The organism is Paenibacillus sp. ICGEB2008 (assembly GCF_000307675.1).
GTDB classification, from domain to species: Bacteria; Bacillota; Bacilli; order Paenibacillales; family Paenibacillaceae; genus Paenibacillus; species Paenibacillus polymyxa.
In genome coordinates this window covers 115343-515363 of record NZ_AMQU01000016.1, presented here as the reverse complement: position 1 = coordinate 515363, position 400021 = coordinate 115343, and the positions used below count along the sequence as shown (strand labels likewise).

398 protein-coding genes, 16 pseudogenes, 4 riboswitches and 1 other annotated feature (1 of these 419 only partly in view) are annotated in these 400021 nt (G+C 44.8%); of the genes and pseudogenes, 67 read left to right on the top strand and 347 right to left on the bottom strand.

Features of this window, described 5'->3' with window-relative positions; translation table 11 throughout:
* Nucleotides 1–391 precede the first annotated feature (391 nt).
* From C400_RS0117450 to C400_RS0117440, 3 genes are all read right to left on the bottom strand, one after another.
* The gene (locus C400_RS0117450; RefSeq protein WP_017427757.1) at nucleotides 392–1612 is read right to left on the bottom strand and encodes an MFS transporter; all 1221 of its coding nucleotides are present in this window, start codon (nucleotides 1610–1612) and stop codon (nucleotides 392–394) included.
* 36 nt (nucleotides 1613–1648) lie between these two features.
* Nucleotides 1649–2650, bottom strand: coding sequence for an ROK family protein (locus tag C400_RS0117445; RefSeq protein WP_017427756.1), 1002 nt, complete (start codon nucleotides 2648–2650; stop codon nucleotides 1649–1651).
* 242 nt (nucleotides 2651–2892) lie between these two features.
* On the bottom strand, nucleotides 2893–3849 hold the full coding sequence (locus C400_RS0117440; RefSeq protein WP_017427755.1) for a tyrosine-type recombinase/integrase: 957 nt from the start codon (nucleotides 3847–3849) through the stop codon (nucleotides 2893–2895).
* 466 nt (nucleotides 3850–4315) lie between these two features.
* Here C400_RS0117440 and aiiA point away from each other — a divergent pair.
* Together aiiA and C400_RS28025 are read left to right on the top strand one after the other, a co-directional pair.
* Nucleotides 4316–5071 (top strand): annotated as a pseudogene (aiiA, locus tag C400_RS0117435) (quorum-quenching N-acyl homoserine lactonase AiiA).
* 359 nt (nucleotides 5072–5430) lie between these two features.
* Nucleotides 5431–5598: a hypothetical protein gene (locus C400_RS28025; RefSeq protein ID WP_007432475.1), complete on the top strand. Its 168-nt coding sequence runs from the start codon at nucleotides 5431–5433 to the stop codon at nucleotides 5596–5598.
* An 81-nt stretch (nucleotides 5599–5679) separates the two neighbouring features.
* On the opposite strand, the gene C400_RS0117425 is transcribed toward C400_RS28025, so the two are convergent.
* From C400_RS0117425 to C400_RS0117375, 11 genes are all read right to left on the bottom strand, one after another.
* A complete protein-coding gene (locus tag C400_RS0117425; protein WP_017427753.1) occupies nucleotides 5680–6726 on the bottom strand; it encodes a FecCD family ABC transporter permease in 1047 nt (348 codons plus the stop codon).
* Nucleotide 6727: 1 nt separating this feature from the next.
* Nucleotides 6728–7792 (bottom strand): FecCD family ABC transporter permease, encoded by a 1065-nt coding sequence (locus C400_RS0117420; RefSeq protein WP_017427752.1) that lies wholly within the window; start codon nucleotides 7790–7792, stop codon nucleotides 6728–6730.
* A gap of 229 nt (nucleotides 7793–8021) precedes the next feature.
* Nucleotides 8022–9002 carry an ABC transporter substrate-binding protein gene (locus tag C400_RS0117415; protein ID WP_016820752.1) on the bottom strand — a complete coding sequence of 327 codons (981 nt, stop codon included), beginning with the start codon at nucleotides 9000–9002 and terminating at the stop codon, nucleotides 8022–8024.
* Nucleotides 9003–9039: 37 nt separating this feature from the next.
* Nucleotides 9040–10755, bottom strand: a complete 1716-nt coding sequence (locus tag C400_RS0117410; RefSeq protein ID WP_016820751.1) for an ABC transporter ATP-binding protein — start codon at nucleotides 10753–10755, stop codon at nucleotides 9040–9042.
* 33 nt (nucleotides 10756–10788) lie between these two features.
* Entirely contained in the window at nucleotides 10789–11796 is a 1008-nt protein-coding gene (locus tag C400_RS0117405) for an ABC transporter substrate-binding protein (protein WP_017427751.1), read from the bottom strand.
* A 222-nt stretch (nucleotides 11797–12018) separates the two neighbouring features.
* Nucleotides 12019–12939, bottom strand: a complete 921-nt coding sequence (gene rbsB / locus C400_RS0117400) for a ribose ABC transporter substrate-binding protein RbsB (RefSeq protein WP_017427750.1) — start codon at nucleotides 12937–12939, stop codon at nucleotides 12019–12021.
* Between the two features lie 34 nt (nucleotides 12940–12973).
* Nucleotides 12974–13942, bottom strand: a complete 969-nt coding sequence (gene rbsC / locus C400_RS0117395) for a ribose ABC transporter permease RbsC (RefSeq protein ID WP_017427749.1) — start codon at nucleotides 13940–13942, stop codon at nucleotides 12974–12976.
* A gap of 1 nt (nucleotide 13943) precedes the next feature.
* Complete coding sequence (locus C400_RS0117390) at nucleotides 13944–15425, bottom strand: sugar ABC transporter ATP-binding protein (RefSeq protein ID WP_017427748.1); 1482 nt, start codon at nucleotides 15423–15425, stop codon at nucleotides 13944–13946.
* 31 nt (nucleotides 15426–15456) lie between these two features.
* Nucleotides 15457–15891: a D-ribose pyranase gene (gene rbsD / locus C400_RS0117385; protein WP_017427747.1), complete on the bottom strand. Its 435-nt coding sequence runs from the start codon at nucleotides 15889–15891 to the stop codon at nucleotides 15457–15459.
* Entirely contained in the window at nucleotides 15891–16769 is an 879-nt protein-coding gene (gene rbsK, locus C400_RS0117380) for a ribokinase (RefSeq protein ID WP_017427746.1), read from the bottom strand. Before rbsK ends, rbsD begins: the two co-directional genes overlap by 1 nt.
* Nucleotides 16762–17790, bottom strand: a complete 1029-nt coding sequence (locus C400_RS0117375; RefSeq protein WP_017427745.1) for a LacI family DNA-binding transcriptional regulator — start codon at nucleotides 17788–17790, stop codon at nucleotides 16762–16764. The genes rbsK and C400_RS0117375 overlap by 8 nt, the downstream gene beginning before the upstream one ends.
* Nucleotides 17791–17999: 209 nt before the next feature.
* Between C400_RS0117375 and C400_RS0117370 the strand changes: the two genes are divergently transcribed.
* Complete coding sequence (locus C400_RS0117370) at nucleotides 18000–18728, top strand: DsbA family oxidoreductase (protein ID WP_017427744.1); 729 nt, start codon at nucleotides 18000–18002, stop codon at nucleotides 18726–18728.
* A gap of 90 nt (nucleotides 18729–18818) precedes the next feature.
* On the opposite strand, the gene C400_RS0117365 is transcribed toward C400_RS0117370, so the two are convergent.
* A complete protein-coding gene (locus tag C400_RS0117365; RefSeq protein WP_016820742.1) occupies nucleotides 18819–19607 on the bottom strand; it encodes an SDR family oxidoreductase in 789 nt (262 codons plus the stop codon).
* 159 nt (nucleotides 19608–19766) lie between these two features.
* Nucleotides 19767–20678: a copper amine oxidase N-terminal domain-containing protein gene (locus C400_RS0117360; RefSeq protein WP_017427743.1), complete on the bottom strand. Its 912-nt coding sequence runs from the start codon at nucleotides 20676–20678 to the stop codon at nucleotides 19767–19769.
* 240 nt (nucleotides 20679–20918) lie between these two features.
* Between C400_RS0117360 and C400_RS0117355 the strand changes: the two genes are divergently transcribed.
* Nucleotides 20919–21836: an AEC family transporter gene (locus C400_RS0117355; RefSeq protein ID WP_017427742.1), complete on the top strand. Its 918-nt coding sequence runs from the start codon at nucleotides 20919–20921 to the stop codon at nucleotides 21834–21836.
* A 284-nt stretch (nucleotides 21837–22120) separates the two neighbouring features.
* On the opposite strand, the gene C400_RS0117350 is transcribed toward C400_RS0117355, so the two are convergent.
* The 3 genes from C400_RS0117350 to C400_RS0117340 form a co-directional block, all read right to left on the bottom strand.
* Entirely contained in the window at nucleotides 22121–25192 is a 3072-nt protein-coding gene (locus tag C400_RS0117350; protein WP_017427741.1) for a X2-like carbohydrate binding domain-containing protein, read from the bottom strand.
* 467 nt (nucleotides 25193–25659) lie between these two features.
* Entirely contained in the window at nucleotides 25660–26832 is a 1173-nt protein-coding gene (locus tag C400_RS0117345) for a M20 metallopeptidase family protein (RefSeq protein WP_017427740.1), read from the bottom strand.
* Nucleotides 26833–27060: 228 nt separating this feature from the next.
* On the bottom strand, nucleotides 27061–27570 hold the full coding sequence (locus C400_RS0117340) for a GNAT family N-acetyltransferase (RefSeq protein ID WP_017427739.1): 510 nt from the start codon (nucleotides 27568–27570) through the stop codon (nucleotides 27061–27063).
* Between the two features lie 109 nt (nucleotides 27571–27679).
* Between C400_RS0117340 and xerS the strand changes: the two genes are divergently transcribed.
* Nucleotides 27680–28780, top strand: a complete 1101-nt coding sequence (gene xerS / locus C400_RS0117335) for a tyrosine recombinase XerS (RefSeq protein WP_017427738.1) — start codon at nucleotides 27680–27682, stop codon at nucleotides 28778–28780.
* 8 nt (nucleotides 28781–28788) lie between these two features.
* On the opposite strand, the gene mobB is transcribed toward xerS, so the two are convergent.
* The 3 genes from mobB to C400_RS0117320 all read right to left on the bottom strand — a co-directional run bounded on the left by mobB (nucleotide 28789) and on the right by C400_RS0117320 (nucleotide 31049).
* Complete coding sequence (mobB, locus tag C400_RS0117330) at nucleotides 28789–29340, bottom strand: molybdopterin-guanine dinucleotide biosynthesis protein B (protein ID WP_016820736.1); 552 nt, start codon at nucleotides 29338–29340, stop codon at nucleotides 28789–28791.
* Nucleotides 29337–30614 (bottom strand): molybdopterin molybdotransferase MoeA, encoded by a 1278-nt coding sequence (locus C400_RS0117325; RefSeq protein WP_017427737.1) that lies wholly within the window; start codon nucleotides 30612–30614, stop codon nucleotides 29337–29339. The genes mobB and C400_RS0117325 overlap by 4 nt, the downstream gene beginning before the upstream one ends.
* Before the next feature lie 195 nt (nucleotides 30615–30809).
* Nucleotides 30810–31049 carry a helix-turn-helix domain-containing protein gene (locus C400_RS0117320; protein ID WP_016820734.1) on the bottom strand — a complete coding sequence of 80 codons (240 nt, stop codon included), beginning with the start codon at nucleotides 31047–31049 and terminating at the stop codon, nucleotides 30810–30812.
* Between the two features lie 88 nt (nucleotides 31050–31137).
* On the opposite strand from C400_RS0117320, the gene C400_RS0117315 reads away from it, so the two are divergent.
* On the top strand, nucleotides 31138–31353 hold the full coding sequence (locus C400_RS0117315) for a helix-turn-helix transcriptional regulator (protein WP_016820733.1): 216 nt from the start codon (nucleotides 31138–31140) through the stop codon (nucleotides 31351–31353).
* 409 nt (nucleotides 31354–31762) lie between these two features.
* On the opposite strand, the gene C400_RS0117310 is transcribed toward C400_RS0117315, so the two are convergent.
* The 4 genes from C400_RS0117310 to C400_RS0117300 are packed head-to-tail and all read right to left on the bottom strand — an operon-like array spanning nucleotide 31763 to nucleotide 33681.
* Entirely contained in the window at nucleotides 31763–32359 is a 597-nt protein-coding gene (locus tag C400_RS0117310) for a hypothetical protein (RefSeq protein ID WP_017427736.1), read from the bottom strand.
* A gap of 5 nt (nucleotides 32360–32364) precedes the next feature.
* Nucleotides 32365–32496, bottom strand: coding sequence for a hypothetical protein (locus C400_RS28465; RefSeq protein WP_017427735.1), 132 nt, complete (start codon nucleotides 32494–32496; stop codon nucleotides 32365–32367).
* On the bottom strand, nucleotides 32469–32939 hold the full coding sequence (locus tag C400_RS28745; protein ID WP_373364943.1) for an accessory gene regulator ArgB-like protein: 471 nt from the start codon (nucleotides 32937–32939) through the stop codon (nucleotides 32469–32471). Before C400_RS28745 ends, C400_RS28465 begins: the two co-directional genes overlap by 28 nt.
* Before the next feature lie 28 nt (nucleotides 32940–32967).
* Complete coding sequence (locus tag C400_RS0117300; RefSeq protein WP_016820730.1) at nucleotides 32968–33681, bottom strand: hypothetical protein; 714 nt, start codon at nucleotides 33679–33681, stop codon at nucleotides 32968–32970.
* A 266-nt stretch (nucleotides 33682–33947) separates the two neighbouring features.
* Between C400_RS0117300 and C400_RS0117295 the strand changes: the two genes are divergently transcribed.
* Nucleotides 33948–34181 carry a helix-turn-helix transcriptional regulator gene (locus tag C400_RS0117295; protein ID WP_016820729.1) on the top strand — a complete coding sequence of 78 codons (234 nt, stop codon included), beginning with the start codon at nucleotides 33948–33950 and terminating at the stop codon, nucleotides 34179–34181.
* Between the two features lie 133 nt (nucleotides 34182–34314).
* Here C400_RS0117295 and C400_RS0117290 read toward each other — a convergent pair whose 3' ends face one another.
* From C400_RS0117290 to C400_RS0117270, 5 genes are all read right to left on the bottom strand, one after another.
* Nucleotides 34315–35070, bottom strand: coding sequence for a DUF4247 domain-containing protein (locus tag C400_RS0117290; protein ID WP_016820728.1), 756 nt, complete (start codon nucleotides 35068–35070; stop codon nucleotides 34315–34317).
* A 13-nt stretch (nucleotides 35071–35083) separates the two neighbouring features.
* Nucleotides 35084–35590: a DUF4178 domain-containing protein gene (locus C400_RS0117285; protein WP_017427734.1), complete on the bottom strand. Its 507-nt coding sequence runs from the start codon at nucleotides 35588–35590 to the stop codon at nucleotides 35084–35086.
* A 24-nt stretch (nucleotides 35591–35614) separates the two neighbouring features.
* Nucleotides 35615–36022 (bottom strand): DUF350 domain-containing protein, encoded by a 408-nt coding sequence (locus C400_RS0117280; RefSeq protein ID WP_013371429.1) that lies wholly within the window; start codon nucleotides 36020–36022, stop codon nucleotides 35615–35617.
* 129 nt (nucleotides 36023–36151) lie between these two features.
* Nucleotides 36152–36820: a PspA/IM30 family protein gene (locus C400_RS0117275; protein ID WP_013371430.1), complete on the bottom strand. Its 669-nt coding sequence runs from the start codon at nucleotides 36818–36820 to the stop codon at nucleotides 36152–36154.
* Between the two features lie 86 nt (nucleotides 36821–36906).
* Nucleotides 36907–37929, bottom strand: coding sequence for an NADH:flavin oxidoreductase/NADH oxidase (locus tag C400_RS0117270; RefSeq protein WP_016820725.1), 1023 nt, complete (start codon nucleotides 37927–37929; stop codon nucleotides 36907–36909).
* A 303-nt stretch (nucleotides 37930–38232) separates the two neighbouring features.
* Between C400_RS0117270 and C400_RS0117265 the strand changes: the two genes are divergently transcribed.
* Entirely contained in the window at nucleotides 38233–39039 is an 807-nt protein-coding gene (locus tag C400_RS0117265; protein ID WP_016820724.1) for a polysaccharide deacetylase family protein, read from the top strand.
* Nucleotides 39040–39238: 199 nt separating this feature from the next.
* On the opposite strand, the pseudogene C400_RS0117260 reads toward C400_RS0117265, so the two are convergent.
* The 3 genes and pseudogenes from C400_RS0117260 to C400_RS0117250 all read right to left on the bottom strand — a co-directional run bounded on the left by C400_RS0117260 (nucleotide 39239) and on the right by C400_RS0117250 (nucleotide 42500).
* Nucleotides 39239–39908: pseudogene (locus C400_RS0117260) on the bottom strand (3D domain-containing protein).
* Nucleotides 39909–39914: 6 nt separating this feature from the next.
* A riboswitch (cyclic di-AMP (ydaO/yuaA leader) is annotated at nucleotides 39915–40084 on the bottom strand.
* Between the two features lie 243 nt (nucleotides 40085–40327).
* Complete coding sequence (locus C400_RS0117255) at nucleotides 40328–41050, bottom strand: amino acid ABC transporter ATP-binding protein (RefSeq protein WP_013371435.1); 723 nt, start codon at nucleotides 41048–41050, stop codon at nucleotides 40328–40330.
* Entirely contained in the window at nucleotides 41037–42500 is a 1464-nt protein-coding gene (locus tag C400_RS0117250) for an ABC transporter substrate-binding protein/permease (RefSeq protein WP_017427733.1), read from the bottom strand. Before C400_RS0117250 ends, C400_RS0117255 begins: the two co-directional genes overlap by 14 nt.
* A 148-nt stretch (nucleotides 42501–42648) precedes the next feature.
* Here C400_RS0117250 and C400_RS0117245 point away from each other — a divergent pair, with 148 nt between their 5' ends.
* Genes C400_RS0117245 through C400_RS28015 form a run of 3 tightly spaced genes read left to right on the top strand, consistent with a single transcriptional unit; the run spans nucleotide 42649 to nucleotide 44939 of the window.
* Nucleotides 42649–43827 (top strand): M20 family metallopeptidase, encoded by a 1179-nt coding sequence (locus tag C400_RS0117245; protein WP_017427732.1) that lies wholly within the window; start codon nucleotides 42649–42651, stop codon nucleotides 43825–43827.
* A 39-nt stretch (nucleotides 43828–43866) separates the two neighbouring features.
* Nucleotides 43867–44367: a hypothetical protein gene (locus C400_RS28020; protein WP_232795388.1), complete on the top strand. Its 501-nt coding sequence runs from the start codon at nucleotides 43867–43869 to the stop codon at nucleotides 44365–44367.
* A complete protein-coding gene (locus C400_RS28015; protein WP_232795387.1) occupies nucleotides 44364–44939 on the top strand; it encodes a hypothetical protein in 576 nt (191 codons plus the stop codon). Before C400_RS28020 ends, C400_RS28015 begins: the two co-directional genes overlap by 4 nt.
* Nucleotides 44940–45016: 77 nt before the next feature.
* Here C400_RS28015 and glgA read toward each other — a convergent pair whose 3' ends face one another.
* Complete coding sequence (glgA, locus tag C400_RS0117235; RefSeq protein ID WP_017427731.1) at nucleotides 45017–46468, bottom strand: glycogen synthase GlgA; 1452 nt, start codon at nucleotides 46466–46468, stop codon at nucleotides 45017–45019.
* 21 nt (nucleotides 46469–46489) lie between these two features.
* Nucleotides 46490–48415 carry a 1,4-alpha-glucan branching protein GlgB gene (gene glgB / locus C400_RS0117230; RefSeq protein ID WP_016820718.1) on the bottom strand — a complete coding sequence of 642 codons (1926 nt, stop codon included), beginning with the start codon at nucleotides 48413–48415 and terminating at the stop codon, nucleotides 46490–46492.
* Nucleotides 48416–48652: 237 nt separating this feature from the next.
* Here glgB and C400_RS0117225 point away from each other — a divergent pair, with 237 nt between their 5' ends.
* The gene (locus C400_RS0117225; protein ID WP_017427730.1) at nucleotides 48653–49879 is read left to right on the top strand and encodes a glucose-1-phosphate adenylyltransferase; all 1227 of its coding nucleotides are present in this window, start codon (nucleotides 48653–48655) and stop codon (nucleotides 49877–49879) included.
* 78 nt (nucleotides 49880–49957) lie between these two features.
* Here C400_RS0117225 and C400_RS0117220 read toward each other — a convergent pair whose 3' ends face one another.
* The 5 genes from C400_RS0117220 to C400_RS0117200 form a co-directional block, all read right to left on the bottom strand.
* The gene (locus C400_RS0117220) at nucleotides 49958–51388 is read right to left on the bottom strand and encodes a sensor histidine kinase (RefSeq protein ID WP_017427729.1); all 1431 of its coding nucleotides are present in this window, start codon (nucleotides 51386–51388) and stop codon (nucleotides 49958–49960) included.
* Nucleotides 51385–52083 carry a response regulator transcription factor gene (locus C400_RS0117215; protein ID WP_016820715.1) on the bottom strand — a complete coding sequence of 233 codons (699 nt, stop codon included), beginning with the start codon at nucleotides 52081–52083 and terminating at the stop codon, nucleotides 51385–51387. Before C400_RS0117215 ends, C400_RS0117220 begins: the two co-directional genes overlap by 4 nt.
* 1 nt (nucleotide 52084) lies before the next feature.
* Nucleotides 52085–53419, bottom strand: coding sequence for a hypothetical protein (locus tag C400_RS0117210; protein WP_019687406.1), 1335 nt, complete (start codon nucleotides 53417–53419; stop codon nucleotides 52085–52087).
* Nucleotides 53416–54141, bottom strand: a complete 726-nt coding sequence (locus C400_RS0117205) for a phosphonate ABC transporter ATP-binding protein (RefSeq protein ID WP_017427727.1) — start codon at nucleotides 54139–54141, stop codon at nucleotides 53416–53418. The genes C400_RS0117210 and C400_RS0117205 overlap by 4 nt, the downstream gene beginning before the upstream one ends.
* Before the next feature lie 81 nt (nucleotides 54142–54222).
* On the bottom strand, nucleotides 54223–55380 hold the full coding sequence (locus C400_RS0117200) for an MFS transporter (protein WP_017427726.1): 1158 nt from the start codon (nucleotides 55378–55380) through the stop codon (nucleotides 54223–54225).
* Nucleotides 55381–55833: 453 nt separating this feature from the next.
* Here C400_RS0117200 and C400_RS0117195 point away from each other — a divergent pair, with 453 nt between their 5' ends.
* Together C400_RS0117195 and C400_RS0117190 are read left to right on the top strand one after the other, a co-directional pair.
* Nucleotides 55834–56751: a hypothetical protein gene (locus C400_RS0117195; RefSeq protein WP_017427725.1), complete on the top strand. Its 918-nt coding sequence runs from the start codon at nucleotides 55834–55836 to the stop codon at nucleotides 56749–56751.
* Nucleotides 56752–56816: 65 nt separating this feature from the next.
* Complete coding sequence (locus tag C400_RS0117190) at nucleotides 56817–57581, top strand: HAD family hydrolase (protein ID WP_017427724.1); 765 nt, start codon at nucleotides 56817–56819, stop codon at nucleotides 57579–57581.
* A gap of 26 nt (nucleotides 57582–57607) precedes the next feature.
* On the opposite strand, the gene C400_RS0117185 is transcribed toward C400_RS0117190, so the two are convergent.
* From C400_RS0117185 to pdhA, 8 genes are all read right to left on the bottom strand, one after another.
* Nucleotides 57608–59962, bottom strand: a complete 2355-nt coding sequence (locus C400_RS0117185) for a type IA DNA topoisomerase (protein ID WP_017427723.1) — start codon at nucleotides 59960–59962, stop codon at nucleotides 57608–57610.
* Between the two features lie 609 nt (nucleotides 59963–60571).
* A complete protein-coding gene (locus C400_RS0117180; protein ID WP_017427722.1) occupies nucleotides 60572–62059 on the bottom strand; it encodes a glutamate synthase subunit beta in 1488 nt (495 codons plus the stop codon).
* A gap of 237 nt (nucleotides 62060–62296) precedes the next feature.
* Nucleotides 62297–62785, bottom strand: a complete 489-nt coding sequence (locus tag C400_RS0117175; RefSeq protein ID WP_017427721.1) for a dihydrofolate reductase — start codon at nucleotides 62783–62785, stop codon at nucleotides 62297–62299.
* 17 nt (nucleotides 62786–62802) lie between these two features.
* Nucleotides 62803–63597 (bottom strand): thymidylate synthase, encoded by a 795-nt coding sequence (gene thyA / locus C400_RS0117170; RefSeq protein ID WP_013371453.1) that lies wholly within the window; start codon nucleotides 63595–63597, stop codon nucleotides 62803–62805.
* Nucleotides 63598–63846: 249 nt separating this feature from the next.
* Entirely contained in the window at nucleotides 63847–65268 is a 1422-nt protein-coding gene (lpdA, locus tag C400_RS0117165) for a dihydrolipoyl dehydrogenase (protein WP_017427720.1), read from the bottom strand.
* 3 nt (nucleotides 65269–65271) lie between these two features.
* Nucleotides 65272–66885 (bottom strand): 2-oxo acid dehydrogenase subunit E2, encoded by a 1614-nt coding sequence (locus C400_RS0117160; RefSeq protein ID WP_017427719.1) that lies wholly within the window; start codon nucleotides 66883–66885, stop codon nucleotides 65272–65274.
* Nucleotides 66886–66919: 34 nt separating this feature from the next.
* The gene (locus tag C400_RS0117155) at nucleotides 66920–67900 is read right to left on the bottom strand and encodes an alpha-ketoacid dehydrogenase subunit beta (protein WP_017427718.1); all 981 of its coding nucleotides are present in this window, start codon (nucleotides 67898–67900) and stop codon (nucleotides 66920–66922) included.
* Nucleotides 67901–68000: 100 nt separating this feature from the next.
* Nucleotides 68001–69068 (bottom strand): pyruvate dehydrogenase (acetyl-transferring) E1 component subunit alpha, encoded by a 1068-nt coding sequence (gene pdhA / locus C400_RS0117150; RefSeq protein WP_013371457.1) that lies wholly within the window; start codon nucleotides 69066–69068, stop codon nucleotides 68001–68003.
* 255 nt (nucleotides 69069–69323) lie between these two features.
* Between pdhA and C400_RS0117145 the strand changes: the two genes are divergently transcribed.
* A complete protein-coding gene (locus C400_RS0117145; protein WP_017427717.1) occupies nucleotides 69324–70058 on the top strand; it encodes an alpha/beta hydrolase in 735 nt (244 codons plus the stop codon).
* A gap of 142 nt (nucleotides 70059–70200) precedes the next feature.
* On the opposite strand, the gene C400_RS0117140 is transcribed toward C400_RS0117145, so the two are convergent.
* Nucleotides 70201–70665 carry a low molecular weight protein-tyrosine-phosphatase gene (locus C400_RS0117140; RefSeq protein ID WP_016821913.1) on the bottom strand — a complete coding sequence of 155 codons (465 nt, stop codon included), beginning with the start codon at nucleotides 70663–70665 and terminating at the stop codon, nucleotides 70201–70203.
* A gap of 146 nt (nucleotides 70666–70811) precedes the next feature.
* Between C400_RS0117140 and C400_RS0117135 the strand changes: the two genes are divergently transcribed.
* Nucleotides 70812–71453, top strand: coding sequence for a thiamine diphosphokinase (locus tag C400_RS0117135; RefSeq protein WP_016821914.1), 642 nt, complete (start codon nucleotides 70812–70814; stop codon nucleotides 71451–71453).
* Nucleotides 71454–71733: 280 nt separating this feature from the next.
* On the top strand, nucleotides 71734–72234 hold the full coding sequence (locus tag C400_RS0117130) for a C40 family peptidase (RefSeq protein WP_013371461.1): 501 nt from the start codon (nucleotides 71734–71736) through the stop codon (nucleotides 72232–72234).
* Nucleotides 72235–72300: 66 nt separating this feature from the next.
* On the opposite strand, the gene C400_RS0117125 is transcribed toward C400_RS0117130, so the two are convergent.
* The 7 genes from C400_RS0117125 to C400_RS0117095 all read right to left on the bottom strand — a co-directional run bounded on the left by C400_RS0117125 (nucleotide 72301) and on the right by C400_RS0117095 (nucleotide 79030).
* Nucleotides 72301–72993 carry a response regulator transcription factor gene (locus C400_RS0117125; protein WP_016821915.1) on the bottom strand — a complete coding sequence of 231 codons (693 nt, stop codon included), beginning with the start codon at nucleotides 72991–72993 and terminating at the stop codon, nucleotides 72301–72303.
* A 148-nt stretch (nucleotides 72994–73141) separates the two neighbouring features.
* Nucleotides 73142–74200 (bottom strand): ThiF family adenylyltransferase, encoded by a 1059-nt coding sequence (locus C400_RS0117120; protein WP_016821916.1) that lies wholly within the window; start codon nucleotides 74198–74200, stop codon nucleotides 73142–73144.
* Nucleotides 74197–74964: a thiazole synthase gene (locus tag C400_RS0117115; RefSeq protein ID WP_017427716.1), complete on the bottom strand. Its 768-nt coding sequence runs from the start codon at nucleotides 74962–74964 to the stop codon at nucleotides 74197–74199. The genes C400_RS0117120 and C400_RS0117115 overlap by 4 nt, the downstream gene beginning before the upstream one ends.
* Nucleotides 74965–74966: 2 nt before the next feature.
* Nucleotides 74967–75170, bottom strand: a complete 204-nt coding sequence (thiS, locus tag C400_RS0117110; protein WP_016821918.1) for a sulfur carrier protein ThiS — start codon at nucleotides 75168–75170, stop codon at nucleotides 74967–74969.
* Nucleotides 75167–76315, bottom strand: coding sequence for a glycine oxidase ThiO (gene thiO / locus C400_RS0117105; protein ID WP_017427715.1), 1149 nt, complete (start codon nucleotides 76313–76315; stop codon nucleotides 75167–75169). Before thiO ends, thiS begins: the two co-directional genes overlap by 4 nt.
* Before the next feature lie 57 nt (nucleotides 76316–76372).
* Nucleotides 76373–76966, bottom strand: a complete 594-nt coding sequence (locus C400_RS0117100; RefSeq protein ID WP_016821920.1) for a thiamine phosphate synthase — start codon at nucleotides 76964–76966, stop codon at nucleotides 76373–76375.
* 316 nt (nucleotides 76967–77282) lie between these two features.
* Nucleotides 77283–77391, bottom strand: a riboswitch (TPP riboswitch).
* An 85-nt stretch (nucleotides 77392–77476) separates the two neighbouring features.
* Nucleotides 77477–79030 carry an ABC-F family ATP-binding cassette domain-containing protein gene (locus C400_RS0117095; RefSeq protein WP_013371468.1) on the bottom strand — a complete coding sequence of 518 codons (1554 nt, stop codon included), beginning with the start codon at nucleotides 79028–79030 and terminating at the stop codon, nucleotides 77477–77479.
* A gap of 172 nt (nucleotides 79031–79202) precedes the next feature.
* Between C400_RS0117095 and C400_RS28005 the strand changes: the two genes are divergently transcribed.
* The gene (locus C400_RS28005) at nucleotides 79203–79394 is read left to right on the top strand and encodes a hypothetical protein (RefSeq protein ID WP_232795386.1); all 192 of its coding nucleotides are present in this window, start codon (nucleotides 79203–79205) and stop codon (nucleotides 79392–79394) included.
* Between the two features lie 360 nt (nucleotides 79395–79754).
* On the opposite strand, the gene C400_RS0117085 is transcribed toward C400_RS28005, so the two are convergent.
* The 20 genes from C400_RS0117085 to metH all read right to left on the bottom strand — a co-directional run bounded on the left by C400_RS0117085 (nucleotide 79755) and on the right by metH (nucleotide 101495).
* Nucleotides 79755–80294, bottom strand: a complete 540-nt coding sequence (locus C400_RS0117085; RefSeq protein ID WP_017427713.1) for a cupin domain-containing protein — start codon at nucleotides 80292–80294, stop codon at nucleotides 79755–79757.
* Between the two features lie 455 nt (nucleotides 80295–80749).
* Complete coding sequence (locus C400_RS0117080; protein ID WP_017427712.1) at nucleotides 80750–81739, bottom strand: hypothetical protein; 990 nt, start codon at nucleotides 81737–81739, stop codon at nucleotides 80750–80752.
* Nucleotides 81726–82280 (bottom strand): hypothetical protein, encoded by a 555-nt coding sequence (locus tag C400_RS0117075; protein WP_017427711.1) that lies wholly within the window; start codon nucleotides 82278–82280, stop codon nucleotides 81726–81728. Before C400_RS0117075 ends, C400_RS0117080 begins: the two co-directional genes overlap by 14 nt.
* A 1-nt stretch (nucleotide 82281) precedes the next feature.
* The gene (locus tag C400_RS0117070; RefSeq protein WP_016821929.1) at nucleotides 82282–82677 is read right to left on the bottom strand and encodes a hypothetical protein; all 396 of its coding nucleotides are present in this window, start codon (nucleotides 82675–82677) and stop codon (nucleotides 82282–82284) included.
* Nucleotides 82678–82717: 40 nt separating this feature from the next.
* A complete protein-coding gene (locus C400_RS0117065) occupies nucleotides 82718–83197 on the bottom strand; it encodes a hypothetical protein (RefSeq protein ID WP_016821930.1) in 480 nt (159 codons plus the stop codon).
* Nucleotides 83198–83246: 49 nt separating this feature from the next.
* The gene (locus C400_RS0117060; RefSeq protein ID WP_017427710.1) at nucleotides 83247–85331 is read right to left on the bottom strand and encodes a hypothetical protein; all 2085 of its coding nucleotides are present in this window, start codon (nucleotides 85329–85331) and stop codon (nucleotides 83247–83249) included.
* Complete coding sequence (locus tag C400_RS0117055) at nucleotides 85321–87156, bottom strand: ATPase, T2SS/T4P/T4SS family (protein WP_017427709.1); 1836 nt, start codon at nucleotides 87154–87156, stop codon at nucleotides 85321–85323. The genes C400_RS0117060 and C400_RS0117055 overlap by 11 nt, the downstream gene beginning before the upstream one ends.
* On the bottom strand, nucleotides 87156–88013 hold the full coding sequence (locus tag C400_RS0117050; RefSeq protein ID WP_017427708.1) for a hypothetical protein: 858 nt from the start codon (nucleotides 88011–88013) through the stop codon (nucleotides 87156–87158). Before C400_RS0117050 ends, C400_RS0117055 begins: the two co-directional genes overlap by 1 nt.
* Nucleotides 88010–88723, bottom strand: coding sequence for a hypothetical protein (locus C400_RS0117045; protein WP_016821935.1), 714 nt, complete (start codon nucleotides 88721–88723; stop codon nucleotides 88010–88012). Before C400_RS0117045 ends, C400_RS0117050 begins: the two co-directional genes overlap by 4 nt.
* A 22-nt stretch (nucleotides 88724–88745) precedes the next feature.
* Nucleotides 88746–89723, bottom strand: coding sequence for an SAF domain-containing protein (locus C400_RS0117040; protein WP_017427707.1), 978 nt, complete (start codon nucleotides 89721–89723; stop codon nucleotides 88746–88748).
* 40 nt (nucleotides 89724–89763) lie between these two features.
* Nucleotides 89764–91257, bottom strand: a complete 1494-nt coding sequence (locus C400_RS0117035; protein WP_016821937.1) for a serine/threonine protein kinase — start codon at nucleotides 91255–91257, stop codon at nucleotides 89764–89766.
* 177 nt (nucleotides 91258–91434) lie between these two features.
* Nucleotides 91435–92493, bottom strand: coding sequence for an SAM-dependent methyltransferase (locus tag C400_RS0117030; protein ID WP_026065469.1), 1059 nt, complete (start codon nucleotides 92491–92493; stop codon nucleotides 91435–91437).
* 22 nt (nucleotides 92494–92515) lie between these two features.
* A complete protein-coding gene (locus tag C400_RS0117025) occupies nucleotides 92516–93289 on the bottom strand; it encodes an ABC transporter ATP-binding protein (RefSeq protein ID WP_017427705.1) in 774 nt (257 codons plus the stop codon).
* Entirely contained in the window at nucleotides 93286–93600 is a 315-nt protein-coding gene (locus C400_RS0117020) for a thioredoxin family protein (protein ID WP_017427704.1), read from the bottom strand. Before C400_RS0117020 ends, C400_RS0117025 begins: the two co-directional genes overlap by 4 nt.
* Nucleotides 93597–93935, bottom strand: a complete 339-nt coding sequence (locus C400_RS0117015; protein WP_017427703.1) for a cyclic-phosphate processing receiver domain-containing protein — start codon at nucleotides 93933–93935, stop codon at nucleotides 93597–93599. Before C400_RS0117015 ends, C400_RS0117020 begins: the two co-directional genes overlap by 4 nt.
* A 75-nt stretch (nucleotides 93936–94010) precedes the next feature.
* Nucleotides 94011–94859, bottom strand: coding sequence for a deoxyribonuclease IV (locus C400_RS0117010; protein WP_017427702.1), 849 nt, complete (start codon nucleotides 94857–94859; stop codon nucleotides 94011–94013).
* Nucleotides 94849–95667 carry an Fpg/Nei family DNA glycosylase gene (locus C400_RS0117005; protein WP_026065468.1) on the bottom strand — a complete coding sequence of 273 codons (819 nt, stop codon included), beginning with the start codon at nucleotides 95665–95667 and terminating at the stop codon, nucleotides 94849–94851. The genes C400_RS0117010 and C400_RS0117005 overlap by 11 nt, the downstream gene beginning before the upstream one ends.
* 64 nt (nucleotides 95668–95731) lie before the next feature.
* The gene (locus tag C400_RS0117000) at nucleotides 95732–96472 is read right to left on the bottom strand and encodes an HAD-IIA family hydrolase (RefSeq protein ID WP_017427701.1); all 741 of its coding nucleotides are present in this window, start codon (nucleotides 96470–96472) and stop codon (nucleotides 95732–95734) included.
* Nucleotides 96473–97042: 570 nt separating this feature from the next.
* A complete protein-coding gene (gene rnz, locus C400_RS0116995; protein WP_016821944.1) occupies nucleotides 97043–97975 on the bottom strand; it encodes a ribonuclease Z in 933 nt (310 codons plus the stop codon).
* A 79-nt stretch (nucleotides 97976–98054) separates the two neighbouring features.
* Nucleotides 98055–101495 carry a methionine synthase gene (metH, locus tag C400_RS0116990; protein ID WP_038978024.1) on the bottom strand — a complete coding sequence of 1147 codons (3441 nt, stop codon included), beginning with the start codon at nucleotides 101493–101495 and terminating at the stop codon, nucleotides 98055–98057.
* Nucleotides 101496–101776: 281 nt separating this feature from the next.
* On the opposite strand from metH, the gene C400_RS0116985 reads away from it, so the two are divergent.
* On the top strand, nucleotides 101777–102319 hold the full coding sequence (locus C400_RS0116985) for a 1,2-dihydroxy-3-keto-5-methylthiopentene dioxygenase (protein ID WP_017427699.1): 543 nt from the start codon (nucleotides 101777–101779) through the stop codon (nucleotides 102317–102319).
* A 97-nt stretch (nucleotides 102320–102416) separates the two neighbouring features.
* On the opposite strand, the gene C400_RS0116980 is transcribed toward C400_RS0116985, so the two are convergent.
* The 4 genes from C400_RS0116980 to C400_RS0116965 form a co-directional block, all read right to left on the bottom strand.
* Nucleotides 102417–103211: an HAD family hydrolase gene (locus tag C400_RS0116980; protein WP_180986866.1), complete on the bottom strand. Its 795-nt coding sequence runs from the start codon at nucleotides 103209–103211 to the stop codon at nucleotides 102417–102419.
* Nucleotides 103212–103367: 156 nt separating this feature from the next.
* Entirely contained in the window at nucleotides 103368–103877 is a 510-nt protein-coding gene (locus C400_RS0116975; protein WP_013371492.1) for a hypothetical protein, read from the bottom strand.
* Nucleotides 103878–103994: 117 nt separating this feature from the next.
* Entirely contained in the window at nucleotides 103995–104201 is a 207-nt protein-coding gene (locus C400_RS0116970) for a DUF896 domain-containing protein (protein WP_016821948.1), read from the bottom strand.
* 108 nt (nucleotides 104202–104309) lie between these two features.
* Nucleotides 104310–104678 carry a LysM peptidoglycan-binding domain-containing protein gene (locus tag C400_RS0116965; protein WP_017427698.1) on the bottom strand — a complete coding sequence of 123 codons (369 nt, stop codon included), beginning with the start codon at nucleotides 104676–104678 and terminating at the stop codon, nucleotides 104310–104312.
* A 189-nt stretch (nucleotides 104679–104867) separates the two neighbouring features.
* On the opposite strand from C400_RS0116965, the gene lexA reads away from it, so the two are divergent.
* The 3 genes from lexA to C400_RS27995 all read left to right on the top strand — a co-directional run bounded on the left by lexA (nucleotide 104868) and on the right by C400_RS27995 (nucleotide 106250).
* On the top strand, nucleotides 104868–105494 hold the full coding sequence (lexA, locus tag C400_RS0116960; RefSeq protein WP_013310545.1) for a transcriptional repressor LexA: 627 nt from the start codon (nucleotides 104868–104870) through the stop codon (nucleotides 105492–105494).
* A 409-nt stretch (nucleotides 105495–105903) separates the two neighbouring features.
* Complete coding sequence (locus tag C400_RS28000) at nucleotides 105904–106068, top strand: hypothetical protein (RefSeq protein WP_016821950.1); 165 nt, start codon at nucleotides 105904–105906, stop codon at nucleotides 106066–106068.
* Between the two features lie 41 nt (nucleotides 106069–106109).
* Nucleotides 106110–106250: a hypothetical protein gene (locus C400_RS27995; protein WP_162835279.1), complete on the top strand. Its 141-nt coding sequence runs from the start codon at nucleotides 106110–106112 to the stop codon at nucleotides 106248–106250.
* A 186-nt stretch (nucleotides 106251–106436) separates the two neighbouring features.
* Here C400_RS27995 and C400_RS0116945 read toward each other — a convergent pair whose 3' ends face one another.
* The 3 genes from C400_RS0116945 to C400_RS0116935 form a co-directional block, all read right to left on the bottom strand.
* Nucleotides 106437–106937, bottom strand: a complete 501-nt coding sequence (locus C400_RS0116945; protein WP_016821952.1) for a DUF2798 domain-containing protein — start codon at nucleotides 106935–106937, stop codon at nucleotides 106437–106439.
* Nucleotides 106938–107494: 557 nt separating this feature from the next.
* Nucleotides 107495–107866: a hypothetical protein gene (locus tag C400_RS0116940; RefSeq protein WP_232795385.1), complete on the bottom strand. Its 372-nt coding sequence runs from the start codon at nucleotides 107864–107866 to the stop codon at nucleotides 107495–107497.
* Between the two features lie 214 nt (nucleotides 107867–108080).
* Nucleotides 108081–108554 (bottom strand): MarR family winged helix-turn-helix transcriptional regulator, encoded by a 474-nt coding sequence (locus tag C400_RS0116935; RefSeq protein ID WP_016821954.1) that lies wholly within the window; start codon nucleotides 108552–108554, stop codon nucleotides 108081–108083.
* Between the two features lie 155 nt (nucleotides 108555–108709).
* Here C400_RS0116935 and C400_RS0116930 point away from each other — a divergent pair, with 155 nt between their 5' ends.
* Nucleotides 108710–109588, top strand: a complete 879-nt coding sequence (locus C400_RS0116930) for an SDR family NAD(P)-dependent oxidoreductase (RefSeq protein ID WP_017427697.1) — start codon at nucleotides 108710–108712, stop codon at nucleotides 109586–109588.
* Between the two features lie 721 nt (nucleotides 109589–110309).
* Here the strand turns inward: C400_RS0116930 and C400_RS0116925 are convergent.
* Together C400_RS0116925 and C400_RS0116920 are read right to left on the bottom strand one after the other, a co-directional pair.
* On the bottom strand, nucleotides 110310–111722 hold the full coding sequence (locus C400_RS0116925) for a helix-turn-helix transcriptional regulator (protein ID WP_017427696.1): 1413 nt from the start codon (nucleotides 111720–111722) through the stop codon (nucleotides 110310–110312).
* Between the two features lie 527 nt (nucleotides 111723–112249).
* On the bottom strand, nucleotides 112250–113131 hold the full coding sequence (locus C400_RS0116920; RefSeq protein WP_017427695.1) for a glycosyltransferase family 2 protein: 882 nt from the start codon (nucleotides 113129–113131) through the stop codon (nucleotides 112250–112252).
* Between the two features lie 415 nt (nucleotides 113132–113546).
* Between C400_RS0116920 and C400_RS0116915 the strand changes: the two genes are divergently transcribed.
* Nucleotides 113547–115013 (top strand): FAD-binding protein, encoded by a 1467-nt coding sequence (locus tag C400_RS0116915; RefSeq protein ID WP_017427694.1) that lies wholly within the window; start codon nucleotides 113547–113549, stop codon nucleotides 115011–115013.
* A 195-nt stretch (nucleotides 115014–115208) separates the two neighbouring features.
* On the opposite strand, the gene C400_RS26930 is transcribed toward C400_RS0116915, so the two are convergent.
* From C400_RS26930 to C400_RS27990, 3 genes are all read right to left on the bottom strand, one after another.
* Nucleotides 115209–115316: a hypothetical protein gene (locus C400_RS26930; RefSeq protein WP_016821960.1), complete on the bottom strand. Its 108-nt coding sequence runs from the start codon at nucleotides 115314–115316 to the stop codon at nucleotides 115209–115211.
* Nucleotides 115317–115559: 243 nt separating this feature from the next.
* A complete protein-coding gene (locus tag C400_RS28460) occupies nucleotides 115560–115688 on the bottom strand; it encodes a hypothetical protein (protein ID WP_016821961.1) in 129 nt (42 codons plus the stop codon).
* 241 nt (nucleotides 115689–115929) lie between these two features.
* Complete coding sequence (locus C400_RS27990; RefSeq protein ID WP_016821962.1) at nucleotides 115930–116025, bottom strand: hypothetical protein; 96 nt, start codon at nucleotides 116023–116025, stop codon at nucleotides 115930–115932.
* Between the two features lie 222 nt (nucleotides 116026–116247).
* A riboswitch (guanidine-I (ykkC/yxkD leader) is annotated at nucleotides 116248–116348 on the top strand.
* Between the two features lie 88 nt (nucleotides 116349–116436).
* Between C400_RS27990 and C400_RS0116895 the strand changes: the two genes are divergently transcribed.
* From C400_RS0116895 to C400_RS0116880, 3 genes are all read left to right on the top strand, one after another.
* Entirely contained in the window at nucleotides 116437–116775 is a 339-nt protein-coding gene (locus tag C400_RS0116895; protein ID WP_016821963.1) for a DMT family transporter, read from the top strand.
* Nucleotides 116772–117086 (top strand): DMT family transporter, encoded by a 315-nt coding sequence (locus tag C400_RS0116890; protein WP_016821964.1) that lies wholly within the window; start codon nucleotides 116772–116774, stop codon nucleotides 117084–117086. The genes C400_RS0116895 and C400_RS0116890 overlap by 4 nt, the downstream gene beginning before the upstream one ends.
* Before the next feature lie 1094 nt (nucleotides 117087–118180).
* Nucleotides 118181–118501 (top strand): hypothetical protein, encoded by a 321-nt coding sequence (locus C400_RS0116880; protein WP_016821966.1) that lies wholly within the window; start codon nucleotides 118181–118183, stop codon nucleotides 118499–118501.
* A 138-nt stretch (nucleotides 118502–118639) separates the two neighbouring features.
* Here C400_RS0116880 and C400_RS0116875 read toward each other — a convergent pair whose 3' ends face one another.
* Both C400_RS0116875 and C400_RS0116870 read right to left on the bottom strand, forming a co-directional pair.
* Nucleotides 118640–120055: a helix-turn-helix domain-containing protein gene (locus C400_RS0116875; protein ID WP_017427692.1), complete on the bottom strand. Its 1416-nt coding sequence runs from the start codon at nucleotides 120053–120055 to the stop codon at nucleotides 118640–118642.
* 279 nt (nucleotides 120056–120334) lie between these two features.
* Nucleotides 120335–120880 (bottom strand): GNAT family N-acetyltransferase, encoded by a 546-nt coding sequence (locus C400_RS0116870; protein WP_017427691.1) that lies wholly within the window; start codon nucleotides 120878–120880, stop codon nucleotides 120335–120337.
* A 449-nt stretch (nucleotides 120881–121329) separates the two neighbouring features.
* On the opposite strand from C400_RS0116870, the gene C400_RS0116865 reads away from it, so the two are divergent.
* Nucleotides 121330–121542: a hypothetical protein gene (locus C400_RS0116865; RefSeq protein WP_017427690.1), complete on the top strand. Its 213-nt coding sequence runs from the start codon at nucleotides 121330–121332 to the stop codon at nucleotides 121540–121542.
* Between the two features lie 49 nt (nucleotides 121543–121591).
* Here C400_RS0116865 and C400_RS0116860 read toward each other — a convergent pair whose 3' ends face one another.
* From C400_RS0116860 to C400_RS0116850, 3 genes are all read right to left on the bottom strand, one after another.
* Entirely contained in the window at nucleotides 121592–122395 is an 804-nt protein-coding gene (locus C400_RS0116860) for a discoidin domain-containing protein (protein WP_017427689.1), read from the bottom strand.
* A 794-nt stretch (nucleotides 122396–123189) separates the two neighbouring features.
* Nucleotides 123190–124365 carry an MFS transporter gene (locus C400_RS0116855; RefSeq protein ID WP_017427688.1) on the bottom strand — a complete coding sequence of 392 codons (1176 nt, stop codon included), beginning with the start codon at nucleotides 124363–124365 and terminating at the stop codon, nucleotides 123190–123192.
* Between the two features lie 21 nt (nucleotides 124366–124386).
* Nucleotides 124387–125205 carry a MerR family transcriptional regulator gene (locus C400_RS0116850; RefSeq protein ID WP_017427687.1) on the bottom strand — a complete coding sequence of 273 codons (819 nt, stop codon included), beginning with the start codon at nucleotides 125203–125205 and terminating at the stop codon, nucleotides 124387–124389.
* A gap of 256 nt (nucleotides 125206–125461) precedes the next feature.
* Here C400_RS0116850 and C400_RS27985 point away from each other — a divergent pair.
* Nucleotides 125462–125767 (top strand): annotated as a pseudogene (locus C400_RS27985) (SPRY domain-containing protein); the annotation flags it as partial.
* A gap of 119 nt (nucleotides 125768–125886) precedes the next feature.
* Here the strand turns inward: C400_RS27985 and C400_RS0116840 are convergent.
* From C400_RS0116840 to C400_RS0116835, 3 genes and pseudogenes are all read right to left on the bottom strand, one after another.
* Nucleotides 125887–126309 (bottom strand): hypothetical protein, encoded by a 423-nt coding sequence (locus tag C400_RS0116840; RefSeq protein WP_044788171.1) that lies wholly within the window; start codon nucleotides 126307–126309, stop codon nucleotides 125887–125889.
* Nucleotides 126310–126668: 359 nt separating this feature from the next.
* The gene (locus C400_RS28455) at nucleotides 126669–126791 is read right to left on the bottom strand and encodes a hypothetical protein (protein WP_017427684.1); all 123 of its coding nucleotides are present in this window, start codon (nucleotides 126789–126791) and stop codon (nucleotides 126669–126671) included.
* Nucleotides 126754–128168 (bottom strand): annotated as a pseudogene (locus tag C400_RS0116835) (transcriptional regulator). The gene C400_RS28455 and the pseudogene C400_RS0116835 overlap by 38 nt, the downstream one beginning before the upstream one ends.
* Before the next feature lie 242 nt (nucleotides 128169–128410).
* Here C400_RS0116835 and C400_RS0116830 point away from each other — a divergent pair.
* Nucleotides 128411–128863, top strand: coding sequence for a hypothetical protein (locus C400_RS0116830; RefSeq protein ID WP_017427683.1), 453 nt, complete (start codon nucleotides 128411–128413; stop codon nucleotides 128861–128863).
* A 119-nt stretch (nucleotides 128864–128982) separates the two neighbouring features.
* Here C400_RS0116830 and C400_RS26265 read toward each other — a convergent pair.
* Nucleotides 128983–129207: pseudogene (locus tag C400_RS26265) on the bottom strand (NucA/NucB deoxyribonuclease domain-containing protein); the annotation flags it as partial.
* Between the two features lie 362 nt (nucleotides 129208–129569).
* On the opposite strand from C400_RS26265, the gene C400_RS0116820 reads away from it, so the two are divergent.
* On the top strand, nucleotides 129570–130034 hold the full coding sequence (locus tag C400_RS0116820) for a hypothetical protein (RefSeq protein WP_017427681.1): 465 nt from the start codon (nucleotides 129570–129572) through the stop codon (nucleotides 130032–130034).
* A 472-nt stretch (nucleotides 130035–130506) separates the two neighbouring features.
* Here C400_RS0116820 and C400_RS0116815 read toward each other — a convergent pair whose 3' ends face one another.
* The 47 genes from C400_RS0116815 to C400_RS0116580 form a co-directional block, all read right to left on the bottom strand.
* Nucleotides 130507–130950, bottom strand: a complete 444-nt coding sequence (locus C400_RS0116815) for a phage holin, LLH family (RefSeq protein ID WP_017427680.1) — start codon at nucleotides 130948–130950, stop codon at nucleotides 130507–130509.
* 225 nt (nucleotides 130951–131175) lie between these two features.
* Nucleotides 131176–131850 carry a M15 family metallopeptidase gene (locus C400_RS0116810; protein WP_017427678.1) on the bottom strand — a complete coding sequence of 225 codons (675 nt, stop codon included), beginning with the start codon at nucleotides 131848–131850 and terminating at the stop codon, nucleotides 131176–131178.
* Nucleotides 131819–132316 (bottom strand): phage holin family protein, encoded by a 498-nt coding sequence (locus C400_RS0116805; protein WP_014599909.1) that lies wholly within the window; start codon nucleotides 132314–132316, stop codon nucleotides 131819–131821. The genes C400_RS0116810 and C400_RS0116805 overlap by 32 nt, the downstream gene beginning before the upstream one ends.
* Entirely contained in the window at nucleotides 132291–132512 is a 222-nt protein-coding gene (locus C400_RS0116800) for a hypothetical protein (RefSeq protein ID WP_017427677.1), read from the bottom strand. The genes C400_RS0116805 and C400_RS0116800 overlap by 26 nt, the downstream gene beginning before the upstream one ends.
* Nucleotides 132513–132619: 107 nt before the next feature.
* Nucleotides 132620–132841 (bottom strand): hypothetical protein, encoded by a 222-nt coding sequence (locus C400_RS0116795; RefSeq protein ID WP_017427676.1) that lies wholly within the window; start codon nucleotides 132839–132841, stop codon nucleotides 132620–132622.
* Nucleotides 132842–132945: 104 nt separating this feature from the next.
* Nucleotides 132946–133563, bottom strand: coding sequence for a hypothetical protein (locus C400_RS0116790; protein ID WP_017427675.1), 618 nt, complete (start codon nucleotides 133561–133563; stop codon nucleotides 132946–132948).
* Between the two features lie 64 nt (nucleotides 133564–133627).
* Nucleotides 133628–135769, bottom strand: a complete 2142-nt coding sequence (locus tag C400_RS0116785) for a phage tail protein (RefSeq protein ID WP_017427674.1) — start codon at nucleotides 135767–135769, stop codon at nucleotides 133628–133630.
* A 12-nt stretch (nucleotides 135770–135781) separates the two neighbouring features.
* Nucleotides 135782–136411: a phage distal tail protein gene (locus C400_RS0116780; protein WP_017427673.1), complete on the bottom strand. Its 630-nt coding sequence runs from the start codon at nucleotides 136409–136411 to the stop codon at nucleotides 135782–135784.
* 32 nt (nucleotides 136412–136443) lie between these two features.
* Nucleotides 136444–136584 (bottom strand): XkdX family protein, encoded by a 141-nt coding sequence (locus C400_RS26260; RefSeq protein ID WP_017427672.1) that lies wholly within the window; start codon nucleotides 136582–136584, stop codon nucleotides 136444–136446.
* On the bottom strand, nucleotides 136581–137042 hold the full coding sequence (locus C400_RS0116770) for a hypothetical protein (protein ID WP_017427671.1): 462 nt from the start codon (nucleotides 137040–137042) through the stop codon (nucleotides 136581–136583). Before C400_RS0116770 ends, C400_RS26260 begins: the two co-directional genes overlap by 4 nt.
* Nucleotides 137043–137057: 15 nt before the next feature.
* Nucleotides 137058–137504, bottom strand: a complete 447-nt coding sequence (locus C400_RS0116765) for a hypothetical protein (protein ID WP_232795383.1) — start codon at nucleotides 137502–137504, stop codon at nucleotides 137058–137060.
* Nucleotides 137505–137655: 151 nt separating this feature from the next.
* Entirely contained in the window at nucleotides 137656–139284 is a 1629-nt protein-coding gene (locus C400_RS27975; RefSeq protein WP_049885697.1) for a hypothetical protein, read from the bottom strand.
* Between the two features lie 9 nt (nucleotides 139285–139293).
* Complete coding sequence (locus tag C400_RS0116755; protein ID WP_017427670.1) at nucleotides 139294–139704, bottom strand: phage tail fiber protein; 411 nt, start codon at nucleotides 139702–139704, stop codon at nucleotides 139294–139296.
* 12 nt (nucleotides 139705–139716) lie between these two features.
* Complete coding sequence (locus C400_RS0116750) at nucleotides 139717–140271, bottom strand: phage tail domain-containing protein (RefSeq protein ID WP_017427669.1); 555 nt, start codon at nucleotides 140269–140271, stop codon at nucleotides 139717–139719.
* Complete coding sequence (locus C400_RS0116745) at nucleotides 140271–145694, bottom strand: phage tail tape measure protein (protein ID WP_232795382.1); 5424 nt, start codon at nucleotides 145692–145694, stop codon at nucleotides 140271–140273. The genes C400_RS0116750 and C400_RS0116745 overlap by 1 nt, the downstream gene beginning before the upstream one ends.
* A 79-nt stretch (nucleotides 145695–145773) precedes the next feature.
* Nucleotides 145774–146010 (bottom strand): hypothetical protein, encoded by a 237-nt coding sequence (locus C400_RS26250; RefSeq protein ID WP_017427667.1) that lies wholly within the window; start codon nucleotides 146008–146010, stop codon nucleotides 145774–145776.
* Between the two features lie 49 nt (nucleotides 146011–146059).
* A complete protein-coding gene (locus C400_RS0116735) occupies nucleotides 146060–146401 on the bottom strand; it encodes a hypothetical protein (RefSeq protein ID WP_017427666.1) in 342 nt (113 codons plus the stop codon).
* A gap of 63 nt (nucleotides 146402–146464) precedes the next feature.
* Nucleotides 146465–147253 carry a hypothetical protein gene (locus C400_RS0116730; RefSeq protein ID WP_017427665.1) on the bottom strand — a complete coding sequence of 263 codons (789 nt, stop codon included), beginning with the start codon at nucleotides 147251–147253 and terminating at the stop codon, nucleotides 146465–146467.
* A gap of 44 nt (nucleotides 147254–147297) precedes the next feature.
* Complete coding sequence (locus C400_RS0116725; protein ID WP_017427664.1) at nucleotides 147298–147744, bottom strand: hypothetical protein; 447 nt, start codon at nucleotides 147742–147744, stop codon at nucleotides 147298–147300.
* A 10-nt stretch (nucleotides 147745–147754) separates the two neighbouring features.
* Nucleotides 147755–148189: a hypothetical protein gene (locus C400_RS0116720; RefSeq protein ID WP_017427663.1), complete on the bottom strand. Its 435-nt coding sequence runs from the start codon at nucleotides 148187–148189 to the stop codon at nucleotides 147755–147757.
* Nucleotides 148186–148764, bottom strand: coding sequence for a hypothetical protein (locus tag C400_RS0116715; RefSeq protein ID WP_017427662.1), 579 nt, complete (start codon nucleotides 148762–148764; stop codon nucleotides 148186–148188). The genes C400_RS0116720 and C400_RS0116715 overlap by 4 nt, the downstream gene beginning before the upstream one ends.
* Nucleotides 148761–149336 (bottom strand): hypothetical protein, encoded by a 576-nt coding sequence (locus tag C400_RS0116710; RefSeq protein ID WP_017427661.1) that lies wholly within the window; start codon nucleotides 149334–149336, stop codon nucleotides 148761–148763. Before C400_RS0116710 ends, C400_RS0116715 begins: the two co-directional genes overlap by 4 nt.
* Nucleotides 149336–149773 (bottom strand): hypothetical protein, encoded by a 438-nt coding sequence (locus C400_RS0116705; protein WP_017427660.1) that lies wholly within the window; start codon nucleotides 149771–149773, stop codon nucleotides 149336–149338. The genes C400_RS0116710 and C400_RS0116705 overlap by 1 nt, the downstream gene beginning before the upstream one ends.
* Nucleotides 149763–150152 (bottom strand): hypothetical protein, encoded by a 390-nt coding sequence (locus C400_RS0116700; protein WP_017427659.1) that lies wholly within the window; start codon nucleotides 150150–150152, stop codon nucleotides 149763–149765. The genes C400_RS0116705 and C400_RS0116700 overlap by 11 nt, the downstream gene beginning before the upstream one ends.
* Nucleotides 150153–150169: 17 nt before the next feature.
* On the bottom strand, nucleotides 150170–151183 hold the full coding sequence (locus tag C400_RS0116695; protein WP_017427658.1) for a major capsid protein: 1014 nt from the start codon (nucleotides 151181–151183) through the stop codon (nucleotides 150170–150172).
* Between the two features lie 15 nt (nucleotides 151184–151198).
* Complete coding sequence (locus C400_RS0116690) at nucleotides 151199–151579, bottom strand: head decoration protein (protein WP_017427657.1); 381 nt, start codon at nucleotides 151577–151579, stop codon at nucleotides 151199–151201.
* A gap of 1 nt (nucleotide 151580) precedes the next feature.
* Nucleotides 151581–152861, bottom strand: coding sequence for a hypothetical protein (locus tag C400_RS0116685; protein ID WP_017427656.1), 1281 nt, complete (start codon nucleotides 152859–152861; stop codon nucleotides 151581–151583).
* A 5-nt stretch (nucleotides 152862–152866) separates the two neighbouring features.
* Nucleotides 152867–154327 (bottom strand): hypothetical protein, encoded by a 1461-nt coding sequence (locus C400_RS0116680; protein ID WP_128574144.1) that lies wholly within the window; start codon nucleotides 154325–154327, stop codon nucleotides 152867–152869.
* 375 nt (nucleotides 154328–154702) lie between these two features.
* Nucleotides 154703–155506 carry a phage holin family protein gene (locus C400_RS0116675; RefSeq protein ID WP_017427654.1) on the bottom strand — a complete coding sequence of 268 codons (804 nt, stop codon included), beginning with the start codon at nucleotides 155504–155506 and terminating at the stop codon, nucleotides 154703–154705.
* A gap of 460 nt (nucleotides 155507–155966) precedes the next feature.
* Entirely contained in the window at nucleotides 155967–156167 is a 201-nt protein-coding gene (locus C400_RS0116670) for a hypothetical protein (protein WP_017427652.1), read from the bottom strand.
* A 715-nt stretch (nucleotides 156168–156882) separates the two neighbouring features.
* Nucleotides 156883–157143 (bottom strand): hypothetical protein, encoded by a 261-nt coding sequence (locus tag C400_RS0116660; RefSeq protein ID WP_017427650.1) that lies wholly within the window; start codon nucleotides 157141–157143, stop codon nucleotides 156883–156885.
* A gap of 204 nt (nucleotides 157144–157347) precedes the next feature.
* A complete protein-coding gene (locus C400_RS0116655; RefSeq protein ID WP_128574143.1) occupies nucleotides 157348–157674 on the bottom strand; it encodes a HEPN domain-containing protein in 327 nt (108 codons plus the stop codon).
* A 37-nt stretch (nucleotides 157675–157711) separates the two neighbouring features.
* On the bottom strand, nucleotides 157712–158761 hold the full coding sequence (locus tag C400_RS0116650; RefSeq protein ID WP_017427648.1) for a hypothetical protein: 1050 nt from the start codon (nucleotides 158759–158761) through the stop codon (nucleotides 157712–157714).
* 75 nt (nucleotides 158762–158836) lie between these two features.
* Nucleotides 158837–159034 carry a hypothetical protein gene (locus C400_RS27970; protein WP_049885696.1) on the bottom strand — a complete coding sequence of 66 codons (198 nt, stop codon included), beginning with the start codon at nucleotides 159032–159034 and terminating at the stop codon, nucleotides 158837–158839.
* Nucleotides 159035–159190: 156 nt separating this feature from the next.
* On the bottom strand, nucleotides 159191–160648 hold the full coding sequence (locus tag C400_RS0116640) for a DEAD/DEAH box helicase family protein (protein WP_017427646.1): 1458 nt from the start codon (nucleotides 160646–160648) through the stop codon (nucleotides 159191–159193).
* Nucleotides 160584–161873 carry a terminase small subunit gene (locus tag C400_RS28450; protein WP_017427645.1) on the bottom strand — a complete coding sequence of 430 codons (1290 nt, stop codon included), beginning with the start codon at nucleotides 161871–161873 and terminating at the stop codon, nucleotides 160584–160586. Before C400_RS28450 ends, C400_RS0116640 begins: the two co-directional genes overlap by 65 nt.
* Nucleotides 161874–161942: 69 nt before the next feature.
* The gene (locus C400_RS0116630; RefSeq protein WP_017427644.1) at nucleotides 161943–162185 is read right to left on the bottom strand and encodes a hypothetical protein; all 243 of its coding nucleotides are present in this window, start codon (nucleotides 162183–162185) and stop codon (nucleotides 161943–161945) included.
* Nucleotides 162186–162441: 256 nt separating this feature from the next.
* The gene (locus tag C400_RS0116625; RefSeq protein ID WP_016822055.1) at nucleotides 162442–162696 is read right to left on the bottom strand and encodes a hypothetical protein; all 255 of its coding nucleotides are present in this window, start codon (nucleotides 162694–162696) and stop codon (nucleotides 162442–162444) included.
* Between the two features lie 287 nt (nucleotides 162697–162983).
* On the bottom strand, nucleotides 162984–163577 hold the full coding sequence (locus C400_RS0116620) for a chloramphenicol phosphotransferase CPT family protein (protein WP_017427643.1): 594 nt from the start codon (nucleotides 163575–163577) through the stop codon (nucleotides 162984–162986).
* Nucleotides 163578–163909: 332 nt separating this feature from the next.
* Nucleotides 163910–164548: a hypothetical protein gene (locus tag C400_RS0116615; RefSeq protein WP_017427642.1), complete on the bottom strand. Its 639-nt coding sequence runs from the start codon at nucleotides 164546–164548 to the stop codon at nucleotides 163910–163912.
* A 124-nt stretch (nucleotides 164549–164672) separates the two neighbouring features.
* Nucleotides 164673–165125, bottom strand: a complete 453-nt coding sequence (locus tag C400_RS0116610; RefSeq protein ID WP_017427641.1) for a hypothetical protein — start codon at nucleotides 165123–165125, stop codon at nucleotides 164673–164675.
* Nucleotides 165122–165325 carry a hypothetical protein gene (locus C400_RS0116605; RefSeq protein ID WP_017427640.1) on the bottom strand — a complete coding sequence of 68 codons (204 nt, stop codon included), beginning with the start codon at nucleotides 165323–165325 and terminating at the stop codon, nucleotides 165122–165124. The genes C400_RS0116610 and C400_RS0116605 overlap by 4 nt, the downstream gene beginning before the upstream one ends.
* 190 nt (nucleotides 165326–165515) lie before the next feature.
* Nucleotides 165516–165689, bottom strand: a complete 174-nt coding sequence (locus tag C400_RS27210; protein WP_017427639.1) for a hypothetical protein — start codon at nucleotides 165687–165689, stop codon at nucleotides 165516–165518.
* Nucleotides 165686–165853, bottom strand: a complete 168-nt coding sequence (locus tag C400_RS27205; RefSeq protein WP_017427638.1) for a hypothetical protein — start codon at nucleotides 165851–165853, stop codon at nucleotides 165686–165688. The genes C400_RS27210 and C400_RS27205 overlap by 4 nt, the downstream gene beginning before the upstream one ends.
* Before the next feature lie 35 nt (nucleotides 165854–165888).
* Nucleotides 165889–166233 (bottom strand): hypothetical protein, encoded by a 345-nt coding sequence (locus tag C400_RS0116590; RefSeq protein ID WP_017427637.1) that lies wholly within the window; start codon nucleotides 166231–166233, stop codon nucleotides 165889–165891.
* Complete coding sequence (locus tag C400_RS0116585; RefSeq protein WP_017427636.1) at nucleotides 166230–166460, bottom strand: hypothetical protein; 231 nt, start codon at nucleotides 166458–166460, stop codon at nucleotides 166230–166232. The genes C400_RS0116590 and C400_RS0116585 overlap by 4 nt, the downstream gene beginning before the upstream one ends.
* Nucleotides 166435–166875 carry a YopX family protein gene (locus C400_RS0116580; RefSeq protein ID WP_017427635.1) on the bottom strand — a complete coding sequence of 147 codons (441 nt, stop codon included), beginning with the start codon at nucleotides 166873–166875 and terminating at the stop codon, nucleotides 166435–166437. Before C400_RS0116580 ends, C400_RS0116585 begins: the two co-directional genes overlap by 26 nt.
* A gap of 98 nt (nucleotides 166876–166973) precedes the next feature.
* On the opposite strand from C400_RS0116580, the gene C400_RS0116575 reads away from it, so the two are divergent.
* The gene (locus tag C400_RS0116575; protein ID WP_016822064.1) at nucleotides 166974–167174 is read left to right on the top strand and encodes a hypothetical protein; all 201 of its coding nucleotides are present in this window, start codon (nucleotides 166974–166976) and stop codon (nucleotides 167172–167174) included.
* A gap of 65 nt (nucleotides 167175–167239) precedes the next feature.
* On the opposite strand, the gene C400_RS0116570 is transcribed toward C400_RS0116575, so the two are convergent.
* Genes C400_RS0116570 through C400_RS0116550 form a run of 5 tightly spaced genes read right to left on the bottom strand, consistent with a single transcriptional unit; the run spans nucleotide 167240 to nucleotide 169805 of the window.
* A complete protein-coding gene (locus tag C400_RS0116570) occupies nucleotides 167240–167440 on the bottom strand; it encodes a hypothetical protein (protein ID WP_016822065.1) in 201 nt (66 codons plus the stop codon).
* Nucleotides 167433–167738: a hypothetical protein gene (locus tag C400_RS0116565; RefSeq protein ID WP_017427634.1), complete on the bottom strand. Its 306-nt coding sequence runs from the start codon at nucleotides 167736–167738 to the stop codon at nucleotides 167433–167435. The genes C400_RS0116570 and C400_RS0116565 overlap by 8 nt, the downstream gene beginning before the upstream one ends.
* 36 nt (nucleotides 167739–167774) lie before the next feature.
* The gene (locus tag C400_RS0116560; protein WP_016822067.1) at nucleotides 167775–168128 is read right to left on the bottom strand and encodes a hypothetical protein; all 354 of its coding nucleotides are present in this window, start codon (nucleotides 168126–168128) and stop codon (nucleotides 167775–167777) included.
* A gap of 44 nt (nucleotides 168129–168172) precedes the next feature.
* Entirely contained in the window at nucleotides 168173–168340 is a 168-nt protein-coding gene (locus C400_RS27200) for a hypothetical protein (protein WP_017427633.1), read from the bottom strand.
* Between the two features lie 46 nt (nucleotides 168341–168386).
* The gene (locus C400_RS0116550) at nucleotides 168387–169805 is read right to left on the bottom strand and encodes a DNA cytosine methyltransferase (RefSeq protein WP_017427632.1); all 1419 of its coding nucleotides are present in this window, start codon (nucleotides 169803–169805) and stop codon (nucleotides 168387–168389) included.
* Between the two features lie 98 nt (nucleotides 169806–169903).
* Between C400_RS0116550 and C400_RS0116545 the strand changes: the two genes are divergently transcribed.
* Nucleotides 169904–170128: a DUF6199 family natural product biosynthesis protein gene (locus tag C400_RS0116545; RefSeq protein ID WP_017427631.1), complete on the top strand. Its 225-nt coding sequence runs from the start codon at nucleotides 169904–169906 to the stop codon at nucleotides 170126–170128.
* Nucleotides 170129–170144: 16 nt separating this feature from the next.
* Here the strand turns inward: C400_RS0116545 and C400_RS0116540 are convergent, their stop codons facing one another.
* The 3 genes from C400_RS0116540 to C400_RS0116530 all read right to left on the bottom strand — a co-directional run bounded on the left by C400_RS0116540 (nucleotide 170145) and on the right by C400_RS0116530 (nucleotide 171253).
* A complete protein-coding gene (locus C400_RS0116540; RefSeq protein ID WP_017427630.1) occupies nucleotides 170145–170813 on the bottom strand; it encodes an HNH endonuclease in 669 nt (222 codons plus the stop codon).
* 72 nt (nucleotides 170814–170885) lie between these two features.
* The gene (locus tag C400_RS0116535; protein ID WP_017427629.1) at nucleotides 170886–171068 is read right to left on the bottom strand and encodes a hypothetical protein; all 183 of its coding nucleotides are present in this window, start codon (nucleotides 171066–171068) and stop codon (nucleotides 170886–170888) included.
* Nucleotides 171065–171253: a hypothetical protein gene (locus tag C400_RS0116530; RefSeq protein WP_017427628.1), complete on the bottom strand. Its 189-nt coding sequence runs from the start codon at nucleotides 171251–171253 to the stop codon at nucleotides 171065–171067. The genes C400_RS0116535 and C400_RS0116530 overlap by 4 nt, the downstream gene beginning before the upstream one ends.
* 434 nt (nucleotides 171254–171687) lie before the next feature.
* On the opposite strand from C400_RS0116530, the gene C400_RS0116520 reads away from it, so the two are divergent.
* On the top strand, nucleotides 171688–171906 hold the full coding sequence (locus C400_RS0116520; RefSeq protein ID WP_014599948.1) for a helix-turn-helix domain-containing protein: 219 nt from the start codon (nucleotides 171688–171690) through the stop codon (nucleotides 171904–171906).
* A 24-nt stretch (nucleotides 171907–171930) separates the two neighbouring features.
* Here C400_RS0116520 and C400_RS0116515 read toward each other — a convergent pair whose 3' ends face one another.
* From C400_RS0116515 to C400_RS0116445, 14 genes are all read right to left on the bottom strand, one after another.
* Nucleotides 171931–172158 (bottom strand): hypothetical protein, encoded by a 228-nt coding sequence (locus tag C400_RS0116515; RefSeq protein ID WP_016822075.1) that lies wholly within the window; start codon nucleotides 172156–172158, stop codon nucleotides 171931–171933.
* A complete protein-coding gene (locus C400_RS0116510) occupies nucleotides 172155–172469 on the bottom strand; it encodes a hypothetical protein (protein WP_017427627.1) in 315 nt (104 codons plus the stop codon). The genes C400_RS0116515 and C400_RS0116510 overlap by 4 nt, the downstream gene beginning before the upstream one ends.
* Nucleotides 172420–172938: a DUF1064 domain-containing protein gene (locus C400_RS0116505; protein WP_017427626.1), complete on the bottom strand. Its 519-nt coding sequence runs from the start codon at nucleotides 172936–172938 to the stop codon at nucleotides 172420–172422. Before C400_RS0116505 ends, C400_RS0116510 begins: the two co-directional genes overlap by 50 nt.
* Nucleotides 172939–174057, bottom strand: a complete 1119-nt coding sequence (gene dnaN / locus C400_RS0116500; RefSeq protein ID WP_017427625.1) for a DNA polymerase III subunit beta — start codon at nucleotides 174055–174057, stop codon at nucleotides 172939–172941.
* Nucleotides 174058–174185: 128 nt separating this feature from the next.
* A complete protein-coding gene (gene dnaI / locus C400_RS0116495; protein ID WP_014599953.1) occupies nucleotides 174186–175142 on the bottom strand; it encodes a primosomal protein DnaI in 957 nt (318 codons plus the stop codon).
* A gap of 6 nt (nucleotides 175143–175148) precedes the next feature.
* The gene (locus C400_RS0116490) at nucleotides 175149–176159 is read right to left on the bottom strand and encodes a phage replisome organizer N-terminal domain-containing protein (protein WP_017427624.1); all 1011 of its coding nucleotides are present in this window, start codon (nucleotides 176157–176159) and stop codon (nucleotides 175149–175151) included.
* A gap of 34 nt (nucleotides 176160–176193) precedes the next feature.
* Nucleotides 176194–176616: a hypothetical protein gene (locus C400_RS0116485; protein WP_017427623.1), complete on the bottom strand. Its 423-nt coding sequence runs from the start codon at nucleotides 176614–176616 to the stop codon at nucleotides 176194–176196.
* On the bottom strand, nucleotides 176609–177769 hold the full coding sequence (locus tag C400_RS0116480) for a hypothetical protein (RefSeq protein WP_017427622.1): 1161 nt from the start codon (nucleotides 177767–177769) through the stop codon (nucleotides 176609–176611). Before C400_RS0116480 ends, C400_RS0116485 begins: the two co-directional genes overlap by 8 nt.
* A 60-nt stretch (nucleotides 177770–177829) precedes the next feature.
* Entirely contained in the window at nucleotides 177830–178228 is a 399-nt protein-coding gene (locus tag C400_RS0116475) for a hypothetical protein (RefSeq protein WP_017427621.1), read from the bottom strand.
* Nucleotides 178219–178587 carry a hypothetical protein gene (locus C400_RS0116470; RefSeq protein WP_017427620.1) on the bottom strand — a complete coding sequence of 123 codons (369 nt, stop codon included), beginning with the start codon at nucleotides 178585–178587 and terminating at the stop codon, nucleotides 178219–178221. The genes C400_RS0116475 and C400_RS0116470 overlap by 10 nt, the downstream gene beginning before the upstream one ends.
* 105 nt (nucleotides 178588–178692) lie before the next feature.
* A complete protein-coding gene (locus tag C400_RS0116460; RefSeq protein WP_014599959.1) occupies nucleotides 178693–179124 on the bottom strand; it encodes an ORF6C domain-containing protein in 432 nt (143 codons plus the stop codon).
* Entirely contained in the window at nucleotides 179121–180242 is a 1122-nt protein-coding gene (locus C400_RS0116455; RefSeq protein ID WP_017427619.1) for a ParB N-terminal domain-containing protein, read from the bottom strand. Before C400_RS0116455 ends, C400_RS0116460 begins: the two co-directional genes overlap by 4 nt.
* 206 nt (nucleotides 180243–180448) lie before the next feature.
* Entirely contained in the window at nucleotides 180449–180715 is a 267-nt protein-coding gene (locus C400_RS0116450) for a hypothetical protein (protein WP_017427618.1), read from the bottom strand.
* A gap of 12 nt (nucleotides 180716–180727) precedes the next feature.
* Nucleotides 180728–180940 carry a helix-turn-helix domain-containing protein gene (locus C400_RS0116445; protein ID WP_017427617.1) on the bottom strand — a complete coding sequence of 71 codons (213 nt, stop codon included), beginning with the start codon at nucleotides 180938–180940 and terminating at the stop codon, nucleotides 180728–180730.
* Between the two features lie 230 nt (nucleotides 180941–181170).
* On the opposite strand from C400_RS0116445, the gene C400_RS0116440 reads away from it, so the two are divergent.
* Both C400_RS0116440 and C400_RS0116435 read left to right on the top strand, forming a co-directional pair.
* Nucleotides 181171–181560 carry a helix-turn-helix domain-containing protein gene (locus C400_RS0116440; protein WP_014599962.1) on the top strand — a complete coding sequence of 130 codons (390 nt, stop codon included), beginning with the start codon at nucleotides 181171–181173 and terminating at the stop codon, nucleotides 181558–181560.
* A gap of 109 nt (nucleotides 181561–181669) precedes the next feature.
* A pseudogene (locus C400_RS0116435) lies at nucleotides 181670–182858 on the top strand (tyrosine-type recombinase/integrase).
* Between the two features lie 67 nt (nucleotides 182859–182925).
* Here the strand turns inward: C400_RS0116435 and glnA are convergent.
* From glnA to C400_RS0116355, 17 genes are all read right to left on the bottom strand, one after another.
* On the bottom strand, nucleotides 182926–184254 hold the full coding sequence (glnA, locus tag C400_RS0116430) for a type I glutamate--ammonia ligase (RefSeq protein ID WP_016822091.1): 1329 nt from the start codon (nucleotides 184252–184254) through the stop codon (nucleotides 182926–182928).
* A gap of 125 nt (nucleotides 184255–184379) precedes the next feature.
* Nucleotides 184380–184793, bottom strand: a complete 414-nt coding sequence (locus C400_RS0116425; protein ID WP_016822092.1) for a MerR family transcriptional regulator — start codon at nucleotides 184791–184793, stop codon at nucleotides 184380–184382.
* 83 nt (nucleotides 184794–184876) lie between these two features.
* Nucleotides 184877–186130 (bottom strand): methionine gamma-lyase family protein, encoded by a 1254-nt coding sequence (locus C400_RS0116420; protein WP_017427616.1) that lies wholly within the window; start codon nucleotides 186128–186130, stop codon nucleotides 184877–184879.
* 111 nt (nucleotides 186131–186241) lie between these two features.
* Nucleotides 186242–187528 (bottom strand): GTPase HflX, encoded by a 1287-nt coding sequence (hflX, locus tag C400_RS0116415; RefSeq protein ID WP_013371541.1) that lies wholly within the window; start codon nucleotides 187526–187528, stop codon nucleotides 186242–186244.
* Between the two features lie 112 nt (nucleotides 187529–187640).
* Nucleotides 187641–188624: an AAA family ATPase gene (locus C400_RS0116410; protein ID WP_016822094.1), complete on the bottom strand. Its 984-nt coding sequence runs from the start codon at nucleotides 188622–188624 to the stop codon at nucleotides 187641–187643.
* A 114-nt stretch (nucleotides 188625–188738) separates the two neighbouring features.
* A complete protein-coding gene (locus C400_RS0116405; RefSeq protein WP_017427615.1) occupies nucleotides 188739–189434 on the bottom strand; it encodes a YdcF family protein in 696 nt (231 codons plus the stop codon).
* On the bottom strand, nucleotides 189431–189988 hold the full coding sequence (locus C400_RS0116400; protein WP_013371544.1) for a DUF402 domain-containing protein: 558 nt from the start codon (nucleotides 189986–189988) through the stop codon (nucleotides 189431–189433). The genes C400_RS0116405 and C400_RS0116400 overlap by 4 nt, the downstream gene beginning before the upstream one ends.
* Before the next feature lie 165 nt (nucleotides 189989–190153).
* Nucleotides 190154–192814, bottom strand: a complete 2661-nt coding sequence (locus C400_RS0116395; RefSeq protein ID WP_017427614.1) for a PBP1A family penicillin-binding protein — start codon at nucleotides 192812–192814, stop codon at nucleotides 190154–190156.
* A 190-nt stretch (nucleotides 192815–193004) separates the two neighbouring features.
* Complete coding sequence (gene hfq / locus C400_RS0116390; RefSeq protein WP_013371546.1) at nucleotides 193005–193247, bottom strand: RNA chaperone Hfq; 243 nt, start codon at nucleotides 193245–193247, stop codon at nucleotides 193005–193007.
* A 20-nt stretch (nucleotides 193248–193267) separates the two neighbouring features.
* The gene (gene miaA, locus C400_RS0116385; protein WP_017427613.1) at nucleotides 193268–194248 is read right to left on the bottom strand and encodes a tRNA (adenosine(37)-N6)-dimethylallyltransferase MiaA; all 981 of its coding nucleotides are present in this window, start codon (nucleotides 194246–194248) and stop codon (nucleotides 193268–193270) included.
* The gene (locus tag C400_RS0116380) at nucleotides 194232–195083 is read right to left on the bottom strand and encodes a class I SAM-dependent methyltransferase (RefSeq protein WP_017427612.1); all 852 of its coding nucleotides are present in this window, start codon (nucleotides 195081–195083) and stop codon (nucleotides 194232–194234) included. Before C400_RS0116380 ends, miaA begins: the two co-directional genes overlap by 17 nt.
* 12 nt (nucleotides 195084–195095) lie before the next feature.
* Entirely contained in the window at nucleotides 195096–197264 is a 2169-nt protein-coding gene (mutL, locus tag C400_RS0116375; protein WP_017427611.1) for a DNA mismatch repair endonuclease MutL, read from the bottom strand.
* A gap of 70 nt (nucleotides 197265–197334) precedes the next feature.
* Nucleotides 197335–198852, bottom strand: a complete 1518-nt coding sequence (mutS, locus tag C400_RS28740; RefSeq protein WP_442952199.1) for a DNA mismatch repair protein MutS — start codon at nucleotides 198850–198852, stop codon at nucleotides 197335–197337.
* Nucleotides 198853–198896: 44 nt separating this feature from the next.
* On the bottom strand, nucleotides 198897–200153 hold the full coding sequence (locus C400_RS28735; RefSeq protein WP_442952198.1) for a hypothetical protein: 1257 nt from the start codon (nucleotides 200151–200153) through the stop codon (nucleotides 198897–198899).
* 109 nt (nucleotides 200154–200262) lie between these two features.
* Nucleotides 200263–201498, bottom strand: a complete 1236-nt coding sequence (locus C400_RS0116365; protein WP_026065464.1) for a putative amidoligase domain-containing protein — start codon at nucleotides 201496–201498, stop codon at nucleotides 200263–200265.
* A gap of 125 nt (nucleotides 201499–201623) precedes the next feature.
* Nucleotides 201624–202181, bottom strand: a complete 558-nt coding sequence (locus C400_RS0116360; RefSeq protein WP_013371552.1) for an outer spore coat protein CotE — start codon at nucleotides 202179–202181, stop codon at nucleotides 201624–201626.
* Between the two features lie 126 nt (nucleotides 202182–202307).
* A complete protein-coding gene (locus C400_RS0116355; RefSeq protein WP_025365075.1) occupies nucleotides 202308–203204 on the bottom strand; it encodes a LysR family transcriptional regulator in 897 nt (298 codons plus the stop codon).
* Between the two features lie 115 nt (nucleotides 203205–203319).
* Between C400_RS0116355 and C400_RS0116350 the strand changes: the two genes are divergently transcribed.
* Nucleotides 203320–204636, top strand: a complete 1317-nt coding sequence (locus C400_RS0116350) for an amino acid permease (RefSeq protein WP_017427608.1) — start codon at nucleotides 203320–203322, stop codon at nucleotides 204634–204636.
* A gap of 21 nt (nucleotides 204637–204657) precedes the next feature.
* On the opposite strand, the gene C400_RS0116345 is transcribed toward C400_RS0116350, so the two are convergent.
* From C400_RS0116345 to C400_RS0116325, 5 genes are all read right to left on the bottom strand, one after another.
* Nucleotides 204658–205614: an aromatic acid exporter family protein gene (locus C400_RS0116345; RefSeq protein WP_013371555.1), complete on the bottom strand. Its 957-nt coding sequence runs from the start codon at nucleotides 205612–205614 to the stop codon at nucleotides 204658–204660.
* A 117-nt stretch (nucleotides 205615–205731) separates the two neighbouring features.
* Nucleotides 205732–206565, bottom strand: coding sequence for an ABC transporter permease (locus tag C400_RS0116340; protein ID WP_016822103.1), 834 nt, complete (start codon nucleotides 206563–206565; stop codon nucleotides 205732–205734).
* Nucleotides 206566–206573: 8 nt separating this feature from the next.
* Nucleotides 206574–207386: an ABC transporter ATP-binding protein gene (locus C400_RS0116335; RefSeq protein WP_016822104.1), complete on the bottom strand. Its 813-nt coding sequence runs from the start codon at nucleotides 207384–207386 to the stop codon at nucleotides 206574–206576.
* Nucleotides 207383–208471 (bottom strand): ABC transporter substrate-binding protein, encoded by a 1089-nt coding sequence (locus C400_RS0116330; RefSeq protein ID WP_017427607.1) that lies wholly within the window; start codon nucleotides 208469–208471, stop codon nucleotides 207383–207385. Before C400_RS0116330 ends, C400_RS0116335 begins: the two co-directional genes overlap by 4 nt.
* 143 nt (nucleotides 208472–208614) lie before the next feature.
* Complete coding sequence (locus C400_RS0116325; protein ID WP_017427606.1) at nucleotides 208615–210132, bottom strand: carboxypeptidase M32; 1518 nt, start codon at nucleotides 210130–210132, stop codon at nucleotides 208615–208617.
* A gap of 173 nt (nucleotides 210133–210305) precedes the next feature.
* On the opposite strand from C400_RS0116325, the gene C400_RS0116320 reads away from it, so the two are divergent.
* From C400_RS0116320 to C400_RS0116305, 4 genes are all read left to right on the top strand, one after another.
* Nucleotides 210306–210869: a beta-class carbonic anhydrase gene (locus C400_RS0116320; protein WP_016822107.1), complete on the top strand. Its 564-nt coding sequence runs from the start codon at nucleotides 210306–210308 to the stop codon at nucleotides 210867–210869.
* A gap of 242 nt (nucleotides 210870–211111) precedes the next feature.
* On the top strand, nucleotides 211112–211678 hold the full coding sequence (locus C400_RS0116315; RefSeq protein ID WP_016822108.1) for a PadR family transcriptional regulator: 567 nt from the start codon (nucleotides 211112–211114) through the stop codon (nucleotides 211676–211678).
* Nucleotides 211679–211838: 160 nt separating this feature from the next.
* Nucleotides 211839–212294, top strand: coding sequence for a hypothetical protein (locus tag C400_RS0116310; protein WP_016822109.1), 456 nt, complete (start codon nucleotides 211839–211841; stop codon nucleotides 212292–212294).
* 3 nt (nucleotides 212295–212297) lie between these two features.
* Nucleotides 212298–212576: a YxcD family protein gene (locus C400_RS0116305; RefSeq protein ID WP_017427605.1), complete on the top strand. Its 279-nt coding sequence runs from the start codon at nucleotides 212298–212300 to the stop codon at nucleotides 212574–212576.
* Nucleotides 212577–212671: 95 nt separating this feature from the next.
* On the opposite strand, the gene C400_RS0116300 is transcribed toward C400_RS0116305, so the two are convergent.
* The 10 genes from C400_RS0116300 to C400_RS0116255 all read right to left on the bottom strand — a co-directional run bounded on the left by C400_RS0116300 (nucleotide 212672) and on the right by C400_RS0116255 (nucleotide 223660).
* A complete protein-coding gene (locus C400_RS0116300) occupies nucleotides 212672–213541 on the bottom strand; it encodes an STM4011 family radical SAM protein (protein WP_017427604.1) in 870 nt (289 codons plus the stop codon).
* Nucleotides 213538–214965 carry an STM4012 family radical SAM protein gene (locus C400_RS0116295; RefSeq protein WP_016822112.1) on the bottom strand — a complete coding sequence of 476 codons (1428 nt, stop codon included), beginning with the start codon at nucleotides 214963–214965 and terminating at the stop codon, nucleotides 213538–213540. The genes C400_RS0116300 and C400_RS0116295 overlap by 4 nt, the downstream gene beginning before the upstream one ends.
* Before the next feature lie 69 nt (nucleotides 214966–215034).
* The gene (locus C400_RS0116290; RefSeq protein ID WP_017427603.1) at nucleotides 215035–215817 is read right to left on the bottom strand and encodes an STM4013/SEN3800 family hydrolase; all 783 of its coding nucleotides are present in this window, start codon (nucleotides 215815–215817) and stop codon (nucleotides 215035–215037) included.
* Entirely contained in the window at nucleotides 215817–217151 is a 1335-nt protein-coding gene (locus tag C400_RS0116285) for an STM4014 family protein (protein WP_016822114.1), read from the bottom strand. Before C400_RS0116285 ends, C400_RS0116290 begins: the two co-directional genes overlap by 1 nt.
* Before the next feature lie 67 nt (nucleotides 217152–217218).
* Nucleotides 217219–218061 carry an STM4015 family protein gene (locus C400_RS0116280; protein WP_017427601.1) on the bottom strand — a complete coding sequence of 281 codons (843 nt, stop codon included), beginning with the start codon at nucleotides 218059–218061 and terminating at the stop codon, nucleotides 217219–217221.
* 224 nt (nucleotides 218062–218285) lie between these two features.
* On the bottom strand, nucleotides 218286–219752 hold the full coding sequence (locus C400_RS0116275; RefSeq protein WP_017427600.1) for an efflux RND transporter periplasmic adaptor subunit: 1467 nt from the start codon (nucleotides 219750–219752) through the stop codon (nucleotides 218286–218288).
* Nucleotides 219753–219823: 71 nt separating this feature from the next.
* Nucleotides 219824–221341, bottom strand: a complete 1518-nt coding sequence (locus C400_RS0116270; protein ID WP_016822117.1) for a DHA2 family efflux MFS transporter permease subunit — start codon at nucleotides 221339–221341, stop codon at nucleotides 219824–219826.
* Nucleotides 221342–221356: 15 nt separating this feature from the next.
* Nucleotides 221357–222010 carry an HlyD family secretion protein gene (locus C400_RS0116265; RefSeq protein WP_013371571.1) on the bottom strand — a complete coding sequence of 218 codons (654 nt, stop codon included), beginning with the start codon at nucleotides 222008–222010 and terminating at the stop codon, nucleotides 221357–221359.
* A gap of 358 nt (nucleotides 222011–222368) precedes the next feature.
* Nucleotides 222369–223181, bottom strand: coding sequence for a hypothetical protein (locus tag C400_RS0116260; RefSeq protein ID WP_017427599.1), 813 nt, complete (start codon nucleotides 223179–223181; stop codon nucleotides 222369–222371).
* A 20-nt stretch (nucleotides 223182–223201) separates the two neighbouring features.
* Entirely contained in the window at nucleotides 223202–223660 is a 459-nt protein-coding gene (locus tag C400_RS0116255) for a flavodoxin (RefSeq protein ID WP_016822119.1), read from the bottom strand.
* Between the two features lie 446 nt (nucleotides 223661–224106).
* Between C400_RS0116255 and C400_RS0116250 the strand changes: the two genes are divergently transcribed.
* Together C400_RS0116250 and C400_RS0116245 are read left to right on the top strand one after the other, a co-directional pair.
* On the top strand, nucleotides 224107–224970 hold the full coding sequence (locus C400_RS0116250; protein WP_017427597.1) for a class I SAM-dependent methyltransferase: 864 nt from the start codon (nucleotides 224107–224109) through the stop codon (nucleotides 224968–224970).
* Between the two features lie 8 nt (nucleotides 224971–224978).
* Nucleotides 224979–225725, top strand: coding sequence for an RluA family pseudouridine synthase (locus C400_RS0116245; RefSeq protein ID WP_017427596.1), 747 nt, complete (start codon nucleotides 224979–224981; stop codon nucleotides 225723–225725).
* Here the strand turns inward: C400_RS0116245 and C400_RS0116240 are convergent.
* The 24 genes and pseudogenes from C400_RS0116240 to C400_RS0116120 form a co-directional block, all read right to left on the bottom strand.
* A complete protein-coding gene (locus C400_RS0116240) occupies nucleotides 225695–227323 on the bottom strand; it encodes a DHA2 family efflux MFS transporter permease subunit (protein ID WP_017427595.1) in 1629 nt (542 codons plus the stop codon). The genes C400_RS0116245 and C400_RS0116240 overlap by 31 nt on opposite strands.
* A complete protein-coding gene (locus tag C400_RS0116235) occupies nucleotides 227307–227792 on the bottom strand; it encodes a MarR family winged helix-turn-helix transcriptional regulator (protein WP_017427594.1) in 486 nt (161 codons plus the stop codon). The genes C400_RS0116240 and C400_RS0116235 overlap by 17 nt, the downstream gene beginning before the upstream one ends.
* A 260-nt stretch (nucleotides 227793–228052) precedes the next feature.
* A complete protein-coding gene (locus C400_RS0116230) occupies nucleotides 228053–228523 on the bottom strand; it encodes a MarR family winged helix-turn-helix transcriptional regulator (RefSeq protein WP_016822123.1) in 471 nt (156 codons plus the stop codon).
* Between the two features lie 275 nt (nucleotides 228524–228798).
* Nucleotides 228799–231261 (bottom strand): DNA gyrase subunit A, encoded by a 2463-nt coding sequence (gene gyrA / locus C400_RS0116225; protein ID WP_017427593.1) that lies wholly within the window; start codon nucleotides 231259–231261, stop codon nucleotides 228799–228801.
* Between the two features lie 22 nt (nucleotides 231262–231283).
* Complete coding sequence (gene parE, locus C400_RS0116220; RefSeq protein ID WP_017427592.1) at nucleotides 231284–233263, bottom strand: DNA topoisomerase IV subunit B; 1980 nt, start codon at nucleotides 233261–233263, stop codon at nucleotides 231284–231286.
* A gap of 98 nt (nucleotides 233264–233361) precedes the next feature.
* Complete coding sequence (locus C400_RS0116215; RefSeq protein ID WP_016822125.1) at nucleotides 233362–234351, bottom strand: ABC transporter permease; 990 nt, start codon at nucleotides 234349–234351, stop codon at nucleotides 233362–233364.
* Entirely contained in the window at nucleotides 234344–235420 is a 1077-nt protein-coding gene (locus C400_RS0116210) for an ABC transporter ATP-binding protein (protein WP_017427591.1), read from the bottom strand. The genes C400_RS0116215 and C400_RS0116210 overlap by 8 nt, the downstream gene beginning before the upstream one ends.
* A complete protein-coding gene (locus C400_RS0116205) occupies nucleotides 235420–236367 on the bottom strand; it encodes a GDSL-type esterase/lipase family protein (protein WP_016822127.1) in 948 nt (315 codons plus the stop codon). Before C400_RS0116205 ends, C400_RS0116210 begins: the two co-directional genes overlap by 1 nt.
* 178 nt (nucleotides 236368–236545) lie before the next feature.
* Entirely contained in the window at nucleotides 236546–237226 is a 681-nt protein-coding gene (locus C400_RS0116200; RefSeq protein WP_016822128.1) for a TIGR00266 family protein, read from the bottom strand.
* Between the two features lie 227 nt (nucleotides 237227–237453).
* Nucleotides 237454–238191, bottom strand: a complete 738-nt coding sequence (locus C400_RS0116195) for a CAP domain-containing protein (protein WP_016822129.1) — start codon at nucleotides 238189–238191, stop codon at nucleotides 237454–237456.
* Nucleotides 238192–238396: 205 nt separating this feature from the next.
* Entirely contained in the window at nucleotides 238397–238858 is a 462-nt protein-coding gene (locus C400_RS0116185; protein WP_016822130.1) for a GNAT family N-acetyltransferase, read from the bottom strand.
* Nucleotides 238851–240035 (bottom strand): formate-dependent phosphoribosylglycinamide formyltransferase, encoded by a 1185-nt coding sequence (gene purT, locus C400_RS0116180; RefSeq protein ID WP_016822131.1) that lies wholly within the window; start codon nucleotides 240033–240035, stop codon nucleotides 238851–238853. The genes C400_RS0116185 and purT overlap by 8 nt, the downstream gene beginning before the upstream one ends.
* Nucleotides 240036–240165: 130 nt before the next feature.
* Nucleotides 240166–242004, bottom strand: coding sequence for an ABC transporter ATP-binding protein (locus tag C400_RS0116175; RefSeq protein ID WP_017427589.1), 1839 nt, complete (start codon nucleotides 242002–242004; stop codon nucleotides 240166–240168).
* Nucleotides 242001–243776 carry an ABC transporter ATP-binding protein gene (locus tag C400_RS0116170; RefSeq protein ID WP_017427588.1) on the bottom strand — a complete coding sequence of 592 codons (1776 nt, stop codon included), beginning with the start codon at nucleotides 243774–243776 and terminating at the stop codon, nucleotides 242001–242003. The genes C400_RS0116175 and C400_RS0116170 overlap by 4 nt, the downstream gene beginning before the upstream one ends.
* Nucleotides 243777–244032: 256 nt before the next feature.
* A pseudogene (locus C400_RS0116165) lies at nucleotides 244033–247701 on the bottom strand (dynamin family protein).
* A gap of 190 nt (nucleotides 247702–247891) precedes the next feature.
* Complete coding sequence (locus C400_RS0116160; RefSeq protein ID WP_016822135.1) at nucleotides 247892–248437, bottom strand: glutathione peroxidase; 546 nt, start codon at nucleotides 248435–248437, stop codon at nucleotides 247892–247894.
* A 177-nt stretch (nucleotides 248438–248614) separates the two neighbouring features.
* On the bottom strand, nucleotides 248615–248887 hold the full coding sequence (locus C400_RS0116155; protein WP_013310628.1) for a hypothetical protein: 273 nt from the start codon (nucleotides 248885–248887) through the stop codon (nucleotides 248615–248617).
* Between the two features lie 67 nt (nucleotides 248888–248954).
* Nucleotides 248955–249628, bottom strand: a pseudogene (gene nth / locus C400_RS0116150) (endonuclease III).
* Between the two features lie 213 nt (nucleotides 249629–249841).
* Nucleotides 249842–250492 (bottom strand): GerMN domain-containing protein, encoded by a 651-nt coding sequence (locus C400_RS0116145; protein WP_016822137.1) that lies wholly within the window; start codon nucleotides 250490–250492, stop codon nucleotides 249842–249844.
* A gap of 49 nt (nucleotides 250493–250541) precedes the next feature.
* Nucleotides 250542–252041 carry an N-acetylmuramoyl-L-alanine amidase family protein gene (locus tag C400_RS0116140; RefSeq protein WP_017427585.1) on the bottom strand — a complete coding sequence of 500 codons (1500 nt, stop codon included), beginning with the start codon at nucleotides 252039–252041 and terminating at the stop codon, nucleotides 250542–250544.
* Between the two features lie 294 nt (nucleotides 252042–252335).
* Nucleotides 252336–253913: an N-acetylmuramoyl-L-alanine amidase gene (locus C400_RS0116135; RefSeq protein WP_017427584.1), complete on the bottom strand. Its 1578-nt coding sequence runs from the start codon at nucleotides 253911–253913 to the stop codon at nucleotides 252336–252338.
* Between the two features lie 231 nt (nucleotides 253914–254144).
* Nucleotides 254145–254747 (bottom strand): 3-isopropylmalate dehydratase small subunit, encoded by a 603-nt coding sequence (gene leuD / locus C400_RS0116130; RefSeq protein ID WP_017427583.1) that lies wholly within the window; start codon nucleotides 254745–254747, stop codon nucleotides 254145–254147.
* 21 nt (nucleotides 254748–254768) lie between these two features.
* Entirely contained in the window at nucleotides 254769–256193 is a 1425-nt protein-coding gene (leuC, locus tag C400_RS0116125) for a 3-isopropylmalate dehydratase large subunit (RefSeq protein WP_017427582.1), read from the bottom strand.
* 382 nt (nucleotides 256194–256575) lie between these two features.
* Nucleotides 256576–259428 carry an alpha-amylase family glycosyl hydrolase gene (locus C400_RS0116120; protein ID WP_017427581.1) on the bottom strand — a complete coding sequence of 951 codons (2853 nt, stop codon included), beginning with the start codon at nucleotides 259426–259428 and terminating at the stop codon, nucleotides 256576–256578.
* Nucleotides 259429–259937: 509 nt separating this feature from the next.
* Between C400_RS0116120 and C400_RS0116115 the strand changes: the two genes are divergently transcribed.
* From C400_RS0116115 to hydF, 7 genes are all read left to right on the top strand, one after another.
* Entirely contained in the window at nucleotides 259938–260303 is a 366-nt protein-coding gene (locus C400_RS0116115) for a hypothetical protein (RefSeq protein WP_013371601.1), read from the top strand.
* 129 nt (nucleotides 260304–260432) lie between these two features.
* Complete coding sequence (fdhF, locus tag C400_RS0116110; RefSeq protein WP_016822143.1) at nucleotides 260433–262595, top strand: formate dehydrogenase subunit alpha; 2163 nt, start codon at nucleotides 260433–260435, stop codon at nucleotides 262593–262595.
* 188 nt (nucleotides 262596–262783) lie between these two features.
* Nucleotides 262784–263221, top strand: a complete 438-nt coding sequence (locus tag C400_RS28445) for a 4Fe-4S dicluster domain-containing protein (RefSeq protein ID WP_269800346.1) — start codon at nucleotides 262784–262786, stop codon at nucleotides 263219–263221.
* 32 nt (nucleotides 263222–263253) lie between these two features.
* On the top strand, nucleotides 263254–264756 hold the full coding sequence (locus C400_RS0116100) for a [FeFe] hydrogenase, group A (protein ID WP_231124939.1): 1503 nt from the start codon (nucleotides 263254–263256) through the stop codon (nucleotides 264754–264756).
* A 69-nt stretch (nucleotides 264757–264825) separates the two neighbouring features.
* Nucleotides 264826–265416 carry a 4Fe-4S dicluster domain-containing protein gene (locus C400_RS0116095; RefSeq protein WP_016822146.1) on the top strand — a complete coding sequence of 197 codons (591 nt, stop codon included), beginning with the start codon at nucleotides 264826–264828 and terminating at the stop codon, nucleotides 265414–265416.
* Nucleotide 265417: 1 nt separating this feature from the next.
* On the top strand, nucleotides 265418–266866 hold the full coding sequence (locus C400_RS0116090; RefSeq protein WP_026065462.1) for an aspartate ammonia-lyase: 1449 nt from the start codon (nucleotides 265418–265420) through the stop codon (nucleotides 266864–266866).
* Complete coding sequence (gene hydF / locus C400_RS0116085) at nucleotides 266853–268106, top strand: [FeFe] hydrogenase H-cluster maturation GTPase HydF (RefSeq protein ID WP_017427577.1); 1254 nt, start codon at nucleotides 266853–266855, stop codon at nucleotides 268104–268106. The genes C400_RS0116090 and hydF overlap by 14 nt, the downstream gene beginning before the upstream one ends.
* A 99-nt stretch (nucleotides 268107–268205) precedes the next feature.
* Here hydF and hydG read toward each other — a convergent pair whose 3' ends face one another.
* The 3 genes from hydG to C400_RS0116070 form a co-directional block, all read right to left on the bottom strand.
* Nucleotides 268206–269618 carry a [FeFe] hydrogenase H-cluster radical SAM maturase HydG gene (gene hydG / locus C400_RS0116080; RefSeq protein ID WP_017427576.1) on the bottom strand — a complete coding sequence of 471 codons (1413 nt, stop codon included), beginning with the start codon at nucleotides 269616–269618 and terminating at the stop codon, nucleotides 268206–268208.
* A gap of 49 nt (nucleotides 269619–269667) precedes the next feature.
* A complete protein-coding gene (hydE, locus tag C400_RS0116075; protein WP_228552600.1) occupies nucleotides 269668–270720 on the bottom strand; it encodes a [FeFe] hydrogenase H-cluster radical SAM maturase HydE in 1053 nt (350 codons plus the stop codon).
* Nucleotides 270721–270974: 254 nt separating this feature from the next.
* Nucleotides 270975–272591 (bottom strand): alkaline phosphatase, encoded by a 1617-nt coding sequence (locus C400_RS0116070; protein ID WP_017427574.1) that lies wholly within the window; start codon nucleotides 272589–272591, stop codon nucleotides 270975–270977.
* A 242-nt stretch (nucleotides 272592–272833) separates the two neighbouring features.
* On the opposite strand from C400_RS0116070, the gene C400_RS0116065 reads away from it, so the two are divergent.
* Nucleotides 272834–273751, top strand: a complete 918-nt coding sequence (locus tag C400_RS0116065; protein WP_017427573.1) for a LysR family transcriptional regulator — start codon at nucleotides 272834–272836, stop codon at nucleotides 273749–273751.
* 336 nt (nucleotides 273752–274087) lie between these two features.
* On the opposite strand, the gene C400_RS27930 is transcribed toward C400_RS0116065, so the two are convergent.
* From C400_RS27930 to C400_RS0116040, 5 genes are all read right to left on the bottom strand, one after another.
* Nucleotides 274088–274228 (bottom strand): hypothetical protein, encoded by a 141-nt coding sequence (locus C400_RS27930; RefSeq protein WP_016822153.1) that lies wholly within the window; start codon nucleotides 274226–274228, stop codon nucleotides 274088–274090.
* A 77-nt stretch (nucleotides 274229–274305) separates the two neighbouring features.
* Entirely contained in the window at nucleotides 274306–275106 is an 801-nt protein-coding gene (locus C400_RS0116055) for a DUF3592 domain-containing protein (protein WP_017427572.1), read from the bottom strand.
* Between the two features lie 75 nt (nucleotides 275107–275181).
* On the bottom strand, nucleotides 275182–275601 hold the full coding sequence (locus C400_RS0116050) for a hypothetical protein (protein WP_016822155.1): 420 nt from the start codon (nucleotides 275599–275601) through the stop codon (nucleotides 275182–275184).
* A gap of 235 nt (nucleotides 275602–275836) precedes the next feature.
* Nucleotides 275837–277117: a helix-turn-helix domain-containing protein gene (locus tag C400_RS0116045; protein ID WP_016822156.1), complete on the bottom strand. Its 1281-nt coding sequence runs from the start codon at nucleotides 277115–277117 to the stop codon at nucleotides 275837–275839.
* 21 nt (nucleotides 277118–277138) lie between these two features.
* On the bottom strand, nucleotides 277139–277957 hold the full coding sequence (locus C400_RS0116040) for a carbon-nitrogen family hydrolase (RefSeq protein WP_017427571.1): 819 nt from the start codon (nucleotides 277955–277957) through the stop codon (nucleotides 277139–277141).
* 176 nt (nucleotides 277958–278133) lie between these two features.
* Here C400_RS0116040 and C400_RS0116035 point away from each other — a divergent pair, with 176 nt between their 5' ends.
* From C400_RS0116035 to C400_RS0116000, 8 genes and pseudogenes are all read left to right on the top strand, one after another.
* Nucleotides 278134–279315 (top strand): pyridoxal phosphate-dependent aminotransferase, encoded by a 1182-nt coding sequence (locus C400_RS0116035; protein ID WP_017427570.1) that lies wholly within the window; start codon nucleotides 278134–278136, stop codon nucleotides 279313–279315.
* 241 nt (nucleotides 279316–279556) lie between these two features.
* A complete protein-coding gene (gene proB, locus C400_RS0116030; RefSeq protein ID WP_016822160.1) occupies nucleotides 279557–280762 on the top strand; it encodes a glutamate 5-kinase in 1206 nt (401 codons plus the stop codon).
* Between the two features lie 12 nt (nucleotides 280763–280774).
* A pseudogene (locus tag C400_RS0116025) lies at nucleotides 280775–282069 on the top strand (glutamate-5-semialdehyde dehydrogenase).
* A 38-nt stretch (nucleotides 282070–282107) separates the two neighbouring features.
* Nucleotides 282108–282974, top strand: coding sequence for a pyrroline-5-carboxylate reductase (gene proC / locus C400_RS0116020; protein WP_016822162.1), 867 nt, complete (start codon nucleotides 282108–282110; stop codon nucleotides 282972–282974).
* A complete protein-coding gene (locus C400_RS0116015) occupies nucleotides 282971–284182 on the top strand; it encodes a 2,3-diketo-5-methylthiopentyl-1-phosphate enolase (protein WP_017427567.1) in 1212 nt (403 codons plus the stop codon). The genes proC and C400_RS0116015 overlap by 4 nt, the downstream gene beginning before the upstream one ends.
* Entirely contained in the window at nucleotides 284179–284856 is a 678-nt protein-coding gene (locus C400_RS0116010; RefSeq protein ID WP_016822164.1) for a 2-hydroxy-3-keto-5-methylthiopentenyl-1-phosphate phosphatase, read from the top strand. The genes C400_RS0116015 and C400_RS0116010 overlap by 4 nt, the downstream gene beginning before the upstream one ends.
* Nucleotides 284856–285512 (top strand): methylthioribulose 1-phosphate dehydratase, encoded by a 657-nt coding sequence (gene mtnB, locus C400_RS0116005; protein ID WP_017427566.1) that lies wholly within the window; start codon nucleotides 284856–284858, stop codon nucleotides 285510–285512. The genes C400_RS0116010 and mtnB overlap by 1 nt, the downstream gene beginning before the upstream one ends.
* 218 nt (nucleotides 285513–285730) lie before the next feature.
* Entirely contained in the window at nucleotides 285731–286081 is a 351-nt protein-coding gene (locus tag C400_RS0116000) for a nuclear transport factor 2 family protein (RefSeq protein ID WP_017427565.1), read from the top strand.
* 103 nt (nucleotides 286082–286184) lie between these two features.
* Here C400_RS0116000 and C400_RS0115995 read toward each other — a convergent pair whose 3' ends face one another.
* The 27 genes and pseudogenes from C400_RS0115995 to C400_RS0115865 all read right to left on the bottom strand — a co-directional run bounded on the left by C400_RS0115995 (nucleotide 286185) and on the right by C400_RS0115865 (nucleotide 312587).
* The gene (locus C400_RS0115995; protein ID WP_016822167.1) at nucleotides 286185–286796 is read right to left on the bottom strand and encodes a flavin reductase family protein; all 612 of its coding nucleotides are present in this window, start codon (nucleotides 286794–286796) and stop codon (nucleotides 286185–286187) included.
* 161 nt (nucleotides 286797–286957) lie between these two features.
* A complete protein-coding gene (locus C400_RS0115990; protein ID WP_016822168.1) occupies nucleotides 286958–287740 on the bottom strand; it encodes a hypothetical protein in 783 nt (260 codons plus the stop codon).
* Between the two features lies 1 nt (nucleotide 287741).
* Nucleotides 287742–289001, bottom strand: a complete 1260-nt coding sequence (locus tag C400_RS0115985; protein ID WP_016822169.1) for a hypothetical protein — start codon at nucleotides 288999–289001, stop codon at nucleotides 287742–287744.
* A gap of 88 nt (nucleotides 289002–289089) precedes the next feature.
* On the bottom strand, nucleotides 289090–289560 hold the full coding sequence (locus tag C400_RS0115980) for a hypothetical protein (RefSeq protein WP_016822170.1): 471 nt from the start codon (nucleotides 289558–289560) through the stop codon (nucleotides 289090–289092).
* Nucleotides 289557–290222, bottom strand: coding sequence for an RNA polymerase sigma factor (locus tag C400_RS0115975; protein WP_016822171.1), 666 nt, complete (start codon nucleotides 290220–290222; stop codon nucleotides 289557–289559). Before C400_RS0115975 ends, C400_RS0115980 begins: the two co-directional genes overlap by 4 nt.
* 140 nt (nucleotides 290223–290362) lie before the next feature.
* Entirely contained in the window at nucleotides 290363–291091 is a 729-nt protein-coding gene (locus C400_RS0115970) for a DnaD domain-containing protein (RefSeq protein WP_016822172.1), read from the bottom strand.
* A 3-nt stretch (nucleotides 291092–291094) separates the two neighbouring features.
* The gene (asnS, locus tag C400_RS0115965; RefSeq protein WP_016822173.1) at nucleotides 291095–292390 is read right to left on the bottom strand and encodes an asparagine--tRNA ligase; all 1296 of its coding nucleotides are present in this window, start codon (nucleotides 292388–292390) and stop codon (nucleotides 291095–291097) included.
* 132 nt (nucleotides 292391–292522) lie between these two features.
* On the bottom strand, nucleotides 292523–293719 hold the full coding sequence (locus tag C400_RS0115960; RefSeq protein ID WP_013371630.1) for an acetate/propionate family kinase: 1197 nt from the start codon (nucleotides 293717–293719) through the stop codon (nucleotides 292523–292525).
* Nucleotides 293716–294588 carry a 3-hydroxyacyl-CoA dehydrogenase family protein gene (locus tag C400_RS0115955; RefSeq protein ID WP_013371631.1) on the bottom strand — a complete coding sequence of 291 codons (873 nt, stop codon included), beginning with the start codon at nucleotides 294586–294588 and terminating at the stop codon, nucleotides 293716–293718. The genes C400_RS0115960 and C400_RS0115955 overlap by 4 nt, the downstream gene beginning before the upstream one ends.
* A 136-nt stretch (nucleotides 294589–294724) precedes the next feature.
* Nucleotides 294725–296226, bottom strand: a pseudogene (locus C400_RS0115950) (AAA family ATPase).
* Nucleotides 296219–296752 carry a hypothetical protein gene (locus C400_RS0115945; RefSeq protein WP_016822175.1) on the bottom strand — a complete coding sequence of 178 codons (534 nt, stop codon included), beginning with the start codon at nucleotides 296750–296752 and terminating at the stop codon, nucleotides 296219–296221. The pseudogene C400_RS0115950 and the gene C400_RS0115945 overlap by 8 nt, the downstream one beginning before the upstream one ends.
* A 473-nt stretch (nucleotides 296753–297225) precedes the next feature.
* Nucleotides 297226–297750, bottom strand: coding sequence for a cell wall elongation regulator TseB-like domain-containing protein (locus C400_RS0115940; RefSeq protein WP_016822176.1), 525 nt, complete (start codon nucleotides 297748–297750; stop codon nucleotides 297226–297228).
* 37 nt (nucleotides 297751–297787) lie between these two features.
* The gene (locus tag C400_RS0115935) at nucleotides 297788–299089 is read right to left on the bottom strand and encodes an amidohydrolase (RefSeq protein WP_017427563.1); all 1302 of its coding nucleotides are present in this window, start codon (nucleotides 299087–299089) and stop codon (nucleotides 297788–297790) included.
* Nucleotides 299076–299729, bottom strand: coding sequence for a redox-sensing transcriptional repressor Rex (locus C400_RS0115930; RefSeq protein WP_016822178.1), 654 nt, complete (start codon nucleotides 299727–299729; stop codon nucleotides 299076–299078). Before C400_RS0115930 ends, C400_RS0115935 begins: the two co-directional genes overlap by 14 nt.
* A gap of 27 nt (nucleotides 299730–299756) precedes the next feature.
* Nucleotides 299757–302640, bottom strand: a pseudogene (gene dinG, locus C400_RS0115925) (ATP-dependent DNA helicase DinG).
* A gap of 157 nt (nucleotides 302641–302797) precedes the next feature.
* Nucleotides 302798–303430 (bottom strand): tetratricopeptide repeat protein, encoded by a 633-nt coding sequence (locus C400_RS0115920; protein ID WP_016822180.1) that lies wholly within the window; start codon nucleotides 303428–303430, stop codon nucleotides 302798–302800.
* A gap of 82 nt (nucleotides 303431–303512) precedes the next feature.
* Nucleotides 303513–303896: an aspartate 1-decarboxylase gene (gene panD, locus C400_RS0115915; RefSeq protein WP_013371641.1), complete on the bottom strand. Its 384-nt coding sequence runs from the start codon at nucleotides 303894–303896 to the stop codon at nucleotides 303513–303515.
* Nucleotides 303889–304827 (bottom strand): pantoate--beta-alanine ligase, encoded by a 939-nt coding sequence (gene panC, locus C400_RS0115910; protein ID WP_017427562.1) that lies wholly within the window; start codon nucleotides 304825–304827, stop codon nucleotides 303889–303891. The genes panD and panC overlap by 8 nt, the downstream gene beginning before the upstream one ends.
* Nucleotides 304824–305732 (bottom strand): 3-methyl-2-oxobutanoate hydroxymethyltransferase, encoded by a 909-nt coding sequence (panB, locus tag C400_RS0115905; RefSeq protein WP_017427561.1) that lies wholly within the window; start codon nucleotides 305730–305732, stop codon nucleotides 304824–304826. Before panB ends, panC begins: the two co-directional genes overlap by 4 nt.
* 345 nt (nucleotides 305733–306077) lie before the next feature.
* The gene (locus tag C400_RS0115900; RefSeq protein ID WP_016822183.1) at nucleotides 306078–307052 is read right to left on the bottom strand and encodes a biotin--[acetyl-CoA-carboxylase] ligase; all 975 of its coding nucleotides are present in this window, start codon (nucleotides 307050–307052) and stop codon (nucleotides 306078–306080) included.
* The gene (locus C400_RS0115895) at nucleotides 307045–308367 is read right to left on the bottom strand and encodes a CCA tRNA nucleotidyltransferase (protein WP_017427560.1); all 1323 of its coding nucleotides are present in this window, start codon (nucleotides 308365–308367) and stop codon (nucleotides 307045–307047) included. The genes C400_RS0115900 and C400_RS0115895 overlap by 8 nt, the downstream gene beginning before the upstream one ends.
* A gap of 54 nt (nucleotides 308368–308421) precedes the next feature.
* Nucleotides 308422–309585: an N-acetyl-alpha-D-glucosaminyl L-malate synthase BshA gene (gene bshA / locus C400_RS0115890; protein ID WP_017427559.1), complete on the bottom strand. Its 1164-nt coding sequence runs from the start codon at nucleotides 309583–309585 to the stop codon at nucleotides 308422–308424.
* An 85-nt stretch (nucleotides 309586–309670) separates the two neighbouring features.
* Nucleotides 309671–310363 carry a bacillithiol biosynthesis deacetylase BshB1 gene (bshB1, locus tag C400_RS0115885; RefSeq protein WP_017427558.1) on the bottom strand — a complete coding sequence of 231 codons (693 nt, stop codon included), beginning with the start codon at nucleotides 310361–310363 and terminating at the stop codon, nucleotides 309671–309673.
* Nucleotides 310360–310797 (bottom strand): methylglyoxal synthase, encoded by a 438-nt coding sequence (gene mgsA, locus C400_RS0115880; protein ID WP_013371648.1) that lies wholly within the window; start codon nucleotides 310795–310797, stop codon nucleotides 310360–310362. The genes bshB1 and mgsA overlap by 4 nt, the downstream gene beginning before the upstream one ends.
* 56 nt (nucleotides 310798–310853) lie before the next feature.
* Nucleotides 310854–311657: a 4-hydroxy-tetrahydrodipicolinate reductase gene (dapB, locus tag C400_RS0115875; protein ID WP_016822187.1), complete on the bottom strand. Its 804-nt coding sequence runs from the start codon at nucleotides 311655–311657 to the stop codon at nucleotides 310854–310856.
* Nucleotides 311658–311688: 31 nt separating this feature from the next.
* Complete coding sequence (locus C400_RS0115870) at nucleotides 311689–312207, bottom strand: tetratricopeptide repeat protein (protein WP_016822188.1); 519 nt, start codon at nucleotides 312205–312207, stop codon at nucleotides 311689–311691.
* A gap of 50 nt (nucleotides 312208–312257) precedes the next feature.
* Nucleotides 312258–312587: a nucleotide pyrophosphohydrolase gene (locus tag C400_RS0115865; protein ID WP_007430805.1), complete on the bottom strand. Its 330-nt coding sequence runs from the start codon at nucleotides 312585–312587 to the stop codon at nucleotides 312258–312260.
* Between the two features lie 212 nt (nucleotides 312588–312799).
* Between C400_RS0115865 and C400_RS0115860 the strand changes: the two genes are divergently transcribed.
* Nucleotides 312800–313669, top strand: a complete 870-nt coding sequence (locus tag C400_RS0115860) for a YitT family protein (protein ID WP_016822189.1) — start codon at nucleotides 312800–312802, stop codon at nucleotides 313667–313669.
* A 76-nt stretch (nucleotides 313670–313745) separates the two neighbouring features.
* Here the strand turns inward: C400_RS0115860 and C400_RS0115855 are convergent, their stop codons facing one another.
* From C400_RS0115855 to mtrB, 31 genes and pseudogenes are all read right to left on the bottom strand, one after another.
* Entirely contained in the window at nucleotides 313746–314591 is an 846-nt protein-coding gene (locus C400_RS0115855; protein ID WP_017427557.1) for a sporulation protein YpjB, read from the bottom strand.
* 69 nt (nucleotides 314592–314660) lie between these two features.
* Entirely contained in the window at nucleotides 314661–315167 is a 507-nt protein-coding gene (locus tag C400_RS0115850; protein ID WP_232795379.1) for a hypothetical protein, read from the bottom strand.
* Nucleotides 315115–315354: a hypothetical protein gene (locus tag C400_RS0115845; protein ID WP_232795378.1), complete on the bottom strand. Its 240-nt coding sequence runs from the start codon at nucleotides 315352–315354 to the stop codon at nucleotides 315115–315117. Before C400_RS0115845 ends, C400_RS0115850 begins: the two co-directional genes overlap by 53 nt.
* A complete protein-coding gene (locus C400_RS0115840; protein ID WP_016822193.1) occupies nucleotides 315351–316001 on the bottom strand; it encodes a DUF1405 domain-containing protein in 651 nt (216 codons plus the stop codon). The genes C400_RS0115845 and C400_RS0115840 overlap by 4 nt, the downstream gene beginning before the upstream one ends.
* Nucleotides 316002–316174: 173 nt before the next feature.
* Nucleotides 316175–316354, bottom strand: a complete 180-nt coding sequence (locus tag C400_RS0115835; protein ID WP_013371655.1) for an IDEAL domain-containing protein — start codon at nucleotides 316352–316354, stop codon at nucleotides 316175–316177.
* Between the two features lie 22 nt (nucleotides 316355–316376).
* Nucleotides 316377–316883 (bottom strand): gamma carbonic anhydrase family protein, encoded by a 507-nt coding sequence (locus tag C400_RS0115830; protein WP_016822194.1) that lies wholly within the window; start codon nucleotides 316881–316883, stop codon nucleotides 316377–316379.
* 54 nt (nucleotides 316884–316937) lie between these two features.
* Nucleotides 316938–318047, bottom strand: coding sequence for a hypothetical protein (locus C400_RS0115825; RefSeq protein WP_016822195.1), 1110 nt, complete (start codon nucleotides 318045–318047; stop codon nucleotides 316938–316940).
* Between the two features lie 184 nt (nucleotides 318048–318231).
* Complete coding sequence (locus tag C400_RS0115820) at nucleotides 318232–318816, bottom strand: histidine phosphatase family protein (protein ID WP_016822196.1); 585 nt, start codon at nucleotides 318814–318816, stop codon at nucleotides 318232–318234.
* 67 nt (nucleotides 318817–318883) lie between these two features.
* Nucleotides 318884–319510 (bottom strand): hypothetical protein, encoded by a 627-nt coding sequence (locus tag C400_RS0115815; RefSeq protein ID WP_013371659.1) that lies wholly within the window; start codon nucleotides 319508–319510, stop codon nucleotides 318884–318886.
* The gene (locus tag C400_RS0115810) at nucleotides 319507–320103 is read right to left on the bottom strand and encodes an RNA polymerase sigma factor (RefSeq protein ID WP_013310707.1); all 597 of its coding nucleotides are present in this window, start codon (nucleotides 320101–320103) and stop codon (nucleotides 319507–319509) included. The genes C400_RS0115815 and C400_RS0115810 overlap by 4 nt, the downstream gene beginning before the upstream one ends.
* A gap of 844 nt (nucleotides 320104–320947) precedes the next feature.
* Nucleotides 320948–322036, bottom strand: coding sequence for a prephenate dehydrogenase (locus C400_RS0115800; RefSeq protein ID WP_017427554.1), 1089 nt, complete (start codon nucleotides 322034–322036; stop codon nucleotides 320948–320950).
* A 26-nt stretch (nucleotides 322037–322062) separates the two neighbouring features.
* Nucleotides 322063–323166, bottom strand: coding sequence for a histidinol-phosphate transaminase (gene hisC / locus C400_RS0115795; RefSeq protein WP_017427553.1), 1104 nt, complete (start codon nucleotides 323164–323166; stop codon nucleotides 322063–322065).
* Nucleotides 323167–323223: 57 nt separating this feature from the next.
* Nucleotides 323224–324030, bottom strand: a complete 807-nt coding sequence (trpA, locus tag C400_RS0115790; protein ID WP_016822199.1) for a tryptophan synthase subunit alpha — start codon at nucleotides 324028–324030, stop codon at nucleotides 323224–323226.
* Nucleotides 324027–325223 (bottom strand): tryptophan synthase subunit beta, encoded by a 1197-nt coding sequence (gene trpB, locus C400_RS0115785; RefSeq protein ID WP_016822200.1) that lies wholly within the window; start codon nucleotides 325221–325223, stop codon nucleotides 324027–324029. The genes trpA and trpB overlap by 4 nt, the downstream gene beginning before the upstream one ends.
* Nucleotides 325220–325906 (bottom strand): phosphoribosylanthranilate isomerase, encoded by a 687-nt coding sequence (locus C400_RS0115780; RefSeq protein WP_017427552.1) that lies wholly within the window; start codon nucleotides 325904–325906, stop codon nucleotides 325220–325222. The genes trpB and C400_RS0115780 overlap by 4 nt, the downstream gene beginning before the upstream one ends.
* Nucleotides 325903–326697 carry an indole-3-glycerol phosphate synthase TrpC gene (trpC, locus tag C400_RS0115775; RefSeq protein WP_017427551.1) on the bottom strand — a complete coding sequence of 265 codons (795 nt, stop codon included), beginning with the start codon at nucleotides 326695–326697 and terminating at the stop codon, nucleotides 325903–325905. Before trpC ends, C400_RS0115780 begins: the two co-directional genes overlap by 4 nt.
* On the bottom strand, nucleotides 326687–327733 hold the full coding sequence (gene trpD / locus C400_RS0115770) for an anthranilate phosphoribosyltransferase (RefSeq protein WP_017427550.1): 1047 nt from the start codon (nucleotides 327731–327733) through the stop codon (nucleotides 326687–326689). The genes trpC and trpD overlap by 11 nt, the downstream gene beginning before the upstream one ends.
* A gap of 32 nt (nucleotides 327734–327765) precedes the next feature.
* On the bottom strand, nucleotides 327766–329316 hold the full coding sequence (trpE, locus tag C400_RS0115765) for an anthranilate synthase component I (RefSeq protein WP_016822204.1): 1551 nt from the start codon (nucleotides 329314–329316) through the stop codon (nucleotides 327766–327768).
* Nucleotides 329317–329701: 385 nt separating this feature from the next.
* The gene (gene aroH / locus C400_RS0115760; protein ID WP_016822205.1) at nucleotides 329702–330076 is read right to left on the bottom strand and encodes a chorismate mutase; all 375 of its coding nucleotides are present in this window, start codon (nucleotides 330074–330076) and stop codon (nucleotides 329702–329704) included.
* Between the two features lie 2 nt (nucleotides 330077–330078).
* The gene (aroB, locus tag C400_RS0115755; protein ID WP_017427549.1) at nucleotides 330079–331173 is read right to left on the bottom strand and encodes a 3-dehydroquinate synthase; all 1095 of its coding nucleotides are present in this window, start codon (nucleotides 331171–331173) and stop codon (nucleotides 330079–330081) included.
* Nucleotide 331174: 1 nt separating this feature from the next.
* Complete coding sequence (gene aroC, locus C400_RS0115750; RefSeq protein WP_017427548.1) at nucleotides 331175–332344, bottom strand: chorismate synthase; 1170 nt, start codon at nucleotides 332342–332344, stop codon at nucleotides 331175–331177.
* Nucleotides 332345–332576: 232 nt separating this feature from the next.
* Complete coding sequence (locus C400_RS0115745; protein WP_013371673.1) at nucleotides 332577–333377, bottom strand: CheR family methyltransferase; 801 nt, start codon at nucleotides 333375–333377, stop codon at nucleotides 332577–332579.
* 30 nt (nucleotides 333378–333407) lie between these two features.
* A complete protein-coding gene (gene ndk, locus C400_RS0115740; RefSeq protein ID WP_013371674.1) occupies nucleotides 333408–333851 on the bottom strand; it encodes a nucleoside-diphosphate kinase in 444 nt (147 codons plus the stop codon).
* A 110-nt stretch (nucleotides 333852–333961) separates the two neighbouring features.
* Nucleotides 333962–334937 (bottom strand): annotated as a pseudogene (locus tag C400_RS0115735) (polyprenyl synthetase family protein).
* A complete protein-coding gene (locus tag C400_RS0115730) occupies nucleotides 334934–335800 on the bottom strand; it encodes a menaquinone biosynthetic enzyme MqnA/MqnD family protein (RefSeq protein WP_017427547.1) in 867 nt (288 codons plus the stop codon). The pseudogene C400_RS0115735 and the gene C400_RS0115730 overlap by 4 nt, the downstream one beginning before the upstream one ends.
* Nucleotides 335757–336416 carry a UbiX family flavin prenyltransferase gene (locus tag C400_RS0115725; protein ID WP_016822210.1) on the bottom strand — a complete coding sequence of 220 codons (660 nt, stop codon included), beginning with the start codon at nucleotides 336414–336416 and terminating at the stop codon, nucleotides 335757–335759. Before C400_RS0115725 ends, C400_RS0115730 begins: the two co-directional genes overlap by 44 nt.
* Nucleotides 336416–337288: a UbiA-like polyprenyltransferase gene (locus tag C400_RS0115720; protein WP_016822211.1), complete on the bottom strand. Its 873-nt coding sequence runs from the start codon at nucleotides 337286–337288 to the stop codon at nucleotides 336416–336418. The genes C400_RS0115725 and C400_RS0115720 overlap by 1 nt, the downstream gene beginning before the upstream one ends.
* A complete protein-coding gene (locus C400_RS0115715) occupies nucleotides 337281–338009 on the bottom strand; it encodes a demethylmenaquinone methyltransferase (RefSeq protein WP_017427546.1) in 729 nt (242 codons plus the stop codon). The genes C400_RS0115720 and C400_RS0115715 overlap by 8 nt, the downstream gene beginning before the upstream one ends.
* Before the next feature lie 9 nt (nucleotides 338010–338018).
* Complete coding sequence (locus C400_RS0115710; RefSeq protein WP_017427545.1) at nucleotides 338019–338888, bottom strand: heptaprenyl diphosphate synthase component 1; 870 nt, start codon at nucleotides 338886–338888, stop codon at nucleotides 338019–338021.
* A gap of 116 nt (nucleotides 338889–339004) precedes the next feature.
* A complete protein-coding gene (locus C400_RS0115705) occupies nucleotides 339005–339556 on the bottom strand; it encodes a hypothetical protein (RefSeq protein WP_017427544.1) in 552 nt (183 codons plus the stop codon).
* A gap of 99 nt (nucleotides 339557–339655) precedes the next feature.
* Nucleotides 339656–339886 carry a trp RNA-binding attenuation protein MtrB gene (gene mtrB, locus C400_RS0115700; protein ID WP_017427543.1) on the bottom strand — a complete coding sequence of 77 codons (231 nt, stop codon included), beginning with the start codon at nucleotides 339884–339886 and terminating at the stop codon, nucleotides 339656–339658.
* 53 nt (nucleotides 339887–339939) lie between these two features.
* Here mtrB and C400_RS26910 point away from each other — a divergent pair, with 53 nt between their 5' ends.
* Nucleotides 339940–340215 (top strand): hypothetical protein, encoded by a 276-nt coding sequence (locus tag C400_RS26910; protein WP_128574142.1) that lies wholly within the window; start codon nucleotides 339940–339942, stop codon nucleotides 340213–340215.
* A 71-nt stretch (nucleotides 340216–340286) separates the two neighbouring features.
* Here C400_RS26910 and C400_RS0115690 read toward each other — a convergent pair whose 3' ends face one another.
* The 20 genes from C400_RS0115690 to C400_RS0115600 all read right to left on the bottom strand — a co-directional run bounded on the left by C400_RS0115690 (nucleotide 340287) and on the right by C400_RS0115600 (nucleotide 358571).
* Entirely contained in the window at nucleotides 340287–340559 is a 273-nt protein-coding gene (locus C400_RS0115690; RefSeq protein WP_014599981.1) for an HU family DNA-binding protein, read from the bottom strand.
* Nucleotides 340560–340807: 248 nt separating this feature from the next.
* Entirely contained in the window at nucleotides 340808–341794 is a 987-nt protein-coding gene (locus C400_RS0115685; RefSeq protein ID WP_016822216.1) for an ABC transporter permease, read from the bottom strand.
* Nucleotides 341791–343308 carry a sugar ABC transporter ATP-binding protein gene (locus C400_RS0115680; RefSeq protein WP_017427542.1) on the bottom strand — a complete coding sequence of 506 codons (1518 nt, stop codon included), beginning with the start codon at nucleotides 343306–343308 and terminating at the stop codon, nucleotides 341791–341793. The genes C400_RS0115685 and C400_RS0115680 overlap by 4 nt, the downstream gene beginning before the upstream one ends.
* Nucleotides 343309–343381: 73 nt before the next feature.
* Nucleotides 343382–344497: a sugar ABC transporter substrate-binding protein gene (locus C400_RS0115675; RefSeq protein WP_017427541.1), complete on the bottom strand. Its 1116-nt coding sequence runs from the start codon at nucleotides 344495–344497 to the stop codon at nucleotides 343382–343384.
* 168 nt (nucleotides 344498–344665) lie between these two features.
* A complete protein-coding gene (spoIVA, locus tag C400_RS0115670) occupies nucleotides 344666–346144 on the bottom strand; it encodes a stage IV sporulation protein A (RefSeq protein ID WP_017427540.1) in 1479 nt (492 codons plus the stop codon).
* A gap of 38 nt (nucleotides 346145–346182) precedes the next feature.
* Nucleotides 346183–346320: a hypothetical protein gene (locus C400_RS27925; RefSeq protein ID WP_013371690.1), complete on the bottom strand. Its 138-nt coding sequence runs from the start codon at nucleotides 346318–346320 to the stop codon at nucleotides 346183–346185.
* Nucleotides 346321–346568: 248 nt separating this feature from the next.
* Nucleotides 346569–346919 (bottom strand): 2Fe-2S iron-sulfur cluster-binding protein, encoded by a 351-nt coding sequence (locus tag C400_RS0115665; RefSeq protein ID WP_017427539.1) that lies wholly within the window; start codon nucleotides 346917–346919, stop codon nucleotides 346569–346571.
* A 42-nt stretch (nucleotides 346920–346961) separates the two neighbouring features.
* A complete protein-coding gene (locus C400_RS0115660; RefSeq protein WP_017427538.1) occupies nucleotides 346962–347612 on the bottom strand; it encodes a hypothetical protein in 651 nt (216 codons plus the stop codon).
* A 179-nt stretch (nucleotides 347613–347791) separates the two neighbouring features.
* Nucleotides 347792–348067 carry a stage VI sporulation protein F gene (locus C400_RS0115655; protein WP_016822222.1) on the bottom strand — a complete coding sequence of 92 codons (276 nt, stop codon included), beginning with the start codon at nucleotides 348065–348067 and terminating at the stop codon, nucleotides 347792–347794.
* Nucleotides 348068–348233: 166 nt separating this feature from the next.
* Complete coding sequence (locus tag C400_RS0115650) at nucleotides 348234–349274, bottom strand: NAD(P)H-dependent glycerol-3-phosphate dehydrogenase (RefSeq protein ID WP_013371696.1); 1041 nt, start codon at nucleotides 349272–349274, stop codon at nucleotides 348234–348236.
* Nucleotides 349267–349875, bottom strand: coding sequence for a glycerol-3-phosphate 1-O-acyltransferase PlsY (gene plsY, locus C400_RS0115645; RefSeq protein ID WP_016822223.1), 609 nt, complete (start codon nucleotides 349873–349875; stop codon nucleotides 349267–349269). The genes C400_RS0115650 and plsY overlap by 8 nt, the downstream gene beginning before the upstream one ends.
* A gap of 11 nt (nucleotides 349876–349886) precedes the next feature.
* Nucleotides 349887–351209 carry a ribosome biogenesis GTPase Der gene (gene der, locus C400_RS0115640; RefSeq protein WP_013371698.1) on the bottom strand — a complete coding sequence of 441 codons (1323 nt, stop codon included), beginning with the start codon at nucleotides 351207–351209 and terminating at the stop codon, nucleotides 349887–349889.
* A gap of 147 nt (nucleotides 351210–351356) precedes the next feature.
* On the bottom strand, nucleotides 351357–352583 hold the full coding sequence (rpsA, locus tag C400_RS0115635) for a 30S ribosomal protein S1 (protein ID WP_013371699.1): 1227 nt from the start codon (nucleotides 352581–352583) through the stop codon (nucleotides 351357–351359).
* A 118-nt stretch (nucleotides 352584–352701) separates the two neighbouring features.
* Nucleotides 352702–353295, bottom strand: a complete 594-nt coding sequence (locus C400_RS0115630) for a lysophospholipid acyltransferase family protein (RefSeq protein ID WP_017427537.1) — start codon at nucleotides 353293–353295, stop codon at nucleotides 352702–352704.
* A complete protein-coding gene (cmk, locus tag C400_RS0115625) occupies nucleotides 353292–353999 on the bottom strand; it encodes a (d)CMP kinase (RefSeq protein WP_017427536.1) in 708 nt (235 codons plus the stop codon). The genes C400_RS0115630 and cmk overlap by 4 nt, the downstream gene beginning before the upstream one ends.
* A 129-nt stretch (nucleotides 354000–354128) precedes the next feature.
* Entirely contained in the window at nucleotides 354129–354788 is a 660-nt protein-coding gene (locus C400_RS0115620) for a flagellar brake protein (RefSeq protein ID WP_016822226.1), read from the bottom strand.
* 165 nt (nucleotides 354789–354953) lie between these two features.
* On the bottom strand, nucleotides 354954–356339 hold the full coding sequence (gene ypeB / locus C400_RS0115615) for a germination protein YpeB (protein WP_017427535.1): 1386 nt from the start codon (nucleotides 356337–356339) through the stop codon (nucleotides 354954–354956).
* A gap of 263 nt (nucleotides 356340–356602) precedes the next feature.
* On the bottom strand, nucleotides 356603–357298 hold the full coding sequence (prsW, locus tag C400_RS0115610; RefSeq protein ID WP_016822228.1) for a glutamic-type intramembrane protease PrsW: 696 nt from the start codon (nucleotides 357296–357298) through the stop codon (nucleotides 356603–356605).
* Between the two features lie 84 nt (nucleotides 357299–357382).
* Complete coding sequence (locus C400_RS0115605; RefSeq protein WP_016822229.1) at nucleotides 357383–357997, bottom strand: genetic competence negative regulator; 615 nt, start codon at nucleotides 357995–357997, stop codon at nucleotides 357383–357385.
* Between the two features lie 196 nt (nucleotides 357998–358193).
* Nucleotides 358194–358571 (bottom strand): hypothetical protein, encoded by a 378-nt coding sequence (locus C400_RS0115600; protein ID WP_013371707.1) that lies wholly within the window; start codon nucleotides 358569–358571, stop codon nucleotides 358194–358196.
* Nucleotides 358572–358664: 93 nt separating this feature from the next.
* Here C400_RS0115600 and C400_RS0115595 point away from each other — a divergent pair.
* A pseudogene (locus C400_RS0115595) lies at nucleotides 358665–359592 on the top strand (polysaccharide deacetylase family protein).
* A gap of 148 nt (nucleotides 359593–359740) precedes the next feature.
* Here C400_RS0115595 and C400_RS0115590 read toward each other — a convergent pair.
* Nucleotides 359741–360082 carry a hypothetical protein gene (locus tag C400_RS0115590; protein ID WP_017427534.1) on the bottom strand — a complete coding sequence of 114 codons (342 nt, stop codon included), beginning with the start codon at nucleotides 360080–360082 and terminating at the stop codon, nucleotides 359741–359743.
* Nucleotides 360079–360666 (bottom strand): type II CAAX endopeptidase family protein, encoded by a 588-nt coding sequence (locus tag C400_RS0115585; protein WP_017427533.1) that lies wholly within the window; start codon nucleotides 360664–360666, stop codon nucleotides 360079–360081. Before C400_RS0115585 ends, C400_RS0115590 begins: the two co-directional genes overlap by 4 nt.
* Before the next feature lie 186 nt (nucleotides 360667–360852).
* Nucleotides 360853–361103, top strand: a binding site (T-box leader).
* 262 nt (nucleotides 361104–361365) lie between these two features.
* Here C400_RS0115585 and serA point away from each other — a divergent pair.
* Nucleotides 361366–362958 carry a phosphoglycerate dehydrogenase gene (gene serA / locus C400_RS0115580; protein WP_017427532.1) on the top strand — a complete coding sequence of 531 codons (1593 nt, stop codon included), beginning with the start codon at nucleotides 361366–361368 and terminating at the stop codon, nucleotides 362956–362958.
* 204 nt (nucleotides 362959–363162) lie between these two features.
* On the opposite strand, the pseudogene C400_RS0115575 reads toward serA, so the two are convergent.
* The 6 genes and pseudogenes from C400_RS0115575 to C400_RS0115550 all read right to left on the bottom strand — a co-directional run bounded on the left by C400_RS0115575 (nucleotide 363163) and on the right by C400_RS0115550 (nucleotide 368891).
* A pseudogene (locus C400_RS0115575) lies at nucleotides 363163–364618 on the bottom strand (ATP-binding protein).
* 1 nt (nucleotide 364619) lies between these two features.
* Nucleotides 364620–365336 (bottom strand): response regulator transcription factor, encoded by a 717-nt coding sequence (locus tag C400_RS0115570; protein WP_013371713.1) that lies wholly within the window; start codon nucleotides 365334–365336, stop codon nucleotides 364620–364622.
* A 110-nt stretch (nucleotides 365337–365446) separates the two neighbouring features.
* Nucleotides 365447–366205: a pseudouridine synthase gene (locus tag C400_RS0115565; RefSeq protein ID WP_013371714.1), complete on the bottom strand. Its 759-nt coding sequence runs from the start codon at nucleotides 366203–366205 to the stop codon at nucleotides 365447–365449.
* Between the two features lie 78 nt (nucleotides 366206–366283).
* Nucleotides 366284–366814, bottom strand: a complete 531-nt coding sequence (locus C400_RS0115560; RefSeq protein ID WP_014599983.1) for a spore maturation protein — start codon at nucleotides 366812–366814, stop codon at nucleotides 366284–366286.
* A 7-nt stretch (nucleotides 366815–366821) separates the two neighbouring features.
* Nucleotides 366822–367565, bottom strand: coding sequence for a nucleoside recognition domain-containing protein (locus C400_RS0115555; RefSeq protein ID WP_017427530.1), 744 nt, complete (start codon nucleotides 367563–367565; stop codon nucleotides 366822–366824).
* Nucleotides 367566–367628: 63 nt separating this feature from the next.
* Entirely contained in the window at nucleotides 367629–368891 is a 1263-nt protein-coding gene (locus C400_RS0115550; protein ID WP_026065461.1) for a D-alanyl-D-alanine carboxypeptidase family protein, read from the bottom strand.
* A 213-nt stretch (nucleotides 368892–369104) separates the two neighbouring features.
* On the opposite strand from C400_RS0115550, the gene C400_RS0115545 reads away from it, so the two are divergent.
* Entirely contained in the window at nucleotides 369105–369827 is a 723-nt protein-coding gene (locus C400_RS0115545) for a hypothetical protein (RefSeq protein ID WP_017427528.1), read from the top strand.
* A 91-nt stretch (nucleotides 369828–369918) separates the two neighbouring features.
* On the opposite strand, the gene ytfJ is transcribed toward C400_RS0115545, so the two are convergent.
* The 20 genes and pseudogenes from ytfJ to C400_RS0115445 all read right to left on the bottom strand — a co-directional run bounded on the left by ytfJ (nucleotide 369919) and on the right by C400_RS0115445 (nucleotide 389410).
* Nucleotides 369919–370407 (bottom strand): GerW family sporulation protein, encoded by a 489-nt coding sequence (gene ytfJ, locus C400_RS0115540; RefSeq protein ID WP_017427527.1) that lies wholly within the window; start codon nucleotides 370405–370407, stop codon nucleotides 369919–369921.
* A 98-nt stretch (nucleotides 370408–370505) separates the two neighbouring features.
* Nucleotides 370506–371219, bottom strand: a complete 714-nt coding sequence (locus tag C400_RS0115535) for a DUF2953 domain-containing protein (protein WP_017427526.1) — start codon at nucleotides 371217–371219, stop codon at nucleotides 370506–370508.
* Between the two features lie 150 nt (nucleotides 371220–371369).
* Nucleotides 371370–371978, bottom strand: a complete 609-nt coding sequence (gene scpB / locus C400_RS0115530; protein WP_016822240.1) for an SMC-Scp complex subunit ScpB — start codon at nucleotides 371976–371978, stop codon at nucleotides 371370–371372.
* Nucleotides 371947–372741, bottom strand: a complete 795-nt coding sequence (locus C400_RS0115525; protein WP_017427525.1) for a segregation and condensation protein A — start codon at nucleotides 372739–372741, stop codon at nucleotides 371947–371949. The genes scpB and C400_RS0115525 overlap by 32 nt, the downstream gene beginning before the upstream one ends.
* Nucleotides 372742–372914: 173 nt before the next feature.
* The gene (gene ribH, locus C400_RS0115520) at nucleotides 372915–373379 is read right to left on the bottom strand and encodes a 6,7-dimethyl-8-ribityllumazine synthase (protein ID WP_017427524.1); all 465 of its coding nucleotides are present in this window, start codon (nucleotides 373377–373379) and stop codon (nucleotides 372915–372917) included.
* Nucleotides 373380–373407: 28 nt separating this feature from the next.
* Nucleotides 373408–374091 (bottom strand): 3,4-dihydroxy-2-butanone-4-phosphate synthase, encoded by a 684-nt coding sequence (gene ribB, locus C400_RS26240; RefSeq protein ID WP_016822243.1) that lies wholly within the window; start codon nucleotides 374089–374091, stop codon nucleotides 373408–373410.
* Nucleotides 374092–374165: 74 nt separating this feature from the next.
* Nucleotides 374166–374831, bottom strand: coding sequence for a riboflavin synthase (gene ribE / locus C400_RS0115510; RefSeq protein WP_016822244.1), 666 nt, complete (start codon nucleotides 374829–374831; stop codon nucleotides 374166–374168).
* A gap of 330 nt (nucleotides 374832–375161) precedes the next feature.
* A riboswitch (FMN riboswitch) is annotated at nucleotides 375162–375334 on the bottom strand.
* A 68-nt stretch (nucleotides 375335–375402) separates the two neighbouring features.
* Entirely contained in the window at nucleotides 375403–375870 is a 468-nt protein-coding gene (locus tag C400_RS0115505) for an IDEAL domain-containing protein (RefSeq protein ID WP_016822245.1), read from the bottom strand.
* Nucleotides 375871–376089: 219 nt separating this feature from the next.
* Nucleotides 376090–378378 (bottom strand): thiamine pyrophosphate-dependent enzyme, encoded by a 2289-nt coding sequence (locus tag C400_RS0115500; protein ID WP_017427523.1) that lies wholly within the window; start codon nucleotides 378376–378378, stop codon nucleotides 376090–376092.
* Nucleotides 378378–379391, bottom strand: a complete 1014-nt coding sequence (locus C400_RS0115495) for a 2-oxoacid:acceptor oxidoreductase family protein (protein ID WP_017427522.1) — start codon at nucleotides 379389–379391, stop codon at nucleotides 378378–378380. The genes C400_RS0115500 and C400_RS0115495 overlap by 1 nt, the downstream gene beginning before the upstream one ends.
* 255 nt (nucleotides 379392–379646) lie before the next feature.
* Entirely contained in the window at nucleotides 379647–380081 is a 435-nt protein-coding gene (locus C400_RS0115490) for a peptidylprolyl isomerase (protein WP_013310775.1), read from the bottom strand.
* A gap of 161 nt (nucleotides 380082–380242) precedes the next feature.
* Nucleotides 380243–381610, bottom strand: coding sequence for a diaminopimelate decarboxylase (gene lysA, locus C400_RS0115485; RefSeq protein ID WP_017427521.1), 1368 nt, complete (start codon nucleotides 381608–381610; stop codon nucleotides 380243–380245).
* Between the two features lie 110 nt (nucleotides 381611–381720).
* Nucleotides 381721–383416, bottom strand: a pseudogene (locus C400_RS0115480) (spore germination protein).
* 26 nt (nucleotides 383417–383442) lie between these two features.
* Nucleotides 383443–383866 (bottom strand): annotated as a pseudogene (locus tag C400_RS0115475) (stage V sporulation protein AB).
* On the bottom strand, nucleotides 383863–384504 hold the full coding sequence (locus C400_RS0115470; RefSeq protein WP_016822253.1) for a stage V sporulation protein AA: 642 nt from the start codon (nucleotides 384502–384504) through the stop codon (nucleotides 383863–383865). Before C400_RS0115470 ends, C400_RS0115475 begins: the two are co-directional and overlap by 4 nt.
* Nucleotides 384505–384682: 178 nt before the next feature.
* Nucleotides 384683–385444, bottom strand: coding sequence for an RNA polymerase sporulation sigma factor SigF (sigF, locus tag C400_RS0115465; RefSeq protein ID WP_049885698.1), 762 nt, complete (start codon nucleotides 385442–385444; stop codon nucleotides 384683–384685).
* A gap of 6 nt (nucleotides 385445–385450) precedes the next feature.
* Nucleotides 385451–385906 carry an anti-sigma F factor gene (gene spoIIAB / locus C400_RS0115460; RefSeq protein ID WP_013310781.1) on the bottom strand — a complete coding sequence of 152 codons (456 nt, stop codon included), beginning with the start codon at nucleotides 385904–385906 and terminating at the stop codon, nucleotides 385451–385453.
* Nucleotides 385903–386256 carry an anti-sigma F factor antagonist gene (gene spoIIAA / locus C400_RS0115455; protein ID WP_016822255.1) on the bottom strand — a complete coding sequence of 118 codons (354 nt, stop codon included), beginning with the start codon at nucleotides 386254–386256 and terminating at the stop codon, nucleotides 385903–385905. Before spoIIAA ends, spoIIAB begins: the two co-directional genes overlap by 4 nt.
* Before the next feature lie 96 nt (nucleotides 386257–386352).
* Nucleotides 386353–387546 carry a D-alanyl-D-alanine carboxypeptidase family protein gene (locus C400_RS0115450; protein WP_016822256.1) on the bottom strand — a complete coding sequence of 398 codons (1194 nt, stop codon included), beginning with the start codon at nucleotides 387544–387546 and terminating at the stop codon, nucleotides 386353–386355.
* 223 nt (nucleotides 387547–387769) lie between these two features.
* Complete coding sequence (locus C400_RS0115445; protein WP_017427518.1) at nucleotides 387770–389410, bottom strand: glycosyl hydrolase family 28-related protein; 1641 nt, start codon at nucleotides 389408–389410, stop codon at nucleotides 387770–387772.
* 201 nt (nucleotides 389411–389611) lie between these two features.
* On the opposite strand from C400_RS0115445, the gene C400_RS0115440 reads away from it, so the two are divergent.
* Complete coding sequence (locus C400_RS0115440) at nucleotides 389612–390823, top strand: O-antigen ligase family protein (RefSeq protein WP_017427517.1); 1212 nt, start codon at nucleotides 389612–389614, stop codon at nucleotides 390821–390823.
* 123 nt (nucleotides 390824–390946) lie between these two features.
* Here C400_RS0115440 and C400_RS0115435 read toward each other — a convergent pair whose 3' ends face one another.
* The 7 genes from C400_RS0115435 to C400_RS0115405 form a co-directional block, all read right to left on the bottom strand.
* Nucleotides 390947–391771, bottom strand: a complete 825-nt coding sequence (locus C400_RS0115435; RefSeq protein WP_016822259.1) for a purine-nucleoside phosphorylase — start codon at nucleotides 391769–391771, stop codon at nucleotides 390947–390949.
* Between the two features lie 78 nt (nucleotides 391772–391849).
* Nucleotides 391850–392788, bottom strand: a complete 939-nt coding sequence (gene xerD, locus C400_RS0115430) for a site-specific tyrosine recombinase XerD (protein ID WP_017427516.1) — start codon at nucleotides 392786–392788, stop codon at nucleotides 391850–391852.
* 104 nt (nucleotides 392789–392892) lie between these two features.
* Nucleotides 392893–393135: a YqzK family protein gene (locus tag C400_RS0115425; RefSeq protein WP_017427515.1), complete on the bottom strand. Its 243-nt coding sequence runs from the start codon at nucleotides 393133–393135 to the stop codon at nucleotides 392893–392895.
* 167 nt (nucleotides 393136–393302) lie between these two features.
* The gene (gene fur / locus C400_RS0115420) at nucleotides 393303–393800 is read right to left on the bottom strand and encodes a ferric iron uptake transcriptional regulator (RefSeq protein WP_016822262.1); all 498 of its coding nucleotides are present in this window, start codon (nucleotides 393798–393800) and stop codon (nucleotides 393303–393305) included.
* Between the two features lie 101 nt (nucleotides 393801–393901).
* Nucleotides 393902–394555: a stage II sporulation protein M gene (gene spoIIM, locus C400_RS0115415; RefSeq protein ID WP_016822263.1), complete on the bottom strand. Its 654-nt coding sequence runs from the start codon at nucleotides 394553–394555 to the stop codon at nucleotides 393902–393904.
* 200 nt (nucleotides 394556–394755) lie between these two features.
* Nucleotides 394756–395952, bottom strand: a complete 1197-nt coding sequence (locus C400_RS0115410; RefSeq protein WP_017427514.1) for an endonuclease Q family protein — start codon at nucleotides 395950–395952, stop codon at nucleotides 394756–394758.
* 4 nt (nucleotides 395953–395956) lie between these two features.
* Nucleotides 395957–396568, bottom strand: coding sequence for an NUDIX domain-containing protein (locus C400_RS0115405; protein ID WP_016822265.1), 612 nt, complete (start codon nucleotides 396566–396568; stop codon nucleotides 395957–395959).
* 133 nt (nucleotides 396569–396701) lie between these two features.
* On the opposite strand from C400_RS0115405, the gene mciZ reads away from it, so the two are divergent.
* Nucleotides 396702–396845 (top strand): Z-ring formation inhibitor MciZ, encoded by a 144-nt coding sequence (gene mciZ, locus C400_RS26900; protein ID WP_016822266.1) that lies wholly within the window; start codon nucleotides 396702–396704, stop codon nucleotides 396843–396845.
* A gap of 68 nt (nucleotides 396846–396913) precedes the next feature.
* Here the strand turns inward: mciZ and C400_RS0115395 are convergent, their stop codons facing one another.
* On the bottom strand, nucleotides 396914–398047 hold the full coding sequence (locus tag C400_RS0115395) for a tripeptidase T (protein WP_017427513.1): 1134 nt from the start codon (nucleotides 398045–398047) through the stop codon (nucleotides 396914–396916).
* A gap of 85 nt (nucleotides 398048–398132) precedes the next feature.
* Here C400_RS0115395 and prli42 point away from each other — a divergent pair, with 85 nt between their 5' ends.
* Nucleotides 398133–398237 (top strand): stressosome-associated protein Prli42, encoded by a 105-nt coding sequence (prli42, locus tag C400_RS26895; protein WP_016822268.1) that lies wholly within the window; start codon nucleotides 398133–398135, stop codon nucleotides 398235–398237.
* A gap of 123 nt (nucleotides 398238–398360) precedes the next feature.
* Here prli42 and lipB read toward each other — a convergent pair whose 3' ends face one another.
* Complete coding sequence (gene lipB / locus C400_RS0115385; protein ID WP_016822269.1) at nucleotides 398361–399059, bottom strand: lipoyl(octanoyl) transferase LipB; 699 nt, start codon at nucleotides 399057–399059, stop codon at nucleotides 398361–398363.
* A gap of 45 nt (nucleotides 399060–399104) precedes the next feature.
* Nucleotides 399105–400021 carry the 3' portion of a dihydrolipoamide acetyltransferase family protein gene (locus C400_RS0115380; RefSeq protein WP_017427512.1) on the bottom strand. It continues 466 nt past the right edge of the window, so only the last 917 of its 1383 coding nucleotides appear in the window; its start codon lies beyond the right edge, outside the window; the stop codon is at nucleotides 399105–399107.

Sequence of the window (400021 nt, the reverse complement as noted above, 5' to 3'; positions counted from 1 at the left end):
TCAAAGTCTCTATTAACCTAAGACATTTTCAATCCCCACATTGTCCCACTCCCTTGTATTCGTATCTCGACCTTTAGCAAAACCTATCCAATGTAATGGGCTCGAAACAGATTCGATTCACTTCATAAATCACTTAATTAAACATGTTAATAAAGTTAGTAAAAAAAAGACCTTTATTAAGTGGATACAAAGCTACTCGAAAAAATCATCGATGGAGCGGTAAGGCTTTACTTCTATAGGATCTCTTGATAACACTACACAACAATACGTTCCCCCCCATATAACTAAACATAATAAAATGAGTGAGATCATAGGGTACTCTCCTTTCTCTTTTAGGTTATATATTTACTTTAGCCGATGAAACGCGTTTCAGGTCAAGTTGTAATTTGTCTTAACTCTTCAAAATTTTCTTCTTCAGTATCCGATTCACTTGTTCTGAACTGAGCAGCATAAAAAGAAGGAACACAACGACTGCAACTGGAAAAAAATGAATACTTACCTGTGAAGCTATAATCCCAAAAATGGGCGGGAGCAAAGTCGTTCCTGTATAAGCAACTGCCATTTGATACCCCATGAGTTTAGCGGAATTTTCCTTACCAAACCGTGTTGGTGTTTCATGAAGAAGTCCAGGGTAAATCGGCGCAAGCCCTAAACCAATAAGAATAAAACCGGGTAATAAAAAGGCAACAGGCAAAGGAAGCAACAAAATGAGTCCTCCTGCAACAGCAGTAAGTTGGCCAATTCGGATTAGCATACCATTATTTATTTTTATAGTTACAAACCCCGTAATAAGCCTGCCAACCGTGATTCCACCATAGTATAAAGATATCCAACCAGCAGCAGTGTCGGCTGTGATGTTCCTTGCGCTTACCAAATAGCTGGCTCCCCATAAGCCCACCGTGGCTTCCACACCACAATAAAACAAAAAAGCAATGAGCGTGTTCTTAACTCCTTTCATTTGAATTGGATTTTGTTTGGGTATGTTCTCAACTTGTACGATATTGTCATCCATCTGTGAGTAGTCTGATGGGGATTCAGAAATAATGGGATTTTGTATCGCGGTAACACGTTTCCATAATGGCAGTGTAATGAGCAAAATAATAACAAGGCCCCACTGAATCATGGATACGGCTGTGTAACCACTTCTCCATGAATTGTAGTTCGAAATGTAGAAAGACATAATTATTGGCCCCATGGTAGCTCCAACTCCCCAAAAGCAATGCAGCCAACTCATATGATGTGCCTTATAATGAGTAGCCACATACTGATTGAGTGCTGCATCAACAACTCCCCCGCCAAGACCAAGAGGAATTGCTAATAGTACAAGCCAAAATAATGAAGGCGCAAAAGAAAATCCAAGTAACGCTCCTGCAGTCAAAAAGCAGCTCATTAGGGTAATCTTACCTGTGCCTATTTTTTCAATGATACTTCCGCTAGCTAGACTTGATACAATGGTTCCGCCTGCAACGACCATGGATACTATTCCAGCTGGCCCAAAAGCTGCCCCAAGTTCCGGCCACATCACAGGCCATGCTGCCCCAAACAGGGAATCCGGGATTCCCAAGCTAATAAACGCTAGATAAATAATAATCAGAAACCAGGTTGCCAACATTCCTTTCCTCCTCTGCTCAATACGATGATGTCATTATTATTTAAAGACAATAATAGGACGTTCTAATTCTTTTAGAGTTAACCCTCTCAACCCTGTTTTAAAATCTTCATAAAATAAATCTGAGAGAACAATGTCAGGATACAAAGGCATCTCATGCTTAGCTTTGTAGGCTTCCAAAAAATGATAGAAAGCCTCTTCTTCTATATTCTCTCTATAGACCACAATTTGATTAGGATCGAATACAGACTGTAATATTTGAATAATTTCACATACACTATTGAAAAAAACTTCTCTTCCCTTGCTTTCATCCCAAACTATAGACGGAAGGAATTTGATTTCACCAGCCAATCCATGCTTGCCCTTTAAAACCCCATTACGCAAATAAATTCCCATCCCCGGTGGTGAATTTTCAGGAAAATAGACAGCCAGCACACATTGATCTTCATCGATCTGTTCTCTGTAAACGTATCCACATACAGCCGCATTTACATCATTCTCCACAATAACTGGCAAACCAAATTGGCTCTGCACATCCTCTGCCAGCCGAATTCCATTCAACCTTTCATGACTGCTGACTGTAATCTCTCCATCTACAGATTGTCCCGGGATTCCAATACCAATAACTTTAATGGAAGGATAAAGAGAAATGATATCTTGAATTATGGAATAAAATTGTGTAGCATCAAAAATTTGAAAGGGATGTTCTTCTTTCATGAGGACGTCCTCGTTTAAATTAACTACCGTGGTCGATACTACATCCATTCCTTGTTTTTCATTAATGTGTATAATCAGTGCCAGACTATACTCATAATTAAAACGATAGGTTAACGCATGTCTACCACCATTTGAAGGAACGATTTCATCTTCAAAAATTTCTCCATTATTAAGCAATTCCTGCATAAGAGTGTTGATAGTCACCACGCTTAAATCAGTCAATGCGGCCAGTTGGGGCTTTGTGGCCTTGCTAACCTGCTTCAATACTTTGCGAACCAGATTCAAGTTTATTTCTTTAATTAAATTTGTATTGGCTTTTTCCATACAGTGCTCCTTTGTTTACAAAATTAGTGAGACCACTTCATAAACCATATTTATAAAGTGATCTCACTAATCTTGTAGCAAAATATTACCTTTGTCAAGAGCATAGGATACTGGCTATTAAATAAGAACGTAAAATCATGGTTACAATTTACAATTCAAGTTTTAATTCTTTTAATTGGTTTACATAATAATATTTATGTAAACCAATTTATTTCATTATACAATACACTCGTGGAACATACTTACAATCCCGTTATTGGGATCTGAATATCCAGCTTATCCATCGCTTTTTCTTTTTCTCGATCTGTAACATGAGTATATACCGTTGTCGTTTGGATGGATGAGTGCCCTAATAGCTCCTGTACGGTACGTAGGTCTGCTCCTTTACGTAATAGCATTGTCGCAAATGTATGTCGCAGCTTATGGCTGGAATAAGCCTCCCGACGTTCTATACCCTTTTCTTCCTGGAATCGTTCAAACGTTTCTGTAGCAATCTGTTGAATAGAACGCACTGCCAGACGTCGGCCTTTTTGGGATACGAACATCGCGTCCTCTTTACCTCTCCACGGCGTCAATCTTTCCTCCAACGCTTGCTCTATAAAATCACATACAGCCGTTGGTACTGGAAGGGTACGCCATTTACGCCCTTTACCGAACACATCTAATGTGCGTCTTTCTCGGCTGTAATCCGAGACATTCAAAGAATGGACCTCCCCCACCCGCAATCCCATGTAGACCATGAGCAGAAAAATAGCCATATTACGATTTGCATATTTCCCTTCCACCGCAAGCAAAAATGGCTGAATGTCCTTCTCATCCAGATAAACGGGCATACGATTCTTTTCAGTCTTTGCTTTTTTAATTCCCGCTGCCGGATTGGTGCTGCATAATTCAAATTCCTGTAGCGCTCTAAAAAAACTATTCACCGCAGCATGCTTCCGGTTCCGCGTACTATCTCCGGCGCCTCCCTCCCGCGCTTTAGATAAATATGACATCACATGAATCTTTTTCACCTGGTCGAGTGGTTTATCACGCAATGTACGTAAAAACTGTTTTACATCCCCTGTGTAATTCTTTTGCGTATGTATCGTATATCCGGCATCCTTCATCCAGATCAAAAATGCTTCCAGCTCCTCATTATACACTTCATCAATTTCGTCTATAGTATCCAGATCCATATGACGCAATTCTTTTTTCATCGTGCTTGCCTCCATTCAGTTCAAAATCCAAAAAATGCTGTAAAACGATCATTTTCGTCTGATTTTTATCGACAATCCAATCGACATCTTATGCAGGAGAGCATCTAAAAGTCGTTTTAAACCTAAACTGCGTATAATTTATATTATACGCAGTTTTTTGAGCCCTTTTTAAGTATAAATAAAGCGTGTCTCTCTTGTCCAGTCTATGTACTTACCCTTTTTTGTTCATCCGATTATACGTCAACACATACTGCCTGTCTGACGGCAGATTCCTGCTGGACGCCTACATGTCTTATCATTTAAACTATTAAAAATTAATTTTTGAAAGAGCGGCATTACAGCGAAAACATGGGCCTCCATCGCCCCATCTTACAAACAAAAATACAAACATCACTTTCCACCAGCTGTAATCCTGCTTATTACTACATAATAATTATTATGTAAACTAAAACTGGAGGATGATTGTATGATTAACAAATTGCACTGGTTGCCGGTCGGTCAGCTTGATATTGATCGCTCCTCACTCAACCATCATGCACAGCCCGGTGAACTGGTGCGTCTGCAAATCTGGTCGTATCTGCTGGAGACAGATCACGGTCCGATTCTCATTGATACCGGTATGCCAGATTCGTTTATCGACAACCCGGATTATTTTAAAAGTACACCGTTTGAAAGACGCTTCATCCCCCGTATGACAGCCAATGATAGTATCGTGGCAGTATTGGATCGGATCGGCTATCAACCAGACGATATTCATGCCATCGTTATCTCCCATATGCATATGGATCATGCCGGAGGCAATCCGCATTTTCCGAATACACCGATTTATGTGCAGCAGACCGAAGCAGACGCTGCGATCGGTAATCTAGAGTATGCGCCGCCGGAATGCGTGCAGACGAACTTGAATTACCGACTGCTCCAAGGGGACCATGAGCTGGTTCCGGGCTTGCAACTGCTCTATACTCCGGGTCATTCGCCGGGTCATCAGTCCGCGCTGATCACAACAAAGGAATCGGGTCCGATCATGCTGACGATTGATGTTGCCTATACTCAGGAGAATTACGCAAACGACGTGCCATTTGACGGCTTTGACCGTGAACAGACGCGCCAGTCAATTGCCCGTATTCAGTAGATTGTGCAGGAGGTCAAGCCGAGTCTGTTGTTCTTCGGTCATGATCCTGAGCAAGTAGCTGTTCAGCCAGTATATCCACAATATAAATAATGATAAATGTTATAGCCTCTTATTCTTTTCTTCTCATTAGGTAGTTGTAACCTTTGCAGTTTTGGTTGGCTCCTCACCACAGCTTCCAGCAAATTGATAAGTGATTCCATATATGTGAAGCTAATTGTCCCTAATCTCCTGTTATCGCCAGCATAAGGAAGTATATCTAAGAACTCATGGGGTGAGTAGCTGTCGACACGGTATGGATGATGAGGATAAGTATTTTGCTGTCTCGTTCCGTTTTCCCTTGATCATCCAGCACGATATACTTAAAGAAGTCGAAAGGCAACCTTATATTCAGTCTATGCTTATTTCTAAAATGTAGATTTATTCATGACAAAGGGAGTGTTCATTTATTTATGAGTACCGAAATGCTGGAACGTCGAAGTGAGATTTTAAAACGAAACATTCATCAGCTGCTGGTTCAGGAAAATCAACACGGTGTGACACGGCAGGAAAATTACACGTTGCATAAAATGATCAGAGAGTTGCATCAAACCTCTCATGCCTTGAATACTTCCCGTTGAGATGAAAGGCTGCTACAAGAAATAAAAAAAATAACCTTCAGTTCCACTTCCTTAGTGGTGTTGAAGGTTATTTTTTATTTTTTATCCTTTTGAGCGACTCAGCAAATATAAGAAGTATGGCGCACCTATGATGGCAACAATTAATCCTGTCGGAATTTCTTTCTGTAAAGGTAAGGCTCGTGTGATCGTATCCGCTACGAGTACCAGAAGTGCTCCGACTAAAGCACACGTTACAAGCAACATTTTATGCTTCGGACCCACCAGCTTTCTTGCCAAATGTGGAGCTACCAAACCGACAAAACCGATTCCGCCACTAACCGACACACTTGAACTAGCCAGTCCGACCGCAGCCGCGAGGAGAAGAATACGTTCCTTTTCGATAGGTGTACCTAACCCGGATGCCGTCTGATCCCCCAAATTAAGCACATTCATAACATTTGCTTTATAGTATGCGAAAGGAAGCAATACAATTAGCCAAGGCAGCAGAGCCATTACGAATTTCCAATTTGAACCCCATATGCTTCCTGCTAACCAATTAGCTACAAACGTGTAGCTTTCAGGTGTTAACTTAAGAGTCATAATGATCATGGCAGCACTGATACCCGCCGCTACCCCAATTCCGCTCAGCAATAGCCTTGTCGGAGAAATACCTTCGCCTTTTTTGTAAGAAAGAGCATAAATCAGAATAGCAGCCGCTCCCGATCCAATGAGCGCAAGAGCGGGAAGTAAAAATAATGAATTCATCGTTTGCATCGATGGGAAAAGCAGTACAAACAGCATAACCATCAGCCCGGCGCCTGCATTAATCCCCAGAATACCAGGGTCCGCTAGGCTGTTACGCGATACCCCCTGCATAATGCAACCGGAAACAGCCAAACCTGCGCCAATCAGAATGGAAATAACCATTCTCGGCAACCGGAATTCAAACAGAATTAATTCCTGCTGTGGAGTCCCTTGTCCGAACAAGGTTCTAAAAAGCTCCATTGGCGAAAGCCGGATCGTTCCCGTATTCGCGCTTATGGTGAATGCAGCAACGAGCAATACAAGCAAAATGATAACAACGATCCAATCATGGATTTTTTTACGGTGACTTGCTTTGGCAATAGCCCCATTCGTAACGTTACTCATCTTACAGTGCCCTCCTTTCTTTACGTGCCAGATAAAGGAAGAATGGAACACCAATTAAGGCAATAAGTACGCCCACTGGTGTTTCCTCAGGTGCGTTAATCATACGAGCCGCCAGATCGGCAAAAACGATAAGTAAAGCTCCCATAATAGCCGAACAAGGAATAATCCAGCGATAATCAACCCCAACCAGTTTGCGCGTAATATGGGGAATAATCAACCCTACGAACCCTATAGAACCAACCAACGATACCGCGGCACCCGCCAGGATCAATACGAGAATCATCCCGGCGATCTTTACCATCCCAGTTCGCTGACCAAGACTCAACGCAATTTCATCGCCTAGACTAAGTAACGTAATAGAGCGTGATAACATGAGAGCACCGATAAAAGCTGCCACAACCCACGGAACGACAATGCCTAGCTGAACCCACTTAGTTCCACTAAGTCCCCCAGCGTACCAAAAGGCCAAATCCTGTCCAACATTAAAGTATAAACTGATCGTATCACCTAAGGCAGACAGCAACGCTGTGACAGCTGCACCCGCCAATACAAGACGAACTGGCGTAATACCTGATTTGGAAATAGCGCTTGTACCATAGACCATCACAACCGCCAAGGCTGCACCTACAAAAGAATACAACATTAACTGCAAAAAGGAAGTACCCGGAAAAAGAGCAAAGCAAATCGCCATCGTCAAGCTGGCGCCCGAATTCAGCCCAAGCAAGCCAGAGTCCGCAAGCGGATTGCGGGTCATTCCCTGCATAATGGCCCCTGCTACGGCAAAACAAACTCCGATTAACACACCACCCAGAATTCGAGGTAGACGGATTTCCCATATAATTTGATGGTTTTGCAGCTCAGGATTAAAATGAAAGACGGCGTTCCAGACCTCCTCCAATCTGATTGAGGCAGCACCAAATGATAAAGAAAGAGCGATACCGAACGCTAACAGTGCTAATCCGGCTGTCAGGATAAGCGAAGCCGCCCATGGCCGCGAGTGAAATTGAGTCGGCGGCTGATTGTGATTACTTTGAGCAGGACTATCCGAAGATTCTGATAATTTCATAACTATGGTTCACCCTTACTGTTGAATAGTATGTAGGTATCACGAAAACCTGTAGTGGAGATAATGTTTGATAATGAGAATTATTATCAAGCAATCTTTACTATTGTAAATTAATGTGGCAACGGCTTCAATAGCAAAATTTCGACGATTCTCTAATGCCCTGCTATTTTGTGAAAAAACAAAGCCCTCCGGCAAAAATACCAAAGGGCTGCCAACATTACCGAAACCATTACTTCTGTGAGACGTTTTCTTTATTCCGCTGGACGATCATATCTGCCAATTCTTCAGCTTGCCCCATAATAGCGATAGGATCGAAGTACCAGTATCGATCCTCCTGAAGCTCAAAAACCTTCCCATTCCGGACTGCACTTAGTGATTTCCATATGCTGTCTCCTTCATAACCGCTCAAATCCTTGTTAACCGTCAGAAAAATGTAAGAGCCAGCATATTGATTAATAACTTCCTTGGAAATTGACTTCCATTGAGTCTCGCCTAATAGTTCTTTTTGGACAAGTGGTGGAGGTGTCAAATTCAATCCTCTATAAACCGCCTGTCCTCCTCTGCCAAAATTATCACCGTATACATAGTATTCTTTATCTGTGGCTTCCATTACTGTGAAAGTATCCCCGGGTTGAACAATTCCCTTTAATTTGTCACGTGCAGCTTGCAATCGCTGGTCGTATTGGGCAAGCCATGTTTTGGCTTCCTGTTCTTTTCCCAGCAGCTCACCAAAAGCTGTCAGTTCCTCATGCACATTCTTGTATGTTCCATAAGGGATGACTATCGTCGGAGCAATTTTACTATATTTTTCATATTCAGAAGCATCCTTGGAACCAATCAGAATCATATCCGGCTGTAGAGCCAATACTTTTTCAATGGATACACTACCGCGGTCTCCAATGCTTGCAATGCCTTGTACAAGATCCTTTGAAAACGGATTATCCAGATAATATTTAACACTTCCCACAGGTTTAATTCCTAATGCTAATAAATCATTCTGGTACATATCTACTACAATCCGCTGAGGATGAATCGGAATCTGAATATCCCCATGAATCGTCTTAACTGTTTTCGTTGCAGCTGACTTTGATTCACCAGAAGCTTGATTTTGCTTTTCGTCTGGCTGATTTACCTTTCCACTACAGGCGCTAAGAATGACAATGACTGACAAAAGCATCGTCACAATCCACATTTTCTTTGTCAAACTCATTCATTCCTCTCTCTATTTACGAAGTCGCAATTGACTCTTACGTTCCATACTGAGCTTGGTGTAGGCGGCTATATGCACCTTTTACAGCCATTAATTCTTCATGTTTTCCTTGCTCGGCAATCCCTTGATCTGCAACTACAATAATGCGGTCAGCATTTTTAATCGTTGCCAGACGATGGGCAATCACGAGTGTCGTGCGACCTTGAGATAGCTCTGTCAGAGCTTGCTGAATTGCAGCTTCTGTCTCTGTATCCAATGCCGATGTCGCTTCATCCAAAATGAGAATTGGCGGATTTTTCAGAAACATCCGGGCAATGGATAAACGTTGCTTTTGACCACCGGACAGCTTTACGCCTCGCTCACCGATCATCGTATCCAGCCCTTCTGGATAGGATCGAACAAGTTCTTCAATCTGGGCTCGACGGGCAGCATCCCAGATCTCATCTTCTGAAGCATCAAGTTTGCCGTAAGCGATATTTTCACGAATCGTTCCATCAAAAAGGAATACATCCTGCTGTACGATTCCAATCATGGACCGCAGCGAATCCAGCTTCATTTCACGGATATCCATACCATCAATCTTAATGCTGCCTTCCTCGACATCATAGAAGCGTGGCAGCAAGCTGCAAAGTGTCGTTTTGCCTGCTCCTGAAGGACCCACAAGAGCTACAGTTTCTCCCGCATGAATAGCAAGGTCCACTTTGCGCAGTACCTTGTCTTTGTTTTCATAGCCAAACGTTACACCTTCAAATTGAATATCTCCGTTGAGATGCTTAACGGTCTTCGCACCTGGAAGATCCTCTACGTCAGATTCACTTTCCAGCAAATCCAAGTAACGTCGGAAGCCGGCAATTCCTTTGGGATACGTTTCAATGACAGAGTTAATTTGTTTGATGGGTGCGAGGAATACATTGGACAACATTACAAATGCGATAAATTCCCCATAGGACATCTGCCCCTTAATAACAAACCATGTTCCACATACAAGCACAAACAACGAGACCAGCTTCATCAGAATAAAGCTAATTGAAGAATTCCATGCCATAATGCGATATGCGATCAGCTTTGTTTTACGAAACCGTCCATTATTCTCAGCAAAACGATCCATTTCATGTGCTTCGTTGGAAAACGCTTGAACAACACGTATACCGCTAACGTTATTTTCAATCCGGGCGTTGTAATCCGCAATATCAGAAAACATGCGATGGAAAGCAGCATTCATTTTGCGACTAAAATACAAGGACAGGTAGATCATCAGTGGAACAATAATGAATGTCAGCACAGCCAGCTTCCAGTTAATGCTGAGCATGATACCGAAAGCCCCGCCCAGAGTCATCAGTGCAATGAACAAATCTTCTGGTCCGTGGTGGGCAATCTCTCCGATATCCATCAGATCGTTGGTCATACGGGAGACCAGATGGCCTGTTTTGTTATTGTCAAAAAAGCGAAAGGATTGCTTTTGTACTCGATCAAACAGCTTTTTACGCATATCTGACTCAATGTTAATCCCCAGCTTGTGTCCCCAATAGGTAACGACATAATTCAATCCGGCGCTTACGACATAAATCCCAAGCAAAGATAAACAGGCAAATAAAATCCATTTCCAATTTCCACTGGGTAGCAAATCATCAACTACCCGATTGACTGCAAGCGGAAAAGCTAACTCCAGCAGTGCAGCTAGTATGGCGCAAGTAAAATCAATGATAAACAAAGTCCGGTAGGGACGGTAATATTCAAAAAATCGTCTTAGCATATGACTTCTCCCTTCCTATTTAAATGAGCTGATTTATTTAGGTTCGACGGAAAACATGTTAACGGCCTCATCCAGTGATTGATCGATAGCCAGTGGTGAGTAGGTAAACCAAGGATCGGCCTTGATGAAATACACTTTGTGGTTTTTGACAGCCGGGAGATTTCTCCACAGCGCACTTTGTTCAATTTCCTTCAACATTCCGTCCTTAGTCGCTTCATCGTAAACCAGCATAATAATACGATCTCCTGACAGTTCAGGCAGTTTTTCCATCGAAATGCTATCGTATACAAAGTTATACTTCGGGTCCTTTGCGAGCTTCTGACGTATGTACTCTGGAGGATTCAATTCCAGTGAACGGTAGATGACATGTCCTACATTTCGCGCCCCGTACACTCTCAGCACGTCCTTACCGTAGGTCATATAAATGGTAATCTTTTCATCTTTCTTGAATTTTCCAGCCATCTTTTTTCGACCTTCTTCAGCCTTTTTGTCAAAACTAGCAATCCACTGATCGGCTTCCTTGTCCTTACCTAGTACGGCTGCGACATCCCGCAGCTGCTTAAATACATCTCCATCTCCAAAAGAAACGGCTACGGTTGGAGCAATCTTCTCCAGCTGCTCCCTCACTTCTGGCGAGGTATCTTCTGTTGCTATAATCAGATCAGGTTGTAGCTCTAGTACCTTTTCCACATTCGTTGGGTTCCCAATATCAGCAATCCCGTCAATCTTTCCTTTCAAATAGTCGCCTTCTAACACATGAGAAGCAGCCCCTACTGGTTTAACACCTAAAGCCAGCATCGCATCCAAATATTGTGTCGTGACAACCCGCTGTGGATTCGCAGGGATACTGATCTTTTTGCCAGTGGCATCAATATATTCGCGCATGGCAACTGATTTGGATTGCCCGTTAAGAGTATCCGTTCCACCCTTTTCATTGGTCTGGTTACTACTTGCTGTGTTTCCGCATGCAGCCAATACAACCATCAAAAAAACGGCAAAACCAAGCATAATTCCTCTTTTTAATCTGTTCTTTTGTTGCACAATATACGTCCTCCTTAGATATATGCCTTCATAAAATGATAGTGATTCTCATTATCATACAAGTGTTATTCTATCTTTTACCGTCTCTTCTTACAATACAAAAATTAAAAACTTCCATTTATGTGTATATATCGTCTTGGCAAAATATCCAAAAAAAAAAGAACTGATGCGTATTCTTTGCATCAGTTCGAAAGCTTCATAGGTTGGTTCACATGCCCATTCCTATTTGGATTGATCCACTAACTCCAGTTTGGCGGGAATCGATGTTTTCACGGTTTTACCTTGAAGTACATCCTTGGCTGCTTGCACTGCCAATTGTCCAATCAACTCAGGCTGCTGAGCCACAGTAGCTGTCAGCTTCCCTTCCTTAATTGATTTAAGCGCATCCTCGTTACCATCAAAGCCGATGACTGGAATATTCTTACCAGAGCTTTGAATGGCTTCAATCGCTCCCAACGCCATTTCATCATTGTGGGCAAATACCGCCTGAACATCCGGGTTGCCTTGCAGTAGATTTTCCATCACATTCAAACCTTTGGTCCGATCAAAATCAGCCGACTGCTTGGCGATGACCTTCAGGTCCTTATCTGCCACTTCATGGAAGCCTTTCCCACGTTCACGGGTAGCCGATGCGCCTGGAACGCCTTCCAACTCAATAACCTTGGCGCCTTTTCCGACTTGATCAATCACGTATCTGGCAGCCATCCGTCCTCCCTCGACGTTGTCTGAAGCGACTAGCGCTTTCACATCACCTTTGTCAGCGGAACGGTCCAGCGTAATTACAGGAATGTTCAAAGCATTCGCTGACTGTACCACAGTGGAGATAGCCGACGAATCTGTCGGATTAATGAGTAACGCATTTACTCCCTGTTGGATCAGATCATCCACATCATTACTTTGCTTCGCAGAATCATTTTGTGCATCGACCACAATAACCTGCAATCCTTGTTTTTTGGCCTCTGCAACAACTCCGTCTTTGAGGGAAACGAAGAATGGATTATTCAATGTTGAGATCGACAAGCCGATTTTAATGTCCTTCAGGTCTGCAGCCGCTTTAGGCTTCGCCCATTCGGGCGGTTCCAGGGAACACCCTGTCATGAGCAGGAGCAGCAAGGATGTCATGATTAATGTAAGCTTTTTCATATTTGTGTGTCTCCTTCTATGCAGATTAGGTGTATTATGCGGATTTTTTACGGTCAATCAATACAGCAATAGCAATGACGATTCCTTTTACGACCATTTGGTAAAAAGAGTTAACCCCCAGCAAATTCAAGCCGTTGTTTAGTGTCCCGATGATTAGCACACCAATTAATGTACCTACAATCCGTCCGCGTCCTCCCGAAAGGCTTGTTCCACCTAGTACGACAGCCGCAATGGCATCCAGTTCATAAGAAGCACCTGCTGTCGGCTGCGCTGAATTCAAGCGTGAGGTCAAGATAGCACCCGCCAATGCGGAAAGCATTCCCGCCAAAGAGTAAATCCAGATTTTTACACGTGGTACTTTAATACCTGAAACAATCGAAGCTTTCTCGTTGCCGCCGATGGCATACGTTTTGCGTCCGAAAGGTGTTTTATGCAGAATGATCCAAAGAGCAGCAAAGGTAATGAGCATCGTAATCGCCGGGACCGGAATACCAAACTGATAACCACGACCGAATAATTGAAATACCAGACTATCTCCGAGCCCCGTAATAGGGTTACCGTTGGTATAAACTAATGTTAATCCTCTAAAAATAGTCATGGTTGCGAGTGTGGCGATAAACGGAGCCATTTTACCTTTCGTAATCATCAAGCCGTTGACCATTCCCATCACGCCACCCAATGCACAGCCAATGATAATCGCCAAAATCGGATCGAAGCCGGCCAACATCATATTTGCGACAAACGCACTGGATAGTGCTAATATAGAGCCAACGGACAAATCGATTCCGCCTGTAAGAATAACGAAGGTCATACCAAACGCAATCAACGCATTAATAGATACCTGACGTAACAAATTCAAAATATTAAGCGGTTCCAAAAAGCTGGGATTTAAGGCCGATACAATGATCACCAAAATAATGAGCCCCAACAATGGGCCAAGCTTCTGTGTGATTTGTGATATTTGGATGCCTTTGCTACCTTTTGCTTCATTCATAGTTGTCATATTACTGTCCTCCTGTAGCTAGCGTCATAATATTTTCTTGTGTGGCTTCTTCCCTGCTTAGCTCTCCGCTGATCTTTCCCTCGTGCACCACGACAATACGATCACTCATGCCAAGTACCTCGGGAAGCTCTGAGGATACCATGATAATTGCGACTCCACGTTCGGTCAGTTCGTTCATCAACTGGTAGATTTCCCGTTTGGCTCCTACATCCACGCCTCTCGTCGGTTCGTCAAGAATGAGCACATTGGGACCGATACCTACCCATTTGGCAATAACCACCTTTTGCTGATTGCCACCTGACAAACTGCCAACCGTCGCTTCGGCTGATTGGGTTTTGATTTGTAAGCGCTTAATTAATGTATTAACAAAATCCATCTCTTTTTTGCCTGATATAAATCCTTTTGATGTAAAACTGAACAGATTCGTCAGCACCATGTTTTCCCGAATGGAAAAATCCAGCACTAAGCCCTCATCTTTTCGATCTTCTGTAATGAAGCCAATCCCTAGTTTCACTGCATCATCCGGCTTGCGAATAGACACCTTTTTCCCACGTACGTGTATCTCACCACGATCCAAAGTATCCAGTCCAAATAACGACCGCATGATCTCGGTCCGTCCCGAGCCCATCAAGCCCGAAAAACCTACAATTTCCCCAGAGCGCACTGTAAAATTCACATTTTCAAATAGACCTTTATGTGATGCGTTTTTGACCTCTAGCACCACTTCTCCCAAAGCAGGCGTTCTTACCGGGTAGCGTTCAGTCAGCTCTCTGCCAACCATTTTCCGTACAACCTCGTCAAAATTCGTATCGGGGATCGCTTGAGTATCTACGGTTTTCCCGTCACGCATAATGGTAATCCGATCACAGATCGCGAATATCTCCTCCATCCGATGAGATATATACACAATTGAAACACCATCTTTTTTCAAGGAAGTAATAACCTCAAACAGCTTTTGTATTTCCCGTTCGGTTAAGGCTGCTGTCGGTTCATCCATTACGATCACTTTGGCATCCGTCATGAGTGCTTTGGCTATTTCAATCATTTGTTGTTGACCCACTGAACACTCGCCTGCTTCACCGTTCAAAGGAAGGTTTACTGAAAGCTTGCTAAATTGCTCATTTGCTAGCGCTTTCATTCTAGAGCTATCTAGTAATCCCCACTTGGAAGTCATTTCCTTGCCGATAAATAGATTTTCCAGTACCGTCATCTCTGGCCATACATTCAGTTCCTGGTGAATAAAAGCAATTCCTTTTTGCTCCGCTTCCTTGGGGTTGGCAAAATAGGTTTCCTGACCGTCAATGATGATCGTTCCCTCATCGCGTCGATGCAGTCCGATTAAAATATTCATCAGCGTTGATTTGCCTGCACCATTTTCACCCATGAGGGCATGTACTTCTCCTTCACGGAGATCAAAGTCAACACCACTTAGTACCTGATTGGTTCCAAAGGCTTTGTGAATTCCTTTCATTTGAATCTGCATGCTATTCCCCCCTTTTTTATTCAACACTAATTTATCCAAAAAGAACTCCTGCCTGTAAAATACAATTGGCAAACGGCGTAGCCTCTCCTGTACGGATGACAGCTTTGGCTTGCCGAGTTAATGTCTTAAATTGTTCATGTGAGCAAAACTCAATGACGGCAGTCGGCTGAATAATCTGCGAATGCTCTAGTTGCTCTCCTGCAAAGGTGCGCATAATATACTGGAGTGCTTGTTCATTTTCTTGTTTGATTTCTTCGGCCAGTGTTACTTTTTCAATCATCATATCTGCGGCAATGACATCAACAACGTCCTGAAAGGACGGAATACCCAGTTTCAATGCCAAATCAATTTTGGTAACGCCTTCAGGAACTGGTAAGCCGGCATCAGCCACGACAATAAAGTCCGTGTGGCCGAGATCCGTTAGTATTTTGGATATATGACTGTTAAGAATTCCATGTTTCTTCATTATAATTGCTCCTCCACTTCACGACGGGTTGGCATTCCACCTTGCGCTCCAAATTTGGTAACAGACAAGGACGCAGCCCGATTAGCAAATTTCACACTATCTGCCAGCGATTTCCCTTCAGCTAGTGCTACCGCAAAAGCAGCGTTGAACGTATCTCCTGCACCTGTTGTATCAACGGCTTCTACCTTGTAAGTAGGAACCACAACTTCCTGTTCTCCGTCGAAAAATCGTACACCGTTGCTGCCTTCCGTTACAAACAACTTGTTAGGATACTTGCGCAGTGCTTCTTGAAGACTCATATCCTTAAACATGATGGCGGCTTCATGCTCATTTGGCGTAATGTAGGCTGCATTGGCAATTACGCTTTCTTCCACCTCACGAGCCGGGGCTGGATTCAGCAGCAAGGGTACCTGGTACTTCGCACAAATTTCGCTTACATAGACAATCGTCTCCGCCGGTATTTCCTGTTGAATTAATACAATATCCGAACTTCGAATAACATCAAGCGCTTCTTCCACGTAAGCGGGTGTAACTTCATTATTCGCTGCTTTTACCACGACAATACTGTTATCACCCTCGGCTAGTACAATGTGTGCTGTACCGCTTTCCATATGTGTAACCGGTTTCACATAGTTAATATGAACATGATTTTCTTCAAAATTGCGTAAAATCTGTTGTCCCAAATGGTCGTCTCCTACACGTCCAATCATCGTAACGTCCGCCCCGAGTCGTGCTGCAGCTACTGCCTGATTGGCTCCTTTACCGCCAGGTACGGTTGTAAAGCTTTCTCCCAATACCGTTTCACCAGCACCGGGACGCTTGGAAGAAGTAACTACGAGGTCCATCGAACTGCTTCCGATAACCGAAATTTTAGCCATGATGATCCACCTTTCTCGTTGTTTCCCGTTCGATAAATTTGACGGGCAATTGTATGCTTGAATAGGTAAGTACTTTCGAATGAAGATTAGGTACACTTGACTTCGTTGCTTGCGACTGCTCAATCAATTGAATGAGCAGACCTGCCGCTTCCCAGCCCATTTCATAAGCAGGCTGCCGGATTGTTGATAATGGCGGAAATAACAAGCTGCTTAATGGTATATCATCAAACCCGATAATTTGAACATCTTCCGGGATTTTCTTTCCTAATCTATGTGCTTCATGCATCACCGCGGTAGCTACAATATCGTTACTGGCAATAACTCCGTCCGTATCCGGATACTTGCTGAACAGCTCTTTAGCCCATAACTCAGCTTCCTTGAACGAAAAGGACGTTGTCTCGACGATATGGTAAGCAATACCAGAATGCTGAAGCTCTTCCACTGCTCCGCGAAAACGATCTTGTGCTGGACGAATATGAGCAGGACCCTGCATGACTGTAATTTGTCTGCTGCCACGGGCAACCATAGCCTGTGCAGCCAAGCGACCGCCATGAGCTCCATCCGCATAAACGGAGAGACTGTCACTGGAAGTCCGATCGAGAAAAACGACTGGTATTTTCAGTTTGGCGTAACAGTCGGCAGCAGGGTCATTGGTAGATGAAATAACCCCAACAACATTATTTTGAACAAAAGTATCCATGTAATCTAATTCTTTTTGGCGATCCTCATCACTATTACCGAAAATAATACGAAAATCATTTTCCTGCATTCGATCCTCCACCCCACGAGCCAACAAGGGAAAGTAAGGGTTTGTAATATCCGGCAGCAGCAGGCCGATTAATCTGGATTTCTTTTTATACAGAGAACGTGCAACTTCATTAGGCTTGTAATTTAGCTGCTTCACCGCAGCTTCAACTTTTCGCCGTGTATCCTCGTGGACATAGCCGGTTTCATTAATAACTCGGGATACGGTCGCCACGGAAACACCTGCAAAACTTGCTACTTGCTTAATTGTTGTCATAATGTAGGTTCAACTCCAATTGTGTAACCGGTTACAGATATAAAATATCATAGCATTTATTTTTTGACAAGCATTAAATATTTGCACGTCGAAAGCATTAGCCGTATAATTCTTTTTGTAACTGGTGAAGTTTCACCTTTCGCTTACACTAAAGTAGGCAGATTCACTCTCAGTTGCTTAATAAAATATATATATGGAGGCATTTCCTGATGAATATCGAAGTTTGGTCTGATTATATGTGTCCGTTCTGTTATATTGGCAAACGCCGTTTGGAGCAAGTCTTGCAGCAGTTCCCACATCGCGATGAGGTTCAATTGACATTCAAGAGTTTTGAATTAAATCCGAATGCTGTGAAAGATAGTGGTAAGACGATTAATGAGGAACTATCAGCAAAATATGGCGTTAGTCTGCAAGAGGCTCATGCCATGAATGATCGCATGACCGAAAACGCACGTTCTACAGGTCTGAAGTACAATATTCATGCCATGGTGCCGACAAACTCTTTCGATGCTCACCGTCTAACGCATTGGGCTCACACACAAGGCAAAATGCTGGAATTGAGCGAGCGTTTATTTCAGGCTGTCTTCATGGAAGGCAAGCATACTGGGGATCATGAAGTACTGGCAGCGTTGGCAGCCGAAGTTGGTTTGGATCATAACGAAGCCGCTGCCATATTAGCCGGTGACCGATTTACCGACGAAGTTAGAGCTGATGAAACTGAAGGTGCTAAGTTAGGCGTTCAGGGTGTTCCATTCTTTGTATTTGATCGAAAATTTGCTGTTTCTGGTGCTCAGCCTGAGGAGGTATTTCACGATGTGCTTCAAAAAGCATGGGATGAACGTTCTCCTTTCACTATGATTAGCGGCAGCTCGTCCAAGCAGAATGCAGCTGGTGTATGTACTGATGATGGTTGTGAGCTTCCAAGCCGCGAGAGCTGATCAGCCAATGAACTAAACCTCTTTTTAGATAACTTATGAAAAAGCGTGCCTGCACCAATTAAACCTGATGCGGCACGCTTCTTTATTTTTTTATAGTGATTTAATCATTCCGCCGTCCACAAGAATGGTGCTGCCGGTCAAATAGGATGAAGCCGATGACGCCAGAAAAGCAACGACTTTACCGAACTCTTCAGGCTCACCGTACCGTCCCAACGGAATGCCCTCTTCTGCTTGTTTGCGAACTTGATCCGTCGTTTGGTGGGATTTTTCGGCTCGATGCTCGTCCAAGCTACGTACGCGATCGGTTGCAATTCTCCCTGGTGCTACAGTATGTACCAGAATATTATATGGGGCTAATTCCATGGACAATGTTTTCGCCAATCCGGCAACTCCAGTACGTAGTGTATTGGAAATAATTAGGCCCGGAATCGGCTGCTTCACTGATGATGAGGCGATATTTAAAATTCTACCACTTTGTTGTTTTTTCATATAGGGTAACGCCTCACGGATCAACCGGATATGACTAAGTAAATTTTGCTCAAAGGCCTGCATCCATACTTCATCTGTAAAATCATCAAAGGTGCCCGCAGGAGGGCCGCCCGCATTGTTAACCAAAATATCGACGGTGCCAAACCAATCAACTGTACGGCGGATGGCCTGGGAGATATGTTCAGGTTTGGTTACATCACAAACTACATATTCAACGCGACCACTCGCTGTTTCCTGTAATTCGGCCTGAGTCCGCTGAAGCTCTGCTTCATTTCGTCCAGAAATAACAACATTCGCACCCTCACGTGCCAATTCGCGTGCACTTGCTTTGCCAAGTCCTTTACTGGAGCCTGCAACAAAGGCTGCTTTTCCCGTTAGTCCTAAATCCATCTATGACACTCCCTTTTCTGAGATTTCTCTATTTAATTGTACACATGACCAGCACATAATGCGAATAGCTAGGTACAAAGTAGCAAGGCAACACAAAAAAGGACCTGACATTTAGTCAGGCGCCCTTTCTGTTATACACTATTTTCTTGGTTTATAGCACTATAATGCTTCAGATATTGTTGACTGCTCATATACAACAACGGACTGGCTCTCAGGCTCCCATTTAACATTTGCTCCCAAAGCCTCTCCGATTACCCTTACAGGTACCATTGTAGTTCCATCCACTATGGATGCTGGTTGCTCGATAGAATACGGCTGGCCGTTAATATATGCTTTGGCGCTATTCACGAATAATTTGACGGACACACCATTGCGACTGACAGTAACAGCCTTTTCTTTCGGATCCCAGGAAACCTTGGCATTCAGAGCTTCGGAAGCTGTTCTAAACGGGACAAGTGTGGTGCCATTGCGGTTAATCGGCTTGGCATCGTATTTTTCACCATTCACGAACAGCTTCATACCTGATGACCGTCCAGCCTTGCTCAAGAGTACATCCAGCTTTTTGTAGCTATCCAGATTGGACACATCAGCCAAAACTGCCTCCTCCTGCATGTAAACGGCATCTGTTACATTTCCGTTTTTATCCAGTAGCTCAGCAGCCTTAGTTAGTGCTTTGTCAGAATTTCGGATCAATTCAAGTTCAGCTACCTGCCCCGAGGTCAAACGATCCGGGTATTTTGTAAGCAGCAGATTCGCAATAACCGCTCCTGCCGGCTTATCTTTTGTATTTTCTACTGCTTGTAGCAGACCGTTATATCCGTTGTGTCCCTTGCGACCTTTTTGGTCTTTGGACTCCCCGTATGTATCATCCGTTACTGCAACAGGGGTGTTCTTTTTGATTTCGTCGTGTTTATCTTTTTTGCTGCTCTTTTCATTCCGGTCTTTATCAGACGCCTTTGCTTCCTGTTTGTTCTCCTGACCATTTCCGCGCCCCTGTTTGGCTTCGGCTGTTCCTGCTGCCAGTCCCAAGACCAGTATACACGCTAATAATGCTGTCCAAGTGTTTCTCATGATGCGCTTCCTCCTTATAGTAAAAGACCAGGTTTAAATGTAACCTACATATATTAACGGCTACTATAAGCTGAATATGAAGCCCTTTTTTACTAGTGCTGCATTTGTAGGGGCTGATGGCAGAATCATTATAATAAATTTTATTATGCTTCAACCTATTTCCACAGTATAATGGGAAATGCACATGCAATTTTAGGATTAACGTTTACATTCGTATAATAAAAAGAAGAGGAGACAGACATGTTCGGCACCATTCTTTTAGACGTTGTTTTACCTATCTTTGTCCTTATCGGTTTTGGCTGTATCATGCAGTATTATTTTCGATTGGATTTGTATACCCTAGCTAAAATTAATTTTTATTATGTCACCCCTGCAGCTGTGTTTACCGGTCTTTATAACTCTGAAATTTCTTTAATTCTCATGGGTGAGGTTTCACTTTTTTATGCCCTGTACATAGCTATTCTGTACGTAATCAGTACTACTGTTGCCAGATCTCTGAAATACAGCCCCGGAATGCGTGGAGCTTTTACAAACAGTGTCATGCTAGATAATTCAGGGAATTATGGTCTACCAATTAATCAGTTGGTGTTTAAAGGTGATCCGCTGGCTATTTCTGTCCAAGCTCTGATTATGACTTTTCAAAGCTTTGTTACATTTACATATGGTACTTTTGTTGTACAGAACGGTAAGGCCAATACACGAAAAATTTTAATTAATTTTTTAAAAATGCCTGTCCCCTACGCGCTTGTGCTGGGCCTGCTCCTGAATCTACTGCACAGTCCATTGCCTAATTTGCTGGCTGAGCCTCTAAATTATATTAGCCATTCGATGGTCGCAGTGGCTCTGCTTACTTTGGGAGCACAAATTGTGCAGTATCCTTTTCATTTGCGCCGGACAGCCGTGTATATCAGTATGGTATTACGCCTAATTGCAGGTCCAATAGTTGGCTTTATGCTCGTGTTTTTTCTAGATCTTAAGGGGATTCCCGCTCAAGCATTGCTCATTGCATCAGGTATGCCTACCGGTGTTAACACGAGTATTTTGGCAGAAGAATATAAAAATGAACCTGACTTTGCGGCACAGACAGTATTACTTTCTACGATTGTGAATGTCATTACGATGACCTTATTAATTTCAATATCCCGTCATCTTACTTGAGGTGTATGATAAATATAAAGCTTGATTTGTAACGCTTTTTGTCTGACGACAGGAGCGTTTCTTTTTCAATTAAAATAGGAACACACGTTCGTTATTGTACCTCTTTTTCTGTTTATAGTGGTGTGTTTGTTTGACGATGATGGTATGCGAGAAGGAATTTTTTCTATTATGAATTTTTCATATAGTGAAATAGTTATATTTTTGAATTTAAACCTCTGATTCCTCCAAAAATAAAGCCAGCTCGCTCATTAGAGTGGCTGACTTAAAATTATTTTTATGAAGATTTAAGGCTCAATTCCCCATTGCTTGATCCCAGACAGGTAAGCGGTTATTTTAGTGGAATCTTGTAAGCTATTTGCTGTGGGATTAAAGGAATAATCATCAGTTTGTGTATAATTGCTCCAATCCGCTTTGGATATCCGGGTTTGTAGCTCAACACTCTGACCAGGCTCTAAAAAACCTACTGCCGACTTAAAACCAATTTCTGCATAAGAATCTGCACCTGGCTTCGTATTAGTTAATGTTTTGAAGTTAGCAATGACATTCTCTGTACCGATGCTAGACCAATCCGTAAAGAAGTTTTGTGATTTCTCCCCGTTAACGGTGTAATAATAACGCAATGTCACATCTGCTAGGGAAACGGGTGAGCTTCCTGTATTGGTTATTTTAAACTTGGAACTGATCGTATTACTTGTTGCAGATACATTCCCATTGAAGGATTGCACCTTCAGAGCACCCTCGCCTGTTCCCGGCTCACTTGGCGTATCCCCTTTCACCGTAATCGTGAACAACGCATCATTGCCTGTACTAAAATGGAAGTTGAGCGTTGTCTCTCCTTTAGGAAGTTTAGATAAATACTTGTTGGTAAGAATAACTGTTTCTTCACTAACCGTATAATCTTCACCTTTGTTCAGTGCCACACTCCCCTGCTTGATCGCTTCTAGTGTATTACCGTTAAGAGTAAGCTTGACAGTAATATCGGTATTACTGTTAGCCACTTCATAGGTTGCAGCCGTCGGCGTAATACTTGCTTGCCCGGTAGATGGCTGGTCACCACCCACACGATCTGCCACCAGAATGCCGCGGCCATTCGTTCCCAGATAAGCGCGTCCGTAAACCCGAGGGTCCCCAATAATGGTGGTCACTCGAGCATATTGATGCTTGTCATCATTAATGCGCACCCAGTTTGCTCCAGCATCGTCCGAACGATAAAATCCACGAGTTCCGTCAATCTTACCAACGATAAACACTGCTGCATTGGTGCGATTGGGTGCTGCTTTGCCAAAGCCTACAAAATCCGCCTCCTGCACATGATCAAGCTTGGTGAATGTAATACCTGAATCCTTGGAATGCCATAAGCCGTATGGCCCTCCGTCCTCGGAGCCTCCAGCAAACCACACATCTCCTTCCGCTCCTCGTACAGCACCAATATCTGCATTCCCTACACTTGGCAAACCAGTAACTGTGGATGGTGTGAAGGATGCGCCTCCATCAACACTTACATATATTTTCCCAGCAGCAAACGCGTAGTATTTGTTAGGATTTACTCGGTCAGAGGCGATCTTTGCATTAGCTGGAACTCCGGTGCTTGCTGTCCATGAGTTTCCTCCGGTTTTGGAATAAAATACACCTTTGTCCGATGTACTCCACAGCAATCCATTACCATTTGCCGCTACAGCGATGCTGCCTCCTCCTGCTGTACCGGAAGGCTCGCTATTAGCTTTGTACCAGTTCGCTCCGCCATCATTGGATAATCCGATAGATTTGGCGTTTGGATCTTTTTTATAGTCCGCTTTACCTACCCGAGCCATAAAAGAAGGGCTTAACTCGGCATAATCAATGCTTTCGCTGCTTGTAAAGGTTGGATTATCCAGCATTTTAGCAGGAGCCTTGAACAGGTCATCATGTCTGAATCCGGAGACATCACCCACTGCACTCACCAGAGGAGCTCCAGTTGGAGGGCTCACCAAATCCAAAATCGCCGTTTCTTCTACCCCTTTAGCGGCTACCGAAATGTCCAGCTTACCTCCCTTGTCCCAATTGGTCAGATTTTTAGAGCCATAAATCGTAGCTCCTGTGCCGTACAGCATATGATCTGAATTAAATGGATCTATTTCCAGATCTCCAATCATCCAGCCCAGCTTGGGCGATACTTCCGGCGGTGCAGGATTGGCATTGAAAGTCAGCCAAGGCGCACCGGATATATCCAGATTGTACTTCAGCTTACGAGCTGGATAACCATCAAATTCCCAAATAGGGCTCCAGGTTGCCCCACGATCAGTACTGCGGTAAATCGTTTCATCCGGCCACCAGGCATTCAACGTTGCAACCATAAGTGTACCTGGCTTCTGGGCGTCCACTGTCAGTCCACCATATCCAAAATGATTGTCTGCGCTGCTGCTGGCAACGGGGCTAATGTTAGTCCACTGTCCACTGGCTGTATTCAGTTTCCACAGCTCACCCTTTGTTCCATCATACGGTCCAGCTCCATCGCTGTAAGAAATATACAGGTCGCCATCTGGCGATAAAACGCCGTGATGTGGCAAATAGCCTGTAGGCTGGCCCGCTATAGCAGACCAGGTTGTCCCGCCATCAGTACTGCGATAGACACTTTGCTTTTTATCTGCGACACCCACATAGATGGTCTGTGTTGCTTTACTGGAAGAGCCCGTTTTTTTGTCAAAAGTGATCCAGGCTAAACCGACAATATCACTGGTGTATTCATTGGAAGGGTCCTGTACATACGTCCCCGGATTCGGAAAACTACTCACCTTGCTCCAGGTCGCCCCGTAATCGGAGCTTTTCCACAATCCATTACCACTTCGAGCTCCGAAGAATAATATATTGTTTTTATTCGGATCAATTGTCAGACGTTCACCCATCGAGCGTCCCGGCATATTGCCTCCTACCTTGAAGGGGAGCTTCGTCGTCTGCCACGTATTCCCCTTGTCGGTAGAGCGCATAATTTGCCCGTTTTGTTTATCCCAGGAATTAGTATACGTGCCTGTAGCTATATATACACGATTCGGATCCACAGGGTCGGTGGCTAGTGCATCGACACCATTTTTGTTCCAATCTTCCCAGCCCACAGAATCCGTCAGCGGAATCCAGCTTTCACTCGCAGGATTCCAGCGGTAAGCTCCTCCAATATCTGTACGGGCATAGATCAGATCTTTTTCCGTTTCATTAAAAATAATACCAGGTACAAAACCACCTCCACCGCCTGTAACGACACTTTTCCAAGTATAATCGTCACTTGGAGCAGCATGGGTGGGTGCTATCATGCCTGTCCAGGAAGCACCCGCTACTATAAGCGCCAAACATACAATTCTCAACCTGCTTTTTGCCTTAGTCAATGAATTCAACCTCCTTCTCCGTAATCATTTAAAAATGCAAGTCATTTCGAGCTAAAAGTAAGCAGTCAATTGCGGATTCGTTCCTATCGTTATTATTCCATTCATCAATCAAACAAGCGTTCTCTCAAGCTCACCTCCAGTAATCCAATAGATTTGCAACCTCTTTTTTGTTAGCGCTTACATCGGTGTCTGCTCAAAAGATTCGTCATCTTTTTCTCATTTCCTTGTGTGAAAAATCAAGATAATGTAATAGGATCTTCTGCTTGATAACTTGTAATAAAAGAGTTGGCTTCCACTTACAGTTGATACCTCTTATAAATTACTAATATGAATTTTTCATATAATGAATTATTTTCTTTAAATTTCATTCGAACGAGGTACCAAAATACTTTGATTTACAGCAAAAAACCGCGCTATGCGCGGTTCGGGCTTCCGTAATGCTATGGCTATTCATTAATAGGTTGAAATTACTGCAAATATTCAAGCGCCAGCGCTAAAAAAATATGTCCTGAGATGAGTAACGCACGCTCATCAAAATCAAAACGAGGATGGTGGTGAGCAAAATGGGTTCGTTCATCCTCATTACGAGCGCCCACAATAATAAAAGCTCCAGGTCGTTGTTCTAGATAATAGGCAAAATCCTCTGCTCCCATGGCCGGTTTTAAGTCCATAAAAGCATCTGCTCCATACAGCCTACTGACTAGCTCACGTACCCGTTCTGTTTCGGCCTCGGCATTCACCAGAGCAGGATAACCATTCAAATAATCAATTTCGTATCCCGCATGATAAGCATCCGTTAGACCTTTTACGATACTACGAATTTCGTTTTCGACTTCCTTGCGTATATCCTTATTAAACGTACGTACGGTCCCTTCAATTTTGGCTTTATCTGCAATTACATTAAAGGCAGTTCCTGCTTGAAATACCCCAATCGTTAACACTGCTGATTCCGTAGGGTCCACTCTGCGACTCACGACCTGTTGTAGTCCGTTCACAATTTGACTTCCAATAACAATGGAATCCACTGTCTGATGCGGTCTGGCGCCATGTCCGCCCTTGCCGTTGATTTCAATTGAAAAGGCATCGGCAGCAGCCATTGCCGGCCCACCCTTTAAGCCGATTTTGCCCAGTGGAATTTCCGAGGAAAGGTGAATACCATATACTGCTTCCACCCCATCCAGACAACCATCCTCAATCATGAATTTGGCTCCGCCAGGCGGTTTTTCTTCGGCATGTTGAAAAATAAACACAAGCTTTCCCTTCAGTGTCTTACGGTGATGGCTTAACACTCGTGCCACTCCTAGCAACGCAGCTGTATGACCATCATGTCCACAAGCATGCATAACACCGGGAACGGTCGATTTATAAGGCGCATCCTTTTCATCCTGAATAGGAAGTGCATCAAAATCAGCACGAAATGCAATCGTTCTACCTGGCTGCCCGCCTTCTAAAAAACCGAGCACACCGTTTCCACCGACATTCGTTCTTACTTCAATACCAAAAGAGCGTAATTGGTCTGCGATAAATGCAGATGTATTCGTTTCCTCAAAAGAAAGCTCTGGATGCTGATGCAAATATCTTCTCCACGCAATCAGTTCTTGTTCACCATCTTTTAGTTCCTGAACCCATTTCTCCAGCATATTACCCTCTTTTCCTATTGAATTTATATACTTCTATCCTTATCTTACCATAAATGATTCCAATAAGTTATATATGAATTACCAAATAACTGTATACCTGCGTTTTTACCAATGTCAATGCAAGTTCTAATTGGAACGATCCATGAACAGAAGGCTTGAAATGACAACAAAAAAGCCGACAAAATATTCTCCTCGGCTTTTTTCTGGTGGTTTTCTATTATGAATTTTTCATGTATTGAAAAACTGACTTATATTCCCTCGTACTGGATGTGTTTGCTCCCTATACTCACCATTCGTATAGCTTCCAATGACCTTGCGCCAAAAGGATTGGGCTGGTCTATTCGTGCTCATCTGAGTCACCTTCCATCGCCCATTAAAACGTCCAAACAGCTCATGAGCCGCCCAAGTGCCCACGCCATTGTGTCGATAAGGACGAAGTACAAAGAACTCAGCCATGTAATAGTCAGCTTCTCGATTGCTAGACATTCGGTCAACGAGTGCAAAGCCCACAGGAATATCCTGTCTCCAGATCAAAAAAGGCAGCTTTTGTTCGCCGCTCGTCCAGTATTGATACAAGTCTGGATAAGCCGGGAATGTCCCCTTCTCAGTGACATCAATTCGCAGATAGGCTGTAAAATCGTATAAGTAAAATTGCATGAGCTGGACAATAATGTCCTTCTGCGACTCTGGTACACTCTTTATGGACAGCTTCAATTCTGATTTGATATTATATCCCATACTTTCACCTCTCTTGGCGGTCAGCTTGTTCTTTACTTTGATTACTCCCATCCAGTGCTGTTCAAAATATGCTAAAATAAATGTATTATGACCGGACGAGGTGAACCCTATGAACATACAAAAGATCATCGACCGGCGCAAACTGGATGAAAAGTTGCCGGATTTGCCATGGTACGTACAGCAATTTATGGATTACAAGCTTCCCGACCTATCCCCCTCTACTTTGCTGGAATATGTGCGGGATTACGAAGCTTTTTTTTCATGGCTTCGCTCGGAAGGCTTGTCTGCCGGAGAAACGAATGCCCAAGTGACACTGGAAGAATTAGAGACACTCCATATGGATAGCATTACAGGTTTTCGTTTGTTCCTGTCTACCAAACGCGAAGGCTCCAATTCCCGCATCACCATTTCACGTAAGCTATCGTCCTTGCGTTCACTCTTTCATTATTTGAGCCAAATCGCTGAGGATGAAAACTTTTATCCGTTGCTCAAGCGCAATATTATGGCCAAAGTCGAAATTAAGCGCGTACATAAACCCAAGGATACGGCCGCCAAGCTCAAAGGAAAAATACTGGAAGAGGAAGAACTGCTTGAATTTATCGGCTATATTTATGAAGGCTATGGACAAGATTTGGCTGATAACAAGCAAGCCCTATACTCCTATGAATTGAACAAGGAGCGAGATGCCTGTATCGCAAGTCTTATTCTGAACTCGGGACTGCGTGTATCCGAAATCGTCAACTTGAACATGGACGATCTCGATATAAACAATAAATTGCTGTATGTGTACCGTAAAGGAAATAACGATGAAACTTTTAAAACGCCAGTATATTTCCGCGAGCAATCCAAAGATGATCTCGCACTTTATTTATCCTTAAGACATACCCGTTATCGCGCTCCAAAAAAAGAAAAAGCTCTTTTTGTCGCGCGACCCAACGGCAGTGCTGAGGGCAAACGGATGACTAAAAGAGCGATTCAAGCAATGATCATCAAATACGCCAAGCGGTTCGGCAAGCCCTATTTGACCGTTCACAAGCTCCGTCATTCCTTTGCTACAGACTATTATTTACAAAATGATATTTACAAAACCAAGGAACAGCTGGGTCACGCTTCGACAGAAACAACGGAAGTCTATGCCCACCTGACTGACAAAACGATGTCTCAGGCGATCGAACGACGGATAGAGACTCAGACTGACTCCGCTAATTAGTAGCCCTCTCATCCCTGCTCTGTCTGGAATCCCATTTTGTGCCTCTGAATCTGTTCGAGTAGCCAGCAGCCTGCCGGTTCACTGGCATCGGCAGGAAATATTTGCACCGTTTGTTCATCTGAGTAGTAGTCCTGAGCCCAATCCATGTGGTACTCCCAAACTACTACTCCCTGTACATTTGTCAGTTCCTGAACAAGCTGCGCATCCGATTGTTCCCGCACCATGATCAGCTTCGGATATTTTTCCTGCTTGAAACCTTCCAGCAACACACAGTCATAGGCCTGAAAATGCCGGATGAGTCCGATCACAGGCCGACTATGTTCCTCTAAAATGGCAGTTCTTCCTGCCGAAACAATCGCTACGCCTTCGGCACCCGCCTGTCGGTGCTTATACGTATCTGTCCCCTCATGATCCATCTCAAATTCATGACCATCATGCTTGATCACAGCTACACGCAGTCCTGACTGCTGCGCATAACGAATCAAACCTCCGAGGAAGGTTGTTTTTCCTGTATTTTTGAATCCGACGATTTGACATACAAATGGATATTTCGTTTTCACGTCACCTGTCCGCCTTGAAGCACCAGTACGTGCACCTCTTCACCTTCGTGCAAGCCTTCTGTTGTGGGAGGAACTACGATCAGACAATCGCTGTCCTTAATCGTAACCATAGCACTGGATTCATCTACTCGCGCAGGAATCGCATATACTTGCCCACTACGTATCTCCAGAGAACTGCGTACAAAGCGGGTATAGTTGTTTACCTTCGTATAATCTGCTCCTAGCTTCGCCGTCCAGGTTTGCAAATACGGATGTGCCGAAGATAACATCATTTGAATAGTTGGTCGTACAAACAGCTCACAGCCTACAAAGCATGCACCGGGATTGCCAGAGAGCGCAAATAACAGCTTACCGTCTATCACTGCGGCTGTGGTTACACTACCTGGACGCATCGTAACCTTGTTGAACAGCATATTTACATCTTCCTGTCGTACGAGATCACCCATAATATCAAAATCACCCACCGACACTCCACCACTCGTAACCACAATATCATAGGCAGCTATCGCTTCTCGGACAGAAGCACGAGCAAGGTTCAAATCATCATGAATGGCTTGCAGAATGAACGGCTCTCCTCCTGCCTCTCTAATTTGAGAAGCCAGCATATATGTATTACTGTTTCGAATTTTCCCCGGTTGTAACGGCTCATCCACTGCGAGCAATTCTGATCCAGTGGAAAAGACAGCCACCCGTGGCTTCCTGTAAACTGGCACCCGATGTACACCAAAAGTAGCTAGTACCGAGACATGCCCCGCTCCCACGCAAGTTCCCTTACTGAGCAAAAGCTGACCTTCCTTAATCTCATGACCAATTTGTGTCACATTTTTGCCAACTTCCATACGCTTCTTCAAGCCAACATATGTCTGTCCATTTTCCTCACGCAGCTGTGTCGCCTCCAGCATCACCACCGTGTCCGCTCCTTCAGGTAGTTGTGCTCCTGTCATGATGCGGACTGCCATTCCCGTCTCCACCCGCTTGTCCGATACGGTGCCACAAGGAATTTCATCAATCACGTGTAGCCAGATTTCCTGACCGGTCGAACAGACTTCAGTGTCCGAGGCAAGGATCGCATAGCCGTCCATACCAGAACGACGAAAGCGGGGATACGGATGTGGCGCAGTCAAATCCATCGCCAGATAGCGACCATGTGCTTGCTCGAGCCCTACGTCCTCCCTTTCACCCTGTTGAACATAGCTAGCTATCCTGCTTTGTGCTTCTTCCACCTTAACTGCTTTACGTTGGAATTTTTCTGTGTTTAATGGCGTCTGTTTCATGTTCTCACTCCGTTCTTCTAAAATACCCTCTTTCTGTTATAACGCTAAAACCGTTATCTGGCAAATCCGAACGGTGTTTATTGGATACTGCAAGTCTCTATCCGCCAAAAAACAGCCTGAATATCATATCGCGGCTGTTTTTGGTAGATTTTGCTTTTTTGTTTTGCATGTCATCACGTCAGTTTTCTACGTATATTAGGTTATATTATTTTTACCGAAATAGATTGAATCTATTGAAACCTCATACAACGAGGACATTTGCTGCGCTCGAGCTATTGTTAAATCGGATGAATCTTCCTCTATATGTTTTAATTCATTCATTGACATACCAAGTATATTGCAAGCTATTAACTCACTATAACCTGAAGCGAGTCGTGCCATCTTTATTGTATAAAAGCTAGTGCAAGTTACATTTTCATTTTTATCTGCAACCATCCAATCAACTCCACAATATAATTGATAAAAAAGTAATTTACCTGTATACTCTGAACGAAACACTTTTCCCCTGTTAGGAGCAAGTAAGGTGCAAAAACTTACTCGGGGGAAATGCCTTTTGAAAGAGGAGCTCAAATCTCATGGACGCACTCAATCATGGCTCGCCCGACGAACTGGATATTCGCGGCAACAAATATCCAACTGGATCGCGGGACGTGACAAAATGTCATTTGAGGCGGCAGTCCTCATTTCTAGGATATTGGAGTGTAAAGCTGAGGACTTATATGAGTGGGAACTTGCCTGACAAACAGGCATTTCCTTCGGACCGTTTGTACATGCCGGCATTTACATTATATATCCCGCTTTCACCCTCCTTTTCTTATATGTAGATTGTTTTCATCTTAATTTAAAAGATTGTTATTTTTTTCATAATCAAATTTTATCACATAGAAAATGATTAAAAACGGGAAATATGTCGAATTAAATCGAACCCGTCCGGCTTATCCTAGTCTAACTGATTATTGACTTATTCATTTAAATCTGGTAACAAAAATGACCCCTGAATTTTCATGGGTCATTTCCACAATTTTTTAAGTGCTTTAAGTTTATTATGAGACATCGAGCAAGTGAAGTCTGATCCTTCGAATCGTACCAAACCTCCAAATGCGTTAGACTCAATCTCACAAACCAATTCTAGGTTTATCAGGGTGTCTTTATAAGCAGGATATAGATACGGAAAAGCTTCCCTGCAAGCTTGAGCGGTTAGCCCGATTGAATAAGAGCGATCTCCAGAGTGAAAACGCGGGACATAATAATTTTTTTTTAGGTTCCCACATATCCACACTAAGCATATTCCCTACTTTAAAAAAACCGCTCACTGCCGCTTTACCCACTACCTTAATTTCCGATCCGAAAATATAACGAATTTCTCTATCGGCATTCATTGCATTCTCATATATTTGTTTCCATCGAGATAAATTTGCTGAATTTATACTTTCTTTAATGTCTTGATTTTTAAAAACAACCTGCCCCCCTCCATAATCTCCCGTAACGATCTTGTCCACTTGTGTGATGTTAACCAAATTAGATCCGTCCAAATTGCAAAAAGTGGGTAAGCCTACGGAACATTCATGGAGGGTGGTGGGAACTGTAAATCTTCCATGAGAAGTATGAAAAAGCGGGATGTGATAATTGCTTTTGGGCTTCCACAATTCAATCGCAACTAGGTGATTCTCACAAAAAAAAGAGCAATCTCCAAGTGAATTGTCATCAAGCAATGGAGTAGCTAGGATTCGCTTTCCCTCTTCCATTAAATTCAGTTCTTTTCTGTTTTCTTCAGCTCAGCTGGTACAGGTTTAGCGCCAAAAATTGTTTTTTCTTTTTTGGTAGACTCGTTAGCGTAATTACCAAGGCTTACACTTAAAGCTCTCGCCAATTTCTTATCCATTTTCGCTCACCTCCTTTCCATAAAGGAAGAATACTGAATGCTTGTATAATTAAAGATAAACATATTATGTGAGATTGTATAAAAATATTTAATATGCAAACCAAAATACATATCGTTTTGTAATATTTGTGATGTTTGGTCTTGTTAATATAGATAAAATGATTGGGAGCATATACTACAAACATTAATAATGAACAAGCGTTAATTATTAAAATCGTTGATAAACTTAAAGATACGAAAGGTATAGTTACACATATGGCCGTTGTAAAACAGACACAAAGGGTAAGGTTGCTGAAGTGTACCCCTCCTGAAAATCTCCTTACAAACATGATCGTAGCCAGGGCTAGTAATGCCCCCCAAAAATGTCCTGTTATCCAGGCCATAACTGCGACCATTAGTACTGCCGAAATTTCGGTAATTTTCACACCAATCGCATACTCCATCACTTCTACACTTGTAGGTCCATCAGGATCAGCTTTCTTTATTTCTGATGCGATGTGCCTCGATAGCGTTTCTAGCATCCTCGTAATCTCCTTTCTCTGATAAGAAGTACGAAATTCCAAAAGTCAGCAATGAGATGGAAAGTAGTCCTATCGTATTGGAGTTATAGAGCATATACAAAGTAACAAGAATCGTGACAAATGATATTAAGGAGCCTATAATGAACATTTTATTAAGGGGTGATAGGTAATTTTCACCTTTCAAAAAATCATGTGGGGGCTGAATGATAAATGAGAAACCAAAGTTGTATTTCCCCATGACAAAAGAAATAAAGTACGCAGTAAAAATAGAAGCTAGCTGTATAACGTAAATGGAAGAGCCAGCTGTATCACTTATAACACCTGGTTGTGCTACTCCGAAAAAGTTTGCAAAGATATATACAAATAGCTGTAGATTAATGTAAGCTGTAAGACCGGAACCAGCAGAAAAAGCCGCAAGATATGTTTTGATCCCTAAACCAAATCTTAAAAAGAGAACCATTAACAAATACTGAAGCGGAAAATCAAATTTAGGCATGCCTATAACTTCTCTCATGAGAAAGGAAAACAAGGCTATGCCCATTGCATAGAAAATTATTTTTCTTCGATTTTCCCACACGGGAAGCATATAAAGCTTCAAGACCAAAGTAACTGCCGCTAAAGCATCGAAAAAACCAAGTATAATATATAAGAAAGCAGATAACACAGTTACATCATCCTCCTATTTCGCCTGATGTAATTGTATATTTTACTAATAGATGTGGCAATGAAATAATCTAGTAAACTGGAATTTTTTGTATGAATATGAGATGAGATTTTCTCCCCCTGGTTTTCTTTTTCAAACTCGACATCCATTCGTGGTAATAAAAAAAGTCACCCCAAGTGAGCGACGTTGCTTTTGCCAATGTATTATGTTGGTTTTTTTTCGATATCAAGGTTATAATCTACTTAATTTGGGGTGGAGGGATTATTGTGGCTTTAAGTGACAATTTCAAAAAATTACGTATAAAATATCATTTGACTCAACAAGAGCTTGCTGAGATCGCTGGGGTTACCAATAAAGCAATTTCAGCTTGGGAGAGCGGACTTTCTGAACCACGGATGGGTGCTATAGAAAAGATAGCTCGTCATCTCCATATCAAAAAAAGCAATATCATTGAAGAAGATGGCATTGAGCACATAAGCCCTGATCGCAGGTCAAAATAGACGGCAATAAAATCGAAGTGAGGGAGCATCCATTCAATTTACATTAGTAAATGTTAAACAACAAAAAAAGGAACTGTGCAAGACAGTTCCACAGTTCCGCAAACAACTTTAGAAGAAAATAAAATATTACCCATCATCGTCGACTTCGCCGGCTAATTTTACCTGAGCCGCTGCGTGTTTTAGGCTTACTATAAGATTTGCGCGGTGAATCAAATATGCTGGAACCACCGCTGCTGCCTCGGTCACGTGAAATCGAGCCTCTGCTCGGTGAACTGCTGGAGCCTCGATCGAATAGACTTCCGCTTGATCCAACGCTGGAATCCGAATTTTTCCCTCTACGGGTAACTGAACCTTTTCGTTCCACCGTTATCGGCGGAATCGCTTTTTTCTCCTGTGCTGTTGGAGCACGATATTGCCCTTGTGAAGGTCGGTATACATCTCTGCTCGAATAACCTCGATAGGAGCCAGACCCCCGCAATGAATCGAACAGAGCATCCAGCACAGTTGCAGTTAAGTATCCTTTTAGAAAGCTGGAACTGTAATTTTGCTCGACATACTTTTTACTGTCGATTTCAATGAGTGTATCTTCCTTCTTAGCTGGATCTTGCTGCAAATGGTACCATTCATCGCTATATACCAGAAACATCCGCTCATTGCTCTGAGGCGATATTTGTTCCGGTGTACGCTGTTCTTTCAATTCCTCCGCTACTTCGGGAACCGTTTTGCCTGCCGCCCGATACACGTACGAGGTCGAGTTTCCGCTACCACTAACGGATTCCAGCGGATACGTATCTTTCACATTTGGCGCCCCGCAGCCGCTTAGCACGGATACGAACAAGCTCAGCGCCACAATGATCTTTAATGCATATTGCCAGGTGCGTTTGCTCATGTGTAACCCTCTCCTAGCTTGCCCGAATAACCTTGACGTCTCCGGTAATCACTTCTTCTCCTTCATAAAGCATAAAGCGACCGTCCTGCCATTCTACCCGCAATAGATGGTAATCATCAGACTGGTACTGCCAAACATGTTGCTCTCCACCCTGCCGGAAAGGAGCACGGCCCATAACGGTAACATGCCCAAAATACTGTTCTTCCAAATGATACGTTGTATCATCCAGTTCTAAAATGGTCGGTACTTCCTCCGGGTTGTCTAGTCTGCCATCGATAGCCTGATATAGTCCGAATTGCAGTGTTTCCCGTTCCTCAATATGAAGATAACTCACTTGATTACCATCCTGAAGCGTCAAAACAACGGCATTCCGGGCACGATTATGTACACGACCTACCACTTCATAGGTGACAAGCGACACTTCACAAATATCCCCAGGATTTAAGTGAAGCATGCTTTTTTCCGCTTTCGGCGGTTCAGGCTTGGCAAATAGATTTGAAATTCGTTTCCATACACTCATGGTCATATTTCCTCCTTACTTTGCCTAGAAGCATGCTGTAATGATCAAGGCACCCACCAAATGCAGCGCTCCTGAAAACAGACCGAAACCAATTTTACCTTCTTGGGTACCTTTGTCCAGATCAAACTGTGCCCAGTACCGCAACAGCAGACGCACAATCACTTCCAAAACAAGCAAGATGATAAAGGCAATCACAGAATACACAAGCGCTTCGAGCAAATTATTAGCTGTAGCAATTGAACCCGATAAAATGTATCCTTGTGCAATCAGCTTCATAATCATCCGGACTGTTACAGCCATATTTCCGGCTTTTACTTCGGCAAAATCCTTATACTTTGTAAATAAAGAATCGACATACATTAATACGAACAGCAAAATAGCACCTGCGCCCGTCCATACCAGCATCGCTTTCATCGTTTCTAAAAAATGCATTTGCTACCATCCTCCACATCTTCTTGACTACATATATTGATTTACGCCCCCAGGCAGGGAAAAGCGAAGGAGATAACGTTTCTCCTTCGCTTACTGAGCCACCACACTAGCGGCAATGCTTAAAAGTTCTTATTTGTTTTCGTATTGTTTCAGCAAAGCAGCAAGTTCGTCGTCCACAGCACTTTTCTTATCCAGCTCTTTGAACTCTTCATCCAGCGATTTTTCCTTGGAAGCCATTTCGTTGCTCGCTTCAGCACGTGCTTCTGCTTGCAGCATTTTTTCCTCCATACGCTTTAATCCAGCAGTTGCCGTATCCGAGCTAAAACCATTCATCGCTTTGTTAATTTCAGTTTGCGCTTTAGCTGCATTATAACGGGCAACCAGTGTCTCGCGCTTGTTTTTCATTTCAGTCAGCTGTCTGCGCATTTCATCCAGCTTACCACGCAGGTTGTCAGCTGCAGCTTTGTTTTGCTCATAACCAGCTTGGAACTCGTTCATTTTTTGTTCGGCAGATTTCTTTTCTTCCAGCGCACGACGAGCAAGATCCACATTTTGTGCTTTTGCAGCCGTATGAGCCTGTTCTTCGCGTTTTTTCACCAAAGCTGCCTGTTCTTCGTATTGCTGTTTAAATCTCTTCTCAATAGCAATTTGAGCGGCTACCGCTTTCTCTGCGTCTTCCAGATCCTCTTGCATATCACGAATGTATTGATCCGTCATTTTAACTGGATCTTCTGCCTTGTCGATAATGGCGTTAATGTTAGACATCGTAAGATCTCTTAATCGTTTGAAAATAGACATGTGAAGTTCCTCCTAGAATTGAATGCTTAAATTTTAAGCTCTGTACACATGTTTACGCAAGCTTTGCAAAGAGGTTTCAAAAATAGCTAAAAACCGCGTAGATAAGGCTCTGGAATATCCGCCTGTACTTTTAGCGCCCGTGATGCATGCAGCGCCCAATAGGGATCACGCAGCATGGCACGCCCTATGGCTACCAGATCAGCTTCATTGTGCTGAACGACTCGGCGGGCATCCTCATAATCATCCAATAAGCCGACAGCAATGACAGGCACATTCAGTTTCTCACGGATGGTATGAGCCAAATCCACCTGATAACCAGCACGCGCAGACGGACCTCCGCTGGAACCAATCGGACCCTCACCACCAGAAGAAATATGGAAAATGTCTACACCCGCATCACGATATCGTTCCCCTATGGCTGCTATGTATTCAACATCATATCCGTCTTGGACATATTCTTTGGCAGATATCCGCATTAGCACAGGCATATCAGCAGGAAGTACCTCTTTAACAGCACGTATCACCTCAACACCAAACAGTGATAAATCCTGCCCATACTCATCTTCTCGAGTATTGGTTAAAGGAGAATGAAATTGATGGATTAGATAGCCGTGAGCGCCATGAATCTCTACCGTGTCAAAACCAGCTTCTACCGCCCGGCGCGCCCCCTCTTTGTAGGCAAGAACCAGTTCCTTGACTTCTGCTCGCGTCAAAGCGTGCGGCTCTTTAAATCGTTCACTAAAGGGGATCGAGGACGGGCCTACAGGTGGCTCAGCATCTTCAGCCTTGCGTCCGGCATGGCCTAATTGAATGGCAATTTTGGCACCATACTTGTGGACTTCCTCTACCATTTTACGATATGCAGGAATATGTTCATCACTCCAAATGCCCAAATCACGATCCGTAATGCGCCCATCCGGATGAACCGCTGTCATTTCCACAATTATGAGTCCAGTCCCTCCTACCGCGCGACTCACATAATGGACATAATGCCAATCCGTCGGTTTGCCGTCCTTGGCCTCCACGCTGTATTGGCACATTGGGGGCATGACAATCCGATTTCTTAAAGAAAGCCCCTTTAATTGATAAGGAGTAAACAAGTCGGTCACTTTTATCCATCCTTCCCTCAATTCTAAGTCTGTAGCATTATGAATAGCATCCCCATTATACACCAGCTGTCACGGTATACCGAATCCTTTGTAAGGCTAAAACTTACGAAAATGCTCCAGTTTTCGTTCATGTTTAAGAGAATATGCGCGTTTACTTCGTCATCTTCACGGATATCCGCTTCATGATGTGCTTCTCTTCAGTCGTGTAGGAATTCACTCAATCACCAGCATAATTTTAATAGGACAGGTACATAATAGCTGAGAGCACCACTAGGTACCACTGCACGGAAAGGGGGAATACAAATGCGGTACAGGGGAGTGTTGCCATGTTTAGCACTGTTACTAGCATTTTCAAGTTTTCCCGTTCACGCTGACACGCCTCCCAACATCGGAACGCCCCATCCCAAGGAAGCTACTGTCGCTACTTCGGTATATCAAAGTAAAGATCGAGCTACTCCAACATTAGCGATGCTACGAAAAAAGCATGCGGACATTTTTAAAATGTGCGGCCCGCACACCCGCCAAATTGCCTTAACCTTTGATGATGTGCCCGATTCAAGGTATACGCCGCAGGTTTTGGACGTATTACACGCAAACGGTATCAAAGCTACGTTTTTTATCGTCGGCCATCGTGCGGAAAAGCATCCGGGGATCATACGCCGCATCATCCGCGAGGGTCATGCTATAGGAAACCATTCCTATACTCATCCGGATTTCAGGAAGGCCACACCAGAACGCTTTCGCCACCAGATTACAAAAACAGAACGTATTTTAGAAGCCAGCGCAGGTTTTCGGCCCAGATTGATACGACCACCCTATGGTGAAATCACGGAGCCTCAAATTCAGTGGGCGCGTCGTCATGGGTACATGATCGTCAATTGGAATGTGGACTCTCTAGACTGGAAGGGATTAAGCAAAACACAGATTCAGCGTAACGTGATCCCGGCTACCAGACCTGGCTCCATTATTTTAATGCATGCAGGTGGAGGTCAAAGTTCCAACTTGCAAGGTACTGTCCAAGCTTTGCCGGGTCTAATCCACTCTTTAAAAGCTAAGGGCTACAAGTTTGTCACAGTCCCCCGGCTACTTCACACATCGGAACGAAAATAACAGTATGTCTAAGCCTCGTATATACCAACAACGTAAAAAGGCTGCCTTGACGAGCAGAATGCTTCTGCTTGTAAGACAGCCTTTTTTAGCGATAAACGACCGTACTGATAAGAAGTCGTCCCAGTTATATGTTGTGTGCTATAATATTAAGTTTACATAATATATATTATGTTTAATGAATTCAAATATATGCACAATGCTATTTATCAATAACGTACAGTTTCACATTTTGGAAGCCGAAGTCGTTCACGAATGATTTGTTGCCAGGGATAAAGATATCAATCCGCTTTCCGGTAATAGCGCTGCCCTGATCACGGGCAACGGCTACAAAAGAATGGTCTGGCAAGCCGGGATGGGAATAGCCTGTAACTAGCACCTTTGTTCCCATAGGAATGACTTTCGGGTCTACTGCAATTGTACCCAGTTTAAGCGGATTACCGTAGTAATCGACTGCACCCCATTTGCCATTTTCATCAGCTGCGGCTGAATATGCTGTTGCTTTAACATCAACAACTTTACTGTAATTGAATGTTTTGCCCCATGCTTCAATTGTTGGCCTCTCATTCGCTGGTGCTTTCTCCGTAAGAAGCTGTGGTTTCGAATCCGAAGCCGCCTTCACACTTTTTTTCGTCTGGCACTTTAATTTGTAGACCTGCATATATGTTGTTGGACGCAATATCCGGGTTAGCCTTCGTCAAGTCATCTACCGATACCCCATAACGTTGAGCAAGCAAAAAGAAAGTATCGCCTTCTTTGGCAGTATGAAGCGAAGCAGCATTTGCTACTCCAGCTGTCTGTGCCAATCCTGCAATCGCTGCGGCAAGCACCGCAAATTTCATGGTTTTTCCAATATGTTTTAAGTGTTTCAAAGATATGTACCTCCTCTGTTATGCCTGCGAAGTTAGCTGTCGGATTCGGACTCAGGAGAAGCCCTATGCTTGTGCAATTCACCCCTAGGCATATTCCACAACATCTATATGACGCATTGGAATAATTGCCGTTGTTACGTCCCCCGCACTTCCCATGGTTTGAGCCCAGCACCTGAGTAATTGTTATCATTGCTGCTGCCCCGGTAAGTTTTGGCTTACTGCATAATATCACAATTTTGTAACCTTATCTGCATGAAAATGTTGGGAACCTTGAACATCATACTATATCCATTACAATTTTGTCATCAAAAATCGGTTTTTTGTTACGAAAATATGGAGATATGGTGACAAAAAGAGAAAAGCCCTCCGTGAAATATCATCACGAGAGGGCTTTGTCAATAATTCATAAAAGCATTTTCTTACAGCACTTTAGCCAGAAAATCACGGGTACGATCATGGCTTGGAGTTCCGAAAACTTGCTCCGGCGTACCTTGCTCTATAATTTGACCGTTGTCCATAAAGATGATTCGGTCTCCTACCTCACGAGCAAAGCCCATTTCATGCGTCACGATCACCATCGTCATGCCGCCTTCAGCAAGCTTCTTCATCACATCCAGAACCTCTCCAACCATTTCAGGGTCCAGGGCAGAGGTAGGTTCATCAAACAGCATTACGTGCGGCTGCATGGCGAGAGCACGTGCTATCGCTATACGTTGCTTTTGACCGCCAGATAACTGGTTCGGGTAGGTATTCTTCTTATCCTCAAGACCCACGGTCCGCAGGAGCTCCAACGCAATTTTCTCCGCTTCTTTCCCCGATTGCTTCTTCACCTGCGTTGGTGCAAGCGTCAGATTCTGCAGTATTGTTTTATGCGGAAACAGATTAAAATGTTGGAAAACCATCCCCATCTTCTCTCGAGTCGCATTAATATTATGACCACGGGCCGTAATCGGCTCACCCTCAAACAAGATTTCCCCTTCTGTTGGCTGTTCCAACAGATTCATACAACGCAAAAACGTACTTTTCCCCGAACCACTCGGGCCGATAATGACGACTACTTCACCTTTGGCGATATCTATATCAATGCCTTTTAAAATTTCATTCTTACCGAATGATTTACGCAGTTGTTTAACGGTGATCACTGGCTCTCAACTTCCTTTCCCATAAACCCAACAGCTTAGATAAGCTAAATGTCATTACAAAATAAATAGCGGCTGCGATTACGAACGGACTTAAGCCTTCGTAGGTAATATTCTTAATGACCTGGGCTTGATACATAATGTCCACCATCCCAATGGTCGAAATAATAGAAGATTCTTTAATGATCGTAATGAACTCATTACCAATAGCAGGCAATATAGATTTAAATGCTTGCGGTAAAATAACGTGACGCATCGCTTTGCCTCGTCCCATCCCGAGCGAGCGGGCAGCTTCCATCTGTCCACGGTCTACGGCCTGAATACCAGCACGGAAAATTTCAGCCAAATATGCCGAACTATTCAGAGACAACGTAATTATACCGGACTGGAGTGGCGTAAAATTAACACCTAACGTCAAAGCAACTCCGTAATGAATGATCATAAGCTGCACCAGCATAGGTGTGCCGCGCAGTATCTCTACATATGCGGTACCTAGCCACTCGATAATACGAATACCACTCATCCGTAGCAATGATATGATCAGGCCAATAATGAATCCGAACAGTACTCCGAGCGCAGACAGCAATAGAGTGTAGCCGATACCCGTAGCGTAGAAACTGCGATATTTCAAAAATATATCTACAATGCTATTCGAAGAAACCTGTCTGTCAGCAGACAGTGCACTCGCTTCTGTAGAAAACTTCTCAATCGAACCGTCCGCTTTCAGGCGAGCCAACGTTTTATTTACTGAAGCAAGCAATTCCGCATTTCCTTTACGGATGCCTACAGCAGTTTCTGCTCCTTCATCTTCAGGTACTGCTTTGGCAAGTGTTACGGTACCGTCTAGCGTGTATCCTTTAGCAACGGTATCTTCGATTACAACCGCGTTGATACGCTTGGTCCGAAGCTGGAGTACCAGATCGGATATTTTATCCAATGAGGTTACCGAAGCATTAGGTACTTTTTGCGCAATTTCTTCCTGGATACTCCCCTTCTGCGCACCGAGCTTCTCTCCTTTTAGAGCAGCCATCGTTGAATATTTGTCTTTGTCCTCTGGACGAACCATAATGACTTGCTTGGAACGATAGTATACATCCGAAAAATCAATGCTCTTTCTGCGTTCATCTGTCGGTGTCATACCAGACAGCACCAAGTCTACGCGACCACTTTGCAGAGCAGGCAGCAAAGAGTCAAAACTCATGTCCTCTGGGACCATCTCTGCATCCAGATCCTTGGCGATTTCCTTGGCAATTTCAACATCAAACCCGACAATGGTATCCTGACCGTTAATAACTTTGTGAAACTCATACGGCGGGAAGTCAGCACTCATACCCACTACAAGTTTTTTCTGTGGCTTTCCTTCCGATCCGTATGCAGTGAGCATAGGAAGACCAGCCAACAGCAAGATAACCGCCGTCAAAACCAGGGCGGTAAAACGATATGCCTTTTTCAATCTTTTTTTCTCTCCTTAAATTCTTTATAATAAATAAGATTGTGTCATTATAAATGAATATGCATGATTATGCAATGAATGTTATAGTACAATTTTAGTATATCTATCGCAGTACCTACATTACAGCATATATAAAGGAGTTTTCAGCATGAATTTTAAACAGACCATTCAACACACCATTGAACAGCATGCCGAGCGATTTAAGGACATTTCGTTGTATATAGGCGCAAACCCTGAACTTGGAAACGAGGAATTCCTGGCCTCTGCCCGTCTAAAAGAAGAACTTGCCTTTCACGGTTTTGAAGTTCAGGCACCCATATTGGGTATAGAAACGGCCTTTATTGCTACTTACAAAGCAGTCAAGCCTGGACCAGTTGTTGCTTTTCTGGCAGAATATGACGCCCTGAAAGGTTTAGGGCACGCCTGTGGACACCATTTGATATGCATGATGAGTACAGGCGCTGCCGTCGGTCTCAAATCGATCATCGACAAGACTGGTGGAGAAGTACGTGTTTACGGCACACCTGCCGAAGAAACACGCGGTGCAAAAGTTCCGATGGCGGCGGCTGGATTGTTTGATGATTGCGACATAGCCATGATGACACATCCCTTCGATCGCTACGAAAAATCAGGAAAATCGCTGGCGATTGATGCTGTACAGTTCGAATTTTTTGGTCAATCCGCTCATGCTGCGGCCAGTCCGCACGAAGGGATTAATGCCTTGGACGCTGTGATTCAAACGTTTAATGGGATCAACGCATTTCGGCAACAGGTGAAAAGTACAGTGCGTATCCATGGCATCATTAATCAGGGTGGGCAGGCTGCCAATATTATTCCTGATTACGCCTCAGCTCAATTTTACGTGAGAGCCGCGACACGCCAAGAACTGAACCCGCTTACCCGTCGTGTTATTCAAATTGCTGAAGGAGCTGCTTTACAAGCCGGGTGTCGTTTGGAAACCTCCAATTATGAGACTTCTTATGATGAAATGGTGACTAACGGTGTACTCTCCGACACCTTTACTGCAAATTTGGTGCAGGCTGGTATTGCGCAAGAAGATATTACGGAAGGCGAAGATCATGGCTCTATGGATATCGGAAATGTATCACTTCATTGCCCTGCGATCCATCCGTACATTCAAGTTATTGACGAGAAGCATGCCTTGCATACACCAGAATTCCGCGATTTGGCGATGCAGGACCGCGCAATGGAAGGAATGCTCTTGGCCGCGAGGACCTTGGCATGGACAGCTTGCGATGTAATCACAAGTTCTGAGCTGCTGGCACAGATTAAAGAAGAATTCGCTCTACTGAATAGCAAAAGTTAAAATCGGAAATGCCGTCTTCTTGGAGAAAGGAGTGCCTTTATGAATAGTATGAGTAGCTTTTGGACGTTGTTTATTGTGGTTGACCTCATCATTTTTTGGTTTATATTCCGAGCAATACGCAGGAATCGTGGAAACAGAAGCACGCGCCGACGGAATGCATTTTTCCTTAGTTCCCCGTCTCCTTCGTCACTCACGCAAGAGCGTCATCCAGAAATTACGGAGCTGAAGGAGCTGCTGGAGCGATCCATTCCAGCCTCCTATGCTCACAACGTAAAGCAACGTGTCATGGAAGCCCACCCTAATCTGACGGAACAAGAATATGACTGGCGCTGGCATGAGCTAAAACGATACTTCATGCTATGCGCGATTATGAATCGAGTGCCTATGTTCAGTAGTGATGTGGATGAACTATGGCACGAAATGTTAATGTTTACGCGCGAATACCAGCAGTTCTCGGGAGCTTTTTTTTGGTCGTATGCTTCACCATGCTCCCCATTCGGGCGGCTCTCAGCTGATGCCAGAGGAGCGGGCGTGGTTTGACTGGTTGTATGTGGAATGCTTTGGCTGGAATCGCTATAGCGCCAGTTTGTGGGGAACTTTTTTTTAATCATCCATTACCGAATGATGAGCTTTCACACTATTACAACCTGACAGCTTCAGCGCAGCCAGTAGGTGACCGATGGAATATAAGTGAAAATATAGGCATTTCAAAGCAGACACAACAAGCGGTTCATAAGATAGTCCAACACCTCCGTGAGCGGGTAAATAAAGCTGTAAATGATCCTGAGGGCAAGCAGCTCCCCAAGATCAACTATTTGCAGGTTGACTATTTGCTACTGGCTGTTGTGTGGTATTCATGGTATCGGCCTGATGAATTTGCCATACACATGCACCCAGACTCTACAAGCAGTGCCGCCCTAGCCAGCTCATCCGGCTGTAGCTCTGCAAGCGGCTGCTCAAACTGGGATACACACCACTCGCACCATCATTCCTCCCATGACAGTTCTCATGGTGGAGGCTCTTCTCACCACGATTCAGGCGATTCTGGGAGTCATTCCTCTTGTAGCAGCGGATCTTCGTGTGGAAGCAGTTGTGGTGGCGGGGGCGACTGACCGCAGCAAAAAAGGGAATTCCTCAGCCAGACACTGGCTAAAGGGATTCCCTTTTTTATTAGCACAAATATGGTATCCTACTCTGTTCCATCAATCTTTGCTAGCGAACGGTAAATATCCATATAAGCCTCGGCCGATACATCCCAACTGTACTCTCCTGCAAAGGCCGTCTGTATAAGCTTGTTCCAATGCTCAGGTTGGCGATAGTAATCAACAGCACGACGAATGGTGTGCAGCATGTCATGTGCATTATAGTTCGTGAAACTAAAACCGTTACCTTCACCTGTAGATTCATTGTAAGCCTGTACAGTATCGTTCAGCCCTCCAGTTTCTCGCACTATAGGGATACTTCCATAACGAAGCGCCAGCAGTTGACTAATCCCACAAGGCTCAAACCTCGATGGCATAAGATACATGTCACTTGCCGCATATATTTTTCGTGACAGTGGCTCGCTAAAAGTAAGCTGCGCCGACATTTTCAGAGGATACCGTCCCGCTGCTTCCCGGAACCAGTGCTCAAAAGCCGGGTCCCCTGTTCCCAGCACGACAAACTGAATATCGTCATAATACAAGATTTCGTCAAGCACTCTCGTAACCAGATCAAGCCCCTTCATATCCACAAGTCTAGTTACCATTGCTATCATAGGTACGTCCGGACGCACCGGCAGACCTAGCTCCTTTTGCAAGGCAATTTTATTTTCCTTTTTCTTTGCCAGACTTGTGCGGTACTTTGTATAAATACGGTTGTCTGTGGCAGGATTGTAGCTTTGGGTATCAATTCCATTCACAATCCCCGTTAAGCGTCCCTGCTCTCCTAATTTACGAAGTAAACCCTCCATTCCGTATCCGTAAAATTCAGTTTGAATCTCCTCTGCATAGGTTGGACTCACGGTCGTGACATGATCGGAGTAAGTAAGCCCACCTTTCATAAAATTCAGTCTTCCATAATATTCCACACCTTCGGAAGTAAAATAGCTTCCATCCAAGTTAAGCAGCTCCGTTAAGACCTCATATGGAAAATCACCCTGATACAACAGATTATGTATCGTAAACACCGTGCGAATATCGTTGTAAAAGGGCAAATGTCGATAATCGGCATTCAGAAGCAGCGGAACCATTGCCGTATGCCAGTCATGACAATGCACAATATCCGGCCGAAAATTCAGTTCAGGCAGCACTTCCAAAATCGCCCGGTTAAAGAAGGAGAAGCGTTCGCCATCATCCATGTAACCGTAAATACCGTCACGACCGAAGTAATATTCATTATCTATAAAATAAACCCTGATCCCGTCCAACGTCAGCTCCTCTACTCCACAATACTGATCACGCCAGCCTACAGCTACATGCTTGACCGTTACCGGACGCAGAGACTTCTTATAGGTATCGGGAATGCCCGCATATTTAGGTAAGATGATTCGGACGTCGCATCCTGCCTGATGAAGTGCCTTTGGCAGTGCGCCAATAACATCAGCCAACCCGCCTGTTTTAATAAATGGATGTGCTTCTGCTGCCGCAAACAAAATGTTCATATGTGCTTCCTCCTTATGTGGTTAATCTACTTTTTTAGACCTACGTGGTGGTGTTTTCTTGAGTATAACGATGCCTAGGGGTGGAATCGTCACTTCCAAGCTGTGAAGCTGGCCGTGGTAAGGGATTTTGGAAGTACGTATCACCCCAGAGTTAAGCTGACCACTCCCCCCAAAGTCCTTATGATCGCTGTTCAGTAATTCCATATAGCTTCCTGCCTTTTGCAACCCAATTCGATAATTTTCTCTTGGCACAGGTTGGAAATTAATGAGGACAACCAGCGTATCTCCTGCTTTTTTGCCTTTACGTAAATACGTAATCACACTCTGTCCGCGGTCTTCAGCTTCAATCCATTGATAGCCGTCCCACGAATGGTCCAATTCCCATAGTGCCTTCTCCTGAAGATATAAATGATTCAGTGCTTTCGAATATGCGTGCAGAGACCGATGACTGTCATAGTCCAGCAAAAACCAGTCAAGCTGATCCTCATCCTTCCACTCAATAAATTGACCAAATTCCCCTCCCATGAATAAAAGCTTTTTACCTGGTGAGGTCATTTGGTAGCCAAGAAGTGCCCGTAGTCCGGCAAATTTTTGTTCATAGGTGCCCGGCATTTTATCAAGCAGCGACTTTTTACCATGCACAACCTCATCATGTGACAATGGCAGTGTAAAATTTTCGCTGTACGCATAGGCTATGGGGAATGTCAGCAAATTATGGCGATCGGGTCGTTGATCAAACTCTGATTCCATATAATCAAGTGTATCGTTCATCCAACCCATATTCCATTTGTAATTAAAACCGAGTCCTCCATCGCTTACTGGGGAGGTCACCATCGGCCAAGCGCTGGACTCCTCTGCCATCATGAGTGCGTATGGATAATAGCGGAATACCGTCTCATTCAGCTGTTGAAGGAAGGCGATAGCCTCCTCATTTTCAATCCCTCCCTTGGAATTGAGACAATATTGTCCATCCTGCTTTTCAAAATCAAGCCGTAACATGCTCGTCACTGCATCTACACGCAGACCATCAATATGGTACACATCCATCCAGAACAATGCATTGGAGATCAGAAAAGAACGTACTTCTGGCTTGCTATAATCGAATGTCAGGGTTCCCCAGCCGGGCTTTTCCGCAATTAGCGGGTCCGCGTATTCGAACAGCGGCGATCCGTCAAACCGTCTCAATCCATGAGCATCCTTGGCAAAATGAGCTGGAACCCAATCCATAATCACTCCAATTCCCGCCTGATGGCAACGATCCACCAAATACATAAAATCATGTGGTTCACCATAACGGCTTGTGAGTGCAAAATACCCGGTGAGTTGGTAGCCCCAGGAAAGATCATACGGATGCTCACTCAGCGGCATCAGCTCAATATGTGTATACCCCATATCTGTTACATAAGGCACAAGAAGCTCAGCCATCTCCCTGTATGTATAAAACGTACCATCTGCTTTTTGCTTCCAAGTGCCTAGATGAAGCTCATATATATGTAGAGGTTTACCATATGGTGCTCTACGTTTACGGCGCCAAGCTGCATCATTCCAAACATAACCATCCAATGAAGCTACCACTGACGCCGTAGCCGGTCTTACTTCAGCACGTACGGCGTAAGGATCTGCTTTCAGAAATCGTTCACCATTTGGACCTGTAATGTCGTATTTGTAAAATGTTCCTTGGGATATCCCCGGAAAAAAACGACTCCAAAAACCGGATTTGGGAACCCTATATAAGGAATCCTGTTCCCCATTCCAGTTGTTGCGATCTGTAGCAAGCCCGACATGGAGAGCATGAGGAGCCCAGACCGTAAAACGAACGCCCTGTTCTCCGTTCTCCACAGTAAGGTGGGAACCCAAAGATCGGTAGCTGTGATAAAGCGTTCCTTCATGAAACAAATAAGTATCTTCCGATGATATCGTCTGTTGCGGAAGAGTTTGGTCTGTCATCACGTCACCACCCTTTTATGTTTTGTGAGTAAAAATGTATGAGTCGGTAATGCATTCGCTTTTGGGTCAAAGCTGACCTGAGTTATTACCCCATTCTAGCCACAATGAACAGAAAAATGACTAGGAAAAAAATAAACCTTAGTTTTTGGGGAATCTTATATACCTGATGGTTTCAAGAGTACCCCATACCGTTTATGTATGTACTACAACAGACAACTAAACCGGGAGGGAAACGAAATGTTTAATAAAGAATGCATTGCCATGCTGCTGGCAGGCGGAGAGGGACGCCGTCTTGCTCCCCTTACTTCAACGATTGCAAAACCCGCCGTACCTTTTGGCGGTCATTACCGGATCATCGATTTTCCTCTCAGTAATTGCGTAAATTCAAACATTGATACTGTAGGTGTACTGACGCAATATGAGGCGGAATCCTTGCACGAACATATTGGGGATGGGACTCCATGGGGCCTTACAAAAACGGATGACAAAGGAATTACCCTGCTTCCATCTTATAATACAGGTAACGCTGAATACTTAGGAACGGCAGATGCTATTCATAAGAATATCGAATATATTGACAGCCAAAATCCAGAGCATGTGCTTATTTTATCCGGTGATCATATTTACTATATGAATTATCGCGAGATGCTGAACTACCATAAGGAAAAAGGAGCTGCGGCAACCATTTCTGTCATGGAGGTTCCTTGGGATGAAGCACACCGTTTTGGTGTTATGAGCGCCGATGAAGATCTGCGTGTCACTGAATTTGCAGAGAAGCCGGAGAAACCCGAAAGTAATTTGGCCTCTATGGGGATTTATCTTTTCAAATGGGATTACTTAAGAAATTACCTGTTGGAAGACGCACAGGATCCTCAATCCAGTCATGATTTTGGCAAAGATATCATACCTAAAATGCTGGCGGACCAAGAATCTCTATACGTTTATGAATTCCAGGGCTACTGGAAAGACGTAGGTACAGTTAAAAGCCTATGGGACTCCCACATGGACCTGCTCCATGAAAATTGCGCAATTGACCTTCAGCGTCAAGACTGGCCGATGTATACACGTGAACGCCGCACAAGGCTGAGCGCGCAAAAGGTGCCTGGTCGTAAAATGCAGTCATTGGACAGCCTCCTGCATGATTCCTGCCAAGTAGAAGGCCAAATTGAGCGCTCTGTAGTGTTTAGTGGCGTCGAGGTGGGAAAAGGCTCATCCATCAAGGAAAGTATCGTTATGCCCGACACACGTATTGGGCGCAACGTGCATATTGAGCATGCCATTATCGGTGAAGGTGCTGTGATTCGTGATGGTGCTGTGATTAAAGGTAATCCGAGCGAAATTATGGTTATCGGACCCAATGAAACAGTATTTGGTAAAATGGCAGTACGGCCGCAAACTACACGTATGCTAAAAGAAGCCTATGAGCGTAACACACGCTTGCGTGCAGAAGGCTTTACATCATAACTCTCCCTAAAATTTCAAACAGCCAGCCCTCCAATATAGTGAGGACTGGCTGTTTTTTATTACCTCTTACAACTGACTTTAAATTTGCCCTTCCGAGAGTTGTGGTAGTTCCACGGATGACTCTGCTTGCAGAGCAGGCAATGAAACCGTAATGGTGGTTCCAGCTCCCAATTCACTTCTGATGAGCATCTGACCGTGATGACGCTCAACAAACTGTTGCGAGATTGCCAATCCGAGACCCGTCCCCCCATTTTGGTGGTCTACCTGGAAAAAGCGATCCCTTACTCTGGCAAGGTTTTCTTCACTAATCCCAATCCCCGTATCCTGTACCGATATCTCGATATTACCCTTAATGCGTTGAAGAGACAAATAAATAATCGAGCTTTCATGCGAAAACTTGATAGCATTATCTACAATGTTCAAAAATACCTGCTTCAGACGGTTACCGTCTCCATGAACGAGATAAGCCGTTTCCTCGGAATCCAGTTGAAGCTTGATCTGCTTCATTTCTGCCTTTGCCCATACGTTCAGCATAATTTCCTGCAAAAGCTCTCGAAGATCAACTGTTCCCATCACGAGCTTCATGGCATTTTGCTCCAGTTTGGAAAAATCGAGAATTTCCTCCACTAAGCCAATCAGCCGATCCGTTTCCTTGGAAATAATCTGCATCCCGATCTTAGTCTCTTCCGGGTCATACCCGCCAGAATTTAGCGTTTCACTCCAGCCCTTAATCGATGTAAGCGGAGTACGCAGCTCATGAGAAATAGAAGAAATAAAATCATCCTTGATTTGATTGGTTCGGACAATCTCCTGTGCCATGTAGTTCAACGTCGATGCCAATTCACCCAGTTCATAGCGATAATCGCCTTTGATACGTGCATCAAATCGTCCCTGCGCCATCTGAGCAGATACATCGCGAATATTGTTAATCGGTCTGACAATGGAATTGGCAAGCCCTGTGCTTACTATAAATACAATAATCAGTACAGCTGCCATGATTCCCACCGAAAATAATGTAATGATGAATAATTTATCATTTACTAATTCCAACGAAGTCGTATACCGGATAATATACACCTGATCTCCGACGATATTGTCCAGTTTCTGAGATACCGCCATCACCTGCTGTCCCGTGCCGGGTTGCTTTCCAATCCATTTGCCCGTATCTCCAGCTAAGGCTTGTGTCACATCACTGGTTTGCACACTTAGATCCGCAGCAAAATTTGTCGAGTTATCAATTACATTTCCCTGTTCATCAAGCAATTGTAATTCAGTGAAGGGCAGAGAAAATGTATTCAACAAATACGATTGTAAAGACTGTTCTGGCTCTTTGAATTTGGATGCAAATTCACTTACCGATTCGATACGGCTTTCGATGTGTTTGTAAATGGAGTCGTAATAATACGACCGGAGTGCAAACATAAAAATGACTTCTACTAACAGAAGCGCCAAGAACACTACGAAAAAATAGTGAAGCACAATCTGTCGGCGAATCCCCTTTTTGATCATTGAGACTGACCTTTCCATTTATATCCATGTCCCCACACGGTTTGTAAGAAAGCCGGCTCGGATGGATTGTTTTCAATTTTCTGCCGCAGACGTCGGATATTCACATCTACAATTTTCGGATCGCCCATATATTCCTTGCCCCATACGTGGTCAAGTAGCACATCTCGGCTAAGCGGCGTATTTTCTTTCTCCAGAAAAAACTGAATCAGCGAAAACTCTGTCGGTGTCAGTTCGATCAGCTGTCCGTTTTTCTTAAATTGCTTAGCTATCAAATCCAGCGTGAACGGACCGGATTGGAAAGACACCTTGGCTGCTGTTTCACGATGTACATTTACCCGACGCAATAACGATTGGATACGTGCAATCAGCTCTGTCGGGCTGAAAGGCTTGCTCACATGATCATCAGCCCCTACAGACAAGGCATACACCTTATCCTGTTCCTGTACCTTGGCTGTCAGAAAGATAATGCCAATACGCTCATTCGTTTCCCGAATTCTCCGACAAACCTCAAAACCATCCATCCCAGGCACCATCACGTCAAGCAGCGCGATATCAATATCCCGCACCGTGTTCAAAATATTCAGAGCCTCATGCCCATCTGCTGCCTCCAGCACCTCAAAACCGTTACGTTTCAAGTTAATAACGATAAAGCTACGGATCGATTCCTCATCTTCCATGATTAAAACTTTACTCACTCTATTCTACCTGCCTTTCCCCCATCTTGTTTTTAATGGTTTTACGTGGTTCCAGCTCGCTGGATCGCTTAATGCCAATTACCTGTGCGTTCGTTCGCCACAATTGGCTATAGCCTTCATTGTTTCGCTCCCATTGTGACAATGAGAAAAATTTAATTTCCGCTATTGTTTTGTCTGTATCATCCAGAATAAACCGCAAATAGCTGTCTTTCCTGGAAACCTTCGGATCAATAGTCACCTTGCCATGCAGCTCTTTCGGCAGTCTGAAGTAGACCTGTTCATTAGAATCACGATACTGTTGCTGCTTGAAAATCGTCCCTTTGGCCCCATCCCACTGATAGAACGATACAAAATAAGGAACTTCATCCAGCGGCCTGTTGCTCCAACCTTTAGGCTTCTCTAAATTCCCAAATTCGAGAATACCGTCACCATCCACATCACCACTGGCGATGGTAGCATCCTTAAAGGTAACATCCATAAGATTGAGCTTTCTGAGTTTGCCGTGATCCATCACGATAACATTGGAAACCGTAGTTGTCTCGGCAATCTTTGTATCAATAATGATCCCTTGCCTACCTTGGGCTACCTTACCAGCGACGACATTGTAGACGCCTAAAGCCTGACTGTCCAATTCCAACGACCCGATCTCCTTAAAGGTCCCTCCGCTGAACTGGAATGTTTTCACGGTAAAAAATTCATTACGACGGAGCAAGATAATCGTCAAGTCATTCAGATTGTCCCCGTTCAAATCCATCTTCTTATGGTTAAAATCGTCTACAACGAAGTCCGTATAGCCCGTTGCATATATTTTTTCCAACGTTCCTCCAGTATAAGAGTATACGATGAGGCCCTTCTGGTCCCCGTTCTCACTACTGTCTCCGCTCGAAAAACCTGCTACAATATCAAGCGTACCGTCATTGGTTAAATCCACAAGCTTAAATGATTCCAACACCGTGCCTTCCCCATCAAATGTAAGCTTCTTTACCCACGTGCCGCCCTGATCTTCAAACAAGGCACCATGTATCTTTACGCTCTCATCTGGTGTTTCATAAAAGAGCACCGCTTCATCTATACCATCATTATTCAAATCTCCCGTCCGAATTGGCGTAGGATCATCCGGATCATTCGGCCTTAAAGGCTGTACCGCCCCTAATTGCGTATTCACTGCTCCATTCAGCTGTTGTTTCTCATCAGACATCGTTGGTGTCTGCATCAGCGAAATCGGATCGCTAATCACATTACAGCCGCTTAAAAATCCGGCAAGGAGCAGCAAGGAACAGCAGCACGCCACCATTTTCAACAGCATTTTTTTCACTTCTCTTGCCGTCCCCTTCACAATTTGTTCTTTTCTGCCTGTGTCAATCGTCTTCCCTGGATATCAAACACCAGCTCGCCCTCATTCAGCCCCCAGATTCGGGAAGCAAAACGTTCAGCCATTTCCAGCGGCAGTACAGTAATGATTGTTACTCGTTCGTCAGAACACAGCTTGCGAAAGGTTTCCAGTACATGCGCTGCTGAGGCAGGATCAAGTCCATTTACAGGCTCATCAGCTAAAATAACCTTGGCTCCGTGAACGAGAGCACGCGCTGTGGCTACCCGCTGCCGTTCGCCGCCGCTGAGTTTGTCGCATTTATCATGCGCCTTATCCAGCAGACCCAGATCCTCCAGAACGTCCATCGCTCCCATATAGTCGTCGGAACGCACCATGCCAGTAACCATTCTCCACCAGGGGGTCTGACCCGATCTGCCAATGAGCACATTTTTAAGAGCGGTCCGATTCATATTAAGATGCGGATTTTGCTCCAGATATGCCCATTCCCGCTTTAATTTCATCTTGCCTGTCCACCCGGATTTCAGTACATCATTGCCTCCTACAATTAAACTGCCTTCTTCCCAAGATTCATGTAAAGCAAGACAGCGAAGAAGTGTCGTTTTACCACTTCCGCTTGGCCCCACTATAGCAATGAATTCACCCTGATGAATTTCAGCATCAATCCCTCGAAGCAACGGGGTACGTTCAGGCCCCACTTGCTTGGTCAGCTTCCGAATTTTAATCATCTATGATTCCCCTTTGTCCGCCATCAATACATGTTTATATTTTATAGTAATTGTGAAACAAATACCATGCAAACCGCAGTTTTAAACCGCCGGTACTCTTTTTCGGGAAAACAGACCCAACAATCCGAAAACAATGTAACTACCTCCAAGAACTAGAAACATGCTGCCTTGAGTTCCAATGTCTAGCAACCCTCCGCTAATATTAGGTCCGACCACACTTCCCAGATTAAAATGAAAGGATGCCAGCACATTTGCAGCCGCCAAAAATGATTTGGGCAACAGGTCAGCTGCATAGGCCAAACCGAGTGAGAAAAAGGAGCCTACCAATCCACCTGCGATGGTCAGCAATACCAAAGTGAACATAAAATGATTACCACTCCAGGGTAGCAACATAAAGGACAATCCTCCCGCTATACCTACGCTCATTAGCACTTTTTTACGTCCCCAACGGTCACTTAATATACCCAAAGGCAGTTGCAACACTAAGCCTCCCAAACTAACGAAAGGCAGCAAAGCAGCAATTTCATCGGTATGGAAGCCAATACGCAGGCCATAGACTGGAAAATTACTGTTCAGGCTCGCTTCCATATAACCGTATAGAAATGCAGGCAACAGAGCATACCATGCCCAGCTATAGCTGCGTCGGAATCTTTGTGCGGGACGCGCCTCAGTTTCCTGCTTCTCGGGTCTTGAGTCAGGTAACTTGATTAACACTAACAGCAACACAAGCAAGCACAAAAAAGCCAACGCAGCAAATGGAACCAGCATTCCATAATCGAGTAGCCATAATCCCAATGGGCCTAATGCAAAACCCAGACCGTAAGACATACCATAAAAGGAAATGTTGCGGCCTCGATTCTCTGGTGGAGTTACTAGCAATATCCACAACTGCGCAGAATAGTGCAACGCACTGTCTCCAATACCTACGAGCAGACGCAGTACGAACCAAATCCGAATATCAGGAATTAGCGGGAACAGCAGCAGGGTAATGAGCACAAGCACAAGACCACCGGCCATCAGCTTTTTGAACCCCAGCCATCCCAAAGTCCGTTCAGCCACCAGTGTCATTGCAAATGAACCAATATACAGTGCAGCCGCGTTCATTCCGTTTAGCGAAGACGAAACCCCCATTTGTTCCAAAGAAATCGACAAAATAGGTAATAGTAAACCCTGACATAATCCAGCAACAATAATAACTGCAATTAAAATAAAATAATGAACACGTAACGACGACGACATCCTAGCTCCTCCTGCCCGAACAATTAAATTATTAACATCATAAAATGAATGCTTAGAAATGATTTGCATTTGATACCATAATCAATAATAATTCTTATCACGATGTATACCATGACCATCTGAAAAATCGGTATATTACATATTAAGATGTTTTTAGCGTTAATTTTAGTGTATTAAAGAGAGAAAGAAAAAAATCGCCATCTGAGATGACGATTTTACGGATAGAGCTAGTCTGGTATGTATCCGACTCCATTTGGTGAAGAGCCTCGTATGTTCAATCCGACCAAGTTCACGTCACAACGCACTATTTCATATTATAGTGGACAATGCCCGGCAGAACAAGCCATAATAAATAAGTGGGCAATTTCAAAATGCTCATGTTTTGCTTATGGACGGGCTTTATTTACGTTCACCGCTCTGGGCTAGAAGACAGAATAGGAGGCATTTGGTTCCATGAGTTATCAAATTAAAATAGACACTTCTCCAATTTATGAATTGCTCGGCAGCTTTATGGCCTATGTAACTAAAAAGTGGGTCCAAGATATGGACTTGGGCCATGAATGGATCGACAAGGTGGATGCACGACTACAACAAGAAGTTCGTACTGAGCTTGCTACAGCTCAGGATTGCCCTTTTAGCGATTATGACGCACTCTATGCCTGGGCGTTGCTTCGACCGGAATCAGATGAAATATCCGACTATATTTCTTACTTGGATCACGGACCGGACAAGGATATGTTTGAGCTACTTGTTCCGCATATTCCTTTTTTAACCTTTGAAGAATCTTTACGCATTCGTAAGGTATATGCACCACTCCTCAGATTGTGGGATCGTGATTATTTTCGGACCTTGGAAGGCGAACTGCGTGTGTTGGCAGAAGAAGACGCTGCGGAAAAGCGCATGCTGTTAAGTAAAATGGAACCGGAAGCACTTGTTGAATATGCAACAGCCGGGCTAGTCGTCCCACATATGGAAGATCTCGATACAGTGGTGCTGTTTCCGGTCGTCCATAATCGCCCAATTAATTCATATTGCTTTTATACCCGTACACTGCTGATCCAGTATCCGGTAGATATTCCCGAGGAGAGTGAGGAAGAACCGCCTACGCTTCTACTACGGCTTACTCGTGCTGTCAATGATCCGCAACGACTGCGCATTTTGCGTTATGTAGCTCAAGGTCCTAAGTCTCTTGAAGACATGCGTCATGATTTGAGCCGATTGGAAGATACACTTATGTCTGATATGATGATTTTGCGTGTGGCTGGCTTGCTCCGCATTCACATTGGACGCTATCACAAGGAAAAATTCAGCATCCGTCCCGACGGTGCGGCTGATTTGCAGGTATTTTTGGAATCCTATATTGGACTGTAATTTGAATCGCAACTTAGTTATAAACCGAACACCGTTAAAGCTTTGGCTTGGAAGGAGTATGCATCATGTCGTATCCGAAGCAGCACATTTTATTTGATCTTGATGACACTTTGGTCCACTGCAACAAGTATTTCGATCTTATTCTCAACCACTTTTTCGATTTGCTTCAGGAATGGTTTGCAGCTCATAACCTAACGAGAAATTCGATCCGTGAAAAACAAATCGAAATTGATGTGGCTGGAGTTCATCAGGTGGGTTTTGCCAGCGAGCATTTTCCACAATCCCTAATAAATACGTACCAGTTTTTCTCGGAACAATTTGGACGCCGTACGGATTCTCAGGAAGAGCAGGAGCTTCGCTCGCTTGGCCGAAGTGTGTACGAGCAGGAAATCGAACCGTATCCAGGTATGGCCGAAACGTTAAATTCACTCCAAAAAGCAGGGCATTCCCTTCATCTTTACACTGGGGGGGAGCAGGTCATTCAAGAAAGAAAGATTGAACAAATGAAGCTGGCTACTTACTTTGATGACCGTATCTATATTCGCCAGCATAAAAATGTCGAAGCATTGGAAGAAATCATCCAAATGAATCGCTTGGACCGAGGTATCACCTGGATGATTGGGAATTCTTTACGCACCGACGTATCTCCAGCCATTGCGGCAGGTATTCACGCTGTGTATCTTAAGCAGCCTAAAGAATGGATTTACAATATGGTTGAATTGCAAAAAAACGTGAACTCTGTAATGTATACAATACAAAAGCTAACAGAAGTGCCACGGGTGATCCACGAAAGCATACAATTGCATCAACAAAAAAGGACCCTCGGATAGGGTCCTTTTTTGTTGATGCTCCTATCTCAGGCATCCTCACGAACGCTAAGTTGTCCTGTTCCTGGCACATCCAGAACAATCCGCGCTTTGACGGTCGATCCATCTTTACGTTTAAAAGACAACAATTGCGTCTGCCCCTTGGCGAGCAGGGACTTGAGCATCGTTTCGGTAATCTGCTTGCCCGCATATTCCTTCCAAATGACAAAACCACAGCCCTGCTTAAAGTGGCTACACCCATACCCTTTGCGGCCTTCTATAATGCTTCCACCGCAATTGGAGCACGGACAGCTGCCTAACGCCTGCCTTTGGCTTGCTGAAGTATCTGACTGTCCATCAGATGAGCTCCGCACTGCTTTTGTAGTCGAACTGCGACTTATTGGCGCTGATGCTTGCTTTAGCGCAGCACTTCCTGCACTGCTACCGCCTCCCGATGCTGTGCGGTCTCTTCCTTTGGCGGTGGTGGCACGTCCACTCGTACCTACGCCGCGGGCGTTCGTCTTTCCTCCCGAGCCATTACTCCTTGCCTCCTCGCCAAAGGCATTTGCGGGAGCAGGTGGCTGCTGCCTTACCTTATCAATGATAGACAACGTAAATCTTTTAACGTTATCCATAAACTTCTCCTGAGCTGCCTCACCCTTGGAAATTTGATGAAGACGGCGTTCCCATTGACCTGTCATCTCCGGTGAAGCTAATAGATCTACCCCGGCATGACGGATCAGGTTAATAGCCATCTTTCCTTTATCCGTAATCAGAATCTTTTTGCCCTTCATTTCAATGTAGCCGACTTTCTTTAATCGTTCAATTGTAGCGGCCCGTGTCGCAGGTGTACCTAAGCCAGCATCCTTCATAACCTCGCGTAATTCCTCATTCTCCATCTGCTTGCCCGCGCTTTCCATCGCTTTAAGCAATGTGCCCTCCGTGTAGCTTTTAGGAGGCTGAGTCGCCTTTTCTTTCATCTCAGCGCGCACACAATCTACCGGACGCCCTGCATCAATTTCAAACTTCTTGTCCGTCCACTCGTCCGTTTCCTCTTCATCCTCTTTTTTGGATGTTTTGCTTTTTTTACCTTTATCCTGATCAGCCTTACTCAAAACCACTTTCCATCCCAAGGACAGAAGCTCCTTAATATTAGTTTTAAACAGATGCTTGTCCACCTGCGTCATTACGGTATGCATTTTATATTCAGCTGGCGGAAAAAAATGCGACAGAAACCTACGAATAACCAGGTCATATACATTTTGTTCCTCCTTGCTTAGCGTTCCCGGCCTTTTTAACGTCGGCAAAATAGCATGGTGATCCTCAACACGAGACGGATTGCAGACCGATTTATTCTGTTTATGGACCAAATTAGGGTTTGCTTGTTGTACCAGATCAGCATAAGGGCCTGTCCCCAGCATCCGTAATGCCTTATGCATGCCGTCTATATTCTGCTCTGTCACATAATTAGAGTTGGTCCGCGGATAGGAAATGACCTTGTGACGCTCATAAAGCGCTTGTGCCACATCCAGCGTTTTTTTAGCCGAATAACCGTACTTGGCATTCGCCTCGCGTTGAAGCAGCGTCAAATCGTATAATTTAAAAGGATACTCCTTTGTCTGCTTTGTATCATATTTGGTAATTTCACCCTCTTTTCCGCGTACCGCCGCAGCGATCCCCTCAGCTTCTTCCGGATTCGTCAGCCGATCACCCTGCCATGCCCCTTTGTACTTAATCTGATCTTGCTTGAACTCAGCCCATACGTCATAGAAGGTTTGAGACTGAAATGCTTCAATTTCCTTTTCTCGATCATGAATTAGTGCCAACACGGGAGTCTGCACCCGTCCTACCGACAGCAAGGTGTTATGTCGTGTTGTGAACGCTCTGGAGGCGTTCATGCCAATCAGCCAGTCTGCTTCACTTCGTGCCCGCGCAGCTTGAGTCAGGAATTCAAACTCCGAGGCATCTCGCAATCGTTCAAAGCCTGTCGCAATACTTTCCGCCGTCAAGTCCGAGATCCACAATCGCTTAACCGGCTGTCGTAGCTTTAACTGCTGCTGAATTAACGCAAAAATATATTGCCCCTCCCGTCCAGCATCACAAGCATTCACGATGGCATTGCAGCGTTTGGCCAGCTCACCAATCATTTTTAGCTGATCTTTTGTTTTCGGATTAGGTACAATTTTGAATTGTTCAGGGATAATCGGAAGATCTTGAATATTCCATCGTTTGTACTTAGCATCGTAAGCATCCGGCTCAGCCAGACCCAACAAATGACCGATCGCCCAGGTTACAATGTATTTCTCCCCTTCCAAATAGGTACGGTTATTTTTAGCACGCGGCTCCATAACAGCGGCAATTGTCCGCCCCATATCTGGTTTCTCAGCAATAATCAACGTCTTCATTCATTCCATTCCTTCCTGACGGCCTTCTGTTTCTCTTCCATGAATCATAGATATACATGGAACGCAAATGAAAACACAGGTTCCCGGCCTCATGCAAAAGGAGCCTTCTCCCGGCGAAAGCTCCTTTGTAAATTCATTTAGTCTAGCGCTTCAACAATGTACGTCTATTATACCATAGATATCATGATTCTCTCAGGTCATGATTTTATGTAACCTTGGAAAAGATCATGTCATCTTCCTTTGGAAGCAATATAAATATAGAAAACCCAAAATAAAACTGCACTATTAGCAAACTTGTGTAATATTAATGTTAATTTATATTACACAAGTTAAGTTTTCATCTAATTATTTTGTAAAATAAATGTATTTTCTTTAAAAAAGGCTACACACACCGTCCTTATTTATGTTATGATCACTATAGATAACAACTACATGATTAAAAAGTTAATTTAGAGTGATTTTATATAACATTGAATTCACAACGATTTGTATACCTCACTAGAAAATTGGTTTCAACAACTACTAGTGATAAAGCTTTAAAAACAAATAAAGCCCCATCCTAAGATGGAGCCTTTACTTGATTCGTAACGGTAACATAAAAATTTATAATTATACCAAAACAGTAGCACCCATGAGGTATTTATCAACTTCACGTGCTGCTTCTCGACCTTCATTAATAGCCCACACAACAAGACTTTGTCCGCGGCGCATGTCACCTGCAGCAAAAACCTTATCCACATTCGTCACATATTTCCCATAACGTGCCTTAACATTGGAACGACGGTCTGTTTCCAAACCGATTTCCTTCACAATCGTTTGCTCAGGTCCGTCAAACCCAATCGCAATCAGCGCAATTTGTGCCGGAAATACGCGCTCCGTACCTGGAATCGGTTGATAGATTTTACGTCCTGTTTCATCGACAATACGTTGAATTTGAATGGTGTGCAGTTCTTTCAGATTGCCATTCTCATCACCCACGAATTTGGTTGTCATGATGGAAAACTCACGCGGATCTTCCCCAAACAATGCTTTAGCTTCCTCCTGTGCATAGTCGAGAGAGTACACATTCGGAAACTGCGGCCAAGGATTCGCAATCGGATCACGCTCCAGTGGAGCTTTGGTGTGTGTGCCAAATTGAGTGACACTCCGGCAACCATGCCGCAAAGAAGTAGCTACACAGTCCGAACCCGTATCACCGCCACCGATAACAATAACATCCTTACCTTTGGAGGACAAATAGTTGCCATCTTCGAGGTTGGAATCCAGATAACTCTTGATGGTGCCATTCAAATAATCCATAGCATAATGGACACCATTCAAATCGCTGCCTTCAATATTGAATTCTCTCGGCTTTGTAGATCCACCGCATAGCACAACTGCATCATAGTCAGCAATCAGCTGCTCAGTAGGGATATCCTTGCCGATTTCCGTATTCGTGATAAATTGGATACCTTCAGCCTCCAGCAAATCTACACGACGCTGTACAACCTTCTTATCCAGCTTCATGGATGGGATTCCATACATCAGTAACCCACCTATACGATCTGCACGCTCGTACACAGTCACGCTATGTCCTGCTTTGTTGAGCTGTGCTGCCGCAGCCAATCCCGCAGGACCCGAGCCGACAACAGCCACTCGTTTTCCTGTACGTTTTTCTGGCGGGTTAGGAACAACCCAGCCTTCCTCAAAACCTTTTTCGATAATCGCTTCCTCAATTGTCTTAATGGTAACAGACTGCCCGATAAGGCCAACAGTACATGAGCCTTCACATGGCGCAGGACAGACACGCCCCGTAAATTCGGGGAAGTTATTCGTTTTGTGCAGCCGATCTAACGCTTCCTTCCACAAACCACGATATACGAGATTGTTCCATTCCGGAATAAGATTATGAACCGGGCAGCCTAAAGTTGCTCCCATGAGATCCATCCCCGTATGACAATAAGGAGTTCCGCAGTCCATACAACGCGCCCCTTGGGTACGCAGCTCTTCTTCAGACATATGCTTATGGAATTCTTCCCAATCCTTTATACGCTCTGCCGGGTCCCGGTCTGTAGGAAGTTGTCGTGTGTATTCCATAAATCCAGTTGGTGTAGACATGTTACGTTCCCCCATCTCTTCGCTTATGAACCCCGATCATCCATTCAGAATTCTAAACAAATTCGAACTTGTCTGTTTGTGTTATGAAAGGGTCTGTTCTCGTTGAATTTGATTTATTGTATCACAATACAGCGTAAAAGTAATGAAAACTTATGCAACTTTCTGCATCTACAGCCAAAAGGATTTTTTATATGGTTTATTAATTTTTCAAATGAGCTAGGTCGAGTTCATCTATTGTTATCCTGTTCTCTCGTAAACAACAAAACGGTAATCATACAGGTTTTTGTCGTCCTTGATACCTGGCGTCTCACTGACTATACTCCAGCCGCTCCAATCCAGCTCAGGAAACGTCGTATCACCTTCAAAAGTCTCCTCAATTCGAGTCACAATCAGCCGATCAGCATGTGGCCAAAACAGTGAATAAATCTCCGCTCCGCCAATGACCATTAGCTCTTCTTTCTGGGCAAGTTGGAGCCCTTCTTCCAGCGTATGGATTACTTCCGCACCTTCCGCCTGATAGCGCTCATCTCGAGTCAAAACGACGTTGCGGCGGTTTGGTAGGCTTTTCCCGCCAAAGGATTCCCACGTTTTGCGTCCCATGAGTACCGTTTTATTAATCGTCTGCTCTTTGAAGAAGGCCATGTCTCTGGGAAGGCGCCAAGGAAGACTGTTATCCCGGCCAATCACACCATTTTGTGCCATAGCCCATATCATCGAAATGCTCATCTTTCCACCTCCTCTAATCAGATGGCGACAGGCGCCTTGATCCCTGGGTGATGCTCGTAATTCTCAAAAACAAAATCCTCGTAAGTGTAATCAAAAATGGATTCCGGTTTGCGCAGGATTTTTAACTGTGGTAACGGATATGGGTCACGTTCCAACTGCGTATGCACTTGTTGTATATGGTTTGAATAAATATGCACATCGCCGCCTGACCAAATAAACTCTCCGGGCTCCAAACCGCACTGCTGTGCAACCATATGCGTCAGCAATGCATAACTAGCGATGTTGAATGGCAGTCCAAGGAAAGTATCCACTGAACGCATCGTCAGCATACAGGATAACTTTCCTCCAGCTACGTAGAACTGGAATACAAAATGACATGGTGGCAACTTCATCGATTCAATTTCAGCCACATTCCAAGCACTGACGATATGTCGACGTGAATCCGGATTGTTTTTGATAGCCTCAATGACATTCGCAATTTGATCAATATGTTGTCCGTCCGGTGTTTCCCATGCGCGCCATTGCGATCCATACACAGGTCCCAGATTCCCCTGCTCGTCTGCCCATTCATCCCAAATGCTAACTCCATTCTCCTTGAGATAAGCAATATTGGTATCCCCTCGCAAAAACCATAACAGCTCATGTATAACGGATTTCAAATGTACTCTTTTAGTGGTCACCAACGGGAAGCCCTTGGCCAGATCAAAACGAAGTTGCCTTCCGAACACAGATAATGTTCCCGTCCCTGTCCGATCCTCTTTTTTCACTCCGTTCTCTAAAATATCCTCCAACAATTCCAAGTAGTTGCGCACGTTGTTTCTCTCCTTTGAGCATGAATAAAAAACAGCATCGTCAATTTTTAATTTTTAAAATTCTCGATCTACCCCATTAATCTATATTTAGTTTATCATGTAGGGTACTTTTTTGACCATGTGCTGTGTGAATTTTCATGATAGTCCAATAATCTTAAAGTTTGAAAAAAAGAGACAAAGAGCGCAGATATAGCGCTCCTTGCCTCTTTTTTCATGTATGAAAACCAAAAACAAGATAATGAAATGGAATTAGCGACGTGGCGCCAATGCGTGGATCGGATGACCCATTACGACTTCTGCAGCTTCCATCACAAGTTCGCCCAGTGTAGGGTGAGCATGGATAGTCAAGGAGATATCTTCGAGTGTAGCACCCATTTCAATCGCCAGACCCAGCTCAGCAATCAGGTTGGAAGCTTCCAGACCTACGATTTGCGTACCCAGTACCAGACCTGTATCTGCGTCAGCTACGATTTTTACAAAGCCTTCAGCAGCGTTCAGGGAAACGGCACGACCGTTTGCTCCATAAGAGAACTTGCCAACTTTGACATTATAGCCTTTTTCTTTAGCTTGTGTCTCTGTGTAGCCTACGCTAGAGCATTCTGGATCTGTGAACACAACAGCCGGAATACATTTATAGTCTACAACAGATGGTTGGCCAGCAATTACTTCAGCAGCTACTTTACCTTCGTAAGAAGCTTTGTGAGCCAGAGCAAGACCAGGAACAATATCGCCGATTGCGAAGATGTGAGGGATGCTTGTGCGTCCTTGGTGGTCAACTTTCACCATTCCGCGTTCATCCAGTTCTACACCGATCAAATCCAGACCCAGTTCACCGTCTGTATTTGGACGACGTCCAACAGTTACAAGCAGGTACTCAGCAGTTACTTCTTTGCTTTCACCGTTAACAGAGAATTTCACTGTTACATTTTTATCAGTTTGCTCCGCACTTTCCGCTTTAGCGCCAGTGAAGATTTCGATACCTGTTTTCTTCATGCTTTTCGAAACGATGGAAGTCATATCTTTATCGAAGCCAGGAAGAACAGTATCCATACCTTCAATAATAGTTACTTTGGAACCGAATTTGGAATACATTTGTCCAAGCTCTGCACCAATATATCCACCACCGATAACGATCAGGCTTTTCGGAATTTCAGGCAGGTTCAATGCTTCAGTAGAAGAGAGAATGCGTCCGCCAAACGGGAATGGCTTCAATTCGATAGGACGGGAGCCTGTTGCGATAATTGCATTTTTAAAACGGTAACGTGGTGATTCATGTTCGTTGAATACACGCGCTTCGTTTTCGTTGATAAACATGCACTCACCGTTGAAAACTTCGACTTTGTTGCCTTTGAGCAAGCCGCTTACGCCACCAGTCATTTTCTTAACAACACCGTTTTTGAATTCTTGTGTTTTTGCAAAATCTACTTTTACATTTTCAGCCGTAATACCGAAAGTTTCGCCATGTTTAGCTGCTTCGTATTGATGAGCTGCAGAGATCAAAGCTTTGGATGGAATACATCCACGGTTCAAGCAGACACCGCCCAGCTCAGATTTGTCAACGATCAATACGCTTTGTCCCAATTGTGCAGCACGGATGGCAGCTACATAGCCGCCAGGACCCGCACCGATAACCAATGTGTCAATATCCAGAGAAGCGTCTCCTACTACCATTGATTACACCTCCATTACAAGCAGCTCAGGGTTAGCGAGCAGCTGTTTGATATAGTTCATGAAGTTTTGAGCAGTTGCACCGTCAATAATACGGTGGTCAAAGCTCAGGGAAAGAGCCATTACTGGAGCGGCAACAATTTCACCGTTTTTCACGACTGCTTTTTCACTGATGCGGCCAGTACCCAAAATTGCAACTTCAGGGAAGTTGATGATTGGAGTAAAGAACATACCGCCTGCGGAACCAATGTTCGTGATGGAAATCGTGCTTCCTCTCATCTCATTGGCAGCCAATTTACCATCACGACCGCGTACAGCCAGATCACGAATGGAATCAGCAATCATCCAGATACTCTTACGATCAGCATCTTTGATAACAGGAACGATCAAGCCGTTGTCTGTATCAGTAGCGATACCGATGTTGTAGTATTTTTTGTAGACAATTTCGTTAGCTTCTTCGTCGATCGAGGCATTCAGAGCCGGGAATTGACGGGAAGCAGCAACCAAAGCTTTTACGATGAACGGCAGGTAAGTTACTTTTGTGCCTTTCTTCTCTGCAATTGGCTTGATACGAGTACGGAAAGCAACCAGCTCGGTTACATCCACTTCATCCATAATTGTAACGTGTGGAGCCGTGTAAGCCGACTTAACCATAGCATTGGAAATTGCTTTACGGATACCTTTGAATGGTACGCGTTCTTCCTCAGCACGCGGATCTGCAGCTGGTGCGGATGGTGCTGCAGCTTTCGCTTCTTTTTTAGCTGGCTCTTGCGCTTTTGCAGCTTCTTTCGCTGCTGGTGCAGCCGCTTGGCCTCCACCATTTTTGAAAGCTTCTACATCTTCTTTAGTGATTTTACCGTTTTTGCCGGAGCCACTCACTTGAGCGAGGTTAACACCTTGCTCACGTGCAAATTTGCGGACGCTAGGTGTAGCCAGCACGTCTTTGTTCGAAGCAGCAGGTGTTGCACCTGGTTGAGTGTTCGCTCCACCTTTTGCAGCATCCTCTTCTTGTTTAACAGCAGCTGGTGCTTCTTCTTGCTCAGGAAGCTCACCCTCAGCAGCGATCACAGCCACAATTTGACCTACGTTAAAGATGTCTCCGTCTTTGGCAAACACTTCTTGAACCGTACCATTAACCGGACATGGAACTTCAACTACAGCCTTGTCGTTTTGTACTTCCATGATAATATCATCATCAGTTACTTTGTCGCCGGGTTTGATGTGCATCTTGATGATTTCACCTTCGTGCAGACCTTCACCCAGCTCTGGGAATTTATATTCAAATCTAGCTGCACCTGCAGCTCCGCCTTGTGCAGCAGCAACTGGCTCAGGGCTAGCAGCTGGTGCTTCCGGTGCATCTTCTTGTTCAGGAAGTTCACCTTCTGCGTCGATGACAGCTACAACTTGACCTACGTTAAAGATGTCTCCGTCTTTGGCAAATACTTCTTGAACCGTACCATTAACCGGACATGGAACTTCAACTACAGCCTTGTCGTTTTGTACTTCCATGATGATATCATCATCAGTTACTTTGTCGCCGGGCTTGATGTGCATCTTGATGATTTCGCCTTCGTGAAGACCTTCACCCAGCTCCGGGAATTTATATTCAAATTTTGCCACGTTTAAAACCTCCCAAATTTACGGTGTGCTTTAATTAAAATTCCATTACTTTATTAACCGCATCAATGATACGTGTTGGCGTTGGCAACCAAGTATCTTCAATTTGAGCGAATGGATAAACGGTATCCGGACCTGCTACACGCAGAACTGGTGCTTCCAGATGCAGGATTGCTTTTTCGTTAATTTGTGCAATAACTTCAGCAGCAACACCGGCACTCTTTTGCGCTTCTTGAACAACGATCGCACGATTTGTTTTTTGAACAGAAGCAACAATGGTATCAATGTCAATCGGACTGATTGTACGTAAATCAATGATTTCCACTTTAATACCTTTAGTTTTTTCCAGCTCTTCAGCAGCCTTAACTGAAGTGTGTACCATCATACCGTAAGTAATAATCGTTACATCAGAACCTTCACGAACTACATTAGCCTTGCCCAGTTCAACAGTGTAATCATTCTCAGGAACTTCAGCACGGAATGCATGGTACAGGTTCAAATGCTCCATGAAAAATACTGGATCGTTATCGCGAATAGACGCGATCATAAGACCTTTTGCATCGTAAGGGTTGGAAGGAACAACAACCTTAATACCTGGTGTTTGAGTCAAAAGACCTTCCAAGGAATCTGTATGCAGCTCGGCTGCCTTAACACCGCCACCAAAAGGTGTACGGAATACGATTGGAGAATTGTAACGTCCACCGGAACGGTAACGCATACGGGATGCTTGAATTGCCATTTGATCGAGTGCTTCAAAGATAAAGCCTACGAACTGGATTTCAGCTACAGGGCGGAATCCTTGGATACCCAGACCGACAGCAAGACCCCCGATTGCGGATTCCGCCAGCGGAGTATCGAATACACGTTCTTCGCCAAATTCTTTTTGCAAACCTTCTGTAGCGCGGAATACGCCACCTACATGACCTACGTCTTCACCGAAAAGCAGGACGTTAGGGTCGCGTTTCAACTCTACGCGCAGTGCGTCACGAATCGCTTCTTTCATGTTCATTTGTGCCATTTGCTTCATTTCCTCCTTAAACATTGACAGATCAATTTCAGTTCAGGTCAATCGAAAAGCAGACCGGATCGGGTTGCCGCCCGGTCTCTTTCAAGTTCAATTATTTAAAATCAGCTTTTTGTTCTTCCAAATGCTTAGGCGTAGTTTCGAACATGCTATCGATCAGGCCAGGAATTGTCATTTTTTCTGTTTTCTCGGCTTTTTTGATCTCTTCGTTCACTTTTGCCTTAGCTTCTTCTTTTACGCGAGCTGTATCTTCTTCAGTCCAAAGACCTTTTTTCTCCAGATATTTCGCAAAGCGGGCAATTGGATCTTTTGCATTCCATTCGCCTTCTTCTTCTTTAGAACGATATTTCGTCGCATCATCAGAAAGGGAATGCGGACGGAAACGGTAAGTAACGGCTTCAATCAATGTTGCGCCTTCGCCATTACGTCCACGCTCTGCAGCTTCTTGAACGGCTTTAATAACTGCAAGCACGTCCATACCGTCAATTTTAACACCTTTAATACCAGCAGCTACTGCTTTATGAGCGATCGAAAGAGCAGCTGTTTGTTTTGAGAATGGCGTTGTGATCGCGTAACCATTATTTTGCACAAAGAAAATAACTGGCAACTTGTACACACCAGCATAGTTCAGACCTTCGTAGAAATCACCTTCGGAAGAACCGCCGTCGCCTGTATATGTAATGACGACTTGTTTTTGTTTTTTCAGTTTGTAGCCCATTGCAATACCCATAGCGTGCAGAATTTGCGCACCAATGATAATTTGCGGCATCAATACGTTAACGCCGTCCGGAATTTGACCACCGTGTTGATGACCACGGGAATACAAGAAAGCTTGATATAATGGCAGGCCATGCCAAACGAGTTGCGGAATATCTCGGTAGCCTGGTGCAATAAAGTCTTCTTTTTGGAGCGCAAATTCACTACCAACCATTGTTGCTTCTTGTCCGGATACCGGAGCGTAGAAGCCGAGACGTCCCTGACGGCCCAAGTTAACAGCACGGTCATCCCAAGTACGTGTAAATACCATACGATACATAATTTCTTTCAATTGATCATCTGTAAGTTTAGGCAATTTATCTTTATTGATAATTTCACCATCCGGAGAAAGCACGGACAGAGCCTCAACTTCCTCTGTGTAAACTTCATAAGGAACCTTGCTCATTTTCTTCACCTCAACAAAAAAATTTGAATATCAAGTTCCGCTGTTATAGGATTATTATACACCTGTTATATCGCTCGCGTCAAAGATTTAGTTATTTTTTTTGAGTTTGCCACATTTTTGTGTATGTAACAGGGTGTGTTTTTTACTATAACAGCTTAGTACATGATTGAAATTTTAAACATCTATTGCAATCAGGGTAATCTTAACTTATTGTGATCCTTAATGCAAAATAATACCCAAGAAAGGTGACGAAAAATGACGGATTCTAGGTATTTAAAACGAACTATCCTTAAAGACGAAGTAGACAGCCGCTTACTTGGCGAAACCCGAATTCTTCGGATTTATTTGCCGCCCGGCTATAATGAAATATTGAGCTACCCGGTCGTCTACTGTCAGGATGGAGAGGAATTCTTCAACTTTGGACGCATTGCAACACACGCCAACCGTCTCATACTGGATGAAGGCGTGGAACCCTTCATTATTGTAGGTGTAGAAGTGAACACCAAAATCAGAACTCAGGAGTACGCTCCCTTCGGCAATCGTTTTGAGGCATACACTGCCTGTTTTGCAGAAGAGATTATTCCCTATGTGGAACAAAAGTATCCTATAAGAAAAGATGCAGCTTCCCGCATTCTTGCTGGAGATTCACTGGGAGGCAGTGTGTCTTTGCATTTGGCGCTATTGTATCCTGAGCTGTTTAATCGTATTATCAGCCTCTCAGGTGCCTACTATGAAGCTTCGCAAGAAATTATTGCCCGTGAGAAAGAACTGTCGCATCTAAATGTTTGGATGACAGTTGGCCTTCAGGAAGATGCTTTTGAGAGTGATACCGGCATTTACAACTTTGTAGAGCTGAACCGTCAATGCGCACATTTACTGCGCGAGCGGAACGCCGAAGTTTCTTACCGTGAAAAGGATGGCAAACATTTATGGGGCTTTTGGCAAAACGAGTTGCCTGACGCGCTAATGTATTTTTTGGATCGTGCCTGAGTAAAAAAACATCCCAGCATGATGAGGAATTGAGCATTGACCTAGGAGGTCATAATGCTCCTTCCTCTTTTTTATGATTTGGTTGCGCTTTCAAAAATGTATAACGAAAAACGGCAACGATTGCCGTCATCTGTCGTTCACATTATAGCTTTTCTTCTATGATCTTGTCCAGCAAGGCTTCGCATCCCGCGTCCAATAATCGATAGGTCTCTTCAAAATTTCCGGTAAAATATGGGTCGGGTACTTCTCTTAACTTTTCTTGGGGAAGCAAATCCATAAATTTTAGAATATCAGCATCAGCTCCACCTGCAAGTTTACGCATATTTCGTTCATTAGAGTCATCCATGCACACAATATAATCAAACGCGTCAAAATCACGATCCGTTATTTGCCGTGCCTGTATGCCTTGTTCGCTGATTCCGTGCAGTTTAAGCTGCTTTAGCGTTCCCTCATGCGGAGGATTTCCAATGTGCCAATCTCCTGTTCCAGCCGAGTCCACCCGGATTTCTGCGTCTAATCCCCGTTCCTTTGCCTTATGTCTCAGTATTGCCTCCCCCATGGGAGAGCGGCAAATATTGCCCAAACACACAAACAAAACGTTAGTCATTTCGTTCCCCTTCCTATTCACGTCACACTTCTTTTTTCTGTTCCATTGTAGCCAGGTCCTCCAAAATTGTGCAAGCCATATTTATCGCGGTATACTTAAAATGATCGTATATATGGGACCGTATACAGAAAGAAAGGATGTTGGATATGACGAAAAAACGAGCCATTGTATTTTCAGGCGGTCGTCTTAATGAAGAAGATTTACAACAAATACAACCCGATGATTTTATTATAGGTGCAGATAAAGGTGCCCTTTTCCTGATAGAACACGGTATTACGCCTCATGTCTCTGTAGGAGATTTTGATTCGATTACTTCGGAGGAACAAGAAAGGGTGAAATCAGCAAGCCAACGTATGCTTGCGTGTGATCCAGTACTTAAGGACCTAACAGATACAGAACTCGCTTTAGAAATCGCTATGGACGAACAAGCAGATCATGTACTCATGCTCGGTGTGACTGGTACTCGGATGGACCACACATTAGCCAATGTTCAAATATTAGTACGGGCTATGCAGCATCATATTAGTTGCGCTATCATGGACGCACATAATTATATCGAGCTGACCGGATCAACGCTCGAGATCCAGCCTATGGGCTATACATATACATCGCTGATTCCAATGACCGCCGAAGTAACAGGTATACAACTGGAAGGATTTATGTATCCACTTCATAATGCAACCCTTAAAATGGGACAATCACGTGGTGTTAGCAATAAGCTAACGGCTGCAAAAGGTACAATTTCTATTAAAAGCGGTCTACTACTCGTTATTCAAAGCAAGGATTAATTATGACATTATTGTAACTATTTAAAAAGTTGTTCACCCACTCAAAACCCTTGATTAACAAGGGTTTTTCCGTTTTCACAGGTTCTAGAATCATTTTATTTTTTACAAATTGTAATTTTTAATCGTTTTTTAATAATTACGACGTAAGCCTTGTCCCTCAAGCATTTGAGAGTAGTTTTCCAACTATTAGGTGGCTTCAAAACTGTTATACTCAACGCTGTCAGTTAGTTAGCAACTCAGCAAATTATTGCACAAATCAATTTTTGGAGGTATTTACAACATGAATATGCATAAAATCATAAAAAAGGTAATTATCGCAGGAGTCGCTGCCACGATCGGCTTTGGCACTTTTGCCATTGAGGGAACAAATACAGCACAAGCTGCTACTGCTACTACTACCGTAGGTCAAAAAGTAATTAACTACGGCAAAAAATATATGGGTACTCCCTATAAGTTTGGAGCTTCCACAAGCACCACACGCAATTTTGACTGTTCTTCTTTCATGAAGCACATATTCAAGAAATACGGAGTCGATTTGCCGCGTACTTCTGTTCAACAATCTAAAGTCGGACATGCCGTATCCAAGGCCAATTTGAAAAAAGGGGACTTAGTGTTCTTTTCAAGCGGTAGCCGTGCCACAGGACGTAACATTACTCACGTAGCAGTATATATGGGCGGGGGTAAAATTTTACACACTTACGGCGGACCTGGGGTGACCATCTCTGATTTAAACTCTGGCAACTGGAAAAGAACATACATTAAAGCACGTCGCGTGCTGTAATGTAACACTCATTTGAAATAGGTAAGCCGGGACGAAAAGTTCCGGCTTTTTTTTATATAACTTATGCTATTTTGCTTCGGTTGGCGTTCTGAGTGAATAGCCAATACCTCGTTCCGTTCGAATCATTTTAAACTTTTGTCCTCTATCTACTTTAACCCTTAAATGCCTGATGTACACATCTACTACGTTCGTATCAGCGATATAATCATGTTTCCAAACATCTTTTAAAATTTGCTGCCTGCTGCAAACTTGGTTAAGATGTATTGCCAGATGTAGCAAAAGATCGAATTCTTTCGGAGTTAATTCCAGTTTTCGCTCCCCTCTGCTCACCATTCTGCTTGCAGTGTCTATATGTATATCCCCCGCTTCGATTGCCCTTTTCACATCACGTTCAACACCAAAAATTCGTAATAAATTAGCCACTCTAGCCTGAAGAACTCTAGGATAAAAGGGCACTACCATTACATCATGAGCTCCTTGTTCAAAGCAGGAAACCATATGTGCCTCTTCATCTGATGAAATCATTGCAAGTATCGGGACATGAGGATGGTTCTGCTGCAAAATGCGAATCAAGCCTTGAGTGCCCGCCTGTTCATCTTTAATGTTTAGGAGTAGCAAACTCACAGGATGCTGAGCTATATAAGAGCGTACATCCGACGTATTACGAACATGAACCACCTGATAACCTGCCTGCTCCAATGGACGAACGAATACAGCGGGCGCTTCATTTTCATCCACAAGTACAATTAACGGGCTCATCTTTTTCACCCACCTGGTTTGGACATCGCATTACATATTGGATACGAACAAGTTTGTTATAAGCCATTAAACATATTTGTATTAGTGTAACAAAAAAGCAGAAAATCATTCTCTGAAGAATGGCTTTCTGCTTTAAGGTTTATGGTTTTTAGCCCAAATAACGATGATATAGACTTCTTGCTTTGGCCACGTCCTTTGTCCCATGGATCAGCGCTCTGCCATCTGCAAAAACCACCAAGCGATGCTCTCCCACACTAAAGGAAACCAGATACGAATTCCACTCTACGTTTCCCTCGCCTAATGCTGCAAATCTATCTGCTATCTCTGCGAGATTCAGATATATCCGGTTGGCAGGTCTTATTTGAACGGTATCCCTACCGCACAAAACATCTGTTTTCTGCCGATGAGAGGTCGATAAATAGGGATACGTCGGTTGGCTACCGCAAGAAGGACAATTCGACTTTTTGAGACGATCCACTGCTATTGCTACATATTCATTTTTCCACAAATCAAACGAAAGCAATTTTCCTCTCAAGTCCTCGGGATATCCACCAAGAAGTTTGAAAGCTTCTGTAGTCTGATTAGCGGTGACCATTTGTACTGCCTGCGGAATAATGCCGGCTGTATCACATGTTTCTCCTCCAAACGGTACAGTTCCCATCAGACAGTGTAGACAAGGTGTTTGACCCGGTAAAAAAGTGTAAGTTACACCGTAGCTACCCACACATCCTCCATAAATCCAAGGAATATGATGCTTGAGAGCCATGTCGTTCATAAGAAGCCGAGTATCGAAGTTATCGGTTGCATCCATCATGAGATCCACCCCCTGGATCAACTCTTCCAGCTCTTCTACCCCAACATCCAAAACATGTGCATGGATGACTGTTTGCGAATTAATATCCTTTAATCTTCGCTGGGCCGCTATTGCTTTGGGACACCTTTGCGCTGCATCACTTTCCTGAAAAAGCTGCTGGCGCTGCAAATTGCTCCATTCCACATAATCCCGGTCTACGAGACTTACCGTACCTACGCCTCCACGAACTAGCGTTTCTGCAATGCCTGTACCCAGCGCTCCAACACCTATGATTAGTACGTGAGAAGAAGCAAGCCGACGTTGGCCTGCAGGTCCAAAGGGTGCAAACCTTTCCTGTCTGGAATAACGATCAATTTGTGGTGTTCCAGCACCGGATTTTTCAGATATCCTCATCCTTGAACCATGCCTTCTGTTGGGCTGCTCGCTGAAGCATATCGTTTTACAGGTATCATCCCTGCCTCAAAACCATATCTGCCTGCACGCACAGCCAGCTTCATGGCCTCAGCCATTTTCACAGGGTTCTTCGCTCCCGCCACAGCTGTATTTAGCAGAACACCATCTGCTCCCAACTGCATCGCCATTGCTGCGTCACCAGGTGAGCGAATACCTGCATCGACGATAACCGGAACTTCTGCTTGCTCAATAATTAACTCTAATGAAAACGGATTGAGCAAACCATGTCCTGTACCAATCGGTGAGGCACCAGGCATAATGGCATGTACTCCAAGCTCTTGCAGCCTCTTTGCTAGTATCACATCATCCGATATGTAGGGCAGTACGACAAAGCCTTCCTCTAGCAGTTTTTCACTAGCCTTCAACGTTTCAAAAGGGTCAGGCAACAGCGTTTTGTTATCCCCAATGACTTCCACCTTAATCATGTCGCACAAGCCAGAGGCTTTTGCCAACTTGGCAATACGGATTGCCTCTTCTGCTGTTGTTGCTCCTGCTGTGTTGGGAAGAAGTGTATACCTGCTCAAATCTAGCGTATCAAGAAAATGATGCTTATCCCGTTCCTCCAAATTCAGTCTGCGCACAGCGAACGTTAATATTTCCGTCTCAGCAGCCTCTACAGCCTGGGATTGGATATCCAGATCCGAAAATTTCCCTGTTCCCAGCAACAGCCTTGAGGTAAAAGATGCTTTTCCAATGGTTAACATGATCAACCGCCTCCTACAAAATGTACGATTTCTAGGCAATCTCCATCCTTAAGTACCGTCTCATGATGATCTTCACGGGTCAATATATGCCGATTCAGCTCTACCACTACGGTTTTCACCTTTAAATCAAGTTCATGCAGCAATTGATCCACATGAGTGATTCGATTAGAAATGGTCATGCTCTGTCCGTTAATGATCAGCTTCATAAGCTTTCCTCCTTGAGGAGTTCAGAAGAAAATTTGCTTATTCCAAGTCCAGCCGCATCAGCCCCTTTAAGCATAGCTGCCATCGCTCGCCCAGTCGCATCACTAAGCAAGACACCGTTACGATAATGCCCGACTGCAGCATAGACGCCCTCTACTCCAGGAACAGGGCCAATGAAAGGACGCTCCGCAGCTGCCTGTGGACGTAAGCCCGCCCAAGCACGTATAAAAGAAGCTTCTTGTACACGCGGCAACCAGGCAGATGCACGTACTAACAGTCCTTTTAAGCCTCCTACGGTCACCTCTTTGTCATATTGATGTGGAAGACTCGTAGCCCCAATCCAAAGCTCGTTATTCTGTTTAGGCACGAGGTAAACATCATCGGCATAAATGGTATACTCCAACGGATGGTCCTTCAAGGAGACTGCTACCACTTCACCCTTGACTGGATAAAGAGGATAATCAAATCCAATTTGTTCTAGCAATTTCAAGCTGTCCAAGCCTGCGGCAATCACGACCTGATCGCAGGAAAAAAATCCACTATCCGTTCGCACACCGCAAACTCGGCCGTCCTGTATGATCAGTTCCTCGGCATGAGTTCCAGACCATATTGTTGCTCCCAGCACCGCAGCTGCCCCTGCATAAGCACGGCAAAGCTGAACAGGGGCCACTTGTGTCTCCTTTGATCGGTATATAGCCCCAATTACTTGATCTGCCAAGCCCGGAATCCGTCGAGCCAATTCCCTGGCATCCCACCAAATAGGGCTATCATCCTCTCGGATATTCGCAGCATTCCAGCGCCTTTGGCCCTCTGCTTCTGAACGAAAAGGGGTCACAAAACCTTCTGTACGAAAATCAACTGAAATACCCGATAAACGCTCCAAATCACAGACAAGGTCAGGGAATGCATCTCGACTTGCGCGAGCAAATCGCGCCAGCTCAAGGTCTGAGAACTCTTCGCTTTCCGCTGCCAGCATTCCCGCCGCTGCTCCTGATGCTCCCTCACCGGGGATCCATCGTTCCAGCATAATTGTACTTCGTCCCTCCTTAGCCACATGATAAGCAATGGCACTGCCGATCACACCTCCGCCTATGACCAAGCATTCTGCGTGTCCTATTGCTTTTTTCTCTGTATGTGTCTTTGACATATGTTCCGTGTCTCCTCTCCGGTGAGCATTCTGCTTTCCCTTCGTCTCGTTTTCTTGCTACAGGTCGTGAACTACAAGATCTACCATTCGCCTATATTCCATCGCTGCTGCAACGGGTGACTCTGCTTCCCATATACCAGACATCACCGCAATTCCGCTTGCTCCGGCATGATAGAGCTCTGGAACATGATGAGGTTGTATGCCTCCCAACGCTATCACCGGAATGGCCGACAATCTGCAAATGCGTTCAAGCTGTGCTACACCCCGCGGTACAAGACCGGCCTTACAATAGGTCTCATATACATGACCAAATAGTACATAGTCTGCTCCCCCCTGCTCAGCGGTCTGCACCTCCTCCAAGGAATGTACAGACACTCCACAGCGTGTACCCACTGGAAGCAGACTTTTCGCATCCATCACAGATAACCCATTAGCAGGTAGCTGGACAGCTCTTGCCAAGGTAAGTAAAGCTACGTCCATACGGTCATTTACTACAATTTGCTGCAAAGGAACTTCCTGCTCGATCATGCTACGAGTCAAAGAAAGCAAAGCAGAGGCACCCTTCTGTTTCGAACGTGCGTGTACATAATGAATATAAGGACAAATAGCGGCAGCCACTTTGGGTACATCCACACAGGAGACACTTTCCATCGTAATTACGTGTAATTCGATCTCATTTTCACCTCACTTGGACTAAAAAATATAAAATAATCGTATAAGCTGAACTATATTGTTGCAGCTCCCTATTGGGTAATATCATACGGAGCCAGCCACATGTACCAGCAATAATGAAAGGAGATCATATGTAAATCCGTCTACGGAAGCTCGAACAAATGAAGATGAACGAAACGCAAAAAGCCACTTCCCAGAGGAAGTGGCTTGACAAACGTTCAAAATCGAACGGACTATTATATCCGTAAACGTATATCGTTCCCTGCACAAACAAAAGTAAAGATCTACTACCTTGTTTGTACAGTACTCACTTCCCTACGCTGGCATAACCCAGATCAGGTACAAAGAGTCCGAAATCCATTTATTTCGTCTCAGCCGCATGGGCGGCTCCCCTAGTGTGGCTATTTTATTGTATCAGCTAAAGATAGCTTAGCATATTTTCCTAATTCTGCAAACCCCACCTTGTGTGAAATCTGTCAGAACTGGATTTTAGTTAACTTTACTAGACCACTCTTCTACATTCCACGTTTTGGTTACCCAATCCTCGTAAAAATCCGGTTCGTGGGATACAAGCAATACGGTCCCTTTGTATTCCTTCAAAGCGCGTTTGAGTTCATCCTTTGCTTTGACATCCAAGTGGTTGGTAGGCTCATCAAACAGTACCCAGTTGCTCTCACGCATTAACAGTTTACAAAGGCGGACTTTAGCCTGTTCTCCACCACTAAGCGCAGACAAAGGCCGGGTGATATGCTCATTCTTCAAACCACAGCGCGCCAAATGCGCTCGTACTTCATGCTGATTCAAATGCGGAAATTCATTCCATACATCGTCAATCGGTGTAATTTTCTCCGCCTTTACTTCCTGTTCAAAATAAGCAGGCTGCAAGAAATCCCCTTGATAGGTTTTTCCGCTGATTGGAGGTATTTTCCCAAGAATGGTTTTGAGCAACGTAGACTTACCAACACCATTGCAGCCAACAATTGCGATCTTTTCGCCACGTTCGATCGTCATGGACATTTTAGGCAAAAGAGCATGAGTGTAGCCAATTTCAAAATCAATACCCTCAAAAACCGTTTTCCCGCTCGCACGGGCTTCTTTGAACTGAAAGGTTGGCTTTGCAGCTTCTTCAGGCTTATCAATACGTTCGATCCGATCAAGCTGCTTTTCACGGCTTTTTGCACGGCCTGATGTAGATGCGCGCGCTTTATTGCGCTGAATAAAATCTTCCTGTTTCTTAATATATTCCTGCTGCTTCTCATATGCATCAATATGCTGTGCTTTGTTCAGATCCGCCATTTCAAGAAACTTTTCATAGTTAGCTGAATAGCGGGTCATCTTAGCAAATTCAAGATGGTAGATTACATTAACGACTTGGTTCATAAATTCAGTATCATGTGAGATGAGGATAAAAGCATAGGGATAATCCTTCAAATATCGCGTAAGCCATTCAATATGCTCCACATCCAAATAGTTGGTAGGCTCATCCAGCAGCAATACATTCGGCTTTTCCAACAGCAACTTAGCAAGAAGCACCTTTGTCCGTTGCCCACCACTAAGTGCTGCTACATCCCGATCCAGTCCGATGGCAGAGAGACCTAATCCATTCGCCATTTCTTCAACCTTCACATCAATGAGGTAAAAATCCCCCATATCCAATTGCTCTTGAATTTCTCCCATCTGTTCCAGCAAAACTTCCAACTCTTCGGGAGAAGCCTCTCCCATTTTGTCTGTAATTTGCATCATTTCCTTTTCTAGTTCCAACAAAGGAAGAAAAGCGTCTTTTAATACATCACGTACTGTTTTGCCCGGCGTCAGCTTGGTGTGCTGATCCAGATAGCCATAACGTACACGTGGAGTCCATTCCACTTTGCCTTCATCTTTAAGCAATTTTCCAGTCAGAATGTTCATGAGTGTCGATTTACCAACACCATTAGCTCCTACCAATCCTACACGTTCCCCCGCAAGTAATCGAAAGGAAACATTTTTAAATAATGCACGGTCCCCAAAGTTGTGGGATACATTTTCTACAGTCAATAAACTCATAAGCTGTTTTTGGCTCCTTATTGTCATCGGCACTGCCGAGTGTTCTTATTTCATCAATCTTTCGTTTCTTTCAAAGCTTTATTGTAGCACATTCGGCACCCTTATCGGAACATTGAAAACAGCGAATTTTAAGGTTTTCAGATGGAGTGGCCTAAAAAAAGAAAACCAGCTAATGTTAGTCAAGGGGTCCACCAACATTTTAACGAAAATATACGCTAAGGACATGGCTTGTTTTTTTGCCCTCATTGCCCTTATTAATCCGGATTTGAAAGTAGTAGAAATCGACATCGGCCAACTTGATATTGGTCAACTCGCTTCCCAAAAGTCGGTAAATAGCAACGTATTGACAATCAATATGTCTTGAAGGTTTTTCGCTTGCTAAATCATATCGAAGTAGCGCTTAATCTCCTCTTCGGTAGGTACATAAGGAGTTTCTTTGCTTCTTTTGGCAATTTAAGCTTCAAGCTCAGTTCTAAGATGTTGAACCAGACTCTAAGATAAGCATAATGGTAAGATCGGAATTATTGCGTTGAAGTTAGTATGCAGAAGCTTACAATTCCAAATAATGAATACCTTAATAATTGATAAGTTCTAATAACAATTAAAAAACAGAACTCTATGTAGACAGTCCTCATGAGTATCGAAGGAATAATAAAATGGAGAAAATGTAATTATCCCGGCCTGGGTTCCGGACCGGGAAGAAATAAAATATAATTGGATTTATTTATCTTTCAGCAGACATGGCAATTTCTTTTGATTCATGAACTGTTCCAAATGGATGCTCAGGCGGTGCATAGATAACGTATATCTTAAGGGGCATATTTCCTGTATTAATTACATTGTGCCATTTTCCAGCAGGTATCATAATTGCATAGCCATCATAGGCCATCACTTGAAAATCTAATTGGTCTTTCCTATCCCCCATTTGAACAAGTCCCTGACCTTCTTCAATACGTATGAATTGATCAGTTGTTGGATGAGCTTCTAAACCGATATCATCGCCAACATTAATGCTCATTAGAGTCACTTGTAAATGTTTTCCTGTCCATATAGCGGTACGATAATTTTTGTTTTGTTTTGCAGCCTGGTCCATATTCACTACAAATGGACTTTGTCCATAATCTCTTAATATTATCTTTTCATAGAGATTACTGTCGTTATTATACCAATTGTAGTCTTGAGGATCATAACTCCGATAATTGTAATTACAGCTGTTATACATAGGAATATGCCATGGAAAGTGATGGCATGATTTATAGTACATACTCATTCTCCTTTATTTGATTCAGTGTTTACTTATCATATGCGGCTGCCTATATAAAGGACTAAAAAACCTTTAACAATAGGCAAAAGCCTAATTGAGGCCAAGACAAAAATATTCACAAGCGTTTTCGTCCTTCACTTCAAAAGATGTTATTACTTAAAGTTACATTTAATAACATATACTTCCAAGTGGTATCATCTTCTTTGGAACTCCCCCGGTAAGTCGAGTATTAAATTCCATTTATTTGACTCACTCTTTAAAAAAGCAGTGACCATAAAGGCAAAAGACTAGGCTGGCACTGCTTCTACTGTGCTATCGGCTTGGCTTGGAGATTCGTCTATTTCTCTGCCCATTTCAAAACAAAGTTCTTCCCGGCTAACGTCAGATTAAACTCCTATTAAAACAGGCCAACCTTTTGGTTGACCTAATAATACGAAACCCACCCCGGAGGGTAATTATTTTAAGCTGTTATGATATTGGTACTCAAAATAACCAGCAGCTGCCGCAGATTTTTCATCCGTAAAACGCTCAGTCGCTTGAAAAGGGGTTGGATATGAATCTCTATAAAAATATTTCATTCCAGTACCCGGTTCTATGCCACCAATAATAGATTGCTTTCGGACGACTCTTCCACCACCAAACCCATAGTTATTGTAATACCTGTCTCCAACTGGAATACCTTGGATAAACGCGATCATACCCACATCATCTATTGTGTTATACCACTCCTCTTGTGAAATGAGTGGTAGGGTGAACGTATAGGAAATGCCATTCCGTGCTACTTTTTCGTTATGGACATTAATCAGTCGAGCCAGATCTTCCTGAATGGTGCGAACAATGGTGGAACGGCGTATTTGCTCAAAGGTTAATGAATTGTTCAGTAACGAAATGGGGGTCTGACCCTCAAGCTCTTTTTGAACCCCCTCCACCCATCTGTGATTCTGCGCATCATAGGCATGTAGATAATTATCCAGGGTGAATCCCACACTATTGCCTGCGGAATCAACATAGGCATAAGGCTTTTTTTCGCTCCACTTGGGGCCTATAACCGCTTGTCCATACGCATCTTTATAGGATGATGAAGCGAACGTATAATAACCATCATAATCCAGTATCACAATAGCTGGTATGTAATTCAATAACGCACGTTGTGCTGCTGTATCCCCATCAATGTCCATATTAAGGAAAAAAGTGTGCAAGAACGTGACCAGCGCTTCTTCTTTATCTACACGAAAAAACTTATCTGATCCATATCCGGCCTCGCGTTCCTGACGTTCATTCTGTGAGAGCACAACACCTGCATCTTGAACTGCGGTACGGAGAGCAGACGTATATTTCATTTCTAGCTGCTGTACTTCACGCTGATTCTGCACTCGTAAATCACTAACCACACCAAAGGGCAAAAAGAGTAGGATAAATATAACTGCAAAATCAGTAATCTTCATTCAAAACCATGCCCCCGTAAGAAGCTGAAACTGCCGGCTTATCGTTATCTATTCCACCCAGAAGCCATGATTTGTATAAATCCGCAGGAGTCCGATTCGTATTATATAATCGTACTGTAAAATAATCACCGGCCATCAAGGTATACCGACGTATCTGTTCCGACTTGGGCTGCGAATAATCAGGAAACAGTACAGGTAAGATTTGCGGGTTATAGTAACTATCGTATACAACTTCATAATTACCCAGAAAACTGTCTGGCTTCGCCGCATCTGCATAATTCGGTACATATTTTTTGTGCATATGCTCCAAATGAACTTCGTACGTATTGCCTGTCAGCTCCAGATCACGTATAAAATCGTTATACATCGTCGGTGTAATGTAACCTTTGGTTCTTACCATATCAACAAAATGTACAGTCGAATGATATGTATTTAACCCGGATATATCATCCTGCCGTTCAGCAGCTTGAGCTGCGGGTACGATGTACAAAAGTAATACAGCTAGCAGTGCTCCCAACAGCTTAGATATTGTTTGAACCACTTCAGTCCTCCCCCAATTTCTCAAAACGTACAGATGTTATGTCTCCATTCCCATTACGCTGTGAGTACATGGCATATATAGAGGAAGCATCCAAGGTAGATACATCAGGCTCAAACGGTTCAGAATATACATCGTACTCTGAACCGTCAACTTGAACCGAAATCCCCTCCTGCAAGTTCAAGCGAATGGTCTGAATGACTTGAGTCCCTTTAATCCGTTGCGGCGTCTCCACCCCTATAGTACGGGAGATCCGTCCCTCAGATTGCTCCTCCTGCTGCGACCTTAATTCCAGTGCGCTATCCAGTTGACTGGACAAGTTTGCTGCTGCTGCACATGCGGTTACAAATAGAATAACTGACACACCAAGCCGCAGCATACTTGAAGCGTGATCAGACATACTCACGACTCCCTTATAACTATTATTCTTGCTGTACTACTTAAGACTGGGTAAACAACAACCCACGTACCACGTTAGATTTGTCTTTAACGATTTCAGCCTTGAATTTACCACTTGGATTTACATATTCATTCTCCTTTTCATTCAGTGTATTCGCGATTTTTCCTGTCTTATCACTGCCGCCATTCACAGCGCCATACTGCTCACTGTCTGGACTAATGTTCAGAGCATTTCCGTACCACTGTCCTGACATGTTTTTGCCAGTTTTAATTTGAATACCGAACTGGTCCTTTCCCTGAAACTTCCGCAGCGCATTGGTTACCTGGGAGCCGCTAATCGTTGTGCCGTCGTATACCGTAAAAGAGGCTTGAGACAATTCGGTCTGGATATCGGCGAAATTGTTTTGTGCCGTTTTAGTGGCTTCCTGAGCTGAGATAAACAGTATAACTACAATTGTGATTAGTGCGATGGTCAAAAATATCCCAGCGGCTACCTTTAATGCCGTTGATGCATTATTCATTTTTTTCTCTCCTCAACTTGTAATATTGGTTAATCATCATTGAACTTACTTACTGAATTTTTTGTATTTGCTCATAATAGCTATCCATTTGAACAAAGCTCATACCGATCAGTGGAATTACCAAATATAAAAAGATAAGACCATACATTGGGGCAAAACCAATCATCCTCCCCCAGATCGCCTTGCTGTCTATTATTTTTTCATACTCCTGTTTTCTTTGTTCAAAATAGTAGGACATATGGGATTCCAAATCATCAAACGCCTCTCTAATGGTAATTTTACCCAAAGATAAATGGAGCTTGTCCACCAGACGTTGAAATTCCGGCAAAGGTGCTTCTTCTTTCAACAAATCGAGAGCCGCCTCAGGCCCATGTTCATAATGAAGCAGACATTTTTGCAGAGGTCTTTTGAGGATTACTGAAAATCTATTCAGCCACTCCAATATTTCCTCGACAGACATTCGTTCCATAACCCGTAAAATGGAAATAACCGTTTGAAACTGATAGACCTCATGCTTCATGTCCAAATGACGCATTTTCCGTTGCAAATATAATAAAAGTATGGGCATTTGGTAGGCTACATACCCAGCAATCATACTAATCAGTACTTCCCACCACTTTATATATTCTTCATTCCAATCTTTCAGCTTTTGGAGGATTCGATGAGTATTCCTGGATAGCTGCTCTGGAGTAGCTGTGCCATTAGCATAATGTTCTAAAGCAGCGTACGTTCGCTCGTATGTGCTGTCCGCTTTCATGTTCAACATTTGCATGATTTTGCGGTCAATCTCACTCTGCTTCAAAGCTTCCTTTTCCTCTGTCGGACTTAAACGTCCAAACATTTGCCCCGATTGTACTGGCGCGTGAAGGATATGCCTTTTTTCAGCTCCATGTAAAACAAATATAGTACTAATACTAAGCACTAATCCTAAGATAAAAAGAGCAATTCTGCGAATGTAGAGCCACTCGAACTTTACCTCCGCACCACTTTCCTTTAGGAGTCGGGTTATCTGGAAATAAGATGACATATGCTGCCGAGGAATTAGAGAATCCACCATATTACGAATGATGGGCATACGATATAACCTCTGCTCCCACACCCTACGCCCTTTACCCGCACGATATCCTGTCTCGTCGGACTGTTGCAGTTTCTGTAACAGAAAGTAGGATAGGATGATAACAATGTAAACGGTCAATTTTGTGATATAACCCAATTTCCCCTGATAAAACTCATCCATGGATGGAAAGCTGGATCTCGCCCATCTCTCGATTGGGGTAGTAAAGAAAACAGGGGCCAGAGCGATCACGTTTAAACTTTTTAGCAGGTAGTCCAGTTTATTTCTCCTCAGCAACTCCAACTGGATTTCGCGTGCAAGACTGCTTAGCCCCTTTAAATAAATGGAACCACCATCCTCAACCCGATCACCAAACTCCATGACCATATACGAGATACCAGCAAAGGCTTTTAAAAAACGATTTGGAGCTGATTCATAATATCTTTCGAGGGCCTCGTGGGGATCAGCATCTGTCAGCGCCTCATAGATGAACCGTGCATGTCTTCCAGCCTCTGCCTCTGCTAAATCGGCTACTTCGGATATGGCTTCTTCCACCATACCGTGCTGATGATAGTGATGACGTACATTGGCGAACAATTCGATCATTTGCCCAAGTAGCCTTTTTTCCATTTGGCTAGTGGTCACGTCTATAATAAGGCTGTTGATTACCACTCCGCATAAAACGGCCAATACAGCAAACTCTATTCCTGGTTTCATCATCAGCAGCACAACGCCGCTGCAAGCAAAAGCCCCCCAAATGAGCAGTATCATCTTCATGGTCTGCAGACGAAGCTTATACTCATCGTATGCATGCTGACCAGCTAGTCGCTTACGTACACTTGTGATGTATCCAGCTGTGATAGGGACCCTCATACACAGCGTATACAATTTATGCATTAAAGTTTGAAGTTCCCGTTGAAGTACCGCTTTTCCCTTTCGTGCTTCCTGTACAGAATGAATTCTACCTCTGCGAACTGCATAGCTCTTATGCTTATGCAACCCATACAAAACTGTATATAGAACTGCAAATCCCCCACCTGATATAAGCAAAACCCACAATAAAATTTCTTTAAGACTCATAGTCTTCCTCCCAATAACGGGTCAAAAAACTGCGGAAATCTGCCGCATCGTTTGCATTCATCTGCTCACACATTTCTTCTACACTTTTAGCTGTTAAGGGCTCCATTGGTATATAGCTTCCATTTCGATATTCCATAACATGGCGATAGCTATAACTCGATGAAGCATTGGGACCTATATTCGTATGCTCTGGATTACGCGGTACACATTCTGTGATCCGTTCGATATAACGCCGCCCTTGCGCATCACGCTTGAGATGAACATCAAAGTTAATGACATGCACTACCTGTTCTTCAGCAATATCTTCATGCTGAAATACTCCTGTTTTGAGCAGTGAATTACGAAGTGAAAATACAAGATCACGAAATGTTTTAGCATGGTGAGTAAAAATAGTGAACAAACTAGCAACCTGCGACATTTGAATCATCCAAGCAGCTACTTCATCACTCGCTACTTCGCCTAGAATATTAACGGTTCCATCTGTTTTTTTCTGCAAGTCAAGACCTTGTTGCCCTGAAATATGATCTGTTTCTCGAAAAGTAAGAATATTACGGCGACTGTAAATGCTGCGTAGATGCAGTTCAAAGGCCATTTCCTGAACGCGAAGCGTATACGAAGCGTAAATATGCTTGACCATCGCCATTAACAATGTTGTCTTACCTGAACCCTGCGCACCTGTAATTGCAGTAATCCGACTGCCTTTCATTAGATATGATAGTAGCTGGATTGGAACATCAGCGTTTTGTCCCCTAATTAACTGTTCGAGCGAAGCGCTTTGAATATCAAATTTACGAACAAAGAAAGCCCATGATTCAGAGAAAGGCGGGCGCACTACTACTACCCGTGATCCATCCTTCATTTCATTGACCTTATAACCATTCGCTTCAGAAAGCTGTCCTGGGTAATTGTATTTGTAAATATTTTGACATACCCTTTTAAGCTCACGTTCCGATCCAAAGGAGAGGAATGAAAGGTGGATAGTTTTACCTTTGTAGAAAATCCATACACTCTCATATCCATTCATTATGGGCGCAGAGGTTTGTTCAAATGCATACCTATCTGAAGGCCACTGTGGTGATGAAGAAATACTCCCTTCCGGCACACCACTTACACCCCCACTTACACCATCGATCCTCTGGTCACGAATATCATCAATGACAGAAAAACCTTTGTAATGTTGATAAATCCGCTGCACAATAATATCCACTTTCTCCATAAAGGAAAGGGGACGGTATTCACAGTCATAGATATAGCGGATATCCTCTGTCGTTACGAAATAGCTTCCATCCTCTTCACCTTGCTGTGAATACCTCATTTCGGCTAAGTCATAAGTATCCAGCAAACGTGATAGTGCATCCGCGCCAAATTTCTGCTGATATTGGTAAAAAATAATTTCGAATTGATCTTGTGTGCTAAACAACTCAGGTCTGGAGAATGGCATAACAGTATCGGCGATTTTCTCGTTCAATCCGTAACCGTTAATCAGAAGCTCACTCATCAGATTTTTAACAAAACGTTTATCTCCACTGCTGCCATTGGCACAGTCCTTTAACGCCCTTCGTAGTTCTGCCCTTTGATGGATACGCCGCCTATATTCCTCTTCATGTAATCCGGCATCCGCCATCTGGCTATGACTTAGTTCATGAAGCGCATTTTTGATATACTCTATCAATGTTTCGAATGTGGCATCTTCGCTCTTTGGTTCTACCCGAAGAGCTGAATGTTGCGAGTGAAGATTTCCTCGATATTTAAAAATAATCAGTACGATGCACAGTAGCACAATGCAGGTAATAATTAATCCGTTGATCATATGAGCGGACAGCATTAAGCGCCCCTCTCCAAAGCCTTGAGCCGAAGATCGGACTCTGCCGCCTCCAGAATAGCTTTGCTAATCTGCCGTATGCTCTGCGCCCATCCTACAGACATAAAAGGCTTACGTTGCTGCTCTTTTCCACTTCGCACCTCGCGTTGCACATGACCAATCACATCCCTGCGGTTCCATGCATCCATAAAGTCGGTGCTGTAAGGGACTGTAAGCAAAGTACCCTTGTAGCCATATCTCCTGCGGATATTCGCTTCATTCGCTTGTGAATGCACATCATATTTTCCAAGGACAACTAATATGGGTAATGACGAATATGTGGATAATGGAGACACAGATTCAAAATAAGCGTCCAACTCACGCATATTCTGAGTGAGCGAAAGAACGGCCAGTTTGGCTTGTGCACATGCTTCATGCTGTACAGCCCCCCAGCCTACTCCACTCCCTGCATCAATCAGCGTTAAATCATAATATTGATTTGCTGTATCAATTACCACTTTTACAAGATCAGGGGAAAGTAGCGGCGGTGCAGCTCCAAAACCAGAGGTTCCCTCAAGTACATCCAGAGTGTGTTCTAGTACAGGTGTCGTATAGTTACGAATATTTTCTCTAGACAGCGTCCCTCTCAGAACTAAACGTGAAACAGCATCCCAGCCCCCTTCCTGAATCTGTAGACTTGGATCGTCCATGCCATACTCCTGTATAGGAAATCCTGATTCAATACCGGTATGCCTACGGCCCAAATGAGTCAACAAAAGTCTTCCTCTATATAAATTACCTATGGTAATTGCTATTGCTGCCGCTAATGAGCTACTTCCACTCGCTCCCTTAGTGGGGCTCCAAAACAAAATGGTGCTCATGCTCTCCTCCTTTCCGCACGCTTTAGCGCACGACGACTTTCTTTTATCTCCCAACTCATCCATTCTCCAATACAACGGCACAATTCTCTCTTATATATTCTGGATAGAGGTTTTAACAGAAGCTGTTTTTTATGCTCATTTTCCAGCTTTAGAGCAAGCTGTCCTTCATCCCATGGCAGTACATACGGCTCTGGTTGCCATAAGGCAGGAAAGCGATTCATGTATTCCCACAAATACGCCTCCTCCACACCGCAATCCACTGCCTGTATAAATAGCTTGTGAAATACAAGATCTTTGGGAAATCCAGGTTGGCCAAACAAATGCTCAAGCCAATTCTGTCCGCTGTGCATTAGCATGTGGCTATAATCACTGACCCAAACCCGGAGTTCCGAAATTTTCCAAACAGAAATTGGACAAAAATCAGGTAGCTCTACATCCAAAATAACAATGTCATAAGTCTGTTCTGCCTTTTGATCAGCCAGCATACCGATATGCAGATCTTCCCATGCTGTAAATCCAATCGCCACATCGAATCCACAAAACTGTGTAATGGGTAGTGGTTTATCGAGCATTCCTATGCTGTACCGATATTGTCCCCGCAGTGTAGCGTCCACAAGCAGTACCTGTTGGCCTGAAGCTGCCAATACGCTGCTGATGTATAATAAAGTATCGCTTTTGTCACAAAGACCGGCAAATATCCATGTTTTCATACTTCCGTTCCTTTTCTCTCATTTATTTGGCATACGGATCAGAGCTACCACCCTGCGTTAGAATCTTCGTTTGTTCTTCGTGGTCCTGTTCCTCACTCCCTGTATCATCAATTCCACTTACTGCATCTTCAATAGTTGTGCCTGCATGCTGAGCTGCAACCTCCTCACTTAGACCTTTTTCCACAGGCGTTGAAATCACATTGTTTGATGAATTAATTGCATTTTCTAGAGAATTTCGTAGCTGCTTGGACAGTTTTTGTTCAGCAACACGGACTAAATTCGGATCACTATTCATTAACGCTAACACCTGTGCATTAGGCGGATAGGTCTGTATGGCCTTGGGCTGAAATTGGGGATCTACATATGTCAGAGCATAGATGGATGCTTTATGCAGAAAGGCATCTACAATAGCACTCGAAAGGGATAGTATTTCCTGCTCATTCATAGTAACCCATACGGTTGGGCCTTCTAGCCGAGAAATCTTCTTTTTGGATAATAGAATGTAATCCTGACCTGTTGGAAATTGAATGCGAATATCTACCTCGTCCCCTGGCTTCAGGCTGCTGGGCAGTACCACCACTTTTAACTCACGGTTGCGTAGATCCTTAGGTGTGGGTTCATCAGCAGTAATCATAGCTGATGTAAGCACAGCTCCTTTTTTTAGTTCTATCTTAGCTGTAGTGCGAGAAACTTCACTTTTATTTGTCAACAAATTAGACGGGGCTTGAGAACCAGGAACCTTAATTCCCTTCAAATCATTAGATGTAATCTGCTCGCCTGGTGAAATGTCACGAACAACCGCCCAGCCTGTTTTCGCAGTCCGTTGCTCTTGTTCATACAGTTTCCATTTCTGCTCTGCCTCCACCTTTGCCTGCTTCCTGATCTCACTCATTTGATGGATATTCACCATAAGGTAGCCCACAAAGATCATGCCTACAATACCCGCGCCAACACAACCTGCATATAGTTTTTGTTTGCTGCTTTTTCTTAGCTTGGACACACAGCTTCTCCCCTACCTCTTTAGATATATACCTGCCCATTTAGTGCTGTTGTTTAAGGAATCTGAAACGTCTTTTCCGAGTGTCTGTAATGACTCCACGAAAAAGCTCGTCCAATACCTGATCCATTTGATCATCCCGTTCGAAAGGATCTGAATGGAACGGCAGCGCAAATACTTTATCGTGATCTAGCTCCTTTCGTAACCTGCGGACAGCCCCCGAGGGTGCCAATGGCAAGCAGTAATTCCATTTGTGTTGCGGATGACGCTGAAGAGATCGGGCTAGACCCGTTATATCCTGAACTCTCCATTCGGCCCCTGAGCCGACAACTAGCGGATAATCGGCTCTCAAAAATTCTTCCAGTCGTTCATTGTCCTGCCCATTCCCCAAGTCCAGTACGATAAATCTGTAGGATCCGCCCAGCAAGGAAATGACATCTGCACGAGATGTTTGCCGCCAATAATGAACTCCATCGACTTCAAAACGCCGACTTGAACTTGCTTGTCCAACAGGTATGCCTTCCACGACTTCTTGCAGTCGGGCAAATGCCTTAGCTGTACTATGCAGCTCAACCAAGGCTACGGAGTGGGTCTTTCGAGCCAAGTAGTGGCTCACTGCAATTGCTGTGTGTGTAGCACCGGAGCCGGAAGACACACCCAACACTGCCACTACCCTTGTTCCAGCATAATCCGACGAAGCATTACTAACAGATTTCCCTGGTTGAGCAGACTGAAAATTAGCACTGCGCCTCAGTTCTCCAATGACCTCCTCAGCAGACTGAAATCGTTCCTCAGGATGATGCCGCAGCAGCTTTCGAATTATCGGAATCAAATGTCGAGGCAATTCCCCGCGAATATACCCTTCAACTCCTGCTGTCCACTCGCTATATTTACCACCTGTACATAGATACAATAGTAACGCCCCTAGACTGTACAGGTCCGAGCGAGCATCCGTCTGTCCTGTTCCATATTGCTCTGGGGCAGCAAAGCCCACTGTGCCCAGCTTTATCGTATCCTGATCCAGCTCGGACTTATAGCTCCTCGCTATCCCAAAATCGATTAGCTTAAATTCCATTTCCGGTGTCAGCATAATATTCGCCGGCTTGAGGTCCCGATAAATGACTGGCAATTGGCGGGTATGCAAATAATCAAGTACATCCAGTACCTGCAGAGCGAATGGAATGATTTGCTCCTGTGGAATACAGCCTTGGTATCCCCTCATGTATGCTTCCAGTGTAATTCCTTCGATGTAGTCCATAACCAGATATACCGCACCAGATGGAGGATATTCAAAAAAATCAACAATCCTCGGTAAACGTGGATGGCTTAGCGAAATCAACATTTCGGCTTCCGTCCGTACAATCTTCATTATTTTTGGGTCGGCAATCGACTCCTTCACTGCCCAATGCTTGCCCGGCAGCTTTAAATCTTCGGCCATGAACACGCGGCTCATGCCTCCCGAACCTAACGTACGAATAATTCGGTAACGTTCACCGACAATTGACCCGAACTCTAATTGTGATGGTTGATTCATCATTCTCTTACCTCCCTTCTACAAGCAGACAACGCAAAAAAGGGAAAGCCACCGCAAAATGAAGTCTTCATAATGACATGAAAACAATTTCGCGGGATGCTTTCCCTTGATTTAATACAAATATTTTTTAAAGGAACAATTTGGATTTAGTATATAGCACACTGCATCTATTGTAAAGAATTATTTTCCATACTTGATCATATACAGGGTAATCTCATCTCGGTTATGGAAAAGCTGTTTGGCTCGCTGAATCTGCATGCCGGACTCCTCAAAGGAAGCAATCACATCATGAATAAGCGCCAAGGGCTTTTTATGCATTAGCTTGACTGTTACGATAGCCGTACCACCACTCCGCAAACTATACAGTAAATCAGTAACGAGCCTTGCCATCTGTTTTGGACTCCAACTCATATCACAAACCAGCAGATCGAACGAATTCTCTTTAAATTTGACTTCACTTGCATTTTTACGCAAAAATGTCAGATTGGCGTACTTCATCAGCGATGGCTCCATCTTGGCCGGATCAACCGCTGTAACTTTCAGTCCACGCTCCAGCAAGAAGGAAGTCCATCCACCCGGTGCTGCCCCAATATCCAGTCCCTGATGGAAAGCGCTAAAATCAATGCCGAACGTTGCTTCTGCTTCCAGTAGCTTGAATTTGGCACGCGAGATCTGTCCGTCTTCCTTCTGAAAACGAACTGCACCTCCGCTCCAATCTGATAGGTTGTCCTGAGGATGTGATACGCCTGCGTACCACGTATCTGTATCTGCAAAAACGGACACAATAACATCGGCGCCTTGTACTACTAATTCCATAGGTAGATCACTTAATTGTTCACTCAAAGCCAGCTTGAGCGCACCTGCGCTTTCAGCCCAACTGCTATTAGATCCTTTGCGTACTTGCAAAGAAACACGTTGATCTATCAATTCCCTGCGGTTACGGATAAATGCAACCAGACGCTCTTGCACTTGAACCAGATCCGTACCTTCCTCCTGAAAATGAACAGGAAACAAGTGGCGCAGAAACATCGGTGGCTGACCTGTAATCGTCTTCACTGCCTCATTTTCTTGCGCAGGTAATGTTGCTAGAAAAATTTCACCAGGTAGAAGCATCGTGCTTTTCACAGAGCCAAATAATCTTCTAAGCTCCTCCTGAGCATAGGGTGCAAAACCATGGTTGGCCGTACAAACAAATCTCGATGTCGACAAAGTGGACTCACTCTGTTCGTCTGTATTCACGTATAGTTCCTCCAAAATAACGTTACCCTCCAGCGCACACCCGGATCCAGGGACGTTCTCCATCCCATTCCAGCTCAACTGGAACTTCATAAGTGTGCATAATCAATTCTTTCGTTAAAACTTCTTTTTTCAATCCAGCAGCTGCGACCTTGCCATCCCGAATCAACGCAACATGCGTAAAGAGAGGGACAATCTCCTCAATGTGATGAGTTACATAGACCACTGATAAGTCTCGCTTGCGAAGCCGATCAATCTCGACCAACATCTTTTCCCGTTCAAATAAATCCAATCCGGCACAAGGCTCGTCCATTATCAGTAGGCGAGGTTCAGCCATCAGCGAGCGGGCCAGCATTACCTTTTTACGTTCTCCTTGAGATAAGGTACCTAACGGGTGATGAATCAGATCGCCTAAATTCATACCCTCCAAAAGAGATACGGCTTTTTCTTTTGCCTCCGTCGGAATCTCCTGATAAAAACGCAAAAAAGCATACGCACCTGTAGCTACTACTTCCCAAACGGGATCTTTTAGCGCCAGCTTTTCCAGTAATGTCTGGCTAATGTATCCGATCTGCTTGCGAACTTCCCGCACATCACATTGACCATACGTTTGCCCAAGCACCTCAATCGTACCACGACTTGGAAACATATACCCTGTCATCATTTCCAACAATGTTGTTTTGCCGGAACCATTTCGACCCAGAATAGCCCAATGTTCACCTTCTCGTATTTCTAGGCTTACATCGTCCAAGATACGTCTTTCTTCCCGCTGTAATGTAATGTTCTTCATGGATATCATTCCATCACGCTCCTTATCCTCCTCAGCAAGTGTTCTACAGATTCCATTTTGTAGATGATTTCAGGATTTTTGTTTTCACCATTATATATAAGAAGCGCGGGGACACTGGAAATCCGATACTCCTGAACCAGTTCAGGAATATAGTTAATGTTGCTCTGCACCACTGCTCCTTCGGGGAGCAAATGCTCTGCTACCTCTAACATTCTACGGGCAGCCGCGCATGTTCCGCACATGGGAGTGTATACAAACAAAGCCAGCTTGCATCCCTCCCATATGGCACGGCGTGCTTCTTTTTGTCTGACCTCTTTCATCGCTTAGACTCGTTTATGATCTCTTGCATACGCCCCTCAGGAATCGGCCCGTTATGCACAGTGACTCCCTCCGGCTTATTCGCATAAAGCAGTTCATACATGGCTCGCCGCCCCTGCGGACTGGAGGAATGCAAGTAAATTTCACGCGGATATAACTGTTTACTTGCAATAGCAGCAGCTACATCCTTTCCCGTCGGTTGACCCGGACCCAAATCATAATCTAACGATAGTATCGAAATTGGGTATTCATGAAGCAGAAGCAGACACTCATCCGCGTCCCTTGCCAGCTTAAAACCTGGAGGACAAGGTCGATAATCGTCCATAAACAAATACACCAACTTCTCCTCCTTCTTCCCAAAAAAGTAAGCTTACATAAGCCTCTAAGATAACTATTATTTATTTAAAATAATTTACTCCCAGCTTTGAATCATTCGAATGTCCTCCTGATGTGTCCCATCAGGTCCCGCCTCACTCTCCAAAACGACGGGAATACCTCTTACAGCTTCTTGTTCTGTTATCCAGCGCATGCCTTCAATACCAATGTAACCTTGCCCTACGCGCGCATGTCTGTCTTTTTTAGAGCCGTACGGGTGTTTGGAATCATTCAAATGAACTCCGTACAGCGCTGACCAATAACCGAGACGGTCCCCTTTTTCAAACAAAGCCTCGTCCACTCCACCGTTCCACAATCCTGCTGCATACGCATGACAAGTATCCAGGCAAAATCCGATGCTGCCAGGATCTCGACACAATTGGCGAATTTGGACCATTTCCTCGAGCGTAGTTCCCATGGGACCGTGATCCCCAGCTTGATTTTCAATTAATATTTTAGCATTTCCCTGCCAGCCTTCGAGCACATCATTAAGGCAGTTAATAATGTTATGATAGCCCTCCAGCGGGTCAGACGAATGCATATGCCCAAAATGAACAACTATCCCCTTCGATCCACAGGCTTCAGCAATATCCAAATCGTTGCGTAATGAAGCAACCATCAACTCATAAAGTTCCTGACCACGTTCGCGACCATGAGCTGGATTAACGGGGTATGGCGAATGAGCAATAGATTGAAGCTGGTGCTCTGAGCAGTAATCTTTACAAGCAGCAGCATCTATGGAGTTCCATTCCTTCAGCTTGAGACTACGAGGATTTTTCGGAAAATATTGAAATGAACGTCCTCCATGCTCTCGTGCACGTATAGCAGCTTTGGAAAAGCCACCCCGCGTACTCACGTGAGAGCCGATAAGCAATTTAGGCATCATGCTGCTGCACCGGGCAATAAAATGCTTTTTTCCCCGCCAGCTCGACTCTTACAATTTTCCCACCGCTTGGAGATTCTTCTCCTTCACGGTCATATACTCGACACTGATGATCAAAGCCACCTGTGAGCGTGTCTCCCTCCATCAGAGGCATTTCCATATAACCGCCCTCCGCAGTAGCTTCACGAAGTACGGATTGAGTAGCATGATATAGCTTCTCCACTTTTTCTGGGGATTGCACAATATTTTGCACCTTGGAACCCGGTGTAAATCCGGCGATATATGCAATTTCGTCCGAATAGCAATTGCCAATCCCCGAAAAAACCTGCTGGTTTACCAGTGTTGTTTTCAAAATTCCCCGTCGCCCTTTTAGACGTGCTGTGAAATTTTCCAATGTCATACGACGGTCTAACGGATCAGGTCCCAGGTCTGACAAAGCTTCATCTGTTTCTTTAGCCGTCAGCAAGTGCAGATAACCTAAGCGCAGTCCGATAAAATAAAGCTTCGCTCCGCTAAAATCCAATTCGATCTGAACCGTACGGTCTGGACGTTGCTCCTCCGTTCCCAGATACAACAATCCTCCCAACATGAGATGAAGCACAAGCCGTTTACCCGTATTTAAATGAAAAATCAAATGCTTGCCCCGACGCTCTAAATATACAACGGTCGCACCCAGCAATTGCTTCTTAAAGGTTTCCACTTCAGTATTAATGGACTTTTCACGGCTAACCGCCACTCCAGTAATCGGAATGTCCAAAATTTGTTTTGATAATAAGATTCTGTAGTTTTCCATTTCAGGAAGTTCCGGCATATCAACATCTTTCCTTTCGTAGCTCATAGCTTTGAATTCTCATATATTTCTAAGTCATATCCTTTTATGATTTCAGCTCTTTTTGCATCCATTCCTGCAGTTCGTCCAAACTTTCAAACATCAGGTCAGGTTTTACTCCAACGGCACGAATATGTTCATCCATATTAGCGCGAGTCGTCACACCCGTCAGAATCAGAGCTGTTTTACAACCTGCTGCTGCACCTGCCGCAATATCTGTAAGCATATTATCGCCCACAACCAGAGCTTCATCCGCTCTAATGTTCAAGCGATTTAGTGCATAATTCATTAGCACGCTTGAAGGCTTGCCGATGACGACCGGTTTGACCTGTGAAGCAGCTTCAATGGCAGCTCCAATGGTACCTGCACCTGGTATAAGCCCGTCATGCGAAGGCAATTGTAGATCCGGATTTGTCAAAATAAATGTAGCTCCCTCACGAATCCAACGCATGGCAGTTGCCAGCGTTTCATATGTAAATTGACGATCTATCCCCTGTACCACATAATCAGGATGATTCTGAACAAGCTGCAAGCCAGCCCCTGTGAGTGCCTCGCGTAATCCCGTTTCACCAATACAATATACATGAGCTCCAGGGCTTTGCTGTGCAACATATTGTGCAGCTGCTAACGCTGAAGTATATACTTCATGACTAGCTGCTTCAATTCCCATACCAATCAAATGCTCGGCCACCGATTCGGGTGTGCGTGAAGCATTGTTGGTGACATATGCATAAGGTATATGCTCTGAACGCAATCGCGAAATGAACAGATCCGCACCCTTGATCATCCGATTTCCATGATAAAGTGTTCCATCCAGATCAATTAGTAACGATTTTATCGCAATCCCCTCCCCCGCTTCATTTCATACATCATAACATTGAAAATATTAATTCACCCCATGAATGGTATTCTCCTTTTTATTTAACCACCTGAATGACTTAGGGCATTAAATAATCGGTCATTTCCATTCCTCTCATCTATCTTAAGTCAAAAATGCTTATGAAGTCCATGTATTGCTGGTAAACCATCCAAAATAGCGTCATCCCTCGCTAAAAGCCGTCGCTTCCACATAGCATAAGATCATTTCTTCGTCGAATCTCATCGAAGAAGCTACGTCTTCAAAGGAAATTCCCTGTATTTCCTGGGCGTACTCAAGCAACTAAATCCTTTAAATTCGATATATAGAAGCTCCAATATGACATGCCTCCATATGTGGTAGAACAATTTCGTTCATCCCATACTAATGCCCGTCTCACCTCTTGTCGCATCCTGCGCTTTCCCGGAAAATAATTTCTAGGAAAAAGAAAAGCACCGGAGCAAGCCCCGGCACCTATGCACATATCTTCTCTCCAATCATTTATTGACCGATATCAGGTACCGGTAACAACACATGCTGCTCCGCAAGCAATGAATTGGGGAATAGGCTTCGCGCTTCCTCCAGCAAAGGCTGAAGCTGCTCTTGATCTTTATACCTAGAACTAAAATGCGTCATAATTAACTGTCCCGCGCCTGCGGCTTTGGCAGCTTCCGCTGCCTGAAGCGCCGTACTATGATGATACTCGTACGCCGTATCCGCCAGATCATGCAGAAATGTGGCTTCATGAACGACGACAGTTGCATCTCGTGCCAGCACTACTGTATTCGGACAAGGTCTCGTGTCACCTAAAATAGTGACGATCCGCCCTTTTTTAGGTGAACCCAATACATCCTGAGGATGCAGAATAACTCCACCCTCTACTTCCACACTTTCTCCACGCTTTAATTTACCGTACACTGGGCCAGGCTTGATCCCGTATCGCTCCAACAGTTCTTGGTTAAGCTTACCGGGCTTATCCATCTCTACAATTCGGTAGCCATAACTGTCGATACGATGATCCAACAAAGCTGACTCCACCCGAAATTGACCGTCATCGAACAGAACCCCGCCCGTATGCTCCACAATATGTAGTGGGTAGTTGATACGAGATTGGCTGATCCCTAAAGATAGCTCAATATATTGCTGAAGACCAGGCGGTCCATATACCGTCAGAGGTGCCGTACCTCCCTGATATGCCCTGCTCGACAAAAGACCCGGCAGACCAAAAAGATGATCGCCATGCAAATGAGTGATAAATATTTTTTCAAGTCTGCTCAGCTTGAGCGGCGAACGCAACACTTCCTGTTGAGTGCCTTCACCGCAGTCAAACAACCACATGCTTCTTCGTTCCTCCAGTAAACGAAGAGCAATGGACGTTACATTTCGCTGAATTGTAGGTACCCCTGCATTTGTACCGAGAAAATATAATTCCATGACATTTACCTTCTTCCTGCTGACCAGCAAAAAACCTCCGAAGCTCGGAGGGTTTTTGCTATCCCATCTGATAAAGGTGTTAAACCTTTTCGACGTTAAAATACTGCGCCTGAGGGTGGCTGAACACCATGGCTGATACTGAAGCCTCCGGTTCCATCATAAACCCTTCCGTTAGCTCAACGCCAATGTCCTCAGGTTTTAACAATTGGAACAACGGTCCCTGATCCTCCAGATCCGGACATGCCGGATAGCCAAAGGATACCCGTATACCTTGATATCTGGCGCCGTGCCGCTGTTTCATCGTCATATCGGCAGGGTCCGGGAAACCCCAGCTATCCCTGATAATATGGTGAAGCCGTTCTGCTAACCCTTCTGCCACTTCGAGCGCTACCGCTTGAAGTGCATGTGAGCGCAGATAATCTCCGTTGTCTTTCCATTGGGTAGATAGCTTCTGAATGCCATGACCAGCGGTAACAACCATAAAACCTACATAGTCTATAACCCCTGATTCCACTGATTTCAAAAAATCAGCCAGACATAGATAAGGCTCTACCTGCTGACGTGGAAACGTAAATGTGTGCAGTACCTTGCTTACATCCGATGGATCATAGATTAGAATTTGGTTTCCTTGGGACTGAGCTGGGAAGAACCGATACATAGCACTCGCCTGAATAATTCCGTCTGTAACAGCTTCAAACATGATGCTGTCTACGGTTTCCTTCAACTGAATCGCTTTCGGATCCCCCGAAGCTAGCAGTTGCTCAACATTGCCTTTTAAGCCAAGATGATGCCCCATTAGCATCTGCATATTCACATAAGGCAGAATATAATTCAGTGGGTAGTTACGCAGTACATGGCGATTCGTATCCGGCGGGATATAGACGGGCAAATCCTGAGCAATGTTAGAACGTACAGCCCGAGTTAGCTTAGGGAGCGGCTTGACCTCCACGACCGTTGCCGCTTCCGCCTCCTGCTCAGCCTTCATGTCCTCGGCCATTTTTTTACGGGACTCAGGGTCCATAAGCTTATTGGCAATATCCAGTCCATCCATAGCATCTTTCGCATAGGCTACCAGCCCATCATACTCAGGACGAATACGATTTTTAGTAAACTTACGCGTTAAGGCAGCTCCACCAACCATTATTGGAATATCAATGTTCGCATTTTTCAAATCCTGCGCGGTTAGCACCATTTGTTGTGCCGATTTAACAAGCAAACCGGACAGGCCGATCATGTCAGCCTTTTCTTCACGATAAGCCTCAATGATGCGTTCTGGTGGTACTTTTATACCCAGATTTACAATATGGTAACCATTGTTGGATAGAATAATCTCCACCAAATTCTTACCTATATCATGCACATCACCTTTAACCGTAGCCAACAAAATTTTACCTTTTACTGAGGACTCATTCTTCTCCATGAACGGCTCTAAATAAGCCACGGATGCTTTCATTACTTCAGCGCTTTGTAGAACCTCCGCAACAATCAGTTCGTTGTTGTTAAACAAACGTCCTACTTCTTCCATCCCTTTCATTAGCGGTCCGTTAATAATCTCCAGAGAAGAATATTTAGCGAGCGCTTGCTCCAGATCCGGGATCAGTCCCTCCTTACTTCCCTCCACTACATAGGAAGCCAGCCGTTCTTCGAGCGAAAGGTTTGATATCTTCTCTTTTTTCTCCACTTTCTTGTTACGGAAAGCTGCTACAAATGCAGATAACGTATCGTCATTTGTTTTATAGATCAGGTCTTCCGCCAATTTCCGTTCATGCTCGGGGATCGATGCATAGCGTTCAAGCTTCTCCGTATTTACAATTGCATAATCCAGTCCCGCTTTGGTGCATTCGTACAAATAGACAGAATTGAGCACTTCACGACCCGCTTCCGGTAAACCAAAGGATACGTTACTGATGCCCAATATCGTATGAACCCCGGGAAGTGCTTCTTTAATGATACGTATGCCCTCAATCGTTTCCTTAGCCGAACCGATATATTGCTCATCCCCTGTTCCTACTGGGAATACGAGCGTATCAAAAATTATATCCTCCGCTGCCAAACCGTAACGGTTCACCAACAGATCATAAGAACGCTTAGCTACCTCGAGCTTATCCTCACGCCCAATTGCCTGTCCACGTTCATCAATCGTTCCGACAACAACAGCAGCGCCGTATTTATGAATAATAGGAGCCATTTTCTCAAATTTCTCTTCACCATCCTCCAAATTAATGGAGTTAATAATTGCCTTACCTTGCGAATATTGAAGTGCTTTATCGATAACTTTAATATCCGTGGTATCAATCACCAATGGTACTTTCACCTTGTTTACAACCAGTTTCAAGAACGCTTCCATATCTATCATTTCATCACGGTCCGGATCTTGCACACAAATATCAATGACATGTGCTCCGCTTTTTACCTGAGCGCGGGCAATTTCAGACGCCTCTTCATATTTGCCTTCCACGATCAAACGCTTGAATTTCCGGGAACCCAGAACATTCGTTCGCTCACCAACCATATACGGACGATTATCCTGTTCAATATACACAGGCTCAATGCCTGATACGGCAGGAGGATGATGACCTACGAGCTGACGAGGCTCAAACTGCGCCATACTTTCACTCATTACTCTTATATGCTCTGGAGTAGTACCGCAACAGCCTCCCGCAATATTCAACCAGCCTTTTTCAGCGAAAGCAGCCATTTTACGAGCTAATGAATCCGGCGATTCATGGTATTGACCATTTTCATCGGGCAAGCCCGCATTTGGATAACAGCTAATAGCTGCAGAGGACATTTCAGACAAAGAACGAATATGATCACGCATAAACTCTGGACCTGTAGCACAATTCAGTCCAATCGAGATTGGATGTAAATGTTCGAGTGATATGCAGAAGGATTCAATGTTTTGTCCGGCCAACGTTGTTCCCATCGGCTCAATCGTGCCAGAAATCATTAATGGAAGCTCAATCCCTGTCTGCTCAAAAGCCTGACGAATTCCAATGCTACCTGCCTTAACGTTAAGCGTATCCTGTGAGGTCTCCAACAGAAGAACATCTACCCCACCTTCAATAAGCGCCAAAGCCTGCTCCTGATAGCTTTCAATCAGCTCTACAAATGTAACACCGCCTGTGACAGACAAGGTTTTTGTAGTTGGACCCATAGCTCCTACAACAAAACGAGGCTTGTCCGCAGTGCTGTACTTATCCACCGCGTTACGCGCCAGTTTGGCCGCCACCAGATTAATTTCACGGGCACGTTCTGGTATATCGTAATCCGCCAAAACGACGGATGTCGCTCCAAATGTATTCGTTTCAATCAGGTCTGCTCCGGCCTCCAAGTATGCTTCATGAATCCCTTGAATGACATCCGGTCTTGTTAAGACCAACATCTCGTTGCAGCCTTCTAACTCTTCCCCACCAAAATCAGCGGCAGAAAGGTCTTCCTGCTGAATCATAGTGCCCATAGCCCCATCAAGAAGGAGTATTCTTCGTTGTAACGTATCCTGCAAGCTAACTTTATCCAAAATTTCTTCACCCCCGCAAAACGTTAAATCCTAGTTTAGCAGAAACCGTATCATTTAGATAGATTGAAGTAAAAACATACGTTTTATGCAGGCTATTCTTCTTTACAAACGACTTAGCTGATCTATTTTTGTAGTATGCATCGTTATAGACGAACGTCTTTAAACTGTATCGTATTACTATAGTCGTTCCCACATAAATGCTTCAGCCTGTATTGTACAACTGGTTAAGACATGGTATTCTTTATACAACATTAATCCAAGTGGAAAAGAGGGATTTGTGCATGGCAGAAATTTTTATACGCAATACGAATGAGCGAATTAGCGGTGAAGAGCAAGTACGTGAATTTTTGGAGAGCTACCAGGTATTGTATGAACACTGGGATGCTTCCAAGCTGCCAGGGGAGCTGCAAGAAAACTTTACTTTGACAGATGATCAAAAAGCCGCTGTTCTTAAAACATTTGAACCTGAAATCAAAGATTTAGCCGCACGTCGCGGATATAAAATCTGGGACGTCATCACTTTATCTGAAGCAACGCCGAATTTGGAGGAGCTGCTGGCCAAGTTCGAGCAAATTCACACCCATACCGAGGATGAAATCCGCGCCATTGTTGCTGGTAAAGGGATTTTTATCATTAAAGGCTCTGAAGAGATCGGCTATTTTAATGTAGAGCTTTCACCAGGCGACGTTATTTCTGTTCCTGAAAATACACCGCACTTCTTCACTTTAATGGAAAATCAAAAGATCGTCGCAGTCCGCTTGTTCATCGAAGAAAATGGATGGATTGCTGAACCGTTCGAAGATCCAACATTCACTACAGCATAATTACGATGTATTGTGTCAATAAGAAAACTCCCTCTGCTCTGTAGCATATCGAGCGAAGGGAGTTTTCTTTATACTTGTTTAGAAGACTGTAGATTATTTACTTTAAAGATTGAATAATTCCATGCAACTCAGACAAATGCTTGATTTGGAACTTCGGCTTGATCTCTGTAGTATTGGTTTTATCGTTCCGATTCAACCACACCGAATGTACACCAGCTGACAAAGCCCCTTGAATATCAGTCGTCAGCTTATCTCCTACCATTAAAGCTTGTCCAGGTTCAATTCCTAGAAGTCCCAAAGCATGCTGGAATATAGAAGGATCAGGCTTGCCCCGACCAAAAGAACCTGAAATGACAACATGATCAAAAAAAGGAGCCAATTGAGGAACTCCATCCAGCTTCTCCTGTTGTAGATCAGGGGAACCATTTGTCAGCAATAGCAGCTTGTATTGTCCCTTCAATTGATCCAGAATTTCAAACGTTTCTTCATATACATGTGGACGTGCACGTCTTTCCGAAGCAAATTGGGCAGCCAACTTTTCCGCCAACTCCTCATTATCTATCCCCAGTTGCTGAAGCCCTCTGCGCCATGATTCCTTACGATAAACAGGAGCCAACTGTTCCAATTGGCGGAATTCAGGTTGCTCACCTGCTGTAAAATTCGCCCACAGTCCTTCAAACGGATTAATGCCAATCATTTGAGTAAAACTAAAGGTTTCATAGGATTCATACAAAGCGCGCGCTTCCTTGCGTACGGCTTCTTCCAGCGTTTTCGGATCAGCGCCTGTTTCTCGGGAGCCTGTTTGACATGCTGCATCAAATGCCTCTTCTACACTACGTTCATCCCACAGAAGGGTATCATCAAGATCAAACATTATCGCCTGAATCGTCATACGAATTATCCACTCTCTTTCCACTGTATATGTAAGCTTGTCTGTTTGGTCACGAATCAGATCATTATGTGTGCCCATATTAAGCAAGTGGCCGCACCATGTTATATGAAAAATAACATCATACGGCCTTACTTACAGAGCTACAGGCTAAATCGGTTATTTCTTATCTACCTGTATCTGATTGGATAGTGCAAATTTTTCAAGGCGCTCTGCGATGGCATCTGTATCATAGCGTCCCAGTGATTTTGTGAAAATAAAATTACCGCCCTTCCCTTTTCTTTCAACGGTAACGTAACCCTTTTCAATTTTGATGGCTTTCATGTCCCCTGCCGTCATCGGCCGTTCTCTGCCACCTTTTAACATATAAAGGGTATCTTTTCCCACTTTTAAATAAGGTCGGCGAATGAAGAAGATAACAGCCAGCATCAAGTACAAGCCAAATACCAGCCAATCCATTCCCCGCATGCCGGTCTTAGTCAAAAAGTAACTCATAAGCATGTACAATACAGCAAGACCAGCCAGCATGATTGGCACAGTAATATTACGGCCACGGAAAATGTCCATTGCTGAACCTGCGCCGTTAATGGTTTGAATGCCTTGTTTCTTGCGCGTTTTATTTAAATGCGCTGTGTTTTTACGTACTTTTCTTTCAAATGATCGGGCCATCTCTCAATTCCCTTCCCAATAAATATTACATTAAAACAATTGCCTTAAAGCTGATCTATATAGATACCAAGAAAGATACCTAATAACAAAAGGCAAATGATGCAGGCTTTAGCAACATTAATGCTTCAGCCCGCCATTTCCCTTCGACGTATCATCGTCCACAAATTCAATGGTTTCAAGTTGCTGCCGAAAATTACGGCGAATGTTGCCTAAATAAATTTCCCGAAGGTTGGCGCGCTCCGTGGTTTCCTCTTCCGTCAATCCTTCGGCTTTTGCTTTGCGCGCTAATTCATTAATGCGCTGTACCAAACTGTCTATATCCAAATTGTGTCCCCTCCATAAAAGCAAAGATATAATACACTTTGACATGTAGAAAAGAGCTTGTCAAGGCTCCCTCATTGCGCTCCTTGACAAGCTCTATAGTCTTATAGATCAGAAGGGTGGGAGCTTAAGTACCTGACCTGCCTGCACCCCCCGATCCTCCAAATCGTTAATACGTACAATTCCTTCAATATATACCCGTGTATCCATTCGTTCCGGTTTATGATTCACGGCAATCTTCCATAACGTATCTCCAGGTTGTACAGTCAGCTTAATCACTTCTTCATTGGAAACTGGAGGTGCTGCAAAAACCGTAAGTACACCTGCCCCTGCAACCCAAACGATAATTACTAGAATAAGAAGCTTGAGTAAAAGAGTATTAGTAAGAGCCTGTAACAAACGTACCTTACCCTCTTTTCGGGTCTCCTGTAAATTCTCTAAATTCATCGGAAAAATACTTTGATAAGTGCTATATTTCATAATTGGCCGCGTCCTCCAAACGTTTGTTCTTATGTTTTTCACAATATAACACGAACGTTTGTTTTGTTCAATAGAAAAGAGAACAAAAGTTCGTGAATATTTTTAAGGATTATTTAGAACTTATGTTTGTACGAACGGAGGTTCTATGCTATAATTTTCCCAAACGTTACTAAATGGGGTTGATACGGTATGTCTAAGATTTCGAGCCGCCAGCAGGCCATTCTTGAATTTATCCGCAATGAAGTGCGTCTAAAGGGATACCCCCCTTCTGTGCGCGAAATAGGCGAGGCAGTCGGATTGGCCTCCAGTTCTACGGTTCACGGTCATTTGGATCGTTTGGAGAAAAAAGGACTCATTCGCCGCGATCCTACGAAACCACGGGCTATTGAATTACTCGGTCAAGACGAATCGGATAACAGCAACTTGATTAATTACTCCATTAGTCGTGTTCCCGTCGTCGGCAAAGTAACCGCTGGTCTTCCTATTACGGCGACAGAAAATATTGAAGATTACTTTCCTCTTCCCCAACACTTTGTTGGTGAGGATAAAATATTCATGTTATCTGTTGTAGGCGAAAGCATGATTGAAGCTGGTATTGCTAACGGAGACTATGTAATCGTGCGTCAGCAGCAGACCGCTGATAACGGAGACATTGTAGTAGCTATGACAGATGAAGACGAGGCTACAGTTAAAACCTTTTACAAAGAAAAAGATCATATCCGGCTTCAACCTGAAAATCCAGCCTTTGAGCCACTTCGACTGACACACGTCAGCATATTGGGCAAGGTTGTTGGACTCTTCCGGGACTTCCACTGATTTATCGTGCTTTCTTCCCCGTTATACTACCACGAATATAAAACCGGCCGCCTAGGCGAGCCGGTTTTATATTTACTATGTATGTGTCTCCAACTATTCTTTCCTTTTCAGCAACCTATATTGTCTCTACTATTATATCCGCCCCATATCCGAGATAGTTCCACTCTGATCTTAAACTGTTTACTTTTATTAGCTAAACAAATGGAAATTTGACACATATGAACCTACGGTGGCCTTCCTCTATAACGTAAAGTTGGGAAGGCGAACGCAGGCTAGCATGAGCTTTTTTTGTTAAACATTTAGGAACATAGGTACTAGCTTCTTTTTGTCTTTAGTAGATTTATGCTGATACATTACTAGCACAATTGACATATGTATATAGCAGACCTAAAGCAAAGGAGTTATGCAGATGATCAGAAATAGAGTTAAAACGTATAAGCATCGCATCGGGAAAAACAGATATCTGGTCGTTAAAGTCTTTCAAGCCGCAGCTGCTAAAACAGGAAGCGGAAATGCACTCGCAACTAACGCATTAAATATCAAAATTTCCAAGCGTAAGCATAAACATCATTAAGATTTAACCGTACCTTCATTTCTTTGAAGGGAGGTGATATTATGAGCAGAAGACACAGCAACCGTGAATTGAGAAGAAGAAGATTAAACATCCGTTCCAACCAAAGAGCCAATGCGCGTGCAAGAGGTAACGCACTGGCTGTTAATCTGTTTAGCGTGAATGATGGACAACGCAGACGTTAATAATTATTTTCAAGCAAAAAGCAGGAAGAATTCTTCCTGCTTTTTTTGTGTTAAATAATACACCAAACTACCAATCCCGCCAGTTATAGCTTCCTCAAACTTGTATCCGATTTTCATAACTTAAGCATTTCTAGCTGTAAAACCATTCATTAGCTTAACATTGCTGCAATGGATTTGCTCTATTATTTAATTTAATACTTTTTTATAAGGTCCCACTTGCCCGCTTTTCTTTATAAACTTTATAAACAAGGCTCGAACAACAGGACCCATAACCAATAATTGTAATGGATAGGCCACAACAAAGTTCTTTATAAAAATTTCTAAATATGCTTCAAATAATGAATGATCGCCAATACCCTGACTCAGAATTGAAGTTAATAAACCGTAGAAAGACATAGAACAGGCCATTCCGAACACCATACATGTTGAAATCGTGATAATTAAAAATATTTTTTTGGATTTATCAAAAGGTAGACTTAAAGCAACTTTTTTTGCTACAGGACCCACGATATATAAATCTAAAATGAGCGCTATAATAAATCCAATTAGAAATTCAACAGCAATGGTAATCAAGCTAATTTTTCCAATCAATCCGTTAATCAAAAGATTATAGAAGGTCATAATAACGACCATTCCAAAACACATAATAACCCCAAAGTAAAAGCTTTCCTTTTTAGTTGTTGGCATTTAATTCAACCTTTCATTTTTGGATGTGATTATTTTAGCTGCAACCAAATTTTCATGTAAGTGAACTTTTTATGAACATATCGTAACAAACAAAGACAAGTAAGGAATATTCTTCACAACTAATGAACTATGTACAAAATCATTACACATTTATAACATTAAATACAAATAATAAAAAATATCTCTATTACTTTGTATGGCTCCAATGGAGATTATGCTACCGCTACACTCGATGGAAGTTTTGAAGGCCCTACCCGTTGGCTTAGTGATGGCGTTTTTCCAGATTTCGAAACACTTTTCCCTTCTTAAGAACACTACTTTCAACAATTTTCTAAAAGACTCTGTCAATAGTTGATGAAGTCTTATTTTATATTGAAAATCCCCACTACCTTAGCTGGTCGGCGGGGATTTCGCTTATTTATAGTATTTACTTATACTACACATTCTAATATTTGATTATAGCTGATCCTGCTTTAACCCACTCTTTGGATTCTAGTTGAATCCATCCATATACAGGTGAGTCAGAGTTGATTTTTTGTTTTATCAGTGAAAGGTTTTCATAGTTGCTGGAACTGTAAAGCGACCCTGTCTTTGGCGCAACTTTTACTGTCAGAATATTTTTTTATATTTGGTTCTTCATCAGTACTAGTCCAGACTAATCGATTGTAATAATTAATGTTAAACGGGTTTTCTAAACCACTAATCGAAAATTTCACTCTTTTCCCGACAATAGATACATCTGTATATGCTGTGTCATCTTTAAAAATTACTAATTGAGATGAAACTAATTCCTGATTTAAAGAGTTTGTATAGGTGTCATGGGTGACGCTTGCTACATCTGCCGAGGCTGATAGCGGGGACAAAACTGAAAATAAGAGAGCAATTGTGGAGAAACATAAAGTAGTTTTCCTTCCTAATTTCATACTCATTATTTTCATCCTTTCCTTCCTATTTATCATCATCCATAAACATACTGCTTATTGATTGTCAAAGTAAGGGGAGCTTTGTCTGACATAAAAAATACACATTCGGGTAGATTTCATTATCCACTTCTACTCTATATCCAAACTGCTTATGAAAAAATAAAAGCCGATATCTTAAAGTGACGATATTGTTTGCAAGTGTTTATATGCGGGTCACTTCTTAAGGTTGTGTTCCGTGGCGATGGAGTCCATTAAATTGCCTAAGCATTTGGTTAAAATTATGAAGCTCAGCATCTTCCCAGTCCGAAATTCGTTCATAGAAAACGGACTCTTTCTCCTTAAGCGCATCAATTAATTTTTGCTGTCCATGCTCAGTAAGAGATAATACAATTCCTCGTCCATCACTTCGGGAGGCCTCTCTGTTCAAATACCCCAAAGACTCAAGCTGTTTGACAAGACGACTCACTGAACTTCGATCCATCGCAGTTGATTCCGCTAAAGTGGCGGCATTTGTTGGGCCATAAGAATACAGCCAACGAACAATATGGAAGGCGGCAGGTTGTAAGGAGGAGTCAAATTTCGCAGCAGCTCTGACATTCAGGGCGTGTGAAGCGCTGATAAGTGCGTTAAGCTGCTCGCCCAACTCAATCTCCAATTTCTCCCTTGGTTCATTTTTTACTTCATTATATTTCATCTTCAATCACCTTTCTCTCGTTCAAAAAACCACAAGTCGAATTTGATTGACATATATCAACCAAATTATTATAGTGGACATATGTCAACCAAATGTACTAACTCACCGAATTGGCTACTCCAATAAAATTGTAACACATGAAGGAGAAATGACGAATGTCTAAAAATACTACCGTTGTCATAACAGGTGCCACCAGTGGTCTTGGACAACTAGTCGCAGTTGAATTGGGAAAACGCGGCTGCTTTGACCTTGTTTTGACTGCCAGGAGTAGAGAACGTGCTGAAGCTACAAGAAAACAGATTGAGCTGGTTAGCCCATCAGCGAAGGTTGACTTTTTTTATGGAGATTTATCGGTACTGAAGGATGTTAAACGAATCGGGGATGAGATAGCCGCCGCATACTCTAATATTGATGTGCTGTTAAACAATGCGGGTATCCATGCTTTTGAGCAACGCGTCACTCCCGAGGGGTTTCCTGAAATGGTTGCCATAAATTATTTATCGCCGTGGCTGTTAACATATACACTAAAACCGTGCCTGCAGAACGTAGGCAAGGCCAGAGTTGTCAATGTTGCCTCCGAAGCTTCACGCCGCCATGGAGTTTTGAAGCTCCCCGAGGATTTAACGGATACAACTGCCTTTACCGCTCGTGGCTCATCGCCCATCTATGGAAAGACCAAATTATTGAATATTATGTTCACTGCTGAACTGGCAAGACGATGGTCGGATACGGGAATCAGCGTAAATGCACTAAATCCAGGATTCAATGTTACCGGATTGGGACGAGAACTTTGGTTTGCCCCTCTATTAGAACGATTGTTGAAAATCCTTCATCTTGGAGATCCGCGAAGAGGAGCAGATATCATCACCCGATTAATTGTAGATCCGGAATATCATAAAAAAACAGGTGGATACTTTAACGTCGGAACTGGGAAATCTATTCAACCAGTCTCACCTGGAGGAGATCCCAAGATGCAGCAAAAACTGTGGAAGGTCACAGAGGATTTGCTGGAACAGAAGGGATTCCTTCCATAAGAAATGATTGATGAAGGGATAAGACGGCAATGAATGAAGCAATAATCATCAATAATGCCAACCCCGCACTACATACAAGCATATCTTCAATCATTTGCTAAATCAATGAACGGAATGAGTCACCAAAAAGCAGCAGCGAACCCATTCAGCTTTGTGATTTCGTTCTTTATAACGTTGATAGCCCACGCGTTATCAGTCACACTGATAAGTTCGTAAATTGGTACACATGAAAATAAGCCTCAGCTTAATCTGAGGCTCAGTGTTCCATACAGTACCTATTTACACTCCATGCGGCGTAACACGATCTTTTGGGTCACGGCCCCAGCTTCACTATGATTACGGTTTGCCTTGTGTCACTCTTGTCGCTTCATACAATATATTAATTTCTCTATAGTAATCTATTTTTTGTAGTCTATTCTCCCGTTTGCTTCTGCAGTTTCATCACCAGTAATAATATCCCCTCTCAGAATATTGGAATGATTACATAATAAATCTACTATTCTAAGTGTGTCGAAGTAACTTTGTGCCATCAAAATATTTATATGTATGCTTCAAAACTGATCACTTCAGCGACTCATTCGGCGCATAGTGTAACAATTCCTTTAACTAAAAAACTCTGCTAACCATAAGGCTAGCAGAGTTTTGTGCTTAAGCACCTCCAATTTGTACAAGGATCTGAATATGTTGCGTCAGGACGGGACCAGTTATAAAAAATAAAAAGCTACTCGCAACGATTAACAGTGCCATTTTTTTCAACATTGTCTAACCACACCTTTTCTAATAGTTTAAAATACTCTTCTCTGGTCTCTGGAGACGCATATGCTTGGAAATGTGCAAAGAGACCTGTACAGTTTATGAAATATGTTTCATTGTTTAGTATATGTGCTTTTACCATTGCACATAATAATTGTTTAAAACCATCACTGTACTTCTTCCTATTTAAATTATAATAGGCCATTTCATAACAAAACAATGCAATATAGTCAGGTACCACTTGTTGGGTGTACATATCAGTAGATGTCGGGAGTTGAGTAGAGGCATCAATGTCTATTTTAAATTTTGTAAGTACACCATCTATATCCAAATTGTATCGGTTAGCTACTATAATAATGTTCAACAACTTTGAGAGCTTCTCACTTTCATTGGCGGTTGTTCCTATATATTCAACAAAGTCTAGAAGCACACTAGTGTTTCCGGACATAAGTTTATTAACATAAGTATTACCTTCTGCCCAATGCTGAAACAAGCTAATCCAGTATTGGGTATCTTCGTCAGTCTCTTTGACCCAATCCAAACCTGTGTAGGCGTATGTATATTGTAAAGCTTGTTGATAGTCGCCTCGGGCTTCACAGACACTTGCACACAATAAATCGGCATAGGTAATGTACACAAACATGGGGCGAGTTAGCTTCTTAGTAGACTCAGTGCGTTCTCGGCTGCTCTGGTGATGTTTCAAAGTGTATTGGATTTCCGCTTTAGCTCTCATTTTTCTCGCTATTTCATCAACCTTATCCCATTTACGCAAAGACCTATACACATTAGCTAAGTCCTTCAATGCATCAAGTTGTTCTATTTCGTCTAGGCGCTCGACATAAGGCTCAAAAAGTATGGCTGCCCTAAGATTGCGGCTTTGATCGTCATCAATCTGAATCGTGAAAATCCGATATTGACAGATGGCCAAACGTTCAGAATGTTGATATTTCTCCACTTCTGCTACACTCTCATAGAGCAATAGTGCAGCATCATGTCGTTCCTGCGCTAATAATTCTTCTGCAATGTCAAATAGTTTGGGTGAGTAGAGTAGATTGTCCATGATAGCTCCCACCACTCGACGGATCGCATCCAGCTTGTCCAACTCTGCACAGCGATACAAAAATGGTTCGATTCTCCTCATATTGGGGGGAATGTCGATAATATAGTTTTCTACATATAAGTCGTAAAAATAGCCTTCTGGTAAACCCATAGCCTCTGTAATTCTATCAATTTGGTTAACAGACATAGAACTATTGCCTGTTACAATGCCACTAACTATTCCCCTATTAATGCCTGCAATATGCCCGAATTGCGTTAGGTTCAGACCCTCTTGTTTTAGGTATCTTTCTAGTTCCGCCCGAATCGTAGGTGTATGCTTCATGCCATATCCACCCTTCACATAAAAATTCCAAAATTTTTATATTGTTGTAGTCTATTTTTCTCTAAAATTGACCATATGTCAATATATTATGCGAATAATGTAAGATTTCAATGTATAGTCCATGCTGTTCACTGACAGCAGAACCCAATAAGCGCAACAACCTATTATGGCAGGGTCCCCTAAGTACGCTGTAAAAACTTAGTTAACCAAAAGGAAGAGATTACTATGGCTACTGCCAAATAACCTATGCGCCATTGGGTTCAACTTTTACCATCTAAAAAAAGTGAAGTGTGTTGCCTAACAGTTTTTTCATAAAATTAAATCCAAAATGCTTTAGTAATTATAACCAAGAGGATAAAAACTTCTAATATATGTATAGCTGCGTTTTGTGACAGGGCATACAGACAAACAAAACAAAGGCTCAACCAGCTAAACCGGCAGAGCCTAATCACCTTTTTGCAAAAACTTCAAAAGCTTGTGCTATTAGAGTATCTTCTTTCCAACCGGATCACTTGCTTAACTCTCTGTTAATAAGGAATATGGGATATGCACCGTGAAAACGCCATGTTTAATAGTTCCTGGTTATAAACTAAATACTTACTGTTTTGGTCCAGCACCCAGTTGGCAAAACCTAAAGCTCTGGTGTAACTATCATAATCGTAGGGATTAATTTTAAACTCAAGAATATCCAGCATAATCTGGTTCTCTTCATCTGATAATTCCAAGCCTAACTTACTAAACTGTCTTTGACGAATTCTCCGAGCAGTAGCATCTTGTATAGCTCTATGCTGATTGGACACTTGTCCATTATGTTGACGATAATACAATACGTTTATGGGGATGTTCGCCATTTGTACTTGGAAAGCTAGTCGGTTCCACAACTCGTAATCTTCGGCATGAGGATAATTACTATCATATTGAACGCCAAGCCGACGGATCATGCTATTGCGCATGATTATAGCAGGATGGCAGATACAACAATGAAATAACAGCCATGTTTTTATTTCGTCATGACTGGCCGGATTTACCTTTATTGATCCCCCACTAGATGAAGTAAAAGCAGCACCGCATACATCAATCAATGGATTTTGATCCATAAATGCGATTTGTACAGCTAGTCGATCTGGCGTAGAAATATCATCGCTATCCATACGAACGATATATTCACCATTGGCCTTTTTTAATCCTTCGTTTAAAGAAGCGATCAACCCTCGATTGGTATTATGGAAGATTTTTATCACTCTAGGGTCTGATATTTGTGAAATAAGAAAGGTAGATCCATCTGTCGAACCATCATCAATAACAATTAATTCAAAATCCGTATAAGTTTGAGCTAAAATACTGTGTATTGCCTCCAAGACAAAAGCTGCATTATTGTAAACTGGCAGTATGACCGAAGCTCGTGGCACAATATTCCCTCCATTTCATATTTTTCAAATGGAATCAGTATTAAAATCACAAAGCAGCTTCCCTATTTTTTTGATAATGGTTCCCTCTATATTCTCATGTTCTAAGATATGTTCTGAAATATATTTCGAAGCGGCTTCCCGGTAATATAATATGCCCTTTTGAAAATTTAGAAGCTTCCAGTCCTAGAAGCTAGTGCCATCAAAGATTGATTGGTTTGAATATCCCTGCTTCAAAGTCGGACTAATTACTTCTTAGACGAAGTTGACAATATAAGTAATAAATTTGTACAATTAGGAAAAATATTTCACTTAGATTCCATTCTTCATCGGTAACAAACATATATATCTAAGTGGAAAACGGACTGTGAGATTCAGCCTAAGATAATATCTGCATCTTAAAAAGGGAGATAGAATGATGGAACGAAATGTAACATCCGTAGAACACTACACTCCAATTCTGATTGTTGGTACGGGTATATCGGGGCTTGCTGTTGCTTATTATTTATCAAAAAACAATATCAAGTACACGATTACAACAAAAAAGAATGCGCCCAAACAGAGCAACTCCTTTCTTGCAGCCGCAAATACACGTGTTCCATCAGAGAATGATATTAATAATATTATTAATCTTACGATTGATAAATGTGGAGCAGATCGATCGGTTATTGAAACGCTATATAGAAACTCCAACATAGTTATAAATTTTTTCGAGGAATTAGGAATCTCTTATGAGAAAACATCCTTTGGTATCATGCCTGAATGTTTGATTAAATCACAGGGAGGAAAGAAATTAATTAATTGTTTGTTACAACATATTGAACAACCGCTGTGTAATAAAATTTTGATTCATTTGGAAAAGTATAATGATGGAATTATCGCATTATTTTATGACATCCAATTAGATCAATTTATCAGGATATATACTAATTATTTGGTATTAGCTACGGGAGGATATGCGGGGCAATTTAACTACAATGATAATTCACCGGGTTCGACTGGAGAAACGCTTATCTTAGCTAAAAAAATGGGTGCAAGATTAAAGGGAATGTCTACAGTAATGTCTCATCCTTGGTCAATATACAATGGAAGACAAATTTTATTGGGCGGAGTTGTATCTTTAAGTCAAGGGAAAATAGTAGATGAGGAAGGAATTCAACTATTAAAAGATGAGTATATTTGTGATGCCATTGCTCGAGATGATTACCATGAAATGATTGACGAGATTTTACATTTTGAACTCGATTGCATCAAGCAAAAAAAGGATATGTACTTGGATATGAGCCATGCTGATGAAAATATATTGAATGAAAGATTTAAAAAATATGGATTTAGCACTAATGTGGTTAAAAATAAAAGAATCAAAATTACACCAACAATGCACTATTCTTCAGGAGGAATCGAAATCAATGCTAATGCTGAAGTTATAAACTTGAATCGTGTTTTTGCTACTGGAGAAGCTCAATTTAATGGTGTTCTTGGTATGGGAAGAATCCCTGGGCAAGCATTTGCAGCGGGTATCGTTTTCGGTAAATTAATTGCTGACAAAATAGCTAATGAAGGTGTCTTCAATACTCAATATCCGATTACATTTAAAGATCCACCTGAAACTATGCAGCTGTACTCAAAAGAAAATAATGACTTTCCAATTGAAGAGTTTCAGAAAAAGTTGTCCACTCTAATGGTGGATCTGATCGCTCCCGATTCATCTGTGGTTTCTCGATCACTCCATAAAAGAGAAATACAAGAAAGTCAAAACATAATATTAAGTAGAGCAAGAGGATCAGGAAAACGATATGAGGATATTTTAACATTATTTTTTGGATATTTTGTTGCGTTAGAAATTATAGAAGATCTTGAAGAAAAGGCATTCGGTATAGGCTAATAAACCCTTCAATGAGACATTCTCCCTTCCGACAAAACCCAATAAGCGCAAAACTATTATGGCAGAAATTCAGCGAGCACCCACCAAAAGAACAGCGAATGCTGTGGCTATTACCAAATAGTTTATGCGCTTATTGGGATCAACCTTTTACAATCCATGAGTGAAGTGAAATTACCCAGCAGTTCTTTTCACAAATTAAACCCAAAGTGATTTAGTAATGATAACTAAGAGAATAAAGAGCACTAGAATTGCCGCTGTAGAAGTCCATACACCGCCGCCGCCATTACCTTCATATGCACCCATGCCTTTTAACCTCCTTTATCTGTCGTCACTTTAATATATGTAAAAATACATTCTGTGGTAGGGCATACTGGTAAATAAAAAACACCACACTAGCAGGACCAGCTAGGAGCTAGGGAAGGAAAGCATTGCTAGTTTACAGAAACATTTTTCCCCCTATTTCGAATATATCCACTCTTATTCGCGTTTTCATTAATATTGGACGCAACCTCTCCGTTAGAGCAGGCACCATTGAGAATAGGTGCTTTATCCGGCTCGGTCGCTGCCTACTGTAGTTCCAATCCCCATAACGATCGTACCAATTATAATCTTGTAGACCACTTTAATTTTAAGGCTTAGCATTCTTTGACTAAATTTCCACATACCCAACATCATTTAACCCCTCATTTTAAAATATTAGATTGCACTATACTTCGGTAATTGTAACTAGAATATAAAGTGGATCATAGCGCATCTGAGTTGTTAAAGCTAGTCGAGAAGATGTTCAAATAAAACAAGCTCTACTGACCTTAATCGGTCGGCAGAGCTTGTTATCTAATCTGATTTCGGGCAGATTACTAAAGAAATAAGGGCATTGAACTTGAATGATGGGGTCTATATAATTTTCTTCACAATATTAAACCCAGCACGATTTAAGGATGATAACCAAAAGGATATAGAGCACCAAAATTGCCGCTGTAGAAGTCCACACACCACCTGCACATCCACTCATAGCTTAGCCCTCCTTTAATTGTTTTCACCTTAATATATGTATAGCTACGACTCTGTGACCGGGCATTCAGTTAAACAGAAAATATACCCAACCAGGCGAATCCAGTGAAAATGAAGTTGTAGACTAGGCATCGGCGTCAAAGTAACTGGCAAGTTAGTGGGTGAATTGTAAATTGACTCACGTTACATCGCGTGTTAGTATGGTTTTAGCCAATAACTGAATAAAAACGTTTTCTAGGGTTCCGCAATCACAAGATTGGTCTGGTCCGAGAGAAAACGCACAGCCATATGGCTGTGACACGGAGGGATAAAAGCCTGGGAGATAAACGCATTGTGCGGTTTATTTCCCAGGCTTTTATCTTTTTTCTTTTATGGCCCAATTTTTGATAAAAAGTTTAAGGAGGAGTGTGTTATGAACAAAACGTGGATTTCAGTCATTGTGGCGGCTATATTCGAGGTTGCTTGGGTTAGTGGGTTAAAGCATGCGGATAGTTTTTGGGAATGGAGTGGTACAGTAGTCGCTATTTACATCAGCTTTTATTTGATGATCAAGGCGGCTCGTTCATTAGCGGTTGGAACTGTATACGCTGTATTTGTCGGACTAGGAACGGCAGGAACTGTAGTAGCTGAAATCCTATTGTTTGGCGCAGACATAAGTGTTTCGAAAGTAGCTTTGATCGGGCTGCTGCTTATTGGAGTGATTGGTCTGAAAATGCTTAGTAAGAAGAAAGAGGAGGTAAGTGGACTATGAATTGGGTGTATTTGATCTTAGCAGGGATTTTTGAAATGATCGGGGTTTTGCTTATAAACAAGTTCAATCAAACTCGCAGTTGGAAATCGCTGACTCTTTTGATTACTGGTTTTGGTCTAAGTTTTATATTTTTATCGTTGGCAATGCAAACACTCCCGATGGGAACAGCTTACGCTGTATGGACTGGAATTGGCGCTTCTGGAGGTGCTATCCTCGGCATGATCTTTTATAACGAGCCACGCGGATTAATGCGTATTTTGTGTATAGGGTTGGTCCTTAGCTCTGCTGTAGGGCTGAAACTAGCCAGTTAAAAATATATATTGGTGTAGCTCTAAAGGTCGTTTCCTGAGCAAACTAACGATGAATGTTAACTTTAAAAAAGCTGCGGCAGTCTGGGACTTTATTTCCTTGTCCATGGCTGCCGTTGAAATAAAATTCTACCATATTTGCTTATGCTCCCCTCTACTTTTCCATTAATTTATTGAATATCTCTCTATCTTTGGAAGTAAATTCGGAAATCCATTGCTTTTGCTCATACGTGTTGGTACTTGAATCCAATTTAATGAAGCTATTTTCACCAACCACATATACAATATTTTTTCTATTTTATAAGACCGAACGTTATCAACAGTATTTTCCAGTGGGTCCCATAATCCATTACCTTCGAGTCTTATTGACATGACATGTATGTAGCCTCCTGATGTGTTATGCGCAAGTTATATTTTGAGTACAAAAAATAAACTCTGGATCATTGGAGGTTTAATTCCGTATAATGCCTATTTTCAGACGAGGAAATGTAATGATCTTTTGGTCACCATCCCAGCCTCCCATGATTACAATATAGAGCGTATCCGTCTTCGTTGGTTGTAGCGTTCGATATCAGGTAACAAAACATTCAACCTCTTCTGTTACCCGCGTTTCTGTATACTATACAGATCAGAACAATGAACGACGAAAGCGGACACAACTATTATGCAGCATTAGCGGAATAGAGAGTTGCCAAAGTTACACTAAACTTTTGCAGAAGTTTACGATGGCGCACGATAAGCCATGGAAAGAATATGGGGGCGATATTCCTGAGCCAGTAGAATAAGACAAGAACAGCAGTAAATTTAATGTGTGTATTCCTAAAAGCCTACGTCGTCATTGCCAAAAGAAATTACCGAAAATTCTCTCTTGAACCAGGATTACCAGTTCGATCCCCCCATTAACCCAGCCTAAACAGACGCATCGCAGTTCGCTCCAACCTCAAACGGCAGGTCATTCACCGCATTGGTGCCCAGATGCCAAAGGCTGAGAGTAGCTGCGAGTTCCCAAAAAAACAGTTATCAATAAAGCGTACAATCGCAACACGTTAGATCCATTTAAACTAATCAGGAAATTATCCAAGTAGGAGGAAATAACCATGGCATTTGAAGGTTATGGAGAAGACAAGCGAGAACATTGGTTTGACTGGCCGTTCCCCTTATCGGTATCAATACTGTATGTGGATGCAGATGTAGATGAAACAGAAACGAAATGGTATCTGATTGACGAACAAGAAAAACACTTGATCCGAATTAGGGATGAAAAGCAAATTGAACTGCTTCATCATTGCATGTATGGAGTCTTGTTAAATGACGAGAAGATCAACTGGATTATTAATAAAAATGGCGGTAGATTTACCTATCACGATAGTGTGCAAGATTTTATCAAATTCCAGAAAGACTACCTTGATACACTATAAGAGGCGTGAACAGTTAAAGCTCTACCGACCCATTAAGGTTAGCAGAGCTTTCTTTTACTTTAGAATCCACCTATTTGTACAAAGGTCTGAACAAGCTGATCATGATTGTGAGCGGGTACGGTTATAAAAAACAAAAAGCTACTCGCAACGATTAACAATGCCATTCTTTTCAACATTACTTAACCACACCTTTTCAATAAGATTGTGAAACTCCATTTTGACTTCAGGAGTCGCATGGACTTGAAAACGCACAAACAGGCCCATACAATTTATAAAGTAAGTTTCATTATTTATTATATGTGACTTTAGCATTGCATACATCAATTGTTTGAAGCCATCATTGTAGTTTCCTCGCTGTAAATAATAATGAGCAATTTCGTAACCAAACCACGCGAAATAGTCTGGCATTACTTGTTGAGTATACATATCATCAGATGTGGGCTGTTCAGAAAACGAATGAATCTCCGCTTCAAAACGAGAAATGACATCATTCACATCTATTCCATATCGGTTAGCCGCTATCATAACGTTCAACAGCTTTGAGAGCTTCTCATTTTCATTATTGGTTGATGTGGCTGCTATATATTCAACATAGGCCGGTAGCACACTAACATCTCCAGACAGAAGCATATTTACATACGTATTACCTTCTGCCCACTGACTGAACAAGTTTACCCAGTATTGAGTATCTTCGTCAGTCTCTTTGACCCAGTCTAATTCCGCATAGGCGTATGTATATTGTAGAGCTTGTTGATAATCGCCTTGGGCTTCACAAACACTTGCACACAACAAATCGGCGTAAGCAATATATCCAAATAGTGGGCCCTTTGTCTCCTTTTCAAGCTCTTGAGAATTTCGTTTTGCCTGATGTTTTATGGAATATTGAACTTCCGCTTTCCCTCTCATTTGCCGTGCCATTTCCTCAACCTTGTCCCATTTACGTAAAGACCTGTACACGTTTGCCAAATCCTTCAATGCGTCAAGCTGCTCTATTTCGTCCAGACGCTCAATATAAGGTTCAAATAGTATGGCTGCTCTTAGATTACGGTTTTGGTCCTCACCAATTTGAATCGTGAAAATACGATATTGGCAAACTGCCAAACGCTCAGAATGTTGGTATTTCTCCGCTTCAGCTACACTCTCATAGAGCAGCAGTGCAGCCGCATGTCGTCCCTGTGCCAATAATTCCTCCGCAATGTCAAAAAGTTTGGGCGAGTAGAGTAGATTGTCCATGATGGTTCCCACTACTCGACGGATCGCACCCAACTTGTCCAACTCTGCACAACGATACAAAAATGGCTCGATTCGTCTCATATTCGGGGACGTGTCGATGATGTAGTTTTCTATAAATAAGTCGTAAAAGCAGCCCGCTGTTAAACCCATAGCCTCAGTCATTAGGTCAAGCTGATTAACAGACATAGACTTATTACCTGTCACAATGGCACTTACTATTCCCCTATTAATGCCTGCGATATGCCCAAATTGCGCTATGCTCAAACCTTCTTGTTGCAGGTATCTGTCTAATTCCGCCCGAATCGTAGGTGTATGCTTCATGCCATAGCCACCCTTCGCTTGAATATTCCATATTTTTTAAAAACATACTTCATTTTTCACCATAATTAACCATATGTCAATATATTATTCGACTAATATAAACATTCAATTTTTCGCATGAAATGAAATAAAAAACTCATCGCATGTCTCAAATAATAGCATTCCACCAACTATAAACGTAAAAATACCCCACTGGCTTTGGCTAGTAGGGTTTCACCGATACTTTCGGATTGCATAACGGGATTCTGTAAATACAATACATTAAATTATCATGATGCATTAGAATTTTGAATAGAAAAATACCGCATTTTCATCTTTGTATTTTGAGTTTGAATAAAGCATAGTGTCCACTGCTCCAATATCAAACCCATTTTTCAAATAAAATCGGCAAGCGAGTAAATTAATATCCTGCGTCTCAAGCGTAAATCCCTGCATTCCTTTTTGTAATGCCCACTCTCTTGCCTTGTTTAACAAGGCAGTTCCAATTCCTTTTCCTCTGCTACTTTCTAATACAATAAGCCTGTCAATAGAAGCAAATTTAGTTTCCTCTACTGTCCCCAGTCTTATATGTCCCAAGCATTTCCTTCCGGAATAGTATAAGAAAGCAATACTGTCATTGCTATTAATATATTCATCAAGATCTTCGTGTTCCGGGTATTTTGACTCATAAGGTTGCTCATAAAGTTCTTCATGATAACTCCATATGCCATTTTCTAGTTTGGGGATAAGTCTCCCTATGACCATAAAAGGTTGATCTTTGCATTCGTAATCATCCTTGTTATCGAATGTCATTTCAACAATTTCAATTCCTCTAATTTGCTCCAAAATATCTCTCCTTAATGCTGGACTTTAATACTTGATTGGATTCAATTATAGCATGTCTGTCTCGAATATAATTTCAGTTTACTTCATTCCATTCGCCTATTCATATTCCCTCCTGCTAGACATATATGTATACTTCCCCAAACGCAAAAAACACTCACTCGCTTGAGCCATAGGGTGTCATCGATGCTGTCGGGGTTGCTCTGTATCCGTCGCGTCAAGTATAATCCGATTGGACTATTTTGTGAATATTAATAGAAGATCTTCTCCTGGTCATATGTACTTTTGATAAATTCACTGATTGCCTGCTAATTGAGTTTGAAGTTTTCTACAAGGAAACAGAATTACTACCTGGTCACAAAGTCCAGACATTTGAATTCCGTGATCATGGTTTACTATTTGAATAGGCTAAAACGAAAACCATCCAGCTTAACAAAAAAGGAGCGATGATTATGAATTTAGAAAGATTCCTAGAAATACATCGCAGGAACATACAAGACAAATTACAAGAGGAACGGCCACGAACTGATGAACAAAAGCAAATAGTGGTAGCATTGTATATCGCCGAAGCGCTGAATCACCTTCGTAATAACCTGACAATGGAAGAAGTCTTGGGACTAACGGAGATATATAGAGATTACCGCCAAACCAGTGCAATGAAGTGATAACATTAAAAAGCTCTGCTAACCTTAATGGGTCGGCAGAGCTTTTAATTTATTTAGAGTATTCACTTACTTCAAACATTAGGATACGATCATACAACATGTAGTCCTTACGGCTACTGAATGGACCTTTATTGTTATCATGTTTATTGATTGCATAGGATGCTGATCCAGAACCAGCTTGTTTGCCTTCGTACCATGCAATAAAGTCATTGACCTCTTGCATACTCAAATCGAATTCTTTCTCCAAGCCAGTTGTCATGGTGACAACAAGGATTGCACGGTCCCCGTTTGGAGTCGGTTCCTCTGTTCCTGGGTTAGGAGTGGAACTTGATACTTTAGACATCATCTCTAATTCGCCAAGAGTTATATACTGACTTCCATTGTTCGCTGTAATATTAATTCTATAGTCCTTGTATGAATTAGAGTTAGAAAAAGTGAATTTTTTTGGAGTGCTATCTACCCATTCAGTGATATTTGATTGAGTGTCTAGCACGTTCCAAGTAATCCCATCATTTGAGCCTTCAAAAGTCCAATCTTTAGGAGCTCGGTCGGTTGCCGTTGTCTGTGGATATATAACGTATTGTTCAATAACTTCAGGTTTAAGAAAGTCATATCTTAACCATGCAGTAGTTTCATTAGATCCCCAAGCACTAGAGATAGTAGCAAAATCTCCGTCAAAAGATCTATATACGTATGAAAATTCATTGCTCGCACTAGCTACTCCAGATGGCAAAGTGTTAGATGTCATTTTGGGAATTAAATTTTCTGAATACTCTACTTCAGCTGCAAAGACATTTGACAAGGGAAGCGATAAAAGAACTAAAAATAGAATTGTTATACATGCTTTCTTCATTAAATAATCCTCCAATATGTTTAATAGAACTAAGAATAATTTAATTGAGGAAATGTGTCTAAACATAAACTTGCTTATCTATAAATATGTTCTATATTTTTGCATATTTTTTTTTTTATTGGGTATTAAAAAAAACTCATGCCAGTGCTATACTGGTTGAGTCCTTGTTTTTATTTCACGATAAACCTTACTTTAGTTCCATCAGCACCTGCGTCACCTTCTGCACACATGCCATTGGCGATACTTTCCTACTGTTTAGATACATTGGCTTCGCTAAGGAACGAACTTACTCTAAGCACTTTGGAAGAGAATATTTTATTAGTATCTAGGCTAAATAGTAAAAAAAAGAATACTGGATGCCCGTATTCAAGAAGTACTCGATATCCTTGTAGAACAGTACACTGAGGATTACCAAATCAAGGATTTGGCTCGTGGAGTCCGCCTTTCCCTTTCAAGAATTCCCCATCTATTTAAGCAACAATCTGGAAAACTTCTGCAATATACTTTTCGCCCCATCACTGAAATTCCACTTGATGTGGGTTTCCAGTCCTCTAATTTTTTTTTCAAAACAGTTTGCATCTTTTTATGATCTATCTCTTTCAAATTACCGCAAATTGCATCGGGATAACTACTAATCTTCGTGCAATTCTTTCACACAGTAAATAAAGATACACCCCTTAGAGTGGAGATTAGAAGCATCATTGCTCACTCTAAGAGATGTGGAATACATGATGGGCTCACTTGAAGAAGGCGGAATATAAATTTAGTTTCACCCTAGTCAGTCCATTTCATATTTATTTAGTAACAATAGGAGTTCCAGTCCTACTGCTCATTTTTTTAAATAGTAAGATGGCAAGAAGTAAAGCAATGCTTACAGCGGCAAAACCCAGCCAATTCAAAAACAGGACAGATATACGACTAATGACAATCCCGCCTAATCCAGATCCCAGTGCAAAACCAAATTGGATGAACGAAGTATTTACGCTAAGGGTAATGTCCGGATTTCGAGGCGCTAGAGTAACTAGATATAGTTGCTGGGCGGGGGAAATACTCCACGTTGCTAACATAAAAATCATTAAAACCAAGATTAATACCAAGATATTGACACCCGCTAGAGCGAATAAAAGAAGAGTCGCCCCTTGTAACAGGAGTCCGAAACAAATTGTAAATTTCGATCCTTTTGCATCTGCCAATTGTCCGCCCACTCTTGATCCAACAAAGCTGCAAATTCCCGCCAGGAATAGAACACCGCTAATTTCGGTTATGGAAAGAGAGGATGTGGCTTGCAAGAAAGGCGTAATATAGGTGAACAGTGTAGAATAGCCGCCGATATAAAGTAAAGTAATAACCAAAGCAGTCAGAATTGTTGAATTCCTTAAAATGGAGAGCTGCATTCTGAGGGTAACCTTTTCTTTTTCTTTGATTGCCGGCACCTTTTTATAGATGATAAGTAAAGGAAGAACACTTAACAAACCGATTAAAATAAATAGAACTCTCCATCCAAACATCTCACTAAAAAATGTGCCAATGGGAACCCCGAGCACTAGCGAACTGCTAAGCCCCATCAAAATGATACCGATGGCATTCCCCCTTTTTTCTTTTTCAACGAGTCGTGTCGCTACTGCCATGGCTACCACCGTAGTAATTCCTCCGCTAGCTCCTTGAATCATTCGTACCCATAGTACTGTTTCGTAAGCAAGATCTACAAACATAAGTCCGTTGCTGGCAATAAACACACTAAGGGTGGCCATCAGTAGCTTCTTGCGATCTGCATTTATCGTTAATGCAATCAAAATCGGAGCGATAATAGCTGCTGCGAGAGCAAACACAGTCACCAGTAACCCAGCTTCGGAAGTAGATACTCCTAAGTCCATAGCAATCATTTCAATGACTCCTGTGATAATGTATTCAATGGTTCCGATCAGAAAAACAGCCAGTGCCAGGACATAGATGATCAGTTTATTTTTCAATTCACTCCACTCCTTCTCCAGTTATTTATTTATAATTGGAATTTGTATTTCCATGAATTGTGCATCTTGTTCTGGAGATAATGGTAAATATATTTCCCTACCAGATTCGTTTTCCTTGATCTGATAGTTATTTTTCTCAATCCACGTAGCTAAATGGACACAGGCTGTACAAGCAAAGTTAGAATTTGAACGAAAAGCCATTGTGGCCATCATCGGCTCAGGAGGAAGAGTCCGTAGCCGAAATGGGTCTGGAGATAATAGCAACTCACAGGTTAAAAAGTAACCGACTTCAAACTCGAACTCATCCTCTTTTCCGTCTATTTCTTTCCACAAAACAACCTGCGGACCTTGAGTCAACTGGCGAATTTCCTTTGTTAATAACTGATTAAATTTACGAAACAGGTCTGGAATGTCCTCTTCTCTCCCGCATGCTTTCTGAAAAAGAAACTGCCTGGCACCTTCTGCTTTGACTCTGATTTCTTGCCCTGTTTCGACTTGCCCCTCTTTTTCTATAAGCTGCATACGTTCCTCAATCCTGACAAGTTTGGCTTGTTCCGTATCGATGATTTGCTGGATTTCGCTTCTTTTCAGCTTAAACATCCCTTGAATATTCTCCAATGTAATATCTTCGTGGAGCAACTGTGTAATTTGTGGCAAAGTGAAACCCAATTCCTTATAGAATAGGATTCGGTTGAGCTCAAGAAGCTGATCTGCGGAATAGAAACGGTAGCCAGTATCGCGATCCACCTTTCTCGGCTTCAGTATGCCAATCTGGTCATAATAGCGAAGAGTTTTTAAAGAGACCTTGCTTAGCCTGGAAAACTCACTGATTTTAAACAAAATATCATCTCCAATCTATAACATAATGGGAGTATACAGTTTCCCGTGCAGGGGAAAGTCAAGGGTGTGAATGTTTCTCCTTTTCATATCTAAGATCGATTGCCTTCCTTGTCTCAACCTATGTTGGTGTAAAAGGTCGGAACCACCGTGGACCTGCACCACCTGAAAACCTTTTATACACTTGCTTCCACTCTTTTAAAAATACAATTAATCCTCTTGCGATTTCTTTTATCATACGATACCTTCATAGTATTTAAACACAACACCTGATCCATCAACAAAGCCCGATCCGTCTACAACACCTGGATCATCGGATACAGATAGATCATCGCAACCAACTGGTGATCGCGCTATTTTGACTGTAACAATGGATAATGGATTTGATAAAGAATTCGATTTGAGTAAAAAAGAATTGAACGCCTTCATCGCTTGGTATGACGCTAAAGATGCAGGTAGAGGCCCTTCATTCTTTGCCATTGATAAGCACAATAATAACAAAGGACTCCATACTGGTTACATACCAGCGGAATCCTTTCTCACATTTGCTCTAAATTCAAATTGATTAACGAAAAAAGCTCTCCCACCAATTAAGGGGATTAATTCACTTGCTGGCTTGAACAAACACATATTTAACTTTCCGCATCAAATGGCCAGAAGGACAAGTTGTATTCCTAGAGTAATTTAGAGGTTTCCAGGCTGTGAATCAGCTACTCCCCATGTTTCTCCGTCAACTTTATAATCGCTGCCTCTCCACTGAAGTATGTAGTCTCCAGAACGCAATCCGTCGCTAAAACCTTGGTCTGTAGATTTCCAAGTCACTGTGTCGTGAGGAACGATTATTAAACTTTCAATATATAGTTTGTTTGAACCGCTGTGAGTTAAACTTACTCTTACTGGATGATCAGAGTGATTCTTCATACAAAGTTTAACATGCCCCCATCCTTTAGGGACACTAAAGGCTTCTTTTACAGTTGCGCTTCCACCCGATCTTTGAGAAATTATATTGTTTCCACTAGTTTTACTGGGTGAAGCTGGAACTGCACCTACCGTAGTTGCTATAGATAAAGATAAAATCAAGAACTGAAATATTCTTTTTTTCATCATTTTCCCCTCCTATTTTTGATATGCTCTACCTTAAAGTGACACCATCTACAATCTGGTAGGTCCTTTCACTTCTACTCTAAATTCAAACTATTACGAAAGAAACACAATCCATTAATCTTAACCGACTCCAGTGTAAACTTCTCCACCGTAGTCCACAATATTTATCAAACCCTCTCCCAACGGCTGTACTACATATACTCTTACTATCCTAATGCAGCTGTAAATAGTTCTATACCCGGCTTTAACATTTTATATGTATGGTTCATACTGATCACCTCAGATAGTTATTCTGCCGTATGTGTGGTAATTCCTGCACTAAAGAAAGCTCTACCAACCATAAGGTTAGCAGAGCTTTAGCTTTAAAATCCTCCAATGGTAACGTTAGGCTGAATACTATGGTGATGGTTAAAGGCTTGATCCGGCACAGTAACAATCAACAAAAAGCTAGCCGCAATGATTAGAAGTACCACTTTTTTGAACATTGTTTTCCCACACCCTTTCAATAAGATTGAAATACTCAGCTTTAGTTTCAGGAACCGCATGGGCTTGAAAACGAACAAACAACCCCATGCAGTTTATAAAGTAAGTTTCATTATTTATTATATGTGACTTTACCATTGCATTCATCAAATATTTAAAGCCATCAATGTACTTCCCTCGATGTAAAAAATAAAAACCTAACTCATAACCAAACCACGCGATATAATCCGGTATCACTTGTCTGGTGTACATATCATCTGATGATAGTTGTTGTGAAAAAGTCCCGATAAGGTTTCAAATCGTTTTAGTATATCGTCTACATCTATGCTATATTGGTTTGCGGCAATTATAACATTAAGCAGTTTTGATATCTTTTCATTTTCGTTAGTCTCTGATGTCGCTACAATATATTCAACATAATCATGCAGTACATTTATATCTCCAGATAAAAGCTTATATACGTAAGTATTACCTTCTGCCCACTGACTGAACAAGTTCATCCAGTGCTTAGTATCCTCGTCGTCCTCTTTAACCCAGTCTAAATCAGCATAGGCATATGTATATTGTAAAGCTTGCTGATAATCGCCCCGGGCTTCACAAACACTGGCACACAATAGATCAGCATAAGCAATGTATCCAAATAACGGTCCTCTTGTTTTCTTTTCTAGCGTTCCATCTTTGTGTTGCTCGTTATGGACAAACGAGTATTGGATTACAGCTTTAGCTCTCATTTGCCTTGCCATTTCGTCTACCTTGTCCCATTTACGCAAAGACCTGTACACGTTAGCTAAATCCTTCAGCGCGTCAAGCTGTTCTATTTCATCTAAGCGTTCGACAAAAGCCTCAAAAACGGCTGCTACCCTAACATTTTGGCTTTGATCGTCCCCAATCTGAATCGTGAATATACGATATTGGCAGACTGCCAAACGTTCAGAATGTTGATATCTCTCCGCTTCAGCTACCCCTTCATAGAGCAGCAATGCAGCCTTATGTCGTCCCTGTACCAATAATTCCTCTGCAATTTCAAATAGCTTGGGTGAATAAAGTAGATTGTCCATGATGGCTCCCACCACTCGACGGATCGCATCCAACTTGTCCAACTCCGCACAACGAAACAAAAACGGTTCGATTCGCCTCATATTGGGTGGATGGTCGATGATGTAGTTTTCTATAAATAGATCATAAAAGTGACCTTCTGGTAAACCCATAGCCTCAGTGATTAAGTCAAGCTGGTTAACAGACATAGACTTATTCCCTGAAACAATGGCGCTTACCACTCCCCTATTCATGCCTGCTATATGTCCAAACTCCGTCATGCTCAAACCTTCTTGTTGTAGGTATCTGTCTAATTCTGCTCTAATCGTAGGTGTATGCTTCATGTCATATCCACCCTTCATACAGAAATTCCAAAACTTATATATTATTGCATTCTATTGTTGTTCATAATTTAACAGTTGTCAATAAGTTTTGAAATATTTGTCATGCAATACTTAAAAGAATTATATATTTTCGAATATTAATTTTTTTACCATTTTGTTAATGAAAATGTACATTTTATTCCTTTTTATGTGCTATGATTGGTCAGTAGTACAAATTATACCATTCGGGAGGACGGTTTTTGATGAAGCTTAAAAACACAGCAATCATTCTTACAGGTCTATTGGCTCTTACGGCAGTAGCTCCGCTGGCTGCTTCCGCCACACCAGTTATGGGGGTTGAATTATCAAAGAGGCATGGAGGTATAGTTATCCAGTCAACTGGTCAAGAAGTACATGAGGTTCTTGGCGGGACAAGTCCGACGATGGAGTTTACTGTCAAAAAAGGTTATGGACATGTAAAGATTAAAGTGAAGAATACAGGAAGCAACACAATTTCGTGGAGCTTGCAGGGTAACGGGAGGGAATACCTTAATAAAACTGTTGGCAGAGGTGATACATTAACGTGGACTAGTCTTAATTCATACCCTAACGGGATGCCATCAGGGGAATACGTAATTCAATTCCGAGCTGGCGGTAACAGAGTTGAAGGCGAAGCTTGGGGTACTACCGGTCAGTACCCATCAGACATTAACTAACCAACCTCAAGCAGGGGAGTATCTTTGGAGTTATATCCGAGACACTTTATGAATTCAATTTTGCTATACTTAGTGTCTACTAAGCCCAGCTAACCTTAATAGGTCGGCCGGGCTTTTTACTATTTAACGATAAATTCAACTTTTGTTCCGTTAGCATAGTCGTCCAGCTTGTGACCGACCCACGATTCTGCTCCACGATTATCCTTTGGACTTATGTACTTAATGTCTGCACCTTCGGAACACATCGCCATAGGCCATTCATCACGATCCTTGCCCCTCTTGGTAGGTACACACTTTAGGAACAGGTCGCGTTTATGATCAGCTCTATCACGTTCAATGGTACAAGGGTGTCACTGATGCTTCTATATAATACCGATTCTTTCTAAAATGCACATAATAAAATGCTAAATAGGGCCTTTTCTACTATATGAAATTTACCTTTCATTCTTTATAATTACAAATATAGTTAATATATTACAGGAGGTGACCTCTCTAATAAGGAATTAATTAGATTTAGTAACATAGTCAGTAACCATCGAGACACTGCTTTGACGCTTCAGACAGTGACATGGCTCACTACACTTATCTGTTCAGTTGCGATGTTTTAGAGTAATAATAACCCGGTTGATAAATAGACTTACCTTTTAAAAATAGGATAAAAAAACTAGATATCTAATGCGGGAACAACTTGAGAGGATGAAATTTAATGAGAAATAAATGGTTTTCAATTTTATTAATGGCAATGATTACTTTAGTCACCATTCTTCCTAGTTATCCTGAAACAGTTTCAGCAGATACCTACCATGTAGGCCAAACCTGGGAAGTTAAAGATGGAGGTATGTCTTACACCTTTGACCTAGGAAATCCTGGAGTTCCAAGAAATATGTATAGCATAAAGAGTGTTTTCAATGCAAAAACGGAAGATCGTGGAGCTAGTCCTGAATGGGTTTATCTGTATTATTCTCAGGATGGAGTAAAATGGTACTTAGAGGATTCGACCCCGTTGCATTATGACAGATATGATGGTGTTTACACTATTCCTTGGACAATATTCAAGAGTAAACACCCAGAAGTGAGCCATATCCGGTACGTTAAGATAGAAACTGAACATACGCTGGTATCCATTAAAAACATTCGCTTAGAAGTAGTGGACAGATCGGTTGCTTACTAGTACGCGTTTAATTGTCTGATGACGAAAAGGAGCGTTTAGTGTTTCAAAGTATACTACTGAAAAACGGTTGCTGAGAGGATTTGTTACAGGCCCGAGTTGGCTAGTCAACAACAATGAAAAAAGTAACAATAACATAATAGGTAGTTGTACTGTTAATTATAAAAAATGTAAATATAAAGCGCCTCTTTGAATTCATTGTAAATGATCAGGAGGCGCTATATTCTTAAGGAAAGCTGCCAGCTGATTCAGCAAATTAACTGACCCTACTAATGGTTACGATTATTCAAGCTAGTCAGTCCCCGTAACTCCAGCCGACTTCCCATCCACACAAGCCTCGACCAAGATGTACGAAATCACCGCCTCAAATACACCAATTACACCAGTTACTTAGATAACCATATTGCTATCCACTCCAAAAATAATGTGCACAGTAGCTTCTTCACATTTCAGATTATGCAACAGTTCTATTGCTCTATTCAGTGGATGGGTGCACTTGAACATCTCCTATCGATGTTGGAATAACCTCAGCTTCATATTGCACCTTAACAGGAACGGTATTGGATACCTCCGCCGTAGCCTGTGCCAAGAAATCATTAAGCTTTGCAGCAAGACCCGATACAGCTTCCTTAGCTGCGGCCTGTGCTGCCTCCTCGTTTGGCTGTGCTTCAGTAGCCAGTACCGCTTTTGTTTTGGCCTTATACTCCAGATATGCCTTCTCAATCGCTGCTTGAAGCTCCACAACTGACACTGTAATGCCTTGTTCTGCCAAACGGAGTGTAGCATACTGTAAAGCCTCCTGAAGCTTACGCTCTCCCCCTGCCTGCTTAAAAGCTGTCTGAGCAAAAGCAAATCCTTCCCCAGCGATCTTATGAATTACTTCCCTCTGTGCTGCCGTTGTACGCGCCTCTAACCACACGTTAACCTTAGTCTTGAGTTTTTGAGTTTGTTCAGACCTCCTAAAACAAACGCTGTAAGCACACCCGCAGCGGCTGTGACGATGGTATTTACGTAAGGCTGTACAGTTTCGATAATTGTTTGCATGATTATTTATCCCCTTTCGTTTCAAAAATCCCTGCTCGATCAAGCATCGTGACCATGCGGTAAAAGTCATAAGATCCATCATTAGCTGTATCTAGAACACCTACGGCCTTGGCGTTGATGCAGGCTTGTTCAGCCACGTGGGTACTTTGGGCTGTTTGGCCGCTGTCTCCAGTGTCTTGATGCGGCCAGCCTGCGCCTGCACTGTTTTTTGTAGTTCCTTCAACGTTGCTTTTTCTTCTAGTGTCATGGGTTCATCATCTCCTGTTTTGTTAATCCTGGATAAAACTGAATCAATCTGTGCCTTCGTAGGCCGCTTACCTGCTCGATACTGTGCTGTGCTCAGGCCAAATACTATTTGTAGATGCGGCAAGTCGGTGAACGTTTTCCAATCGCCTCCCCACTCAAAGCCCAGCTCCTTAGCAATAGCCACAACCTGCATCCAGTCCGCTTTATGGTCTGCATTACCATCCCTTTGATTATCCCAGCTTACAGACCGTCCGTCAGGCAGCAGTAAGGAAAAATCAATAGCCACACCAAAATTGTGATAGCTGGTCCCGCCTTTGGCGTTTGTTACTTTTAGTCCCGGCTCGGTCCGTCCCTGTGCGTAAAGCTCATTTTGCTCCGCTATGGTCCGTAGCCCCTGTGTGATTACGATAGGTATACCTAAAGCAAAGGAACGCTCTATAAGGCGCTCCGTGGCTATGGGGACGACAGGTAAAAGTCCCTGTAAACGCGTGGCAGATTTACTCTTTACCAACTCCAGTGTTATTGTCACTACCGTTTCCCCCTTTCCCTTTTAATACCTCAACTGCCTGCCGGATCACTGGTGGTATTGGCGCTCCAAGCCTGCCTCCATTCTCAAGAATCGAAAGCAACTCATTTGCCATATAAAAATAGGCGACCGCATCCCTGAATAGGTGCGAATCGCCTAATACTCCATCAATTAGATGGGATACTGCTACCATTGCAAAAATAAATACCTTTCGAGCGATACCGATAAGACCAATCTTGCTTTTTAAACCAGGCCCGGTTCCCTTCTTACCTTCTGCGCCAGCGGCAAATAATCCGGTCACATAATCAATGATGACCAGAGCAAGTAACACCCCCAATACTCCCGACCACCCACCGTAAAAATACGTCACAGCACTGCTTCCTAAAGCAGTGCTGAACTTAAAAACCTCCCACTTATCCACCTTGCTTCCCCCGTCTCTCCGTTCAGGAAACTTTTCCTGAGCTATCATCGTCTACTTTCTGTTCCTTTTCTTCCTGGGCCTGTATCTCTGCTAATGCATTTCCTACAGCTATATCCAATCCCTCAAGTACTTCTTTACGTTTATGTGGCTGTGAAGCAATTACAGCGGAAATGACCTCAGTCAAATCCTCAATAGGTCTGGTTAGATCCAGTTGTATATCCAATGTGGATTTTATCTTTGCCATGGTTTCGTCACCCCCTCAAGACGCAAAATAAGCCCCTGATTTATTAGAGGCTTTCATACTTATATCTTAAATTGGTTCTATTGCTGTAGTGCTACGGATTTATCAAGCTAAAGCATACTGTCAATTTCATTAATGTATTCTGTCTGCATTAAGGTGCAATTGGTGGCAGCTTCTTTCGCTTTGTCTAATATAAGCAAGGCTGTACCTACTGAACAACTTTGTTTTCCTAAATAGCTCAAGATATGTTTAACGCACTCAGCAGCCTTTTCGTTTTTGATTCCAATCGTCTTGTCCACAAGAATTGGACTTTTTGAATTGTTTTCTGGCATTTCATTCGCCGCCTTTATAAAAGAGTAAAAACCTCTCCAAGCACAGGAGAGGTTTTTCTATATTTCTATTTTATTTTACGTATAGTACTGTGACACTACGAATTTTATTTCAATGCCGCTATAGCTTTATTTATTTCTTCTAGTTCAGTCTTATATTTAGCTATATCACTTTCAATATTATTTAATTCTTTCTTTGTTTTTTCCGCATTCGATTCACCAATTGCCAAAGCTTTTTCTGAATTAAACGGATTGGATTCTAATAGCTTATTTGCAATGTCGAGTTCTTTCGATAACTTCTGTTTGCTATTTTCGGATTCTGAAATATATTTCTCTAGTTCATCTTTTCTTTGTTCTAATCTCTCTTTGCTCCAACCCGCATATTTCACTTCTTTTTCTACTTTATTAAGACTAGAATTCTTTTCAGGAATAGCCGCAGATGTCGTACTGGCTTCAGTTGGTGACTCTGTACTTATCTGAATTGTTTTGCCATCCACTTTTAGATCCGCTCCTAAAGAGTCGGTTACAGCTCGCAAGGGAACATGCGCTTTTCCGTCAACTACTATCGCGTTTTCAGCAAGAGAGTTTCCGTTAACCTTTACTGTATACTCCCCAGCGACCTTTTCCCCAACTAAAGATTTGATTTGTTCCGCAAATGCACTTCCAGCCGTAGCGACAACCGCACCAATTAACACACCGCTGAGTAAATAAGACCATTTTTTCATTATCCGTACCTCCTACATAGTATATATGTCCTAATATTACCATTGGTAGAAGGTGCAGTAAACATTATGTTGTCGCACTACTGCCAGTCGGAATATTCACGGTAGCAACTGTTCTTGTACGACTAAACAATTTTAAGTTTCTTGACGATGGATCGAATGTGGCATTTACAATTATGTCATTGTAAGTGTCCCCCCTCAAAGTGGCGACTTCGTTTCTTAATTCTCTGATTGTATCCCTGAGCCCTTCAATATTCTCCACTTCAAGCTTAAGCCCACTTACAGTAGCCTGTGAGAAATCTACCTCACCACTAAAATACACCATATCATCTGTAGAGTGGATATATACTCCTGCCATATTTCCCAAGTGAAAGCCGTTCTGGTCTCCGTAAACACTTCCTCTTGGACTCCCATTATCCATAAAAAGTAGTCCGCCACCATCATTATACTGACCTAAAGAAATAGACTCTCCACCTCTTGAGTTATAAGCAGTCAAGCCATTGGAGTTTATCTCTATGCGTCTGCCTTCTCTTGCTGTACGAAACAAAGCCCCTGTAATAATACCGCCTTCTATTTCATTACCGATCAGTTTACTACCACGTATTGTGCTTGCATTAACTGTACTTGCTCGTATGTCTGAAGCATTCATTTCTGAATTGTCTATCTGCCCGGTCAATTTAATTGAACGAGCTACAACATTCCCCTGCATGTCTACCCGGAATGGCGCAATGGTATAGTCGTCATTCCCTGCACTGATTCCGTTCGTATTAATTTTGGTTACGTTATTGCCACTACCAATAACCAAGGATACAAAGTTTCCGAGCTGCCCGACAATCTGTTCAGCAACAACGCCACGTGCTGTAATTGCTGTTCTTGCTGTTTTACCTCCGTCCGTTGTTAAAACAACCCCGTTTGAAGTCATAATAACTTGGTTCTGAGCATTGGTCTTGTCCTGTAGGATTATGCCACGTTGATCGTACTTGATTTCCGTTTTGGAATTATCAATGTCGATCACGGCTTGCTTGGCAAAGGACTCAAATACTTCCGTTCGGATCTTCCCGTTACTAAACAGATTATTGATAATATTCTTGTTCCGCTCCAGGTCAGAAATGATATCTGCATAGTCCCGTAAATTGACATTTGATATGGTAGGTTCACTATGTTTGTCACGGCTATATGGATACTCTGTAAGCTCTGTTATTCGGGCTTTGAGTTTGTTCATATCCATAGCCGGATCAATACACATTACCGTGTCACCTAAATGCGGTTCTGGTTCTGTATTGTCAATTTTAAATAGGTCAGCCGTTGATACGGTAACTTCTAGTGTTACGTTTTCTTGCTCCCTGAGAGCCTTTCGAGTAGCCTTAAGCAGCTCTTCAGGTTCTTCAATATCCTGGTCTATGATTTCACCATCATAAAATGGTACGGAATCACTGGTCCAATATTGAGCATAAGGAGAAATTAAGTAGTTAACTGCCAGCTTCCCGTTTACAATCGTTCCCGGCACACTGGAAAGCAAACTCCGCTCCTCGTCCGTCAATTTAGATGCATCCATTCCAATAAAAGTTCGTCCATCCTTCATTTGTGAAAACATGCGGGTTACAAGAGATTCACCTTTATCTTTGAAGGAGCTAGAAACGATATTCTTTTTGAGTCTGTATTGTAGCCCATTATCAGCCCCGATCTTTTTTCTCAAATTGATCACAAAATTATCTGGCCCCACTTCACACTCATACATTTGCACGATCTTATTGAGAGCTTCCAAACACGTCCCGCGCCCAAAGTCTTTTATATCATGCAAATCGAATGTGTCATGGATAACAAATTTGAATCTCCCGCCTGTAGCTGCCGTAATCAGGTCTGTGAGTTGATTGATATGGATACCATATGCTTCTGCGATGTATGAGGCATATGGAAATTTGTAATCGTTAAGCTTAAACATGATGTGATTGCAATAGATATTTGCAGTCAGCTTTCGACCTTCCCGTGACCGACTCCGAGACTGAATGACATAAAATTGACCACGCTCATCTCGAACGTGGCCCTTGATTGCTATCTTTTCACGGTAATCCTCTGAGGTCATTGGGACCATAAAGGTTAATTCGTAGTCACTGTTAATCCTTCGCCGCCGCTGAATGTCATAAGAGTCCACCAGCGTCCCAACGCGCCTCATGTTTTTATCAAATACTTGCATAGTTGGAGTAGGCATAGTCCACCTCTCTTAATATAAATATTTATCTCGGTGTGTAATACGGAACAAAACCGTCCGGACTGTCTCTGGGTCTGTCCAGGTCAGGTTGTTGTTTCCGAGATTCAGATCGAAAAAGTCTCCGTTATACAGATGGGAAACATTCTGACCATTTCTCGTTATTTTGAATTTTCCTGAGTCAATGACAATTACCTCTCCTGGCCTGAACACATCTGTAAACTCAATGTAGTCGGTATGGAATTTCGACAGTTCCGCCGATATCCTTCCTTCCCCAGACATGGGTACTGCTTGCATCAGAATTTCTCGAACGTATTCTGCATTAGTTATGCGTCCCTCGCCAGACATAGGAACGGCTTCCAAAGCATACTCACGGACAAAATCAGCCTGCGCCTGTCCTTTACCGGATAGATTAGCCGCTGCTGTCATATCCAAAACAAACTCCAAAATGTATTCTGTTACCGTACCGGGTTCATCCACATTAAACGACATAAGATTGAACGCATTATCGTTTTCTGCTCCAGCTGTCTCCATCTTCCGTGAGTACATTTGTCCGGAACCAGAAAGAGATGCAGAAAGGTCAATAATATTCCCTTCTACATCTCCTGTATTAAAACCAAGGCTATTAAATCCACCATTAAACATAGCGTCCTCCTAACTTGCTAAGGAAACTTTTCCTACGCAAAGTCCAAGCCTGTAATGGTCTTGTATTCTTCCGGTGTGATTTCTCCGAAACGGTTTGTCTCTGTAATTACTGCTCCCTTCAACTTCTCTGCGGTTACCCAGTTCAATTTAAAAGCAAGGCTCCAGAAATTCATGATTGATTAGCTCCCTTCAAGTCAATAATTTCAAGTTTAGCTACCGCTAGTTCTGCCCCCATGCTGGCTAAAAGCTGGGTTTGCTGCATGGCCTGAATCTTCAACTCCGCAAGCTGCTGGCCCACAACCTCCGATGCATCCTGAACTTGATCCTTTGGTTTGGTCAGCTCCGCTATCTCTTCAACCGTCAGACCTTCTTCCCATGACAAGGTTTCCAAGTTAAAGCGAAACGCCTTATGCTCTGTCACATATGCGCTGAATCCTTCTGGAAACGGCACCCCAACGATGTATCCGGCTATTACTGGTTCCTGTGGTACGTCCGCAACGTCTTGCTCGGTTTTCTCAAACTCTTGTTTTGAGTTGTCCGAATAAAAAGGGACGACACCATTGAAGGCATCGTCCGCCAACTTTTCCCCCAAATAGAGGCCGTCTGTATTTACTTTTGCTACAGCCTTCATATACGCTTTCCTCCTTTAATCAGTGGTGAACTCCAAGTAAATATTTACCTCGCTGTTACTTCCTCCTGATACGATTAGTTTACCGTCTGCATTGATTAACACGGAAGCGAAAACATCCGAAGTACCGTAGGAGTGTACAGGCCGTATCTGGCCTACTATCGGTCTATATCCTTCTGGCAGAGCCATAAACGGTTGACCTATAACCCCACTTTTTATTCGAGCTTTGAGCTGTACCTTGTTATCTATTTTTCGATAGCCCAGTACCCCCATGCTCACCCAGCCATTAAATAATATAGATGGACTAATCCAAGCAGGCACATCCTTCTCCGCTTTCTTATTCTCTACCACGGATAGGCGCGCCGTGTTCTGCTGTACGCTGTCCACTAAGTCAGACAGCAGCGACTTATCGTTGGCTGCGTAAGAGCCTGTAAATGGCACAGTGGGCGAAGACACCATTTCCATGTATGTCACAGAATATGAAGACACATCGCTAAAGTTCGATAAAGGTGTGCTCGCCTGTACTAATCCATATGTTTCTATGTTCGGCGCGCTCGAGTGATTCAACACCCTCCAATTATCCCTTTTTCCATCTTTATAAAATGCGAGAAAGGACTTAGGACGTTTTTTTTAGTGGTGTTGACCCGCCAATTGCTCCGTTGATCCACATATTATCTTCATATCTCGCAGCCTTGACACCTTCGCGTAACACAATCCCCGTACCTACTTCAACTTGGTTATCGCCCTCAATAAAAGATAACTGGCCTTCGCTAATGATAGGCTCAACAGTAGGCGTTGCAAGTTGGTATACGAGTTTGTAAGGCGTGTATCCTGCATAGGATGCTTGCGGTACGGATTGTGTAAAATTAGCTGCTCCAACTCGTTGCACCCAATATTTAGTTCCTGTACCTGTCCATGTCGCTGTTGTGGCTGCTTGAGCGGTGGCAGGAGTAATTGTGTTAGCATCATAGGCTTTATAGCCAAAAAAGTAGGCTTTGATGTCCTCTTGTGATGGACTGTATTTATCATCCCATCCACTGTCCGCAACACCAATACCAATATATATGTCACCCGCTGCGGTGACTGCGTTCGTGTCGGCTGTGTTGCCCGTGCTTCCTTGGGGCATTATCTTGCCATCAAACTTCGTGGCAATCCCGCTTGCAGCCACAGCGCCAGCCGCAAGCCCTACAATTTTCACTTGTCTGACTCCAGCAGTAGCAGCCGCATCACCAAGTACCCATGCTCTGTTACCATCAAGCAGCAACCCCTGCCAGTTCTTGTTTTTGAAGTATTGCCCGTCACGCTCATAGACTGCATCCGCATTAGCTCCTGTAACTGGATCGGCGTATAGGTCCGTTTGCAGCGCCAGCATGGAATCCTCGCGTGGTTTGAATGGTTTTACTGTGTTGCCGATGTTAAGCATCGGGTTTTCCAGCGTGAACGTTCCTGCTCCTGTGTTTGTGGTGTACACCCTAACTCTCGTAGTTGTTGTCTTGGTCGCGAATGTTACTGTGACAACCCGATTTTCGTTGTCGTCCGTTCTGTACACGTTAGATTCAACACCAGTAGAATCCAATTCAACTATAGTAATCCTTCCATTCACCTTAGCGGAAAACGTATATGTCTTGCCTGCGACAGCAGCAACGTCAATACTCGACAAATCCGTTGATACGGTAGCTATCGTTTCTAGTTTGTATGGGTTAATCACCTTAGCACGGGGGCTAAGTGTCCACTCGTAAAACGGTGGGATTAGATTTTCTCCATACCGAACTACATAGGGGTTACGAACACCGAATAGGCCTTTTTGACCTTCATAGTCGATTACCGTTTTACCTGTTAGTCCTGCTAAATTAAATACAGCCTGTTTGTCCGTTTTTACGATTTGGACACCTGGTTGTAATGTAATGGGTTTACGAAATTCCGAGCTTACTTCTTCATGCAAAGCTTGGATATTATTTATAGCTGCTCTCCAGTCTGCCGCCGTGAAATTACGGGCGATTCGTGTACCAACAGGCCACGCACGGGCAACACCTTCAAAACCGCGTACACAGCCTTTCAATACGTTATCTTCCACACTTGTATACGTAATCGTCTCTGCTGCATCTCCATTACCCAATACGGCAATACCTTCGCCTTGAAGCAACACGGACGCATTAGCAACAGTAATTTCCGTTTGTTTGTCCGTAATCAATTCAGTCAACTCTGTTTTAGGAGAGTTCACCACTGGTGGATACATTTTTTCCACGTTTCACACCTACCCTTCGTCTACTTTAATTTGCCCAGCCAGAAACCTGATCGTATCATTTGTCTGGACTGTGCGCGGTGTTTTGACAGCACCGTGATAGACAAGATTGCCCCCGGTTGCTGCTGTCCGAATGCCTATGTGTGTTATCAATCCCCAATCTGCGCCAGCGATAGGAAAAGAGACATCCCCCACGCTGGAAGTAACAGCTCTACGATCCGCTATAACTGGTTCTGAGAACGCCACAGCACGGCGCGTATAGCCTCCACCGCTTACTTCCTGCCCTGTATCCGCATCTGTAGGGCTGCTGGTGTATAGGGCAATGTATAGCGCTTGAGGAGAAGCAAAGTTAATCCCACGCAAGGCCGCATTAATACAGGCTGTTTTCCACCAGTTCGACTTACTTAGTAATATGTCTGCCAATATAAAGACCTCCTATTCTACTTGATACTCATTTGCGATACGGAAATTCCGTATGTCGTTATTACCGATGTTAGTCAAGACGATAATAGGACTGGCTCTTTCATCTCCTGTAGAAATGACCGACACTGTTTGTGGCGATTGAGTAATGATAACTTCTTTGATATTCTCATCGCTTTCCGGGAACGGATGCTCCCCCATTTTGATTGGTATGGTAAGCTCCCCATCCCAAAGTATCTTTTCAATATCCAAAGTTCCTGCGTACCGTCCTATATACCTTCTTCCCGGCAAATCAGAAAATGTAAATACGATATCCCCTTTCTTGGCATTAAAAAGAGCCGCCACTTGGGCGACTCTCCTATGGTAATCAAGGGTTGTATCATCTGCCATAATGACGCATTCGAGATTGATTAACCGTGCTCCATACGTGCTACCAAAATCCAACTCTCCATCCCTCTCAGCTATCTCAAGGCTATGGTCTTTAGTCGGTGGTAACACAGGTATATTGTGAGTTTTAAGCCCTAATCCAATGGATTTAAAGGATTTCCCATCCACCGTAGCGTCTATCATTAAGACTTGCCTCCCCTCGTTTGCAACCTCCGTACAAAGTTGTCTCGCTCGCTCCAGAAAACCTTTGCTGCGGATTCATCTTCAATATAAGTATCGCCTGATTTTATTATGAACTGGTTGCTGATTTGCTGCGGATTTGAACCGCCCGAAGCCATTGGCATAGAGAAGTCTGGCATGGAGAAATTAAGTTTCGGCATCTTAAAATTGATAATTTTCCACAAGTTACTCTGTTGTTGACCATTCAAATACATTTCCCCTTCTCGGGCAATGACGGGTACCTCTGCTCCATTCTGGCCTTGAACGATCCCGCCAGAATGGAATTTTTGAAGTTTCCCTGTATCCTTCTTAATGCCATACTTATTCCGCAGAGTAGCATTTTCCTCGTGCAGTTTAGCCTTCTCGGTAGCGCCTGCCGAATACCATTTATCAATATTAGAATTGTATCTCGCCAAATCGCTGTCCTTTTCTGATATTGAGGAACCCGTATCAAAGGATGCAGACAATGAGGTGGCATTGATTTCAGCCATTTTAGCCTGATAGTCAGCAATAAACTGATCCAACTGACGCAAAATCTCCGCGTTCTTCTTGGTTTCTTTTGAGATTTGGGTATTTTTCAAATCTTCAGCTTTAGATTCAATACCATCTGAATACTCATTATATTTCTCGGCTAGCTGATCATAATGTTGTTTGGCAGCTTCAATCTGGTCATTGTAATCCTTTTCCCGCTCAGTCTTCTCGTCTTGGAGCTTCTTCTTCTGATCCTCCAATCCACGCTTAGCCAGCGTTCGGTTATGTTCCCGCTGCATATCTTCAATATCTTTTTCAGTCTGTTTTCGTTCAGCAATACCTTCCGGACCGACAGCAGACTGTAGCAGGGCAAGGCGCGCCTGTTTCTCCGCCATTGCGCGTTCATAATCCTCGTCTTCATTAGCTGTCTGCATTTTGGCAAGCAAGTCATCTATGGCCTTAATTTTAGCGTCCTGAGCCTCCATAAAAGCGTCCCGTTCCGCCTCGATACGCTTTACTTCCTCATCCCGAGTCTTTTCGAGTTCTTCCTTTTCCTTCTTGGCAGCTTCGGTAGCAGCCTTCTTCTGGTCCTCCAATAGTTGCTTCTTCAAATCATGGACCTGTACATCAATTTCCATTCGCTGTTCCGATCCTTCTTTGTAAAGAGCCTGCATTTTCGTCCATGCATTAAGCTGATCAGAAACGGATATGGCTTCCATACTCTTCTGGTAATTGATTCTCTTTTGGAAGTCGGACAGGAACTCATCTTCCAGAGCTTTACGTTTCTCATAAATCTTCTGTTGCAACTCAAAACTTTGTTCGGCGGTACGATCCTTTGCCTTACTCATACGCATATAAGCGTCATATTCCATTTTGAGGATAGCAATTTGGGTTTGCCCCGCCATTTCCATTTTGGAAGTTTCTTTATCAATCCATTTTTCCGAGTATTGGTATCGAAGCTCGTTATACTTCACGGACAGATCATAAATTTGCTTTTGGATTTCACGCCTATTTGCTGGTAGCAAGTAAGATTTAGATTGTTCCTTCTTGTAGAAATCTAGGCTGGTTTTAACCATCTCAATTTCCTGTTTATTAGCCTGCCGCATTCGCTCGGTTCTTCGCTCAAGATTCTCCACGTCTTCCTGAAATCTTGAATCATCCAGTTTCTGAACATCGCGGCCCCATTGTTTCATTGCATCCTTATCTTCGGTTAAATATTGCTTATGCCGCTGAGCTAATCGTTTGTATCCAGCTATTTGCTGGTCTACAGACCATTCATTTCGTTCAGCGATGTACTTAAAATTATCAAGTTCGTTATCATAACTATCTTTTCGTGCCGCAGATGCGTCCTTAGCTGCTTTTTCAGCTGCACGTTCTGCATCACTCTTGCCTTTTTTGCCCCCGCTCCCTTTCGATTTTTTTGAACCAGAAGAACTCACACCAAATTTAGGATCATTATATAGCTTGGTTAAAGCATTAATCTGAGTGTCATACTGCTTCATATCTTTCTCGTATCCACTATATATTTCGCCTATATCTTTTTTGCTTTGCTCCATGTTTTTCTTATCTTGATTTAACTGGTTCTGAAAAGGAGTGCTTAGGAAAGATTTTACTCCAGTCATGTTGTTCAGTTCTTTTTGTTTATTAAAAACATCTAATGAACTCTGAGCCATAACTCCATTCAATCTAGCTTTTAACTCAGCAAGGCTTTTAATCGCTCCAGCCTCTTTAATGTAAACTGCGATACGATCATCAGATTCAAGTTTTGTACTTAAACTGGACGCCTTTTCTGACTTTAGATCATCTATAGCCTTTTGTATTTTAGCTTTTCGAACAACTTCGAGAGCATTCTTTTCAAAAGCCCATCCCTCAGATGTTTTGTAAATTTCCGAAGCTAATTGAGGGTATTTGAGAATTAACTCTGCCGCAGCTTCTGCATTCATGGACTGTTTATTGGCAAGATCATTTAAAACAGTGTTCATCTCAGAAATAGCCTTGCCATTACCCTGAATCTGCTCTCTTAAATCGGCAAGAGCTTCCTCCTGTGATTTAACACTTTCGGTTGCTGTTCCAGCTTTCCCAGCAAATTGGTCAGTTTCAATAGTTGCTTGGCTTAAAGCTACTCCTACTTCTGTTACAGATAAAGTGAGCTTGTTATTTTCTTGTTCTAACGTTTTTATTTTTTCTTCTAACTTCGCTGCATCTTCCTTAAACTCGCCTGTCCCTAAAAAATCCCCAATTGGATTAGCGATAATCTTCTTTACTCGTTCCAGCTCTTTTGTAGCTTCTGTGATTTCATTTATTTTTTGCTTTTGTTGGTCAAGTAGTTGCGATTGTTGATCTTTCAATACATTTTTTCGAGCTTCATTTTGCTTCTCGATGAGTTTATTTAAAGCAGCAACTTGCACCTGTACAGCCTCATCCGTATAACCAGCAGCTTCAAGTTGCTTGGCCCCTTCTTTTCCAAGAGTAATAACCAGTGCCTTAGAAATCTCTTCAAGCTGTTTTTTTACCTGCGTTTCCTTCTCTGCTGAAATGCTCCCCATCTTCATTGATTGTTCAAGTGAGCGATGAGCATTTGCCAGCTTAGGCAACAATTCAATCTGCCTTTGATATTGGCTAACCATTTGTTGAGATGCCGAGTCCTCATCTTTTAGATTCTGGATTCTATCGCGAGCAGCCTTCTCCTCTTTACCACTATTCATTGCAACCAGAGCAATTGCACCAACAAGTAAGCTCAATCCCGCCGTTGCTGCTGCTGTCGTCACGGTTGCTGTGGCTTGAGCAACAGACAATGATTTTGTAGCAACTGTAGCTCCCTCGGTTGCTACCGTTAAAGCTCCTTGTGCTACTATAGCTCCTTCGGTAGCGGCAACTCTCTGAACTGTTGAAAGAGTTGCTCCTTGTGAAGAAACGATATTAACATTATTAGCTACAGTATTAGCACCAATAGCAGCAGTTTCCGCAGCCTTTGCAGCCGTCAATACTTTTACAGCAGCAATTACATTCATGACTGGTCCGCTCAGAGCTTTATAGGCAAGTAGTAGACCACCGATTGCTGCCGTTCCCTCAAACACGCCGGAAGGAACTTTTGTAAGTCCAATAAGTAGTTGGTCAATTGCATCCAATACATCCTTGATTGTTCTTCTCAAGCCATCGTCGCCTGCGTTATTAAATATTTCAAGCAAAGAAGCTTTGGTCTGTGCTGCTTTACGCTGAATGCTATCCATCTGAACTTTCAAGTACTCCATTGTTGATCCGGTGGAACCGATAGACGCTGCTGTACCCAGCAAGATATCCCCTGCGTTTAAGGAAGCAGCCAATTTAGCGTACTGGTAAACACCGCGGGAAATATCCGAGTAGGATTTCGTAAGGTCGTAGTTTTTGTCGATTACTTTGGTTGACAACTCTAACAGAATATCTTCTGCCCTTTTCCACTGCTCTGTACCATTTACAACTTCTTTTGTTTGAACTCCTAATCTCTCAATCTCTGCAACAGCTTTATCTGTACGGATCGTACCCAAGACTGTTTTCCACATGTTACCCAGGTTTTCCCCACTCAGCGCCGTGTTACGTATACCGGCTGAAATCAAGCCATTCATAAAGTCAAATGAAACGCCAGTTTCCGCCGCTATCTTACCTGTCCGTTCAAAGGCAGCTCCCAAGTCTCTAGCCGGGGCCATCGTGTCATGGGCAACCTTGGACCAGGAATCCAGAACGCGTCCACCAAGTACCATAGCGTCATTGCTATCCTTGATTTGTACACCATACTGAGCAAAGGTAGACTCCATAGATTTAGTCGCATCTTCCAAGGATACAAGGTCAACGGTACTGAGCATTGTGGACTTACGTACCATCTCCTGAACAACGCCCGCATCCTTATACATCCGGCCCCACAAACGTGCTGATTCGGTAACGTCCATGATTTCTGAACCAAGATCATGAGCCGTCCGGATAAACTTGGTTGTCTCGTCGTGCAACTTCTCAGTGTTCATCACCATTTCCTTAGTACCCTCGTTGTACTCAAGGAAATAATGCTCATTCGTCTGGACGTAGCCTGCCATATTAGATTCAATGCCGACTATGCCCTCTCTTAAGGCTTCCTGTACTTTATGCATAGCTGCATATGCCGTGTGGAATACAACTGCATGGGTAGCCATATCCCCGAGCTTGCCTATCCAACTTGGCGTAATGTTAAAAGTTTGCTTCATCTGCGTTTCGGTTTGACTTAATGAACGCCTGATTTTCTGTTCTTCCTGAAGAACCTTCTCTCGGACTTGTGCCTCCTTTTGCTCCCTGGTCCGTAAAGCATTAATCCAGAACTTCTCATAATCTTGAGCGTTCTTCCTTGCTTGCTGTGCTTCCTTATCAGCCATTTGCTGTAACTTCATACGGATAGCCTGTTCTTGCATGAGGACACGTTCCCGCGTCTTATCATCCGTCCCTGCCCCTGAAACTTTAGCGGCTCTCTGCCCGGTTGATGTCGCCTTATTTTGAAGGGTTTCCATTCGTTTTAGATGCTCTCGTTCCTGCTGTTCGATTGCATCTTCACGCTTCTTTACAATGGCTTGCTGCGCCCTTAGCTTCTCATCTGTAATTTTGTTAGCTTGATCTAGTTGGTTCTTTCGTGCTGTATTCAATTCTGCCTGTGCGGTGCGTTGTTTAACAAGAGCTTCGGATTCTGCAAGGATCTTCTTTCTTCTATCCTCTGCTGAAAGAGCAAACTTGTCTGCGCTGCTAGCAAGAGATTTGAAATTCTTCTCACTTAGCCCGAGTTCAGAATTTAGAACCTTAAAGGATTCAGCATTCGCCCTTGCTCCGTTGTCTATTACTTTGAAAGCAGGTAGTATCTTGGTTGTATCCAAGCTTATACGTGCGCCTACTACATCTTTACTTAAGTCCGCCAATTCGCTCACCTCTCTTAGGTTCAGGAAACTTTTCCTGCCCTGAATACAGAAAAAGAGGCATCCTGCATGATTGCGGATGCCTCTTAATTTACTTGGCGAAGAAACCAAGATCAGATAATGACTTGACCTTCTTCGGCTTTTTATTTTCCACCTTACCACCGTGGAGTATGATTTCGAATTCCCGGTTTCTGTTCTTAGCCTTCATAAGCGCTCTAATTTTTGGAATAGTCATATTAGGCCATTCGGAATCTGATATTCCATTACTGATACACAAGGCCCAAAGTTCTAACCAGTCAGTTTCATGATCATTTTCAACTGAATCCATTTCGTCCGGTTCTTCCTCATCATTCTCTTCCTGGTCTGGAGGAAACGACTCAGAATAGAAATCGGTCTAATAGGTTGTCCAGTTCTTTAATACCGTCCTGGTCAATCTGTTCATACTCTTCTTCAGTTATTTCTTCAACCAGAACAAGGTTAAATACCTTTTTATACATACCCTCTACTTTAGGCCAGTCAACTGCTTCCCGTTCTTCGGTAGCCTCCCATTTTTTCCGGCCTATCGAAAAGGAAAACTTGTGTACTACACCATCCATCTCTTCACGAACCTGACGAATCAATGCAATTGTCCCAATCTTCACATGCTTTTTGATGCCCTCTGCCAATCGAATTTCAGTTCCGATGTTAAGCGTCTTATCCAACTGTTTGTCTGTACTCATTAAATTTCCTCCCAAAGTATGTAACCCCCTACCTGAGCGATAGAGGGTTGACTTAGTGATTGATTAGATACCAAAAATGATTTCTACTGCATATCCATTAGGATTCTCTGGCGTGATATCCGGCTCCATAATCTCCAGCGACAATGTATTGCTGGTTGGTTTTTTACGCTCTTGGGACACATCTAACGTACCGCCCCCGAGCGCCTTCCAAATGGTAAGCTGGCAAGGAACCTCTTTACCGTCCCGATCATCTACCAACGAGAAGCGATGAACCAGTTTAAACGGTTTAGGACGGCGTTTTCCGCTCAACATACTTCGCGTGGCATTTTCTTTCTTCCATTTGAACGTCACCACGATTTGCTTATCATCATTAGCAGAATCAGATGTGATTTTTCCATCCGCAGTAATGACATATTGTTCTGCTGTAGGAGTAGCCGCAGCACGGGTAAGTTCTGTCAGTTTTCCAGTGTCTTTATCTTTTAAGTACACTTTATCACTGGCAGCAACTAATGTGCCTCCGAATTTGGCAGGAGCCTTTAAAGCATAACCATCGGTAGCGTCTAAGAATCCTTGTTCTGTCTCATCAAAGTTCACTGTACCTTTTTCGGACTCAGCACCTTGAGACAGCTCCGCAAGAATGTCCGAATAACGTGGAATTTCAATACTTGCTTTATCTGCCAGGTCTTGGGCCGTATAGTGGAAAGCATAACCACTGTCACCGCCCATTACCTTCTGCCAATCGAATTGAAGCTGCAATGTTACTTTTGTGATTTTATCATCCAAAAACTTCAGTTTTCCGCCAGTCTCATATACCTGGACTGTGCCGACTCCATCAAATACTAATGGTTCCATGAACTTATTCCTCCCTTTAGTCCAATAAAAAAGAACTGATCAGATTATTTGACCAGTTCCCATAAACGTTTATCAATTTCTGCAATTCGTCCGTACTCTTTGGTGAGTTTGTAGCCCTCTTTTGGATTCCAAACCCCCATAATACCTAATCCTTTAGCAAGCGTTATTTTTTCAGCAATCAACTTATCCCACTCGGTAGGTTCTGGTTTAGGAGGATTAGGTTGAGTCCAATTCAATTCGGCTTCATAAGTTGTACCAGCAATAGTAACTACATTAAATTTGTACTTCTTGGTTGCATTTGCTTCGCTAAACCATAGAGTTTCCTGATCATCCGGTTCAATTTTAACCCCATCTTTTTCAATACTGGATACGTTGGTTTTAGCCAAAGAAACTCGCTTTTGTGCTGAATCAAGCATCTCGTATTCAACGTGGTTAACACCATTATGATCACCAGATCTTCCGGTTGCTTTCCATACTGCTGCTTCTGCCATTTTGTTCACCTCAATTCATTCTCAAGTAATCAACATCGAAAATTGCTTTGTACCCCTTGGCCCCTTGGATACCAGTAGCAAAATCTGAGTCATAGGCCAGCACACAAAGATAGGACATAAACCCCTGTGCAAATAACCTTTTTTCGTGCAGGGTTTTGAACGCTCTTTCGAATAGAAGCTTTGCTTCATATGCTGTCTTACCGTAAAAGTCGATACAAAACTTGCCTTCGAACACCAGTGGATTAGTGGCATATCGTCCCGGCATGACATATTGGCAGATATGTGGAACTGTATCCTTAGAAACCGTTATCTCAGGCTCCATGCCTTTCGTAAATCGCTTTACGACATCAGCAGAGGATGATGAAGGAGTAAGCTTCAGCATGCTCATAAGTTCCGAATCTTCTTTCAAAGCATTCTGAACAGCATCAATAAGTTGTAGGCTCACTCCCGTACCTCCTTGAAGTATCTGTGATACGGAAACTCAGTTATTACACGGCTAATGCCATCCAAAATACGTTTCCGGTTAGACTGGATTGCAATGCGCAAAAAGTAGGTTGGCGGTGTGGCTCTGAATGAAGGATCAATGTCACCACGTTCCGCGAGCTCTTCCAAGTCCACTCCAGCATAGCCCCCGCCTGATTCCTTCATGGTGCCGTCAATTGCACGGTACTTTCCACGGGAACGACCTACAATAATACGATCACCTTTGGACCTCAGTCGGTTCCATGCTTCGCTGTTCATGTAGGTTATTAAACCGGGATTTTGACTACTGTCTGCCATCTTGGAGCCTTTGCCAAACTGTTCAAGCCATGCTTGCCAATAATCGGCGGTGATATCTCCTGAAATCATTTGATTAGCAAGCACGAACATGTGCATCTCTAAATGATCCCGTACTGCTGGATAATACCGAATACCGCTTTTAGCTGTCAGCATGACCAGTTTCGTTAGTCCAGTGATTTCTACAGCCAACTTATTCTCCAAATCCTTGGTTGCCCGAGCTGCATCATAGCCCGTAATCATATCCGGTCCTCAGATAGTTGCACATGCAGCAGATTAGGATATTTCATCCTATCAACTACATCTACCCGATACGTTTTTCCACTCATTACAATCCGGTCAGGAATAGCTGTATTTGTCTCCTCGGGCCGTTTAATATCAACATTCGTCTGTAACTGCAAAACAAAGACGGTACTCGGCAACAAGCCCGGCTCTTCCTGCCTCAATTGAGCAGTAACATACTGGGCGAAGCAAACTACATCTACAGCTACTGGGACAAATTCTGGATCACCTATCGGGTTGTCGTTTGAGTCATAGGACTGCTGATAGCGCTGGACTTCGATTAAAGCGTTCGTTTTAATCAGAGAGCAGTATTTGTCCTTCTCGGTTGTTGTACGCAGAGTCTGTACCAAGAACGACGATTCGTTCTGAACTATATCTCCCGGCTTCACAGGTGATTTTGACGAAAACAAACCATTGTACATATACTCTTTTCCGATAATCGTCGTAGCCTTCGTTTCCCGAGACAGTATTACAATATCTGGATCACCGTTGACAGTACAAGGTGAATGCCTATGACCGAAGTCTTTAAACATCAGTAACGCCGCCTTTCTTTCGCACGTGTTGGACCCGCTACGCCGAACACCGGAACAATTGTTTCTTGTTCTGCTGTCGATATCAGGCCAATGTTTTGATACGCTTCATCGACTAGTTGAACAGCGTACTTTTTCCAATCGACAACTTGATTTTCAAAAGAAAAGTCGAAGTCCTTTTTGGATTTCTTGATTCTCGCTGTCATGGAAGGGGCCAGTATAGCAGCAACCATACAAACAGCTGCTGCATATACATAGGTCTGATCGTCACCAGTCAACACAGCATAGTTAGGAACAGCCTTAACTATCCTCGACTCTCCAATGGGCAAAACAGAAAGAGCGTCTATGTCAGCATCGGATATTACATCCTCACCAACGCCTAAACGCCCTCTAATTTCCTCGTGATATGTTTCTGTAGCGAGTATCTTATTAGTTGCCATCTGCTGCACCGCCTGCAGCACTGATAGCCTGTTTCAATTCTTCAATACTCATTTTGGTGTATCCGGGTATTTTCATTTCCTTAGCTGAGGCTTTCAATTCTTTCAACTCACCATCAGACTGAAGAATATCAATTTGCTCAAGTAATTCTGCTTCTCGCGCTTTGGACTGTTCTAATTCGGTCTGAAGTTGCAACTCTCGTTCTGAAGGAGAGCCATCCACAATTCCGTTACCATCTACAATCTCCGCAAGTAATTGTCCGGTTGCCGCATTACGAATTTCTTTCTTTGCGATATCTACAAGACCATCAGGGGCATCTGTTACGATGTCCCCCGAATTGTATTGCCCAACAGCATCAACCAATACTCTTACAGTTGTCATAAATTCGACCTCCTCCCTTACGCCACTGTTGCGAAGATATGCCAGTTGACGTATTTCAGACGCGGTAGCACTGTTGCACCATTGATGGCTTGCCATTGATCGGGATCTCCTTGGATCAACTTAGTCAGTGCAAACTTTCCTGTATGACCGTTAAAGATATCTTCATAGTTATTCGGGCTGGTCACAAGATCCATAATTGAGCCTGTCATTCCTTGTCCGATTATGATTACTGCATTATCTGGAATGAACGGATAGAAGACACCAGAGTCATCAATGTAACCACCATCGTAAACTTCATACTTAAGACCATTTAAATTTTGACTGACAATTTCAGCAAGCGAACCGTCAGTGACAACATCTTTACCAAAAGTGTACTTGATCAAATCGCGGATTTTAGCATTCTGCTTCAAGTAGATATCGACTTTCTTATTAACAATAATTTTAACAGGACGAGCCCCACTTCCTCGGAATCGAAGTGACCAGCCATCCAAGTCAGCCAACGGATCTGCTGTTTCGGTATTACTCCACAATACGGATGCTGTTGGCTTGTTATTAGCTGGAACACCATAGTCAATCGTTCTGGGTGGTTTGGTGGAAGTGGCTGGTACAATAAGTTTTCCTGTTAATGACTGCCATCTCATCCACTCAAACCGAGTTTCGAGGCGAAGGTTCAGACCAACCATTTTCTCAATCATGTATTCTTCGCCCCACTTTTGCTCAAGACTGTTGCCTGGCTTTCTCAAAGTATCAATCTTTTCACGGTCGATAACAACCTTTTCTCTCCATTCTTGGTTCGTGAAGTTCATGTGTTTCACTACAGGTGGAGTATGGATAGGTGAAGGATCATTCAATCCAGTAGGTGGCGTCATACCTGTGTCGTCATAGGTGATGTCGTATTCAATAGTGAGTCCAAGTTCTGGTTTGAAGTCAACTCCATTAGTTAGCAGTTGAGCCCCTCGAAAGCTGTTAATATCTGTTCGGATGTTCTGAACGACTTCCGTAAGGAAATATGGATCAAGTACGTTTGCCATGTATGTTTATCCCCCTTATACAAAGTAGCAAAGCTTAAGCGCTGTCTTAGCCGCTGTATCAATGCCTGTCAATTTAGATTCATGGAAAATGCCAGCAATCCACGCCGAAGCACCAACATCTGAGATTGTTGTATCATGGTCGTTATCCAAAATGCACATGGCTAATTCGGAACCATTGGTTGCTAATGCGCTATAAGCCACTGCTTTATCCTTATCCACCCCGGCCGCTGTTATCTTGCCGATAACTGTCCCTTTTTTCAGGATTCCTTGCCCTTGTTTCAGCAAAATACCTCCGGGAAGCTTTGCCTGAAGGTCAGTAGACGCTAGAACCTCCGTAAACTCTTGAGTAATAACCTGACCGGGACCAGGAGCGCCATTATACTGAGATTGCATCATATTATTTATCCTCCTTAAGTAGATTACCTCTGCCTGTATTCTTAAGAGCCGCCCGAGCTTCTTCACGAGCTAATGCTTTAAGTTGTTCTGGCGTTTTCTCGCCACCATCATTTTGTGAATTAGTTGGTGGCGTTCCATTTAGTGCTCCCTCAGGAAGGTCTACATCGTCACCTTGTGTATGGCGACCACCGCCACCCAAAGCAGCTTGTGCCTGCGCCTCATACGTTGCGCCGATCTTTTCAATTTCAGATACCGGTAGATGAGACAGTGCTGTTTTCATCGCCTCTACATTAAAGGCTTCACCAAGAGCACGGACACCAGCTCCACATGCTTGTTCAGTAATTTTAACCTTGTATGTCGCCCCATCAGCAGCCTGAGCGCTCAATGATGTAAGCTTGCTTAAAATGTCGGAATCATTATCTACACTCAATGCAGCTCGAATTTGTCCAAGTACACTATTAGCCGCTGCCAACGCAGTTGCTTGAGTTTGTGCTGCTGCTAATGCAGCCTTTTGTTCGTCTGTCACAGTGTCATCTCCTTTGGCCTGTGTTTCAGCCTCATTGTTTTTATCTTGCTGTAATACAAATCCATCCAAGCCTGATTTGCCGCTAAAAGAATAAAAGACGCGTCCGCCACTTGGTAGTGACTTCGCATCTTCAGATAAAGCTTCACATTTTATAGCTGATTGCAGATCAGATGTATTGCTCATTCCGACTACTCCGGCACCTTGGTAAGCTCCGTCAAAGACTAGAGAGTTTTCCATCAGGTCGCCGTCATTAATGTCCACAGTGCAGAGTTTGGAATCATACTCCCTTCCGCGAATGTGAGGGCAATTGCCCCCAAAATACTCCTGTCCGCAGATGGAACATGTTTGACTGGTTACCGTAAATCCGATTGATGTATCAAATATAGTTCCGGCATCAATGCCTTCAGCTATTTGGTCAATCTTGATATCCCCGACCTCTTGACCCAGTTTCATGTAATGATCTGCATAAAGTGCCAGTTCATCGCCATCCATCTGTAATCGGCTGTCAAAGGTTCTACCGAGTGGTATTGTCATGACACCCATGTTGGCCCATGAGTGATCCAACAGCAAAGATACACCTTCTCTTGCTTGGACAGCCATCTTCCTTAGAAAATTAGGGGTCAAACGATAAAACCGACGAGGTATGATTTGATCCCCTACAAGCTTTGCAGGGAAAACATACGCTTCATCCTCAGTAAGAGGAACACGTGCCAACTGATTAATCTTTGCTAATTGTTCGAGTGTAGGTTTAGCCATATTCTCTATTCACCTCCCTCCGGTGGAGTATCTTCTTCATTCGAATCAGGTTCATGCTTCTTTACAAGCAAAGGAAGTAATTCAGTAGGAATTTTGGCATTAATACCAAGTGTCCAACGTATTTCCTCAGCAGCTTCCAGCGATGTGATATAGAAATTTTTCTCCGCCGTGATATAGTTGTCGATCTTTGAACGTCGGTCACGTTCAATCTCATTTTCAGAGCGTAGATCAATGGGGAGATAGTCAGCTTCAACTTTTGTTTGAGTCCCCTTTACTCTTGCAGACAACGAAAAAGCCCGCTGCCAGAAACGTTTGGTTACGCTCCGCGCGGACTCTACATTTTTGATATATATTTGAGTATCAATAGAGCTGTATGTTTCGGTTGACCCTTGATGCCTTGAAAGAATGGTCAGCAATGTTTTGAGTGAAGTAGCCATTTGGGTATCAATGATATCAATCAGCTTCTTAATATCAATCATTGGCCCCGAATTACCGCCTTTGAGATATTCCACCTTTACACTATCCCAGTGGACAAGAGCATCATCTGGATTGAGTGAGTTGAAATGGTTTAGCATCTCATCCATTCGCTCTTTGAGCCATTTTTGTTGACCATCGGGATTACTCTTTAAGTTGTTTGGCATATTCTTCAGCATGATTTCTTCCAGCATCGAAATATCGAGCCTTGGATACCCCTGGTTATGAACTACTGCTTTTAGATCTGCCAACACCTGAAGATGAAAGAATACTACTTGCAGCACCGGAAGCATAGGCGTTCGTCCATAAGGATCATCAACCATAGGATCAAACTCTTCGTAGATAAATGTTGGTGTGTCGATTTTCTTGTAATTACCGAACCATTCTTCATTTGCATTTCTTCGCGGGTTCTTCACGTATTGCCAAGGTGTAAGCCGATTCGTATCCGGCTCCCTACGGAACCAAATTAAAGCCGGATCAACTGGAACAATATCAATGACATCATTACACTTCTCATTCAGGACGATCTCTCCGGCACAAGCACCACGGACCATAATCATCATCCGCTGGATCGTGTCCAGTTTATCTAATGAGCGTCCGTGCTGGTATCCCGGTGAAGGCAACGGTGTATTAAGCATAGCCTTAAGTTCGTCCAGCACCCGTTGTCCACTCTTATCTGCATTTCCGTTTGGCTTTTTTGCACTAAACGTTAAATCGGTATCTCCCATACGTAAGTATGTGTACAAGGCATAGGATACGTCTGGATGAACAGATATAAGAAGCTCAAGTAATTCCTCTGCTGTATAGCTCTGCAACTTAGTAAGATCAATATTGTGAGCCTGTTGATGTTTTTTGGGTAGCCAGTTAAATATGCCCCACGGGTTAGTATTATTAGGTACTGTTGCTCTGCCTATACCCATCATCTGCCGCTTTACCGTTGCCGGAAGAACAGCATTCGCAAATGAATATATGGCTTTATGATACCATTTCAAAATTTCACCGCCTTTCATTGCGAACTTCTATGAATACAGAATAACATTTGTTTTATTCGGATTTACTACTGATTTTTGCCCAAAAAAAGTACTTCTTCCTCCATAAGGTTCGATTTTTGAAGGCCTTCTGGAATCTGTAATAAAAAAAGAAGACAGGAAAACTTTCCTGACCTTCTGTATTTGTTCATACTTCTATGTTTAATTAATATCTTGGGTTATGTATACAATCCCTATCCCAAGTTTAATAAATCCAGTTATCAAATTTAATTTGTTTTTATGGAACGGTTGCGATACCTCGACACATACAATATGCTCAGAACACCAACTACATCTGTCAACTAAGATGGTCATCCAAAGACCATTATTACAATTTAATTACAAAGGTGGTTCAATATCATTAGTATTGTTTTGAGAATTCACAAGTTTCTCAATAAACGGCGGTATAGGCAATCCTGTCACCTTCATATTATCAACGGTTCCTTTAAGCTCGCCCCATACTAACCATACCAATAGCAGGGAATAAAATGTGTTGTCTGGCAAGCCATCAAATGAAACAAATTTACTCAATACGTTACCTATAAATAACCAAAAGTATGGGAGAATGAATATTTGAACTGTCCGATTGAATTTTATATAGTCATTTGGCGTATGATATCTATTTGCCCATACACGAGAAATAAAATGGGCTACTGTTAAAGAAACAAAAACCCAGTTCAGAGTAGTAAACTGTCCAAATAGCAGCGTTATAACTGCACCGAGTAAAACAAAGAATAACTTAATACTTGGGACAGCAACAAAGTCGGAGAAATATCTGCTTAATTCACTCATACCTACAAAAGGAAAGAAAGAGGCTATATTTCTCATTAATTTCTCACCCCTTACCATGGGATGCTTATAAATATGCTTTTCCTTTGTTTTTATTACTTTCTGTTCTTCAATAAGTTTATTTGTACTCTCAATAAAATTTGATGCAATCTTTAGCATTTCCTCATGCTCATACTTTATCTTGCTTTGATCACTAGCATTTAGTACTTGCCAATAGACAGAGCGTGTTTCATTCAATACATATTCTATCTTTTTTTCAATTCTTTTAAGTTCCTCGTTTGACTTATCATTTTCTCTGAAAGATTGTATTTCTAAGAAAATATTGCTTCTTTCTTGGTACAAATCATACTTCATACGTATCGCCAGCCTTATGCGCCAAAAAGGACAAATTCCCCTTCGTTTGCAAAGATAAATACTTATTCATTTCAGATAATGATTGTATACATAGAGAATCAAGGTTACTGTATAAATCTTGAGAGTTTATCAATTTCTTATCTGTTTCAATTTCTGAAAAAACAATATTAGGCTGTTCATCTCTATTACTTTCATCGAATATTCTTATTCTTGTTGTAGTATCATTAGCATTTTTTACTGTAAATTGAACATCAACAGATAAAATATCCTCTTCTTCTAAACTTAAACCGAGCAGTTTTTTTATTATCTTTTATCATAAACCCACCTATATGAACAACTTTTTTTTATGACAAGTTTGTCAAAATCAATTTCTTCAACAAGCACATCTATAAATTCTTTAATTTTTTTTGTCCAATCCTTAACAATAGCAATTGTAATATCAATACTCTTTGATCTAAATTCACATTTCATTATAGGAAAACATTCGATAAGTTGTACATGATCCGGTGAAATCTCTACTTTTTTGAATTTGAATTTTTTTTTTAATTATCTCCAACCATTTTAATTCAACCTCTTGAATATTTAGGTCCAAATAACTAAGTTCAAGTTCAACTACCATAGGTTTAAAAGTATCAGCTTCCTGTAAGTTAGATGAAAACACAAATTGTTCCTCCTACTATAAATAAAAAATCATTCTCTTATAGATTTAATATCTCATTATCACCAGAAAGTGTCAATATCGGATGAACAAATAGAAACATTTTATGTATTAAACTTCAATCTATATAGGTCTTAATACCTGTTTTAATAAACTGAGCGCTTATTTAAAACCCGAAAAAAGAAACAGCGATAGGTTCTATTCCCGTAAGCGGGATGCAAAACGCTACGCTGTTGCATAAAAGCATTTGTACTTAGTAACTAGAGAGGAGTGATAAGACCATTTTACAAATTGTTAAAAATGGTCGTCAAAGAACAAAAACCGGACAATATCGGAAAATGGGCAGTTAAACCATTATAAGATAGCTTTTGCTCACTTTCTTGATATCACTTGTCCCAAACGATCCTTTCACCCAGTTTATCCTCATCACCGGATTTCATGACTTCCCAACATGTATCGCAAAAGGATGCGCCCATTGTTGTATTCTCTGGGTTCGGATTCGAGTTAGGGTCATTACAAAGCATACATTTTCCTGTTTTCGGACTCTTTTTCAAAGTAACGCCCCCATCGATGAAAAATAAAAGACACGCTGCGGAATTGAACCGCGCAAGGGTTCTGACCAGGCTGTTCATGTTTCCGCTGGTTAACTGGTTCCTTGCTACCTGCGCGTGCCGTAAAGCCCCGGAATAACCCGGGGAGTGACCTGGATATTGCTGAATTACAAAAGCTCTGCTGCGAGTTGCTTGAGAATTAGCGGCTTAGGAATGAGTTGACTGTCATTCTTGTTGCCCTTAACGTAAGCCTTGCCCTCACAAGCATAGTAAGCAATACCTTGGCCCTCAACGTCTGGAAAGCCGCTTTCGTCATCGGTTAGCGATGTTTGTACGTGCTTGCCGGACTGCGCAGCATGCTCCTCGTCGTGCAGGTGAAGGATACCGTCAGAGCTGAGATACGTGAAACATGGTTTTATCTTAGACATAATTTATTTCCTCCTGAAATGGTTTTGTTGAAAAATCAAAAAGGCCGGCACATTGACCGACCTGATTCACTGAGGCTCGAAAGCTGTGGTGTGTTCCTTATTTGATTTTCCATGATACAAATATAACACGTCAAAAGTCCGATGAACGGCCCACTTTAGGCCATAATTCGGTCAAGAATAATCAAGTATACCTCTAAATTTTAACTAACCTCTGAGTAACTCTTGATCTAGGTACTTTGGATCAAAATATTTTGGATTTTCGACCAATACTCTAATAGCTATTTTCAAAAAAACAACTGCTAACTTCGGGGTTGGGATTCTTAAATTCAGTTCATCAATTACGATTTCTTGATTCTTTGGTTTACTTCCTCCATGTACAATAGAAGAACGATAACTATATATTTTTTTCACGCTATTAAATACCATATCTGGTGTGTATGCATATTCAGATATTTTAAAAATGGCAGCCATTCTCATTGCAAGTTTATGAGTAAGCTCTCCTCGCTCTCCATCACTCAATAATGCCTCCATAGCAATAGTTGCATCTAATATAGAGTCGTCTTCTTCTTCACGTAGTATGCACATATTTAATCTTCGATTGGCAAGCATTAGTTTTTTTATTGTTTCCTATATCAAATCCATTAAATAGATTAGATACTTCCTCAGCTTGGGGTTTATCAATTGTTGTAAAATCATCTCTTAGCCAATAATAATTTTCAAACTCTTTGGGGTACGCCCTTATTGTTGTTCCAAATATTGAACTAAGAAAAGCCTTGTATTGGTTAGTCCATCCCACAGGAATAGCGAGCAATTGAGCATAACCTAATTCATTTACAAAAGTTCTAATTCTCATAGAATTAAAAAATGCATTAATTTTATCAAGTGGATACCCAGTTGAATCTAAGAATTGTTGATTAGTGTCGAAATAGGATCTATCTCCTTCAATAAAGAAGCCTTTTAACTTTAATGCATGTGTGGCTCCATTAAGAACTGATGATGATATTGGAGATCCATGTTGTTGTATCAAAGTTCGTGAGAGTTGAATATTCTCATCCATTTTAACAATCTCTATACCTTCATCTTCTGAAACTATATACTCCTCAAATTCAAATTTAGTGAATAAAATAGGAATATAGATGTCATAATAGAGTCTATCTGAAAAAATGAATTTTTCGATAGGTTCATATAATTCATAAAAATTTTCGGCTTTAAGTTCAGAATCTGTACCATAATTATGTATATATGCTTCAATCAAATTGATAACCAATTTCCGAGCACCTAACATAAAAAGATCATCATCCAAGAATCCTCTGTATGAAAAGACTTTTTTAAAGTAATCATCACTATTTAGTAAAACCAAATATTCTTCAAAACCTTCAATTGTATTAATATCCAATAAATTCGAGCTCTTCTCAAATAAACTTGAATAATCTTTAGGTCCTCCAACAATGTAATGTTTACTTATTTCGTCAAATCCATTCTCTTTCTTTCTTATGTAAGGGAACTCCATGTGTGAATATATATAAGGAGATTGTTCTCTTAGAAGGGACTGTACTTGTGAAATACCGGAAAAAACTACCTTTTGGATGTATGATTTTAACTGATCCTTGTTTACCATTGGCTCACTCCTACCTTAGAATAAAGTTCTTTAGTTTTATTATATAACAAGAATAACTGGCCGAAGCCAGTTATATCAAACACTCTTCCTCATTTCCTCTATAATTTCCAGCCCCAATGCTGTAGCTAAAATATTCATCGCTTCAATCTTGATTCTCCTGAATGTGCTCTCACTTATCCCCTTCTCCCCACAACTAATGTAATCAAACTCTCCCTCATCATCCAGGTAGCTCCGCTGAATAACCTCCCGTTGCATACTGGACAACTTGCTCATCGCCAACTCCTGCAGCCTACCTTCGCTTGAAGCTCGGCCTCCTTATCAACGTTATAAGTGGCGCTGTCCTCCGTCTGCTTACTGATCGCGTTGGTGGGCTGATGCTCTCTATATGAATAAACCCGATAATCGCACCTAAAAAACCAATTTTCCAATTTACCTTTTTACTAACACACTGCTTATTGATGGAAGCATAATATGTGTACCTGGTTCCATTAAATATTCTCCAAATGCCAAAACAAAAGCGTCAGCTCTGTCTGGAGACTTGAGCCCACGCTTTTTCATATCCTTCTTACTTTCAAGCAGCATCTTACCCTTGCTGGTCATGTTCCATTTACGTGATGTAAGTTGGGTTATCAGAACATCATCATCAGGCAATTGTAGAACACTCGCATCTCCATTTATGAAATTGCTCATATTCTGTTCTAATTGTTCCTTAATAGATGCCCACATTTCTGTAACAAGGTTTCCATAGTGCTCATCTAAAGAAGAAGAGCCATTGTTAATTGGTATGATTTCATACGGTAGCCCTTCTTCAACTACGATTTCATTTAGTCTATCCGTTACTCCTCCGCCAACGCCGCTATCATCGACTCTTATTCTGATTCGGTTTAAATATGGATGAGCAACATGTAACTCTTTAGCTAGGCTAATCACCCATCCCGCAGTTACCATTGTGTCTTTCTTGAAATGATGATGTTCTCCTACAACTCTTGGCCCTATTCCTGCAAACATTGAGGTTTCATCATCACCAAATCGTGCAACGTCAACGCCTATGGTTAGCATATCTCCAGTAGGCTCCAGTCTCACTTCTTTAGCTGCAAATTCTGCTACTTCCAACGAGATAAAGGTATCCGATTCTCCACGGGGAAATTCTCCTTCAACCCGGACTCTCCATACATCGCTGCCTTCGCCATACTTCCGCTTGAGCATAGCGATATTATCCTTGCTGGTTCTTGGGCTGTCTAAGCATGACACCTTGCGTGTTTTATAATCCGCTCTGTCCTTATTGTGTGAATCATAAAAAACACCCGACGTTTTTGTCGGGTTGCCACACATCAATATTTTATTGAACTTACCAGACAACGTACCTAAAATTGCCTCCATGATCGGATCAGCGACACCTGATGCCTCATCCACGATAAAGAGCATGTAATCCTCATGAAAGCCTTGCATATTCTCGGGCTTGGTAGCTGTCCGAGCTGTAGCAAACCAGCGTTCCTCATAGTTCTTCATGTAGATTTTGGTCTTTGTCCATTTTAAAATTCGTTTCAGCACTGGACTTTTGGACTGCCATTTATTAATCTCAGCCCATAATACGTCATGTAACTGCTGTCTTGTAGGAGCTGTACAAATCACTTTAGGATAAGGGAAGCAAGACAGGAACCATAATGCAGTTGCCGCTTCTAATCCTGTTTTTCCCACACCCTGACCTGAGCGAACAGAAACACGAGGATTATTGGCTAAATCCATAAGAGTGCTTGCCTGCCAATCGTCAGGAAAGAATTTAAGCATCTCTTGGCAGAACAATGTGGGATTCTTACGATAGTCAGGAATCCGTTTCTTGAATGCTTGAAGCCTCCGTTTCGTCTCCGGTGAGTCCTTCGTCTTCATTACCTACCACCGCCTCTACCCAATCGTCAATTAGATCGTCTTCTGAATTGCCTTCCCCCATGACTTTTGCCCTTTCAAGCTCAAGTTTCTCACGCTGCATCTTAAGTTTTTCGTCTTCAACCATTCGTTTATGCTTATCTGGCAACAAATCCATATATTTAGTCAGCACGTCCAATGCCTTGGTTTTGTCGTGTAGCTTTACACTCACTCCGTCCTTACCTTGCTTGACTTCTGAAACCAGAGTTCCATCAATTTCATCACTGTTTTTAAAAGAGACATAATTGTATCTGTATTTCTTCGTTTCTCCAGTGTCAGTATCAAACACAGGATCTCCTTCTAAGCCAAGAACATCCTCTTCCTTTTGACCGAATTCCACGTAGTCCGTTATGTCTGCAAAAGCAATCTTCATGTACTCCATTAGAACGCGCTGAGCATTTAAACCAACCCCATCCATTAGGGATTCGTTGTAATTCTGTATCGCAGCCTTAATTTCAGGTTTTCTCAATAATTCCCATCCAATTGAATATGCGGTTTTCTTACTATATCCAGCAGCCATTGCCGCCCTTGTGGCATTAAAATCTCTGAGGTATTCCATTATGAAGATCCGCTGTTTCGGCGTTAACCCCTCTTCGTCCGGAATTTCCGGTTCTTGCCTCTCCTCGATTACTGGAACGCTCTTTTTTGTTTTGAAACGCTCCATATCATTAGAGCGTTCCGGTATTTTTTTCGGAACGTTCCGTATTTCTGGAGCAGCGACTTTTAGCTCTTTAGAGAGCGCATCAACTGTTAGCAGGGTAGCATATACCTCTCTTGGCTTATCACCTTGATATGTACCGACGAGTTTGCGCCTCTCCATTTCATCAATCAATCGGGCTGCTCTGCTATAACCTATCCTCATTCTGCGTTGCAATAAAGAAACCGAGGCTTGCTTGGCCTCGGCTACAATTTGGACGGCTTTTAGAAAAAGCTCATCAGGGTATGCTGTTGGATCTTCGTCTTCATTTGAAGTTTCGTTATTTTGATCCGTTCCTTTTTTATTAGAACGTTCCGTATGTTCCGTTTCATTCCCGAGCATGTTCTCCCACTTATCTTTCGCCTTCCATCCTCTTACCGTACCTTCAGATACACTAAGTTGAGAGGCTATTTCTGTGAGACGTATGTTACCAGAACTGGATTTGTATAAATCAAATGCTTCGTCCCGTTTCGGATCTCTCTTTCGTCCCATCCTTTGTTATTCACCCCTTTTGATAATGTAGCTGAAGCTAAGGAAAAGTTTCCTGAACAAATAAAAAAGCTACTCTTCAGCAGCTTTCTCTTGTTTTTCTTCGTATTCTCTTCGATAGTCCACTCTAATGTTAAAAGATTTTTTATACCAATTTCGTCCAAAGAATTCCCAGTAGCCTTCTTGAGTGTGATATTCACTTTTCATTTCTGTCCAATACAAATAATTCATGCCAAGGGGGAACCATATAAACCATGTTAAAAATAGCGGCACTACTACATAAAAAATTAGTCCATCCCTTATTTTCTTCTTCACTCAAATTCATCTCCTATATTGTTCCATACGATAGTATCGACATTAAGGATGCAGAATTTTATATAACAATACTTCATTCAAAATTAAAAAGAGCAGCTATTTTACGCTGCTCCTGTTGTAGTGATCGGTAATTTATAACATGCGGTTACCGCTAATCCGCCATGCCTGGAATAGGCCTTCAATGGACATCCTTCTTGCTCCGGGTTTATATTACCCTCTGAGTCCTGTCTCCGATTTAGTTTTAGTTTTGAAAAAATTACTGAAGCTGACCAGCTAGCGTTTTAAGGCCACTTGGTACTGCGATTTGTTTACCATCATGTTCATTTCCGTTTACATAAGCTGTGTCTTTGTCTACATAGTAGACTACACCTTCACCGCCGATAATCGGGAAGCCGCTTTCGTCGTAATCCAGATTTGTGCCTACATACTTGCCATGCTTGGCTGCTTCACTTTCCAACGGATGAAGGTGTAAAATCCCCGCATTGTCCAAGTAAGCGTAACTATGTGCCATGTTTATTGCCTCCTAGAGTGGATTTAATTTGTTCCTGAATAAAGTGTAAATCCTTTCTACTATGTACCTACTACGGATTTACATAGTTCCTACTTTCGGCAGAAAATAAAGTATTAGACTGAGCCTAAAAATTGAAACAGCGACAACCAAGGACGAAAAAAAAAGTCCTAGACTGTCGCTGTTCCATTGCTAACGTTCCTCGTTAGCTTAATTCCGAAATCCCTCCGGCAGACCGAGGGGCGATAGCCCCAATGTTTGAATATGGTGTTATCTGATGGATACGCCATCTAGGAAACACTAACATTTCTTTTACTTAATTTCTTAAATACCGAGTATTCCTTATTGGACTTAATAAAACTTAATATCTTTTCGGCACATTCTATTGGATTCATCTCTTCAGTATTTACTTCGAGGTCATATTCATCAATGCAATATACTTTGCTGAACTGTGAAGCTGCTAGTCCAGTATTTCTATCTCCTCTTGTTTGCTCTCTTCTTATGAGTTCTTCTTTCGAGCATATTACACCTATAAATAACGTAGGCTGATCGAAAAATTGATCAAGAAACTCATTAAACCTCTTGTCATTGTCGATTATGGTATCTGCTATTACATTAAAACCCAATTCTAATAACAATTTAATTGTCGAATGGTACACTGAGAATATGGAATCATCAAGTATTTGTGAGACAACTTGATGATCTATTTCTTTTGGAGGATCATCTGGAAATTTATTATTAATAAAATCATAGTAATTATTAAAAAAATCATCAATTGATAAATGATAAAAAAGGATCTCTTTCTGATTTATGAGTTCAGTCGATATGGAGGTCTTTCCAGAACTTGAAGTTCCATTTAGAAAAACTAATATCCCTTGCTTCAATTTAATCATCCCTTCAAAAAATAATTATTTCGTATCTTTCAGATAACGTTTTATTCACATTCATTAAATTATCCAACTCAGAAAATATTCGAGAAACGATTGAACTATCCTGTCAGTTAGTTCAATAAAAAGAACGCTCCCGCGCCTTCGCTTGGGCTAAGTCCTCCTCATTATATTCCATTTCCAATCACCTATTAAAGAACGTACGCGGGTAGCATGTAGTGCTTAAACAGGGGACTTATCTTAACCTAAGCACTAAGAAAATACTTTATTTTTCAGTCTAGACTTTAGACATCAACAATAAAGACCGCAAAGGCTTAAGCCCTTACGGTCTAATTTACTTCTGGCATCCTCAGTCCAATTTCTCCTTCTTGGTTTCGTCCCCGACCATAGTCGATGGTGACAAAATCCAATGTACGGTTTGTTTTTAGGCTGTTTGCTATGTTGACAATAACCCTACGCCGTTTATCTGCAAATGTAGTTGCTGAGATAGGTGGAATGTCCTTGCGATAACCCTTCTCCAGATATTGTTGAGCTTTGAGGTATTTCACACCATCCAAAAATAACAGCTTTGCTATCAACGCCTCGTGCTTATCACGCATATTATTTATTGCAAACTTAATGTTATTCGTAAGGAATTGATAGAATTTATAGTTCACATGGCGCTGGTCTTTGAGTAGCACGGCATTTGCTGTTACATCTGCTGTCAATTCTTGTCCCGTAACTCGTTTAGCAACCGATCCCTCTGCCGAAAGCAAATCATATGCAGTCATACCGTTTTCCAACTGTTGAAGTGAGTATTCATAGTTTTTGATTACATCAATTAAGTCAGTATATTTGTTTAGCAGCCACTTTGTTTTTCTTATATCTACTGCATCTACATCGTCAAAGAAGTTTACTTGAATTATCTTCCGTGTATCAGTAGCATCCTCTTCTTTATTACGTATAATTACAGGTTGTTCGTTTACCATTAATGTTCACTCCTTGAATAGCTGAGTGTATCAGGCATAATATGTTCAATAAGCATGAATCTATCTACTTGCACAACACCCACATAAACCAGCACAGCGCATAATATAGAGGTATAGGCTCTTATCATGGGGTGTTTCCTGACGTGTGTTCAGGTTGCACATGTGTTAGGTCTGGTTCATCATGAACCTTACTATGCATCAGTAGTGCCTCAATTGACTTTTTGAGGTGGTATATCTCTGCATCCTTTTGTTGTATAAGGTATTCAGCCTGATCTGCGCGCGCTCTATGCTTTTCTAAGGCTGCACATGCTGCTTCATAGGCATCTGGTGTTGGGTATTTGCGGAACGCCTCTATGCGCCATTTCTCAGCTTCTTGGAGCCAGTAAGGAAGGGCTTCAAGTCCATCTAATATAATCTCAGCGTTGCTCATGCCTACATTCCCAGCAATAACCTGCGCAAATGTATAATTAGCATCCTTTGCTACAATATTTCCTTCACCATTAAAAGTGATTTCATAGGTCCAGCCCTTGGCTTGTTCTGACAGTTTCATATCCTCTTGCCAGTTACGTTCTGTCACTGTTGTTCCTCCCCATCCTCTTTAAGCCTTACAAGACGACCTGTAGAGTCTGTAACAATGTCTGGATCACCATATCCCCATTCAATAGCCCGTTGTGCTCGTTCTTTCAACTGCTCCACGTTCATTGGTTCAAACCATTCGGACATCAACACACATTTTTCACCTTCATAAAATCTATGAACAATCACTGTCTTTGCCATCTATATATCCTCCCTTAGTGGGTGTAGGTCCTACACCCTGTAGCGTATTTTTAACTCTCCAAGCAAGTCCCACGACATTTACTCTTAGAAAGAGAGCATTTATAATGGGTTCACACCGCTTTCCTATGGAGTGGTGGTTCATATCTCTCCCTCCATATTTAACGTTCCTAGCGACAATATGGGGGGGCCACTATCTACATTGATCCTGACTGGATAATGTCATATAAGCAGCCTCTGCCCTCTCTCGGGGGCTGGCATTAATAAGCTCTGCAATCCGCACAAGTAAGGTTTCAGTAAATATGTCTTGATTTCCTGTAAGTTTTGAACGATGGTCTGTCATGTCCAACATATCTATATTTTTCATTTTTTTCTCAGCTCCACATTGGGTTTATATTTTTGTTTGACCAGTGAATAAGCAGAATTAGCAACTTTTCTTATCCATTCCTGGTTGATTGCTATTTCCTCATCTGACATTTCAGTTATCTCATCCAGTGCTTTGAGCACTTCATATTTTTTCACATCTATCATCCTTCCAACGCTCCAGGAGCGTATTGTATTGGTGGTTACTCACTTAATGCTGTACCAATAATTCCTTCGATCCTATCTAAATCGCCCCACCGTGCAGCGTTATGAACATCGCTTAATGCTTTGCGAAATTTATCTCTTTCCTCTCTCAATGTGTGCAAGTCCTCGGTAAGCTGTTTTGCCCCTGAAGTATGGAGTTTATCCATTTCTTGTAGCTGGGCTACCTGCTGCTGGAGTGAGTCTACCAGGGCAAGTAGATCGCCAATTAACGTATGTGGAGCTGGTACAGGTACGGGTGTATTGCTACCTTCATGTAGATAAAGCCGCCCGTTTTTTTCCGTTAATATAAAACCGTCCAGTAGCTTATATGTCCGTTCACTCATGACTGTTCTTCCTCCCCTACCTGTGTAAATCCAATGATATTCCCTTCTGGATTTTTGATCAGAACACCCACGTATTCGTCGTCAATGCGCTCTTTTTCAGCCGCCGTTTCACATTCGAAGACTTGCGCGTTAAGCAACGAATCAGTATAGCCATCGTCGCTCTGATCCACCTTTACAAAATTATGTTTTCCATTTGATAAATCACGGACAAGTATAAATTGGCTCATTCCTCGTTCCCTCCTTGGGGTGTAGCAGCTCCGGGTTATCGTGTATGTTGCCTATTACCGTAATCTCTGCCGATTCGCTGAACAGATAATCTCCGTCCTTTCCGTCCAAGTCTTCAAGTAGGTACGATCCGTCAATGTGCTTTACAATTCCCGTCCGTGTGCCTGCTAGTGGGAATAGAATTTCTTCTGCAGTGCATATGTCCTTCTCATAGATATCCTTTCCGTTCTTGTCTGGCAGACCAGTGGGCCACATCAACTCAAAATCCGACAGTCGCAAAACATGATATCCTTTACCGTCCATATCCATGTACACACCGATTACCTTAGTATCAAAGTTGATACTCTCTACATGTTCAGGCTGAATCATAACTCCAAGTGGCTTATACCATGCACGCGGTGCTTTAATATCTCTCATATCTATTCACTCTCCTTATAGGGCTATCGCTTCATTTAACATATTGTTTCCCTCAATTAAATCTGATAAAATTAAATTCAAAAAATTAGGAGAAAAACATGGACTTTTTAACAGGACTTCTTATGTGTATCCCGCTTTATGCTGCATTCAGAGCTTTTGCAATTACTCGTAATCCAGAAGCAAAAAAAAGAATCCCAAAAACGACACTAAAAGCTCTAACTTTTTTTGCTTACTTTATATTTATCGTTTTGGGATTTTTTATAATTACAGAAGCTATAGAATACCTCTCTCAGTTATAATTGAATTGGTAGTTGCAAGTAGTTTTATAAATCTGAAGGGATTTAGAGTACGGGGGTAAAGGCTGCTATGCCTCAACCCTCTTCAAATACTCCGTAGCAAATCCGCCACTGTGCCCTTCAAGCCGCACAACCTCCGAACCACACAAGTCCCAAGGCTCGGATTCTACTGTCCAAACCTTGTCCTTGTACTTCTCCTTACGGGCTTCATAGCAACCGTGCATTACAACCTGATCGCCTTTTTGTAGCTTATATGTCCATTCATTCACCTTTCCCGCCTCCTTGAGAAGCAGAACTACTTTGATAGGAATCAGGGATTTTAACCTTTACACGCGGTCGATCATACACAGCCAGGGTTAATCCTTCATTGCGGAAATTTTCCAAATAAAAATGAGTCCGTACTATTTTATCTTCACGAATAAACCAGAACTCTAAAGAATCCCCTTTAATATCAGTTATAATCCCGGTTTCATCTATTTCATCGCCGCCCTCGTCGTGTCCAGTAACACGCGCCAGCATCCTACGCAAATTGGGGTTAAACGCCCACGACTGTACTGCTAATTCCATTTATAATCGTCTCCTTATATATAGGGGTATCACCCCTCATTTATCTTTAATGGCTCTATAAGCAACACCCAGAGCATCGCCCATCGCCAAGTCCTCCGGTATTTTACGCGCATATTTTTGGTATAAGTCTGGAGCCGCAAAGTAGAGAGAATGAAAAATTTCATCTCGTCCGGTTAAACACTTACCGATCAATTTTTCCGTGTATTCCTTGCGAAACTCAGGATGTTGGACGCTCATTCCCCAAATTTGATGGATATGGTCACGGTGTCTACTAGCTGTATAAGTCTTTATACAAAGCATGCCGAGTGCCGGGTTGCTTCTTATTACTGCGTAAAGCTCGTTTTTAAACTCCTGCCGGATAATCCTGTATTTTCGCTTAATACGGCTCATATTCATGCTCCTTTAAGGTATATAGGGGTATAGGGTAAAAGGCCCTATATAACTACCGATCTTGATGCTATGTCACTTACTCTTTGCTGCTCTCGCTCCGTATTTTCCGTGCTTACAATTTTCCAAGCCTTTGCATGTGCAGAATCGTAATCCATACCATCATCGATGATGTATTTATCGATTAAATTACTCAGGCGTTCCGCATCGATCATCCGTTATCTCTCCTTCATAGGTAGTAGGGGGTGTATCCCCCTTGATCTAAATGCTGAAAGCAAGCTGTCCCGGCTCCTGCTCTGTGTATCTCTCAAGTACCAATCTATTACCTGATCCTACACAAAGCTCTGGTAGATTGGCCCGTACAAGCGCCTCAGCAAATGGAGGCGGTACGGCGTTACCGCAGCGGGCAACCTGGGCAGACTTGGAATGCTTCTTTCCTGCCGCGTCTACGTCTATTACATAATTGTCAGGAAAGCCCTGAGCTGCAAAGAGTTCATGCGGTTGTAGCATTCGCATGCCAATGTCTGCAATCTGGTACGGCTCCCCTTTTACGATTACAAGACCAAATCTGTCTTTTGTCGGTATTGTGTGTAGTGGCTCTGTCAAATCCTGACCGACACCAACCCCGTAATACTTGATAAGGAAGGATCTTACTTCCCCGATATGTGTCCCGCCGGCTGTTATTGTGGGCACTGGGTCGGTTACTGCGCTCCCCGTGTTATTGCCTCTAAGTTTGACCAAATGACTTGTAATAAGAGCGAAGCGGTTTGCTGTAGTGATGGTGTGCAGTGGTTCGTCTAATCTGTGTCCTCGTGAATCTGTAGGTGAAACCTCTCCATAGTATTTAGATATAAAGGCCGCAACCATATCCGTCTTATCACCCAGGTTCCCGATTTCTGAATGATCAGGAGCAATAAACGGGTTTTCATTCTCAACTATGAACTTTTGGATTCCCCTTGCTATTCGACGCAGGGTCTTATCCGCCAAAGGCTTATTTCGAGAAAAAATAGAAGGGCAAGGTAATGACCAGTCAATTATTTCTGCTGCTGTACGCCAAGGTTTAAGCTGTCCGTTTTGCACCTCTGGGCTATTGGGGTCTCCATGTGTAGGCTCAGGCCACACTATCGGTTTTCCATCAGACCGCATTTCCATGAAAAACCTTTCACGGCCTGTCGGTGCTCCATAATCACAAGCCTTTAAAATCTTGGTTTCGACTTTGTATCCCTGCCGTTTCATTGCATTGACAAAAGTGTTGTAGCTCAGCGCCTTTCGCTTTGGATCAGGCTGCCCATTTTCCAGTAGAGGCCCCCATGTCTGAAATTCTTTAACATTTTCCAGTATCATGACCCTTGGTCTAACAGTTGCAGCCCACCGAACCGCAAGCCACGCCTGCCCCCGCAACTGCTTATTTTTTGGCTTTCCCGCAGCTGCGTTACTGTGGTGTGTGCAGGAAGGGCTAAACCAAGCCAATGCCACGGGACGACCAGCGCACGCTTCACGAGGATCTACCGCCCATACATCTTCCTGATAATGGACAGTTTCGGGATGATTAACCTCATGCATTGCTATAGCTGCCGGATCGTGGTTAATCGCTATATCCACGCTTCGGCCTGTTGCCAACTCAATTCCCGTGCTGGCCCCGCCGCCTCCTGCAAAGTTGTCTACTATGATTTCCTGCATGCTGTTCCCTCCTTCTTATCCCCTGGGCCTCTCTGCCCTTGGGGGCTATACTTTCCATCGTTATTTTTTGGTATAATTTATTTAAAGGAGTTGATAAAATGCTTGGTTTCGTACTTATACTTTTTGCAATTATTTTTTTCGCGCTTGGTATTTTAAGTAAACGAAATCCCACTTGGGGATGGCGTGCAAACGAAGCCTGGAAGATCAAAGGTGACTCAGAACCAAGTGATGCATACATTAATGACATGAAATTTAGAGGCTCTGTATCTATTCTCTTTGGTTCCTTCTTTTTAGTGTGTGGACTTTTGGTTATATTCCTGTAAGATCCAATACCCTTTATTAATCATCAAAATACCCATATCCAAAAGGCACTTGCTGTTTAGCTGAAGCCCCTAAAATATCGTTTATCATGTTTTCGAAAACAGAAATCTGTTTTTCATCCATAGCTTCCAGCAAGTGTACTTCCTTAACCTTCAAAGATCGGCCTGCCGCTGTAGTAAGTAGTTCCATAACTGGTTTTATAGATTCCAGATGTTCCCTTTTCTCGGCTTCTACGCGCTTACTCGCCGCCTGTTTGCGGTTGTACTCTTCCCAATCTTGTTCATCGAACCAAAAATGATCTCCGTATTTGTCTCGGAAAGCTGAAATCCAGAATTGCAGCAGCTCCTCATTTGTTTGTATCCGATCATGACACGGCCAACAGAGCCTCAATCCGTTTGTCTTCACACCGCGCCCTTTTCTCCCGCGCGGATATACATGATGGGTGGTCGTAGCCTCGGCGGTTTTACAGCATTCGCAGATTCCATTTGAATCGGCAATCAACTCCGCGATTACATCCTTTGAGAATTCGCCGCGCTCCTTGGTATTAGGCCGTGACTGGTGATGAGAGAGAATGTCTTTCTTCCATTCAGGAACAATTTTTTTATCCTTTTTCCGTTGTCCAAGGCTGTTGTAAGTCTTCTTTTGCTTTTGCTTTTTCTCCGGCTTCCAAAATGTTTGATGGGACATTCCCCTCGCCACCTTTCCGACAATTTAAATTCGTTTCTCCTTTGCTTATGCTTATATTTTGAGCCTAAACCACTACTGCTCCACTACGGATTTTAGAGGTTCAAGCAGCCCTGCTTCTTCTAAAATCGAATAATACTTATATCTTTCTAACGTTGTTACGCGCACTTCATTTATCGTATGTGATGCGTAGAAGGCTACAGCCTGCTGTACCTCAATAGGCTCATCTTCGAGCTTGTTTAAGTCGAGCTTTTTCACAAGCTCCCCTCCCTTATGCGGCGATTATATTTCTCTTGAAAATCACCCTTTATTTTAGGCGGTAAGGTATCAATTACCTCATTCCATATGTTTAATAATTCACTGTTAGGTGAAGCGAACTTTTGTATATCCACGTAACGTTCCACCAATGCTGTAGTGAACTCATCCATTTCTTGTTCTGTCATACACCACGCCTCCATTACGTTTTTGGTTCCAGTACAATGTTGCTCTTTTGGATACAGTGTTGCGTAATCGAATCATTCAGCGTAGGAAAAGTTTCCTGAACTGATCTTGGCTTGTGCCAACCTCACCGGATGATCCCGGTGAACGCTCTGAGCTTAATGACCTGTTTATACTCGCTCAGACGAGTTTTTAATTCTTTGATCCAAATTGTAAGTAGGATGAAACTCCACTCGAATTCCCAAAACCCGTCTTGCCAGAATACCCATTGCTTGTATGTTTTTCTCATAATCAGCGCCTCTATTTTTATATGCATTATACAATATGCAAACTCGTATATTTGTTTGTAAACCAATAATATACGAGTTTGCATATTCAGTCAATAGATATTGATAAAAAATATACAGCATCGTATAATGCATTGTATTGAGGTGATATCATGGCTAAGGTTGTTAGGGTGCGTCCCAATTTGACAAACATTTTGAAAGAAAGGGATATGACCCAAAATCAACTATCAGAACTTAGTGGAGTTCCGCAAGCTTCTATCAGTCGATTCGACAAAAACGAGCGTCACGAAGCAAATATTTTATTCTCGATCTCAAAAGCACTTAATATTTCCATTGAAGATTTATTTGTTGAGGAGCAAGAGGAAGTATGACCTCTGTGCTCCTTTTATTTATCCTCAGATTGGGTTAAGCAGCCTTTCGAGTCGCATGATTTCTTTCTGCTGGTACTGAATAAGATCAATTGCCTCCTCCAGCGCCATAAGCTTCCAGTCATAGGCCATATCTGATACCTGGTCTATAGTTGTTCCGTATTTCTTAAGACCTTTCTCATTTTGCTTGTCCAGCAATTCTATGATCCGCTGTGTTACTTCCGGACGTTTAACTTCATTTTGAGAGCGCTTCATTTAATTTCCTCCTCCGTTCTCGGTAGAATAAGGGTACCACCGTAATACTCCATCTCTGCCTGATTAGGATCACTCACCGGACCCCAATGGTTATTGGTTTGCATGATACGAACAATATCAGTGGCATATGGTTCGTCTGTGTTAACTACCAGATACGTATTAAGTGGAGGCTTTCCATCCAGCAGCCGCAACTCCTGAACCTTCCACAAAATACGAGATAGATCACTTTTCTCGCGTTCATCAAGGTATTTATTGATATCCTCATTTTTTAATACGGTGAATTTGACTTGCATTCCGGCCAGTTCTGGCATTTTTCCTCTCTCCTTCTGCTTGTTTTAAAAGTTTATTGATAGCTCGTTTCCGATCTGCCCGTTCTTTCTTTGCCTGCCGTGTAGGAATAAATTTCCCACGCCGTTTTACTAGTATTTCAATTGGTAAAGTCGGGTATTTTACTTGGAAAAGCTTCATTTTAACTCTAAAGGTAGCCGTTTCAACTCCCTTTATGTCAATTACTCGCTGGCTTCCGTCAAGATCAGTAACAAGGAAATCTGCAATGTAGGTCACCTTTGGGCTTTCCTGTAAGATGTATTTGGGCTGACAGACAAAATCCTTTATTTTCCCCAGCTGCTTCAGCAAGAGCAATTCTTGATAATACTCACCTTCCATTTTGCTGTCGAAGCGAATACCAGTTACATCAAGGTTATATTTCTTTACCAACCATTCCTCGAATAGTGTTCCATCGACTGTAACAATCACTTTTTTGGCATTGTATTTACTCATCTATCCAGCCACCCTATAAGGAAGAACAATGTAGAAACTGGACTCGTCACTCCGAAGAGTGAGAGGCTTTAAAGAACCAGTGTACCCGAGTGTAATTACATCGTTTTCTAAGACCTTCAATGCATCCAGCACATATTTTGCATTCAACGTCAGGTTGAAATTTTCTCCGTTGAAACTGATTGGTGTTATGCTTTCTGTTGCCTTACCCGTTTCCTTCCCCTTACCTCGAATGTTAATTTCTTTTTCTGAAACAGAGAATGTGACAGCGTTATTTTTTTCTTCTTTCGCCAATGTAAAAATAAGCTCTAATGATTCGATCAGTTCTTTCCGGTTCACTGTTATTTCCGTAACTGCTTTAATAGCCATAGCATGTGTTGTATCAGGATAAATCCCTTCTAGGACACGAGAATAAAATATAAATCTTTCTGTTCGTGCGAACGCATATATCACTTCCCCGCCAGAAGACTTGGAAAAACCGAATTCTACTTCATCGTTGTCATTTACGATCTTCTGTAACTCAATTATTCCTCTAGCTTCAATAACAGCCGTGCCGATATTTCCAATATCAAATTCTCTCTCAGCACGGGCCAGTCGGTGTCGGTTCGTTGCTACCATTTGAATTTTCCCGGTCTGAAGGATAACGTTTACCCCTGTAATGATAGGGTGTGATTTTCCGTCTATATCAGCCGCGAAAACTGTTTTTTTGATCAAATTTTTTAAGTCTTTTCCCTTAATCTCAACAAACTCATTTTCATTTATCTCTGGAGGAGCAGGATATTCTTCTGGAGGCATTCCAGTAATCTCAATTTCCTTATTCCGTGACTTTATGGTGACTTGATTCCCATTTTTAACTTGCAGTTCTATTTTCCCATTGATCTTTTGAAGAATATCCAATAAAACTTTAGGCAGTGCCGCCGAACCAGTCTCTTTGATGTCTATGTTTTCCTCGACAAATGATTGGATAGTTGCTCGGTCATCGGTACCAGTAACGGTTACCCTGTCCTCCGTTGCTTCGATCAAAAAGCAACTCAATATGGGGATTATTACTTTTGTTGAAATTGCCTTGCTGGCATCTTCTAAAGCCTCAGCTAATAGAACGCTGTCCACTACTATATTCATATGGTCCGTCCTCCTTTACCGTGTCCTTCTTGGCATTTGGGTTACATTCTGGGCATGGACCTAGTATCATCATGGAGCCAATGAAACTGTATGCAACCTTTGTGTCTTCGCATGCTCTACACATACCGTTAATCCCTCCGTCTATTTCTACCACCCACCGGCAGTATCTTTACAAATGGTTCTATTCGCTCAAAGATCCGGGCCGCTTTTTTGTCATTCTGTTTCTGTTCGCTCGGCTTGCTGTCTTTCACATTCACCAAATGCTGTTTCAGCTCACTCATGGTTAAATTCGATGTGTAGATCGTCGTTAGGCGTTCCATCCGCCGCTGAAGTATTGGTCCCAGGACTTCATCCCTTGTCCAAGTCGTTAATGACTCGGCCCCGATATCGTCCAATATCAACACAGGAACAGTTCTCAAAGCATCAAGTTTGCTTTCAACAGTCTCTGTCTTTGAGCCAATTGCATCCTTGACCTCCAGTAGAAAATCAGGGACATAGACCATCAGTACGCTTACGTCACGCTTAGCCAACTCTTGGGCAATGGCTCCAACAATACGACTTTTGCCTACACCCATTTGACCGTAAAAGTACAAACCTTTTGTTGTTTCACCTGGTACAAATTCATCACAAAAGTTTATTGCCGCCGCAATTGCAGATATCCGCTGCGGGTCAGGTTCAATGTCCTCAAAAGTTGCATTTAGGATGTGATCCGGGATGTAATGACTCTTTATCCTCTGACCTATTCCTTGTTCTCTTTCGTGAGCGACCAGCAATGGGCATTTTTGAAGTCGGAAGACTAGTTCATCACCTTTAGTCGGACTAGGTTCCGCAACGCTTGTATGCCCCTTCTGTTCGTTCTGGCAAGCCAGTAACCCCGGACACTCGCTGCATTTATCGCAATAGGATATATGCTGTGATAGATCTCTATATCGTTTGGGCTCTGTCAAATCGTCCGTTCTGTCTGGAAACTCAGCTTTCAGCCGATGAACCTCAGGATGGTTTGCTAGACGTTCCAGCACCGCAGCCTGTCTCTTGGCAAAACCAGCGGGTATTAATGCCTTTAGTTCTTTTCCGAAGCTCTCCATGTGGCATCAACCTCCCTGTTTAGCCCTCAATTTTACAAGCATGTTCTGAATGTCCACTTGGGTATATTCGCTTGTTGGGACTTCTATTTCCGGTTCCACCTCATCCAGTGGCGTTTCATCCTCTTTGCTCTTGCTATCAACTTCTCGCAATGCATGCAAGGAGAAAATAATAGTCGCACAATAACTCAGACTCCGTATCCCATCGCGCTTATGCTTAGGTTTAAATTTGTCAAAGGATTGATCAATTCCGTCCAAGGCGGTTTGAAGCGGTACACCAGCAGCTAGCAATTCATCAATGCTCGTTTCGTCGGCTGCTGTAATGTGTAGTCCTTTTCCCCTGCGCTGTAAGTACTTGTTGGCAATGGCGTTGCGATAGTCAATATCCGAAGATGATATTTCATCCTGTCCAGAGTCGGCATCTGTTTCAGGAGTGACAGGAACGGCATCCTGTCGGGTGAACGGTATCCCCTCATCTTCGGATTTGATTTCAGTCTCGGGCGTCAAACAACAACAATTATCTTTTTCTAGTTCTAAATCTAATTCTTTATCTGTTTCGTTACCGATCGTTACTGTAACGTTACTAGTAGCGTTTCCTGTAACAGGAGAATTTGCTTCACCTGAACCAAGCTGCTTCTGCTTATCCCGATATTTTTGAACTCTCTTTTTAGTTTGTTCTCTGACCTTCTCCATACCGTCTACATTCTGATGCTTCTCCCAGTTAGGCAGAAAGAAAGCTCCTTGCTCAGATACTTCCAGCATCCCAAATCTTTCAAAGATGGATAGAGCCATTTTTATAACTGGCAGCGGCCTCTTGATCACTGAAATCAACATGTCCTCTGTATATGGAATAGTTTCGGTCAGCATGATGTAACCGCCCATATTTGATCTTCCTGTCATAGTCATTAGCTTAAGCCATATAACAATGATCGTGTCAGCTTCGGGCATATCTTCGATGATTTTAATTTTTTCGTCGTCAAACATGCCAGTACTGAGCTTGATCCATTTAATTTCTGCCATGTTTCAACCTCTTCTCAGCTTTTGAATCATAAACCTACCTGTTTGCGCTGGCGTTGTTACCAAACTCCGCTAGCAGAACCTTGAGGCTATATTTTAAAGAGTTTATTACCTGGTCATTACTTTCTACAGCATTACTCCAGCGGACCTTATCAGCTTCTGCGTCTGCTTCTTGGAGGCGAAGTTCAATTACCGCTAATTCCGCTCGCTGCTCCCTCAGATTCTCTGCCGCTATATATGCTTCTGCATAAACACGCTTTCTCTCAGCATATTTCTTCTTATAATCCCTTACGGCCTCAGCTGCCTTGCGCCCCAAGATAATCTGGACTTCCGTCAGTAATTCAATCTTACGAGCCAGTGTAGCAGGGTAATCATGGCTGCATTGATCCGCAAGACTATAAAGCTCTCCGAGCGTATATTGTTTTTGTAGAGACAATGCAGCCACTCCTTTTTTATACATGCGCTCCTATATGGAGTAATCGTTCTCTAACCTCAGGCCAAAGGTATGCTTGTCCACCTTCTCCGTTTCCATCCCGGCAGAACCATTTTGAGATAGTTGGCTTACCACCTGTAACATAATCCCGTAAGCCTTTAACCCAGGACGATTCTGTACCAGACATAGCCAATGAACGAGTGTAGAGAGACATAATTCGAGGCGGATCATACTTTTTCTCACCCAGTCTGTGGCCCAAGAAATATGGGTTCCCTTCGGTTTCCATCAGACCAAGTCGGCCATTATCTTTTTTAAAGAACTGGAATTTACGAGAGGTCCAGTTGATTTCATATAAGTAATCCAGCACACTATTCGCTAGCTTAATTCTTCCGTCTTTTCCGGCTTTTTTAGCCGCTGTACTCCATTCCTTTAAATTAGCCTCACTAGGAATGAATCTGGATTTTGGGTTGTGATGACCTGATCTCTTCGTCAGTTTTCTAAGTCTGTTTTCGGGTTTTGAAGCAAGGTCAAACAATTCGAAACTTGCCAAGTTGGTATAGTAATCTTTATTAACTATGACCCACCACATATTATTGATATTGTGGTAGACGGTTCCGCGCATCAACGTTCCTTTTCTGCCTCTGAAATATTTCACTTCGCCGTTATTTATCCGTATCCCATCTTTATCGAGAGCGTTATAATCAGGAAGATTTTCTGAACTCCAGTGCCTGCTTGGCGAATTAAGCTTATGAAATACCTTATCGTATGACGTTTTTAGTACTGGTTCAGAGTCACAAGTAAATCCTTCCTTCAGTAAAAATTGTTCCATATATCTGACTTCAACTAGAAACCGCTTTTGGAGTAGATAAGGCATCTTTTCAAATTTGTTAAAGTCATATCTACCGCCGTTTGGGTTCTCTACATTAATTTCTTGATAGAATTCAAGTTTTGCACCACAGTTATATTTTTCACCCACAAACAGAAGTTCCCCCTTGTTGCCAGCAAAGTGATCCTTAGAAAGGATAGAATAATCACGGTCAATTCGTGGATCAGGTCCAATGACAAAACCTCTATTTCTCATCATGTCTAACATTCGTAAAAAGGCAGGATGGGATATTCCTTTATCGCCTCTTACAGCTATGCTTGTATTCCAGATGCTAAAATCCTTGTCTCCTCTCACAAGACAGGCCCCCTGTTTTCATTTTCAAAATCCTGTGTTATACTTCCGTTGAATTGTTTCTTAAATGATCGTGTTGGTAGCACGATTGTTTTTCTGGGCTTCTCTGTCTTTTCTTTTGCGGTATAACTTACGGCAATAGTAATTACAGAAAAGCCCTTCTTCTTTTGGATTAGGAAACTTTTGGCCTGCAAAGACTATTTTCCCGCAATGCTCGCAGATACCTATCCCTTTACCAGATATTTTGTATCCCGATTGTTTAGGAGCTTCCAGGCCTTCATATTCCTCGTTTTTAAATTTCTCCAACTTGCTTAATTGAGCAGTTAGTAAATCTATTCGAGCATGAATTTCGTCATTCGGTAATCCAAATTTAACAGCGTCAATACTGTCCTCATATAACTCACGTAATTGCGCTCTAAGCACCCTAGATTGTTTATGCTCGTCCAACTCTCTCAGCTCCATATCTCCGCCTCAAGTTCGGATATTTTAGCCTTCAATTGCCTTGCTTGTTCCTTCAAAGGTTTCATCTTCTGAATACAAACGTGATTAGGCCATGGACTATCTGTAATAGCATATTGAGTTTTATAAATGGCCTGAAGCTTTTGTTCAGTAAGTTCTTTTTCCTTTTGAAGAGAAAGCTTTTTCTTATCCTGCTCTGTCAGCTGTAGCATCTCAATATCTACCGAATGTTGACAATTCAACCAACAATGCATGAGTAATACAGCGGCTATAAGCGAGTCTGCTGGTTGATCCAATGTAAATTTGAAGCCTTCATCATCCACAATAGGTATAGAGTAAATGGTTTGCATTTTGCTACTCATTTTGACTTGCTCTTGCGTTGTATATTACGAACGATAATGGCATGCTGTAATTCGTTTTCGAACCAGATACGAGCCAATTCCGGTAGAGTCATAATCATTCACCCCTTAGATATAGTCTTCTGGACGAAAGTCTTTAACGAAGTAAATGGAATCATCAAAATCAATGCGCCGGATGTGACTGTACTTCGCGACTGAGAACAAAACTTTCAACTTACTCCAAATCATGCGGCGATATTTTCCGACCGTTTCGTTAAATTTTCCATCTGTCTCCTTGTAACGATCTTTTGTGAGAGTAATGGACCTGATTCTTACTGCATCCTGCAACTGATAGCATTCAGCGTCCGTCAGCGTTACACTGTCCCGAACCTCTTGAACCATCATCTGAACTTCTTCCACTTTTTCAGTTACATCCAAATGCATTTGCTTAATACCGTCTACGAGACCGCGAATCGCCATGCCTTGAGCCTCTGTTAGTTGCATTTGTTTTTCAACTACAGACAAGAAATCTGGCTGCTGATTAGGATTAATTAGTGTCATTTTTCTACCACCTTTCTGCTGTTTACAGCTGGACGAATTTGTTCAATAAAGGCTTCCAACATGTCCAAACTTTCAGACAACCGTTTCTTTTCAGAGCTACTTGCACTGCCTATTGCCCCCAACATGAACGAAGTAATTCCAACCTTTTGTAGAAACTGTTTCACATGGATACTCACTTGGATCGTGTTGCTGTCCGCTTCAAAGCGAAGCTTCTTCATTTGAGCAGCGGCCTCCTGTTCGTTGAAGTCGTCTGGCTGCTGGAGTTTGATAGTCTCAAGTTCTTCTTTAGCTCTTTGGTATCCACTCTTCAATTGTTCAACTTTTAAACGTTCTTTTTCCAAATCATCATTGAGTTTGTTTCTCCAATATTCATCGCGTTGCTTGAGCTGCGCTTCTGCCTCTTTTTCCTTTTGACGAATGAAAATGCCCGTTTCTTCCTCATGCCGCTCTACAGCAGCAGATACTGCATCTTCAAGTTGATCTGCAGGAATGGCATCTTTGTACTGTCTTTGTAACTCAAGCTTGTCCCGCTCTGCCTGCTCTGCTCTTTCCTCTGCCTCACGCACAGCAGCTTCGAGCCGAGCTTTGGTTTCTACAAATGCCTTGTGAGTGCTGATCAAACCTTCATCAAGCTGTTGAATGATTTCAGGAGTAGCATTTTCCGCAATAAACTTTGCTTTGTCGTACTGCCTGCCAGAGCCAAAACCTGCCTGATCGGCTACAATATCCCGAACTTGTCCGGTAGGTTGGTCAGGAAAATTTTCCGTACCTCCAGCCATGCGTTCTTTGGCCTTCAAGCGTTCGACCTCTTCAAGTCGCCGCGCCCATTCTACTCGCTCAGAAAAAGTGAACTCCTTACGATGTTCATTCTCGGAAATCTCAAGCTGAAGTTGATGCTCAAAATCCTTGATTTCCATAACTCTTACCGTCACTTCTGAGCGTCCAAGGAACTGGTGCGCTCTCAAGCGCCGCTCTCCAGCAATTAACTGATAATCTGGTGTTACTACAATAGGGTTAATAAGTCCGTTTTGTTCTATATCCTGTGCCAGTTCTTCGATGCCACCGAAGTCCTTACGGATACGATCACTGACTTTGATTTTGCTGATACCAATTTGCAAGTTGATTCTCCTTTCTTTACATCCCCTCTGTGATAAAATGTAAGTTGTTGTAGCTTTATCAATTCATCAAAGAAAAGAGATGCTATCTTGTAAAGATACTCTCGCTATTTTTTAATAGAGTAGAATGCTTACATTCTTTAAATCATGCAGTCAGTTATCCAGTTGTTCTATATTGGGTGTAGTCATTTAGTTTTGTTCTCCTTTCTTTAATAAGATTGTTCCAATAACCAATTTTCCAAGAACTCACGCGTTTCTCTCGCAGGAAAATACCATTTGCTCCCTACTTTCCGTTTCGGAAATCCTGGATGATAGAAAAATTGTTCTTGTATAAAGTTCCAACTCATACATGTACGACGCTTTAATTCAGCCGTATCCCAAAATACGTACTCCACATCAGCTTCTTTTAAAACCTCCGCTATCTTCGATTTGACCAGTTGAAAGGCTTCCTTTTCGTCAACGCTGACTGACAACATGTTTATCCCTCCTTAATTGTTGTTTTCTTTTAATTTCTTAGGAACCAGCTTGATCTCTAATCCCAAAGCATCGCAGGCTTTTCTAAGCGTGGTTTCGTTCCACCGACGACTTCCATTTAGCAAATTGTGCATGTACTGCGGGGAACACCCAACTAAATGAGCTAAATCAGAAGGATTTAATCCTTTTTCATTTATAAGTGGCCTCATTTGTTCAGAAACCTTCATTTCATCACCTCCGTTGAAATAATATTAATCTATTTGATTAATTAAATCAAACGTAAAATTAATCAAATAGATTCAAATAAAAGCATTTTAGATTATTATCCATATAGTTTAATATATATGCTCAATTTTTCGCCTATTTGCTTCTTTTTAATCTATTTGCTGTTTGTATTTTAATCTATTTGTTGATATCATTAATTCATCAATTAGTTTAAAAGGAGCGGTCACAGGACATGTCTAGTTATCCTAACCGGATAAGAGAGATTAGAAAATCACAAAAGAAATCAGGAGTACAAGTAGCTGAATTTTTAGGAATTACCCCTCAATTTCTATACAATATCGAAAAAGGAAGCCGAACTTTAAATACTGAGGTGGCTTCAAAATTAGCCGAGTATTTTGATGTAACCGTAGATTACCTTCTTGGCCGTACAGAAGCCGAAAAAGATGATCGCCAATATCCAGAGTGGGCCACGTCAAAGGACATTCGGGATTTTAAAACAATACTTGAAGAAGATGCGCCGGTAATGTTCGATGGCGTACCAATCTCAGAAGACGACAAAGAAAAAATTAAACGGGTCATGGAAGCTATGTTCTGGGATGCTAAAAAGAACAAAAAAGATTAATTGTTTTGAATGAAATAACTTTCCTAAATATTCACTTTGCGCTTTCACCGCTGCGAGGCGGTTTCACATACACAAAAAACGGAACATTTGTTCTATTGGAGGAATAATCATGGCAAACTTTAAAAGATTAAAGAGTGGTTGGCGGTATCGGTTAAAGTACACCGATCCGTTTACACAGCAACAAAAGGAGAAGTCAGAACGGGGATTCCGTACAAAACCGGAAGCAGAGTTAGCTGCAGCAGAATTTTTAAAGAGAATAAAACAAGGTTACGAACAGATTGACATGCCTCTCGTCGATTATATAGAAAGTTGGATCATCAACTATAAAAAAGGAGATGTTAGAAAAAACACACTTAAACAACATATGAACAATCTAAAAACACACATTAAGCCTTATTTTAAACAATTAATGATAAAAGATTTAAAACCAGATATGTACCAAAAATTTTTAGATGCTTGTTTAGAAAAAGGCTTAAGCCGAAGAACAGTCGAAATAATTAACTCAACAGTTTACAGTGCTTTAGAACTCGCAGTAATTCAAGGAAAGTTAGAACGTAATCCTTGCATAGGATCAATTATTAAGGGAGAGAGGAAACAAAAAACTATTGATTTCATTGATTCTGAGGATATTCCTCGTTTTCTTTATACAGCAAGAGGATATGGTTATATATACTGGATTATTTTTCAAGGTGCTGTTGGAGACTGGCATGCGTAAAGGTGAAGCCGCTGCTTTAAAGTGGTCTGATATTAATTTTAAGGAGAAAAAAATTCACATTAATGAAACTTTGGATTTCCAACCTGATAACGAGGACGAGCTATTCGGGGAAACAAAAACCTTCAAATCAAAACGAACAATCAGTGTAAGTACATCTCTAATCAACGATCTAAAGTATCATGCTAGTTGGCAGAACCAGAATAAAATTAATCTCGGAGAAACAATGTACCGACATGATTTAAATCTCGTTCTATGTAGAAATGACGGACGTCCTATGCCGAAGTCAACACTATTTAACGCATTTAAGCGTATCTTGAAGCGCGCTAGTCTCGATGGAGTTTTGCGTATCCATTCTCTTCGTCACACTTACGCAGTGCTCATGCTTGAAGCTGGAGCCGATATAAAGTTTGTCCAGGAGCAGCTTGGTCATGGTAGTGTGCAGATTACATCTGATGTATACGCACACATTTCTAAAAAGTTAGAGAAACGTAACATAGACAGATATGAGGAATACACAAGCAAAATTCTCGGCTCAAACAATTTTAAGTCGGGGGACGTTTGGGGGACACCCCAGAAGAATTAATAAACTCCTCTGAAACGTCCCCCATTACAACTCCCAAAAAAACCGCATACTCACAGGTTTTTATCTATTAATAAAGCGTCAGATATTGATCACGTTCCCATTGATGTACTTGGGTTCTGTACATATCCCATTCAATTTCCTTGAGCTCATAGAAGTAAGCCAGAGCATGATCACCCAGTGCATCAGAGATAACCTCGCTCCGAATAAGCTCAGACAAAGCTTCTTTCAGGTCTGCAGGCAGACTTGGAATGCCTTCTTCAATTCGCTCTTCCTCGGACATCACGTAGATGTTGCGATCAATTGGGGCTGGCAGAGCCATCTGACGTTTAATACCATCCAAACCTGCTCTCAGCATTACGGCCAGGGCTAGATAAGGATTCGCTGCCGGGTCAGGGTTCCGAACTTCGACGCGAGTGCTCAGGCCACGAGATGCGGGTATCCGAATCATCGGACTCCGATTGCTTGCAGACCAAGCGACATAACAAGGCGCTTCATAACCTGGTACGAGGCGTTTGTAGGAATTTACTGTTGGATTCGTGATCGCTGCCATTGCACGTGCATGTTTAAGAATGCCTGCCATATAGTGGCGAGCTGTCTGGCTTAATCCGAGTTCATCCGTCTCATCATAAAATACGTTTTCATTGTCCTTAAACAACGATTGGTTGCAGTGCATACCGGAGCCATTCACGCCGAATAAAGGTTTTGGCATAAAGGTAGCATGCAAACCATGCTGACGAGCAATCGTCTTAACAACGAGCTTGAACGTTTGAATCTGATCGGCAGCTTTTACTGCATCTGCATATTTAAAGTCAATCTCATGCTGACCAGGTGCAACCTCATGGTGGGATGCTTCAATTTCGAAGCCCATTTCTTCAAGCTTAAGAACAATTTCACGACGGCAGTTCTCACCCAGATCCATTGGAGCCAGGTCAAAATATCCACCTTGGTCATTCAGTTCTGTGGTCGGATCGCCTTTTTCATCGGTTTTGAACAAGAAGAATTCAGGTTCTGGTCCGACATTCATCGAAGTGTAGCCCAGTTCTTCGGCTTCTTTAAGTACACGTTTCAAGATTCCCCGCGGGTCACCTGCAAATGGAGAGCCGTCTGGCTTGTAAATATCGCAGATCAAACGAGCTACACGATCCGAAGTTACCCAAGGGAAAACAACCCAGGTATCCAAATCCGGATATAAGTACATGTCAGATTCTTCGATGCGTACGTAGCCTTCTATCGAAGAACCGTCAAACATCATTTTGTTATCTAACGCTTTTTCCAGCTGGCTAACCGGAATTTCAACGTTCTTAATGGTACCCAGCAAATCTGTGAACTGCAAACGAATAAAACGAACATTTTCTTCTTCCGCAATCCTAATGATATCTTCTCTGGTATAACTCACACTAACCTCTCCCTTTCTGTAACGACTATATGCAAATCGGCTGTATCATAAATGACATAAAAGACTTAAATGATGAGACCGTTTTTTAAGTAAAATAACCTTATGCCAAAAGGTAAGTCCAAGCATTATCTATTGTTGAAAAATCGTGATAATTCGCCTTGGATCAAAGATACCTGTCCTGGTCTTTTGCCTGCAACAAGTTGTTGTTTCAACAAACGATGAAGCTGAGTATCGGACATTTCACGGCGTTTGACTTCCGTATCTGCAGTAATAACTGTAGCTTCCTCTGATTCCTTGGTAACCGGATTCATGACTTGTTTAATTCCTGCAATGTTAACACCCTTCTCGATCAACGCCTTAATTTCAAGCAGACGCTCTACGTCATTAAATGAAAAAAGACGTTGGTTACCTGATGTACGGGCAGGAACTATCAAATTATGCTGCTCATAATAACGAATCTGACGTGCTGACAAGTCCGTTAGCTTCATGACAATACCTATTGGAAATAAGGCCATATTTCTGCGAATTTCGTCGCCCATTTGTCATCAACCTTCCAGTGATCTATTATTCACCTTATTGTACATTTAGCTGATGCAAAGTGTCAATGATATGTTAGAAAAACTCACAATAATTTACGTTCTTTCATCGTTTGCAGAGCCATAAGTACTCCATATTTGACATGAGAGTAGGTTAAGCCGCCTTGCATGTAACCAATATAAGGCTCCCGAATCGGAGCATCTGCGGATAGTTCCAAGCTTCCACCTTGTATAAACGTACCTGCGGCCATAATAACCGGATGCTCATAACCCGGCATATCCCACGGCTCTGGCACCACATGGCTATCCACGGCGGCTGCGCGCTGAATGCCCTGTACAAAAGCAATTAGATGTTCTGGTCCGCTAAAAGAAATGGCCTGAATCAGATCCGTACGCTCTTCATGCCAAGCAGGTTTGGTCTCAAACCCCATTTCTTCAAAGACTGCAGCAGCGAATATGCTTCCTTTAACCGCTTGCCCCACCAATGTAGAAGCAAGGAATAGCCCCTGGTATATGCCCCGTGTAGTGCCTAGCATGGCTCCTACTTCTCCACCAATACCAGGTGCTGTTAATCTGTAGGATGCCAGCTCTACATATTGATGTTTACCGCAGATATATCCACCCGTTTCTGCAATACCTCCACCAGGATTTTTAATCAACGAACCTGCCATCAAATCGACACCGACCTGGGTAGGTTCCAGCTTCTCAGTAAATTCCCCGTAGCAATTGTCCACAAAGACAATAACATCAGGCTTTATCTTCTTCACTCGTGCCGTCATTTCTTCAATATCTGCCACACTAAAGGAAGCTCTCCAATCATAGCCGCGTGAGCGCTGGATACCGATCACTTTGGTGTTCGCATGGATTGCGGACTCCACCGCTTTCCAGTCCACCTTACCTTCTGCTGTCAGCGCTGTCTCTCCATAAGTAACACCAAAGTCCTGCAATGATCCTGTTCCATCGCCAGGCTTACCAATCACTTTGTGTAAGGTATCATAAGGTCGCCCTGTAATGTATAACAACTCATCCCCTGGACGCAGCACACCAAATAAAGCCGTAGCGATGGTATGCGTTCCCGAGGCAAAATGCGGACGCACCAACGCTGCCTCCGCACCGAACACATCTGCATAGACCTCTTCCAGCACTTCACGCCCCCGGTCATTGTAAGCATATCCCGTTGAACCTGCAAAATGAAAATCGCTCACTTGCTTGCGCTGGAAGGCCTGAATGACCTTCCACTGATTTGCATCCACAATATGATCTATGTGCTGGATACGTTCTTGTATTTTAAGTTCTACTAATTCCTGAATTTGCTGAATTTCCGGACTAAAAACTACCATTTACCTTCTTGACCCTCTCTCTTCCGCAGCCTTAGGCTAATCATGTTATATTGTTATTCAATTCGAACGATGAGCATTATCATCTTATGGACCTAAAAACATCATTAGATGTTAACTTTCTGTGAACTCACTAAGTGCATGACCATACTTTTCGTATTCTCCTCTTTGAATTTCTACCTCATAAATGACATCATTGCCATCATACTCTGTCAGCAGTACATCTCCAATTCGATAAAGCACCGATGTTAAATCCCCACGTTCCGCAGGAATACGAAATCTCAGTGTGTCACCGCTCAGATGCTCCTGAACCAGTTCGCGAATGCGTAGCAAATCTGCTTCATCAAAAGCACTGATTTTCAAATAGCCTTCCCCAGAAGGGAGCATTTCCAATTGCTCAGGGGTGCAAGCATCTTTTTTGTTAAACAATACGATCTGAGGCTTGTCCGCAGCCCCAAGCTGTTGCAGGATTGACTCTACAACTTTCATTTGTTCGTCACGCATGTCTGAGGAGGCGTCCACGACATGTAAAATGAGATGAGCCTCATTGGCCTCCTCCAAAGTGGCCCGGAAAGAGGCAACCAAATCATGAGGCAGATTTTGAATAAATCCTACTGTATCTGTGAGAATAACTTCTTTGCCACTCGGCAGTTCCATTGTTCTAGAGGTAGGATCAAGCGTCGCAAATAGTTGGTTCTCAATATATACATCGGCAGCTGTCAGTTGCTTCAACAGTGTTGATTTGCCGGCATTTGTATAGCCAACGAGTGCCACCTGGACGATGCCGGCCTTTTGTCTACGCTCCCTGTGTAAATACCGATGACGCGTCACTTCCTCAAGTTGGCGTTTCAGATCACTGATTCGGTCACGAATGTGACGACGGTCCGTCTCTAGCTTGCTTTCACCAGGACCACGTGTCCCGATTCCGCCACCGAGCCGCGAAAGATTTTTACCGTGTCCAGACAGTCGAGGGAGTAAGTATGACAACTGCGCCAGTTCAACCTGGATAATACCTTCCCGTGTCTTTGCACGCTGAGCAAAAATGTCCAGAATTAACTGTGTCCGGTCAATTATTTTGAGATCCAGGCTCTCTTCAAGATTTCGTACTTGAGCTCCCGATAGCTCCTGATCAAAAATAGCTGTATTCGCTCCCAATTCTTCAGCAACTGCACGCAATTCATCTACTTTTCCTTTGCCAATAAACCATTTTGAGTCCTTGGATTCCCTATTCTGTGTGAGAACGCTCAGCACTTCAACTCCCGCTGTTTCAGCCAGCTTCACCAGTTCTTCCAACGAATATTCCGTATTGATGCCAGATCGTTTGACTTCATCCGTAATTAGACTGACCAGTACCGCCTTATCCTGCATTTCGGTTTGTGTATCATGAGTGGAGTTCGCCATATTGTTTGCTCCTTTATTTTCATGTCAACTCTCGAACAGAAACCGACCTGATGTCAGGCCGGCCCTCGTTCGATGTCATACAATTCGATATGATTCAGATTCCTATTATCGCCTATCTTTTGTCCATTTTCAAATCCTCTGGTCGCAACGTCATCAATTCCTGCTTGCCGGGTTGCCCACTCCTGTACTGATTAAGCAGCCTGACGGCTTGGTGCCGAATCGCTTTTTCGATCACATTACGAACATAACGTGCATTACTAAATGCATGGAGACTGTCATTCCGCTCATTTAGCAAATGCTCCTTCATTTTGAGTATAGACTGAGGCATGAGAATATAATCCCGTTCCTTAGCCATCATCTCCGAAATTTGAATGAGTTGATCCACAGTGTAGTCAGGAAAATCCAGTTGGATTGGAAAACGAGAGGGAAGACCAGGATTTGTCCGTAAAAAAAAGTCCATTTCTCCCGAATACCCTGCGAGGATCAAAATAAATTGGTTTTTTTGGTCTTCCATGGCCTTTACCAGGGTATCAATCGCTTCTTTTCCGAAATCCTTTTCCCCTCCACGTGCTAAACTGTAAGCCTCATCAATGAACAACACGCCGCCAAGAGATTTCTTTACCAGGTCCCGCGTTTTTTGTGCGGTGTGGCCGATATACTCACCTACCAGATCAGCTCTCTCCACCTCAATCAGATGGCCCTTGCTCAGTACCCCCATTTTTTGCAACATTTTAGCTATAATGCGGGCTACTGTCGTTTTCCCCGTACCTGGATTTCCTTTAAAAATCATGTGATATACGTGTGCGTTGCTCAACAGACCCGCATCAGTGCGCATGTGGGCGATTTGCAAAAAGGCATATACCTCAAATACCAGTTCTTTGATGTTATCCAAGCCGACGAGATGATCGAGTTCTTTCTGAATTTCCTGATAAAGACTGAGATACTGCGGTAGCGCCTGCGACTTGGTCGAAGCCACTGCTTCCGTCTCGTCCACAGTCACCGAAGCGATCGGCTCCGGGCTACGCAGCACGACATTGATTTGTCTGGAAGGTCTCTCCTCCGACCGCTTGCCCGCGGCGATTCCCCGTCCGTTCATGCATCCATCACCTCAACATTTCTTCAGGCACAGCTTACCCTATTAATGTATTCGGTCCAGCATGTCCTTATTAGCATAAAAGCAACGAGAACGCGTACAAAGCCTTCCCTCAATTCAGGCAATCCAAATTTGAGCACTGATCCACCACCGTTGTAGCGTCCATTTAGCGTAAGCCAATACTTCTCTTGATTGGTGAATTGGCATATTCAGCACTTTGGATTCGGTCAGAGCCAGCTGGGGATGATCAAAATTCAAAAATTGAGCAATCTCCAACGCGCGAGGACCGTGATAGCTATGTGTGATGATTACGGTGAAGTTCCAGCCATATTCCTTCATGATACGCTGGCTGTAGAGCAAATTTTCGTAAGTACTGGTTGCCTGGTTTTCTAACACAATATGCTGTACAGGGACTCCTCTATCTACCAAGTAGCGTTGCATCCCCTCGGCCTCCGTATACGGAAAATCAGGTTGATCCAGTCCTCCACTTACAATTAGTCGCTGCACCATCCCGTTACGATATAACCGCAAGGCTTCTTCTAATCTTTCTTTTAAACCAGGACTGGGCTCAGCCCCCCACATAGAGGCACCTAGTACGATACCAATTTGTGCATGCTGAAGCGGAGTGGTAGAGGCAGCTGTATTCATATTCCATACTCGGATACCTGCCCATACCAATCCGACCAAAATGAAAATCATCAAACCAAGTATGATACGCTTCGATACCATAAATATTTTCCCATTACGATTTTGCCCGCTTTTTGGCTCATGGCGTTGGGGCCCAGTGCTTTTAATCCACTGCAAAAATTTCACCGTTCTCTCTTGAAATCACCGTTATGAAACCATTCTGCCCGGTGTTTCAGCGACATTTTAAAATAGGGGAACATGTGAGCATCGATCTGATGTAGCAGGTCAGCCGCCGTTCGGTTAGCCAATTCTGCTTCTTGCGTAGAAATATGCCCCCGTTGTAGCGCCTCCTCCAGTTCATCCTCATCCACCAGAAAGATTTCACCGTTTTTAAGCACGACCACATCCAAATACAAATCATCAAACCAAGGAACTCCTTGATCGGTTACTCCTTGATTTCGGCAGGTATCAATGTACCATTCGACGATTTGCTCTCGATTGTCAAACATAGCAGTCACCACATAATGCTTACCTTTGGGATAATATTGCAACCAGGAATAACCTTTATCGGCTATGCAAAACGTATGACCACCATAACTTTTCCATAATGGCTCCTTGAGACTCAAAATAGTATACAGGGTCACATATCCTGTAAACGCATCACTTTCTACATACCGGCAAGCAAACTTGCGATTGGTGATTCTTCGCCAGTTGGCCCGGTCTCCGAATTTGCGCTTCATAAATGATGTTCCTCTCCAACATTGGTAAAACCAGCTTACCATATTTAAACTATACACTCAAAAATAACCCCTGTATTACAGCAAAAAAGGTATTTTCAGACTGTCAAAACAGTCCGAAAATACCTTTGATTTAAAACCAATATCATCTTACATAAAACATATTTGCTAATCCCGGTTGTGACGTCCACGATTGGAGTTGGAATGACCGTTGGATTTGCCTTCCTGATTTCCATCCATTATAGCACCTGTGGTAGATGCATCTGTATTTTCTGGATTGGTCATAGTATTTTCATCAGTTATACCTGAATCCGGTGTAGTCGTCTGACCATTCCCCTGATTTGTATCGTTTCCGTTACCAAAATTGTCGTTACTGTTTCCTGTACCTCCAGTACCATTTCCATTGTTAACTCCAGGAGACGTTGGAGCTTGTTCAGAACCAGTACCGTTTTCGGTTCCTCCAGGAAGTGTATTCCCCTGGTCTGTGCCATTCTGACCGTCTATATTCTCGCCATTATCCGGTACGGTTCCATCCTGATTAGGATCGTTTCCTGGTTGCGGATCTATCGGAGTAGTTTCTGCTGGAATTTCTACGCTAATCGTATTGGAAGCTGCGGATTCTTTACCATCCGCTCCATAAGCTACGACATAGTATTGATACGTCTTTCCAGCTACGGGCGACGTATCTTCACCACTCGTGCCTCTCATCGCCTCCATAATCGTCCGGAAACTTCCTTCGGAAGATTCTTTACGATACACACGGTATTGCACATTATCTCCCTCAGCCGCATTCCAAGACAACGATACAATTTGGGTATCCTGACTATACGACCCGCTCAGTCCGCTTGGAGCGGTGGCCTGAACTGGCTCTTCTGGCTTCTCCTCAACGGGTGGTTCATATCCCTTCGGTTCGCTAAATTGCGTCACTGGGTGTCCCTTGAGTGCTTCACCCATAACCCTTCCGAAGAAGGCTGCCGACTGGCCGCTGTAGTTTCTCAACATATGCTTGCTATCTGGCTTGTCATACCCCATCCATACCGCTCCGGTATATTCCGGCGTATAACCGACAAACCAAATGTCCCGGTTACCACTGTTGCCGCTGATTCCACTTTGGGTCGTACCCGTTTTACCAGCTACAGGCCAGTCGATACGTGCTTTGCGACCTGTACCGCTATTGACCACATTTTGCATCATTTTTGTCATTTCATAAGCCGTTTTCTCACTCATAACAGATTTGGATTCCTCATTATGAGTATAAACCACTTGATCATCACTATTGTTAATTTGCTTAATGGAGTAAGCTTTTTGGAATTGTCCTTTATTGGCAAAAGCGCTATAAGCCTGCGCCATTTCAAGAGTATTTGTTCCTTTGCTTAATCCCCCCAATGCGATAGCAAGCGAGTGATCATTTTTGTCCATCGGTATGCCTACGCTCTCGGCGAATTGAACCCCTTTTTCCACACCGATTTGGTTCAACAACCATACAGGTGGTATATTTTCAGACTTCGTAATGGCATCCATCATGCTGATGGTGGAAGAGTAACCATGCAAGTTTTTCGGACTGTATCCGTTAAAACTCTGCCGTTCGTTACTCAAAGGAGTATCTATCGTAAATTTACCGGATTCAAGAGCTGGCGCATAGGCTACAATCGGCTTAAAGGCCGATCCTGGCTGTCTGCGGCTCTGCGTCGCACGATTAAAGGTTCCCTTTTTGTAATCCCGTCCGGGTGCCATCGCGGCAATACCACCTGTCTGGTTATTGATAATAACCATTGAGGCTTGGACAGGCTGATCGTCGGGACTTTTTTCGAACATATCATCATCTGCCATCGCTTGATCCAACGCATTTTGAGCCTGAGCATCCATTGTCGTATGAATTTTATAACCGCCAATAATCAGATCATTGCCGCTGACTCCTGGCAAGGCATCCTCTGCCTCATCCATGACATATTCCATAAAATTTTGATACTTTTGTACTTTTTCCGGTTGTTTGTAATCGTAATTTATAGCTTTGGCTTCTTCCATTTCCTGCTTGCCGATCATTCCCTGCTCAAACATCAGCTGGAGAACCACAGCACGCCGGGCCTTTGAGTTTTCCGGGTTACTGATCGGATTATACTTGGAGGGTCCTTTCGGAATAGCCGCCAGTGTAGCGACTTGCCACAACTTTAATTCGTTTAGGTTTGACACTCCAAAATAGCCTTCCGACGCTGCCTTTATTCCAGAATATGAGCGTCCAAACCAAATCCGATTCAGGTATAGCGTAATAATTTCATCTTTAGTCAAATTCCGCTCCAGCGCCATTGCGATGGATACCTCTGTCGCTTTACGGAAAAAGGTTTTGTCACGTGTCAAAAACAAGTTTTTGGCCAACTGCTGAGTCAGCGTACTGCCGCCCTCCACTGCAGAACGAGCAACGATATCCTTCACTGCCGCCCGACCGATAGACCAAATATCAACTCCTTGATGCTCCATAAAACGCTTATCCTCGGTTGCGATAAAAGCTTTTTTGAGCAACGGTGGAATTTCTTCACTTTTCACAGGATCACTTTTTTGCACAGACAGCTCACCCATGAGCACACCGTTGCGGTCATAAACCTTTGATGTCTCGTTCACAGTAATTTTGTCCTTGTTGGCTTTGTAGATTTTTTCGCCATTAACCATGACAAATAAATAACCACCAAGTGCGCAAAATATGGCTAATGCTGCTGTAATAAACAACGTCCACCCAACTCGCTTACCTGTTATTTTCTTTTTCTTGCCCTTCGGCTTCTCTTTAGATGTGTTTCTATTGCGATTGCCGGATCTGGACAATGAATCGTTTGGCATTCCCCTGACTCCCTTTCGCGAATAATCATAATGTCGCCGAGCGTAAGCTTAAAGCTAGCTGTCGGCAGCATGAAAGTAAACGGAATGAAAAGAACAACCCTGATCAGGTTGCTCCCGGTCACATTCCTATACAGTTAGACGAGACGGACGCCTGAAAAGTTTCATTACCCGGGCGGCCGTCCAGCCGTAATCAGTTATCGCTAGCGTTATCTTGTTGTACAAGCGATACGTTGCGTTGCGGTGTGAAGGTGGAGATGGCATGCTTGTAGATCAGCTGTTGCTTCCCATCCGAATCAATAACGATTGTAAAATTGTCAAATGCTTTAATCGTTCCTCGCACCTGAAATCCATTGATGAGGTATACCGTCACGGGTATAGAATCCTTGCGCAATTGGTTCAGAAACGTATCTTGGATATTAATAGACTTGTTCATTTTAGCCGTACCCCCAATAATCATTTGGATTGTTTTGAAGTATATTCAAGGTCTGTCCGGAACTTTCCTGCTATAATTTCGTGTATTCGGGCTGCATGAGCAGAAAAATTTTCGAAATCAGTGACATCTACCCACTGGATATCCTTCATATGGCGAAACCACGAGAGCTGTCGCTTCGCAAAATGACGCGTATCCCGTTTTAGCCAAGTCACCGCCTCCTCCAAAGACACCTCTCCCCGCAGGTAGGAGGATATCTCTTTATAGCCTAGACCTTGCATGGAGATGGCATCGCTTCGCACTCCCCGTTCCATTAAGGAGGTTACCTCAGCAACAAGCCCTTGATCGAGCATCCCGTCAATTCGGTCTTCAATACGTTTATATAGCATTTGCCTATCCATTGTCAAACCTACGATGCAGAGTTGGTAGGGAGATTCCTTTTTTTGACTGGCAAGTTGAGAGCTAAGTGTTGTTCCGCTAACATGGTAAATTTCCAGCGCTCTCACGACTCGACGACGATCATTTGGGTGCAGACGAAGTGCACTTTCGGGATCAACTGCCTGTAGTCGCGCATGAAGCGCGTCGGCTCCATACTGATCGGCATAGTCAAGCTGTTCCTGACGAAAAGCTTCATCTGCCCCTACCTCAGAAAACTGGTATTCATAGCAAACCGATTCTACATACAAACCCGTCCCGCCTACGATGAAAGGTAGCTTTCCTCTAGATTGAATATCAGGTATGAGAAGACGACAGTCTTCCTGAAATTGGGCTACTGAATATGGGTATTCAGGCTCATGAATATCGATTAAATGGTGCTTGATTCCTTTCATTTCCTGTTCGGAAATTTTGGCAGTTCCAATGTCCATATGACGGTATACCTGCATGGAATCCCCGGAAATAATTTCCGCGTCAAATTGTCGAGCCATTTCGATGCTTAGTTTCGTCTTGCCAACCGCAGTCGGGCCAACAAGAACAAGTAGTTTAGGCTTAGATGCCACTGTCAATATCAATCACTCCGTACACTGTTTTCGTTGTGCCCCGTTGCTCCACACGGAAGCCGAGGCGGGCAAACTCTCCGCTACCCCTTTTTTCTTTCAATACAATTGTTTTTCGTGCAACCCTTTTCGCATGAGCAATACTTTCTTCATTCAATGCATCTGGATTGGCCAATCCTCTCAATGGACCGATTGCACTGGAATCAAGCAACGGATCACGGAACATCGGGTCAAAATAAATAATATCTACACTGCGGTTCGGCAAACTACGCAAATAGTCCAGATGATGACCAAAACGAACGTCAATGTCGGAAAAGGCTCTATCTACTGCAGCATTACCGGAACGGTAATGTCTCATCCCATCCTTGATTAATGCATAGACAGGGAACGAACTCTCCACAGCTGTGACTTGTCCAGAACTTCCCGTTCCAATGGAAAATAGAAGAGAATCCGTACCAAGCCCTGCCGTGCAATCCAGCACGGTATCACCCGGGGCAAGTCGGGCAGCCGTCAACATCGGGTCAGCCTCGCCCTTTAATACCCTTTTGGCTCGAATGAATCCCATGCTTGGATGAAAAACCATCGGTGGTTGTTCCGGACTAATCAGCCTCACCCCGCCCTGCACCAGCACCAGAGCCTGACGAACTCTGTGAGCAGCGATTAGCTTAGCTACTGATATGCCACGACGTGGGGCGTACAGCACCCCAAGCTCGGCTGCAAGCAGCTTCGCACGCTCCACAACCTCGTCCGAGGGAGAATCTCCTGTCGTGACCAGTAATTCAGCTTGTTTCTCACGAAGCATCATCTGCTTTTCTTCTTCACGTTTTTCCCAATCCTGCAACATATTTATACTCCCTTACATTACTCTTTTAAACAGCTTCTCCAAATCATATGTGGAAAAGGAAACAACGATGGGGCGCCCATGGGGGCAGGTATAGGGTTGTTTGCAGGCTGCCAAACGTTCTAACAGCACGACGGCCTGTCGGTCAGTCAGCTTCTGATTTGCTTTAATCGAAGCCCGGCAGGAGCACATGATTGAGGCTGCCTCCCGCAGTTTAGCTAGATCAATGGCTTTTTCCTCCAGCACCCATCCAGCCATTTCCTCAATGACATCCGCTTCTTCTCCTTTGGGGAGCCAGTACGGATATGAGCTGACACGGAAGGTTTGCCCGCCAAAATGTTCCAAATACACCCCCGCCTGTTCAAACCAATGCAACCTTGTTTTCAATTTTTCCGTTTCGGAAGGCGTAAATTCCAATGTAATTGGCAGTAACAACTCCTGTGATACTGATTCAGGATTGCCAAATTTTTCGTAATAAAATTCGTAATTGACCCGTTCATGGGCGGCATGCTGATCAATTAAATACAAGCCCTGGTCGTTCTGTGCAATCAGATAGGTTCCATGGTGCTGACCGATTAAATTCAGCTCAGGAAAAGTAGGCACCTCAGGAGCTGCCCCCGACAACGCTGCCAATTGCTCTGTCTTCAGACGTTCCTGGTGCGTCTTCTGATCCGTGAATTTAGTAGTGTTGTCTGCAAGGGGGGAAACAGAAGAACGGTAAGCGGCAGAAGCAGCCGTTTCCTGTATCCCTTCGCTGTACGAGGAAGAGACATCTGTTTCGGCATGATCTCCTGTGGATATCCGTGTAGTCATCCCATCAGGAAGTGACACGCTCCCTCTATCATCACTCCCGTTGTTTTCTTCCACAAAATCTGCATCCAGTTCGTCATCACTGATACTTTGACGAGCGAGAGTGTTTGCCTGTCCATTGACTGAATGGCTCCTCTCCCTACTCGGATGTTGCTCACGCTCCTGGCTAATCTTCTTCTTCTCTTCATTACTGGTCAAGTGATTGGATTGTGTCGATTCCTGGACCTGCGGCGAAGCCATAGAAAGAGGTAGCGTTCGATTATGACCATTATCCGAAGAAGCATCTACTTCTGCACCATTTCCTTTCGAGAAATGAAACTGCTCCTGCACAAACGAGCCACTATCCTTACCGCCAATTTCGCGTTTAACTGCCTTCGGAATCAGCACTTGCTGCCCTAAAACAGCTTTTACCGAATCTTCAACCAACTGAAACAGTTCAGCTTCTTTACTGAACCTCACCTCCAGCTTGGCTGGATGGACGTTAACATCCACCAAAGAAGGATGCATGTCCAGTTGGATCACAGCCAGCGGATAACGATTGATCGGCAACAAAGTATGATACGCCTTGAGCAGTGCCTGATTGAGCCCATAGCTTCGCACAAATCGTCCATTCACTACTGTCGAAATTGCATTGCGATTCGATCGGGTCCACTCCGGGCGACTGACATAGCCGCTAATTCGGTAATCAAGGCTCTCTCCTTCCACCATCAACATTGATTTTGCCGCAGAAGTTCCGTAAATAGCAGCTATCACTTGGAGCAAATCGCCATTTCCCAGCGTTTGCAGCAATGTATTGCCGTTATGCCGCAATGTGAAGGCCACTTCCGGGTGCGAAAGCGCCATTCGGTACAATACATCCGAAATGTGCCCCAACTCCGTCTGGATTGTTTTCATATATTTTAGCCGTGCAGGTGTATTATAAAACAGATCGCGTACGGTAAAATCCGTCCCCTGCCTACCAGCAGCATCCTCGTGAAGTACCAGTTTACCGCCCTCAATCACCAGTTTACGGGCACGGCCGTCATCTCCTGCTGCTGTGAGCAGCTCTACTTTCGATACAGCCGCTATACTGGGCAATGCCTCTCCCCGGAAGCCGAGGCTTGTGATTTGGAATAGGTCGCGGCCATGTCCGATTTTGCTTGTCGCGTGCCGATAAAATGCCGTTTCCACGTCTTCAGGCTCTATCCCACTGCCATTATCCGTCACCCGAATACTTTGCAGGCCGCCCTCTTCTACCCATACGTCTACTCGTGTACCGCCCGCATCAATCGCATTTTCCACCAGTTCCTTCACGACGGAGGCTGGACGTTCCACGACCTCACCGGCAGCAATCTGGTTCGCAATATGCTCATCTAGCACTCGAATTTTAGACATCCTTTTAACCTCCTCCTGACTTCAAAGTGTGATGAAAAATAAGCAAAATAATAATGCCTAATATTTTTAATTACAGACCATTGGCTTTATTTTTTAATTCATTTAACAATTGCATTGCCTGTAAGGGTGTCATGTTCATGACATCAGCATTTTTCACTTTCCGCAAAATTTGCCGCACGATCGGATTAGCTTCTACCGTCTCTGGGTGTGGCTTGGAGGGAGCAAGATCCTGCTCTCCGAAAATGGACAGCTGTACCACGTCAGAAGCTGATCGCTCCAACTCACCTGAATCTTCCACAATCTGTAAGGTATCTTCTTTTACCAGGGTGGCTTGCTGTGATCCAGACTGGACTTGTGGTGCTGTATCTCCGTTCGCTGACAATGTCTGGCCTACATATTTTGCGGACATTGGAGAAATCTCTTCTGTCCCTGACGCTGTACGAAGATCAGTCCCTTCCTTCGCTCCCCCTACTGCCTCCGTGCCCGCCGTTACTTGAGCTGCCGCCTGTTCAAAACCATATAGCAGACCATTCGCTCGCTCAATAATGTTATTAGGCAAACCTGCAAGCCGGGCACAATAAATACCATAGCTACTGCTAGCCGCGCCTGGTATGAGCTTGCGCAGGAAATTCACCTTATCGCCGCTTTCCTGCACAGCCATGGAGTAATTTCGCAGCGAAGACAGACCTTGCTCCAAATGGGCCAGCTCATGGAAATGCGTAGATACCAGCGCCTTACAACCAATCGTATCATGCACAAATTCGATGACCGCTTGTGCAATTGCCATCCCTTCGCTGGTGGACGTCCCTCGTCCCAGTTCATCAATAATAATCAAGCTTCGCGGAGTTGCCTTGTCCGTCATGACTTGAATATCCGCCATTTCGACCATAAACGTACTCTGCCCGCCGATGAGATCATCCGCAGCACCGATCCGTGTGAAAATGCGATCCAGCATCGGCACTTTAGCACGTGCAGCCGGGACAAAGCAGCCAATTTGAGCCATAATCGCAATGAGAGCAACCTGACGCATATACGTACTTTTCCCAGCCATATTCGGACCGGTGATGAGTAGAATATGCGCATCGGCTTCTTCCAACACTGTGTTGTTGGCGATAAAGCCACCATCTTTCATTACGGCCTCCACTACGGGGTGCCGTCCCTGTTCCACTACAAAATCATATCCTGTTGTCAGCTCAGGTTTCACGAATCCACGTTCCGCGCTAACCGTTGCCAGCGACTGATACACGTCGATTTCAGCAACTTGCTCTGCCAGCTTTTGCAAACGGGGAATTTCAGCGTTCAGTTTACCACGAAGCTCGGAGAAAAGCGTGTACTCCAGATCCACCATTTTATCCTCAGCTTCCAGAATCAGCGATTCCTTTTCCTTCAATTCCGGTGTGATATACCGTTCTGCATTCGCCAACGTCTGTTTGCGTTCATATCGACCTTCCGGTAATGAAGCCAAATTGGATTTGGTCACCTCGATGTAATAACCAAACACTTTGTTGTATCCGATTTTGAGCGACCGAATGCCGGTTGCTACACGTTCCTTGGCCTCCAGCTCAGCGATCCAGCGCTTACCGTTCACACTCGCTTCACGCAGTTCGTCCAGATGCTGATGGTAACCTTCCTTTATAAGCCTCCATCTCTTACGGAAATCGGGGGTTCATCGGCAACTGCTTCCTCAATTAGCGTACACAGGTCTGTACAGCTGTCCAATGTTTGTGCAATCCGTCTCAGCGTATTCGATGGAGATTCAGCGCACAGCTCGCGTAAAGACGGAATTTGAGCCAGAGACAGCTTGAGAGCGATCAAATCTCGTGCATTAGCACTACCAAAAGCGATCCGTCCTACCAAACGCTCCAGGTCGTAAATCTCTTTAAGCTGAGCACGTACATCCTCGCGGAAAATAAACTGGTGGTACAGCTTGTCTACCGCTTCTAATCGTTCCTCAATTAAATTGCTGCTCAACAGCGGTTTGTCGATCCAACGACGCAACAAACGTGCGCCCATGGATGTCTCTGTCCGATCCAACAGCCACAGCAGCGAGCCTTTCTTGGAGCGTTCACGCACCGTCTCCACCAGTTCCAGATTCCGGCGGGTAAATGGATCCAGAATCATAAAATGATTGGGCTCATAGACCGAGATTTGGGTCAGTTGACCTAACGATCTTTTTTGCGTTTCATTTAAGTAGGCAATCAGGCGCGATACGCAACGTCTGCGTTCCTCCGTAAGCCTTGCCCATGTGGCTTCACCAAATTGATCCCGTACCAGATCATCTTTGGATTTGTCCCAGGCCGTATACACAACACGCCGTCCAACAGGCGACATACGAGAGGTCACGAAATCGAGCAAATGACCATCCCCCAACATTTCGGACGGCTCATAAATATTAATTTCATCTAATAGCCATTCTTTCGAATCAGGTACGGAAGTCACATAGAGTTCACCTGTCGACAAGTCGCATGCCGCCAGCGCCAGCATCCCGTCCGTCTCTGTGACACATACCATGTAGTTGTTGGATTTATCACCCAGCACTTTGCCCTCCATGACCGTACCCGGGGTCACAACACGGACGATATCCCGCCGCACCATTCCCTTCGTAGCTGAGGCTTCCTCCATTTGCTCACAGATGGCCACCTTATAACCCTTCTCAATAAGGCGTTGTATGTAATTTTCTGCTGAATGATAAGGCACGCCGCACATTGGAATTTTCTCCGCGACGCCACCCTCACGACCAGTCAGTGTAATTTCCAGCTCCTTGGATGCAAGAATCGCATCATCAAAAAACATCTCGTAAAAATCCCCTAGGCGGAAAAACAAAAATGCATCTTTAGCCTGCTCTTTTATAGATAAATATTGCTCGATCATCGGTGTATATTTAGACATACCGTTACCTAACCCCCACACTTTGTTCCGTTAATCTTATAATTATCTTTCATTATATCAAAAATGACAGTCGATAACATGAAACCCTCTCGGGTGTTGACACCTGATTTTACGAAAGCTTCCAGTACGGGCGCAAATCCCGTGTTTCATCCCATTGTTTTCCTTGGCGAAGGCTATCCAGCAGCGGCGCTATATAAGCTTCATATTGAGAATAGATCTCTAGTGAAACCATATCTAAAATAACCGGCTCCATATACTCTCTAAGTACAACCTGGTTTCCTTCATAAAAAGCTCTGTGAGCCTCTTCTTCTCCCAGCGGCCTACGCTGCAAACGTGAATATTGGGAAGCGATCAGAAACGCCATCCCAATCACACCTTTCGCCAGCTGTGGCGAGATTAGAAAACTAGGCAGTGTACGATATTCAAAGCCTCCGTAAGACTGACAGCGAAAATCGCCCAAATTGCCATAATGCGGTCTGCGCCGAGCCGAGCGCTTATCTTCTAGCAGCGCCAGAGGCAACGCCAAATAGTTATCTAGTGCCCTAAGTAGGGCACCATTTAGCGGAACACCACTGAAATGCAGGTGTCCGCCCAGGGGAAAACCTGGCTGCGGCATTCCGCCCGCCTGCCAGATAAGCGTGCGGTCGTCAATACGTCGAGCTGCTGTTGCAAAAGCTTGGCGCAGATGCCTCAGCAGACGAGCCGGATCTTCGCTCGGGGCAGGACGAAGCTCAGCGACCGGATACAGCGTTCGCCCTCGGCGGGTAACGGCATCGCAGCCAGCTATGCCTAGTCGACCCAAAAATCTAGAAGCCGGAACAACCCTCCCCTCTGGCATACGAACCAGCACAAATTCGGGGTCCATTCCGATTAATAGTCGCGCGCTCCCCCGTTTCGCTGAAAGTTCCTCTCCCGGAGCATCCTCTTCACGAGCAGCAACTTCGTATAGCGTGGCCAAACGTCTATCGTTCAGCCAGGGCTGTGCCAAGACTTGGCGAACCTGACAATTGCGCTCTCCCAGCGGCGTCAGCACTACCTCACCACTGTCCAAACCGAGTGTATACAACGCACGTACAGCCAGCCGCTCCATCCGGACATAGAGCGGGGATTGAGAATCTAGTTCAGACAAATCATATGTGCTAACTTTGGTAGAACCTTCGAGGGCACGTCTACGGATTTCCAGTCCCCGCAGTTGATGGATTTGCACCGCGTAGCCGATCGCAAAATCTGCTGTACTCTCATCCAGCCAACGAACCGATATACCTGAACGCTCCAGTCTGCGCATTTTTTCATCATCCGTCATCTCTCTGAAGCGTTTGAGCGCCTGTCCCGGTTGCCGCATCATACTCCCCCTTACCGTTCTACGTACGGAATTTAACGATCCAAAACGACAAAAAAGGAGGGCCTTTGCCCCCTGCGCAATATCAGCCGGCGCAAAGAGTAAAGTGGCCCTCTTTTTTGTCACTCCTGTCAGAGCTCGTCGTCAATGAGGTCGGGGTCGAGCTCCTCATAGTCCCCCTCTTCCGCTCCAAAATCAAAGTCCTTGTCAAAATCGTCACTGCTGCCATACGGGAATACTTCTACAACAATCTTCGTTTCCGCCACCAGCTCCACCGCAAATTCCCGCTCGACCCGGATCATTACGCTGCCACCTCCAGAAGACACACTGGCCTCAACGCAACTTGGCTCCTGTGTAGCTTCGGCGGATACTTCCACTGTAGACGCCCGGTGCTTCGGATCAAGATACGAGAGCGGCACATTTTCTACGTACGACACCGTTTCCTTTGCCACATCGGTCTGCGAGTTTTTATCGTATGAATACCAAATATTGATATCATACGTCCCGATGACCTCAATGCCGTCTCCAGCCGCCACAGCTTCATACTGGTGGTTGATAATCCATGCTCCCAAAATACTGGTCGGATTATTCGGCGGAGTTACGGTATGGGTTACGGTAGAGAATCTGCGACCTTTACCACAGATCGCTTTGGTAATAATCTCTCTACGATTTTTATGACTTAATGCCATTCTTGAACCTCCTCCATACAATCAATCATTCCATACATATGTATGCAGGTTGTGGGCGAATGTTGAGTGAATAGGCGAAAAGGAAAAAATATTATTTGTATAAGCATATGCCGCCATGGCTTGAACTCATGCACGCCAATGTGTTACATGCTGCTCAACGATCTGTAAAAATTCGCTGAGAGCTGGCGATTTCCACTTTTTCGTATGATAAGCGACCTGAGTAGCCACCTGCTGTTCACTGTCATCCCAGGCTAGACGTGCCATTTTCCCTTCTCGCAACTCATTTTGTACCGTAACTAGCGGAAGCAGCGCAATACCCAGTCCAGCCATGACGCATTGCTTGATGGCTTCAATGCTCCAAAATTCCAGACTAGGGTCTGCAAAAATACCGTGTTTGTTTAAATACTGCTCAAAAAGGATTCGGTACGTACATCCAGCCTCCGTATGCAAAATGGTTTCGTCCTTCAAGTCGGCAGGCTCTACCTGTGTACAGGCAACCAGTGAATGCTTCAGAGGCGCAACCAGCGCCATCGGCTCATGAATAAGCGTGGTGATATTCAGTTCTCTATCCTCTGTCTCAGGTTGAAGCAAAAAAGCCAAATCCAGTTCACCGGAACGGATCAAATCACGTAATTCCCAGCATTCGCCGGGCTTAAGTACAATTTTGACCTTTGGGTACCGCTCTCTGTACTCACGGATCAAACTCGGCAAACGAAAAGCAGCCAGAGACTCTGGTGCTCCTATTTTTAGCGTCCCTGTTAATTCTGTTTCTGAACGAAGCGCATCCTTAGCCATAGCATGCATCTTGGAAATTTCCTGCGCATAGGGCAGCAGGCGTCGCCCGGCATCGGTCAGCATGATTTTCTTGCCAATGCGATCAAACAGCGGCGTACCCAATTCCGTCTCCAGTGTTTGAATTTGAGCAGTAATACTTGACTGCGCATAATCCAGTATACGCGCTGCTCGCGTAAAACTGCCTGCCTCCACCACATTTAAAAAAGTAAACAAATGCCGCGATTCCATAATCCGCTCCTTCAATCGATTTTTCCGATGCAAGCAATCGTAATATTCCGTTTTTCCGATAGATTGATTATCTGATAAGCTGGAGAAAATAACAAGAGAAAGAAGGCTTTTCTGCATGACGAATGAAAATAAACTTCAATCCACTATTGGTCTTCCACAGGCCATTGCGCTCTATATCGGAGCTGTGCTGGGTTCGGGGGTATTGATTGTGCCTGGCCTTGCCGCCCAAATGGCGGGCCCAGCATCGTTGCTGGCATGGGGATTCATGACCCTGCTTATTCTCCCAATGGCGCTTTCCATGGGGCTTCTATCTGCGAAATTTCCAAATGCCGGAGGGGTATCGCATTTTGTGACGTTGGCCTTTTCCCCACGTGCCGGTGCTTATATCGGGTGGTTTTTTCTCATGTCGGTTCCAATTGGGGCGCCTGTTGCCGCACTTACCGGAGCCGGCTATATGACCACAGCTATGGGCTGGGGAGAGGAAAGTCGCATACTGTTGGCCGCTGCTATGCTGGCGGTGGGCCTGATCATCAACTGGATCGGTATGAAGGTTGCCGGACGCATTCAGATTGCCGTCGTTATAGCCATCGTTGCCGTCCTGATATTCGCTATTGCCGCAGCACTCCCTCAGATGAAAACTGTTCACTTTACGCCGTTTGTTCCACATGGCTGGCTTTCTGTCGGCCAAGCAGCTGCGATTCTGTTCTGGTGCTTTATCGGCTGGGAGGCCGTGTCTCATATGTCAGAGGAATTTACCAATCCCGAGCGGTCTGCCGTTAGAGGTGTGATCATTGCAGCTGTCATTGTCGGTTTGCTTTATTTCCTTACTGCGCTTGCTACAGTGGGCACACAAAGTTACCTTGCAGGGGGTTCAGATGCTTCGCTCGTATGGGTGATTAGTCGGGCTATCGGTCCATGGGGTGCGATCATTGCGGGCTTGACGGGTATCTTTATTTGCACCGCTACTATTATTGCTTACGTGGGTGCCGCTTCACGAGTCGCTTATGCTTTATCCCGACAAGGACAGGCCTTTCGCTGGATGGGGATGTTATCCCAACGTTTCCATACACCCATCGGGGGCATTGCTTTTCTTAGTGTCTGCTTCGTGATCATTATGGTGTTGTACGGTAGCGGTGCAGTTTCACTCACCAACCTGATCCAATTCCCGAACGCCACCTTCATTCTGACCTATCTAGGAGGTTGTGCAGCAGGGATTAAGCTCCTACGCGGGAGTCGTTGGGGAGTGTCCATTAGTTGGATTTCCTTCATCTCCACGGCAGTTGTCTTTCCTTTTGTTGGGTGGGCTATGCTGTACCCTTGCCTGATCACAGCTGTTTTATGGATTACAGATCGAATTCGGCATAAAAGAACTTTTACTCATCCGACTTCTGCCATCACCGAACAAGAAGAGGCTACTGTCCATCATGGATAGTAGCCGCTCAAGGTCTTTACTCTAATTTTTCACTGGAGTAGGGGCCTTGTCCTTTTTAGCGATTTTCAAATACTGATGAAGCTCATGTGTAAGCTGCAATAATGCCGAACGAATCTCAAATTCCTCCCGAGTTGCGGGAAGCTCCATGGCTTTAAATTCTTCACGAACCTGCTCCAACAGCTTCTCGGTCTGCCCCGTATAATGTCCAGCCAAAACGTCGTTGCTAAGCTGGTCGAACAGCTCGGCCAGAAGCTTGGCCTGCGGCATGTGCTGATACATTTGTGCGATCAACTGCATCATGTTTTGAATCGAATCCAGCTGTTCTTTGCGCATATAAAAATACACATTCCAGCCCTCTTGGGGACGAAGCATTTGATTCTCCAATGAACGCCCCGCCTCAGTGACCCCTTTGGTGATCACGCTGTCCGCTTCAATAACTTCCTTGCCATCCCATATGTATGCCGGACTACGCAGCGTGTTGGCCATATTTCTGAAAATAACAGAAAATGTCCGATCCACCTCCTGCCGGATTTGTTGCATTGTATTATCAGAACGCGGCATATAAGCTAAATTGACAACCATCGCAGAACCCAGTCCAATCACCAGCAGAGCCAGCTGGGTCAGCAGCACCTCCATATCAATCACACCGCCGCTGAATACTCGGAAAACTACGACTGAACCCGTGACAATGCCTTCCTTAAAGCCTACCCGTACAATGACCGGAAACGCCGTTAAAATATATAATGCAAGTACCCAATCATGGAATCCGAATACCACAAACAAAACACAAGCAAAAAGAAGTCCCACGACGGATGCAAAAAATCTAGCCGAAATGGTACGGAGACTTCTCTTGCGTGTGACATCCACCCCCAAAATTGCTAAAAGCCCTGCCGAGGTGGCTCCGTGAATGCCTACTCCCTCTGCAATAAGTACGGCCATTAATGCGGCAATAGCCGTTTTAATCGTACGAAAGCCCATGAAAAAATTCTGTCCTCTCTAGATGAAATCTGTTTTCTCATTTTCATAAATATTAAGTATTTCATTTTCATGGTACTTTATTTTCACGTTTTACACAAATATTCAGAAATTTAATAATTACCGATGAGGGCGACCCGAAAGCAGGCGGTGCTCCACATACACGACTGCCTGATACATCAGTGTAGCTACGACAGCAATGATCAACAAACTGGACATGACCAGCGTGAAATTGAATACCTGAAAACCATAAATAATCAAATAGCCTAAGCCATTTTTAGCCACCAAAAATTCACCCACAATCACGCCAACCCACGCCATGCCGACATTCACTTTTAGCGTAGAGACAATTGCGGGAAAGGATGCGGGCAAAATTACCTTTTGAAACGTATCACGACGTGATCCCCCAAACGTGCGAACCACTTTGATCAAATTCGAATCGACTTCCTGAAAGCTGTTGTACACCACAAGTGTCGTAATGATAACCGTAATGGAGAGGGTCGTCATCAGAATCGCGGTAAAACCTGCCCCAAACATGACGATAAAAATCGGGCCCAGCGCTACCTTGGGCATACTGTTAAACACGACCATATACGGGTCAAGCACCCTCGACAAAAACGGCGACCACCAAATAAGTACCGCCAGCAGTGTACCGAGCAGTGTGCCAAGCAAAAAACCTGCCATTGTTTCTCCAACAGTGACACCTACATGCCCCCATAATTCACCGCTGACCGCATCCTTGCCAATCTGTGTGAGAATTTTGCTAGGGTAGCTAAACAACAGTACATCAATCCACTTCAAACGACCTGCAATTTCCCACAATACAAATAAAAGCAGCAAAATAGCTGTCTGCACACCTGTTACTAACCACTTTTGCAAACGCCTGTTACGCAAATACGTCTGATGCAGTCCTTGAATCCATCGTTGCTCAAGCTGATCAGCTTCGTTCTTCATACGTTAACTCACTCCTTTGCTCCCGAAGCCTCCAGTTCCCCCCATATTTCATGAAAAAGCTCATTAAAGCCCGGCTGCTCGCGTGCATAAAAAGGCTGGGCTTCCCGGATGGAATCCGGAATTTCAAAGGTACGCCGAATATGACCAGGATTTCGCCCCATCACTATAACCCGGTCGCTGACTGCAATCGCCTCGGCCAAATCGTGCGTGACTAAAATCGCCGTTTTCTCTCGCTCCCGCAAGGTTTGCACAACAAGGTCCTCCAGCTGTAGCTTGGTTTGATAATCCAGCGCGGAGAACGGCTCATCCAGCAGCAGCAGTCCCGGATTAGTCGCCAGCGTCCGTACCAGCGCCACACGCTGGCGCATTCCTCCAGACAACTGGGATGGATGCAAATGCTCCTTTCCTCCCAGACCCATGCCTTCCAGCAATAACCGTGTCCGCTCACGCGCAGCTTCATCTACTCTGTTGCTTAGTTCCAGACCTAACAATGCGTTATCCATGATCGTCCGCCACGGGAAGAGATAATCCTGCTGCAACATGTAACCGACCTCAGGGCTCGGGCCACTTACCGGCTGACCTTGCAGCATAACTTGACCTGCCGCTGGACGCAGCAGCCCGGCGATCATAGACAGGATCGTCGTTTTGCCACAGCCGCTTGGACCGACTAAACTGACAAACTCCCCTGTATTTACGGAAAAATCGATATTCTCAACCGCAAGTGAAGCTTCCCGATCTGTTACATACACATGGGTCACTTGCTCCATTCTCACCATCGGGATCGTCACATCCGCAGTGAGACCACTCTGTTCTTCCATCATGGTGAACCTCCAGCATCGACAGCTGTATCCGTAGCTTCAGTTGCGCTCTTTTTCACATCTGTCTCAGTATTCCCGATAGAGTTGGAGGAGATCGCCTGTTTTGCAAAGCTTGAGTTGACCAGCTTATCTAGTGCAACAGGGCTTTTCAGCTCACCTGCCGAGGCCATGACATCCTGTAAATTCTTCCATTCCTTTTCCTCAATCATCGGGTTCATAGCATAGGTACTCTGTTCCTTGTAGCGCTTGATACTACTCGTCAAAACAGCTAATTCTGTATCTTTAAAATAAGGCGTAATTGCTTCGGCGATCTGTTCAGGTGAATGCGCAGCAATCCACTGTTGTGCCCGATATATGGCATTTGTAAATTTCTGAGCGGCCTCGCTATTGGTGCTTAGATAGCTTTGCTTCGCCATATATACCGTATATGGCAACTCGCCACTCTCTACGCCGATGGAGGCAACCACCCTCCCCCGACCTTCCTTTTCAAAAATAGATGCCTGTGGCTCAAACAGCTGTACGTAATCCCCTGTACCTGAGCCAAAAGCAGAGGCGACATTGGCAAAATCAATATTTTGAATCAGCTTCAGATCCTTATGAGGATCAATGCCGTGTTTGCGAAGCGTAAATTCAAGTGACATTTGTGGCATTCCGCCCTTGCGTTGTCCCAAAAAATTTTGTTGTTTCAGCTTTTCCCAGTCAAAGCTATCCTGCGTCTGCCGTGCAAACAAAAAGGTTCCGTCCTTCTGTGTCAGCTGGGCGAAATTAATGATAGGGTCCTCTGCTCCTTGCTGATACACATAAATAGATGTTTCTGCGCCGATCAGCGCGATATCTGCCTGATTGGACAACAACGCCGTCATCGCCTTGTCTCCCCCAGGGATCGTAGCCAGCTGAACATCCAGTCCCTCCTGAGCAAACATCCCCTGGCTCAAGGCTACATACTGCGGCGCATAAAAGACCGTACGGGCTACCTCGCCAAGTCTGATCTCAATCGTTTGTTCCCCTTTGGGGGCACACCCACTGAGCAACAGTAATCCGAGTAGTGCCGCAGCCACCACTGCTTTGAAACGAGTGCCGTTTTTCATCCTTGTTCCCTCCCCACCTTTTTGCATCGTTGACTTCATATATTGTTATGCGGCTGTCGATATAATGGTTAATCGCACACAAAAACCCCGCATTTGCCTAAGAACGCGGGGTTTTTGTGTGTGATTATATAACAACTTCTAAATCACAGCTTGTATATGGATGTATATTTCTCTTCCAGATAGTCGGCGAGATAATCGGGATTCAGATCCTCACCTGTAATGGCTACAATCAACTCAGACGGCGTCCGACTCTTGCCGTAACGGTAAATCCGTTCAGTCAGCCATTGCTTAATCGGCTCCAGCTCACCAGCAGCAATCAGCTCATCCAGGTTCGGCAGCTCTTTGCGCAGAGTCGCCAAAATTTGCGCTGCATACATATTGCCAAGCGAGTACGAAGCAAAATAGCCAAAGTCACCACCGGACCAGTGAACGTCTTGAAGTACGCCCAGCCCATCGCTCGGGGGAAGAAGTCCCAGGTATTCTTTATATTTTGCATTCCATACCTCAGGGAGACGCTTTACATCCAGCTTTTCATTAAACAGCATTTTCTCAATTTCATAGCGGACAATAATATGTAAATTATATGTCAGCTCATCTGCTTCAATACGAATCAATGAATTTTCCACGCGGTTGACTGCCCGGTAAAATTGCTCAGCCGTGACCTTCGCCAAACGATCAGGAAAATGCTTTTGCAGATCATCGTAATACCGATCCCAGAAAGCACGACTGCGTCCGATTTTATTTTCCCACAAGCGGGACTGGGATTCATGTATCCCCATAGAGGTTCCTCCGGACAGTAGTGATCCTGCTAACTCAGGAGCAATATTTTGTTCGTACAGTGCATGGCCTCCTTCATGCAGCGAGCTAAAAATAGCACTGGTTACATCATCTTGCAAATAATGTGTTGTTATACGCACATCACCTGGATTTAACCCTGTCGCAAAGGGATGCACACTCTCATCCAAACGACCTGCGTCAAAGTCATAACCCATCTGACCTAAAATGAACAGACTGAACTTTTCCTGCTGCTTTACATCAAATACACCGTCTAAAAAGCTTTTATCCGGCTGATTGGGTGAAGCCTGAATTTTAGACAATAGGGGTACAAGGCGCTTTTTGAGACGATCAAAGACCGCATCCAGCTTTTCAACCGTCATCCCTGGCTCATATTGATCCAAAAGTGTGTCGTACTCTGTATCCTTAACCCCCCAGTAACCGATAAACTCGCGCTTCATGTCTACGATTTTAGACAAGTACGGTTCGAATCCGGCAAAGTCGCTATGTTCCTTTGCTTCCTCCCACTTGCTTTCCGCCTGAGCCGCTAAAATGCTATACTCCCGGTAGCGGTCTGCCGGAACCGAACGATTTAGGTCATAATTTTTGCGACATTCCTCTACCAGTCTGCGATCATTGTCTTCCAGTTGCTCCAGCTTGTCTTTTGCGGCAAAAAATTGCAGCAACTGCCCCATTTCATCCGAGATCATCAGCTTGAACATTTCCGTGGACAGCATGCCCAACGTCTCCGACCGGATGTCAACGCCCTTACGTGGAGCGCCTGTCCGTAAATCCCAGTGCAGCAAGCCGACTGCTTCGCCGTAACCACTGATTTTGTGTGCAATTTCCTTTAAAGCCGTCCATTGATCCAACGTTTGTTGCTCCATAATTAGAGACACCTCTTTAACTTAAAATGGTTAAAATTTTTAGATACCTATACTTGATGATAATTATATTAAAAAGTATAATCAACACACAACATGTACGACCAGCTCCTAATACCTGGATCAAACGTTGGGCGGTACATATTAAACTTTATTAGAATCTGGAGGGAACAATCGTGGATCACATCCAAGAAATTTTAGAGTACAATCGTGTTTTCGTAGAAAACAAAGAATACGAGGCCTATAGAACAGGCAAGTTCCCTAATAAAAAAATGGTTATCATAACCTGTATGGATACGCGGCTAACGGAGTTGCTCCCCAAAGCCATGAACCTGCGTAACGGTGATGTCAAAATCATCAAAAATGCGGGTGCAATTATTTCACAGCCTTTTGGAAGCGTAATGCGCAGTGTGCTAGTCGCTCTATACGAGCTGGGAGCAGACGAAGTGCTCGTTGTAGGTCATTATGAATGCGGTATGGCTGCATTAAACGCTGATCACATGGTTAATGAAATGCTTGATCGCGGAATTTCGCAGGAAGTGCTGAGTACATTGGAGAATTCAGGTATTAAGCTGAATAAATGGTTAAAAGGTTTTGACAACATTGAAGAAGGGGTACAGACTACAGTGAAGCTTATTAAAAACCATCCCCTTCTCCCTCCGAATACGCCCGTTCATGGCATGGTAATACATCCAGATACAGGAGCGTTAACACTTGTTGTTGATGGAAATAACCAGTAAACACTATATCTAGTTACCGGGGTAGTTCAGGCGCGTACATACGTGCTTAAACTACCCTGTTTCTATGAAAAAAAGCACATATACATACAGAATGCCCCCAGCTAATTTTGGCTAACCTGTGAACGACCAGTGTGAAAGTTGTCAAACCATACAGTTTCAGTGTACACTTTTTATGAAGCCGCAGATGATCTGCCGCAGAGCTGTTACAACCGTCACTAAGATGGATGAAGGAGATAAGATATATGAATTTACTATCGTATGGTCTGTTGGGGCTACTCGCCAGAGAGGAATCCTCCGGCTATGATCTGATGCTGCGTATACAGCCTTTTTGGCAGGCCAAGCACAGTCAGATCTATCCGCTACTGGCCCGTATGGAGAGCAAGGAACTGCTAGCCTCCCGATGGATTCAGCAATCCGACAAGCCTGATAAAAAAATGTATACCATTACCGACAAGGGAATCCATATGCTTCAGCAATGGTCTCAGGAAACGTTAGCTGCTCCGGTTACACGGGACGAATTAAGCCTTCGATTATTCTGTCTCTGGTTGACGGACAAAACGAGCGCCAATCGTATGCTGGAAGAACGTAAACGTTATTTTATTCAGAAAATCCAGCATCTAGAGGATATACTGAACGACATTCCCGCAGAAAATTTACACTTTGGCAGTAAGAATTTCGGTGACTATATTTTAGTGCAAAAAGGGCTTTTAAATGCTAGAGCAGGCCTGGAATGGTGCCAAATGGTGCTGCGCATGCTGCTTGCCGGTGATGTCAGAGCAGACACGAATCCGTTTTTACTTAAACCCTAAAGCTGAACGTTTTTATCAATCCGTGTATGGGATTTATGTACGTTATCGTTTAATTTTTTAAAATTTAAAATTCTTTGAAACCCTTTTCCATGCTATATCGTATTACGGGTAAGCGGTTGTTTGACCTATAACACAAATTACTAAGGGGGATTATATTTACATGAAAAAGACATTCACTTTGAAAAATATGATGATGCTGATGATGGCTTTCACCCTACTCATTGCTATGATCGCACCATCTACAGCTGATGCAAGGCGTGGTGGCGGATTTAAATCCGGACCAAAATCATACCAATCTACACCAAGCAAAGCGAATGACAGCAGCGGCATCAATAAGTCTGATAGTGGAACTAAATCTAGTGCTACTACGGGCAACACAAGCAGAACCGGTGGGTTCCTTGGTGGCGGTGGCGGGTTCCTCAAAGGTATGATGCTGGGCGGCTTGGCTGGTATGCTCTTTGGCGGATTGTTCGGCAACATGGGTGCATTGGGTAGCTTGCTTGGTCTGGTCGTTAACGTTCTAGCTATTTATGTTCTGATTATGGTTGGTGTAGGTATCTACCGAGCTATCAAAAATCGCCGTAGACCAGATGATTCTCGTGGAGGACGTTACTAAGTTATGATTTTAAGCATGGATGAGATTGTCAATGCCATTTGCCTGCATATGGCTGAACGCAAGGGCGTACAACCAACCGATGTGGTTGTGGAGCTAAGCTGGGATGAAGATACAGGCTATACAGCCGAAGTTCATGTCCAGGGACGCAGTCAATATCTAGTGGAAGCTAATATGATAGAAGCGATTCTGAGATATCTTCATTCCGAATACAATATTCGTGCCTATCGCGAGCAGGTCAGATTGGATCTGGATGAAGAAATTACTGCTATTGTCCAAACTTAATTAAATTGCATAGGACAATCGTACAAACTTATTTCCAAACAGAAGAACCGCTCTTTGCCTGATGGCAAGGGCGGTTCTTTTTTTCTCTTTTTTGTCTAATGGATCATCATGGTTGTATGCGGCACCCTTTCGAGCAAGCCGCTACCGTACATTTCCCGAAATGGCTGCTCTTCCATATGGATATAACCGATATAGCAGCCGCATTCTTTCATCCGGCACGGACGCTGGGCGCTCAGCCCCTCCAGACCGTCTCTGTACAGGTGTCCAATCACACGGCGATCCTGATAGCAGTGTTTTACTCGTCCGTCACCTTGGACGTAAAATACATCTTCTCCCGCGCGACATGCTCGCCCTTGGCTGCTATAATCCTTTAAATTCCATTGAAAATAGGGATCTATTCCAGTTAATTCGGCAACCTCGGCATCCGTATAATAATGGGGTCGGTCCTTGTAGGCGTTGACCCACATATACACTTCTTTTGGAAGTTGCGCCCGCAAAGAACGAATAGCCGGGAACGCCTGTCTCAATCCAACTGTACCGACACTATAGGAAATGCCAAGTTCATATAGCTTCATAGCCTGCGATATAAAAGCTTGCTCTTTGGTTTCTCCAGGATGATATGTAGCCCACAGCGCAGCCGTCTCTGGATTTAGTTCTTTTGACCAATCCAGTTTAGCCGAAAGGTTCGTCTGTACGGCCACTTTTTCCACATGCGCCATATGGGAGAACTCAATCATGGTCTTACGATACCAGGAATGAATCAAGGCTTCTCCATATGGATTAAAAAAAATGGAGAGCTGGTGCCCCAAAGCGCCCTGCTCTCGTACCCAATCAGCAAAACGTTCCAACTGCGCCCGATCCTTGTTCAACGTTTCCCGACTATCGACGTTTTTACTGAATGGGCAGTAAGGGCAAGCATAGTTGCATGAGGTCAACGAACCACGATAATATAAGGTCGCTCTCATGCACCTACATATCCTTCCATACGCTCACGTACTGATGTGGAAATCATCCAGTCCCCAATCGCATCGGAATAGGCCATTCCTTCCTCCGTAAGTCGAAGCGTGCCCTCCTCGACCACAGCCATACCCGATTCTAGCAGCAGTGACATTCCTGTAAAATCGTCTTCCAGGGATACACCGAAGCGCTCTGCATAGGCGCATAGTTCCAATCCTTCCCGATGAAGAAGTGCCTTCAGGATAAAGCGCCGCTTACGCTCATCCGCATTTAAAATAAAGCCGTAGTCAGCCAGATCATGACGCTCCGCCGCCACATAATCCGCGATAATACTACGTGTGGCTGCTGTACTGACACCATACCGGCTGGCATAGTGTACATCGCGTGTATAAGAGCGTGCTCCGCACCCCAATCCAGCCATGCCCTCCTCCTGGCAACTGTAGGGCAAAAGCTCTTTGCTGGATGTACCCTCATTTTTAGCAAAACGGCGCATGGAATATTGTACATATCCTGCCTGTTTGAGCCGTTCACGCGCTACTTCATACAAGCTAAGGCGAATATCGTGATCCAGCCCGGTATAGCCGGGCTTTAAAATCGTATTTTCACGAATATATAACGGGTAAAGAAAGATCTCTCCTGGCGAATAAGACAGAGCTTCCTCCAGAGAATACAGCCAGGTTTCCACCGTTTGACCAGGCAGACCATAGATCAGATCCACGTTGAGCAAAGGAAAATTGTATTCTACCAGCCGCTCAAGTGCTTCTCTAACAAGCTTTGGCTTCTGAGGTCGGTATATGGCGGCACTTTCTGATTCCACAAAGCTCTGGATTCCCATGCTGACACGATCTGTACCGCGGCGCTTGAGCACTTCCAGCCTATCCTCAGTTACAGTGTCTGGAGAGGTTTCAACTGAAATAGAAGCTCGCTTGGGGTCCAATCCCATAATATTTTCCGCAATGTCAAATAAACGCCCCACCAAAGGAGCCTCCAATAAGGTCGGTGTACCACCGCCAATCGCAAAACGCGAAAAAGGCCGACCCCCCATAATTGGAGCCCATTGCCGAGCTTGTCTTTCTAGCGCATCCACATACTCCTTATGCACATCCTGACGCTTGTCTGGCAAAGTGAACAGGTTACAAAATCCACAGCGAGCTGCGCAAAACGGTATATGCATATACAAAAAATAGCTTTCCAACTCTTCTTTCTCCCACAATTCCTGCAATGGGAGCGGTGTATCGAACGAACGATAGGCCGTTTTATGCGGGTAAGAATACAGATAGGAGCGATAGGGAGCTTCTCGGATCGTACGTGCCCATTCTACAGGAGTATCCGGCCACTGAAATCTAGACGTTACTAAATTAGTGTCCATTCCCGGAGAAGTCTGGGTTGCTGGGCCCATTGGATGCAGGTGATTCAGATTCATGGCTTTCATTTCTGCTCCTTCCTCGCGCTGGATTGGATTGTTGATCATTTACCAGTGCAAACTACGTTTCTTTTTGTCCTACAGTATAAATTCGCGGTAAGGCACATTCCACACTACCTCATGCGCCAGGCGATGCCCTTCGTAGCCGTCTTCCCCATAAGCTGTACCATGATCGGAAAAAGCCATGCAAAACGTCTTGCCACGCTTCCGCAAAGCATCAAACAAGCGTCCAAGTTCACCATCCACATACCGCAAAGCTGCTCGTTGAGACTCTACTGAATCTTTTGAAGAGCCCTTTACAAAATAATGATTAGGCCCATGGATGGCTGATACATTCATAAACAAAAACAAGCGCTGTGCAGGGTCTGCCTTTTCCAACAGCTTCAAGGCATGATTCACCTGATGCTCTGTTGAACGAGGGTTGGTAACGCCAAAGTTCATGCGCCAGTAGCTCTCTTGAAAATATCCGGGCAGTACCTTGGCCAGCTTGTTCTTCTTCGTAAAAAATATAACGCCGCCGATACAGATGGTCCGATAGCCCTCGTTCTCCAGCCCGGACACAATGTCCGGAGCATCGAACAGCCAGGTATGTGGATGCGTACGCAGTCCCGTATCTTTTGTGTGAAACAGCCTGACATGTGAAGCCTTATCCGTATTGGCCGGAGTCGGTAAAAATCCGCCAAAAAAAGCATGGTGTGCAGCATATGTAAAGCTCCCTGGTGTATGGCGCTTTTCCCACGACCCGGAGCCGCATAAATTCGGACAGTTTTCTTCCTCCAGCTTGGCTACATCATAACGCAGGGTATCCAGCGTAATCATGACAATATCATGAGAGCCAACAATTTGATTCATATCAGTCATTATCTGTCTTTCCTTTCCAAAACTACGCTCCTATTAGCAAGGTGCAACATTTCCCATTCATATGGATTCCAACCCTGATGTTCAACCCGGTACAGTAAATCACCGAACGGATTAACATCCAATACGTAGGGACGACCACCGTGAGCCGGAACAAGCACATCCAGTCCAGCAACCATGGACGCCGGAAAGACCCTCATGGCGGCTTTTGCAGTATGCTGAACCGATTCCACCGTACTTTGTGGTAGTTCGGCTTCCTCCAGCAAGAGCCGCTCATTACGCAAATGTAGATTTGTGATGGGGCTGTGGCTCAAACGTAAAACCGCATGACAAGCTTCTGATTCACACACGAGTTGACGCACATCATAAACACGTCCGTTCAAGGTCGCTTTGGGAATCCAGCGTTCCACATGTACCCCTTCCGAACATAGCCAGTTAAGGATGGCATGAATATCCTGCTTGTCTGTATAACGACGCAATCGTCCGGCATTATAATACACACGCTGTCCGTGTATGATCTCTGTTCCAATCGTAGTTACCGCCAGTTCTGCATGCGTTTTGGGATGTACTTGATAAGCCATGACACCAGAAGCGCCTGACCCGCAAAATATTTTCACAAATACGCGGTGAAACCCACTCTCTTTCATAGCTGCATGCAGATCAACAGCATCACGAAAAGCACCGCCTGAAGCTGTAAGCACAGGCGGGACCCTGATGTCTGCCTGGTCTAATACGGCGCTACAACGCCGTTTGTCAAACATGACGGCTACTTCCGCAGGATCGTTCATCCAGCGCGACGAAGGCCAGAGCCGATCTACTTCATGCCGCAGCCAAGCCAGCAGACGGCAATAGCCCCGGAACCATTGTGCCGGGTGCCAAATGCGACCACGCTGTTCCTGCAAACGGCGCGCTTCTGCCGCTAGTATACCTGTGCCATGTGCCCATTCCGGCCATGGCAACAGAGAATCGTCTCCCTCGGCATCCGGGGCGCCCAGAGCAATCAACTCCCGCTCTACCTCAAAGTTTTCGCCCGGTGCATCCAGACGTAGCAGCGGGCCTCTGTCCACCCGACCTTTCAGTAATTGATCAATGCTCTCTTGCAATTGGACACTGCCATTCACGCTATCTTGCGCAGCTTGTGCAGCTATCCTGACCATCAGTTCGTTCAGACTGTGTTTCTCTCGAATGGCCCCCAACACATCTGTATAGGAGACCTCCAGAGCTGACGGAAGCATTAATCTGCTTCGTGCTTCCTGCAGCCCCGTAGTTCGACGATTCCCCGAATTACCGAACAAGATAAACGGCTCGTTGACATTACTATCCCACATCTTCATCATAGAGCCGCCTCACTTTTATTCTTTTTAATTTTAAAGTCAATCCGTTTTAGAAATCCATTGGAGCAAATTACTCTGTCAGTGATGGATAGCGCCAATCATCTTCTTCATCTGCTTCTTGTTGATCTTCTACGTTCACAGATAAACCAGAGTTCTTCCAGCGCCCCATCATTTCACTAGACATATAATGATAGCTCAAATCCAGATGTTTCAGTCCTTTTATACTTTCACTAGCCAGCAACGCTTCTGCACCTTGATCAGACAAAGTACCTTGTGAGAGATCCAGTACTTCCAGTTGTCCAATCACAGGGGCATTAGCAGCAGCAACGGCAATTTCATCCTGTATCTCACTATCTTTGAGTCCCAAGTATGTAAGTTTGGGAAAAGGATTGCTGTCCAAAAACGGTAAAATATCTTCCAGTTTACCGTCAAAACCATAATCCTCGACACCCAAATACAGCTCCAGCTTGCGCAGTTCAGGCAGTTCGGCATTACGGATTTGTCGAAGGACGCTCACAGGTAGACCGCCACAAATAATAACCAATTCTTGAAGATGATTATGGCGAAGGGGTTCCAAGCTCAGATCCTGGCTTCCTTTAATATGTAAGGATTCAAGCTTTGGAAACGCTTCTAACAGCGGGGACAGATTCGTTTGGTTAATCCATGATACCTCACACTCATCATATTCCATATCACCAATAAACAGCTTGCGCACCTTAGGAAATTGATCTTTTAGCTTCACTAACACGGGTATAAAATCATCTGGTGAATTTTCATAGGCTCCGCCCCAATCTCCAATGATCAGATCCGTAACTTGGGCACTCTCCGGCTTGGCTGCCAGTTCCTCAATAGATTTAGCCATCGTTTGGCCATTCTCATAAGCTTCATAATCTACAACCAATTTCACTTCCATCTCACAATTCCTCCGATCGCTTGTCTGAGATCTCGTAAACTATCTATTTCCAATTTAGTCTATCCTATTCTACCAATGTTCGTCAAAAAAAAGTCCCAGATCGACATTAACCCTATGTAAAATGTGCAAATGAAATAAAAACAAGACAGCCCAATTGCGGGCTGCCTTGGAATGTATCCATAATAAATTTCTACTATTATAAAGAACGCAAGTTTAGAACCAAGTTATTGGGTAATTGTAATCGGTGAGTTATCGGACAGCAATGCCAGATTATTCACAATCACATTCTCTTCCTTGCTCAAGCCACTGGTAATGAGTGTTTGTGAGCCTGTCGTTTGAACAGTTTTCACTTCCTTGCGTTTCGCATGGTCGCCGCTTACTACATATACATATTCTTTACCTTGATCCTTTTGAACTGCCGCAGTAGGAACAACAATGCCTTCTTGCGCATTGGCAGCGACAAAGCTGATATCAGCCAACATGCCGGATTTCAGTTTCATGTCTGGATTGGCTACTGAGATTTTTACAGGATAACCTTTTCCGCTTGCATCCAACGGGCTTACATTTTTTACTGTACCTGTTGTTACAATGTTGGAGGCTGCAACACGAACCTGTACCTTGTCACCTGCTTTTACATTGTTGATCTGTTCCGCAGGGACATAAATCAATGTATTGACCGTACTCAGGTTAGCAATGACTAGCGCAGGAGACTGAGCGGATACCATTTCGCCCACTTCTGCATTTTTCGTACCCACAATACCATTGATCGGTGATGTAACAACGGTGTCATCCAATGCATCCTGAGCAATGTTTACATTCAGTTGTGCCTGCTTAAGAGATTGTTGGCTAGACTCGATGCCAGCCGTATTTTGAGATACTTTAAGCTGATTCTGCGCATTGCTGTAGCCGCTGTTAGCATTACTGTAGCTATTTTTTGCTGTATCATAGCTGTTACGGGCTGTAGTTAGAGCCTTTTGAGCAGCTATCAATTGGTCTTTTGCATTAGCCTGCGCATTTTGTGCATTATTATAAGCCGCTTCCGCATTCACAACTGCGGTTTTTGCTTGTTCTAATTGTGCTTGGGTGCTCGCACCAGCATCAAACAGACTTTGTGTACGCGTTACATTCTTTTGTGCATCTGCCAAAGCTTGCTGTGTTTGTTTCACCGTATTGGCTGCCGAGGAAACACCATGTGTCGCTTGTTCTACGGCTGTAGTTGCTTGATTAATAGCCCCCTGAGCCTGATTGATTGCGCTTTGGGATTGAATCACACCGCTCTTGGACTGCACTAAGCCCGAAGTTGCTTGAACCATCGTTGATTCATGGGATGCTTGAGCGGTACTTACGCCAGCTGCTGCGGCTGCTGCGGCGGCGCGAGCTTTTGCAACATTGTTACGCATATCCTTATCGTCAAGTTTGAACAGGACTTGGCCCTTCTTAACCTCAGAACCAATATCCACAGGCAGCTCAACCACTTTACCGCCTACTTTAGGCACAATATTGACGGTTTCCGAAGGTGTTACCGTACCTGTATAAATATTTCCCTGTCCGATAATCCCCTGCTGTGCTTGACTAATTTTAACTGGAACGGCCATGTCCTGAGCCGCTCCGCTATTACTGGAGCAGCCTGCCAGCACTGCGCCGCCGAGGACTAAAGCCGCTAATGTACTTTCTACTCTCAATATTTTCATGATAATTCCCTTTCTTTCTGTCCGTGGAAATAATGTAAGCCATCCAGTCGATATTTTTGTGTTTCTCTTTATTAAGCTTCCGGCTGTGTCTTTGCTTTCTTCCTCTGAATAAACAAAAAGATGAGTGGAATCGTGCAAAACAGCGGTATAGATGAAATGAGGAACGTATCCCCAATTCCTCTCGATGTAGCATCCAGTGTGATTAAACTACTTATGGATGACATCCATGAGCTACCCAATGTTGCTTGTAGCGTATGAGCCGAGTCCTGCGTAATGGACTCCGAAATTTGCTGGGCATGAGCAGCTGAACGGCTTTGCATAATAGCGGTCAGTACCGCAATCGCCATAGATGCAGCCACAGTACGTACCAGATTGGACGCTGTAGACGCATTGGCTACCTTGCTCGGATGAACAGCATTCATGCCGACCGTGGACAATGGCATCATGCAAATACCAATTCCCAGACCTCGTAATGCCATTACGGTTTCCAACCAGGCATGCGAAGTATCTGGCGTAAGCTGATGAAGATGATAGGTCATAAAGCTGGTTAGTGTCAGGCCTACAAGTCCCAAAGGCACAATGCCGAACTTATCAAACAGCTTCCCGGCGATAGGCATCATGGCCGCCATGGCAATGGCCTGTGGAATGAGGATAATACCAGTATCAATCGGTGACACGCGCTGAATATTTTGCAAAAACAACGGTGTAAGGAACGTTCCTCCGTACATCCCCATCATGACCAGACTGGAGGCGATAACACTAATCGTATATTTTGAATTTTTGAATAATGAAATTTCAATTACAGCATTATCCTTGCCGCTTTCTACATAGATGAGAAAGACAAGTGCCCAGAAAGAAATAAACAGCAGAGATACAATCCCAAAAGAAGTCCAGCCATCACGCTGGCCGTTTGTCAGTGCGTACAAGAGTGTTCCTGCACAGGTTGCCGCTAGTAAAAATCCTGGCAGATCAAAGGGTTTCGGCGTTACCTTAGGCGGCTCCTTGATGAGAAGGATGACCATTAAAATGGCAAATAAAGCAACCGGCAGACTGACAATAAACAAGAAGCGCCAGTTAAACCATTCAATTAAGTAGCCACTCAGCGTAGGCCCTACAGCTGGTGCGGCCATTGCGGCGATCCCCCATATACCAAGGGACATCCCGATTTGTTCACGCGGCATGATTTTGTAAATAATCGTCATACTCAGCGGCATAATGACACCGCCGCCCAGACCAGCCAGTACACGCGCTGCAATCAGGGAAGAATCACTCCATGCAAAAATACATATTCCTGTTCCCAGCGAGAACACGCTGAGCGCAAGAATCAAAAACTTTTTGTACCCGATACGCTGCTCCATATATCCGGTAATCGGGACGATTACGCCGGATGCAAGCGTGTAACCTGTAATAACCCACTGAATACGTGTCGTCGTTGACCCTAAATCCGTCGTCAATCGTGGAATGGCGACGTTGATCAGACTGTTGTTCAGAATGGCGACAAAGGCGCCTAAAACGATAGCAAAAAAGGCAAGCCAGCGTTCTTTGGAAGAATCTGTCGAAGGAGCAGCAGCAGTTTCATTGGCAGCCACATGGACCCCTCCTTTTTAAGATGTATGAATTTTTACTTCCACGTTCGTCCCAGGGATAAGCTTCATGTCCTTCGGCTTGTTCACAGCAATTTCTACAGGTACACGTTGAGTCACCTTATTAAAGTTACCACTTGTGTTCACAGCAGGAACGAGCGAAAACACTGCATTGGAAGCTTCGCCCACTTTACGAACCTTACCCTGAATGACCTGATCGCCTGCTGCATCAAGCGTAATGTCAACAAGCTGTCCTGGTTTAATACGGTTAATATCGGTTTCTTCAATATTCGTGGATACATACAGGTTGTTCATATCAACCATAGTCGCTACAGCACTACCCGGTGTTCCAATTTCATGCTCTTTCGAATAAATCTTAATAACAGTTCCGTTAATCGGCGCACGCAGTACAGACTTGCTGATCATGCTTGCATCCAGTCCTGATACATCTTGCTCGGCAATCGGTTCATTGCGTTGCAGTACATCGCCTTCTTCAACATCAATGTGGCTAATCTCACCGGAGATTTGCGGCATTACCTTATACTGATCGGCTTGAATGCGCGCATCGTCACTTTTAACAAAGTGTGTTGCCTGATACCAATAATAGTAGCCAATAGCTCCACCACTCAGAATGAGCAGCACGATGAGAATCGGCAATACAGTTTTCTTACTCACTTGTTCCACCCCTGTTGTCCAAAAAATTTTTATTATTCAACGCTAATATTTTAAAATTGAAATATTAGGCCATTAAACCAAAAGTAGAGCATAAATAAACACATGGCAGCGAGCCATGCACAAGACAGGACTTGTTTATGTACGTAAGACAAGCTGATCCATAGTCCACAAACCGTCTTCATTATATTTAAATATTTTCATATAACTATTGTACATTGAAATATTATAGATATATTTATCTATTCAGGCAATATAAATTTTCAGTTTTTTCAGAATTTTTTTTCACAAAAAAGAACCTTGTTTCCAAGGCTCTTTCATGAAAAGGGATAGTTTACATTTAAAGGTTCACACAATAATCCTAAGAGAAAAGCGTAGATCCAACTGACCGATCCCTACAGTTTTTCGCCTCCCGCTCTTCCTTTTTGTCCTTATTCGCTCTGTTCTGCTGAGAAGCTTGCTGCCCCATACATCCCCTGCAACGACAGCGTTCTGCCATACCATGCATATCCTCTCTGGAGTCTTTTAGTAGTCGTACGTAATCCAAAGATTGCTGTAAAGAAGCCGAACCAGGAAGAAAACGAACCTTCTTCCCTTCTAGCAGACAGTATACTTCGATAAGCTGAGGAAGAGCTCCAAATGCATAATAACAAAATACATTTGTTAAATGATGAAATGTACTAATAACGTTAGGGTTGTAGTCCACCATATACTTTTGAATCAGCAATGAATCCGCTTGTTCTGATTGTTGCCAGGCTGCCTGAATAATCAGCGAAATATCGACCTCCAACTCAGGAACCGCTGTACAAAATTGTTCATACAACATCACAGGCACCAATAAGTCATTATTTAAGGCACATATTTTTGACAACTCGCCTGACACTTTATTTTTGACATCCCAGTAATGGAACAAAGATTCAAAACTGTTCGACTGCTTTGGCCACCACTTCTCCAGCACATACTGAACAGGGACTTCTCGCCGTACCTCTACTTCCATTCCAAAGTATTCGTTCAGCGCATGCCCTATCGCATATTGAACCCTTTGCCGCCAATTCCAACCCTCACGCCCTCGTTTTCTCTGTGATTGATGGATTGACTGCGGAGTTCTCCACATCTCTTCAAGCTGATAGTCGTGCAGAAGAGGAAAGCCGCTTAAGCTATCGCTATTGCGCATACCTATCCCTCACTCTCTTCTCAGGACACTCCAATGCCAGCCTGCGCAAATTGTCTTCCGTAAGCTCGGCAATTCTCCTTCTCATCATCGAGTGGATTGAATTCAATCTTCAAACTCTCCTGAATGACTGATGCGCCGCGTTCTTTGACTTTTTCCTCTACCAAGTCCACTGCGCCACAGAATTGTGTATAAGATGTATCTCCACTGCCAAATACAGCAGTCTTTTTACCAGACAGATCAAGCTCGTCTAGTTCCTCGTAAAAATCTAAAAATTCATCAGGAAGCTCACCATCTCCCCATGTATATACACCCAACAGGAATCCGTCATATGCGAGCAATTCTTGCGCGCTGCAATCATACGAAGCCTTCAACTCTGCCTCATGCCCTGCCTGACGAACACCCTCGGCGATCAATTCCGCGATTTCCTCTGTATTACCGGTCATGCTAGCATAAGCAATCATGATTTTACCCAAGTTCATCCCTCACCTTTATTTGAAATATGGGATGCTTTCACTCCCTATTAATCAAATAATATTTGATAATGATTCTCATTGTCAAATACAAATTTTAAGCATGAAGTGTATTTTGGTAAACCTATACGCAAAAAAGTCGCATTATATGCGACTGTTCACTATTAAATCTATGGATAGTTATGAAAATATTATGTACGTACAACCAAATCTCCTTTTCATAAATAGAATAAAAATCGAATAGTTGTACGTACAAGTGGGATTGATTTCATTTTAATATGGAAGCGCTCTAATTACAAGTGTATTCGAAAAAATATTTTTGCTCCTTCTAACTACTTACTTATTCATTGAATCATTCGATTGTTGCTAAGGTTTGTTGTACAATAGACTCCATGTGGGGATTTGCGCAGCTTGCTGCCTAAATCCCGAATTGACTGCTGAAGGATGGATTGTACATGTATGTAGCACAAGAGTGGAAAGACTATGAAGTAATGGATACAGGCGGTGGTGAAAAGCTGGAACGTTGGGGTAATATTGTCCTGCGTCGTCCCGATCCGCAAATCATATGGCCTTTGACCCAGGAAACAGCCGAATGGTGTAATGTTCATGGGCATTATCACCGCAGCTCTTCCGGGGGCGGCCAATGGGATATGAAAAAGCCTATCCCCGAGCGTTGGACGATTAGCTATGGACCGCTTAAATTCCACATTAAACCGACCAGCTTTAAGCATACTGGTCTTTTCCCAGAGCAAGCCGCCAACTGGAGCTGGATGATGGATAAAATTAAAGGCGCAGGTAGACCTATTTCCGTATTGAACCTGTTTGCATACACAGGAGGAGCCACTACTGCCGCAGCGTATGCCGGAGCCAGTGTAGTTCACGTGGATGCAGCCAAAGGTATGGTGCAGTGGGCAAAGGAAAACGTTCAATTGTCCGGTCTGGCTGACCGTCCGGTACGCTTCATTACAGACGACGTGTTCAAGTTCGTGCAACGAGAACAACGTCGGGGCAACCGTTATGATGCCATTATTATGGACCCTCCTTCTTATGGACGTGGACCTAACGGAGAAACCTGGAAGCTGGAAGAAAGCTTGTATCCGTTTCTCGAATCCTGCATGAGCATCATTTCGGACCAACCCTTGTTTATGCTGATCAACTCCTACACGACAGGTATTTCACCTACTGTATTGCGTAACATGCTGAGCATGACGATGCAACAAAAGTATGGCGGACAAATTAGCGCCGGTGAAATCGGATTGCCGATCACACGCTCTGGATTGAATTTGCCTTGTGGTATTCTCGGACGCTGGGAGGCTTAATTCCTCTTATGAATCAAAATGAACTTACTCGGCAAGAGCATGCACAGCCGAATATTCCCGTCCTATATGAGGACAATCATGTCCTGGCGGTTGTAAAGCCTGTCAATGTTCCGACACAGGAGGATGCCAGCGGCGATCCCGATCTGCTGTCTTTACTCAAGGAAGATCTGAAAATCAGACACAATAAGCCTGGTAACGTCTTTTTGGGTTTAGTGCACAGGCTGGATCGACCTGTAGGTGGAGCCATGATTTTTGCTAAAACGTCCAAAGCGGCTTCTCGTTTGTCAGAATCGGTTCGAAGCCGTCATTTTCACAAGCTGTATACAGCCGTTCTGAATGGCGTTCCTGAGGCCCTCCAAGGCCGTCTAACCCATTACCTGCTTAAGGACAGCCGTACCAACACGGTCAAAACGGTTCGACCCGGCACGGCTGGTGCCAAGGAAGCCATTTTGGAATACCAGGTTGCCGGACAAGCTGCTGGACTCAGTCTTGTGAAAATTAAGCTGCACACCGGACGCTCGCACCAAATTCGTGTACAGATGCAGGCAATCGGCTGTCCCCTCTATGGGGACCAAAAATATGGCGGTAATCTGAGCCGCCCCGGTCAACAACTGGCCCTCTGGTCCTTGCTCGCTGGAGCACCGCATCCGGTCAGCAAGGAAGCAATGAGCTTCCACTCACTGCCTCCTGTCCAATTTCCTTGGAGTAAGTGGCCCTTGTCGCTTTATGATACAATGATTGCTTCGGATAATTGAGTAGACTTACCACAAAGAACCCGCACTGCATGTAAACAAACATGCAATGCGGGTTCTCTTTTTGCACAAAAATCAAATGAAAATGTATCCATGCTTATGATGAGGAAGCCATGGTCTTCCCCTTCTCGCTGTTCACCAGCTGTTGACGGGCACGAGCGTTTTGTGCATTCGTATTTTTGATAAAAAAACGCCAATACCAAAGCTGTCACGCTCAATAGTGTTGCAATGATAAATGCCGAGTTAATACCGTAGATCGTAGCTTGATTGCTAGCAGCCAGCATTCCCGCTTTGTCCGTAACGTTCAGTCCCTCGGATGCAACCATCGTGGTCAAACGATTGCTGGTTTGAGTAGACATCACCGTCACTAGAATTGCTGTCCCAATCGAGCCCGAAATCATACGCAGCGTATTGCCCATCGCCGTACCATGGGCATTTAATCGTTGCGGAAGCTGATTCAGTCCGGCCGTTTGGATCGGCATCATCAGCAATGACATCCCGAACATTCGTACCGTATAATTGATTAACAGTGTCATATAGGTGGTTGATTCAGTTAAACGTGTAAATTCCCAAGTCGTTACAGTCATAATCAACAATCCAATTACAGACAGCCAGCGCGCTCCAATTCGGTCAAAAATAGCCCCCGTCACAGGAGACATGACCCCCATCAGAATCGCTCCTGGTAACATTAGCATACCAGACTGGAGTGGTGTAAATCCGCGAATATTTTGCAAATAAATTGGAAGCAATATCATACCGGCGTACAGAGCCATCGTCACAATAACATTAATGATTGTCGTCAAGCTGTACACATCGTATTTAAAGATACGAAACTCCAGCATAGGCTCATCTACCTTCAGTTGTCGGACAATAAATAAAATAAGCGCAATCGTCCCGACGATGAGTGTAGACACCACTGGAATACTCCCCCAACCCGATGTTCCAGCATCACTAAAGCCGTATAACAGCCCACCGAAACCGAGTGTAGACAAAATAACACTGAGAATGTCCAGCTTAGGCTTGGACTGCTCGGTTACATTTTTCAGAAAAATAAATCCGATTACAATCGAAATCACAGAAATCGGCAAGATGATCCAGAACAATACTCGCCAGTCATAGTGCTGGACTATATAACCAGATAAGGTTGGTCCAATGGCTGGAGCAAACCCCATCGCAAGTCCCAGCGTTCCCATTGCACGGCCACGACGCTCTATTGGGTAGATGTTCAAGATAACGACCATCATTAATGGCATCATAATCCCTGCACCCGCAGCCTGAATAAGCCGACCGATCAGCAATATACTAAAACTCGGCGCTATTGCACATAACAGCGTGCCGATTGAAAAAATAGTCATTGCACTAATAAACAATTTACGAGTAGAGAAACGGGCAATCAGGAATGCGGTCACCGGGATCAATACCCCGTTCACGAGCATAAAGCCTGTGCTAAGCCACTGAGCTATATTGGCATCTACATTCAGATCACTCATCATTTTCGGTAAAGCCACACTTATCAATGTCTGGTTTAAAATTGCAACAATTGCGCCAATCAACAGAGCGGCCACAATGGGTGCTCTGCGGACATTACCTGGTAGTGTCATTTGAGGACTGCTCAAGTTGATTCATTCCCTTCGGTGTTAATTTCATGATCATTTGTTTATGAACATCCAAGAGCAACTCTAGCTGCTCCTCCGGGATATCCAGAATTGGCAAGACGCGCTCGATCCACATGGCGTCTACCTTTTGCATTATATCTTTTCCTTCTGTCGTAAGCGTCAGTACTAAAGATCTGCGATCATGCTCATGCCGTCCGCGAGCGATATATCCCGCCTTGGTCAAGCGGTCAACCACCCCGCTCATAGAGCTGCTTCCCACATGAGCTATCTCTGCCAGCTCGGATAACCCAATATTGGGGCGTTTATTCAGAATGGCCAAAGCCATGTGCTGAATGGCCGTTAGATCCAAATGCTGCTCCTCGTTCCAGAAAGCATAAAATATCGTCTTGTTAACCTCCCTTACCGATTGAATAATCCGATACACCTCTAGTCTGTCTTCCTCTCTGTCGCTCACTAGAACCATCCTTCTTCCCCATACATATTCATTACCCATATACATAAACTAGTAACTATTTGTATACGAATTGTTATTTATTTATAACTATTATTTTATCATCTCTTATGTAAATGTCAACATTCCCCCAAACACTACCTATACTTGGGATACAAAAAAGCGCGGAAATGACACCAGGATCGGCATCTATCCGCGCATTTCTATTCCCTTAGAAAGCTAATCTGCTGTGTACAGCTACATTCCATGTATCCACTAATTAGCTATTCTGCTCGCTCTATTTGTTCCTTTATTCCCTCATCTTCACTGGCTGATACAGCCGCTTTCGTCTTCGTTGTAATTTTCCCCAACAAATAAACCAGCAAATTCTGATTGTGCTGAGATATTCGGTTAAGCGCAGAACCCAGAAAATCGTCGCGAATTTGCAATCCGCGCTCCACTTCTTCTCTGCCTTGATCTGAAATAACAATCCATACAATTCTACGGTCCTTTACGTCTCTGAACCGGGTGACCAGTCGATTCCGCTCCATCCGGTCCAATAGCATCGTAACTGCCGCAGGTGTGGTGGCGAGATATGGGATTAGTTGAGACGGCTTCATGCGTCCGTATTCGTTCAGAACCTCCAGCACCGTGAGTTGAGCCTCCGTTAGTGATGGAGCTAGTTGCTGCTCCATATGAACCTTGTAATCCTTAGCCATTCTGGACCAGATTTTTGCAAATTCGGTCGTTTGCATTTTGCCTCACTCCTTTGAATAACAGGGTCAGTAAAAGCATCAAAGTTACCATATGGGCCACCGTCCGGATTGTATTTCATCACATTAAATTTTCGCCATTTCCCCTCAGTTTCCTGCCGTTTTTGGAGCATCAAATGAAAAGGGGAAGGAAGTCTCACTTCGGATTTGGAGACAGGTCAAGGTTCGACAGCATGACGGCAAAAAGGTCCTCATTCGTGCTGGAATGGCACGTGAGGACCCCTCTTTTTCGAGCTAAAAAACGCTTGACTTTACAATTATTCTACTGTCTGCGAACTCTGAGGCTCACTACGCGGCAGCACATTTACAATTTCGTCCTTCTTCTCCACCGGAGCCAGCAGTTTGCCTGTATCCTTGCGATCGGTTAAAGGAGCTTTTTCCGAAAGGAAGGACATCGTCTGTCCTTCTGATGTGATGACAAATAATTGAACAGCTTCACGACAGTAGAAGGCAGCCACAATTCGAGTTCCGTTCGAACGCACCCGCTTGCCTTCCTTGAATTCGAAGGTGCTGATTCCTTTACCGCCTCTTCCCTGAGAAGGATAATCCAGCAGAAGCGTACGCTTACCATAACCGGATTCGGTTAGTACCAGCACCTCTCCTTCGTCTTCTTCTACCCATAGTGCTGCGACAATTTCATCGCCTTCCGCCAGTTGTATACCTTTGACCCCCGCTGAAACGCGGCCCATGGCATTAACCTCTTGCTCCTTGAAGCGTATGCTCATCCCCGCACGGGTAATCAACATAATATCTTTGCTATTGTCGCTTAATGTTACTGATAATATCTCATCGTCGCCAGCCACCTTGCAGGCTGCTACAGCACTGGAACGCTTTGTGGCATATTCTGTAAGTTCCGTTCGTTTGACTTGCCCTTTCTTTGTTACAAACACCAGGCTTTTGCCGATTTCCTCTATATTTTTGATCGGAATAACACTTACGATTCGATCTTCCTTCGATAGCGAAATGACATTAACGATTGGAGTGCCCGGCTCTTTCCACTTATACTCCGGTATCTGATGCACAGGCAGCAAAAAGTATTGTCCACGCTGGGTGAAGACGAGCAGCACATCGAGTGTATTCACGTCAAGGAACTGAGTAATGTAGTCCCCTTCTTTAACTCCGGAATTTGAACGATCCCCGCCAGAACGAGTGAACGACAGCATACTCGTACGTTTCACATAGCCATCTTTCGAGAGAGTTAGCAATACATCCTCTGCCGCAACCATGACCTCCAGATTTACCTTAATCTCTTCTACTTCACCCTGTATTTCCGAACGACGGTCAATGCCGTACTTTTCACGAATTTCCAGCAGCTCCTTGCGGATCAGACTGATCAGCTTGCGGTCACTTTCCAGAATAGAACGGTATTGAGTAATTTTCTTCTGAATGTCAGCAAGTTCTTTTTCAAGGGTGGTAATTTCAAGATTCGTAAGACGGTACAATTGCAGAGTCAAAATGGAATCCGCCTGCCGTTCACTAAAGCCAAACATCCATTGCAAATTATTTTGTGCATCCTGACGATTTTTGGAAGCTTTAATAGCCGCAATGACTTCATCCAGAATGTTCAGCGCCTTGACCAAACCTTCCAGTACATGTGCGCGGTCCTCCGCCTTTTCCAGCTCAAACTTAATGCGATTTGTGACAACTTCACGCTGGTGAGCAATATACGCTTCTAAAATGGATTTTAGTCCAAGCTGGTGCGGCGCTTTGTTTACGATGGCTACCATATTGAAGTTATAAGCCACTTGGAGATCGGTTTTTTTCAGCAGATATGCCAAAATACCTTCGGCATCCGCTTCCTTCTTCAGCTCGACAACAATACGCAGGCCATTTCGTCCACTCTCGTCACGAACTTCGGCAATCCCTTCTACCTTTTTCTCCAGACGGATGTTCTCCATAGCGGTTACGAGCCTGGATTTAACAACCTGGTATGGAATCTCTGTAATAACCAGTTGCTGCTTGCCTCCACGCAAAGACTGAATTTCCGTTTTGGAACGGATATAAATGCGTCCTTTGCCTGTTCTGTATGCATCCTTGATGCCTTCGCCACCCATAATGAGTCCGCCAGTCGGAAAATCTGGGCCTTTTATAAAGGTCATAATCTCTTCCAGTTCGATCTGCGGCTTTTCCATCACTGCGATGGTGGCGTCAATCACCTCACGCAAGCTATGAGTTGGAATTTCCGTTGCAAACCCCGCTGAAATCCCGCTAGATCCGTTTACCAACAGATTAGGATAACGGGAGGGCAGCACGACGGGTTCCTTTGCCGAGTTATCAAAGTTATCCTTGAACAAAACCGTACGTTTTTCGATATCACGTAGCATTTCCATTGCAATCGGAGACAAACGTGCCTCCGTGTAACGCATAGCTGCCGCAGGATCGTCGTCCTGAGAACCCCAGTTGCCGTGGCCATCCACCAGTACGTGGCTCATTTTCCAAGGCTGCGCCATCCGTACCATCCCATCGTAAATAGATGAATCACCGTGAGGATGGTAATTACCCATAACGTCCCCAACGGTTTTGGCGGATTTGCGATACGCTTTTTCCGGGGTATTACCCGAATCGTACATCGCGTACAGAATCCGGCGTTGTACGGGCTTTAATCCATCCCGTACATCAGGTATCGCCCGATCCTGAATTATATATTTGGAATATCGGCCAAAGCGGTCACCGACCATTTCCTCCAGATAAGCTGGCAAAAATTGCTCCGATAAGCTCATGTCTACACCTCATTTAATAGCACTACTCTACGTATTCCGTGAAATCCACGTTTTCCACGATCCAGCGCTTACGCGGATCCACCTTATCACCCATCAATGTGGACACACGGCGTTCAGCTTTGGCAGCATCCTCAATCTGAACGCGCAACAGGGTGCGTGACTCGGGATTCATTGTCGTTTCCCATAACTGATCAGGGTTCATCTCCCCGAGTCCTTTATAACGTTGAAGCTCGAAATTCCGTCCAAACTCTTTTAAGTAATTATCAAGCTGCTCGTCAGTCCAGGCATAACGAACTGTTTCGAGCTTACCCGACTTGCGGGTTATTTTATACAATGGCGGCTGAGCAATAAATATGCGTCCTGCATCAATGAGTTCTTTCATATACCGATAAAAGAACGTCAACAACAGTACTTGAATGTGCGCGCCATCCGTATCTGCATCGGTCATAATGATGATTTTGGAATAATTGCTGTCTTCCAGCGTGAACTCTGTTCCTACCCCCGCGCCAATCGCTGCCGTAATAGCACGGTACTCATCATTTTTCATAATATCCGCCAACTTTGATTTTTCCGGATTCATCGGCTTGCCCTTTAGTGGCAAAATCGCCTGAATTTTGGAATCCCGTCCCTGTTTGGCCGATCCTCCAGCCGAATCGCCTTCCACGATAAATAACTCATTACGTGTAAAATCTTTAGACTGCGCAGGCGACAGTTTGCCATTCAAATTAGAACTTTCACTACGTTTCTTGCCAGAGCGCATTTCGTCCCGAGCCTTACGTGCAGCTTCACGCGCTTTGGATGCTTGAACTGCCTTTCTGATCAAGGTTTGCGCTATCTGTGGATTTTCCTCCAAAAAGCGCTGCATTTGTTCAGACACGATGGCATCCACTGTACTCCGCGCCGAAGCACTACCCAGCTGATCTTTTGTCTGACCGACAAATTCAACCTCGGCCATCTTGACACTGATTACAGCCATCATACCTTCACGTAGATCGTTGCCCTCCAGGTTTTTATCCTTTTCCTTCAACATCGCTGTTTTGCGTGCATAGTCGTTCATGATACGAGTGTAAGCGGTTTTGAAGCCTGTTTCATGCGTACCCCCGCCACGTGTCGGAATGGAGTTAACGAACGAAGCAATCGTCTCTGTGTAGCCGGCATTGTATTGGATGGCAATCTCCACTTCAATGTCTTCTTTCTCGGCATTAAAATGAATGACATCATGCAGTACATCCTTGCCCTCATTCAAAAAAGAAACAAACTGACTTGCTCCACCCTCATAAAAATATTCATCTGACTTTCCGCTGCGTTCGTCTTTAAGCTGAATACGAAGGCCGGAATTCAGAAAAGCAATTTCCTGAAGACGCTCAGCCAGCGTATCATAGTTAAAATGAATTCCTGACTGAAAAACGCGAATATCCGGTTTAAATGTAATTTTCGAACCCGTCTTGTTAGTATTGCCCAGCACTTCAAGGCCTGTGGTCGGTTCACCGACATGCTCCACGCCCTTCTTGTCCTGCCAATATTCAAACCGCTGACGGTGAATCTTGCCGTCCCGGTAGATTTCCACTTCAAGCCATTCCGAAAGAGCGTTCGTTACAGACGCACCTACCCCATGCAGACCCCCGGACTTTTTATATCCCGAACCGCCAAACTTACCTCCGGCGTGCAAAATGGTGAATACAACTTGAGGCGTAGGGATTCCCATTTTGTGCATTCCCGTAGGAATACCGCGCCCGTTGTCTGATACTGTTACAGAACCGTCCTTATGCATTGTGATATCAATGCGAGAGCAAAACTTGGCGAGATGTTCATCCACCGCGTTGTCTACAATTTCCCATACCAAATGATGCAGTCCCGAAGAACTGGTGCTCCCGATGTACATGCCCGGCCGTTTGCGAACTGCCACAAGCCCTTCGAGCACTTGAATGTCGTCCGCGCCATATTCTGAAGCTCCGTTCTGTGTACTGGAAGCTCCCGCAGACAAGTCGATTTTGTCGACCATTCATGCTCCCCCTTTGTCTAATCATAACCGTGTTTTGCCTTATTCTTGATGGTTTTCACCAAAAATGCAAACAGATGTTTTCTTTTACCTTGTCCATTTTAATTCAATATATCCCGTTTCGTAAAGACGGCGAATGAAACAATCAACGCCGCAGCCCCCCAAATGCCCAGTACAACTAAAGAAAATGGCAGGGTCATTCCCTCAATCGGGGCAGGGCTTCCAGATAAATAATCGGTTAATCCGAGGTTAACCATAAATAAATATTTGGCGCTTTGCCATGATGAAGCCATGTTGGTCAGTATAGTGCCCGAAATGAGCGCAGCCATCATGACCACAATACTTGCTGCTGTACTACGTACCAGAACAGATACCATAAAGGCTAATGAAGCAACCACAAGACTGACAAACCAAATCAATCCGGCTTGCAGCATCAGGTAATGCCATTGTGGAATGGCATGTACAGCAGACAAATCCACCGTCGATCCAACAATTTGAAAGCCGGTAAATACCGGAACATTAAAACCACGAAAACCAAAAAACAAGCCTGATATGAGATAACTTATGACAAATACGGCCAAAATGATGAGCGAAACGAACATATACAGTGTCAGCAGCTTGCTCAGCAGTATTTTCCACCGCCTGACCGGCCGAGTTAGCAACATTTTTATCGTGCCTGTTGTCCGTTCTCCTGAAACCAGGTCCGAAGCAATAGCCATGATCAACAACGGAACGAACAGATTTATGGAATTATCCATAAACTCTCTGGTAAAAGTGACGCCACTCGGCTCATTAGGATTCACGTCATTTTCCAGATAATATTGCATCTGTTGCACAAAGACCCGGCGGTAGGTCTTCCATTCCTCGGGAACCCTATCGCTGCCGAGCGAGTTTTGGTTATCAGTAATGGCCTGACGCAGTTCCAGACGCCAATCGTTACCGAATTTTTCGCGATTGTTTTCTGCCACTTTCATCTGAGCGTACGTAAAAATCGGCACAAGCACAAGCAAAACAAGTAAAATGACATAAAATCGTTTCTTCTTGATAATTTTCAGGGTTTCATTTTGTACGAGCGGTAAAATATTATTCAAGTATCTCACCTTCCGTCATTTTCAGGAATAGTTGCTCCAGTGTAGGATTGATTTTGGTTACACCTTTAACGGAAATACCGGAAGCTGTCATGTGTGCGACCAGCTCCGCAATATGCTCTTCGTCCATTTCTGTAAAAATAGCATCGACTCCGCTACCTGCAACAATGCTGTCATCAATTAATTCATCGGCGTTCGTAATGATTTGCACATACGGAGAATTTTGCAATAGGGCAAGGCCCTGATCGCGGGGCTCCAGCTGCCAGACAGCCATGTGCGAGTGAGTTTCAACCAGTTCCCGTACCCCACCAACAGCTAGCACCTTGCCCCGACTTATAATTGCCACACGATCACATAGCAGCTGGATCTCGCTAAGCAAATGGCTGGAAACAAATACAGCCATGCCTTCGGCCGCTAACAAACGGATAAAAGCTCTCATCTCTTTGATTCCCTTGGGGTCTAGTCCGTTCGTCGGCTCATCCAAAATGAGTAGCTTCGGTCTGCCGAGCAAGGCTTGAGCTATGCCAAGACGCTGACGCATCCCCAGTGAATATGTACTTACCTTATCATGGATGCGACGATCGAGCCGAACCAACTCAACCACCTCGCGAATGCGCTGTTCATCTACACCAGGCTGCATCCGGGCAAAATGCTCTAAATTTTCCCATCCTGTCAGGTAGCTGTACACTTCTGGATTTTCCACAATAGAACCAACATGCCGTAAAGCCTGCTCAGGGTCACGATTTACATTATGACCGCATACGGTTATTGTCCCTTCAGTAGGCTTAATTAAATCGACCAGCATACGAATAGTCGTCGTTTTTCCAGCTCCATTGGGGCCGAGAAATCCGAAAATTTCACCTGCGCGAACGTCGAATGTTACATCATGAATGATCATTTTGCGTTTAATACGTTTCTTAACATGCTGAACAGAGAGCACGATTTCATTATTGCTGCTGTCTCTGTCTGCGCTACCAACCTGATTGGAGGAGTGAAGACTGGACATTGCATCTGTGGATGTCGAATCTTGGGTCACGCCAGCCTCGGTCTTGTCGGCAGATTGGATGCTCATTACTTGTTCCCTCCCTTTTTCGCTTCTGCAGGTTGGCTATTTGTAGACTGTTGTTTAGGATTTACATGATCGGTATCCTTCGTCGCGGTAACAGCAAACCCTTGTGCGATACGTTCAGCGATGGCCTGATAGCCCTGTCCGTTGGGATGAAAATGATCGGATGATAAATAGACGGGCAAATTTTGCTCGAATAAATCGAAAGTTGGAACCAGCGTCATGTTACTGTTTTGGTTGGTAATTGCCATGGCCGCCATATTCCATTCGGTTACCACAAGATTACCGGGAATTTTCATTTCCTGCAGATCACTGAATGGATTATACAATCCAACATAGACAATTTTAGCATTCGGATTGATTTTTCCTACCTTTGTCAGCACCTTTTGCAAACGTTTGGCTGCATCAGGCAGAGCTTTGCGCAAACCACTGAGTGTAGGTGGCTCTTTGCCGGTTTGAGCCGCCTGCGCGCCCTGAAATAAATCATTACCGCCAATCGAAACTATAATCACATTAGCCTTCTTCAGTACATAAGACACACCAGGCTCATCCAGCTTGGTTAATAGTCCTTGAGTCGTCAGTCCATTAATCCCCAGATTATTTATGAGCTGAGCTTTATGTCCCTCCTGATTATTTAACAAAGTCACCGACCGGCGCACAAAACCACTTCCGGAGTCATCCCCCGTTCCTTTGGCTAGCGAATCGCCAATGGCAGCTACGCGCAACTCTCCCGTTTGAGCAGTAGCCGATGGTGCAGTTTGTGTCTGCGATGAACCGGATTGTACAGGTTGAGTACTTACCAATGGCTCTGGAGCCGTGATACTTCGTACTGCTGCAATAAATCCGTACAATAATAGCAGTGTGGCGGCAATGGAAACGGAACCGACAGACCGCCAAATCCATTTTGATGAATTCACTCGTGTTCCCTCCTGATAGCTTAGTGAAATAAACATAAAGCTTCTCCTGTCATTTTGCAAATAAACCGTTCTGGTTCAAGCGAAAATCAAGGTTTAGTATCCCTTATATAAATTTCCATAAACATACTGAAAAAGGATGGAAAACTCCCATCCTTCTGTCATACTTTTTGTGCGAATATCCCTTCTTATCACATCAGCAGTCAGACGAAAGAAACTATTTGCTATCAGGGATGAAACTTCTAATCCATTGTCCAAAACTACCCGGATTTCGGCTTTGAATCAGTACCGTTCCTTCACCGCGAAAACGACATACAAGAGCTTCCCCACTCGTTACGCTGGACAACCAGCCTTTAGATGCCTTTTCAATTCTATAATCCATATAATCCGGCCATGCCACTAGATGAGCATTATCAATAATACGCTCCTCTCCTGGCGCGATATAAATGGGGTGAATGGCTCCATATGAGGATAGGAATACTGTGCCGCGGCCACTGATTTCTACAATAAAAAAACCTTCACCGGAGAATAAACCTTTCATCAGGTTTTGCATTTTGGTACTAACCTCAATCCCTTCCGTACAGGCCAAAAAACCGTCCTTTTGGACCAACAGCCTGTACGTGCCATCCAGTTCCACTGCTTGTACATCACCTATGCTTGCAGGGGCTAGCAGTACTTCAGCGGGTCCCCGGGCTGCTCTCAGCTCTTGAAAAAAGAATTTTTCTCCGCTCAGCATTCTGCCTAAACCACGTAACAGCCCACCGTCTACCGTCCCCTTTATATCTACACTGGAAGACATGGAAACCATCGCTCCCATTTCTGCTTTAATGGTTTCTCCGGGGTTCAACTGCACCTTAAGCATAGCAAAAGCACCTTCATGCACGATTTCGTAGCTCATTTGTTCACCTAGCTTTCCAAAAGTAGTCTGTTATCCATTCAGCTTACTGTCATCATACTATAAGCACGTCCCTTATGTCTTTTCTGGTATAGAGCAATGATTTATGCCTGAAGTGACATGAGCGACATAAAAAAGACCCGCTGAACGTTGTCAGCGGGTCTTTACATTACGTACGTCACTATCTTTTTATAAACAGAAATGACGTTTAGAACGTTTTCTCTATCAACTTAGTTACGTGTGAACTCTTGTACCCAATATCCATTGTAGTAAGCCACACCGATTTGTGTATATTCTGCCTTCAAGATATTTTCACGATGTCCCTGGCTATTCATCCAGGCCTTCATCACTTCTTGTGGTGTTTTTTGTCCCATTGCAATATTCTCACCCGCATACGTATAAGTTACACCGAATTTTTTCATCATATCAAAGGGTGAACCGTAAGTCGGAGATGTATGGGAAAAGTAATTGTTCGTGCTCATGTCCTTCGCCTTCGCTAAGGCTACTTCTGTAAGCTTCGCATTAGATGTGAGGGGCTTCAGACCTTTTTGACTGCGCTCATTGTTTACAAGCTTTACAACCTCAGCTGCAAATTGAGACTTGCTGAGTTGTGCATTAGAATCTGTAGACTGACCTGCACCTGAATTGGTGTTTTGTGTTTGGGTCTGTTGCTTGTTAACAGACTTTGAAGCCTTTTGGTTACCCTGATTCGTCGTTTGCTTGCCAGAAGAAGGATTTGCTGTTTTTGTTTTAGCCTTGTCCTTTTCAGAATAATCCTTAATGACCGTCTTTGTTATTGTCGTCGTCCCGTTGGACATATTGACTGTGTATCCGTTATTTTGAAACCACTGTTGTAATTGAGCAGATAAATCGTCAGCTGGTGAAGCTGATGCCGGAACGATGAATCCTGCGGATAAAATGGCGCTTAGGCTTCCCATCACCAGTGTTTTTTTCAACATATTCTTCATTTCGTCATCTCCTTGTTGTATAAGTGCCTTGGTGTGAACGTCTCAGGTTACAACTTTGTAATCTTTACTCTAGCAGTATATCATGTTTTATAGCATCATCAATGGTATAAAAGTTGGAAAAAAAATAGTCCTGCTCGGCAATGGCGAACAGGACGAAGTTAAAAATAGTGAGGCTTTAAGTATTAGATTGTTTGTTGCAAGCTGATTATCTAAGCTTTTTGCTGAAACGGTAGCCTTGCTTCTCAAAGCCGATTCGGTTGTAGAAAGCACGGGCCTCTACTTGTTTGATGCGGTTATTCGCTCCAGTAATGAATAAATGATAGCATCCTTGCGCACGCCCCCACTCCTCACCACAAGCAACCAACCGCTTGCCAATGCCTTCGCCGCGATACTCCCCGCTCACGACCAGCATGGTGATTTGTACAGCAGGATCAGGATAGGCCAGGCTTTGAGCCGTATGCATGCCGATTACTCCGACTACACGACCATCCATTTCTGCAACCATCATATTCGCTTGACTGTCCTCCTGCGCTGTTCCCATAACTTCTTTCATAACACCACAAGTCATCGGGTATCCGACTTCTCTGAGTAGTCCAGTTACGGCTTCACAATCGCCAAGCTCTACGGAACGAATTGTCAGTACTGGAATCATCACACTGTTAGACATGATTTACCTCCACTTTCAGCATATTGGCAGCTTCTTTGGCTGTCTTCCGTGCTGTTTCCACATCTTCTGCAGCGCTAAGCGCTACAGCCATCCGGCGTCCCGGCTTGGTTTCAGGCTTCCCGAACACTCGCACCTGTGTCCGGGGTAGCAATAGTGCATCATGCAGACCGCTTATTGCGAAATCGCGCGTAGCCACTTCTGCCTTTAAGGTAGCTGAAGCTCCTGGTGTAAGCAGCGTGACGGATGGCACCGGGAATCCGAGAATTGCCCGTACATGAAGCGCAAATTCAGACAAATCCTGCGTAATCATGGTCACCATACCTGTATCATGCGGACGCGGGGATACTTCACTGAATATGACGCTATCAGCCGTTAAAAACAGCTCTACGCCAAACAATCCGTAACCACCCAGTTCATCCGTAATCGTACGGGCAATGTCCTGCGCCTCCGAAAGCTGCTTGTCCGTCATGCCATGAGGCTGCCAGGATTCGACATAATCCCCATCTTTTTGAATGTGGCCAATCGGTGGGCAAAAAGTCGTGCCTGATTCCGATCTGACGGTCAATAAGGTGATTTCGCTCTCAAACGGGACAAAAGCTTCAACAATGACACGTGTCGTTTTGGCACGTGCGCCTTCCAGCGCCGTATTCCAGCAGGATTCTGCGTCTTCGAGTGTCCGGCATACAGACTGCCCTTTACCCGACGAACTCATTAAGGGTTTGACCACGCATGGCGTGCCCAGCTCTTGAACCGCCGACCGTAACTGCTCAAAATCATCTGCAAAACGGTAGGCAGCAGTCGGAAGCTGTAATTTCTCGGCAGCCAACCTGCGGATACCCTCACGGTCCATCGTAAGACGAGCGGCCCGTGCCGTTGGTACTACGTGAAATCCCTCTTGCTCTAATTCTTCCAAAGCACCCGTAGCAATAGCTTCGATTTCAGGTACAATTATGTCGGGCTGTTCCTTGCGAATTAGTGCCTTCAACGCCTCAGCATCCTGCATATCCAGACAGTGAGAGCGATGGGCCACCTGCATTGCTGGAGCCAGCTCATAGCGATCTACAGCAATACATTCCACGCCAAGCCGCTGAGCTTCAATAATGACTTCTTTTCCCAATTCGCCGCTACCCAGCAGTAGCATCTTCTTAGCCTTGGCAGAAAAAGGAGCACCCCACATCTTGAACTCTTCCCCCTCTGACGATATTGCTCTGATCTCTTTTCATCTTTATTTTCAGGGTTTAGCTCCAAGAATGCAATAGTGCTCGGCATTTTAATTTACAAAAAACACGATTTTTTGATCTTTTTTTTTACAAAAATCTGAACTGTGCTTCCACCAGCCCCCGATATATTCCATGTTTTTTCATCAATTGTTCATGATTACCACTTTCTTGGATCTCCCCATGGTCCAGTACAACGATATGATCAGCATTCCGGATGGTGGACAAACGGTGAGCGACCATAAAAGAAGTTCTGCCTTCCAATAGAACCTGAAGGGCCTCCTGAATTTTCAACTCCGTTTCTGTATCAATGCTGGCTGTGGCCTCATCCAGAATAAGAATTCGCGGATTAGCCAGTAAGGCACGGGCAAAGGATAAGAGCTGGCGCTGACCCATGGACAGCATCCCCCCACGCTCCTCTACCTCTGTTTCATAGCCATCTGGCAAATGAACAATAAATTCATGAGCATTGACCGCCTTCGCAGCCGCTTCAATCTCCTCATCCGTTGCATCCAAACGGCCAAATCGGATATTATCACGTATCGTTCCCGAAAAAATAAATGTATCCTGAAGCACGATGCTAATCTGGCTGCGTAAGCTCTCCACTGTGACATCTCGCACATCATAACCGTCAATAGTAAGTCGCCCTGACGTAATGTCATAAAAACGGCTGAGCAAATTAATAATTGTACTTTTACCTGATCCAGTATGACCTACAAGCGCTATAGATTGACCTGCCTTGACAGAAAGATTAATACCTTTAAGCGCCTGACGTCCCTTTTCATATTCAAAAATGACTTTATCAAATTGAATATCACCCCGAATAGGCGGCAAGGCTTTTGCTCCTGGTTTGTTTGCAATATTCGGCTGTTCATCCATGAATTCAAAAATTCTTTCTGACGAAGCCATCGCAACCAGGAGCTGATTATACATTTGACCTAGCCGATTAATCGGCTCCCAAAAGTTCCCTACATAGTTGGCAAATGCAACCAGCAAACCCACCGTCAGCTGATCTGTCTGAATTAAATGCGCTCCAAACCAGAACAGCACAAGCGTACCTAATCCTCCGGTAATATCAATAAGTGGGCCAAAGACCTGATTCATGGCAGAAGCCTTATCCCACGATTTTTTACTGGAGCTGTTCATATCGTCGAAATAAGCCATGTTTTCCTGCTCCTGCGTATACGCTTGTGTCACACGAATTCCCTGAATAGATTCATTCAAATGAGAATTGATACGCGAGTTCTTCATGCGTACTTCTTGCCAGGCGCGACGGATGCGTACTCGTAGCTTGGTCGAAATCAAAAACATGATCGGAACAGTCACAATCACTGCCAAACCGAGCTTCCAGTTAATAAGCAGCAAAATGACAATAATTCCGAAAAGCTGTACGCAGTCAATCAGGACGTTCACTGCACCATTCGTAAATAAATCCTGTAGCGAGTTAATGTCATTCGTTACACGTACTAATACAGAACCCGCTGGTCTTTTATCAAAAAAGTTGAAGGAAAGCTTCTGAATATGCTTGAACAAATCTTCACGCAAATCGTAAATAACCCGCTGACCAATAATATTGGTGAATTTAATACGGTACGTGCTGGCTGCCCATTGGATTAAATATAACAAGAGCACGGCACCCGTGATGAGCAACAATAACTTTACGCTAGGTAGTGCAGGCGATGCAGGAGCAATGGCCTTGTCAATAGCCAGACTGATCAAATATGGAACCGTCAGCTTAGTAATCGTGCCTAGAATCATCATGACCAGAAGAATCGGCAGAATCTGACGGGCATAAGGTTTCATGTATGCTAGCAAACGTTTGAATTCCGCCCAGTTAAACGGTTTATCAATAACCTCATCATCTTGATAGACAAAGCGCTCATTGGTCGGCTTCTTTAACGGTTTGGCTTTTTCTACTGGAATATTCATGGTCTCACCTGCCCTTCGGATACACCGTCTGGAGCCTCCGCTATGTAATCGGCGTATTGAATATGATACACATCTTGGTATGGACCTGGAGTAGCAATGAGCTGTTCATGTGTTCCACGTTGGACGATTCGTCCTTCCTCAAGCACCACAATTTCATTGGCATGACGAAGCGAGGAGATTCGGTGAGCTATAATAAACGTTGTGCGTCCACGCATGACCTCTTGAAAACCGGACTGAATTTCATGCTCCGTCTCCATGTCGACCGCACTGGTAGCATCATCCAGAACCAGAATTTTTGGATTTTTGAGTAGTGCGCGTGCGATGGCAATCCGTTGTTTCTGCCCTCCGGACAGTCCCAATCCACGTTCACCGACGACAGTGTCGTAGCCAAGCGGTAATTCAGTGATGAATTCATGCGCCTGAGCCAGCTTGGAAACGCGTATGATGTCATCCATACTGACATGACTTAATCCATATGCAATATTGTTGCGTATGGAGGACGAGAACAGAAACGTCTCCTGAAACACGGAAGAAATTTGAGCACGTAAATCACGAATTTTCAAATGACGTATATCCGTCCCATCCAGCTTGATGCTGCCTGCATTCACATTGTAGGCTCGCATGAGTAGTTGAATTATGGTCGACTTCCCGGACCCTGTTCCTCCTAAAATCCCAATGACCGATCCCGGTGGCGCATCCAGATTGATGTCAACAACAGCAGGTAGCTTATTTCCGTAAGCAAAGGTAACATGTTCAAACGTCACATGTCCCTTCACCTGATCGGCGTTGAGTGTAAGTGCATTAGCTTCATCAGTTACATCTACAGACTGGTTTAGCAACTCCAAAACCCTTTCACCGGAAGCTTTGGACTGCGTATAGTTATTGATATGAAAGCCAATGCTCCAGATGGGACCGATAATATACCAAATTAAGCTAAAGAAGGCGACGAGTTGCCCCAAGGTCATTGACTTCTGTATAACCAGATATCCACCCATCCCCAGGAGAAGAACCACACTGACCGAGGCAATCAGTTCCATCGCGGGGAAAAATCGACTCCATAAGGAAGCAGCCTGAATTTGGTTACTTTTGTACTGCTCATTACGTACGGAGAATTTTTCAACTTCATAGGATTCGCGAGCAAAAGATTTAACGGTTCGCACACCTGTAATATTTTCTTGTACCGCTGTTGTCAGGGCGCTGAGAGCAATTCGCATTTCCTGAAAGGTGGGATGAATCCGTGATTCAAATTTGAATGTGACGAAGAGTAGCAATGGCATGCTGATCATCGTAAAGAGGGTGAGCTGCCAATTAATATACAGCATCATGATAGAGCCGAATACGACCATCAGTAGCACATTGAGGAGCTGGGCAAAACCAAACCCGATAAAGTTGCGGATCGCCTCCAAATCCCCCGTCAGACGGGACATAAGATCCCCCGTTTTGGCAGTGTCATAATATCTGAAGGACAAAAATTGCAGCTTTTCGTAACAGGCATTGCGAAGTCGATACGCCAAGTAGTTACCTAGCCGTCCACCAAAAAAACCATGTAAAAATTGCATAAACCCTTTGATGATCACGACTCCCAGTACAGTCAGAGCCAGAACCGGAACTTTCTCGAAGTCACCGGGAATGATAGCGTTATCAATGAGCCGTTGGAGCAGGTTCGGATACACCAGTCCAAGGGCCGTCGCTATCGCAAGGCATAGAATGGAAAGAAATAGATAATGTCTCCTCTCTCGAAAAAAAACTTGCAGTTGCCTGAGCACTTCCATGTCAAGTCCCTCCATTAGTTGCACGACGTTGTTATATGGCTTAGTGAAGTTTACCATCCGTGTTCCAAGGCGGCAAAGAGGATAACGGGCCGTTTTCAGGCAGGTTCGCAATTGGTAGGTGATTAGACAAATTAAATCGCTTTCTTATCATTGAATATGGCTATTTCCTCAGTTTTCCTTTCTTTTTGAAGTATGCTTAAAACACCGGATTGTCCCGCAACCCGGTGTCCTGACCTTAAAGCAACCGTGAACATATTTATATGGACTCTAAATTCGCAAGCTGATCAGCAAGCTCTTCCCAAACTTGTGGCTTCTCACCGCCCTTAAGTGCGTGCTCCATGCCACGAATTGTCTCCAGCATTTGCTCTCGTAGCTGTGCTTTCTGCCACGTTTGTTCCTCTTGCATCATAGCAACGTAAAAAGAAGACAATCGTTCTCGCTGCTGATCCACAGCTTCCCCGATTAGCTGGCGTAATATGGCTCCAGTCTAATTTGTAAATTCGCACGCCCCGTCCCTTCAAAAAATAGCTTTGGATTTTTAAAGCTATTCCAATAATCCTTCCACTGAATGGACTCCTGCAAGGAAATATCCATCAGTTCGGGAACAGCCCATTCTCTGAATTCAGGAACTGTACAATCTAATCCATTCAACTGATGGTTCATGTGATCTACGCACTGTTGGATAGCCTTACGCACTAAAGCTTGCCCGGTTTTTTCCAGTCTGAGTGTGGTTGCTAGCAATTCCTGAGACAGCTCCAGTTCGATCAATCGCAGCAGTTCACGACCACAAGATGCAAAAGCCGAACGAAGATCACCTACTCCTTCACGCAGAACAGATGGATGAAACGCTTCTGCCATAAATTCACCCGTTCGGTAGGCTAACCTTTGACGTACATGATACAGCAGTTCATCGGTTTCGTCCGACAACACAGATCCACCATTGCTACCAGTCGAACCAAGGAGCACCTCCTCCAGCTCCCTACGGATTCGATTTAATTGCTCTATTCGGATCTCTCGCTCTTCAGCGCTGTACCGAGCATCAGCAGCATGTTGTTCTATTCGGTTCCGCAGCCGTCCCAGCTCCTGCATAGCAGCTGCAATGGACAAACCTGCCAGCTCTTCGGCTGCAAATGCCGAAAAATCATCTTCAAACGCATCAAACCGTGAAACTGAACGCAGCGAAAGCTCTCCCCGCTCGGCTGCTTCCAACGCCAGCATGCTGGAAAGCGGATAAATACGCGGCTTGCGGATTCCGTTCGCTTGAAGTTGTTCCTGTACATGCTGAGTCACAGAATGTAATTCTTCTTCAGAAGAAGCCAAATCAGATGCGTTGACAATAAAAAAATGTCTGATCCAGCGCCAATGTCTCTTTGACTCGGCCCAATTGATTTAAGAACTGTCGGTCCCCTTGTGTAAACGCATGATTATAATATGTCACAAATACAAGGGCGTCTGCATGCTTCATATAATTGAAGGTCACGCCCGTGTGCCGCGCATTCACAGAGTCGGCACCTGGCGTATCTACTAGCACGATGCCTTGACGAGTCAAAGCGCAATCATAGTAAAGGTCTATATGCTCTACGAAGCATGATTTACGCTCGGATGCGACAAAATCCCGATACTGTTCTAAATTCACCTGAAGCTGTTGTCCTAGCAAGCTTTCAGCTTCTTCCCATCCAGCTGCTGCAGCCTTCAAAAAGCTGTAATGAGGCCTTCCCGCAGGATGAATGCCTTCCGGTGATAACGCATTTACGGCTTCTTGCCAGCCCACGGACGCTGGCTCTCCCAATCCTAATAACCGAAAAGAGTATTTAAGATCTTCCCGTAATGCGTCCACTGATTTCATGTGGACGTCAGCCGTGGCATGGCGCTCATGACTTGTAGGCGCCATAATGCGGTTAATCGCTGCTGTCGTCGGATGCGGCGATACGGGCAACACCGCTTCGCCCAACAAAGCGTTGGCAAAGCTGGACTTCCCGGCGCTGAACGCTCCGAATAGCGCCAATGTAAAGCGCCCGTCCTCCAGTGCGGCGGCACGCGCATGTAAATCCCGAACAGCCGCTTGCATGGCAGGGTACGGGCTTATTAATGCAGCGGCGGCCTTCAATCGTGTCGCTGCTGCATCCAGTCGAGTACGGCGGCCCCCGGCGGCAGACCGCGCTGTCGTCGTGCTTGCTTGTGACTGCACCGATCCGTTGCGCGAGCCAGCAATGTCTGGACGCACGGCACCAGTTGATGCCGTACCTGTCGGGGCAGCAGCGGCGGTCTCAGCCGCAGGAGCAGGCGTGCCCACCCGGGGCAACCCGCCAGGCGCGGAAGCCTGCGGCAGCAAGCTACGCAGCAGGTTGGCGTGCGAAGCTGAGGCTTGCACGCGAGTGCTGTAGCGGCTCGCCGCGTCCGCCTGCGCCAGCAACGCTGTGCGCGCATCCGCGAGAGCCTCACGGTGGGAGTTGACCCGAACCGCAAGCTGGGCCAGCAGGCGGTCTACCAGCGCCAACGCCTTACGGCGGCAATCAGCGGTCACAGCAGCGCGTAGGTCCTTGCAATAGTTCAACGTGTACTCAGGAGACAAAGCATTTTCCTTTACTGTCTGCTCTACCAGTTGCCGATCCATTACAGGGCGGATGTCATCCAGCTCCTGCTCCATCGCGGCGGTCCACAAACCTTGACCTTCTCCCCATGACCTCAGTAACTCACGCACATGTGGCAACAGCTGTCCCTCCACCTGATCAGCCAGCATCTCTGCCAGCCGATCCAAACGGCGCTCCTTTTCTCGCTCTGTCTTGCCTCCGGCAAACCATAACCCTGTTTTAAAGCCCGGCTTACGGCTCTCTAAATATTCGCCAGCCGCTTCACGTAGCTCCGCAGGCGTGAGATGAGCATGTTCCAGTAGATGATCCAGCTCTTGACGAAGCCGTTTATGCTCCTGCTCTGGAAGCATCCTCCAGTGTTCATCCTCTTGCTGTAAGGCCTTCTGCTCTATGTCCAGGCGCAAAATGGCCTCTTCTCCACCTGCTTCTTTGAGCAGTGCGTTCAGTTCCTCTTCTTCAGCGGCCTGCACCGTCTCCACATGCTGCTCTACCAAATGGTGCATAGAAGACACTAAACTATAAGCCAAAAGCTCTGCTTTGCGCTCCAGCAAATTCGGAATCAAGCACGTCAACTGCTCCCACTGATTCCAGGGGTGATTCTGTTCCTTCAAGGAAGTAAACAGAATGTCCGTGTAATGTACCTGCCAGGCATGAAAGCTGCTTTCCACCTCATTACGATAACGTGTAAAGGATAGCTCCCTCTCTCGGTGCTTATCAATTTGATTGATGATCAAATATAATGGCTTGCCCCAATCCGACAAACTTTTGGCAAAAGACAAATTATTTTCAGATTGGACATGATTGTAGTCCATCACATAAAAAACAATATCAGCCCAATGTAAAGCTGAATGTGTCGCCATCGCGTGTCCGTGGTCTGTGGAATCTACGCCGGGTGTATCCAGCAGCACTCCTCCACCAGATAATATCGGTATATCCTCCCATACTTCAACTGATTCATAGGCTCCACCATTTTTACAATACTCAGCAAGCTCGGACATGGAAGCTTCCACGATTTCCGGCTCCGGGTTTTCTACCGATCGGGCTGGATGAATAAGCACTCTCGGACGTCCATGACGGATGGACACTACATTAGCGCTTGTAGGCACCGGTCCAGATGGCAGAACGGTTTTACCGCACAGACTGTTAATCAAGCTCGATTTACCTGCTGAAAAATGTCCACAAAAGGCAATGGTTAGCTCTTGCGCATGCGCTTTTTCCATTAAATCCACTAGCGCCCTCGCTCCCGCTTCATCCCCTGCTTTACGCAAGTTATCCTGTATCTGTTCTATCGTATTCAACCACTTTTCCGCATCTCCTGTAATCGTTTGCATCATAAGCTACGGTTTCACTCCTTGTTTCTTATCTGCACCAAATAGCTATATTGTAGCATTCCTAAGCCACTGTGAGAATCATCACATTAAAAAAAACTAAAAAAAAGCGCTCCCTGCCTGTACCTGGCTTTCGGGAACGCGTTCTTGTAAATGGCAAACCATAAGTTTATTTTATAATGTCCAAAACAGATCATTACAGTAATGCTTCAATATATTCTTCCATATCCAGAGGGTCTGTCGTTGCTTCAAATCGTTTGACCACTTTCCCGTTCCGATCAATCAGGAATTTTGTAAAATTCCATTTGATCGAATCTCCTGGTAAGTACTCAGGATGACGCTCATGAATTAAAGGAATAAGTATTTTGGCAACCGAATGTGTTTCATCAAGGCCCTCAAAGGGCAACGACGAAGCAAGATATGTAAACAACGGGTGAGCCTGCTCATCACGTACATTCACCTTTTGGAACATGGGGAATGCGACCCCATAATTCAGAGTACAAAATGTTTGCACACTTTCATTGGAATCCGGCTCTTGATCGGCAAATTGATTGCATGGGAACCCGAGAATCACCAAGCCTCTATCCTTATATTGATCATATAGACGCTGCAAATCCTGATATTGAAATGTAAAACCGCACTGGCTGGCCGTATTTACAATCAACACTACCTTATCTTTATAATCACTAAGGGTGATCTCCTTGCCGTTCATCGCAATGGCTGAATAATCATAAATGCTCATTTAAGAAACTCCTCTGAAAATGTAATTGAAGATTTCATATTTAAATATGTGAAATCATCCATATCCAGCGTTTTATGACAGTCTTCAAGGTTCGTGTAAATATGCGCCTGCGGGCTGGTTAGACCAGCCGAGCCGCCTATACCGGAACATGCAACGCATGTCGTCCGCTAATTACACTTAATTAGCTGCAGTCTCAAGTACTGGCAGCAAAATTTCAAATACTTGACCATGCTGTAAGATCGTAATTCCACGGGATTTATCCTTCATTACGACCACTTCTGGTTTTTGTGACATACGCTCCAGGTAATGCTCAGGTACATCACCAGAATGACTAACTGTGATTCCCTCTAGCTCGCGCTCTTCGTTTTCAGCAAACTCTGTTGTTACAATTTGCTCAAAAATATCGGAGAACGCCTCAAAATTATCTGTATATACCGAAATGCACTTCATTACTCTTCATCCTTTTCTACACATAAATGGTTAAACCCTCTATTACCTTTATAGGTCTTTCGGGTCTTTAAGCTCTACGTTTCTTATCTTTTCTGATAAGAGACGTTTTCATACGTTTCTTGCCTTCCCTGCACACATCCAGCAATGGACATACCTGACATTGAGGGTTTTGAGCTTTGCAATGGTAACGCCCGAAAAAAATGAGCCGGTGATGGGTCACAGACCATTCATCCTAGGTACCCTTTTCATCAGCTTTTTTTCCACCTCAAGCACTGAATCATCCCACCCGGCAAATCCGAGCCGTTTGGAAACGCGCTCTACATGCGTATCTACCGCAATAGCTGGTACATCAAAGGCAGTAGATACTACGACATTAGCCGTCTTGCGGCCAACACCGGGTAGCTTGACCAGTTGATCATGCTCCGAAGGTATCTCTCCCCCGTACTGGTCTATTAAAATCCGGCAGAGGTTATGAATATGCTTGGCCTTGTTTCGGTACAAGCCGATTCTACGAATATCCTGCTCCAGTTCCTCAAGAGGAACAGCCAAATAATCCTCAGGTGACTTGTATTTATGAAACAGGTCTGCCGTTACTTTATTGACCATCTGATCGGAGCATTGAGCAGACAATAACACGGCAATCGTTAATTCAAAAGCATTGTCATGGTTCAGCTCACAATGGGCATCCGGAAACATCGTACCGATGGTGTCCAATATATGACGTGCGGTTGCTGCATTCACGGAAATCCTACCTCCTAGCAAAAAAAACGTCTTGATACGGGATAGCCCGCATCAAGACGGTCACTCTAAATAATCATCCGGAAAGAAACGAATACTATTTGTGCATGACTGCCTGCATAGGCGAGAAATACACTCCTATATTATCATTATCTGTCACAGATTGCACGTGAAAAGTGTGTAAATTCTCAAGAAATTTTCATACAGTCTGATCGATTAGCGGCTCATTGGATGCTCCAAATCTACATGTCCCATTAAGGACTCCAGAGATTGACCATCTACGAGCAAATCCAGCGTTTTGACTTCCTTGAATTGGAACATCGTTTTCTTCAAAGCATCGATAGCCAATTCCTCGCCGCCAGCTCCCAATCGAGCCTCATCCGGCAGGGAAATATCAAAGGTTAATGCACCGTTATCCAATTTGATCTTATGCACGGTAATTTTCTCGGACCACAACGGAATCAGAGCAGAATCACCGCTCTTTTGTAGAGCTTCAAACGCTTTTTGGAATTTTTCCAGCTCGCTTGGATAGGTAATTTCCTTTTTCTGTTCTTTTAAGCCGTTCTCTTGTGTATCCGTGTAGTACACCGTGATCTGCTGTGTTTGACGATCTCCTGACTTTTCCGTGTCTGTCTTGGTCTTTGTAGGCTCCGTCGACGGAGATGCAGGTGTTTGACTCGCTCCATTATTTTCAGCAGACTGAGCTGATGGATCAGGGGTCGTCTGTTCGGGTGTACTATTTTGTGCAGCTGAAGTTTGTGTTTCCTGAGATGGAGTCGCAGGAGCCGATGTTTGCTTAGAGGCACACCCTGCACCTGCAATGGCAAACAGTGCCAGCAGACCTGCAATTACGATTTTTTTGTTCATATGTCTGTCCCCCTCCTTACTTGACGTTGGCAAGCGATTTGTTGAAGATTTATTTTACGTCGAGATACTCTGTGATTCCATCTGCAATCCCTTGAGCCACCCGGTTTTGAAAATCTTCATCAAACAGTGTTGCTTCCTCTTTTGCATTACTCAGATATCCTACTTCAAGCAAAACAGCTGGCATCGTCGTTTCCCGAATTACATGGAAATTCCCATAACGAATGCCTCGGTCTGTCAGACCCGTCGCAGGAGCAAAGTACTTATGCATAACGTTGGCGAACGCTTTGCTTGCACTACGCTGGTAATACGTCTCTGTGCCGTTGGAAGCTGAGCTACCGCTACTGTTAGCATGAATGGACACAAACACGTTGGCTTTAAGATTTTCAGCCACTTTTACGCGCTGTTTAAGCTCCAAAAATGTATCATCGCTACGTGTTAACACAACCTCAAGTTTGGGGTTTTGTTTTAATATGCTTTCTACTTTCAGGGCCATCGCCAGGTTGAAGGTCTTTTCATAATTTTTTCTCGAAATACCAACTGCCCCGGAATCTTTTGCTCCATGTCCAGCATCAATAACAACGACCTTTTTACCATTGCTGTTAACCGGGGATGTCTGTGTGTCATCAGGCTGTGACCCATCCGGTAACGTTGCATCTGGCGTTGTATTCACTGAATCCTTGGAGGCCAGATCGACGATAACACGATTCGATCCATCATTATATGCGGTATAATTCATGGCATGTTTCAAATCAATAACAACGCGCACCGTTGATGGTTCCTTTTGGAATAAAGCATATCGGATACCGGACACATCCGCTTCATTCTCAATGTCCAACGAACCATTTAAGTTGCTATCCAGCTTCTGCTGATCTCCGAAATTGTCTGCAAACGCAGTCGCTGGCAAATCTACCACTACCCGATCGGGGCCTGTCATCGTAAACGCTTTCGGCTTGACGGCACTCGCTGTTGTGATCGTTAAGCGGTTTTGGCTGAAACTGACTCCCTGCACCTGTGTCACACCTGAACTCGCATTATTGGTTGGCGCAGTTACACTTCCTGTACCTGTACTGTTATTTCCGGACTTGGGAGGTGTAAATTCCCCGTTTCCAGACCCACTACTGCGGGTATATAATTTTACGGACTTGGAGCTGCTGTCCCATTTTACGTCCAGTCCCATTTGCTCGCCGATAAAACGAAGCGGTACAAGGGCATAATTGGAACGCAGCAGAGGCGAAGCATCCAGACTAATGTCGCTTCCATTGACAGTCGCCGTCTTACTTCCGATTATCATTCGGATCGAGGTACTGTCCTTCTCAATCGTTATGGTTCGCGCCTGCTGCTTCCATGTCACGTCATATCCCAAATTTTCAGAAATTACGCGCAGCGGAACCATCGTACTTCCGCCAATTACTTGTGCCTTAGCACCACTAGGGACACTTAACTGTTGATCGTCGAGATAGATTTGTGTTCCACTCGAAGCCGCATGTCCATAACCCGGAACCGCCCACATGAAGACAAATAATAACAACAAAAAACCAAATTTCTTCATTCGTCACCCTTCCATTCATAATTTTTTTGCCACATGCTCCGGTGCGGCGACCTGATATACGCGCTTATGTAATATCAGACAACCTTATAGACGTTATCTCACACCAAAAGTTGCGAATATATTCCATCATAACAGAAATATACGTGCCAAAGAACTATTTTTGTCGAATTTTGACTAAAAATATGGACCATTCGCTTCCCGTCAAAAGTCACGGTCCGTAAAATTAAAAAAGCTACTTTTCACCCTCATGAATTTCCATCAAAAGGTAAAAATAGCTTATATCACAAGCCTTCTTTAGTTGAATGTTTCAGTTATTCCTGTGCCTGTTCCAAGGTACTCCTTAAGGCCATCGACAATACCTTCGGCAATCTTCTGCTGTGTTTCTTCTGTGAACATGGCCGCTTCATTAGACGGATTACTAAGGTAGCCACATTCCAACAGTACAGCAGGCATTTGTGATTTTCTTGTCACCACATGGTTTGCCACCTTAATGCCATTATCCTTAAACTCAGTTGCTGCTACAAGATGCTTATGCATGATCGTGGCCAGGCTTAAACTTTCCTGACGTGCATAATAGGTTTCAGACCCATTAGCTTTTCCGTTATTGGAGGTCGGCATACTGTTACCATGAATGGAAACAAACACGCTGGCCTGTTGATTATTAGCGAGCTGTGGCCGTTCATCCAGTGTAGGATACGTATCTCCATTGCGAGTCAATACAATTTGAATGTCAGGATCATTTTGGGCAAGCTGCTGGACCTTTAACGCTACAGCCAATGTAAATTCCTTCTCATGTCGTCCAGTCACACTGCCTGCTCCAGGGTCCTTACCACCATGTCCTGGATCAATTACGACGATTCGCCGTCCTTCGACATACGTTGGTGCTACTATCTCTGGATTCACACTACGTTCACGCAACTGAAGGGTGATATCGCCTACGCCATTAGTCGAAAGATCGTAATCACGTGTCTGATTCAAAGCAATGACAATACGTGCTCCTCCTTTTGTTCCATCTGCAGGAGCAAATCTGATTTCCTGTACATCCTCACTGTCACTAATTGTCAACGCCCGCGTGCCATCCTTGCGAACCGGGAACGACTGGAGAAGATCTGCCGACAGTGAAGCCTCCGGTAAATCTACAACTATACGGTCAGGTCCCGTCATTTTGGATACTTTAGGAGTTAGATCTTTGTTCAGAGAAATCTTTAGCGTTTCACTCTCAAAAGAAATGTTTTGTACAAGCACCGCATTTGCAGTGGTCTGTTCTACATTTTGCTCCTTGGATGATGTTGACGGTACGACTTCCGTATGCTTGTCTGCTTCAACTGGATTTATTGTCGTCGCTGTGGCTGTAGACGTTTTATTTGTGCTTTTTGGACTCTGTGTTGACGTTTGCGACGGTTGTTGGGATTGAGCCTGTTTATTCGCTTGTTGAGTTGCAGTCTTCTGACTGAGATTTACGGATTTATTTTCATTATTCCAATCCACCTTTAACCCCATTTGCTCCCCAACAAAACGCAATGGAACCATGGTCGAGCTGCCTCGCAGCACAGGTGGTGCATCCAAACTAACTGTTTTTCCGTTCACATCAGCCGATGTACGGCCTACATACATAGACATATCGGTACTGTTTTTTTGTATTGAAATTTTATAGGCTTGAGGTTCCCACTTAAACTGATATCCAAGCTGCTCCCCAACCACCCTGAGCGGTACCATGACTTTACCATTGACCATTTCAGGCTTGGCATCTGCAGGCGCTTCCACCCTTTTGCCATCCAAAAACAATTCTGCTCCAGCCGCATTCACATGAGGGGAGGACGGCCACAACCAAATCAAAATAGCCGCTAATATCACCCAACCATATTTCTTCATCCTCATTCCCCTAACTTATATATGTATTTTTTGTGCTACTTACAGACATAGTCCTTCAACCATTTTACATTTACAATACCATGATGAGTCGAACCGTCAACCCCTTATTTACCAATTTATTTTCTAAACATGATAAAAGCCCGCAGGCAAAAGAGTCGCCAGTACGGGCTGTTTGTCTATCAAATAAATCAACTATATTTCTTCATAATGAAGCTGGACTGGAGATGAACATTATGCTCCTTGTTTCGCAGCACGTTTTTGCTCATAAGCCAGAATTTCAGACTCATGCTGGAGGGTCAAGCCAATATCATCCAAGCCTTGCAGCAGGAATTGACGGCGATGTTCATCCAGATCAAATTCAATACGCAGACCGTAATCGTCAGTGATCGTTTTTTCATTCAGATCTACGTTTAATTGGTAATTATCATGCTTCGCCGTACGCTGGAACAAATCCTCTACTTGCTCTTCAGACAGCTTGATCGGCAAAATACCGTTTTTAAAACAGTTATTATAGAAGATATCCGCAAAAGACGGTGCGATTACACAACGGAACCCATAGTCCATGATTGCCCACGGCGCATGCTCACGGGAGGAGCCGCAACCAAAGTTGGCGCGAGAGATCAGAACAGATGCCCCTGCATAACGAGGCTTGTTCGGTTCAAATTCAGGATTAATATTGCCCGCTTCATCAAACCGCCACTCGTAGAACAAAAACTGCCCAAAGCCTGTGCGCTCGATTCGTTTCAAAAATTGCTTAGGAATAATAGCATCCGTATCCACGTTCACCCGATCCACAGGCGCTACAATTCCTTTTAAAGTTGTGAAAGCTTCCATCGTTAATTCCTCCTCCGTATCCTAGCGGACAACTTCTTCCTGCTTGAATTTCCAATCCCGTACATCGACAAAATGTCCATGAATCGCCGCAGCGGCTGCCATTGCTGGAGATACAAGGTGAGTACGTCCTCCGCGTCCCTGACGACCTTCAAAGTTGCGATTAGAAGTTGACGCACAACGCTGTCCCGGTTGAAGCACATCTGGATTCATCGCAAGACACATGCTGCAACCCGCTTCGCGCCATTCAAATCCTGCTTCTTGAAAAATGACGTCCAGTCCTTCTTCTTCAGCCTGAATCTTCACACGACCCGAACCTGGTACGACGATTGCCGTGACTTTGTCAGAAACCTTGTAGCCTTTGGCTACCTCGGCCGCAGCGCGCAAATCTTCAATCCGACCGTTGGTACAGGAGCCGATAAACACGTAGTCAATCGCAATATCCGTGATCGGTGTGCCTGGCTTCAAATCCATATATTCAAGCGCTTTTTCAGCTGCTTTACGTTCGTTTTCTGTCGGCAATTCTGCCGGAATCGGTACGGTTGAGGAAATATCTGTCCCCATACCCGGACTGGTGCCCCAGGTTACTTGTGGTATCAAAGCATCGACGTCAAACTCCAGTACGACATCAAACTCGGCGCCTTCATCGGTGACAAGTGCTTTCCACTCAGCAACTGCTTGCTCAAAAGCAGCTCCTTGCGGCACATGCTCGCGTCCACGCAAGTAGTTGAAGGTCGTTTCGTCCGGTGCAATCATACCTGCTCTGGCTCCGCCTTCAATGGACATGTTGCACACTGTCATGCGCTCTTCCATGCTCAACTCGCGGATGGACTCACCTGTGTACTCAATAACATAGCCTGTAGCGAAATCTGTACCGTATTTGGCGATGACACCCAAAATCATGTCCTTTGCCGTCACACCAGGTTTGCGACGCCCTACGAAACGAACTTCCATCGTTTTTGCTTTTGCTTGCTGGAGACATTGCGTTGCCAATACGTGCTCTACCTCACTGGTTCCGATACCAAAAGCGAGCGCTCCGAACGCCCCGTGTGTGGAGGTATGGCTATCACCACAAACAATCGTTTTTCCCGGATGAGTCAGACCCAGTTCAGGCCCCATAACGTGAACGACACCTTGATCCACCGTATCCAGATCATATAGTGTGACACCGAAATCGCGGCAATTTTGAGTTAATGTATCAATCTGCTGCTTGGAAATCGGGTCCGTAATGTTGTAACGATCTTTTGTCGGTACATTATGATCCATTGTGGCAAACGTGAGCTCTGGACGACGCACCTTGCGCCCGCTAAGACGTAGTCCTTCAAACGCCTGCGGCGAAGTTACCTCATGTACGAGGTGAAGATCAATGTACAAAATACTCGGCTTGCCCGCTTCCTGATAGATGACATGGTTATCCCAAATTTTCTCGAACATGGTCTTTTTACTCATCAATATTCACCCCTGTGTTTTTCGAACCTAGTGGAGAGAAGCTGTACGGCTCTCTCTTGGATGTCAACAATATACCACGACGTGTCTGATTGGTCTAAGATATGATATCTATAGAAGTGATAGTCTTGACCTATAAGCGTGCTGGAGAAAATATTGAGGCAGGGAGTGAAGTTGGTAGGATAGAAAAATATATCCCCCTAGTTTTCTAACCAACATTTGCCCCGAGAGCTATGTATCTTGGAAGATTAACACACCAAAGGCCGAAGGTTATTTTTCCTTTCGACCTTTGGTATGACTCTATTTTTATATCATTATAGTTTTCTGTTAAACCTTGAGATTCAGTGTTTCTCCATATCGTACAACGTCAACTTCCGCTGACAGTTTACTTCAAATAGGTTCCCGTTTCTCCAATTCCACCACTGCCATTCAATACATATACCCTTGCATTTCCTTTACCGGAGCAAGTTAAGGTGATTTTGCCATCCGTAACGGTTTTGGAATCACCGGTCACTGCATCCACATAGGTTCCGTTCGGAATCCCGGAAAATGTTGCATTTCCTGAAATGGTGACCAACGCAAAACTGTCAATGCCTTTGGCGCTGTCGGTATATCTTCTTTTAAACGCAAGATTGCCCGTTACATTCTCTGTAGAATACTGGCCTTTTTGCAAGGCAGGAACAGCTCTTCTAATTAAATTTAGCTGTCTGATATGTTTCGCCAGAGGATGGTTGAGTGATTCCGCAAGCGTGCCAGTAGCGTTTGTGTATTTGCCATAATCTTGTACCATAACACTGCCTTCTATGTGATCCCCGTAATAAGCCCGTCCCGTTTTGCTTAACGGTGCGTTTGGACCCGGATCAATGACTGCCCCCTTTTGAAATTCAATTTCGGAGCCATAGAAGATGGCGGGTATTCCGCGGAAGGTGAACATCAGGTCAAGATTCTCGGCCCAAGTATCTTGTGTGCCCGCAAATCTTTGATTTTCCGGAGCCTGATCAGGCGCATAGTCATGCGAGTCGACATAGGTTACATTCCACGTAGCATCATTATAGTATTGGTCGCCACTTCTCATATTAAAGGCTTCATGCGCGGTCTTGAATGCCCAATGCATCGGGAAATCAATCACATCCATGCCCGATTTCCTCGAATAGTCAGGTGTATGATAGGTATTGCCGATTAAGAAAGCATTGTTCGAGGTTGGCTGTCCTGCTGTAGTAGAGTTATCCGCCCACTCTTGTTCAACCGACATTTTATTAGAGGCATAGTCATTTTTCCCATCGCCCGGATACGATTTTGAAGCCTTCCAAGTATAGAATGGTGTTGAGATCGCTGGAATTCCGCTGTTCCAAACATCTCTGTACCGGGTGGCTACTTCTCCAAAAACATAGAAATCCGAGCCTCCTCTTGTCTTCCAGGCAGGAATATAGTATTTATTGAAAATATACCGGCTCACATGCTTCACGGTATCGACACGGAAAGCGTCCACACCCATGTCTATATAGTGATTGTAAGTATCAATTAAATATTTGTTAACTGCAGGGTTTTCTGTATTCAAATCCACGCAATCTCCCGCTATCTGACCAGTCTGAACAGTATAGGATTCCCAGGAAAGACTTTTCTCTGTATGGTAAATGTTATTGTTCGTTTCCGTATTCTTCATTAGAGCGAGCCTTGCCTGATACTGCTGATCGGGTGTCATGGAATCATAGTTTGGCGGCAGCTTATCCGTAGTTTTCACCAAGTTGTTACCGGTATCCGGTTTAGCCGGATCTTTCTTAAACATGGGGTACAGATTCTCTTCACCAAAATTGCCGGTATGATTGACGACGATGTCCTGAATGACCTTCAGCCCTTTGGCATGGGCTGCATTGATCAAATCCTGATAAGAAGCTCCCGCCGATTCATACCTTGGGTCTACTTTGGCAAAATTTATAGCATGGTAACCATGATAATCATAACCGCTGGCATTCTGCACAACAGGTGTAATCCAGATGGCACTAAATCCGAGGGCTTTGATATAATCGAGTTTCTGAATCAGCCCCTTAAAATCTCCTCTCCAAGCAGGGTCTGAATCTGGATTACGCGCCTTGGCATCATCCCATGCGTGCACATTGTTGCTTGGATCACCGTCATAGAACCGGGAAGTAATCACGAAGTAAATAGTGTCTTCCCGAAAATCACCTTTGTCTCCAATATTATAAACAAAGCTCTGTTTGGTTTGATTTCCAGCACCGTCTATAACAAGAAATTTTAATGTCGTGGTCTTGGAGATAAGGATGGATGGCCCGGTCAATCCGGCCAATGCGTTACCGAGGATGTAGACTTTTGAGCTTGTGGTCGGTTCCGTACCATCCTCCGTGTAGTATGCCTTGGTCGTTGCCGCCTTGTTATCTTTCAGGTTGAAGGATACAGTCACAGAGGAACCGGAATGCCCGGCAGGCAAATTCGCTGTGATTGTCGGAGCTTGCAGATCGGCATTCAGGTCAATTACATAATCGAAAGAGGATGCATTTCCGGTTTGACCGATTGAATTGACGGCGATGGCCTTGATAGTCAAAGAGGAAGCAACCTGAATTGGAGTGGTATACAAGGTCGAGGAGGTCGTAGGTGTCGAACCGTCTACCGTATAATAAATCTTGTCGCTACTGTTAGTGCTGGAAAGCGTTACCGTTTGAGCCGAATCGTATGTTTTCGGCACGGGAGAGATGGAAACCGCCGGAATTTTTGGAGTTTCCGGGTTGGCATCATACCATACATTATCCGTGTAATACCAACCCTCTTTCACACTGCGAGACAAGTCGGCCGTCTGTTTGCCACTACTGTCATTAAAAATGAGACTTGAGCCTGTCGCCTCGGCAATAGTATAGCTATACCAGTCGTTTCCGTCCGACTTCATCAGAATTCCTGGCCACGCCCCACTAATCGGAACGGTTGACGGATTCAAATTCCAGTAATGGATTCGAATTGTTGAATTCCAGTTTGAAGGCTTCTTAAAGTGAACCGTTAATCCGTTTTGAGTTGCTGTAGGTGTTGCTAAAGGTGCATATGTTGCACTAACGGTAGAAGTAGCAGCCGATGCGGTTGGCAATGGAAGAGCATTCACTGTGGAATTCATATAGGTTGCTGTATAATCTGTATTACTGGCCGAAGCACCACTAGGTAAACCGAAGAAGTTCAAGCAAAGCGACAATATAATCAACCAAGAAATAAAACTCCCTGTTTTTTTTCTTAGCAAGTTAACACCCTCCTGATAAAATTTAGTGGGTAAATCGTGCAACCGGTTGCATAAAAACAAAAAAAAAAGAAAGACACTTATTTGGATAAAATGAATCTATTGATCGCCTCCTCCGTGTTATGTAGGGAAAATAATCATTGTACGCGCTTACAAAACTAGCACTTAGAAAAGCCCATTTAAATACGGCTCAATAATACCCAATGATTTTTCCTTTTTTGATTATATCATCCATACTTTTCCTCGGTCAATGTATTTGCTAGTATGTAGATTTCCTCGCTCGCTAAATTCCCAGCACACCTATCTCCAATCTAAACTATGTAAAATTTTGGTTAGGTGTAATGAATTTCACATCTTTCCGGGTCAACCTGTTCTACCATAGAAGAGTGATACGCCGTGCTGGGCAGACCATTTTGGTTGGGACGTCTACTTCCTTTTCTAAATTAGCTACAGAGGCTGTCTGGCATGTGCGGCAAGTACGCCTTTATTTTGATTCGAAGCGGAGTGTCCAGATGTTGAATACCGAATTGGAATACCGTGAGCGCATCAGGAAGCTGGCCGTATGTATTGTCAAGCATTACCGAGGAAAAGGACCGGACAACGTTAAGGTTTCTCTCAACTCACCACTCCGAGTTACAGTAGAGATCCAGGGTACTTTGTCTAATCTGTCCGAAATTCTCGTTCATGAAGGCGCTGTGGAAAAGGTCAGTGATTACTGGAACGTCCTTCGTCCTTATCTGGAAAAGGAGTTTATGAGGGAAGCCGAAAAAACACTTGGCAGTCCCTTCACTTACACTTGGGAGGTCTGCCCCTCCGTCCATGGAGACGGACATATTATCATTACTCTTGAACTACAACACATACCCCGGTTGGATTAGCGGGAAGGAGATTATCTCCTCGCTCGCGGATAAGCCAGTACAGGATGCAGCGTGAAGCGGCATTTTTGTATTGGCTTTTTTTCATGTTACGAGTTTCATCTATTTCATATAAAAAGAGGTGCTGCACACATGGCAGACAAGGTATTAACAGTATGTCCTTACTGCGGAAGCGGTTGTCAGCTTCATTTGCTAGTGGACAAAGGACAGGTAATTGGCGCAGAGCCGGCTAATGGTCGTACAAATGAAGGAACATTGTGTTTGAAAGGACATTATGGGTGGGATTTTCTGAATGATCCACAGATTCTGACTGCACGCTTGCGCAAGCCCATGATTCGCAAAAATGGAGTCATGGAGGAAGTGGAGTGGAATGAAGCCATTCAGTATACTGCCGAACGACTGTCAGCAATTAAGGAAAAGTATGGTCCTGACTCTATCATGGGGACGGGCTCCGCACGCGGTCCGGGAAATGAAGCCAATTATGTCATGCAAAAATTCATGCGGGCAGTCATTGGCACCAACAATATTGATCATTGCGCTCGTGTATGCCACGGCCCTTCTGTAGCAGGTTTGACTTACTCGCTCGGGGACGGGGCTATGTCCAACTCTATTCCTGAAATTGAACACTCTGATCTCATATTCGTATTTGGATACAACGCGCCCGAAACGCATCCAATCGTCGCAAGACGCATCGTAGCAGCCAAGCAACGAGGTGCCAAAATTATTGTATGTGATCCACGCATGACTGAAACGGGCCGCATTTCAGATATGTGGCTACCTCTAAAAGGCGGCTCGAACATGGCTTTGGTGAACGCTTTTGGTCATGTGCTAGTGCATGAAGGGCTGTATGACAAAAGATATGTGGAAGCAAACACAGAAGGCTTTGCCGAATACGTAGATAGCATTAAAAAATATACGCCCGAATATGCAGAAGGCATCACAGGTGTCAAGGCGGCTGACATTCGGGCGGCTATGAGGGAATATGCCAAGGCTCCTACCGCTACAATTCTGTACGGAATGGGCGTATGTCAATTTTCACAGGCTGTTGATGTGGTAAAAGGGCTTGCTTCCCTTGCCCTACTGACCGGAAATCTGGGCAAGCCAAATGTAGGTATTGGACCTGTACGTGGACAAAACAATGTTCAGGGCTCCTGCGACATGGGTGCATTACCTAATGTGTATCCTGGTTACCAGGATGTCATTGACACCGCAGTTCGCAAAAAGTTTGAAAAAGCATGGGGTGTTGAGCTACCGCGTAAAAAAGGATATTCACTTACAGAAGTACCGCATCTCATCCTGAAAGAGAACAAGCTGAAGGCTTATTATATTTTCGGCGAAGACCCTGTACAGAGTGATCCGAACGCTGCCGAGCTGCGTGAAGCGCTAGAACAATTGGAATTTGTCGTGGTGCAGGATATTTTCATGAACAAAACGGCGCTGCATGCGGATGTCATCCTCCCTTCTACCTCTTGGGGCGAGCATGACGGGGTGTATTCTTCGGCAGATCGGGGCTTTCAGCGTATCCGTAAGGCCGTCGAGCCGCAAGGTGATGTAAAGCCTGACTGGGCCATCATTAGTGAGGTTGCTACCGCCATGGGCTACCCTATGTCCTATGCGAACACAGAGGAAATTTGGGATGAAATGCGAAGCCTCAGTCCTTTATTCGCTGGTGCCAGCTACCAGAAAATGGAGGAACAGGGCGGCGTGCAATGGCCCTGCCCTACAGAGGATCATCCAGGTACACCGTATTTGTACAAAGGCAATCAATTTTCCACACCTAGTGGTAAAGGACGATTATTCGCCTGCGAATGGCGTCCGCCGCAAGAACAGCCGGATGCAAAATTCCCGCTTGTCTTATCTACAGTCCGTGAGGTAGGCCATTATTCGGTGCGTACGATGACTGGGAATTGCCGTGCATTACGCCAGTTGTCTGATGAGCCTGGATTTATTCAGATTAGCCCAGAAGACGGAGCAGATCTGAATATTCTGGATGGCGAAATTGTTGCCATCTCCTCCCGTCGGGGACGCATCATGGCGCGGGCACAAATTAGCGACCGTGTGCAACAAGGTGCGACCTACATGACCTATCACTGGTGGGTCGGAGCATGTAACGAGTTAACCGCCGATTTTCTCGATCCGGTATCCAAAACCCCAGAATTGAAATACTGCGCCATCCGGTTGGAACGGATTGCCGACCAAGCGCAGGCTGAACGTGATGTGCATGAATCGTACCAAAAGATTCGCAGACAGATGAACGTCCAGGAAGCCGTTCTAGCTGACAAGGTGACAAGATGAGCGGCGTACGAAACACGTTAAACCATTCGACGAGCAGAATGGGTTCAGCCAATAGAACAAGTGCTGTTGCCTCCTCTTTCGTCGTTGCGGATGGCGGGCAATGTATTGGCTGCAAAGCCTGCGAACTGGCGTGCTTTGCCGTTCACGGTCAGGCGAGTGGCATAGGCGCTTCGATCGGAACCGTCAGCGTGCCTGTGGTGCCCAAGGTGTATGTGGTGCGAGCTGGGGATACGTACGTGCCAGTGCAATGCCGGCATTGTGAGAATGCCCCCTGTGCACATGCCTGCCCGGTGCAGGCCATTCGTCAGGAGGACGGCGTAGTCATGATTGATGAGGAACGATGCATCGGCTGCACCTCCTGTGTATTGGCCTGCCCCTTCGGGGCAATCGAGGTGTCTCCAGTCTATCGAGCCGGGCACGTTATCACGCAGTCCGGCCTGACTCACCGTGCAAATCGAACCGCGCTTCCCCGCACTGCGGCAAGCAAATGCGATCTGTGCGCGGAAACAGAGAACGGACAGCCTGCTTGTGTAGAAGCCTGTCCAAATCATGTGCTACGGCTGGCCAATGGTATATCCGACTCGCCTCCAGAGCCTCGGCGGGAAGTCTTTTTCCCACGCCTGTAAGGTCAAAATCAGCCGCAGAAAGGTAGAAAAACATGTCAACAACAGACAAGATCTCTTCGCCTCCTTGTATGAGGACGTCTGATTCTACAGACCCCGTCATTCATATTGACCCAACGCTCTGCACTGGATGCAGACGCTGTGCGGGTGTTTGTCCGGTAGATGCCATAGAGGGACTGCCTGGAGAACCTCAAACCGTGAACGCAGACCGCTGTGTTATTTGCGGTCAATGTGTGCAAATATGCAGCGTGTACGCCTCAGATTGGGCAGATTCATCTCCACAGGCAGCCGCCATCAGACGACAGGAACGTATACGTGAACGCGATATGCCTGCCGACATCGGCGAACCGCTATTTGCTGCCTATTATAGCTATAACCTGAATAAGGTAGCTGACATGATGAAGAAGCCAGGACAGCTTCGAATCGTGCAGTGCGCCCCAGCCATTCGCGTGTCACTCGCAGAGGAATTTGGTATGCCGTTTGGTACCCTGACGCCCGGCAAAATGGCAGCTGCCCTTCGTCGTCTCGGCTTCGATCGAGTATATGATACGAATTTCGGAGCTGACGTAACCATCATGGAAGAAGGCACTGAGCTGATTCGCCGCGTAACCGAGGGTGGACCGTTACCGATGTTCACATCCTGCTGTCCAGCTTGGGTCCGTTTTGCCGAGATTGAATACCCCGATCTGCTAGACCATCTATCCAGTTGCAAATCGCCAATGCAAATGGTGGGAGCGCTGATCAAGACCTATGGTGCACAGCTGGATGAGGTGGAACCTGCGAATATTTACAGCGTCGCGATCATGCCATGTACCTGCAAACAATTTGAATGCGATCGTCCCGAAATGGAATCCGACGGTTATCGTGATGTGGATGAGGTGCTGACCACGCGTGAGCTGGCATACTGGATCAAGCAGCGCGGCATTGATTTTATGAACCTGCCTGATGAAGAATTTGATGCACCGCTAGGACAATATTCAGGCGCAGGCACTATTTTTGGGGTAACTGGAGGAGTTATGGAAGCTGCCATCCGCACAGGCTATGAGCTGCTGACGAATGAGAAGCTGCCCAAGCTCCAGCTGGATTTTGTCCGTGGCGAGGAAGGCATTCGAGTAGCAGAGGTACAGGTGGGCGAGCTGCAGCTCAAGGTGGCAGTCGTTGCTGGGCTCCAACATGCCTACCAACTCCTGGATCGTGTGCAGGCGGGTGAATGTGATTATCATTTTATTGAGGTCATGGGCTGTCCAGCCGGCTGTATCAGCGGAGGAGGGCAACCCAAGCTCATGTTGGAAAAACAAAAAATCGAGGCTTATCGTGCGCGTAAATCGTCCATCTACGGACATGATGCTGCATCTCAGGTGCGCAAATCGCATGAGAATCCTTTTATCATCAAGCTGTACGATGAATTTCTGGGTGAGCCGCTAGGTCATGTATCGCACCATCTGCTGCACACGACCTTCCAAAAGCGTGGACCCGGCAAGCAGAGCCGTAGCAATGATATGCCCGTCAAAGGGCATAACGATTATTCCATTCATTAGTACGCTCAACACATAAGTATGATCATTAGAAATTATATTTTGCTGTTAGTTAGAGAGGAGTCGAGTTGTATGAATCGCTTTGTTTTAGCTGATCCCGATCAGTGTATCGGCTGTCGCACCTGTGAAATCGCCTGTGTTATCGCACATTCGCCGGAGAACCCTTTTATCTCGCCAGATGACGAGTTTCATTTTCACCCTCGCCTACAGGTGATCAAATCATTCGGAGTCACTGCACCTGTTCAGTGTCGTCACTGTGAGGATGCTCCATGTGCTAATGCCTGTCCGAACGGCTCCATTACGAACGCAGACGGCTGCATTCTTATTAATAGCGAAAGCTGCATTGGCTGTAAAACCTGTATGATCGCCTGCCCTTACGGTGCAATTACCATGGTGCCTCAATACAGAGATGGACAGCCGGTCGTGCAAGACGGACTGTACACCAATGTGTCGGGTCGTTTGCAACCTAAAGAACGCATGATTGCCAGCAAATGTGATTTGTGCGAAGGTGTGGACGGCGGACCGGCCTGTATTGGAAAATGTCCAACTCAAGCCCTCAAGCTGGTCGAGCCAGATCTGGTTCATGCCCGGGTTGAGGAAAAACGAGCTGCAAGTGCACGTCAGCTGCTGCATATGACACGCATTCCGGCGACGGGTCTATAACATGACTCCGTCTTCTCCTCTGGTCAAAGTTATGCGGACCGAACGGGATGCACTAGGAGACATGGAAATTCCTATGGATGCCTTGTACGGTATTCATACCGCACGTGCGATGAACAATTTTGCAGTCAGCGGCAGGCCCGTGAACAGGAATCTGATTCACGCTCTTGTGTTGGTAAAAAAAACCGCCGCTCAAGTGAATGGTGAGCAGACCCGGTTGTCTGCCCACCGGGTCTCTGCCATTGTAAATGCCTGCGATGAATTACTCGCAGGACGGCATCAAGATATGTTTACCGTGGATGCCATGCAAGGCGGCGCAGGCACCAGTACCCATATGAACGTAAATGAGGTCATTGCTAATTTGGCCATCGTACAGCTGGGGGGGCAGCCAGGACAATATGAGCTTGTACATCCGCTGGATGATGTGAACTGCTGCCAATCTACGAATGATGTATATCCCACGGCGCTACGAATTGCAGCGATACGCCTGCTGCGCCCTTTGTGTGACACGATGTCTTCGTTACAAAATGCTTTACAGCAAAAAGAAATAGAATATGCCGACCTGCTCAAGCTAGGTCGCACACAGCTAATGGATGCCCTGCCTATGATGGCCGGGCAAGGCTTTGGCGCCTACGCAAAAGCTATAGGGCGTGACCGTTGGCGCCTCTATAAAGCCGAAGAGCGGCTACGAGAAATCCCTATTGGAGGCACGGCGATTGGCACAGGTATGAATGCACCTCGGGCTTACAGCTACCGGATGGTCGAAAAGCTGGCGGACGAGACTGGATTAGGGCTATGCCGTAGCGACCACCCCATGGATCCGATTCAAAATATGGATGTCTTCGTGGAGGTGTCAGGTCTACTTAAATCCGCCGCGGTAAATCTGCTCAAAATATCTAGCGATTTTCGTCTGCTGGCCTCTGGTCCTTTCGGTGGTATCGGTGAATACCTGCTGCCCCCAGTCCAAGCTGGTTCCTCCATTATGCCTGGCAAGCTCAATCCGGTAATGGCTGAAATGGCCGGATTGACAGCGATGCGTGTGATGGCCGAAGATGCGGCTATCACGATGGCTGCTGCCTCTGGACAGCTGGAGCTGAACGCGTTCCTGCCGTTGATTGCCGAATCGCTGCTGGAATCGCTGCATATTCTCACCAATGCCGTTCAACTGTTCGAGGAACGGTGTGTGCGCGGTCTGATCGTACAGGAGGAACGCTGCTCTGCTAATCTGCATAGCTCAGCTGTGATGGCCTCCGCGCTGGTCGCTGAGCTTGGCTATGATGAAGCTACTTCCATTGCATCAGCAGCCATTGCACAGGGTCGCACACCAGAGGATATTGCAGAGGATCGCGGTCAGCTGACCCGTGCGCGGATTGACCAATTGTGCCATCCCTATACCGTAACCAAGCCCGGAATTCCGGGGCAGGAAGAAGGAACTCACCATGGGAATGAATGATACCCCAAGAAGTAACCGACCACATATCGTTCTGCTTGGTCGCCGAAATGCAGGCAAATCCAGCATTCTGAACGCCTTGACCGGCCAGCCCGCCGCTGTGGTATCACCTATAGGAGGAACGACTACGGACCCCGTTTTCAAGCCGATGGAGCTACTTCCTGTGGGTCCCATTGTTCTGGTGGATACCGCCGGACTGGACGATGAGGGTGAGATCGGGGAGCTGCGCCGCAACAAAACGCTAGAAATACTTAATAGTACAGACTTGGCTCTGCTGGTCATCGACGCCACTGTTGGAGTCGGACCATTCGAGTACGAGCTGCTCGAAAAGCTACGCACCAAAAAGATTCCTGTCATTGGTGTACTGAATAAATTAGATACCCTTGCTGAATCAGATCCAATGGCAGCAACGCTGGAGACCGAATTGAATCTCGCACTGATTCCTTTCAGTGCATCTATGCTCCGGGGTGACGCAGAACTGAAAAAGGCCATCACAAATACACTCCCCCAAAACGAAGATCGCTTCCGTATCGTAGGTGACCTGTTGTCACCCGGCGATCTGGTCGTGCTGGTGGTTCCCATCGATAAAGCGGCACCAAAGGGGCGATTGATTCTGCCGCAGCAGCAAACGATCCGTGATACGCTAGAGAGCGATGCCATCGCTGTCGTGACCAAAGAGCATGAGCTACGTTTGACGCTGGAGCGACTGGGACGCAAGCCCAGCCTGGTCATTACCGATTCACAGGTCTTTATGAAAGTTGCGGCCGACACGCCCAAGGATATACCACTTACCTCTTTCTCCATTCTGTTTGCCCGTCACAAAGGCGATCTGGACGAACTGGTGCGAGGTGCAAGAGCCATTGAACGTCTCAAGGATGGAGACCGTGTACTCATTGCCGAAGCCTGTACTCATCAATGCCAATCTGACGATATTGGTCGAGTGAAAATTCCACGTTGGCTCCGTCAAACGATAGGTAAACGCCTCATTATTGAGCATGCATCCGGCTCCAGCTTTCCTGATGATTTGAGTGAATATGCATTGGTTATTCATTGCGGTGCCTGTATGCTCAATCGGCGTACAATGCTTCACCGAATGTCTGAAACGAAAGCGGCCGGCGTGCCGATTGTGAACTATGGTGTGTTTATCGCTTATGTCCAGGGGGTCTTCCCCCGGGCTATTGAATGCTTTCCATCTGCTATGCTGGCCTGGGAGCAAGCCGCTAAAGCAGGAAGTTATTCTTAAAATCTCGTCATTAATATTCTTTTCTCTAGACATACAAAAGCAGCCGCGCTGATTCCAACGCGACTGCTTTTTATTTTCAAATGCTATTATTATCAATTGCTAAAAATACAAATCGCGCTCGCCTGCTTCTAATCGTTCAAGTCTGTCAAGCGTCAAACGGCGCGTTGATTCACGTGGTATACGCTCCAGATTTTCACGCAGAGCAGCAGCTCCCAATTCACGTGCTTCCTCATCCCCATAATCCAGCAGATATTCTTGGAAGGTCAGCAGCGAATTCGGCTGGCACACATTGTGAATTTGTCCGGATTTGGCAAGTTCCATGAAGCGATCTCCGGTTCGTCCCTCACGGTAGCAAGCTGTACAGTAGCTTGGCATATATCCGCCACGGCACAAACTTTTAATAATTTCCGATGGAGAGCGATGGTCTCCCACCTCAAATTGAGGCTTATCTTCCGTCTCCTGTTTTGCATAGGCGCCTACGCCTGTAGCTGATCCAGCACTAATCTGTGACACGCCTAAACCAATGACACGGTCTCTATATTCCGGCTCCTCGCGCGTAGACAGGATCATCCCAGCATAAGGGACAGCCAGTCGAAGAACGGATACAATTTTCATAAAATCATCATCGTTGACCAGGTACGGATACCGCTCCAGGTCTACATTTTCAGCCGGACGCAATCGTGGAACCGAGACCGTGTGAGGCCCGCAGCCAAAGGTTTCTTCCAAGTGTTCGGCATGTTTCAGCATGGCTACAGTTTCATAGCGGAAATCATACAAGCCATACAACACACCGATCCCCACATCATCTATTCCCGCACGCATGGCCCGATCCATTGCGGTGGTATGCCAATCATAATCCCGTTTGGGTCCCTGCAGATGAAATTTGCGATAGCTCTCCCGATGATACGTTTCCTGAAATAGAATATACGTACCAATACCTACCTCTGCCAGCTTCCGATAGTCCTCCTCGGTTGTGGATGCAATATTCACATTAATCCGCCGAATGCTGCCGTTATCTACCTTGACCTCATAGATCTGGCGCAGACAATCGACGATATAATCAATGGGACAATGGACTGGGTCTTCCCCCGCTTCCAGTACGAGTCGCTTGTGTCCCAATTCTTGAAGTACTTTTACCTCCTCCACCAATTCCTCCGGTGTCAGGCGGCTACGCGTAAAGCTATCATTGGTATGCTTATACCCACAATATTCGCAGTTATTAACGCAGTGGTTGCTTACATATAAAGGAGCGAACAGCACAATCCGGTTGCCATAAATCTGCTCTTTGACGGCCCGCGAAGATTTGAACATCTCTTCCAATAATTCAGGATCATCTACATGCAAAAGAGCCGCCGCTTCACTTGCTTTCAGCCCGCGGCAGGCTCTACCCTTTTCTAAAATTTCCAAAATGCGTTGTCGATTTGTTGCCTCTTGTTTCCCCTGCTCCACTGCGGCCATTATCTCTGCTTCATTAATAAAATCTGCCGACACTTTCTCCCGTACTCCACTCACGTATACCCATCTCCTTATTTATGGTTACTGCAATGTTTCCGTCACGTTCTCACACGGTCCCCTGTCTCATAAGCTGTCGTTGCACTCTCAAACTATCGCCGCGCCCCATATCGACTTCAAATCCCGCTCCACGGATTCGCAGCTCCAAGCAATGTCTACATTGGGCAGACTCATCGCCCAAACATATTTTATTCTCATAAATCGCATACTTAGGCCTCACCGCCAGTGGCGACAAATTAGGCATCACCACATTCGCTCCCGCCTGAAGCGCCTTCTCCCTTCCCTGGGGATGAATCGTCCCCATGGCCGTGGATGCCGGAATAAGCGCATCTGGAACGAGCAACCGGGATAATGAAATGATATCAAGTGCCTTTTCCATGCTCCCCTGGCTGGCCTCACGAAGCGGCGTATTGCTATGTGGTAAAAAGGGGCCAATCCCGATCATATCTGGCGACAGGCTATGCAAATAGACCAAATCATCTGCTAATTCACTGTTCGTTTGTCCCGGCAATCCCACCATACATCCAGCCCCGATCTGAAAGCCGATCCGTTGCAAAACCAGCAGCCGGCTACGTCTGCTTTCGATCGTCATCGTCGGATGCAGCTTGGCGTACAAACTGGGTGAAGCTGTCTCATGCCGGAGCAAAAAACGGTCCGCGCCCGCCTCGTATAGTTGCTCATAAGTTTCGTCATCCCGTTCACCGATGGACAATGTAACCGCCACATCTGCAAAACGGCTTTTAATTTCCCGAATTAGTTTCGTCAGCCGGGCAGCCGTAAACCAGTAATCTTCCCCACTTTGCAAAACAAAGGTCCGATAACCCAGTTCATACCCCTCCGCGCAGCAGGCCAGAATTTCTTCCGGCTGCAAACGGTAACGGTCTGCCTGTTTATTCGAAGCACGCAGCCCACAGTACATGCAATCCTGACGACATATACTTGAGAATTCAATTAATCCTCGTAAAAAAACACCTTTGCCATAACGCTCCAATTTGGTGCGAGCTGCCAGTTGGCGCAGTTGTGCTCGTAGCGTCGGCTCACTATCCAGACGTGTCAGCAGCTCCGTCATTTCCGTATGCGTCCATTCCTTGCCATCAGCCAGACGCAGTAATAATTCGTCCGTGACTCATCCCTTCTTCCCTCGTCCATCCGGACTTTACATCATCAGTGGCTTATATCGTACATGTATTATTCTAGCAACATCAGAGAGAATATAACGTGACTAGTTTCACAAAAAATCCCATTTTCTGAAAACCAATTTCATTCTCACCTTAAAAACTACATATTCATCTCTACACACAAAAAAAGCTGTTCCTCCGTTATGGAAGAAACAGCTTCTCTCGATAGGTCTATTTATCACTGAATCAAATCAATCGCCTGCTGGGGTACAAAATAATCAACGCCGTTAAATACGACTACACCGTTGAGCGTAGAATTTTTACCATTCAGTGTAGCAATATTTTTGTATACTGGAAGCTCCAGCTTGTTACTGCCTTTGGTCACCGTAATGACTTTCGTGTCCGCAGTAAACTTGGCTCCTTTAGCTTCAAAAGCGGCTTTTGCAGGAACAAACAGTTGCTTGCTGACTGTATCCAAATCCAGTCCAAGTACACGTGTCATATACTTATTTACATCTGTATTGTCGATGACACCGGATGGACGGTCACCGTTCGGCGCGTACGTGTACAACACGACATCACCTCCTGTGTGTCCACCTGTAGTCCAGCCAATATTGGCGCGTTTGCTAATAATTGGTCCGACGGCATAGTTCATGCTGCCTTCTTTGACATCTTTAATTGTTTTTACTTCTTCGTCTGACAAATCGGTGATGCCAAAATACGTGGAAAGCACCTCTTTAATATTGCTGCGATCTGCATTCAGCTTGGCTTCCAAGCCTTCACCCGTCAGCTTCGCTTTTTTCAATGGATCTATAAAAGAAGCTAAAGGCGTTTTGTCATAATTGCTAGTTGTATCACTGCTACCAATCGTCAATCCACCGTTTCCGTGGTCTGTCACTGCTACGACGACAGTATTTTGGTTTTGCTTGGCGTAATCAAGAGCAACCTTCACTGCATCGTCAAATGAAAGCACGTCACTAATAATTCCCGTTGGATCATTAGCATGTGCAGCCCAATCCACTTTACTGCCCTCTACCATTAAGAAAAAGCCTTTATCATTTTTGGATAACACATCAATGGCTTTCGTTGTCATTTCTGCCAAGCTAGGTTCCTTCGATGCATCGCGATCCAGGTCATATGCAAGAGCTTCAGGAGAAAAGCTGCCCCAGAGCTTGCTGGAGGTCGAATTTTTCAGCCCTTCAGGTGTTGTGACAAAATCATAGCCCTGGTCTTTAATTTGAGCAATTAAATCTTGGCCGTCCTTACGCCCTGCTGGCTCCAAAAACTTGCCGCCTCCACCTAACACAACGTCAACTCCGTTGTAGGCTTGTTGCATGCTGAGTGCATCATAATTTTTGCGGTCAGGATAATGCGCGGTAAAATCAGCTGGTGTCGCATGCATAATCTCCGAAGTAGCAATAATTCCGGTCGATTTCCCTGCTAGCTTGGAAGCCTCCAGAATGGAAGCTACAGGCTTTTTGGCGTCACCTGCTGCGATCGGTTGCTGTCCGGGCATCGTTGCTTCGTCTGGAAGAACGCCTACATACCCAGTATGTGATTTATGTCCTGTGGCAAAAGCTGTACCCGCCGGAGCAGAATCGGCAATCGGTGCATCCGCAGAATGTGTACGCACCATCCCGCTTGCCATGCTGTCTAACGTTAAGGATGATCCTTTATACCATCTAGCCAATGCAGTAGCGTCATTAGCCATACCGTCTGGAATCAGAATAATTACATTTTTAATTGTCGTGTCCTTCTCGACTGCCATCGCTGTCCCGCCGCTTACGGTTAGCATCATCGTCGCTAGGAGTGCAGCTACCGATTTTTTCGTATGTATCCCCCAACATTTTAGCATTCATTTTCCTCCCAGACCTTTTTTTTTGTACAACCAGAACTAAGATTAATTATGTTTTATCAGGAGAATGTTAAGGGAATTAATTATCTATATTAAAAGACTCTATTTGTGAATAAACGCTTCATCTTATATAAAACTTGTGACACATGAGATTCGTTAGGATTGGGCATTTAATTTTATTATTGTATAATCAGTCTATGATGTAATAGGAAAAGCTTATAAGACAAGGAGCATAAAATTCGATGGAATTCAGACAGCTTCAGTACACCCTGCAAATTGCAGCGGAAAAAAACTTCTCACGCGCAGCAGAAAAACTGCATATCGCTCAGCCTTCGTTGAGCCAGCAATTGTCCAAACTGGAAAAAGAGCTTGGTGTACTGTTATTTCAACGCAACACCAGCACGGTGGAACTAACACATGCCGGAGCAAGCTTTGTGGAAAAGGCAAAAAAAATAGTCGACGCGGTGGAACAGCTCCGACAGGAAATGGACGATATCTCTCAGTTGAGAAAAGGGAAGGTCGTCGTTGGCAGTATGCCTATCACGGGCTCCCATTTGCTGCCACATGTGCTGCCTGTATTCAAGAGGGCTCATCCAGACATTGAAATCGTGTTAGTCGAAGATTCATCCATGAATCTGGAGAAAAAAACGGCAAGTGGCGATACCGATCTCAGCCTGCTCTCTCTTCCCCTAGTAGAACCTACACTTTCTTATGTACCCATAGGTGAAGAGTGGATTGATCTCGCTGTTCCTCCAGGTCATCCCCTAGCCCTGCGTAAAAACGGTAATCAGCCGCAGCCAGTGCACATGGAAGAACTTAAAGACGAGCCTTTTGTCGTCCTGAAAAAAGGGCAAGGCTTTCGCAAGCTGACGATGGATCTGTGTCATCAGGCAGGCTTTGAACCTAATGTGGTGTTTGAAAGCACCAATATGGAGACACTCCAATCGCTCGTAGCGACAGGTATGGGAGTGACGCTCGTTCCCCGTTTTATCGCCCGCGCCGCCAGCAGCGAGTTTGTTCCAGCATTGCTGCCACTAGCCGAACCTACCCCCAGCCGTACCCTGGCGATTGCTTACCGGAACGGACGTTATTTGTCTAAAGCTGCCGAAGCTTTTATTGATACCTTCCGAGAAACGGTCAAGCAACTTTCTCAAAAGTAGCATCGAACGTGAAAAGGACCGTTTTCCTCCCCAGCCCAAGCCAGAGAGGAAGACGGTCCTGGGGCTTCGCCCCTATACTTTCAATACGGCATTTAGATCACGGGTTCGATTACACTGTTGCGATTGCTTCCCTCTGTCTTCAACGAACCACATTTCATGTTCATTTGAAATCCATGTCAGCCTCGCCTGATTACTCTACACTTGCTCGGAAACTCCACTTTATCCATCCCGCATCACTTCTTTCCTTAAGGTCTCTAGTCTTGGTATCCAAGAATGTCCTACCTCAGTTCCAATGTGCTGTGTGATCCCAAAGTGCCTGTCCTCGCCTTGTTGTGATCAGGGTCTCCCTACATGGGGTGGACTTTTATCCTGATCATAGCCCATTTCAAAGTTGTTTCCGACAACCTGTCTATTTAAGCCTCTCGGCCGTGACAGGCCATCCCTATTCGCCAGTTCGGATCTACTTTGGTTATCCATCGTTATCAACCTCCTGGTGTCGGGATACTATTATAATACACCTATGGGCTGTATCTGAAACAGATTCAACAATTTTTTTATCGGGATGAACCAAATGCTTGCTGCACGTCGGATTCACTCACTTGTGTTTTAATAACCAGTTTCGAAGGATCTTGAGGCGAATATATCACCTCTATAATACTTCCCTGCTGCAGTTTGGATAGTTGGGAAGAAAAAACTTCCTTCTGCGTGGTTACATTAAATGTCTCGCCGTTGCTTTTCGTTATTGTCAGTGTAAACTGAAGCTTGATTTTATTGGGCCCCGCTTCACCCATGGGTGTGACATCCATTATCTTTGCATAGGCCTGTTCACCGGTTTTGGCAATTTCCATCAGCTCAGGCGATACGCCCTGCTTGACCATCTGCTCATTCATTAACGCTTGCAAATCCATTTGCGACACCTGACCTTTCAGGTCAAGACCCACCTTCATTTTGTCTTTCTCAGATACGATCAACGGAATAATCGAGCCTGGCTGAAATTGAGCCATGGAGGTCAAAGGAATAATCGTCGTCAAAGCAGTATCATATTTATCTTCACCCTGTTTGGTTACGGTCAACCCGAGCTTTACCTGTGGTTGATTGTTTACATAAGTCCCTGTTTGTTGAACACTTGTAATGATTCCAACCCCCGGAACACCCTTCTTGACTTTACCGCCACCAAAAAACAAACCTAAAATACCCGGTAGAAATATAAGCGCAAAGCCTGTATAAATTAACGGCCGATACCACGGGGCTTCCATAATTAAAAATGGATCATCCCATAAATATTCAGCCAGAAAAGGCGAAAACCCTACGCCAAACACCAGAAGTACCCCGATCAAACTCAAAAATCCTTTCATTCTCCAAAACCCCTTTTTCAATCATTTATTTAAAAAAAATGTGCTCGCAAGAATGGTGAAACGCCCGCCAATCATTTACGCTGTCACCAGCCCCATATAAATCAGCTCTGATGGATTTGCCGGATTGCTACCCAGACCCACCACATCTCCAGGTCGCGGAATTTGCAGCTTAGATACGAGCGTTTCCAGCGTTTTTTGGTATCGATTGCCGCTAACTTCCGTCACATCTAGTACAAGCACCACAATCGGATCAAAATTCACGAGCTTCCCGGTATCTGTTACCGAAATCACAACCGCAGTTGCTGCCATCGCCAAGCCTCCGTTAGCCGCCGTTTGAGCTTGTCTTGCCGAGTTTAAGCTCTGGTTGATCTGTTCCCGATGCTCTTTGGGGACCAGACCTTTCATAAATAATCCGGATAAGCCCTTATTCATCAGTTGATCTGCATGTTCTATCGCATCCTGCTGTTTTTTCTTCTTACCGAAAAAGTTCATCATGTGGTTGCACCTCATATTTTGTATTGTTGTACCTTATGAATTCAGTATAGAAGACGGTATCCAACACCACAATACGTTTTGACGCATACAAAAAAACCGAAAAAACAGCAGCTTTAAACTGTTTTTTGTCGGTTTAGTTTTGAGCTTTGGGGCGGTTTGCACAAAATTTTGCGCACTTCAGAGCATTCTTTTGCACGATCATCTGAATGTTTTGTGAAAAACGAGTGCATTCAGCCTATTTTTTACGCAAAAGATAGACCAGTTTACGATAATACGCTGATGATTCTTTATAGCGACGACTGTCCTCGGATACTACAGCCAGCGTTTCATATAGTTGCTCAAGCCGCGCTGGATGCTGGAGAGTTTCAAAATAAGGCAAACATTGCAGAGCATGCGTCCAAAAAGCATCCTGTTTTCCCTGGGCAAGCGCAAGCTGGCTTTCATAAAAATCAAGCCCCATTTGCTGATCCGTTGTCAGATTAGTTTTACGTAGCTGATCCAGATGCTGTGAGAGCAGTCCCCAGTTTTTTCGGGCAAATGCAATCTCACAACGGTATATCAGCGTAACGGGCAGCATCATTTGTTGCATTTCCTCTCTCTCCCGACTCACCAATGCTTCAAAACGCACTACTTCTTCCAAGGCCTTATCCAGCTCGCCAATCGATGTCAGCATAATAATCCGATTGTTCAGGATCGTCGTAAGCATATCTGCCGCATTTTCCAAATAGACCAAATTCGCCTCCGCCATAGACAACGTTAACAGTGCTTCCTGTACAGAACCCATAGCAAAGCAATATCCGCTATAAGTCACGTACAGGCCCGTCAGACGGTGAAAGAGCCGATCATCATATACCCTGCGCATTGTTTGCTCAAACACCTGTTTGGCCTGATCAAATTGCTTGACCTGAATGCAGGCCTCCATCATAATGTTTTGCGCATTCAGCCAGTTTTCGGTTCCCTCATCCACCAGGCGGATGAGCTGCGTAACGTTATTTAGTACATCATAATAATGATTTTTAGAGCGGAAATATTGAATTTTATAAAATAAAATTGCTTTTTTTAGTGGTGCGGGCAACTCCACCTCATCCGAGCGACCAAACCTCTCCAAATAAAAATTCAAATAGGTTTGATGCAAATATTCATAGGCTGTTGGGTCATTTAGCTGCTGGAAATAAACAGCCTTCATCAAATAAGTCGTCATTTCCACCACGAGCGAATCGTTGCGATCCTCCAACTGATCCACATAGCTTTCCGTAGCGGGATTAGCCAGCTTGGACAGCTCTGTGAAAATCGTATCCGCTGTAGCCAGCGTCTCCTCATCCTCTGCCGATGCACGTAATAGGTAGGAAGATTGTACACCTAGACGTTCAGCAATTTGCTCAGCTAAATCCTCAGCCAGCGGGTAACGGTCAGCCAATATATTCGCAAAATGTGCAGGGGTAACTAATCCGTCTACTAACTCTTTACGGGATAGGTTTTTCTTTTTACACAAAAATTCAATGCGTTCCTTAAGCATGGATTATCCTTTCTATACTGACTATCGGTCATACAGCAGGGGACGCCGATCTTCAAACACTGGAATACGCCCACGCACGTCCTGAACCAAGGCAGACTCAATTGAGCCTGTGAGAATCTCCTCCTGCTCTCCGCCTTCGGCAATCATTTCTCCCCATGGATCAATGATGAGCGAATGCCCGAAGAAATCGGTATCTCCACTACGACCTACCCGGTTACAAGCAATGACATACATCTGATTTTCAATAGCCCGTGCGGTCAGCAGGGTACGCCAGTGGTGAAGCCGGGGATGAGGCCATTCTGCAGGTACGATCAGCAAATTTGCGCCAGACAGGGCCAGACTGCGAGCCAGCTCAGGAAAACGGATATCGTAACAAATTGACGCCCCAGCCTGTATTCCGCCATCCAGTGCGAATACAACTTTCTCCTCGCCAGGCTGTAAATATTTCTCTTCATCCATAAGTCGGAACAGATGAATTTTAGAATACGACGCCACCTCTTTGCCTGTACGGTCAAAAACGAGCATCGTATTGTATACATGACCGTCGCTTTTTTTCTCTGCGATCGACCCTGCTACTACATTCACTTGATAAGTGGCGGCAAATGCCGCTATCCATGCCCGAGTCTCCGTGCCTTCTTCGTCCGCCAGCTCATGAATGCGATCCAAGGCATAACCTGTATTCCACATTTCCGGTAGAACAATCAGATCTGGCTTATGTTCGGCCTTTACCGCTTGTTCCATTAAAGAACGGATATGATTGTGGTTTTCGGGAGGATTTCCTATCTCTATATGAGCTTGTATAAGTGCCACACCGAATGGCTGAGCTTCCTGATACGTCAAAGTTCTTCATCCTCTCTATGAGCCGGAACTTCCCGTGTCCCATTGTCCGGTATTTTCTCCCATCATAGCCCGATTAGTCTGGATTACGCAACCATACAAGCTCAATTCCCCCTATACAACTCGGTAAAATCGTGATAGATTGTTTCTTAAACTATTCCAAAAGGTCGTGTACATTGATGACTCATTTTTCTATTCCCTCGGCTGACGTCATGAAACAGTTACCCACTCAATTTTTTGCCACACTTGTACAAAATGTAAACCGTGAAATTGCAGCAGGGCATGATGTCATTAATCTCGGACAGGGAAACCCGGACACTCCTACTCCATCTCATATTGTAAAAGCTTTACAGGAATCAGCGGATAACCCGCTGTATCATAAATATTCTCCTTTCCGCGGCTACAGCTTTCTCAAAGAAGCCATCGTCCAGCGCTATCAGGAGGATTACGGTGTAACGCTTGACCCGGAAAGCGAGGTCGCCATCCTGTTTGGCGGAAAAACAGGCTTGGTTCAGCTACCGCAAGTTTTGCTCAATCCCGGCGATGTGTGTCTCGTCCCTGATCCCGGCTACCCGGATTACTGGTCTGGCGTAGCCTTGGCTAAAGCGGAAATGTCATTTCTCCCCTTAAAGGAAGAGAACCATTTTCTGCCTGATTATGAAGCCATTTCCGAAGAAGATCGCCGCCGCGCCAAATTAATGTTCCTTAATTATCCGAATAATCCCACTGCGGCAACTGCCCCACTCTCCTTTTACGAGGATACGGTTGAATTTGCGCTACGTAACGGTATTGTGGTTGCCAGTGATTTTGCCTATGGCGCTATTGGATTCGATGGCAAGCGGCCTGTAAGCTTCCTACAGGCCGAGGGGGCTAAGGATGTGGGGATTGAGTTCTATACCTTGTCCAAAACATACAACATGGCCGGCTGGCGTGTTGGTTTCGCGCTCGGTAATGCCAAGATCATCTCGCTGATTAATTTGCTACAGGACCATATTTATGTAAGCCTGTTTGGAGGTATTCAGGCAGCAGCGGCGACAGCTCTGACGTCCTCACAGGAATGCGTAACCGAGCTGGTTGCTCGCTATGAATCACGCCGCAATGCTTTTTATGATGCCCTTGGTCAAATAGGCTGGAAGGGGACGCGTCCAAGCGGCTCCTTCTTCAGCTGGTTGCCTGTGCCGCAGGGCTATACTTCGGCTTCTTTTGCTGATCTGCTACTGCGTGAAGTCAAGGTAGCTGTCGCTCCAGGGATTGGGTTCGGTAGCGGCGGCGAAGGATATGTGCGAGCAGGGCTTCTGAGCTCAGAAGCTCGACTGGCCGAGGCGGCTGATCGAATTGGCAAGCTAAACCTGTTTGGTTAAGCCGTATTTTCCAGCTACAACTTCTTTGCCAAACCTAGTCTTTTCGTGGTATTCTGTATCCAATATCATTTAGCGCGTTGAAGGGACTATTAAGAGAGGCTCGGTCCTGTTCAGAGAGTAAATTCCGATAGGCTGCAAGAATTTACCTGGACTCTCTCCCAACTCCTATCCCCGAGCGCCCTGCGCAATCAGGCGGTCCCTGCCGTTAACAGGTTTTAAGTGGGATGATCATGAATCATCAATGAAGGTGGTACCGCGGAAGCACAAACTTTCGTCCTTTGCATACAAAGGATGGAAGTTTTTTTGCATTAAAAAGAGTAAAATTAAGGAAGTGGACGTCTTGTCAACACGTATCGTCATTAAAATCGGTAGTAGCTCCCTGACTGGAGTGGAAGGTGGTCTGAATCGGGAAGCCATCGCTTATTTTGCTAGGGAAATCAGCTTGCTTCGTGCAAAAGGCCATGAAGTGCTGCTGGTTACATCAGGCGCTGTAGCCGCCGGGTTCCGGGAGATTGGATATCCCTTTCGGCCCAAACTGCTGCATGAAAAGCAAGCGGCAGCTGCCGTCGGCCAAGCTCTTCTCATGCAAGCCTATGAGCAGGCTTTTAAAAATTTTGACCTCGTAATCGCGCAGGTTCTGCTGACCCGTAGTGACTTTCTGAGCCGCAAACGGATGAACAATGCCGGAATGACTGTAGAAGAATTGCTGCGCCAGCAGGTTATCCCGATTTTTAACGAAAATGACACTGTATCGATTGACGAATTGAAATTCGGCGATAATGATATGCTGTCTGCACTAGTTGCCAATCTGGTCAAAGCCCAGCATTTGATTATCATTACGGATACCGATGGCGTATATACGGCTGACCCGCGCAAGCATCCAAACGCTGTACGTTTTGAACGTATCGAGGAAATTACAGAGGAGATTTATGCATTAGCCGGAGGTTCTGGATCAGCAGTAGGAACTGGCGGCATGCGATCCAAAATCGAGGCTGCCAAAGTGGCTACACGCGGCGGTGTGCCTGTATATGTGGGACGGGTAAGCGAAAATGGTGATCTAGACGCAGCCGTCGAAGGACACGGACCAGGCACTTATTTTGATACTCACCTCTCCTCACTGCCGATGAAAAAACAATGGCTTGGATTTATGTCCACACCTTTGGGCTCAGTGCATGTAGACCAAGGGGCCGAAGAAGCGTTAGTACACGGAGGACATAGTCTGCTTCCGGTTGGCGTACGACGTGTCGAGGGCAGCTTTCATGCTGGAGATGTCGTTGAGGTACTGGGACCGGAAAATAAGGTATTAGGACGTGGCATCGTCAATTATGATGATGAACAGCTTAAAATGGTACAAGGTTTACCTAGCGGTGAGGTTGTGGGCAAAATTGGTCCCATCCATCGGCTTGAGGTGATCCACAGGGATGAATGGATTACATTATGTATGTAGGGAGGCCATAATATGAGTGATTTAACGACAAACACAGCGATAACAGAGGATAACCAGTTCAGCGAAGTACGAACCAAAGCAAGTCTCGCGAAAAAAAAGTGCCGGGGTTATGAACCGACTGACTACAGCACAAAAAAAACGAAGCATTGCTTGCTATGGCTGAAGCTCTAGTAAACCATACAGAAGAGCTGATTGCAGCGAATCATATGGACTTAAAACGTGGTCGGGAGTTGGGAACGTCGGAATCGCTGCTCGACCGCCTCAAGCTGACCGAGGAGCGAATCGGGGCCATTGCTGAAGGATTGCGGCAAATTGCGGCACTACCTGATCCGGTCGGCGACACGCTTGAGCAAATTGAACGTCCGAATGGTCTGCGGATTGAGAAAATACGTGTACCGCTGGGTGTCATCGGCATCATATATGAAGCGCGTCCAAATGTGACCGTGGATGCAGCGGGCCTGTGCTTGAAAACAGGCAATCCGGTTGTGCTGCGCGGGGGTTCGGCTGCTCTCTCCTCCAACCGCAAGATCATTGAAGTGCTTCAGCAGGCGCTAGACGCAACAGCCGTGCCACGCGAGGCGCTTCAACTCATTGAAGATTCAGACCGTGCCTCCGTCAGCGAAATGCTCACCTTGAACGGCTTGCTGGATGTGATTATTCCACGCGGCGGGCGTTCACTCATTCAAAATGTTGTTCAGAATGCTACCGTGCCTGTCATCGAAACCGGGGCTGGCGTATGCCATACGTTCTTGGACGCTACAGCGAATGTAGAAATGGCCGAAGCGATTACACTCAATGCGAAGGTACAAAGACCGTCCGTGTGCAACTCAATGGAAACACTGCTCGTACACTCGGATTATGCCCAAGCACATTTAACAGGATTGGCTGAACGTTTTCGTGATGCTGGGGTTGAGCTGCGCGGATGTGCACGGACACGAGAACTAGCTCCTTGGGCTGTCTCTGCGACGGAAGAGGATTATGGCACTGAGTACAATGATTACATTTTGAATGTAAAAGTCGTAAACAATTTGGACGAAGTACTGGAGCATATTGCCCGGTATGGCACGATGCATTCAGAGTGTATTGTTACTGAGAATAAAGCTCATGCTGAGCGTTTTCTGCAAGAAGTGGACGCGGCAGCCGTGTACCACAATGCATCCACCCGCTTCACGGATGGCTTCGAGTTTGGATTTGGTGCCGAGATCGGAATCAGCACACAAAAATTACATGCCCGCGGCCCTATGGGGTTGCCTGCCTTGACTTCAACCAAATACCGCGTGTACGGTACTGGACAAATCAGGGAATAATATCATAAATCAATCCGTATCTTTGGAGGTATGAATCCATGTGTGAATCACAAACAAAGGTGTTAATTAACGAGCAAATTACGTTTTTCGGTGCAGGTTCAATGGCTGAGGCTATTATTCGTGGGATGACGAATCGTTCTGTCGTTAAACGTGGCGGTATTACCGTCATCAACCGCAGTAATCAGGCTCGTCTTGAAGAACTCCAACAGCAATACGGAGTATTGTTCCAAACTGAGGATGCAGCCAAAACGGAACTGCTGCGTCATTCTCCAGTGATCGTGCTTGCCATGAAGCCTAAAGATGCTGCCGGGGCACTTGGACAGCTCGGTCCCCTTCTGTCAGATGAACAGCTGATCATTTCGGTCATCGCCGGGTTGTCTATTCGTACCATGCAAACGTTGCTTGGTCGCAAACAGCCAATCGCACGAACGATGCCCAACACATCCAGTTCGATTGGACTGGGAGCCACAGGCATCAGTTTTTCCAAGGAGATCAGCGAAACTCAACGTAAAAACGTGCTTACGATGTTCGAATCCGTAGGTACAGTAACGGTTATAGAGGAAGAGAAAATGGATGTACTGACCGGCATTTCCGGAAGCGGCCCTGCCTATGTCTACTACTTAATGGAGGCGATGATTGCCGGGGGAATCCGCGGTGGCTTGACTCCTGAACAAGCGCATGAACTAACAGTGCAAACTGCGCTTGGCGCAGCACGCATGGTCCAGCAAACCGGAGAGGAGCCTTCTGCCCTTCGTCATAAAATCATGTCTCCTAATGGCTCCACGGTAGCTGCATTGGAAACACTGGACAAAGGTGACTTCTACGAAACGGTGATTGCGGCGGTGCAGCGCTGCGCTGAACGATCCCGCGAGATGGGAGCTGTACTTAAGGAGGGAATTGAGTGAGCTATTGCCTGGCGACCTACCGAATATACGATGACAAAGCTGATTTTAAGCAAAAGGCCCAATCTATTGCCATCGGCATGACGGTGGGCAGCTGGACTGAGCTCCCGCAGGCCAAGCGGGATGCGATGCAGAAGCATCTCGGCTCTGTTCAATCTGTGGATATTCACGATGGAGGTCCCGGTGAGCGGTACGCCGACTTAACGATCGCTTACCCGGATGTCAATTTCAGCCGTGATATTCCCGCATTGTTAGTTACGGTCTTCGGCAAAATTTCGATGGACGGCCGAATTAAGCTGACGAAGCTGGGTTTCTCGGAAGCATTCCTCTCTGCTTTTTCAGGTCCGAAATTCGGTATCAGCGGCTTGCGTGAGCAGCTTGGCGTGTATGATCGGCCTCTGCTCATGAGCATTTTCAAATCCGTAATTGGGCTCAATTTGGACGAACTGCGTGAACAGTTTACCCGTCAGGCTCTCGGCGGCGTTGATCTGATTAAGGACGATGAGATCTTGTTTGAAAATGCTCTGACGCCGATTGAAAAACGTGTCGAAGCCTGTATCCGAGCTGCCGAAGCGGCTGAACGTGAAACTGGTAAAAAGCTGCTGTATGCCGCTAATTTAACCGGTCCAACCTCGCAGCTCAAAGCGCAAGCCCTCAAGGCTATCGGCGCAGGTGCGAACGCATTACTATTTAACGTGCTGGCCTATGGTTATGATGTACTGCATGAGCTTAGCAGCGATCCCGCGGTTTCGGTACCGATTGCAGCCCATCCTTCATTAGCAGGTGCTGCATACCCATCACCTCATTATGGTATATCGGCGTCCGTCCTGCTTGGTCAGCTTATGCGGCTAGCTGGTGCTGATCTCGTTCTCTTCCCTTCCCCCTATGGCTCAGTGACAATGCCGCGTAAGGAAAACATGGCGATTCGCGACGAGCTGATCACCCCTGCTCTACCGCTGAAGACCAGCATGCCTGTCCCTTCCGCAGGGATACACCCCGGTCTGGTGCCACTCATTGTACGCGACTTTGGTACTGATGTGGTGGTTAACGCCGGGGGCGGTATTCACGGACATCCACTAGGTACGGAAGCTGGTGGGCGCGCTTTTGTGCAGGCGATTGAGGCGGTGCAGCAGAATGTCCCGCTGGCCCAATACGCCCGCACTCATCCCGAGTTGCAATTTGCGCTCGACACGTGGGGAGGCGAACGATGAGCACAGCCAAGAAGCCCGTCATTTTTTGTGATTTTGACGGGACCATTACGAACAGTGATAATATTGTCGCTATTATGAAGCATTTTAAGCCTGTGGGCTATGAGCCCATCATGCATCAAATTGTGAACGGGCATATGTCCATTCGTGAAGGCGTAGGTGCGATGTTCGCCTTGATGCCTTCGAAGCTTAAGGAAGACGTTATCTCATATGTACTTGGACAAGCGGGTATACGTCAGGGCTTTGCACGCTTTTTGGACTTTGTACGAGAGCAGCAGATTGAATTTTTCGTTACTAGCGGCGGCATTGATTTTTTTATTGATCCATTGCTAGAACCGTTCGGCATCCCGCAGGATCACATTTTTTGCAACGGAGCGGATTTTTCCGGGGCTCACATCCAGATCACGTGGCCGCATCGGTGTGAGGAGCCATGTAAGAATGACTGTGGCATGTGCAAAACGACCGTCATTCGTCAATACCCTCCCGAGCAATACGAACGGATTTTGATTGGCGACAGCCTGACAGATTTTGAAGGAGCCAAAATTGCCGACCTTGTGTACTCCCGCTCACATCTGACATTAAAGTGTCAAGAGCTTGGCGTACCGCATGTACCCTTTGAGACATTTGACGATATTATCGAGGATTTAAAGCAAAAACAGGAGCAGGGGGTACTGTAATGAGTTTTAACTTGGCAGACATTTCGTTTGAGGAAAAACGCCGTTCACTGGAAGAACTCGCTGATGTCAAGGAGCTATTCGCCTCTCGCAACTGGTTCCCAGGTACAAGCGGTAATCTGTCGATCCGAATCGGTAATTTTCACCCAGAACAATTTTATTTTGCAGTCACCGCTAGCGGCAAGGATAAGACCAAACGTACTCCTGAGGATTTTCTGTTCGTAGACCAATACGGAAAAGCGGCAGAAGCCACAAACCTCAAGCCAAGTGCAGAGACGCTCATCCATTGCGAAATTTACCGCCTGACAGGCTGTGGAGCAGTTTTTCATGTGCATACCGTGTTTAACAACCTGATTTCCGAATATTACGGTGAGCAGGGCTTTGTACCTGTGCAAGGCATCGAGCTCATTAAGGCTTTTAACATTTGGGAGGAAAATGCCGCCATTCAGATTCCCGTACTGCCAAATTATGCTGACATCGCCTCAATTGCCAAGCTGGTACCAGACGTGCTGAATGATCAGGTTCCAGGCATTTTATTGCGTAATCATGGCATTTATGCATGGGGTTGTGATGTGTTTGAAGCTAAAAAGCATCTGGAGGCGTTTGAATTTCTGTTTGAAACGACCTATCGCTCCCTGCTACTGAAAAATTCGAAATGAATAAATCATAAATATTAAAGATGCGTATCATTGAATGGTAAAAATGGTCATTGAATATCGAGAACGGTACCTAGCGAAAGCACGGAACGTTCTCTTTTTTATTTAAAAAAAGCAACCTATCCTACTGGCTACCTAAAAACTAACCTGTTTTCTCAAATGGACTTTTTTAATCCCATGAAGGTATCACTGAAAATTGAAAGGCAACCTGGGGTGATAAGTTGAGTAAAGAATTAAAAGATATAATATTAAGTTTAGAAAAGCAGTTAATGCATGCTCGAAGAGAGGATTTTGAAAAACTATTAGCTCATGACTATATTGAGTATGGTTCGTCGGGTAGAAAGTACGACAAGTCAATGCAATTAACCTTTTTAAAGAGTAGGTCTCCATTGAACCATATACCATTTATACTTACTGACTTTAACATAAGGTTGTTATCTTCAGAAATTGTGCATGCAACATACTGTACTGAGTCAAATGATACCGGAATTAAATCATTAAGAAGTTCAATTTGGAAATTAAATGAAGGGCAATGGCAAATGTTTTTTCATCAGGGTACTCCAACCAAGTAGAGACTCTTTTTAAACAATTGTTCTTCTAAATCCTACAATCCTCTCTGAACATTTCGTTGCCTGATAATTCTTTTATTCAATGTTGTAAAAAAAACAACGTCCCCTATTGGGGACGTTCCAGCGGGAATTGCTCTCCTAGCTTTGCATAGTTGTTTCCAGCCAACCGACTCACCGGACGCAACTCCTTGGCAATCACATATGTATTTTGGTACGCTTCCTCTGATAAATGATACTGCACTACGCGCCCAATTAATAGGTCACAGGCAGGTGTGTCCTCCTTGCCTCCCAGCGGTATCACCTTCTCCAAAATACATTCCATACGTATTTTCGCTTCAGTCACACCGGGAACTGCAATTTTTGTACTCTTTATTGGGGTGAGACCTGCCAGTGTAACCTCACTCTCCTCCGGCGACAGACGAGAAGCCGTCACATTCACTGCCCCCACATTGTCTTCGTCTGTAATATGTACGACAAAAGCATTGTGCTCCATCGCATTACGCGCTGTATCTTTAGAAACTCCATCGACACGCTGTACGGATACAGACAGCAGTGGCGGCTCGGCGGCAACGATGGAAAAATAACTGAACGGAGCACCATTCAGCACCCCTTCGCTACTCAAAGTCGTTACAAACGCTACTGGCCTTGGGATAATACTCCCGGTCAACAGCTTATAATTTTCACGCTCTGTAAGTGTGTCAGGATTTAAAGAAATCATTTTTCCCCTCTTTTCCGACTACATTCGCTTCGAATGCATATCATCAAGTTACGCCTGGTAAGCAACTACAATTTATAACCAGTCACATGGTGCAACTCAGGCTTCCCTAACAAGTATCGCGTGAATGATACAAAATGTAAAGCTGAAGCTAGAAGCCCTCTCTATTTTTCAATCACATTCCCCTGACTGTCACGCACAGTAACCGCTATTCCCTCAGGCACAGCAATGGTAACGTCCAGCTGATGATGTGTCTGCATAAAACGTGTGGGAACCTGGCTGAGAAGTACATATAGTGTGTCTCCAATTTGCTTTGTCTGATACAGCTCCGTTCCTTTGAAATCATCCTCATTGCCTGTATATATATAATTCCCGAACACATGCACCTCCGGTGAGGTGGTTGCGTCAATTTTGACCGCATAGGGATCTTCTCCCTGTACAATCACCTTGGTCACTCCGGCAGGGAGTTTTTCATGCCAGTCTGGGAGAGTCCTTGTTTCCTGAACCGAACTCATCATTTCTCTGACTTGCGGAGTGATGCCCAATGAGCTGACTAAGGCAAATCCGATACAACAAAAAACCAATATCGCCGTAATAAACATACTGAACAGATCATAGCGAATGCGCTCACGTGTCCCTTTCCAAGCGGTATACATTAAAATCTCCAGTCCCAGCAAAACAAACACGACAGGCCACCACGTCAACGCTTGATCCAGTATGCCCGCTCCCCAAAACTTAGACGCAAACGTTACGCCGCCCAGCAGTACCAGAAAAAGCCCCATGGACAGCCTTCCAACTTTCCACACACCTGTTGGAGCGTTTGAGCTCTTGGAGGTGCCATTCTTATGGGATGAAGTACCCAATAAACCTATTGCCCCAGTCACGTCGCTCTGAGAGTGATGGGCTCCCTTAAAGGAAGCCTCACTCTTTGAAAATTCAGTATCCATTCTATCGTTTCTCCTTTGCTCGCTTCAATTTGGAATTACCGATCATCATCCAAACACCGCCGCCAATTAATAGAAGGGAGACAATAATGGTTCTTAAATACATATCAACTAAATTGTAAATTTGTCCATCCGGGAACAGACGGTCCAGTGTCGGAACAAGTACGTTAATCAGGATGTAGTATGCACCTAGCAGAAGCAGTCCCAAGCCTACCCAGCGATGATATTGAGCAAACATACCGATCACAGGCTTGTCGATCAGCTGCTCCTGCCCATAACGGCTTACCTGCTGCAATGCATCAAAAAAACTGTAAAACCAGACCACCGGGATTAGAAACAAAAAGAGTGAAAGATGCAGCACGTCCAGTATATAGATAAATCCTAAAAACAGTAGCATGAGCTGTAGTCCACGTTTTTGCAACCCAATATACATATGTCCGGCACCGGGAAATACCGATAAAATGGTAGCCAGCATTTTACTACGACGTCCCTCAACTCTTCCATGCTCCAGTTCCTCAAACAAAGTCCGGTCCTGAAGAATGTCTCCAGCTTGTTTACGATGTACATGCTGCACCGCATCAAACATGCAATACAGCCAAATAATCGGCAACACGCCTGCAAACGCCAAAAATCCGGATTCGTTCGTTATGCTAGTAATAAAGATGAGGATCGCGCCAAAGCCAAAGAAGGATAACAGAAAAGACAAGCCACGCTGCATCAGCCCCAAATGAAGGTGCCCCAAACCCGGAATGAATGACAGCAAAATCGTAAAAAATCGTTCATTATCCGATCCTTTTTGAAAAGCAGGTGATCCTGCCATACCATAGTATCCTTGTTGATAATACCCGGGACCAGATCCCATACCTCCCCCCGTGGTATTGGTGCCTGTGTCTGTTGCCCCCTCCGGTATCTCTCCTGATAACCCAGTCTGTCCATAAGACCCATTTGGAGAGTAGAAGCCATATGGATTAGAACCTGCATGAGGAGGATATGGAGCAGCGACAGCACGAGGATCATAACGTAACAAGCTAATCACGATATGCAGCATGCTAAGTCCCCATAAAAGGGCAGCAACAAATATACTAGCAAAAAAAGGCGTTCCGTCACTTGCTATCACTGACAAAAATATTCCTCCTGCCAGACATCCGAAAAACAAAATCGTATAGACAAACGCATTGGCTTTTCTGGTCCAGTAATAGTGTCCTACACCCGGAATGATGTTCAATAGAAATGCCAATAGCTTGCTTCGTTCCGTATAAGGCATCGCTACACTTCCTTTCTATTTATGGAATCTTGGTAAAATTCCCAACTGAAGGTTGATTTTAAACTTGTTCATCTTACCCTTAACTTATTTAGGGCTTTAATTTATCGAGCCAGGTTGTCGTAGCTTGCATGACTTCTTCACTGTAAGAGACGCGTTCTTTTGAAGGAACCGGCTTATTGCCTGTTTGCGGCATCATTTTGTCAAAGGCTCCACTGGATAGCAAGATCAACGTCAGACTTGCGGCAATAACATAGTGGAACACAGGTTTTTCAAACCAACGACGTTTTTTGAATATAATTTGACTCGGTTCAGCTTCTATATTAGGAAGAACGGCCATTACCTGATCTGTGAAGCGCTCCGTATCCATCCAGGCAGAGTGTTCTTCCAATGTCGGCTCTAATTGCTCCAGTGCGACAAGATATAGCATCAGCGCTTGTTCATCTTCCAACAAGAGCTTTTCCAGTCGGGTAGATTCCTCTATCGAACAAGTTCCTGTAATGTATGCATGCCAGTCATTCGTTTGCCCTTCCATCCACGGTCTATCCTGTTGGTCAGTCATTGCCATTCCTCCTCCTTCCAGTGATTCCGAATCCATAGTCGTGCCCGATAGAGTCTGGACTCTACCGTTTTTAAAGCTACCTGCGTCTCTTCTGCTATTTGATCGTAGGTTTTGCCCTGCATATAGTAAGCTTGAATAATATCTCGATGCTGCTGGGGCAACTGGGCGATTTTTTGTGATAGTTCTACCGTTTGCTCTTCACGGATGAGACGGGCCAGTACATCTTCATCCGGGGAAGGGAGCTGCACAAGGGATTGTGCCACGTCTATGAGCTCTGCGGGTCGCCTGTCTTGTTTGCGCTTGATATCCAGCGCTTTATGAAGCGCAATTCGGCTCAGCCACGTTTTAAACCCTTCGTTCCGGTACTGGGGGAGAGACTTGTACACCTGAACGAACGCCTCCTGCGCGGCATCCTCTGCTTCCTTGCTGTCATGCAGTACCGAATAGGCCACATGAAATACATGCTTGCTGTACAGCTCTACGATCTCACGGAACGCCTGCCGATCACCGGACCGGATTCGTTCAATGATTCTCTCTATATCAATGACGCTCTCCCCCTTCCCAATACTATAGACGCCAGGAATTTTTCTTCCCCTGCATATTTCTAAAAAAAATTTAAAAAGGACACACCCTCCAAATCGGAAGGGTGTGTCCTCTATCATTAAAGTCTACTTGCTCACTTTAAATTTCTGCCCTACATTACATGTTGCACAGGCGATACTCCGCGTTGTCCATGTATCGCCATTTCAATGTGACAGCCATAGCGCATCAATTTACTACCTAAAAGGCTCAGTTTGCTACTTTAATTGCGACCGCCACCACGGAATCGCTGGGCATATTCTTTCGCATCCTGTGCATTACGAACCCGGTTTCGGCTCCACTCTAGCAGAATACGATCTATATACCGGAAATGTACCTTCCCAGCAAACACCGCTTCCTTCAGGGCCAGCAAAATAAGCTCCTCCGGATACCGATCCTGATCTACCCAACTGCTGATCGTCTCATATTCCATCGGTGATAATGGTCGGCCGAATTCTTTCTCAAAAATTGTGAATAAATTTCGTTCTTCTGTAAGTGGAGATTCCGATACTCCATTCAGTAAATCCGGCTTCCCGGCAAACAAAATGTCATCTTCATCGTGCTGCTCCGAACGCTCGGCGATCATACATTCAGCCAGCTTGCGATACAGACCCGCTAAGTTATAACGTTCAAATTGGACGGATGAACTGCGGTCTTCCACGGAATCTATTCGCAAAAACCCTTCTTTCATGAGCTTACTGAAATAAAGCGCGATTTCGTTTGCAGTGCACCCAATTCGAGCCTGCAATTGCTCCCATGTCGGAAATTCATTACGTTCCGCTTGTTTAAATGCAAGTAACTGCATCAGTAGCAGCATTTCACCATCCGTCAGCCGAAGCGTCCGATAATGCTTGAGCAAAGCGTAGGGAATTTGAACCATTCCGGTTTCCATAGCATAGGCTACTCCCTCCGCCCAATCTGCCGCTGATGTCTTATCAAATGATCCTGTCATTGATTATGGATACAAACGATACAGCATACGTGGGAACGGAATCGTTTCACGTACATGATCGAGTCCACAAATCCATGCTACTGTACGCTCCAGTCCCAATCCAAAGCCAGAATGCGGAACGGTACCATAGGTGCGCAGATCCATATACCATTGGTAGGCTTCACGTGCCAGGTTATGCTCGTTAAAACGTTCTTCCATCAATGCTGGATCGTCAATTCGTTGGGAACCCCCGATAATTTCGCCATAACCTTCAGGAGCGATCATATCGGCACACAGAACAACCTCTGGGCGGGATGGGTCAGGTTTCATATAGAATGCTTTAATGTGAGTCGGCCAATGCGTAATGAACACAGGCTTGTTATATCTTTCGGCAATAGCTGTTTCATGAGGAGCACCGAAGTCTTCTCCCCACGGGATGTCGAATCCTTCACCTTGAAGGAAGGCAATCGCCTCATCGTACGTAATCCGTGGAAACTCACCTTGAATTTGCTCCAGCTTCGAAACATCGCGTCCGATAGCTTCAAGCTCCTTCGCACAATTTTTCAGAACAGACTGCACGATATGGCTTACAAACTGCTCCTGAACGCGCAAGGATTCTTCGTGATCCACAAAAGCCATTTCAGGCTCGATCATCCAGAACTCAATCAGGTGACGACGTGTTTTGGATTTTTCTGCACGGAAGGTTGGACCAAAGGAATATACTTTACCCAGCGCCATTGCCGCAGCTTCCATGTACAGCTGTCCGCTTTGTGTCAAATAAGCATCCTCGTCAAAATATTTGATGTGGAACAACTCAGTTGTACCTTCCGCAGAAGAAGGAGTCAAAATAGGCGGGTCTACCTTCGTAAAACCGTTGCCGTTGAAAAATTCCTGTACAGCACGGATAATTTCCGCCCGGATAATCAGTACTGCACGTTGCTTGGCGGAACGCAGCCACAAATGGCGATGATCCATCAGGAAATCTACACCGTGCTCTTTTGGGGTAATCGGGTAGTTTTCGGTCAAATGAATGATTTCAATACCTGTAACCGTTAATTCATAGCCCGATTGACTGCGCGGCTCCTCTCGCACGATTCCAGTTACATAAAGGGAGCTTTCTTGTGTCAGGGATTTGGCGTCATTCCAAATATCCTCAGACACTTCGCTTTTTACGATAACCCCTTGAATATACCCGCTACCATCACGTAGTTGCAGGAACTGAATTTTACCGCTAGACCGCTTATTGTTTACCCAAGCGCCAATTGTAACCGTTTCCCCTACATGGCGACCCACTTGGGCAATCGTACTTTTATTTGTCATGACCGTCTCTCTCCTTGAACCGAAAATCAAACAGCCCTTCCCCTTGGGTTAGGCTGTTTGCTCTCGCTGTTTGGTGCATGTGGTACTTAAACCATAGTTCCACATGTATAAAGTTTACACTTACGGACCGAACTACTGAACCAGACGGAACGTGTCACGGGCAATTACCAGTTCTTCGTTTGTTGGAATGATCAGTACTTCTACCTTTGAATTTGCAGTTGTAATCCGGCGAATCTCGCCAGAACGAATAGCGTTCAATGATTCATCCAGCTCGATACCGAGGAATGTCAGTTGTTCCAACACTCTCTTACGCAGAACGATGGAGTTCTCGCCTACGCCTGCTGTAAATACAATTACGTCTACTCCGTTCATTGCGGCAGCATACGAACCAATATACTTGCGCAGACGGTATTCATACATTTCAAATGCCAATGTAGAATTAGCTTCGCCTTTTTCCATACCTTCAGTGATTTCACGCATATCACTGCTGATACCAGAAATAGCTAGAAGTCCACTATGCTTGTTCAGCATGGAATTGACTTCATTGACAGTCAATTCTTCTTTGTTCATGACATAAGGCACGATTGCTGGGTCCAAATCACCACTACGAGTACCCATCATAAGTCCTTCCAGTGGAGTCATACCCATGGAAGTATCTACAGACAAACCGCCTTGAACTGCTGTTACACTACCACCATTACCGATATGGCAAGTGATGATCTTCAAGTCTTCCAAAGGACGGCCGACAAATTTGGCAGCTTCCTTACTTACAAAGTCATGGGAAGTGCCGTGTGCACCGTAACGACGAACCTTATACTTATTGTACAACACTCTCGGTATGGCGTACATATAAGCTTTTTCTGGCATGGTTTGATGGAACGAAGTATCAAATACCACAACTTGCGGTACTTCTGGCATATTCAATTCAGCCGCTTTAATCCCCATCATGGATGCTGGGTTATGCAGTGGAGCCAGGTCGAACAAGCGACGGATTTCACTCTTCGCTTCAGGAGTTACGAGCGCTGACTGTTTGAAAATTTCGCCTCCATGAACCACACGATGGCCCACAGCCTGAATTTCGCTAATGCTGGAGATAACACCATGCTCTGCGTCTGTGAGTGCATTCAGCACTTTACGGATGGCAGTAGTATGCTCCAAAATTTCGCTAACTTCAGTGTATTCTTCCTTATTGGTTGGTTTATGCGTCAGAATCGAAGAGTCCATACCGATGCGCTCTACCAATCCTTTTGCCAAAACGGACTCGTCCGTCATATCATACAATTGGTATTTCAGGGAAGAACTCCCTGCGTTGATTACGAGGATTTTCATATCCGGTCACCATCCTTGTCATACTTAAAGAAGCCTTCGCCCGATTTCACGCCCAGATTACCTGCACGTACCATTTTCTTCAGGACGATGGACGGACGGTATTTCAGTTCGCCAAATTCACGGAACATCCGCTCCAGAGCCGCCAAAACGGAATCCAGACCAAAGCGGTCAGCCATTTCCAAAGGACCGTTTTGGAAGTTGTAGCCGATACGCATAGCATCGTCGATATCTTCCGCAGAAGCTACGCCCTCTTGAAGTACATGAGCTGCTTCGTTAATCAGCAGACAGATAATCCGGCTAGTTACAAAGCCAGGAGATTCATAAATCATGACTCCTTTTTTCTCCACGATTTCTTCCACGAACATTTTCGTGTTTTCAAAGGTATCATCTGAAGTTTTCAAACCACGAATAATTTCTACAAGATCAATACGGGATACTGGATAAATAAAGTGCATACCAATAACACGCTCGGGATACTTGGTCGAGCTGGCAAGCTCGGTCAGGCTCAGCGTGGATGTATTACTTGCAAGGATGATGTTGCTTGGACATACATGATCCAACTCTTGGAAAACAACTTTCTTCTCATCCAGATTCTCTGTAATGGTTTCAATGACCATATCACAGCTAGCGAGCTCCGCCAGATGGGATACTTTTTCAATGCGAGATAAAATCAGTTTTTTCTCTGCTTGGGTAATTGCCCACTTTTCCAGTTGCTTATCTAGACTTGTTTCAATCATATTATAAGCGTAGTCTAGTTTTTCTGGTGTCTGCTCTACTAGCAGCACATCGATTCCTTTGGACGCAAGCATTTCAGAAATACCTTGTCCCATGGTGCCGCCGCCAATGACGCCGATTTTTTTAAATTGCATGGTTCTTAACTCCACCCTTTCCTGGTCACTCTCATATATTGTATCCTTCTTTGTCGAAAAATACATGTTTATGTCCCAATAGATAATAATATCTTAGCACGGACTAAAAGTAAAAAAAAATAACCAGCATAAAAAATTATGCTGGTAATAAAGCATTTTCACTAAATTGACATCTAAATTGATCTCCGGACAGCGTTTCTTCCTTCATCAAGATGTCAAGAGAATTGTCGAACACAGGACGATGCTTTTCCAACAACTCCAAAGTGCGGTTATGCAGGTCATTCATAATCTCGCCATTTTCCCGCATGAGTTCCTCTTTTGTAACCATTTCCATATTAATAATCCCAAGAGAAGTCAAACCGGAAGTCATCATCGTATGAACGATGTTCAGTGCCTGCTCAAAATCATTACTTGAACCAGTACTTCGACCGCCGTAGTACATTTCTTCTGCTGTAGCCCCTGCGAGCGAGATCATAATTTGCTCCTCCAGGTACTGCTTGGTATATAAATAATGCTCTTGCTGTGGGTTGTGACGCACGTAACCGAGCGCTTTCCCACGCGGGCTGAGCGCCACTTGACTTACACTACCAGGACGGACGATTTCAGCCATAATAGCATGTCCCAGCTCGTGAATCGCTACACGTTTTTTCTCTTCGAATGTCGATTCTCGGTCTGTTTTCTCACCCATCATCACCTTGTCAATTGCCATGGACAGATGACTTTGCGCAATCATTTGCTGATCCTGTCTCATTGCATAAATGGCTGCTTCATTCATGACGCTCTCCAACTGTGCACCGGAAAAACCGTAAGACTCCTCTGCAATTTTGTCCAAATTAGCATCTTCCTGGATCGGTTTGTTTTTGGCATGAATTTTAAGGATATGAAGACGGCCCTTCTTATCAGGCAAATCTACTTGAATATGACGGTCAAAACGTCCTGGGCGCGTTAAGGCGCTGTCCAGCATTTCTTTGCGGTTTGTTGCCGCAATGAGCAATATCCGCGGCGTATCTGCCGAATAAATGCCATCCATTTCTGTCAGCAACTGATTCAAAGTCTGATCATATTCTCGTTGCTGTCCACCCTCACGCTTACCGCCAATAACATCAATCTCGTCAATAAAAATGATTGCATTTTCTTTCTTTTCCTTGGCTGCACGAGTGCGAGCCTCCCTAAACAACTCACGGACACGACCTGCACCAACACCTACGTACATTTCAACAAATTCACTGCCTGAAGCTGCAACAAACACAGAATTAGTATAGTGTGCAGCTGCTTTCGCCATCAGCGTTTTCCCTGTTCCCGGAGGCCTGTAAGCAAAACGCCTTTCAATGGACGAATGCCAAACTTGGAAATTTCATCATGACGATTCAAAAAATCCAAGGCTTCACGCAATTCCTGTTTAGCGCTTTCTTGTCCACCAATTTCCTCAAAAGTCAGCTTGTCCGGACCATTTTTTTTACGTTTGCGCTCTTGCCCGGCACCTACGGCCAAGCCGCCACGAGCATGCATGAGCATTAACAAGCCACTGAGCATCACGCCTGCAACAAGAAGAGGGATAATGTTCACCCCAATAAAAACGAGAAATATAATGGCCACCGGCACAATACCGATTAATATTTCCTTGATCCATCTAGGCATTAGGCCATACCCCCATTTGCTGAGATTGACGTGGCAAAACGATAAACTTCGTCGCATTGCCTTCGCTGAGTCGGATATAGACATTGTTCGAATCCATATCGGTATCAGCCTTGATACCTGTCTTTTTCTTTTTCATCTGCTCAACTGTAGATGAAATTTGAGTATACTTTTTATTTTCCATCGCTTCGGCTACAGGAAACATAGCCTCAGACCACCATTGATTCAGTGCTGAATTGGAACGATCTGCGATATCCAGCTTAATGGTGCGGCTGCCAATGATGGATTGGCCTTTTTGCTTAACCACATCGACTAATCCGGCCACATCCGCCTGCGGTTTGAGATCTAGTTTCAATACCACCTGATCCTGTTTAATATCTATTTGAGCGCTTGTCACGCCTGGATATTGAGATACCAGTTTTTCCAGAGGACTTTGCATTGTAACCTGACGGTAAATGAACCATCCTCCAAACATTAACAAGGCTGCCAAAACGGCCGCCACAACAATAGGAACTGCACGCAATTTCAAACAACATCCTCCTCTCAAAATGTAAAACCCAGAAGAAACGGGACGAATGTCAACAAACAACCAAATTGCATGATCTTATAATGATCAGCAACTCATTTATCTATCATTTTTGTCTATCACTTATAAAATATAGTATATCATAACGTAAATCTAATATCGAAGGCAATGTGTGGAGGAGTTGTGATAAGGCAAAAAGATGCTTCTGGCTTTTAGTCCAGCTTTGCGGAGCAATAAGTAAAAAGACGCAAATACGAATTAGATCGTATTTGCGTCTTTTTTTTATTACTTTCAATCATTCCAAGCTATATAGACTGAGTATAAAAGTTATTTGGAATGGCCCCATGGTTGTCAGCCAGCGGAGTGGAACACTTGAATCTGAAGAAGCGAAGCGATCGTAAGATCAAATGGAATACGCAGCGCTCCTAACGCTCTTGGGTACTCCCAAGCCACAAATCCACACTCTTAACATCGCGCTAGTAATTAGGCAAAGTATACTTTATCCCCGTCGATGCTCCATCTGAGAAACGGTAAAAGGTATAGTTGTGATGGCTTTCATCATCGTAAAACAGTTGCCATACATATTCGCCATTGAACACACTCGGTTGGAGCCTTACAATTTTTGCATTTGGAAGTTGCTGCTGAATTATTGCTGTCATTTTTTGCTCGTCGACTCCGTTTTTCATCAGCTCGGTATGAACACCACTTGGATCTGCGGCAGGTATGTTAGGTTGCCCCTCCATTTTTTGAAAAGGAACCCACACCATTATATTTTCATTCTGTGCGTTTTTTCCTTGAACTACCCAATATATCTGATCCCACACAGACTTCCATGTCTGAGTCGTGCTAACCAGACCACCTGATTGCTTGGCCTTCATGATAGCGGCATTTTTCTCAGCCACCTGGTCTTGAGTAACATACGAATAATACCAGAAAATGCTGACCAGGATCAGTATTACGGCCAAAATGGCGACCGCTATCCATTTCTTCTTATTTTTCAAACCTGTGCTTCCTCTCTAAGGGGATGTGACACCTAAATTAGCGCGACAGCAGCCCTTCAAAGGCGGCTTGTGCCTCATGTTTGATACGTTCCTCGTCCATCGTCAGGCATTCGCCATTTTTCACAATCTGACGGCCGTCTACCCACACATGAGCCACGTCTTTGGCACTTGCAGAGTATACGGCATGCGAAATAAGATCTGTACGCGGCAAGAAATGGGCCTGATCCAGATCTAGCGCGATAAAGTCAGCCTTATTGCCTGCCGCCAGCGCTCCTACCTCTTTTAAACCAATCGACTTTGCACCATACTCTGTTGCCAGACGTAGTGCTTCATTTGCAGGAACTGCCGTTGGGTCGCCAGATACTCCCTTGTGAATGAGTGCCGCCAGACGCATTTCCTCGAACATATCCAAGTTATTATTGCTGGCAGGACCATCTGTTCCAAGTGAAACAGTAACTCCTGCACGCAGCAATTCAGGCACTCTAGCTACACCACTTGCCAGCTTCAAGTTGCTGCCTGGATTATGCGATACCGCCACACCCCGTTCCGCCAATAAAGCTATTTCTTCGTCGTTCAAGTGAACGCCGTGGGCAACAAGTGAAGGACGGGAGAAAAAGCCAAGCTTATCTAAGTGTGCAACTGGACGCAAGCCGTAGTCGCGTACGTTTTGTTCAACTTCGGCGATCGTCTCGGACATGTGCGTATGCAATGGTAAATCGAGATCATGTGCTGCTTGAACAAATTTCTCAATAAACGCAGGCGGGCATGTGTATGGGGCATGAGGAGACATCATTGTTGTGATACGTCCGTCTGCTTTTCCATGCCAGTTACGCGCAAAAGTCACGGCCTCAGCTAGCTTAATCCGCTGTTCTTCTTCTGAACAGAGTCCAATGGCTCCACGCATCAAGCTTGCACGAATGCCCGACTCTTCAGCTACACGAGCCACCTCATCCATATGATCGTACATATCCAGGAAAGTCGTGGTTCCACCTTTCAGCATTTCCAGCACTGACAAAGAAGTTCCCCAGTACACATCCGTAGATGTAAACTTGGCTTCCATAGGCCACATTTTTTCCTGAAGCCACACTTGAAGTGCCAAATCATCTCCATACCCTCGCAGCAGAGACATCGCCGCATGACCATGAGTATTGATCAGACCAGGTAAAAACAATAACCCCTTGCCGTCGATTGCTTCTGTCTCTTCCTCACCCGCAGGCAAAGTCTCGCCAATGTAAGTAATACGGCTATCCTCCACAATCATAAAACCATGGATTACCCCAGCCTCGGGTCCATTCACGGCAAACGAGCCGTTTTTAATCATCCATTTATTCACTGTCATATTGTGCTTCTTCCTTTCCGTCCTCCAGATAATAAGCGAGGCTAAGCAAATCAGTTGTAAAGTCTGTGGCATGTATCCGAATGTTAGCCGGTGCCTTAAGAATGATAGGTGCAAAGTTCAAAATCGCTCCAATTCCACTCTCAATCAGCCTATCAGCTACGTGCTGTGCCTCAAAATCAGGTACAGTAATAATCCCGATTCGTATATTTTTTTCTTTCACAGTCGCTTCCAGTTCATCCATCGGCTGTACGACCAAAGTATTGATTCTGGTCCCAACCTTATCCGGGAACGCATCAAAAACCGCCACAATCTTCATATTGTCTTTTAAATAAGCATTATAGTTCGATAGGGCTTGACCCAGATTACCCGCTCCGACCAATACTACATTAATTTGCTGGTCGATTTTCAGGATATGGCGTATTTTCTCAATTAGATAAGAAACATCGTAACCGATGCCCTTCCGACCAAAATCGCCAAAATAGGCAAGATCTTTACGAATTTGGGCCGGATTCAAATCTAACCTCTGTCCCAGCTCTTGAGAAGAGACCGTAGCCACCTCCCGTTTGTGCAGTGCATTCAGATAACGTAAATATACGGGTAATCTCCGTACGACAGCCTCTGAAATTTTATCTGATTTCATACTTGCTCCCCCTAATTGTAACGGACTTTAGGTGTCCGTCCGTTGTGCCTCTGTCTCCGGGGCGGATTGGAGCCATTCGGCGATGCGGGGCACCATTTGCTCCGATGGCATATGCTCCATTTTTGGTCCCGGTAACGAGTACAAAAAGTGCTTTCCGTAATAGGATTCGATCACACGCGTATCGTAAACGATAACGACTCCGTGGTCGCTCGCTGTACGTACCAATCGCCCAAATCCCTGTTTGAAGCGAATAACTGCTTGTGGTACAGACAGCTTCATAAATGGATTCTTCTTCTGCTGCTGGAGCAGCTCGCTTTTTGCCTCCAGTAACGGGTGATTGGGCGGTTGAAACGGCAAGCGAACGATGGCCAGACAAGTCAAAGCCTTCCCTGGAATATCGACGCCTTCCCAGAAGCTGCTGGTTCCCAGCAATACAGAAGCCTTGGCTTCCTGAAAACGACGGGTTAGCTTGCTCCGACTCCCACTGTCTACACCTTGTCCTAACACGGTAATATCGCTGGATGCTAACGCCTCTTTGAGTGGCTCATACACTTGCCGGAGCATCCGATAGGAAGTAAACAGAACGAGCATTCTCCCCCGCGTCGCTTGGGCAGTCGCTCCTAGAGAGCTAACAAGCATCTCTACAAAATGTGCATCCCCTACACTGCCCTTCACACTCGGAAAGTCTCGCGGAATGACTAGCAACACCTGATCCCTGTAATTAAAAGGTGATGGGAGCTGTGACGTCATTAATCGTCCTTGATCCGCGGCCTCCTGCAAGCCGAGTTGATCGGTCATGTACTGAAACGACTTATCTACCGATAAAGTAGCAGATGTCAGGATAATACTTCTTTTTTTTGTCAAAAAACATTTCTTTCAACTGGCGGCTCACATCGACGGGCACTGCATAAAATTGCAATGATTTACTACGGAATTGCCCACTCGCTTCGAGCCAATATACGGTTGTTTCATCATCGAGTCGTATAAAGAAGCGTAAATTTTCCCTAATCCCCGCCAAATCCTTAAGCAGACCCGTGATATCTGTAATGAGACTATCCGCCGCATAATCGTCGTGTTCTTCCTTGACATCCAGCATCAGCTTGTCGCCCTTGCGCAAAATTTCACTCAACGTTACATAAAGCTGATTTTCCAACGCCGCCGCTTGATCCCACTTTGCAGGCTTGGCCGACGGTTTGAGACGCGAAGAAAATTGTCCTGTTTCACCCGGTGTGGCATCAGACCGCTCTGGCAACATGCCAAACAGCTTATCGCTTAGCAGATCCCAAGTTTCCTTAACCTCTAACACGAGTGGGTACAGCTGATCAATGGTCGAGGCCCATTCCGTCGACTTCTCATGCCCAGACTTTGCCAACTGCTGACGTAGCGAAGGCAATTGTCCGTTCTTACTGTCCTTGAACAATCGAGTCAGCGTATGCACGAGTGTGAAATATTTCATATGCATGCCCAGGTGCTTACCGGCTACTTCCTCTAGATGATGTGCTTCATCAATTACCAGATGTTCATAGCTGGGCAATAGCTGGTGACTTGCTTTGACGTCGGTGAACAGCTTGGAGTGATTCGTTATAACCACATCCGCTGTTCCTGCTTCATGACGTGCACGATGATAGTAGCATTTGCGGAACCATGGGCAAGAACGACCAAGACAGGACTCGGAATCACTAGCTACTGTTTCCCAAAAATCCCCTCCACGGTTGCTCAGGTTCAGTTCCTCATCATCACCGGTTTCTGTCAGAGTCAGCCAGACAATCATTTGAGCCGCTGTAATCAAGTCTTCCTTTGGTGTCGCGAAGTCTCTTCTGTTTATTTTATGTTCAAACTTACGCAGACACAAATAATGCCCCCGACCCTTAAAAATGGCAGCCCGGAACGGGAACGGAATCACTTTTGTCAGCATCGGAATATCACGCTCTCGCAATTGCTCCTGCAGATTAATGGTATGCGTGCTTACTGTGACCCTCTGCCCATATTTTACACTGTGATACAGTGACGGAAGCAAATAGCCTAGGGACTTCCCTGTTCCTGTACCCGCCTCGATCAACAAATGCTTATCTTGACTCAGGGCTTGATTTACACCCTCAATCATTTGTGTTTGCGCCTCGCGCTCCTCATATTGGCTCAAGGATGAACGCAAATTGTCCCGCACATCATCCATATACTCCTCAAAGGAAACGCCTGAGAGTGGATTAGGATCATCTTCTCTACGTGGAGTAGCCAATTCGGTCCAATCTTCCACTTTAAGCGCAAGCTGACGAAAAAACTGATGTTTCTCCAAATCCTGAATAGGGTCTAGCTCTTTCTCTTCTCGTATGCCGTCAAGAAACCAACCCAGGTCACTGTCTTCCTCTGCGAACAAATCGCTGAGCCGCTGTATCGTTATCAGAGGTAATGCCTGAAGCTCACCCAGACACTTTAAAAACACCTCAGCCGTAGCCAACGCGTCGCTGTCTGCTTGATGAGGGCGGTCATGCGCCAGCCCAAACTCTGAGGAAACAAAACCTAGCTGATAAGAAGATAATGATGGAAACATAATTTTCAGAAAATCCATCGTATCCAAAATTCTACCGCTAAAGGGTAAATATCCACACCGGTCCAAAGCGCTTTGCAAAAAATTAAAATCAAACGCCACGTTATGACCGACGAGTACGACATCGTCCAGCATAGGCACGAGCTCCATCATCATTTCTTCGAGTGCAGGTGCATCCTTGACGTCATCGTCTGTAATTCCGGTCAATCCGGTGATAAAAGGTGGAATAGATCTGCCAGGGTTTACATAAGAGCCGTAAACACGGGAAATGCTGTTATCATGATCTATAATTGCAAGTCCGACTTGAATGATGTCATCCGCGGACTGGGTGCCTGTCGTTTCAAAATCCAATACCGCAAATTTCATTCGAGCTTAATCCTTTCTTATGACACATACAATAATAATAACTCTGTATAATAGCATAGCAGAAGATTGCCTGTTTGGAAATTAAGACAGCCAAAAAAGACGATGCACACGCCGCCTAAGGAGGTGGGCATGCATCGTCTTACTCGGTGTCTGACAACTACATCCAGGTCAACATGGAGCTGTCGTAGCGAAGCTTTTCGACACCGGACAAACAGGCTTGCATATTGTGCAGTGGCTCGGGCAACGTTGGATCGAACTGATGCGCGAGAGCAAAATATTTTTGCGCCTCTTTTACGTCAGCCTGCTTTGCCATCAAACAACCCAGCGCATTATAGATGACCGCTTTTAGCCCTGGCTGTTCAGTCAGGTGCAGCACCTTTTGAAACTGGCTTATAGCCTCTGCTGGATCATCCAGTTGAAAATGAGCCATTCCCATATACATGTGACTCTGCCAGCTGTTCGGAAAATGCTGTAGCACCTGCTCAAATTGCTGGATTGCCTCCGGGTACATAAGTAAGCGATAATACCCCTGCCCCCTGTTAAATGCCGGTAGCTCCTTTTCAGGCAGCTCAGCGTCAGACATGTCGGCCTCTGCAGAAAATCCTGCTGCACGCAGGTAAACCATTTTTTCCTCAAAGGCCAGCCACTCATCCATAATTCCGTCACTCATTCTCCGCAGCAGACTCCAGTGCTGTAGCAGCTCCTGTCTGCGGGGGCCCTGGGCTGATGGGTAATGCTTCACGATATCATCTAACATGCTGTTCATTTCTGCGAATACATGCTGGAACATGTGCATCCCGCCCTTACGAAAGATGGATTAATACACTCACATTTTTCGCTTAAAAGACGGGTTTCATCCGCATTCCCATTCATTACATGATCGTTGCATGTACTTCCTTGTTCATCGTTTGGGCTGGTTTATTATGTTCATCCACAAATACCACAGTTGGTTTGTATGTTTTGGCCTCTTCATTTGACATGGAAGCATAGGAAATAATAATGACTGTATCACCGGGCTGGACCAGACGGGCTGCCGCACCGTTGAGACAAATCACGCCGCTCCCACGCGGTCCGGGGATCACATAGGTTTCCAGTCGAGCTCCATTATTATTGTTTACAATTTGAACCTTTTCATTCTCCAGTAGATCCGATGTCTCCATTAAATCCTCATCTATGGTGATACTTCCCACGTAGTTCAGGTTAGCTTCGGTAACCGTCGCGCGGTGAATTTTTGATTTCATCATAGTTCTAAACATGGGAAAGTACCTCCACTTTCTGTATTCTTATATTATCAATCAGTCGGGTATTCCCAAATTTTACGGCTAGCGCAACAATGACATCTTCTTGCACATCACATAGGCGCTGCTCAGGGCGAAGGGGCTCCAGGCCAGGAAATGTTAATATTTCAATATAGTCAATATCTGCCAAAGGAGATGAGGCGATGGTCGACTCCACCATTTGACGCAACTGCTCAATCGTAATGGTGTTCTGTACAATATCTTCGCTCACTTCTTGCACCTTGCGCAGTGACTGGGACAGCACTAACGCCTGCTCTCGCTGTTCCGCACTTAAATAGACATTACGGGAGCTAAGGGCCAAACCATCGGCCTCTCTAACGATAGGACAAGGTATGAGGGTCACATTCATATTAAGATCAGTCACCATTTGTTGAAGCACAGCAACCTGTTGCGCATCCTTCATGCCAAAGAAGGCCAAATCAGGACCTACCATGTTAAACAGCTTGGCTACCACTGTAGTCACACCATCAAAATGGCCAGGACGGGAAGCGCCGCACAAGCGGTCTGTCAAAGCGGATACGCGAATTTTGGTTTGAGTTGGCTGTGGATACATTTCTGCTACAGTCGGCAAAAAGACAATATCCACGCCTTCGCGCCGTGCTACTTCCAGATCACGAACTTCATCACGAGGATAGCTGTCCAAATCCTCGGTAGGTCCAAATTGTATCGGATTAACGAAAATACTAAGCACGACTGTGTCTGCCATTTCACGCGCCTTTTGCATCAAGCTCGCGTGCCCTTCGTGCAGGTATCCCATTGTTGGTACAAAGCCGACTTTATGTTGTTGTACAGAGGCAGAATCGTGTAGCATTTTTGCTCCATTGGCCCCAAGCTGCCGACGCTCGGCAATAACCTTACGCAGTTGAGCCACTTCTCTTACGATGATCATGACTGTGATTCCACCTTTTCCTTAGCTTGTTCCTGCGCTTGTCCTTTTGCCTGACCGTACAAGGACTCCAGGGACTCCACAACGCGATCATCCGCGCTGAACACATGCTCTGCGGCCGGGAATGCCCGCTCTTTCACATCGCTCACATACTGCTCAATGCTGCTGCGGATCAAGCCGCCTACATCGACATAGGTTTTAACAAAACGTTTACTGAAATATGGCGATGCATATTGAATTAGATCGTGATAAACAAGTACCTGACCGTCACATCCACGTCCTGCACCGATTCCAATGGTTGGAATGGAAAGTTCTTTAGAGATCGCCGTTGCCACTTCCTCAGTCACCAATTCCAGTACAATACCAAAGGCACCCGCCTGCTCTAACGCCTTGGCATCAGCCATTAAGCGGCGTGCGTCTGCTTCGTCCTTACCTTGAATGCGATAACCTCCAATCTGATTAACCGATTGCGGAGTAAGTCCGATATGTCCTAGCACAGGTACACCTGCCTGAACAGTCGCTTTTACGACATCGGCAATTTCAGCTCCGCCCTCCAATTTAACAGCATGCGCATGTCCTTCCTGCATCAGACGACGGATGCCTTGAAGACTTTCAGATATGCTGCCGTGATATGTCATAAAAGGCATGTCCGCTACGATGAACGTATGCTCGGCGCCTCTTGCCACTGTCCGGGAATGGTACACCATATCATCCAGGGTCACTGGGATAGTCGAATCGTAACCAAGAACTACGTTACCCAGCGAATCACCCACGAGAATGATATCAATTCCCGCCTCCTCGGCTATTTTTGCCGATGGATAATCATAGGCGGTCAGCATACTGAGCGGAATGCCCTCTTGCTTCATTTTTTTCATTTTTACAATATTCAGTGCTTGTTTTCCTGCCATTGTGAATGGCTCCCTTCCATCTTTTTTTGGCACAAAAAATAACCTTTTATGAACGCCTGTACATCTGCGTCATCAAAAGGTCCGAACAGCCAAAAAAGACACTCATTTTGAGATCGTCCCTTCTGTCTCGGTCCTGTTCGGCTCAGAGCAGAATCCAACGTAACCTTCAAATGAAGTTATGATGGTCTTACAAACTTACTAAAGTAGAGCATGTGCCCTTGGAGTGCAGCTCGGACCGTCCGATGCCGCCTCCTGCACAGTATAACAAAAAATATCAGCTTTTTCACGTGAAGTTTTACACAGGAAACAGAAAGATTGTGGTCGTATGCTCAGCTAGGGTCGCTTCTACAAATGTATATCCCCTGATATGACCTGGATTCGCTCACCGTGGTCCGTTTCAATTACAAGTGCTCCTGAAGGGTCCAAGCCAACCGCTGTACCTTCTACCGCCATCCCTTGTCCCGTATGTGCCCGTACGCTGCGGTTCATCGTCACGGATAACGCCTCCCACAGCATGGCTATAGGCTGGAACCCCTGATCGGCATATAGCTTGCTTAGCTGCTCCATTTCTTCCAAAACAGCAGCAATCAGCGCAGTACGGTCAATTTCAAGCCCTGCCTCTATTTTCAAAGATGTCCCTACATGGGATAACTCTTCCGGGTAATCTTCTACATTCAAATTAACGTCAATGCCAATCCCTGCAATGCAGTACCGAACCCGTTGATCCTCTGTTGCAGATTCCAGCAGAATACCGGATACCTTGCGACCATGAATCAGCAGATCGTTGGGCCATTTGATGCCTGCCTCTACACCCGTCAGTCGGCGAATAGCCCTACACACCGCCACGCCTGTTAACAGCGTTAGCTGGGGGGTAAAGGCCAAGGGCTGGGTGGGGCGCAATACAATGCTCATCCAGATACCTTTGCCGCGAGGGGAATACCATTTCCGCCCCAGACGTCCCCGACCTGCCGTTTGTTCCTCCGCAAGCACTAACGTTCCCTCCAGCGCACCCTCTTCTGCCAAACGCATTGCATCCTGCTGAGTGGATACTGTTGAGTCCAGAATAACGATACGCTGACCAAACGATTGAGTGGTTAACATACCTGCCAATTTGGAGACTTCCAGCCGGTCTGGCTGAGAGATCAGCCGATAGCCCCGCCGTGAGGAGGCATCGATATTATAACCCAGCTCACGCAGTTTGTTGATCTGCTTCCATACCGCTGTACGACTAACCGACAGTCGTCGGCTAATCTCCTCCCCGGATACGTAATCGGATGAACCTTCCTCCAGTATGCCTAACAATCTTTCATGATTATTCACTACTCATCACCCGTTTCACTTCCTGAAGCAATGTTTCTGTTTCATTCGGGATATCTCCGCAAGCGACCGCTTGTAAAAGCCGTTCCATCATCTGTCCCAGCCAAGGTCCACCTGGTCGATTCATTGCCTGAACCAGTTCATTTCCAGTAATATTTAAATCCTTGATACGAACGACGACAGCCTGCTGTGTCCACGAGTTTGCCAGTTCGGCAATTTTCTTCACATGCTTTTCTACCCATGGCGGTAATCCGCGAAACGAAGAAGGCAGTGTCTTGTAAAGCTCCAGCCAGTCTGAAGCTGTGTCCTTTCCCAGCTTAATTAACAATCGAATCCAGCTACGACGTAATTCCTCATCGTTGATACGGTCAGGATCCCTCGAAACTGAGTTGCCAGCTATGGCAACAGCATGACCGATGAGCTCGTTTTCCCATTCCAATAAATGAACTAAACGCAGACGTACAGCATTGGAGAAGGTCCAAGCTCTTAATAGCTCGTCCGCTGCCTCTGAGCTAAGTCTACAAGACATAAGGAGCAAACCCCACCGCAGCTCTGCTGGCAGCTGCACGATCTCCTGGAGCGCCTGTGCGTCACATTGTTCCCAGGGAACCGGAACCTTCGTACAGCCCAGCAATCCACTACGGCCCAGCATCTCCAGCCCACGTAATGGATCAGGTCCCGCTAGCATCTTTTCTAACTCGATTCGCACCCGTTCCATGGCTATGTATCTAAGTCCCTCTCTGCGACGAATCATACCTTTCCAAGTATTGTAGGCCACTCGGAACCGAAATACAGAGGCAAAACGGATGCAGCGCAGCATTCGCAGCCCGTCCTCCTCAAAACGTTCCTCAGCTCGTCCCACACAACGAACGAGAGAGGCTCGCAAATCTGCTTCCCCTCCAAACGGGTCCACTCGCTCCCCATGTTCAGCCATCGCTATCGCGTTCATCGTGAAGTCCCGCCGCATCAGATCCTCACGGATGTCCTTCACAAAGGATACTTCCGTCGGACGGCGGTGATCGGTATAACCGCTTTCCGTACGAAAAGTGGTCACCTCGAACGCATGACCGTCCTGCATGACCGTTACCGTCCCATGCTGGATTCCTGTCGGAATAACATGAGGGAATAGCGCTAAGACCTCTTCAGGTTCAGCCGAGGTGGTCAGATCCATATCATGAATAGCACGTCCTAATAGCTCATCCCGCACACACCCACCGACCCAATAAGCTTCGTGGCCTGCTGTGGTTAGTGTATGTATGACCTCTCTGCCGTGAAGAGCCATCTCTGGGTCAGCATGTTGCCAAGTATTTGTATTCACAGGGTTTCCCCCTTTGCAAGTATTCAATAAAAAAACGGACGCGAGTCCGCCCCCTTAAACGCTGATCGGTTTAAGATCCGGCACCTCGCGTCCCAACACACGGTAATAAATCTCTTCATATTGACGAGTAATCAGCTTATCACAGAATACGGTACGTGCGCGTGTCAGGCACGCTTCACGGAAACGTTCCGCCATTGCTTCATCGGACAACAGTTCTACTGCATATTCTGCCATCGCCTCTGTATTACCGATTTCAGCCAGATACCCCGTACTTCCATGTACGACGAGTTCAGGTACTCCTCCTGCCTGAGAACCGATTGTTGGCACTCCACAAGCCATGGCTTCCAGCGCAACTAGACCAAAACTTTCTTTCTCCGACGGAAGCAATAGCACATCCGCCATAGAAATCACTTCTGCGATTTGATCCTGCTTACCTAAAAAGAAGACTTTGTCCTGCAAGCCTAAACTTTCGATTTTACAACGAATTTTCGGAAGATCCGGTCCTTCTCCCACCAACAGTAGCTTCGTAGGTACCTTTTGTTGCACTCTGTCGAATATATCCAGCACATCTCCCACCCTTTTGACAGGACGGAAATTGGAAATATGCATCATAATTTTTTCGTGCGGTTGGGCAAAATCTCTCCTAAGCGCAGCAGCATCTCGTGGATAATATACTCGTTTATCTACAAAGTTGTAAGTCAAATCAATAGGTCGTGTGATTTCCAACGCATCAATCGTCTCACGAATCAAATCCTTAGAGACCGCTGTCACAGCATCGCTTTTGTTAATAGCCAGTCGAATCAGATCCTTTAATGATTCATCCTGTGCCAACACTGTAATGTCTGTACCGTGCAGGGTGGTCACCACTTTCAAATGATCGCCCACCATTTCCTTCGCTAAATAAGCGCATACTGCATGCGGGACAGCATAATGGACATGGAGTACATCCAAATTCTTCATTTGAGCCACCTGGGCCATTTTTGTCGCTAGCGACAAATCATATGGCGGATATCTAAACACGTAATAATCGTTAACTTCAACTTCATGATAAAAAATATTCTTCTGGAACGCCCCGCCTAATCTGAACGGAATGCTATTGGCAATAAAATGAACCTCATGCCCTTTTTCTGCCAGCAACTTGCCCAGTTCCGTAGCCACAACGCCAGAGCCACCCAGCGACGGATAACAGGTAATCCCAATTTTCAGTTTGTCATTCAAGCTAAGCTGCCTCCTTCCGTCCATCCATAATCACTCGTATGCCCATGTATTTCAGCATTCGACAACATGCGTAAGTATATAGTCCTTATTTGAATAGCTTAACCAGATATGGCGTTTTGGACGCAAATCCTTCTGCATATGAAATCAGTTTACGTTGACCCAACAACGAGTCCCGAGCTTTTACACGTTCCACATACCCCTGATTCAGTGGTGTGGATACCGTATCCTTCCCAGGCGCTGCCTGAAATTGCGAAGCATAACTCAACAACGACTGTTCCTTGGCTTCATAATGCTCGGTAATGTCCACGATCAAGTCCGTTCTGCCGATATCATTAATAAAATAAAAATATAATTGCTCTACCTGTACCGCAGGACTTTCTGGCATAAAGCGTCTCAACTTGGCGTTAAACACAGCTTCCTCTACTAGCTTGCTGCACATGACATGATCCGGATGCCGATCCTCCCAATAAGGAGCAAATACAATTTTTGGTGCATGGCGTCTGATTTCTGCTGTAACTGCAGCTACATGTTCAGGAGTTACATATAACCCACGATCAGGCAGACCCAAATTCGTCCGCACAGCCAGCCCGAGCACTTTTGAAGCGTGTTCAGCTTCTGCCATACGAGTATCCACATCACCATTAGATGACATTTCAGCCCGTGTCAAATCGCACACCCCCACCTTTAACCCAGCGGCTGTATGCTTGGCAATCGTGCCTCCCATTCCTATTTCTGCATCGTCGGCATGGGCTCCGAAAATCAGGATGTCCAGCGTCATTTTACATCACCCTGCTGGTCAATGCCCGGTTTATATTTATGTACCAGCTCACGCCAAGCAAAATCGCCACGATCCAACGCTTTAACCAGTATTTCAGCAGTTGCAACGTTGGTTGCCAAAGGAATCCCCTGTACATCACACAGACGTAATAATGCGCTAATGTCCGGCTCATGCGGCTGTGCCATGAGTGGATCACGCAAAAATATAATCAAGTCCATGTCATTTTGCGCAACCATAGCCCCGATTTGCTGATCTCCACCAAGCGGCCCAGACATGAAGCGGTGAATTTGAAGCTTGGTTTGCTCCATAATGCGCTGACCTGTTGTACCTGTTGAATATAATTGGTGATCTGTAAAAACATGCTCATATGCCGTAATAAAATTAACCATTTCATCCTTTTTGCGATCATGCGCTATAAATGCAATCTTTAACATTCGAAATTCCTCCTGCCTCATTCTATAATTCCATTCATCAATTCATTCGTATATTCTTAATCAATGTAATGCTCAAAACCATATACAAGCCCCGGCTGCTCCATTACCTTCTGGATACCGATTTTAACACCAGGCATGTATCCAGCCCGTTCATATGAATCCTGACGAATTTTCAGAGATTGTCCAAATCCTCCAAATATGACTTCTTGCTGTGCGAACACACCGGGAAGACGGACACTGTGAATGCGGAAGCCTTGATAGTAACCGCCACGCGATCCTTCTAGCGTTTCTTCCTCTTCCGGGTTGCCTTGTCGTAGCTCCTGACGCTGCTCGGCGATCAGTTCAGCAGTCTTAATGGCTGTACCTGAGGGCGCGTCCAATTTTTGGTCGCCATGATATTCGATGATTTCTAGATGTGGGAAATATTTCGCTGCCTGAGCCGCAAACCGCATCATCAAAATGACGCCGATCGAAAAGTTGGGCGCAATTAGACCACCAATTTGTTGCTCACGACACTGCTTGTCCAGTTCATCAATTTGTTCAGGAGTAAACCCTGTCGTACCGATAACTGGACGAACTCCATGCTTAATAGCAAGCGCTGTATGTGCGTACGCAAAACGCGGCCCCGTAAAGTCAACCATGACATCGGCTCGGCTCTCCAGTAAAGCCTGCTCTACATCCTCCATAATAGCGATACCAGCTTCCGGTAGTCCAACGAGAAGGCCGGCATCACTGCCGGCGTGTGTTCTGTTCACTGCGGCTACAAGCTGTAGTTCCTCATCCTGAAGAACCAATTTGACCACCTCACGGCCCATACGTCCTGCTGCTCCAACGACAGCCACTTTTATTGGTTCTGACATATCCCTACAACTCCTTATGCATCCATTTGTGCTAGATTTGTTCATTCATCTGCTGGCATAATTTCTTCATGAGGTTGGCAAGCTGCACATTGTGAGGAAACAGCGCTGCAGCCTCACGAGCAGCCTGCACAGCCAGCTTATATTCATTTAATTCGTCATAAATCAATGCGAGCAGTAAAAATGCGTCACCACATAACGGATCAAGGGAAATTGCCCGTTCGAGCAGCAAAATCGCATCCTGGCGCATCTGTGGCGTAGCTCTGTCGACCTCCAGCATTTTTCTGGCCTTTTCTGTATACTGCCTGGCTTCCTGCGCATGCAGATGGAGAACATATTCATCCTGCTGTGGAGCGAGACGGACCGCATGCTCTGCATATGCCAGGGCCTGCTCCAATCGTCCACTGCGAGCATAGGTAACCGAGCAACGGAAATAATGCTCCGCATGATCAGGCTGGGCTGAAATCGCTTTTTCAAACCATTCCACCGCCTGCTCAAAATCGTTCTGCAAAATGCACTGATAAGCTTTCTGAACGTATTCCTCCGCCTTCATGACACTGCACCTCCGGGTAACCGGTTTGGTACAGCATATGTACAAAACGCCTAATCGGTGTCCTTTTTGGTCCAGCGATTCGCGTCACGCGTGTTAAATTTATGCATAACCTTATCATGTGCCTCAGTCAAATTGATACCCAGTGAGTTCGCAAAGCAAACAGTGATGAACAAAATATCCCCCAGTTCCAGCTCAATGGAATTGTCCGCCTCATCCGTTTTTTTCGGCTTCTCACCAAAGGAGTGATTGACCTCCCTTGCCAGTTCGCCGACTTCCTCGGACATCCGGGCCAACATGGCCAAAGGACTGAAATACCCTTCCTTAAATTGAGAGATGTACTGGTCTACCTCACGTTGAATTTCATCTAACGATTTTTCCATGAAACACGCAATCCCCCCATGTGCAGGTTTATTCATATGTTATCGTAAAGCACATTTTAAAACAAATTTTTTTAATTGTGAACTAACGAACCCAATTTGCAGTCATCTGTCTTTTAAAGCTGTCGCAAAAAGGTATACTAAACATAAGGGGCTGCGATTTAGCAAAAATTGCATGTAGTCGCCATCCTTAAACTGCTACTGTGAGGGATCATATGAAAATATCCAAGTCTATGGAACAGCTTAAATTGATTTTGCCCATTGTATTTGGCACCGCCATCTATGCATTCGGTCTGCTTTATTTTATTATACCCAGTAAACTGATGGAAGGCGGTATTACAGGGATCACCCTGCTGCTAAATTATGCTTTTTCGATTTCACCTTCTCTCTCCACTTTGTTACTGAACATTCCATTATTTTTGATTGGATGGAAAATGCTTGGGGGCAAGCAGATTATATACACGGGGGTTGGTATCGGGTCGCTCACATTCTTTTTGTGGTTGTTTGAAAAAATGATTCATCTCGGATGGATGGGGACCTTTCAGACTGAACACGATTTTATACTTTCTTCATTATATGCGGGGGTTACGCTTGGGGCCGGGTTAGGTATTGTGTTCCGCTTTGGCGGCACTACTGGAGGCTCGGATATTATCGCTCGTATTTTAAACCGGAAGTTTGGCTGGAGTATGGGAAGGATTCTGCTGGTCATTGATATTGTCATTATCGGTGCTTCACTACTTTACATACCCAAAGAAAAAATTCTATATACATTAGTGGCTGTGTTCATCGCGTCTAAGATTATTGATTTTATACAAGAAGGGGCGTACTCTGCCAGAGCCTTTATGATTATCAGCGACCACACGATGGATATCGCAGATATTATTACCAGGGACATGGATCGCGGAGTTACCATTATTCCGGCTGTAGGTGCATTTTCCAAACAGGCCAAGCATGTTGCCTATTGTGTCGTGTCCCGTCAGGAAATAAGACGACTGCATCAAATTGTTAAATCAGTTGATCCACGGGCGTTTATCATCATTCAGGATGTGCATGATGTACATGGCGAGGGGTTCAAAGAGGAATAGCCCGGTAATCCGGGCAATGGGCTGACATCTATGAATGGTTCCACAGCCAACGACGCGAATGTTCAAACTTTCATCATTACCCAGTGAAGCCAGCCCGATATTTACGATAACCTGCATAGGCCAGCGCCAACAGCACAATCATGCCGATAGTCAATTCAGCCCGGCGCTCACTCTCACGCGGGATAAATGGCGCCAGTGCGGTAGCATCTTTTTCACGTCCAAACAAGGCATTCAACGTCGGGTTGCCCTGGTCCAATGCTCCTCTAATCGCTGAGGCATCTGCATTTTGCTGATCCCCCAATCCTTTGACGTAGGAAATCCAGGAATCAGTCCGCACGACCTCAGTTGTTCTGCCATGGATCAATGCTGCTGTACGAATCGTTTCATAGTGGTCTTCCAGCACTTCGGTACCAGCTTTGAATCCCTTCATGTTCCCTTTTGCAAACTGGTTATTCAAACCGCTAACATCTTCTCTTAAAATCTTATAATACTGCTGCCATAAGGGCTGGCGTGGGTGCGCAATCGCATCTGTCGCAAGCCGTAAATTGGCCGCTGCCTTCACCCACTCATCCGGGGATGCTTGAACCGACTGTGTAGCTTGCTGCACCTCCAGGATGCTACCGGATAGAGCATGAATGGCCTCTACAGATAGCGTGGCCTGTACCTGTCCAGTGCTGAACCATCTGCTCACCTCGGCTACATCCGCGCGCGCTTTTTCAATATTCCCGTCCATTACGTCACGGTACAGTGTCGCAGCAGCATGATCCAGTTCTTCAATTTCCTTGCTATTACCTTCGAGTTTTGACTGATCGCGCGCTTCTGCCATACCTGGAGGGACGCAGACGGACAGCAGCAGGACCATGGATAACACAATACTCGAAACAAAGCGTAACGTAATATAAACCCCCCGACCCCTAATCATGGGACATCCCTCCTCACCTTACTGTATGGCAAGGTTAACGGGACTAGAACTGGCTTTAGGTGAAACCGGCTATCCTCTGGACAAAATAGGAAATATAAGTGGATTTTCATTACATCTGTTTGGGTGTTTAGTCACATAAAACAGTGTAGTATAAGGAATGTCGCCCGCTCCAAAAATATCGTAACAGTTCATCGTATCTCCTTCGAAATCTGCAACAACAATCGTATCGTATTGAGGTATGTGCCAAAACTTGTCTTTATAAAATAACGTACTATAAAATAAAACCAACCACTCATTGTTTTCCGCAGAAAAAAGTGAATACGGATTGAAGTCAGCACTCTTCATTTTCAACAACTGCAAATTCGGCATTTCTTCCATATTTAATTGATCAATCTTTATGTTTAGGTTGCTGGTAGGTGCCTTCCGACTACATTGATACTCAGGTGCCGAAGCGAAGCCGAATCTAGGATAAAAATCCTTCACAATATCATTTCCAAACAGATAGATACCGTCACAGATACCGTCACAATTGCCATGCCAATCTTTCAGCGCTTGCTCTACTAAAAACCGACTCAAACCTTGATTCCTGTAGTTTGCAATCCCCCAATTGAAACCAGGTTTCAAAATCAAAACCAAAACTCTGTTTTGCTAAAAAATTAAAGCTTGCTTTTATTTTGTGATCATCACGGATGCCTTTTTGGAATACATATTCCTTCTGATTTATAACGATATGCATCTCTATTTCTCCATTCAAAAGACTCAAGCTAGTTCACGATAAGACGATACCTTTCGATTGCGTGCTAGCATGGCAAGCCATGCCGCTACAATACTAACAAGGGTCAGCATGTAGGTAAAAGTACGCACTTGCGTCACATCATCCGTTAGCGTCCTGGGAAGATAAGGGTATATGCCATAGGTATAATCCATCGTATCATTTAACAATGTCCAAAGTGCGGCTAAGCATAAAGCAATCCATTTGCAGCTAAAAAATCGTACAAACAGTAACGCTTCGACCGCCATTGCCGTGTGAGATGCTATCAGCATCCAATCCTGCCATACCATAGTTCCCCCCTGCGCAACTCCCCACAAAATAATAGCCGAAGCCCAAATGCCGTACTTTACACTCGTAACGACAGCCAACGCTTCCATGATCTGGCGAATGACCTTCAAGCTTTTGAAATGCGGAGGATAGAGCAAAAATGCTATAGAAATTGTAAAAAATAGGCTGGCCGTCGGACTATCAGGCACAAATACAATCTGCCACGCCGGGTGATAATTCAGTGTATATTCCAGCTGTCCGCCATACCATATGTACCCATACACCGTTCCAACTAAATTACACCAGAACAGCAGCCACAAAAAGGGCCGGCTCGTCAAGAACGACCGGCTCCACAAATAAGATAACGACACGTCCTTCATCCTCCGTTCATACGACAGTTGCCTTGTACAGGCACTATCCTACAATGACTATATCATATCCAAGCGTATCAAAAAAACCTGACCGCCGTTACAGTCAGGTTTGATGATATAATCTCGAACTGGCGCTTGGTCAAAATGACCACCTTAAGCTTACCAAAAGCGTTCTAACTCATTGCTTTCAGCTCATCCGTAAGATGACGAAAAGCTACTTCATCTCCGGAGGCTAACGCCTCATCAATATCCTTGTAGAGTTTTTCACTCCGGTGTTTACGTAATGCCTCGTCCAAAACCATCTCAGCAGACAGGCCCAACATTACCTCATAAGTAACCTTCATTTTATCCATAGGATGCACCTCCAACATGAGTTTAAGAGATCCTATATTCTTTTCCTTTCGCCACATAGCTGAGTGTCGTTCGTGACATCCGCTGCAAATCTGCATCTGTCAATTCGCGCACCACTTTGGCAGGTGTACCGATAGAAAGAGTATAGGGTGGTATTTTGGTATTTTCCGTAACGACCGACCCTGCTCCTATTAAAGCATATTCACCAAGCTCCGCTCCGTTGAGTACAATGGCCCCCATACCAATTAAAGTGCCTTTGCCTATCGTACAACCGTGGATAATGGCAGCATGTCCTACCGAAATATCATCCGCCAGCAACAAGGGTTGATTCGTGTTCACATGTCCCACGACACCGTCCTGAATATTGCAGCGTTCACCGATAATGATAGGCGCCATATCCCCGCGCAGTACGGCATTAAACCATACGGAGGAATCTTGGCCGATCGTTACTTTTCCGACAATTTTTGCTCCTTCTGCCACATAGACAGATGAATGGAGTTGTGGCAAGTTTCCGTTGTAGTGAATTAGCATCAACTTCACCCTCTCATATTTTGGGTGAAATTCTATCAATATGTGTACTGCTTGTCAATGGAGCTGTATACCCGAGTCGTTTCGCCCAAGACGGCACTCTCCCGCCAACTTCTGCCCCCAGGCCGTCATTTGTACAGAGGGTCCTGTCGGATGCTCACCTTGTCGAAGCATACCCAAGTGAAGCATCATTCGTATAATCCTCTGATCAAAGACCGAACGGGAGGTATCATAGTAAAACGGTCGGATCAGTGGGCCGATATGCACAAAAAGCGACTCTGAGGAAGTCCATGGCCTGGCACATTCTCCAATCCAGTAGACTAGTGAAAGCAGATTGGGTACGGCTCCTTTATACAATCTTAACCAAAACCTGAATAGCTGTATCATTTCATCCTCAATTGCGAGTTCCTGTTGCGCCTCCCCTTTTGCGGTCAGCTCAACCCGGTCTCCCTTCTCCTCAATATACTTGGAGTGCCGGGCGTAATCATACAGTAATGCCATTCGATCCGGATAAAACTTAAAAGAGGAACCATAGCCAAAACGCCATCCTCCTTTACCCAATAATGGCTCCGCAATGTGCAAATGCTCCATTAGTTGCTGCTGATTGCGACGGTACCAAGCTCCCTCAGGGTTAAGCAGAACCTCATGCTGCCTCATATATTGAAGGAAAAGCCGTAAATCCTCCGCCAGTAGATGCCCTTCATCCCGGTACGACGACGGTTCACTTACCCGGATCATTCCGTTTTGAAAGTCATGTACCATAACACGCCGAAAGCGCTCCTTCATATCCGAAGGAATTTGGTACAAATATCTCGTATTGTGCGTTGAACCATTGAACAACCAGCCGCTAGAACGTAGACGGGTCACAATATCTCGTGGTCGCTCACCAACATCTCCGTCCTGCTCGACAGACTGTTTGGCAATCGCAATCAATTCCTCCATACTGAAATAAGGTCGGTCATCGAACAATAGCGCATTCAAAAACCTTACCTCTGACAACCTCAGCTCCTTGACCTGCGTCTCAAAAAAACTACTACTGCCGAGCTTTGTCAAAATCCCTTGGATCAACTCATGCTTGGAATTAGGTTTGCAGTCACAATCGTAATACACTGCGATTCTGTTCAAATGCACAATATCCGCAAATGTCAGCATATCCGCCAGATTCATTGTTCCATCGCCTCGTCACTGGACTGTCATCCGGAAATGATTCTTACCTGTTGTACCCACAGCTTTGACGGAATCTTCAGACTCTAAACCTCTTTTTTTGCAAAGGTATAATTAAAAAACAAAAAAGACCACGACTCTACGATGAGTAGAAGCCGTGGTCTTTCACAAAGTATTGGAGCTGCAGTCACTTTTTCTCTTGCAAATGCTTCGTGCAATTATATAAAAGCGGTTCCCAGTCCGCATCATCACGCTGGAGTACACTTAGTGACAAATTGCCAATTCGTTCTGTAAATTTTTCCTGATACAGAGCCTTATACAAATTAGCCAAGAAACCCCCGTGGGAAACGATCAACAGATTCTTGTCCCGATTTTCCGTCCAAAGAGCCTCCATAAAAGCTAGCGCACGAAGCTGAAGATCTGCATCGCTTTCCTGCCCTAAATCCAGCAGATGCCAGTCAACTCCCCACTTCTCTTCACGTTCGGCCTGTGTCATCCCCTCGACCTGACCATAAGCACGTTCTCTTAGTCGATCATCAGGTTCCAGCAATGGCAAATGCAGGGCAGAGGCAATAATATCCCCCGTCTCTTTCGCTCTGGAGAGACTACTTGTAATAAGCCCGTCCCATTGATAAGGCTCTTCCTTCAATCGTTCTGCCAGCAAGCGTGCCTGCCGACGCCCTTCCTCATTCAACGGAATATCACTGTGCCCCTGGATTTTTCCTACCGCATTCCAATCCGTCAATCCATGTCTGATCAAGCCAATAAGCATTGTGTCAGTCCTCCGCTGTTGTGTTATTCAGGCATATAATGAATTTTATATGGAGCCCATCTGCCAGCTAATTTCTAACTCTTCTCGTCCGATGGATCCAGCCCAGAGAAAATAAAGCAAGCGCAAGTGCCAATACAGACAACAACATCCAGTATTGCGGGTAAGTAGGAACAATGCTTGCAACCAGCGGATCCATAATGCCACTATTCACATCTTTAATGTGGTATTGATACTGTGGAGATGTACTTGTAGTTTCCAGCAGGCCTGTCGGTAAAATACCCGTGTCCATGACAGGAGCCGCTTGGGGGGGATTTTCCTGAGAGGAGCTTCCATTCCAGTTCAAAAACAAAAAGCTGCACAAAAATACGGCCAAGAAGCCGGCGATCCATACAGACATATACTTACGGGCTGCTGGGTTCACACGCGCACGTCGATGCTCGCCCGGAACAAGCCACGGTGATTCTTCATAAATTCGATCCATGACTCTACGATTCATTGCCTCTAGCTTATCATCTGTTATTTCAAAGGAAATATCACGAATAGCCGATCGACTTTCTTTTGACAAATTCCAATCATTCTCTTCCGAACCATGCTCCCACCCGGCAGACGAGCTTTTGGCCCGTCTGCGCTCCGAGTCTTGTTTCGATACATTTTTGCCTGTAGCGAACAAATCCTCAGCGTCCCTGGATTTCATTGGCTGCTCATCCCTTCGTTTTCCTCATAGAGAGGCTCAAAAAAATAAGGCTCCAACTGCGTCTTCACACTGGTTCTTGCCCGGAAAAGCAATGACTTCACCGCACTGACCGTCTGTCCTAAAATAGTCGCAATCTCCTGATAATCTAATTGCTCATATTCACGCAAAATCAGCGCAGATCGCTGCTTCTCAGGCAATCTGTTGATTGCTTCACGAACCATCTCTACCTTCTCACCGCGAAGAACAGCCTGCTCCGGAATTACATCCGATGGAGCTACCGGTACATAACCGCTCTCTTCCAATGGAACCTGACCACTACGGTGCTTACGAAGCTCACTTAGCACCGTATTGCGTGCAATTGTATATAGCCAAGTGGAGAACGATGCATCTACCTCGCGAAAAGAATGCAGGCTCCGATACGCTTTATAAAACGTCTCCGAGCATAAGTCCTCAGCAATCATTTCCAGGTTCGAACTTTTCAGCATATGATAAACAAAAGCTAAAATTTTACGTTGGTGCCGCCTCATTAATTCTGAATAAACCTCAACATTACCTTGTTTGATTTCCTGAATCATCTGGGAATCTGTCATCATCCGAGTGAGACCCTCCTCGCCCATACATGTGCTGTTTTCCCGTCCGATTCTGTCTATATATACCGAACAGGCCAAAAAAAGTTGCGCCCTCTGCGCAAATGGATGAAACAGCATCATGGAACATTTGTTATTTTCTTACCCTATGTAGTGCCAACATTAACGGTGCTATCCCCAACAATATTCAATATCCAAAATGGACTTACCCATTGTACCACAAAATGGCCGCCAGTAAAAAAGTCCAAAATCCCCACGATTTCCATCAAAGGCTCCCTAACGCTGGCAGCTAATTCATTTAAACCGCTTTTCAATGGATTTTAAGTTTATTCAAGATAAATGACAAATCCAATTAAAGTGTTTCATTTAGAGCACCAATAAGGATAATTAAACAAAAAGAAAACGCTTTAAAAAAATATTGACAAAATGAAAACGTATACATATAATAAAAGTACAGTATGGTTTCTCTCCACTCCTATCCTACTCAGCTACTTTACTGAAAGTAGCTACCACCCGGGGCTTTACCCGGGTGGTCTTTTTTTTCTTTATTAATAAGTAGTAAAGGACCATTCCATCGACTCTTGAAATAACAAAAAAGCGGGAAGAGAACCTTCGCCCGCTTTAAATCTTTTCTTACTACTTCACTCCAGAAAGTATGATGCTTTTAAGGCGTCCGTAGCGGAGCGATTCATTTGAATCTGGAGAAGCGTAGCGCTCGCCTTTGCAGGGGGATTCTTTCCTTTAAAGATTTCAAATCGTCCAAAGAATCCCCCTGCAACAGCGATCGTAAGATCAAATGAATCGCGGAGCGGAGTATCTCCTTAACAAACACACATACTTTCTTCACCCTTTATACCACCACTTTATAGCCCATCGAATCCAGTAAGGTTTTGGCACGCTCCCAGTCCTGCTCTTGACGGAAGGAAAGCCTCATGATGCCAGGAACATCCTCCCGACTTTCAATGATTCGCATATTACTCAGATTAATGCTGTGATTTCCTAGTTCCATTGCAATTCTTCCGATAATCCCTGGGGTATCCGGTACATCAATATACAGATCAAACGTAGAGACAATAACTCCTTTACGACGCTCTGGCAGTTCACTACGGAAATGCCCTGCTGTCAAAAATTCGTCAGCAATTCCCTCTCCGTCTTGTGTTCTCAGCAAGTGAGTAAAACGCTCAATCTGCCCATTCCATTCTTCTAACAGGCCCAGTAAAACATCACGATTACTCAGCAAAATGTCCCGCCACACAACCGGATCACTAGAGGCTATCCGTGTAATATCACGAAACCCACCCGCAGCCAATGTACGGTACAACGGATTTTCATCATTGTGCTTTCGTACCTGATTCACCAGCGCTGCTGCAATAATATGTGGAAGATGGCTAATCGCACCGACAATATCGTCATGCATATCAGGTTGGACACGCACAACATGAGCACCGGTATATTTCAACAAGCGCTCCAGCGAGCTGTAAGCTTCCTCAGGCACACCCTCTGCAGGGGAAAGCACATAATATGCATTTTCAAACAACAACGCAGAAGCGGCCTTGACACCGGAACGCTCCGAGCCAGCCATCGGATGACCCCCGATAAAGTAAGCATTGTGCAAAGATATTTCTGATGCCTTTTTGGCAATCGCCGATTTCGTGCTACCTACGTCGGTAATAATACACCCCGCTTTAAGCGGTAACTTGCTTAACAATTCGAGATAATGCTCCAGTAAACCAACCGGTACGCATAAAAAAATAAAATCGGCATCCGTGACCGCCTCTTCAACCGAAAGAGTCGCGGTGTCCACGACACCACGGCTTAGCATCGGTTCTATCAGTTCAGGAAGATGAGCATGACCGACCACATTAATATCCGGCTTCCCTCTAAAACAAAGTGCGAGGGACCCGCCAATCAGTCCCACGCCGAAAATGGCAATCTTCATCTATTATCAAATCCCATCTGCGGAAATTATAGGCGTACTTTCGCCGCTTCCGCCCCCAGGACCTGTTCCAGCGCACGAATAAACAACTCATTTTGCGGCTGTGATCCAACCGACACCCTAATATATGTCGGATATTTGTGATGACCTGCGCGAATAATCACACCTTTACGAAGCAACTCTTGAAATACCTCACCGGATGGACGACGTACGTCCAGCATAATAAAATTACCATGTGCCGGGAAAGACTCCAGCCCCAAACGCTTCAGCTCATTTTGCAAATAAGCTCTACCCTCTGCATTACGATCCCGACATTCCTGAACAAATTCCTGATCTTCCAAGGCAGCAATGGCCGCAGCCTGTGCTACCCGTGAAGTATTAAACGGCTCACGAACCTGATTGATCAAGCGAATGGTTGCCTCGGCTCCCATACCATATCCGATACGTAGTGAAGCCAGACCATAGATTTTGGAGAAGGTACGCAGTACAACCAAATTTTCATAAGCTGACAACAAGCGAATACCGTCTGGATACGAACGATCTATTACAAACTCAGCGTAGGCTTCATCCAGCACCACCATGATATGCTTTGGCACTTGGTTCAGAAACGCAATCAGCTCAGCTTCGGGTACAATCGTTCCCGTCGGATTATTTGGATTACAGATCCAAATAATTTTTGTACGGTCATTGATATGAGACAGCATGGCATCCAAATCATGTACACCGTCACGCAAAGGCACCTCAACTGCAACTGCTCCCTCAATTTCCACGTTACTTTTATAGACGGAAAATGTCTGATCAGCCATGATGCTTTCTTCCCCTGGAAGGAGGAATGCACGCGTAATCAACGCAATAATTTCGTCAGAGCCACAGCCATAGATAAATTGTTCTTCTTTTAATCCCGTCCGTTTAGCTAGTGCCTGTGTCAGAGCAACTGCACTTCCATCAGGATATACACTGATGTTAGCAAACTCCTGCTGAATGGCCTGCAACACTTTGGGAGAGCTGCCATACGGATTCTCGTTTGAGGCGAGCTTGATTACTTCATCGAGTCCCAGCTCACGTTTCACATCCTCAATCGGTTTACCGGGCTGATATACTGGCAAATGTACAATATGCGGTTTAGGCTGCATGCCCCTTCCTCCTCTATCCAATCAGAACTAAATTAAATAATTTATATTTGACACCCATTACTGCTTTAATTGTGCCACAAAATCGCGAATTTGCAAAAGTCCTTCTTCTCTGCGTGCAGAATCCTCCAGCAATGGAATGGCTTCCTCCACCTGTCGCACAATGGCACTGCCAACCACAACTCCATCGCAAATGTCTGAAAACCGGACAACCTGCTCACGATTTGAAATACCAAAGCCTATCGCCACCGGAACATCCGTATGCCGTTTGACCTGCGCGATAAAGCCCTCTATACCTTCAAAAAAAGAAGCTCTTTCTCCGGTTACACCCAGCGAAGATACACAGTACACAAATCCTCGGGCCTGACGGGCAATTCGTTCGATCCGTTGTTCAGACGTTGGGGCTACCAGCGGAATCAGATGCACACCTACCTCTGCTGCCCGTCCTCCCAGCTCCTCTGCTTCTTCAAGCGGAAGATCCGGAATAATCAGACCACTGATACCGTGCTCCTGCAAGCCTGCAAAGAAAGCATCCATCCCCATTTGCAATACAGGATTATAATACGTGAACAGAATAAAAGGCAGGCTTGAACCTGCCGCCCTAGCCAGAGACGCTGTCTCCATACAGGTGCGGATTGAAATTTGCCGTTTCAGTGCACGTTCAGACGCACGCTGAATCACAGGGCCGTCAGCCAACGGGTCCGAATAAGGTACGCCTAGTTCCAATATATCGGCTCCGGCTGACTCTAACTGCCGAATGATCTCTATCGTGGTATCCACATCCGGGTCGCCTACCGTCAGAAAAGGAATTAATGCCGTTTTGCCTTCATGTTTAAGGCGTTCAAACGCCTGATCAATTAAATTCATGACGGATTTCCCCCTAAATACTTGATAATGGAGTCCACATCTTTATCCCCACGCCCAGACAAACAAATAACGATAATATCATCTGAAGTCAACGTAGGTGCAAGCTTGGCGACCTGTGCAACGGCATGTGCCGACTCTAATGCAGGCAGTATTCCTTCGGTACGGCAAAGGAGCTGAAGTGCATCCAGCGCTTCCTGATCAGTAATCGGGACATATTGGGCCCGCTCAATATCTTTTAGGTATGAATGCTCCGGTCCAACACCTGGATAATCCAGTCCAGCCGAGATGGAATGCGCAGGTTGTACTTGTCCGTACTCATCCTGAAGCAGATAACTCATAGAGCCTTGGAAGACTCCTTGCGTCCCCTTGCTCATGGTAGCTGCATGGAATTCCGTCTCGACGCCTTTTCCAGCAGCCTCCACGCCAATCAAAGCAACACCTTGATCCTCTATGAAAGGATAAAACATACCGATAGCATTGCTTCCGCCACCGATCGCTGCCACAACAACATCCGGAAGTCTGCCTTCCTTCTCCAAGATCTGACGGCGTGTTTCATCGCCTATCACACGCTGGAAATCCCGCACCATCATCGGATACGGATGCGGACCGACAGCCGAACCCAAAATATAGAACGTGTCATGAACATGGCTCACCCAATAACGTAAAGCTTCATTCCCGGCATCCTTAAGTGTACGTGTACCCGATGTCACCGGAATCACTTCCGCACCCAAAAGCTGCATCCGAAATACGTTCAACTGCTGGCGAACCGTATCCTCTTCGCCCATAAACACTTTGCATTCCAATCCGAGCAATGCAGCTACGGTAGCCGTTGCGACACCATGCTGTCCTGCACCTGTTTCGGCAATGACCTTCTGTTTTCCCATACGCTTTGCCAGCAATCCCTGAGCCAATGCATTATTAATTTTGTGGGCGCCAGTATGGTTTAAATCCTCGCGCTTCAAGTAAATTTTAGCCCCGCCCAGATGTTGACTCAGACGCTCCGCATGATAAAGCGGCGTTTCCCGACCCGAATAGTCTTTCAGGAGTCCGTTCAACTCTGCCTTAAATTCAGGATCATCCGCGTATTTTCGGTAGGATTCCTCCAATTCAATCAGTGCGTTCATCAACGTTTCCGGTACAAAACGTCCGCCAAATGTTCCAAAACGTCCGTTGTTATCAGGTAATTGTGTCATGCCTGCTTCACCCTTTCTACGAATGCTGTGATTTTTGCAATGTCCTTGACTCCGTTCGTCTCTACACCGCTGGAAACATCCAGCCCGTCGGGATGATACTCGCTAATCAGCTTTTCTGCGTTATCGGCAGTCAGCCCCCCAGCTACAAACAGAGGGATTCCGTGTTGATGAGTCCAAGCCTGATAGGCGGGAATTCGATCCCACGCAAACGTTTTTCCAGAACCGCCGCCATACAGGGGATCGTATGTATCCAGCAGTAAAGCATCAATTGTTCCGACATAAGCCTCTAATTCGTCTGCTCGGTGTTCGGTCTTCCCCTGCTCTGTCTGCCCTTGGCTGTCCACAGACCAAGCCTTGAATATCTGTATGCCAAAACGTTCCTTAATCTCCCGACAGCGCTGTGGACTTTCCTGTCCATGCAACTGAATGACATCCAATGGTGCTTTCTCCATCACATCGTTTAACAGTGCATCGTCAGGGTTCACAAATACGCCCACGCTGCGCGGTCTGCTGCCCGAGGCCCATTCATCCAATACGCGAAGCAACTCTCCAGCATGTGCGCCGTCAATCCGGCGCTTGCTGTCAGCAAACACAAAACCTATATAATCGACCGGTAAGTTTACCATAGATTTTAGCACTTCAACGCTTTGAAGTCCACAAATTTTTACGCCCGTTTTGTTCATGCTTTAACCCCGTCCATCAATTCGACTACAGCCTGTCCTACATCTTCCTTACGCATCAGATGCTCCCCTACCAGAATGCCGTGCGCACCTACCGAATGCAGATACTTAACATCTTCCGGTCCTGCAATGCCGCTTTCGCTGATGAATGTAACCCCTTTTGGGATCAGTGAGATCAGCTCCTCTGTCGTCTGGAGACGGGTCTCAAATGTCCGAAGATTGCGATTGTTCACACCAACTAAGTTCGCTGTACCCAGATCCAGCACTGCTTTAAGTTCCTCACTGTCATGCACCTCTACCAACGCATCCAGCCCAAGATCCTTGGCGATTTGTAAGAATGAACCTAATACATTCTGTTCCAATATCGCGGCAATCAACAGTACCGCATCCGCTCCCAATAGACGAGCTTCATAGATTTGCCGTTCATCAATGATAAAATCTTTTCGCAACAGCGGAATTTTCACTTGATCGCCAATTTGCTGTAAATATTCAGGACTCCCCTGAAAATACGTAACATCTGTCAGTACAGAAATGCAATCGGCTCCTGCTCCCTCATATGCACGCGCAATATCCACCGGATGGAAATTGGGTCGAATCAACCCTTTGGACGGAGAAGCCTTCTTTACTTCAGCAATCAGCCCGAGCGGACGGTTGCGTCCGCTGGCGATCGCATTTTCAAATCCTCTCGTCACAGGTAAATCTGCAATTAAGCGTTCGGCTTTATTAATCTCAAAATGCTGCTTAAGCTGCTCCACTTCTTGTCGCTTCGTCACCACAATTTTATCAAGATACATATTGATATTCCCCCGTTGCCTGTATTAATTGATCCAGCTTGGAAAGAGCCAATCCAGAGTCGATAGCTTCTGCCGCTCGCGCTACTCCGTCTGTCAAGGTAGCTGCTGCGCCTGAGACATAAATACACGCTCCTGCATTCGCTAGCACAACATCACGATAAGCTCCATGCTCTCCGTTCAAAATTCGCCGTATGATCTCTGCGTTAACCTGAGCATCGCCGCCCAACACCTGATCGAGAGAATGTGTCTGCAAGCCCAGATCGGACGGATGAAGCTCGAACGTGTGAACCTTGCCGTCCTTGAGCTCGGATACTCGTGTGGCGGACGAAATACTAATTTCATCTAGCCCATCCAAACTGCTGACGACCATGGCTCGTTTGGAGCCAAGCTGGTTCAATACCTCGGCAATCACTTCCGTTTTGCCAGCATCATAAATACCCAGCAACTGCCGATCCGCACCAGCCGGATTCGTCAATGGACCGAGCATATTGAATACCGTCCGCACACCTAGCTCGCGGCGCGGTGCTGCGGCATGCTTCATAGACGGATGATACAGCTGTGCGAATAAAAAGCAGATACCGATGCGGTCCAGACACGAGCGAGCCTGATCACTTGTCAAATGAATGTTGACTCCGAGTGCCTCCAGGACATCAGCGCTCCCGGCACGGCCACTTGCAGAGCGGTTGCCGTGCTTGGCTACCCGTACAGAAACCGAAGCCGCGATAATAGCGGAAATGGTGGAAATATTAAACTTGTGAATACCCGAACCCCCGGTGCCGCATGTATCCAGTAGACGACTGTTCCCTTCCCCAGCTTGCACTGGACTAGCGTAATTGCGCATTGCTTCGGCAAAACCGGTGATTTCATCTACCGTCTCTCCCTTGAGGCGAAGAGCCGTCAGGAGCCCGCCGATTTGCGCCTGTGTAGCACTCCCACTCATAATCTGTTCCATCACGCTACGGGCCTCCGTACGCGAAAGATGCTGTCCTTCAATGATCCGGCTTAACCCTACTTGTATCATGTCATGTCGTTCCATTGTCGTCTCCTCCTCAGAATCAGATTTTTGTGTTACGGAGTGTACAAATAATCTTGGTTGATGACGCTGTTGTAAGGCTGTGTCGTTGCTGGAAACATCGCTTCGGCCGTGCGGATTGCTTTGAGCAGTGCCTTTGCTTTGTTCACCGTCTCCTGATACTCGCTTTCCGGTACCGAGTCCCACACAATTCCAGCCCCTGCCTGGACATAGGCCCGGTTCTTTTTAAACACAATTGTGCGAATCGTAATGCAAGCATCCATATTGCCTGAGAAGCCCAAATATCCAATTGCTCCTGCATAGGTTCCGCGTGCTTCCCGCTCCAGCTCAGCAATAATCTCCATCGCCCGTAGCTTTGGAGCTCCGGATACGGTGCCGGCCGGCAGGCAAGACAGGAAAGCATCGAAGAAATCTTTGTCCTCACGCAGTTCGCCCGACACATTCGATACAATGTGCATCACGTGGGAATAGCGTTCAATCTCCATGAATGTATCGCATTTTACGGTGCCAAACTGGGATACACGTCCCAGATCATTTCTTCCCAGATCTACCAACATCAGATGCTCTGCACGTTCTTTTTCATCCTTCAACAATTCTTCAGCAAGCGCCGCATCTTCGGTTTCCGTTACGCCACGCGGTCTCGTTCCTGCAATCGGTCGGGTCTCTACACGGCCGTTTTCCACCTTGACGAGTGCCTCCGGCGAAGTGCCTACGATGATCTCGTCATCCATTTTCAGATAATACATATATGGCGACGGGTTCATCGTGCGCAGCACGCGGTATACCTGTAGTGGAGAGGCCTCTGTATCGATGTGAAAACGCTGGGACAGTACAACCTGAAAAATATCACCAGAGCGGATATACTCCTTTGCCTGCTCCACGTTTGATATAAACTGTTCCTTTGTCACATTGGATTGGATCTCACCCAGTTCCACATCATCAGGAATGGAGGCAGAGCCTAATCGCTCCGGTGGGGACTGCTTGCGCAGATACTGCGCCGTGTTCTCCAACTTGCGTTCCACATCTGCATAAGCAGCACGAATGTCCTCCTCGCGGAACCCTTCACCTATATGAACATTGCCAACCAGCAAAATTTGCTGTTTCACATGATCAAAGACAATGACTTGATCGCAAAACATAAAACGAATATCATCCATATTCAAATCATCTACCGAGTGCTCTGGCAGCTTTTCGTAGTATTGAAGCAGGTCATATCCAAAAAATCCGATAGCCCCGCCTGTAAATGGAGGCATGTCTTTCAGTTTCGGACTACGGTATTTACGAAGTAATGCTTTGAGCGCTTCAATCGGCTTGTCGCTTAATATTTGCCGTTTACCGTGTTGTTCCAAAATCAATCGACCTTTTTTACCTGAGACCATCAGAAATGGGTCTGTTCCGATGAAGGAATGTCGCGCCCACTGCTCGCCTCCCTCTACACTCTCCAGCAGAAAGGCACGGTCCCGCTCAGCATACCGACGGAAAATCCGAATCGGCGTCTCCATATCAGCCAGCACTTTTTTGTACACAGGAATCAGGTTAAATTCATTCGCCATCGCTATCACTTGCTCCACATGCGGCGTTAACATGAGATCACTTCCTTTCCAAATTGGCGCAGAACCCAATGGAGAGAATAAAAAAAGCCTCTACCCGTAAGGTAGAGGCTGTCAGTTATTGAAATTATAAGAATGCTCCATATGTAAAATGATCACAGCAAATAGAAAAGCATACACTTATCCCTTTTGCATAACCGCGCAGGTTACCTCAAATAAGCTTCTCTTTATGAAGAAGGTCTCTTCACGGACAAAAGCTTACCCGCTACCGCTGGTCTCTGTAATCTCATATGGAATTGGCTAGACTACACTCTTCTCATCTCAACTCTGCTCTGGCTAACTCTACTCAACTCAACTCTGCTACACACACTATATCTCATGGAATGTTACTTTGGCAACCATCAACTTAAAAAATGGACGATTATTTCCCTTGGGAAGCCAGATCCGGTCTTAGCATCTGTGCTCCGTTCAAATATACATGTTTCATTTCACGCTGAGATTTATCGGTATTCACCTGTACCATCAAACGGATGCACTTGGGCAAGCTACCAGCTACAGGAATTTCTAATGCACACATGAGCGGAACCATGTCCCAGCCGTCAAGCTGACGGATGGCCATGGCTGGAAAGGCAGCATCCAGGTCATGGGTCACCGTTATCCATACATTACTAATATCCTCCGGCTGAATTTCATTGTAGGATACAATTTCCTCCAGTAGTTGGCTTGTTGCTTCCAAAATTTCGTTTGCTTCATTATTCGTCACGGTCGTCGCGCCACGAATTCCACGATTGTACATCGTTACGCCTCCTCTTTTAACTGTTCAATGACTTCCCGGATGTAAGAGACGGAAATATCCTTCACAACCTCCACACGCCCAATACTGCGTGGGACAACGAAAGTAATGCTGCCTTCTTTGAATTTTTTGTCATGCATCATCGCTTCGAGCAATCGATCTGTATCGAGATGTGACGGAAGAGAAGTCGGTAAGCGCAGCGATGACAGCATTTCCTTCGTTTCGTTTACCAAAGAAGGATCTGCCCCCAGCTTCACACCCAGTAGTGCCGAGCCAACCATACCAATAGAAATGGCTTCCCCGTGTAAAAACTCACCATATCCCGCAATCGCTTCAATCGCATGCCCAATCGTATGGCCTAAGTTTAAAATAGCGCGCAAATCATTTTCTCGTTCATCGCGTGATACAATTTCGGCTTTAATGGAACATCCCTTCTCCAGTCCGTACTCCAATGCCGTCGCATCCAGTCCGAGCAAATCCGTCGCATGTTCACGGCACCACTGAGCAAAATCAGCATCCCAGATCAAGCCATGCTTGATCATTTCAGCAAGCCCCGCAGATACCTCGCGAGGAGGTAATGTTGACAACGTATCTACGTCATACAGTACGAGTTCCGGTTGGTGAAAGGCTCCTATCATATTTTTCGCCAAAGGATGATTGATGCCGACCTTACCACCCACGCTGCTGTCATGGGCAAGGATAGTAGTTGGAACCTGTACGAACTTGATGCCTCTCATAAAAGATGCCGCCACAAATCCAGCCAAATCACCCACCACACCACCACCAAGAGCGATAACAGCTGAATTGCGATCCAAACCGCCCTCAATGGCTGCTGTTATACCCCGCTCAAATACAGCAAGCGACTTGGATGTTTCACCTGGCTTAACGACAAATGATACCGTTTTGTACCCCGCCTCTTGAAGATTGCTTTCCACTGTTGCCAAGTAGAATCCCGCTACATTTTCGTCTGAAACAATCAATAATGGGCTTTTTTGTGCAATTCCTCGTTCCTTCAACGACTCTCCGGCTTGATGCAACAACCCACGTCCGATAAGAATAGGATAAGAACGTTCGCCAAGCTGTACCGTCAGCGTGCTCATCTTAGTACCGCTCCAGTTGTTGTTCATAGGATGCAATATTCGCGCGGATTTCTTCAATCGAATCCCCGCCGAATTTCTCTAGTAAAGCTTTGGCTATCTCCCAAGCTACCACATGCTCCATGACTACGCTTGCCGCTGGTACCGCACATGCATCCGAACGCTCAACCTGTGCAGTGAACGCTTCTTTCGTATCAATGTCAACGCTTTGCAGCGGCTTATAAAGTGTGGGAATTGGCTTCATAACGCCACGAACCACCACTGGCATTCCGTTGGTCATGCCACCCTCAAAACCACCCAAACGATTCGTACGACGGTGATATCCACGTTCCTCATCATATAAAATCTCGTCATGCACCTGTGAACCGCGCAATTCTCCTGCTTCAAACCCGATGCCGATTTCCACACCTTTAAATGCATTGATCGACATGACTCCTTGTGCGATACGTGCATCCAACTTCCGATCATACTGTACATGACTGCCCAGACCAATCGGAACACCTTCCACGATACATTCCACTACACCACCGACGGAGTCACCTTCTTGCTTGATCAGGTCAATGTAGGCTTCCATTTTCTTCTCCGTTTCCGGATCGGTTACTCTCACCGAAGAAGCTTCTGTTACAGCAATCAGTTCATCAATCGGCAAGTCGCGATAAGGAGCTTCGATTTCACCAATGCGGATGACCTGACCTGCCACCTTGATCCCGAACTCAGCCAGCAATTGACGAGCCAACCCGCCACATGCCACACGAATTGCTGTTTCCCGTGCACTGGAGCGTTCCAACACGTTGCGAAGATCCTTCAGGTTGTATTTCATTCCGCCATTCAAATCTGCATGGCCCGGACGCGGTCGATGAACCCGACGCTTTTCTTCATCACTGCCTTCAATAGGCTCAATATTCATAATATTCTGCCAGTGCTTCCAATCGTTATTTTCCACAACTAGTGCAATTGGTGCACCTGTGGTATATCCGTGACGTACGCCACCAGCAATCTTCGCCGTATCTTTTTCAATCTGCATACGCCGCCCCCGTCCATATCCTTTCTGACGACGGTGCAACTGAAAATTCAATTCCTCAAAATCCAATTTTAAATTACTCGGCATACCCTCTACAATGGCAGTTAGCTGGGGACCATGCGTTTCCCCCGCGGTTAAATAACGTAAACTCATGACGCGTTCCCCCTTTAAACTGTTAAACTGTGCATCGCTAAAATCTTTAACTGTGCTTCATTATAGTATACGCACCTTTCTTTGACAAGAAAAGCCACGTCTGAGGCAGATAAACAAAAAAACACGTCCCTCAGCCAGAAGAGCTAAAGGACGTGCGCTGTTGATAAGCCAGCCATCCATTACTTAAGAATAGAAATAAGTTCCTACGAAACGATGGATGATATGTACAGGCTTATGCTTTTTTGCGATAAAAAAAGGTTTCAGTCGATTCCAGCCCATATTGGTTAGGAGAAAAGATTTGCTCGGTACTGCCGACAAATAAAACACCGCCGGGACGAAGGCTGGCAGCAAACTTTTGATACAACGCATGTTTGGCCTCTTCTGTAAAATAAATCATAACATTTCGACAGATAATGAGATCATACCCATCCTCAAATCGATCCAGCAGCAAGTTTTGCTTTTGAAACTTCACAGCCTGTTTTAAACGGTCATCAATCCGATACATGGCACCGTCTGGTTTAAAATATTTGCTAGCTACCTGCTCAGGCACATCCTTGAGCGAACGCTCCAAATATTTACCTTCCTTGGCTTTAGCCAATGCACCATCATCAATGTCGGAAGCTGTAATAGAGCAATTCCCTAAAATCCCTTTACCGTCGAGAACCATAGCCAAGCTATAGGGCTCTTCACCAGTCGAGCAGGCCGCACTCCACAGCTTAAGCTTCTGCTTTCCCACAAGCAGCTGTGGCAAAATGATATCCCGCAGCACTTCCCACCGATTGGGATTTCGCCAAAACTCGGAAACATTGATCGTCATACGATCCAAGAATTCATAGAATAGAGGTTTTTCCTTCATCATGGCATCATAAAAAGAAACAAAACTGGGAAACCCGTTTTTGTTGCGAAGCGTCGTTAACCGCCTTTTCATCTGTGCTTCTTTGTATTGTGCAAGATCAATACCTGTGCTGTCCTTGATTTTGCGGATAAACGCTGTGTAATCGGGGTCCGTCTGACCCAGTTCCAGATCCGTCATGCTACCATCCTTCTTCATACGTAATTAAACTTACACCCAGGTCGCTACAGTTTTTTCATACCGAACCAATTCTTCTGGTGTGAAAAAATTTGCAATCTCGCGCTCTGCGCTCTCCGGTGAATCTGAACCATGAATGAGGTTAAACGGTGTATGTGCAGCAAAGTCTCCACGAATGGTGCCCGGAAGAGCCTCTGTTACTTGTGTTTTACCAATCAGCAAGCGGGAAAGCGTAACAATGTTATCCCCTTCCCAAACCATGGCAAATACAGGTCCTGATGTGATAAAGCCTACAAGCTCTTCAAAAAAAGGCTTGCCCACATGCTCCGCATAATGCCGCTCTGCTTGTTCTCTAGATACCTGCACAAGCTTGCCAGCCGCCATTTTGAAGCCCTTGTCTTCCAAACGACTGACAATACGTCCAATCAGTCCGCGTTGTACACCATCCGGTTTAACCATCAAAAACGTACGATCCATCGGCTCACTCCCAATCCAATCTAATGTATTTATACAGTACTAATCTGTATTGTAACAGAAAGATTGGAAACGGTTAAAGTATTTTGTCACAGCAAACCTAAAATACAACTTTAGTAGGAGCGGCGTGTCACAAAATGAGCAATATCGCGCAGCGTCTTTTTTGTTTTGACATCTGGTAGTAAGTCCAGCGCGTTCAGCGCTTTATTAATATATCGGTCGGCGAGAATTTCAGCTTTAGTGATTCCTTCACTTTTTTTGATCATATCCACCGCTTTACGGGCGTCTCCTTGCCCGTCCCCATCCTGAATTCGCCGAATTTCAGCCAGCAGATCATCTCGCAGTTCGGGTTGTTCAAGCGCATAAATGACCGGAAGCGTAATATTGCCCTGTCTCATATCGCTGCCTGGAGGCTTGCCGATCTTTTTTTTCTGTTCCACACAGATCAAGCAAATCATCCTGAATTTGAAAAGCCATACCTACGTTATAGCCATAGCTGTACAACAGAGAGTTGACTCTTTCCCGTGCTCCTGCAGCCATAGCTCCCAACTGGCAACTGACCGCAATCAACAATGCCGTTTTGCGCCGAATGCGAAGCAAGTAATTGCGCACACTCTGATCCACATTAAAAAAATCACGTATTTGTTCCATTTCACCAATCGACATCTGCACCAACGCCTTAGACAGCACTCGGTGAATATCGGGATTCGGCAGCCCAGCAGCAATAGATAGTGCGCGTGCATATATGTAGTCTCCGGTGTACATAGCCACCCGATTGTCCCATTTGGACTTCACGGTGGGTTGGCCGCGTCTCATTTCCGCATCGTCAATCACATCGTCATGAACGAGAGAGGCAGAATGAATCAGTTCCAGAGGTACCGCTATGCGCTTGAGCTTGTCCAGATCATATTCTCCAAACTTGCCTCCCAGCAATACAAATACGGGACGCAAACGCTTGCCCCCTGCTTTAAGTAGATGAAGCGACGTATCATTAATCAACGGCTCCCTACTGTCAATGCTACGGTACAGCTCTTCTTCTATGAAGTTCATATCCTTTTTTAATAAACCGAACAAATCCAATCGTTTCATTCTTTCACCCGTGTCAGCGTATTGTCACTCCAGAGAAGCGGCTTCACTCGTCGGTCAAGCAGCCCCAGTTCATATGCATACTTAAAATAAAGCTCTAAACCTTGTTGTTGCTTCTCTCCAAAATCATAACACAGATTCGTAAAGTAGCGCTCCCAATAATCTTCTGAACCTCCAATTTCCTTGCAAGCTTCAGAAATAACAGGTGTCAGGTCAGACAGACTACGCTGCTTGCTTACGCGGAACGCATTCGCAATTTCAGCCACCGCAGCGGGATTCTGAGCAGCAACAGCACGTCGAACTGCCCATACAGCAAAAGTCATACTATAGCCCGTCCAGCGTTTCCACTCTTCCCCGAGGTCGGTTACGTACAGGCCCTCACTCCGCCAGGATGCCTTGATCGCGTGATCTCCAATCAGCAGCCCTGCATCTGCCTGTTCCAGCATCAAATCAAGATCCGGTTCACAATCAAAGTAAGTAGGCTGACCTTCCCATGCCTTTTGCATCAAAATTTTCAACAAGTTCACCGATGTGGCTGAAGTATTCGTCAGTGCAATGGTGCCGTTAATGATTTCATTTAGCGGCTTGCGTGAAAATAGTAAAATGGATTGGACTGGACCGTCTGCACTAACGGATAAATCGGGCAACAGCAGCATTTCCTCAGCACCTGATGCATACGCAAAGGAGGACATCGCACTCATATCCAAACTCCCTTTCAGCATGCCTCGATTCAATTCAGCCGGAACTTTGGAAACCATCTCCGCCGAATGGAGAAGCTCTGAAGGATTAAAGTAATGAAAAATAGGCCAGGCGTTTGTATATTTAATTTTTCCGATTGTGATTGTCTTGGTGTCCGGTATCGGCATCGGAATCCCCCCATCTCGTAAACAATTGATGTTCTATACGCAAGCTGTCTAATACTTTGCCTACGAGGAACAGTACAATATCATCCAGCGTCTTCGGATGAAAATAAAAAGCTGGCATGGCCGGAATCATTTTGACGCCGAGTCTCGCAAGCTTAAGCATATTTTCCAAATGAATGGCATGCAGCGGTGTCTCACGAGGCACAAGGATTAGCGGACGACCTTCCTTCATCATCACATCTGCTGCACGTGCCATGAGATTATCAGACGAACCGTGGGCTACTGCTGACAACGTCCCCATCGAGCACGGCATGATAATCATGGCATCTACTAAATAAGAGCCACTCGCTATTGAAGCTCCAATATCTGTGAACGGATGGTATACAAGAGAACCGGGACGGCCTCCGAATTGTTCATTCAAAGCTCCTTCCCGGTCGGTCACATTCCAGCCCAGCTCCTCTTTCAATACCCGCCAGCCAGCATTAGAAACAATCAGGTGAACTGTATACTGCAAGTCCAGCAGTGTCTCTACTAGTCGTACACCATAAATGCTTCCGCTCGCACCTGTAATGCCAATAACGATTCGTTTGCCTTGATGGTTGCTCACCTGATTATTCATTAGTATTGACGCACCACCAAATCAATCAGTGTAAAAGCAAATACGACAATGCTAAGTACACCGTTCATAGTAAAGAATGCTGTCTGCAAACGACTCAAATCTTTTGGAGATACGATATAGTGCTCATAAAATAAAATAATGTATGAAATAATCATGCCCGCCAGATACCACCAGCTTAAATCTGCGATAAAGAACAGCACAATAAATCCGATCGCCGTAATGACATGGAACACACGGGCGATGTTCAGAGCACCTGCTACACCAAAACGGGCAGGAATAGAATAAACCCCTTCGCTCTGGTCAAAATCAATATCCTGACAAGCATAAATAACATCAAATCCAGCGGTCCAAAATGCAATCGTGAGATAAAGTACGATAGCAGTTAAATCCATTTGTCCCGTCACTGCAACCCACGCGCCTAGCGGCGCCAAACCAATGGTCAAACCAAGTACAAAGTGGCACAGCCAAGTAAAACGCTTGGTGTAAGAGTAAAAAACAAGCATAAAAAAGGCCAGCGGGAACAGCTTGAACGCCAGCGGACTTAACTTGAATGAGGCCCAAAACAACAACAACAAGCTAACGATGATGAAAATCACCACTTCGCTCGATTTGAGCAGCCCTGCCGGAATAGCGCGTCCTGCTGTACGCGGATTTTTCCCGTCAATCACACGGTCAATCATACGATTGAAGCCGAAGGCTGCGCTACGTGCGCCAACCATAGCCAGCAAGATCCAACCGATCTGCGGCCATGAGGGAAGGTTGTCCGTCACGACAACTGACCCCAATACAGCCCCCATAAATGCAAATGGGAGCGCAAATAAAGTATGTTCAATTTTAATCATTTCCAAAAAAATGGCAATTTTCTTAAACATGCTGACTCTCCTTGATTCCAATATGCAATGCCGCAATGCCTCCGGTGAGAGAATGAGCCTGAACATCCTTCAATCCGACTTCACGAAAGATGTCAGCCAGTTCATCCCTTCCTGGAAAAAGCGCCAACGAATCAGGGAGCCATTTGTACTGCTCATAACGTTTGGCGAACAATTTGCCGAGCATGGGCAAGATGTGTTGAAAATATGCGTAGTAAATTCCCTTGAACGGCTGCCAAGTAGGTTTGGACAACTCCAAACATACGACCTGCCCACCAGGCTTGACGACACGTTGCATTTCCTGCAACACGCGGCGCAAATCAGGTACGTTGCGAAGACCGAAACCAATCGTCGCATAATCAAATGAATTGTCTTCAAAAGGTAGATCCATCGCGTTGCCTCGTACAAGCTTGATTTGCTTTTCGCGGGATTCTGATGTAATCTTGCGCTCGCCAACATTTAGCATGTTCTGGCTAAAATCCAATCCTACGATGTGACCACTTTCACTTGCACGCGCCATCGCAAGCGTCCAGTCACATGTCCCACAACAAAGGTCGATTGCCGTATCGCCGTGATGCATGTTCATTTTTTTCATTGTAAATTTCCGCCAAGCCTTATGTCTGCGAAAGCTCAGTATATCGTTCATCAAATCGTATTTACCGGCTATACTTTCAAACACGCCATGAACGAATTGCTCTTTCGGCTTGGTGTCGCTTGATCCCATGACGTTCACCTAACCTTCCCTCACAACCGGGTGCGAACTGTTTAGCAGCTTCAGGAAAGGCTCAAGCATGCATTCAAATTCCTCAATCCCCGTGTTTTGTTCATCTGACAGGGTCTGCCGGATGTGTGTAACAGCCGTGCGAAGCTTGTCCAGTATCGCATCCTCGGCTTTGTATTTCAGCACAAGCTTACGCCAAACTGCTGTTTCATTACCACCCTCTGAAAGCAGTGCCTGCTCATGCTGGTCTCCGTTACCGTAAATATGCCAGAACATATATCCGAAACGGGACTTGTCTGGTTCTGCCCGTTTCTCCCATTCCTCCACCAGCGTGTCACAGAGAGCGAATTCATTAAGAAGCTGCTTCCAGACTTCCTGATCCTGTTCTGCAATAAGTGAAGTCAATGATAAAAAAAGCTCCTGTTTGAAGCAAACCATCTGAGATAAATACTGAGCGGCATTCAATCGAAAATGCTTCATCTCCCAGTATAAGCTCATTTTCCCTGCGTTCACTTCACATACAGCGTCACTCAGCTTCGAAATGGCCTCGATTCGGCCTGCTAGTGCAAGTAGCTGATAAAAACGGCTACTGAAGTAGTCACCTGCTAACACTTTCAGCTGTCTGGATCGCATCTCTTCCGGACTTCGTATACCGGATAAAGTATCAATCATATCATGCGTATCCAGTCCCATCTGCACAAGTGATGTAACCAAAGCGTACAGTTCATCCTCACTGGCATGCAGCCCTTGCGCATTCCGGTTCAAAAACTCAAACAGCAAACGGGTACGGCTGTCAGGAAAAGCCGGCATTTCCGTATGTTGTTGAATCATGTCGTATTCCACATATTTCCTTACTAATTGAGGTACGCGATACGGTTTCATCCTAAGCCTCCGAGCCATGACTTTCTGGTATACTCAAATAATTGCAATGCCTTATATTATATCACAATTTAAAATGATTCGCGACTAAAGTACTGTAGGTCCAGCGGTAGAAACATCTAGTTTGTATATACACCGCTAAACCTGTTTTGCCACATAGGCGTTACTGTAATGCGGAAACGAGATTTCAAATCTTCTGGCAGTTCAGCGCCTTCCCGATTTCTAAGTTGTTCCAATGCCTCGTTCGTCCACTCGTTCCGGCGTATATCGGATGCCAGCAGCAAATGGCGTTCTCCTGACCATTCGTCCTGCGTCACCACCCGCAACAGCAATTGCCGTACATTCGTCGTTCCGTAAAAGCTAAAGGCGGCAAGCTCCGCCATGTTTTGATAAATCTCCAGAGGTGTGGTTTCTTCCTTGGACAGCTTAACATCCAGGGTCAGGACAGAATGTTCCCAGCTTGCACTTGCAATCGGTGTGGTCAATGGAAGCTCGTTCAGTGTATCTACCAGATTGTCATCCGTCAGCAACACTCGTTGCTGGGGCGAGATTGTTGCCTGTGTTTCACGAACTGCTGCGGTACCCGAGTCCAGCATCTGTAAGGACGGCAGCAATATTGCTGCTGCGGTGGTTATGAGAATGGAACCACCGAGTACAATCCAAGGTTTCATCAGAGCCTCCCCTGACCCCTACCCCATAATGTGGGTTTGCTACGGTAAAGGTCCTCACTCTCATTGTACAACAAAAAAAAAGCAGGCTATGCCTGCATTTTACTCCTCCGTATCTACAACACCGTGCTTGGTCATCACCATGGCCTTGCCGCGAATTTTGATGGCAGAAGTATGATCCGTAAATTGAACGATCAGTATCTCACCCTTGTCCAATTTTTCTGAATGATGCAGGCGTGTATCCTGACCTCTGGTCAGACCAAAAACCTGACATCCGTTGCTTTTTGCTTTAATTACGACGTACTCACTGCTGCCCGTCACGTTATCTTCCATGTCCTTTTCCTCCCTGAGAGCCGAAGCTATATTTTTATGATGGAGATTTAAGATTGTTTTGTCAACTACATGCTTTCCTCGCGCCTGCAACAATTAGTGCTTCCTGTGCCATACTATCTGTGCAGTCCCATCTATTAACGAAAGGAACGGATCGGATGGAAAACTATCGTCCCGCCAATCTCAGTCCTGCTCAGATAGAGCAGCTTCAACGGCTGGAACATGAATTTGCCGAGCTGACAGGTGAACCCCTGGTGCTGATTGCTTATGCCTCGCGAAACGGCAAGACACCTTCCTCTTCTTCAGTCCATAGCACCTCTACCACAAAGTAAATAGGACAAAAAGAAAAGGCCGTGAATCAAATTCACGGTCCTTTCAGCGCATTGGGAATATGTAAGAAATCTTATTTAATTCCGTCTTTGAGCGCTTTACCCGGTTTGAATGCCGGAATTTTGCTCGCAGGGATTTCGATTTCTTCTCCTGTTTGCGGGTTACGTCCTTTACGTGCGGAACGTTCACGAACCTCAAAGTTCCCGAAACCTACCAGTTGTACCTTGTCTCCGTTTTGCAGTGCTCCAGCGATCGCTTCAAATACTGCATCGATTGCTTTGGTTACGTCCTTTTTGGACAATTCAGTGCTCTCAGAAACCTGATTGATCAAATCCGTTTTATTCAACATATTCACCTCCCAATTCAAGTGTAGTCCAGCATTAAGGTTATCGGTGTGCTCCACCGATAATGAAGTCGCCTGTATAAAATAACCCGGGCGGCATACTGCCTTCCATAATGTTATCATCTGTTTCCGTTTCGTCGTTAAATATACATAGAATATACCTAACCACCGCCATATAGGCCGAAACTGGCGTTTTATGGCACCCTTCTTGCGTGGAACAAGGTTTATAGTAATACAGTCGACAGACAATTTCAAGTACGACGACGGTTCAGTACGTAAAAAGTAACAGCCAGCGCAAGCACCAGCACTACTCCTTTGACAATGTCATGGGCAAAATATTGCACATTCATCATGGTCAGTCCATTAACTAATACGCCGATTAACACCGCACCAATAAATGTACCAATAACATTGGGTTTACCCGCACCAAACACTGAAAAACCGACGAATACTGCAGCTACTGCCTCCATAAGTAAGGGAGAGCCAGCGTCAATTTGACCCGAGCCTACACGCGAGGCATATAAAATACCGGCAATTGCCGCAAATACGCCTGAAGCGATATAGGCCAGTGTACGGACCTTTTTTACCCGTATACCTGACAGACGAGCAGCCTCCTCATTCCCGCCAGTTACATACATTTGACGCCCATGCTTTGTGTAGGTCAAGAAAACATGCACCGCTGCCACAGCTAGCAACAGTAAAATAACCGAAATCGGGATACCCAACCATTTACCCTGCCCCAGTAAAAGAAATGCTGGAGATATCTCGCCTGGCGCCTTGCTGCCATCAGGAAACTGCATATGATTGTAGATGGTATAGCCTTGTGCGTATGTTTGGTGAATCCCGCTAACGATATACATAATGGCTAGAGTTGCGAGCAAATCGGGGATACGCAGTTTAATAATCAAAAGTGAATTCAACAGCCCAACCAAAGCTCCAACAATCAGAGATACAATAATAACCACTGCAACAGGCTGTTCATACCAGACCATCAACGAGGCTGAGACGACCGTCGTCAAGGATACCGTTGCACCAACCGACAGGTCAAAACCGTCTACAATAAGTGATAACGTCACACCAATGGCCACGAAAGTCACAATCGCAATGGAGCCAAGAATATCCATCAAATTATCATACGTCCAGAAATAAGGTAATGTGGCTGAGAAAAACGCCAACACACCTATAATGACAACTACAGCACCGTAACGAAACGAGACATTTAACCATTTTTCCTTCATGAATGCACCTCTTCACCACCGCTGGCGTACAACAGAAGCTGTTCCTGTTCGACTTCGCCTCGCGCAAATTCCCTTATTATTTTACCGTCATACATGACTGCTATCCGATCACCAATGCCTATACCTTCCGCGAATTCACAGGTAAGATAAATGATTGCTTTTCCTTGTGCAGCCAATTCTCCGATGATACGGAAAATATCGCTTTTTGCCCCTATATCCACACCCTTGGTTGGCTCGTCAAAAACGAATACATCCGCACCGGAATGAAGCCATTTTCCTATCGCAACCTTTTGCTGATTCCCACCGCTCAAATACTTAACATTCTGGCGCAGTGAAGGCGTCTTAATACCAAGAGAGGCGACAACCCCATTACCGTTATTACGTTCTTTATGCCGACTGATGAAACCCAGGACACTCAGCTTGCCCAAGAGCGGAAGACTAAGGTTTCGTTCCACGCTCTCCTCAATCAAGACCCCCTGCTTACGCCGCTCCTCGGGTATGGACACAATTCCTTGAGCTACCGCGTCCGCTGGCTCACGCATACGAATGAAGCGCCCCTTGAAGGTCAGCTTCCCCACATCGGGCTTGTCTGCCCCTGTAAGTAGTCGTGACAACTCCGTCTTGCCCGCACCGACCAAACCCACAATAGAGAGAATTTCACCGCGTCTGACCTGCAAATCAACGCCGTGAACTCGCAATCCCTTACGGAGTCCTTTTGCTTCCAATACCGTTTCACCAATAGGTACCTCTGTTTTCGGAAATTCCTCATCAAATATTTTCCCAAGCATATACGTGATAATGTCGCCTACATTTAAATCAGAAGCAGGTCCCGAGAACACGCGCTCACCATCACGCATCACCGTAATACGGTCACTGTGCGCGATGACCTCCGGCAATCGGTGCGTGATGAGAATACATGCTACTCCCTCATCCTTGAGGGTATGAATGGTGCGGAACAAACGCCTCGTTTCTTCCTCGCTCAGCGGTGCCGTTGGCTCGTCAAAAATGATAGTATTCGCCTGCTGTGTCAAAATCCGTGCGATGAGTACAAGCTGCTTTTCTGCCAACGTCAATTCTGACACGTATCGTCGTACATCTATATCAACCTCCAGACGCGCTAATGCCTCACGTGCTCGCCTGCGCATGGACGCTGGTGCAGCCCACCATCGACCATCAGGTACAGACAAATCGTCCATTACAATATTTTCCGCGACGGTTAACTGAGGCACAAGTGCCGAATCGACTTCTTGATACACGCAGTGAATTCCGGCTCTTTTGGCTTCCCACGGTGAACGAATAATCAGCTCCTTGCCATCCACAACGATCGCTCCCTGATCGAAACGATACGCACCTGACAAGATTTTCATTAATGTGCTCTTCCCTGCCCCGTTGGCACCTAGCAGAGCGTGAATTTCGCCACCCTGCACCGTAAAATCCACGGCTCTCAGCGCATCTACACCAGCAAACCGTTTGCTGATCTTCTTCATCTCCAATGTATATACTTGTGTACTCATGAATGTCCCCTCACTCCCGCTTATGATAAAAGCGCGCCGAAGCGCGCCTTTGCATTTGCGTTATGCATCCATTTTATTTGGACGTTTCATATTCCTTCATCCAATCCTTGTAGCCCTGCTCACTCTTGCCCCATCCTTTCACAAATTGAGACAACTCGGATGTGGAAATTTGCTTATCTGGCAACTCTTCGCGCTGTACATATACTGCCTTCAGCACAACTTTCTCCTCAGGGTTATCCCCATGCAACTTCTGGTATGCATAGCGCACTTGTACGCGCCCGATATCTGTTGGATCTACGGCTGCTGAAGCCACCCACGGGTTTTTCGGGTCCTGAATCATTTGCAAATCTTCATCACTCATATCAATCCCATAAACTTTAATTTCCGTACGCCCAGCTTGTTGTATCGCACGAGCTGCACCTTTGGCAAATTCATCCCAAGCCGCCCAAACTGCTGTAATTTCACCCTTAGGATATTGCTTTAGCACAGCTTCCATTTTGGCTTGCGTATCCAAAGCAGGATTCTGAGCCGAACCAAAAGTTGCAATCTCTTTAATATCTGGATTGGCTTTCAAAAATGCGTCATAAGCAACCTGACGGCGCTCCATTGGTGCAAACCCAGCAACCCATACCTTCACAATGTTTCCTTTGCCACCGATGTCCTTTTTCATTTGCTCAAGCGTCAGCTCCGCCATGCTTTGATCATCCTGTGAAAGCACTACCGCACCCGGAACATTGACCGCAGCATCGAACACGATAACTGGAATATTGCGGGAAATTGCTTTTTTGAGTCCTGGCTCCAGCAATGCGTCACCGTGGTCAGTCAAAATAACATCAAACTGCTGGTTAATCGCACTATCTAGCAAAGAAGCCATTTTAGCCTTATCGTTATTGGCAACAAACTTGGTCAGCGTACCGCCAAATTTCTTAACCTCATCTTCCACACCTTGAACATACTGCTGCGAAAACGTACCTGTATTAAACTCCATGATCAAAGCAACCCGTTTACCCTTTAGATTCGAACTATCTGTTTTTCCATCTCCTGTATTCGTTCCTGCAGTGCCTGTCCCTTGAGCGCCGCTTTCTGTTTTCGGCGCGCCACATGCTGTGACCAGTATAATCAGCACCAGCAGCATGATGGCTCCGAGCCCTAGCTTCTTGTTTTTTTGGAGCCCTTTTTGGATATACATGATTTGTTTCCCCCTCGTTCCAAGCACTAATATGTTTTAAATTTGATACTTAATATATCGCGTTAAACCAAGTATGTAAATAGGTTTTATTAAATATAGAAAAATACCGCAAAGAGCAGTCAGCTCTCTACGGTATTTCCCTTACACATTTTTAGTTATAGCTTAGCCTTAAAGAATTATAGCAATAAGACCACCAGAACCTTCGTTAATAATGCGACCCAGCGTTTCTTGAAGCTTGTAGCGTGCATTGTCCGGCATCATGGCAATCTTGCCTTGAATACCTTCACGCACAATAGAATGCAGCGAACGTCCGAAAATGTCAGATTCCCATATTTTGATTGGATCATTCTCAAAATCTTGCATCAGGTAGCGTACGAGCTCCTCACTTTGCTTCTCTGTTCCGATAATCGGAGCAAATTCCGATTCCACATCGACACGAATCATGTGAATGGAAGGGGCTGTCGCTTTAAGCCTCACGCCAAATCTTGTACCTTGTCGAATCAACTGCGGTTCGTCCAGTGCCATCTCGGCCAGTGACGGAGCTGCAATACCATAACCTGTTGTCTTGACCATTTCCAGAGCCTCGGCAAAGCGGTCATATTCACGTTTAGCGTGGGCAAAATCCTGCATCATTTGTAGCAAATGATCCTTGCCACGAATCTCTACCCCAACGACTTCAACCAAAATCTGGTCATACAGCTCATCAGGCGCATACAAATCAATTTCCGCTACGCCCTGCCCCATATTCATACCGCTTAATCCGGCTCTATCGATGAACTCATACTCCATAAACTGGCTGACCACCCGATCTACATCACGCAGGCGTCGAATATCTTTAACCGTATCACGAACGGAATTTTCATAGTTGCTACGCAGCCAGTGATTTTCGTTCAATACCATAACCCAGCTCGGCAGGTTCACATTCACCTCATGCACCGGGAATTCATACAATACTTCACGAAGTACACCCGTAACATCATCTTCCGTCATGGTCGCCGCGCTGAGTGTCATGACTGGAATATCATACTTGGCAGCCAGTTCACTGCGAAGTTGGAGTGTTTCATCACTGCGTGGATGCGTGGAGTTGATAACCAGAACAAATGGCTTGCCAACTTCCTTCAACTCTTCAATGACGCGTTCCTCCGACTCTACATAAGAGCTACGCGGGATTTCAGCAATGGTGCCGTCTGTGGTGACTACCACACCGAGTGTCGAATGTTCTTGAATAACCTTACGTGTACCGATTTCTGCCGCTTCCTGAAAAGGAATGGGTTCTTCAAACCATGGTGTAGAGATCATCCTTGGACCATTTTCATCCTCGTAGCCTTTTGCACCTTCTACTGCATATCCCACACAGTCAACCAGACGTACATTCACGTCCAGTCCTTCCGTTACTTTGATCTGGACGGCATTATTCGGTACGAATTTAGGTTCCGTCGTCATGATCGTCTTCCCTGCCGCACTTTGCGGCAACTCGTCTACGGCGCGGGCACGGTCCGCCTCACTCGTAATGTTGGGCAGTACAATCGTTTCCATAAACCGCTTGATAAATGTTGATTTTCCTGTTCGGACTGCGCCGACGACCCCAAGATAGATGTCTCCTCCGGTGCGTTCGGCAATGTCTTTAAAAATGTCCACTTTCTCCAATGAAATCCCCTCCTCAAAAGTCTCCGAAGGAAAAATGCTTAAAGAGCATCCGCTTCGTGTTCAACCAACTGCTTGATCCCAGATGCGGCAGAACAGCCTTTAAAATGCCCGGAAGTCGTCCGCCGCCGAGATTCAGGAGACTGATGGAATCGGCGAAACGGCGTAAACTCGTACATGCATTTGGACTGATACCATCATATGTATCCCCTCCGTAAAATATGTTTAGTTTTTTAAAAATAGATTACGTCACAGCGATCATTGCAGAAACGATATTTTACGTTTGGGTCCACTCACCTAATATATGCGCAGCAAGATTTCCACATGACTTTGTTGCTAGACTTAAATAAAAAAAGGATATGTCTCTGACCGGTTCTAGCCGTCGAGAAATATCCTTTGTTTTTTGTTCTAATTATTAAAATCGATATTACCACAGTTCGTCATCCAGTGCCTGACGCTCCAGTTGCCGCCTAATAGCTGCCTTAAGTCTATCCTCCGGTATGGTTACCTCTACATCACCTTGAGCGCGGGCCTGACAGGATAAACGTATTCCTTCATTCAGTAAAGGTCCCAGCTTACGCTGTTCTGCATCATTAGGGTGACCTGCGAGCTCAGCCCGTTCCGGTGCTATCTGCACTTTACACATCAGACAGGCTGCTTTTCCATCACAACGAGTGGGAATATACACACCTGCTTTACGGGCAGCCTGGAGCAATGACGTGCCCTGACCGACTTGTACACGCTTGCCTGACGGCTGGAACGTAATCTGTACATTCATAAACGGTCCTCCATTCACCTTTCCTCATAATACGCACGCAACCTATATTTCATTACTCATCCCGATTAAGGAGTGAAGTTCTGGCCAAGGGAGAAGATCTATAAGCTTGCCCAACTGCTCCTTATTCCAAATGTTACGGACCAATAGCTGTGTTAGTATCCCTATGTGTTGTTGGGGGTCTCGCTTCATGACATCTGCAATCGCTTGATAGCGGTCAGGACGATTTCGCAACAGATTGAATAGCAACTCGTGACTGAGAGGCATCAAACGCAATGAGGTATTTTCCAGATCAAGCTGAATCCCAGCCGACCAGAGTAGCCGCTCGACCTCTAAACGATATAAAGCTCCATCACATAAAACCTCAAATCCTCCCACCAATTCGACTGGAAATCCCTCCAGTTCATAGTGGCTTAGCAATGAAACGTAAGATCCGCTACGGTCAACCTGCTGTGGGTCTATACTTACACCCGGCGAACGCGCGTGTAACAGCTTCGCTGCATGAATATCCGCATAAATATCAATGTCCCGAGGCAGACGATCCAGTTCAACTTCTTGCACAAGTAGTGCACAGCTCCCCCCCAGCATCCACGGAACCGACACCGCTGACCAGCTCTCAGTCAAGCTACCCAGCGCAACTGCCAGATCGTGAGGAAGCCTGTCCACTAACACTGATGATATTGCCTCCTTCAACATCGTTTCCTCCTTTGCTGTCTTTCCACCCGTTTCCTGATGGGCATCATTATAACATGTTCGACATGGCAGTTCGACATTTTGTGTACTGAAAAAGCACTTTACTGCCTCAAAATATAAAAAAAAACCGCGAACCTTCCCGGTTCACGGTGAATAAAACGAACCATCATACGGCCAGTGTTTTATTTTTTCATCATCATTTTCATTAACGCTTCCATATTGGAAGGATTCATTCCACTCTTTTTGACGGCTCCGACAATATCCCTGACTGTATCTTCCGATACCGGAATGTTAGCCATCGCAGACACCTGTTTTATAAGCTGACGCAACTGCGCTTCACTTTGAAGCGTGTCCGGCTTTACCGTGCCTGCCAGCTTTTTCACTGCATTTTCGGATATGTTTTTGCCGCCTTTTTTGTTAATGGCCTTCAATGCATCTTTCGGAAAGTTTTTACTCACAATCTCCCCTCCTCCGCCATTGCTCAACTCAGTCTATGAGTGACGGAGACAAAAGGTGATTAAGCATACAAAAGACATGCCAAACGCCTAACTAAAAAAGGCTATCTCATCGTAGAAAGATCTACTCATGAGACAACCTTTATACTTTAGAAGCTCCTCTGTACTCTTATGAATGCCATTGCTCCCAAGTTTGAAGCGGCATGACTTCCATCTCGGTTTTCGGATCGCGACCCATTAATGCCTCAACGGCTTTGCGGACGTCACGTCCTTCAAACAGCACTCCATACAACACCTCTGTAATAGGCATTTGCACACCCAATTTTTGTGAGATAGCGTATGCTGCTTTTGTCGTACGAATCCCCTCTACGACCATTCCCATAGATTCCAATACGGCATCAAGCTGTTGGCCCTGTCCCAATAATGAACCTGCACGCCAGTTGCGGCTGTGACGACTCGTTGCAGTCACAACTAAATCGCCTATACCAGCGAGTCCGGCAAAGGTTAATGGATTAGCCCCCATCTCAACTCCGGCACGGGTAATCTCAGCCAATCCACGGGTCAACAAAGCCGCTTTGGCATTATCACCGAAGCCAAGTCCATCCGACATTCCCGCGCCCAGTGCAATAATATTTTTTAAAGCACCGGACAGTTCTACACCGAGTAAATCACGGTTTGTATAGACGCGGAAATAGGAGTTCATGAACAACCCCTGGGCAGCCTGAGCAGCCTTCTCATTGGAAGAAGCTACAACAACCGTTGTAGGACATTTCTTCACTACTTCCTCCGCATGACTCGGGCCTGACAGCACGGCAATATCATCCTCCGCGATTTCCAGCTCTTCCGAGATCACCGTGGACATACGCTTGAGTGTCTCTGTTTCAAAACCCTTAATGGCATGTACTACCAGCATATCCTTGGTGAAATGAGCCTTCAGACTACGTGCAACCTGCCGAGCGGCAGACGAAGGAGATACGATGATCACCGCTTTAGCTCCAGATACCGCAGTCTGCATATCCGTTGTAGCTGAAATGCGATCAGACAAAATAGAGCCTGGTAAATAATGCTCATTCGTATGCTTCTCATTGATCTCAGCAGCTTGTTGTTCGCTTCTCGTCCAGACAGAGACATCGTTGTTATTGGTCGCAAGTACGGAAGCTAAGGCTGTTCCCCAACTCCCTGCCACCAGCACAGCTATTTTCTCAGACAAGACGATCTCCTCCTTTGGAGCCAAGCTTATTCTCATTTCCCCGTGCCAACTTGACTATGTTAGTACGGTGTCTCCACACAGCGAACAGGCAAATGATTAGAGCCGTCCAAAATAACGGCCAAGCAAAACCAAGTACGAGTAATATCCAAGGGGTCAAAATGACAAAAATTAGTGATCCCAGGGATACATAACGCGTTATTACGATGGCAAGTATCGCAATGATTCCGGCATATAATGCCGGCAGCAAGGCAAGAGATGCCAATACACCAATGGCAGTCGCAATCCCTTTGCCTCCGCGAAAGTGAAAATATACCGGCCAGTTATGGCCCGCAATCGCCGCAATGCCACACAAACCCGGTAACCAGGATGATTCTCCACCCAACCAGTGCCCTATCAGCACCGCAATAACCCCTTTAAGTACGTCCAGCAGCAGTACCAGAATAGCTGGGCCTTTTCCAAGCACGCGCAGCGTATTGGTCGCACCGGCATTGCCGCTTCCATGCTGGCGAATGTCGATTCCTTTTAATTTTCCATACAGCAAACTAAAGCTGACAGAGCCAAGCAAGTAACTGAGTACGATGGCAACGATCTGTAAAATCAACCTATTCGCTCCTAACTTTCGTCAGACTTGCGCCGTGTAAATATTCGAATTGGAGTTCCTTCAAAATTAAAGGCGGCGCGAATTTTGTTCTCCAGATAACGCTCATAAGAGAAGTGCATTATCTCTGGATCATTTACGAATACAACCATCGTAGGCGGTTTAACAGCAACCTGAGTCACATAGTTAATACGCAGACGACGGCCCTTGTCTGTTGGCGGTGGATTGATGGCAACCGCATCGGAAATGACATCGTTCAGCAGATGTGTCTGAATACGCATGACATGCTGCTGTGCCACATGCTGTACAACTGGAAGCAACTTTTGCAGACGTTGCTTTGTCTTTGCAGACAAGAACACAATCGGAGCATAGGTCATGAACAGAAAGTGATCACGGATTTTAGTCTCAAACTGATGCATCGTTTTATCGTCTTTATCTACGACATCCCATTTATTAACGACAAACAACGAGGCTTTACCCGCTTCATAAGCATAGCCAGCAATGTGTTTATCCTGCTCAATGATGCCTTCCTCGCCGTTAATAACGACCAGTACAACATCTGCACGCTCAATCGCACGCATCGCACGCATTACACTATATTTTTCTGTCGTTTCGTATACTTTACCACGTTTACGCATACCTGCCGTATCAATCAGTACATACTTTTGACCGTCTTTTTCAAAAGGCGTGTCAATTGCATCACGCGTTGTACCTGCAATGTCACTAACGATAACCCGTTCTTCTCCTAGAATGGCATTAACGAGTGAAGATTTACCTACATTCGGACGTCCGATCAAAGCGACACGTATAACGTCTTCATCATAATGATCTTCTTCTAGTTCAGGTAAATTGGACGTAATTGCATCCAACAGATCACCGATCCCTGTACCATGACTACCAGAAACAGCAATTGGATCACCAAATCCATAAGAATAAAACTCATAGATCAGATCAGCGCGACTGAGGTTGTCCACCTTGTTTACCGCTACGATGATCGGTTTACCCGAACGATACAGCATTTGAGCTACCTCTTCATCCGCTTGCGTTATTCCTGCTTTTGCATCGCTCATGAATACAATAACATCTGCTTCTTCTATTGCAAGTTCGGCCTGCATACGGATGGACTTCAAAATAACATCCTCACCATCAATCTCAATGCCGCCGGTGTCAATAATACTGAAGGACTTACCATTCCACTCTGATATACCGTAAATACGGTCACGAGTGATTCCCGGTTTATCTTCCACGATGGACAGACGATCCCCGATAATCCGATTAAAAATCGTGGACTTACCCACATTCGGACGACCAACGATAGCCACAACGGGTCTTGCCATAAATTCACTCCTCCTGTCAATTCTTCCGCTATCATCATAGCAAAAAACATACCTATTGGCGATATAGTGACGTAACAACAATCGGCGAACCCTCTGGGTCCGCCGATGGTGTACGTTATGCTTATTATAAAATGTATTGATTTAAACTCATTTAAATTTGTTCAGCTTATCGCCAAAACGCTCGCCAAGCGTAATGCTCAGTCCGGAGTTGTTGAGGGAAACGTTAGGATTATTCAGTTCCTCACGAGGTGCGCGAGATGCACGTGGTGCTCTTTCTGCTTTTGGAGCAGCTTCAGGAGCTTCCTCAGTTTCTTTAATGCTCAGACTAACACGTTTTTCGGAAGGATTCATTTCAAGAATTTTAACTTTAACTTCTTGTCCTTCTTCCAGAACTTCTTGTGGAGTTCCAATGTGTTTGTGGGAAATTTGAGAAATATGAACCAAACCTTCCACACCAGGAGCGATTTCAACGAATGCACCGAAGTTAACCAGACGTTTAACAACACCAGTTACGATATCATTGTTATTGAATTGTCCAGCAGCCGATTCCCAAGGACCAGGCTGTGCAGCTTTCATGCTCAGGCTGATTTTTCCTTTTTCAGGATCTACTTTCAAGACTTTCACTTTCACTTGATCTCCTTCGGAAACAGCATCAGAAGGCTTATCAACATGAGTCCAAGCAATTTCAGATACGTGAACCAGACCATCTACTCCGCCAACATCTACGAAAGCACCAAACTGAGTAAGACGCTGAACCGTACCAACGATTTCTTGTCCTTCTTTCAGCTCAGCCATTACTTTAAGCTTGTTAGCTTCAAATTCTGCTTCCAGAACGTCTTTTTGGGAAAGGATCACTTTGTTGTTTTCACGATCCAGTTCTTTTACAACAACACGCAATGTGCGGCCTTTGTAATCACTGAAATCTTCAACAAAATGGCGTTCTACCATGGATGCAGGGATGAATCCTCGCAGACCCACGTCTACTACGATGCCGCCTTTAACAACATCATTCACAACAACTTCAAATACTTCTTTGCTTTCGAACAGTTGCTCCAACTTTTCCCAAGCATTTTCACTGTCGATTGCACGTTTGGACAGAACAAGTTTTTCCTTGCCGTCGTCGATGCTGATAATTCTAGCTTCAACTTCTTGGCCTACTTGTACTGCTTCTTCTGCATTGTCCAGACCAGAAGACAATTCGCGAATTGGAATAACTCCATCGTATTTATATCCAATGCTTACTACCGCTTGGTTATCTTCCAATTTCACAATTGTACCCTTAACGGTGTCACCTTTTTTCAGGGAAACGATTTGATCGAGCTCGTCTTGATTTGCCGCTTCAGCAGCTTCTTGATTTTTAATTTCTTCCGACATGTCAATACCCTCCTCAATTCAAAAAAACCATTTATTTAAACCTGCGCATAGCAGAGTTCAAAACAAAATACATTTTTGTTCTAGTTTTCCAAGCTTAGACACAATTCATGCAAGCCGTTCAATCATTCGTAGGCTTACCCGTTTCCTTCATTGTGCGAATACGTGACATAATTGCTTCTGTTGCCAGTTCAAGAGGATCTCCTTCGACATAGGTACCCTTTTGGTAACCGTCCAAATTAACAGGTTTACCGTATATCACTTTCGTTTTACGGAAAAGCTTGTAATCACCAATAATGGCGACCGGAACGGCAGCCGCTCCACTACGCAGTGCAAAACTGGCAGCACCCTTTTTACCAATTCCCCCAGCTCCTCTGGAGCCTTCGGGAAAAATCCCCATAACCTTACCTTCACGCAAAATGTTCAATGCCAGCTTAATAGATTCCTTACTCACACCACCACGTTTGACTGGAAAAGCTCCCAGTTTGTCGATCAATGGTCCTAGTACAGGAACATTAAACAGCTCTGCTTTGGCCATAAAGTGAACCTTTCGCTTTAGCAAAATGCCAACTGTAGGAGGGTCAAGATTACTAATATGATTAGAACACAACAGCACTCCACCCTCAGCAGGAACATTTTCCCTGCCTACCGCCTCAAGCCTAAACAGAACGCGGTAAATGAGACGCAAAATACTGGCGCATACAGTATATATCATTGGCTGATCTCTCCATCCTTCTCCGTTAAGCAATAAGATACGATCGTATCTACGACATCCTGAATGCCCATATGGGTCGTATCAAGCACGATGGCGTCCTCACTGCAACGAAGCGGGGATACCTCCCTCTCCTCATCAAACTTATCACGTGCCGCAATGTCACGTTCAAGCTGTTCCAGAGTGATATCATCAGTTTCGCTCAGTTCTTTAAAACGACGTGAGGCACGTTCCTGAACACTTGCGGTCATGAACACTTTGACTTCCGCATCGGGAAGCACAGTTGTTCCAATATCGCGTCCGTCCATGACGACACCCTTACGCGCAGCCATTTCACGCTGGTATTCGGTCAAGCGTGTACGTAAACCAGCAATACTCGAATACTGTGACACATTGCTAGTCACTTCCATCGAACGAATCACAGTGGTTACATCTTCCCCGTTACAATAAACCTTTTGGCCTGTGGGGTCCGGTACTAATTCAATCACCAGCTCAGGTACATGCTGAAGCACTTTTTGTACATTTTCTGCAGGAATTTCTTTGCACATCATGTACCATGTTGCTGCTCGATACATGGCTCCGGTATCTACATATACATAGGAAAGTGCTTTCGCCACCAAGCGGGCCACTGTACTTTTCCCTGCACCAGCAGGTCCATCAATGGCTACATTTATTTTGTTAATTGAAGATGCATGTTGCCTTGCCAACAGGGAATTCCTCCTAACCTAACCTCAAGAAAAAAGCAGGCATTGCCTGCGACGTGAAAATTATACCACACATTTATAGGCGATGCAAAATAAGCGACAGGTTTACTAAAAAAGAAAAGCTTCGGATGATTACGATTTCCCCCGGAACTCCAACTGTCTTTCAAAACAATATTTAATCAGTTTTTGGCGCTCCTGGTCAGCGATTTTCTCATATTTCAACATAATGAGTTTGCGGCCATTTTCCATCTGCTGAATGCGTACAATTTCGGATTGGAACGGAACATGTTCTTGAGTGCCGTTTTTATATGGAACCAAAATCCAGCAAGACAATGATTCTCCTTCTTCAAGATGATGTGAACCCTGAGTCTGAAAAGATACGCCTCCACCTCCTACATCATGCGTCTCTGCTACAAATCTAGATTCGTTTGCACCATGTTTAACCGCAATTTCCAAGTTGGCCTTTACCCTGAGAAAGTTTCGACGCTGAATTTTGCTGATGCTGTCGGGAGCAGGCTTGTGAATGCGAATCATCCGGAGGACGTCTTCTTTAAAGCCTGTAACGTGGGTATTAAAATAGTTTTTAATCCCACCCTCGCTCATAAAAAATATAGACAGTTCTTCCCCAAGAAACAGCTTTTTCAAATGCCCGCTTGTTTGTGACATGGGAATTTCGATTAGAAAGTTCTGTGGGTCCTCTTCCGCAATACGTGACTTATATTCAAAAGATTCCTCCTTCTGATCGGTACCGGCAACTTGTATGTATAACACATCGTTAATTTTCGGAAACAAACGATTCACCATCCTTGTCCATTCAAAACTATAATTAAGGTATATAATACCACGACTTTGTGCCTATATTAAGCATTATATTTGCTAGAACCATGACTAAAGCACAAAAAACCTCCTTTATAAAGGAGGTTTAGAGTGACTATAGATTCATTTTAGTGTAATCAACTAGGCATTACTTGCCGTAACTTGTGGTTCATCTGAATCTTTTACCTGTTCAATCGTTTCTTCCATTCCCGTGTTCGCGTTAATGTAAATTCGATAAATGGAACCGTTGATTTTACCGCCAAATTCATAGCACAGAACTTCATTTGACAGTTCATTTTCAATTAGTGCTTTGCGGTGGTAAGTTTCGCGAAACTCAGGATTCAACTTCGCTCGTGCTTCATTCAAATTCAGTTTTGCCTGAGGAATGCGACGGAGGTGACTGTGCTCATAGACATAATCGCTGCATTGGAAACCAATCACTTGTCCGTTATCCAAGCCTGATCTGACTGTGATTTTTTCTGGATAGATAATCACATCCCCTTGTTGGCTTGCAAATGTAATGTTGGCTAAATTCCCGCTTTCATCATATGCTACGGGCTTCATTCCTTTGTAGCCCTTTTGTTCAAGATACTCACTTGCATAGCGAACCGCTTCATTACGAGTTGCTTTTTTAGGACCTACTGTTCTCATGTCATGATAAGAAATGAGCTTGCCGCCCTTTTTCGTAAAATCCATCGTGGCTACAGGCTGTTGCTTATTTAACAGCGTAGCCGTATAAGACGCCCATTCTGTTCCTTTGCCATTTTCGTTCACACGAATCTGACTTTCTGGTTTTCCTGTAAATTCAGCGGCATTACGCTTAATTTGTCCAGCATCCACCGCCGGGAGACTCAACTTTTTCACTGAGCGCTTATCATAAATGCTCGCAACAGACGGTCCCCAATCCAGTTCTTTGTAGTTCTCTACTTTTTTGTCCACGGTTTTGAAGCCATCAATAATGGTGTTGTCCTTCGGTCCAGTTTGAGAACCTGCCGCCATATCAACATCCATCCAGCGCAAGTTTTTGCTAATGACCTTTTGCTGCACCTCATGCATGTTTTTCGAAATTTCCTTGGAATTGTTATATAACGTTTTTAGATTCGAAATTTCTTTCTCGTTTAAAGGCTCGTGATCCAGATCACGAACAGCGGTCTGATACGAGAATGCAGATAGATGTGACAGCAAATCTTTAGCATGATTAAAAGGCATTACATTGAGAGGCAACTGATTAACCTCGTTTTGGGCTTCACTTGCAATCCTCCACACGTTCATCAAGCATTTGCGGTGCATCGCGTGTGAAGTAGTATGGACAGCAACCGCGTTACCGAGTTGGGAATGCAACTGATCCATATGAAACGACAAATCATGAAATGCACGCTGGTATTGATTTTCCGCTTTAATCGACATGCTATTTGCCTGAGAAGACACCTCTTTTCTCATCTGGTTTTGCTGATAACCCCACACAAATGCTCCTATCATAATCAGGGTAACCACCGGGAACAATACGGCACTAAGTCGTTTATACATATTGGGAGTCTCCTTTCTTCAAATACACTACCGATAGTGTGACAAGAAGAAAGCTCTCTTATGCATGGTTTTCCATGACTTCAACAATAAACTCACAGTTATCGCAAATACAGCGTTTAAAGCCGGTTTGAATCTGTCCTTGCTCCATTCGCCCTCTCAGTACAAAGCGTTCTCCGCATCTTTTACAATGAATTCTTACTTTTATACGCAAAAAAGACACCTCTTTCTCTAACAGGTTTGTCAGATCAGTGTGTCCCATTTCGTTACATATTAACCTTTTCTTCCCGTTTTAACATTCGAAAAGGAGAACGATTATTCGCTCGGCTGATTTTTGCCATCCCTCCATACCATAGAAATGCCATCAGCGGAATGATAAACCAAATCCAGTCGTGTGAAAATTTCGTCAAAATTAAATCATACACTCCGTGCCAAAACCATGGAAGTACTAATGACAGAAGCAGCATATATTTACTCTTCAGGTCTTTCGAAAACTTGGCTTTCCCCATATAGTAGCCCATCATAACGCCAAACATCGCATGACCGGATACCGGTAGCAATGATCTCATTAACATCATGCTGATCGAAGCATGCCCCGCCCAGGCATATAACAGATTTTCAACTGTGGCAAACCCGAGTGAGACTGCGGCCGCATACAATATACCATCATAAGGCTCGTCGAACTCCGTATGGTTATAGATGATGTGATACAGCAGGAACCATTTAAAAAACTCTTCCACTCCAGCGGAAATACCGAACACCTGAATTAAAGTGTCATCTCCTAGCCAAAGCAGCAACCCACGTTGAAAAATCATGACCGGAAGCACCACCAAAAAACCGAGCAAAAATACTTTAATAACCATGTGCAGAGGCTCCGAATCATATCGATCCTTTAAGTAAAAATACATCAATAAGGCGAGACCCGGCGCTGTAGCTGCCGCTAAAACAGAAAACAGAAGCACCGATCATCCCTCCATAAAAATGAGTCGGCTCTGCTTTCAGCGCAGAGCCGACAAATTAACTTCATTATCACTTTCTAAACCAAATCAAGAACGGCTGTCAAAATGGGTGCAGATGACAGCAACTGCCTGTTCAGGAATGATCAGCTTTCCATACTCTTCCAGCATAGCTGGTGTTACGGATGAACCTTCTCCAAATTCAGCCAGAATCGCGATTAAGGCCGCAAGCTTGGACTCTTCTACTTCTTCTGGCTCCAAATGCAAAATCCATTTTCCTCTATAATGATACAGCTTACCTGCTTCCGTAGTGTTGCTGCGGAGCATATGAGCCGCTTCTATGAGTACTTCGAAATCGCTAAACGCGTAAACGATGGAATCACTGTGCTCCATTGTGACTTCCATTTCGTAGACTTCCTCTGGAAGCTCCTCATCGGGACCCGAACCGTACTGCTGGTGATCGTATTTTCCCCGAGTGACGATAACAACCATTCCCTGAGCAGGAAGCGCAAAGACTTCTACAGCTAACGGTCCCGTGGCGTCGAAGCCCAGTTCGCTGTATGCCTGATCCATCATTTCAGTAAACAGCTCATGAACTCTTGGAATTTCTTGCCACATATCATCTTTTTGGATACCCCGTTCGCTCAAATCATCAAAGGTAAGGAAAATCCGTATCTTGTCCTGACTTAATCTTTCTATTTTCATACTGGACCCTCCTCCTGGCAGCCGAGTGTTATTAGCAGATTATGATTCAAATATGATGCCTGTGATGAAAATGGTTCTATGTAATCATGTTATCATTTTATAATCGTAAATGCACGAATAAAAATGATAAAAAAAAGAATCATTTGAACGGCTTTAACAAAAAAGCCGCAAAATGATTCGGAATAGAGGTTTCGGGTTACAATCCCGGTACGGCTGTATGAGTTTCTTTCAGTATTTGCTCGACCTCACGTTTAACATCGGGACTTGTGCTAATAAACTCTTTAATCAACTTCATATTCTCTTCTTTGCTCTTGGCAGTTTGGGCGTTATGAACGGTTTTATCTGCTTGTGAACGATGATCATGATCCTTGTGGGTGTCTTGTGTATTCAGCGCAATATCACCCATGCCTGGAAATGCGGCGTCCATCATTTTTGTACGAGCTTTCTGTACCAAATTCCCGCCTTTTTTTCCGCCCATGTCCATGGATAAGCCCAACGCATTGCGGTTACGAGAGATCAGAGAGCTTGCGACAGCCCCCAAGACGATTCCCAGGAAAAATGAAGATGTTTTCACAATTAGAACCTCCCTTTGTGGTAGAATCAAGCATAGTGTTCGTCAGCAGAGACAAACTCATACGGTATAAATACAGGAAGGTGAGATGAATTAATGGGTACAAAAACAGCAGCCATTTTGCTAACAGCATGTCTGCTGCTTAGTGCTTGCACTGCGACGAAGCCGGAATCTGCGGATTCCAGTAACCATCAGGATTCAGTAACTTCTGATTTAAGTAACAGTGCCAAAGATCAGAGCAGTAAATCTTCCCCCAAAGGAAGCAGCAAGCAAGCAGACAGTGATGAGCAAAAATCAGTGAGTACAACAAATACACAAAATGACAAAACCGCCGTTAAGAGCAACGAGACTACAGTTTCAACAACTGCGGTTACCACTAACAAGATGTATCACTTGGACAAAGCTTACAATGTTATTCCTAATCAACAAGGTGTCGAAAAAAAAAGTGGTATTGCTGACTTTTGATGATGGCCCGAAAGAAGCGGTCATGATTAACAAAATCATAGATATATTGGATAAGCACAAGGCAAAAGCGATTTTCTTCGTAAACGGTTATCGTGTAAAAGAACATCCTGAGTTGCTCAAGCTTATCCATGACCGTGGACAGCCCATTGGCAACCATAGCTGGGACCACATCGTTCTCAAGAACAAGTCTGAGGCTGAGGTTAAAAAACAGATTGAAACAGTACAAAAAATCGTTAAAGACACTACAGGCCAAGCCCCCGTATTCTTCCGTCCGCCTCATGGTGCTGGTGGAGACGTAGGTCGCAAGGTTGCTAAGGAAAATGGGCTCTTGTATATGACATGGTCCGTAGGCTCTCTGGACTGGACCATGAAAAAAAACCAACCTCATAAAACGGAAACTCTTCTCAAAAATGTAACAGAACAACTTCATCCAGGCAGCAATATTTTGATGCATGAACTGCCATGGACAGCGGAGGCACTGGACAGTCTATTGACGCGCCTTGAGCAGAAGGGCTATCAATTTGTCGATCCACAAAGCATTGAGATTCCTGCCAGTTAATTATCACTTGCTCATAGGTCAAATGTAGATGATGTAAAATTAAATGATGTAAAAAGCCCCCTCTCCGCATATTTTGTGGGAGTTGGAGGCTTTTTTAGCATAATATTGCACGCACGTACTAGACGCAAGCTATCACAATGCCTTTATATCACCAAAGCATTTCACTAATGGGTGGTGCACCCTTAATTCCCCACCATAGTAGTGCGGCTGTAATAAGCACAAAAAGAGTGCTTAAAAAATTCAAAAACCACTTACTCACCCGAATACGACGGGACGGAAACATCTCTGTCCGTGTTCGGTACTCACTGGCAGGAGTGTCCTCCTCCATTGTCACAGCAACTTCTGGTGCAGCGGCAACGTCTGCCAATTCTGGCATGGGCCGTGAAGCACGGGAGCGAACCGGTTTTGGCTTTGGCCTGTCCTCCTCCTTGCCTTTGCGGCCATTTCGGCGGCTACCATAGGTCTGCACCCTGCTAAGTTCCTGATTCATTCTTCATACCTCCGAAAACGTAACGCTAAGCCAGATATAAGGTCAATCACAAAATGACAAATAATCGGTGCCCACAGGCTACCTGTCTGCACGTATATATATCCCAATCCATAACTGCTAAGGAAAACCCAGCCCGTGGGAATCCAGTGCCGTAAATATCGGATATGAATAACCGCAAACAAAATGCTTGTCCAATAAGGACCAAAGCTGTACTGAATCGCACCTCTAAACAAAAGTTCCTCACAGATGGAAACGATAGCAGCTATACAAATAATATGCCAAACCGGTCGATTTTGAAACAGCATTTGGTTAATACCACCGTCATCCATGGCATCCTCAGGCATGATCCGAGACAGCAGCAAATCCACTAATAGCATAGCGGCTGCCAAACCCAATCCCCACCATAAGACATGTAGCGTGTTGGGCAATGCAAACAGTTCAAACACATTTCTTTTCTGAAATATAATCCAGATTACGCCAATCAGCAGGGTCAGCCCCTGAGTTAGATACAAATTGTAAAGCAGCAAGCGGTCATTCAATTGATGAATTTGCGCTCTTTTCCATTTCACTTTAAGCTTTTTCATAGTTAGTTAGTCCTCTGCTTAGTCTTCTTTAGCATCATAGCCAAAAAGTCGGGCGGATTCAAGAAGACTTAAATCTTAATTTTTCCGCATTCTGTAGCTATGTTTCTAGTCGTCTATCCACACATGCCGCATGTCCTATTGACATGCCCATGTAAGCCATGATACATTATGAAAAAATTATTAGCGACAACAACAATGATGGAGAAAAGGTATTGATTTCGTCCTCAGAGAACCGGTGTTTGGGTGGAAGCCGGTGGCGAAGTAACTACTTTCAGCGCTCCTGAGTTATTGCATCGAGGTCTAGGGAATCATTTTCCGACATTAGATGCAATCGGCAGAAAACCGTTATCCTTTCGGTCATTATATGACCGCTGAAGGCAGTCCATTGCGAAATGGCTGCGAATTAGGGTGGTACCACGATAACTCTCGTCCCTTACTATGGAGATAGTATGTGATTCGGGAGTTTTTTTGATGCCCGAAAACCGTAAAGCAACTCCACATAAGGCCTTTGGTTATCAGTTTGGTGCAAAATACTATTTTATTCCTTTTCTGCGTCAATGCGTTATCACACTAGTATTTAGACCGCTCTCCTGTACTTTTTAGAAGCATTTCAAGTTTTTTTCATGTTCTTTATGGAATGTATTTCAGTTCGAAGTACATCCTGTCCATAAAAGAAGTTAACTTTGAGGAGGAAACCAAATGTTTAAAGTGTTAGTATCCGATCCAATCAGTGACCTGGGCATTCAGCAGCTGATGGATGCAGACGATGTCACGGTGGACAAGAACACAGGTCTCAGTGAGGATGAATTGGTTCAAATTATTGGTGACTATGACGCATTACTCGTCCGAAGCCAAACCCGGGTAACCGAACGCATCATGGCGGCAGGTAAAAACCTCAAGGTTGTCGGACGTGCCGGGGTCGGCGTGGACAACATCGACCTTGAAGCAGCAACACAACGCGGGATTATCGTTATTAATGCTCCTGACGGCAATACAATTACGACATGTGAACACACTTTTGCCATGATGATGGCACTGGCTCGCCATATTCCACAGGCTTACGCTAAAACCATCGGTGGTACATGGGATCGTAAAACATTCCTCGGTGTCGAACTACGTAACAAAACACTTGGAGTTCTCGGCATGGGACGTATCGGCAGTGAGGTGGCTAAACGCGCCAAAGCATTTGGCATGAGCATCCTTGGTTATGATCCGTTTCTGACTGAAGAACGCGCTGAGAAGCTGGGCATCAAGCTGGCCAGCGTGGACGAAATTATCCGCAACGCAGATTTCATGACCGTACACACGCCATTAACACCAGAAACCAAGCATATGATTGCTCGTCCGCAGTTTGAAGTGATGAAAAAAGGAATGCGCATCATCAACTGTGCCCGAGGCGGAGTTATCGATGAAATGGCTCTTGTTGAAGCCATCGATGAAGGTATCGTTGCCGGTGCAGCCTTTGACGTATTCGAGTCGGAACCACCAGCACCGGATCATCCGTTCCTGAGCCATCCAAAAATTATCGTTACACCACATCTGGGTGCATCGACCGTCGAAGCTCAGGAGAACGTGGCGATCGACGTGTCTGAGCAGGTGCTGCATATTTTACGTGATGAGCCGTTTAAAAATGCGGTCAACATGCCTCCAGTACCATCCAATGTCATGACGCAATTGCAGCCATATTTCTCGCTTGGAGAGAAGCTGGGCAGCTTTGCCGCTCAGATCACCAATCAGGCTGTACGTGAAATTCAGGTAGATTATGCTGGCGATTTGTCTTCTGTGGATACACAGCCGCTCACACGTTATATTTTGAAAGGTGTACTTAGCCGTCATCTGGGCAGCGATGTGAACATCGTGAACTCTGTGCATCTTGCCAAAACACGTGACGTTCATCTCATCGTCTCTCAGGCGCCTGCCACCAAGGGTTTCACCAACCTGATTACCGTTACGCTCAAAACACAAAGCGGCGAAGAGCAACGTGTTTCCGGTACCCTGCTAGCAGGTTATGGTGAACGTATTGTTCGATTGAACCAGTTCCCGGTAGATGTCGCACCGGAGGCTCATTTCCTGCTTATCTCACACAATGATAAACCCGGCATTATCGGCCGTGTCGGCACCTTACTTGGGGAGAACAGCGTCAACATTGCTTCTATGCAAGTAGGTCGTAAAATTGTTGGCGGTGAAGCCATCATGATCCTGACCGTTGACAAAGCTGTGCCTAAAGACGTGCTGATTCAACTCGTAGGCTTACCAGAACTGAATACTGCCCAAGAAGTAGTACTGGATTAGTTCCAGTCAGTGTTGAAAAATTCCTTGGTTTTATTTATAAAGAGAGGCGCCGGCTACCGAGGCGTCTTTTCTTATACCCTTATCTAACATAGAAGCATCCATCTTGAAACAGAATGTTCCACGTTGAACAAGATAAATGTTGATTTTTCAACAAAAAGCACCCTCTTCCGAGGATGCCTGCAAACTGGGATATATGAGCCGTCGTTATAAGCTTGTTACAGAGCCCAGCCTTGTTTTATTGGAGATCGGCAACAAAATAGTAAATTCCGTCCCTTCTCCCAGTACGCTAGAAGCTGAGACAGAGCCTCCGTGAGCCTCTACGATGTTTCTAACAATAGCAAGCCCCAGCCCAGTCCCTTTGTCTTCACCACGTACTCTGGCTTTGTCTGCCTTGTAGAAGCGGTCAAAAATATAAGGTAGATCCTCACTGGCAATGCCCACACCTTCATCCTTAATCCGAATGCGGATTAACTCATTCCGTTCTCCCAGAATTTGATCCGCCGCAATGGTAACTTTTTTCCCAGAGGGCGTATGTCTGAACGCATTATCCAGCAAATTGGTCAACACCTGCTCCAGTCTGTCTTCATCTGCCTCAGGCAACACTAAGCGTTGACCTGGCTCATAATAATCGAGTGTCAGTCCTCGTTCCTTGGAACGAACCGTAAATTTCCGGTGAACACGCTCGATCAGTTCATTCACATCCACTTCCTGACGGTACATATCTGTATGACCTGCCTCCATTCGGGCCAAGTCGAGCAGATCCTTGACTAACCTTCCCATACGCAATGATTCATCATGGATGACCTGTACTAGCTCCTCGGACTCTTCCGGTGAACCTGCCATGCCGTCCAGCAAAGCCTCACTGTATCCCTGCATCATAGATAAGGGTGTACGGATTTCATGGGATACGTTGGCTACAAAATCACTGCGCATCTTCTCAAGTTTTACTTCTTCCGTAATATCTCTAAGTACAGCTACTGCACCACGAATAGCGTTATCTGTATATAGCGGCGCCATTTGCACTGACCACGAGCCTTTCTTGACATGGATGTAGTCTCCGACATCCTCGCCTCTGTCCATAACCGTATGGAACAAAGGCAGCAAAGGCTCAGGCACAGAAGCTCCGAATTCCTCCAGATCACGTTCCTGCCACTCCAGCTTTTTCCAAATGTCCAGCAAACTTTGTGCAGGCGGATTCGTCAAGATGATTTGTCCACTTCTATCGAAGGTAATTACGGCATCAGACATACTTCGCAGTACACTGGATAAATGGTTTTTCTCCTCATTCAGACTGCGGATCGTCGCTTCCAGTTCCGTAGACATATGGTTAAAAGTTTTCGCCAGCTCTCCAATCTCATCGCTGGTCACCAGCGAAAGCCGAGTATCATACCTTCCCTCACGGATGGCATTCGCCGCCTGAATCAACAGCTGCATAGGCTGTGTGATTTTAGTAAAAAGAAATAGAGCAAAAAAGGTCGTCAATAAAAATCCGACGATACATGTATAGGTGAATAAATGCTTGATTTCCGTCGATTCATGCGCCGCAAAATTTCTATTGATATATGGCAATAAAAAAAAGCCCCAGAAAAATAAGCACAGAACCTACAAGACAAATGATGGTGATCCACAGCTTGCCTACCAGCGATCTCCAGAAGTTCACGTTATTTTGGAACCTCCAGCTTATAACCTACGCCCCATACGGTCGTAATCATAGCCGCTGCCTCTGGCGATACCTTATTCAGCTTTTCACGAAGCCGTTTCACATGCGTATCCACAGTGCGGAGATCACCAAAGAATTCGTAATTCCAAACATCTTTCAGCAGTTCTTCGCGTGAGAAGACTTTATCTGGCGACACCGCCAAATAATGCAATAGCTCGTACTCTTTAGGCGTTAGACTGATTTCAATTCCGCCTGCAGTTACCCGGTGTGCATCATGCTCAATAATAAGATTTGGAAAAACAATACTATTGCTTGGCACAGCCTCTTTCGTTAAAAAAGCCGTCTCCGACGATCGTCTTAAAATTGCCTTTACCCGGTAAATGACCTCTCGCGGGCTGAAGGGCTTGACCACATAATCATCAGCTCCAACTTCGAAGCCTTGCACGCGGTTCACTTCCTCACCTTTGGCTGTCAGCATGATCACAGGCGTAGATTTGGTTTGACGTAGACGTGTACACACTTCAATCCCGTCCATACCCGGAAGCATCACATCGAGCAAAATAATACTGTAATCGCTTGCAGTCGCTTTTTGGAGAGCAATCTCACCATCCTCAGCTTCTTCAATTTCGTATCCTTCTTTTTCCAGATACATCCGCAGAAGGCGGCGAATGCGTTCTTCATCATCTACAATTAATATGCGGTTGCTTTGTTCTGACATATTCCCAGCCCCTTCGCTAAAAAAAAGCATTCTCTCTATTTTACTATTTTCCCGTGCTTGGTCAAACTTTACTCTCATCCAACAGCCTCTTTACACCAAAAAGGCCGGGGTTATGACCCCCGTCCTGTCCGTTTCTTTTTCGTGTTGTCTGATTTGGCAAGTTGAATGAGACGGTTGATTTCGTCCTTGGTTAGGGGTCTGGTGAGACCACGCTTCAAGTTTTGCAGCAATAGATCCCCAAAGGCAATCCGCTTGAGTCTGATGACTGGGTGCGAAATGGCCTCAAACATCCGTCTTACCTGGCGATTTCTGCCTTCATAAATGGTAATCTGGATCACAGATTCCTTACCGTCCGGATCTACATCCTTATATTCTACCTCGGCCGGTGCAGTAATGCCATCCTCCAGCACGATTCCTTTTTTCAGCTTATCCAGCTCAGTACCGTGCGGAACGCCTTTGACTGTAGCCACATACGTCTTCGGCACATGATGCTTGGGATGGGTGAGCAGATTGGCGAACTCTCCGTCATTGGTAAGCAACAGCAACCCTTCAGTGTCGTAATCGAGACGTCCGACCGGATATACGCGTTCCTTGACGCCTTTCAGATAGTCAGACACAATTTTGCGACCTTCCGGATCGGAAGCGCTTGTAATGACCCCTTTGGGTTTGTTCATCATCAAATAGATTTTTTTCTCAGTTTTGATCGGGCGTCCCTTTACTGTAATCATATCTTGATCAGGGTCTGCTTTCGTTCCCAGCTCAGTTACGGTAACCCCGTTAACTTCCACACTGCCCGCCTGAATAAGCTCCTCACATTTACGTCTGGAAGCTACACCGGCTTGGGCCAATATTTTCTGCAATCTTTCCATGTTCGCTAATTCACCTCATGCTAATGATACCCATCCATGAGCAAAATCACAACCCCCGTTCAAAAAACGATGCAAAATTCAAAATACAAGCAAACAAATGGCAATAGCCGCCACAAAACCAACCACATCTGAAAATAGTCCCACTTTCAAGGCATATCGTCCATTGCGGATACCTACCGCACCAAAATATACAGTTAATACATACAGCGTCGTATCTGTGCTGCCCTGAATCGTTGAAGCAATCCGGCCGATCATGGAATCGGGACCATAAGTGCGAATTAAATCCGTGGTGAACGCAAGTGAACCCGTGCCCGTCAATGGACGGAGCAAACCTAAAGGCAGCACCTCGCCAGGTACGCCCCAGTTTTTAATCCACGGGGTTACCCAGGATATTACATAGTCCAAAGCGCCGGATGCTCGAAAAATGCTAATCGCCACCATCATGCCTACAAGATGAGGAATAATGCTGATGGCGGTAGAAAAGCCGTCTTTGGCTCCATCTACAAAAGAATCGTAGACAGGCACCTTTTTGGCATATGCATATAAAGGAATAAAAGCGAGAATAACCGGGATGGCCCAAGTCGATACGAGGTTAATAAAATTCAGCATGCCTCCCTCATCCTTTCCAAGTGGTGTCCCTGCCCTTGGTAGCTGTGATTCCCGTTCGCGGTACGGCAGGTGAAGATGCGGGCGGTACATGTGAAGAAACCACAGATGTTGGTGCAGGCGAGGTACGTGGCGCCAAGGAAGTCTGGGACGGCGGATTCGCTGGAGGACGGCGACGCAATTCTCGACTACGATACCAACGATCCGCCGCAATGGCGGCAAAGGTAGCTATTGCGGTCGCCACCAGTGTCGTTCCGACGATTTCAGCCGGGTGTGCGGAGTGAAAATTTAGCCGAATGGCGATCAACGTTGTAGGAATAAGCGTAATGCTGGCTGTATTCAGCGCGAGCAGCGTACACATGGCGGGTGTAGCGGTTTGCTTATCAGGATTGAGTGTTTGTAACTCTTGCATCGCCTTGATCCCCATAGGTGTTGCTGCATTCCCCAGTCCGAGTAGATTGGCGCTCATATTGGACAAAATGTAGCCCATAGCGGGATGATTACGAGGAACATCAGGAAAGAGAAAGGCGACCAAAGGAGAAAGCAGCTTAGATATTTTCTGTAAGAGCCCACCGTCTTCAGCCAGCCGCATCATACCCATCCAGAATACCAGCACACTTATCAGTCCAAAGCATACTGTAACACCCGTAGTTGCCCCGTCAAAAGCTGCCTTCGTCACCACCTCTATATTCCCCTGTGCGGCTGCAAATACAAATCCTATACAAATCAAAGCCACCCATATGAGATGAATCATGACTGATTCCCCCTTTTCCCAATGATGTGACACCGCAGCTTTATAACATCAAGCCTACTTGCCTTATGCTCCGAACAGATTTTCAAGAATTTCATTCCATTTGCTCGTCCAACCTCGTTGTTGAGTATGGTTTGCAGGAACTTGTGCAGTCGGAGCCTCCTGCTGTGGCTGCACAATAGTTTGAGCAGGCAGCTTACTACCTTTTTCATATACAGGAACGGAACCGATCAATTTACCTTCCAGTAAAAATTCGACCCGTCCTCGTAAACCAAAAGACACGTCAGCTCTATCTGCCGAAGCGGAATTTTTAAACAATACCAGTCTTTTGTGCAATTGAGTCTTCTCACCCTCATGTAAAGGATAAGAAAAACTCGCACCTGTCAAGAAGGGGTAACCCTCAATAGGCTGCTGCTTGTCCGTAATCGGAATGAGAGGATAATATCGAAAGCCGTAATCAAGCATACGGGCATGGTCATTCCAATCGTCCCCGTCATTCAAGGTAACAGCAGCAAGCTGGCGCCCCTCACGTGTGGCCGAGCTGACCAGGCAACGAAAAGCTTTTTTAGTGAAGCCTGTTTTTACACCGTCAGCTCCCTCATACAGCCGCAGCATTTTGTTTTTATTATGCCATGAGTAGTCCCAGGAATCGTTGGGGTTCGGTGCTTTTTTCAGTTCTGTTTTTACGATACGGGCAAAAGTTGGATTATGCAGCGCATAAGCGGTGAGCCGGGCCATATCGTTGGCTGAGGAATAATGTCCGTCGGCATCCAGCCCATGAGGATTAGCAAAATGTGTATGGTTTAGCCCAAGCTGAACCGCCTTGTCATTCATTAAATGGACAAATCCCTCTTCTGTTCCACCCACATGCTCGGCAATGGCAGAAGCTGCATCATTACCAGAACGGAGCATTAAGCCATACAGCATATTTTCCAGCGTCATTTGTTCACCCATTTGCAGAAAAAGCGAGGAGCCTTCTTTGGCATACGCCGTTGAACTCACCTTTACTCGGTCCTGCAAGCGTCCATGTTCAATGGCTACAATCGCAGTCATAATTTTGGTTAGGCTAGCTATACGGAGCTCCCGGTCACCTTCGGCTGAATATATGATCCGTCCTGAAGTGACATCAATTAAAGAAGCAGCCTGGGCATGAGTTCCTAACGTGGGCGGTGTTGCTTCTGTTCTCATTGCTCCCAGAACAGGCTGTGGACTCAGCAATGTAAGCGGCAATGACAAAATAAGCATAAGCGCTAGCGGCAAAACAAATGCGCGTGCCTTATTCTTATAATGGATGTGGTCCGCATGGATATGTTGTTTTTTTTTAAACATTTGGATTCCTCCGGTTTTGAGCAAGTCTTGTACCATTCTATGTCCAAGCTGTTCAAAGTATGTCCACCTTTATAACAGAAAATTCCTTATACAGGACAGTCATTAGCCGCTCCTGTTTTGCTTTCTTTCTACGTTAACCAAGCAACTTGCAATCCTGAACACATATAATATTAGTTACTAACGTTAAATATGAAATCGAGGGGGGGTTACAACATGCAGCGATTACAGTTTGAAATGATTTTAAGATCGCGGATTGTAGAGTCCGCACAAGCATTACATCAAAGTGGTGTATCCTTTGCCACTTTTGCTACCGCGCATTGCAACCCGCAATTTTGGGAGTTAACGGAAAAAGGCGGTTTTCGGATCAAAGCAGGTGTTACTCCCGCGCAGGGGATCAGAGATATCTTTATAAACGGTCAACAATACGCTTTTGAATGTGCAACAGCAATGGTTATTGTGTTGTACAAAGGAGTACTGGATTCCATTCTGGAAAGTGAGTTTAATCAGATTTTTGCAGATATGCTGTTGTATGATTGGCACTATGATAGTGATCTCAGGCTTATACAACAGCAAGGCAGCCATAAAGCAGTACCTGGGGACATCCTGTATTTCAACAATCCAGATGTGTCGTCCGACTCATTGGAATGGAAGGGAGAAAATGTCGTCAAATTGAAGGAAGATTCATTCTATGGCCATGGGATTGGCATCTTGCCGGCTCAAGGTATTATTGATTCTCTTAATCAACATCGTCGCCCCGATGCCACGGTATCTGCTTATTTGACAAATGAAGTGATCTACCCAGACTTCGTTTACCTATCACAGTTCGCACCCGAAGAAAACCGAGAAAATGAACTATCAGTGAATACATTTTATTACCAAGAATTCAGTCACTGTATACATGCTGTCATTGGCGGAAGGCAGTATATTCAGGAATAGGTCCGAGTGCATACTAAAAAGAAGGTATTCCTAGGCCATTCTTTGGCTTGGGGATACCTTCTTAAGAGAACACTTTTAATTTCAATAACTTTTACAAGTAAGCCGGTCCAGATTGACTTTGATCCGTATTAGAATTTGCAGGTACCTGTGGAGGTGGAGTCTGCATGTTGCTGCCTGAATTCTGGAAGATAGACTGAACCTTATCGATCAGGTATGGTGTGGAGTCGATGATTTTCTCAAACAGATGCGTTTGATTGTCCAACGGAACGATTTGTGCTCCCTGTTTGCCGACAACTAGAAAGGCAATGGGATGTATAGATACACCACCACCGCTACCGCCACCAAAAGGATGTACTTCCTTCCCACTATGATTACCCGATGAGGAAGTATGAAGCGACTCTTCATCTACGTTAAAATCACTTCCCCCGGCTGCGAAGCCAAATCCTACCTTACTGATTGGCAAAATAACGGAACCATCGGGTGTTTCCACTGCGTCTCCCACAATCGTATTCACGTCCACCATGGCCTTGATGTTCTCCATCGCGGTTTGCATGAGCCCTTGAATCGGATGATCTGACATGTTTTATTCCTCCTCTGCTTATCTCAAGCGTAGACTGCTTTTCTTTCGCTATTGTGCGCAAAGGTTCAGGAAATATGTATGTCAATCCTCTACACTGTTTATTCTTTACTGTTGGCTTGATGATTCTCAGGAGCTTTGGAAATAACCCGCTTCCATGCCTCTATGCCTCCCGGAACGCGCCATATGCGGAAAGCTAATCTGAGCATGGAAAAGATTAAATAACCGAACGATATTTTTGCTTCACAATTCAAGATGGTAGTAAAACGTAGCCGATCCACCCAATAAGGCACCACAAACACCTTTGGGGTACATTCCATGCGCACAATGCTGGAAGCAAAACCGATCAAGGTCGTTTTTAACCCCCACAACATACCAGTTGAGGTTGCTGTATAAGCTGCGTCAGCCAGACTAATATTGGTAGACCACTCCATTTTCGACACTGTTACATGAGCCAATGTATGTCTCAGCCATCGCTGTAAGGATTGTGTACCCTTGAGCAAAATCCGTATATCATGTATAAATTGCTTGATTTTTTCGGTATCAATATTTCCGCTATCCACAGAAGCATCCGTTTTATGTATATTTTTATTGCGGTCAAGCCGATAGAGAAGCCCTTTTTTCAAACCTGTTATGAGAATGGCTGGAATATCGTAATCCATTTTGATCAAGCCGTATAGAAATCTGATCTCTAGATGCGCCCGATCATCATTGTCATGCTTGGCAATTTCCAGCTTCAATCGAATACGAGAGAGCAGAATAGCCAGTACAATGAATATAACGATGATGATGGCGATACTGATCCATTTCCACACTGGCGAGTCCTCCCTACCCTTTTGCTATAGAATATCATGGCAAAAATAGTATGACCTTTCAGCGGAAAATCATGCATCTTAAAATGCTAAACAGCCAGCCCTCAATGACGTAAGGACTGGCTGGCTTTTGAATTTTTTGTTTTTTTGAATTTAAGATTCCGGATCCGAATCGTTCTCCGCAGGCTGGCTGCTCTCCAGACGCTCGAACAATAGCTGTGTCTCTTCTTCTAAATTGTCTGAATCCTCGAACTGCTCCGGTTGCGGTAGATCTTCAAGAGAGCCTAGACCGAAATAATCCAAAAATGATTTCGTTGTTCCGTACAATATTGGTCGTCCGATGGCCTCAGCTCGACCTTTCTCTTCAATGAGCTCCTTGTTGACCAGTGTATGTATGGCCCGCTCGGATTTGACACCTCGAATCTCTTCGATTTCAACTCTTGTAATGGGCTGGCGGTAGGCCACAATGGCCAGTGTCTCCAAAGCAGCTTGAGACAATGAAGCACGTGCCGGAGAGTAGGCGAGCTTTTCAAAATAAGGTGCATGTTCGGATAAAGTTGCAAGCTGATAATGACCAGCAATACGGACAAGCTGCAGGCCTCTTCCTCCTTGCTCCATATCCTGTTTCATATCCTCCAGACACTTTTCAACCAGCTCTTGCTGCTGTTCTACAATGTCGGCGATCTGCTTGGTGGACAACCCTTCCTCTCCCGCGAGAAACAGCAGCCCCTCAATAATTGATTTCAGCTTCAGATAATCCATTAACCCGTAAATCCCCTCTCCACTCCATTACAATATCATCGAAAAGCTTCTCCTGATAACAGAAGATTTGCTTCATTTTCATCAATTCAAGGATAGCCAAAAAGGTTACAACCACCTCATGCCGATACATATCCTCATGCATCAGCTTGGAGAACAGCAGCCGTCCTCCATTGCCCACCTTCTCTAACGCCCCGATAACTTGCCGGATACGGTCCTTGACTGAAATTTCGTCCCGATGAACACGGGTTACCGTCGTACGTCGTTCAGCTTTGCGCAATGCACGCTGAAAGGCCGCGACCAAATCGCTCGCATGCAGCCCATGCACCGGATTTGCGGGTTCGGTTGGCAGGAATGCGCTCAAATCTTCCGGCTCCTTGCCATAAATCAGACTACGTTCCCACTCCCGTTCGCTCAGATGGCGAGCAATCCCTTTGTATTTACGATACTCCACCAGCTTGCGAACCAGTTCCTCGCGTGGATCATAGTCTTCTTCTTCATAAAAATCCAAATCGTCATATTCCATCACAGGTGGCTTGGGAAGCAACAATTTACTCTTAATGGACAAGAGCGTCGCCGCCATCACTAGAAACTCGCTTGTAATGTCCAGCTCCAGCTCCTGCATACTGTGCAAAAAAGCCATGTACTGATCAGTAATATCGCTAATCGGGATATCCTGAATGTCGATCTCGGCTTTATCAATCAGATGCAACAGTAGATCCAGCGGACCCTCGAATGTTTCCAGCTTGTAATTTACGACTGTCAATGTGCTTCCCCCTGCCTTACTCCAATCATCATTCAACAATACCTTTCCCCATTAGCACTTATGTTCTACGTTATCAATCCCTCTTTCTGTAGTATATACGTCATCGCCTTGCTTAACAATCTAATCCCTTTTCCACTTTGCAGTTTATGCCGTTCTTTCAGCCATTTATATCATTAGAACTGCTTACCGAGATTGGCCATTTCAATCGCAGCCAGCGCAGAATCCCAACCTTTATTACCAGCCTTTGTACCTGCCCGTTCTATGGCCTGCTCAATATTTTCCGTAGTCACTACACCAAAAATAATAGGGACACCCGTTTTCAGACTGCTTGCCGCCACACCCTTGGCCACTTCATTGCAGACGATATCATAGTGTGAAGTAGAACCACGGATAACCGTGCCAAGCGTAATGACAGCATCATACTTTCCACTTGCGGCCATTTTTTGTGCAATAAGCGATATTTCAAATGCACCCGGCACCCACGCTACATCAATTTCACCTTCCTGTGCACCATGTCGTTGAAGTGCATCAAGTGCACCGCTCAACAGTTTGCTTGTAATAAATTCATTAAATCTGCCCACCACAATACCATACTTTAAACCATTCGATACGAGATTACCTTCCAGAAAACGTGCCATGCTTATCAACCTCTCTTTTTTAAATTATTTACAATGACAAACGACGACGGTAGTCGATTAAATGCTGAATGCTAATCAGCTTCAATTGATGTCGCTTGGCGATCACGACCAAATCAGGTAAGCGGGCCATCGAACCATCTTCCTTTATAATTTCGCAAATGACCCCGGCAGGCTTAAAGCCGCTGAGTCGGGCCAGATCGACAGCCGCTTCAGTATGACCGGCACGTTGCAAGACCCCACCATCGCGAGCAATTAGTGGGAACATGTGACCAGGTTTGCGAAAATCGCTTCCCGTGATTGCTTCGTCGGCTAAGGCACGAACAGTCAAAGAGCGCTCAGCCGCTGAAATCCCCGTTGTTGTCTTCATATGATCTACCGATACCGTAAAGGCGGTACCATGAAAATCTGTGTTTTGCTCTACCATAGGATGCAATTCCAATGCCTTGGCTCGGTGCTGTGTGATCGGCACACAGACCAATCCGCGACCTTCTGTAATCATGAAATTGATCACCTCGGGCGATGCTTTTTCAGCCAAAGCGATAAAGTCGCCTTCATTTTCCCGCTGTTCATCATCCACTACAATAACGACTTTGCCGTTCTTTAAATCCTCCAATGCTTCTTCGATGGAATCCAATCGTATCTCTTCGTCATGGTGCAACTCATCCTGCTCCATGATGTTTGTCGTTGCACTTGTTTGGATGCCTCTATCCATAACCCTCTCCTCCTTATGTCTTGTGTCACGAATGCTCCTGAACCAATTTTTCTATTATTCTGTAACAGGCTGTATCAGGCAAAGCCGTGTTTCGCCAAATAGTCCAAACTAAGTGGGGCTTGATCGGCTCTCTCCATCGACGCTGAACCTCTGTAATGTAAAAGTTGCTCCACATATTTGCCCAATATATCGCATTCAATATTCACGGTATCTCCCTCACGTTTGGCTTGTAAGGCCGTTTCGGCTAAGGTGTGGGGGATAATAGATACAGCAAAGCTATTTCTCGTCCGCTGCGCGACTGTGAGGCTGATACCATCAATTGTAATTGACCCTTTGAGAAGAACATATTTAAATAATGCTTGATCAGAAGGCTCAACTTCGAACACTACCGCATTCTGCTCTGATGTCACTCCGCGAATCGTACCCGTCCCGTCCACATGTCCCTGTACGATATGTCCTCCGAATCTTCCACTCGCCGCCATCGCCCGCTCCAAATTGACTCGACTGCCGGATCTGAGTTCCCTTAGATTACTGCTGCGAAAAGTCTCAGGCATCACATCAACCTTAAAATCTTTAGTACCAATCTGTATTGCCGTCAGGCAAACACCATTCACCGAGACACTGTCGCCTATTTTCAAATCGTCCAATACCACAGAACCCGAAATACCCAGCACCATCGCTTCACCACTTTTGGAAATACTTTGAATGCGACCCACTTCCTCGACCAATCCGGTAAACATGCTTTCACTCCTTTCCACTACATTTCAGTTTATCCCTAATTCATCAGCTGTAAGCGCAAATAACCCCCAGTCGGGATTCAATCCGTCATGGGGGTGATGAGAGTCACATATGTAGTATACAAGCGCAGTTCATACATGTATTAAAATGACATGAAATCATAGGTCTGCCAAAAGAAAGCATGATGACAATACAGCCAATTACGCTCAGAACACTATCAAAAAGAAAGCTTAATAAAAGCTGTCGTCCGATGCTGTCCTACAACGAAATAAGCCGTACGTACTTTTACGTATGCTAAAAATTGGCACATGTCACGTCATGCACATGCGCTTCGTATCCTTCTCCCATCCAGACTATACTGTCGGTCCCGGAATTGCACCAGGTCCACCTTCTGCTGATTGTTCAGCATCCGGGTCACGGACTAAGCCATGCTGTGTTCTCAGAAGCGATTCACAAACATGTCATCACCGCCGGTGGGGAATTTCGCCCCGCCCCGAAGGATCTTGCTCTTATTTAATTGAATTAACATTAAACTTGTTACGTATATTAGCACCGACTTCTAAAAAAAGCAAGTTATCTAATCGAAGCTCCTGCTTTGCTTTTGACATATTGAGTGGAGAGTTCCTCAAACCAGGTTTTATCATTCATATGAAGCGCCAGGTCAATCAGATCGGCCAGTTCGTCGACTCCAAGCTGCGTATCATGATCAAAGGTAATGACAGCTGAAGCAACAGGTCCTCGCTCTCCCTCAGAACATGCTTCATAATCCAGTCTTACATCCACATGCCCATCAATAAACTCGCATTTTAGAAAATAAATAATTTCACACATTAAAATAGGGCGCACTTGTGTTTCTAACACGCAATCCATCACCTTGGCAGAATAATGCTGGTTCGTCAGCGTGAATTTGTGTTCTGTTGCCGCCAGCGATGCCCGTCCAAAATCATCCGTAAACTTGAGTTCCACTGGCGTGATGTTCATAACCTTGGGGATTTGCTTCTTTATAATTTCAATTATTTCAACTGTGTTCAGCTTAATCATTACCTGCACCTCATTGCATCTTAAAATTCAGAAGAAGACTTTATAACATACCTTCTATAGGCCTCCACTCCTATATCGGAAATCATTACCTGTTTTTTTATGCTTCAACCCATAAACGCAAAAAAAGATTCCTGGCGCAGCAAGCGCTAGGAATCTCAATCGAACCGGTGCCGAAACAGCGGCTAACAATGTTACACGATTATTATGCAAAAAACAGAATTATAACTCCGAAATTTCATGTTTCTTTTTCAGGATAGTCCAGCGACGCTCAATCTCCTGCTCAAAGGTAGCCAGCGTTGCTTCCTCTTTGAGAAGATGCTTCGTTTTACCCATTAATTTTAGCCATTCTGCGGCTGGAATCCGTTTTCCCTTGTCTTCCGGATTGTACGTAATCGTCGTGCTCCCTTGCTCGATTTCGTACAAAGGAAAGAAGCAAGACTCGACTGCGGCGCCAACGATACTAGTACCCAATCTGTCTTCGGATTTCCAGTTGAGTGGGCAGGCGCACAGAATTTTACCATATGCCGTACCCACGTTGTTGGCGTACCATTGAGCCTTGGCGGCTTTGCGCAGCATATCCTGCGGATGACTTTCGGCTGCTGTAAAGGCATACGGGATGTTACAGGCGGCCATAATTTGCACGGTATCCTTATGATGCCCTTGCTTCCCTTTTTGCATTTTCCCTACACCCGATGTACTGGTCATATGCCCCATTGGAGTGGAGTACGATTGCTGCGAACCTGTATTCATGTACCCCTCGTTGTCATATTCCAGCATAATCAGTTTATGGTTACGCAGAGCCGCACCAATCGCAGAACCCATACCAATATCCATCCCGCCGTCACCACTGATCATGATAAAGGTCGGATCATCCGACATCTCAATTTCATTACGTCGCTTCATCTCCATATAAGCTTCCAGCGCTCCTGAAAGGGTAGCGGCCCCGTTTTGAAAAAGATTGTGGATCATCGGTTGCTTGTGTGATGTATATGGGTACCCTGTCGTCACCACATATACGCAGCCAGTCTGGAACAGTACGACAATGTCGCCTTCAATCCCTTTAAAAAACAGTTCTAGTGCAGACAAGGCTCCACAACCAGGACAAGCCCCATGACCCGGAGTAAGACGGCGTGGTTTGGTTGTTAACGAACGCAGAGGTGGTACCTTGACTTTGAGCTTCCCGGTCGCCTCGTCCGGCGTAACCTGAATCAGACCCGTACGGTATGCATTGCCACGTGGTGGCTGCATGACTTGCGGCATCACCTTGTCCGCTGAACCCGGATTAATCCCGTAATAATCAAAGGGCTTCTCCGCTCGTCCAGCCTCTGCCGCCTCAATCGCAAGCTGGAAGAACGCCTCTGCATCTTCCGCATAAAAATCCTTTCCTCCCAAGCCAAAGATACGGCTCAATACGAGGGTTTGATTCAGTGGGTCCTCCTGCAACGCCGCCTTAATTTCGTGCGTCAAATTACCGCCATCTGATCCGTACGAATCTGCACGTTCACCCACCAACAGCGCCTTGACATGGCGCAACGTCTCCCGCAGTTGTGCGGCTGGGAACGGCCGGATAATATTCGGACGAATCACACCAGCTTTAATGCCACGCGCACGGAGTTGATCCGCCACATCCTTGGCCGATTCAGCCGCCGAATTCAGCAGAAATACCGCAACCTCAGCATCCTCCATATGATACAGGTCCAAAATCGGATATTCCCGACCGGATAAAGCAGCATATTCTGCTGCTACCTGCTCATATACTCCTTCTGAAAGCTTCAACGCTTCGGACAGTTGAACGTGATTATTCGTCAGGTCATCACCGTTCATATGCGCACCCACAGTGACAGGATGATCAAAATCCGTAATATTCGGATAATTCAGGTTCGGATTGGGGCCTACAAAATCGCGCACGGTCTCTGCATCGGCAAAATATTGCACTTTACGTTTTTGATGAGATGTATAAAAACCGTCGTATGCGACCATTACAGGCAACCGTACATCGCTATGCTCTGCGATTTTCAGGGCTATGATGTTCATATCATACACAGCCTGTGGCGTACTTGCCGCCAAAATGACCCAGCCTGTATTCAAACCATAATACAGGTCCGAATGATCCCCCCGAATATCCAAGGGACCACTGACAGCTCTTGTCACCAGGTTCATAACCATAGGGAAACGGGTACCTGACTGAACAGGCAACTGCTCCAGCATGTACAGGAAACCTTGCGAACTGGTGGCGTTCACAACCCGCGCTCCAGCTGCCGCAGCTCCATAACAAATCCCTGCCGATCCGTGTTCTCCATCGGCTGCAACCAGTTTAATATTATGCTGACCACGCGTTTTCATTTGATCCAGATACTGCGCTACCTCGGTCGATGGAGTGATCGGGAAATATCCCATCATATGATAATTGATCTGCGCAGCCGCCGTAGCTGCCATTTCATTACCGGATTCGAACGTTGTCACTTGTGCGGCGCCCGTCTGTTTGAGTTCCTCCTCCAGTTTTGCCATTACGCACGCCCTCCTTCATATACCGGAAATTGGTGGGCAACACGATGCTGCTCCGCCCAGCCCCATTGCTCGCGACGCGAGCTTAACGCCCCCGATGGGCAAATATCTACACATTTCAGACATCCTTTGCAATACTGGTAATCAATCCCTTGCAAAAACGGCATCATTCTTCCGCGTTTGTCTGCTTGCTCTTCCCATACAAAACAGTAATCCGGGCAGATCGAATCACACTTGGCACAATGGGTACATTTATCAGCTTCATATTCAGGCACATAACCCTGACGTGAACCACTAACATCTCTCGTCATGCTGTTTCCCTGAGTCGCAATAACGCCCCCCAGTAATTGCGTTTCGTACCCCAGCAAAGGCTGCGGACGTTCAAAAACCCGATCCTGCGCGTCATCCGTAACCGGATATACGTGCAGTTCCATTTCCTCAAATCCTCGGTTAAACGTACGCAGATTAGGTTCAACTAATTGTGGATTTTTCTTTTCAAAGGTACTGCGTATAACCGATCTCATTGCTTCCGGGTCCAAGAAATCACAGACACGGAACAAGGCACCCAGCATGGACGTATTCAATTTGGTTCGCTCTTCCAGTGCGATCCCCATTGCATCGACCACTGCTAATGTACCGGATACCAGTCCCAAATCAGCCCGTATTTCTTCTGCCGGACGTGTGGAATTGACCACTACAATCCCATCCGCTGGCAGTCCGCTGATCACATTTACCGTTTTGTATAATGTTTCATGGAAAATGCCTACCACATGCGGTTGCTCAATCGGACTGTGATCCCGAATATCCACCTCCGGCTCACAAAAGCGAACAAAGCTTTTAACCGGACTTCCCTTCTTTTCCGAACCATAGGATGAGAAATTTGAAGCATTCAGCCCTAGACCAAGCACCCCGGTTTCGGCTAACATTTTGCCAGCCAGATTAGCGCCGAGTCCACCAATGGATTCCAGCCGGATTTCAAAGAATCCGAGTCGATTTGTGCGCGTTAAAATAGACAATGTGATAAGCCCCCTTCTTTTCCAACTCTTACTGAGCTTGAATACTCATATAAAATAAATGGAAAATGCATTCTTATGAAAAGGCTATCACAACACTTACTTTTCGAATGTGATCTTACGCACTGTAATACCTACGTGATTGTAAAAATCAGCAAACCGTCAAACAAAAGACAACAAAAGCCGCTCTGTCCAAAGACAGAACGGCTTAAGTACAACGCTATTTAAAGGAATTCATATCATACATGTAATGGTAAATTACACGTCAAATACTTTAACCTCTTTCATTTTGTCGCCTTGTTTTACAGCATCAATGAATTCCATACCTTTGGTTACTTTACCAAATACAGTATGTACTCCATCTAAATGCGGCTGTGGAGCGTAGCAAATAAAGAATTGGCTGCCACCTGTGTTGCGCCCTGCATGAGCCATGGACAGAACGCCTTTGGCATGCTTGGTTGTATTCGTAGCTGTTTCACAGTCAATAGTGTATCCAGGACCGCCTGTACCATTACCAATCGGACAACCACCTTGAGCAACAAAGCCCGGGATGACGCGGTGGAAGCTCAAACCGTTGTAGTAACCACTGTTTGCCAGCTTTTCAAAGTTGGCAACGGTGTTTGGAGCTTCTTCTGGGAAAAAGTCAATTTCGACGATACCGCCGTTTTCAAGATCTATTCTACCTTTTTTCATTGTTTGTATCTCCTTTTCAACCTGTTTTGAGAACTAAATAACATCAAGTTCCAGTTTACTATGAATTGGCGCGCTTAGCAAAGCCTTGTCCAAAAAAAGGGGCCATTGTCCCCGGTCATTCTTACCGATGCAATGGCCTGCTTGATTTTAGAATTCCACAATCAGGACGAAACCGTAATCTTGGCATTGGGCTGAACCACTGAGCCGGCTTGATCACGAACCAAGCGCTGTGGCAAAACATCGTTGCGAACAATATCCTCGTAGGTTTCCCGACGCACTACCAGCTCAGCCTCACCGTTGTTAACAAATACAACTGCTGGTCGGCGTATCCGGTTATAATTGCTCGCCATGGAGTAATTATAAGCTCCGGTTGAGGCTACAGCGAGCAAGTCTCCGCTATTCGGGCGAGGCAGTTCTACATCCCAAATAAGCATATCGCCGCTCTCACAGCATTTGCCTGCAATAGACACTGTTTCTTCGTTCGCATCTTGTGCTCGATTAGCCAGCATCGCTTCATACTTGGCCTGATACAGTGCAGGACGTGGATTATCTGTCATTCCGCCGTCTACGGAAACATATTTACGAACCTGCGGAATATCCTTGATGCTTCCTACCGTATACAAGGTTGTACCTGAATCACCTACAATACTTCGTCCCGGCTCAATCCAAATTTCTGGAAGCTCATCGTAAAGTCCAGAAAAATGAGTTTTCACCGCTTCGCCGATAGCCTGTACATAGGTGGATAGTTTCAGCGGTGTGTCCTCCTCTGTATAACGGATGCCAAATCCACCACCAAGATTAATCACCTTGAAGGAAAACTGAAGCTGCTCCTTAATCTCTCTGCAAAAAGCTGCGACCCGCTCGGCAGCCATTTGGAAGCCATTGACTTCGAAGATTTGCGAACCGATATGAGAATGTACTCCCAGCAGATTAAGATGATCCAGCTTGATAGCCTGTTCCACCGCTTGACGGGCTGTACCATTCGCAATGTCAAAGCCAAATTTTGAATCTTCTTGACCTGTGGCCATATATTCATGCGTATGCGCTTCAACCCCCGGCGTAACCCGCAGTAAAATATTGACCTGTTGTCCTTTTTCAGAGGCGAGAGCCTGTAACAAATGCAATTCCATCTTGCTATCAACGACGAAGCAGCCAATGTGCGCCTCTAACGCCATTTCAATTTCTTCCGGCGTCTTGTTATTGCCATGAAAATGGATTCGTTCTGCCGGGAATCCTGCTTGCAGCGCTGTGAACAGCTCTCCGCTGGAAACAACGTCAAGCGACATTCCTTCTTCAGCAGCTAAAGCGCACATGGCCATAACACAAAATGCTTTGCTTGCATAAGCCACTTGAAACTTTAAACCGGTCTCACGAAATGCTTCTATAAATTCCCGGCAACGCCGGCGGACTAACTGTTCGTCTACAATATATAGCGGCGTGCCAAAACGCTCTTTCAAAAGCGTGGTATCACATCCACCAATCTCCAAATGTCCATTGCTGTTAATTTTACTGCTTCCATGCAAATACATGTTCTGGCGCCTCTCTTTCTGGAACAAGCTAGTCATATTCCATCGAATGTTTACACCAGTATAGCAAAAAAAACATCAAGAACAATGGATTTTTATGCAGATCATTTATATTAATGCTCCTGTCCATTGCCTGAGTTCGAATCTGTGTTGGCATCCGTATGGGGCATACGCGTATTGTCCCTCGTTTTATTAAATGACGGGCGGTTAGGCGCATCAAGCACAGGCATACGGAACAAGATGGAAGCTAACGCTTTAGCATTAAAAGGAATGAACGGCCACAAATACGAAGAATTATATGACCGATGCAGCGTCAGCATCAAAATGATCAGTGTCGTGCCGACGACAAAGCCTGGTACGTGAAAAATAGCAACAGCAACCAGCAGGAATAGTCGAATCAGTCTATTCGCCAGTCCCAACTCATAGCTCGGTGTTGCGAACATCCCTATGGCAGCAACAGCCATGTACAAGACGACCTCATTTACGAATAGTCCCGTTTGAACTGCTATATCGCCAACCAGAATGGCTGCGATCAAACCCATAGCGGAAGCCAGTGGTGTCGGGGTATGCACAGCTGCCATTCGCATAAGATCGACCCCTAGTTCCACAATGATAAATTGGGCAATCAGCGGAAGATGAGCTTCCTTCTGAGGACCAATAAAATCGAGAAACGCCGGTTTTAACTCGGGATTGATGACCATTAGCAGCCACATCGGAAGCAGAAACATTGAGGCGAATATGCCTAAAAAACGCACCCAGCGTAAATAGCTACCCATAAAAGCGGTTTGCCGATTCTCTTCTGCATGCTGGCACAGGTCAAAAAAAAGTGGTAGGCAAAATCATTACGCTGGGTGAGGTATCAACGAAAATAACGAGCCTTCCTTCCATAATATGCGAAGCCACAACATCTGGTCGCTCTGAATATCGTACTAATGGATATGGATTCCAACCTTTATTGATAATTGTCTCCTCTAATTGCTTATCGGCCAGAGGAATACCATCCAGATTAACATTTTTAATTTTGTCTCGTACCGTATCCACCATGACCTTATCCACAATATCATCAATGTAGCCTAAGCATACATCTGTTCGGGTTCGGCGTCCGACCTGCATAGCCTCAAATTTAAGTCCGGGGTCTCGCAAACGCCGACGCACTAAACCTACATTCGTAAGCATCGTTTCCGTAAAACCATCGCGTGCACCGCGCACGACTCTCTCCAAGGAAGGTTCTTCTGGACTCCGTACCGGGTAATTACGAGTATCCAGAATAACAGAAAAACGCTCGCCTTCCATGAAGAGAGCACTCATTCCCGTCAACACCTTGTTTATGACGACGGACATCTTATCCGTCTTCTCCACCTGTATATGTGGAATAAAATTTTCAAAATACGCTTGGAGTCCAGCTGAAGTCATGTCATCCGGCGTCAGATAGGTAAGCCGCTTTAGCACCTCAAGCATGATCTGATCCTTGGCAAAGGTATTCAGGAACAGATACCCAATATGGCGGCCACCTGTTGTCATTTCCCTGAACACAACATCAAAGGTCTCTCCCAAACCCAATACCATTTTAAGAGTTTCACGATTTTCCTTCATCTTTGGAGAAATATCATCCTCAACCTGCCAATAACGAATGGATTCCTCTACATTATCAGAACGCTCGCTTTCTTTTTTGTGCTTAAGACGAGCGGCTTCCTGCTCCTGCTTTTGCTTCCAGGAGCCCGAACTTTCCCCATCAGTCTTATTTTCCCTTCCTATTGCTCCGTCTCCATGATAATGCTCCTGCTGATCCTGATCCGTTCTGTGATCCATATCTCTTGCCCCCTTCTTCTTCGCTATTAACGGTTGTATACAAACCAATCAAATAAGGAACCCGTTACCTTGCCAAGCACCATTGCCATTAACAGACCGAACATGTATACAGTCATATGGAGTCGCTTGGCCAGTATGGGCAGGAGATTCAGCACCTCTGTCAGAGCCGCGGCGAGCAAGCCAATAAACACTCCGCAAAATAGCCCGGGTATCCATGTAAACATGCCCGGTAATGGCAAGCAAATGTTCCAAAAATCGGCCACGGTTCCCACCACTGAACCTAAAATCATCGCCTTTTCGTATGCACGTGATTTTTTATACGTCCGGGTGAGTTGTGCTAATCGCGGCATGATATCCAGCACAATAAAAAAAAGCAATCACACCGCTACCTACCGCCAGCCCCCCAGCGATACCCAAAATAATCTGAAGTGCAGCCTGTACAAATATCATGGTTTCTTATCCTTTGTCTGCAAACGAGCCATCTTTTCATACTCCTCTGCCACAACATACTGATCCACATTTTCCTGATACAGATACATTTCCACCTCCAGGGGGGTCGGCTCCTCATTCCATTTTTTCTTGAACAAGTGATTAAAAAATACGATCATGCCAAAGCCGATGCCGATCGAGTAAGCAATTTGGAACAAGTACGGATGCTCATCCTTTTGTCCCGTAATCATCTCCACAATCCGAACCTGTACCTCCATCATGCTAACGTCAGCATGAAAGTTCATAATCGTCAGCGCAGAGCCAAAAAACAGCAGCAACCATACTAACACGAACAGTATTTTGGATGGCTTACGGGGTCTTTCCACGAGTTCCACAAGTACATGCGGTTTCCCGAGAGATTCAACTACGACTCCCGGAATATGATCTCTAATTTTTGATATGATTTGTAGCATGTCCACCAGTATCAGGTTACCGTCCTGCTTCTGCGGCCGCTTGAGAACAAGCTCAAGCAGATCCTTTTCCCATTCGGGCTCCGTCAGCAGGTGGGCTACATCGCCCAAATGTAAATCCTGCCCTTGGATCATACGCACACGGCTGCGGAGCCGCAAGTAGACAATAGGAGCCGGACTATGATTCATCCGATTCCCTCCTTATCCTCGTAATTACCGATTAGTATGGGGCGAAGCAAGCAAACCTATTCTGTGTATTGTCTTTTGTCACACGCAAAAAAGAGTACTCCTGGCCATTAAAATGGCTTTGGAATACTCTTTAGAATGCGTTAGTATAAGGATTTCACTCACTAAAATCCTGTCTTCATTATTGGGCAATCTGATCGCGGATCAGTTGTAAAATCTTTTTTTCCAATCGTGATACCTGCACCTGAGAAATGCCAAGACGACTTGCAACCTCTGACTGAGTCTGATCCCGGTAATAACGCAGGTACACAATCAATCGCTCCCGTTCAGATAATCCGCCAATGGCCTCATTCAGCGCCAGCTTGTCGAACCATCTTTCCTGCGATTCGTCGGCAATCTGATCCATAAGTGTAATCGGGTCTCCGTCATTTTCAAACACTGTTTCGTGAATGGAGGTAGGTGGCTTATTGGCCTCCTGCGCAAAAACAACATCCTCCGGTGTCACTCCCAGCTCATCAGCAACCTCCTTGACTGTAGGCAGGCGATTGAGCCGTTTGGACAGCTCGTCCTTCATTTTGCGGACCTTATTGGCTGTTTCCTTCAAGGAACGGCTAACCTTGAGTGTACCATCGTCTCGAAGGAAGCGTTGAATCTCACCAATAATCATTGGTACTGCATATGTTGAAAATTTGACTTCGTAGCTGAGATCGAATTTATCCACCGATTTTAACAATCCGATGCAACCAATTTGAAAAAGATCGTCAGGTTCATACCCCCGGTTCATAAAGCGCTGCACGACAGACCAGACGAGCCGGATATTACTATTGACCAGTGTCTCACGAGCATCATTATCACCAGATTGACTCAGTGCGATAAGCCGCTTGACTTCTGTATCCTCCAAATAGCTGTGCGAAGTTTTTTTTTCCTCCTGCTTCCATAGGATCAACTCCTAATTATATAAAGCTTTCTTGGATTCAATCCTTTTCTTCATCCGGACCGACGTGCCTCCGCCCGGCTCACTGACTGCTTCGAACTCATCCATGAAATTTTCCATAATCGTAAAGCCCATGCCGGAACGTTCCAATTCAGGCTTGGACGTATAGAGAGGCTGCTTGGCCAGCTCCAGATCCTCAATTCCCCGTCCTGCGTCCTCAACGACCAACGTGATCACGTCCGCTTCAATTCCGACTTTAATCGTTACGACACCTGACGGATCACTGTCATAGCCGTGAATAATACTGTTTGTCACCGCTTCAGACACAACGGTCTTCAAATCGCTAAGCTCATCCATTGTGGGATCAAGCCTGGAAATAAAGGCTGCCACAGCCACGCGGGCAAATGCTTCATTTTCCGATTTTGCGGCAAACTGCAAGCTCATGAAATTGTTCCCCGTGCCTTCTCTCATGACACAACCTCCAGTTCCGTGAGCGCATTTACCTCGTTGTCATAAATGGGCATGATTTTAAACAAGCCTGACATATCCAGCAGTCGATGTACCGGCGGATTGACATCACAGACTGCCATTTTCCCGCCCTTTTGCTTGATCAGTTTGTATCGTCCCAAGATAACGCCAAGGCCGGAACTATCCATAAACTGAAGATTCTTCAGACTGAGCACGATATGCTCGCATTGCCGGCGCTGAATCGCCTCATCCATTTGCATACGGACCATATCCGACGTATGGTGATCAAGTTCACCAGACAGCCTTACAATAAGTACTCCCCGGTGATGCTCCATTTCAATTTGCAGGTTCATGCTTACTCACTCTCCTCCCGGTCTTGGACAAGGATTTCTACGTAGTCGCAGACGATTCCTGCCCTCCGACAAAACTAGAAGAAAACCCCGTTAAATCTACAAAGAAAATAGGTTCGACATGGTACGTTTAAACAATTTCCACCAGCCGGCCTTCTCGATAGCCACAGGCGAAGTGATATTAAACTCCTTAAGACGTTGTCCATTCTGATAGACGACCAGCTTACCAACGGGGTCACCCACCCGGACAGGAGCTTTAAGGCTTGGGGTCAACTGTAGCTCGTGACGCAGCGTTTGTTTGTTGCCGCCTTTTTTCACCAGCACACTGTAAGAACGGTCAGCCTGAATTTCCAGCTCTGGCAATACACCTTTTTCAACTTTTACACTGCCCAGCTTTTCGCCTGGCTTATATATGGATTTCATTGTATATTGAGAAAATGCATAGTCGAACATGGAAGAAACCTCATTATTGCGTATCTTCGTGTTCGGCTCACCGAGTACGACAGCTACGACACGTAAGCCATCACGCTTTGCCGTAGCGGAAAGACAGAACTTTGCTTCTGACGTATAGCCCGTTTTCAGACCATCTGCTCCGGTATAGAAGCGAACAAGCTTATTCGTATTCACCAGCCAAAAGGGCTTGACCGAGGATTTGCGCAAATAGTCCTGATAGGCTCCCGTATATTTCGTAATGTGCGGATATTTCAACAGTTCCCGGCTCATAACCGCAATATCATGCGCAGAGGAATAGTGATTTTCTACGGGTAAACCGTTACAATTGGCAAAATGCGTATCTTTGAGTCCAAGCTGCTGCACCTTGGCGTTCATCATCTCGACAAAAGCCTGTTCAGAACCTGCAATTTTCTCAGCCATCGCTACAGAGGCGTCGTTGCCCGAAGCCATCGCAATTCCCTTCAGCATCTCATCGACCGTCATTTCTTCTCCCGGCTCTAAGAAAATTTGCGAGCCTCCCATTGAAGACGCATACTCACTGGCCCGCACTTTATCGGTCAGCTTGAGCTTGCCATCATGAATGGCCTCCATTGTTAGCAGCATCGTCATGATCTTAGTGATGCTTGCTGGAGGAAGCTTTTCACGACTGTTTTTTTCATAGATGACTGTGCCTGTATCTGCATCCATCAAGATCGCCGAAAGGGCCTCGGGAGCCAGCTCAGCTGCTGATCCTACTTTGGTTTTGCTTTCAGGTCTGCTTTCTTCGGCCCAACCGCCGACAGGGACGGCAGTCAAGGCTACCAGACAAGCCAGGATGAACGCCACCACTTTTTTCTTCACAATCGGTCCCCTCCTCAACATGTTGGCGTAAAGAGCCGGAGCCCATTTACTGATCTCTCCGGTCTATTCGCGTGCTGCTAACCATTGTCGTCAGAATGAAAGAAAAATATTCCATATGAATAAAAACATCAAATAGCACCAAGCTGAGTCAGCATGGTGCGTATTTCCCGATATATATACGACACAACATCTATCGTCTGTAAAAATGACCTATAAAAATCGTCTAAATCCGGCTAACGGTAAGATATGTAATACCCCCACCCGGTAAAATATCCACTGCATTTTCACTAAACACCCGTATATCAATAAAAGAATTCGCTTCGAGTCTAAGTTCCATTGCTCCACTCAATGCACCATAGTTCAGTCCGCCAATCACCCTGTCATCGAGATAAGCATAGGCAGAACTTCCGGTAAGCTGCTCATCATTCAAGTGAAGTGCCAGCCGTGTCCGGTTACCATCTATTTGGGGATCGGTCGAAATGTAGACTTGTATTCTGTATTTCCCAGCTCGCTTGGCTCGCCATCGGCTATTCGAACCATCGAATTCGGTCAACTCATCATGATTGATTTGATTAAACCTTACTTTCTGCCAGTTACCTGCAGGGATATTTTGCCTTGAACCAAGATAGGCTTTGACAAAGGTTTCATTCAAATGTTCTATACCGTTATTCGAATATTTTTCTACGAGCAACAAAGCTTGCCCTGTCCCATGATTCTCGTCATAACGATGATTGCTATAGCTAAAATCCAAATGTGAGCGAAGTGTCACCTGTTGTGTGGAGGAGCTGCCAGAGAAACAAATAAGCTGTTTGAGATTACGGGGATATCCGCCCACCTCGTCCACCAAAACTTTCTTGCCAATGACCACATCCACAAAATAATTGCACACCGATTGGGTGTCATCGTATTTGTCTGCTATCGCCAAAATAGAGTCGCGCAGGGCAACATTTTTGGTTTCTTTTGTAGCACCAATTTGAATAAAAGAAGGTACTGTCATCTTGTGTTCTCTGCTTAGTCCTTCGAACCAGCAGCCTAAAAATTCTGCATTCATAAAATCATTTATTAAAATGGGAATATCACTGGAGCTCCCATCCTTAATGTGCTGACTAGCCATAAATCTCGCCCCGTTAGAACTATTCAGGTCCAGCGCCGTATCGTTCCCGAGCGTAAAAAGCGCAATGCTTGTAAACTGTGAACTTCTGTTCTGCAAGTGAATCCCTATTTTATTGTAATTTATCTCCGTGCATTTAAATAAGTTCACATCACTTTCATAGCCCCAAAAAGCCGTTTCAAAATGCTCAATCAACACGTTATCCAGGACAACGCCGCCGCCCTTCCAGTCCTGAATGCCCATAGTCCCTTTGCCATAATACCCGCGCTTCACTGACTGCGAAAACGGATTATTTAAGGTGGCTCTGTCGGTCCCTTCGTACCGGATCGATAAGTCATGGAACTGCACATTTTGAAAGCCACTAAACGATGGCAGACTTTCGTCTCCAATTTGGAAACAAGGACCCGTACCATAATATTCAATCGAAGTAACTCCCTTACCCTGTCGGTATCTGCCCTTATGAATCCCAAAAATGCGCACACCCTGCTTGCGAATCTGAAGGGTAGATGTTATTTTGTATCGACCACTGGGGATGTGAAGAATGGAGTAATCGGGAGTCTTATTAATCAATTCTTGCAAAGCTGCCGTGTCGTCCTGAATACCATCACCAGCAGCTCCAAACCAGCTTACGTTTACACTGCGTTCCATGAATTCTTTTTCAATGGCTTTAAAATTGTCATTTAATTGCTGAGGCGTTAACTCTTTGCCCGTTCCACTCAAATTCAACTTCAAACGGTCTGTAAAATCCGCCACCCAAACACCCCCATTGTTAAAAACGTGAAAATACTTTCAGACTATACCGAAGAATTCTTCATTTTCTTAGCATGGACTGAGTATATGCACAATAAGGCTTGCTCTAGGTCGCGAAAAATGAAAATAAATATTTTATTATGATTGTACAAGAAGATACATTTTGTATATTATAGATACATAACGTATCTAGGCGGTGAAACCGTGAAACACATACTCACAGTAGCCGGTTTACTGGCTTTCTCGATTCCCTTTGCCTGTCAGGGTTTGTCTCCCAGAGTGATCACGATTTCCCTGCTTATCTTGTTGTTCAGCTACACCATGCTTCTGCCTTCACTCAAGTCATTAATCGCAATCCTAGTTGATAATCCGTTGCTGACCTTACTTATGATGTACATCGCCGCTTCCTGTTTATGGGCTGAACAAGAGCAGACTTCTTCTGTACTAATGGTTGTTAAATTTCTTGCCTTCTCTACCTTTGGATTCTATCTGGTCACCCATTATACAGCACAGGGCTGCATACGCCTCTTAGTCGTTACATTAAGTATCCTGAGCGTACTCAATCTACTTGCCGTCGTACTCGTTCCTTCCTTTGCCATTCATGGCGGTGTAGAGCATACTGGACTGTGGAAGGGAATCTCCGGTCATAAAAATACACTTGGAACCCTCTCGCTGTTAAGTTTTGTTTCACATGTCATATATTTTTTCAGGGGCACACGCAAAGCCTTACATATTGGCTTCATCTTACTCAATGCCTTATTGCTCATCGAATGCCAGTCTACCACCTCATTGGTGCTGACATCTTCACTCTTCGTATTTATTTTATTTATATTGTTATTTAAAAGAATTCGAAGCATCGCGTTGCGGGGGTTCTTTGTTAGCTGTTCCTGCTTACTTGTTCTGTTGGGTTTGGCACTTACCTTTACCTATGGAGATGCGATTGCCTCGGAATTCGGAAAAACAACAACCTTAACCGGAAGAACGGAAATTTGGCAGGGAATTGATGGTGCTATTCAGAGCCACTACTGGTTCGGACATGGTTATGGCTCCTTCTGGGCAGCCCGGCCCAGCATTTATGCGAACGGCATCCGCTTTGATCTGACAAGCAGCCATAGCGGCTTTCGAGATCTGTGGATTGATGTGGGTCTTATAGGACTACTCGCAACGGTTATACTCGTCGTAACTACCTTATTTAAAATCAGAATCGGCAAAACAGATATGTATACATGGCTGACGGCAGCTGTTTTTTTCCTGTTCATCGTATTGAACAATATAACGGATAGCCGTTTTCTAAACTCATTAGCCATTTACTGGATTATTTTCATGGTCATTGTGATCAAGGTGCAAGAGCGACATAGACTAACTGTAGCAGAAAAAGCGAATACAGCTACTTGGAGCACACGCCCTCTTCACTAGGCGATCATACTCAGTTCAACCGCAGAATGTAAAAAGAACCCCGTATCCCACGCCATTAAAAGGCGCTCGGATATGGGGTTCTTTAGAGATGCCCACCGTTTCGGATGGAAAATTATACTCCATCTACATTTGTGGAATAATCGCCAGTACCAATTTCAAAAATTGTTCACGTACCTTCTCTGCCGTCTCCATCACTTCACCATGAGACAAAGGCTGGTCGAGAATGCCTGCAGCCATATTGGTGATACAGGAGAAGCCCAGTACCTCAATCCCCGCATGACGAGCTACAATAACTTCAGACACGGTCGACATCCCTACTGCGTCTGCTCCCAGTGTACGCAGCATAACGATTTCAGCAGGCGTCTCATAGTTGGGTCCCAGCAATCCGGCATATACACCTTCCTGCAGGCTGAAGCCTTGTTGGGTAGCCGTTTGTTTGGCAATTTCACGTAAGCGGCGGCTGTACGCCTCCGACATATCTGGGAAACGAACACCCAGAGCAGCATCGTTCGGGCCAATCAACGGGTTTTGTCCGGTCAAATTCAGATGATCCGAGATGACCATCAGATCGCCTGCTTTGTAGGAAGTATTTACACCACCTGCGGCATTCGTCACCAGCAGGCTTTGAATCCCCAACTGCTTCATTACCCGAACAGGGAAAGCTGTCAGCTGTGGACCATAGCCCTCATACATATGAAAGCGCCCCTTCATCATGACAACAGCGCGACCTTCAATTGTGCCTAACAGTAACTCCCCCTCGTGGCCTTCTACCGTTGATACGGGAAAATGAGGAATATCCTGATAAGGAATACTAACTCCATCTTGAATCAAATCGGCCAAAATACCGAGGCCCGATCCCAGAATAAGACCAATCTCTGGGCTTATTCCGCTCTTAGCACGGATATAGTCTGCTGCTTCCTGAATTGTAGCTTGGTTGGCTGTTGACATTCATATCTCTCCTGACTTGTACAATCGTAAAGTTATAGTCATTATCACATTTTCTATGACAGCAAAGCGACGTTACGTTTAATCATTGCTTTCATGAGAAGTGCGGTTACCACCGTGCGGGTGATGCATTTCATATACTTCCTTCATGTTCCGTCTAGCTGTCTGCGCATATACCTGCGTCGTTGACAGATCAGCATGACCCAGCATTTCCTGTACAGAGCGTAAGTCCGCTCCGCCCTCCAGCATATGTACCGCAAAGGAGTGTCGCAGCGTATGGGGCGTGATATCCTTGCTTATGCCTGCTTCCTGAGCGTACTTCTTAATTATTTTCCAAAAGCCCTGTCTACTGAGCCGCTGACCTGATACATTCAAGAACAAGGCTTCCTGCTCTGCTTGAGCCTCTTCACCCTGCCCGGGTCGTAGCAACGCTGGACGCTGCTCGTCCAAGTAGGCTTGTGCCCACTTTGATGCCTCACGACTGATCGGTACAACGCGCTCCTTGCCCGCCTCGCCGCCACAGTGCACAAAGCGCAAATCGATGCGCACATCACAGACGTTCAGGGCAATCAGCTCTGATACGCGGATGCCCGTCGCGTACAGCAACTCTAGCATCGCCTTATCTCGTCCCCCTTGCGGGGCACTCACATCCGGCGCTGCCAGTAAACGATCTATTTCATCCTGCGTTAACACCGAGGGCTTCTTTTTAGCGGCTTTGGGCAGTTCCACCAGAACGGAAGGATCATGGATCGCGATTCCCTCCCGAATGAGAAAATGAAAAAAGGAGCGTATAGAGGCGACGCTACGTGAAATTGTCGCCGCGGCTTTTCCCTGTTCCTTCAGACGCCCCAAATACAGCAACAGATGTGACCGCTGTACATTATCTGGCTGCTCAAGTCCACAGCTTTCTGCAAACTCAGTAAACTGCTGTACGTCCCGTTGATACGCTTCCAATGTGCTGCGTGACAAACCCTTCTCCTCTTCCATATATTGAACGAAAGGTTGAATATACATTTTCATGAGTTCCAAAACTCTCCTTGTCCTGCATACAGCGATTCCGTTGTTGCGCCTGCTTCTTCGTGTGCGACCTTCATATCATCATCTCACTAAGATGATTACATAAACTACTCACCATACCAATAAAAGAAACGTAAACGTTCCAACACCGCTACTCGTTGCTCGGACCCATCATTCACTGTTTGTCCGCCAAATACCTTAACTGCATGTCCTTCCGGTATTCGGTAATGATCTACAGGTGATATCCAATCTGTAAACAGCCTGAGGCTATAAAAGAACATACATGCCAACACCCCAAACAAGATCAGCAAGCGCAGCCATTGTAGTCCTCTCCGCAATGATAGTACCATGTGGATCAGCCGCCTTTTCCCAAAATGTAGTCCCTATTTAGGGCTCTCTATGGAAGGGTATGACAAGCTATTCTGTTTTATACCACATGATCCCATACAGCAAATTCCGAACCAAAAAAGCTCTCCCGAACGCGTCTTCGTCGGTGAGAGCTTGGGTAGTCAGCTTATTAATCCTGTGATTTGTTTTTCTTGGTTTTACCCAAGGATTTTTGGGCGGTCGTATCGTTCTTCGCCTTACAACGATAACAAATACCGTGGAAGTCCAAACGATGGTCCACTACAGTAAAATTATATTCCCGTTCCAAACGCTCCTCTAACGGTCCAAGCCAATCTTCCAGTATTTCATCTACACTGCCGCACTGCACACATATCAAATGGTGGTGGTGATGTTTGGTTGTATCGCCGCGCAAATCATACCGCGCAACGCCATCGCCAAAATTAATTTTCTCCACGACATGCAGTTCACTTAGCAGTTCTAGGGTACGGTATACGGTTGCCAGACCGATTTCGGGAGCTTTCTCTTTGACGAGCATAAATACATCTTCCGCACTCAGATGATCATCTTCGTTCTCAAGTAAAACTCTGACGGTGGCTTCCCGCTGAGGCGTTAGTTTGTAGCCCTGGGATTGCAGCTGCTGCTTAATTTTTTCGATCCGTGCTTCCATGTGTCTCCCTCCCCCTGCAAAGCTACTGCCTACTGCACTTTTTTTCACTCCTATTATTATAGGGGGTCTATACAAATAAAGTCAAACATTTTGAAATGAGATCAAGATGTCACGGAAGCCGTCAGCATAGGAGTGACCCATTGCATCATAACCGGGGTGACCCAAGTTTCAAAGGACGCGCTGCCGATAAGCAGCACCATCATCACAGCAGTCAATCCTGCGTAAGAAAGCAACGGACGCAACATCCCGTCTGATGGCCGAGTAGCAAGTATTTTGGTTTTGATCATATGGATGGAAAAAGTCATCGCAGCCACACTACAGACGAGCAGTATCGGAATCACGAGCAGGTTATGTGGGGCAACGGAAACCAATGAAAATAATAGTCCTTTCCACGAATATTGCCCTACCATATAACCTACAGAAAATCCGATCAGCACACCCTTGAGAAAATTCAGCACAAGAATACCTGGGAGTCCAATGACCGAAAGCCCGCATACCCAAATGAGGCCCACCCATTTAAGATGTAGAGATACGCTGTCCCAAAAGGTTGAGGCCGCCTGCGAATCAGCAAAGCCCTGCTTGTTTTGGTTGACCGTCACAAAAAAATCCTTCAGGTAACGGGACAAATCCTGTAACTGTTCTAGGGAGAGCGCATTTACCATGAGTGCGCCAAAAACAACTCCTACAAGAAACAGCACAGCCAAGAAAACGTAATATGACGTCTGATCCTTTAACGTATGACGAAACCATTGCATCGAGTCCTGCCCCTTTCATCTGCTTGTTTGTCCAAAAAACAACCGTAATCCGACGGCTGATGGCTAGAATGGGGCAGCTTCCGCTGCAAATCTAACATCACGAATGATGCACCAAGCCAACGGCAGAGATATTTTATGGTTATGAACAAGCAGACGCTGATATGCCTTTTACGGAGACAAGACTTGACTAGGACACTTTACTAGGATTTTGCTATTTTTCCGTATGTTCCACCACCACCGGATACAAGCGCCAGGCGTCCTTCGCGTGAAAGCACAATCTGCTCTGCCAACACTTTACCGACGACCCCTGACAGTTCCTCCTGCGTAACCTCATGTAAAATATTCATTTCTGTTCCGAAGGCTGCTAACAGCTGGTTCAGCTTGGCTTTACCCAAGCCTGGAATAAATTCCAGCGGAATCTGGTAAATGTACGGAGGACGGTGGGAGGGAATTACGGGCTGTTCACGGTCGGCGATGCTCCAGATTCGATCAAGCACACCCCGCACCAGCTTGGTATGGCCACAGTTAGGGCAGCGTTCGTCCGCCATCTGTTGCTCATCAATAATCGTACCGCAGCTCTGACAGTAAGAGCGATGGTATTTTCCAAGTTTGGGATTCAAACCGTAGTTGGCACACACCCGTCGTCCTTCACGTCGCTCCAAAGCCATCCTGAATTCATCAAAACTCGGCTTCGCCAGTGATAATTTGTTGTATTCTCGTCCAATTTTCCCAAGTGAATGGGCATCTGAATTCGTGAGGAAGCTGAAGCGATCCAGTTCCGAAATCAAGCCTGCCATAGATGAATCTGCGCTCAGCCCCAGTTCCACCCCACTAATGAACTCCATATCCAGCAGTTCCTCCATACGGGCTGCAGAACTGCCATAAATGCCCTTATGCGGAGTGAACACGTGCGCAGGCACCATAATGCCTCCACGTCCGTAAATTTGCTGCTGCAACTCACGTGGCGGTGCGTAGATCCGTTGTGAGCTGAGATTGACATTTTTCATATGCTTCGTCAGCCATTGGGTAAAATCCTCCATCGCCGCCAGATCAGGAAAATAGGCCAGTACGTGTGCTTCGGGACGACCTTCAGCCCGTATTTCCAGCTCCGTGCCAAGTAGAATCACTGTATCCCCGTATGCGATACCACCACCGCTGATTTCTTCCATTTCACCTGTATGCAAATATCGACGAATATCCTCCTGTACATTAGGCGCGTGGCAGTCAATAATCCCAATCAGCCCAATCCCTTTGCGACCGGAGGCTTCCTTGGCTATATTGGCAAACGTTAGGTCACGGCTACCACTAATTTTGACTGGAGCTCCTTTCTCCGTTCTGCCAATATGAATATGCAGGTCTGCAAAGTAGTTGTTAAGTTCTATTATATTGGTGTCCATCCGCTTAGAAGCTCCCTGTTTGTTGGCGAAGTTGCCACGCATAGACGGCCAGGATCGTTTTGGCATCACTAATGCGCCCTTCACGAATAAGTGTGTGTGCTTCTTCCAGCGTCACCTCAAATAGCTCCAGAAATTCATCCTCATCTGGTTCCATCTCACCTCGCTCCAGTTCTTCGGCCACATACAAATGTATGATTTCATCCGCAAAGCCAGGAGAAGTATAAAAAGAGTGAAGCAACTTCAACGATTTGGCTGTATAGCCTGTTTCTTCTCTCAATTCACGTCCCGCTGCTTCCATCGGGTCTTCACCTCGCTCCAGCTTGCCTGCGGGGATTTCAACCTCACAGCGCCCCATAGCTTGTCTGTACTGGTCCACCACCAGCATTTTCCCCTCGTGCAGAGCCAAAATTGCCACTGCACCTGGATGCTTGACGATTTCACGCTTTCCAGTTGAGCCGTCGGGAAGCTCTACCGTGTCTACCTGTACCGTAATGACCTTTCCTTCAAAGATAGGCTGTGTGGATACGGTCTTTTCCTCCAGCGCAGGATTGGAATAAGGCTTGCGAAGTGCATGGCTTGTTGGATTGTTCACTTGTTCGTTCGTTTGGTCGTTCATCAGGCATGTTTCCTCCTTCGTCTTCTATCTTTCTTTCATTATTAATTATCTCCAACATTAGTCTAACTTGTCCACTTGGAACATATGCTGGGGGTAGCATATCAAAACTTCTGTTATAAGGAGATTTCAGAACATGAAAAGCTACCGGACTGAAACCACTCTCCATATCGTCGGCAAAGCCTGGCAGATTCAAGCCCTCCTGCGTCAATGGCAAAAGGAATATGGACCTACAGCTACTATTGCTTCGCTAATTGTTCCAAAAAAGGTTCAGATCTAAAGGAGGAACACCGTTCCTTTCTTTAGCCTGAACCCTTTTTCGTATATTGTAAATGTAAAAAGTAAGTCTTACTTTGTAGTTTCTTGGATCAGAGCTACGACTACTTCAGCAACCTTCACTAGATCATCGGCCTTGATCTTTTCCTCTGTTGTGTGGATGTTCTTGTAGCCCACCGCCAAATTCACAGTTGGAATTCCAAGCCCGTTGAATACATTGGCATCTGAGCCCCCACCGGAATGGAAGGTTGATGTTGCCAGTCCCAGCCCTTGAATAGCACGCTGAGCAACCTGTACAACTTCATCATGCTCCGTAAAGCTGAATGCTGGATAGATGACTTCACTACGGAACTCTCCCTGGGCACCAAATTCACGCGTAGTGGTTTCGAGCGCTTCACGCATATGCTGAATTTGATGATTAACCTTTTCCTGTACAATACTGCGAGCCTCCGCACGGATCAATACAAAATCGCAGACCACATTCGTCGCGCCGCCGCCTTCGAAACTGCCGATGTTAGCGGTCGTCTCCTTGTCAATGCGTCCCAATTTCATTTTAGAAATTGCTTTAGAAGCGACTTGAATGGCACTGATGCCGTCTTCAGGATTGACTCCCGCATGTGCAGACTTCCCAGTAATTCTCATCTCAATACGTGCCTGTGTGGGAGCAGCTATACAAATAGAACCCACCTCACCGTTCGAATCCAAAGCGTATCCGAAGTCAGAATCCAGCACTTCCGGCTTCATCGCCCGTGCACCCATCAAACCAGATTCCTCTCCAGCCGTAATCACGAACTGAATTTGACCATGGGGAATGTTCTGCTCGCGCACGACACGAATCGCCTCGAACAAAGCAGCAATCCCAGCCTTGTCGTCCGAACCCAAAATTGTTGAACCATCACTGCGAATCCAGCCATCCTCACCCAACTGCGGCTTGATACCCTTACCTGGAGTTACGGTATCCATGTGACAGGTAAAAAATATTTTGGGTGCTTGCTCCACACCTTCCGCTTTCCAGGTAACAATCAAATTACCCGAACCATGTCCCGTTCTTTCGCGGGAATCGTCTTCTACGACTTCCAGTCCAAGTGCATTAAACTTTTCTTTCAGAACACGTGATATTTCTTGTTCATGCTTTGTTTCACTGTCCACCTGTACGAGTTCCATAAATTCCTGTACGATTCGATCTTTTACTATCTCTACTGTCATTAAACTTTCCTCTCTTTCCCGATTACGTTACAATACGGATAGATGTTCTTATCTATGACTTAAACCTATCCTAAAGGAGTTACACATGTCTAACAAAAAATGGGTTCGTTTTTTCGTCTACGTTATGCTCGCAGCTATGATTGGTTCTACGCTGTTCATGGTGATTGAGCCGTTTATTATGCCACTATAACAACTACACCGCTCAAGTTTGGGCTACCCAAGATCCGTTACAAGCTATGTGTGGACGAGCTGCTGCACAAGCAAACAAACAGGCGGGCTCCCGTGTCAATCACACAATTGCCCGCCTGACCTTTTATTGGAAGGAATGCGTCTGCCATTGCGCAGCAAATGAAAATTGCTGTTCAAAGTACGGCACAATTTCCCTCGCAATCTGCTCTACCGAAAAAGACTGCTGTGTACAGTCCTCTAATGATGTCACACCGTATTCCTGAATTCCGCATGGAACAATGCCTTCAAAACCTTCATGCTGTATTCCTGACTTGATGTTAAAGGCAAAGCCATGGCTGGTTACGAAGCCCCGACGGTGCTTACACTTGTTAAATTTGACACCAATGGCCGCAATTTTAAGATTCCCGATCCATACCCCCGTATATTCAGGCTTACGACTCCCTTCAATCCCATAAGATGCCAGCAACTGAATGATCACTTCTTCCAAACTTCGAAGGTATCCGTGCAGATTTAACGCCTCTCGGTTGCCAAGCACAAGTAAGGGATATCCGACAAGTTGCCCTGGTCCATGATATGTAATGTCTCCCCCACGATCAATCTGAAAGACGCTGATGCCCTGCTCTTTCAGCTGCTCTGGTGTGAGGAGCAGATGCTCAGGATGCCTCTGGGAACCAATGGTGTAGGTTGGCGGATGCTGGAGAAGCATAAGCGTTTCTCTCGCCTCCCCCGCATCCAGCTTTCCCACAATCTCCTTCTGAACATCCCAAGCATGGGCATATTCCATCCTATTCGTATAGGTTACATCAAGCGGTCGTCTGTTCACGGCCTGTCACTTCCTCTCCGTCCATTTACCTAACTGTTCGGATGATTAGTACAGCTTCGTATCCAAGGTGTAGCCTTCTAGATTTTCTTTAACCCGTTGCAGGAATCGTCCGCAAATCACTCCGTCTAAAATACGATGATCCAGCGACAGACACAAATTAGCCATCGAGCGCACCGCAATCATATCATCAATGACCACTGGTCTTTTGACAATGGATTCAAAGGTAAGAATTGCAGCCTGCGGATAGTTAATCACCGGATAAGATAAAATGGAACCAAAGGAACCGGTGTTGTTGACGGTGAACGTTCCACCCTGCATGTCGTCCAGTTTGAGTGTACCTTCGCGAGTTTTACGTGCCAAATCGTCAATTTCACGAGCTAAACCAGCAATATTTTTTTGGTCGGCTTTTTTAATAACAGGAGTAAGAACAGAGTCCTCCGTGCCTACGGCCAACGAAATATTGATGTCTCTTTTGATGATAATTTTATCGACTGCCCACACCGAATTCATGATCGGATATTCTTTGATTGCATTCACGACTGCTTTCATGAGAAAAGCCAGATACGTAATATTGATGCCTTCTTTTTGCTTGAACTCGTTTTTGATCTTGTTGCGGAGCATCACCAGATTGGTCACATCCACTTCAATCGTCGTCCAGGCATGAGGAATTTCCGAAACACTTTGCCGCATATTACGGGCAATTGCACTACGAATAGGTGTAACATCAATAAAATACTCGGATCTGTTATTGTTGCCACCCTCAACTTCGATCATAGGAACTTTTGGTGCCTCTGTTAAATGAATACCACTGTTGCGCACCGGAATCGCAGGGTCCATATTTTGAACTGGAGCACTATGCTGAACAGCAGACTGCTGTAGTCCTGTAAAAGGAGATCCTTGTCCTTCCGTGGTCCCACTCGTCTGACCAGTTGGAGCTGAGCCGCCCTGCTGCACAAAATTCA

Excerpts from the sequence above, each read along its gene's own strand:
- C400_RS0117450 (WP_017427757.1), bottom strand. The coding sequence starts at position 1,612 with ATGTTGGCAACCTGGTTTCTGATTATTATTTATCTAGCGTTTATTAGC.
- C400_RS0117445 (WP_017427756.1), bottom strand. The coding sequence starts at position 2,650 with ATGGAAAAAGCCAATACAAATTTAATTAAAGAAATAAACTTGAATCTG.
- C400_RS0117440 (WP_017427755.1), bottom strand. The coding sequence starts at position 3,849 with ATGAAAAAAGAATTGCGTCATATGGATCTGGATACTATAGACGAAATT.
- C400_RS28025 (WP_007432475.1), top strand. The coding sequence starts at position 5,431 with ATGAGTACCGAAATGCTGGAACGTCGAAGTGAGATTTTAAAACGAAAC.
- C400_RS0117425 (WP_017427753.1), bottom strand. The coding sequence starts at position 6,726 with ATGAGTAACGTTACGAATGGGGCTATTGCCAAAGCAAGTCACCGTAAA.
- C400_RS0117420 (WP_017427752.1), bottom strand. The coding sequence starts at position 7,792 with ATGAAATTATCAGAATCTTCGGATAGTCCTGCTCAAAGTAATCACAAT.
- C400_RS0117415 (WP_016820752.1), bottom strand. The coding sequence starts at position 9,002 with ATGAGTTTGACAAAGAAAATGTGGATTGTGACGATGCTTTTGTCAGTC.
- C400_RS0117410 (WP_016820751.1), bottom strand. The coding sequence starts at position 10,755 with ATGCTAAGACGATTTTTTGAATATTACCGTCCCTACCGGACTTTGTTT.
- rbsB (WP_017427750.1), bottom strand. The coding sequence starts at position 12,939 with ATGAAAAAGCTTACATTAATCATGACATCCTTGCTGCTCCTGCTCATG.
- rbsC (WP_017427749.1), bottom strand. The coding sequence starts at position 13,942 with ATGACAACTATGAATGAAGCAAAAGGTAGCAAAGGCATCCAAATATCA.
- C400_RS0117390 (WP_017427748.1), bottom strand. The coding sequence starts at position 15,425 with ATGCAGATTCAAATGAAAGGAATTCACAAAGCCTTTGGAACCAATCAG.
- rbsD (WP_017427747.1), bottom strand. The coding sequence starts at position 15,891 with ATGAAGAAACATGGAATTCTTAACAGTCATATATCCAAAATACTAACG.
- rbsK (WP_017427746.1), bottom strand. The coding sequence starts at position 16,769 with ATGGCTAAAATTTCGGTTATCGGAAGCAGTTCGATGGACCTCGTAGTT.
- C400_RS0117375 (WP_017427745.1), bottom strand. The coding sequence starts at position 17,790 with ATGACAACAATTAAGCAAGTAGCAAGTTTTGCAGGTGTTTCCGTGGCG.
- C400_RS0117370 (WP_017427744.1), top strand. The coding sequence starts at position 18,000 with ATGAATATCGAAGTTTGGTCTGATTATATGTGTCCGTTCTGTTATATT.
- C400_RS0117365 (WP_016820742.1), bottom strand. The coding sequence starts at position 19,607 with ATGGATTTAGGACTAACGGGAAAAGCAGCCTTTGTTGCAGGCTCCAGT.
- C400_RS0117360 (WP_017427743.1), bottom strand. The coding sequence starts at position 20,678 with ATGAGAAACACTTGGACAGCATTATTAGCGTGTATACTGGTCTTGGGA.
- C400_RS0117355 (WP_017427742.1), top strand. The coding sequence starts at position 20,919 with ATGTTCGGCACCATTCTTTTAGACGTTGTTTTACCTATCTTTGTCCTT.
- C400_RS0117345 (WP_017427740.1), bottom strand. The coding sequence starts at position 26,832 with ATGCTGGAGAAATGGGTTCAGGAACTAAAAGATGGTGAACAAGAACTG.
- C400_RS0117340 (WP_017427739.1), bottom strand. The coding sequence starts at position 27,570 with ATGGGATATAATATCAAATCAGAATTGAAGCTGTCCATAAAGAGTGTA.
- xerS (WP_017427738.1), top strand. The coding sequence starts at position 27,680 with ATGAACATACAAAAGATCATCGACCGGCGCAAACTGGATGAAAAGTTG.
- C400_RS0117325 (WP_017427737.1), bottom strand. The coding sequence starts at position 30,614 with ATGAAACAGACGCCATTAAACACAGAAAAATTCCAACGTAAAGCAGTT.
- C400_RS0117320 (WP_016820734.1), bottom strand. The coding sequence starts at position 31,049 with ATGGTTGCAGATAAAAATGAAAATGTAACTTGCACTAGCTTTTATACA.
- C400_RS0117310 (WP_017427736.1), bottom strand. The coding sequence starts at position 32,359 with ATGGAAGAGGGAAAGCGAATCCTAGCTACTCCATTGCTTGATGACAAT.
- C400_RS28465 (WP_017427735.1), bottom strand. The coding sequence starts at position 32,496 with ATGGATAAGAAATTGGCGAGAGCTTTAAGTGTAAGCCTTGGTAATTAC.
- C400_RS28745 (WP_373364943.1), bottom strand. The coding sequence starts at position 32,939 with ATGGAGTATGCGATTGGTGTGAAAATTACCGAAATTTCGGCAGTACTA.
- C400_RS0117290 (WP_016820728.1), bottom strand. The coding sequence starts at position 35,070 with ATGAGCAAACGCACCTGGCAATATGCATTAAAGATCATTGTGGCGCTG.
- C400_RS0117285 (WP_017427734.1), bottom strand. The coding sequence starts at position 35,590 with ATGAGTGTATGGAAACGAATTTCAAATCTATTTGCCAAGCCTGAACCG.
- C400_RS0117280 (WP_013371429.1), bottom strand. The coding sequence starts at position 36,022 with ATGCATTTTTTAGAAACGATGAAAGCGATGCTGGTATGGACGGGCGCA.
- C400_RS0117275 (WP_013371430.1), bottom strand. The coding sequence starts at position 36,820 with ATGTCTATTTTCAAACGATTAAGAGATCTTACGATGTCTAACATTAAC.
- C400_RS0117265 (WP_016820724.1), top strand. The coding sequence starts at position 38,233 with ATGCGGTACAGGGGAGTGTTGCCATGTTTAGCACTGTTACTAGCATTT.
- C400_RS0117245 (WP_017427732.1), top strand. The coding sequence starts at position 42,649 with ATGAATTTTAAACAGACCATTCAACACACCATTGAACAGCATGCCGAG.
- C400_RS28020 (WP_232795388.1), top strand. The coding sequence starts at position 43,867 with ATGAATAGTATGAGTAGCTTTTGGACGTTGTTTATTGTGGTTGACCTC.
- glgA (WP_017427731.1), bottom strand. The coding sequence starts at position 46,468 with ATGAACATTTTGTTTGCGGCAGCAGAAGCACATCCATTTATTAAAACA.
- glgB (WP_016820718.1), bottom strand. The coding sequence starts at position 48,415 with ATGACAGACCAAACTCTTCCGCAACAGACGATATCATCGGAAGATACT.
- C400_RS0117225 (WP_017427730.1), top strand. The coding sequence starts at position 48,653 with ATGTTTAATAAAGAATGCATTGCCATGCTGCTGGCAGGCGGAGAGGGA.
- C400_RS0117220 (WP_017427729.1), bottom strand. The coding sequence starts at position 51,388 with ATGATCAAAAAGGGGATTCGCCGACAGATTGTGCTTCACTATTTTTTC.
- C400_RS0117205 (WP_017427727.1), bottom strand. The coding sequence starts at position 54,141 with ATGATTAAAATTCGGAAGCTGACCAAGCAAGTGGGGCCTGAACGTACC.
- C400_RS0117200 (WP_017427726.1), bottom strand. The coding sequence starts at position 55,380 with ATGTCGTCGTCGTTACGTGTTCATTATTTTATTTTAATTGCAGTTATT.
- C400_RS0117195 (WP_017427725.1), top strand. The coding sequence starts at position 55,834 with ATGAGTTATCAAATTAAAATAGACACTTCTCCAATTTATGAATTGCTC.
- C400_RS0117190 (WP_017427724.1), top strand. The coding sequence starts at position 56,817 with ATGTCGTATCCGAAGCAGCACATTTTATTTGATCTTGATGACACTTTG.
- C400_RS0117185 (WP_017427723.1), bottom strand. The coding sequence starts at position 59,962 with ATGAAGACGTTGATTATTGCTGAGAAACCAGATATGGGGCGGACAATT.
- C400_RS0117180 (WP_017427722.1), bottom strand. The coding sequence starts at position 62,059 with ATGTCTACACCAACTGGATTTATGGAATACACACGACAACTTCCTACA.
- C400_RS0117175 (WP_017427721.1), bottom strand. The coding sequence starts at position 62,785 with ATGAGCATTTCGATGATATGGGCTATGGCACAAAATGGTGTGATTGGC.
- lpdA (WP_017427720.1), bottom strand. The coding sequence starts at position 65,268 with ATGGTAGTAGGAGACGCTTCTCTGGATATTGACACATTGGTTATCGGT.
- C400_RS0117155 (WP_017427718.1), bottom strand. The coding sequence starts at position 67,900 with ATGGCACAAATGAACATGAAAGAAGCGATTCGTGACGCACTGCGCGTA.
- pdhA (WP_013371457.1), bottom strand. The coding sequence starts at position 69,068 with ATGAGCAAGGTTCCTTATGAAGTTTACACAGAGGAAGTTGAGGCTCTG.
- C400_RS0117145 (WP_017427717.1), top strand. The coding sequence starts at position 69,324 with ATGACGGATTCTAGGTATTTAAAACGAACTATCCTTAAAGACGAAGTA.
- C400_RS0117140 (WP_016821913.1), bottom strand. The coding sequence starts at position 70,665 with ATGACTAACGTTTTGTTTGTGTGTTTGGGCAATATTTGCCGCTCTCCC.
- C400_RS0117135 (WP_016821914.1), top strand. The coding sequence starts at position 70,812 with ATGACGAAAAAACGAGCCATTGTATTTTCAGGCGGTCGTCTTAATGAA.
- C400_RS0117130 (WP_013371461.1), top strand. The coding sequence starts at position 71,734 with ATGAATATGCATAAAATCATAAAAAAGGTAATTATCGCAGGAGTCGCT.
- C400_RS0117125 (WP_016821915.1), bottom strand. The coding sequence starts at position 72,993 with ATGAGCCCGTTAATTGTACTTGTGGATGAAAATGAAGCGCCCGCTGTA.
- C400_RS0117120 (WP_016821916.1), bottom strand. The coding sequence starts at position 74,200 with ATGAGGATATCTGAAAAATCCGGTGCTGGAACACCACAAATTGATCGT.
- C400_RS0117115 (WP_017427716.1), bottom strand. The coding sequence starts at position 74,964 with ATGTTAACCATTGGAAAAGCATCTTTTACCTCAAGGCTGTTGCTGGGA.
- thiS (WP_016821918.1), bottom strand. The coding sequence starts at position 75,170 with ATGAAGCTGATCATTAACGGACAGAGCATGACCATTTCTAATCGAATC.
- thiO (WP_017427715.1), bottom strand. The coding sequence starts at position 76,315 with ATGTCAAAGACACATACAGAGAAAAAAGCAATAGGACACGCAGAATGC.
- C400_RS0117100 (WP_016821920.1), bottom strand. The coding sequence starts at position 76,966 with ATGGAAAGTGTCTCCTGTGTGGATGTACCCAAAGTGGCTGCCGCTATT.
- C400_RS0117095 (WP_013371468.1), bottom strand. The coding sequence starts at position 79,030 with ATGAGTTTATTGACTGTAGAAAATGTATCCCACAACTTTGGGGACCGT.
- C400_RS28005 (WP_232795386.1), top strand. The coding sequence starts at position 79,203 with ATGTTAGTCAAGGGGTCCACCAACATTTTAACGAAAATATACGCTAAG.
- C400_RS0117085 (WP_017427713.1), bottom strand. The coding sequence starts at position 80,294 with ATGTACTATAAATCATGCCATCACTTTCCATGGCATATTCCTATGTAT.
- C400_RS0117080 (WP_017427712.1), bottom strand. The coding sequence starts at position 81,739 with ATGAAGATTACTGATTTTGCAGTTATATTTATCCTACTCTTTTTGCCC.
- C400_RS0117070 (WP_016821929.1), bottom strand. The coding sequence starts at position 82,677 with ATGTCTGATCACGCTTCAAGTATGCTGCGGCTTGGTGTGTCAGTTATT.
- C400_RS0117065 (WP_016821930.1), bottom strand. The coding sequence starts at position 83,197 with ATGAATAATGCATCAACGGCATTAAAGGTAGCCGCTGGGATATTTTTG.
- C400_RS0117060 (WP_017427710.1), bottom strand. The coding sequence starts at position 85,331 with ATGAGTCTTAAAGAAATTTTATTGTGGGTTTTGCTTATATCAGGTGGG.
- C400_RS0117055 (WP_017427709.1), bottom strand. The coding sequence starts at position 87,156 with ATGCTGTCCGCTCATATGATCAACGGATTAATTATTACCTGCATTGTG.
- C400_RS0117050 (WP_017427708.1), bottom strand. The coding sequence starts at position 88,013 with ATGAGCACCATTTTGTTTTGGAGCCCCACTAAGGGAGCGAGTGGAAGT.
- C400_RS0117045 (WP_016821935.1), bottom strand. The coding sequence starts at position 88,723 with ATGAAAACATGGATATTTGCCGGTCTTTGTGACAAAAGCGATACTTTA.
- C400_RS0117035 (WP_016821937.1), bottom strand. The coding sequence starts at position 91,257 with ATGATGAATCAACCATCACAATTAGAGTTCGGGTCAATTGTCGGTGAA.
- C400_RS0117025 (WP_017427705.1), bottom strand. The coding sequence starts at position 93,289 with ATGATATCCATGAAGAACATTACATTACAGCGGGAAGAAAGACGTATC.
- C400_RS0117020 (WP_017427704.1), bottom strand. The coding sequence starts at position 93,600 with ATGAAAGAGGTCAGACAAAAAGAAGCACGCCGTGCCATATGGGAGGGA.
- C400_RS0117010 (WP_017427702.1), bottom strand. The coding sequence starts at position 94,859 with ATGATGCCTAAATTGCTTATCGGCTCTCACGTGAGTACGCGGGGTGGC.
- C400_RS0117005 (WP_026065468.1), bottom strand. The coding sequence starts at position 95,667 with ATGCCGGAACTTCCTGAAATGGAAAACTACAGAATCTTATTATCAAAA.
- C400_RS0117000 (WP_017427701.1), bottom strand. The coding sequence starts at position 96,472 with ATGATCAAGGGTGCGGATCTGTTCATTTCGCGATTGCGTTCAGAGCAT.
- rnz (WP_016821944.1), bottom strand. The coding sequence starts at position 97,975 with ATGGAATTATATTTTCTCGGTACAAATGCAGGGGTACCTACAATTCAG.
- C400_RS0116985 (WP_017427699.1), top strand. The coding sequence starts at position 101,777 with ATGGCAGAAATTTTTATACGCAATACGAATGAGCGAATTAGCGGTGAA.
- C400_RS0116980 (WP_180986866.1), bottom strand. The coding sequence starts at position 103,211 with ATGACGATTCAGGCGATAATGTTTGATCTTGATGATACCCTTCTGTGG.
- C400_RS0116975 (WP_013371492.1), bottom strand. The coding sequence starts at position 103,877 with ATGGCCCGATCATTTGAAAGAAAAGTACGTAAAAACACAGCGCATTTA.
- C400_RS0116965 (WP_017427698.1), bottom strand. The coding sequence starts at position 104,678 with ATGAAATATAGCACTTATCAAAGTATTTTTCCGATGAATTTAGAGAAT.
- lexA (WP_013310545.1), top strand. The coding sequence starts at position 104,868 with ATGTCTAAGATTTCGAGCCGCCAGCAGGCCATTCTTGAATTTATCCGC.
- C400_RS28000 (WP_016821950.1), top strand. The coding sequence starts at position 105,904 with ATGATCAGAAATAGAGTTAAAACGTATAAGCATCGCATCGGGAAAAAC.
- C400_RS27995 (WP_162835279.1), top strand. The coding sequence starts at position 106,110 with ATGAGCAGAAGACACAGCAACCGTGAATTGAGAAGAAGAAGATTAAAC.
- C400_RS0116945 (WP_016821952.1), bottom strand. The coding sequence starts at position 106,937 with ATGCCAACAACTAAAAAGGAAAGCTTTTACTTTGGGGTTATTATGTGT.
- C400_RS0116940 (WP_232795385.1), bottom strand. The coding sequence starts at position 107,866 with ATGAGTATGAAATTAGGAAGGAAAACTACTTTATGTTTCTCCACAATT.
- C400_RS0116935 (WP_016821954.1), bottom strand. The coding sequence starts at position 108,554 with ATGAAATATAATGAAGTAAAAAATGAACCAAGGGAGAAATTGGAGATT.
- C400_RS0116930 (WP_017427697.1), top strand. The coding sequence starts at position 108,710 with ATGTCTAAAAATACTACCGTTGTCATAACAGGTGCCACCAGTGGTCTT.
- C400_RS0116925 (WP_017427696.1), bottom strand. The coding sequence starts at position 111,722 with ATGAAGCATACACCTACGATTCGGGCGGAACTAGAAAGATACCTAAAA.
- C400_RS0116915 (WP_017427694.1), top strand. The coding sequence starts at position 113,547 with ATGGAACGAAATGTAACATCCGTAGAACACTACACTCCAATTCTGATT.
- C400_RS26930 (WP_016821960.1), bottom strand. The coding sequence starts at position 115,316 with ATGGGTGCATATGAAGGTAATGGCGGCGGCGGTGTATGGACTTCTACA.
- C400_RS28460 (WP_016821961.1), bottom strand. The coding sequence starts at position 115,688 with ATGATGTTGGGTATGTGGAAATTTAGTCAAAGAATGCTAAGCCTTAAA.
- C400_RS27990 (WP_016821962.1), bottom strand. The coding sequence starts at position 116,025 with ATGAGTGGATGTGCAGGTGGTGTGTGGACTTCTACAGCGGCAATTTTG.
- C400_RS0116895 (WP_016821963.1), top strand. The coding sequence starts at position 116,437 with ATGAACAAAACGTGGATTTCAGTCATTGTGGCGGCTATATTCGAGGTT.
- C400_RS0116890 (WP_016821964.1), top strand. The coding sequence starts at position 116,772 with ATGAATTGGGTGTATTTGATCTTAGCAGGGATTTTTGAAATGATCGGG.
- C400_RS0116880 (WP_016821966.1), top strand. The coding sequence starts at position 118,181 with ATGGCATTTGAAGGTTATGGAGAAGACAAGCGAGAACATTGGTTTGAC.
- C400_RS0116875 (WP_017427692.1), bottom strand. The coding sequence starts at position 120,055 with ATGAAGCATACACCTACGATTCGGGCGGAATTAGACAGATACCTGCAA.
- C400_RS0116865 (WP_017427690.1), top strand. The coding sequence starts at position 121,330 with ATGAATTTAGAAAGATTCCTAGAAATACATCGCAGGAACATACAAGAC.
- C400_RS0116860 (WP_017427689.1), bottom strand. The coding sequence starts at position 122,395 with ATGAAGAAAGCATGTATAACAATTCTATTTTTAGTTCTTTTATCGCTT.
- C400_RS0116840 (WP_044788171.1), bottom strand. The coding sequence starts at position 126,309 with ATGATGAAAAAAAGAATATTTCAGTTCTTGATTTTATCTTTATCTATA.
- C400_RS28455 (WP_017427684.1), bottom strand. The coding sequence starts at position 126,791 with ATGTTCAAAAAAGTGGTACTTCTAATCATTGCGGCTAGCTTTTTGTTG.
- C400_RS0116830 (WP_017427683.1), top strand. The coding sequence starts at position 128,411 with ATGAAGCTTAAAAACACAGCAATCATTCTTACAGGTCTATTGGCTCTT.
- C400_RS0116820 (WP_017427681.1), top strand. The coding sequence starts at position 129,570 with ATGAGAAATAAATGGTTTTCAATTTTATTAATGGCAATGATTACTTTA.
- C400_RS0116805 (WP_014599909.1), bottom strand. The coding sequence starts at position 132,316 with ATGATAGCTCAGGAAAAGTTTCCTGAACGGAGAGACGGGGGAAGCAAG.
- C400_RS0116800 (WP_017427677.1), bottom strand. The coding sequence starts at position 132,512 with ATGGCAAAGATAAAATCCACATTGGATATACAACTGGATCTAACCAGA.
- C400_RS0116795 (WP_017427676.1), bottom strand. The coding sequence starts at position 132,841 with ATGCCAGAAAACAATTCAAAAAGTCCAATTCTTGTGGACAAGACGATT.
- C400_RS0116790 (WP_017427675.1), bottom strand. The coding sequence starts at position 133,563 with ATGAAAAAATGGTCTTATTTACTCAGCGGTGTGTTAATTGGTGCGGTT.
- C400_RS0116785 (WP_017427674.1), bottom strand. The coding sequence starts at position 135,769 with ATGCCTACTCCAACTATGCAAGTATTTGATAAAAACATGAGGCGCGTT.
- C400_RS0116780 (WP_017427673.1), bottom strand. The coding sequence starts at position 136,411 with ATGTTTAATGGTGGATTTAATAGCCTTGGTTTTAATACAGGAGATGTA.
- C400_RS26260 (WP_017427672.1), bottom strand. The coding sequence starts at position 136,584 with ATGAATTTCTGGAGCCTTGCTTTTAAATTGAACTGGGTAACCGCAGAG.
- C400_RS0116770 (WP_017427671.1), bottom strand. The coding sequence starts at position 137,042 with ATGAAGGCTGTAGCAAAAGTAAATACAGACGGCCTCTATTTGGGGGAA.
- C400_RS0116765 (WP_232795383.1), bottom strand. The coding sequence starts at position 137,504 with ATGGAAATGGTGTCTTCGCCCACTGTGCCATTTACAGGCTCTTACGCA.
- C400_RS0116750 (WP_017427669.1), bottom strand. The coding sequence starts at position 140,271 with ATGATAGACGCTACGGTGGATGGGAAATCCTTTAAATCCATTGGATTA.
- C400_RS26250 (WP_017427667.1), bottom strand. The coding sequence starts at position 146,010 with ATGGATTCAGTTGAAAATGATCATGAAACTGACTGGTTAGAACTTTGG.
- C400_RS0116735 (WP_017427666.1), bottom strand. The coding sequence starts at position 146,401 with ATGAGTACAGACAAACAGTTGGATAAGACGCTTAACATCGGAACTGAA.
- C400_RS0116730 (WP_017427665.1), bottom strand. The coding sequence starts at position 147,253 with ATGGAACCATTAGTATTTGATGGAGTCGGCACAGTCCAGGTATATGAG.
- C400_RS0116725 (WP_017427664.1), bottom strand. The coding sequence starts at position 147,744 with ATGGCAGAAGCAGCAGTATGGAAAGCAACCGGAAGATCTGGTGATCAT.
- C400_RS0116715 (WP_017427662.1), bottom strand. The coding sequence starts at position 148,764 with ATGATTACGGGCTATGATGCAGCTCGGGCAACCAAGGATTTGGAGAAT.
- C400_RS0116710 (WP_017427661.1), bottom strand. The coding sequence starts at position 149,336 with ATGTTTAAAGACTTCGGTCATAGGCATTCACCTTGTACTGTCAACGGT.
- C400_RS0116705 (WP_017427660.1), bottom strand. The coding sequence starts at position 149,773 with ATGGCAACTAATAAGATACTCGCTACAGAAACATATCACGAGGAAATT.
- C400_RS0116700 (WP_017427659.1), bottom strand. The coding sequence starts at position 150,152 with ATGACAACTGTAAGAGTATTGGTTGATGCTGTTGGGCAATACAATTCG.
- C400_RS0116695 (WP_017427658.1), bottom strand. The coding sequence starts at position 151,183 with ATGGCAAACGTACTTGATCCATATTTCCTTACGGAAGTCGTTCAGAAC.
- C400_RS0116690 (WP_017427657.1), bottom strand. The coding sequence starts at position 151,579 with ATGATGCAATCTCAGTATAATGGCGCTCCTGGTCCCGGTCAGGTTATT.
- C400_RS0116685 (WP_017427656.1), bottom strand. The coding sequence starts at position 152,861 with ATGGCTAAACCTACACTCGAACAATTAGCAAAGATTAATCAGTTGGCA.
- C400_RS0116675 (WP_017427654.1), bottom strand. The coding sequence starts at position 155,506 with ATGAAGTATGATTTGTACCAAGAAAGAAGCAATATTTTCTTAGAAATA.
- C400_RS0116660 (WP_017427650.1), bottom strand. The coding sequence starts at position 157,143 with ATGTCTAAGATAAAACCATGTTTCACGTATCTCAGCTCTGACGGTATC.
- C400_RS0116655 (WP_128574143.1), bottom strand. The coding sequence starts at position 157,674 with ATGGAGGCATTATTGAGTGATGGAGAGCGAGGAGAGCTTACTCATAAA.
- C400_RS0116650 (WP_017427648.1), bottom strand. The coding sequence starts at position 158,761 with ATGGTAAACAAGGATCAGTTAAAATCATACATCCAAAAGGTAGTTTTT.
- C400_RS27970 (WP_049885696.1), bottom strand. The coding sequence starts at position 159,034 with ATGAGCAAGTTGTCCAGTATGCAACGGGAGGTTATTCAGCGGAGCTAC.
- C400_RS0116640 (WP_017427646.1), bottom strand. The coding sequence starts at position 160,648 with ATGAAGACGAAGGACTCACCGGAGACGAAACGGAGGCTTCAAGCATTC.
- C400_RS28450 (WP_017427645.1), bottom strand. The coding sequence starts at position 161,873 with ATGGGACGAAAGAGAGATCCGAAACGGGACGAAGCATTTGATTTATAC.
- C400_RS0116625 (WP_016822055.1), bottom strand. The coding sequence starts at position 162,696 with ATGGCACATAGTTACGCTTACTTGGACAATGCGGGGATTTTACACCTT.
- C400_RS0116615 (WP_017427642.1), bottom strand. The coding sequence starts at position 164,548 with ATGGTAAACGAACAACCTGTAATTATACGTAATAAAGAAGAGGATGCT.
- C400_RS0116605 (WP_017427640.1), bottom strand. The coding sequence starts at position 165,325 with ATGGCAAAGACAGTGATTGTTCATAGATTTTATGAAGGTGAAAAATGT.
- C400_RS27210 (WP_017427639.1), bottom strand. The coding sequence starts at position 165,689 with ATGAAAAATATAGATATGTTGGACATGACAGACCATCGTTCAAAACTT.
- C400_RS27205 (WP_017427638.1), bottom strand. The coding sequence starts at position 165,853 with ATGATAGATGTGAAAAAATATGAAGTGCTCAAAGCACTGGATGAGATA.
- C400_RS0116590 (WP_017427637.1), bottom strand. The coding sequence starts at position 166,233 with ATGAGTGAACGGACATATAAGCTACTGGACGGTTTTATATTAACGGAA.
- C400_RS0116585 (WP_017427636.1), bottom strand. The coding sequence starts at position 166,460 with ATGAGCCAATTTATACTTGTCCGTGATTTATCAAATGGAAAACATAAT.
- C400_RS0116580 (WP_017427635.1), bottom strand. The coding sequence starts at position 166,875 with ATGAGAGATATTAAAGCACCGCGTGCATGGTATAAGCCACTTGGAGTT.
- C400_RS0116575 (WP_016822064.1), top strand. The coding sequence starts at position 166,974 with ATGGACTTTTTAACAGGACTTCTTATGTGTATCCCGCTTTATGCTGCA.
- C400_RS0116565 (WP_017427634.1), bottom strand. The coding sequence starts at position 167,738 with ATGGAATTAGCAGTACAGTCGTGGGCGTTTAACCCCAATTTGCGTAGG.
- C400_RS0116560 (WP_016822067.1), bottom strand. The coding sequence starts at position 168,128 with ATGAGCCGTATTAAGCGAAAATACAGGATTATCCGGCAGGAGTTTAAA.
- C400_RS27200 (WP_017427633.1), bottom strand. The coding sequence starts at position 168,340 with ATGATCGATGCGGAACGCCTGAGTAATTTAATCGATAAATACATCATC.
- C400_RS0116550 (WP_017427632.1), bottom strand. The coding sequence starts at position 169,805 with ATGCAGGAAATCATAGTAGACAACTTTGCAGGAGGCGGCGGGGCCAGC.
- C400_RS0116545 (WP_017427631.1), top strand. The coding sequence starts at position 169,904 with ATGCTTGGTTTCGTACTTATACTTTTTGCAATTATTTTTTTCGCGCTT.
- C400_RS0116540 (WP_017427630.1), bottom strand. The coding sequence starts at position 170,813 with ATGTCCCATCAAACATTTTGGAAGCCGGAGAAAAAGCAAAAGCAAAAG.
- C400_RS0116530 (WP_017427628.1), bottom strand. The coding sequence starts at position 171,253 with ATGACAGAACAAGAAATGGATGAGTTCACTACAGCATTGGTGGAACGT.
- C400_RS0116520 (WP_014599948.1), top strand. The coding sequence starts at position 171,688 with ATGGCTAAGGTTGTTAGGGTGCGTCCCAATTTGACAAACATTTTGAAA.
- C400_RS0116515 (WP_016822075.1), bottom strand. The coding sequence starts at position 172,158 with ATGAAGCGCTCTCAAAATGAAGTTAAACGTCCGGAAGTAACACAGCGG.
- C400_RS0116510 (WP_017427627.1), bottom strand. The coding sequence starts at position 172,469 with ATGCCAGAACTGGCCGGAATGCAAGTCAAATTCACCGTATTAAAAAAT.
- C400_RS0116505 (WP_017427626.1), bottom strand. The coding sequence starts at position 172,938 with ATGAGTAAATACAATGCCAAAAAAGTGATTGTTACAGTCGATGGAACA.
- dnaN (WP_017427625.1), bottom strand. The coding sequence starts at position 174,057 with ATGAATATAGTAGTGGACAGCGTTCTATTAGCTGAGGCTTTAGAAGAT.
- dnaI (WP_014599953.1), bottom strand. The coding sequence starts at position 175,142 with ATGGAGAGCTTCGGAAAAGAACTAAAGGCATTAATACCCGCTGGTTTT.
- C400_RS0116490 (WP_017427624.1), bottom strand. The coding sequence starts at position 176,159 with ATGGCAGAAATTAAATGGATCAAGCTCAGTACTGGCATGTTTGACGAC.
- C400_RS0116485 (WP_017427623.1), bottom strand. The coding sequence starts at position 176,616 with ATGTATAAAAAAGGAGTGGCTGCATTGTCTCTACAAAAACAATATACG.
- C400_RS0116475 (WP_017427621.1), bottom strand. The coding sequence starts at position 178,228 with ATGGAGCTGAGAGAGTTGGACGAGCATAAACAATCTAGGGTGCTTAGA.
- C400_RS0116470 (WP_017427620.1), bottom strand. The coding sequence starts at position 178,587 with ATGAGTAGCAAAATGCAAACCATTTACTCTATACCTATTGTGGATGAT.
- C400_RS0116460 (WP_014599959.1), bottom strand. The coding sequence starts at position 179,124 with ATGACACTAATTAATCCTAATCAGCAGCCAGATTTCTTGTCTGTAGTT.
- C400_RS0116450 (WP_017427618.1), bottom strand. The coding sequence starts at position 180,715 with ATGTTGTCAGTCAGCGTTGACGAAAAGGAAGCCTTTCAACTGGTCAAA.
- C400_RS0116445 (WP_017427617.1), bottom strand. The coding sequence starts at position 180,940 with ATGAAGGTTTCTGAACAAATGAGGCCACTTATAAATGAAAAAGGATTA.
- C400_RS0116440 (WP_014599962.1), top strand. The coding sequence starts at position 181,171 with ATGTCTAGTTATCCTAACCGGATAAGAGAGATTAGAAAATCACAAAAG.
- C400_RS0116425 (WP_016822092.1), bottom strand. The coding sequence starts at position 184,793 with ATGGGCGACGAAATTCGCAGAAATATGGCCTTATTTCCAATAGGTATT.
- C400_RS0116420 (WP_017427616.1), bottom strand. The coding sequence starts at position 186,130 with ATGGTAGTTTTTAGTCCGGAAATTCAGCAAATTCAGGAATTAGTAGAA.
- hflX (WP_013371541.1), bottom strand. The coding sequence starts at position 187,528 with ATGGCGAACTCCACTCATGATACACAAACCGAAATGCAGGATAAGGCG.
- C400_RS0116410 (WP_016822094.1), bottom strand. The coding sequence starts at position 188,624 with ATGAACGGACGGGGAATCGCCGCGGGCAAGCGGTCGGAGGAGAGACCT.
- C400_RS0116400 (WP_013371544.1), bottom strand. The coding sequence starts at position 189,988 with ATGAAGCGCAAATTCGGAGACCGGGCCAACTGGCGAAGAATCACCAAT.
- C400_RS0116395 (WP_017427614.1), bottom strand. The coding sequence starts at position 192,814 with ATGCCAAACGATTCATTGTCCAGATCCGGCAATCGCAATAGAAACACA.
- hfq (WP_013371546.1), bottom strand. The coding sequence starts at position 193,247 with ATGAACAAGTCTATTAATATCCAAGATACGTTTCTGAACCAATTGCGC.
- C400_RS0116380 (WP_017427612.1), bottom strand. The coding sequence starts at position 195,083 with ATGTTGCAGGATTGGGAAAAACGTGAAGAAGAAAAGCAGATGATGCTT.
- mutL (WP_017427611.1), bottom strand. The coding sequence starts at position 197,264 with ATGTCTAAAATTCGAGTGCTAGATGAGCATATTGCGAACCAGATTGCT.
- C400_RS28735 (WP_442952198.1), bottom strand. The coding sequence starts at position 200,153 with ATGTCTAAATATACACCGATGATCGAGCAATATTTATCTATAAAAGAG.
- C400_RS0116365 (WP_026065464.1), bottom strand. The coding sequence starts at position 201,498 with ATGATGCGGCAACCGGGACAGGCGCTCAAACGCTTCAGAGAGATGACG.
- C400_RS0116360 (WP_013371552.1), bottom strand. The coding sequence starts at position 202,181 with ATGGCATTAAGTCATAAAAATCGTAGAGAGATTATTACCAAAGCGATC.
- C400_RS0116355 (WP_025365075.1), bottom strand. The coding sequence starts at position 203,204 with ATGGAATCGCGGCATTTGTTTACTTTTTTAAATGTGGTGGAGGCAGGC.
- C400_RS0116350 (WP_017427608.1), top strand. The coding sequence starts at position 203,320 with ATGACGAATGAAAATAAACTTCAATCCACTATTGGTCTTCCACAGGCC.
- C400_RS0116345 (WP_013371555.1), bottom strand. The coding sequence starts at position 205,614 with ATGGGCTTTCGTACGATTAAAACGGCTATTGCCGCATTAATGGCCGTA.
- C400_RS0116340 (WP_016822103.1), bottom strand. The coding sequence starts at position 206,565 with ATGAAGAACGAAGCTGATCAGCTTGAGCAACGATGGATTCAAGGACTG.
- C400_RS0116335 (WP_016822104.1), bottom strand. The coding sequence starts at position 207,386 with ATGATGGAAGAACAGAGTGGTCTCACTGCGGATGTGACGATCCCGATG.
- C400_RS0116330 (WP_017427607.1), bottom strand. The coding sequence starts at position 208,471 with ATGAAAAACGGCACTCGTTTCAAAGCAGTGGTGGCTGCGGCACTACTC.
- C400_RS0116325 (WP_017427606.1), bottom strand. The coding sequence starts at position 210,132 with ATGGAGCAACAAACGTTGGATCAATGGACGGCTTTAAAGGAAATTGCA.
- C400_RS0116315 (WP_016822108.1), top strand. The coding sequence starts at position 211,112 with ATGAATTTACTATCGTATGGTCTGTTGGGGCTACTCGCCAGAGAGGAA.
- C400_RS0116310 (WP_016822109.1), top strand. The coding sequence starts at position 211,839 with ATGAAAAAGACATTCACTTTGAAAAATATGATGATGCTGATGATGGCT.
- C400_RS0116305 (WP_017427605.1), top strand. The coding sequence starts at position 212,298 with ATGATTTTAAGCATGGATGAGATTGTCAATGCCATTTGCCTGCATATG.
- C400_RS0116300 (WP_017427604.1), bottom strand. The coding sequence starts at position 213,541 with ATGAGAGCGACCTTATATTATCGTGGTTCGTTGACCTCATGCAACTAT.
- C400_RS0116295 (WP_016822112.1), bottom strand. The coding sequence starts at position 214,965 with ATGAAAGCCATGAATCTGAATCACCTGCATCCAATGGGCCCAGCAACC.
- C400_RS0116290 (WP_017427603.1), bottom strand. The coding sequence starts at position 215,817 with ATGACTGATATGAATCAAATTGTTGGCTCTCATGATATTGTCATGATT.
- C400_RS0116285 (WP_016822114.1), bottom strand. The coding sequence starts at position 217,151 with ATGATGAAGATGTGGGATAGTAATGTCAACGAGCCGTTTATCTTGTTC.
- C400_RS0116280 (WP_017427601.1), bottom strand. The coding sequence starts at position 218,061 with ATGGAAGTGAAATTGGTTGTAGATTATGAAGCTTATGAGAATGGCCAA.
- C400_RS0116275 (WP_017427600.1), bottom strand. The coding sequence starts at position 219,752 with ATGAAAATATTGAGAGTAGAAAGTACATTAGCGGCTTTAGTCCTCGGC.
- C400_RS0116260 (WP_017427599.1), bottom strand. The coding sequence starts at position 223,181 with ATGCGCAATAGCGATAGCTTAAGCGGCTTTCCTCTTCTGCACGACTAT.
- C400_RS0116255 (WP_016822119.1), bottom strand. The coding sequence starts at position 223,660 with ATGAACTTGGGTAAAATCATGATTGCTTATGCTAGCATGACCGGTAAT.
- C400_RS0116250 (WP_017427597.1), top strand. The coding sequence starts at position 224,107 with ATGTATGTAGCACAAGAGTGGAAAGACTATGAAGTAATGGATACAGGC.
- C400_RS0116245 (WP_017427596.1), top strand. The coding sequence starts at position 224,979 with ATGAATCAAAATGAACTTACTCGGCAAGAGCATGCACAGCCGAATATT.
- C400_RS0116240 (WP_017427595.1), bottom strand. The coding sequence starts at position 227,323 with ATGACACTACCAGGTAATGTCCGCAGAGCACCCATTGTGGCCGCTCTG.
- C400_RS0116230 (WP_016822123.1), bottom strand. The coding sequence starts at position 228,523 with ATGCAAACGACCGAATTTGCAAAAATCTGGTCCAGAATGGCTAAGGAT.
- gyrA (WP_017427593.1), bottom strand. The coding sequence starts at position 231,261 with ATGAGCTTATCGGAGCAATTTTTGCCAGCTTATCTGGAGGAAATGGTC.
- parE (WP_017427592.1), bottom strand. The coding sequence starts at position 233,263 with ATGGTCGACAAAATCGACTTGTCTGCGGGAGCTTCCAGTACACAGAAC.
- C400_RS0116210 (WP_017427591.1), bottom strand. The coding sequence starts at position 235,420 with ATGAGCATCCAATCTGCCGACAAGACCGAGGCTGGCGTGACCCAAGAT.
- C400_RS0116205 (WP_016822127.1), bottom strand. The coding sequence starts at position 236,367 with ATGTTTATTTCACTAAGCTATCAGGAGGGAACACGAGTGAATTCATCA.
- C400_RS0116200 (WP_016822128.1), bottom strand. The coding sequence starts at position 237,226 with ATGAGCTACGAAATCGTGCATGAAGGTGCTTTTGCTATGCTTAAGGTG.
- C400_RS0116195 (WP_016822129.1), bottom strand. The coding sequence starts at position 238,191 with ATGAAGAATATGTTGAAAAAAACACTGGTGATGGGAAGCCTAAGCGCC.
- C400_RS0116185 (WP_016822130.1), bottom strand. The coding sequence starts at position 238,858 with ATGTCTAACAGTGTGATGATTCCAGTACTGACAATTCGTTCCGTAGAG.
- purT (WP_016822131.1), bottom strand. The coding sequence starts at position 240,035 with ATGTGGGGTGCTCCTTTTTCTGCCAAGGCTAAGAAGATGCTACTGCTG.
- C400_RS0116175 (WP_017427589.1), bottom strand. The coding sequence starts at position 242,004 with ATGAATATTCCAGTAGAAAAAGCCAAACCGTTAAAGAAGCCGACCAAT.
- C400_RS0116170 (WP_017427588.1), bottom strand. The coding sequence starts at position 243,776 with ATGGAAGTGCTCAGGCAACTGCAAGTTTTTTTTCGAGAGAGGAGACAT.
- C400_RS0116160 (WP_016822135.1), bottom strand. The coding sequence starts at position 248,437 with ATGAGCATTTATGATTATTCAGCCATTGCGATGAACGGCAAGGAGATC.
- C400_RS0116155 (WP_013310628.1), bottom strand. The coding sequence starts at position 248,887 with ATGAAGTGCATTTCGGTATATACAGATAATTTTGAGGCGTTCTCCGAT.
- C400_RS0116145 (WP_016822137.1), bottom strand. The coding sequence starts at position 250,492 with ATGAACAAAAAAATCGTAATTGCAGGTCTGCTGGCACTGTTTGCCATT.
- C400_RS0116140 (WP_017427585.1), bottom strand. The coding sequence starts at position 252,041 with ATGAAGAAATTTGGTTTTTTGTTGTTATTATTTGTCTTCATGTGGGCG.
- C400_RS0116135 (WP_017427584.1), bottom strand. The coding sequence starts at position 253,913 with ATGAAGAAATATGGTTGGGTGATATTAGCGGCTATTTTGATTTGGTTG.
- leuD (WP_017427583.1), bottom strand. The coding sequence starts at position 254,747 with ATGGAAGCTTTCACAACTTTAAAAGGAATTGTAGCGCCTGTGGATCGG.
- leuC (WP_017427582.1), bottom strand. The coding sequence starts at position 256,193 with ATGAGTAAAAAGACCATGTTCGAGAAAATTTGGGATAACCATGTCATC.
- C400_RS0116115 (WP_013371601.1), top strand. The coding sequence starts at position 259,938 with ATGTTGAATACCGAATTGGAATACCGTGAGCGCATCAGGAAGCTGGCC.
- fdhF (WP_016822143.1), top strand. The coding sequence starts at position 260,433 with ATGGCAGACAAGGTATTAACAGTATGTCCTTACTGCGGAAGCGGTTGT.
- C400_RS0116100 (WP_231124939.1), top strand. The coding sequence starts at position 263,254 with ATGTCAACAACAGACAAGATCTCTTCGCCTCCTTGTATGAGGACGTCT.
- C400_RS0116095 (WP_016822146.1), top strand. The coding sequence starts at position 264,826 with ATGAATCGCTTTGTTTTAGCTGATCCCGATCAGTGTATCGGCTGTCGC.
- C400_RS0116090 (WP_026065462.1), top strand. The coding sequence starts at position 265,418 with ATGACTCCGTCTTCTCCTCTGGTCAAAGTTATGCGGACCGAACGGGAT.
- hydF (WP_017427577.1), top strand. The coding sequence starts at position 266,853 with ATGGGAATGAATGATACCCCAAGAAGTAACCGACCACATATCGTTCTG.
- C400_RS0116070 (WP_017427574.1), bottom strand. The coding sequence starts at position 272,591 with ATGCTAAAATGTTGGGGGATACATACGAAAAAATCGGTAGCTGCACTC.
- C400_RS0116065 (WP_017427573.1), top strand. The coding sequence starts at position 272,834 with ATGGAATTCAGACAGCTTCAGTACACCCTGCAAATTGCAGCGGAAAAA.
- C400_RS27930 (WP_016822153.1), bottom strand. The coding sequence starts at position 274,228 with ATGGATAACCAAAGTAGATCCGAACTGGCGAATAGGGATGGCCTGTCA.
- C400_RS0116055 (WP_017427572.1), bottom strand. The coding sequence starts at position 275,106 with ATGAAAGGATTTTTGAGTTTGATCGGGGTACTTCTGGTGTTTGGCGTA.
- C400_RS0116050 (WP_016822155.1), bottom strand. The coding sequence starts at position 275,601 with ATGATGAACTTTTTCGGTAAGAAGAAAAAACAGCAGGATGCGATAGAA.
- C400_RS0116045 (WP_016822156.1), bottom strand. The coding sequence starts at position 277,117 with ATGCTTAAGGAACGCATTGAATTTTTGTGTAAAAAGAAAAACCTATCC.
- C400_RS0116035 (WP_017427570.1), top strand. The coding sequence starts at position 278,134 with ATGACTCATTTTTCTATTCCCTCGGCTGACGTCATGAAACAGTTACCC.
- proB (WP_016822160.1), top strand. The coding sequence starts at position 279,557 with ATGAAGGTGGTACCGCGGAAGCACAAACTTTCGTCCTTTGCATACAAA.
- proC (WP_016822162.1), top strand. The coding sequence starts at position 282,108 with ATGTGTGAATCACAAACAAAGGTGTTAATTAACGAGCAAATTACGTTT.
- C400_RS0116010 (WP_016822164.1), top strand. The coding sequence starts at position 284,179 with ATGAGCACAGCCAAGAAGCCCGTCATTTTTTGTGATTTTGACGGGACC.
- mtnB (WP_017427566.1), top strand. The coding sequence starts at position 284,856 with ATGAGTTTTAACTTGGCAGACATTTCGTTTGAGGAAAAACGCCGTTCA.
- C400_RS0115995 (WP_016822167.1), bottom strand. The coding sequence starts at position 286,796 with ATGATTTCTTTAAATCCTGACACACTTACAGAGCGTGAAAATTATAAG.
- C400_RS0115990 (WP_016822168.1), bottom strand. The coding sequence starts at position 287,740 with ATGGATACTGAATTTTCAAAGAGTGAGGCTTCCTTTAAGGGAGCCCAT.
- C400_RS0115985 (WP_016822169.1), bottom strand. The coding sequence starts at position 289,001 with ATGCCTTATACGGAACGAAGCAAGCTATTGGCATTTCTATTGAACATC.
- C400_RS0115980 (WP_016822170.1), bottom strand. The coding sequence starts at position 289,560 with ATGACTGACCAACAGGATAGACCGTGGATGGAAGGGCAAACGAATGAC.
- C400_RS0115975 (WP_016822171.1), bottom strand. The coding sequence starts at position 290,222 with ATGATAGAGGACACACCCTTCCGATTTGGAGGGTGTGTCCTTTTTAAA.
- C400_RS0115970 (WP_016822172.1), bottom strand. The coding sequence starts at position 291,091 with ATGACAGGATCATTTGATAAGACATCAGCGGCAGATTGGGCGGAGGGA.
- asnS (WP_016822173.1), bottom strand. The coding sequence starts at position 292,390 with ATGACAAATAAAAGTACGATTGCCCAAGTGGGTCGCCATGTAGGGGAA.
- C400_RS0115960 (WP_013371630.1), bottom strand. The coding sequence starts at position 293,719 with ATGAAAATCCTCGTAATCAACGCAGGGAGTTCTTCCCTGAAATACCAA.
- C400_RS0115955 (WP_013371631.1), bottom strand. The coding sequence starts at position 294,588 with ATGCAATTTAAAAAAATCGGCGTCATTGGCGGCGGCACCATGGGACAA.
- C400_RS0115935 (WP_017427563.1), bottom strand. The coding sequence starts at position 299,089 with ATGACAGTGAATAAATGGATGATTAAAAACGGCTCGTTTGCCGTGAAT.
- C400_RS0115930 (WP_016822178.1), bottom strand. The coding sequence starts at position 299,729 with ATGAAATCAGATAAAATTTCAGAGGCTGTCGTACGGAGATTACCCGTA.
- C400_RS0115920 (WP_016822180.1), bottom strand. The coding sequence starts at position 303,430 with ATGTTCCAGCATGTATTCGCAGAAATGAACAGCATGTTAGATGATATC.
- panD (WP_013371641.1), bottom strand. The coding sequence starts at position 303,896 with ATGTTTAGAACTATGATGAAATCAAAAATTCACCGCGCGACGGTTACC.
- panC (WP_017427562.1), bottom strand. The coding sequence starts at position 304,827 with ATGATCATCGTAAGAGAAGTGGCTCAACTGCGTAAGGTTATTGCCGAG.
- panB (WP_017427561.1), bottom strand. The coding sequence starts at position 305,732 with ATGGCAGGAAAACAAGCACTGAATATTGTAAAAATGAAAAAAATGAAG.
- bshB1 (WP_017427558.1), bottom strand. The coding sequence starts at position 310,363 with ATGACGCTGGACATCCTGATTTTCGGAGCCCATGCCGACGATGCAGAA.
- mgsA (WP_013371648.1), bottom strand. The coding sequence starts at position 310,797 with ATGTTAAAGATTGCATTTATAGCGCATGATCGCAAAAAGGATGAAATG.
- dapB (WP_016822187.1), bottom strand. The coding sequence starts at position 311,657 with ATGTCAGAACCAATAAAAGTGGCTGTCGTTGGAGCAGCAGGACGTATG.
- C400_RS0115870 (WP_016822188.1), bottom strand. The coding sequence starts at position 312,207 with ATGAAGGCGGAGGAATACGTTCAGAAAGCTTATCAGTGCATTTTGCAG.
- C400_RS0115865 (WP_007430805.1), bottom strand. The coding sequence starts at position 312,587 with ATGGAAAAATCGTTAGATGAAATTCAACGTGAGGTAGACCAGTACATC.
- C400_RS0115860 (WP_016822189.1), top strand. The coding sequence starts at position 312,800 with ATGAAAATATCCAAGTCTATGGAACAGCTTAAATTGATTTTGCCCATT.
- C400_RS0115855 (WP_017427557.1), bottom strand. The coding sequence starts at position 314,591 with ATGATTAGGGGTCGGGGGGTTTATATTACGTTACGCTTTGTTTCGAGT.
- C400_RS0115835 (WP_013371655.1), bottom strand. The coding sequence starts at position 316,354 with ATGGATAAAATGAAGGTTACTTATGAGGTAATGTTGGGCCTGTCTGCT.
- C400_RS0115830 (WP_016822194.1), bottom strand. The coding sequence starts at position 316,883 with ATGCTAATTCACTACAACGGAAACTTGCCACAACTCCATTCATCTGTC.
- C400_RS0115825 (WP_016822195.1), bottom strand. The coding sequence starts at position 318,047 with ATGAATCTGGCGGATATGCTGACATTTGCGGATATTGTGCATTTGAAC.
- C400_RS0115820 (WP_016822196.1), bottom strand. The coding sequence starts at position 318,816 with ATGCTTATTGGCTTGATCAGACATGGATTGACGGATTGGAATGCGGTA.
- C400_RS0115815 (WP_013371659.1), bottom strand. The coding sequence starts at position 319,510 with ATGAAATCCAGGGACGCTGAGGATTTGTTCGCTACAGGCAAAAATGTA.
- C400_RS0115810 (WP_013310707.1), bottom strand. The coding sequence starts at position 320,103 with ATGATGACAGATTCCCAGATGATTCAGGAAATCAAACAAGGTAATGTT.
- C400_RS0115800 (WP_017427554.1), bottom strand. The coding sequence starts at position 322,036 with ATGAAGATTGCCATTTTCGGCGTGGGACTGATTGGCGGGTCCCTCGCA.
- hisC (WP_017427553.1), bottom strand. The coding sequence starts at position 323,166 with ATGCAGCCTAAACCGCATATTGTACATTTGCCAGTATATCAGCCCGGT.
- trpA (WP_016822199.1), bottom strand. The coding sequence starts at position 324,030 with ATGAATTTAATTGATCAGGCGTTTGAACGCCTTAAACATGAAGGCAAA.
- trpB (WP_016822200.1), bottom strand. The coding sequence starts at position 325,223 with ATGACACAATTACCTGATAACAACGGACGTTTTGGAACATTTGGCGGA.
- C400_RS0115780 (WP_017427552.1), bottom strand. The coding sequence starts at position 325,906 with ATGAACAAAACGGGCGTAAAAATTTGTGGACTTCAAAGCGTTGAAGTG.
- trpC (WP_017427551.1), bottom strand. The coding sequence starts at position 326,697 with ATGTATCTTGATAAAATTGTGGTGACGAAGCGACAAGAAGTGGAGCAG.
- trpD (WP_017427550.1), bottom strand. The coding sequence starts at position 327,733 with ATGGAACGACATGACATGATACAAGTAGGGTTAAGCCGGATCATTGAA.
- trpE (WP_016822204.1), bottom strand. The coding sequence starts at position 329,316 with ATGTTAACGCCGCATGTGGAGCAAGTGATAGCGATGGCGAATGAATTT.
- aroH (WP_016822205.1), bottom strand. The coding sequence starts at position 330,076 with ATGTACAATCGTGGAATTCGTGGCGCGACGACCGTGACGAATAATGAA.
- aroB (WP_017427549.1), bottom strand. The coding sequence starts at position 331,173 with ATGAGCACGCTGACGGTACAGCTTGGCGAACGTTCTTATCCTATTCTT.
- aroC (WP_017427548.1), bottom strand. The coding sequence starts at position 332,344 with ATGAGTTTACGTTATTTAACCGCGGGGGAAACGCATGGTCCCCAGCTA.
- C400_RS0115745 (WP_013371673.1), bottom strand. The coding sequence starts at position 333,377 with ATGACGGATCTGGAACTGGGTCAGACGGACCCCGATTACACAGCGTTT.
- ndk (WP_013371674.1), bottom strand. The coding sequence starts at position 333,851 with ATGGATCGTACGTTTTTGATGGTTAAACCGGATGGTGTACAACGCGGA.
- C400_RS0115730 (WP_017427547.1), bottom strand. The coding sequence starts at position 335,800 with ATGCCGATACCGGACACCAAGACAATCACAATCGGAAAAATTAAATAT.
- C400_RS0115725 (WP_016822210.1), bottom strand. The coding sequence starts at position 336,416 with ATGAATAATCAGGTGAGCAACCATCAAGGCAAACGAATCGTTATTGGC.
- C400_RS0115720 (WP_016822211.1), bottom strand. The coding sequence starts at position 337,288 with ATGTTTAAGAAAATTGCCATTTTTTTGGAAATGATTAAAATTGAACAT.
- C400_RS0115715 (WP_017427546.1), bottom strand. The coding sequence starts at position 338,009 with ATGGGATCAAGCGACACCAAGCCGAAAGAGCAATTCGTTCATGGCGTG.
- C400_RS0115710 (WP_017427545.1), bottom strand. The coding sequence starts at position 338,888 with ATGAAACCGTATCGCGTACCTCAATTAGTAAGGAAATATGTGGAATAC.
- C400_RS0115705 (WP_017427544.1), bottom strand. The coding sequence starts at position 339,556 with ATGAAACCTTGGATTGTACTCGGTGGTTCCATTCTCATAACCACCGCA.
- mtrB (WP_017427543.1), bottom strand. The coding sequence starts at position 339,886 with ATGGAAGATAACGTGACGGGCAGCAGTGAGTACGTCGTAATTAAAGCA.
- C400_RS0115685 (WP_016822216.1), bottom strand. The coding sequence starts at position 341,794 with ATGAAGGAAAAATGGTTAAATGTCTCGTTTCGTTACGGTGCTGTAGTT.
- C400_RS0115680 (WP_017427542.1), bottom strand. The coding sequence starts at position 343,308 with ATGAGTACACAAGTATATACATTGGAGATGAAGAAGATCAGCAAACGG.
- C400_RS0115675 (WP_017427541.1), bottom strand. The coding sequence starts at position 344,497 with ATGTATATCCAAAAAGGGCTCCAAAAAAACAAGAAGCTAGGGCTCGGA.
- C400_RS27925 (WP_013371690.1), bottom strand. The coding sequence starts at position 346,320 with ATGTACGAGTTTACGCCGTTTCGCCGATTCCATCAGTCTCCTGAATCT.
- C400_RS0115665 (WP_017427539.1), bottom strand. The coding sequence starts at position 346,919 with ATGAATGTACAGATTACGTTCCAGCCGTCAGGCAAGCGTGTACAAGTC.
- C400_RS0115660 (WP_017427538.1), bottom strand. The coding sequence starts at position 347,612 with ATGTTGAAGGAGGCAATATCATCAGTGTTAGTGGACAGGCTTCCTCAC.
- der (WP_013371698.1), bottom strand. The coding sequence starts at position 351,209 with ATGGCAAGACCCGTTGTGGCTATCGTTGGTCGTCCGAATGTGGGTAAG.
- rpsA (WP_013371699.1), bottom strand. The coding sequence starts at position 352,583 with ATGTCGGAAGAAATTAAAAATCAAGAAGCTGCTGAAGCGGCAAATCAA.
- C400_RS0115630 (WP_017427537.1), bottom strand. The coding sequence starts at position 353,295 with ATGATATATACTGTATGCGCCAGTATTTTGCGTCTCATTTACCGCGTT.
- ypeB (WP_017427535.1), bottom strand. The coding sequence starts at position 356,339 with ATGTATAAACGACTTAGTGCCGTATTGTTCCCGGTGGTTACCCTGATT.
- C400_RS0115605 (WP_016822229.1), bottom strand. The coding sequence starts at position 357,997 with ATGAAAATAGAAAGATTAAGTCAGGACAAGATACGGATTTTCCTTACC.
- C400_RS0115590 (WP_017427534.1), bottom strand. The coding sequence starts at position 360,082 with ATGAATCAGGAACTTAGCAGGGTGCAGACCTATGGTAGCCGCCGAAAT.
- C400_RS0115585 (WP_017427533.1), bottom strand. The coding sequence starts at position 360,666 with ATGAAAAAGCTTAAAGTGAAATGGAAAAGAGCGCAAATTCATCAATTG.
- serA (WP_017427532.1), top strand. The coding sequence starts at position 361,366 with ATGTTTAAAGTGTTAGTATCCGATCCAATCAGTGACCTGGGCATTCAG.
- C400_RS0115570 (WP_013371713.1), bottom strand. The coding sequence starts at position 365,336 with ATGTCAGAACAAAGCAACCGCATATTAATTGTAGATGATGAAGAACGC.
- C400_RS0115565 (WP_013371714.1), bottom strand. The coding sequence starts at position 366,205 with ATGGAAAGATTGCAGAAAATATTGGCCCAAGCCGGTGTAGCTTCCAGA.
- C400_RS0115560 (WP_014599983.1), bottom strand. The coding sequence starts at position 366,814 with ATGCTGAATTTTATTAACCTCGTATCGACTTGGGCCATCCCGGTTATT.
- C400_RS0115555 (WP_017427530.1), bottom strand. The coding sequence starts at position 367,565 with ATGATTCATCTCATATGGGTGGCTTTGATTTGTATAGGATTTGTATTT.
- C400_RS0115550 (WP_026065461.1), bottom strand. The coding sequence starts at position 368,891 with ATGTTTAAAAAAAAACAACATATCCATGCGGACCACATCCATTATAAG.
- C400_RS0115545 (WP_017427528.1), top strand. The coding sequence starts at position 369,105 with ATGCAGCGATTACAGTTTGAAATGATTTTAAGATCGCGGATTGTAGAG.
- ytfJ (WP_017427527.1), bottom strand. The coding sequence starts at position 370,407 with ATGTCAGATCATCCGATTCAAGGGCTCATGCAAACCGCGATGGAGAAC.
- scpB (WP_016822240.1), bottom strand. The coding sequence starts at position 371,978 with ATGGATTATCTGAAGCTGAAATCAATTATTGAGGGGCTGCTGTTTCTC.
- ribH (WP_017427524.1), bottom strand. The coding sequence starts at position 373,379 with ATGGCACGTTTTCTGGAAGGTAATCTCGTATCGAATGGTTTAAAGTAT.
- ribB (WP_016822243.1), bottom strand. The coding sequence starts at position 374,091 with ATGGATAGAGGCATCCAAACAAGTGCAACGACAAACATCATGGAGCAG.
- ribE (WP_016822244.1), bottom strand. The coding sequence starts at position 374,831 with ATGTTTACCGGATTGGTCGAGGAAGTGGGTCGCATTCAAAGTATTTCC.
- C400_RS0115505 (WP_016822245.1), bottom strand. The coding sequence starts at position 375,870 with ATGATTAAGCTGAACACAGTTGAAATAATTGAAATTATAAAGAAGCAA.
- C400_RS0115500 (WP_017427523.1), bottom strand. The coding sequence starts at position 378,378 with ATGGCAAAACTGGAGGAGGAACTCAAACAGACGGGCGCCGCACAAGTG.
- C400_RS0115490 (WP_013310775.1), bottom strand. The coding sequence starts at position 380,081 with ATGAAAAAAGGTAGAATAGATCTTGAAAACGGCGGTATCGTCGAAATT.
- lysA (WP_017427521.1), bottom strand. The coding sequence starts at position 381,610 with ATGTATTTGCATGGAAGCAGTAAAATTAACAGCAATGGACATTTGGAG.
- C400_RS0115470 (WP_016822253.1), bottom strand. The coding sequence starts at position 384,504 with ATGAATCATAGTCCGGCTCCTATTGTCTACTTGCGGCTCCGCAGCCGT.
- spoIIAB (WP_013310781.1), bottom strand. The coding sequence starts at position 385,906 with ATGAGAGAAGGCACGGGGAACAATTTCATGAGCTTGCAGTTTGCCGCA.
- spoIIAA (WP_016822255.1), bottom strand. The coding sequence starts at position 386,256 with ATGAACCTGCAAATTGAAATGGAGCATCACCGGGGAGTACTTATTGTA.
- C400_RS0115435 (WP_016822259.1), bottom strand. The coding sequence starts at position 391,771 with ATGTCAACAGCCAACCAAGCTACAATTCAGGAAGCAGCAGACTATATC.
- xerD (WP_017427516.1), bottom strand. The coding sequence starts at position 392,788 with ATGAAAATGTATATTCAACCTTTCGTTCAATATATGGAAGAGGAGAAG.
- C400_RS0115425 (WP_017427515.1), bottom strand. The coding sequence starts at position 393,135 with ATGGTACTATCATTGCGGAGAGGACTACAATGGCTGCGCTTGCTGATC.
- fur (WP_016822262.1), bottom strand. The coding sequence starts at position 393,800 with ATGGAAGCACGGATCGAAAAAATTAAGCAGCAGCTGCAATCCCAGGGC.
- spoIIM (WP_016822263.1), bottom strand. The coding sequence starts at position 394,555 with ATGCAATGGTTTCGTCATACGTTAAAGGATCAGACGTCATATTACGTT.
- C400_RS0115410 (WP_017427514.1), bottom strand. The coding sequence starts at position 395,952 with ATGGACACCAATATAATAGAACTTAACAACTACTTTGCAGACCTGCAT.
- C400_RS0115405 (WP_016822265.1), bottom strand. The coding sequence starts at position 396,568 with ATGAACGACCAAACGAACGAACAAGTGAACAATCCAACAAGCCATGCA.
- mciZ (WP_016822266.1), top strand. The coding sequence starts at position 396,702 with ATGAAAAGCTACCGGACTGAAACCACTCTCCATATCGTCGGCAAAGCC.
- C400_RS0115395 (WP_017427513.1), bottom strand. The coding sequence starts at position 398,047 with ATGACAGTAGAGATAGTAAAAGATCGAATCGTACAGGAATTTATGGAA.
- prli42 (WP_016822268.1), top strand. The coding sequence starts at position 398,133 with ATGTCTAACAAAAAATGGGTTCGTTTTTTCGTCTACGTTATGCTCGCA.